Source organism: Paenibacillus sp. FW507-14B1B (assembly GCF_058781425.1).
The window spans coordinates 461374-922746 of record NZ_JBYSWS010000002.1; the positions used below are offsets into that span (position 1 = coordinate 461374).

The following is a 461373-nucleotide window of genomic DNA, read 5'->3' on the forward strand; positions in this document are numbered from 1 at the left end:
AAGATGCAAAGTTAATGTCATGAATGACGATGACAATCGTTTTATTCAGGTCTTCGACAAGCTTTCTTAGAATCTTCATGATCTGAACAGAGTGTTTCATATCCAAATTATTCAGTGGTTCATCGAGTAGAATGTATTCTGTATTCTGGGCGATAACCATGGCAATATATGCACGCTGTGTCTGTCCACCACTTAGTTGATGTAGGTATTTGTCCTGCATTTCTTCAAGCTCCATGTAACGGATCGCTTCATCAACATATTTCTTGTCTTCAGCTGTCAATCTACCTTGAGAGTAAGGAAAACGTCCGAAGGATACAAGTTCTCTCACGGTAAGACGAAGACTGATATGATTAGACTGCTTCAGGATTGAAATTTTCTTAGCCAGGTCGCTGCTCTTCCACTCACCGACTTCTTTACCTTCAATCATGATCTGTCCACTGTCTTTCGTTACGAGTCTGCTGACCATGGACAAGAGGCTGCTTTTACCAGCTCCATTTGGGCCAATAAAGGACGTAATCTTACCTTTTGGTATCGAAACTGATACATTATCCACGACTTTTTTGCCGTTGTAAGCTTTAGATACGTTAGTAACCTGGATCATGATTTACTCTCCTTTAATAACAGATAGATGAAGTACACGCCGCCGACAAAGTTAATGATGACACTGAGCGTAGTTGAGAATGTAAACACTCGTTCAACGATCAGCTGACCTCCGACTAGAGCAATAATACTGATTAGAACGGAGCCAGCAATTAGGTAAGAATGTCGATATGTTTTTAAGAATTCATAGGATACGTTCACGACAAGAAGTCCGAGAAATGTAATTGGACCGACAAGTGCTGTAGCCACTGAGATAAGAATAGCCACAACAATAAGTAGTCTCTTCACCACAAAATCATAATTCACACCTAAATTGATTGCCTGCTCGCGCCCCAGCGCCAGAACATTTAGATATTTGAAGAATCTGGCGAAATAGATCAATGTCACACCGACAACAATGAATGAAATAAGTAACAAGTCAGTTTTTACATTGTTGAAACTAGCAAACATTTTATCAGATACAAATTGAAACTCATTCGGATCAATCAGCACTTCCATAAAGGAAGACATGCTGGAGAATAATGAACCGAAAATCATGCCGACCAGCAGCAGAAAGAATATACTGTTTCCTTCCCTTCGGAACAAAATCTTGTATAAGATCCCAGAGAAGAGAATCATTCCGCCGACATTAATTAAAAAGTTAAGGTTGCCGAGCTCATACATTTTAAAAGAACCAAAGGCAAAGATAACGAATGTTTGTATTAAAACGTATAAGGAATCTAATCCCATGACGCTAGGTGTCAATATCCGGTTGTTGGTAATCGTTTGAAAAACCGTGGTCGACAGGGCAATTGCTCCGCCTGTTAATGCGATTGCCAACACCTTTTTAATTCTTCTTGGAAATGCGTAATCCCAACTACCACCAAGATCTATAAATAGGAAGAGGGCAATTAAGATCAGCGCCACTGCGGCCAATATGCCGGTCTTGGCTTTATAAGTCATAGGCCTTTCTCCTCATCAGTAAGTAAATGAATATACCGCTTCCGATTACGCCCACGGTTAAGCTGATCGGAATTTCGTAGGGATAGATGATAATCCGGCCGATAATGTCACAAAAGAGAACAAACCCGGCCCCCAGCAGTGCGGTATGCGAAAGGCTTTTCTTCAAATGATCTCCTAAGTAAAGACTCACTATGTTCGGAATGATTAACCCTAGAAAAGGTATCATACCTACAGTTAGAACAACTGAAGCAGTTACAAGTGCTACAATGATCAAACCAATGTTTACGACTCTCCGGTACTTGAGGCCTAGATTTGTTGCAAACTCTTCACCCATACCTGCCACCGTAAATTTATTAGCGAATAGGTAGGCTAGGATGACCAGCGGAACACTTATGTACATCAGTTCATATTGTCCTTTGATAATCATCGAGAAGTCACCTTGCAACCAAGCAGACATGTTCTGAATAAGATCATACTTATAAGCAAAAAATGTAGCGATGGAGCTGATGATATTCCCGAACATCAAACCAACCAGCGGAATAAACACCGCGTCTTTGAATTTGATTTTGTCGAGGATCTTCATAAAGACAAGCGTACCAGCAAAAGCAAAGAGAAATGCAACTAACATCTTGATCAACGGCCCAGTAGTTGAGAACACCAGCATGGACACTAAAATCCCAAGTCTAGCCGAATCCATCGTTCCCGCGGTTGTCGGTGATACGAATTTATTCCGGCTAAGTTGCTGCATAATCAAACCGCAGATACTCATACTGACTCCAGCTAGAATTAAACTGATAAGTCTTGGTACACGACTGACTACAAAAATATGCTGTTGTTGCTCGGTCATACTGAACAGATCAAGTGGAGAAATATCCTTAACCCCAATAAATAAGGAGATGAAGGATAATACCACGACTGCTGCGATCAAGTATCTTTTCTTCATGGCTCTTCCTTCTATGCAGGTATGCAGTTACCGGTAAGTTCCGGTTAGATGTCGATTTCATTCTCAATGAGATTGATTATCAATCGCGATCTGTAATGAATTATATCATCCCATTCTCAACCCATCAAGTATAATTGAGAATCAAACTCATTTAAATTTTTCATAATATGTATACTTGTTCACTAAATGTTCATATAATTTGGTTTCTTTCATTAAATCATCATCCAATCATCATGCCTGTTTAATAATTTGAGAAAATTATTAATTTACCTTGACAAGACATTCTGTAATATAATAAGATACTAACATATTAATCATCACTAACTATTAGTGAGTTAATAAAATAAGCATGAAATCGATCTTTGAAAGCATCAATGCATAATCCAAGATATTCGGACAACCTTATATCAGTGTGCATGCAAAAACAATTTCAGGAGGTTTAATACCATGTCAACAGATTTCAACACAGCTCTTAAGAATCGCCGATCCTATTACGCGATCAGTAAAGATCCTGTTATTTCCGATGATCGTATTCAAGAAATCGTTAACGATGCTGTAAAACATACTCCATCCTCTTTTAATTCCCAGAGCGCTCGCGTCTTAGTTCTTCTTGGAGAACAACATGATAAGCTATGGAACATCACAGAAGAAGTACTTCGAGAAGTTGTTGGTGGAAGTGATGAGAAGTTCTCTTCTACAGCACAGAAAATGGCTGGGTTCCGTGCAGGGTACGGTACAGTTCTGTTCTTCGAAGACAGCAGTGTGATAGCAAACTTACAAGAAAATTTCGCTTTATATGCGGATAACTTCCCGATCTGGTCTCTTCAATCATCCGGTATGCTTCAGTTTGTTGTCTGGACGGCGCTTGAGGCAGAAGGACTTGGCGCTTCCTTGCAGCACTATAACCCACTGATTGACGAAAAAGTTAGACATGAGTGGAACCTTCCTGAGAGCTGGAAACTGCTGGCTCAAATGCCTTTCGGTAAGCCAACGGCTGAACCAGGTGAGAAAGAATTCCAACCTCTCGAAGATCGCGTGAAAGTTTTCAAATAAACTTATAATTAGAAAAGAAGTCCCAACAGCCTTATAAGACTGTAGGGACTTCTTTTATGTTTGCCTTATATATTTAAAGGATTAATTAATTTCTTCTATATAATATTTATTCAGCAATGTAAAAGCCCAGCCTATAAATAGGCTGGGCTTTTGTAATTATTTATGGTTTATTAAGCTAGACTACACCCAAACAGCAAGAATAATTACGAGCAGGATATAAAGAACCAAAACAATACCTACTGTGTTACCCCATCCGCCACCATATACTTCGCTCATTGAGAATCCCTCCTGAGTTTTAATATCGTGTGATCTGATCACAATACTAATGTATTGCGGGGAACCATTTTGTGTAACGGCATTTATCCCTATATGACATTTACTCCTCATGTCCGATCAGATACGGTCCTCCAAACGGCTTTAATAACTTCTCAGTTAGCTCAAGTAAAGATGACTTGTTATTATGAACATACAATAACCGCAACGACTTTTCCAAATCAGCAGCTACCCGAGAGTCATGCATTAACAGTAAGCGAAATAACGTCTTCCCCTCCCCAATCCACTGGCGGTTTGCTCTTAGTACAAACTCACATAACAAAATAGTCATCTTCTGAGCAATAAACCACTGCTCGACCACCATATCCGATCCTTTTAAGTCCATCATAAATTCAGTTATGACATAACGGTTAACATCAATATCATAAGAAGTAAGCGGCAGCGGCCCCCCTTCCAGATCACTCTTCGCTTCTTCACGAATCTTATCTCCCACGGTGCTGGTACATATAACTATTCCGTCTACAATAATTCTCTGCAAAGTCGGATTACTAGCGATTACGCCCACATCAAATTGTTCCCGATAATCTAATGGGTTTAAGAAAAACAATTCAACGACCCAACCATAAGCCCCCACAGTTTTCCGAGTCAAACCTTCGATGCTGTCATCTACAACCAGAATATCAAGGTCTGAATGCTCGTTATGTTCTCCTCTACTTGCACTACCACCTAATACGGCCAGTAAACAAGCCGAATAATCCCGTAGGATCAGTTGTCGTGCTGCTACACTTGGCTCAGTTCTCACACAAGGTTCCTCCAAAAGTGATCTTCTTTACTTCGAAAAAACGGGCTCAAATTATTAAATTCAGCAAAACCCCAAACGTACCTGAAACATATGCTAAATAACGAAGACTGTTTACACCGAATAAGGGAAGAATTGGGGGACCTAAATACATGAATTACATCAATATGCTGTCTAAATTAGGAATGGGTAGTGCCCATCCTGGTGGATTCGAAGCAACACTGCGATTATTTCGAAACGAGCCGATTGCTCCGAACAGTCGTATCTTGGAGGTCGGTTGTGGTACGGGAAGAACCGCCTGCTATTTGACGGAAAAAGGATATAACGTAACGGCCATTGATTTACATGAGAACATGCTTAAGAAAGCCCAAGTAAGAGCTGAAGCTATGGGGCTCAACATCAACTTCCTAAAAGCGGACGTTTGTGCGTTACCATTTGAAGATGAACAATTTGATCTTGTCATCGCGGAATCAGTCACTGTGTTCACAAATGCTTCAGAATCTTTATCTGAATATTGCAGAGTATTAGCTAAGGGAGGTACGCTCTACGACCGTGAATTATTATTAGACAAACCAATGCCATCCGATCGTAAGAAGGAGCTGGAGAATTTTTTTGGGATCCCTCGCCTAATGGACCGTGAAGAATGGCATACACGTCTTATAGAGAGTGGGTTCTCACATGAGGAATCACTGGAATATAATCATTTCACAGATCAAATGAAGCAAGAGCAAACCCGTCACGTAGATACACTTGAACGCCGAGATGAAGGTGCTTTACTTGATATGAACTTATGGGAAACGCTATTTCAGCATGACAAAATGATACTGAACAACGCTGATTTCTTAGCATCTGCATTATTTAAAGCTATAAAGTAAGTAGGTTAATCATTCAGAGGGTGCAAGGTGCTCTATTACCTGCACTCTTTCTGAATCCCTCATGTTCATAGATCATTTGAACCACTTTCGACAATGAACATAATTCTTTATATCTACTTTTGTCGAGCGATGTTATAATGATGGTAAAAATATCCTATATCAAAGGGAGGAAGTCAATCAAATGTCGTGGTTTAATAGACTGCCGATCTCCAGTAAAATAACTGCCGCATGTTACATGGTTGCTCTGCTGTTTGCTGTTCCAATGTTGCTCACCCTAATAATACTTGGGAAAAGCTTGATTGGAATCTTGCTCGTCTCCTTACTCGCAATTCTTACATACCCTCTTTCACGCGTTGTTCAGAATGCGCTTACACACTCTTTTGCGGATATATCCAATGTTTCATCTAAGATTGCTAAAGGAGACTTCACTTTTAAAGTCGAAGAGGTCGGAGGCATGACCGATCTAAGCCGCACTTTTAACAGTATGGTGGATAGGCTTCGTAAAATCTTGCAAGAAACATCAGAGATCACACGACAAGTTATGAATTCCAGCCGAGATATAACAAATAAGAACCATGATCTCATTCAGGTAATGAACCAGGTTTCATTATCATCCAATGAACTCGCTTTGGGGGCCAATGAAATCTCTGAAGGGGTGTCGGAAATGACAGGCTCCATTCGCGAAATTGAACTAAAAGTCAGCAACTATACCGATTCGACTAAAGTAATGAACCAGCGTTCCCAGGAAACCCTCGGTTTAGTGGAACAGGGTCGAGTATCTGTTGCAAACCAGTCTGCCGGGATGCAAAGAAACATTGAAGCCACTGGAAAAGTTGCAGATTCAATTGAAGCACTCGCCAAGAATGCGAAGGGGATATCCAAAATCACCGAAACGATTTCAGAACTGGCTGAGCAGACGAATCTCCTCTCCCTAAATGCTTCTATTGAAGCCGCAAGAGCTGGAGAACATGGTGCTGGATTTGCAGTTGTCGCCCAAGAAGTACGTAAACTTGCCGAAGAATCGACTTCATCTACTCGTGAAGTATTCAGCTTAGTACGTAGCATTGAGCATGATGTTAAACTTGCAGGCCAGAATATAAAGATCAATGAAGAGGTAGTACGTCAACAAACCGAAATGATTCAGGAAGCAGAACAAATTTTTCTGCAGATCGTTAACAGCGTCCAATACATAACAGAGCAAATTTCTGCTTTCTCCGAGGAAAGTGACGCCATGCTGGAAAGCGCACAAAATATATCCACTGCCATACAGAATATATCTGCCATTACTCAGGAATCTGCGGCGGGAACAGAGCAGGTGTCCGCATCCATGAATGAAGGAATTAATTCGATCCAAAAAGTAGCTGATGAAGCTGATGCCATGACAGATGCTGTATTTCAGCTGCAAAAGACAATTAATATATTTAAGTTTTAAGTTAATATTAAAAATAAACAGATCACTCTAAATTTAGGGTGATCTGTTTTATACTCTGACTTCTCAGATATCATTCTTTCATCCATTTCCTCGGAAATAATTAAATGTACATTAATGTTCTGATGGTAACTCTCCAATTAAAGTCGTCACAGCCTGACCCTCAATGATGACTCTCTCCGGATTCAACTTCAACTTAAGGATTCCTCCCCGTGCTGAAATCTGCTCTGCAATCAATTCATCTTTACTCAATCTCTGCTGCCAGAAGGTGCCGAGACAGCAATGTGCAGAACCCGTGACTGGATCTTCATTGACTCCTAGAGCCGGATAGAAACATCTAGACACAAAATCAACACCTTCACGATCACACTTACTCGTTACGATAACACCTCTAGCATCAAGCATTTTCCAAGCCGAGAAGTCGGGATCTAGGTTTCTTACATCTTCTTCATGCTCTAGTTCAACGATGTAATCCAATCGATTTTTCCCTACATACTTATAATTTGATCCAAGACCGTCAATAAGATGCTTTGGTGGAATGCATGGTTTCTCAGCTTCTATAGGGAAGTTCATCTGAATCCAATCACGATCTTGTGACACGGTCAACAGTCCACTTTTAGTCGTGAATTGTAAGTTTGGCTCATTACAGTAATGCTGTTCCCACAAAATATGTGCGCTAGCTAATGTAGCATGACCACATAGATCTACCTCTGCCTTCGGGGTAAACCATCTCAATTGATAAGAGTTATCCTGCTTTATTAAAAAAGCCGTTTCTGATAGATTCATTTCGTTTGCAACTTTTTGCATCCATTCTTCGGTCTTTGCATCCTCTAGAATACAAACGGCCGCAGGATTACCTTGATAGGGCACGGCTGCAAATGCGTCCACAATGTATATTTTCATAGGCTCATCCTCTTCTCTCACCATTGATCAAATGGTGCTTAGCAAAATTCAACATGGATATCTACTTATTAAACGATTCTTCTACATTGAATCTAGTTTATACCCAGTAAGCCGAGTTAATCTTGATATTCCTCTTGCTCTTCATGTAAAAACTGCTCTGTAACCATCTCTACAAAAGGTGTCAAAGGAATGAATTTTAACTTTTCGAGTGGTATCCACTCCGCCCCAAGTGAATCTTGCTGATCTCCCTCTCTCTTAATTGGAGCTCTCACATCGTCTATATTCACTTCATAAATCAGGCCAATATGGTGCATTTCCTCCAGTTCGCCTTCGGTGTATTCATAAACAATGGTACATGAAACAGCGGTCTTCATAGTCCCTTGTATCCCAGACAATCCGGTCTCTTCCAAAAATTCGCGCTTTAACGTTTGCTCAGGCTCTTCCCCAAATTCAATGGCTCCGCCAGGTAAATCCCATTTCCCTAGATAAGGTCCCCTTGCTTTACGAATTAATAGAATTCGATCCTCATGAATTAGAACACCGTAAACTCCAAGATGTGTATATTTCTCCAGTATACTCACAACCTTTTATCTGAAAGTCTTCCCTAGTCTAACATTTGTAGATCCTTATATTCCAGCAGACAGCAATAAGCTTATGGTTCCATCACTTCTGAACAACCATCTGTCCAACGAGCAACAAACTCAGCTACACTTGTAAAGCGATTCACTCGATCTGGACTGACTGCTTTCAACGCAATCTTATGTAATTCAGTCCCCGCATCCCATCTCTCCAATGAACGATCTCGTTCACCACCAAGCAGACTAAAAGCAATGGCACCCATATTAAACACATTAGTTATGCTGTCAATAGGCGCGCCTAACTCAAACTCTTCCGGTGACATAAACCGTGACGAGCCCCAAAGTCTACCCATCGTATTATAAAATGGCTTTCGTTGATATAGATCTATATCGCATACACGTACATGGTGTTGATTGAAATCGTACAAGATGCTACCGTCATAAAAGTCTACGGCCACATAGCCACACTGTTCAACCTGAACATGGAAATCGAATATTTCATTCAGTGCTTGTAGTCTTTGAGCTACCGTTAACTGTTTAAACCGGAAGTACGGGGAATTAGGATGAATGTATTTCGCCGGGGGAGGATAGGTCTCATGAGGATGAAGGTTCTCACCATCAAACCATTCGAATTCTGCTGCATATCCGTTTCCAGCAGGATAATGGTTCAGAAGTTTGATCAAAGAGGGATGGCTGAGATCACCATACAAGAGAACTGCTTCTTTTAGCCGAGTCACGGCATCATCCGTTTCTCCTCTATATTCCGTAGTCTTTGCACCTGCATACTTAATAAACTTTCTCCCTTGATCTTGAGTTTCTATACCAAAGCTGATATTACCTGAGTCCTGTTGGGCAAACACTTGAAAGATACGCCCCTGATTCTCAATCCAGCTAAAATCATGAAACTCCTGCAGAGGAAAAGACACCTCCCCCAAATGTATCTCTACATAAGAATCACTCATCCTATACACCCCTTTAGGCAAAAAAATAGACCGCTCTCGCCAGGAAAACGGTCTTTACATCACTTGATTTGCAATCATATTATAGGCAAATATTCTAACTATCTCAATCCAACATTTACCTTTTTTTAACCTCTTGCTTGACGGTTTCACTTGAAAATGAAGATATACTTTGGCAAAAAAAGAAGCCCTACAAAGGGGCTTCTCGCATATTTAAACTCTAACCTCTTCTTCAATCACTGCATATTCCTTGGCGTGGAACGGGCCACCTTCCTTCATCACCGTCCACAGTGGATCGACATCATACTCCATAGTAGACATCATCTCATCATGCCATTCGTTAAGCAGGTAAACCGCATGCATGCAAACATCACGACGCTCTTCAGCAAGATTATACTGCTCATACGGATCATTTTGTAGATTAAACAGCATCTCTTTAGGGAATCCATGATGCCCATCATGATAGGAACGAATGTACAGGTATTCTCCAAAACGGACACTTCGTTGGCACACATGAGCACATTGCGACACAACTAGATAGTCCCTACCTGTATTTAAACCGGATGTAACTGAATCCGCATAGCTTATTCCGTCCCAATCCTTCGACTTTGGAGCTCCAATAAGATCGGCAAGTGTCGGAGCAAGGTCTAGATGGTAATGAAGTCCCTCGTCTACCGTCCCCTGATTTCCACCATCCGGCCAGCGAATAATCATGGGAATTCGGCAAGTTCCCTGATCTGCAGTTCCATGTTCGGAATAGATCCCAAGTTCGCCCATGTTCTCTGCGTGATCTGCACTAACGAGAATAGCCGTATCTTCCAATATCCCGAGCTCTTCCAGCTTATTAAGTACCTGACCAATATGATCATCCATATAACGGATGGCGCAATCATAATTATCAATGATCGTCCGAAGGTCATTATATTGCTCGATCTGGGTGCCATGCCGCTGATGTCTGAAATAATGTGTCTTTGCAAGCTTATTCATGTCCTCTATACTATGTTGGCCTTTCTTCTGTTTATGAAGCTGGAACACATCCTCCGTAATCCATTCCGGCATCGGATCGTTCGCAAAAGGATTACCTAGTTCATCCGGTGTTCGATAAGGGGTATGTGGATCCCAAAAATTCAAATGCAGGAACCAGTCCTCATTATCTGCGTTATCATTTAACCACTTAAGAGCAATAGGCAACACCTGCTCAGCCGTTTCATGCCCCTGTCCACCATTATTAAAAATCTCATTGAACCCAGCATTAAAAGTCCATACGGAATGTCTTTCAGCGAATGTACTAATTGAAGCGGTCTTATAACCTTTCTTCCGGAACATACCCGGAAGACTTTCCGAGCGCAGACGATCTCCGAAGCTACGGGACGCTCCTTCACGTCTCATATCCGCAGCTGTCCCCCCATGCCCCACAACTCCGTTATGAATTCCGAATTTGCCAGACATAAGCGCCGTTCTAGACGGCATACAAGGAGCATCGGAGCAATAATAATTCGTAAAGCGCACACTTTTCTCTGCTATACGATCAATATGTGGAGATGTATTCCGATGATATCCGTAACATCCCAAGTGATCTGGGCGTAATGAATCTAAATCCAAATAAAGAATTCTCATAATTATATACCTGCCTTTGATGTTTGATAATTTCGCTAGTAAACGATGAAGTTAACCTTTCACAGCTCCGGCTATTCCATCGACAAAGTAACGCTGAAGGAATAAGAACACGATAATAATCGGAAGAATTGCAATGGTTCCCCCTGCCGCAATCCCAGTCCAATCCACTACATTTTCGCCACGAAGTGCATATAAACCGACAGCTAAAGGACGCAGATCTGGCTTACTCAGTGTTAATATCAATGGAACCATAAAGGAATTCCAAGACCAAATAAATTGCATAATGGTGACACTACCCACAATCGGTTTAGACAGCGGCAGCATGATCGAGGCGAAAGTTCTGAAAAAACCACTGCCATCCATGATTGAAGCTTCCTCAAGCTCCTTCGGAATTTGTCCGAAGAATGTGGCGAATAACAAAATGAATATAATATGTACCCCGCCAGCCTCTGCCAATATAACGCCCATGAGGTTGTTCAGAAGTCCCATGTTCTTAATCAGATCATAGATCGGAATAATGGCAAACTCCATCGGAACGAACATACTCGCAACGAGAAGTCCCATGACGATCTTCTTCCCTTTAAATACATATCTACCTAACACGTATCCGCAAGTCGCCGTAGCCACAAGCACAATAAGAATGGTGCTGATCGACAGAATAACACTGTTCAAAAAATACCGTTCGAAATTGGCTTCATTCCAAGCACGAATTAAATTCTCCATACTCGGGCTGCTCGGAATGAGCTTCAGACCATTCGTAAAGAACTCACTTTGAGTTTTAAATGAAGCCGATACCATCCATAAGAACGGGTAAATCCAAGCGATGCAAAATGCGATCATGACGGCATGGAACAAGCTATTTTTCAGTATCCTCATCTTATTTACCACGACCTTTAATTCGCTTATTGAGCACAGATTGGATAATCGCAAGTACACTAATCGTTATAGCGAAGAAAATACCGGCTGCAGATGCATATCCGAGCTGCGGAAGACCCATCTCACTGGAGAACGCATATCGGTAAATATACGTGGATACAACATCCGTCGCAAAGAACGGGCCACCGTTTGTCATCGTCTTGATTAAATCGAACACTTTTAATGAATTCACAACATTCAGAAGTAGGATCACCGCACCGATGGGTACTAGGAGTGGAACCGTAATATGAAAGAACAGCTTCGTCCCTCTAGCACCGTCTACTTCTGCCGCTTCATACAGATCTTTAGGTATACCTTGTAAACCTGCCAGCCAATAGATCATATTAATACCGAGATTCTTCCATACCGAGATCAGGATGACCGTGAACATTGACCACTTGGCATCACCCAGCCAATTGATTGGAGCGTCGAGCAATCCGATCTTCACAAGTGCATCGTTAACTGCCCCATCACTTCCCCAGATAAATACCATAATAATCCCGACGATTGAGGTGGTTGTCACAACTGGCAAGAAGATCAGTGTACGATAAATACTCGCACCTTTCAGACGAGGACGATTAAGAATTACCGCCAGTATTAATGGGACAAACAAATGAAGAGGAACAACACCGAGCATAAATACAAAACTATTTTTGTAGGCATTCCAGAAATAAGGATCTTTTGCAACATTGATAAAATTCTGCAATCCGACATAGGTAGAATCAGACGTGAGTCCTGACCAATCACGTGTTGCATAGAACAGGCTGGCCACAATTGGCCAGCCCTGAAACATAACGAACAGAGCTAAAGTAGGAAATAAGAATATCCAGCACCACAGTTCTATTTTTCTTTTTGCAATCATGGCAACGCCTTATAATCTTCCGCCGTATACGGTTTGTCAGAACTCCAGTTCGGGAAGACAAAGTCATTCTTATCTACATTAGCTCCCTCAGATTTAGCCTGTGCAATCGCCGCATCAAGTGCTTTGTCAATACCATCTGACAACTGTTTGAGTGGAGCTTCTGGATCATTCAGTGCACCCGCTACAACGCCTTGAAGGATATCTCCGATGCCTGGCTGAACATCTTTGTAATTCGCATACACGGAAGCCAGTTCAGGGTTTCTGATCTGTGGGCTTGGTACCAAACGTGACATATCCTGAGCGATATCATAATACTGTTTGAACTGTGGAATTTCCGAAGCGCTTTCATTTACATCTTTTAGAATCGAGAATCGATCTCCCGCCTTAACCAGAACGGATTGATAATCCTTACTGAAGTATTCCTTCAAATACAGTGCAGCCTCTTCTGGGTGCTTAGAAGTTTTAGACAATCCAATCCATGGACCGAAGTTTGCTCTAGGTAAGTATCCCTTTTGCCCGTCATCCGGTACAGGAGGAGCCATTACACCAAAATCAAGATTCGGGTTGTCGCGCTTCCATACACCGATCGACCATTCGCCCTGAAGGATGAACCCTGCTTGACCTTCGCCAAATAACGCCCTGGCTTCTGGTGCAGAAATACTCATCGTTTTCGGATGAAAGCTTCCATCATCTTTAAGACCTTTAAATAAGTTCATGACATCCATAACCGGCTTCGAATCATAATTCGCGTCATTCGTAATTAGACTAATCGGTGAGTGTGGATTCAGTCCACTTCCACCAAGAGCTGACCAATCCACCGCTGCTAACTTAAAGCGACCGATTTGTTTACCGCCTTCAATCATACCGAAAGCTTTACCATTGCCAGCTTCCGTAATTTTCTTAGCAGCCTCTCTAAATTCTGTATACGTTTTTGGAGGATTCTCCGGATCAAGCCCGGCATCCTTGAACAATTGCTTGTTATAAAAAACGAGTGTACTCGGAACGCTTGTCAAAGCCGGAATAGAATATATCTTGCCATCCAGCATTGTAGAACCTTCAACGAATATCCCATCTACAAACTGATTCTTAAACTGATCATCGAGATACGGGTCGAGTGGCTGATACCATTCTCCTTTTACAGCCATGCTGAGAGACATATTAGCGGGTATCGGAAACAGATCTGGTGCGTCTCCTGATTTAATAGCCGTGGTAATCGTATTTTGGAATTGATCGACAGTTAATAGGGTGTATTCAATCTTGATGTTCGGATACTTGGCTTCAAAATCTTGTATAAATTTCTCACGGTATGGCTTCTCGCTGTCCGCCCAATCCATGACACGAAGAACCACTTTGTCACCGTCTTTGCTACCGCTATTTCCATCCACTTCGGACTTACCGCTATCAGAACTAGCACAAGCCGTAGCGGCGAGAACATTAATCACAGCCAGACAAACCAATCCAAACGTCCTTAATTTCTTTATCATGGATATCCCCCTAGTATTCGATTTTTCCAAGTCTCTAGTAGCATGGTGTGAAAACGCTAACAACACCTCCCTGTATAGTATTTGATTCTAAGTTACACGTCTTCCTCGGACAATGTAGACATGATTCTTCTTTTTGTATTTTTGATACTTTTTCTATAATCGCTAGGAGATTGTTTGAATGCTTTTTGAAATGTGCGGTTAAAATGAGAGGCATCATAGAATCCACTTTTTTGAGCAATCTTCTCAATCGTATTTTCAGGGTCCTCTAACATCCTCTTCGCATGTAGGAGTCGAAGTTTATGCAGCATTTTCATCGGTGTTAGCCCGTGTACTTTCTTAAAGGCTCTGCTAAAATAAACCGGATTCATATGATATAGACTCGCAAGTTCGTTTCTCGATATGCTCTTCTCCAAACTTTTCTCCATATAATGAATCACTTTATTAAATCGATCGATTTCGTAGGGCTCTTTAGCTGAACGTCTCTCTCCTACTTTGGAGCTTTCAACCACTTCATGAAGGAGGAACAGAGCGAGAAATCCCGACTGAACTGTCCGAATCTCGCCTACCTCCTGAAGCCATATGCTCCATAGCTCGTCGAATTTCTTCTCGTATATGAGAGCATCTCGTATTGGAATGACTCGATCTAATGGGAAGAATTGAAAGAAATCTTCATTGCCCTTTACCTTCAAATCTAAATTGAACAGGTAATGGACCCCATCGGTTTGAGATATTACATTGAACGGAATATGGGGGCGATGAATCATGATATCCCCTGTTTTGGCTACATACTCTTTCCCCTCACAGATCGTAATGACATCCCCCTGATGTATATAAGATACGGTATAGCAGGATTGGATATAATCAAAGATAACTCTGGATTGATACTGGACTTTTTTCACATCAAACAGCGTGATTCCAATCTGGTCGCTAACGGTAAAAGACACCTTAACCCTCTTTTCCGGAGCAACTGCCCCTGTAAGTTAATTTAAGTATGTACGAAAAAACTTCCGGGTACTGTGCAATATATACAACACCGGAAGCTCATCAGTTGATCAAAGATACTTGCTATGTCTGCATGGTCGATTTACGATATTGATCTGGCGTAAGCCCCGTAGCCTTACGGAATGTACGGATAAAATAGTTCGTCTCCATCCCTACATACCCTGCAATATCTTTTATTGTAATCATTTCGTTTGAGCTCAAGAGATGGATCGCTTTCTCTAAGCGTAGTTTTTGAACATACTGAAGCATGCTCATCCCATAGGTCTTATGAAACAATTTATTAAGATATTGATGGGTGTATCCTAGGGATGAAGCTACGTTTGATAATGATATATTCTCATTGTAATGCTCATTTAAGTAGTTCGCTGCCTGTAATACGACATCTCTTGATAAATCCTCTGTGGATGGGGTAGCTGGCTGCTGATCCATCTGCTCTTGATTAAGCCTCTCTCGATTTAATTCCAGTAACAGATTATATAAAAGGCGGGCCCCTTCCCACTCCGAACCTTCCTCATTGTTATCAGCAATCTCCCATAACTCCTCTAAAACAGACCAGACGCTATCTGCATCCATCAGGCTGTGGAGCTCACAACTTTCAAGACCGAAATGCTCCAGCAAGGATCTTACCTTTGTGCCAGAAAAGGAGATATAACCGACTTCCCATGGCTCGTCCGAAACAGGAAAATACTCATGGGGAAGATCTGCTGGAAGAAGCATGTACTGCATCGGACCAAATGAGAACGACTCTCCACCAGCTAAACGCACATGACCTTGTCCTCCTCGTACAAATAACAACTGGTGGGTTGAGAACCCCTCGGGTCTTGTCATTAAATTCTGTTTATTACAACCAACCGTATGAACATAAAGTGGCATCGGAACAACAGGCGGGCGGAATAACCGGATAATACGAATAAGCATGTGCATTCCCACTCCAATATAATTCATTTTGTTATATAGGATATTCAAATTTGATCTTTTATTCTAATAATTAGAGTATATAATTCGGCAATCTATTTGACAATAACTCCCTTACAGTATTTCAAAATGTTATATCCCTCTTACTAAATATACATACAAAAAAACTGCCAATACTCGCCTAAACGAGAACTGACAGTTTTCTGTAATGTTATATCCTATGTTGATGTCATGTAGCAGGCAATCAGATCGCAGCATCAATTCGAGATTGAACTGCTTTGTCACACCGCTTGCATACTTTCAAAGCCGTTCCATCCGACTTGGTCCGTGGATACAGCAGTTTAATACGTGTACTGCGACATACGGGACAGGTTCCTCTGCCATGAGATGGAAGATGCCATAGAGAATGCCCTCTTTTTGATTTTGCCATGATTCAAAACCCCTTCGTCTCAAATAATATCATCGTTGTAAAGGGGCGGCGCTGAATAAACCGCTGATCTGTGACGTCTTAAGCCTATACTCAACAAAAGGTTGAACTAGTGCTGAATTCCCCTCATGTCTACATATCTATGATCCCTTTTGTTGAATTATCCATATAAAAGCTAAATTCATAGAGATTATTTATGAGACTTCCTACTTGTTGTGAGAACCCAGCGGATCGTACCGTATAGAACACTTAGCAGAACACATCCGCTCACATAGATCCAAGTGTTGAATCTTTCGGTAACACCGAAACGAATCTTGGACGGTAAATTCTCCTCCTGAGCATAGTTATTTATAACATCAGGAACGAAGTTAGCCGTTAATATTTGACCTTGAATTACCGTAAACAAAATATAAGCAAAGAAGATCAGCATACCAAAAACAATAGATTCAAGTACAAGCCTTTTTTTACTCATGCTTACCTCCAAAGTATTTAAATATATGATCTATAAAAAAGACACGACCACACCAATAAAATAAGAAGCAGGAATAAGGAGTAACTGAGCAAGCATCGTTCCGAAGAATCTCGATACCATGAGGAGCATATATATTTTTCCTAGCTGATCACGCATTCTTGGGTCATGTGTTGCTTTATCTGTTATGAGACCTAGCTGAGGATCAATGAATATAGTCAATATGATTGTAGCAATCCCGTTAATAATTCCAGACGACTGTGAAGCAGTTGTACTTAATGCAGGTATCAAATGAGCTGCATAGAGTGAAGATAACACTCCTACTGTATAAGTGGCCGTCACAACAACATTCAATAGGATAAAGCGTTTCGGAATGTCTAGGTAGCGGAATTGACTGATTTTTAGCATCGGTTTACGCAGATAATGCTTCGTATTCTTAAGTTGGCCAATCGTTACACTGGAGACTAGTTTGGGGATGGACCCCGCTACTTCGAGCTTGGTGATGATTCTTCCAAATATACTTACAAACGTAGGAAACAATATAATGGCTATGAGCGTCCCTACGGACGATGCCAGTATAATAAATCTTAAATATCTTAATACATCAAGCGAAGTATCCACTTTTGCATAATCTACGAATTTAGCTGTAAGTGGAGCTTGAATCAGGTTCGAAGTACGAGACACAAGCACGATAATCCCCGACAGAGATAGAGCAACAGCGAGCTTGTTCAGCTTTACCCCCGCATATCTCACTGAATATGACAGTGTCTCTGCCGTATGGATGATCATCGTGAGGATGAATGCAATAATTAAACTATTGATCATTATGCGCTTCCTTTCCCCAGAGGTTCACTAAAAGTCTTAGACCCTCGCTGATGTTAATCCAAGCACTTCAGCTACTCGGCGATACTCGTTATGTAATTCATCCTTACTTATTAATGTATGATCATGCTCAAAGGTAACATGAAAGGATGAATTCCGCTCAGCCAGAAACTTTAGATAAAGATAGGAGTCTCCATATTGTATGTCCTCATCGTGTTCTGGCAGTACAGGTAAATGGTGTTTAAAAGCATCCGCTGTGTAGAATACGTTGCTATAGTGTACCAAATAGACCTGAGGTGCGAGTGCATCCAAAAATGAATATGGATCAAACCCCGTAAATGCCCGTTTCGCGATATCAAGTCTTGCTGTATCCACAACCAACTGGATATCTGGATGATTCAGAAATGCGCGCGTAAATACATCTTCGTAATCCCCAAAAAAATCATGCTCTAACACGATCCGCTGCCGATACTGTTGTTGAATTTCAGAAAGGCGCTCAAATAATCGTTCTGAAATATCCTCAAATTCGGCTTTATTTAATTGGTCCGATTCATATCGCTTCAAATGGTCCGGGAGGCTTGGATAAGGAATAAACGGATGCTGGAACGTTGGATAAAAGGGATAGTGGAACAAAATATAATCCGCGCCACATTCCGAAGCCAGCTTCACTTCTGTCGTAATCTGTTCTAGCGCTTCAGCATATTGAGATGGGTCCGGTGAATTGAGTTTCGGCAGTTTATACCCATATGAATTCAAGATAGGACCATGTACCCCAAACTTGAAGTTGTAACTCTTGCAGAATCTTCTTACCTTTTCAATCGCTTCTTTATTTTGAAATTGTGAAATCTCCATGCCACGAATGAATTCACCCGACAGATCGTTCCAACGTTCTATCGTAAAATCCTTCCACATTCCGATTTGAAGACGTCTCATATGTTAACCCCCAGTTTACATTTCACAACAGCTCACTGTGATTGTTGTGCCCGTGCTGTTCGATTATTTTTTTCAATTCTTGATTTCGATACATTAAAAAGCGTCTCATGTACGTCTTCAGCACAGCTCTTTCCGCGATCCAGCCCAGAGGACCAAGTGGAGCTTCTAATTTCAAGACATCCTTCATCATTGTGCTTACGCCTAGATCAAAGAAATGATGTTCGTGCTTCAAGCTTTTGAAAGCACCCTTGGTCATGGTATCCACAAATAGATAAGGCCTTCTATATTCTGTTATTTGTGAAGAGAGCTGCTGCCGGACTAAAAAATGGGTTGCCTCAAATGTAACTATACCGCCCTCACCGATCATGCCGCTCTTTACACCAGCAACTGCAAGCTCTTGTGTATGAGGCCATACTGTCTGGGTATGCAGATCGATATCTCTGGCAAAGTCAAAACAAACATGAACAGGTGCCTGTATTTCAATTTCTGTCGTTATTTCAATCACAAGAATTCCCCCACCTTATGTATACTCTTTGCTGCTTAATACGACGGAAGTTTCAACTTGCCTTGCAGGAATGTTCCAATACGATTGGAGTAACTTCGTCTTGTGATGCTCAGGTACCAGATAAAATCCGTTCTTGATATAAAACCGGACAGCCCATTCTGCTGATGCCCATGTCCCTATCAAAATAGGCTTATCACTTAAAGAGCACAAATGGGACAACAGCTTCGTTCCTAATCCACTGCCACGCTGATTTGTCCTGACATACGCATGCCTGATTAAGGAGACTTCGCCTTTTTCTTGAATTCCCATCACACCTACAAGCCCATTCTCATCCTCGAGCCCCCAGAAAATAACGCCATCTTCCATTTCCCCTATTAGCTCATCTAGTGACATATAAGGTTCGTGATATCGATCCTCAGGAATGATCCCTTGATATGCCTGTGCGGCATCATTAATGATGGCAAGCACAGCTTCCGAATCTGAGCGATTACACCGTCTCAAGCCACTCACTCCTCCAACATGAATTATCCATTATAACCCTGATTCTTCGAACGCTTCCGGATCAGTCTGATCTGCCCCCGATGGTTTATCTCATCCTCGAACACATGAAACCACATGAAATAAAAATTCGCTGGCTTGTTATACCAGAATTCCACCTCGTGAGTGAGCCATGCATCATCTACCGTCTGAAATAACTCAAACGTTCTCTGTCTGATTTCATCCATCCGTTCGATATAATAGGAGAGATCATGTCCCTTAATTTGTTGTCTCCCTTGCTCCCCCAAGTTAAGAGCAGGTCCCCAAATGGCCATCTCTTCTTCGTTCAATTCTCTATACTCAAATGTGGCAATCTGATAAGCAAACTCTATAGCGGCCGCATGAAGGAGTAAGCCCCCAATCGAGTTACTATCCTCATCCAGAAGATAGTCCAGTTCATGGACCGTCAATCCCTCTACAGCTTCCATCGTGGTATGCCGTGCATAATTCATCATTGACAATAACCTGCTAATTTGCGGAGAATATCCAGGAACATCGGTGACTAAGTAAATCTGATTCTTATCTAGTATCACACTATCACTCCTTATCTAGTAAAAAAGACACCAAGCGTGATTAAGCTTGATGTCTGCTATAAAGACTGGTCCTTTGGTGTCATCTATTTGGTATTATACAACAAAACAATCCTATATTTAACAGAAGCTGTCTTCGATTAATCAAACCACACGTCTTTCTCTGGATTCCGAAGATACTCGAACATCGCTTTGACCTGTACCTCCGTATTGCGTTCCAGCGATAATTCAGGTAAGTTATCCTCTCCGAAAAAAGCTACTTCCGTTGTTTCTAATCCACCAGAAGCTTGTCCTCCAGTCAGTTCACATTGAATGAATATCTTATACACATGCTGAGAGGCCGGAGGATGATCGTGGAACTTCTTATCCAGTACGGCAAGCAGTCTGATCGGCAACACGTCATAACCGGACTCTTCCCTAATCTCTTTCACAGCAACCTCTTTGGCCGAAAGACCAACATCCGCCCAGCCTCCTGGAAGTGCCCAAGCTCCGTCAAGTCGTTCTCTGACCATGAGGATTGCGCCATCCTGAAAAACAACGCCGCGAACATCCACCTTCGGTGTTGGATAACCGGTATCACTTGCGAATAGAGAACGGATCTTACCATGCTCGATCTCGGTATATTCATGTAAAATTGAAACACTTAAATCTCTCAATTGTTCAAATCGTTCGATATCATATATATCCTTGGAGTAAGCAAGACCAGCTTGACTTATTGCCTGAATCTCTTTCGCCCACTCTAGCCATTTCTGTGTCATCGTAGTTCCCTCTTTTCATTCAAGTGGCTTGGTCATACCCTTCCAGTATGCTTTAAAATATCTATTGGATATTTCAAGTGCTTCTGCGCGATCTTCGGCAGGTGTTGAGATCATTAGACCGTCCTCGCTGTCCCAGCCTTTTATGCCTGAAGGGGTCTCCTCAAAGCGAGTAATCGTTAATTCACTCAAATCCTCATTTGTAAACAAATCCCCGTATGGGATTTGATATATGCTGCTATTATGAATGCCATGATAGATCATTAATTGGTGATAAGAATTTTTAGGGAATCTTACTTCGAGCTCTCTCTGATCTGGTGGTACGGAAATCTCTTCACCCTCAACCAGAATAGAGCCTGTAAATATCCGCTCTCCCTTCCAATTCCGTTTCATCCTGCCATCAATATGTACAGTTATCAGCTCTTCAAATTCTCTATTCTCTTCACCCAGTCTATACTTAATTCCTTCAAGGGAACGATGAATTTCTCTAGGAATGATATACCACACAGCAAAGGAGATAGCTGCAATTAATAACAATACAATCAAAATTCTGATTACTTTTCTTGCATTCCATATATGAATAAACCTCTCTCCCCCTTCCATAATTTTCAACAATAATATATCATATACAAAAAATAAAAAGGAAGCCGGAAAGCCGGCCCCCTTCAATTAAGGTTTCTTACTTGTTAAATGTCCAGTAAAAACTCCATAGCGATATCACTAAAACCAGGCAAATCCTCATGAGCAAAGTCAGGATATACCTTTAAATGCTTCGGTGCGGTGATCTTGTTATAAACGGCAAACTGAGAAGACGGCGGACACACTGTATCCATTAATCCTGATGCAAATAATGTCTCTGCCTGAATCCGCGGAGCTAGATGCTGTACATCAATATATCCAAGTCTATTAAAAATCTCATCCTCGCGCTCGTGAAGTGGATCGAACTTACGGAAGAAAGTCTGAATTTCTAAATATGCCCCTTTCGTAAAGTCCATTTCCCATACACGTTTGTAATCACATAGGAATGGGAAGATCGCCACTGTTTTTTTTATCCTTGGCTCTAGTGCCGCACAAGCAAGAGATAGAGCTCCACCCTGTGAACCACCATTTGTTACTACACGATGCTCGTCCACCTCGGGAAGATTCATAATCACTCGTGCAAGCTGAACGGTATCAAGAAAAATATGACGGAACAATAACTGATCAGGCGCATCATCCAAACCACGGATAATATGTCCATGATGGGTGTTACCCTTGACTCCGCCAGTATCTTCAGACTCTCCTGCTTGTCCTCGGCAATCCATTGCTGCAACTGCAAATCCTTGGGAGACATACGGCAGCAGCCCGCTCCAATCTCCCGCAGCACCGGTATAGCCGTGGAATTGTAGCATAGCAGGAAGAGGTGCACTTACATGAGTTGGCTTTACATATTTCGCATGGATCGTTGCACCTCTCACACTTTTAAAATACAGATCATAACACTCTGCATAAGGCAGAGATAGTCCACTTGGTACGAATCGAGCTTCCGGATCAACCGCTTTCAATTCTTCTAATGCCGATGTCCAGTATTCATCAAAATCCTCTGGCCTCGGATTTCTTCCTGTGTATTTCTTTAATTCATCTAAAGACATATCAATAATAGGCATATCTGTCGTCTCCTTCTATGCATGTGCATTTAGTCAGTGCATTCCAACCTTAGATGATACCGCTTACACATTCTCTGCCTACATCTTCATCATCTTCTCTCATAAGACCCGATATTAAATTCAAGAAATAACTAATGTTATACTACATTTCTCGATTTATATCGTCAATTTATAAAAGAGAAATGAATCTTAAAATATTTTGGCATGTTCCTCTCAATGCTGAAATATAAAGAAAGAAAACGTTGCACTATATTTGAGGAGGGTGATCATCCCGATGGATACCATAAAAGTAGCCATTATCGGATGCGGTACTATCGCTAAGACCGCTCATATTCCAGCTTATCTCAATCATCCAAATGCAGAAATTAAATATTTTTGTGATTATTACAAGGAAAATGCAGAGCGTTTCGTGAAAGAGTATGGGTGTGGTGTTGCAATACAAAATTATCATGACATCTTGAACGATCCCGAAATCGAAGCAGTCTCAGTCTGTACGCCAAATAATGCTCATGCAATCGTCTCTATTGATTGTTTACGTGCAGGCAAAAATGTACTTTGTGAAAAACCCGCAGCTAGAACGTACGCAGAAGCACTCGAGATGCAAAAAGTTCAGAACGAAACGGGTAAGGTACTAAATATCGGGGTGGTTAACCGTTTTAATAACGCGGTAAACATCATTAAAGGCTTGATTGAAGATGGTGAACTTGGTGAACTGTACCATATGTATGCGAGCTTCCGGGCTCACCGTTCAATCCCAGGTCTTGGAGGCGCTTTCACAACGAAGTCCATTGCTGGCGGCGGTGTGATGATTGATTGGGGCGTTCATTTTCTAGATGTAGTTATGTATTGCTCCGGTGACCCCAAACCAGTCTCTGTATCAGCTCAGGCTTACTCGAAACTAGGCAAGAATATGAAGGATTATACCTATACGAATATGTGGGCAGGCCCCCCGAAATATGGTGGAACCTATGACGTGGATGATTTTGTCTCCGCATTTATTCGTACCGAAGGTCCGAGCATTACACTCAATGGAGCATGGGCCCAAAATATTGGCGAGGAAGAAATGTATATTGATTTCCTAGGGGATAAAGCAGGCATTAGGCTACAATATGGCGGAGGTTTCAAAATGTATAGCGCTAAAAATGGTGCTCTGCTGGAAACAAATCCGACATTCGTTACTGGCGACCATTTTCAAAATGAAATAAACGCATTTCTGGAATGCATTCGAACCGGGGAAAAGCTGCCATCACACATTGATACCGTCATTGTTACTGCAAAAATGATTCAAGCGATTTACGATTCTTCGGAACAGCGGCGTGAGATTACATTTGACTAATCATCTAGGAGTGTGAAGAAATGGTTAAAAAAATCGGTTTCATCGATTATTTTCTTGATGAGTGGCATGCAAACAAATACCCCGCTTGGATTGAAAGTGCATCAGGCGGTACAATGAAAGTAACCTGTGCTTACGGTATGATCGCTTCTCCTGATGGACGTAGCAATGCGCAGTGGTGTGAAGACCACGGTATTGAGCTTCGCTCATCCATTGAGGAAGTAATCCAAGAGAGTGATTATCTAATCATCCTCTCCCCTGATCACCCAGAATATCACGAAGAACTAGCACAGCTTCCGCTTCGCTCAGGTAAACCAACTTACATGGATAAGACATTTGCCCCTGATCGAGGGACGGCAATCGCTTTGTTTAATACAGCACGTGAATATAATACCCCCCTTTACTCCAGTTCAGCTCTCAGATTTGCCTCAGAGTATACAGAAATCGAACGAAAGGGCATTGAGACCATCTGCAGCGTCGGGTCTGGATCATTTAACAATTACTCTATTCATCAGATTGAGCCGATTGTGTCACTAATGGGCACAGAAGCTACACGGGTGATGTTTATTGGAACTGCGAATTCACCTGCAATGATTATTGAATTCTCTAACGGACGTCAGGCGACCATTAATCATTTCGGTCCTGAGTGTCCGTTTACGTTAACGATGAATTATGATTCCGGTGAGGCTAGGGTCGCCAAGCCAGAATCAGACTTTTTCGGTTCTTTTATCGCTCGGATGTTAGCATTCTTCGAGAACGGAGAGCCTGCTGTTGATCCAGCCGAGACCATTGCAATTATTACGATTATAGAGCATGGACTAAAAGCTATGCATACACCCTATCAATGGATCGAGCTACCTTCCTAAGTATGCACCCTATCAAAACAACCGCCTAGATTTAACTAGACGGTTGTTTTGTATTAAGATCTATTTTTTAAACCTAATTTTCCGCTCCTCATTGTCCTCTCTCAGGTTACTCTTAATAATTGCGAATGCAATATAACCAGCCATACCCAAGAACAGCCCACTTCCTACGACGATATATATCATGGTAAATACTTTACCAAGGTCGGTCTGGGGTACAAAATCAGGGTGCCCTACCGTACTTAATGTAGCAATGCAAAAATATAGCGCATCGATAACGGACAATCCCTCTTCTTTTGTATAAAACATCGTTCCTGATACTAGCAGTAACAGAATTAATACAAATAAAGCCTGAAAATTTCTAAGCTTAAAAGCTCCCCATATTCCGCCTAAGAGACGTTTAAGTGTCAGTAAAAATGATATCATGTTGTTCGTCACGACTCCTTCAAATCATCAATATTCCCCTTATTTCCTGCTCTGTTAGTGCAGAAAGGACTTCCTCACCAGGTTGTATGATTTCCTCGATTAAATCTTTTTTCTTCTGTTGCAGTTCGTACATCTTCTCTTCTACCGTGCCTTGAGTAATAAGCCGAATCACCTGCACAACCTTCTTCTGGCCAATTCGGTGCGCACGGTCTGCCGCTTGCTGCTCTACAGCAGGGTTCCACCATAGATCGTATAATATCACCGTATCTGCTCCTGTAAGATTAAGCCCGGTTCCACCCGCTTTTAGTGAAGCTAGAAACAAATCCCGCTCGCCCTCATTAAATCGATTGCATAAGGTAACACGTTCTACAGCAGGTGTGTTGCCATCCAGATAGAAATACGGAACACCCTGATCACCAAGTGTACGTCCAATCAGGCCTAGCATCTCTGTGAATTGGGAGAAGATGAGTACTCGTCTTCCTGATTGCTGGCACTCCTCTATCATGTCCATGAGCTGCTCAAACTTAGAAGAACCCCCATCATATCCCTCTACGAAAAGAGCAGGATGACAGCAAAGCTGCCTCAATCTCGTAATTCCGGCGAGAATTTTTATGCGATTCTTCTGGAATCCCTTCTCATTGAGGTGCTTCAAGGTTTCATGCTGGAGCTTCGCTAGATATGCGGCATATAGCTTCTTTTGTTCCGGATATAGCTCAGAAGCTTGAAGCGTCTCAATCTTCTCTGGCAGTTCTTTCAATACATCACGCTTCAGCCGCCGCAGCAAGAACGGACGAATACGCTTCGCCACTGCCTCCCTCGATAGCTCATGAAAAGCCATCCGATTAGTAAATAACGCTGGGAATACAGCATCATATATCGTCCATAACTCTTCAAGTTTGTTCTCAACCGGAGTTCCTGTTAATGCAAATCGATGAAGAGCCTTTAAAGATTTTACAGCTTGGGCCGTCTGGGTCACATGATTCTTAAAGACCTGCGCTTCATCCAATAAGAGTGTATGAAATGATTCACGTGCATAATCAGAGATGTCTCTGCGAAGAAGTGGATAGGAAGTAATAACAACATCAACTTGTCCTTTATTTCTAAGAGAGGTTATCCGCTCTGACTTCGTTCCGTCGGCAATGACGACTCGAACTTGCGGTGCAAACCGTTCAAATTCATGAAGCCAATTATACGTTAAAGATGCTGGAGCAACGACCAAAGCAGGACTCTCATGTTGCCTAATCTCATGCAAGACTGACACGATAAATGTGATCCCCTGTATCGTTTTGCCAAGACCCATGTCATCAGCTAAAATGCCTCCGAAACGGTAGAAAGCAAGTGTCTTCATCCATTGATAGCCATAGCTCTGGTAATCTCTTAATACCCCTGCTAAGCTTTCTGGTACTGGAAAATCCAGATGATCGGGATTACGCATATGCTCCAGCAATTGACGTAGAGATTTACCAAGTTTAATAGTGTCACCCTGTCGATCCGAATCCAGGAAGTACAATCCTTGAATGACAGGTAAGGTGAATTGCGCGTCATTAAGCTCAGGTTGATGTATACCGATCCCATTCATGAGACGAACAATTTCTTGAAATTCATTACTCTGTAGCGGCATCAGGGCACCGTCTGGCAGCTTGTGATATTTACGCTTCTCTTCCAGAGATTTTAGAATGTTACGCACTTCCGCATCGGGTATACCAGCCATATCAAACTTGAACTTCAACCATTCTGTTCTCTCATCCATACTTACTGTGACTCTAGGTGGGGTGTCACCTCTATACAGCCGCTCTTTTACGGCTGAGGTAGCATAAATCTTCAATAATTGCTCCAACTGAGGCACAATATGATACAGAAAGTCATATTCATCGTCCTCGTTATCAAGAAAGTATCCCCCCTCCGTTCTAGTAAATCGGCTTTGTTCCATCAGCTCTAAGATACGATTCTCCTGATCTCCATTGCGAATTAGAATCTGTCCATCTGCTCGTGTATCTCTTTCTTCTTGGAGTGGGTTAATGATCAAATTTCCATAATGAAACTCAAGTCCTGCAAGCAAACGGTCCCTAACCCTGTCTAGATACAGACGTGCTGAGAGTGGTGTCTGCACAATCTTATTCGAAACCACTGTCGAGATTTCAACGCTGCCAAGCTTTCTTAACCCCGGTATAACCTTTTCCATAAAAGGCTCCATCTGTTCCGGCAGGATAGAAATCGTGTTCTTGCCTGAATTGCCCAGCATATGCTTCATTTCAGACAGTCTTACACATTGGTCCACCGGTATCCTCCATAGTTTTCCCTCCACGATAACCAGCTCATATGCTTCCAAAACTGCCAACTGTTCTATTCCTTGAAGTTGCAATTGAAACTGCACTGTTCCTTTGTCGGTCTGGTCAAATTTAAAGTGAAGAGGGGGCGGTCCGTCTGTCAGTGCAATTCCATCGTATATATATCCATCATGTTCTAGCTTAATCGAAGGCGACTTTAGAAGAAGTTCATACAAATCATCCCAAGCATAGGGTGGAATGACAAGCATCCGCTCACTACCTAGCTTGCTTGGATTCGAGGATGTCTCATGAAATAATGGTTCGCTGGCGGATATTTCGATAAGCTTCTGTACGATATCATCATGTTCTATTTGAAAGCTGTATAGTTCAGGGGCATAGGTGAAATGTTTAGAGAATGAATAACTTTCTCTACGCTGTACTCGGTCTAGAAAACTTCGAATATTGTGCACGATATAGGTTCGTTTGGGACCCACTTTCATCTCAATTCCAAACCGATACTTTCGAAAGCCATAAGAAACCACATGGCATATGAACTCTACTTCAAGCTTTGATCGTGTATCAAAATACGAACGAGCACCGCTCAGACGCTGATGGCCTCCACCGAATAGGTCCATCAGTTTGCTCGTCAGCTGAATATCTACATCATTCATTTCCTTTTCTCCCGTAAGGGCTTCAGATATGGCCGTTGATGAAGAAAGAAGGGGAAACTCCCCTTCTTTCTGAAGATTCATGATATATAACAGCGCTGCGGCTGTATGTTTACAGTGCTTGTCAAATGAAAACAAGGTTGAACAAGTGCATTCCGCTATAAGATCATCCTTACCTTGAATACGTACCTCTTCGGAATTAACCTGTGCATGTATGGTCATTTCATTGACATCATAACTTGCTATCGACACTTTGCCAGCTCGTACGTATGATGCTCCTTTATTTAAAGAGATTCGGCCGCACAACGATTCAATGACGCGCTCATTTATAGAAAAATTCATACCGATCCCTTTCTTCTTCCATCTGATCAATCCAGCAGACAGCTATGGATTGCCAATTTCTAATATAACAGAACAAGCCCAAGTTGAGCCACTAGCGAACGTGGTCGTCTTCCTGGACTTGAATAAAGGCATATACAATTGTTGCGTAAAATTCAATAACATGATCGGATTGGTAGAAGTTAACGTTCATAACGATACTCTTTTCCATATCTCACTTGAAACTCAGTGACCTTAACCGCTGTTCCTGATATATAAATATCCATCCCCTGATGCCTTACAGCATGAACATACACTCTTCCATCTCTACCTATTTCTTGTCCTTGTTCAACCACACATTGAAGTTCACTTCGTTCCTGATCCACATAGGTCAAGAAGTACGCACCCATTGCACCTGAAGCTGTACCTGTTACGGGATCTTCTATTGTGCCTGAATATGGTGATGAAAAATGTCTTGCATGCATAAAGCACTCTTGATTATAGACCTCGAAGCAAAAAGGATGAATAGATGATCTAGGATTCTCTGCTAATATGCCCGGAAATTGTTTATTATCTGGACGCATAAGTTTGAAGGATTCAAGCTTCTTGATCGGCATTAATAAAGTCCAAGTCCCCGTGCTTCCATATACAATGGGCATCGTCTTATCAATACAATCTTCTGTCAAACCTATGGAAGCCGCTAGTTGCTTCATATCTCCTTCAAAAGGTAAAAACTCAGGACTGTGCTGTTTCATCGTAATTGTGAGATGATTATTCTCCGTCTTAAAAACGATTGGCAGTATTCCTATGTTGGTTTCAATTTCTATCGTCTCTCGATTTCCCCAGTACCCTTGTGTCTTCAAACAGTATAATGAGGCTACTGTGGCATGTCCACATAAGTTTATTTCATGTCCAGGTGTGAAATACTTCAACCTTATATCGGCCTTGTCCGATTTCAATACAAATACCGTTTCATTAAAACCTACCTGCTTAGCGATATGCTGCATATCGTCATGTTCTAGATGGTCAGCACTCAGCACAACACCTGCTGGGTTGCCTTGATTAGGTGTATCTGAGAATGCATCAAAGTGGTATACCGTTACTTCAGCCATAAGCCCCCTCCTTTATTATAAATGCACTTGTTGATCGTCTCGCCTATCCGCGCGTTAGTGCTGAAAAACAAGATGTTAATTCGATTCATTATATCCTATAAAATGGAAACTAAATAGTTGAATAGCTGAAAATATAACATAAAAAAACACCTCCTTTTGGAGATGCTTTTTTAATCAATCAACATTTTCTTATTACTACTTCGGAATGTTCCCACCCATGATACGGTCACCTGAATTTCCTGCTGGATCGGATTTATTATCATCTTCACCGGCATGGATAATGAGTGAACGTCCCAGAATCGAGTTCGGTTTATCTTTCTCTAACGTTGCATGCTGAATCGTGACTTCGGCCTCAACTGTGCCATCTTCTTTAACCATTAAATTCGGCATATCCCCGACATGGCTACCTTGCGGATTTTCAAGTCCGTGGTGCTTATCCGTAGGATTGAAGTGACCACCTGCTGACTTGAAGTCTAAGGATTCAATCGCATTCTCATGCACATGAAAACCATGTTTACCAGGGGTCAAGCCTGACGCAGATATTTTCACTCGCACACCATCTTCGACCTCTTCAAAAGTTGCTAACCCCAAAGCTTCACCCGATGCATTCAATAGCTTAACCGATGGCTTTCCTATTGAGACTGAGCGTGTAGTCTCGTCCCAGAACAACGACTTGTCCAGCTGATCTGCGATCATACGGACGGGAACATAAGTTGTACCCTGATGAATAATGGATGCTGGTACAGCCGTTCCATGATTCACATATTTACCGTCTTTATTGGAATGCTCTTCACCGTTCAGAAAGAACATGATTTTTGCAGCAGTACCTGAAACGACATTCTTTGCTTCATTTGCATTAGCAGCTGCATAAGAAATCCCGGAAAATAACAATGCACCTGCCACAAAAGAGCCTGCCATTTGTTTTGTTGAAAATGATCTTTTTTTCATTTCATCGCCTCCTGTCTATAGTAATCACCTATACCCTCTTTTTTCATAAATAAACGTATTATTGGGGTAATTTAGTACTTTAGACAGATGATTCAAGATTTAATAACCTTCACTAAACTCTTTATAATAGATGACCGTATCCTCCAGAAGCCCGTTAGACGATTGGGCAAAATGAGGAATGCGCCCCGCTTCCACGTACCCCATTGACTGATATAGTTGATTAGATACATCACCTGCACGTGTATCTAACACAAGTAGTGTTCTTGCTTCAGCAGCAGCCTTTTTCTCTGCCTGTTGCATAAGGACCCTTGCTACACCTCTATTTCGGTATTTTGGATGTACCATCAGCTTCGCAATCTCAGCTCGATGAGATGCATTCGGCTTCGTCGCTAGATGCAATTGAACCGTGCCAGCAAGTTCACCTGATATTCTAGCTATAAACAAGATTACACCTGGCTCGATTACACTTGTCCAATACGCTTTAGCCCGTTCAAATCCTACAGGTGCTAGAAAACCAACGGAAGCTCCATCTTCGACAATCCGAATCAATACATTGGATAGTTCCTCTAGCACTGAGTTATCCAAGTCATTCATTTCAGAAATAATTAATTCCTCTCCCATTCTCGCTCCTCCATACCAATATAAATTCGTGACACTGCTCGCCCAACCATCTTTCCATCGTTTGAAGTAGTTCACAACCTATCCCTTAAACTCACTTAATTATACATGAGGATTTTGAGTCGAATAACCTTATGGTACTTTTGACATAGTCCCGATTTACCATTGCAGAGTGTAGAAGTCTAATATATATTGTTGTTAAAGTTTTCCATAAATTTAATTTCGTGTTCAACTTACCTTCCAAATACATTTATATTTCAAATTTCGAGTTCATTCTCATTCCACGTGTAACCTGATCTGCATTTAAACTACCCAACCATTACACCATTCCACTACCACCACTACCGAATTCACACACCAAATGATCATCCCTGAAAGGAGGTGAAACACAAGCTTGATAGCGATTACATTTCGGAATATGAAATGCTGATTTGTACATATTCCACCAACCAAAAAGGAGGATTTTTTAATGTCGACATTACAATTACCAAATCAAAGATTATTAAAAAAAGTGATGACTGGCGGGTTATTGTTGACGCTAGCGATCATGGCACTATTCCTATTCGAATCAAAAGCATCGGCCCATGGATACGTAAGTAATCCATCAAGTCGTGCTGACCTTTGTGCAAGAGGAATTAACACAAATTGTGGACTTATTATTTATGAACCATACAGTCTTGAAGCAGCTAAAGGCTTCCCAGCAGCTGGACCTGCTGACGGCAAAATAGCAAGTGCTAACGGATTGTTCGCTCCACTGGATCAACAATCGGCAACACGCTGGACAAAAGTAAATATCTCCCCCGGACCAACAACCTTCGATTGGAAATTAAAAGTTCCTCATGCAACTGCAAGCTGGAAGTATTACATTACTAAACAAGATTGGGATCCAAATGCACCACTGACTCGTGCTTCATTCGATCTGACTCCTTTCTGTAACGTGCCTTATAAAGGTCAACCTTCTAACACATATTCTGATACTTGCAATGTTCCGAACAGAACAGGATACCAAGTTATCCTCGCTGTATGGGAAATCTCAGATACAGGAAATGCTTTCTACAATGTGATTGATGTTAATTTCACTGGAAGTGGTAATTCAGATACAACAGCTCCTACAGCACCTACAAGTGCAGCAGCTTCTAACGTATCAACAACGAGTGCAAATATTACATGGAACGCAGCTACAGATAATGTGGGAGTAACAAGCTATCGTCTGTTTAACGGTTCGACTCAAATAGGTTCCACGCCAGCTTTGAATTACAATCTGACTGGACTCACACCAAATACGGCTTACAATATTACGGTTAAAGCTGTCGATGCTGCAGGGAACCTCTCTCCCGCAAGCAATACCGTATCTTTCACGACACTGGCTGTAACCGGACCTGATACGGAAGCTCCTTCAGCACCGACATCTTTACACGTCATGGGATCCTCCACATCCACAACAGTGCCACTGATGTGGAATGCATCGACAGATAATGTAGGCGTAACAGGTTACCAAGTATTTAAAGGAACAACTTTAGTTACGACTGTACCTGGAACTGCCACGGAATATCTTGTGACAGGACTTACGCCGAATACGGCTTACTCCTTTACTGTGAAAGCTGTAGATGCAGCTGGAAATATCTCATCGGCTAGTAATGTCATCAATGTAACAACACCAAACGCACCGACTACTTACCCAGCTTGGAGTGCCTCTTCCGTATACGTAGCTGGCAGCAAAGTAACACACAACGGTGTAAATTATGAAGCTAAATGGTGGACACAAGGTGAAACTCCAGGAGCAGCTGGAGCAGATGTATGGAAAGTGATTCAGTAAACCATTTTACGAAAGTAGAAAAAGAGCTGTCCCTTCGTAGAAAAATCTACGCAAGGACAGCTCAGTTCTACCTAAAAGACGATTATAAATGCTCCATTACAGCGAGTTAAATTTCATCCCAAATTCGTCTCAAGTTCTCAAGACCAATACGTGTTGCTTCACGACATTCTTCCATACCTTCAAATTCTAATGTAATATCTCCATCATAACCAGATTCCTTAATTAAGCGCAGAACCCGGCGTACATCGATATCCCCTTGACCAAAGATCGAGCCCCGTAAGTAGTTACCATGGGAGGAGCGGAACCACTCGCCGCCACCTGGATCTTGATCAAATGGACGGATATAGAAGTCTTTAACATGTACGAGTGAAGCATAGGACAGGTTGCGTGCGACACCTACGAGCGGCTGTTCATCGACACACAAGAAGTTACCGATATCGAGTGTCGTCTTAAAGTTAGGACGATTCACAGCGTGGAGTACTCGCTGTACCCGGTCACTTGCCTGAACACTAACTCCATGGTTCTCAATTGTTGTTGTAATACCATACTGAGCAGCGTAATCAGCGATGATACGACATCCTTCAACAATCTGATCCAGATTGTTCTCCAAGTAATCGATACCGTGCTTCTCTGGTGGAAGCGTAAACGCGGTGACATCATGACGCATATGCTTCATGCCAAGTCGGTACACCGTGTCTACATGCCTTTTGACACGCGCCATCTCTGCTTCGAAAGCCTCTTCATCCTCTTGCACAAAGTTCGCAGGCATCGAATAATTAGATAACGTAATCCCCGCCTTCGCGGCGTGTTCACGGACAGCATCTGCAAGTTCTGGCTGATCCTCTAATGTAAATCCATAAGGAACAATCTCCATATGTTCCCCGCCATTCTCAGCAATCCAATCAATAACATCCAGTACGGTCATTTCTCCTGATTTAATTGCATTCAAGAGGCTATATGTGCTGACTCCAACTCTCATCGTTATTCTCTGCCCCCTACCTATTTTTGTTCAAATAATTCAAGTTCAATTACAGTGTCCAGCTCATCTGGAAGTCCTCCACCGGACAGATTGATAAAAGCACCGCTTCCAACATCAGAATAATTCTCTGCCATCCAAGGCGTTTCGACCTTGAGTTCACTTCCATCAGCAAGCAGTCTTGCTTTCTTAATTCTTCCTTTTAATCCTTGGAAATAGATCGGTCCAATACCACGGTCAAAGACGTGAGCATACAGCTTATTTCCACGCTGTGTATAACGTCCCCATTCCGGTTTATCCAGCTCTGCGATTCCACATCCATAGATACTGTCTCCATTGCGGCGCATCCACTCTCCGACCGTCGACAAAATCTCAAGCGATTCCGAAGGAATTTCTCCTTCCGCATCCGGCCCTACATTCAGCAGCAGGTTTCCGTTCTTACTGACACACTCTACGAGTGCACGTACAACCTGGCGTGGAGTCTTATAAGCTTTATCTTGAGCGTGATAGCCCCAGTTATTATTCAGCGTAATACACGCTTCCCAAGGCACTGGCTCTCCAACTTCGTTCACAATGCCACGCGGCGGAATAATCTGCTCTGGTGAGTAGAAATCACCAGCGTAAACTTCCGGCTCAGCAGCCATAATGTTACCGCCTAGACGATTATCAATGACTATATCTGGCTGCAGGGAACGAATGGTCTCAATCAGCTCCGTTGCCCGCCATTTCTCTCCCGTCATATCGTCATACGAGAAGTCGAACCAAATGATATCGATCTTACCATAATTCGTGAGGAGTTCTTTCACTTGACCATGCATGTAGTCCAGGTAACGGTTGAAATCCTGCTCTTTGTCCTTAAAGGATTCAACACCACGCATCGGATGAATGCGGTCATTGTATGCTGGATAGTCATCATGATACCAGTCAATAATGGAGTAATAAAATCCAACAGATATGCCTTCTTCACGAAATGCATCCACATATTCCCGAATCAAATCTCTACCCGCCGGCGTGTTGGTCGCCTTGTATTCTGTCAGCTTACTATCAAAAAGACAGAAACCATCATGATGCTTGGTTGTGAGTACCGCATATTTCTGACCCGCAGCCTTCGCGGCTTTCGCCCAGCTGCGCGGATCATATCGCGATGGATTAAATTCATCAAAAAATGGCTGATACTGTTCGTTCGAAATTCGCTCAATGCTCCGAACCCATTCTCCTCTTGCTGGAATCGCATACAATCCCCAGTGAATAAAAAGGCCGAATCGATTATGCATGAGCGACTTGGCTCGGTCAAATCTTGGATGCATTTTTGTCATCCCTCCTTAGAACATTATTTGCTCTTCGCATCGTAAGCCGTTTGATAAATCTCTAAGAAACGTGAGAGATTCATCGCGTCTAGTTGTTGTACATATCCATCCCACTCACTATCTAGATCTGCGTCACCAATAACAAAGCGAGCGATCATCTCATCCACGTAATCATTGACAGTCTTAGCTAGATCCGCAACCTCAGACGATTGTTCGTTCGTCAGGAACAGTGGTGGTACGGTAGAAACATCCTTTGGCGCATAAGGCTCATACTTATTCTTCGTCTCTTTGTATAGGAATACCTCTAAATCATCGTCACCATTTGCTACAGAACTCAGACGAAACTCATTCGTACGCATGGCTGGACCTGTCTGTGCCCAGTTCACATTCTGTACTGTACCGAAGGACTTAAGTTCAAACCAGACAGCTGGTTTACCATTAATTCCGATCTCGCCTTCTTTTGCATCACGCCATTCTTCATTCGGTCGGCCATACACACTGCGAAGCGTATGCTCTCTTTCATACAAACCATCTGCCCAGCGCATAGCGAGTTCTGGATTTTTAGCCTTTTTTGTAATTACAAAAGAACCCGGTGTTAAAGCCGTCGTATCCGTAGGTGCATATTGAACACCATTCGGTCCTTTTAATGGAGGTACTGCTTTATACTCGCTCCAGCGTCCACTTTCACCCATCAGTTGTGTGAACACGCCTTGATGTCCACCCGTGGATGCACCCAATAATACGGTATCCGGATTTTCGCCAATCTGGATCAATTGATTATCGTCTTGTGTGAACGACTCTGGAGAAATAAGCCCTTCTGAATACAGTTTATTCAGATAACGAAGACCTTCCTTCCACTCCGGCTTATTGTAAGCAACGTCAATCTTCCCATCTTTCACATACATATGTTTATAACTTGATCCGTAAATCGGGTTATAGACAAATGAATTCATCAGAAATGCATCAATGGAGGATCTCCATGATTTCTGAGAAATAGACAGCGGAATCTCATCATTCTTCCCATTGCCGTTTGGATCCTGTTCTTTAAATGCCTTTAGTACGTTATAAAACTCATCCGTTGTTGTTGGCATTTCAAGATTCAACTTCTTAAGCCACGGCTCATAAATCCACATCTTCTGACTCATGGAACAGTGATAGCAATCATTGATTTCCGGGAGAGCATAAATGTTTCCATCAAGTGCCGTAATGGTTGATTTAATGTCTGGATAATCCTCAAACAACTTCTTGGTCTGTGGGCCCTGCTTCTCAATCAAATCATTAAGCGGAAGGAATGCACCTTGTGTACCGTAAATCATCTGCTGTGAAGGAGTAATATTAAGTCCCATGATGACATCTGGATAGTCCTCACTTGCTAGAACAAGATTCAGCTTTTCCTGCATACTTTGTTCCGGTACAACTTCCCATTCAATATGAACATTCGTCTTTTCTTCGTACCATTTCGTAAACTCATTGGTTGCAAAGTTCTCAACGAGCGGATTTCCTCTAACCATAATCTTTAAAGTTTCTTTCTCGGTTACAAGAGGATATGTCCCTGGCTCTGACAACTGTACAGGAGAAGCAGTATTATCCTTTCCTTTCTCCTCCCCTTTATCGGAACCGCTTGAACAACCCGCAAGCAAAATGCTGAGTGCTGTAAATGCACTAAATGCTACCTTCATTCTCTTCTTCATAATGACCCTCCACAATTTTCAAATGGATAATTAACCTTTGATCGAACCGATCATGACACCTTTTACGAAAAACTTCTGAAGAAATGGATACACAATCAAAAGAGGAACAGATGTAACTACAATGAGTGCATACTTAAGCAATTCTCTTAATCCCTGACGTGCCGCTGCTGTCTTGGCATCGCCAAGCATTTCAATATTTACTTCGTTCTGCACCAAGATGTCTCTAAGCACTAACTGCAGCGGATACAAATCCGCCTGTTTCAAATAAATCATTGCGTTAAAATATTGATTCCAATGTCCCACCGCGTAGAATAGTGCAATAACCGCTAAGATCGGACCGGACAGTGGTAATACAATGCTTTTTAAGAATCGGAAATCCGTACATCCATCCAGCTGAGATGCTTCTAGAAGTTCGTTTGGAATCGTCGTCTGAAAATAGGTACGCATAATGATGACATTCCATACGGACAGTGCCGCCGGAATTAACATAGCCCATACGGTATCGATCATGTGAAGATCCTTCACGATAAGATACGTCGGAATTAGTCCTCCATTAAATAACATCGTGAACACGAACAATAGCATAAAGAAATTACGACCCTTAAAGTCTTTACGGGAGAGCGGATAGGCTGCCATAACCGTAAGAATCAGGTTAATAGCTGTTCCTGCTAGTGTATAAAAGACGGTGTTCATAAAGCCTTTGGTGACCATCGTGTTCTTGAATACGGCTTTATAACCTTCCAGCGTAGGTTCAACAGGCCACAGCCATACTCGGCCTGATAGTACAGCACTACTCGAACTGAATGAAGCGCTTACAACATAAATGAGAGGATACAGAACAATGATGAGTACAATGGACAGCATGACATAATTAAAGATCGTAAACAGGCGATCAGAGCCGGATTCCTTTATTGTCTTCGAATGCATCTGTCTTCGCCACCCCCTACCATAAGCTTTCCTGTTTAAGTCGTTTGGCTGTTTGGTTAACAATAAGTAGCAAAATAAAGCCAATAACTGCTTTAAATAGTCCAATTGCTGTCGCATACGAGAAGTTCATGGCCTGTGAGACTAGACCCACCTTGTATACGTAAGTATCAATTACTTCGGATGATCGTAAATTCAGCGAGTTTTGCATGAGCAGGATTTTCTCAAAACCTGTTTCCATCATCTGCCCTGTATTCAGGATAAGCAGTATAACCGCAATGGGCATAATGCCAGGAAGGTCAATATGACGCATCCGCTGCATCTTAGATGCCCCGTCAATGACAGCTGCTTCATGCAGAGCAGGATCGATCCCTGCAAGCGTTGCCAAAAATATGATGCAAGAGAAGCCTACGTTCTGCCACACGTGCGACCAGACATATATGGACTGGAACCATGAAGCTTCCGCCATAAAGTGAAACGGTCCGAGGCCTATTCCGCCTAGAATCGTATTGATCAAGCCTGTTCTCGGATCTAGAAACTGAAGGAGCAGACCCACAAGAACGACAAGAGAGATAAAATACGGCGCATATGTCACCATCTGAACCATGTTTTTGAATCGTTGGTTTCGAACATAATTAAGTCCTAGCGCAAGCATAATTGGAAAAGGGAAGCTCGCAATTAATGTGTAAAAACTAATGGAAAGTGTATTGCGTAATAGCCTCCAGAATTCATGTGAATGGAAGAAGCGCTCAAAATGCTTAAGTCCTACCCAGTCACTTCCTCCGATTCCTTTGGTAACATTAAAATCTTTAAATGCGATTTGCGCTCCGTACATAGGCACATACTTAAAAATGATGATGTACAGCAGCGGCAATGAGAACAATGCATACAACTGCCAGCTTTTCTTGATTCCTTTCCAACCATTCAGCGCCTATCACTCCAATCCTACTTTGTCATATGAACCGGTCCGGTGATTTGAAGTATAGATGGGCCTCATGATCCCGTAAATCTACTCGTTTTAGGCATTATTCCGTTTTTTAGAATTGCATTATTCAGCATTTAAATATTTAACTATTCTTTAGAAAACAGCTTATCCAGCCGCATGGTTACGCCTGTATTCCGTAGCACTGATCCCATTGGCACGCTTGAAAGCGCGGCTAAATGTATTGAGTGATAAGTACCCCACAGCAGCTGCAATCTCGCTCACTGGTTGGCCACTCATTAACAATAGACGCTTGGCCTCACGCATACGAATATCCTCTAAATAATCTGAAAAGTTCAGCCCTGTTTGTTCCTTAAAAAAATAGGATACATATGCTTCAGATGTTCTTGCTTCACGCGCTAATACGGTCAGACATAAATCACTTTCTGCAAAATGATCATCAATATAACGAATCAAACGATTTGTTAAATCATCATTATGACTTCTCTTGCGTTCCTCATTCTTACGGCATAAACTCAGGAATGAGCCGCATAATATTTCGATAGCCTCAGCAGGAGAAAGTTTGGAATCAGCAGCGCGGAGCACCGTCTCCACCTCGTCTGTTGTGTCTGCTCCAGATGCCTGTTCACAGCACTTTAATAACGTTCCGCATAATTCATGAGCAAGTAGCCTTTCAACTACTAAGGTTAGCTGCCTTTCCTCCCCATTCTCCTTCAGGATCTGTTCAAGAAGTTCCCTTGTTTCCGTTTGATTTCCCGATTTCACAAGCTGAATAAGCCGCAACTCCACATCTGAGGGGTAGAAATAGCTGGGTGCTGTCAGCTCCACATCTGAATGATAAAGGATTGGATTATTCTCACTCCATCTAGCATGTTGAAGTACAAATTTAGCTTCTCCGAATGAGCGATATATCTCCGTTAAGCGAGTCTGGCAACCACCAACAGCCATATAGAGTCCAGCCCCTGTTTCTAAAGTTAGAGCTTCATGCATCTCTTTGAGTTGATTACTCGTTTTCGCTATAAATTCATCATTCTCATCTTCATCACCATACAGCAATAAAGCAAGCAGATTCTCTCCCAAGTCGTGCACAAGAACACCTTGCGCTGAAGACTCTTCGATCCGATCACGAATTCTTAACTTAACGATGTCCATCTCCGTCAGTATTTCTTCATTATACGGAGCATGATATCCACGAAGGCGTAAAATAACGACTGTATACTGTAGCCCTTTTAACTCTAGACGCGAATGCTCCATTGCAGCTTCAACGTCACGCATTGAAGTATATCCACCCTCAAGGAGTCGATCTACAAAAACGTTCCTCATCTGAGGGAGCTGTTCTTCGAGCCGTCCCTTCAAAGCATCGTGATTTTCAATTAACTCAGATACCGAGTTCCTTATGTATTCAACCGTGTTTCGGATCACCAATGGCTTATCCTCTACCTTATTTACCGGCAGTATCTGCAGCAGCTTCAGCATAGGTCGACTGCTCCGATAAGCAAAATAAGCAGCTACAGCAAGACCAAGAATGAGCGCAAGTAAAAATACAGTGAATGTAAGCTGTTTAATGTAATACGCTTTTTCAAGTACAACTGCCTTGGGCTGAGCCGAAACATAGGTCCATCCGTTATAAGCAGATGTCGTTTCGGTCACTAGCATCTCCTTACCCTTCCACGTTAACTGGGAGAAGTCTCCTTTTGTGGGAAGCGCTTTCAAATTTATCGATTCTTCATCAAGTCCAATATGACTAATTAAGTTCCCTTTCTGATCAGCAATGTATGCGAATCCTCCCTGTTCGGAGTCGATATTTCGAAGCATCTCTTGGATCTGCTGATTGTTAATGAGAACTGTAATAACACCTCCGCTACCCTTCACTCCGAAGGACTGCATAAAGCTAACAACAGAATATGGCTTTCCCTCGTACTCGACCGAAGTACCAGGCATATAAGTTTTATAATGATAAGTATCAAACAGATTACTTCTCCACTCTTCCAAGGTAAGATCATCATAATGAAGCTGTAGATCGTAAAACTGTTCCATGGTATAAATTTTGCGTGGGGATATGAACATTCCATTGTTCTTAAAAGCCACATAGTAATCCACAATAAAATGATTAAACATACGATAATCGAACAGGCTCTTCTCCAAATCCCATAACGTATATGGATTTTTACCTCCAAATGGATCTTTTTCGAATTGAAAAGACTGCAGCTTTGGTTCACTGGACATCTGTCTAGCGATGGTTTCGATTTCAGCAAGACGCCGGTCTAACGCTTCCCGTATTTGCCCTAAAACGGATGAACTACTCTTCATGGTTTCGCTCTCAACCAGCTCAGATGTCTTGTGATATGCGAACCAGCCTACAAACAATGAGCATAAGAGAATCAACGCATACGGAACAAAGAACCGAATGAGAAGTGAAGCCTGCCTCCCTGATGTATCTTTCACGAATATCCCACCTTCATTAAGTTAGCAATAACAACAATATAGCAAAGAAGCACCACTCCGTCAGTAGCCCTCAAGTCTCTGATTTTAACGAAAAAACAAAAGACTGCGCCTTGGAATTAACAAGCCCGCGCAGCCTTAATCATGTATTGCTCCGATCAAACCATTAGATCTAGCACGATCTCCCCATGAATTACTTCGCCGGTCTCAATAAATCCAAACCGTTTATACAGTTGATTCACCACTGTATTTTCAGGTACATGGGACTATCCTCAGCATATATACCATAGGGTCTGGAAGATGGCTCTTTTTCGGCTTTCTTTAAAGAGTCTGCATTAGAAGCTACATATTTCTCCTGAGATACCTTCGGCTTTAACTGAATACACTTTTCTCTGTTCTCATCCGTGATTGTTTTTAAAATTACTGAACTCATGCGACACCTCCTTTATAATTAGGCTCCATCTTAGATTCCTTTCGTCCCAATCCGTTTCGCCAATTCAGTAAGGTCCTGTCCTTTAAGCGCCCCCTCCACTAGTTGCGGAAGTAAGGCTGGCGTACAAGCAAAACATGGTGTTCCATCTCTCGATAAAGACTTCGCAACCTGCTCATCATAGAAGGGCTTTCCTTCATCTGACAGTGCAAGCAAGCACATCGTCTTGACTCCTGATTCCCGCATTTCACGCATACGCCGAATCAGTCCCGATTGATTGCCACCCTCATATAAATCCGAAATGATAATAAATAAGGTCTTCTTCGGTTCCTCGATAAACTGCTCGCAATACTTAACCGATTTATGAATATCTGTCCCGCCTCCGAGTTGAATACCAAACAGCATATCCACGGGATCATTCGCGCATTGCTCGGTTAAATCCACGACTTCGGTGTCAAATACGACAACTCGAGTATCTAGAGATGGAATGCTCGCAAAGATTGATCCAATGACGGATGCCCAGATGACCGATTCCGCCATCGACCCACTTTGATCAATATCCACAATAACAGTCCACTCTTTACTACGCTTTGCCCGGTCAAAATAATAAAATTTCTCCGGGATAATCTGTTTACTTCCCGAATCATAATTTTTCAAATTACGCTGAATCGTCCGCTTCCAATCGATCCCGCTTAATGAAGGAAGTGGTGTGTGCTGTCTCCGATTCAGAGCTCCCGTTACTGCCCGGCGTATGTCTTCATGCAGACGCTCAACCAATTCATCTACGACTGCTTTCACCAGCATTCGGGCGGTATCCTTCGTCTTCTCCGGAATTTTGCCTTTCAGCGACATAAGAGTACCTACTAATTGAATGTCTGGCTTCACCGTTGCCAGAACCTCTGGTTCGAACAAGAGCTGCTTCCAGCCCTTCCGCTCCATCGCATCATTCTGAATAACAGAAACAACATCCTCCGGAAAAAATGTACGCACATCGCCTAACCACTGTGCAAGCCGCGGCGCGGACTTACCTTGCCCTGCACCCTTCGCCCCTGAAGCGGCGCCTCCTGCTTCTATACTACCATCTGTGTTATCATAAATGGCTGCCAAAGCCCGGTCCATGATTAACTCTTCCTCAGACAGTTGAACACTGCCTTCAGAGGTGTAGCTTGCTAACTGTGCTTCAGCTGACTCTCCGAGTATTAGCCGCCACCTTGTCATCATATGTGGATCTACCATTGTACTCATCGTTAAAAATCCTCAAAATCAAAATCATTCAAATCGTCGATCATCTTCTCTTCTTCCTCCTTCAAGTCACCCGTCAATATCTCGGCAACCTGTTCCGCATTTACGCCCCATAATTCACCCAGCAGCTCAGCGATCATCGTTTTCTCTTTTGAAGAAAATGTGCTGAACGCACGACGTAGAAATACAAGCGCACGCATAAATTCATCGTCTTCCAAAGATTGAATATAATCATTAAGTTGCTCCCATAGGCTTAATCGTGAGAGCAGTGCATAACGGTTACGCATCGATAAGCCCTCGAACCATCCTGCTCCTAAATCAGCCGGGATACCAGGAGACAATCTTCGGGATACTTCTTCTGCTGTCTGCTGCGGTGATATTGCATTTCGCTCCATTAATAGAGCACAGGCATAACCCGATAGCCGAGGATTAAGGTCATCCCGCTCTGACAGATGATGTAGCTCCTGAAGCCACAATGGCTCATCCACCTGATCACTATGCTCAAGAGCAACACCATTAAGCGTATTCAAGGCCGTAATCATAGCTCCTGAAACCTCATCACTACATTGACTCGCATCAAGTAGGAAAAGACATGCCCGCATAAACAGTTGCTGCAAGAGTGGAACTAACGGCTCGGTATCCATCCGTCTAATCCCTCCAAATCGGATCAAAACAGACAAATCCCTTGTCGCAGCAGCAATCTGAACAACATCTTTGCTATCAACGGCGAGCTTCTGCAGTGTCTGACGCCCCTCTTCCATCTGGTGGATCATACCGCACTCATACGCCGTACGAATCAGAGAAGACGCCTCGGCGATAGAAGCACATTCTGAAAGTTTCTGTTGCAGCACATAAGCCGCAGCGACTTCCACGGTTTCACCCAGTAAAGTCGATTCCACAATCTGAATTTCAACTTCTGGTGTCCACTTCACGATCCAATGCTCTGCCCAAGAAGCCTGATCCTGTCCACTCGGTCTTGCACTTGCAAAATGAATGCCTAGCAGCTTCAGGCGATGCAATAACAATGAACGGTTCAAATCGAGATAGGCGGATTCTTCCGACGATACTCTCCTGTTCTCGCGCAGATCCAGTACTAAGTCATTTGCCACAACCGATTTGTACTTATCCAGCTTCAATCGCTTGAATTGACGATTCAAGTCATCTTGTATCGGAGTCTGACTCACCCCTTCAGCCAGCTCACCGATGACGGTACCGATATCAGTCTTGGCAAGCTCTTCTGCAACGGCGGAAAATTCCCCGCGTCCAAGTAAAGTCTGGGCTGCATCACGTAGATCACGCAGTGTTGGAGCACTGCCACCATGCAGGGCTGCTAGAGACTCTGCAAGTCTAACGGCTTCTATAACTTCAGCTGTAGAACGATGCGTTCCCTTCTTCCTCATGGAGCCCGCCACGATAGATAAATAGCGATGCGGCAGCTCCGCTAACCTTCCTCGTAACATAAGGTCCCACATCATCTCAAAATATTGGGGGGCATTATTCCCCGCTCCATACCCTGAAAGAGATAACAGCTTGTAATAGGAATAAGGCATAAGTGTGAGCTTTGTTCCACGGGATGGTAGACTCTTTAATTCCTGATCACTCATATAGTCAGACAGATTGGTAAGCGCTGAAGCATGGTAAGCTCCACAGATGACCACAATTTGTTCAGGTTTATGCCCGGATTCAATGGCCTCTACAATCTGCCTGCGCATGTAAGCTTCCCTAACTGCGTTATAAGCATATTGAGCCGTATCCTCAAGACGTTCCTTCTCTTCCGACAACTCACGTATGTGACTGGAGTAGGCGAGTATCGCATCTTGATAGGCACCGGAATTTAGATTGTGTTCATAATTACGCTCCCAGTACATATCGTAATCATATTCTCCAGCTAGCTCGGCGATATCTTCATAGATCGAATGACTACTCTCTGTGCCGATCTCAAAGGTAAATCCATCATCAAGCGCTTTATCTTCCTGCTCAGGTTCGGAAATAGTATCTAAATCCAACCCTTGAAGATCTTGCATGCATACGGCCACGGATGAAGGAAGGTCGATAAATGCGGCATAAGCACCCTTCTTCTGTGCCCATTTCATGGCCTGATACTCCGGTGAATACACTGCAAATGGCCAAAGCACCGTCCTAACGGGTAGATCCTCTGTGAATCCCAATATCGCGACAGGTGGCTTGGTCGTGAGATTCGTCAGATGGACAATCTCAGAATTCGCATCTGACGGCCCTTCAATAAGCACGGCTGTGGGCTGGATTTGGTCCAGAAAATCCAATAAATGCTTTGCTCCAGCAGGGGACAAATGCCGAACTCCAAAAATATGTACGCCAGCTGCGTTCACTGGTTTATCTCCTTACATGCATTGTATAGACTTCGCCACGAGGCCCCGCGCTTCTTCATCACATTATCTAGGTATTCCTTCCACACCAGCCGATCCTTATCATCATCCTTAACGATCGCACCCTGAAGTCCAGCCGCTAAGTCTTCATCCGTCAGCTCACCGTTGCCAAAGCTCGCTGCAAGCGCCATGCTGTTCGTTAGCAGGGAAATCGCCTCAGCCGTCGAAATGACACCAGCTGGTGACTTCACCTTTTCCTTCTTATCGAGAGTCATGCCACTGCGTAGCTCTCGGAAGATCGTCACAACCTTAAGTAATGCTTCCTCCGCAGGTACAGCTGCCTGCAAATCGTATGAAGCTGCTATTTCAGACACACGTTTTTTCACAATTTCAACTTCTGTATTTAGATCGGCTGGAGCTGGGAGGACAATAATATTAAAACGCCGCTTCAGCGCCGTCGACATTTCATTAACTCCGCGATCTCTCGTATTGGCTGTAGCAATAATAGAGAAGCCCTTCCGTGCATTCATTTCCTTGCCCAGCTCTGGCACGGATATGGTCTTTTCAGACAAAATAGAAATAAGTGCATCCTGAACCTCTGATGCGCACCGTGAAATCTCTTCAAACCGTGCAATCCCGCCCGTCTCCATCGCCCGCATAATCGGACTTTGAACAAGCGCTTCTGGTGTAGGTCCCTGAGCGAGCAACATGGCATAGTTCCAAGAGTACCGCACATGCTCTTCACTCGTGCCCGCAGTTCCTTGCACAACCAGTCCAGAGTTGCCATAGATTGCTGCAGTCAGATTTTCCGATAACCATGACTTGGCTGTTCCAGGCTCACCAATCAGTAGCAGCGCACGATCGGTTACAAGTGTAGCGATAGCCATTTCAATAAGCCGTTTGTTCCCGATATATTTCGGGGTAATATCGACCTTCCCAGCTTTCCCCCCTACGATAAACGTAAGCACGGATTGCGGAGACATCTGCCACCCTGCTGGAATTTTACCTGTGTCTACTTTGCGAAGTGCCTCCAGTTCATCACGGAATAACACTTCCGCTGGCTGACGCATAATATCCTGCAATTGCTCTTGATCTGCTTTCATTTCTATCACTCCTTGAATTGGTCTTGTTATTCTTCTCTCATCTTCCGCATTACGTAATGAAGCTGCTCTTCAGCAATGGCCATATATTTAGGCAATACCGCTTGAACACGGTCATAATAGCTTGGTGACATCTGACATAACTGCTGAAATACAAAGGGTTCGAACTCATAACACTCCTTATTACGATCATCCTCTAATGCCGCCATCAACGCTTCATGAAGTGCATCCACTTGAATACCAACTCGAACTAAGCCCATGATAAACAGATTCGCAAATCGGTTGCGGAATTCAGGTGACTTCTTAAGTTTAGCTAACAAATAAGTCTCAGTTGCTTGATGACCCGGCCTTGCAAACGCGCTGACGAGCGTAAATTCATCCTGCTCAATAAAATGATCAAGCCAGCGCCGATCAAAGCTCTGCTCTATCTGCTCTTGTGGCAGCATCTCAATGTAATACGTATATCTTCCTTTGTCAGCGAAAAGCGATACTTCCTCATAAGTTTTGTATTCATGATGAATTACAATATCGGTAATTGTCTCAACAAGCCTTTTACGCTCTTTGGCAATCTTGCTAAGAGGAGAAGCCTCATACCCTTTTACAAGGATATCTACATAAAGTTCGTATACACGCTCCGGTGACAAAAAGGTGTAAGCTTTCTTGAACACTTCAGTCACATAGACACTGCTATTCTTGAAATGCTCAAGGTCGTGCTCTGCATTTCGCCGAAGTAACTCTCTGGCTTCCTCTGTCTCTAAGCGGCTCATATAGATGACTGCTACATTAACAAGGCGCTCCCAACCTAAAGTCATATAAAATAGATACTGCTCCAGCACATTCCGAAATAATGCCTCCAGTTCCGTACTCTGCTTATCAGACAATGCCCGGAGTTTCAGTCTCACATTAGACCAGATATCCTCTACCTTTTCTTTATCCTTCTGTACTTCTGGAAGAGCGGAAAGCTCTGCGGATAAATCGTGAGTAAGCCGTTCTGTTAACAAGGTTGATTGGCATTTGTAAAGCGCTGAGTTCACTGTTTCTTTGTCTTTTCCAAGAGAAGCTTCATATAATCTCTCTACAGCCGAATCGGATCCATTCACAGCAAGTGCATCATACGCGGCTTCTCGGATCACTCTCTTCTTGCTCCGGCTCCATTCGATTAGCTCAGCTTCATATGCTCTATGAGGGGCTAGCAACCTGATTGCAGTCGTTCTCACCTGATCCGATCCCGTCATGGCAGCCTGATAGATTAAATCAAGAACTTCATCTCCGCCTGTCTTTGCAATAACCTTCAGCTTGAGAGATTCTGCCTTTCCCCCTGCCGGATCGAAGTTCTCTACAAGTAGTGGAATAATTTGAGATCCGTACGCTGGCAATATATGATCCGCAGCAAACTCAGCGATTTCTACATAGGAGTCATTCAGCGCCCCCATAGCAAGGTGTACCAGACGAAGGTCATGGAACAATCCTTCTTTAAATGCTTCTTCGATAATCTCATAGCGTCCGCCGCCTTTTGTTGTTAGCGCAACCTGAACAGCGGAAAGCTTACGATAAGATAAATGTGAAGACAGAGACAAAGGGATGTTATTCAAGGAGAGTCGCTCTCCTTCCGGACTCGTTATTCCTTGTGTGTACAATACCGAGCTTAATAGCTGGTTTAAATCTTGTAGACGCTGTGCAGAATGCACCTCAGTCCCGATTTCCGGTTCTATGACTGCTATGATTCCTTCCCCTAAACGTTTGAATATCGGAGCTCGTTCACCGAGCTGCTCAAATTTCGGTAGTAACTTTTTTAATCGAAAATCACCAACAGTCAAGTCACTTCCAGCAATATATAAACGCCTAACTTCATCTTTAAGTTCTTGGAGTAATGCCGTACTCATGGTTGTTCCCCTTTCATTAGCGACTCTAATATAGCAATCTAATGATTTCCTTATCCGTGACGATCGAAAGTGGTTGAGCCAGTAGACGTCCTGACTTGATACAGTGCTCAAACATTACTAACATAGAGACCTCGTTCAGCTGCTCCTGCTTAAGATATCGAAGCATAGAGACGGTAGGCGTTAACAGCACATCTCCCAATCCAATCGCCTGACCAGACTCATCCGTGATGGCATATCGTCCTTCCGCATTCTGACTGATACTCGAAACATGAAGTAACAAGACTGGATTGGAATCGCTTAGTGGGTTCTTCAGTTGATTCTTCACCTTTTTAATAGATTCTGGGTACGATCTGGCTCCATACGCTTGGATCCACTTCATATCCGAACCCGTTACGGGTCTTGTTAGCACTTCCTCAAACCGCACTCTCCGGTTCATATCTCCTGGATATCGGTACAACACAGGAACTTGTGCTACTTCGAAGAAGCTATCATCCTCACGCATCAGCTTTGCGGCTTTAAAAGGGCGGTACTGAATCGTACGATGAATTTCTCCGCTATCCCTCTGAATCCAGTAACCAACATCAACATACTCCTGTCGTGCTTCATCCGTATAACTATGAAATGAAAGCTGGATCAATTCCGCCTGCTCGCTAATCAATCCGAAGCTTTGAAGCTCGGTCAATTGCCATGCATGGCCTAACCACTCTTCCATCGTAGATTCATGATCAGGCTGCATTTCTGGATCTTCCAGCTTTGCAGATAAATACTGCCGTCCCTTTTTAATAAAAGCATTCATAACGGCAAGCTGTTCTACGGCGTATGTATAAGAAGTCTCTTGATCGAGATCCCCAGAAGCTTGCAAAAGCTTCAATAATCGGCGAAGCTCGAACTGAGCGCCTGATAAGTAGTGATTCCCCATCTGTTTCACATGGTCTTGGAGTAGCTTTAGATCCTTGGTATCGATCGTACCTAGTCCGCTCCGTATAATCGAGTGAATTAGTTTCTCAAGTACGTCGAGTCCTTCGAGTTGGGATATGATCTTCTTCTTAAGCGCGGACTTATTCACTTTCTTCGGCTTAGGTGATGATCCTTCTGCGGATTCTTTAAGCTTTCGTTCTTCTCGTTTCTCTGCCTTCTCTCGCTTCGCGGCCAGATCATCCGGAATGACAGCTGGTGTGAAGGAAGCACCCTCAGCATAGGCGTATAATAGACCCAAGACATGCTTGCACGGAAACTGCCTGCTTGGACATGAACAACGCATGACCGGCTTTTCCGGTATGGCAAAATCAGCAGACGGCTGATAATTAGAACTACCACTGCCGGCACAGGTCCCAAACAACACGATGTTATCCTCTGAATGATTCAGCTGCAGAAACCGTCCTTTTTTCACAAGGCCCTGACCATTCTTAATTGCCGCACTATTCGGTGCAACAGAATCTATCCATGTCTCTGTAATTTCAATCAAACTCATACCCTCCTATTAACTTACTGATCGGCTACTCTTTATTAAATGAATTACTACACTAAATCATACCTAATCTCCTACGGGTGCCCTACCTTCTAAAGACCTATTTAAGAACATTTATTCTTATTCCATTCATTAAATCCCCTTTATATGGTTTTTATTTACTCCTGTTTCCACAAAAAAACCTCAGGTGTTCTCCCAAGGTTTGATTACTACTTATAGGATTTTCTTATAATTCCTTGCAATATAATTGCAGCCAGAATATAGGGTCATCAGAATCGCTAACGTCATCATGAGATTATCTACCCGATAAGCTGTGAATACGCTAAAAGGATAGTTGTTTAATAATACGGCTGTAATTCCCATGACTTGAAGTACCATCTTCCATTTACCATATTGGTCAGCCGCAAGAGCTACTTTCTGCGAAGCAGCTGCCATTCTAAGTGCTGTAATGATAAATTCCCGACCAATAATGACCACTACCATCCAAGGCGAAACCATATTTTGCTGAACCATCATAATGAGAGCCACCGAGACGAGGAGTTTATCAGCGAGTGGATCAAGGAGCTTCCCTAGATTCGTAATTTGATCATATTTTCTCGCGATATATCCATCCAATTTATCTGTCGCAGAGGCAAGCACGAATAAAATGGCTGCTATAATAACACCATTCTGACTTAGTATTTCAATCAGCGTGAATTTAGAAGTTAACCAGCTTGGATACTGCATAAGACATAGCATGAAAAAGGGGATGAGCAATATTCTTGCTATCGTTATTTTGTTCGCTAAGTTCACTTATTTCACTCCTTTGTCTACGGTGTGACAGATCCTCGGCATAATAAGACCCAGCATAAGAATAGCAAGTATCTTAGGCTGGGTCATGGATTGTAAATATGGAATTACACTAACTCTAAAATATGAGAGAGTGCTTGGTCAATCTTCATATATTTAAAAGGATAACCCGCTCTCTCTAGTCGATCTGGTATCACCCAGCGGCTCTTTAGAATAAGCTCAGTTTCTGTTTTAATAACAACTGCCCCTAGTTCAAGCAGCCACTTCGGGGAAGGCAAGCCGAATTTTATGTTCATTGTTCTACGTAGCTCTGCCATGAATTCTCGGTTCGTGACCGGGTGTGGAGAAGAGCAATTAAACACGCCGCTAAGATCCTCCCGCTCTTTCAGAAACATTATAATGCCGAATATATCCTCAATATGAATCCAACTAAACATCTGATTCCCTGGGCCTTGTACTCCCCCTAGCCCGAACCGAGCCAAATTAATAAACGGAGTCATAACGCCTCCATCAGGACCAAGCACGATTGCGATCCGAAGTGCCACTTGTCTTGTATGCGGCAATTGAAATGAGAAAAAAGCCTGCTCCCACGCCTGAGCTACTTCCACGGAAAATCCAATGCCTATTTCTCCATCTTCCTCGGTCATCGGTCGGTCTTCCGCATGTCTGTAAATGGTTGCTGTACTGGAGTTTATCCACAGCGGTGGAGGGCTGCTACAATTCTCGATCGCCTCTCCTAGTACGCTTGTCGTCTCTGTTCTTGAGTTCATTATTTCCTGCTTATTCTTCTCATTATAGCGGCAATCTACTGACTTCCCGGCAAGATTGATTAACAGATCAGCATGATTTATAGCTGCGATGATCCCTTCCTGATCCTCCCATGATATATGCTGTTTCTGTCTTGAGATGATATGAACTTCATATCCAAGATCCTTGAATTTATCTTCTAAAAATGTACCAATAAAGCCCGTTCCACCTGCTAAAACTACTTTCGCGTGCATATGATCAACTCACTTCTCTACTTTTTCACTGTACAATCGATCCGTCTACACAACATGAACAACCATTTTAAAAGCCATGAGGCTCTATCCTACCTATTCGATTCAGGAGGGATCATTCCCTTCATTTCGAATGGGATCGAATCAACCAATCGCGAAAAAAGGCACCTTCAGCTCATGTCTGAAAGCACCTTTAACGTCGAGACTCAATATTTTTATTAGCTCATTAAGCCGCCATTGATATGACGCCCGATTGACTGAACGAATAACCGGAAGAAGTAAACCCTTGGGGCGATTGCGCTGTAAAAGAACCGAACGCCACAACCATCTCTTGCTCTTCATTGTTCTCTTGGACAAGTCTTAACACTTCATCCACTTCACCATCCATATACGCAATAGCAAGTGCATTTAATCGTGTCTTCAGTTCTTCCTCACGTGAATCAATCCGCACCTCTCCTAACTCTTGTTCCTTCGTTTCAAGTGTCTTTCGGGCTCTATGGTAGGCCGCTTTAACAGCTCCTTCCGTTGTAAACAGTTTATCTGCTGTCTCGGCAACCGAATACCCAAGAACACTACGCAGGAGCAGCACAGTACGCTGAAGCGGAGATAGATATTTAATTAAATAATAAAATGCGATTTCAAGATCAATGGTGCTGTTGTCACCAAGAGTAGCCTGTGCTTCTCTTGTCAGCTCCTGCTCCTTATCTAGAATTCGATCATAAACTTGTCTTCGTCGCACTTGATCAATCCAACCGTTCTTAGCTGTTCTTAGCAGCAGGGCCTCAGGGTTATTGTGCTGCCTCTCCTTTATCTTTTCCAGGATCTTTACCCATGTATCTTGAACCAGATCATCCGAATCCCATGTTGATTGTGTAAGCGAGAGACAATATCTGTGAAGAAGGGCATTTAAATGTTCCAGATCAAACTCAGCCTGTGTATGGTTGATTTGTGGTGAATTCATCATCTTCAGCAGTCCACTCCTTTACCGATCTATAGATAGTTCATATATGTAAACGAATGAAGTCACTTATTCGTTACGGAACACACAAAAATATATTTTTGCTGCCTTTCACGTATCTTTTGGCATCGTCGGTTCGTTTACCAATTGTTAAATAACCATAATAATGGAGGTTACAATATGTCTAGTTATATCCCTTATGTTGTGGAGCAAACGAGCCGGGGCGAAAGATCCTATGACATTTACTCAAGACTTTTGAAAGACCGGATTGTGTTCGTAGGCTCCGAAATAAACGATCCGTTGGCGAATAGTATCATTGCGCAGCTGCTGTTATTATCGGCTGAGGATCCTGAAAAAGATATCCACATGTACATTAATAGTCCGGGCGGATCTGTGAGTGCAGGGTTTGGAATCTACGATACCATGCAACATATTAAGCCACAGGTGCATACGATTTGTACAGGATTCGCTGCCTCTTTTGGTTCTATGCTTCTCCTCGCGGGTGCAAAAGGAAAACGATTCGCACTCCCCAACAGTGAGATTATGATTCATCAGCCGCACGGCGGTGCACAAGGGCAGGCGAGTGATATCGCCATTAGTGCCAAGCGAATACTAAAAACACGAGAGAAAGTGGTCCAAATTACAGCAGAACGGACAGGGCAGTCAATTGAACGCGTAGAGCGCGATATGGATCGGGATTATTTCATGTCCGCCGAAGAGGCCGTGGAGTACGGTATAATTGATAAAGTGCTTACGTCGATTTAACCTCTTAACCCATTTAAAAGCCACCATAATGAATTCCCCTTCATGCTAAGACGATTTAACATTAAGGGCTCTTCATCCATGGTGGCTTTATTTCTTAGACAATGATTAGCCTCATTATATTAGATAAATATCCAAAACAAGAACAATTGCACAACGATCATCACCAGACCTAGAATTAACAACATTTTTCCTGTATCCCGCTTCTCGCTATCGTCGCTAAAGGATGCCAAACCTCCAACAATAAGTCCCACAATAGGGATTATGATTGTTGAGATTACGATGAGTGTCAATGAAGTGCTGTCTGGTACGGATGGTGCCCACTCCTCATCATAGCGTGAATTAGGCTGAGCAGATGGAGTTCTGGATACAAAAGTACCACAGTACTTGCATTTCATTGCTCCTTCGTCCAATGGTTCACGACAATGGGCGCAAATCGTTGACCTCCTTTTGGGAGGTGTTACATACTCTTTTTCCGAATTAAGTGTACCTTGAGCAGTAACACTTTGAAGAGAAGTTCCACATACAACACATATAAGAGCCGCTTCTTTATTTCCTTCACCACAACTAGGACAAACCTTAACCGCCATTCCTTGTACCTCCTTAAAAGCCTCTGGTAAAATTAGAAACCCCCTAATCGGAATGAAATAGGAGGTTCGATCAATGTAATTATATTCTATTTACGATTCGCATCACGGATACGTTGCAACTGTTTAATATGCACTGTTTCATGTACCAAGTTATTTAAACCTATTAAATCCCATCTAATCCTTTAATCATCATATCGTCCGCATTTACCCATAAAGCTAAACTTTTTTATCAATAATATGTTTATTATTCTTGATTTCTTTACTTAAATCTCTGATTTCATCGATTAATATATCTAGTTTTTTTGAGGTTTGCGATGAATCTATAGAGTGCCTTATCACCACTATTGCCACTGCTAAGGATATCAACCACAAAGGTATAAATATCAGTGCATCCATACAGCACCCCTTTCCTTTGCTCTACGATCTTCGACCAATATACAAAAGATGAGAAGACAGCCCGAGTATATACGGATTCGCTGCCTCTGTATAAATCAGTTCCATCACATCTCTGAACTCTTCTTCTCCACGCGAACGCCAATAATCGGACTGCTCAGATGAAAATGAACCAGCAATACTTGAAGAAGCGATCAATTCCATACTTTCGAAGCCATGAGATTCCATAAACGGCTGAATATCTTCAATATTAAAATAATAAGCTCCCGTAAATCTTCCCTCATCACTATGATTAAATATGCCCGTTTCCATAAAGCTAGTTAGTTCACGCATATTATCATTCGGTCTCCACTGTAATGGATTAAGAAGCGAGTTGGTTAAGTGTCTCGTTCTGGTCATAAAAGCTACAAAGACAACTCCTCCTCTTTTGGTAACGCGAGAAAGTTCTTCAATTGCTTGATTTCGCCCTATTTCATCTTGCAAATGATACATTGGACCGAGCATCAGGGAAGCGTCAAATTGCTCATCTTCAAATAGGTACAGATTCCGGGCATCTGCCGCTTCAAGCGTTTTAAATCGATCAAGTAGATTAAGCTCCTTAGCTTTTACAGAAGCTTGCTCTACCAATCTTGGCGTAAGATCTGTTAGAGATATGTCATATCCATGCATCGCCAGTTCCATCGAATACTTTCCAGGCCCCGCTCCATTATCTAGTACATGTCCCTGAACAGGCAAATACTTCTTCATATAATGGAGGTTTACCAAGTACTCCATAGGTTCCCGATCCAAGCGCCCCCACTCATCAAACCTATTGTAATACTCCAGAACGTTCCCCATATAAGCGTTCCTCCAATTGTTTGAAATACGCCAACTTGTCATCAATAAAATCATCACCGAAATCAATAGCACCATGGATATGAGGGTCCTTAAGACAAAGTCCCATCAACCATAGCTGTCTAATGCCGACAAAAATAGGCACAGCCTTCAGGTCATTCTCGGATAACACTCTGATCGATTGGTACCCGTCTAGAAAAGCCCCCCAAATGCGTTCTAACTGATCCGGATCATGACCTAATCGGACTTCTCTAGCTAAACGAAATTCAGCAATATCATAGGCGCGCCAGCCATATCCACATAGATCAAAATCATAGTGAGTCATAACTAATTCCTCGGTGAAGCTAACATTGGTGTTCCCATGAAGATCTCCGTGACATATTCCAAAGTCTAATTGTTCTAATGGGATTTCACGCAGGGATTGCTCCATTTGCAGCCCAAGCTTCTTCAAGAATTGTACATCTTCACCGCGATGCTGCATGTTAGATTCAATAATGGCTAGCGATTGATGAAGGAGGAAATCAAGATCGATTGGAGTTCTTTCGTAACCGCTCTCATAATGATCCGTTAGCAAATGAATATTAGCGACAGCTTGGCCGAAAGAATAACTTATTTCACTGTTATCCATACCTTTTTCATGACCCTCGGCAAAGGTGAACAGAACACCGAACCGTGTCCCCTCTGGTGCCTCAAACGCTTGGATGTATTCACCTTTTACGTCGGCGATCGGTAAGGAAACCGACACTCCCTTACGATCTAAATAGCATAAGAGCTCTAGTTCAAAGGCAATTTCTGAATACTCTTGTCTCCGGTCCCCACGGTACACTCTGAATATGTAAGACTCATCTGATGTAGTCACTAAATAGGTATCATTCATCCCCCTTAGAAGATAAGTCGTGTTCTTTACTTGATCCAAGTTATAATTCTTCTTTATATATTCGTTAAGAGCTAGGTCTGATAGTGTTGAATAGGAAATTGGAAAAAACATATAATGATCACACCCTTCAATTGTTTGTATGTCGAATAAATTTTTCCTTCATGTCTTCTTCTAGATCATATTTGGACCATGCAGCTTCGAGTAAGTTCCCCTCATTGTCCCTAAAATAAAAATATTTTGCTTCTCCCGCGCCCAACGTGTGCAACTCCTCTACGTCTACTCCATTCTTCATCATGTATTCATGCGTATACTCAATATTCGGACAATTGATCGCCATCACGGGAAAAGGTTGACCATTTCGTGAGATTTGTAATCTACCTTGATCCTCTGTTTCAATCAGTAATACTGCAATCGAATACTTACCAGGATGATGAAGTACCGCTATACACGAACCTCGATCCTCAAATTTATTAATTAATTTAAATTCAAGGTTACTGCAATACCATTCAATAGACGCATCAATATTCGATGTAGGAATATATACATATCCAACTCTCGTAAAGAGATAATCTTTATCCATATAACAACCCCCGCAATCAATAGACTTGAACACCTGTTGTTATTATACGTTATATCCCGATATCACTTCCATATTTAGTTAGCAGAGTGAATATCACACAAAAGAAAAAGCCTGAAACATATTGTTTCAGGCTCTTCGTTAACTTTCCATTTCATTTCCGTATGCTCGAATACCTTTTAGGAAAAAATCGATCAACAACTGTAAACTGTAATCCGGATCAATTGGTATATTGAAGTTTCCCGTCTGCTCGAGCGAAGCAAAACCATGCAGTAAACTATGAAGCCCCCTTACCGTATGTATAGCTGCATCACCCTCAAGACCATATGCCTGAAGCACCCGAACGAGTAAATCCACCGGAACCCTAGCCACTTTATTCGTCTCTTCATTATTCCAGTCAGGCATGCGTACCAGAGCGTCATATAAACCGGGATGCTCACGAGCAAAACGGATATATGCTTGAGCAATCTCATGAATGGCTTCATCGTGTGCTCGTCCAATCGCAGCATAGGTCAAAGCTTCATTCAGCTGCTTCATTCCGTATAGAGCCAATCTATGACGCACACCGTTCAGACCATCTACATGGTTGTACAATGATGGCGAACGGATACCTAGCTTTTTCGATAATGAGGCTAATGTTACTTCATCCAAGCCTTCTTTATCAGCTATGTCCGCTGCCGCTTGCATGATCATCTGTACGTCGAGTTTCACCCTAGGCATCAGTTCTTTCAACTCCTTAAAAATAACACTATTACCAATTTAACTAATAAGATTAGTTCAAGTCAAGCTATGTTCCATATCTTCGCTTTTACGTAAAAAACAAAGGCTGTCCAAGAATAATCTCTTAGACAGCCATGCACTTACTTATTTAGACTGAGCTTGCTTTGCAGCATATGCTTCATTCATCTCTTTCACAACTTCTTGCAAGTTCGCATCTTGTTTCAGTTTTTCTATAAACGCATTGTAAGAATCAATGGTTTCTTGTCCGAGAATAACTTTAGTCCGCATGTCATCTACTTTCTTTTGAATATCTGCCCAATATTTGGTTTGCGCTTCTGACGTCAGACCAAGCGTATGATCAACCAATACAATCTTTTTACGTTCATTCAAAATTTCTTGGTTTCGGTTATAGATTTCTTCGGTTGTCTTAGATGGATCTCCAAGTACCTGTTCGTCATTCAATTTCATAAAGATACCCTCAAAGGTACCAATTTTGTCGCTTTCAAACTTCTCGGTACGAACTCGGCGGCCATTCTCTTCTTTGAAATGGACATCTTTAATACCATAGTTTGCAAGCTCGTTCCCCTCAGGGCTGTATCCATAATCAAAGAAAGATAGGATCTTCTTCACTTTTTCTTCGGATACCTTCTTTGGAATAAGGAAGAATCCATAGAACGGTGCTCCACTTGGTGTAAATTTATTGCCTGATGGTCCCGTTAGCGATGCCAATGGAATGAGGTCCGCTTCAGGTACAATTTTCTTAATATCGAAGGTTTGAGAGATGGAATTGTTCATGGAGTATCCACCGCCACCTGCCTTACCGCTCTTAAGGAGATCGGTAACCTGTGAGAATTTCAAGATAACGAAATCGGATGGGAATAACCCTGCATCATAAGCTTTTTTGATCCACAACAACGCATCTGTAGATTCCTTCTCGGTGATGATTGGATGAAGCTCTCCATCACGCAGTTTCCAGTTGCCTATATTATTATTGAAAATATTATATACGAATGCCATAGAAGTCACGCTAGCTGAGTAAGGTACAGAATCGTTTTTGCCATTACCATCTGGATCTTTCTCTTTAAACGCCACTAACGTGTCGTACAACTCGTCCATCGTCGTAGGTACAGAAAGATTCAATTTATCAAGCCAATCCTTACGAAGCATTGGGAAGATCCCGCCGCCGTGTGTTGGATAATAACGAGGAATCATATAGTTCTTCCCGTCGATCTTAGACTTTTCCCACATATCATCCAGCATATCAGCAGACAGGTTAGGATAGTCCTTGATCATATCTGTCAAATCCCAGAACACACCTTGTTTAATTAAGTTACGAATTTGCTGATTGTTCATGTCCTCTGTAAAAGTCACATCCGGCAAATTACCAGATGCATAGAGAACATTAAACTTATCAGTTGCTGTCGTCACAGGTACCCAATCAATATTTAATTTCGTATTGGTACGCTTTTCGAACTCTTTTACAAGCACAAAATTGCTGTCAGGAAATTCAGTAGAATAACTAAGCGTATTCATGGTGATTTCCGTAATCTCTCCATCCTTACCCTCTGACTTTGAGCCACCTGAAGAGCATGCCGTCGTTAATACTAATGTTGTGCTAAGCAGCATAGCAAAAGCTGTCCGTAAGCCTCTGTGTTTTAATGAACTCATTTTGATATGACCTCCTCTAATCTTTTATATTTAATCACTCTTTGACAGAACCAACCATTGCTCCCTTGGCAAAGTGCTTCTGCAAGAATGGATAAACCATCATAATCGGTACGGTTGCGATGACAACCGCAGCCATTTTCAGCGTCTCCGTAGGCATCTTCACATCAGATCGGAAATCAGCCACACTGGAGTTTACTGAACTGTTCGGGTCCACAAGCATATTCTGAAGGATGACCTGAAGTGGCCATTTCTGTTGATCATTGATGAACATGATGGCATTAAAGAATGTGTTCCAGTAACCAACACCGAAAAACAGTCCGAAAGCAACCAATGCTGGCATCGAAAGTGGCATAATAATCTTGAAGAATATGCCGATATCGTTTGCACCATCCATTCGTGCTGCTTCCTCCAGACTCGCCGGAATACTATCGAAGAATCCTTTCATAAGTAGAACATACCAAGCACCCGTAAGTGTAGGAATAATAAGTGACCATATGCTATCAATCATCCCCATCTGCCGAACCACTAAGTAAGACGGAATCAAGCCTGGAGAGAACAGCATGGTGAAGAGTACACCAAACATGATGGCTCTACGAAAACGTAAGCGTTTACGAGATAATGCAAAAGATAATCCGGATGTAACAATTAGACTTAATGCCGTACCTACGGTAGCCAAAAAGCCACTATTTCCGAATGCGGTGATAAAGGTATCCGTTGACATGAGATACTTATAAGCATCGATGGTCCAATTAGTAGGAAATAGGATTAATGGCTTTTGGTAATATTCAATAGGATCCGTGAAGGATAATACAAACGTATAATAGATTGGAAATAATGAAATCAGACTTATAATCAGAAGTGCTGTAACATTTACCGTTTCAAAGATACGGTCTGACCAGCTTTTGCGCATATTGAAGTCCTCCTACAGATTTGGCATAACACATGAATGGATGGGATTTTATTAATAGACACCATCTTCACCGAATCGTTTGGCCATTTTATTAGCCATTACAACAAGAATGATTCCAACAATGGATTTGAATAATCCGATGGCTGTACTATAGCTAAATTGTCCTTGCTGTACCCCGTTACGATAGACGTATGTATCAAATACATCAGCGACATCGGATACGGCTCCATTCATCATGAGATACACCTGCTCAAAGCCTACGTCAAGCACCGATCCCATTCTCAAAATAAATAGAATAACGATAACATTCCGTATAGCGGGCAAAGTAATATGCCAGATTTTTCGGAATCGTCCAGCACCATCCACTACGGCTGCTTCATAGAGCTGCGGGTCTACTCCAGCAATTGCTGCAAGAAAGATGATAGTACCCCATCCAGCTTCCTTCCACATCACTTGTCCTGTTAATAGTCCCCAGAAATAGTCTGCCGTTGTTAGGAATCCAATAGGTTCGCCACCAAATTCAACGATAAGCTTGTTCACTACGCCTTCAGACTGTGAAAGCATTAAGAATGTTAGACCTGCGATAAGTACCCATGATAAAAAGTGCGGGATATAAATGACCGTCTGCACGAATCTTTTGAAGGCCATGCCTCTCAGCTCATTTAACATAATTGAAAGAATAATCGGTAACGGAAAGAATAGAACGATATTCATTAAGCTAATCATCAATGTGTTTCGTAACAAAATCCAGAAATCATCATTTGAGAAGAAACGTATAAAATGCTCTAAACCTACCCATTCGCTCTGTCCGATTCCAAGATACGGAGAATAGTTTTGGAATGCAATCACTAGCCCACCGACTGGAAAGTACTTAAAAATAATGAAATAGATAATCCCGGGCAAAGCCAGAAGATATAAGTATTTATCTTTTTTCATGTCCTTTCCCAGTTGGCTCAGCGCTTTTCTATTCATCTGAACAATCGCCCCCTATATGTGTGTTTTTGATGCCTTCGATTGGGACAATCTTATGTAGAATCGTGATTTCCTGCAATAATAATGTTTTGCAGTCCATTGTAATTCATAATAATTTTTAGTTAAAATGTATGGTATCATCTTACTATGCTTATATTGATCCATTTGTTTAATAGGGAGGAATATGATGAGAGAGGGAAAGAAACGTCATAAGGAAAAAGGGTCTCTGTATTGGAGGAGCCTCGCACTTGTCCTCTTGATCGCATGTCTGCCTGCACTGCTAATTGGGATTGGCATCTATTATTTTGGTAGCGGTTCCATTGTAGATGAACTGAATCAATCACACCAAAAACAATTCCGCCAGTCCATTGAACGTATAGATGACGACTTAACTATTCTGGAGAGCTTTTCTGCCAAGTTAGCTTTTCAACAAGAATTCACAAATTCACTTTCTAAGATGGATTTCTCCCAACAATTCGAAGAAACGCGCTCGTTATTTTCCTCTTTGTCTCTGATGAAAGCTGACAACTCATTAATTTATGATGTTGCTTTTTATATAGATTCGTCAGATAAATTGATCAGTGATCACTGGGGAATTCGTACGCTTCAAGATCAACAGACCCAGTCTCAGCTTCAATCCTGGTTCACTTCGAATAGACAAATTATATGGACAGATTCCATGCCTAGGTGGAGTTCGACCGACCCTTTAATGAAAGGCATTGTGACAAAATTATATGCGGAGGGCAGTGATCGCGCTTTTGGCGCTTTCTTAATCTATCTGAAACAGCCGGCAATAAACCAGCGACTTGAAATGAATAGTGGAAGCGCTTTTATTATGAATCATACAGGTCAAATCTTGGGTACAGATGAACATGATAACGCTCTGCAAACGGCGTTGATTGAACATATTTTACCGCTGGAGAAAACAAAGGATACCTTTATACATAAACAAAATGGGGAAAGCTATTCCGTCTCTTATGATCGACTATTTCGAATTGGTGAGGAATGGATTTATGTATCAACTACTCCCTTATCTCAGCTTACGAAATCCGTTACAACAATGTCCCGAATCATCGTCATCGTCAGTGCATCTGGAATCGTGCTCGCACTTCTCCTGTCCTGGTTTGCTTCAAAGCGTATTTATGATCCTATACGTCGACTAGTCGATCTTTTTCATCCTATTAAAGAATTAGATCATCCACATCATTTGAATGAGATTTCGCTCATTGAGAAGCAATGGCGTCATCACTTGAAGGAAAGAGAACGTCTAGATCAACAGCTTCAAGCATCGTTACCGACCCTAAGAGAAGGCTTCCTGCTACAATTTTTGTATGGAAGGCAGCTTCTCCTATCCCAAGATGAGGTCGTTGAGAAATTATTTCAATATGATTGGGATATCGAGAATAAACGCTTTGCTGTGCTGATCGCCGGATTATATGGAAACGATTCATCTAACAGAGACTTACTTGAGGGGCTAAATCATGAGGAACAGCTCCTTGATTACGCTGCTTCCAATATTATCGGAGAATTATGTATGTCCGCAGCTTATTACTCCCATACGATTAACTTTCAGGACTCTACCATCGGTATTCTTCTCGTCTATGATGATGCTGAACCTGCGGAACAAACAAAAACAGATCTACTAGACTTAGCTGATAATATTGCAACCAGTGTCAGCAGCTTGCTCAAAATGAATACGGCTGTAGTCGTCAGTAAATTAACCGCTAATGTTCTTGATCTACCGGGGATATTTGAGGAAACACGCAGCACACTTCGTCTTCGTGATCCAAAGAGCCGCTCCAATGTAATTAATGTGGATGACATCATGCCTGAATATGGACATTATGCCGAATTTCCTTTCGAGCTAGAGCAGGATATTATTCATTCCATGCGTATGGGCTTTGAAGATGCAGCCATTACAGGTGTAGAGCGTTTTGTGCAGGTTTTATTAAGCAAATCCATGACACAGATGCATGTCCAGCAAGGGATGATGAAGCTACTCGGCAGTGTTTTTGACACGATGCTGCGTTCCGGAATTAATCCGGATACTGTCTATGGGGGAGCACATTTATATGAAGATTTAATGGAGATTAGACATCCCGAAGAAATGGCGAGGTGGTTCTCTCATTCCGTTGTTATCCCCTTTACAAGAGCTGTTCTCTCTGCCATCGACCCAGCTATGCTTCAGATCGTCGAACAAGTATGTGAGCGAATGAAGGATGAGCTAAATTTGGATGTATCGCTTGAAATGTACGCTGATCAATTCGGAATCAGCCCTACGAAGCTAAGTCGTGCATTCAAACAGGTTAAGGGAGTTAATTTCATTGACTATGTAACCAGTCTGCGCATTGAGAAGTGCAAAGAGCTATTGCTCATCTCCAATATGAAAGTTAACGAAATTGCAGCATTACTGCGGTATCAGCCATCGTATCTCATTCGTCTATTCAAAAAAAGCACGGGCATGACTCCGGGACAGTACCGTGAGAAGCATACCCGCGAACCTGGACGCGATTCCCAAATCTCTTAAGAAATATGGTCTATTTAAGATAAAAAAACGAAGGCATAACTCTAATCGAGCTTGCCTTCGCTCTTCTTATCTATCTCAACTTTTATCTTCAGTAATAGCACAACCGATTCATCTTGAATCATTTTTTCTACTGACTGGCTGTCTTGATAATCATAGCTGCTTATAGTTTTCTTATTCGTCTTCCGATAGACACCTAAAAGTCTAGTCTCACCTGAATTTAAGCCAATCTGCTCATCTCCAATTGCATAATCCCAAGAGCTAGCCATCGTATTACTATGAAGCTGCATCTGATTATTCAACCTTTTCGGTGGTGCTTTCACTTGACCGGAATAAAGGAATAAAGAACCGTCTTCACTTGTTGGATTAATAAGTCCGAACCCCATTCGTCCTTCTACCATCGGCTCAGGATTTAGGCCATAGCTTAGCTCAGTGAGATGAAATGGTTCCATTTTCTTACCATCAAGATAACCTTCCACCCAAATATTAACCCAGCTCTGATCAGCATAAGGTAACTTATAATCAAAATCATATAAAATCCCGAGTCCTAAATCTTTATATACTTTCTCATACTCCGAGTTCAGATTAGCTTTAATATAAGCGACCTTGTCATCCTTAATCTCTTGTTTATTGCAGCCGATCAGACTTAACATTAACACCGTGACAATCAATAATATAACGTGACGATTCATATTCCCCAGCACAATCTCCTCCTCTCAAAGCAGTCATCTCAAGCGTTCATTCAGTTCTTCATACGCCTCTCTTAACCAAGGATGGACCACTCTAAGTGTCTCCTTGCGTTCCCATAAGTAATTGATATATGAAAAGGCTCCGTGCGCTAATGAAATTTCTAGACTTTTATGAATCTGCTGTATATAAGGTGGATTACCTGGCTGATCCCAAGCAATTTTATCTGCGACAAATAATACTTGGTCAAGTGTTGTTGAATTAGCCTTCAAGGTTGTATGACAGCTAACCGCATCCAAGATCCCTTGATTTGTAATCTTGAATATACCTTGAGCCATAACTTTGGAGAGCTTCTGATGAATGATCATAGGAAATGATTCTTCCTCAGGAAGAACATCAATATCAAGTTTCTTTGCAGCCACAATCCTTTCATTGTTGGGAATGACCACGCTTATATCGTGTAGCCAGCCTGCAATTTCTGCCTCATCTGGATCTACTTGAAATAAAAGAGCTAGTCTCCTAGCCTCTCTCCCGACATCCATACAATGTTGTGCTGTCTCTGGACATTGATTCTGGATTAGAAATGTGGAAATGTCTTGTTTTAGGTCATTCGTTAAAGTCATATCTCTACTTAATTCTTTTAAGAGAGCTTGCATTAAATTCACCTCATCATTATTTTATTGCACACCCTTAAGAACTCTTCTGGTTGATCCAAGAACAGGTAAATATGATCAACCTTTTTACGAACACCGTAAGGACCGATTATCGAAATCTTGTCTTTTAATTGAATATGAATGTTAGGCTCAGTGAAAAGAGGAACAAATGACACCTTTAACTTCTCCTTGGTTAGTTTATCGAACATAATCTTGTCAGCACTCTTCATAAAATCCAAGTCAATATCCGCAAACATCTGATTGCCATACCGAATTATCACACTCTTATCTGTCATCAGTATTGGATTTATATACATCGCTCGGACTTCAGAAATTAGCATCAAGATCAAATATAGATTTCCGAACAAGATGATCCAAGCTAATGTATGTGACCATTGAGCCAACAGAATATGAACAAGTACACCCTCAAGCAGCAGTAACTTTGATACGAATAACACCATAACCAATGCCCCGGAATTGTGATGATAACTAAACCATAAAGATCCCTGCCGCACATACGGTTTTGTCTTCCAGGAGAATAAGGAGTAAAACAATACCGCCAATTCATGAGCAAGCACGGGGACCATCAATGACTGCTTAAAAGTAATGTCCAGACTATTCTGAAGTACTTGAATAGGATGCAATCCCTCCATGTTGGAACGTCTTGCCTTGCGTATATTCAGAATAATGGAATATATGAGGTAGCTAAGGAATGTAACTTCTATTGGTATTAATATGTATTTCACAACATCAAGGAGTCGTTGACCTGTGCTTGGCATCATAAATCCCAATAATATATAGCCTAAGAGTGCAAACGGGAGAACAGAAAGAAATGAGACATTTATTTTTTTATAGATCAAGAAATATATCAGCAGTGGAATGACAACCACAAAATCTAATATGATTCCGATTGAAAGAACTTGATCAAATTCCGTAAATAGTCCTGAATTCATCAGAATAAAATCCACAGACATAATCAGAATCATTAAACCCAAGAAATAGTGCAGGTTCCTTTTTTGAAGTCTCACCATTCGCCCACCCACTCCTTACTATTCTACAATCATAACCATATGACAAAAGGGACTGCTCAACGGATCTTTATAGATCTTTGGAGTCAGTCCCTATACTGTAGTGTTATACGATTATTGATTATGATTATTGATTATTCTTGTGGTCGTGGACCTGCGTCTAATCCCGTCGATTCTACCGTCTTGATTAAACGGATCGATACATCCTCATGCACTCGAACCTGACAGGACAAGCGGATGGACGGATCCTCAATTCCCTTATTCTGACGAACCGTAGCTTCTGCTTCACCGATTTCGCCCAAATCACCTGTTAGTACTTCAACTGCGCAGGTTGTACATCTTGCATTACCACCGCAGCGGTGCAGCACATCTACACCTTCATCCTCTAATGCTAGAACAAGCTTCTTGCCTTCTTCAGCCTGTATGTCCTGCTTTCCTTCTACTTGAATTACTGGCATTAATACGCCCTCCTCATTATTATTTATTTTAGAGCAAACTGTTGGAATATAAAGTATATCATTATTTCAATGAACTTATATACTCACGTTACTATTACTTAGCCTTAACTAAGGAATCTATTCACCTATTAACGGTGATCATTAATCTCTATAATACCTTGCATCTCATAAGGATAATCAATTTGCTGCTTAACTAGCTTCATTTCCTCTTCTCCTGCAAAAAGCTTTATGATATATAGCCCCAAATCGATCGAAGTGGATACTCCACCTGCTGTAATAATATTTCCATCCCTTACAATCCTGGACTTTACAACTTCTCTGCAGTATGGCTCCAGTAGATCATATGCTCCCGGATGGGTCGTTGCCGCTCTATTGGTTAAGAAACCGGCAGCTCCCCATAGTAAGGAACCTGAACAGACCGATACTTTATATGGAACTGCCTCAGCTGTTCTAACCCATTCGATAAACTCCTGATCATAACGAAGACTTCTCGTCCCCATACCACCCGGAACAAACACCAGATCATAATCGCCTAAATCCGGCTTAATCTTATTCACTTTCACGGTTAAGCCAAGTTCATCAGTAACCTCTTCACTCAGACCACAGATATCCCATGTGGTACCTTTCGTTTGTTCAAATAGGTTCAACCTGTATATCACATCATAGAATCCCACAAAGTCTAAAAAAGTCACTCCATTAAAGAGAACTAATCCGATCTTCATTGACATCCTCCTCTTGAGCTAGATCTCTATCAATCAATTGATCGATAGCGTTCGGAAACAAAGGCTTACTTAGCTCTAAAATAGCCTTAGCGTAATCTTGAATTTCCTTCTGAGCGTCTTGCTCCAGTCTCTGGTTGAGGAAATGACACACCGACTGAAGGGAGGCGGTCCAATACCATCGAACATACATCCCATATGCAGGTAGAAAAAGTCTCGCTTGTTCAGGACATACACCGCTATCTAACGCTTCTTCATACTTTCGCATTCCTGAATCTATGTATTCCAGTAATTCCGCTGTAAGTTTAGCTCCGATCCTATCATCCAGAACCTCACCACTGCCCTGCTTCGAATTCTCGGGTTTACTTCTCCACTCATCAGCAGCTGGGATATAAAATGTTGCCTCTTCTGTAATATATCTTCGACTGGATTCATTCCATGCTTCAAGACTGTCTCCGGTGCCCTCAAAATGCGCAGATCCAATCACATACTTCCACCATTGTCTAGCGACCATAAGAGGTGCATAAATTTCGAATTGAAGCATCGCATGTCTAAATGGAGAGGTATGACCTTCTCTTGCTAAGAACTTAATAAGTCTAATATCTTTATCCGTTAACACTGAAGATTCCTTGGCATAGGATACCCGCGCTGCATTAACAACGGCTAAATCGGTACCCATATGATTCACTAGTCGAACATATCCCTTATCCAAAACATTTATAAATGACACTTTCGTCCACTCCTTGTTGTTACGCTATTCTCTTCTCTTACTTCAATAAAGCCTCTTCTCATAAGATTCCTTTAATGATATGGATACATCCTCTTCCTTAGCCCCAGCGTGAGCCGCTATGATTCTAGCGGGCTTAGGTAATTCATTCACATCTTGCCAACTTTCAGGATTCCATAACTCTGATCTTTTGAAAGCTTTAGCACAGTGCATGTAGCACTCTTCGATGGTTACACCAATCCCCAAAGTTGGCACTTTACCATTCGCCCTCATCGATTCCAGTATGTGAGCGTCCTTCATAACACACGCTCTCCCGTTAATTCGCAAGGTTTCCTCTAACTGTGGGATTACGAGTATAATTCCAATATGCGGGTTTGATAAAATGTTCAATATCGAATCGAGTCTTCGGTTCCCCGGTCTTTCAGGGATTACAATATGCTGATTATCAATAATATGTATAAATCCTGCTTGATCTCCTCGAGGAGAAACATCACAATTACCGTTATTATCCGAAGTGGATATGAATATCATAGGTGACTTATGAATGAAATCAATACAGTGACTATCCAGAGAATGGATTGTCTTCTTGGCTACCAATGGACTTGGATATCCCAATAGATCTCTGAGCTCTGACTCACTAGTAATTCTCTCTCGAAAAGTATGATCCATACTTCCCCTCCTCCACCATGTAGCTAATAGTTACGTCACACCTGTAAATTATAGTGATAGAATTCCTCGTCCTTAATAAACCCATTTCTCTCATATAACTTTTGCGCTACTTCGTTATCTACTGCCGTAGATAGTGACAGTCCCTTAGACTTTGTTTCCTTGGCAAGAAGCTTCGCCTGATCTAACAACAATTGAGCTATCCCCTGACCTCGATAATGTTCAGCTACATATAGGTCATTTAATGTCCAGGCCCTCCGCATCGATATGGAGGAGAATGTGGGATATAACTGTGTAAAGGCTATGATTGCATCCGTTCCGTTATCCACAGCAATATAGATAACCGACTCTTCAAGCTTCAGTCTTTCAGACAAAAACAACTTAGCACCTTCAAGATTCGAATCTTGCTTATAAAACACTCGATAAAGATTGAATACATCGGCTAATGGATTCAAATCTTCTATTGTTGCTTGTCTGACAGTGAACATCCTACTCATACTCATTCTTCCTTTCTTTACAAATAATATTTTTCACCCTACGCGAGGAGATAATTACAGATCACGGCGTTTACTTCATCCGCTTGCTCATGGTTCACGGCATGCCCAGCATCCTTCACAATCTTGTAACGCAATTGATTGTCTCGTAGTTTCTGTATTGCCTTCGGATAATTAGATAATATATCTAACTCCCCTATAATGAACAGAGACTTATCTCTTAATAATTGAAGCTGCGTGTCGTCGAAAATAATTGTCTTATGCTTCATCATTGATTTATTGTTGAAATACTTGAGTAGATAATACCAATGATTCATAAGGATTGGGTGATTCTCAAACACCGTATAATTCGGACCACATAACTTCCTTAATAGCTTTTTACTGTTCTTCTCTGTTGGGAAGATTGCTTCCGGTAAAAATGCCTTCATCATCGTTCTTATGACTTCCCCTTGACTGCTAGCCACTCTTCCTGCCATACATACAATCTTTCTAACCTTGGATGGTCTCATTATTGCATAATGATATGCTAGATAGGCTCCGTAGGAAACCCCTGCAATATTGACCTCTTCCAATTGTAACTGTTCCAATATTTCATCAAGCCAGATGGTCTGATCAAATGACCTATAATAATGTTCATTCGGTTCACTCCTACCAGACCCTCCAATTGCATCCACAGCAATAACATAGAAATGTTCAGACAACCGCTTGATGTTGTACAGCCACATCATCGCTGAGTTATCACCTACGCCATGGAACAATAATAATGGAGGATTCGTTATGACGCCTGCAATGATGATATGTGTACTTCCATAAGAAGTCAGGATATCTTGTCGTTCGTGAATTACATTCCAGCTGTCTAATAACCGATTATACGTTTCATGAATGAGTTCCTGACCTTCTTTGCATTTATACCTTTTCATAAGTCCTACGCTCCTTAGGGTATAGAAACGGTTAACGCATCAATAAACGCTTTCGTTGAATACACATTTACACCAATATTTTGAATTTCCTCAACCCCTTTTGGATACACACCTGAAACGGCATCCTCCACCATCACAACTTTGAAATCCCGTTCACTCGCTTCATACATACTTGTTCGAGGACAGTTTGGAAAGTTACAGCCGATAAAAACCAAGGTATCTATGTCCTTCTCTTTCAAAAAATGCTCTAGGTCTGTCTTATAAAATGCCCCCCAGCGAGATTTGTACATTACCCATTCCTCATCGGCGATACACTGCATTTCGCCATTTAATAGTGCCTCAAAGTTCAAACTCTCTGCATGCAGCGGCATAATAGAACGAACAAGTTCAGCTCCGGTAGATTGAGGGCACACAATGCGAGCACCAGATTCAATGAGTGATCTTCGGCACAAATCAACGTTGGTTCCATCTTCCCTATAGATGCGAATCACATGTACAATGGGAATCTTTTGAACCCTGCATACTTTTAGAATACTTTCCATGTGTGGAATCACTTCATATGTCCCTTTAATTTCAGCAACAGCCCCTGGCAAGCTAAAGTCATTTTGGGTATCGATCGTAATGACTGCACATTTCTCAAAATTAGGTTCGGTATAACTACTCACAGTATCATTCACCTCATCCTTAGAATGAACTAGCCCATTCAACACAACAAAACCCGACCACAGATAGTTCCTATCTAGGATCGGGTCATGTTGATCGATTGTAAGATGTCCTTCATCATTATACGACATAAACATTCCATTTCGTTACCTATTATTCAAGTTCCACAAAAAGTATCATTTATCATTAAAATGTATACATTACTTCATCTCAGCTCGCATTTCACCTGCACTCTTGCCCGTATACTCCTTAAACTTCTTATAGAATGCATCAAGCTGCTTGAAGCCAACTTCAAGAGCAATTTCGTAAATCTTTTTATCCGTATGAACGACAAGGGATTTCGCCTTCTCCATACGTGTGCGCATCAGATAATCATTAAATGACATTCCCACCGTTGACTTAAATACCTGACCTAAGTACGTCGGATTCATATGAATTTCTTCAGCAATCATCTTCAAATGGATATTATTAGCATAGTTCTCTCTCACCATCGCTTTAACTCGCTCCACTGTCTTGGCAGAGGAGGACATCTTGAGTCTCGCCAGATATTGGATCACTTCGAGACACTTCTGCTCTGTGAAATTCATTACCTCATCAAGTGTCTTGATATCTAGAATAATTCGAGTTTCATGCGTCTCGTCTTCGAATATATGATGATACGGCTCCTCCATATCCTTAATTAGACTGAATAAATGTGTGAATAGTTCAAGCACAAAAGACTGAACCGTTCGCTTGGAAGCTCCACATGCCAAGAACCGTCTTTTCTGGTCGGCTAGTAAGGAGGATAGCAGTTCCTCATCCTTAGCACTTATCGAATCGATGATCGCCCGAATATACTTGATCGCTGGCGAATTCAATGGCATATCATAGGCATTAAACTGGACTGAAGAGATGATCTGTCCATGAAACAAAAAGTTCATCTCCATTCTCCGCAGCGCCATTTCGAACGAACTTGCTAATTCTCTCAGATCTTGAATCTCATCACCAATCGCGATAGAAACGGGTAGCTTCACATATTTTCTAATACTATCCCTAATCAGTTCAGCTAGCTGCTGAACCACTTCTTCACCAGATTCTGAAGCATCACCTATTAATACAACGCCCAACCGATCTCGCGATTCTTCGAAAATATAACCACGATGCACAAGTAATTCTTCCAACACATTTAGGACCGCAAAACGCTGTATCCCCATCTCATCTTCTGTCCAAGAAGAATCCGTCAGATCTTGAAAATGCATCTCTATAAGCAGTGGACAAATCCAAGACTTCTCCTCTACCGGAATATTAAGAAATTCCAGCTCCGTGCCAATCTCCTCATCCGTGAGAAATCCATGCGCCCAGCGTTTTAGAATACGCTCTCTTAATGCTGGAATGCCGTGATGTAATTGCTTATTCATTTGAAGCTCATAAGTAAGTTCTTCCTTAATACTCTGAAGCAGTTCTGAGAGGTTCTCTTGATCCACTGGCTTGAGGAGATAGTCCTTTACCCCATGTTTAAGACACTCTTTTACGTAGTCGAATTCCTCGTACCCACTCATTACGATGATAGGAATATCTTCTGATAGGGTACGAATACAACGGATTAACTCTAGCCCGCTCATCCCCGGCATTCGAATATCTGTAATAACAAGGTGAAATATTTCATTCTTTAATAGCTCCAACGCCTGTTTTCCATTCGCCGCTTCACCTGTAATGATATAACCGTATTCATTCCAATCCAGCATATATTTCAAAGATTTGAGAGCACCCGGTTCATCGTCAACAATTAATACTCGAAACATCGATCTATTCCTCCTTCTGTCTGCTCCACACCGTTGGCAGTACCATACTTACGCGTGTCTCTTCACCTGCTACGCTGACAATATCAAGCCCGTAATCCGTGCCGAATGTCATCTGAATCCGTTGCTGTGTATTGAGTAACCCTAGATGCTGATTATGAGTTTCTACCTCGGGATTCTGAAGACGCTCCCATATTTCAGACAACTTCTCAGCAGAGAAACCTGGACCATTGTCCTGCACTGAAATCCGGTAGTGCCGATCATCAATCCATTCTCCTCGAACCTTGATTATCGTGTCACTCTCGTTATTCTCTAGCGCATGGATCATTGCATTCTCTAGTAAGGTATGCAGAGCAAGCTTAGGGATCGGAAACGGATGTAGTGATTCGGGAACCTCACTAGAATAGATCAAGCGACTTCCATAACGGAACATCTGCACGTTCATGTATGTGTTCACAGCATCCAGTTCTTCCCCTAAGCGCACTACATCTCCTTTTCGATTCAACATATTTCTAAAGGATTGAGCGAACCATTTAACGATATCTGCATTCTTATGGTCACCGTTCTCTAGTAAGTTACCTCGGATCGCATTCAGTGTATTAAATAAATAATGTGGATTAATCTGGGCTTGAAGCGCATACAATTCAGACTCTCTGCGCTTTAGCTCAAGCTCTTTACGTTCGATTTCTGCTTCGTACACTTGCTTAATCAGGAGGTCCATACGAGCCATCATCTGATTGAATTTATAGCTCACTTGGCTAATCTCGTCATTGCCTCTAACTTCAATAAATGATTGCAAGTTATCGGTGTTCATCTCTTTAATCTTAAGAGCAAGTACTGTAAGCCTTTTCGTTAATCCAGTAGATATCGCATAAATGATAACCATACATAACAGTAAGGAGCCCACATACAATGCAAGCGCTATCCATTTCATCTGATTAACTTTACTGATGTACTGATCTATCGAGACCAGAGAGACAATTTTCATGCCAGATACACTATGTCTTGTATCGAGCGTCTTGGATACGAGTAAATATTTCAATCCATCTTCCATATACATCGAAGTAATGTTATCGTGTGCTGCAATCTCATCATAAAACCCATAATCCTGAATATGCTGTCCTTCGATGCTCTTCATCCCATTGTCCGCAATAACTTGGCCATTGTTTAAAGCGATAACGTATCGCTGCTCCTGACCTTCTTTTGAGATTAAATCTTGTATGACGCGCTGATCGACATCTACGGCAATGAATAACTCGGATTGATTGAAAATATTGTACAGCTTACCTACGAGCCTAAGTACATCCGCCTTATAAATATCAGAACGCCCCATATAGGTCCACACTCGAGATAATCGCTTGTCAGCATAATGCGCTGCTTTATACCAATCATGTTCTTGAATTTCATCATCAATATTCTTAACATCGGAGAACTGGAACGTCGGATTATTCGTATACATCATTAAATTCAAGGAATCTGTAGTAGCCCGAATAACATTCATATAAGGAGTTACTACGTCAAAATATACACCCTGTGCCTCTGAATCGGTTTCATAATGAGTGAGAAGGGCTTCTTGTATATCATTATTAATATAGAAAGAATCGATGACCTGCTCATATACCTTCATGGAGTTATCCAGATTTAAAGCCAGCTGAGAAACAGAATAGTTAACATTCTCTTTGGCTTTGTCTAATAAAATCCCACTAACATATTGGATGAGCACATTGGTCAGTACACCCAAGAGAATCGTAACGACAAGCATGTTTGCCACAAAGATTTTTGTCCTGATCTTCATATCTATATCTCCACTGGCTTCAACTGGACATTCGCAAAACTGTCAGTCTAGCCTCTATCGTTGTCTATTAATGTCGTATAATGTCACTGTTCGATCTTTTTCTTTATTATAACGCTCTTATTCATTCTGCCTACCCCTTATTCCATAAAATACTACAGCGAAAAACCAGCCGGAAAACGGAATAATTGACTTTTTCTTGGGCTTCAGGGGAACACAGCTCTGTGCCTTAAGATGTCTGTCTAATTATTCTGTAATCCAGCTGGCTTATGCTAGACAATAGAGTTCGTCACTACTTTACCGCTTGATTATAACGAGCCATAAAGTCCTGCCATACTTTAGTCATGCTCTCATCCAGTTTTTGCTTGCCGTTCTTCTCAATTTGCGATACGGCTCCAGACCAGCTGCTCTCGAACTCAGCTTCTGTTTTGGAAAGAATGACTTTAGCCGCTTCTTTATGCCAAATCTCTTCAAGTTTGATTGCAATCGGCTTTGCATCTTCCGGGGTATTTAACTGCCATAGCATAGTTGGGTAAATAACCGGTTTAGCTGCGAAGTCAGCCCAAGTTTGTTTACCATACTTAGCGAGAACTTCTTTGGTACGATCATCGTAAGAAGAAGCTACAAAGTCCTTCGTAATTGGAGTTGCATAATCACCATCATCAAGCTTAGCACCGTTACCGTAACTAAAACGATTAAATGGTCCTTGAATTCCTTCACTTGTTCCAACCGTTGGATCAGCTTTGATTTTCGCATCGAAATCAGCATTACGAACACGCTTACCATCTACAATATCAAAGTGCTGTCCTTCAATACCCCAGTTCATCAGGATCTGACCTTCATCTGTGAACAAGTAATCAATCATTTGAATGATACGCTCAGGGTTTTTCGCTTTAGATGTAATTGCCAAGTTCGTACTTGAGTTTGTTGGCGGGAAACCATTAGATTGGTCTTCAATTCCTTCGTTCAGCATAATCGGGAATTTTGCGTACAACTTATCGTAATCTCCATTGGCAATGATGGAACTTTCGTAACCTCTCATCAACCAAGCTGGCATATAAGTTGCTAGTACACGACCTTGAGTAATTTTAGCTCCAGCGGTTTCTGCATTTAAGCTGAATACTTCCTTGTCAAGCATACCTGCATTTTGCAGTTTATTCAGAAACTTCATATACTGCTTCACTTCATCACTTGTCATAGCGAAGCTAACATTGTCATTCTTGATTTCGTAGAAACCATGGTCAGGCAGACCCGCTGCGTTCAGAGCAGGGTTAATATCAAGCAGACCACCACTGATTCCGGAGAAAGGAATTACATCTTTCCCGTCTTCTGTTTTTGGATGCTTCTTATAATAAGATTCAAGAACAGTGTACAACTGATCAAGAGTTTTGATCTCAGGGTACCCTGCTTCTTCCAATACATCATATTGAACGAGGAATGATGCTTGGGAATCAGGAGAAGGCTCTGTTGCAAGATTCACGCCATAAAGTGAATAGATATGTCCCTCTTCATCTTTAAGCAAATCAAAATACTTGCCGAATTTCTTCTTAATGTTCGGTCCATGCTCTTCGATCAATTCTTCTAGTGGAATTACAGCGCCCGCATCTTTGTATTTACCAATCGTCAGTGGAGAATCATTAATAATGTCAGGGTAATCTTCGGAAGCAAGCCATACATCGACTTTACTAGCTCCGCTACCGCCACCATCTACAATCGGAAGATATTCGAAAGATACGCCTGTCTTTTCTTCTAGTTTCTTGTTGATCGGTGTATCCCACTTGTAGCTGGAATCCCATACTTGCATTGAATAGTTAATCTTTCCACCATCGTCACCACTGCTACTATCCGTACCCGCGTCTTTACTTCCACAACCTGCAACCATCGAAGCTGCCAAAAGCAATGACAGGCCTGTTAGCCAGCGTTTACTCATTTCTATCGCCCCTTTTTATATGTGATCATATATTATGCGGAAACTATTCTTTAATAGCTCCGATCATAATCCCTTGAATAAAATACTTCTGTAAGAATGGATATACGAATAGAATCGGTATTGTTACGATGATAGTCATCGTTGCGCGAATCGACTGCGGCGTGATTTGTCGTAACGTCTCACCTGCGAGTGATCCCGTCGCATTACTCGTTACCTGCTGCGTAGATTGCATAAGAATTTTCATCAGCTCGTATTGCAATAGGTTTAAATTCTCCCTAGTGTTATACATATAGTTATCAAACCAGGAATTCCAGTGACCTACCGATACGAACAACGTAATAGTTGCTAGCACAGGCATACTGACGGGCAGTACGATCTTAAACAGTGTCTGAAATTCATTAGCTCCATCTATTCTAGAAGCTTCAATCAACCCATCTGGGAGCTGATCAAAGTACGAACGAATGATGATGACATTAAAGACGCTGATCAAACCTGGAATAATGTAAACCCAGAAACTGTTGGTAAGTCCGATATTTTTGATAAGCATGTAAGTAGGGATCAATCCACCACTCACGTACATACTGATGATCATAATCCAGTTAATTGCTTTACGCAGAATGAACTCTTTACGCGATAAAGTGTATGCTAACATCACAGAACAGATCAATGACAATCCGGTACCTAGAACGGTTCTTGTAATAGATCGCAATGTTGCCCCTAGCAAAGCATCATTCTGAAAGACGACTTTATAGTTATCCAAAGTAAAAACATTAGGCCATAAGTATACTTGACCTCTCAGTGTATCCCCCGACTCGTTCAAGGATATAGCGAGCAGGTTCCAGAATGGATATATCGTACAAATCGTCAATAAAGAAAGCAGTGTATAGTTCACGACATTAAATAGAATATCTCCGGTGCTTTGTGATTTCTTCATGCTCTCCCCCCTCTTAGAACAACGATGATTGTCCGGCTTTTTTCACAAACTTGTTGACGGTCAGCACCAGGAATAGACTCACAATACATTTGAAAATACTGAGTGCAACCCCGATGGAATATTGCCCTGCTCCGAAAGACAAGTTAAGCGCGTACAAGTCGAGCACCTCATAGTAATCAACTGTCAGGGAGTTACCGAGTAGCATTTGTGATTCGTAGCCCGTATTGACAATAGAACCGAGCGATAGAATCAAAAGAATTGTTGCGGTTGGCATTAGACCCGGAATGGAGATATGCCATATTTTCTGGAAACGTCCAGCTCCATCCACTTCGGCTGCCTCAAAGGATTCTGGATTCAAACCAGCAATGACCGCCAAATAAATGATTGTACTCCAGCCAAGCTCTTTCCATAGACCCGTTAGCGTATGGATAACCCAGAACCACTCGCCCTTAGCCATAAAATAAATCGGCTCATCGATGATCCCGAGCATCATCAGAAACTGATTGACGAAACCGCTATCCGGAGATAGGAACGTAAGCACGATGTTCGCGATAACAACCATCGATACAAAGTGTGGTATGTAGGTAATGGTCTGCACCGTTCTTTTAAATCTCACATTCTTGATCTCATTAAGGAATAATGCAAGCGCGATCGCCCCAACAAATCCGGTTATGAGGCTCATTAAGCTCATCGCGAGTGTGTTTCTCAATACGAGAAAGAATCTTTCATCATGAAACAGTGTGACAAAGTTCTCGAGCCCGACAAACTTGCTTCCCATAATCCCTTTACCTGGGGAATATTTCTGAAAAGCCATAATCCAGCCCCACAGTGGAACAAAGCTAAACAATATCAGTAAAAGCACAAACGGAACGGACATGATCAGCAATTGATATTGCGCTGCCAATCGTCTTAACAAAGATTTCTTGCGCGGCGTATCAATCATGTTCGCATCTGCGTTGGTATGAAGTGATGTCTGTCTAATAGTAGGCGCCCCCTCTCTAAAGTGTCTCCTCGTTGTTTTTTCTCTATTTGGTTCATTTGACCTAACTCAATTATGTTGAATTTATCCCCTGCACAAAACCCGTATTTCGTTAGAACATAACCTGTAAAATCTTACAACTTACCTGGTAAATCATATTTTCGATGCCAAAACAAAAAGAAGATCACCCTTTGATTGGGGCAATCCTCTTCTTGAAACTAGCATTATCGGGCGTTATAAAATACTTGCGTTCATGTCTTCCTAAATGAGAGCGTTCGCTGTAACAATACTTTGATACGATGCATTAACATTCAGCGGAGCTGTTGGTGTACCCGTCTGATCATAGATCAGGCGCGCCTCTTCCAACTCTTCAAGTGCTTCTACATCTCCATGGATATAATCGAGCAAACGGTCACCTGCGGATTGAATACGAGCTTTCAGTCCACCATAACGAATATCGAGTACTTCCCAGCCGAATGCTTTATATGTAAGCATCCATGCTTTACGATGAGATAGTCTCAATTCTTCTACCCGACGAATCAGCTCAGGCAGTTCGGTAGTAGCGATCGCTTTCAATTCCTCCATCGCACCCGCATCATAACTCCGCTTGATGCGAACACCAAGGGTCCCTTTCACAGACAAAACGCTAGCCAGTTTCTCATAAGTTTCAAACAGTGCATTGAAAGGAGCAGGCATCTGTCCTTTAACTTCATACCATTTCTGCTCCATCTTATCGTAATAGTCTCCAAGCATTGATTCTGTATCTGGTTCAATATGCCCATCGAACAGTCCTAACAGCAAGTCCTGCCACAATAGAAACTTCGAAGTATTCGCCATCCAGTGATTTCCTTCATCTACACCAGGAACTTCGTCCATATATTTCAGTGAAACCAATGGTTCGAACAGGTCAAGTCCTGTACAAGCTTTCAGACGTTTAGCAAGACGAGCATCGTCTACTTCATCTCCATACCCGTGTTCCGCAAACAACTGTAGACCAGCCAAGATTACGAGATGATTCGTTTCATTGCCATTGTCACCCCAAGCTGTGGCCAGAACTTCCCGTAGTCCTTTCTTCTTCGCAGCTCGCAGTGCTGGATGACTCGTCGTCCATGTCTTCCCGTAGTTTGGAGCAATGGAGTTCCACATATGAATACCACCGGCAAAAATCGGCATGGAGCCGAACTTCATGTGCATGTCATATATTTTCTCATAGCCCTGCTCATCACCTTTACCATAATCCCAATATACAAACTGGACGCCATCAGGAATCTTGTCCATGTTCTCTTCCGAGAAATTGGCATTGACGTTGTAAAGATGACCTTGATAATCATTGGAGAGTAGGTTGAAATACATATCACTCCAGATCATCGGACGAAGCTCATATTTATTCGTAATGTCGAGCACTTTGCTCACATGTTCATTCATAATTTCAAAGCGGTCACGGAAACCATGCTTTCTCAAATAATTCCCTAGGCCCACCTGGAATGCTTCATCCATACCAATATGAATCCGCTTCGAACGGAAAGTCTCTGCAGCGGTACGAATCATCTGCTCAATAAATTCATAAGTCTTCGGCTCTCCAGCGAGCAGGATGTCGTTATGATCTTTGATTGCTCCAGCATAATTCCATTTCAGTGCTTGATGAAGATGGCCAAGTGTCTGAATGCAAGCAATCATCTCGATTCCGAACACATCTGCATAGTCATCACACTCACGAAGCTCTTCCTTGGTGTAACGCCCTCTCATATATCCAAAATAGGGTAGATCCTCGATTTCATAGGTATCCTCTGTATACATCATTAAACCGTTCATGCCCATAACAGCCATGTAACGAATAAATTGTTTAATGGTCTCTACCTTCATGACACCATTACGCGACACGTCCAGCATCGTACCATTAAAATCAAATCGCGGCTGCTCCGAAATTTCAAATGTCTCGCTCTCCTTGGCCTGTTCTACGAACAATCCCAGGGCACGGTAAAAATGAATTTTATTCTGGTAGTGGATCCTTCCACTATCGCCATTTCTTGTTACGGTAAGCGGGCCCTCACCTTGAACTACTTCAACAGTGATACCTCCTGCTTGAATCTGAATACCTAGCATTTCAGCTAGTTCAGCAGTACCGCGGGTTAAATCCTCAGTCAATCCTTGAAACAACATTTTCATCTCGATTGATACCTCCGTCTGTCCGACTATACCAGTAACTTAATCAATACAAGTAGACCTTACAACCCCTAATATAATAGATCATCACCTATAATTAGCAAGATGAATATTCACTTATTGTCCAACACGATCCCGGTAAGTTCGGGGTGACATGCCTGTAATCCGCTTAAATACACGTGAGAAGTAGAATGAATCTTTGTAACCAAGTGCTTCACCCACCTCTTTTACCGTAAGTTCTGTATTCAGCAAAATATTCTTCGCTTCAGCAACCTTGAGTCTGTGTAAAAACTCATTCAGGGGATACCCCGTATATTCGTGAACGATCCTTCTAAGTGTAGATACCGAAATATGATGCCTTGCAGCCATTTCGGAGGGTTCATAATTCTTATCCAGTGACTTGGATAAATCATCAATTACTTTTAGGACAAAACTCTCTCGATTATTCATTTCGGTACGATCCGATTGCGACACCAGATCGTATAGGAAGGATTCCAACATTAAAGCGGCACGGTCCATATTACTTGGCACTCCGCTATCAATAAGCATGAACATCATTTCCATGCGATGAAAAAGGGAGTCGTCAAAGGCGGCGCTTTTAATGAGTTCCGGGTTCATAAGCCAGTGCCTAACCCACTCCTCCACCCGGTACCCCTCCACGGTAAAATAATATTCATCCCAATAACCTTCCGAATAAGGACCGTAGTTAAAGGAGGCACCTGGAAACAGACAAAACCAACTCCCAGCTTCTACCCTCTGTATTTCTCCACCGTCAACCTGATAATATCCACTCCCGCCTGTGATCATAACAAACGCCCAATCGTGGAATTTTGCATCCACTCGCTGCATAGTTCTTCCAGGTAAATGACCTGCATTAACAACCGCCAGGGATTTGATCTTCTGCTTGCTGGAATCCATCCTTGGATTATAAATTCTAATAGGGTGAGAACTGATCATATAATCCATGTATTTTGTCATCCTGCACATTCTCCCTTTAAAACAACTATGATAAATTAAACTTGCTTGAATAAATATAACATATCTGCGTTTTGTATATCCTGTCAGAAACAGTAAAAAAAGACGTAGATACCGAGAGGATGTAAGCGTAATCATGAGCAAAATTAAAGTTGGTGTGATCGGCTGCGGCTCGATCTCCGAATCCCATTTCCATGCTTATCACATTAATCCCGATGTAGAGATTGTTGCAGTCTGTGATCTAGTTGAAGACAGAGCTCGTGCAAAGGCTGAAAAATACAACGCATCGAATGTATATACCGACTATCATGAATTGTTAGCAAATCCGGAAGTTCAGGCTGTTAGTGTCTGCACATGGAACAACACCCACGCTGAGATCAGTATCGCTGCGCTTCGTGCAGGTAAAAACGTGCTGTGCGAAAAGCCTTTATGTAAAACCGTAGACGAAGCTCTTCAAGTAGAACAAGCCGTACGTGAATCAGGCAAGTTCCTTCAAGTTGGTTATGTTCGCCGCCATGCGTCTAACATTGCTGTATTGAAGAAGTTTATTGATGCTGGTGATCTCGGTGATATTTATTTTGCCAAAGCTAGCCTGATCCGTCGTCTTGGTAATCCAGGTGGATGGTTCTCTGATAAAGAGCGTTCCGGTGGCGGACCATTGATTGATATCGGTGTTCATGTTATCGATCTCTGCTGGTACCTGATGGGCAAACCGAAGGTGAAATCCGTGAGTGGTAATACATACAACAAGCTTGGCAACCGCTCGCATATCGAGAACTACGATTTCTATAAAGCAGCTGATTACAATGCAGCAGATAACGTGAATACAGTTGAAGATATGGCGAACGTGCTTATCCGTTTTGAGAACGGTGCATCACTGATGGTTGATGTCAGCTTCACACTTCATGCGAAACAAGATTCCGGAACCATTAATATTTATGGAGACAAAGGCGGCGCTGAAATTGAGCCTGTACTGTCCATCTCTACAGAGCGTCACAACACCATCATTAATGTCAGCCCACAGCTCACAACACCAGGATTTGATTTCCAAGGTGCTTTCAATAACGAAATCACTCACTTCGTCGACAGCTGTCTCGGTAAGATTGAAACGAACAGCCCCGTTGAAGACGGTGTAGAAATGATTAAAATTTTGAACGCGGTGTATAAGTCCGCTGAAGAAGGCATCGAAATTCGCTTCTAGGCGACTTTTGATCACGGAGTAACTCAGTGAAGTATACTCGACATCGAATCTTGCGTTCACCTTTGAAGTCCGGTGCTCATGTAGGTTCATCCTACACTCCGCTCCTCCTTCTTCAGGTTTACGCAACCTTCTCGGTGCTGAAAAGTCGGCGACTTTTGATCACGGAGTAATCATCACATATTTAAAATGATAAGGAGGCTAATGCCGCTATGAATTTAACGAATAAGATTGGTGTAATTGTAGACAGCTTTGGAGTTGGGGTTATGGAAGGCCTTAAAAAAGCGAAGGAAGTCGGAGCAGACGGTGTACAAATCTATGCCGTATCTGGTGAGATGGACCCAGCTGCCCTTTCCCCTGCCAAGCGTAAAGAGCTTCGCAACTATATTGATGGATTAGGCCTTGAAATTTCCGCTCTTTGCGGAGATTTGGCTGGACATGGCTTCCAAGATGCTGAAGCTAACCCAGAGAAAGTTGAAAAGTCTAAACGTATCCTCGATCTTGCTGTAGAACTAGGTAGTAATGTGGTGACAACCCACATTGGTATCGTTCCAGACGATAAGAACGGAAGAATCTACGAAGCGATGCAGCGTGCATGTGACGATCTTGGAGTATATGCCAAGAGCATGAATGCTTACTTCGCGATTGAGACGGGTCCAGAACCTGCAGCACATTTGAAGAGCTTCCTCGATACGCTGAGCACGAACGGTGTTTCGGTCAACTTCGACCCAGCGAACATGGTTATGGTTACAGGTGATGATCCTGTAGAGGGTGTTAAATTGCTGAAGGATTATCTGGTACACACGCATGTGAAAGACGGTAAGCGTCTTCGTCCTGTCGATCCAAGAGACGTATACGGATATCTTGGGTACGGTGCTATGGATCATGAGAAGATCGCTGAAATGGCATCCTCTGGTGCCGCATTTGAAGAAGTACCACTTGGTGAAGGTAAAGTAGACTTCCCAGCCTATTTCGCAGCACTTCAGGAAATTGGATATAACGGATATTTAACCATTGAAAGAGAAGTGGGCAGCAATCCTGAGAATGATATCCGTAAAGCCGTTGAATTCATTAAAACTTACCGTGGCTAAGTAAATGAACATCTGAAGGGAGCGATCATATTGAAGTTAGGAATTAGTTCATATAGTTTATTTCAAGCGATGAATGCTGGCAGAATGTCTATCGAAGAAGTTATTGAGTGGGTAGCTGAGATTGGTGGTAAGCATATTGAAATCGTACCGAATCTTGGTTTCGACTTCAACGCCAATCCTGAGCTCGAAGATAAGATCGTAGACAAGGCAAAATCCGTAGGAATCGATATTTCTAACTACGCGATCGGCGCTAACTTCATTACTGAGACGGAAGAGCAGTATGAAGCTGAAATCGCTCGCGTTATTAGCGAAGTGGATCGTGTTCATCGTTTGGGTGCCAAGCTCATGCGTCATGACGTTGCTTCAAGACCAGATACTTCTATTGCTAATTTTAATGCTGATGTCGAGAAAGTAGCTCTTGCTTGCAGACGAATTGCCGACCATGCGAAGCAGTATGATATCACAACCAGTGTGGAGAATCACGGATATTATGTTCAAGCGAGTGACCGTGTTCAAACGCTGATTCATGCCGTAGATCGTCCAAACTTCAAAACAACGCTGGATGTTGGTAACTTCTTATGTGTTGACGAGAATCCAGTTGCAGCTGTGAAGAATAACTTGAAGTACGCATCCATGGTTCACATTAAGGATTTCTATGTTCGTCCTTCCTACCGTAATCCAGGTGAAGGTTGGTTCACTAGTGCGAGCGGCAACTTCCTTCGTGGAGCGATCGCTGGCCAAGGCGACCTCGACATGTATGAAATTCTGCGCATCGTGAAAGAATCCGGTTATGACGGCTATATGTCCATTGAGTATGAGGGCATGGAAGAGTGCACGAAGGGTACGAAGATTGCCTTTGATAATGTCAACCGTATCTGGAACGAAGTATAATCTTGATTCAAACGAAGTAACGGGAGTCCCCCGAGATCCTTGGATCTTGGGGGACTCCCGTTTTTGTTCATGTCAGATGATCCTTCTTATGAACCGTTTCCTCATTGCTAATACCTTATTCACCCATGGCACCAGCTAAAGATAACAGCTTATTCATGGTCTTCCAATTACGAACCGTCACGGGAACCCCTAATCGGTGAAGATTGCTCGCAAGCTTAGAGTCTCTTATACTCTGATCGAATAATAGATATACTTCTTTTCCTTCAATACAATACCTGTCATGCTCATTCTGATAAGTGGCTAAACGTTCCACCCCTCCTTGTGTAGGTTCATCTTGGAGCATGGCTACATACATGCATTCTTTATCCGATCTAGCTTCCGCCTTTAACATCTCCTCTTCGGAGAAGGGGTTATTGTCGACAATGTTTCTCCATTCCTCAGCTGTCCTTAATATCACACTGACTGGAAATCCAAATGTGGCTTCGATCCCCTCTTCAATCTTCATTCGCAATATTACCTCTTCCATTTCTTCCGATTCAAATAGAACATTTCCACTCTGAATATAGGTTTGAACACGGCTTAAGCCAAGACCTTCAAACATCATCTTTAGCTCTACCATCTTGATCTTGTTCTTGCCGCCGACATTAATTCCTCGTAATAAGGCGATATATACCATTATATTTGCACCTCATGCATTCAATATATTTGTACTGGAGATATATCCATAGATGTAAATCGAATCATTTTGTTTTTGGTAAGGTATATTGCACTTGTGCAAGATCGTTATGAAATCCTCTGTACAATCAACAAGTTCTGGATCAATTAGATTCCCTCTATGCTTCTGATAACGAGGTCTCACCCTGATCCACTCTACATTATAATAAGGTAATAATCCTTCCATCCAGTCTCCCCAATACCAGACATCACTTTCAAATTCCTCCGGATACAGTCTATCCTCTAGTACGTATTTGGCTTGGTAGGGCGGTGGAAATGGCAAGGTATCCATGACGGCATCCTGCAGTTCCCTCCATTTTGTATTGCTCATTACAGAGCTTAACTGTCTATCAGTAACAGCCTCCAGCACTCTTTTCCTATGATTCTGTTCCTCAGACATCCTATTTCCTCCCGGAATGGCATACATTCTAAAACTTTCCTATTAAATCACCATCTTCCCTATAATATCATGGTCTCTAGAGGAATTGACATTACCTCTGTGAAAATAAAAGAGACCCGTCCATAATGGAAGGTCTCTCTTTCCTAGTGCATATATACAGTATTAGTTACTCTTTTTATCCGGAGTCACCTTAACAAAAATAGGGTTCGAGTAGAACCAAAGATCATTATAATTGCGTTTGTTAATTTCCGCGAAACGGGTTTCGTTGTCTTCAATATCCGTCTTCACATCCATAAGCGGATTCCCATTTCTTGTTTCACCTTCAACATTAACACCAAGGTTTGTACCTCTTAGACGGAAGTACTGGTCTTTAGTAACCTTCATTCTATATTTGATAACGTTGTAACCGTCCTTATCGGTCTTCCAATCCTTGCTCGTGAAACGCTTAATCACTTTGGTCGAATCGTTCGTGTCTTTGCTGTACGCAGCTGTACCTGGTTTCGCTTTATCCGTTACATCACCCGCGATCAAGTCAATATGATTGACCTGAACCGCATCCCCATTGTTATTCTTCTTAGGGCTTTTGAAACGGATTGTAATTTCAATGGGCTTCCCTTTTTTCAATTGAAGCTCTCCGCCCATATCTTCGATATCTTTACCATGATGGACCTGGAAGTCCAGCTTATTCACAAGATCTCCGAACACGGAGAACGATTTGCCTGAACGCATACCATCAAGTACCGATTGCATATCGTTCCCCTTTACCCATGTATAGTTCTTGGAATATTGTCCTGGCCAATACCCGCTTGAGTACAGACGGTTATCACTAATTTCGAAATGAGAATCCGAATTGGCAAAATTCCAGAATCGGCGACCTTCCCCGAGCAATGCGTCCCACACGCCACCAACTTTTGCGATCATGTAGTCTGCCCCACCATAGGTCCGATTCTCAGCTGAATCGAGATTCAATCCACCCCGATCAGGCTCCATTTGATTTCCTGGCATACCTTCCATACCAAATACCACGTTCGGTGCAATATTGTTAAAGTCACGAATATCAGAGATAGTGTACACTTGTTTTCTAGAAGGGTGATTCAACAGTGCATAACTCGTATTTTTATAATTTCTCTGGAGCCAGGCCAGTGCCTTTCGAGCATCTTCCTTCGTGGAATACGCTCTTTGATCTGCTGCATTCCATGTAGCTATATCCAGTGGATTGAACATGGTTATGTCACGATCAGTAAACAAGTATTCAAACTGCTCTACTGCCTTCAGACTTTTGGATGAACCTGCCTTATCCCCGATAATACCAACTCCGACGTGCTCATATGTAGGCATATCCCATTCAAACCCTGCGAACATAATTTTGTTCTTATATGTAGCGGATTGCTCCAGTTCTTTTAGTTTAGGAAACTGAAACTCAGCCATCCCCTTTGAGAATGGAATGGGCCCGCCAGTAATTGTGTTCCCCTCATCGTCCTTTGATGATACTCTCAAATGATCGGAAACTGCGATCCAATCCATATCGTACTTTTTAAATCCGTTATACATCAGTTCTTGAAGTGATTGCTGTGCATCGTCGGATTGATAGGTATGAGCATGATACTCTCCAGTTAACCATTTTCCAGCTTCGTTCGGCTTTACATTTTCTTTTGCATGCACGTCTAGCCCCTGTGAGAAGATGGATAAACTGAGCGCCAAAACCATGATTGTCTTCTTTTTTGATAGCATATTACGGCACCTCCGCTGTATTATAAATCGTCAGTAATATTAACTCTAATACCTATGTATTAAGACAGTGTTATCGCAAATCGTTGTTTATGTAATGATTGATTCAATCAGGACTATAGCAAATAAAAAAAAGTGCGCACCGACAGATACTCGGCACACACCGTAAAGTCATTGTGTTATTCCATCATCTTAAGTCCGACAAGCCCCATGTCTGTCACATCGATCATTCCATCCCCGTTCAAATCCATATGACGGTTCCCGGACTCAAGTGGTACTCCAACCTGTTTGGAAATGATCATGAGATCTAGTACATCGACCTTGTTATCACCGTTGAAATCTTCGGGCAGTTTCGGTAAGCCAATCGTAATCGTCACAGGTTTATCCTGCAGAAGTTTATCCATATGTCCAGTTTCATCCCCATCCATACGGATGGTTTCCGCTCCCTTCAATAACGTAATTACAGAATCCCCCTCTGCTCCGACAGCCTTTAACGTGATTTCGACGAGTTCAGCATTCCCCGTAATGCTGTTATCTTTCATTTGGGTCCCTACGATCGTCATTAGATCGTCTTCAATAGACCAGGTTAAGTATCCATCCCTCCAGTTATCTCCTAGATCTACATCAACAACTTCCCATACATCTCGATCAAACTGAATTTTGGCTTTATATCCATACAATTCAGAAGCTTGTTCCATCTGAAGGATTAATGACAAGCTTTGCCCAGGAGCAACCGAAGTCGGTGCAGTGAGCTTTAACTGACCTGCCTCCTCGTACTTAGCATCGGCAATGGGGATCATCATGAGATTTCCCATACTGGATGCATCTGCATAGTAGATATTTTCCCGTCCGTTTGCATCTTTTGCAATGTTCATGAATTTTACTTCTACACTATCCTCTACTAGACGTACATGGTCCAGCGTTTTAGGATCTATGATCGTGATTCGATCAGCAAGGTCCATATACAACAAACCATCTTTGCTCCAGTAGGAATGGTATGGACGCCACATGCCGTAGCTTTTAATATCGGGATAAATATTTTTATAATCCATAATGTCGTAGGTTTTAGCATTTAGCTTGAACACAATCCCATCGACCCCGCCCCATATGTTGCCATCGGGTCCTACGGTTAATCCACTGATCATTGGTGGGTTGCTTAAACCCGGAATGTCTAACGTAAATTCCTTTATCTTCTTCTTGCTCGCTACGTCCCACACGAACATTTTGGCCGAACGTTCGGATGCAGATATCCCTAATCCACCATGAACGGTGGTTGAACCATAGATCAGACCATCTTTATAAGCGAGACCTACTATGCTTTGATTTTTGACAATGTCCCTGAATACTTCATACTGCCCCGTAGCTGGATCATAAATCGTAAGCGCTCCGCCGAGCTGACCATAATCCGGAATCGTTCCGATCATAATCTTATCTTCCATCGTCTTCATAATGTAAGGCCGGTCTTGATGCTCGCCAATCGTAAATACCTTCTCTGCTGATAAAACGGATTTCTTCGTATCTGCTTTATACACATGTCCGCCCGGGTACACACCAAAGTACATATCATCACCATAAGCAATCATACCTTCGGCTTGTTCCAAACTAAACGTTGAATATTGAAGCGTCACGGGATCAAACTGTGCTCCAACACCTCCAGGATAACCGGACATGTATAATTTTCCGTCTGTGCCCCTCTCGATATTATGAATCGGGTTGGGCTGACCTTTCAGGACCGAAGAGAAATTTTCAATCGTTTCGTCGACTACATTAAAAACACTATAATCACCATTCCCCTTCATCGTAGCAAAAGATATCCCTAGACCAGACGTTTCATCAGATTCCACCCACCCCGCTCCACGGAATGACGTGCCATATTTGATCGACGTCATACGTGCTTCAAAGGTATCCAGATTCACCTCGGTTACATGTCCGTTGGCAGGTATATATAACTTGTTATCCCTTGTCACCAACTGATTAAATGAAAAGACTCCAGCGCCTGTAACACCTCCGATCTCTTTCCCTACTTTATGAGGAAGCCACTGTTCATTCTTCAGATCATAGAATAGAAGTGTCATCAACGAATCGCTAAACTTCACCACCAAAAGATCATTCACAATCGCCATGTCATATGCAAAAGGAACCGCAGCTTTATCTACACCCAGGATCGCAGGAACCTCATCAGATATAACTTGCTTCTGTCCCGTTTCGACATCCAGACGAACGACATCCCCCTTGGTGCCTATTCCTGCATATACGTATCCCCCATAATAAGCGATAGATCGAACATATTCCTGACCTTGAACCATACTTCCATAATCCCGGTAATTCTTCTTAATGGGATCATACTTAAACACTTTACCGCTCTGAAACGTACCTCCATACACATTTCCATGTTCATCCGTCGTCAAAGTCCAGATTGATTTCTCACCTTTAATGGGCTCTCCGAGATTCTGAACTGTTTTTGTTACAGGAGAGTATGACCACAAATCCCCTTTACTTTGACCTGAAGTTGTAATCCCTCCGATATAAACCGTCCCATCTAGTGCGATGGTGTGTCTCCAGCTTTGCTGTGTTCCCGTCAATGGAAATGAACGAATTAACTTATTACCCTTAATGTCCACGATATTAAAAATAGCTGTGTCCCCGTTGACTGTTGTATAAAATACATCTTTTCCATCCTCTTTACCCATGACAGCATCACTAACGGAAGCCCTAGACACGGGCACACCCAGATCAACGGGTTGTCCGAAGCTCTTTCCCTTAAATCGAACTATCTCTCCTGAAGCTGCGCCTACGGGTTGGGTTATGGATAATGTGACGGAAGATATCATTAAGAGCGCAAATGAGAGAATCATCCATTTCTTCATCTTGATATGCATGGTATACCTCCTCATATTGTGGTGTAGTAGCCTACGGGCATATGAATCCTAGTTCTTCAATACGACTTGAGCCACTAAACCAAGATCCGTAACGTCGATATATCCATCTCCATTCAAGTCATAATGTAGAATTGAGCCTGCCGGCTTTTCATCTAACTTTTTCGCAATTAACAATAAATCGACTAGATTAACGACACCATCACGATTCAAGTCTTCCATACTATCCAAAATGGTCATTCTAGCTTTGACATCATTCAGTAGATGAACAAGTTCATCATCTGTCTGCGCATGTGCAGGAGCTAGGATCGAACCTTGTTCGATCGTTAGCGTAGTATTGCCTATCTGATCCAGCACCTCAAACGTGATGTTTGCGATCGCTTTATTACCGTTCACAACTTGGTTCTGGAGCTGCGAAGTAATGATTCGAAGCCTTCCATCCTTGGCTTTCCATGTTAGAAATGCTTTCTGATCATCCTCAAACTCTGGATCGAGTACAACGCCAGTTACTTTTAAAACGTTAGGATCATAAATCAAATTCAGATCAGCTGCATAAAGGTCAACAGCATCACTCACTCCAACCTTTACAGTTACGGATGTGCCTTTTGTCGTTGTAGCCGGAGCTTGCAGGGTTACATTCATATCCTTCTGTTCGTAAGTCAATTTGAAGTCATCATAATAAGCTACAGCCGTAAAAAAGTTACTTAGTGATGCAAATACCGATGCATACTTCGCGTTTGCTGGTGCCAGCCCTTTAATCTCAGCCTTGAACCACTCGTTCTTAGGCGTTCGATAATGGAACAGCGAATCCGTACCAACCTGCTTGTTGTTCTCATCGTAGAAGCGAAGAAGTAGTGTTGCCGCTACGGTCGGTTCCTCAAGATACATCATGGCAGAGGCGGTATACTCTATCCCCGGTGTAACGGGAAGGGCAGCACTTTGGAGAATCGCTCCTTTCGTAGTAGAAGTATCTTTAAACCTCACACTTTGCTTACCTGAATATGCGCGATCTGTCGTAATCTCGTAATATGCATCTTCATAAGGCTTCCATAGCGGGGTCCATCCTGGGATAACCGAATTCGTAACCTCTTCTTCAAAGCCTGCATTTGGAATCTTGACTTCTTTGATCTGAAATCCAGCTGCGCCATCCACTTTTCTTACCTCCATGAACGTAAACGTTGAACTCATCATGAGAATAAAAGCGGTAAACCATACAATGCCTTGTCGCCAATGTCTCAATAGACTCCCTCCTTATGGTTGGTCTAACCAGCGAAGCAGAATGATTGCTGCTTCCACGCGGGAAGCATGAGCCTTAGGTAGAAAGTGATTCGATGTATTTCCTTTGAGAAGTCCTTTTTCCACAGCAGCATAAATGTCGTCCTTGGCCCAGCTACTGATCTGAGCATCATCACTGAATTTGTTATGAGCTTTAGCTTCTTCCATCTTTCCAGCAGCACTCACTGCGTTCATCATCATGACAGCCATCTGTTCCCTAGTCAGCTTCGCATCGGGTTCGAATTTGCCTCCACTGCCTTTAACAATTCCAGCTTCCCAAGCTGCAAGAACTTCTCTTTCGTACCAGGCCCCAGGCTTTACATCTGAGAATACGTTAGACGTCTGAGTTGAACTCTTAAGATCAAGCGCCCTTACCAGGAGTGATGTAAACTCAGCCCGTGTGATGTCCTGGTTAGGTGAGAATTTATCCTGACCTGTCCCAAACATAAGATGCTTTGCTGTTAAACCTTCAATTGCATGTTTCGCCTCTTGATACAAGTTCTGAATGTCTGTAAAATTCACGGAATACTCCATAACGGCATAGGTCCCAGGCTTGATCACATCAAACTCAAACATTCCATTCAGCTGCTTCGCATTCCGAATGTATTTCCAACTACCTGACTGCTCGTCCCACGCATATACCCCCAGCTTGTGAAGCTGTTGTTCCGCTGCTTTAAATGGAAGGAGAAGTCCGATTGCTCCTGGCATTTGGGTAATAGGTACATTCTCAGCCCCGTTTATCGTCGAAATGGAAAGATCATATGAAATAAGCTGCTGTAGTGCGTTATCAATTGGATTAGCCTTAGCTGTAGAGGTAGATAGACTTAACCTTACTGCTGCTTGCTTCGGAAGCGATTTTGGGTACACCTTTACTTTTCCCTCGGTCCAATTCAGCTCCATCGTCATTCCGTTCTGTTCTAACAGCGATATTTGTTCCGGCGTCATCTGTAGTGATGTCACCTTTTCAGAGAGTGCTGGAACCGAGAATCGGATGAGTTTATCCACTTCCGTTGATAGACCATGCTTCTTGGACAAGGCCAAAAGATCGGTTATCGACTTCACTGCAAATTTCAAGGATTCATCATTCATTCTGGCAACTTCGTCAGAGGAATTCCCAGGGGTTATACTCGTTTGAATGCCTTCAAGCAGCTTATGGAGGGAATCCTCCAATTTTCGCTTTTGTTCACTTGAGAAGGAAGAAAGATTCATCGTTAGTAGGTTGTTTACCGCAGATATTGTCTCTTTCCATTGATCAGCATTGAGTAAACGTTCAATGTCTTGAAGAGACTTGTTTACATCTCCAACCGAGATATTAGGTGTCCCAGGCATACTAGGTTCGGTTGGAGATGTGGGTGTATCTGGATTGGAAGGCACCTCAGGAATCGTTGAACTCTGGATGGATATACGCAGCGGACCTTTATCCATTAGTGAAATAGGCTTTAGATCTTTCAAACCTGCTTCATTTGTAAAAGACTCTGTAGATACAGCCTTGATCTCCTTCAGTTCAATAACTGCATTTCCTGATCCTTGAGCTACAAAGCTTAACTCTGCCACATCGAGTAATGCCACCTCTGACTGATTAGTTACTTGTTCACGCAGTAGCGGCAACAGTATAATTCCTTGATCGGCCGTTATTTTCTTCCCGCCAAAATCGCTATATCCACCAATCGGAACGGCTTCCTTCAATGTTAGCTTCGATGGATCATACTTCACCTTAAACTGCACACCATAAAGATCAGTAACATGGTGGACTGAAACTTTGACTTTTACTACATCACCTTTAGATACCGACAATTGGTTAGCCCCTAAAGAGATAGCGCTTTCATTTTTTGTATTAGTTGCAGCAAATACCGAGGTTGGGGTGACAGTGGACAAGACGAGACATAGCATAAACATAGGTAAGGTGATTCGTATCCATTTCATCATCATTGATCTATCCTCTCCTCAAACTTTCTATCACTTCTCCATCATCGAGAATGCGATTAACGCGACATCATGCATACTAATTATTCCATCCCCACTCATATCCAGATTAGACAATTCTTCTGTTGCCGAACTACCTGACTGTTTAGCCACCATTATTACATCAAGGATATCAACCTTCCCATCACCGTTCACATCCCTTGAAGGCTGCGTGCCTGGCCCGCCTGGATCAACTGAGCCATTGCTATCCACCGGAATCATTTTCAGACGAGTTCCCTCTGCATAATAAATGTGACCGTCATCCCCCAATACCATATAACTCGCTTTAGGCCCGGTATATACGACTTCCATCGTGTTAATATTAAGCACTGTTATTTGTCCATGGAGATCCGTATATAGTAGTCCATCTTGTCCCCATCGCAGATGTATGGGATTCCACATCCCGTAATCTTGAACCTCTGGATAGACCGAGGCTTCCTTCACGACTTCGAGGGTATCTGGATTTACTGCGAATAGAATGCCATCAGCCGCTGCCCAGAGCAAGCCGTCAGGACCGAAGCTTAAACCGCTAATCATGACCGGATTTTTCTTGGCAGAATATAGTTTTGGCGTGAACTCGGTTACTTTGCTATTCGTTTCCGTATCCCAGACAAACATCTTAGCCTCCGTTGCCTTAGGTTGTATTCCTAGTCCACCATGAATGCTGGTAGATCCGTACACCTTACCATCTCGGTATGCCAAGCCGACAATACTCTGATCTTGAACCACGTTTCTATAAACGGAATAGCTAACGGTTGCAGCGTCGTCAGCAGGTTCATAAGTTACCAATGCACCACCGAGCTTGCCGTATAAGGGTACTGTACCGAAGAATACTTGATCATCCCCTGCTGCGAACACATACGGTCGGTCCTGATCTTCGCCAATACTGAATTTATACGCCGGATTCTCATTCGGTTTGATCGGAAGACCTGGCGTGAGCTCATGGATCTGCGCTCCGGGATAAATGCCGATAAACAGTTTATCTCCGTAGGCCCCCATACTCTCCGCTTGATTCATCGTAAACATCTCACGGAACTTCGTAGCAGGATTGTATTTAGCAGCGTTCGCACTCGGATAAGCACTCATATACAGATTCCCATCCGGACCCTTCTCAAGCACATGCAGAGGTGCGCTTTGCCCTTCTACGATTGGAAACAACTCTTCACGAATGCCCTGCTCAGGCTGCATTAGCGTAACTATGCCATTGAACTGAATACTGGCAAGCTTCATATTCTGAGGGTCTGTCCCAATCCAACCGCTGTTCTTCATCGTCATCTGCTGTGTAATACCTGTATCTCTTATCTCGTGTGTGGCAAGGTCAAAAGAAACCAGCTGTTTATTCTGTAAAAAATACACTTTCCCGTTCATTTCGGGTGACACTTTCACACCTTCAAATCCTTCCACAACCACATCTAGCCACTCTTGATTGACCAGGTCATAGACATGCAGCTGCTTAATCGCACCGCCCGATAGATGGGTGAACAAGTAGTCTCCGGCTACATCAAGATTATATACAAACGGGTACTCGTTAACGCCAGGAATCGGCTTCAGTGGAATTTCTTCTTTATCACCTGTTTCCGGATTCATCTTTATTAAATGTCCGGTTGAACCCGTTCCTGCATAGATCGATCCGCTGTGATACGCCAGGGATCGTACATATTGCTGGCCTTCAACCGCGCTTCCGAAATTAATAAACTGCTTCAGGGTAGCATCATATTTGAACACCTTCCCTCCTGGGAAAGTTCCGCCGTAGACATTCCCTACATCATCAAGCGTCATGGACCAGATACCACCTTCACCTGGAATCGGTGTGCCTAGATTTTCAATCATTCCGGTGGAGCTATCATAACGGTATAAAATGTTAGAAGTCGAGCCTACGTAAACGCTTCCATTTTTATCCGCTCTATGTACCCAAGCTTGTGCACTTCCCTCTAGTGGTAAAGTGGCTACAATTTCATAATCACTCAAGTTGATTACGTTCAATACAGCAGGTGTTCCGCTTACTGTTGTATACATATAATCCTGTCCGTTCACCTTGTTATACGTGCTCTCAAAAATACTAATCTGCTGAATCGGCGATCCCAAATCAATAGGTTGTCCAAATTTAGTACTACTTGCCTCTGCTCGCTCGGAATTGCCTATAAGCATGGAAATTGGAATCAGTACGGACAGACATAAGATCATCGATTTCCGAAATAATGAATACATCAAGTCATCTTCCCTCTCCCATAAATTTGGTAACTCTACCATCCTCTTGCCTTTAATCTCTCACGCTCCCTTAATGGTTGTTATATGAAAATATCTTTCTTATTCCCGCCTCATGGTGCCTCAATTAGCGGCTGACTATATACTAGTGGAGGCGAATAATAACTGTCAACGATTTTGCATTTACAGACTTTTTTTGGACACGGAAGGAGTCCGTCTGTTGATCAAGGGCGTTAAATGTATGTCATATATATTCAATTTCGCTGTCAGTCTAGGGATTAATATCCATTAATTGGTGTAACTTAATTTGCTAATCATTATTGTCCTCAAACAACAAGATATGTTAATCTAACATTCGCTGCCAGAAAATGTTTATACAATAATTCAAAATGATTGGAATGAATTAATGAAGAACACTTCTTTAAAGATTACTGTTTTCTTATCCATTTTTTTAAATATTGTACTGATTTTTCTATTTGTAAATAGATCTATTGAAATCCGTACGTCTTATTCAACGGGTGATCCCGGAGCATATAGAAATTTTGTAAGTAGCCTAGGCATATATGAGAAATATCTTGAGGATGCTGCTCAACAGAGTGCTTCTAACGAAATTATGAATTCCTTAGTTAATGGAAACGAAAGGTTAAAACGTTCCATAAATTCGTTCGCAGAGTTTAGAAATTCTTTAAATGAAACAAATCTGAATACTCAATATATTGAGGTTGCTCTAGCAGAGATTGATGAAATCACCTCTCGATTGTTAGCTAATTACTCCATAAAGAGCTATCAAGTAGATGAAGAAATCTCTCACTTGAAAAAATCAGTAAATCGTATGCTAAACTTACTTCCTAAACAATATGATGTTGACAACCAGCAGGAATTTATAAAAACGATAAATACGCTAAGTGGATCAAATTGACTTCACGCCATAACGAGCCTTATTAGCAATTTTATAGGCGTACAACTAAAAAAAGTATCATTCTCCAATACGGGAGACTGATACTTTTTAACTGTTCACTATTTATGCTTTTGTTCATAGAATTAGGTCATCAAATCGTTCTCATTCCATTCTTGAAACCTTTCATTCAATTCCTTAGCTGTTCTAATAATAAAGTCGTTCACTCTATCTTCTTTAAAATAACTCGGTTGGATCTTTGGTTCATTAGTGACATCTTGTAACCATTCCAATTTCAAGTCTCTATATTGAGCAACTTCAATTTCTGTAACTAATGGCTGTATGGAATAAGCTCTTGCGGTCTGCAGCTCAAACAGGACCCTATCTGCCCAATCTCTGGATCTCAGTATTTCAAACTCCAATTGACTAACCTCTTGATTGTATGTTCGCCTGATATTCTTCATTTCACCTTGATAATTCATTTCAAAGTCAGCATATATCGTCTGTATCCATCTAAGATCCGTATAAATATGCGCAAAGTAGCCTAGCACAAACGCTTCCCATTCTGGTTCTCTATACATCCTTAAATACTCCACACACTTAGTCTTTAGCACTTCCACGCTTGGCAGCGTATTGTTGAATACGAAATGAGTCATACCTTTATCTTCTCTTGTCACATGCTCTCTTACATGGATCGCATCCGGAGCAATACTGCCCAATAGAAAGCTAGGAGATCGTTGAACCATCTGTGTATGTACAGCTACTGCAAAATGGACCATGGGCCAAGGCATGCTACTCATCTCCTTATCTAGTATCTCTTCAGCTTTCAATCAAGCTTCCACACGGGCAATTACCCGGGCAATAGAAGAATCCGCTTGGATGCATAGTGGTAATGCTATAATTTCAAAAGATTTCTTGTTCAGCAGCTGTTCCACATTGGCCAAGTTTTCAGCAATAAGAATATTGTTGTGAAACAGAAATTTATGTATTTCAAATGGATATTGATCAGGGGATGGTGTATCCAAACCAATCATTTTAACCTGCTTACGAGCTAACAATTCAGCAAACTCCAAAGTTAATACAGGATAATCGGTAAAATATATAGGTTTACCAAAGTGCTTACTGTGCCCTGTGTACAGAATTACAATTTGCTTTGGCTTTATTAATTGCTCATATTCTCTTTTGTAAATAACCTCGGACTGTTCGGATACATCCAGAAGACATCCATCACCAATAAAAGTCTCAAGCGGAATTTCATTCAGATACACACTCGAATCTGTAAGATGCATAGGACCATCAATATGTGTTCCTGCATGCATGTTAATGCTTAGCTGATGATTGTTATAATGATCCTTATGATAGACCTTGGAATGCTGCAATGTAGTCTCTTCGTCTCCCGGAAATACAGGCAGTCCATCTTGAATGGTATGAGTAAGATCGATGATCATCACGTGCTTATCAACCTCCTTAATTAACTTATCGTTCGTATACCACACGATGAACAAACTCCGTTTTGCCTTCTGTATAAGCTTTACGATCGTTTCTGTATTTCTCAGCCAGTTCTCTCTTTAACGCTCCATACTGAACTACCAAGTCTGGGCAATGCCGGAGAGCGTCCCTGAAAGTTAGATGATTCATTAAAGCCTGACTATCTTTGCTGCAAACATACAGATGATGATTGAATTTCTCGTTAGTGTCTATACGGTAGGGCACATTATCGTCTCTTCTCCTAAACGCCTCTCTGTTCTCAATGCCTCTATTCCCTTCGTGAAAGTAACCTAATCCATCCAATCTAAGGATGACATCTGGGAGTAGTGTCATGGATTCAACCACAATATCAATGTCGATGATTGGCTTGGCTGCAAGAACTGGGACGGACGTGCTTCCAACATGCTCTATCGACAGTATTAAACCCTCTAGTGGGAATTGCAAAATAGACTTTATCTCGTTAAACCGCTTCGGCCAATCCTCATTGTAATCTTCAATTATCACAGGATGTATGATGATCCCTCCCTGCTGTTCTTCTTGAGCACGAATCATACCGATTTTAATTCCATCTACCAATGATCCTCACTTCATGTCCTAGGGTCTCTAGGATCGTAGTGGCTTTCTCAATCGTTTGCTCGTTACTCTTGGAATTCGCTTCGAGAAAAAATCGATAAGTTCCCAATTTCCTCGCTGTAGGACGAGATTCAATCCATGACAAGTTGATTTCAAGCGCAGAAAACACATTGAGTATAGAGGATAGAACACCAGCTTGTTCTTGGACTGGCGTGATGACAAACATCGTCTTATGAGTCTCTTTATCCCTATGTCTGTCGTTACTGATAACAATAAATCGAGTTTCATTATCCGGATTATCTTGAATATTCCGATCCAAGATGTCTAGATCCAATAGATTAGCTATGGATTGTGAGCCAATCGCTGCGACGTCCATCCGTCCACTTTGTTTTAATAACGTAGCAGACGATGCTGAACTATCATGTTGTAGGCTTTTTATCTTATGTTGTCTTATGTATTTACGACATTGCGTTAGTATTGGTGAGATCGACCATACTTCATTGATATCTGATGTACTTGCATTTCTATTACCAAGCAGATGAAGAGAAACCGGTAGTTTAAGCTCTCCTTCGATAGATAACGAATCATACGACAATAAAGAATCAATCGTCATATTTATCGTTCCCTCAATAGTGTTCTCGAGTGGAACAATCGCTTTATCTACATGGGACTCTCCTATAGCCTCAACCACATCTGGAATCGTATCGTACATTGTTAATTCCAGTTCAACTGGATTAAAGTATTGCGTCGCTGCTTCTTCTGAGAAAGTTCCCTTGGGTCCGAGACAAGCCACTTTCATTATATATTCTCCTTTTTATTTACTTGAGTTAGTTGTGAATCTCACGCATCGAAGGTGTTTAATCGAATGAGAGCACATATCCTGTCTTAAGCCCCCTCTTGAATCCTAGAGTTTCATAAAAACGATGCACTTCTTCTTTCTTCGACCCGGTCAGTAGCATGATCTTGTAACAATTTTGCTGTTGTGCTAGTTCTATTGCACTTTGGATTAACAAATGTCCATATCCTTGCTTTCTATGTTCTCTGTGCGTAATTACGTTCTCGATCAGCCCGTAAGGTCTTGCATTCCGAGTCAAATTCTTAAGGATATTAAGTACACATGATGCTACCAATTTACCTTCATTCTCAACTACGATTACTTTCATATATTGATCTGCCAAAATATCATTCCAAAGCTGATCCAGCTGCGGATTAAATTCCAATTCCGGATCTTCCTCATGCAAATACTTATACAGTTCAAGCAGTTTAGGTAATTCATCATTACGAATAAGCCTTGTTATCGCACCAGACATCGATCAAGCCCTCCTATACATTTTTTTCGTTGTTACAAGATGCACAATCTCTATGTGTCCTTATTCCCAACCGCAATCCAACGACCATCCACATCTTCAAAGACAAACTCTTTATTATTGTAGTCTGTTGTCGATAGGGGACGTACAATTTTCACACCTAAATGAACGAGTTCCTGCTCTAAATCATTCTGCTGTACTGCAACAAAATAAGCGTCATAACCATACCCATGAATCTCACGATTGGGTACGTATTTATCTTGCTTGGATTGAGTCAACACAATTTCAATTGAATCTCGATATAGACATATATGTGGCTCAGTACTGTTCAGGTAATAGACAGCTCTAAATCCCAGACTTCCATAATAATCAGCAGTCTTGTGAATATCAGGAGATGGGAATATTTGCAGACAATGAGAGAATCCTTGATTCAAGTGTGTAACCTCCTCTAACGTCTTATAATCAACAGACCCAGCCTTCATAAATGCAGGCCGGGTCGTATGTGTTAGAATATTCTATTGTTCAAATTACATGAAGTATCCAATAACGTAAATAATCCATAAGTGCGCTGGATAAAAAATATAAAACATATATTTCGTGAATGTGTTATTTAAACCCCGCTCTCCGTTGTACAGCCAAAAGAAAGGTAATGCAAATACCATCATCCACTGATTATTATAACCGAATAGCCCCATTTCCGTAAAAACTTCTCCGCTAGCGAGTAACGAAGGGACTTCTATTAATGAAAATAATAGATAGGTGATCGTGAGCCAAACTTTTTTCTCTCTAAAGAAGTAGAAGATGAGCACCATACCTATTCCAATAATAGAAGCTTCTGTGAAAAGCCCTAATGCAGCAATAACAACGGCAGCTGGTATGCCTATTACATATTTTTTGGTGCGTTTTATATAATCCATTACACATAATAATAGAATACCAACACCAAGAGACAGGAAGATATTATTAGATAACGCTAGATCCCTAGGGAATACATATTGAATGAGTGCTGAACCAGCAAACATAATCGCCGCCCACATAAATACACGAGATGCATATTTAGTACGACTACGCGTGTAGAAAAAACCTTCTACTATAAAATAAAAGAAAATAGGTGCAACAATCCGTCCGGGATGATGCATCCACATCGGCATACCAGGAATGTATGTGTACACGTGGTCCACAACCATTAGGATCATTGCAAAAACCTTTAATTGAAAAGCAGTTAGCCTCATCAAAAATTCAAGTCCTCCTTATGAATACGATAATCTTTGAACACTATACTAAAAAGCGTCATATCGTACCATAAGCGTTACTTACACCAAACTTACATTTTTGTCAGGTTTCTATAATCGGTAGACATACTTAGCATCCTAGCTGCTCAACCAATAGCGATTTCACTTCTGTTAAATCTCTCCCCGTCTTAAATTCTTCCTTCGGCTCAGACCAACTAAATCCATCTCCATTGTATCTTGGAATGACATGCATATGATAATGCGTCAGGTCATTGAACATCCCGCCATTTTGACAAAATGTAATCCCATCCGGTCGAAGTACTTTTTTCAATAGCTTAGACAATATGGAAGAGGCATTCATAATCGCAGCCATTGTCTCCTCATCGATCTCGTCAACATCCACATAATGCTTTTTCGGTAGGATTAATACATGTCCATCATTAAATGGTGCTATATCTAGCACACACACGACATGGCTGTTTTCATACACCATATTCACGGGTACTAATTGATTCACAATCCTACAACCTAGACACTCCATCCACGATCATCCCTTCTTACGATTCACGCTTCACGTAATGTGTTGAATAAGTTCCATCTTGATACATAAGAGCATTCAACTGCATCCCATATGCACAGCCACCATCGATTCCGATCTTGCCCTCGCCAAACCAAATATCTGAAATCTGATGAAGTTCTATAGCCCTTGTATGCCCGAATACAATGACTTTCTCCATATTTAGCTTGGCACGATGAAACTCCCCTTTAATATACATAAAATCATGATCGGACTGTTCTTTCCAGTTCACATAACTTGGATTAATCCCAGCATGAACATAAATATGTGCTTCATCCTCGTAGTACAAAGGTAGATTTTTTAGAAATTCAATATTTCTTCCATACTCGCTACGAATGTGTTCCACAGCATGTTCAAATGCATCCGGATGGAACACCTCATTAGTGTAGCTTTCAAGCGTTTCTCTACCGCCATGTTCAAGGAATTTCTTCTGAATTTCTCCGTTATTTAGCTGAATTAGATCGACAAGTCTTTGGTCATGATTGCCACGGAGAGCTATAGCTTGATGATTCTCTACTAAGTCTATCACTCGATCCACAACTTCTTTACTATGCGGACCTCGGTCCACATAATCACCAAGCAAAATAAGTTGATCTTTAGAAGAATCATACCCTACCTCTTGAAGTAATGTATCGAACTGCTTCATACAACCGTGGATGTCACTTATCATAAGTGTTCTTTTCATGACCACAACTCCTCGTCGCCTCGAATATACTTTCAAGTTTTTACGAACATGAGATTTATTACATGATAATACATTGTTTATCGTCATTCTCCAATATTCATAAAATTAAACCGTAACATTTTCCTATTCTAACCGTTGTCTATGATGAGAAGAATGCGTTACACAGATTGAGAGAATTGATCGCTCAGAGATACACTGCACTCGGAAGGGGGATTCATAGAATGAAAGATGATTTAAAAGAGAGGGCCCCAGACATAAGATGGAGAACAGGCGTAAGAGTGCTTACAAACGTTTCAGGTGCCACTGTGTTATTGTTCTTGGTTTATTCACTCTACATTGCCGCAATCAATATGTACTTAGATAATACAGGGATGAAGGGGGAATTTATACGATCGGTTATTTCTGTAGCGGAACTTCTTGAGGATGGTATGAGAGTAGATAAAGGACCATTCCCGACTGTCGAAGTTACACCATTCATCACTCAGAAAATCACCTTAAAGCTATATCGAGATGTTGGCAAATGGCAAGTCGTTACTGGTGAGATTCGAGCGGAACGGACCGTAACAGGTCAATTTTCGTATTCCATCGTAGATCTCCCTGAATACACAGCGGCAGGCATCGTTTAGCTTGCCTTACACGATCATGTTTAATAAACCGATGGAAGACACTCCACGCCCAGAACACAGTTTAAAGCAATTAGGTAAGATTGCGGATGGAAACGTAGCCCGATTGTCTTTCTCTGTGAGTACATTAAAGTCGCCAGAGCAGCTTATGGAAAACCTCGCAAGTTATGATGTATTTGTAACTGAATTTCCCGTATATGCAGGGGAACTCAAAGAATTTAACACCAGTTTTTCTAAAAGCGAGGCAGATTATTATGTTCCTCATTTATCTTTAAGGCCACTCACTCATTTCGACGAGAATAATCAACTTTCTTCTTCGGCCATGTACTTCACACCTGAGGACAAAGGCGCAATGTCTGAGCATGTATCGTATATGATGTCTGATTTGGAATGGATGACCACCCATATCAAATATAACGGTGTTGATATAGATAAGAAGCGACTCGCTTATTTGAAGAAACATGGAGTTCAAGTATACGGCGCGACTGTTACAGGACCTGTACGAGAGCTTGAAAAGCTGCAAGAACAACCGGAATTCCGTGATTTTCGCTTGGGCCTTATTGAGGTATGGAACTGGGAGTGAAGGTGAATTCACTCCCTTAAAGTTCCCTATGATCGTCATCTGTTTCATAATCACTCTTTAGGATCGAATACATTTTTTGATTCATAAATGTCCCTTTAATCTTTAATTGCTCACGTAATATTCCTTCAAGTTTCATTCCGAGCTTCTCCATCATCCGTGCCGATCCGGTATTATTATAATTACATCTTCCCTCGATTCGGTTCAATCCTAAACACTCAAATCCATAACGAATGATTTCTTCCGTCGCCTCTGTAATGATTCCCTTGTTCCAGTACTCACTTCCTATAGCAAAACCGATCTCTGCATGGCTATGTCTTAGATCCCAGCTAATGAAGCCTGTTCTACCGATCAATTTTTGATCCGGCTTATAAATAATTCCCCAGCGGAATGCCTTCCTCGCTTTGTGATTATCCACCACGCTCTGCAAGTAATTTTCGGTATCAACAATCGTCTCATGGCGATCCCATAGGGTATGTAAAGATACAACAGGATCTGAAGCAAATTCAAAATATACATCTGCGTCGCTTAAGTCTAGTTGTCTTAATATTAACCGCTCTGTCTCAAATACAGGTGTTTCTGAAAATAGCAGTTCTATGTTCATTATGATCATCCTTAGCTATATAGTTCGATTCAATCTACTTCTACTTCAGAACAACGTTTTATTTAACTAGTTTCCTTCCAAGTTCATGACCAAGTAAGACGATCGGTACCACCAACAACCCAACAGGAATACTGAGTAGGACCTCGTTCCAGGATACTAACTCCTCACTCAGCACTCGATAAAACATATAAAGTGTATAAGGGAGAACGCAAATCACTGCACTGATTACACCTGGCGTATACATTTTTAAGTACAGAGATTGACCTAGATGTGTGAATACATGAAGTAAGAATAGTGAATTAAAGGATAAGAAGACAAAATACTTCTCGTGCTCTGCTGCTATATACGTAAAGGGAATAAATACAATAAATTCAAACAAAACAGCAAATGCGAATTGACCACTTGTTATATGAAACATCTTATTAAGCGGCTTCTTGAATCGTTTAGGTACTGCATGTATGACATAAGATTTATTTTTCTTAATCCATGCCTCAACCCATATAATTTCTTCTAAATCATGTAGAACAAAGACCACGATAAATAGCCAGACCAGGGTTTGTGTGCTCATCTAATCTTTTAAGCCCCCTTGAATCCCCAACTGCTCTCTCAATTCATTGGCATATTCCAATGGGATTTCGTATCCCTGACCGGAATTTGATGTGTTCACTAATAAGCCATTCATGGTTCTATCTGTCCCTAAAGACAAATGATATTTCAACTTTGTATCGTTCGTGTATGTAACCATCATTTCATATTCTGCAATATAGTTCAGCTCACCTGGCATTTTAACAGCATGATTTATGGCATTTTCAAACAATGTAATGGATTGTGTGTCATCAAAAAATTGATCCTTGCAACTTTCACTTTTAGCAGGCTGAAGACACTCTAGACTTATGGAAATAATCGAATTTCCCGACTCCTCCTTAGTTTGAGTACATCCCACAAAAAACACCGAGATTAGCAGGAAAACGATCAAATAACTTGTTCTATTGGGCATCATCTGCCGAGCTCCTTCATTCATCTTTAATTCTATTCGTTATCTCTTCAAGTCTTTGTCTGGTTTTCGGATGCAGAATTAGTCCACTCGATGCCATCATTTTGTTCGTTAAGTGATTCGGATCCTTGATTAGACGTCCCCATTTTCTAGAGAAAGACCTCCAATCACACACCATTTCAATGATATACTTTTCAGGCATAGGCAGAACTTCATTGGAGTTTGGATTAACCACCCAATATTCCCAATGATGCTTATTCTTATGTTGATGATTCAACCACGCATATTTCCACTGTAATTCACTCTCTTCACTTTTACGGGTAGAGTAAAACTTTCTAGCATAAGGGACGAACTCTTTAGGTGAGAACTTCGAGAAGTCATGGACAATTCCTTGGAGGTACAAACCTTCCTTCCAGCATTCAATACACACATTCAGTTTGTGGTCCACAACATATAAGAAATATCGCCAGTATGCTCGAATCGTTAATTCCTCCTAGACGGTTCTTCTTATTTTCATACAGTAGAAGCTCATACCTGAATAACGCTTATACTCTTCTACCTGTTCTATTTCCATATTAATTTTAGGTAATAGTGCAAGTAGCTCTTCTTTCTTGTGATACTTATCAAAATCCATGTACATAAAATAACCACCTGGTCTCATGATTTCACTAATCTTCTCAAAAGTTTGGGTATATGCTCCGATCTCATGAAGTGCCGACCCGATCATTGTGACTAGATCATATTCCACCTGCGGAAGCTCACATGTTAAAAAGTCATTACACATTGCCGTTGAAGGATTCGTATGACCCTCCCGCTCTTGTCTGAATCTGAATGTGTCACAAATCTGCTGATCGATATCGACACTCGTCAGCTGGCCGCCAGACCCATGCAAGCAAAAGCCAATAAAATCATCCCATTCCCCAACTCCAATACCGATATTACAAGCCTTCATTCCATCCCGTATTTCAAAATGTCTAGAAAAAAAGTCACGCGTCTCAAGCTCAAGATACAAGCTTCTGGGCGACAAATTCCATTGATAAGCTTCTGGTTCACGCATGTTCAGATAAAATTGGAGTAACTGTTGGTCGTTCAAGCCGATCATCTCCTACATACATAATTGAACTTCTTGCCCTCTTAATCGAAACGCCCCAGCCATTGTTAGACTCGAGCGTTAGTTATCTAAACATCTTTTTATCCGCTAAAAAAACCTCTGGATTCAATCCTTTAAGTTCATCAATTACAAAATAACCATCTTCTCTAATAAGCACATCATCAAACCACAATTGACCTCCACCGTACTCTGGCCTTTGTATATAAACAATGTCCCAATGTATTGAGGAGAGATTTGAATGAGTACATTGAATAGGTGCTGTTCCTACAGCTAAATGAATACTTCCCCATATTTTCTCATCGAATAAAATATCATTCATAGGCTGTGAAATATATGGATTCAATCCAATACCAAATTCCCCGATGTATCGCGCTCCTTCATCTGAATTTAGTATTTGGTTGAGCTTATCGCTATCGTTAGCTGAAGCCTCGACAATTTTACCATCCTTAAATGTAAGTTTTACTTGTTCAAAGGTCGTTCCCAGATAATTCACCGGAGCATTGAATGACATATAACCATTAAGTGAATGTTTTTGAGGGATACTGTATACTTCACCATCCGGTAGATTTTGATGACCTGCATCCATTGCAGCAGGCATGTCTTTAATGGAAAATGTTAAATCACAGCCGGGTCCCAATATTCTTACTTTGTCTGTCTTTTTTAGTAACTCAACCATTTTTGCCATTTGTGTGGAAAGTTTAGAATAATCTAAATTACAAACATTAAAGTAATAGTCCTCAAATTTATCTGTAGACATATTAGCTTTTTGAGCCGCAGAGGCGTTGGGATAACTCAATATACACCACTTCGTATCACTCCATCGATGTGCATGAACTTCATGATAATAATTCTTCCAATAGAGGTCCATCTTCTCTCTAGGCACTTCATTTAATTCATTAACATTAGCATCTGCTCTAATTAAAATGTAAGCATTCATATCATTCATCTTCACTTGATCATACTTTGCCATAGATTCGATTTGATCTAGCGGACAATGGTTCAGTTGAAGGGCAAGAATCTCCTTATCTATAAAAGTTACAAATGGAATACCTCCTGCGAGATATGTTTCTTCCACTATTGCTTTTACGAGAAGATTTTCATGTCCTTCCACTTCAATCAATAATTTCTCATCCTTCTTAATACTTAGTGAATATTGCACAACATTACGAGCAAGTGTCTGCATTCTAGGATCCTTCATTACAAGCCTCCATTCTAATTTTTGTATTGAGATTATGATTTTTAGTTGAATATATTATCAATACGTTGTTATATGTCGTTGATTTTAGAGAAAGTCCGTATCTTGATAGATATGAATTTCCCTTCCCGACTACTCATCTCATAACTGGAACTCTAATTGAAAATCCCGTGGATCATTTTCGTAAAGCTTCCGATTTATTTCGACCGACTCTTTACAACCAATCGCAAAATAAAATGCAACCGTCTCTTCTGCAGACCCAGCACAGATATATATTTTGTCTGCTTGCCATTCTCTTGCTACGCCTGCGATGATGAGAAACAGCTTTTTACCGATTCCTTTATTTCGATGCTCTAATGATATAAATAATTGCTCTAATAAGACGTAACGATAATCTTCACCAAACATCTCACGGTTTACTGTAGCGAAGCCTATTAACTTATTGTTATCATCAAATGCACCTACCGCATAACCTCCAGAAGTAATGGTTGCTCGCAAACTATTGAAATGATATTCGTAGCCATTCGCCCAATCCGAATCTTGATAATTAATTTCGACTAATTGGCGTACTCCATTCACTTCTCGCCATGCTCTTCCTATGTATTGTGATGGATTCATATCATTGAGACGTTCACAATCTTCAATCAATAGCTCTCTATATTCGACATTCATTATGTAACTCCCTGTTATTGTAAAACAATGCTTGTGTTTTGCACTTCATTCTTCATCATTAAGAGCTATTGTCAGAGCTTCAAGCTCGCCTTGATGATCTAAATGTCTTAGCGTATTTTCGACATCTTCCCAGTTTAGAGTTTTCATTATAATTAAATGTCTAATATGTATTCCAGGTGGGTCGATACTGTTACTCGTAAAATGTTCTACTAATTTATTTATCAGGTGTGGTTAAGATACACCAACGCCTAGATCCGTCGTTGAATGTCAATGTCACTTCTACGAAGCAATCTGTTTCAATATCATGATCAAAGCACCAACTCTGCATAATTAATATAGTTCCGTTATCCGTGGAAAAATAGTTCTGTGGTACCCAGACTCTTCTTCCATGATCTCCAACAATCCTATATTTCCCCGCATCCTTAGCGATTACTTCATATACATTGCCTCGGGTTAATGCCTGCTCATAAACACCTATACTGGTACATCTAATTGTGTGATCGCCCATAGTGAATTGATACAACTCCTCGTGTCATCCAGCTAGTATCAATCAATTCTGCTAGATATTGAATCTCAACTTTTAGAACAAGGGGAATCCGCTAGTCTCTGAACAGACGATATCGTCCCATTATGAAAACAACCAATAGCGGATAGCATCATTCTTGTATTAGATCCGTTATCATTTGTTCGATGTCATCATACAATGGGGTGACTTCTTCTGTCTCATGATCGAGATAATAAATTGTTTCTTCCATCTTTCCTTCAGGGCCTACCTTGAAGCACAAAAAATCCCCTGTTCCATCTTCAGCGATAAATATCATTCGATCCTCTAAACCACTATAATTAGATTCCTTATTGTTTCTAACAATGTCATCCCAAGTCTTAGCTACTCGTTTACTATCAATAATCGGGTATATGACCCACTCATCAATTTCTGCCTGATTTACTAACTGGATAAGCTCTCGAAACTTATCTGGAAATCTAGCTCCTAATTGTTCTTCAGTACATGCTATATCTATTTCTTCAGGACCAGGCTTTCTTGTAAATATCAACTTCCGCAATTCCTTCAATGGTGTGACCTCCATATAACTAACCTATTTGTACAAAACCGTTTTATAGACCTTTAATACATTTAACATTTCATTTGATTCTCTAGAATTACCTTCGGTGCGTAATCCAATGTGAAAAGAGGATTCCAAGAATTCCACTATAATTGGTTCTATATTTTCTATTAGCTCCAGTTTACATTGAAAAGGTAATTCTTCATGAATATTAGATATTAAATTAAACCTAAGTTGACTAGCCATACGGTCGAACCAAAGATAAAATATCATTCCATGATTCTCCGTAGCATTCTTTACCTGATCTCGTCGATTATCTAATACATCATTAATGAATTTAACATAATCAATGATATCTATTTGTCTTGCCATCTTCTGTTCTATTGATATCCTCAAGATCCTCAAAGTATTGTTTTGTATCCATGAAATAACTTTCCTTTCTTATCACACATCACAAAAGCAATGTATCAATGATCTGATGAAATTTCATTTTGTAATTATCCAATACATCTTTTCCATACCCGTTCATGAATTCTGAAACTTCTTCTTGTTTATCAGAATAGACCGTTAAACTCTTGATCATATAGTAAATATCCAAATAAGGATCCGAGCTTCCTGCTTCGCCAACATCTATAAATGCATTAAGGTCCCCATTATGAATCATGACATTCCCAGAACCGTAGTCACCGTGAGTGAAAGTCAATTGATCGTTAGTAGCTTTATTGCTTTCAAGAAAATCCATTAATTGTTCAAGCGTATGATCAGGAAACGAAGTGCGAACTGCCTCATTTACATCATCTATACGTTCTTCAATGTTTTTTCTAACCATCACTATTAAATTATCGGGGGAGAATTGTTTGAAGGGACAACCATCGATTTTTACGTCATGTAGCTTTCTCAATGCCTCGCCTAAAATAAAGCCCATACTTTTTTCTCCATCTTTTGGCTGATACTTAGAGGCAGCACATCCGTCGATATACGCCATTAACAAGTATTCTTTTCCCTGTTCTTCTTCGTAACAAATCACTTTAGGAACAGGGACTTTGCCCTGCATCCACTTCAATCTCTCAACTTCATCAAACAAACTCCCAGGGTATTCTCTACTTTTAATTTTAATTATGTATTTTCCGGAATGAGTCTCTAGCTTATGTACGGATTGATAGTGTCTTCCTTCATTTATGGGCGTAATGTTTGTAATTTCCCCAACAACATTAAGTATGATTTGTGGTAAATAGAGCGAATGGTCTATCTGCACAGCGTTACTAGTCTCATATCTTTTATACCACTCCAATAACAATTTACTAAACTTCGTTTGTTTATAAATAAAACTCTCTTTATATTCGTTATCAATAGCCTTAATTCCCATTCCAAAGTGATCATCTAATTCATGAATGATATATTCATAGATCTTTTCTTGGGTCGCGCCTTGTTTTAATAGATCTATTAATTGGATAGTAATACAATCATACTCGTCATCAGGTGCCCCTCCACCTATCAAACCTACAGGGTCCCATTCATTGACGAGTTCTTGAACTTGATCAAATATGTCTACGTACTTCATCTTCAGCCTTTTTATCTCATTGATTGAAGGGTGCTTTCACATGTTTACACCTCCACTTTATAGGATACTGTAAAAGTTAGACGCTCCATACTCCGCTAATGTTCCTTCTCTTCTAGGAATAAAAAAAAGGAATGGGATCATCGAGCATCCCATTCCTCTAAGCCATAACATATTTCACATAAATTTTGTCTTCATTCTATCCGACATCCACGAACACACATCCCACAAATCAGCGACAGGTTGATTCGTATAGGGTAGTGTGTGCATGTATCCTGGTGGTCCGAATTCAGGTGTAACAGTTGTATAAGCATGTCCTTGCTCCGTTCGAGATTTCAAGATTTGCCCCCACCACGACTCATGCGCCGCTAATTCACGGCTATACTCTGGAGCGCCAGGATGCGGTACTTGCGGGCCTTCCGCGTAGCCTACCCGGGCATGAATATGAATTGTTCGATCTATGGCAAGTTGTAAATGCTCAGCTTGATCTTCTAGCAGCGATTCACAGACACAGCACCAGTGGCTGAAATCAGCTGTTATTTTTAAATCAGGGATCGCATTAAGAAGTTTTGCCGTCGTCCACGGTGTAAACATGGCACGGTGCCGATGGGTCTCATGTCCGATTGGAATACCATACTGTTTCTCGACTTCAATCGCATGATCAAAAAATTGCAATTGACGCTCAAACTCCATACAATCTCGCGCGCTGTGAGAAATGATCAATTTCGGCTTCAAGGCTGCTGCAGCAGCAACTTGTGCACTAAAATGTTCTTCATGATTTCCCGATGTGCTAATGAGAGCAATATAATCGAGATTATATTCCTCAAGCAGCGATGCAAATTCCTTATGATGCTCGACCGGAATCCCACCTTCAACTCCTGTGTATCCTGCCGCTGCGATTTTTGCCAAGCTTTCCTTATAGGAATATTGCTCCATTCCCCATAACGACTTAAACATCCTTAATTCCATGTTGAACTCCCCCTCCTATACGCCCCACTCTTTACGTGCTTCCTTAACCGACTTCGAAGGTGTCTTCCCCCAAGCGTAATGACCCTTCGGCTTTATGCCAATCCAGCGCTCATCGACTGGTTCAGAAGCCAGTTGGTAACGCGTGTCTGAGCTTATCCGGAAGCCGTTTGTCGTATTGTTAAGTGAAGCATGCATCATAAACATCCCGAAGATAATCACATCACCCGCTTCAAATGCTGTTGTTGCCCACTGTCCACCGTACATGTCCACGATTTCTACCGGATCATCAGAGAACCAACCTGTTGCCACATTATCCCGATCGACATCCATTTGTCCGTAGGTTTGCTTAATTTTCTCGTAGTTTTGCGAGCCAAGCAGCATGGCAAGCGTACCAAGCTCAAGCGGAATATCACTAAAAGGTGTCCACATCGTGTAGACATTCTTCGTCCCGCGTCCCATGTAAACGTTATCATAATGTGCGCCCGTATTGCCTCCATTTGCAATCGCTCGTGGCCATTTGAAATCATAAGTCAGGACAGGCCCACCTAGAAGCTGCTCAAAGAACGAGAATACTTTAGGCGAATTCACAACGTTCAGGAAATGAGGGAACTCCTCTTGAAGATCAGCGGCGCTTCTTCCCCACATGCCGCCCTTGTTCTCAGGACCAATGATTCCTTCCTCAATCGGTGCATCAGGATCCAACTTGTCCGCTGCCTGCAAGGAACGAAGAAACTCCATTCGGGCCTCAAGCACCTCTTCTCGGTCGTGGAAACCACGAATCAATAGATATCCATCCTCCTGCAAGCGCTGGCGAAGCGCCTCCGTGTCATTTAAAATATCATTAGAGCTGCGTAGCTCTGTCAAATATGTACTACCCATTTCGAGCTCACGCTCGCCGATCTGTACCTTCATATTTATCTCCCCTTCCGCATTATATAAAATTTGAATATATTCAAAGTATAGGGAAGGAAGAGTACAAAGTCGTTAATGAAAACCGGACTCGATTTACGCAAAACCCGACGCCAATGTTATTCGATGATCTCAAGTTATTGAAAGGATTTCTTTCTCATCTTTCAACCATCTACCTTCGATCACTTTAAGTTCTCTGGATTTAGACCCTGTAATTTTTCAGGAATAAACAAGCCATCTTTACGGATTAAGATATCGTCAAACCATATTTCTCCCCCACCATAATCAGCCCTCTGGATATTTACAATATCCCAGTGTAACTCGGACCAATTCTCATTCCCTGGTGACCCAAGTGGAACACATCCAGGCGTAAGATGGAAGCTTCCCCATATTTTTTCATCGAATAAAGTATCTTTCATCGGTCTTTCAATATAAGGGTTCAGACCTATGCCGAATTCACCAAAATACCTTGCACCTTGGTCCGTATCTAATAATTTATTTATACGCTCTGTATCATTGGCTGTAGCTTTAACAATTCTGCCATCCTTCACTTCAAGACAGATGTTATCGTATGTAAAGCCTTCTTTTAGTGAGGGGGTATTATACGAAATCGTGCCATTCACCGATTCTTTCACTGGCATGGTATATACTTCTCCATCCGGAAGGTTCATGGTACCCGCATCTTTAATCGAAGGCATGCCCTTGATTGAAAAAGTTAAGTCTGTTCCCACCCCCTTGATTCTAACTTGATCGGTTTGATTCATGAACTCAACGAGATGATCCATTTCCTTATCCATTTTGGAATAATCTAAATTGCATACGTTGAAGTACAAGTCCTCAAAATCCTCTGTCGACATATTCGCCTGTTGAGCCATGGCATGGTTAGGATAACGAAGAATACACCATTTCGTATGATTATATCGTCTTCCATTGATGGGTTGAGCATAATGCCTTCTATACATCGCCATCTTCTCGGGACTAATCCCGCTTAACTCACTCATATTCTCCCCGGCTCTAATGAGTATATAAGCTTGCATATCATTCACTCTGTTTAATTCATAGGATGCCATAGCTATTAATTGTTCCTCGGTACAATCGATTAATATCTCTCTCAACAATTCATGATTATTAACGAGTAAAAATGGTACTCCAGAGGCACGATATGCCTGTCTCACCAATTCTTTAGCCAGAGGAATTTCCAAACCATCCACTTCAATTAATATTTTTTCTCCCGGTTGTAGTTTCACCGAATATTGGATGAGATTTGCAGCCAGTTGTTCCATTCTTGGATCTTTCATCCTTAGTCTCCTTCAGTCAAGCATATTATTCTGGCACTTCAATATGTTCAGATACTCTTGATTTCAAAATCTCAATTAATTCTTCATCCATAAACCTGTAGTCATCAGGAATATCGAGACAAATCAAACGTTTATTCATTAGTTTATTGGAGAATTTCTGTGTAAGCCGCTGCTTATGCTTCTTTTCCATTACAAAAATCAAATCCGCCCAGCCAACATGTCCTTCGGTTACCTTAATTCTAGCGCCATCTTCCGTACCAGCGGAGCGAACCTCATAGCCATTGTATCCATCAAAAATCTTCTCCGCAGTTAAACTGCGCCATTTGTTGCGGCTGCATATAAATAGTAATTTTATATCTTGTCACCTGCTTCTCTCAATAATATCTTGGGTGCATTCCCATAAGACCCTATCATTCTATCACACATAATTTTGGAATATATCTACATTTATTCATGCTTGAGAAACAAAAACAGTCCGTTCGCACACGAGGCGATCCGGACTGCTTGAAATACTATTCTTCTTATTCGTTAACAACTTATTAACTAATTCATCCTGATAATTACCCCTTAACACTACCTACCGTTATTCCCTTCACAAAATACTTCTGCAAAAATGGATATACCACCATAATTGGCAATGCACCCAAAAAGATTTGTGCGGTTCTCAGCGTCTTCTCACCAAAGCTCTGCATCGAAGCTAAATCCTCTACCGAAATGCTCTCTCGATTAGAGGAAGAGATCAGCGTAGACAAATAGGTCTGAAGCGGATATTTCTCCGGAGAGTTCATATAGATAATACCATCAAACCATGCGTTCCAATGTCCGATGATCGTGAACAGCAAGATTGTCGCAATCGCAGGCAGCGATACAGGTAAATATATTCGAAACAGTAGCGCTCCATGCCCTGCACCATCCATAAGTGCTGCCTCGTCCAAATCTTTCGGAATATTACGAAAAAAATTAAGTAGCATCACTACATTCCATACACTCAATGCGCCCGGAATGACGAGAGCCCAAATCGTATTCAATAGTCCGGCATCCTTGATGACCATATAAGTAGGAATGAGGCCGCCACCAAAGAACATCGTGATGACAAAAAACCACACGTAAACCGTCCGAGACTTGAAGTCTCTCGTTTCTCTGGATAAAGGATAAGCACATAATATACATAGCAGCATACTAATAACGGTACCAATAACAACACGCTGGACAGAAACCCATAGGGACCGAAAGAACTCCACTTTCTGACCTAGATATACGTAAGCATCCCATGTGAATTCTACAGGCCATAACCGGACGAGTCCAGCGACGGCTGCCGAATTCGAACTGAACGAGACGGCTAGTAAATGAATGAACGGAATAACGCCGAGCATGGTGATCGAGGCGAGGACAATTCCGTTGATGATCTGAAACGCCACTCTAGACATTGACGGTTTATAGTGCATGTATGACCTCTCCTCTCGTTAGAATATGCGGTAATTGGTAAATCGATAAGCCATATAATATGAAATAGATACCAAGAGAACGGATACCACAGATTTAAACAATCCAAATGCAGCAGCCGGGGAGAATTGCTGATCGATTAATCCCATCCGATACACCAGCGTATCGACAACATCCGCACTCTCATAGACCAATGGGTTATAAAGAAGCAAGATCTGCTCGAACCCAGCATTTAATACGGAACCTAGACTGAGCGTGGTGAGTAGTACAATAATTGGAACGATTCCTGGCAGCGTTATATTCAGAACTTGCTTCCATCTGCCCGCTCCGTCAATCTCTGCCGCTTCATATAAATTTGGATTAATCCCGATAATAGCCGCGAGGAAGATGATCATGTTGTACCCCATCCCCTTCCAAACGTCGGAACCAATCAAGATACCTCGAAACCAGCCCTTTTCTCCCATAAACATGATGGGCTCGGCTCCAAAATAAGCAAGAATGGAGTTTAAAGGACCCTGCAGTGAGAAAATCTCAAATATGACACCTGCCAGTATGGTCCAAGACAAGAAGAACGGTAAGAAAACACTAGTCTGAACCGTTCTGACCACCCAATTCCTTCTGATCTCCTGCAGCAGCAAGGCTACAATGAGTGGCACTAATAGCGAGAATATGATTTTGAGAACCGCGATTATTATCGTGTTCCATAACACCTGATAGAAATCCGGCATGTTGAAGATATACTCGAAGTTTTTGAACCCAACCCACTTGGAGTCAAAGAATCCTTTTGCCGGCGAATATTTCTGAAAAGCCATTACGATGCCAAACATAGGTCCATACGCAAATATCAGGGTAATCAAAACACCCGGAATCAGCATGAGATGGAGCGGCAATGTAGGGACTCTTCGTTTCGACTTTGGAGCAAGATCTGCTGGAGCTTTTGTTGTATTCAACATTCGTTCTTCCCTCCTATAACCGCAAGGGAGAGAGTCGATAATCCTACTCTCCCCTACTGTCTAACCGATGACTACTTGTTCTTGTACCATTCATTTACTTCGTCTGTGATATCGTCACCACCAAGCTTCTTCCAGCTATCTACAAATTTATCGAATTCACTGATCGGAGCTGAACCCATAATAATCTTCGTAAATGTCTCATCCATCATTTTATTGAGAGAGGTGCTTTTCTCCGTCATAGTCGGTGTGGCTGTACCATAGAACTCATTCATGACATGCGGCTTATCTCGTAATTGACGGGTTATTCCCCAGCCGCCGTTCTCTGCGACACGTCCTGCATACATGCCCCACTGCGACTCGTCTCCGTTCAAGTATTTCTTAGAAGATTCAAATACAGAAACGGATGTTGCATTGACAGATTCAAGTTTGTCCTGCTTATTCTTTAATGCTTCATTGACTTCTGTGTACGTTGTTTCCGTATTAAACGGATTATAAATCCGAGGCTGATACCAGTTGTATACATAGCCATTCTCTGCTTTAACTTCATCTTTGTATTGCGGCTTTTGTAATTCATGATAGAAGTTAGCCATTTTAATGATGGCATCTGGATGTTCGTATCCTTTACGTACCGCGTAGATGGAGCTTAGTCGCTGACTCGGAACCAAGGTTGCGCCTGGTTTTCCGTTGTAGGAAGGAATCGATACGGCTACCCATTCAGCATCCGGATTTTGTTCGCGGTTTGTGTTAAGCGGCCATCCTGGATACCACCATTCCCCAAACGATATACCAACTTTGCTAGCTACGATATCTTCAACCACTTTATCCATGTCCTTGAATGCAAACTCTTTGTCAATCAATCCTTTGCCATACCATTGATTTAAGCGTTCGAGTGCCACTTTGGTCTCTGGTTGAATCTCGCCTGCAATGAGAGCACCTTCCGCATTTTTGATCCACGCTTTCGGGTAAGCTCCCATGGAGTAGAAGAAGCCTCGTGTATCAAAGCCCCAAGAGATTAGACTCTTATGAAAAGCAATTCCGTAGGTATCTTTCTTACCGTTTCCGTCTGGATCTTGGTTCACGAAGGCTTCTGCAACCTTCTCCAGTTCATCTAGCGTCTGTGGCAAGCTAAGATTCAGCTTATCCAGCCAGTCCTGACGAAGCCATAAGATCTGAGCAGACATAAATGGATCTTCAAAGTTAGGAAGTGCTAATAGCTTTCCATCGCTTTTAAACATATCAAGCGTCTTGCCGCCATCCGCTTCCATATATCCCTTCAACTCTGGGGAAGCATACTTCTCGTACGCTTCCGACAAATCCTGAAGCATATCATCTTCTTTTAATTTCTCATAATCGGTGATCCCGATGGAGAACACGTCCGGTAAATCACCAGATGCGATGGACAAGGAGAATTTTTGCTGTGCTTGATCACTTGGTACTTGCCAGAGGAACTCGACCTCGATGTTCAGCATTTCTTTCAGCTTGGTTAGATAAGCATTGGTTGCTGGAGTAGTCCCTTTTGGTGTCTTCGGATCTTCTGGCTCTCCAAAACCAATCACTTGGGTTACCTTCACCGGTTCCGGGTACTTCCACAGTGGATCTGTCGAGATCTCCTGATCTTTATTGACAGCCGGTGTGTCCTTTGATGGCGCTGAAGCATCCTCCTTACCACCGCAACCAGCCAAAACGATGAAGATAACGGAAATAAGCATCGTCCAAACGAATCGTCTCTTTTGCAATAATGCTGCCATGTGAAGCCCCCTTTTCAATAATTACATGCAAAATGTCTACATAAATAAGCGTATTCTTTTATGAATACGCTTTCAATATCATTCTATTTACATTGCTTTCGATTTGTTTACCATCTTACTGTAAATGTGCTTCTCTGTATTCCTGAGGTGTTTGTCCGGTTAATTTTTTGAAAAAGGTAGTGAAATAAGAAGGCGAATTGAAACCAAGTCGGAAGGCGATATCCTGAAATTTCAGCCTCTCCTCTACAATCATTCTTTTTGCAACCTGAAGTCTTGTGTCTGTAATATACTCCGACAGATTGTGACCCGTAACCTGCTTGTAGTATCTAGATAGGTAACTCGGATTCATGTGTACCTGTTCGGCAATGCGTACGAGCGACAGATCATCATTCAGATGATCCAAAATAAATGCCTGTACCTTCTGCACCCAGCTCTCATGCCCATGATCCTTCTGAATATGCCCTACATCCAATATGGATAAGTGAATAGGCTCAGCAATACTAGACTTTACTTTGGTTTGCAAGCAATCCATCTCTCTCTTCCATGTAGCCCATGTCAGAGGTTTACTCTGAAATATGAAAGAAATTTCAAGCTTTAACAGAGCAAGAAATTCATCTTGAATATCCTCAAGGACCCCACGTAAATAATTCGTCAACTGATTCCAATCCATCTGCCCTTCTGGATTATGAAATGTCTTGTCCTCCGTTTGGGGCTGAATCAGCCACACAAATAAAGAATCCTGCGTAACGAATCCATTACTTCGAAGAAGCGGAGGTAACAGTTCATCAAACACATTTAATACATGTCCATAGCTCTGAATTCTGGCGTCCCAAGATATCTCATCTGTCCAGCAGGCATAGCCCATAAGTAGAATAAATGGAGCATTCGTTTGAATTTGCCACTTCCCTCCTCCTTTTTCCATCAAGGAAATGCCTGTGACTTGCTCTTCTAATAGTGCCTGAAGCCACTCTCTTGTCAGCAGTGGACGTAAATATTCCAGCTCCGTATGTACACGCTCCAGAATATTCTGTTTATTTCGCTCACCATCCAGCTCATCTATCACACTTTGAATAACACTTAATAAATGATCATCATGCTCTGTCTTCAGAATAAAGTGAGCAGCCCTCTTCTTCATGGCACTATAGATGTAATTAAAGTCGTTATAACCTGTCAAAAAAATAATGCGACACTTCGGCCAATAATGCATAATATCATCCGCCATTTCAAGCCCCGACTTCCACGGCATGTCAATATCGCTAATAACGATATCTAGTTTCGTTCTTTTCATCATATCCGCAGCTTCTTCCGAGCCGTACGCTTTGCATATATCTAGCTCATCCTTGTAACGAGCTGTAAGCAATTGCGATAAACCTTCCACGACAATAGCATCGTCATCGACAATCAATATTCGGTACAATGATGGAACCTCCCTTTGCGTTATATAGGCAGTGTTAGCTCTACACACATACCACCTAAGTGACTTCGACTGACCTGTAACTGACTTCTTCCTTCATACCGCAGCTGTAATCGACGATAAACATTAACAAGTCCAGTCTTCTCGTTCAAGGAACTAGGACTAGATAGCTGATAATTTAGATCCTCGATCGTTTTGTCCGAAAGTGACTTTCCACTGTCTTCCACACGTATCACAACCTCTTCTGACCGATGTTCCACCGTAATTAAGCATGTCTCATGCTTTCTTCCTTGTTCAAAAGCATGTTTGAATACATTCTCAACAATCGGCTGGATAATGAGGCGTGGTACAGAAATATGTGCAATTTCTTCTGGTAGTGGTTCAATGCCAATATGTACCGAACGTGCAAAACGAATACGCTGAATATCGCAATAGACTTCTGCATGCTCATACTCTCGCTCTAACGGGACTTCATCATTCCCGCTTCGTGTAACAAATTCATAGAAGGTGGCAAGCTTCTGTGATAACTCTGCGGCTCCTTCCATATCCTCCGCCCTGCACATACGATACACATTATAAAAACTGTTATATAAAAAATGAGGATTGATCTGAGATTGCAGTTGACGCAGTTCAGATTGTTGAAGTAGCATCTTGTGCTCATAATTGAGCTCAATTGAAGCATTTAATTCACTCCGCATCCGTTCAAATCTATCATTTAGATAGGTAAACTCATTGGCCGGGAATGAAGAGACCATGGATAACTCTTGCGGGTTCATTTCTATTTTTCTAAACGCACGAATTAAATGAAGTAACGGTCTATGAATCATTCGGTTGACCGACATAGCAAAGATGACAATGATGATTAAAGCACCGACCGTAACCGCTCCAATTAGCCAATTGTATTTGCTAATTACACTAGTAATTTCTCTCTCATCAATATATGTATACAGCGTACTTCCTAATGAATTAATTCGATTGTAGAGTACGAGATAATTTTTGTCCTGATAGGTTATTTCAAACTCCCCGATCTGCCACCTGCCATCGTTCTGATCCAGCATATGCTTCGCAATCTGATTTTGTATATCATATTGCTGAGTGGAACTAATAATAGAATAAAAGTGATCATCCGCTAAGAAAAAGCCATTATTCCCTTGCTTCGATACAACATTCTCAGATAGAGTGAGCATATTATTCTGAGGAATCTGGATGAAAGTGGTGATGGTTGCGTTCTTCGATGTCTCTACGAAATACATTTGTCCGTAATAGATATAATAAGGTTTCTTCTGCGTTATTGCCATTTGGCGAATTTCATCCCACTTACTACCGGAGGAGAACGCACGAACCCCGTCCCCGAGCGATACAACGCGCCCGAGAGGCTCTATATATACCGCAACATCTCGCACAAATTCGCTAGAATTCCCTATACTCTTCATGGTATCCTGAATCTCTTTCGTAAGCATCAGTTCCTCATACTTGGTCAGGGTGCGCGCCTTGAAACTGAGTTCCTCCAATTTAGGATTCGTCATGAAGACGAGATGCTGATTGCGTATAAACGTAATTTGATTGTTTAATTGATCTCGATAATAATTCACCTTTTCTCTTGTCGATTCGAAAAGCTTCTCTTTCATATATGAAACCGCATTCATATTTACGATGATTGTTGTTGCAGTTATAGGAATCACCAACGCAGCAAAGACAATAATCACTTTTTGATAAACTTGCAGGTTCCATCTCTTCATCTTGTGAACCTCCGGACGTATTTTCATGTGTGCAAAAAAGCCGCACTGTTGGATAGTGAAGTGCAGCTACATCATAATTACCTATAGTTTCTTGACCGATTCCTTAATCGTCACCCTATTCTCTTGATCATATATCTCATATATTTCAAAAGTACCTTCTTCAAAAAACAAAGGGAATCTTCGTTTAAACCAATCTTGCATTGGATAATTCATAGCTTCTTTGATCGGTATCCATTCCAGTTCACCTTCAGGAGGATTCTGTAATAGCTCTCCCTCGAATGAAGTGGCCACATAATTAAATACCATATACCTGAAATTCTGTTTCGGGTCTACAAACTCATCAAGTCCTTTATATATAAGATCTGTTACTCTAAGTCCTGTTTCTTCCCAAACTTCACGTATAGCCCCTTCGGTAAGACTTTCTGGAAAGTCTACTTTCCCTCCAGGCCCGATCCACCCTGGAAATCCCTTACGGTTGGGTCTATTCACTAATAGAACCTTATCTTCGTCCTTTACCAAACACATGGTGTACATAGCAACTTTTACATCTTGAGGGTTCTGAGTCATTGAGTGCTGCTCCTATTCTTATGCATAGAATTTAGTTCATTTAAAAATCCACCATAGCGCTATATCCGCCACCCTTATAAAATAGATTAGTTTCTGTCATTTCGTCTAGATAACCTTTAATCTCAATATTAGGATTTTCGAAGTCAATTTTATTATTTCCTTCATACATTTCCTTCGCAGTATATACAGTAAGCATTACTTCTTCTCCGGGCTTAATATGAAGTTTATTCTGCTTCGCTTCAATTTTATAGTCATTGCTCTTAGATCCATTTTCAATTTTTATAGGAAAACTTAAATAGACATTATTCTGAACAATCGTATATTTAGAGTTATTCTGTAATCTTAGTGTGAAGCGTGTTCCATCTCTATCTTCTTTTCGTTCCTTTAACACGAGTCTTATATTGTTTATTTCTTCAGAGATGATTTCCTCCTTATTGCTACAGCCTACATTCATCAGTAAACATAAGATGACAAGAAAGAATAGTGATATTCTACTTATTTTTGAAATCGTGATAATCATCTTTCATCTCCTTCACTTTTCTATAACCCTACCACAATATCCCACTCAATCCCTCCATATTACGCGTATTCTTGCACTTCGTAAACACTACTTTCCTCCTGAGAGGGTATCCCTCAAAGACAAAAAAGCCGCGACTAGCACGGCTTCTTACCTAATACACTTCCAAATCCCTTATCTTCTGTCTCATTTGTTCTTGATGACAAGCAAATTGCTTATGGCGATGCCCGTTAGCACCAGAAGGATGTGGGAATCCCCATAAACACTGGTCAGTATTCAACTTTCCTAACTCCACAAGCTGCTGCAGTGCACTCTCCACTATTTTTCCCAGAGGAATTATAAGCAAGGGCTTGATCTGGCTCAGTTCTTCACATATAGAGGCAAGTGCTGCCTTTTGTAGAAAAGGATTCGTTAAAAGATGAGGATGTGCCCCACTGTAATTACTCTTCTCAACAAACACTGGAAACCGAAGTATTGATGTCGTATGTACAAGTGTCTGTTGTTCCTGAAACAATGCATCACAGCTTGAGATGTTCAGAAATCGATGAAGATCAATTCCATTAAGCATATGGATCAGATTCAATCTCATCGTACCTGCAAATCTTGCAGCTTCCTTCGCTGCTCTACATACTTCCTCATCTGATAATCCCTTTTCCAAGGCTGTTCTTGCTTCCAGTATTGCGGTTCTCATCTGTGTAAATCCAGGCGTTAATCCAACAATCATCACCTTAGCGGACGAATTAATGAACTCATTATGTGGTGCATAATACATTTCAAGCTTTCCGCTTTGAGCCATTAATAACTCATCTACGAGCAAATCATCTTTTACCAAGACCCTATCCTTAGGAAGCGCAAGTATTGCCTGTTTATACTGTTGTAAATGGGTCGAGATCAGCATTTATGTGCACACATCCTGCTATGAATGACTTATACTCTTTATTCGTTTAGGGAATAATTCCACCTGAGGTGTTGAAAAACATGATTATAAAAATATTATCCGTCGCATTGTTATCCTTTAATCTTTATTTTCAGAATCCAGATCAAACCATCGTGGAGATCTTTGATGTTAAGCAAGAAAAAGTAATAAAGCAGCGTCCTTTAACGCATGAACTTGAGAAATCAATCCTAACATTACTTCAAGCTTCACCTGCCGTGCATAGTGGCTTTTCGATGGATCCGAAAGCTGGATTGATCTTGCATGTGGAATTCAACCATCCGGTCAAGTTATCATCTGACATCTACCCTGACTTGGTTAAGGAAGCTTATCTCTTCCTTGAAAAAGGAGTGAGGCCAAAGGCTCTGTTATTCTTCAATACGAACAAGAATATGTTAGTCGTGCTTGATGGAGACAGTGAGCAGTTTATTAAGAAGAATGGCTTGTAACTAAAATCAACACCTAAAATCAATACCATGTCGAATCCACTAACTAGAGTCATTTCACCTTATAAAAATACGGTCCGCACATCGATTCATGGGTATTTACGTAAGTCCAAGTGAACTCTCTATCAAATAAATAGATATCTTGTTCATGATCAAAAATATCTGCGGTTAAATCCTTAGCGTTTTTGTACATGTAAACTTCAGGGGATCTCTGATACATGACATAGATCTCATCTTTGGCTATATCATCAAAAGCTATCCTAGCTTCATCCCCCATTAGACAAGCTTGTTGTTCATAACTGAAGATATGCCACCTGAATTGGTCATAGTGTATCGCTTCTCTGATCACATCGCAAACGTTCTGTGCAAATGTATTGTCCCATTGATTAATGATCTTCTCAGATTCATTAGAGTCTGGTAGCACTGAGATGAGTATTCCTTTATGCTCTAGGTTCTTCTTGAATTGAATCTGATTATGCATGATCGTTTCAATCCAATACATCTTATGGAGCTCTTCATCGTGTAACTTGTCAATGATTTGATGGATCTTATCTCTCATCATACGAACCTCCCATATCACTACTTCCTACCTTAGTGCTCATTAAATCTTTATGCCGAAGATCATTAATCAACAAAACAATATTTATGAGTAACAAAGCTATCGTTATACCAAAGCATACAATAAACATATCCTTAAAATCACTAACAGAAAACAATAAAAACTGACCCGGTATTAGTACAAAACATCCAATAGGAAAAAGGTAGTGAATAACCGTTATAATCTTTCTTCTTCGATTCGAGTCACGCTCAATCATGATGTTGATGAATAATGATACGAAGATGGGTACAGGCACTAAAGCAATTAAAGTATATAACCTATATCCATCATTCGGACTGTTATCTGATACGAATAGAAATAGATCCATATATAAGTACAGCACATAACCAATAGCTGCAAGTAGCAAGGAATGAGTAGCTATTTTTAATCTTAGATTCCTAACGTTCAAATTGAAATCCCCTTCGCTAATTCATTACCTCCTAATGTATTAAACTAACGAATTGAATACAACTATGATTCATAAGAAAAACGCCCAAATCGGATCTGAGCGTTCAAAAAAAACATCTTATGTGACTAACCCTCATTCACTTCACTAACGCAACGGCTTTTCCTACTTCAAACACTTTACAATCATCAACCAGCCGCTCGGAGTGATGCATAAGCTGATTGCGATCAAATAGCTCTTCCAGCTCCTCTTTACTATGCCAGGTCCATCCTGCTGTAGTTGCTAGGTATGATACATAGCTATCATTATATAAGAAGACGACCTTCTTACTGATCCGGTAAAGCTCTTTCAGCATGATTCCAATAAGCGGTTCGCTAAACATCCTGAAATAGTCAGTGACGATAATGACATCAAAGTGTTTGGAAGGATAGAGTGTATCTACCCCGAGAAGATAGACAAATTCTTTCTCGGGCCATACATTTGTATAACGCTCAAGCAATCTTTTATTCTGCAAAAAAACATGAGATACACCGAGTTCAGACAGCATCGCATGACTATCTGCTCCAATAACAGCGGTTCGCTCTGCGTCTTTCAAATACTCACCGTTCAGAAGCTCAATTAAACGATCACTATAGGCTGGAATATAATAATGAGCTACTAACCGATTAAACTTCGCCATAATCAGATCAAAATGCATATCTGCTGAATACGGATAAATCTCCGTGTCGAATGTACGATGCTTCATATGCATTTTTTTACGATTCAAGTAGCTTGACCTAATCTTCTGATCGATATTATCGTCTGAGGGATGCGGAAGATGTAGGGTATAAATATCATCTGTCGCATACATCAACGCTTTGTGCATGTGAAGCTGATACGAGAAATCCGTATCCTCCGCTCCCCAACCTTTCAGCGTCTCATCAAAACCGCCTGTTTGAAGCACAATATCCCGTGAAGCGCATACGACTCCTCCCCATCCCACCGACCATGGAGCATCCATCCGATTCAGGTCATGGTCCACCAATTCAAAATGTGAGGTTCGCATATCCTCCCATGCGGGATGATACTTCAACTGTTCACATACTGCAGCCAGATTTGAAGGTGTAATCTCCTCGATCACAGACAAATCGTCTTTACTTGGATCCGTAAATGCGCCCATGATATAAGGGTAGAGCACCGTGTTCTTACTCTCTCCAATCCGATTCACAACGCGTTTGATGAAGCATTCAGGAATAATAATTCCGCAGTCGAGAAAAACCAAAATGCTGCCGCTACTCTCTCGAATACCTACATTTCGAGTCCTTGACCTGCAAGAATGTTTATTGCGTTCGAGATAAAGATATTTGAGATTTGGGATCTTATCAGCATAAGAATCAATAATATTTTTGACAGGCTGGGTTGATCCATCGTCGATTACAACCACCTCAAGTGCGACTCCTATATCGATCTGGTGCGCAATGAAATAAAGTGATTGCTCTAGCTGCTCCATTTTATTGTACACAGGGATAATGATTGAAACATCCAACATGCTCAATCCCTCCTATCTCTATTTACTTGCGAAGCTCCTCGATAAGCTGTGTAATTAATGCCTTATCTGCAATCAACATCTCCTCGAGTGAGTTCACAAGTGGATGCAGTATGTCTCTATTGTTACTCATAAAACCTTTAAGCATGAGATTGCGATAAGTGTAAGACCGCTTTTCAAGACGCTTGGCCTCTTCTAAGAGTGGGGTCTCTTCTTCTAGATAGCCCAGCTCCTTCAGATATTCGATCCGTGCAACCATCATTTTCTTATGTTCCCACAAGATATGAAGCTGTCTTACGTCGAAGTTCAATTCACCTTCAATCACGCGTGTTATGAACTTCTGGAGGTAAGGGTAAATCTCAACTCCAAAGTAACCCTCCACGGGCTGCTGTTGTATCCGAAGACGCTCAGTAGAGTTTCTGCCTTCCAAGTAATCACTTAGCACATCAATGATCAGCTGTAGGTCAAAATCAAATCTACCCACTCCAGAACCATATTTACTGCTCTCGTAATCTAAAGGCTCCAACCTTTTTATCGAATTGATTAGTGACTGTGTTGATTTACCTTGAGATAGATACGCCTGTTCAAATTGTTCAAAAGTAACTTCCTGCACTGTAAACTGACGATTCTTATCAAAGATAGCAACATGGTAGATTTGCCGGTCCAGATCAAAACCGTAAATAAATATGTCATGAACAAAATGATTCTCCTGATAACAAATCGAATTGTGAATATAGAATTCATCTACATATGTTACGACATAATAGTTATGTTCGAGTTGGTTAATCAGATAACGATGAATATCAACGCCTAGCTGATCAAGCAACACTTTATCGGAGTGCTTATATTGCAGCCAAGGCATATTGTTATATGCAATCATTAAATCTGGATAGAAATCCAGTCGATATTCTTGTAGATCATTCAAATAATGTTTGGATATAAATAATTGAATATAACTGGTATGAATCCAAGGCTTCGCATAATCATAAGGCTGGAGAATACCTAACACATAAGCATGGCCCAAAAATCCATATACCTGTGGCATCTCAAATGGCAGTTTAACACTTCTCATCGTCTTATCCGTTAGTACGGACTCCATATCCACAATATTCATGAGACTAACCTCCATAAGCTTGGACTACATTATTGGAATTTTAGTAGGATTCTGGATCTGCAAACATCCGTGTACAGCGGTTGCACATCATCAGATTGCTTGTTCTCATGTAGTCACGGAATTTGGTAGCCCGTTCTCCCTCCCACATCTCCGTAAATGAATGTTCATAAATATTGCCGTATTTATAGTCCGGTAAATCCACACATGGGTAAACATCACCTGTACGGCGGATAACCATCTCATGCCATGGAGCCACACACTTAGAACGACCAAAGACATTCTCAATGTCCGTATAATAATCGTGAATATCAATATAGTGGGAGGAATCGATGCCTTCATCGGCCCATAGTTCTTCTAGTTCTTTTTTCAAAAGCTGTGTATCCATCGGAATCGACTCTTCAACAAAGCCTTGCCATGCTGGAGATACATCACAATCCAGATCATGCTTCATCTGAGTCGCATATGCGCGGCCTCGATCGGGTGTGGTGAACAGAAGTGGTGCCAAATTCACAGACAGATCACGTCGTGAAGACCAAGGATTCCGAGGATCATGAAGTTTAACATCTGTACCTTGGAAGCGTTCACGGAGCGCACTCATAAATTGCTTAATACTAAGATAGTTAGAAGGTGAGAGAACCATTGTAATATGAATGAAAGGGAACATTTTTTTACGCTTACGCTTTTCTTCAATGAGTGATTCGATGTTCTCACAGATCTTCTGGAAACTTCCCTTTCCACGAATGGCATCATGGAATTCTTCTGGCCCATCAATAGAAATGTTCATCCCTACGATGTTCTCCATAATAAACTCAACCCGGTTTTTGATTAACGAGCCATTGGTCAACAGATACACATTCGCCTTACGCTTTCTCAAATGTTCAACCAACTCTGTAAAATGCTTATACAGCATCGGCTCCCCACCTGTAATGATGACGCCAAGATTTTTGTTGATTGCGGTTACCTCATCAAGGAATTTCTTAAGTACATCGATATCCAGCTGCTCACGGATCGCTCGTTGCGGCTCTTTCAGAGCCCAACCTGTCTCTCCCCAAATGTGGCAGAAGTTGCAGCGATAATTACAAAGCTCGGATGGGAATAGTGTCAGTTGTTTAATTTCGGGTGCTAGATTGAGAACGTGTTCTTCTAGAGCCACCCCTCCAAGTTTTCCTGCTTTGGTTAGCATGATGTATCCCCTCCTATTGTTCTTCCTCATTCTGGTTCAGGCTAATATAGTTCATGATCTGATTAATTGTGCTAAAGTTACGAAAATCTAGATCCTCGTCATCCCACGACACCCCAAACTCCATCTCTGTTGCAATCACAAGCTTGATAAAAGTTAGGGAATTAATGCCCAGAGAAGATAAGTCATCGTCTGGTCCACATTGTTCTAGCATGCTAGGATCATCTACATTCTCCCTCAACAGATCCATCACTCTATCTCTTAATTCATCCTTTATTTCAATTGCCATACGTTTTCCCTCCTATTATTGTTGTTATATGAACCTATATAGGTTGAAGCTCGTTAAAAAGTTCAGATAGGAACTGTTGCTCTGCGATAAGCAATTGCTCCAATCTCGCATGCATTGCTTCGATTCGTACATTCTGGTAGATAGGCGCATAGAAGAATCGAACGATCCCTTTTCGAATGGTTTCCCAATGCTCTACACAGGTAGAGTGCCTACTAAGAATTGAAGCTTCCTCACCGTATAATGCCGTCAGACGATATCCTTCAACTTGTTTAGCATTGAGAATCTGATTAAGCATTTCAATGATCGACTCCGTATGAAATTTAAGACTGACTTCGCTAAAGCTCACCTTGATAAACCAGGATACAAATTCCTGTAAGACATGCATGCTTTCTTGCAGACGTGGACGGTTATAGGTCAGATTCATTTCGAATTGTTGCTTTAACTCGTGGATACTAGTCTCGCTGTATAAAGAATCAGCTTGATGTTGTTGAATGATATAATATGCAGCTCGGTGCTCTGATTCCTGATAGTATGTTTCATAACCTTTGCAAGCACGGACGAGATCATTAAATGCAATTAAGCAGGGCTTGTAAGTTAGATTCTCTCGCCGATCGTGCTCGATAATATGGAACATCTGAGTGCCTTCATCAAAGCCATAAACCAATATCGTATGATCCACATGCTGCTTCTGATAGGCATCCGCACGGAAAGGGATCTCGTAGCAATCCACCCATACGATAACAGGGTTTCCTCGGCTTATGTTTTGAACGAGTACCGTTTCGATTTCTCCAAAATCGAATTCGGTCTGGAGGGATAGATTCATCTCTGTAAACAAGGTATTTTGCGGCCTAATCTCCTCATATCGAAGCTCATACCCTTCATCTGCCTCATCGACATCATTTCGATGAAATAGGAGTAGATCATTAATCAGATACGGAAGGATACTCCCTCCAAAGTACTTAACTACAGGAAAAAAAGAATTATAAAAGCAGTTCCGATAATAGAGATCGTTAAAAGGTTCAATATTAGCTAGAATGACCGATTGTTGGGATTCGTGAAGATTATCATGTGTCCACTGCGTGACTACAGCAGGATTCTTGGATATGTTTGTTTTAACAAGGGGATCAGATCCGCTGGTCGGCACTTCTAGATAAGCAGCTATCTCCCGAATGGATGAGTACTGGTACAGGAGTTCTGAACTAAACGCAAGTCCGATTTGCTCTAACTCAACTTCAACTCGTATAGCAAGAATGGAGTTACCACCAAGCTCAAAGAAATCATCATCCAGATCAACTTCCTTCACACCAAGCAATTCTCCCCATAACGTTGCTAGTTGCATCTCTAGGGCGGTGTATGAGTTGTCTTCCTTACCTTTTAGATTAATTCCAACATACATATCATCGTCTACTGGATCGATCCAGCAACGCAGCGCTTCAAAAGGATACACAGGAAGATGCAGCTTCGTGGATGCCTTCCCCTCGTATAACTTCTCAAAATTCACATCAGCGCCTTGGACATAATACTGGGCAAGCTGTGCAAGTATCCCTTTTTCGTTCGGAGATGCGGTTGAAGCAGCTTCATGAAACAGCACATTTACCGACTCACTAAGAGCTTTAAGTTCGTCTGGTGTCCTCAATCTGTGGTTTTGATCCTCTTTTCGATGGCTTGAAATGCGATACTCATTGTAAAAAATCCCGCTTTCTTTTGCTTCCCAAGGTTGATCAAAACCTACTTCTAATGCAGTTTTCAGCTTGGTCATCAAGTTCTGAATTCCATCCGCAAGGATTGCCAATCTGCAAGTATAGTGACCTCGCCCCGTATTGGCTGTGAAGCATATATCCGTAAATCTTTTATCAAGTTCAGGTAAAGCACACACATAGGTTTGGATGAGTCGCTCTAACGAAGATGTACTCTTCGCTGATAAGACAAACAACTGCTCCTCATGTTCTGTGCTAAATTGAGCCTGATCTGCAACTTCTGAAGGGGATTCCTCTAACACTAGATGACAGTTCGTTCCACTAAAACCGAATGAACTTACGCCGCACCTTCTTGGATAGGCCCCTTCCTTTTCCCATGACTCCAAACGATCATTCACATAGAGCGGAGAGTTCTCAAAAGGAATATTTCGATTCGGTCTCGTGAAATTTAATGTCGGCGGCAGCATTTTATACTTAAGCATTGCAATTGCCTTTGCAAGTCCGGCCACGCCTGAGGCTGCATCCAGATGCCCTACGTTAGTCTTAATCGATCCGATGGCACAGAACTGCTTACGATTCGTGTAGTGACGGAAAGCCCTGCGTATTCCATCCACCTCAATCGGATCACCCAATTTCGTTCCTGTACCATGGGCTTCGATGTAACCTATCGTTTCCGGGTGAATCCCCGCATCCTTCCAAGCCTGCATCAGCAGCTTCTCCTGTGAGGCTGCATTCGGTGCGGTCAGTCCTACGGATGTACCGTCTTGATTCATCGCACTACCCCGTATAACCGCATGAATAGGGTCTTTATCCCGAACAGCTTTCTCCAAAGGTTTCAGCAGTAAAGCAACCGTCCCCTCCCCCCAGACCGTTCCATCTGAACTGTCATCAAATGCACTTGTCTTTCGATTGGAAGATTCAATACCAATCTCGAACAATCCATCTACAGGCATGAGGCATACCTTTACTCCGCCTGCAATAGCCATGTCACACTCCTTATTCCGGAGCGCCATACAGGCGAGATGAACGGCAACAAGAGAGGAGGAACAAGCCGTATCTACTAGTAATGATGGACCTTGCAAATCTAGCAAATACGCAATCCGCCCCGCGATAATGGAAGGGGTATTACCCGTGCTTGCCATTGGAATCTGGGATGGTTGATTTCTCGTAATATACTGGCCATATACTGGCCAATCTGCGTACCCGATGTAAATTCCCGTTTTACTACTCTGAATTCGATTTCCTCCATATCCTGCATCTTCAATTGCTTCCCATGCTGTCTGCAGGAATAGACGCTGATTCGGGTCCATTAAGGCTGCCTCTTTAGGTGAGAGATTAAAAAATCTGTAATCGAATTTATCGATATCAGGTATAAATCCACCATGACTATAATGAATACTGTCCTCCTGAAGCGGGGTAAAGGTACGGATAAAACCCAAGCTGTCTTGCTGACGTGATTCGGGCAGAGGACCGATAAATTCTCGACCTTGCTGCAGGTTGTCCCAGAATTGCTGTAAGTTATCGGCACCTGGCATTTTTAAGGAAAGGCCTATAATCGCAACATCCTTAGACTCAGGTGGCTGCTGCTCCTCCTTAAGCGTTCGAAGTAGCTGCAGGGCAACCTCCTCATCCAATTGTCCACTAGCAACATGGTCGAAGATCTGACTTGCTAATTTATCCATGTGCTACCTCCATCCCGCGATAAAGCTGGGTCGCTCGCTCGGAAGATAATTCTCTCTGCTTCACTTGCTTCAGTAGTTTCGTCAGAGCTTCATTCAAGGTGTCCGAGGCGATAATCTCAGCGGAAGGCTCATCTGTTTGTTTCTTAAGCAACACAACATCATAAAGATAGTCCGTTATCTTGGCTACCGTTGGATAAGAGAACATATCCGCTACCGTGGTCAGTCCAGGAAATACCTCATCAATGTAATGATGTACACGTGTGATCAGGATGGAATCTCCTCCGATCTCGAAGAAATTCGCGTGAATATCTAACGCTTCATAGCCAAGCACTCGTTTCCAGATATCAATCACTTCTTCTTCAAGCTCACTTCGTGTTCCGGTCCAGTGGTCTGCTCCTGTATCCATTCCACCCGATGGTTCTGCTGAACGAAGATCATTTAACTGCGAGCCCTTCGACATGGATGAATTCAACAGCTGTTGAACCTGTTCGGATGGACGGAACGGCAGCCGATCTCCTAAGGCGAACAGATGGCTTCCTCGATTCCAGTTACCGACAATAACCTGCTGGATCGATACTGTATTAGCTGCACGGAGAAGATGTCCGAATGCTTCTATTCCAGCCTCCTGAGGCATGATACAGAACATTTCCTTCGACTCATCAATCTGCTCTATCCCCGCTACACCTGATTGCTGCCAAGCCGGCCAATTTATTGTCAGGGTCCGTAATCCCAGGCGGTTTCGATAGGCCGAATATCCGTCCAAATAGGCATTACCTGCCGTGTAGGGACCTGACCCGATCCCGCCAACTAATGTAATTGCTGAGGAGAAGAGGACGAAGAAATCAGGCTTGTCCTGCCGTGTTAAATGATCCAGTAGCCAAGTACCTGTCATCTTGGAAGCAGTGATCTTTCGCAGATCTTCTTCTGACAAATGCTTAAGCAGATTCCCTTCGGACACTCCAGCTGCATGAACGATCCCTGCAATTCTGCCATGCCTTTCTCTTAAAGCGACGAGTGCATTGTTCAACTGATCTTCATTAGAAATATCCGCTTGGATGACTTCAATATGCGCCCCTGCATCTTCCATCTCTTGAATCGCATGTATAGCACGAGTCGTTCTCATGTCCTGATCGGTCTGACCCCATTCAGCCCACTGATCTCTTGGTGGCAATGGTGTCCTTCCAATTAAAGCTAAGTGAATATTCCCTTTCATTTCTTTTACAAGATGTGATGCCATCAGAAGCCCTAAGCTGCCAAGCCCTCCTGTTATTAGGTATACACCACCTACATCTAGAGAACTCTTCGATACGTATTTGCTCTCTTGATTAGAATCTTCCTCCTCAAGCCTCAATACATCGACTCGCTCTACATATCGTTTGTTTTGACGATAAGCCGTCCAATATTCATTGGAGGCACCTTCAAGCTCATTACATAAGCATTGTACGAGGTCGGATTGTTCGTCCACATCGATCCAGCGCACTTTAAAATTCGGGTTCTCCCAACCAACAGCTTTACTTAGTCCAATCATGGCAAGTTGTTCAGGACGAACCATCGTCTGCGCAGTGCTCACTTCATCCGCATAGGACGTCACCAGTGTCATGGCAATAGACTCACGCCCCCCCTGTTCTGCTAAGGCATGAAGTAGTCGGTAGAGTCGATACATCGTTTGATTCAAACCATGCTCATACGCCTCGATCGATTCACTTTCGTTATCCATAACAACAAACCGTAAATCCACAATATGGAGCGCTTGGTCATCATCCCTCTTCAATACATCAAGCAAAAGTCGCTCATAATCCTCGATTTTGTCACGAATCATAAATTTCATCTCATCGATTGGATCATAACGATCACCCATTACGCCCTCTATAATCGTTGATCCTTCTGTGATCCAGCGACTAATGAGCGGGCTACTATCTTGATGAGCTTCAGTTAAGAGAAGAATGGTCCTTCTATTATGGGGACTTATTCGATTCATCTCGGGTAAGGGCTCATGAAACCATCGCCGCGTGTGATAAAAGAAGCTTGGTTCTTGATGGCCCTCTTTCAGCACTCCTTCGCCAGTATCACTCGGTCTAAGTGTAGGACGAACTCTACCTTTCAATGCTGTATCCTTCAGGTTCACCCAGCACCGATTCTGATTGAATGGATAAGCCGGAAAGCTAATCCGATTTCTAGGAGCTTGTCTATACAGACGATTCCAAGGAATACTAGCCCCTCGTACGTAGAGCCTTCCCAGTTCTGTGCAAATCGACCGACTATCCTGATTAGAGGACGAACATGTCTCAAGGACACGATCCAAACGTATACGAATCGTTTCTGATTGTGATGGATCTCTATCTATTACATCTGCATACAGGGAGCACATCTCTTCTTCTTGTGAACGATCTTGGATAGCCTGGAATCCAGCATTTCTTAAACTCCTTAGCTCATCGATCAACTCATCCACACAGGTGGCTGCGATAGCAATACGATACTTGTGATGTCCTCTTCCTGTGCTGAGTGTATAGCATAAATCCTCATAATCAATGGATGGATGTTGCTCGAGATAATCAAGGCTTTCAGCCACATAGACCTCTAAGACTGTCTCTGTCTGCGCAGATAATACAAACAACCGATAATCACCATGAAGTGTATTCAATCGTAAGCGCTTCGCAGGAGCTTCCTCCACGATGACGTGACAGTTCGTGCCACTAATTCCGAAGGAGCTTACCCCACATCGACGAGGATGAAGGCCATCCTTCCATTCCTTAAACTCATCGTTTACATAAACAGGAGATTGTGCAAAATCAATCACGCGGTTAGGCCGCTCAAAATGAAGGGTCGGATAAATACATTTATTTTTGAGCGATAGAACTGCTTTGAGTAGGCCTGCGATACCTGCTGCATTATCTAGATGACCGACACTGCTCTTAAGTGACCCGATCGCGCAAAACTGCTTCTTGTCTGTAAAGCGCTTGAACGCTCGGCTAAGCCCCTCCACTTCAATGGGGTCACCCAGTTTCGTAGCCGTTCCATGTGTCTCGATATATCCAATCGTCTCCGGATCAATACCAGCCCGTTTCCATGCATCTACAATGACAGCTTCCTGGGCTTCGGCGTTCGGAGCTGTAATGCCAACAGAACCCCCATCCTGATTCAAGGCACTTGATTTAATGACCGCATATATGTGATCACGTGATTCAATCGCCTGCTCTAGCGGTTTAAGCATCATTACGACTACACCTTCACCGGTTCCTGTCCCATCTGCTCGATCATCGAATGTTCTAGCCCTTGATGTCGAGGATTCAATGCCAACCTCATACTCACGAATTGGGATTAGATGAAGCTGAATACCTCCTACAATTGCGGTATCACATTCCCCACTGCGAATGGCCTGACAAGCGAGATGAACCGCTACCAACGAAGAAGAACAAGTCGAATCGACAATAAAGCTTGGTCCACGAAGATCCATTAAATAAGACAAGCGGCTAGCAATGATCGGGCGTACATTTCCCGCCATCGACAGGGGTACAGCCTCCGGCTCCATTTGTCTAATCAACTTCAAGTAGTCTGCATCTGAACCATAACCGGCATATACACCTGTTCGGCTTCCTTCAAGTTTCCCCCCACCATAACCGGCATCTTCGATTGCACGCCAAGCTGTCTGCAAGAACAAACGTTGATTTGGATCAAGTAAGCTTGCTTCACGCGGTGAGAGTTTAAAAAAGGAGTAATCGAATTTGTCGATCTCATCCAGATATGCCGCCTCTCCGAAAGCCAACTCTTCTGGTTCGTTCCCCATCGCTTTGAAATACAATTCTGTATCTTGCCTACGTTGAGAAGGAATTGCTCTAATACAATCCCTCCCTGTCTTCAGATTGTGCGCAAATTGATCAACCGTATCTGCCAGCGGGAGCTTCACTGAAATTCCTATAATTGCGATATCCTGATGCGAGGTTGAATCTAAAGCAACATCCTCAAGCTGAGCAGCAGACTTACGATTTAATTTGATTGACTGAAAATCCATCCAGATCACCTCCACACATCATCAAGTCATCACCCGTGAATCAGGCAAGAATTCTGGAAATAGTGCTTCTGTTCCGGTCTTTCTCAAAATATCTGCAAATCGCTCTTGCTGCTCTTGTTCCGGTACCATTTTCGTATCTAGCATCTGCTTTAGCCTTTCAAGTGCCTCCTGCATCTCAGCCTTAGTAGGAAGTGCCCCGCTCTCATCCAGTCGTTCCTGAAGTCGCTCGACTTCCCGATAAGGAAGAACGAAGCCTTGGTGATAAGCATCTAAGTCCCAATTCCGATTGCGTGTACATACAGCAGCGGCAAGGCATTTTGTCACTACATTATTAGAAGCTTTTTGCCTTGCTTGTTCCATCCTGTCAGCTTCCAGCTCTTTCTGAAGCAAGTCTAGCTCTACTGCTGATTCATAGGGATAACAGACAATAGACTTGGCATCCGTTCGGATAAACTGTGTTAGCACTTGCTTCGCGCCTAGCTCAGCTGCCATACTAACGCCCTGCTCCACTAAAAGTTTCATTGTCCAATCCCAGCGAACAGGAGCGGTAAGCTGCTTCGTCAAATAAGAGACAATCTGATCTGGTGAATCATATGGTTTCCCTGTGACGTTAGACACCACGGACCACTTAAATGGACTATAGGTATAAGCAGCTAGTTCTTCTTGAAAACGAATCGCCGCTGTCTTCATTAGTGGACTATGAAAAGGCGCACTCACTTTCAAAAATGCGATACGTGCTCCAAAAGATTCAAGCTCTCGGGCCGCCCCTTCAACGGCACTGCGATGTCCGGAGATAACCAGCTGTCCGGAAGTATTGTAATTGGAGATCACCACCTCTTGCTGCTTAGCGATAGAAGCCTGTCTACATGCCTCTTCTACACGCCTTGGATCACTCCCCATCACGGCACACATCGCTCCAATTCCCTCAGCTGCCGCCTCCTGCATGAGTTGACCTCGACGTCTTACAAGCTTAAGCGCATCGTGAAATGTCATCGCACCCGCACATGTCAGTGCGGAGAATTCTCCCAGACTATGGCCTGCAGAAACAACCGGTTCTACACCAATCTCCTCCATGTATACACGGAAGGCTGCAATACTTACGGTAAGGAGTGCGGGCTGTGCGTTCTCGGTTCGTGTCAATTCCTCGGCGCTCCCATGTGTAATAAGCGCTTGAAGATCGAAATGAAGTACATCATTGGCCTCAGCGAATACCTCTCTTGCTGCTGCCGATCGATTCAGTAAATCTTGCCCCATCCCGATGTACTGAGAGCCTTGACCTGGAAATAAAAGCGCGAGCTTTATCAATTGTTACCTCCTCCTCACGACATCACGCGGTTTGCAGTCAGCTGGATTAGCAGATCAACATACCCACTAGCGAGCATTCGAACCGCCTCTTCTTTGATGCGTTTGTCGTTAAATTTGATTGAAATAGATAACTGACTTTCATCAACATGATCTTCTATTCCAAAGGCCATATCGTATATTTCAAGCCAAGATGCTCCGACATCAAGATCTTGCAGACCATAAATAAGGGGGAGTACTTCATCTGCTGCCTTTTGAACATGTGTCGATGAAATATGATCTAATCGGTAAGCATTCAATCGATTCACTCGGCATCGGTTCACATACTGAAACAGCTCATCAAATCCATTCATCTTCATAAAATCAATCGGTATAGGCACGGCCTGTTCACCCTCCGCCAGCAAACAATGAATTGCAGCAAGTGACTGATCATTCCATTCACGAAACATAAACAGCACCATACCTGTTAACAGATCAAGTGTTTCAACGTTGTGGTCCGAGGCAATTCCGGCAATAACCTCTCTATGATGAGACTTTAGATTAAATCGTACGACTCCTCTTCCATGCCCGTTCAAATTCTGATGAAAAAAGGTTGTTGGAAGCATTTGATATACTTGCCACGTAGCTCGCTCGTCTTGCTTCCCTGTGCCCTTCTTATCATCAACCCATCTGGCTAATTTCGATATGGTTGTATAGGTGAAGAGATCAACGATCTCAATCCCAAATCCATATTCTTTCTCAAGCTTGGCATGGAGCTGCATAAGCAGAATCGAGTTACCACCAAGATCAAAGAAATGCTCATGAAGCCCAATGTCCTCTACTTTAAGCACATCCTGCCACACACGCCGGATCTGTAGTTCAGACTCACTAACAGCTCCCCATTCAATACTTGCTGCATCATCGATCACTGTTAATCTATCTGTGATCTGCAGCAGTGCATGTCGATCTAACTTACCGTTCGGCGTCTTAGGAACCTTATCAATACGGTAGAAAAAGCTTGGGATCATGTAAGATGGTAGGCTACCAGTCAATGTATCCCGTAGTTCATTCTCAGTTATGTCTCGATTGACCTTAATATAAGCCGCAAGCGACATCATCCCATGTTCATTTAAATTCGTAAGCACAATCGCTTCATCAACAGCTAAAATCTCAAGCAAATGATGCTCGATCTCCCCTGGCTCCACCCGGTAGCCTCGGATTTTCACCTGTTGATCATTTCTGCCTACATAAAGCAGGCTCCCATCTGATCGCCAAAGTCCAATGTCGCCTGTACGGTACATGCGTATATGTGCATCAAACGGATCGCAAGTAAAATGTCGCTGCGTTAGCTCATCTCGATTCAGATAACCTCTCGCTACACCCGCTCCGGCAATACAAATCTCCCCTGCAACCCCTACGGGTAGCGGATGTCCGTAACCATCAAGCACATATACACGGTAATTCAATATGGGTTTCCCGATGGGTATGCTCATTCGAGAGGCATATTCCGGCAAGCATCGATGGTATGTTGCACATACTGTCGCTTCAGTCGGTCCATAGGTGTTGTATACCTCTGCTCTCTTATGCAGCTCCGACATATACTCCGCTTTAAGGACATCCCCACCACTGATAAAGATTCGAACACTGTCCATACCGGATTGCTTGTTCAGTTCATTCATAAGCAGCGGGGAGCATGAGACAATCGTGACTTGATGACAATCGATTAATTGGACAAGTCTAGGCATGTCGATCACATCTGTCCTGCGAGCAATTACAATCTGTCCCCCCGCAAACAATACCGGATAGACTTCCTCTACAAACTGATCAAAAGAACATGATGCCTGCTGTAAAAAGGTATCTGTATCTGTTAAATGAAACTCATGCTGAAAGGCATCCGCATAAGCCAGCAAGTTGCGATGTTCAACAACTACACCTTTCGGCGTACCTGTTGAGCCTGAAGTGTACAGGATATATGCGGTATCACTCGGTTTATGTGAAGGAATAACAGCATGAACCTTGGATGTATCTAAATCCGACATCATCTTCTCTAAGCACAAGGTAGTACCATTAAACTCAATCGTATCTGGAATCACTGGATCATCCGTTACCATGATTCTCGCCTTGCAATCAAGGAGAATCTGATTAATACGAGCTGGGGCATAATCATAATCAATGGGCACATAAGCTGCACCTGATTTGAGCACCGCTAGCATCGCAATAATGAGTCGCTCAGATCGCTCTAGCCATAAGGCCACAGGTTCATCATTGCTGATACCAAGAGTGTTAATCTGATTCGCAAGCTGGTCAGCCCTCTCGTTCATTTCTTGATAGGTATAACTGTGTTCGCCACATACTACAGCTATAGCGTGGGGCGAGTCCTTAGCCTTTTTCTCGAACCGACGATGCACAAGTTCTTCTAGGCAGGACTCATGTGGTGCCGAAAATTCATGGGATGAAATACGCTTGTTAAACGAAGTTTCTATCTCATTCATTTCCTCTGCCGTCAAAAGACCAAGCTCACAGATCTTCATCTCTGTTTTACTGCACATTTGCATAACAATCTGTTTAAAGTGACCTGCTAGTCGGGTAATCATTGCTTCGGTGAACGATAATGGATCATACGCAAAATCTATTATCATTTCGCCAGACTCTAAAGCCTGAACACCGATCGTCAGCCCATAGTGAGTAGATTCGGCCATCTCATATCGTTCAATTCCCAAGCTTCCCACTTGCCTGATGCTCGTATCGAGTGGGTAATTCTCCACGACCATAATAGAGTTAAACAAAGGTTCATGAGAATCAGCACCACAGTAACTGTTCATATCCACGAGAGGGGTTAGCTCATAGTCAACACGACGCTTAAGCTTCTCGTTAACCGATTGGATCAACTGCCTGACCGATTCATCTCCTGACCAGCAAATACGCAGTGGAATGGTATTTATAAATAAACCGATCATTTCTTCCATTCCAGGAAGCTCTGGAGTTCTCCCCGACACTGTTGTACCGAATAGTACATCCTCAGCTCGACAGTATCGCCCTAGGACTAATCCCCATGCAGTATACAAATACGCGGCAAGCGTCAACTCGTGATGCTGAGTGTAGTGAGTAATAGCTTCTACCTCTTGAATGGAGAGTGCCAGAGCATGTGAACTCGTTGACTGTCCTGAAGCATTTTCTATATACAGCTCTCTTGGTTCGGTCAGATGCGTACGTTCCTCCCACCCTTGAAATTCCTGCTCCCAATACTGCCGCTGCAAAGCTCTATCTTGACGATGCAACAACTGTACGAACTGTTTAAATGGGGTCTTTCCAACTTTTCTTAAAGGTCTATGGTTCTCTTCAACCACAGCCTGATGTGCCTGCATAAACTCTTTAATAAGCAAGCCATTACTCCAACCATCGAACAAAATATGATGCCACGTAATAATCATCTCGCAAGAGTCATAATCGATAAGACATAGTGAAATCCGCATCGGCTCCACTTCGAGATCGAGATCTTGCGAACGATCATTGACTTTTAATTCAGCAATCAACGCCTCTGCTTGTTTAACCGAATAACTAGAGTAATCCAATACTGCAATTGGAATATCTTTATCTTTCAACACAATTTGAACAGGCTTATCGAGCTGATCCCAACGGTACACGGTCTTGAGAACATCATTTGCGTTTACAACCTGCTTCCATGCTCCTCGAATAGTTTCAACCGAGAAGAGACCAGACAATCGAACTGAAAACTGCTGAGTATAGTGGTCATGATTCTTATCGCTTCGGTAATGAAACAACAAGCCCTCCTGCATGGGCGTTAATGCTACGATATCTTCCACATTGGCCTTGTCCAATTTGGGTGAACGATTTTCTCTCATTTCGTTTCCTCCTCAACTTGCTGGAAGTAGATCGTTTCAACTCTTTGTCTAATAAACAATAGCCGCTTTACCTTGACCATCCTCAATCTGATCCACCTTCACGACCTGGCCCAGATCCATCTTGATCACTTGATCTGCCATATGGAAATAACGGTCATCATGTGTAATTGCAATAATGCATTTCCCTCTTTGTTTCAGCTCAGGCAGCAAGGTGTCATAGAAGAAAGCTCGATATTCTGGATCTTGGTCCGCTGCCCATTCATCAAACAAGCAGATTGGACGATCCTCAAGATAACTAATGAGCAACGCCAGCCGCTTACGTTGTCCTGTTGATAGCTTGGTTGTATTGAGCGAGCCATCACGAATTTCAACTTTATCCTGTAGATGGAGTACATTGAGATAATGTTCAATTTCGGATTGCTTAGCATCATGAGGAACACCATAGAGTTTTTTGAATAAATAAAAGTCACTGAATATGGCAGAAAACTGCTCACTTAGCTCTTGTGTCGAAACATGATCGCCGTTCATCGTAATTGAGCCTTGAACGGGTTCATAGAGTCCAGTTATTAACTTCGCCAAAGTTGATTTTCCACTACCGTTACCGCCAGTTATAAACGTAATCTGACCTGCTCGGAATGAGCAGTCGATAGGCCCAACAGCGAAGTGTTCTCCTTCTTGATTGCCGTAGTGATATTCAACAGATTGCAGTTTAAGCTCTGTTGTTTCGGTCTTCTCCAAACTAGATGCAACCTGATGCTTCACTTCTTGAATTGAGTCCAGCTCACGCGACAGTTCATTAATTCGGTTCCAGCTGATACGAACGCGGAATATATTCGGGATTGTTCCCAAGATGCCATGCACAGGACCTGTCATATACAGAAGCACGAATACATAGTTGCGTAGCGTACCTACTTTCAGATCGGTGAATAGCAGCGGGAACAAGAAGACCACTGCACCAATGACGAATGTAAACAGCAACTCACCAATTACATTTACATTCGCGAATTTCAAGTCGCCCCCGATACGTTTCTCACGATACGCATGGCAGTTATCCTGCATATCTTTCTTGAAATCCTCACGCTTGTTATGATTCAAGCTTAGTTCCTTGAACCCGCCTGTGAGGTCATGAATAAAGCGGAAAAACACATTTTGAATATCACGCATTTGCTCCCATAACCGATTCGCTTTCAAGCCTGTAAAGTAATGAATGCCTGCAGCTACTACAATAAAGCAGATTGCCATGACCACTCCCATGGGACTAATCATGCCCATATAGACAAAGCAACTGATTAAAGTAACTAGGCTTGTAGCTCCCGTAATCACAATATTGGAGAATCCACTGATCGTTTCCGTGTCATTATTAAGCGAAGCTGGTATTTTACCATCTTCAATGCCTTCTACTTTTTGATACGAAGTATTGAGAATTTTGCCAAGCAGCTCCATCCGTTTCTCGTAAACCATGTCATTGGCAATGCGTACGAGTCTTGTTCGAACAAGCTTCTGTCCAAATACATAAATCGCAATACCAAGTACAAAGTAAAGCAGCATACCGCTCTGGAATTGATCAAGATCTCGGTTTAGCGTCTCATTCACAATAAAAATAATAAGTGCATTACCGAATCCGCTTGCTACGCTAAGCAGTGTTATTGCAAAGAAAGAACGATCATCTGACTTCGGGAATACAGTCGTAAAGAGGAAGTACAATCCGAACAAGCAGATCGCAGCGAACAAGGAAAATACGGCATAGATTAAGGTGTTAGGCGCCCAGACCTGGACGAAGTCCCAGTTCACTCCCCAGAAGAGTGTATCTGGGATTTGATACAGGCAATAAGCAAGGCCTACCATGAATAAGCTAAAAATCATGAACCCCATAATTGTCGTTGAGTGACGACCTACATAATGTCGATTTTTCCGAAAGGCCTGCCATACCGCTTTCCCTGTCAGCCATAAGACCAACAACAGCACCGGCACCGTCAAGAGAAGCACCACAGAAGAAATAGCATCGATGCTCTTGTACATATCACCTGCAGGCTCAATCACTTCTTGGCCGACAAGCATATTCATGATGCCTTGCGCTGCTGCTCCCGAATAGGGAGAGTTCATATTAGCAAGAACCGCGACACCGTAACCATCGGTTGGACGAATGACAAAATAACTCGAGTAATTGGGATTGCCCCCCGCATGAGCCAGCATGCCAGTTCCATCCTGATACACGCTCCAGCCCGCTGCGTAGGAAGAACCATCAGAGGATGGAGCTACAGAGCGGTCAGGTTCATGAGATCGAGCTAGCCATCTCTCAAAATCTCGGGCTTCAACTGTTCCCATTTGGATTTTGAGCCACTTTGCTATATCTACGGCATTCGAAATGATATAACCGGCAGGTGTGTTTCCTCTATACATTGGAGCATCGTAGGCAGCTGGTCTTAACATGCTGAGCTTATACCCTACGGCCATGTCACCACGTGCAGCATCCTCACGAAACATATATGTCTGTTCCAATTTCAGTGGGTCTAAGACATTCTGTTCGACATAAGCCTCATACGACATACCAGAGACCTGCTGAATAATAAGAGCGAGTACATCGTAATTAATCGTCGCGTATTCGTATTTCTCCCCGGGCTCGTGATTAAGCTTTTGCCCGATTTGAGTCCGAACCGTTCTCTCCAGCGCCAGCTCATCATCGGCCACTGGAATGTCCCGAATGCTATGGAATGGAATTCCACTCGTATGATGAAGTAAATGTTTGACTCGAATATCGGCTGGCTTCCCTTTATAGGTGGTGTTGAACCACGGAAGGTACTTCGTAACAGAATCTTCTAGATTCACGAGCCCCTGATCTTCTAATTGAATCAGTGACAAAGCCGTGAAGGCCTTACTTGTTGAACCAAGCTCAAATAATGTCTCTGGCAAAACCGGCACATCGTTGTCTGTATCTGCATATCCGAATCCTTTTTGATAGACCGTCTCTTCCCCTTGTACAATGACCACGGACATGCCAGGAATCTTCGACTTGTCCATCATATCCTCGATATAGGTATCAATATCATTTGTGGTGGTCAATCCAATCGAAAGGGGCGAAGCTGCCAAACTGCCTATGGGTGTACTCATTAGAAAAACAGCCATAAGGCCAATCAATAACAGCAACCGTGTAATTTTACTCATGGCACACCTTCTGCTTCCCGAATTGAATAATTTTTTGTACCGCGAAATCCATGCCACCTGCGGCCTTAAACGAATGCCTGATACGCTCGCAATTATCTTGATAAAGAGGCTTCTCTAGCACCTGCTCTACCGCCTCGCTCAATTGTTCTTTTGTAGGAAGTGGATCTCGTAGATATATCCCCGTTCCAGAACGTTCAACCATCAATGCTCCCATAAACTCATCAAACACCTGAGGCATGACAATCATAGGTACTGCGCTGCACAAAGACTCGTAGATGCTATTCGCCCCACCATGGGTGATAAAAGCGTCAGCTCTATTGAGTAGCTTAAGTTGAGGAACATAGGACTGAACAATGAAATTGTCTGGTACCGGACCTAAGCATGAAAGATCTGTTTCCATGCCAAGGGACATAACGACCTGATACTTGGAATCACCCAATACATCAAAACATATCTGATAAAGCTCAGACAGATTATGTAGGATGGTCCCAAAAGCTATATAGATCAGCGGTCTATCATCCAATGCCTCAAAGGGAAAATCTGTAGATTCCACTCTTGGATAGAGCTCATAACCGCAGAACACATGCGTATCGTCAAATACTTCCTCATACACTTGAAACTCCCGGGAGCTAAACACCAAATTAAGCTGCTCTTTACTACAAAAGATGTCATTCATAACATTCATCGCAGGCTTACCATATTTGGCCCCAATAACACGGGAGAGCTTGTCCATCAGCTTACGATATACATCATGCTGTCCCTTATGCCGGAGATAAAGGGGGTCCTCCGATGCAAGCAGCACATACTCCATGAAAAATGCAGGGTCTTTCTGCGCCATCTCATCGATAAAGGGAAAGTTTGCGAACAAGGAGATTCCCGGTATTTGAAGCTCTGCTGCCAGCTCTTTTCCCCATAAGCAAAAGCTGTCATGAATGATATAATCCGGCTGTAATTCACAGACTTCATCACGCAAAGCCTCAACGATGGACCTGCATTTGTCCATAATAAAATCCGCAAATACGAGCAGTGTCTCCATGCCTGTACCGTTATGTCTCCCAAAACTTAGTAGACCTTGATAGCTGCGAAAAATAGCACCCGTTTGCTCAATTTTTTCACGGAAAGGCTCACTACAATAGTAATAAACCTCCTCGCCATTCTCACAAAGCTTATGGATCAAGCCAAGTGTCGGATTCACATGCCCATGCAAATCAACACCGAAGAACACGACTCTAGACATATTGAATGCCCCCTTTTTTATCCCAGATCACGTACTTCCATTCATCTCTTGAAGTCATCTTGCTAGAAAAATAAACTGTCGAGATCCTCCTGAGATAACTTAGCAGCTTCAAAGTCTGAAGGAGTGTATTCCTTTACTTGATTCCCTGAACAATGGTTCAAGATCAACATAAGCGCTTTTTTATAGGAGTTCGTAAATCTCTCTATTGTCTCGTCTTCGAATCGAGTTCTGCTATAAGTGATACTAAACTGCAAGGATTGATTAACGACCATTGCCTGAATGTCTAGCAAGCAAGTTAGCTCATGTTGTCTACTCGTATCGAGTCCGCTACTTTCTGGAGCTAATGCGAACCAAGGGTTATCCCAAGCACCATCAAAGTCACCCAGAAAATTAAATCGAACAAGCGTCCTAGGATCATACTCTTTAGATAGCCTTCCTCTCGACTGAAGGATGCCAAAGCCAATGCCTTGCATAGGAATTGAGCGAATCTGCTCTTTTACCCCTTTAACAAGGGAAGCCATATTCGAACTACCACCCGCTTCATTAACCGGATAAGTAATCTTTACGGGATACATGCTCGTGAACCAGCCTATAGTTCGAGAAAGATCAAGTTCCTCTACTGGCTCTCGTCCATGTGATTCCAATTCGATAACCTGCTCATGGATATGGAAGCTCTCATATATCGCTTGGGCCAAGGCTGCAACGAGCAATTCCAATGGCTTCGTCCCATACGCTTGATGGCATTCATATAATAAACGGCTCGTCTCATCAGACGTAAATTTATGCTCCGCCTTATGAGTACTACTCATCAACGCGACTCCATCACTACAATCTGCAGGGATTGGATGGATTGCAGCAATGATCTCTTCCCAATATCGTTGTTCCTGTTCGGTAACTGAACATCTTGATGATGCGCTAGACCACATCTGTAAGGATGCTGTTTTAGAAGGAAGCAGGTACATTTCTCCACGTGAGTAGCTGCTGAGCGATTCTGCTAGATCCTCCAGCAAGATGCGCCACGAGACACCATCAATGACTAGGTGATGAGCTGTAATTAACAGTCTCTTTCCCTTCGGTCCAAGATCAAATAGGCAACCTCCAATCAAACATGTATCTCGTAAGTGAAATTGCGCCTTTAAGGTCTCACCTATTTCAGTCATGCGCTCCTGCTGCCTAGGATACTCAAATTCGGCTAAAGAAACGGATTGAAACAGCATCATTCGATCTGCTTGATTATGATATTCAAGCTCTTGGGTATCCATATTGCACTGCAATCGTAAACCGTCATGGTGCTCAATCAAACGTAGCAACATCATTCTTGCGATGTCAGCTTCAATATCAGCTTTTAACTCAAGGAGTACGGACTGATGATAGTAGGCTGGCTGCTCAAACTGCTGTTCGAAGAACCAAGATACAATCGGCCATGATGCAACCTTTCCTACACAGCGCTCTTGAGAATAGGTGTGTCCGTGGTTCATAGATTCCAGCCTACGCGCCATCTGCTCGATGATTGGATATTCCAGAATATCTCTGACCTTAAGCGAATATCCCATTCGATTCATTCTTGAAGAAACTTGGATCGCTTTAATCGAGTCTCCGCCTAATTCATAAAAATGATCATGAACACTCACCACATCAAGCTGCAAAACACCAGAAATCACTTCAATTAAACATTCTTCATCACGACTTAGCGATCCAGCATGATTGTGTTCCCGCGCTAAAGCTAAATCCGGCTCAGGAAGAAGCGCTCGATTCACTTTTCCATTAATCGTAAGCGGAATTTCATCCAGTTCTATAAATGCTGAAGGCACCATAAAAGCTGGGAGTGTATGAGATAAATATTGCTTTAATTCATTCATATCTACTGATGATTGTTTCACAATATAAGCACATAGATATTTTCCGAGTCTCTCATTTTCTCGATCCATAACAAATGCATCTAAGACTGCCTCATGCAGGGTGATAGACTTCTCAATCTCCCCGGTCTCAATACGATATCCTCGTATTTTCACTTGATGATCCACACGACCAACGTATTCAAGCTTGCCATCTGGAAGACGTTTTACGAGATCACCTGTACGGTACATCCGAGTACCCGGTACGAATGGATTATCTAGAAATCTCTCCTGAGTCAACTCTTTACGGTGCAAATATCCTCTAGCCACCCCATCCCCGGCAATATACAGCTCTCCAATTGCACCGGGTAAAACAGGATTGTGATCCTGATCTAGGATATACAGCATGACGTTATCCGCTGGAATACCAATAGGTACAGATACTCGTGTATCTTCAAGAGGATTAAACTTATGAATCATGCACCCCACCACGGTCTCGGTTGGGCCATATTCATTGTAAATTTCGATGGCTCCTCCAAATGAATCGGTGATCTCTCTAGCTAGACTTGTCTTCAGATCTTCACCACCAACAATAAAACGTTTTACGGAAGATTGTGAATTGTCACACTCTTTGAGCAGTGCTAAATGTGCTGGGGTCAGCTTCACGATGGTGGAAGCATTGTCTCGCATAATTCGATATAGAATAAATTCATCTCCGTTATCTCGATAAACTATAATTCTTCCACCGCTTATGAGTGGCGTGAATATGGAGGTTACCGTGAGATCAAAGGCAAGTGAAGAATACAGCGGGAATGTAGGTGTAGAATCACGAACATAGACTTTTTTTGCCCACCAAATGTAATTCGTTAGGCCTCTATGTTCAATCATTGCACCTTTGGGCCGTCCCGTTGAACCCGAAGTATATATGATATAAGCTAGGTCACTAGGTTCATGAATATGACCAACATTGGAGGAATCGAAATCATATTCATGAAGTAAAAGATTATCGTAGATTAGAATCTCGCCTAAATACTCGTTAAGAGCCGTATCGGGTATATTTGTGATTACAAGCTTGGCTCCTGAGTCCTCCAGCATATAGCGAATTCGTTCCTCAGGATAGGCTGGGTCAATCGGCAGATACGTTCCACCTGCCTTCATCACCGCAAGAATGGTAACGACTGCTTCAATCGAATGCTGCATCCATAATCCGACGATTGTCTCTCGTGTAATCCCTTTTTGGATCAAGTAATGTGCTAACCGATTGGCTTGCTCATTTAACTGTTGATATGTCCATTGATTCTGATCATGCGAAATAGCGATAAGATTCGGATGTCGTCTAACTTGTTTCTCAAACAGCTGTAATACGGTTTTATCCTCGGGATAAGGCGTGTCCGTTAGATTATAGTCAATCAATTCACGGCGTTGTTCCGCAGGTGTTAGTAGACTAATACTTGTTATTGCTGACTGAGGTTTATCTAACATCTGTTCGATAATAAGTAACAACCTTCGAGACAGTTCCTCTATCTGCTCCGCCTGATACGCATCTAGCCGGTAATCATAATCTAGCGTTAACCCTCCATCAGCAGACCAATGTTTAATCACGATCTGGAGTTCGTATAGCTGATGCCCATTATAAAACTCTACATTCTCTACGGGGCTACCATTGAAGCTGGTTTGAAGCTTCGTATTGTAATAATTAATGCTGGTTTGAAACAGCTGATCATAGCCTTTCCTCTTCAGCTCAAGTTCCTGCGTAAGTAAATCATATGGGTAACGTTGGTGATAATAGCATTCCATCAAGCCTTTTTGAACAGATTGTATAGCATCGTCCAATGTCTCTTCAGCATTCACCTCGTATCGGAATGGCATAGTGCTAGTGAACATTCCATACATCGACTTTTCCTTTTTGCCGGAACGATTTAATACAGGTGTTCCAACAACCTGATCACGCTGCTGTGTCGTCTTGTATGTGTAAATGAAATAGGCTAGTAAAAAGAACGTATTCAATGATACTCCTGATTTCTCTGCCCATGATTGAATCCGGTGGGATAGGGCTGTATCGAGCTGTACCGTATACCTTCTTCCTTCTGTGTTACGAATAGCTGCTTGAGTTACGCTCTCGGGAATGGTTTGGAACTTATCATGCCAATATTGCTTGCTCTTCAAGAATCTAGGTGAGGTTGTATAAGTCTGTGCCTGATTCACATACTCGAGATATGAAGGAGGTTCGAATGACATATCAATGGACTTGCCATCCAGAAGCTGAGTATAGAAGTTCGCAATCTGTGAGGTTGTTAATAGGTTTGACCAGCCATCTGAGATCATATGATGACTCTTTACTAGGTAGCCGTTATCCTCGTCTGATAGGCGAAACATAGCGAAGTAGTACAGCTTGGAATTCACTAACGGAATTGGCTTCCTTGCCTCACTATGCACCCAAGACCAGAAAGCAGCCTCAGGCTCAGGTTCATTTGAAAAATCAAAGTAAGGAAGAGTTATCTTCTCAAAGGGACTAACCCTTTGTACCATTTCGCCATCACATTCAGTAAGTTGAATTCGAAGCCCTTCATGAAGTTGAATAAAAGCATGAATTGCTTGCTCCAGTAAGCCAAAATCAATTACACCTTTAATTCGAACAGGGCCGCCAATATTCGCCATGGATGTGCCAGGAAAAATCTGCTCCATATACCATATGCGTTTCTGAGCATGGATCAATGGATAAGTGACATCGTCGAGCGCTTGAACCGATGTCATTACACTCATGTGAAATTCCTCCCATATATTAAATTAGATGGATATATCTTTGTCCAAATCTAGAGTATAAGGTTCAAATGTGAGATCGATAGAAGTATAGATGGAGAAGATCCGAATAAATATTGCGGGAAATGATGTTGGGTAGATTCTTGAAGGGGGAGAAATTTATTATCCATAAAATAAGCAAAGGATTAGAAACATAATGGTTTAACAGCCTTAATCTACCAAATATTATTATAATAAGTCAATGTGACTATTGGATTATATTGTAAGTAAATATTGTCGATATACGTCGATATACGTTGGATTTTAAGAATTTTAATCGATAACAATGATAAAAAACACAGTATTTCTTACATTTAATCATGAATTATTATAAAAAGTTTGATAAATTGTAACATTTTCCAAGTAAACATCTACATTCGACATTTTGGAAATTTCAACAACTAAAAAATCGAGCATTTACCATGGGATCACCTGATAAACACTCGATTATATGAATTCGCATAAAGCCCATTTCAAGCCAAATGATTAACTAAATCTTTATAGTCATAAATTTGTATGGATGCCGGCAGAGGAGTACCAAGTGAACAAGCAGATAGCTTATAAGCAGGATCAATGTCAAACTGAGTAAACTTACAGCCTCCCCCGTTTGGTTCTAGCACGAAATGATTCTCTTTGAGGCGAACACTGAAAGAATCTAGCGGCGTAGACAACCCTGTACCTATGGCCTTGATATAACTTTCTTTGAGTGTCCACAGATCATAGAAATATGTATTTCGCTCTGATTCTGGTCTAGATATCAGATCATTATATTCAAGAGGGGAAAAGAACCTCCTAGCGATCTCAAGATCACTCTTCTGTATCATTTCAATATCGATCCCCACTGCGCCCTGTCCTCTAATCATGACAACCCAACAACCTGAATGGGAAATATTATAATTAAAATCTTCATGCCCTAACAGCATCGGTTTCCCATAATCATTCTTCACAAAATGTATCTCTTCGTTCAGCAATCCAAGCTCCTGACATATGACTGCCCTCACAAGCAATTCACCAAATAAAGAGCGGTACGCATCTTCTTGACGAGCAAATCGGTCTAATTGATTACGTCTTTCTACTGAAATATATGATATGCTTCGTTCATACTCTTGTATATCCATCGTTACAGGAAGTTTAACAGCTACGATAGCAGACATTTTTCATCCACACCTTCCAATTTCTAATCTCTCTAATACTACTTGAATACAGATATCCACTCAATATCCTGAATTAACTTTTCACCCGTAAAAAGGTTACTACAGAATCAATGATACATACAGCAAAGAGCCTTAAAGGTTCATGGCCTCTAAGGCTCTTCATAGATATTAAGGAATGACCTTCCACACGTTGTTACCCGTCGGCGTTTCCCCGAGTGTCCACCATTTAGCTTCATAGTTGACACCGTTGTATGACACCTTATTTCCGCCTACATAAACGGTTGTTGCACTCCAAGCTGGATATGTGGTCGTCGAGTTACCAGTGGTTGTAACCGTTAATATAGAAGATGCAGGAGAAGCGTTCCCTGAAGAATCTATGGCCGTCACCGTAAAGTTATATGATGTACCACTGACCAACCCCGTGTTTGTATAACTGGTAGTGGATGTCGTGGCTACTGCAATATTATTTCGGAATACTTGATAACTTGCAGCATTCGCTACAGCGGACCAGCTAAGAGAAACACTGTTGTCTGTAACGGCAGTGGAAATAAGATTTGTTGGAGCCGGAATAGCACTTCCTCCGCCAAAATCCACATCAGCTACGTTAACATAAGCCGTTGGCGCTCCGGACACTTCCCAAATCGCTAGAATAACATGATAACCTGTTCTTTCGGGAACATTGCAATTCGTTGTATGATAGTTGGTTGGACTCGATCCATTCAAATTTTCTTGGCAGAATGGCGTAAGATCAAAGGAGTCACGAGTCAGGGGAGCATTCGAATTCCAGCCTGGTTTCGTGATAAAATATTTGAAGGTGGTTGTAGCATGTGCTGCGTTTAGTTGCCAACTGAAGGGTTGTGGACCTGCCTGTATAGGAACTTTGCTCCAACGCGTTGAGGTCTGCTCATCAAGTTTAGGAAAGGTATTGCTGGCACTCGCGATATGCCCATCGGCAGGCCCTCCATTAGGGAAACCTTTTGCTGCTTCAGCACTTTGAGGTTCGTAAGACGCCCCTCCGCAATCCGTATTCACTTTGTTTTTACATAGCAGTGCGCGACTTGCAGGGGAATCCAAGTACCCGTGAGCAGAACTCGTTTTTGGAAATAAAAGCATAAGTACAGTGAAGACCAGCAGCATTCCACAGATAACAAACATTTTGTAGAGCAAAGCGTTTTTCGGTAAAGCCAAATTCATCTTTCCGTCCTCCTCAGATTCATTTATTCATCAACCACAATATGGTTACCTGTGTAAATTATGTAATTAGTATCCAGTTTATGACGATCCTTGCATATGAAAAACCCGCCTAACATTTAGACGGGTTTCTTGCGAGTTACATGTAGGTAATAAGCAATAGAGTCAACTAAAAAGAAAACCCGATTCGGGCACATTTCGTCCCCAGCCCCGATTTTCTCTAACGGATCGGATGCAAAAAACGTCCTCTGTTCGCATCCCTGGAACAAAAGACGTTCTTCATTTATCTTAGAATTGCTTCAAATTGCTAGGGTGATGATTTGTGCTGAATGTGCTCAGACATATTCACAATACACCGGATTTTAGACATAAATCGGACTTGTGGTGGATATTATTGAAACTATTCTATTCTGTCTGCTAGCGTCGTAATGCGGCTGCCGATCCATACCGACAGCCGCGTTTTAGTTACTTTATTAAGCTATTGTATCCCGTTAATTTAATCCGAAATCTTGCGGGCAGACCGAGGGGCAATAGCCCCAATGCTTGAATGTGTTGTTATCTGATGATTCGTCTTCTATGAAACAATACTCTCTCTTTTACTTAAATTCTTAAACACAGAGTAATCCTGATCGGACTTAATAAAACTTAATATTTTATCGGCACATTGAACTGGGCTGAGTTCTTCCGTGTTCACTTCAAGATCATATTCATCATAGGAATATATGTAGTCGAACTGGGAATGGGCAAGTCCAATCGCGCGATCTCCCCTGCTTTGCTCTCTTCTGGTAATTTCTTCTTTCGAGCACCTTACCCCTACAAACAATATAGGATGATCAATAAGTACATCATAAAAATCATTAAACGACTTGTCATTTGCGATTATGGAATCTACTATTACATTAAAACCCATTTCAGATAACAGTTTAATTGTCGAATGGTATACTGACAATATGGAATGATCAATTATTTGCGAGACAACTTGATGATCTATTCCTCTTGGAGGTTCATCTGGAAATTTATTATTCACAAAATCATTGTAATTATTAAAAAATTCATCAATTGATAAATGATAAAAAGAAATCTCTTTCTGATTTATCAGTTCAGTCGATATGGAGGTCTTTCCAGAACTTGACGTTCCGTTCAAAAACACAATGAGTCCTCGCTTCACATGAACCACCCTTATGTATAAGATTTGCGTTTCAAATTTCATTTAATTATCCGACTGCTATAATATTCGAGGAACGATTCAACAATCCTGCCCGTTAACTTAATAAATTACGGACAAATATCGATCAGATTCATGCCTGATCGGTAATCGGATCATGTTCTTGTCCCCCGACAATTAGTTTTTTGTCTACTAAGAAAGTAGACTATAATGAGTTCTCTATACTATTTTATAATAGCTTCGATACTCCTTACTGATATTATTATGAATAAAAAACTAGTCGGGGATGAAGCTAGGAATTTATCTGAAGCAACTAATTATAAATGGTTTATTCTAATTTCAATAATTATTATGATTCCTTTTTTGGTTTCCATATGGATTTTAGATTTAAACCAACCGCAACCACTACCTGCATTATTTCTAGGACTGTGTTTCTGTTATAAAGCTTTTATGGAGTTTAGGTATATTAAGGAAACAAAACGCCATTTAGTTTCGCTTACTGCAGTTTCTATATTATTAGGATTTGCGGGACTACTGCTAATACTTCGTATAATTTAGAAAACACCAGCGTTATTATAGGTGTATTCCAGGAACGCAGCTTCAAATTCAATTCGTTTATACTTAGAAGCATTCTATGAAAACCAAACATGCTTTGCTTCAAGTTTCTTTAGACCTGCGCTGATGAATTCTTTTAATTTTGGTTGGAAAGCTAAGTCATTTTTTGTGTACACCCAATGCAATCTCCCCATCTACTGTAAGTCTTATGCTCATAACGATATCTTATTTAATATCAAAGTAATATGTTATGTTCTCATCATTCTGGACTTCTATAAAATTTAGTGTGTTATAGAATTTTTTAGCTTGAGGGCTGTCTGTTTTTAATACAAGTCTTGTATAATAGGTTTGGGATTTATGTATTACGGCTTCAGTAAGTTTCCTTCCAATACAATGTCTTCTAAATTCTTTTAAAACATATAATCTTCTGAGCCTCCCCACTCCTTCGCCATAAAAAGGATCTCGATTTAAGCCGCATATTCCAATAACTCTGGTATCCGAAAGACACAAAAATAGAGCTTCACCGTCTTTACTAAATCGATTGGTGCCGTTCTTGTACTCCTCAACGAATCTCGTTATGTGCCGAAATCCCTCGCTAACACTTTCTGTTAGGAGTTCATCCAGCAACTCCAAGTTCAATTCTTCATGTATTTCTTGAATAACATAATTCTTCATAAGAAAGTTCCTCTGTATTCTCTAAAATCTATCTTATCAGTAAATCCTGTCTCTCAGATCTTTATCCATAAATGATATTTGAATGTCTTCTACAACGTCTGTCCCGCTTAATGTAATGAGAAACTCTCCGTTAGCATAAATCCCTGTGGCATTCTCAACTGACTTAAAATCATATGCTCTCAAAATTTCCTCTGAGTCTTGTATTAAATCTCCATTCTTAATCCTAAATATTTCGAAATCCGTATTTGAGAACTTAATTTGACTTATTGCATTAAACAAATCATTATCTCGATCTGTTGCTATAGCAATCGATACACCTAAATCTTTGTACTCTCTAAACCGAGCACCAAAACCCTCATGGTATATTCCAGTCCCCCAGGATTTTATTAATTGCTCTTCAGTTAATCCGAGTTTTATTCCATTTGCTTTCAAGTTATCGTTAATCATTGTTAATGTCATCTGGTCTTTAGAATTAGAATATAAATAAATAGCAGCTGCAATAAAAGCTAGTAAGCATAACATTATTCCTGTGAATAGTATATTTCGTCTTGGCCTTCTAATTTTTGTATTCATATAAAAAAGGCTCCGTTTGATTCAAACAATACTTTAGCTGTTCTTTAAAACCTCTCCAAGTAATTTTACTTAATGCTTCATCTATGGAAAAATAGCCTATTTCATAGCTTTCGTCCGATGTTCTAAACTCACCATCAACGGGTCTAGCTTGAAACAAAGTGCTGCACACGGAATCCTGTACATTCTGAAATACCCCGCAAAATCTAACGATTTCAATGTCTATACCTGTTTCTTCTTTCGTTTCTCTGAACAACGGAAGCTGACAAAGATTCTCCCTCTTCTACTCGCCCCGCAGGTATCTCCCATCCTCGCTTTGGACTATTAATTAGTAAAATCTCATTGTTAATGTTTAAGACAACCGCAGCCGCAACTAAGATATGCCTTGGAGAAATATCCACGATTTCATCCTTTCCTAAGCAAAATTTCTAACGATTTACTCTTCTCAAAGCTTCTTCGTAAAGTTCAATGTGTTCTTGTACCCAAGGAATTAAGACAGCCTCATCCTTAGTGAAAAGTCCTCGACCAGATGATTCTGTATTTCCTTGAAAATCCATCAATTCAATAACCTCCGCACAATAAAAAACCATATAACTATCTGGAAATGGGTATTTATGTCCTTCCGGTTTAGCACCATGAAGCCGGATCATTTCGAACCCGATCAACTCCGCAGTACTAATTAAAGCTCCGGTTTCTTCATATACTTCTCTCTTCATTGCTTCTGCTGGAGATTCACCGAATTCAATATGTCCTCCAGGAATATCCCATCCACGTTCATTAAGATTCGTTAGTAATAACTTATCCTCTTTAAATGCCAATACAAACGAACAAGTTATTAATTCTTGATCTGGTATCTGGTCTGATAGCACCAACCGGGTTTCATTCGGAAATGGCAAGCCATTTACATTTTTATGGACTCTAATAATAGACATATTGCTTGCCTCCTTGTTGACTCAAACATCGATCTTGAATCCAATATTAATCTCACTTGCAGGTAATCCACGAATCCCCCAATTCTCCATTGGGGACTCTTGTAAGATGACCATGAAATCGTGTGGTTCTATTCCTAACTTGTTGAGGTTCGTCGCTAATGATCTATAAAGTGTTCTCTTAGCCTCTAATGATCTACCAGCAAACATTTTTATTTCAATACTTGTGTATAATTCGGATTTATCAGGAGGTAACTCAAAGTGGGTTCTCTTATGCTCATTTAAGATTTGAATCCGATCATCATCAGGAATTTTTAGAGCTTCAACTAAAGCATGATGAACAGCATCAAGCAACGCTTTCTTATGTTCTTCGGATTGGCCTTCTAATATATCAATAATCACTTTTGGCATGGCAATACCTCCTATAGTCGCTCCGGATTTAGTTCTTAAAGTTCAATCCCTTTTCCTGCAAAGCAGCTCTAAGCTTAGGTAATGAAGCAGGCCCCATGCCGTGAAATTGCAAAATTTCCTTTTCGCTAAATGTTGATAACTCTTGTAGACTGCTTATTCCATGATGCTCTAAAGCTCTTCTTGCTGGCGCCGGGAGAAGCGAAAGAAACCCACTACTAGGCTTTCGTTGTTTTTCACACTTCGGGCAGGTTGGGCAATCACTGCTTTTGTAGTACTGGTGGCCTTTTTCACACGTTCTTAATTGTTTGTTCGATGTCATTTAGCTCCACCTTTTTGGTTGTAATCTTCATCAGAACTGATTCCAATCATCTAATTCGCTTTATATTCATGAAGATTTAATAACCTAAGCCTACCTTTATCATGCTCCTCCTCAGGAAAACGTGAAGAGTCAAGAGCATGTAGTGTTCTAGCAATGTTAACGCATTCTCGCATCTCATTATCAATTTCATATTTTCGTATGAGGATATTTTTCAAACGCTCAATCGTTCCCTCTTCCGCAGACTTAATCTCTATTAAAATACTTAAAAATGTCCACCGAGTGTTCTCTGTACTTTGAATAATCGTGCCATTTCCCGTCGGAATGTATCCCGAATACACCTCAAAAAGATTAACTACGTTGTCAGCAGCAATTGAACCTAATTTCACCAATTCGCCTTCGACATCAAACTCGGTTCGATACATTTGCTTGAATAAACGTACCTCCTCAGTATCTCTTTCACTTAAAAAATCACTTAATAAACCACACCAGTGGATAACTTGCTTTTCTTTAGGCAACGAATATATTATCTCTAAATAATGATCGTATTCTTTTATTTCAGGGAAGGCTCGATAGTACTCTTCAATAGTAACAGTCCTCCTAATATATGTATCAACATCTTCATCATGCTCAACGATATACGCTATGAAGTTGTCGGTCTTATTTAGAAGTGATAATGTTGGCTTAAGTTCATCTAATATCTCAACGAGAACATTAATAAATTTCTCCATTAACTCATTTAATGAGTGATCATCTTCATTATCGAAATAGTTAGTGATTGTCTCATCATACGACAGTCCAAATGTCTTTATTTCATTAGGCTGAATAGAATCCTCGTAGTAGAAATCTCCTACACTGTATTTTACTCCTGAAATTCCATTTAGCCTGTCCTCGGTGTATGAAGCATAAAATTTTTCAACCCTCTTTTCAAAATCAAATACCGTATTCCATCTCATATTAACGGTCCCATAGGTAGCATGTGAATCCAGTACAACAGCATAAACTTCCTTATTATTAACTGTCTTAGCGAAGTTCTCGAGATTAGTACGAAAATGATCAATTAATAAACTCTTATACATATTGAAATCTAGCTTCTTCATTTACTTCTTTTCCTTTCTTGGCGCTTTATATGATATGTAGGATTAGTTTCTTATCGATCCAATTTCAAAACCTCTTAAATGATTCATAAAATTCCTTTCCGTCATTCCCCACCCATTAGCTGTCCGCTCTATCGTATGTACACTTGTATTCTCAATCGAATGAAACGGAGATTTATTGGTCCATTCTTGACCATTCAATAGATAATACAACACATTAATCACGCCACCATGCGTGACGATTAATACATTCGATTGCACCTTTTTGCTTTCTAGATTCATACACAAATCATTAAATGCTTTTCGAATTCTGTTATAAAAATCAAGTGGAGTTTCTCCTCCTGGGAAAGCTGTATCCATTTGAAGTGTATTAAAATATATCCCCGGATAGTTTGCCTCAGCTTCTTTGTGTTCCATACCAGCGAGTTCCCCGTTATTCATTTCTCTCCATTCTTCTGAATAGATGGCTTCTAGCTTCAGAACGGATTCAATCTCCCTTGTTGTTTCAACCGCCCGAGTAAGATCACTGCTCATTAACGTGTTAATACCATATTGGTCTGATTGTTCAACCAGATATTGTGCAAGTTTTTTAGACTGATGGACGCCTTGTTCGATTAACCCTCGGTTACTCCACCCTCCTCGAAATCCTTCCTCATCCATACCGTGCCTTACTAAAAAAATCTTCACTAGCGGACTTCCCCCTTCTAAAGTACGTTCCATTCCATTGATTTCAATCCATACATGACTCGATTCAGAAATCTTCCGTTCATATATTCATAATCTCTGATTTCACCTTCACGCTTGAATCCTAGCTTCTCCGGAATAGCACGACTCTTAGTATTTTCTGTGGCGGCACCTATTTCAATTTTATTTAAATGAAGCTTAGCAAATCCATAATGGATTAACGCTTTGACCGAACTTGTCACATAACCTTTACCTTCATATTCTTGCCCTAGCCAATATCCTATTTCCGTTTTCTTATTCTCTTGATCTATGTATAAAAAACCTATGGATCCTACTAACTCATTCTCATTCCATATGCCTAACCAGTATCCATCTCCCTCGGAATATTTTAAACGGATTCTTTCGATAAAGGCCTTGGAATCATCCGGTGTTAACGTCACACTAGGGAACTTTAACCACTTCCCAATATGATCCCGATTCCTGTTAATTAATGCATATAACTTATCTGCATCCCTAATCTCTAACAAGGATAGATACGTAGAATGATCAATGGTATGTTTAAGCATGCTTTCATCCCCCTGCCTTTCACTTCCGAAGTTTATCACCAATACTTCACACTTTTCAGACGAAGTAAGATGATACAGATTAAATAGAGAAAACTAATGAATCCGAAGAGCATATAGATACTTGAAGTAATCAGCATATATACTGCATAAGGAATACCCCACAACAAAGCTAGAATCATTAACAGCACTTTTGATGTATATAACCCAATCAGAAAAAGAAGAGAAGGCAACAAGATCATAGTTACAGAATGAAGTAAACTAATGCTATTCATTCCATCAAAATATGGTTCATTCCAAATCAGAAGCACCCATAGCATGATCGAAGCATAGCAAGACAAATACCCCATGAATTGAATATGCCGTACTTTTATTTTCTCTATCATCTAGTCTCCTTTTTCCTGCCAAAAAATACCCACCTTAGATATCCATGATCTTCAGCCGGGCCTTTTACTAATATTTCCTTATCCTAAAGTGTACAATGGAATCTGTAGCATAGGAAGTACTAATAATCATTTAAAGGAAGATTAACAAACCAAAGAAAGAACCGTATCGAAAATGGTAATCGACACAGTTCCTTCGTATGAATTATTTATTGGCCAAGAAAGCATCAAGCTGTTTTTGCTTCTCAGCAATGATTTTATCAATTCCTGCAGCTTTTAATTTCTCAGCATACTTAGGAAGCATTTCATCCGGATTTACTGCACCGGAAGTAAGTGCTGGCTTAAATTGTTTGTTGACGTTATTAACGGCAGCAATCTCGTTTTTGACCGACTGACTGTTAAAAGTAAATCCTAGCGCCGGCGATTTTACACCTCTTGCATTAAATTCCTTGAATTTCTCCCATTTTTGAGGGTCTTCATTATCCCACAGATCATTTAGGAATTGATTACCAAGCTGCCACTGCGCACCTGGGTTATACGTTCGATTGTTCGGATCTATCCCCTCCGGCAGACTAATGATATGATCACTGCCTTCTTTTCTTACATAATGTTCACCTTCAATACCAAAGTTGAGTAAGTTATTTACGTACCGATCTGAGTGAAGTAGATTAATGACTTCCATCGCTTTTTCAGGATTCTGAGAGGTACGAGAAATAGCTAGCATCGCTCCAGAGGCATCTCCTGTTGTAATCGTTGGTTGGGTAAGTTCAATCTGAGCGAGTGGAAACCCTACATATCCTTCTTCTTCTTTATCTTTTCCGGGCTTCATACCATCAGTCCACATAAAAGCTTTACCTGCTTTGGCTTGGTCTTTCGGGAACACGGTTGAGGTTGCTGAATCACTATTAATATAACCAGCTTCAAACCACTTGCGTGCAAGTGCAGCAGCTTCCTTAAACTCTGGGGTTTCTACTTCATTCAGAACAGTCGTATCTGAACCGATTTTTCGAATCACACCTGGAACAGATGCATCACCCAGATAGTCCCAATCTAAATTATCCAATAGTCCATTCCCCGTAGAATTAGACATATAGAATGGAGTGATTCCGGGTTCATTCTCCTTAATTGTTTTGAGCAACGGCTCTAGATCAGCCCATGTTGTTACACTTGTAATATCCAGTTTGTATTTATCTAGCAGGTCTATTCTAACTAATACACCACGGGTTGCAGCCAGTTCCTTATTGGTTGGTACACCGTAATTTTTACCATCTACCTTTGAACCTTCCAAAAAAGCAGGATCCAAATTTTGAACAATATCCTTGCCCGCTTTTTCGAGCAGATCGTTCAATGGCAGGAATGCCCCTTTTGCTACATTTACCGTATAATTTTGCCATGCTGCTGTAAATATAATATCTGATTTCTCACCTGACGAGATCATAAGGTTCAGCTTATTGTCCCATTGTCCCCAGTCAATCGCATTGATCTTAAGTGTTGCTCCGATTTTAGGCTCCATATATTTATTAATTTCAGCTTCGACTTTGGCCACATCTTTCTGAGGCGTTCCAGGATAATATAAGGACACTTCATAGGATTTCTCTGATTTAACTTCGGTATCTCCACCCGATTTTGGTTCATTCTCAGGTGTAGCCGTCTTGCCTCCCCCAGCGCATGCGCTTAACAAAAGAGCAAATATCGTAATAATCCCCAAGGTAACTGATAATTTTCGTCTTAACAGACGTCCAATTTGACTTTGATTCATTCCATGACCTCCACAGGTTTATTTCCACTCATAGACTTATGCCTATCTTTAGAACATCATTAGCCTTTGACTGCACCAACCGTAAGTCCTTTAATGAAGTAACGTTGAAAAAAAGGATATGCCAGTACAATCGGTCCGATTCCCACAACGGCCATTGCCATTTGCAAGGTCTTGTTGGGTAAATCGAGCATCCCTCCCTGGGATGATATCTGTGAAGCCACATTGGAGTTAGAGGTAAGATATTGAATATCAAGCAGTGTCCGATACATCAAATATTGAAGACTAATTGTTTTATTATCCGATATAAATATCATGCTGAGATACCAATCGTTCCAGTAATTGAGTGTGCTGAACAGGGCAACCGTAGCCAGTACGGGGAGTGATAAAGGAAGAACAATCCTAATAAAAGTGCGAAACTCTCCTGCACCATCCACTCTAGCAGACTCCAATACCGACTTCGGGATCGAATTCGCGAAGAACGTCCGCATGATGAGAACAAAGAACGGAGACAGCAGCATGGGCATGATCAAGACCCAGATGGAATTTTTCATATCTAATATATTGACGTAGACAAGATACCAAGGCACTAACCCACCATTAAACAGCATCGTGAAGAAAATAAAGAAGGCAAAGAATCCACGATAGGGTAGATCACCTCTCGATAATGGGTAAGCGTAGCAAGCCGTTAGTGCGACGCTGACGAGTGTTCCTACGACGGTTACAAAAATCGATACACCGTACGATCGAATAATCTGACTCATATCTTTAAATAAGTAATCATAAGCACTTATACTAAACATCTCCGGAATAAACCGATAGCCACTTGCAATCACCGTTGTTTCATCGGATAACGAGATGGAGAGCACAAGAATGAGTGGCAGGATACATAGTGCGGCATAAAAGATAAAAAAGATATGAATAACAGCGCCTGATCGTTTTGAGACTTGGAGCGGACTACTGGCAGAACCCATACGCAAAGAACTCTCCTCCTTCTAAAATAGTGCGTTATCCTTATTAACACGGCGAACAATACTATTAGATAGCAGCACAAGTGCAAATCCAACGACCGCTTGATATAGTCCGGCAGCCGATGACATCCCTATGTCCCCACCGACCAAGAATGTACGATAGACATAGGTATCAAGCACATTTGTAACCGGGAACAGCGCACCCGATTCAAGTGGAACTTGATAGAACAATCCAAAATCCGCGTAAAAAATACGACCAATTTGCAGCAAGGTCATGACAATCATTAGGGGGTACAGGAATGGCACCGTAATATAACGCACCTGACTCCACTTACTCGCGCCATCAAGCACAGCTGCCTCATAATATTCTTCACTTATTCCAATGACAGCTGCCAAATAAATGACCACATAATAACCGATATTCTTCCAAGTGTTCACAAATGGTAGAATATAAGGCCAGTATTTCGGGTCAGAATACCAATCAACTGGGTCTTGACCCAGAAGCGGTAGAACACCTGTATTCATAAAACCTGAATCTTTTCCTAAAAAAGCTAGCACCAAATAACTAATCACAATCATGGATAAAAAGTACGGGAGCAGCATTACTGATTGATAAAACTTTGAAGAGAATCTTCCTTTTACTTCACTCAGTAGAATAGCCAACCCCGTACCTAGTAATAGATTTAGTAAAATAAATACCACATTATAGGCGAGTGTATTACGCGTAATTTCCCAAGCATCTGAAGTACTAAAAAGATATTTAAAGTTATTCAGCCCAGCCCAAGGGCTACCGAGAATTCCATCCGTGTAATTTACATTTTTAAATGCAATGATGACACCAAACATAGGCAGATAGTTATTTATGAGTAAGAATATGATCCCCGGCAAGAACATAAGATACAGCACTTTATACTTTCCCAGATTATACAGAATGGTTCTCTTGCTTTTGTATGACTTAGGCATTACTGAACACCTTTCCCCTCCTTCGAATTCATTCATGCTCCCCCTTCCATATCGTGTTAGCTTCATTATAAGAATTACGTTGTCATACAAATACGCTGTATCGTAACCTCTTATTGTGTCATTTGATGACATCTTGATTATAAAAAAGCAAACGCTTACAGCGTTTGCTTTTCGTATGCCTTATTCACGCTTTTGCTTACGATATTGCTGGGGAGTGATCCCTGTATACTTTTTAAACATTTTGGTGAAGTGTGTGTAATTCAAATAGCCCGCTTTGCTCGCAATTTCTGTAACGGTGGCATTCGTTGTCTCTAATAGCTCCTGTGCTTTCTTAATTCTTGCTTCAAGAATATAGTCGCTCAAAGAGATTCCCTTTTCTTTCTTGAACAGCCTTGATAAATAAGCAGGATGAAAACCAATGAATTCTGCAATTTCTTCTCTTCCCAGATCATATTCCAGCTTAGCGTTAATGTAGAAGCATACCTTCTCCATCATTGAATAGGTATCCTCACCTTCAGGATGCAGCAGCAATCCTACACGAGAGATCAGATCCTGAGCCCACGCTCGAAGAACAGTACAAGATCTTGTGACTTCTAGCTCCTGCGGTTCCTCTTCGGAATATATACTACGCAAGGCGATCCCTTTCTTATGGAGCAGAGGGTAAATCGAATGCAGCATTGCATGATAATAGGTTTGGAGCAGTTCTGAAGATAATGGCTTTTGTTCCTCGATCCAATCAATGAGTTCATCCGCTTTATACAGTGCTTCCTTAACTTTTCCTGTTTCCAGATGCAGTGATATCTCGGAAGCCCATGGCAGCGGGACAAGCTCAGTGGGAGGGTCATCGCTCTCACTGCTTAACTGAATCTTAAAAACCCCATCGTTTCCCGTTACATTACGTCTATAGCTACGTACTAATTGACGATAAGCCTCAGGCATATTCTTCAGTTGGGTCCACTCTCCAATGTAGCAAGACAATCGACAAGAAAGATATGCTGTGCATCGAGATATGTAATCTTTACAAGCCTCCGTTATTTCACCGTGTATTTGTATGTTCTGTATCTTAGAACGAATTAAAGCTAGTATATAACCTCGCTGGTCTACGATGACATCACCTGCATGCTCTTTTATAACCAGCTCCTCCGCTGCATTACATAACCCAAACTCCATAATATCAATATCTTGGTCAGGAAAATGACGCAACCATTCCTCCACACGAAATAATATAGGTAGAATGACTGTCCCTGGATCAATATCCACATGGTAGATTCGTTTTAATTCCCTTAATTCCACTTCACTTCGTGGATAACGAGAAGAATAAAGGTCTTTCCAGAAGCGACTGATTCGCTTCGGTTTATAGGAAAGGTCTTCTTTTGTATAAGTGTCATACATTTCAGATAATTTCAGAAATTCTAAATGCCGATTTCTCTTTTCTAATGCTCGTCTAACGGTTTCAATCAAGAGATCAGAGTTAATCGGTTTCAATAAATAATCGAAGCTACCGAGCTGAACCGCCTTTTGTGCATATGAAAATTCCGCATGCCCCGTTAGAAAGATCGTTTCTATATGATCCAAATGATGCTTTACCCAGTCCTGAAGAGATAGCCCGTTTTCTTCCGGCATCTCAATATCACAGATCATAATATCAATCGATTCCTGTTGGAGAATACTCCGAGCTTCATCCGCAGACATTGCCGTATATAAATGATGTATCCCTATTTGCTGCCATTCTACAGCATGCAACATAGCTTCGACCGCATAGTATTCATCATCCACGATGAGTAAGCTGTACATGAGAAACCTCCTCCGCAGACTTTAGACATTTGTAGTTCATCGTTATTTGTACAAAAGCTCCACGATCAGCCTTATTTTCAAAACGAAGTTCAACATTAGCGTCTTTTATTTTACCTAGACGATGCTGGACGTTCCAAATGCCGATACTTCGCCCTGTACTTTCTTCTGGGGTATATTGGCCTTCATGCAATCGAGCAAGCACATCCTCTGGGAAGCCAGGACCGTTATCTATCATCTGGATTTGAATCTGTTCCTCTTCAGGTAAGTATTTGACCTGTATTGTAATCTCTAATAGATTTCTTCCTTTTTTAAATCCGTATAATACACTATTTTCAACAAAAGGCTGAACTGTTAAAGGAGGAATACGTGCCTCTTCAGCTTGTGGGTCTAATTCCAATTGATACTTTAATTGATGAGGAAATCTAAGCTTTTGAATTTCGAGATAGTTCTCTACATGTTTCAGTTCATCTTTTATCGGAATTAGGCTGCGATCAGCTTGCATACTGAATCGAAAACAACCACCAAGATGCTCAGCCATTTTCTGAACCAAATCATATTTTTTGAGAGCGGCTAGACTATGAACAATATGGAGTGAGTTTAAATAAAAATGAGGATTTATTTGCATTTGCAGCTGTTTGAGTTCAGCTTCTTGGACACGGAGCTGCTCTTCGTACACACCGATCTTTAGATTCTGTACCTCAGCTGTCATCTGATTAAAGGTTTCCGTAACAAAGGTGAACTCTGGAGATGAAGTGGGTCCAAGCTTTACATTCAAATTTCCTCGACTCACCTTTTTCATTCCTCGAATCAGTGTGTTCATCGGCTTAAACAAGACCTGTCTTAGAAAGAAAAGACCTAACAAAAGAACAATAGTGGCCGCAATAGGCAATAGTCGAATAATCTCCTGAAATACAGGCAAATTACGCATTATACTCGACTCAGGTAGCATGACTACATAATGGATCAATGCTTCATGAGCGGGCACACCAATCATTAAATAACGATCTTGTTTATCCCCTGTCCCAACAACTTGATATAGAGATGTGAGTGCAGATTTATTGTGCGAGGCCAGGCTTACAACCTCCTTGGGCATTTCGGACTTAGATAGCGGAGTTCCCTCCTCAGATAAGATGACTGAACCGCCACCTTCTCCCCATTCCGAGCTGTGGACCCGCTGATTGAGGCTATTTACCGGGACCCATGCCCCCGCAATGAACTGCTCATTAATTCGTACTATTTTGACAAGATGGTAGCTGTCTTTAAGCTGTACAATCTCCCACTTATAAGTAAGAACCTCTGCACTTTTGAGAGCCGCCTTAGGCATCATATCCTGGATCGCCATAACTTTTTCATTATACTCATTTTGAGTAGCCAAGACAGTGTCCTGATTGAAAGTGTCATAAAGAAATAAACCATCAAGTAAGTCATAAAATCCAAGATCACTTCGAAATTTATTTACGATACGCTGTTTAGCGATGGTGTAATCCCCACTTCCATAGGGCAAGAAAAACAATGATATAATATCGGGATCTTGTTCCCCCAGACTATATAAATACCGGTTTGTTTCCTTCAGGATACGCTCATTTTCTTCTACATTCTTAATAACATAATTCCGGTTGGTCAAAGAAACCTGTTCGCGAACTACCCCCATAGCATACACATTATTGAAATATAGAAATAAAACAAGCGGAATCATGATTAACGAAAAAGCAGAAATAAATTTAAAGCGTAAAGAAAATCTTGAACGATTTTTCATAAAGGTTCCTCGCTATACTGTTCAATGTGGAAGAACGATATGATCCATACCCCACTAACTAAATATGAGCACCCTTGACTTCTATATCCCTTGAATTTCTTTATGTATTAAAAAAATAACCCAGCCTTAGATAGCTCCTATCCTAAGCCGGGTAGTTCATCACTTATTCTGAATTAATCCGATACCATTTCCTACAGGATCCACAAGATAAGCTAGGTAGAAATCATCAAATTCCATCTTATCTCTTACGATCTGCGCACCTGCTTCAACCGATTTTTGTATAGACTCGTCGATATTCTCAACTTCGATTTGAATTCTTGTTCCATGAGGAAAGTCATTAGGACCTTTGGAGATGCCTCCATTAATTCCTGCTTTATCAGCAGAACCTGTTGTCACAGGGTAGTACCCCCAATTGGGCTCTGCAACTTTCCATCCAAATACTGACGAATAAAATGCTGCAGCACGATCAGGATCTTGACTATTCATTTCAAATAGAACAACTCTTCCCATATCACTACCTCCAAGAATTAGAATCCATATATAGGAATATAATAACGAATGCACGTTCGTGTGTAAAGAATATTATTTACTCGTACTCTAAGATTTCATTGATTTGTGCAATATGTCTTTGTTCATGCAGAAATAGAGATTCAACCCATTGAATCAATAGCATCTCTCTAAAAAAAGGATGTATATAATATCTTCTACTCAGCACAGAAGGATCTTCGATTGCGCTTAAGGTCTCATTTAATTTCTTTCTTGACCGGTTTAGTCTATCGATAATTTCTTCACATTCCAAAAGCTCGTCCGTTGGCTTTGCAATATCAGGAGCATTAATCTTTGTATTTCGATCAAGTAGTAATTCTAAAGGTTTGATCTCTATGAGTGAATCCTCCGTGCTTTTTAATCCTCTGTTGATTGCTATGACATACAATTCTTCTGTCTTACTTAAGTGCTCACATATCTGACTAATATTCCAACTGAGCGGGTCTTTCCGCTTATTTAGCTGTTCGCCACGAAGTCCGTTAAGAATGGTTAGTAATTCTTCTCTTGTTTGTTTTAATTGTTGATTCATTTCTTGAAGTTCCATCCACAAACACCCTTTCATACATCTGGATTATTCCTTCCTCACTCAAGACTCCATATTATATTCCTTTGTTCTAGTGCTATGCCTACAGCTCTTTTTCCATTTGGATCGTGATTAATCTTCTGTCGTCTTCTAGTTTCGTTAATTTTAGATCAAAGGGTCTGAACCTATGCTTATCGTAAAATGCGAGTCCTCTTGAATTGGTGTTGTGACAAGAGAGAAGGAGCTTCTTCATTCCATATTTTTGTTTGGCTGTATACATCATTGTATTTAGTAATACTTCCGCTGCACCCTTGCCTCTATAATCTGGTGAAACGATGACATTCCCAAGCCAACAATGCCTATCGCTTTTGCTTTCAGCATAGAGATTGGCATATGCAACAGGTTGTCCTGATTCGATCTCTATCACAACCGTCGGCTCGAATCGATTTGTTAACATGGTAATAATCTGCTCTGGTGTTAGGGGGTATGTAAATCTCGGGCTCACGTACATTAATTCGTCTGATGATTGCGGCCAGGTACATATTTTAATTAGATCCTCTTCTAAAAGTGGCCTGTGAGTATACATTTTGATTACTCCTTATACGTCGCTACTATACAACAATAGGATCTCTCATGGCGCTGAATGTCATTTTAGCCTTATTATCAGCAGTCATGGTTAGTAATCCTACATAGATTTCGTTATTATCAATCCCAAATTCAAAGTAATGTTCAATCATTGATTCAATAATCATGGGTTTATCTAATTCGTGAATGCTCTCAATATCTAACCAATGCAATTCACCTTCATCATTCTCTACTAGTTGCTGTTGATCCGTCCTCCCAAAATAGACGAATTGCTCTCTAATTTCATTACCTTTCTGACGAAGCAAAACATATCTCAAATTTAGATCCGACAATCTATGATTTTCTATTCCCGTTTCTTCATAGATCTCACGCTTAACAGCAATTTCAGGATTGTTTATTTCTTCGGGTTCGATATGACCCCCAATACCTGTCCAGACACCAGGAGCCAGCTTACGCTCTGCTGACCGTTTCATCATTAAAATTTTATCGTTATTAAACAAAAAGGCAGTAGACATTAAACGAGTCTTCATCATCTTCTCCTTATCAATCCTTAATACTTACTGTCCCAAAGGATATTTTCATGTTAGGTGCATAAACCAACCATGATTCATCATCAAATTCCTTCGCAAAAGTGGATTCAGCTTCATATTGTTTTCTAGCCTCAGATTCGGTTAATCCTCTAGCCATTAAATTGTTTGTGAACTTTGAAATATCATCAGAAGTTTGTTGTCCCAAGCCTTCTTCCTTCAATGCACTAAATAGCATATGCTTACTTGAAGTATCCATGTTCTGATCAAGGAAGTTAACCTTATCGCTAACCCTGCACCCAACGTTCCTTACTCCCAACTGACTTAGCAGGACTGGTAGTTGGATTCCGATGTTCCCACTTTTTCCAGTTCGCTTCATATCTTCTTCATATAATTTCTGAAGTACACCCAGTTGAATCACTTTACTTAGTTCAATTCCATCCAGAAAATTGTTCGCCATATTCCCGATCCAATGCGGTTCGAAGCAGATCACCATTCCATTATCACGAACACTATCCATCATTTTCTGTACAATTCTTTTTGGATCAACCATATGTAATAAAAAAGCATGACTTACTGCAATGTCATACTTCCGTTCTAACTCGATGTCTTCAATGTCAGACTCTATAAATTCAGTTTCATAAGATAGTTGTGAGAATATTTCTTTCGCTTCATTCATTAATGCAGAACCCTTGTCAATTCCCGTATATGTTGATCCCGGCGGTAGCAATGGAAGGAGTTTCAAGCCCAGATAGCCGAATCCACAGCCATAATCTATGATTTTTACAGGTTTATGTATCTTCCACACACGTTGGATGAGAAATTCTAAATAATCGTCGTTGTAATATAACCATCGGGTATTTTTAAGATATTCGATTTTATTGTCCCAGTAGTATTTAGACATTACTGACCCAATCCTTCTCTAACCATTCTAATCAAGTCTTCTTTATGAGCTGGGTGGCAGGCAATAATATACGGTTCTTCATTCATACCGGTAAAGGGATTCCCCTCAAAATCGATCACGATTCCACCAGCCTCCTTAACCATCAAAATACCTGAATATAAATCGTCCCCTTCCGAATTGTAGAGAACAATTCCGTCTATATCACCTTTAGCGAGCATGCACCATTGAAGTGTGGGGGCCCATAATCTCATCATCCTTTTAAATTTAATATCAATATATTGCCTTAGCTTCACTGCCCTGATGTCGTTCTGTACTTTATGTCCTTGAATCCAGCCTATATTTCCTTTGAAAATGTTAGGGTTACTCTTCATTTGAATCGGTCGATTATTAAAGGTTGTTCCTTGTCCAATCATAGATACGAATAATCGATCGGTTAAAGGTTCATATACGACTCCCATGACAGGCTCTCTTTTATACATCAATGTTATTGAAGTCGAGAAGACAGGCAGACCAATCGCGAAATTATTCGTTCCATCGAGAGGATCAATTAACCATAACCAGTCACTCTGTGCTCCGATAACTCCGGCCTCTTCACTATGGATTTGGTGCTCTGGAAAAGCAGCTTGAATTTGCTTAATGATGATATCTTCGGCTAAAAAGTCTACTTCGGTAACAACATCCCCAAACTCATCTTTAGATCTCACTTCAATAAAGTTATCAAACCTTTCTTTGGCAATCAGACCCGCTTCCCGAATGACCCTGACCGATAAATCTCTAGCACTTTGGATGATCTTTTTATCCATTTCGCACCTCACTTGTTTTAGAATCCATTGAGCCGTTTACTGAATTTTGTAATAATATATCTGATAGTCAAAATAATGAGTCATCCCTACCGACTCAGCCAATCGAATGGACCCTTTATTCTCTGGGGTACAATCCCAGTAAGGATGAAGCCCTCGTTGAATACACTCCTCTACAAAAGCGCTAGCCACGGCAGCACCATAATTTTTTCTTCTATATTGTTCTAAAGTCTCGATATCAATAGCGTGGGTTTGATCCGCAACAAAAGAAGAAAAGCACGAACTTACCACCTTGTTATTTTGTATAGCAATATAGCCAAATCCATGCTGTAAGAAAGAATCTATTGAATCCCAAAAATGATAGATCTTCTGCTCCAAAAACGAATGGTTATCTAATTGTTTTGAATAGAGTAGTTCCCTATCGATACGTTGAATCGTTAATTCATGATTTTGAGGCTTCATAGATGCCAATCGATCCATTAATCTAAACACATGTTGATTGTCGCTCGATATATTGCGGTTAATGAATATTTCATCTAACGTATTGCCCCAAGTATCCATTTCAGCACCAATCTCCACCCAATGAACATCTATCTTTTGTAGCTGGGGTTCAATATGCGTTCTCATGTATCCTACTAGATCGGAGAGGAAAGCACTACTACATACATCTCCAACGATCTGAAAGCCCTTTTGACCTTCGATCCAGATTAATGCAGCCGTAGGTTCTGACGGATGATCAACATATACCCTGCCAGGGTTATTCCCGTCCACTATTGCTCTAATCTCGATATTCTTACTCTTATCCGTTAAGTGCCTTACTTTATAAAAGTCTTGGTTTTTAAGTTCTGTTATCATGTTTTCACCCCCTTTTTTCATACAAATTAGCGCTCCAACCCTTCCCATCTATTCTTCTTATGTATTCGAATCCATAGTCTATGTAGTACTGATTAAGCCTTGAATTATCTGCCATACAATCGAGTCTTATTAACGTCTTACCATTTTGTTTAATATGTATTTCTGCTGATCTTAGAAGAACCCTTCCAATTCCTTGGCCTTGATAATCTCTATTCACTGCAAATCTATGAATATAGCCTGCATCTAGTGAATCTAGCTCTTTCCAAATCAACGGATCTGACCATGTAATCACATAGGTTCCTACAATCTCATTGTCTAATTCAGCAAGATAAACATTCGATCCGTTCGTCATAAATTCCTGAACTTGCCCGAGATCAAAGTACTCTGGACGCCACTGATAAATTCCCTTTGAATTTAGCCATTTTGCAGATTTCTGCCACAGCTCTAAGACCACAGCGGCCTCATCCAATGACGCAGGTCTAATATTGAGATCGGTTTCTATGCGCTCCATAGATTTCACCTACTTAAACAGATTTCGTTTTCATTTCAGACTTTTTTTGTTTAATTGAAAAGACCCCACCATAGATAACGCTTATCTTTGGCAGGGTCGTTGGTTGTCTAAAGCTATTCGATTATTATCAGTGTCCATTCACAATCATATCTTCTAGTCTACTAAAATACTCAAACTACTAATCTATTTTCCAACTCTTTAACAGTTTTAACCCAATCCTCATAATGTTCCGTTTCTTCCCATAAATCTTTGAGCTCGGATTCAGCAAGTATCTTTCTCAGCGCTTTTTGAGCCACTTCGAGTAGATTAGCACCTTGTCCTTTATGCTGCTCGATCCACTCTTCAAGGTCTTCATCATCATGCTGTTCTGTTGCCGGTCTATTATGCAACGCCGCTAATACTTCAATCGCTCCAATAGCTGAAGATGCGGTATCTGCATCTAAATCATCTTCATCAAGCACCATTTCGATAAATTCAGAAACTAATTCCAAGCCTTCCGTTTCTACCAGGTCACCGATCCAATCTAGCACTGTATCATTATCAAAATTCCCATATCCCCAAGCTCCCATGTTTTAACCCCTTCAATCTGTTATTTATCCCAATCTTGTTTCAATAGTTTATAGTATACATTCACATTATCTTCAGATCCATTAATGATTCTCTTATATACTTTTGCGGGTGGGTAAATTTCTGATTCTCCTACTTTTAATGCAATTGCATCCTCAAATGCGCTGCTCATTATCCATTCCCCACCGCATTGTCTGATTATAGTTTCGCCTAAATACCCGCCCCATATCTTTGCCATATGATTAAGCTGTTCTTCCGTTGGACCTCTTGAAAAGATTTTCTTTATTCCTTTTGGAATACCCTTATGATACTGTTCAAGGATTTGATCCAATAGAATTAGACTTTCTTCAGTGAAATTCAATTCAACATTCAATTGTTTTGCAAGGTCTAAAGCATCCTCCGCATAGGCTTGCATCATGTCCGTCATGGTGTATTGTGTCATCGTCTCTGTCCTATTCTCTATGTATTTCCCAAGTGAAAAAATATAATAGGCTGTACATGGGCACACCAAGTATAGCCTATTTGATAACGTTTTTATAGAAAAATGTCCCTAACTGGCTTGTATCAATCAGCTACGATAATGTCACATTTTTTCCGCCTTATTTATATATTTTATAATAGTTGTACTCTTCGTCATCAATTTCAATGACTCTCTCGAATTCGAATCCACACTTCTCAATAACTTTATTAGAAGGATTATTATTCAATAGAGCTATTGCGCTTAATTCTTCAATCTCTGTATTGTGAAACAGGTAATCTATCATCCCTTTAACAGCTTGTGTCGTATATCCTTTGTTTCTATGGTTTTTTGATATCCCATACATTATCTCTCTATTCGGTTCAGGCAACTCGTCCTTTATTCCAGAACAACACCATCCAATAAATTCACCATCGTCCTTTAATACCATAGCTAAACGTAGCCTAAGCTGGTTCACATGTTTCTCTTCATTAACTGCCTGAAGAAACTGGTTATTCTCTGGAATCTCATAATGAGCTAACCAGTCTTCTCTCATCTCTTTGGATACATTCCATCCAGGTAAATATTCAAAAATCTCTGGCTGCCACGTAATCTCATGTAACGGATCAAGGTCCTCCATGCGGTATTCACGTAGAATGATATCTGTACAATCGATCGTAATTTGATGATTCGTGCTAGAATTCATGATCTAAGCTCCTTAATGTCTCGAATTGATGCTGCTGTTATATCGGCTTCCGTAGATCTTGATATAACTTCATAAAGAGATCTTCACCATCAACTACCCAATATCTTTCCTGAACAGGCACTAATCCATAGAAGTCTTTATATTCACCTAACCATCCTTCTGGAACATAATCTTCAAATGACATAGGTTCAGGATACAATGAATAGAACTCTCTCTTATCAAAATTAACATAGATCGTGGGTAGAAACTCCAACACTTCATCGTAATTTTCAAATGCATCCTTCAGATCTTCTAACATATCAGATAACTCTGAAGTTGGAACTCTATATTCTTCAATTCTTGGTAAGAAGTCCTTAGCTGTTGATTCATTCAATATTTCAATTCCAAATCGGTCTTCCATCTCAAGGTTCAAAAACCAATATTCTCGTTCAGTAATATACCAGCTCCACGAGCTCTGAAAAACAACTCCAACAATTAAAACATGGGCATATTCTGGCATTAACTTCATATCGAATACTTCCTTTTGTTATTCGTTATTCGGACGATTCCCAAGCATAAAGTCCTCGCCACACTCGGAATTTGTTACTTCCATCTTGGTGAAGTGGGTTTCAACACCATCTGAGCTCGTAGAGCCCCCAGTACCCTTTACCTGTACACATAGCGGATCAATTACCGTTCGTTTCCCTTTCTGATCCACATAATAATATTGGTCTATAACCTCACCGTAATCATACATAGGATTAGAAGTTTCATATCTTCCGTTCGCATGAACCGGAATTACGTCATATTTCCCTTCTTTTTCAAGTTTAGGGGCATCTTTAACGTTATAAGTAACTGTAATATCTCCTTCATAACCTTCCGGTATTAGATAGAGATCATAGGTTCCTCGATTGTATTTAGACGTGCACCCAATGGTAAGGGTCAGTATGAATACAGCAAAGAATATACGTTTCATAACTTTTCATTCCTCATTAAGTATATTTGATAAACAGATTAGAAAAGGCTGCCTTTCAAGGCAGCCTTTAATGTTATTTCTGAATGGAGAGAATAAATCTCTCGAGAGGTCCTGTATCTGTAATGCTCTGATTACATACCGTGTTATCCATACATACGTATTGGCCAAAAGCAGCGTAATTATCCGGTGAAGCACTTGAGGATTTCGTCTTAACCGAGAAGAATGCGAGCTCGTGATGTCGATTGCAGAACATGCAATACCCCTTCTTGTGTGTCGGCGTAATCCTTCCCTCGATACCGACGAACCGATCTTCGAACGGATATACAATGAATAATTTGTTCGTTGCAATATCTGTCCAGCTTAGATATGTCACATATCTAAAATCAATGGATCCAAGATCAGGAACCTTCAGCTTCTTATTCTTAGGAAACAACTTTTGAATTTGTTTTAACGTAATTGGCGGATACGGAACCAAATATGATTCTAGTGTACTAAGATATTTCTGAAAATCTTCCGCTGTCTCGAAAGTTGATACTTGCTCCAACATCTTCTGCTGTTCCTCTGACAGATAAGAGAAGACGTCAACAATGTTCTTCGCAGTAGTATATCTTACCGTCTCCAAAACCTTCCGATCTGCAACAGTTCGCAGTGTCTTCAACAGGAAATTAGCATTTTTCTTAATCACATTATATTGATAGTTTCTAATAAATGGTGTATTCATAGGTTTCAGCCCCTTATTCAATATGAAAAAATCATAAGGTGCAAAGCCTGTTATTAGAAACGATAAAATTAAGTTGGGCGATCGAATCCATTCTATCGCACCTCACACAAAGTATCGCCCTAGGTTAGGCTTTGCATGAGGACCTCCTAGCTAATGAGCAATTCAGCGTTGCCATCTACATAACCCCCAATCACATATCATTCAAAAATTATAACAAAAAGTCCCAGAAGGAGCAATTTAGTCTCTGATGGGACGATTATATTAAGTTATTCAAATACGACCATTTCTCCGACATCTTTAAATCCAAATCGCTTATAGATATTGATCCCATCATCTGAAGCCTGTAATACAACCGGTTTTTGTTTATCCTTCGTTTGATTTAAAAGGAACTGAAACATTTCGCTGCCAAACCCTTTGCCTCTAAATGTTTCTTTTGTCATCACATCATAAATACCATAACTATCTTTACTTTCAATTAATAAACCAGTAGTCACGGTCATTTCACCTATGCAGCCAATAAACATTTGAACTTTAGCACCTAATTTAACTTGTGAAAACTTATTAAAATAACTTTCTAACGCTTCTTTTTCTGGTGATCCTTCGAATAGGCACATAAAAACCTCTGTGTATTTCATAAGTTCTTCATTACTTTTCACAGAAGTAATGATAAGCTGTCTGGAATGATTCTGATCAACATGAAGCGTATTTTCAAGTTTCATCATTACATTACGTTCTGCTTCTTCAAGACCATATTCTTGCATAAACTCTCTCCATGCATCGTTTAACAACTTAGCATCAACCCACGTACTAAAGGGATATTCTTTAGAAATAAAATTATCGATTCCATATCTAATCTTATCTGCATTGTGAATAATCGGGGATTTTGGCAATAAAACATTGAATGTATCCGTGGGAACTTCGGTATTCGCTATGACGAAATCTTCTTCACTTGCTAGTTTCCCACTAACTGCATGAGTAAACAGTTTTAACTTTTCTTCGAAATTATTTATAACTAATTGATGATCAGTAATCATGTTTGCACCTTTCCATTTTAAGTAGTAATCCTAGTAATCTACTATCGGTACCCCTCGCTCCAGTCGCTCTTGGCTCTCCTTAATGTATGCATTAGTCCAGTTATCTAAATTTGAAAGATCAAAACTTCGGTACATTGCGATATAAACGATAAGTTCCCTCAATCTCAGAAACAAACGAATGTTATCCATTGAAGCCGTATCAATCGCTGTATTTCGTTCATAGCCTTTAAGGAAAGACTTTAGAAATCTACTAGCCTGCTTATTTCTTTCTACTATTGAATCATCAAGTACAACATAAACCATATAAAACATTTGAATAGCTATGTCTTCTGCGTACCAGCTATATTGGCATTCATCAAAATCAAAAAGCGTTATTTTATCATTGTCCACAAAAAAGTTTCCTACATTGATGTCACCATGAATAAGTCCATACTGATCATTTTTTCTTAACTTATTTATCTGATCCGCGAGCTCTTCATAACTCTCATATATCTGATGTTGATTCAAAGGAACAAATCTCTTCATGTTCTTTAAATAAGAGTTCTCTGTCCAATGGTGACGCACTATTTCCTTCCTACTTGGAACATATCTCTTCGATAATTCATGAATCTTTCCTGTGATTTCGCCACACATTTCGGATAAGGCATCATTATTCATGCACTCTGGGTAAAAGATCTTTTTGCCCGGTGCTTTCTCGAATGAAGTCGTTATAAAACTTGAGTTCTCAAGTTCGATAACCTCAACTTGTCTATCATACTTCGATGGTACAGACTTACTGACGGATACTCCATTTTGATGCAGATAATCTATCCATTCAAGTTCCCCTCTGACCTCATCTGAGTTTCTATGAGAGCTGTGAGTAATTCGAAGAATATATTGTTGTCCATTTCGGTCATACTCATAAACGAAATTTTGAAAGCCACCGATATACTTTAATTCTGAGAAGTCTAAACCAAATGAACTTGCAGCATTTTCAAGTACCTTGTCATTCATGAGTTCTTTAATCTGTTGTTCCAAATGAGTTCAACTCCTATATGTGTTACTTCGTTCCCACTCAATATTCCAGAGCGAAATAGGATTTTAATAATCTTGAATTCGAATATTGTTCATGCACAAGTTTCATTAGCTCCTTCCAACGCACTTTAATCTCACTGTAATCCATATCTGCTAATTGTTCCTCACTCACATTACTATTCATAATCTTTAATATTCCTTCTAAGTCTGCACATGCCTGCTTCCATATCGTATAATCTTTTTCTGTTTTGATAATATCGTTTAGATTCACTCGAATGCTCTCAAAAAACCGAGACACCTCACCTACAGAGTCATGTCTATTCCTATCTCCAATGGTAAGATTCCAATGATTAGATGCAATTGAAGATGTCTCTGTAGCTATACTCATGTTTGAAATAATATCATGAAGCCACACTTTTACATCCACTTCATCAAGAGTTCCGTTATTTATTTTTTCATTGACTAGATGAATCGAGTTATAGGGTATCGATATTCCATATGAGTAGAATCGGTTAACCAGAAGCGAGTAGGTTGCCATCTCTGACTTGTTAACTTCTTTATACTTCATGAAGAAGAATATACTCGTCCCCACTAAGGCAAGAATTAAGACGACGACACTGATCTTTTTAAACCGTTTTGGCATGTTATAGCCTCCTTAATAAAATGAAAGACCAAGTGTACGAACACTCGGTCTTCTTTATTAACACATAGCTTGGGCAGATTGAAATGCCTGATACAAATCCTCACGATCACGTCAATTTTTTCGTTAAATAAAGTGCAACATCATCATCAATTAACACGGTATCTCCGCGTTCAACATATCCTTCACCATGATATATACCCTTTCCATCAGGGATATACCCGCGCTTTGCGTATAGAATTTGTGCATTACCATAATCAGAGAACACACCTACCCCAATCCCGGCGATATCAGAACGCTCTTTAATAACCGCTTCTGCCTGATCCATCAATTTAGAGCCCACACCATAACGACGATATTTGATTAACACATTAAAATCATTGATCTCAGGGATTCCCTTCTCTTTAAAAGAGGGATAATGAGATTGCCATAGTATATTTACATAACCCGCAAATGCCTGGTCCACTTCAGCAATTAATGACACTCTGTCACCATTTTGTTGTTCTTCGAGATACCTAAGATACAAATCTACAGGTTTGTCCCATCCTTGTTCTTTGAATGATTCAGAGATAACTACAGGGTCTTGCTCATTCAATCGTCTAATACGGATATTCATATGTACGTTCCCTACTTTCATCTTTTGAATGGATACCCTAGCAATAATAGGAATGATTAAATTATACCAGATAAAAGAAACCACCGGTTTCCCGGAGGTCTCGATTTACGATGATTATTTAACTGCGATGACCTCAATTTCTACAAGTCCATCCTTTGGAAGCTTCGCAACCTGAACAGCACTGCGTGCGGGATAAGGCTCTGCGAAAAATGTGGCATACACTTCATTCACCGTTTGGAAATCGTTCATATCTTTTAGAAAAACTGTAGTCTTAACAACGTGCTCCATCCCGTAACCTGCCTCTTCCAATATCGCCTTCACATTGGATAAGGATTGCTTGGCTTGCTCGAGCACTGAATCTGGAAACTCTCCAGCAGTATTCATACCAAGCTGTCCGGAAGTAATGATCATATTGCCAAATTGCACAGCTTGTGAATAAGGACCGATAGCACCTGGAGCGTTTGGAGTTGCGATGGTTTTTCTATTTTGGATTGTCATTTAGAATCTCTCCTTTATTTTACATATCACTTGTGTTTCATTATTCATTCATCCTGAAAATACACACTTACTACTGTATAATGGCTAAACCGTTTTCACTTCATCGTACTCTTTCAGCATTTCTTCTTGCTGCTCAGGTGTCAGCTTGGTAATCCCAAAGCCTGTGAAGCCCCAGATTGTTGCAAAGATTATACCCGTCCAGCATAGGATAGCCCAAGGTAAGTAGGACAGTGTTGCAACGCCAAGCGTGCCCGCCATGTATGCTCCTGCTGCGGTCCATGGGAGAATCGGTTCAACAATTGATGCCGAGTCTTCAATCGTCCGGCCTAGATTCTTCGGATGTAGCCCCCGGCGGATATAAGCTTCTCTCAGCATTTCACCAGGCATAAGGATGGATACTTGACCATTACTTGTTACACCAATCATGGTCAAACCAGTTGCAATCGTTGCCAAAATCAGTGAACCGGTCGAACGCACATACTTGAGAATTTTATTCACAATCAATTCCAGCGATTTCGTCAAAGAAATGGTACCTGCGAACGTAATGGCACAGAAGCAGATCAATAATGTTCCCATCATTGAGTTCATGCCACCTCGATTGAGAAGACGTGGAATATCTGGGAGCACCGCAGCCGCATCAAAACCTTGAACGTTAACCATTGCAACATCGAAGCCGTTAATAACGGAAGAGATCACATCATGCAATGTAAATCCTTGAAAGATCATACCGTTCGCCAACGCTACAAACGAAGAGATCAACATCACTGGGATCGTAGGTTTTTTGCGAATCGATCCATATAATACGATCAATACCGGGAGTAACAAGACGAGATTCCAGTTAAATATGGTACCTAGTGTATCCATAATCGTAACAACCTTCTCTGGAATTGCTACATCGGCACCGCCGCTGTTGAACCCCGTAATCAGAAAGACCGTTCCAGCGACAATAAAGGATGGTACTGTTGTATAGAGTACGTGACCAATATGTTCATACAAATTTACACCAGTCGAAAGCGCTGCCAAGTTTGTTGTATCAGATAGAGGCGATAGTTTATCACCAAAATAGGCACCAGCTACGACTGCACCAGCAACAGCAGCCAAGTTTACATCCAGACCTGCTCCAACTCCCATAAATGCAACCCCGATGGTACCCGCAGATCCCCAAGAGGTACCTGTACACAAGGAAACAATTGAAGTAACTATAAATGCCGTGATGAGCAAAAATTGTGGATTGATAATGTCGAGTCCATAATAGATCATCATCGGTATGGTACCGCCGATCATCCATGCCCCAATCATAAATCCAACGGTAATCAAAATTAGAATCGCTGGCATGGTCTTTGCAATCTTCTGCGCGATAGAACTCATAATATCATCATAACTATGTCCCAACTTAATAGCGATGATCCCAGCTACCACGGTGGAGATGATGATCAGCGGTTCTGGTGGCAATTCGAACAGAACGTACCCTAAACATAAGAGCAAGATCATGGTCACGATCGGTAGTAAAGCTAAGAACAGCGTGGGTTGCTTAATCGTCTTTTCCTGTTGTAGTTTAGCCATTGTAGGTTCCCCCTATGGATGTGTTCAAATTATCTGCTTCTTAAAGGGTAGTTCCTTGCCATTCGTTCAAAAGCCTCTTGCAATACCGCTCTGGGAGCACCGATGTTCAAACGTATAAATCCTTCACCATCTGTACCGAATGAAGTCCCAAAACTCACGCTAACTCGGCTTTTATTCTGAATCCATTCGATTAAATCGCTTTCATGATGACTAATACTTCTACAATCTACCCACAATAGATAGGTTCCTTCGGCTTTCACGATTTTTAACTCAGGCATATGCTCAGCGAAGAAATCTTCCGTGAATGATATATTATCTGTAATATAATTCCGAAGCTCATTTAGCCAATCATCACATTCGGTGTATGCGACCTCAAGTGCTGGCGGAGCAAAAAAAGTAGGATTATGAATACCAGCCTGACGCAATCCCTGCTGAAACCGCTCTCTTAAATGTTTGTTCGGAATCACAATGTTAGCGATTTCAAGGCTTGCTAGATTGAATGTTTTGCCTGGTGAAGTGCAGATGATTGAGCGTTCTGCGATCTGTTCTGACAGTTTCGCAATAATGGTATGCTCATGTCCTTCGTGAATAAAATCTGCATGAATATCATCCGATACGATCAACGCATCATAAGTAATGCACAGCTCGGCTATGCGTTCAAGCTCGCATTTTGTCCACACACGCCCAGTTGGATTATGCGGAGAGATTAGCAAAACCATCTTAACTCCCGCTTGTATTTGCTGTTCCATCGCTTCAAAGTCGATTTCATATCGTCCATCTTTAAGTTGTAAACGACTTTCTACAAGTTCCCTCTCATTGAGTTCAACAGCATTTGCAATCGGTTGATAGGCTGGGGTATGCATTAGAATACGGTCCCCCGGTTCTGTGAACCGCTGAATCATAATGGATACCGCTTGAATAATCCGAGGACTAAAGACAATCCACTCTTGCGGTACATTCCATCCGTAGGCTCGATACAGCCACTTCTGCACCGTCTGATAATATGGAGGGAACGGATCGGTATATCCGTAGATTCCATGCCTTGCCATCTCACTAACCTTTTCTACGACTTGTGGAGGCGCTTGCAAGTCCATGTCTGCTACAGAAATAACGACCATATCTTCACCAAGGCTGTCCACCACGCCGTCCCACTTGGCACTATTAGTACCTAATCTACTGATCACTTGATCAAAGTTATAACTCATCATGTTCACCTTCTTGGTATGGGTTCTAGATGTTTATTTCAGCTTTTGTAAATAACGATAGACAGTTGGTTCTGATATCGATAATGCGTTTGCTACCTGTGAAACGCCGCCCTTCAGTAAGAAAACGCCAAGATCATTCAATTCACGAACAATCTCAATCTTCTCCTGCGATGACAATCGTTCCGGTGGAATCGTTAATCTATTCGTGACCGAAGATACCATATGCTGAAGCAGATCATCCGCATTCCCTTGCAAATACTCGGTAGCTTGCTTTTTTTCCTTTGGCGCTTGATCTAGAGTAGCAGGTGCTATATAAGGGGTAGGTCCTCCCTGCAAAATATGTTGAATCCATTCCGCTGCTACTTCCATATGTGTAATATCAATGTTCAAGCATAGCAGTCCAACCAGCTTCCCCTGATCAGTCTTAATAAAGTAGGTAGATGAGCGGAAGCTCTGGCCCATTTTCCCCGACGCTCTATAGTTCGCAATATACTGTTCCTCATGGTAAGCTTCGGTTTTAAGAATTTTCAACACGAGGTCAGTAGATGCATCTCCCACTTGTCGACCACTAATGTGTCCATTCTCAATATGAACAATCGAGTGCTCCGGATCACTGATATCATGCACAACGACTTCACATTTCGGACCGATAATGGCTGCAATAAAGGATGCGATCGGAAAATATTCCTCAAGATATTGCCTATTCTCACTCCCCATGAACGCCGAACTCCCCTCTCGGTTACTTTTAAAAAACCAAGGTTTATTTATTCTCTTAATAATAATTTATTATCTTGATAAAATCATATCATGTTAATAAAACGCTTTCAACTATTTTTTAGTGGAAAAAATATCAAAAAAGCCTGCATAACCTACCTCGGTAGATATACAGACTTTAAATTACGAGCTTGAAGATCGATTGACACATCATACCAACTGGTTGGATCTTTAAGTAACAATTGCTAATCTACTTAAACAATGTAATTGTCCAGCTTTGAAATCCATTCTTCTCGTAAAATCCCATCGTATTTTTCAAATCCTTGTTAGCTGAACTTACCATTATTCTATTCGTACCCTTTTCTTTGACATGACTAGTTACTTCACTTAATAATACTGAACCTATTTTTCGTTCCCTGTAATCTGGATCAATATAGATCTCATCAATTTCAAAATAGGATTGTTCCGATTCCTCAAAGATTACGAAGCCTTCGTTCTTCTTCACTTCGCCTAATAAATATCCAATAACTTTTTCATGATCGATTACGATCCAGAATTCATTGCTTACGTAATGCAGTAGATCATCGATTGAATTTGCCTTTAATCCATAGGTAATATCCTCTTCTTCCCACACCTTCGATAATGCCGCAACTTGATGTAGATCATTCATTTCTGCCCTTCTTATTATCATCACAAATCCCTCGTTTGATGAATTGTGGTTGTGTATGATGTTTCGCCTAAAGTATATCTAGCAATTCTCTTAAATGCTTAATTGTATGTTGAGGTCTGATTGTTACTTCATGTTTCCAGGGCTGATTGACTTCAATCCAAATGGTGTTCATCCCAGCTTTTCCAGCTCCTTCAATATCATTTATGGGATGATCTCCAATATAGACGCATTCTTCAGGTTTTAGTTCGATCTTCTCGTATGCCATTTGAAATATCTTGATGTTCGGTTTCTTAATACCGGCTTCTTCAGAGACAATAATGAAGTCAAAATCATTTCTTATGCCTAGTTGATCAATCTTGCCATATTGAATCATATTTCTTCATTTGTAATTAATCCAACTTTATACTTCTGACGTACATACTGAATCGTTTCTGCTGCATGTTCCATGAACAATGCATTCGTACTATATTGAGCACTATAATAATTCAACAAATCAGAGATTTCCGGTTTCACTAACCAAGGGAGTTCTTCCAATAGCTCTGCAAATAATTTATTCTTGTCCTTATATCCATCCTCATCTAACTCAATAATCCGATGTACGATGTCCTCAATCTCTTCTCATGTTGAAAATATGTATTAACAAACGAATTAACAAAGTCTCTAAATGTGCTTATTCGATCTAATAGCGTATTATCCAAATCGAAGATGACTGCTTTTATGTTCTCCATCGTCTACCCTCCGAATCTTAGTTTCTACCAAGGCATGTTCTGAACAAAAGGTTGTACAAACAATCCTGTATCATTAATGTCAACCTTTCTTATCCATTTATAAATGTTGTCAGCAGCAATAGCTGGATCTGTATCTGCGTCTGTTGAGCGCCCTCTTGTTAATAATTGTCCTGGATGAATCGCACAAACGGTTATGTTGTCCTTCATCAACTCTTCGCCAAGACATATCGTAAACATATTCTGAGCAGCCTTAGCCATCCTATATGAATATGAAAATCCTCGGTTTTTAAATTCTCCAGATGCCATTCGACTTAATGAGCCTAATCTTGATGAGACATTAATCACCCTTGGATTATCTGATTTTCTTAAATATTGGAGACATGCTTGAGTCGTTCTGATCGTCCCTAAACAATGAATATTAAATAGGTTATTTACCTCTTCTGTTCTTACCGTTTCGATTAAAAATTCAGACCCCGATATTCCTGCATTATTAATCACAATATCAAGTGAATCTGTATTTCTACTTAAGTTAGTTTTTATGATTTCTATAGAATCATCACTTGTTAAATCCGCAACTATTGGAAAACATCCTGAAGGAAATTGCTTCTGTAATTGTTCCGCTGCTTCAACAGTTCTTACTACCGGAAATGTAATAAACGAACCTGAATGAAATGATTTTTGCAACTCGAGGCCTAGCCCTCGGTTGGCACCCGTTATTAATACACTTTCCATTGAACCCTCCTACAAAATAGTTTTTGCGAACACTAATTTAACAGAGAATTTTCAACATACCATTTTCTAAGCTGATTAATATGAGCTTGATGGTAGCGATTATGATCAGCCATATGCCACAGTCCCCACCGGATCGTTGCTTGCTTTTCATTTTCATGTCCGAAAGTGACGGTTCGATCTAGGTCAGCATCAGTTAATTGTGTGCATGAATCCTTCAATAGGTTTATTACATCTTCAGATCTAGAGATCAGCGTGCTCAGCGACAAACCTTTGACCATCGGAAGTCTATTATTTTCATCAATCATGGGGCCATATTGTTCTTTTAATGTCTGAGGAAGGGGTTGACCCTTTATTCTATAGACCCAATTCAGATCCACAACCAAGATATGTTTTATTAACTGAGCCGTACTATTAAATTTATTGTTAGGACCCTTGTAATCCACCTCTTCTTGCGACATACCATCAGTAATGAATCGTAGCCGCTCATTATTCTGTTTAACTGCAGAATATAACATGCCTACTGTAGGTGACATATTTGCTTCGCCTTGTAGATCGTAAAGCATTTTAGGTCCTCCTCATTATTTATTTCGAAAAACCTATTTGGATTTAATATTGTACGCCATGAAAAACCTTCAGTATAAACTCTCTATCTGGTATTTTTAGTTCCTCATACGATCTTAAAAACTCTGAATTATGGTATGGAACTTCTCTTAACTCAACCTTGATATCATCTTCTGAAATGTGGATTATTCCATATCTGGCTACTGGTTTATCGTAACATCCTAATGATCCTGGATTTAGATAGACTCTTGATGCTGATACAAAATGGTGAACAGTATGATGGTGGCCGAAGCCTACCAAACTATAATTAGTTCCTGCGTAGATAAGGTCGAGCTTCTCAGTACTTGGATTTTTATCAATAGATTCAAACCAATTATCTTTATCTAGATGATAGTGACTAAATAACAGGTTGTGATTAAGTATCTCGGTACTTATTCTCTTAGGCCATTTACTCATGAATTCTATGTATTGTGGATCAATTCGTTCAGCTAACCATTTATGATGCAATCGTTCATTATGATGTCCTTGGGGTGGATCATCATTGTGATAAGCTGCTATAACAGCTAAATCATGATTACCTACTACAAAAGTTACATCGTTTCTTGATGTTAATATTCCAAGCACGTCATTAGAATCTGGACCAATCCCAACTACATCCCCTAAACAATATATATGTTCTATACTCTTCTCAGTCATATCATTCATAACAGCTTTTAAAGCAGGACTATTACCGTGTATGTCAGTAAGTATAGCGATTGATTTCATCTTCACACTTCCTTAGATGATCATCAGTATTTAAGATAAGAAAATGACCCGACCTCAGATAACTGTAATCTTAGGCCGGGTCATTTGTTGTCTAATTATCTTCCGTGATTATACATCTATTCCCTTGTTTTTTTACAACACATTTTATAACTTCGCCATTCTTTATATCCAATCTTGCCATACCACTCTGTTAACCATGTCCACCCTAAATAGCTATGAATCACACCTCTTCTTTTCAAACCTTCCGTTGCTTTTAAAGCTATGGCCATACCGATTCCCTGTTCTCTCAATTCTTCCTTTACACCGAGTGCTCCAAACCCGCCCATTTGGTCAGACAATATTCTTTTCCATCTAAAACTATGCTCGAATTTCCCGTTAAATGGACCGAATAGTAAAACAGAACCTACAATATTTCCTTTTTTATCTTTTGCCAACAAAATATCACTGAGATCCGCTTGTTGAGAGAAAATCTTATAATATAAATACCAGTGCCGGAAATATGTTAATTCGAAATCTAACAACTTATTCATATCCTTCTGATTTGCTTCTGTAATTTGAATCTCTCTATTAATAGGAACACTAGAATGAGGATTAAAGTTACGCAAATCACCCAATAAATCAACACTACGTTCATAATAATCCCATCCACATTTTTCGAAAAACAATACCGCTCCAGAAAGATCTTCAGGAATCCCTGGCCAAAAATATGAGTTCGAACCGGACCCTAGCTTTATTTCTTTCACACCTAAAGATTTAAGATATTTTTCACCGATGGAGAGTAGTTTTCTACCGATACCTTTTCTACGTTCTTCTTTGTTTACCATGATTAATACAATAGAACCATGCAGAACTGAATTTGTACCCTTACCTGTGGCCAAGAAACCAGAAATCCTACCGTCCATCTCAATGATAAAGTGGGAATTTCCAGTATCATTATCTAGTATTATTTTTTCGAGAAATTCAAAATCAATGATCCATTTGTCCCCGAAGCTAGTATTCCATAATTCAAATACTTCCTTCATATCATTCCTAATAAAATTACGAACTATCATTTATATCATCCTTAATATTTCGGAATGCGTCTTAACAAATTCATTAATACCTAATCATCTGCGCTAAAAAATGTTTCATTTGATATTTTGAATAACTTGTCTGTTGCTTCATGACTATCTGGGTCTTGCACCAGTTGAAAAAATATATCATGTAGCTCTTCAGTTCTGGCTAAAACTTTGTCCTTAGACTTGTCTTCTCTTAATGAAATATATAGGTTGTGTAAACTGATATCTAAATCATCGTTTGATTCCTCATATGAAGTTAGTTCCGACATTGCAGCCACATTATATACACTTGATATCATCGCTCTATAGGAATAGTCATTAACTTGCATACTAAAACTACTGAGAGCATTACTTAGCTGGTACTTAAATGCAAGATCAATAGAATTTTGGATTTCAGTCCTTTGCCTTTGGGATTCAACAAGCATAAAACTAAGTATGCAAACACTTAGTGATAAAAGGACTATTATAATAGTATATTTCTTCTTCATTCAATAGCTCCTAATAATGAATTTCATCACACATCTTCCTATGATATTTCTGGATCACGAACCTAAGCTAGGCAGGTATTATTTTTGAAAGCTTTTATCGATTAAATCCATCTTACCCACAAAATCTTTCTAAAATCATTGCCACACCATCGAAATCGTTACTCTCTGTAATCTCATCCGCTATCTGTTTTAATTCTGGTATGGCATTCCCCATGGCTACTGAATATCCAAATGTCCGAAATAATCCGATGTCATTATGATCATCACCAAACACAATGACTGCGTCGCTGTTCAAGTGGTATATCTTACACAGTTTTATTCCATTGTTAATTCAATATCTGGATTGTGAAGCAAGCAATGGCTGATGATTTCGGCAGTTAAAGAAGAAGGAATGGATTCATAGATCTCCGTATTGGAATGTCTGCAGATGACTTGCGCTCCATTATAGTACACAAATGAACATATCTCGAGTAATGAATCAGGAAGGAACTCTTTTACCGTACGTGGTGGACGAGCTGTCGCTATTATTATTTTCATTCCTAGTCTGTAACACGATAGAACAGCTGCCAGGTTTCGCTCCGAAACTTGTTTACTAGAATTGAGATATGTACCGTCCAAGTCCAGGACAATAGCCGAAATCTTCATAACTTCCCCCTTAATTTAGTTTCTACGTAGCCATCACATAGTGGACCTTTTCACAACTTTCTAAAAAATCATCCCGCTCAACATAATATAGATCATAAATATGCTCCGTATGATTAATCGACTCAAATAATTGCTGATTTATATCATTTGCAAATTTGACATAGGGAAGCTTATCTACTGCTTTTTTCGATCGTATATTTTGTTTGCGAACCTTTAGAAATACCGTTTCAATAGGATGTTCAAGAAACAACTCAGCTAAAAACGATTCCTTTGCACGTTGATTATACCCTTTTCCAAAGTAAGGGGTTCCAATCCAGGTAGCCAGGAAACCTGTGTTATGAACCCTATTATAGAGATCAATCGTACCGATCGGATGACCCATCTCATTTAGAATAGTTCGCGAAATACAGGTCTGCTGTTCTTCTTCAATAATTAATTGTCTGGTCACGAATACATATTCTTCATACGATTGGCATCCATAACGAACATAAGGAAAAATCGCGGGATCCATCATTAAGTTGTACAGTAAATGGCATTCGAGCAAATCACGTTTTTTCAACATGTTATCTACCACCTAGTCCTTTTCATTTCGCGGTATCAATCCACTTCAGTATATAAAAGGACATAGGGGAATACATAAAGTCTACATTTCCTTAGTGTAAAATTCAGCAAAATAATGGCTTTCCTACTCATTCTAGAGACTTAAAAACTCACCTACCAAGGAACTTTGTTGATTTTTCTGGAAATTGATCTAGAATAGGGAAGTGACTAGAAAGATGTGCTTCATACTTTATTTTACAATTTTTCTTGAGGAGTTGTATGTTTGATGGAGTCAAGGAAGCTTCGAAACCGCAAAAAAATAAACAAAAAGAAATGGATCAGTATATCACTCTTAATTCTCATCATTTTGGCTGGTGCCGGGTATCTATTTAGAAAGGAATTATCTATTTTTGCCTTTAACACACTTCTAAAAAAAGACGTTGAAACCGCTCTAAAAGAATCTTATAAACCATTAGACAATAAAAAAAGAAATACGAAAACCGTAGACAATGAACCTTTTTCCTTACTTCTTCTTGGAATTGATCAACGCGATCAAGAGCCTAGTCGCTCCGATACCATCATCTATTCAGTCATTCGACCTAAAGATAACAAAATATTGTTGGTCTCAATTCCTCGGGATTCTTATACGGACATCATTGGTAGGGACGTAAAATCAAAGATCAACTCCGCTTTTGCTCATGGAGGAGCAGAAATGAGTATAGACACGATTGAGAATCTACTAAAAAATAAAGTTGATTATTATGGCACTGTAAATTTCAATGCTGTTATAGACACGGTTGATGCCCTTGGAGGAGTAAAACTCCCTATAACTAAGTTAATCGAAAATAAAAATCCGATTCATGAGAAACTAAGAATTGAACCTAACAAGCCATTATATTACGGGAAAGAAGCCTTAAGTTACGTTCGATACCGTGAGGATTCTGACTTTAAACGTACCGAGCGCCAACGTATTTTTATAAAAGCCTTGATGGAGAAAGTTTTAGAATTAAAAAACATCACGAAAATACCTGAACTCATCGAAATTGCCGGTGCTAACTTTGCTACCAGTATGGATCCGGATTATATTTTAGATTTAGCTGAAACCATTTTTCTAAAGGACGCTGCCCCTGTTATTGAGAGTTATATGTTACACGGCTCGGGGAAAATGAGAGGAAACACTTGGTTCTATGACATTGATCCAGTAGATTTAGAATATACACAAAGCCTTATTTCGAATTGGCTAAGCAGCAGTATCACTAGTGCAGAACTTATTCAACCTAAAGATAAAGACTCGGAGTAGACATCAGTTTAAATACATAATTTTATAATAACTATAAAGGCACCCGTTTTTATAAACGAGTGCCTTTATCTTTATTGTGAATAATTTTGTATCTGACCCCTCACAATTACTCACCGATGGTTTTTTCGTATAAATTAATGTTCCATGCTATTTTCTTCCTAATAAATTCAAAGCCCATTTTCTGATAGTATTGATTTAGCTTCGTGTTATCACTTATACAATCAAGTCTTAAGAGTCGTTTGCCTTTACCTTTCAAATAATCCTCAGTCCATGTCAAAATTCTCGGACCAATACCCGTTCCCTCGTACTTTCGATGAACAGCAAACTTATGAATATATGCTGCCTCGAATGTATCAAGTTCTTCCCAAATTTCTGAGTCTGACCAACAAATTATTAATGTCCCTACGATATCTCGATCTATCCTTGCTAGAAGAACTTCTGCGCCTTTATCTATGTACTCAATGATATCTTCAATATGGAATGAATCCGGATCCCATTGATTAATTCCCTTATTCTGAAGCCAAATAGCAGAGCCCTTCCAGAGATCTAACACAATTGAACTTTCTTCGATTGTTATGGACTGTATATTAAGAATCTCAGTATCAGAATGCATCATGAATCTCCATTCATCTTTTATGTATTTCAGTACATATTTATATATACCATCCCGCTTGCAAAGACCACATATTATGGTACTCCCCTTTACATTTTAGCAACTCATCATGTGTACCTATCTCCGCAATACGGCCATTTTTCATGACCACAATACGATCACACAAGCGCGCCATACCAAGGCGGTGAGAAACTAAAATCGCAGTCTTATCTTTTGCCATGCTTAGAAACCGATCGAATACTTCCGCTTCTGCCTTTGGGTCTAACGCTGCACTTGGTTCATCCAATAACACAAAAGGGCTACTGCGCATAAATGCTCGCGAGATCGCTATCTTCTGCCACTGACCTCCAGATAAATCCGTACCGTCAGCAAATTCCCTTGTTAATGGGGTCTGATAGCCATTAGCTAGAGAAGCTGCTACTAGGTCGGCTCCTCCCAGCTTTGCCGCATTTTCTACTGCTTCCTGCATATGCATGTGTTCTACGTTCCCGTAACCTATATTATCGTATAACGTAAACGCATAACGGTTAAAGTCCTGAAATGCTGCTGTCGTGTTTGCTCTAAGACTAGTAAAATCTGCGTCTATTAAGGACACAGAACCATATAAGACTCTCCCTTTTTGAGGTTGATATAGCCCAAGCAACACTTTTACTAACGTCGTTTTCCCTGAACCGTTATCCCCAATGATAGCTAATCGCTCACCAGCTTGTATTGTGAAGGATATATCGTGAAGTGTATTTTCCTTTTGCTGTGGATAACCAAAAGAAACATCTTGAACATCAACATCTACCTTAGCATCTACAAGCTCTCTGCCTTCTTCCTCTTCAGGTTCCAGATCAAGATAGATGAATAAATCGTTCACTCGAAATAACATGTCACGAAAATAACTAAATCTACCTACAATGGTGTTCACACCATCTTTTAATACTTGTAAAGCAATAAGAATCGCACCAAATTGAGATGCTAATAGATCTCCTTGTGTGACCGACCATGCTGCCCAACCCACCCCGAATGCTAGTCCAATAATCCCAATGATCGATAGACCTGCTCGTACAAAGTTTTGATTCCGTTGTTGGCGATATAATGGATCAGCAACTTCCCAGTAAATATTGTGCCACCAGCGAAGGAGTGAAGAAGACATACTGAACATTCGAACTTCCTTTGCAGCCTCGCGAGATGTCATCACGTTCTCTAAATAGTTCAACACTCTTTCCTTCTCGGTCTGTTGTCTTTTCAAAAAGAATGTTGATTTGGATTGGACCCACTGTGCAATAGGTACAGGTAAAGCAACAACGATTAATGCGATGAACAACCACATATTCCATGTACTGAGCAAGATAATAACAGAACTGACCGTAATAACAGATCGGATAATATCGAATATTTCCATTAACAAATTAAAAAATTCTCCCGGCTCGGTCATATTTTGAGCTCTGTTAAGAATATCGTGGAAGTCAGCCCGTTCAAATGTTTCTAATCGAAGACGATGTGCTTTCTCCTGTAGCTGTTTTGTGAGCGAATCTTCTAACTCTTGTTGTAACTGCTCTATATAAATCGAATAGAACGGCTGAATGAATCGATCCACAAGAACGATAACAGCCCAGATGGAGATGATCACTAACAGTTCGGTGAACCTATGACTTCCTTGAAAGACAAGAAGTACTTCCTGAAAAATCTTACTGACGATATACACCGAAACTCCTGGTAAAATGCCTTGAAAAAGCAGCATACTGAAAATGATCAATGATTTTTTAAGATCAACAGTCATCATCCAATAGAAAAAACGATACAGCGAATATAAGGCACTACCATTATTCATTTGTACCATTGTGACTGGACCTCCCACATACCCGAGTAAACCCCTTTTTGATCCAATAATTCTTGGTGACTTCCTTCTTCTACGATACATCCATTTTGCATAACAACAATGCGATCTGCTAAACGTGCCGACCCTAATCGATGACTGACCAGAAGTACAGCTTTCCCTTGAAACGCTGCTGTATACTGTGCATAAATGTTTGCTTCGGCGTTAGGATCTAATGCTGCCGTAGGTTCGTCTAAGATCAGAAGTTGTGGATTCCTAATCATCGTCCTACTTATGGCTATACGCTGCCATTGACCACCCGACAGACCTTGCCCGCCATGGAATAGATGACCGATGTGCGTATCATATCCACGAGAAAGATTGGAGATAAACTCGTCAGCACCGCCAACGTTAGCCGCTTGACGAATCGACTGCATCTGAGAGGATACATCTTCGAGACTTTCTCCCTTTCCGGTTGCAATGGATTGAGCAGCAGTAAACTCAAAATTGAAAAAATCTTGAAAGCAAGCGCTTACAGATCGCTGCATACTTTTATAATGGATATCACTATATTCTATATCATCCACAAGAATTCGACCTTGCGTAGGTTTATATAAACCTAATAGTATTTTGACAAGTGTACTTTTACCCGCACCATTCTCGCCCACAAGTGCAACAAGCTCTCCCTTTTTAAGGTGAAGATTAATGTGCTGCAACGATGGTTTGCTCTGACCTGGATAAGTGAAACTAATATCTTGCAAAGTTATGCCTCTTTCTATGGTTTCAGGAAACTCTGAATGAGGTGTGGTCTTCTCTCCTTCACCCGCTTCCGATAAGAAACTTCGGACATAGCCCGTTGTGATCGAATCTGTTATCATCTCTCCATATCCAGAACTCACTTGCTGGGCCGCATTCTGCATCCGTTCTACAGCTTGAAATAAAGATATAAAAACCCCTACGGTGATGGCCTTTGCTGACACAAAAAAAGCCAATAGGATTACAATAGATACTTCAACAAAATAGTAAATAAGAATAGAAGGCAACATAGATAATTCTAAGTTCCTCTTCTTATTTAACTGTGTCTTCCTGAACTGAGTACGCTCTTCTTTCCAACGACCTATGAGGGTGCTAGAGAGTCCAAACAATCGAATCTCCTTTTGCTCTTTACGACCCGTTAGCAATCGATCAATATAGGAGATCCTTCTCTGCTCCTCAGTTTGATTATAGATAAGTTCCATCCATTGATTCGAGTATCTGGCCTCATATAATGCTCGTGGAATAACTACATCTACAAGAACAATACTTATCCACGGCGATATGATCCAAAACAAACTTGCTATCGAGACAACCCCTATTATTCCCTGTAAAAACCAGAGCATATAGTGAAAAAAATGTTCCACTTTCCCACCAGGATTATTACTGCGTTCTAACCGGTCGTAACTTGAGCTTTCTTCAAAAAACAATAGCGGCAACTGCGTTGCTTTCTCTAATCGTTCTTTCCCAACAGAGTAATTCAGCTTTTGCCTCAATCTCACATTCAAAGGATCACGAAATCTCTTATAAGATTTCGCTCGTTAGGATCAGCGTTGCTGCTAGAGCTACAATCCATGACACAATATCATTAAACGCATTACTACCAGAACCTGCTGTTTGAATTACTGTATCGATGAGCCTTTGTGTAACATAAATTGTCAAGGCAGGCGCAAGTCCTTCTAGCATATTAAGCAGTAATAGTAGACTAGCAGGTATTAGAGCATTTCTAAATATGATGTCTAATGACCACTTCAAATTGGATAGCATTTTTCTAAATGTGATTCTTTGATTTTCACTCTCCAAGCAAATTCACACCTCTATTTTTAAATGCACATATTCATTGTTATATGAATCATCAGATTCATTATTAACATCATCATAAGTTTCCCATTGTTCTATTCCATTCACTAACAATTTCACTTCCCAGACTGCTTACAAAATTCCAGTTTGTTTAAGATAGCTCATTCCTTTTATCCTGTACCGTTCTATAAAATCATTCGTTACGTGCTCATGCTTAATAATCCCCATATAATCTGTCCCCGGCTTAATGGGCTTGTAGTCCGATTCTATTAGATAAATATTGAAATAAACTCTATTCTTGTCTTCTGTCAACTTTAAGTCATCGATTATGCTTAATAATCGATTTAACTCCATACACTCAAATTCATTCTCCTTTTCAATTATGTAAAACGGATAATTCATATTTTCAAGTTCGAGTAATCTTTGATAGTCCATCAAGTTTCTCGGTATATTCTTAATGTATTCTTGAGCGTTTCTCATTTCTTTAAATATTCCTGATATCCAATGGTTCTTCCCATTTGATGCTTTGACAATATACACTTCCGTCCTCCTTAAGGGAATTCCCCCTGGTTTGTTCTCCGAATTCATTCCACGCCTTTACATCATGAATCTAATTCTTGAAGTCTCAATAAAATCTTTGTTACATGCCCTTTTAAAATTACAGTAATAAATAAACCTTCATTGAATCGATCACCACGGATATAGCTAGTCATTAATTTCCTAAGCGTTACTAAATCCGCATTCATAATTCGTTCGTGAATACCCATGTTATTTATGTCTTTGTAAATTTTATTATCATCAAGCCACTGACCCCAATCAAAAATCAGCAAGAACCCCGTATCATTTATTACTTCTCTGAAACGAGTCACTTCTTGGCTCTCAAGTCGATAACCATTTTCCTCTGTGAAAAACTTACTTTTAGAGTCCTGAAAGTAATCAAGATGCTGCAGCAATTCTTTGATTTGTTCGTTTGTAATAACTCCATCGTACGGCATGCTACTCCCCCCTCCAATCTATACTGAGACTAGTAAGCCGTTATTAATCCACTCTATTAAATTATTAGAAACTTTGATTGCATTTTCCGGGCTCATGTCTCCGCAATCTAATATAAATACTTCTGTAGATTCAGCTTTTTCGGCCATTACAAATATCCTTCCACCACTATCATCACCTATTGCAACGTATCCTTTCGCATAATCTGCAACTTCCCAAGTTAAGTTTCTCTCCTCAATTTCTTCCGTTCCATAGATTAAAACTCCATTATTCGTCAAAAAGCCATCGATTTCTAGTAGTAAACTCTTAAAAATAGATGGGAATGTACTATTCATCGCTGCTTCTACTGAATCAATATGTATACTATTTCCTTTATCGTTTTTAACATGAAATTCAATATTTGAGTAATCTAATATAGGCATTCTATTCTCCTCGTATTCTTGATCTCTTAAAATTTCTTTGATCTCTCTTAATTCCTGTAATACTTCTCTAGTGTATTGATTAGTTTTGGAGTTATCCACTCCAATTTTAACAATAAATATACCAAGAAATAAGGAAACGACCAGCATTAAAATAATCTCCAATATGTATCTCCTTTCTCAAGTAACAAAATTCATACATAATCAAGTAAGGAAGATCTTCGGCTGCCAAGATTTCCTCAACAGCCAGAGGCCATGCCTATGAATGATGCTTTTCTATTTACTTGTTAGCCGATTACAATTTACGAACCGCAAACCATAGCTCGATATAGTTAAGTCCGTCTTTTGTGCCGTACATTTCGAATTCCATCCCGTCCACTTGTTCATATCCTGCCGTAGGCAGCCATTCCGTATAGAAGCGTTGATAAAGTTTTTCGATCGTTTCGTTGAATTTATCCCATGGATGTGGATCTGATGGGAAAATGACCCAAGTTCGTGCCGGGATCGTTACTGAGGTATAACCTTCTGTGTTACTGTAATCGTTTTTGAAGGCGCACAGCATATATGGGAAAGTGTCTGGACCGGTCTTTCGGTAACTGCATACTACCACCTTATGCAGCGCTTATAGTTTACGGTTTACCCAATTTGGAATATGGTGTTTAAAATACTGTCCTACCTTCGTCAGCTCGTTCATTACATAATTTATTTTTTGCTCATCCAAGTACCAGTTATCTCTTGTGATTCCTGTCTTGTCTGTTACCGGGCTAACATAAAACTTAACCTCACTAGGGAATTCAACCTGGTATGTAAGCAAAGCTCGTCTAGCAAAATAAGACTTACAAACTAATATTACTTTTCTTGGGTTAATCCTATTTTGTTGAAGAGTCATCCAAGAATATCTTGCATTCTCAAATGTATTCGTCGCTTTATCTTCACGTAAAATCGAGCTTTCGGGTACACCCAAATTTAATCCTATATCTCGTAGAAATTCCCATTCGGTACTAGACACATTTTGAGTGGACCCACCAGAAGGGAGAATATATGGAGCCAAGCCCTGATGGTATAACTCGGCAGCTCTCACCATTAATTGAGGATGACTCCCTCCAGGTATTAGGATTACATTAGACGGTTCAATAGTTGTCTCAAAAAACATAAACTCAGTAATACAGTCAAAAGGATAACTCAAGTCGCTCATCCTCTCACTAATTCATGAACTGCTTTGATATTCATTGTTGATATAATGCTTTATCTGATTCTTATCCTTCAAATTCAATAATTCAGTCTTCAATATGTCTGGATACACATGTAATTGATCTGTTTGCTCCAATGGAAACCATTTAAATATGAGTTTTCCTCCTTCTTCAATCCCTAGGAATTCTTCGTCTGTTCTTGTAAGCTCATGCCCCTCGGGTAAATCAATTAAGTAATAAAATCCAATCTCGTGATAGCGTTTACCATCATACTCAAAGAAGTCCTCATTCACAAAAAGTAATTCTTTAATACGAACGTCAATATCTAATTCCTCTTTAAATTCTCTAACAATCGTTTGATCTGTAGATTCATTAAATTCCACTCGCCCCCCAGGAAGATTCCAAAAATCATCTGTTCGTGTGGTATGTAACAATACTCGATTGTTTTGAATTGCGATGCCAGCTACCCTAAAGTTAAATTTATTATTTTCTCTTTCAAACGTGATCATAGTACACCTCCTGAGTTACTTATTAATGAAATTCATATATATCCTCACAATCCTACCTAGAATCTCAATACTTTCAGCCACATCGTTGGATTCTAGAGAATGATTTGCATTAGGTATTTCAATGACCTCTCTAACATCATCGATATTTATATGTTTTGCAAGTTCGTCATTAAACACTTCATCCTTTGTTCCATAGACTACAAGTCCGTTAAACTTGTTGATATATGGAATGGTATCTTTTATCGGTGTCAAAAATATATGTCTTATTGGAATTTCCAGCTTCTCGTGAACTTCTCCAGCAACTATGGTTCCTAAACTCTTACTAATAAAAATAACTTGTTCATACTTGCTTATGATTCGTTGTACCGATTCATGGCTTTCCTCTATTACTCGATGCAATTCACTCATATCCAAGTTTTCTCTCGCAGCTTGATATCCATATTCAAGTACCATTAAATCATAACCACTTTGAATTGCAGATGTTCCAGCAAAATGTAAAATTGGTTTATCACAAGGATAGTTTTTTCCGGGAAAAAGGACGACCAACTTATCGTTTTTCTCTTTAACTTGAAAATATTTTTGTCTCATATCCGTTTTCCAAGAAGAGGCCACCTTTAAAATCTCTACTTTCAATGTCTCCCACCCTTTCCGGATTCAAGTGATTCCCTCTAACGATTATTTATTCGCACCATAAGAAGTTCTATGGAAACTCTCAAAAGAGTCACCAAATTGAACTAATACGTGCCACATATATTTTAATTCCTGAAGCACTTCTTCATAGCTCCCACGGTCTTTCCACAACTCTGGACTGCGTTTCAAGTCGTTAACCGCAGCACCGATCACACTAGCATCTACGTAACTATTTTGAGCTATCCTCTTGCCTAAAGAAGGCATCGTAGGTCCTCTAAAATCTGAAGGGATTTCTTCTACACGCATAGTAAATCCCATATGCCAATATAGTTTGATTGAATATTTAAAGCATATTTGCTCTAATAACTCCCCTATATACGTTCCTTTGAACGATGGATCCGCAACAAGCATATCTATATCGTCTTTTAAACGGATGTCGCCGTGAACCTGGGCTTCAATATAGTGGTTTTGATTTCTTTTGGGTTCTCGGTTTGAGGGATCTTTGAATGGACTTTCAAGATCAATTAACAAATGCTCAATTAATTTCCTTGGTGTCAGTTCTTTCTCACCTAACCCTCCATTTCGAATAAAAGCCTCTTTAAATACAGATGCTAAAATATCGTCGAACTCACTATATGTACCTTTTTCCTTCGGGTCTAGATGTGAATCTAAATAACTGAATGTACAGCGTTGGGAAACTTCTGGGGCAAGAAGAAAATAACAGGATCCAAACATGGGAGCAGGCCCATCTGGGTGTAACACTAGATTTAGTGCCCCATACTTAGGACGCTGAGTATTCGTAACTCCCTCTACATGATAAGCATCTCCAAACATCTTTTTCTCCCAAAGGTCGCGTGCACCTCCCGGATAAGCAGATACGCTGCCATTTGAAATGTTAGTTTCAAACTGACTTTTGTAGATCCCCTGCTCTAACAATGACTGCGCAACGCATTTCATGTCCTCAACTGGCCGGTCTGGATGAAAGTGTAGTGCAACCCTTGCATATTTATATATTTTTGAAACGGCATCCTCATAGGTTCTCCAAGGGATATTCGACATTAGCAAAACTTCCTCTATGGACTTCTGAGCTTCGTTTTTTCGTGTACGGGCATATTTTGTAATGTGTTCAATAGCTAAATACTGTGAATTTGATAAGTTACTAGACATTCATATCCCCCTTCCCTCTTTAATGAAGAAACCTTACTGCAACTGTGCCAATTAACCTCTCAATAAATAAGATCTTCTCGAAACTCAATTCCCATTTCATTACAATAGTCCTTGTACTTCTTCATTACTGTATAAATATCATCTTGTCCAATGATTTGATTATCCTCATCAAAATATTGAAGGCATCCACCTAATATAAATAAAGTAATGACTTCTTCATCTTCTGTAATAAGTGTATGAATATCCCCAGGTGGTTCAAATATGAAACTTCCTGGTTTTGCAATCCAATCACGCCCCTCATATCTCCATTGTCCTTGAAGATTATATCCAATAACAGATCCACCGGTATGCCGGTGACGAGCCAACACTTGATTGCTCCTAATTTTAAAAAGATATATCCAAGTACCCGTTGCTAGGTCAAATCTGAGAGGCTTAAAATAGCAATTCGCTTCTTTCCCTTCATCAAAAGGAACCCAAGGCAAATCATCAATATGAAATACTCTTTCAGGTAATTGAATCGTTTCTGCTAATTTTATAATTGAATCTTTAACGATTTGATTCATTATTCGTGCTCCTTTTATATTTTCTAGATTGTAGGCGAAATATCAGTTAATAACCAAGTATTTTAAAGCTTTCTTGCTTTGATAACGAAGGTGACCGGAAACATCTTAGCCCTTCTTACAAAATCACTATTTTCATCATGCATTTGTATGATCTCGTTCTCGGTCTCTTCAACCATTTGTTCAATCACAAACCCTGCTCTCGCAAGCGCATTGATATAAGTAGATAGTTTTCGATCCGATATAGCTAGTTCGCCTTGACAAAAATCAGGAGAAACGGAATACCATGATTCATCAAAATAACATTTGTTAAAAACAAATCTATCATTTTCTTCAACAACACATCTATGTATAGGATGAGACCAACTAAAAATAAACACGCCGTCTTTTTTTAAATAAGAAGCAATGCGGCGAAAAGTGCCTTCAAGATCGGTTGTCCAGCCTATGGCATAAATCGAATATACAAAGTCAAAATAATCGAGGGGTATGTCGCTTTCTTCTTCCATGGGAGAACAGATCAAGGTTGCTGAAAGACCACATGCCTTCAAGTGTTGCTCCGCCTTTTCAATCTGTTTCTCTGATAAGTCCATTCCCCACAATTCAGAAGCTTTGCGTTCCCCCTGATATTGCAGCGATTGGCCATTACCACAGCCTATTTCTAACATCTTTTTTCCTGAGACATCTCCAAAAAGTTGACATGTTTCTTCTGAGATAAATGATCCATAGTAAGGAAGCACAATTGCTTTTAAAAAATCATTTCCTTTGGTATCCCAATAGAAGCTGTTTGTTTCATAAACATTATGCTTGTTCATCATGCTGAGCTCCTCTCTTACAATTTTGTTCGCAGCTATTTTTACTTCATCAGCTTTTGTAAATTCACTATTCCTACGTTAACTGAAGTTTCAATATACCCTTTGATCTGTATGAAACTAAAGACATTTAGTGGTTCATGAATTAATGATTGATCATATTCCATATCAGCTAGAACATGTGGGACGAGATCAAGAACCTCTCTAGAGTTCACCTCTTGAAGATCAATGACTGCTCGGGCATTCTTCTGGATGGCTTTCCTCATTTCTTCCGTACAATCATAATGCTCTAAGAGCTTTCCATTAAGTAATCTGAAATCATGATGATAAAGTGGGTAGACTTCAGGATCTTCCTCCATCCGATTTCTCAACCATGGCATATAAAATCCCTTCATCCACTGTTCATCTGCGATCAAATGTGCAAAATATCCAAGAACATATAGGTTATTAGAATGAATTTTATATTTATTTAAGAATCCAAGGTAATCTATATGTCTTGTGAAATTATGATGTTCTCCTTTATAGAAATGCGATTCATCTTTTGTTTGAACCGCATCTGGAGCAATGCTACCAAGTAAAAATGAAGTTCGATCGTCAACATTCAACTTCTCGGCAATTTGTTGTCCGATGATTAAGTGCATAATTCTCGATCCCATTATTAAATCTCCTCACAACTCAATGGTTATCTCCGATCCTTGTCTGTTGTGGAAATATATTGTTAAACGATGTATTGACCTTTCGGGAGCAATCCCAGGCACTGAATAATTATCGCTTGTTGAACATATAACAGATTCTTCTTAAAGGAATGGCCTACAAAATAACTGGAACGTACTGCATCATCACTCACTTCCTGACCTCTGAAAAAAGGAGGACACGGGTTCAATAATGCATTTTTATTGGTTAAATTCAATCTTTCCATGTTCACTTGATACTGTGACAGGTATTCATCATTTTGATACTCAATTGGTAAAGAATCGGTTAGAACAATATCACTGCCATTCATTGTTGTTTCTAGATCTGTTGAGAAATGATAATTCTCATCATCTTTGCATACATCATTTCCGCTAGTACAGACATGATTTAATTTGAGATTTATGACTTTCGCGATTTCAACCCAAGACTTAACAATATTCCCGGCTGGGCCTACAAAAGTATATGTAAGTTCCCTAAATTCTGGCCGAATCTCTCGTATTGAATATATGTCCGAGAGAACTTCACATGGATGATTGTCAGAAGACATTGCATTAATAATCGGGATGAATGAATGTTCAGATATTTTCATCATTTTATTAAAGTCAGGATGTCTGATAATGACACCATCAGCCCAATTGTTTAAGTAACCTATTACATCTTCAAGTTCTTCTTTTTTATTTAATGTATCTGGAGGAAAGAGAATACAATTCCCACCGAGTTGTTGAATTCCTTTTTCAAAAGTCACTCTAGTCCTTAAGCTAGTTTCCGGAAAAAATAAGATGAAGGTTTTACCTTCTAGCACCTTTCTAAATTTATTATTTCTGAGTTCATCCGCAATATGAAATATCTCGTCAATTCTGTGTAATGATAAATCTGAAAGTTTCAAAAAATTCATAAATAACCCCCTTATTCCTATTCCTTGTATCTAAAACCCACTACAAATGAATTTTCAAAAATTCAATTAATTCTTTAAATGCCCTTTGAACCTGCTGATCTGTAAAATTGTGATCGAATACATGATCTGCACCATCAATTGTTATTAGCTTCGTAGGTACTCCCATATCTTTGAGCTTTTCATGCATAATAATAGACTGTTCGTATGGAACATCCGTGTCCTGATTCCCATGAATAAATAAAGTTGGTGGATATTCTTTTGTAACATTGTCAATTGGATTGTATGGTTTTAACTTGTCTATATCTAATGTAGGATCCATCTTCGTCACTTCTTGAATCCATCTTCCTTGTTGACGACAATAGACGTAATAATCAAACCTATCCCACTTACCATCTGTAATTTCAACATTACCAATTCGATTTACAGCACTTACCCTATCTATTAATGGTTTCTTACAGTAGTAGTCACTTGGATGTGTGTACCAACTGCCTAAAATATCCCCATACCCATAGAATGAGACAATAGCATTGGGTTTAAAATCCATTGTTCCAGTTAGTAGGCTAAGGTATCCACCTGCTGATCCACCCATTACTGCTATTTTATCAACGTCATAATCGTACCACTCCGTTGCTTCCGTTCGAACCCAATGGATAGCATCTCTAATATCTTCAATGATACATTCAAAGTCAGTTTCTGGCGCAAGGCGATAATCGATATTGACTAAGCTATACCCACGACTAGTCAAATAATCTATCTGTTCAACGGGCAACCATTCTCTTGTTCCAAATATTAAAGCACCACTATGGATATAGATGATTACAGGAGACTTGGCTCCTTGATAATAGATATCTGCACGAATAGAACACTCTTCTGTCTTCTTATAGATCCTTGTTTCTTTCATGGATTCCTCCCAAGAGCTTGAGCATTTGCCCTTCACTTCATTGATTTTTGATTAATTACGATATACGAGCTTTTACAAAAAGGAATCCAGGTTTTCCATATCGTTTCTAGTTCACTAATCAAGATTTTTCGGTTGTAGAGAGTTTCATTACAGTTAATTGTGTATGGTAAAGAGTCAACTAAATAAATGAATTTTTCATCATAACCTACGGCAGGAACAAAGTGTAGATACCTCTTATTTGGAAATACTCTAACGAATAAGATCACCGGGATCCCTTGAGTTATTTGCTTCTTCAGTGTATCTATATTTCCAGAAAGATAAGTGCTATCCAATCCCAGTTTCTTGAAAAATACGATTATACCCTTTGCGTTTATAGTTCCATCTAATAATTTTCGAGGATATTTTTTATATAACTCATTACCATCAGCTTCTTTTCCGAAATGTCTCAAAATATATGCACTTGAAAAAGCTGCACACTCATAATTTTTCTGAATATCTTTCCTGTTCATCGTTTGTATAAAATATGATTTTGGAAGGTCGCTCGTTTCTATTAAATCTTTTTTCGGAAATTTATAGTAATACGAAATAATAACGATAGTAATAATTATAACGATAGTAATAATTATAACGATCAAGGTATTAATAATTACCTTTACCTCCTTCTATATGTCGCCTCCTACAGAGCGGCTATTGTATTAATTTCCGGATCAAATTATGTTAGTTTTTTATTTCCATGAAACAATCGCTCCTATATCGAGGTATGTAATTAAGCCGTCTCATATTTCTACTTGCTTAATCTAGTCTTTCACTTCAATTGCAAAAGCATAACTTGAGCTCCCTTCATTGAACTTCTTATCCTCAGAAATCCAACTAGCTGATAAAGCATAATAATATATCCCCGGTTCACTCGGAGTTTCAAATTGATTGCTTGTAATTAGTCCATCATCGGTTTCATCCTTATTGTCTATATAAAGATATAACTCATTTGGCTGCTTGCCGTCGATCTGTATAGTGATAACTGTATTAGGTTTAACGATATTCTTCATTTCATCTTTTAGCATTTCTTCAGGATTGACATAATCAACGCAGCCAAGCTTCCCCCAGCAATAGGTACTCTGATGTGTAGTAATGGACTTACCGCCTGCTGTTAATTTGGGTGTTGGTGGATACTTGCCTAACTTTGGATTGGATGGGTCTTCCCTTTCTCCGCAAGCGCTTAACATAAATAACATCAAACACGCAACAATCAGTAACTTTCTACTCACATCATCACTCACCTTATAAAAGATAACGTAATGTGAGCGATACAAGTTTCCTTATTATGTGAATACAAAATTCCATTGCAGATTCGATTCGCCCACATTTATAACTAGCTATAAAAAAAAGAGCGACGCTACGCCATTAGATCATTACGTAGTGTCGCTCAGTGTATAATTAATATGTTTTAATGAAAGATGAAATAAGACGATAGCAACCTTGATTTTGAATGCTCCTTGCGTACAAGTTCCATCGTTTCTTTCCACATGGTTTTGACCTCAGTATAATCAGCCGATATGAGTTGTTCTTCACTAATATTATCTTTAACGATTTTCAATATATCCTCTAGCTCAGCACACGTCTGCTTCCAAACCCCAAGGTCTTTCTCTGTGTTCAGAATATCTTTTAAGTTCATGCTTAAGTATCTAAAAAATCCAGAAATCTCTCTTACAGAATCAACTGTATTACTTTCAATCGTGAAATTCCAATGATTAGCTGCAATAGCCGAAGCTTCAGTTGCTATTGTTAGATCGGTTATAATTCCCTGCATCTTTCCTTCGAATCCATCCTGATCAAGACTAGCATTCTCTAATCTTTCGTTGATTAAATGAACTTCGTCATACGACTGTATCATCCCGTAACCATACATTCTATTTACTAAGCTTTCATAAGTGTTCGTTTCTGTCTGCTTCATCTCTTTATATTTCATATAGGTCACGATATTGATTATGAGCAGGATAATAATTACCAGCACAGTTATTAATTTATATTTTTTTGACAAAGAAACTCACCTTCCAGTAGTTCACAAGCTGACAAAAGAAAATCTGTAAACGAAAAAGAATTTTAATTTTTAGCCTGAGACAATGATGTATGTAATGACCTGATTTATTATACAACACAGTCCCCTTCTTATGTGTAAAAATTGTACAGCCTGCCAGATCTTCATGGAATTACCCTACCTCTAAAAATTCCCCATGACTTCTATCGGGCTTGAACATTTTCTAAACCCGCTTGTAATATGTGTATTAAACCAAGTTGCATGATATGGTATTAACCCTGCCCTAGCAGCTCCCTCAAGTTCCGATGAACCACCATCTCCAATAAAAATGGATTCTGACGGTTTAACCAATATACGTTCGCACGCTATTTCGTAAATTCTTTGATCTGGTTTCGCTAATCCAACCTCAAATGAGAAAATTGCATCATCAAAATAAGAAGTTAAAGCACTATCATTCCAATACCTCACTTCTTCTTCCGTGCAATTGCTAATTAATCCAATTTTAATACCCTTATTTTTTATGTAAGTTAATAGATCAGTAATTTCGGAATGAATATTTCTAAAAGGTATATATTTCTCCTTAATTCGCTCTTGATGTAAGAAATCTATCGCTTCGATATCATCTTTAAGCCCTCTACTACTTAAAATGTCCCTTAGCACTGATGGATAATCAGAAAAGACCCCCGCCATTCGCCGTTCTCTTCGAATCCGCCATTCTTTCTTAAAATCTTCATTTGAAAGCCCAAGAATGTTCATGTAGTCATAGTTTCGTTTGGAAATACGAGTATTCTCAGAGAACTCAGTCACAAGAGTTTCGAATAAGTCAAAAAACACGGCCTTAATCGTCAAGTTGATCAACTCCTCCTGTATTCCTCCATTGTTTTCATTATGCTATCCATCTTTTCTTCGAATCTTCTTAATGAAGCCTTTGTTTCCAAGTGGTGTTTAATGATTCTGTTAACAAATAAAAACAAGCTAACAAAGAAAAGAATGATGAGTGCAAATACTATGACCTGAGCAGTTGCTGCTGTCCAAGAAAAATTCATTATTAAACCCTCCCTTCAGTATTTCATTTCTTTCTCAAGAGCAATGCTTGATAATTCAATTTCATTCCATCTAAATGTATTGTCCTGAATTCTTGAAGCTCAAATACTTGGGTTACCTTTTCTGTCATTGTTTCCTCATCATAAAATGAAAAAAATCGCTTAGGGTTACAAGAATCCTCTTCCCATATTCCTTCACTGTTGTACCCACCATAAACTCCTAAGTAAAAAGTTCCTCCGGGTTTCATTACACGTCTTATTTCTTTCAGAACTTCGATAAACTCTTTCTTGGGTACATGTAATAAAGTATTCATAGCCCACACATTATCGAAACTATGATCTTCAAATGTTAAATTATAAAAGTCCATTTCGTATGCCTTAAGTCCTTTTTGAAGACAGTTCTCTATCATTGCGGAACTTAAATCAATAGAAGTAACGTCCAGTCCCATTTCTTTCATATACAAGCTATGTTGACCTGTCCCTGCCCCGAGATCTAAAATTCTTGTCTGCTCACCTTTTTCTACAGATGATACAAAATAATCTATCTCCTTCATTTTCCATGGTTCAATGCTTAAAAGATTCCTTAGTTTTGCGTTCTCGTTATAACTGTTTTTCAGACTTTCTTTAAATTGCAAATCCATATAAAATCATCCTCATCTAGAATTTATTCACGAATCACGACGCAAGCCGACCTTAGATAGTCGTATCTTAGGTCGGCTCGCATTTTGTCTGTGTCAGTAGCATGTTTCACTCTACTAATCTATAAAGTTTTGTTAGTTCTTACAAAATACAAAACGATCCCAAGCATTCCAAACGTGAAGATGATCAGCTCGGTATCCTCGCAGCCACAGCACATCGTTTATTCGTCTAAGATAAAAGCCTTTCGGAAACTCATCGTCTTCCGTTAGTATTTCCGATGCAATTGTAATGGAGCCAGAAGGAGCTTGATGTCGTTGTGAATTACTCTCACCATAATCTTCAGGCTGATCCAGATATGCCAGTCTTAAGTGAGGTCCTAGCTCATGTGGGCACAGTTCCAAACCAAGCTCGTTTGCTCTTTTGAAAATCTGAACTATAGTAGCTCCATCTGGGAAGCCAAGGTTACTAACGGTTAGCTCAACGGTCTGCAGGCTATATTTTGTATCCGAAGTTATAAATCTATCATCAGTCAGTAGCCGCTCTCCATACTCATTCATTAAGATAGAGAATTGTTGCAGTTTCTGGATAAGCTGTGATTTCGTAAGCCCGCCAATCTCTACTGTTCTTGTAACTACTGGGCATTCAGGGTATATTCCCTCATTATCGATATGCATTTATTGTCACTCCTAGTTGAGCTCTGCCTCGAGGAAAGCAAAGGGCAAATATCATTTAATTACTAGTTCCTTATGTAGTCATTTAGCTTCTTGATATCATCTGTTATAAATTCGATATCCTGCGTCTTTTCTATTATTAGGACATACAATGGTGTATTGGATACATGAATTCTATGATTAAGAATACCTGCCCCTGGAGTTGTTTTAGTGTGACTTCTTATTAAATGATTAGGATCTTCTAGCCCCTCAACATAGATGCTGTTACTTTTTGAATGTTCATACACAATAAGCGAATATTTAGTTTTCTCAAAAGCATTACTAGCAATTAAAAAGATGGAAAAACAAATAAATAGACCAATACCTAAGTAGTATAAATATTTATTTATTGAATCTTTCATACGCCGCTCCGACTTCTTAAAGATATCTTCATATTAATCTATTCATGTCAGTAATGCTCTGTAAACCGTCACTTCCGTTAATTTCTTTCAAGTTGTTCTGCCAAACCGATCAAAATTCCTTCGGTTCCACGAATATAGCAGAGCCGGTACGAGTCTCCGTACTGTACCACTTCACCAACGAGCTCAGCACCATGCTTAATGAGTCGGGATACCATCTCGTCAATATTTTGAACTGTAAACATGACGCGTAGATACCCAAGGGAGTTTACAGGAGCTGTCCGGTGATCTGATATCGTAGGTGGATTGATAAATCGAGAAAGTTCTATTCGGCTGTGGCCATCTGGGGTTACCATCATAGCAATCTCTACGCACTGAGAACCTAGTCCAGTTACACGACCAGCCCATTCTCCTTCAACCGTGGTTCGACCTTCGAGATTCAATCCAATCTCCTCAAAAAAAGAAATTGCATCATCAAGCGATTCTACAACAATACCCACATTGTCCATTCTTAATAATCTATTCATTTCCATCGGATTTCCCCTTCGTGTAAAAAGTCCTTATAAACTGCCGCAACTTAGATACGCTGTTATCTACTGGATTCCACTTCTATGAAACACTAATATTTCTTTCACTTAACTTCTTAAATACCGAGTACTCCTTATCAGACTTAATAAAACTTAATATCCTTTCGGCGCATTCTGATGGATTCAACTCTTCAGTGTTTACTTCAAGGTCATATTCATTAAAGCGATATACTTGGTCGAACTGTGAATTTGCTAGTCCGATCTGTCTGTCTCCTCTTGTTTGCTCTCTTCTTATAAGTTCCTCTTTCGAGCATAGTACACCTACAAATAAGGTGGGATGATCAGAGAGTACATCAAGATAATCATTAAACCACTTCTCATTGTCGATTACGGTATCTACAATTACATTCAAACCCATTTCTGAAAACAGTTTAATTGTCGAACAGTACATCGAGTTTATGGGATCAAAAATTATTTGTGCGACAATATGATCATCTACTTCTCTTGTAGGTTCCATATCTGGGAATTTACGATCAATAAATTCATTGTAATTATGTAAAAAATCATCTATTGATAAATGATAAAACGGAACCTCCTTCTGATTGATCAGTTCCATAGAGATACTAGTCTTCCCTGAACTTGAAGTGCCGTTTAGAAAAACTATCATTCCTCGCTTCAAACGAATCACCCTCACATATAATATTTGTGTATCCTCAGCTTTATCGTTTTTCTTCATTTCACTATAAAAATATCAAATAATATAATTATTGGACTTGCAATAAGCCCTATATAACCACCAAGCTTCAAAGCTTTTTCCGATCGTATTCCAAACGGGTTGAATTTCATTATAACTTCAGGGTAATTAACTTGTATTAATGCGCTTGTCAGTCCTATCAAACCAATTAAAGATAGTGGACTCAAAAAAATTACTCACCTCGATCATAATTATTACTATTCTTTCCACAGTCTAGTGACTCCTTCTAACACTAGGTCTCTAAATTTCATTTTATAGATGTCCGGTTACCATATAAATAATCGTCTCCATCTAACCCTCCCTAAATTGATTTCTTTAATGCAGTTATTTTCAAAAAGCGGTCCCTTTGAATCCAAATCCCACCAATATATTCGATCGACCTAGGTATAGTACCAGCGATAATTTAGCGTTAATATGTTGTTAGACATTGTTTATTCCTTATCGAAAATACTTATATTAAGTCCTTTTTAAAATAATAGTGATTACATCCAAGTGGAGCATTCTCAATCATTGCAATTTCTTTATAACCATATTTCTTATAAAAATCAGGAGCCTGAAAGCTGAATGTATTCAATTTAATAAATGTACACTTTTTTGATCGTGCTATCTTTTCTGCTTCAGCTAAAAGTTTTTTACCAAGTCCGTTTTTTCGATTTTCTTCTTCAACCCATAAAAATTCAATCTCCATCCAATTCCAACAAACAGCGCTGTTAAGACCTGCAATTATATCTCCGTTATCGTTCCTCAAACATAGATTGACCTCTTCGTAGTTGCCGCTTGGACCATGTACGGAATTATATGCAATAAGTTTACTTCTCACATAACCAGCTTCTTCATTTGTTCCAATATGTATCTGGGAGTTATATGGCATATTAGTCCTCCTATTATTTTTTTGTTTGACTTCACTTTTACCTGCCGCAATAAATAGTTGCAATACGATAACTAATATCATCTCATGAACTTCTGTATCCTTTGTTTTATTCTAATAGATTTATTTAAATGCAAAAAAATATGCCTTGTTACTGGCATGAGTATTAATCCTCCAATACGTTTATTCCCCCAATATTCAAGTAACCATGAAGCTTCATCTTTGACAGCATTTTGATCTTTTAGCTTTTGTATTCTATCTGTTTGAATTTTTAAATTAAGTTCACCAGGCTCCAGCAATGATACAATCTTACGTGTTTTACGTCCTACTTCAATCCGATATTCAAGTAATGCTGAAATATCAATCTGATTGCTTAAATTAGCAACCTCATCATCAGTCATTTCGTTTCCAGAATGAGGATAACTAATTCTAAGTTTCTTATTCCAATCATCAGCACTAAAAACTTGTTTATCATTATTGACTAAGACATTCATAGTCATATCTTCAATTCTTGTAATATGCCATATGTGCCAAGCAATAGAGTTCTTGGTATCTGGGGCTACTACAGGATACTTGCGAAAAGTCTCCTCTAAACTATCTTTAATTAATACATCTTCAAGAGTAGTAGATACAGAATGACTCATTTCTGAGCAATGTAACAAACTATGTTGATGTAAAAACAAATCTATACTTTCCTTATGTTTTTTGGGTTTCAAAATAATACTTGTTAGTTTTTTGTGATTTTCATTCCATAGTTTTCGTTGGTTCAAATCCACGCTAAACCTCCATGTATTCCGCAATGATTTCCTATAATGTATTTGTTCTCCTGAACGCTGAAGGTCTAAGGTGCAAATTGGTCGTGTCCGTCGAACTTATCCTCGCAGGGTTGTGAACTGAAACTTCGTTACTGCTATCTCTTCTTGCGAAGCAAGGGCTGAAGAACGCAGCTAAGATACGTTGTTACATGATGAAAATTACCTAATTAAATGGAATAACATGAATGTTACTTATATATCTCATTTGTTTTCAGTTCTTCAAATATAGTTTTGAATTAATTCCTCTACCGTCCCTTTACATTTACAAATTCCATCTACATGATAAAAGGTACTCGTGTTTTCCAAGTCATCAATTTCATCATTCTGAGAGTATAGAAATACTTTAATTCGACGTGACTGCCTTTACCTGCCGGTAATATAACCACTATAAAATTGGAATTCATTACAGCCTCTATTTCCTTATTCCCTATATCTTTAAGTTGATCAATTGAAGTGATATTTTCATTTAAAGTCCAATCGTATGAATTATTCAATCCCTCTTGTCTCAATCGTTGACTTACAATTTGTACAGTTTCTATATTTTTAAAGCTTGATGCAATATAGAAACTCATCATTACTTCTCCTGCTTTCTGATATATGTATAGTTTTCGACTGATTTCATAAAACTTCTTTATATTCACGACGCGAATCGGCTTTATATAACTCTATCTTAGACCGGTCCGTGTGTTATCTGTACCCTCTTTCATAAACAATACATCGGACGATTTTCTTTATTCGATTTGTTCTTTGATTCATCTTTTCAAATATGGTAATATACATTTAATAAAGACCAAGTGCGCTAACACTTGGTCCATACAATTGGCTTGGATGGGTAATCCCTTCTTAGTCACTTACGATCAGAAACCCACCTTCGGCGGTCAACCTTAGGGTGGGTTTTTACTTTCTCTTGTTGTTATTATTAATGTAAGTTAAAAGTGCAAGAATGAATGATCCAAATAGGAACATAATTGTTAGTGCATCTTTCACTTCCATGGCTTCACCTCCTCTCGAAGGGAAACCATGACCACCCAAGATTCAATTGTAGTTATATTTTACCTCTATTTACATCTACGTACAAGCGTTCTTATTACGCCTTTGAACCTTTTATTATAGATATGGTATTAATATAATTAGTAGCCCTTTCAAGTAACACTTTTATAACATGAATATTACCGTACGTCGTAAATACTTCATTCATAGAAGTATATACAAATCTCTTTCTTTATACAGACGTTATAAATAACCTACTGTATTTTTTATGCGTCTAGCTTCCTTCACAGTTACCTCATATAATGCGCTGCTGCTCTGATGCCCATGTAACTCTTGGATATATCTTAGATTCATATAAACGAAGGCCCACAAGTCACTATCGTGACCTGCGGGCCTTCGTTCTTCGAAACCTTTAATCTTCGCTTAATCTATCTCTATACTTCTATATCTGTTGTTTCATATCTCTCTATCTGTTCACATCCAACAGCTTAACTACACTTACTATATCCACAGTTGCTGCAAGTTTTGCAGCCCTCGATGTTAATCAGCGAAGCGCCACCACAGGATGGACATAGATCGCGAGAAGCTGACGCATGATTGGCAGATACACCATTTACCTGTCCAGCGCCTGCAGTGATCTGCTCTGCTGGAGCCATCGTTGCTGCGACTGGTGCTGGATCAAAGTCATCGGAGATGCCACTTGCCACATGGGTTTCAAGTGCTTTTGCTACGGCGTCCGCAATGGACTCCACACGGTTTGCACCGAAGCCAATGGCTCCAGAGCCACCAATACCTTTAAGATGCTTGATTAGCAGTTCTACCTTATTGCCATGATCTCCATAACGAAGGAACAAGGAGCAGACACGGCCGAGGGCTTCTGCCATCGCGAACACATCAGAACCGGCTTTACCCACATTCAAGAAGATTTCGCCTGGTATGCCGTTAAGATCATTGATCGTGATATATGCCATGCCGAATGGGGTGTTGATCTTGTACGTTGCTCCGCGTAGTACTTGCGGACGGCTCTTGTACTGCTTATCTAGACCACTCTTACCAGCAGCAGGTGCCGCACTTACCGCCGTACTTGCAGATGCAGTCGTAGTTTCTACAGTTTCCTTCACTTCGTTCTCAGGCGTAGAGGTTACAGCTTCAGTAACGGTCTTATCTTCCTTCTTCTCTGTCTGGAGTACCTGCACATCACGGCTACCATCACGGTAGATGGTTACCCCTTTACATCCAAGGTCGAAGGCCAGTTCATACAGACGTTTCGTATCTTCCACGGTGAAGTCAGAAGGACAGTTTGCTGTCTTCGAGATCGAGCTGTCTACCCAGCGCTGAATCGCTGCTTGAGCGCGAATGTGATCCTCAGCAGATAGATCCATTGCTGTCACGAAGTAATCTGGAAGCTGTTCACCCGGATGGCTGTCTATCCAATCCTGTGCAATCGGAACGAACTGCTCATCGAAGCCAAGACGACTTTGACGGAAGTATTTGAATGCGAAGTAAGGCTCAATACCTGTTGACGTACCAACCATCGTACCCGTGCTGCCTGTCGGTGCTTGGGTAATGACAGTCACGTTACGCGCACCTTTGGTGCGGACCGCTTCTTCAACTTCTGGGAACGCCTCGGACATATTTTTCATAAATCCGCTTTGCAGATAAAGATCCGCATCGAACGCGAGGAATGAGCCTTTCTCTTCCGCAATATCCGCCGAAGCTAAGTAAGCCTCACGAGCGATGAATCCATACAACTTGTCTAGGAACTCCAACGATTCTGGACTACCATAACGGATTTTCAGCTTGATCATCAGTTCGGCAAGACCCATCGTTCCAAGACCTACACGGCGTTCCTTCTTCTGATTCGCTTCATTTTCCGGGAAATGATACGGAGTTGTATCAATAACGTTATCCAAGAAGCGAACGGAGTAACGGGTTGTAATCGCTAGCTCTTCCCAGTCTACATCATCATTCTCTTCATCATAGAATTTAGACAGGTTCATTGCAGACAGGTTACATACACCCCATCCTGGTAAGCCCTGTTCACCACAAGGGTTCGTACAGATGATCGGATTGAAATACCAGCTGTTGGACATCTGATTGTAGTATTCCATGAATACGACACCCGGCTCAGCCGATTTCCAAGCAGACTCCATAATCGTTGTCCATATTTCGCGAGCTTTCATTGTTTTGTAGGTAATGACTTTACGGCCCGCTTGCTTCCACTTGTCCAGATCTCCATCCCATTCCTCATCATAAGCTGGTTCAGAAGTATCCGGGAATACCAGATCCCAATCCAGATCCTCCTTCACAGCTTTCATGAAGTCGTTACTAACACATACAGATAGGTTCGCATTGGTTACCTGACCCATCTGCTGTTTCACGGTGATGAAATCCATGATATCTGGATGCCAATCGTTCATCATCAGCATGAGTGCACCACGGCGGCTGCCACCTTGCTCAATGAGTCCTGTAGTATAGCTGAACAATCCACCCCATGATACTGCCCCACTAGAAGATCCATTAACACCTTTTACAATTGCACGGCGCGGACGAAGGGAGGACAAGTTAATACCTACACCACCGCCACGAGCCATGATTTCAGTCATTTCAGACAACGTCTGCATAATTCCACCACGGCTATCCTTCGGTGAAGGAATGACATAGCAGTTAAACAGCGTCAGTTCATCGCTTGCTCCTGCGCCAGCCGCAATCCGGCCCCCAGGAACGAGCTTCCAATCGTCCAAAATATGACGGAATTTAGCCTTCCATTCTTCCTGCAATTCGGGTGTTGCTTCCGCCGATGCCATCGCAGCTGCCAAGCGGTCCCACATTTCCTCAGGTGTCTTCTCAATTGTCAGCGTCAGCTTTTCGACATCCGTCTCCACCAATTCACCCTTACGGGTCTTCACGGTAACAAGTCGGCCATCACGCTTCACAATTTCTCCAACTTCCTTGGTTGGGAACTTCGGATCATCTTTTGTCAGAACCAGAACCACATCGCCCACCTTCGCGTTATGGGAATTCGCGTCCTTCCACGCATACCGGTCCAAAAAGATCTTCTCACTTAAACCTTCAAGCCGCTGATTTTGCATCGTACTCAAGGCAACTACCTCCTATATTAACTATAAATTCTTATTCATCCATACGGAAGCCGATATCTTCACGGTCTACTAAAATATAACCTTTATGTATACCGGCCAAACGTAAACCCCAACGAACACACACCATATATTGTGTCCGTTATTCATAATAACACACTACATATGGTGAAGCTATGCCGAAGATGTGAATTTTGAGGCTTGTAAGCCCATTAACATCAATCAACCTTCTTTTTTCTTATTCTCTCTCCTTTTTTCAAAAAACATCTTTGAAAAAACTTGAAAATATACAATCGCAGCATACATATGGGCTGCCGAAAGCCATTTTAGTCCCCTTCATGAAATGAAAGGTTATGAAGTCTCCTTTTTTCGTCCATACTACACATACATCATGTGCCTTGAACCCTTTAACAACTAGGAGGAGATTATGTGAATTACCAACCACCCGTCATTCCGGGATCTGTCCATGATTCGCGACTCCCCGTGCCTCTTCATATCGACCGTTCTTGGCTTGAAGATTTAGAGAACCGTCTGGAAAAAGGCGGACCATGGGGAGACTACCGCCTATCACGACTAGCCGTGCAAGGAGAAGAATCTCGTCTTGTTACAAGCTTCGAAGAACTGCAATGTTTGAAATATATCGGAAATCTTTCACCTCTACCCCATCAGACCGATACGGCACGAAAAGTGTTGTTTGAAATGTCCGGCAGAGCGATTCTCGCCGATGAAGTAGGTCTTGGTAAGACCATCGAGGCAGGTCTTATTTTGAAAGAATATATCGTTCGAGGGCTCGTCTCCAAAGTGTTAATCCTTGTACCCGCATCTCTTGTATTGCAGTGGGTTCGTGAACTCAACTCGAAATTTGGTATCCCTGCTATTGCACAGAAAAAAGCCTACTCCTGGGGCAATGATATTGTCGTTGCGTCCATGGATACGGCAAAGCGGGACCCTCATCAAGAAATCCTATTGAATGAAGAATATGACATGCTCATTATTGACGAGGCTCATAAATTAAAGAACAAAAAAACGTCCAATTATCAATTCATTCAGAAGCTGCGCAAAAAATACTGCCTCCTCCTGACCGCGACGCCAGTGCAGAATGATCTCAGCGAGCTCTTTAATCTCATAACGCTGTTGAAGCCTGGGCAACTTGGACGTCAGGGAGACTTCTCAGCCAATTTCGTTGTAGATAAACGAAAAGCCAAGAATCAAGACCAGCTCAAGGATGAGCTGTCTAAGGTTATGATCCGTAATCGCCGTGGCGAAGGACCTGTAAAATTCACCAAACGTACTGTACGTAACGTAGGCCTCGAGCTATCGCCCGAAGAAAAGTCATTATACGATGGTGTCACTTCCTTCGTCAAAGATCAGTATCAGGCAGCTGGGGGAAATTTAAGCAGTATGCTTTCACTAGTTACCCTGCAGCGTGAGGTGTGCAGTAGCCGAGATGCGGTCTTCGTTACGCTCGTTAACTTATCCAAAAAAATGCCTGAGGATTCTCCGCTCCGTGATAAGGTGTGGGAGCTTGTCCACTTAATTAAAGCAATCAAAGCCAATACCAAGGCCGAGAAAGCCATAGAACTCATCAAACAGATGAATGAGAAGGTCATTGTATTTACAGAATACCGGGCTACTCAAGAATATCTACTCAACTATTTTCGCGATCACGGCCTCATTTCCGTTCCATATCGAGGCGGCATGAACCGTGGCAAAAAAGACTGGATGATGGACCTATTCCGCGGCAAGGCTCAGGTTATGATCGCTACTGAAGCAGGCGGTGAAGGCATAAACCTGCAATTCTGTCACCAAATGATCAATTTCGATCTACCTTGGAATCCCATGCGAGTTGAACAGCGAATCGGGCGGGTACACCGTTTAGGTCAGACGAACGATGTCCAGATTTTTAACCTGTCTACATCAGGTACGATTGAAGAACATATTCTGAATCTTTTGCACGAGAAGATCAATATGTTCGAGATGGTCATTGGCGGTCTGGATGTCATACTAGAACGGTTCGAGAAGAAGGAATCCATTGAGAAAAGCTTGTACAAGATCATGCTTGAATCTGAAAGCGATGACGAAATTCGAAACCGTCTGAGCTCCTTAGGAGACTCACTTCATCATATTAAACAAGACTTAGAGCATGAATCATCCGCTGAAGAAGAAACCTTACGAGAGGAAGAAGCCTAATATGACCATGACGCCGCAGGAGGTGCAACAGCACTTCATGGCCTATTTGGAAGCCACCGAATGCACCGTCATTGAGAAATCGCCTGAGCATGTGACCGTTAAGCTGTCTCCCCAAGCCGATAAAATGCTGACCAATCGCCCGTATTACTGGGGATTTGTCGAACGAACCGGAGCACCAGCCGAAACGTTGTCGTTCAGCTTCGTATTCGATCCTCCTAAATATGATGAGAGGTTGCTCAAACAGACGGAACTCAGTCCAACGAAACAACAAGCAGGTGCACAAGATCCTCTTCTCTCCCGCTATTACGGCAGCGCCCCTATTCTACCTGTCATTGGTCCGGGGCGAATTCAGCGTGAAGATATACTTTACGGTAGCCGTAGGCTTGCTCAAATCTGGGATGCCTCCCGCGAGGAAGGCAATTACATGTTTATGTTCGAGCAGCCCGCTGATCCGCAGCGTCCAAAAGCTCGCTCTGCTCCGTATGAGCAGTGGCTTGGCATCTGTTTCAAGGCTGAGTTTAGCTGTGACTTGAAGCGAGAAGAGCTTCATTTTCTCGGGATATCCCTATCACGTAAGACCATTGTGGAGAATTTCCCTGCACATTTGGATGGCCGAAACTTAACACCAAGACTTCCAGAGAATGTTCATGTGAGGCCAGCTGCACTAAATTTATCACAAGCCGCATCGATGCTCGAAGATCACCTGATCAATAAGCTTAGTAAACTTGACTATTCCTGGGCAGAGCAAGCGAAGGTTCGTCTTGCCGAAGAGCTGGCGATTGTGGACAGCTACTATCAAGATCTGTTGAACGAGCCAGATGAAGAGAAGAAGTCAGCTATTCAGCAGCAATATCAATCCAGGCGTTCCGAAATGGAGTGGCAATATTCTCCTAAAGTGAGCTTGTCCGCCATAACCTGCGGTATGTATCATCTCTGTTCGTCCAGTAACGGGGTCTCTTGAGCTTCATCAACAAAACAAGGCAAAAAAAGACCCCTTTTATAGGTCTTGACCGTGACAGCTTGTAACACTCTTTTTAAAGCTTGTCCTATAAGATAAATCTAACTTATGTGATTCCATTCGGTTGATTCTCGGAAAGGCGGTTGAACGTTGAAGGAACTTTCCTATCCAATCTTTATTTATGTCATTCGCATTACAATGTCCGTCATTTTGTTCACAACAGCATTCGTCGTACCAGCCTCTTCTATATCTCACGCTGCCAATTCACCAACTACATCTGTGAAGCAATGGACATACACCAACGCTCCGAATAAGCTTGAAGTATTTGCAGAACAGACGATCGAAGATCTGGCAGAACATTTGCCTTTCAAAAGCTGGAAAGAAGCAAATCTGGACTATACCCCACTTGGACCAGGTACCCACAGCTGGCTTGTGACGATAGAAGACAACAGCAAACCACTTGGTTATTTAATTATTACCTCCGATGACATGGGGGGATATGTATTAAGCGAATATGGTATCGGATCGGAACTCCCCTACAGCCTTGCTCCGTTAGAGGATACATTGGTCAGGGTAGGATTACTCAAAGTTAATCCGAAAATCCCTTCCTCAGCTCCTCCTTCCCTCCCGAAGGGAAGTAAAGTTGAAGCCTTGTACAGTTCGATTTCACCTTACTTCAAGGTTACTCTTAAAGGTAAGGCACCGACCTATGTTCACGCTGTGACATTTGATATAATGGATGACCCTTATATAGATAAGGTTCCAACATCGCTTACACAGAAGAATGGTACTGATCTTCTAAAAAGTTCATCCGAAACCTGGCTACCTTCCTCTGTCATACGTACAGACGGCGAGCCCGATCCTTATCAGAATTTAAAATGGTTAACCACCCCTGCACTTTCCATCAAGAATGGGGATGATATCATTGGCCTTCTCTCACCTGGGAATCGAAAGTCGCTTGTTTTTACGGTTAAAGATCACAATGCTGTCTTCGGTGCCCCATTCAATCTGACCGGGTGGCAAAGCTGGTCTACATCAGGCAAGCTAAGACCTCAAGCGATCTACGTCACCGTCCCTCAGCGAAATACAGACCTCATTCGGTTTGTTCCTGTTGTGAACCTGATCGGTACTGGCAAATTCCAAGAAGAAGTAAGTGAAATGAAATAACGCATTCTCTTCATAACCATCCGCCCTTATCTAACTTAATCGCACAATAAAGGACGTACTCCTATTCTCAGGTGTACGTCCTTTACGTTTTCACTTTAAAATTGATCATCCGTTTTCACCATAGATTCTCCAGCTTAACTCCTCCGTTTTTTATTCCCTTTTTTGGTCACGACTTCTTCCTTCCAGAGTGATACTGAGAACGGAATCATACCGAACCAGCGAACAGACCATGGCTCCTTTGGCCGTTGTACTTGCTTTCGCTCTTCCTTGGGCGTGTCCATATAAGTGACAACACGCTCTGTAATATATTTTATGAGATCATTGCTACTCGCCATCATAACTCCTCCTTAGATCTTGGTTATCGTCTACCTTATCAGGATGCACTGATTCGCCAATAATTAGACACCAGCATGTTTTCAAGTTTATTGCACATCATAAAGGTTGAGGAAATAATCTGTGCAATCTACAATTCAATTATTAACGAAAGAGGGCCGCATCAATGATCAAAAGAATCTCTATGGCTGTACTTCTGATCTACTCCTTCGCTCTCTTGGTATCTGGGGCCTCGATTTACGCAGAGCAACAAGCAGCGGCCTCCACACCTAGTCCCGTCATTCATACGAAACATCATGATCGACCGCGTCATGATCCTGCTGTTAGGTCCGAAGATAGCCTTTATCATGAACTGGTTAAACCTGAAACCACGCAGCATCACCCCTTTCCTCATGATGTCGTTCTAATTGATGTCGGGCATGGAGGCATAGATGGGGGAACCTCATATGGCGATTTACTCGAAAAAGATATTAATCTCGCCATTTCACGCGAGCTTTTTAAGTTGCTTCGAAGCGAAGGATATCATGCCGTATTGAACCGAGATGCTGATTATGCCTTAAGTGATGATAACCGCTGGCACACCAGTCGATCTCGCCATCGTAAGGATTTAATTCAGAGGAAACAACTCAGCAGCGAGATCCCTACGAAGCTGGTCGTCAGTATTCACGTTAATTGGGGTAAGAACAAATCCAAGCATGGTGGTGTTGTCCTTCATCAAGCAGAGGGAAGGAGCGCCATGCTCGCAGAATCTATACAACGTCAGCTGAATCTAATGCATAAGAACAGCCATCAAACTTCGGTTGGCAAGCCTTTTTACTTGTTGAATCGTATTGAAGTTCCGGCCGTTATTGTGGAGACCGGATTTATCAGTAATGCGGAGGACCGTGAGATGCTCACGAGTAAGGACGGACAGAAAAAAATTGCAAATGCCATAGCCAGCGGGATCGCCGAATACTTAACGGCCCTTTAATAGGGTCGTTTTTTATTCATGGATCATAATACAAAAAAAGGGCGTGTTCACTCCAATCGAGTAAGCCGCCCTTTTCCTGTCTAAATCTAAAACAATGGTAGAGGATTCGGAGTCCAGCCAGATCTCTCCTGTACCAATTCTTGAATCCCTACGAACTGCACCTTCTTTTGAAGCTCAGGGATCAATCCCTGAATGCCAGTCGCTGTCCGTTCACCAAATACCCCAACATGCCCTATAGTAATGCAAGACTTATGTGTCTGTGCGTGCTTCGCTGCACTGTTCAGCTGTTTCGTAACATGCTGGACGGTGTGCACATCATCCAAAAAAATGTCATTCCCGATATTCGGCAGCCCTTTCTCGGCAGCCACTCGGCCAGCAACAGAATGATAATTTGTTTTGCTATCAATAAAGAACAGGCCGTGCTCCTTGCACACATCAAGTACAATGGACATAATCCGCTCATCGCCCGTGATTTTGGAACCCATATGATTATTTACTCCTACCGCATGAGGAACCTGAGCTATAGCCTCTTCCATGCGTTTACGAACTTCTTCATCCGTCATTTCACTTGTAATGGCACCAGGCCCGAGCCAGTCTGCTTTGCCTTGTTTTGGTTCCATTGGCATATGGATAATCACATCATGCCCCATCTTATGAGCTTGTTCAGCGTCACTTTTACTCGTCGGTAAGAATGGCATGACTGCAACTGTGATTTTGATCGGCAGACTCAGCATCTGATCCGTTCCCTTTTGCCCATTACCAAAATCATCAATAATAATGGCAAGCTTAGGCTTATCCACCTCATTAGCCTCAACTTCTTGAGGAAATACACCAGTCAACGACAGCATCAATATTGCAGTACATACCACGGTTAAGTATTGCTTCACATTTCGCATGGAATTCTCCCTTCACGATAGATCCTGTTCTATAGTGTTTGAGAAAGCGGCAACAAATATGTAGTTAAGCATACGAAAAGAAGACGTCTCCCAGAGGGAAACGTCTTCTTCATAATGCGGTCGAGAGGACTCGAACCTCCACGGGGGTTAGCCCACACGGACCTGAACCGTGCGCGTCTGCCAATTCCGCCACGACCGCGTATTGTTAATCACTGCATCAAGTACTCGTTGCGGCGACAAGATATATCATATCACGCTAAATAAATGGAGTCAACATTTTTTTAGTTCTTGATTAAAGAATCGAAATCAGGTTAAAATAAGAACGTAAGTTCGTATTATGTACTCAACTTCTAAATAAAGGCGGTGAGCATGTATGGCAATGACGGGAATTACTTCAGAAGAACGCGCCCTAATCAAAAGCTATTTGCTCCTCATATTCATCCATAAAGTCTTTGAACGAGACTGCCGAATCATTCAGGAAAGCGGTGTGTTTAAGACCCCACAGCTATACGTTGAGATTGTAGGTAATGGTGCCAAGAGAGCAGCTATTTTACTCCGTGAAGTGAAACAAGAATTTATGAAGCGCACGATCAAAGTATACAACATTCAGCGAGGGGTGAATGGAATTGAGGCTCGGTATGCCTGTCGTGGATATGTGGGAAGTATGGAACTATTATGGCCTTCCTTCCGCGAGGAAATGATGTGCCGCATGCGTGCTTATCTTGGGCTGACACCCATAAATACCGAAGCTACCTCGCTCTCTTCTCCAGAGCATTCACATCTTAGCTTAAGTCAGTGAATTACCTTAATGCTCTTATATAACGAAGAATAACCAAACAACCGTCTCCTCACCAGCTTACAGCCGGTAACCAGAGACGGTTGATATGTTTGGCTTGTTCTGCATCTATTGTAAGTTAGGCTGAACACGCATTATTCCTTGGGCTAATGCATGCCCAGCACTGGCGGCTGAAGCAACAGCTACAGCTTCCATAATCTGAGCATCTGTAGCACCCTTCGATCGCGCTTCTTCCATATGATAATATGTGCACAATTCATTATTGGCGAACAAGCCAATACCGAGCGCTATAAGCTGCTTCGTCTTTTCATCGAGCTCGCCGCCTTGAAAGCAGACTCCTGTAAACTGATGATACGCTTCTGCCATCTGTGGCATTGCTTCTTTGAGATGCAATATCTCATTTTTGTACGTACTAATTTTATCACTTGATAAATCCATCGTGCAGGACACCTCACTCATTAGTCTGGTTTCCCGATTAAGGTGTCCTGCCTGGTCTAGATCTATGCCTCTGTCTTCTTATGCCAACGGGCTTGTCCGAGGTTCTTCATACAGCTGGTAGCTGTATCTTCGATCAAGCTTCACAACACGACGGTTACGTCTACGGATAATGACATGCTCAGGATCCCAAGCAACAACGATACCTGTCACATCATTACTTTCCAGATCATCCCGAACCACACGAACACGATCCCCCGATAAACGCAGTTCATTCAACCGTTCATCACTTATCATGATTACATGCTCCTTTCGTACAATGTCGTTATTGTCAGGCGAGGTGTTAATATACGAAACGACAATTTCGCTAAAACGATTGTTCCCCAATTTCAAAAAGAGACCTAAATAGAATCATTTAGGTCTCTTGAGTGTGATATGGTTTAACATGAACACTCTGACAAAATGTTACTCTCTTGTTTAACGACTAGCGCTGTGCAGGCTCGATGCTATCATTCTTCTCAAACCAGAAATCAAGTACAGTTGACGACATGACTCGTTTCTCAACATAATCCACCTGCTGCGTTGTGAATTGTTGTCTCCAATCATAAGAGAGCTCCTCGCACAATCCAGCGATCGTTAGTAGTTCAGACCAAGCAACATAGCGCTTATACCAGAAGAACTGAGGATGTTCAATCATATAGGGATAAAGATCATCAAACTCCGTATGTTTACAATCCAAAGCACGTTCAAAGTGTACCTTCGCACCATTTAATTTCTCAATCAAAAACGGCTCGGTTACCGGTTCTTTCCCCATTGTGTTGCCTCCTCTCTCTTTCCTACCCTTTCATTATAAGACAAAAAAACGGGTCCGAAAAGAAGTTGTTAAGATTTTAGGCTTGGTTACATAAAAAAAGAGAATTAAGAATTTATTCCTACCAGCTAGTCCCCAAATGTGATCTTTCCGTCTTCTAGAGAAGTGATCTGAACAAGCGATTCCACTTCAATTCCCTGTTCGCGAAGCGTCCTTGCACCTGCTTGAAAGCTCTTTTCGATGACAACACCAAGACCTACTAGTTCTGCACCTGCACGCTCAATAATTTTGATCAATCCACGAGCTGCATCACCATTTGCAATAATATCATCAATAAACAACACCTTATCGGTCTCTCCGATAAATTGGCGGGACATCATGATATCGGTGACGATGCCTTTCGTGAATGAAGGAACCCGTTCACACAAAGCATCTGGATCGGCTAGCAGTGTTTTTTTGCGCCGTGCAAACACCATAGGCACCCCTAGCTCTAGCGCCACGGCAAAAGCAACGGAAATACCGGAAGACTCTAATGTGACGACTCTAGTGATACCCTTGTCCTTGAAACGAGCAGCAAATTCCTTGCCCATCTCCATCATTAATGCAGGATCCACCTGATGCGTCAGCAGTGCGTCGAGTTTAACAACCTGCTCCGATACGACCACGGCTTCTTCTATAATCCGCTTCTTTAACCAATCCATTATATATGACCTCCCACGACAATCCTTTGTCGTAAAAGTACCATATTAGCACTGGTCCGGCAAGTCTATAATCACAGAAGATCCGGACAAGATAGAGTCATGTCCTAGGACGAGAAGGCATACCTTGTACTAATGCAGTATGAGTGTAATCACTTCGAATAAGGAGGCTTCTCTGTGAAAAATCGGGTTCGCGTCTTCCAGATTGCTTTTACATATATCGGGACGATCGTGGGTGCAGGGTTCGCTACGGGCCGTGAGATTTTACAATTTTTCACCCAATATGGTCACTTGGCAACCGCAACTATACTGATCTCTACTGTCCTTTTTATTTGGCTAGGAACCAAAATTATGACCTTATCCAGAAAGATCGGTGCAAAGTCCTATGAAGATCTAAACAAACATTTATTCGGGGAACGTATGGGAGGCTGGATCAGTCTCGTCATGCTAGTGATTCTGATCGGAGTAAACTCCATTATGCTGGCAGGTGCTGGATCGGTATTTATGGAGAATCTAAATCTTCACTACCAAACAGGCTTGATCTTAACGATGATCGGAACCTTTTTCATTCTTCGAAAAGGCATTCAATCCATACTATATATGAATAGCCTTGTCGTTCCGATGATGCTAATCCTATCAATATTGATCATTTCTCAGACCATGAAAGCACCAGGTGCAACCAAGTTCCTCACCCTGACAACAGAACATAGCCTCCCTACCGTTTGGCTTGCTCCCTTGCTTTATACTGCCTTTAACTTAGTGATGGCCATGCCGGTTCTCGTGCCTCTCGGCAGTCAGACCGGTAGCGCTAGAGCTGTCAAATGGGGAGGAGTGATTGGTGGAGCTGGAGTTGGCTTTATGCTTATGTCAGCACATTTTGCCTTGTCAGCACAAATGCCGGGAATTACTCAATTTGAGATACCCATGGGTAATATCGCCAATCAGCTCGGCTGGTTCGTACAAACCATATATATCATTCTCATCTTCCTTGAAATCTTCAGTACCTTCGTTGCCGATATTTATGGAATCACACTCCAACTACAGCAAAGAACTTCTCTGTCACGACAGACCATTACTATTGGAATCATGCTGATTTGCTATTTCTTCAGTCAGTTTGGATTTAGCTCGCTGCTTAGCGTACTCTATCCGCTGTTTGGATGTCTTTGCTTCTTTTGGGTACTTCGACTAACCATCTTTGGTTTCGTTCCTACGCGTAAATAAACAACTACTGTCAGTCACGCTAAAGTGAAGTTCAATAATGTTCTATACAAAAAGAAAACAGCAGTCCATCCAAGGATTCACCTCTTAAATGGACTGCTGTTCTTACCGTGTTAAACCATCCTAATACATCTACATCCGAATCAGTTGCACTGCCGGATAAAGCTCTCTGATACGTTCTACTACATGTTCATGACAAGTCATCATTATAATCTGTCTCGAAGATGATACTTCCGATAATAGCTGAAGCGCATAGCTCAACCTCGCACTGTCAAAGTTAACAAAAATATCATCAAATACCATCGGTATAGATTCTTTATGCGGCATTAGCTCAGCAAGTGCAAGACGCATCGCAAGATATAATTGCTCCGCCGTCCCACGACTAAGACGGGAACTTTCGATAACCGCTCCATCTTTCTGCTCAGCTAGCAGCATCTGATCACCCATTCGCATTAGTACGCGAATATAAGCGCCACCAGTCAGTTGAGATAGGTATCCAGAGGCAAGTCTTAATACATGAGGCTGCTTCTCTTCTTCATAGAATTTTCTAGTCCTGCTGATCAGTTCATTCCCGATCGAACGAATGGCATATTGTACAACAATGTCTTTCAGCGCTGCTTGTTTTTCCTCCAGCTGCTGAAGCGCATCCTCTTGAACGCCCTTTTCTTCAAGATTCTCTTTCTCCTGTAATAAACGGCCCCGACGTTCTTGCAGCTCATCTCTCAATATCTCGTCTGCTTCAGTCAGTTTTTCCTTTTCATTACATAATCTTTCTAACTCCAGTGCATCCGATTGTCCTAGAATAAATTCCAGTTGCTCCCGTTCATCCGAATTCCAACCGCTGAACATTACAACTTCACCATGCCGAATATTCCGTTCCAATTGTTCCGAACGAATGGCTGCTGTACCAAGCCGAAGGAACTCTTCCTCTTGCTCGACTCCACTCGCTGTCAACAAATCATTCATCTGTTCCTGTAGTCTATTTCTATCACTACTTACTTCCTGCTCCTCGTTCCATAACTCAGCTATACGAGCAGATAAAAGCTTTCTTTCATGAATGGTGGTCTTGTAGCTATCCCATTCCTTATAGATGGCTTCCAAATGAGGTACCTCTGTTGATTCGGTTACCCCCATCTCACGCCCAATAAGAAGACACTCTTCCTCATAATGAGCCTTCTCTTTAGAAAGACCCTCTAATTTCGCAGCTAATTTCTTCAATTGTCTTATCAACTCATTGCCTTGTTCAGCCCATCCTAGGATATCCATTACCGCTTCCGGAGACAACTGATTCGGTAAGGATTTCTCCAGCAACCAACTCTCCCATTGTTGTTCCAGCTCTAAGAACCGCTGTTCTTCCTGCTGTATTACCCGCTGAATATGCTGCAGTTCGAAGCGCTGCTGCGATACGCGCTCTTCAGCTGCATTTACTTCAGCCGTCAGGCGTTGAAGTCGTTGCTGCCAGGACTGCCATTCATCCATCATTTTCCGTATCTCTCGCAGACGCGCTTCCATCTGGACTGGATCTACAAGATAATTATGACTTCTTGTTAGTCCCCGCCGAAGTGTCATCTCGCCCGCTGCAGCCGCATACGGATCGTCAATAAGTTCAGTAATCAGGCTTGAAACCTCTTGCTCACCAGCTGCACCATTCTCGCCTACTCCCCCCGTAACACCCGATAAACCTAATCCATCCCTTGATTTTTGACCAGTCCACCATATATAAATATCACTCGCAAGGAGCAGCACAGCTGACGCGATACCTGCCTCCGGAGCTCCTGTCCATAACAATACTGACGGCAACAGAATCGTAAGGATCGACATTCCTAATAACAATGTACGATATTGCGGCGACATTGCTTTAGGTAGCTGCGGTTCACGGAAGTTTGAAGCGTCTGCACTGGACCTTGTTAATCGAGCCTCCCGCCACCGTTCAGCTTCAAGCTGTAGCTTGCTCCAGATCGTCAGAATCTCGCGAGGTCCAGACGGCTTGATCATGAAGAAATGAGACTTTCCGTTTTCTGTTTCTTCCTGGAAACTCCGCTGCGTCTCCCGCAAAGAAGATTCAGCAGCAGCTAATGTTCGTGTTGCCCCTCTATGTTCAAGAGATAATGTCTCCATCCTACGATCATATCCTGCGAACGAAGCGCCCATTCTGCGGATTTCTTCCCGCTGAGCAGCAGACACTTTTAACGAAGCCAAATGACTCGGAGTCCAAGAGTCATCAATATCCTGCAAGATACGGTAGAGACGGTCTTCCAAAATTTCAAATTCAGATTTCAGCTTTTCTATTTCAGCCTGCCCTGCGATGTAGAGTGGTCTCTTAGACCATATGTCTTCAATAAATGGTCCAAGCTTCTCCAGAAGCGGCTTTTCAGGTAACTGATCTAAATGTATCGAAATATCTGCAACTTCTTTTTGAATCCGTGCTGAGCGTAGTTCCAATCCTTTGTATTCTTCACGCATCATTTCCCATCGGCTCAGCCCATCTAATGGAAAACGGGAACAGTCAGGGAGTGAAGACCATTCAAGTGAATCTTCTTTCCACGCAAGCCAGACCGGCCGGATCTCCATCGCTTTACGAAACAATATTAGGTCCTGTACATTGCTGTGACGCCTTGCCTCGATTGCAGTTAAAGCAGTATCAATCTCGTCCAATTCAGTAATAACCTCATTGTACTGCATCAGATAGGAACCGCTCTCTGCCAGTAAACTACGTAGATGCTCAATATCTTGAATAATTTTAGCGCTTTCCTGCACCCTGCCCCTTGGTTTAAACAGCTTTTCCATTTCCTGATTCAGCTTCCGTTCCGCCTGCACAATTCCTTCCCCACCACCGATACCCGCATGGAATAAATACCGGTTCATCTCTTCGGATTGAAGTGTACGGATTTCTTGTAACTCACTCAGCGAAATGGCAAACAGCTGACGAAACATATGCTCAGACACACCACGGAGCAAATCACGTTCAAGTTCTTGAACTCCAACCTCCTGGACCAATCCCTCACTGTTTCGGACCGTTACATGCAGGCGCTCCATTTTACTACCACCTGAAGCACCATCAGAGGAACCGCTGTACCGCCGGATCACCCAGTTCCTTCCGTTCTCATCAAGCAGTGATAGTTCACCGCCGTGAACCCCTCCACTTAACGGTTCCCCACGCTGTGCAGAATGAGCTCGACCCGGGAAACCATACAGCATAGCACGGATGAAATAAAGAATACTGCTCTTACCTGCCTCATTAGGTCCATACAAAACAGTGAATCTGCCGTTCAACTCCAATTCCCGCTCATGAACAGCACCGAAACCACGGATATTCAGCTTCTGTATCTTCATACCGAAGCACCCCCGGCTTGCTGATCATCATCAAGCAGCAGCATTACCGTAAGCTCCATGGCCCTTCGCAGCCATTGCTTCTGCTCTTCTGATGCAATTTCTGAGAGCAAATGTCTAATTTCGGCTTGTTCCATCAAAGGCTTTAGAGCATGATGTATGACACTATCTCTTCCTGTACCTCCATCAAGCTGAACCGCGGCTAACCGCAGCATTTCCCCCATAAAACTATCTTCCTGCAGCAGCCGCTCCATCTGAATTTCCGCTCCCGATTCGAGACTGAAACGCTCAAGCCAGACAACACCTGCAAAGCCAGCTACACCTGCTCGATTGTCTTCCCTCCGGCGCAGTTCAGTAATCATGTCATCTAAAATATAACCATCTTCTAACTTACGATGAATTTTCCCTCTGCCCGTTAGACGTATTCGCACCATACTAAGACCTGAATCATAAGAACTTGCTATACTAGTAAGTCGTTCCTCTATATACAACCGTAATTCCTCAGGGTCTTGAAAAGGGTTGATAGGAACCTCTAACACACTCCAACGAACAGAATCCAGCTCTTGAAATTGCATGTTTACATTGCCGGTCTCATCCACATCCACCACATAACAGCCCTTCGGACCGGTTTCACGAATATGTCTTCCTTGAATATTGCCCGGATAAACAATATGTGGAGATTCTTGTAGAATCCTGCGAGAATGTACATGCCCAAGCGCCCAATAATGATATGCTGAACGGATTAAATCCTTCTTCGTGCATGGTGCATACGTTTCATGATCCTGATTGCCATCAACATTCGCATGAAGCAGTCCAATATGGAACAAATCCGAGTCATGATTTCTTCTGCTGTATTGAAGGGAGATGTTCTCCTTCACCTTCGATGTCGGATAAGACATCCCCGTGATGACAGCAACCTTCTGTCCGTCACAACGACGAAATCCACTAACCGACTCAGACTCTGGCCCAAAAACATGTACGCAAGGCGGCATGGTCACTGCAAGCCTCGGACTATCGAGTGGATCGTGATTTCCATGAATAATAAATACGGAGATATGTTCTTTATCTAGAACTTTAAGCGCCTCTGTAAAACGAAGCTGCGCTCGTAATGAGGTATTAGCACTGTCATAGATATCTCCGCTTATAACGACGAAATCGACCTTCTCCGCGATCGCCAGCTGTACCAAGCGGTCTAAAGCAATAAAGGTCGATTGCTGCAAATGTTTACGAACTCGATCCGTTAATCCAGACATGCCCGCGAACGGGCTGTCTAGATGCAGATCCGCTGCATGAATGAAACGGAAGGGAAGCATGGTATGTCCTCTTTCTCACGATTGATATTTCAAATATAATTTCTTAAGCTCATTAACAGATTTAGCGAGTGAATATTCATTTTTCGCCTTATCCCAAGCTGTACGCGCAAGCTCGTAGCGATACATTGGATCAGCGATTACTTTCTCCAGCGCCTCACTAAGCGCTACATAATCTTCGGAAGGCACTAACAGCCCATTTATACCATCCTCTATTTGCTCTGAGATCCCTCCAACATCACTGCCTACAAGTGCGAGGCAACTAAGTGCTGCTTCTGCAAAGACTGAGCCAAATGCCTCAGCGCGCGATGGAAGCACAAAGATATCAAAGAAAGGCATAAATTCTTCCGGATGAAGGGTGTATCCATAAAATATCGTTTCTTGATAAATACCAAGATCCTTAGCCATATCTTCAAGCTCTTGTCTGGAAGGGCCATCACCGATAATATGAAGTACATAATCATAGCCTTTATTCTTCAACTCTGCACAAGCTTTAAGAAGAATATCCAGACCTTTTGCGGGAACAAGACGGCATACCGTGATCAGCTGAGGAACTTCATTCTCATGCGGAACAGGCTTAAATCGTTTCTCGTCAAAACCGTTTCTTAGAACCTTGATGGATTCAGGTGATTCAACATAGTCAGACAAATAATCCTTAAAGGATCGAGATACAGCAAGAATCTGCTCACTCACGTGTTCTAGCTCCCGGTACAATGAGACGAGAAAACGATGTTCCAAGCCGTTCTCTTCGATCCTTCCATTCAAAATAAGTTCCCGCTCATAACTCGAATGTATCGTCTGGATAAGCGGTGTGTCTGGAAATACCGTTTTCATTGCCAAACCTGCAATCGGATGATGTGCATGGATCAGATCATAGGGCTTCTGAATTCGAAGCCGAATCCACCATATGTAGTCAACGTAAGTTTGTATATATTTACGAACAATAGGGCTCTGCTCGTATTCCTTCCAATCAAAGGTATGAAAAATGGGTTCCTCTTGTCCTTTGTTGCGGATCCTTTTAGGAAGCCAGAACATATCCATGTCCCAGCGTGAAGAGTGAAAGCGGTCCTGCAAGTAAGGAATCATCGAAGAGACGCCTCCCGGCTGTTCAGGAGGGAAAAATAATGCCTGCAGTAGTTTCATGAAGATCTCCCTTTCTGTCTATCTCTTTTCAGACACTTTTAGATTATGATATATTAGAACATATGTTTCAGTAAAGGAAAATAAATCCTATAGGAGTCTGATACCATTGCCGAGCGAACAAGCCATGTTCTCTTCCTTTCCTATCTTTAGCATTACAGCGATATGTGGTGCCTACTTAGCTGTACTCATGCTAATCATGTGTCTGTTAATTTATAATAAACAACGGAAAAAAGCATATATTTACATGGCTGCCGCGTTCTTCTTTATTATGACATATGAAAGTCTGAACATCCATCAGGCATTCTCAGGTCAAGCTATTTTGGAGGCTGCTACACGTCCTCTTCAGCTCTATTCCTTTGTTCTGCTCAACATGTCAGTGCTTCTCCTGTATCGACGTATCCGTCAGGTGAGATACTGGCTTCCTGCTATTACTGCTTCACTATTAACGGCACCTATTTTACTTCCAGATTTTTTCAACCCTCGATGGACGAACCTTTATCTAGACCTGTTTGAATGGATTACGATATACATAGGCTTCACCAAGATAGCACCTCGAATTGGTCAGCGATTTAAATATGCCATCGGATTAAGCATATATGCACTTTCTGCGTTCATTCATAGTATTCAGCGCTACACCATAAGTGAGCATGGACAAGAATGGTTATCCTTTGCTGGTGCAGTCCTGCCCATTGTCTTTTACAGCATCATATTCTTCATGTTAATTCAACGCATCATTGAATTAATGCAGTCGATCTATCGTTCTTCGATCACCGATGGATTAACTGGATTGTACAACCGCCGATTTTTCATGAAAAATCTTCATCATTACGTCGCACAGCAACTAAAGGTATCCGCCATCTTCTGTGACATCGACAACTTTAAGAAGCTCAATGATACGGAAGGACACGCCCGTGCGGATGAAGTCTTGAAACAAGTCTCCAACATATTGGAGGAAGAGCTTGATGGAATCGGACTTACAGGACGGTATGGAGGCGAAGAGTTAGTCGCGTTGGTTGTGAACCGAGGAACACGGGTCTCTCAAGTCGCCGAGAGAATTCGTTCCCGTGTTGCGGAGGAGACCATAGTAACCATCAGTGTCGGCTATAGTTCTCTGCGAAAAGGCGCGGATGGTGATGCGCTAATGAAACAGGCAGACCAAGCAATGTATATCTCCAAGACAAGCGGAAAGAACCGAGTAACTGCATACCGCAGCACCTCCTCTCGATCATCCACGTCACATGAAGCAGCTACCTAATATTTAAACCGCGCACAAAAAAGTCTCCACTTCCCGTCGAACGAGAGGAGGAGACTTTTTCAATTCAGATTAAGACAAGCAGTACTTCACTAACGCTTCATGCACACCATCTTCATTATTCGATGCAGTTATCGCATCTGCCGCCGCTTTTACTTCAACGGGGGAATTATCCATAGCTACTCCCATACCAGCAAACGTCAACATCGTAATGTCGTTATAATAATTGCCGATCGCAAGAACCTCTTCCGGCTTGACTCCGCGTTTAGCTGCCAGCTGTTTCAGTGCGTTCCCCTTAGAAGCTTGCTCATGCATCAAATCCACAAAATACTCACCGCTGCGAAGCATATTGAATACAGGTGTCCATTTGCTCCATTCTTGGAATAGTGCATCCAGATCCGCCACTTCGCCAAACGCAGTAAACTTCACGACCGGTTCAGTAAGTTCCTCCCAAGTTGGCAGATTAGATGGAAGCATCAGAAAATTCTCATACATATGACGAACAGGACCTGCCAATGTGTCTACGTTATCGACGTACATTTCAAATGCTGTGTTCACGTCAAAGTGAACTCCCTTACTCCGGCAGTAATCCATAAATGGATCCAAAGACTTCTTGTCCATCTCGAATTGATGAATAATCTTCCGCGTCTCCACTTCTACTGTAGCGGCTCCATTATGACTGATAACATAACCGCCTAAACCCATTTTCTCCATAAAAGGAATGGTGTTCTGAGGTCCGCGTCCGGTACAAAGAACGATCTCAATTCCTTGTTTCGAAGCTTCCATCACCGTATTCATCGTCCGCTCTGTCATCTTGTGATCATCATTTAACAATGTTCCATCCACGTCGAGTGCTACCAGTTTATAAGTCATGTCTCCACCCATCCTTTATGTGTATAATTCTCTATTTAGTTTGATTTAACGGGTCTACATTCTGTAATTTCCCAAGCATCGCTAGCTCATCTACGGTGAGCTCCCGATAAGATCCGATTGGAAGTGACTCATCCAGTATGAGCTCCCCCATTCGAACTCTTTTTAGATAAATAACTTTCTTACCAACCGCCTCAAACATTCGCTTCACCTGATGGAACTTGCCCTCATGAATCGTCAGCGATATTTTAGATAAAGGTCCCTCTTCCCGCTCCCCCGTTGATAACACCGTCAGTTCTGCGGGAAGTGTTACATAGCCATCATCTAACGTGACTCCTTGAGAGAACTGGATGATATCCTGTTCCGTGACAAGGCCCGCAACATCCGCCTCATATGTCTTTGGCACATGTTTTTTTGGAGATAAAAGCTCGTGTGCGAGCTTGCCATCATTCGTGAGGAGCAGCAGTCCTTCCGTATCTTTATCCAGCCTTCCAACCGGAAACGGCTCGTAGATCAGATAAGACTTATCAAGCAGATCCAGAACAGTCCTGTCTCTCATATCTTCTGTTGCTGAGATAACTCCCGGTGGTTTGTGTAGCATTAAATATATAAACTCCCTATATAGGACCTTCTCTCCTTCAACTTCAATGGCATCTGAATAGGGGTCCACATGCATCCCTGGATCTTTAGCAAGGGTACCATTCACAACGATTCCGCCCTGCTTCACCATCTTTTTCAACTCAGCACGAGAGCCGTAGCCCATATTGGAGAGTACTTTGTCCAGCCTTTGGGTTGTTCTACCCTTAGCACTCATATTGATGTCCACCTCCAGCCTGCAGGATACTCATTTTTCAGTATTCCGGGCTGCTGCCATTTACCCCAACCAGCCGCATACCCATCTATACATACTAACACATACCCTTTAGGCTCGGCGACTGACTTCCTATTAATCCTTTCGGCAGGAATCTCTAACGTTTCCCCTTTGAGGTACCGGACAGCTTCGCCATCTGCTGAAGACAGATTTACCGATCTACAAGCTTCATAAGGATGAAGCGCGGTTGCAAGCGGATGTCCGGGCACGAACCGACCATTCTTGATCTGTCCCATATACCATCCAGCTCGTACCGTCTTTAGACCTTTCAACCGGCTCTCTGGCAATGGGGAGAGGTATATATTATTTCCATACATCACAGGATGCCCTGAGGAGATATCCAGATGTAACTGTTCACGCACAAATTCATAAAAAGGCTCAAGCGAATCCACTTCCTGCCCTTTACGAACTTGCTCGTTCTGACTACGTCCATGTTTATGGCCAGCATTCCTTTTATCTTTTCGAGGAGAGTGACCTCTTGCCTCTGACCGTTGTTCTATTTCAACTTCATTCATATTCATATAATCCGTCAAGTCACCGTCACGCTGAAGAATGGCCATGAAATGCCCTTCCCCTTTAACACGATGCGGCCACAGTCTACCGGTTCCTACCGTCTGTTGAATAAATGGATTAGCACCTTCTCCAGTTAATTCTGCCTGCTTCTCCAGCCACTGCGCTTCACCTGCCGAGAACCACTCGGAGTCACCAATAGGGACTACTGAAAACTCCGAATGGTCCTTCAGAAAAGCAGCAATCATCCCTTCATTCTCTTCTGGAGAGAAGGTACATGTGGAATAGACTAGTCTTCCACCAGGACTTAGCATTTTCGCAGCCGAGGCCAATATCTCTTGTTGCATGTCTGCATATTTAAGTGGTGACGACTCTTCCCAGTATTTGAGCATATCTTCGTCTTTGCGGAACATACCTTCACCTGAACAAGGAGCATCAATAAGAATTTTTGTGAAAAACTCGGGAAAAGCCTCTGCAATTCGCTCTGGTTTCTCATTTAGAACGATAGCGTTTCTAACCCCGTACATCTCCACGTTCTTAGCAAGTGCTTTCGTCCGGTCTGGATGCAGATCATTCGTAATTAACAGCCCTGAACCAGCAAGCTTTGCTGCGATTTGAGTTGATTTCCCTCCTGGAGCAGCGCACAGATCAAGCACCCGGTCACCGGGCACCACGGATAACAATTCAACCGGCGCCATTGCACTAGGCTCCTGAATATAATAGAGACCTGCATGATAATAAGGATGACGCCCTGGTCGTACTCCTTCTTCTACATAATATCCTGTTTCAGTCCAAGGTATGGGTTCCAGAGCAAAAGGAGAAATCTCCTTAAATTGTTCCTTCGTAATCTTCAAAGTATTAATACGGATTCCTGCATAGGGTGTTTGCTCATAAGATTGTATAAATGAATCAAATTGTTCGCCAAGAAGCGATTTCATCTTCGCCTCAAATGGCGCTGGAAGTCGAAAAGCCATGTATCTACCTACCTATCCTTTTTAAGTGTGTGAATAACGGATTCCATGATATTCCGCAATGACATTTAATATTGTATAATAAAATACATTAAAAGGGACATGCCCTAATAATACTAATTGAAACGATGGGGGTGAGTAAATGAACGGCAAGAAGAAGAAATACACTGGGCTTTATGTTTTTGGCGGCGCTTTAGTTGTTCTCATTGGATTACTTGCATTTCTAAATACTCAAGGTGAGAAGAGCGAACTGTACGGAGGCAAAAAGGTAGCTGACATGAACCCTGCTACGAAGTTGATACTTGATGATCCTAACTATCAACAAATCATCCTGCCAGATAGTCTTAGCCAAAAAATCGAGAATAAAGAAAGCTTCTTCGTCTACTTCTTCGCATCAGACTGTCCAAGCTGTCAGGCAACTACACCGAAGCTGATGCCGCTCGCCCAAGAAAGCGGAGCATTCTTGCACCAGTACAATTTGCGCGAATTCCAAGATGGATTCAGACAATACAACATTGAATATACACCTACACTTGTATTCTTTGAGAATGGTGTCGAGAAAGAACGTCTTGTTGGTGGAATCACCGCTGAAGCAACGCAAGGCGGAAATACAGCAGAAGCATTTACTGAATTTTTTGATAAATATAAAGGAAGTGTGAAGCCATGAAGCGGTCTTCCTCCCTTCTGATTACAGGAATGATTGGGATGCTTCTACTTTCCGGTTGTGGCGGGAAACAATCAGCAATGTCCTCCCATGATCACGGGCTTGACTCCGAAAGATATGAGACAACTTCCTCAGTCACTGTTATGCCTGAACTTCTATCCGTTTATACAGATAATACGCAAGCCTCATATAAGGCTGTCGGAGAACTTGAGGACATTCTTAAAGAGCTAAAATGCTACTGTGGTTGTATGGATGACGATCAGAAACTGCACGACTCCCTTCACCGCTGCTTCATCGCTGAGAAGAATGAAGACGGGGTGAAATGGACAGATCATGGGGCACAGTGTGGTACCTGTCTTTCTGAGCTTCAGGATGCAAAGCGTTTAAATGATGAAGGCAAATCTGTGGATGAGATTCGTGACTTTATTGATAATAAATACAAAGGAACGGCACCGCAAGTTTAGTTTCTGCTGATTTCATGGAACGAAGATAAGCAAGAAGAAGCGAAGCTCCATAACTCTGGAAGCTTCGCTTCTTTTTAATTTATCCTGACTAGCCATAAGTAGGATCAGAAACATTAGGAATAGAAAATGATTTAAGGATTGATGTAAATGAGCATAAATAATGAGCGGTGGGTCTATCAGCATGGAAACCATTCTAAACTTGTACAACTAGCGGAATTCGTTATGCTGGGTTATGATCGTTTCACCAAGGCAACACCGCTGAGTGATCATATACATGAGCAAGATTACGAAATGGTTTATATTGAGCAGGGGGCTGTTAACTGGGAGGTCAATGGCGAGAGCTATCATACACGTGCGCAGCAATTATTCCGTACCTGGCCTGGCGAAAGACACAGAGCAAGTTTCAACTATATCGAGCCTTGTACGATATGGTGGATTATAATTAAGGACCCGATCCGCTGCTCAGACTGGTTCTCACTCAAGGGTGAGGAACGAGAGCAATTCAATCGAATTTTACAACAGCAACCGAGGATTATATCAGTAGATCGAGCGATTGCGGCTTCCTTTCGTCATTTGAGGAGAATCATTGAATCGACAGAAATAACACTTTTAGAATATCAAGTCCGTCATTACATTCTTGATATTCTTCTTCAACTGGTGAGATCCTCTTTAACGTCAAACCACTCTCCAGATATCCATGATTTCACGATTAGCCTGGCCAGTCGAATAGAGGCAAACCCCGCTCTTAGACTATCAACTGAACAATTAGCCGCTACATTTGGACTGAGTGAATCTCATTTCTATCGTGTTTTTCGAGAAACGAACGGAATATCACCCGCTTCCTATATGGAGCGAGTTCGTATGGACTGTGCCTGTCGAATCCTTCTAGAATCGTCGACTTCTATTACGGATATTGCATTGGATCTTGGATTTAAGACGAGTCAGCACTTTGCAACCGTATTCAAAAAATACATTGGAATGACTCCGAAAGCTTGGCGCCTGATGCATAAGAGCTAGACCCTAAGCTCCTTCTGACATACCTATCAAAAATGCACCCCTTAGAATGCGATGGGCTTACCAGAAATTCGTGGTATTCCATACATTATTCTAAGGGGTGCATTTATATTTCACTACGTAATCACATGGGTTACTTACGAATGCTTCACCGCACGCTTTGGCCCTCGGCGCTGGAACAGGTTAGGCTTAATATCCTCCGAAGCACTAGTAACCATTTTCTTCAGTACTGGGTCCAAAATTTCAATGGTAAGATCATAATATGCAAAGGGCTGCGTATCATAATTTGTTAACCGCTCAGCATAAGTTCGAACCTCATGAACGAGTTTCTCCATATGAATACCTAACTCTTCCGCAGAATACGGTCTTAACCTTACATAGGCACTATTCATCATTTTGATTCCGCCGCGTACATTACCATTTCGAAAATGATATAGTCCCACAGCTACCTGCAACAACCCTTTATACCTCGGGTCCTTATTCTCAGCCAACCAGAGCTCCTCAAGGACCTCATGGCATTCGAAGTAATCCTGATCACGATTGAAATATACCAGGTAAGCAGCGTACAACGGATCATATTTCATGATCGAGGTCTTTCTTTTTTGCGTCAGCTAGTAGCTCCTTGACCTCCAAGAGCAGTTCCTTCACTGCTTCCATATCATGGTCCTGTCCCTCTTGCCAAATCTTATTAAACCGTTCCTGATAGTCAATCGCTTCATTGACCAGGTGAAAGAAGTACAATTGGTGAACTGCCTTAAGGAATTGAGAAGTAATATTGGAGTTATCCTCAAATTGCTTCTGAGCCACCAAGATATCCTCGCGGATACTCGACATTTCATTATCCAGTGTATTGGCAGCCTCTGCCGCTTTTTTCAAACGGCCTCGAATCTCTTCCGGAAGGCTTTCACGGTATTTATAACTTAAAGAATGTTCGATTGTCGCCCAGAAATTCATCGCAAGTGTACGCACCTGAATTTCGGCGAGCACGATTTTCTGACCTAACGCTGTCTGAACCGGATATTCAACAATCATATGAAAACTGCGGTATCCGCTATCTTTATAATTGGTAATATAATCTTTCTCATAAACCACTTTCAAATCTTTTCTGCGACGAATGTATTCAGCGACTCGCCGAATATCCTCTACAAATTGACACATGATGCGGATGCCCGCAATATCCTCTATTCCTGTTTCCAACTGATCCATCGGAACATTAAGACGCTTTGCCTTATCCAGAATGCTAGATATCCGTTTGACCCGTCCGGTCACGAATTCGATTGGTGCATACTCTTCTCGTTTCTTCAACTCAGAGCGCATCGTCTTGAATTTCACTTTCAATTCTTCAACGGCCTGTTCATACGGAAGTAAAAATGTCCCCCAGTCTCTACCGTCCATCAATCGTGCCTCCTGTCTTTAACCCTTTAGCGGTGATTTGCTCCAACTGCTTCAGATATGTGTGCATATCCATCACGTTTAAGCAATTCTCTCAGGCCAGCATGCAGCCTACGATTCACCTCGGGCCCCTCATAGATGAGTGCTGTATATATTTCAACTAAACTTGCACCTGCGCGAATCTTATCGTACGCATCCTGGGCAGTAAAAATCCCCCCTGAACCGATAATCGGCAAGGCGCCATGTGTCTGCTGATATATTCTTGAGACGATCTCAGTTGATCTCTCACGCAGCGGCTTGCCACTAAGACCGCCCGTTTCTTTCGCATTTCCATGGCTTAAACCATCACGAGACAATGTTGTGTTCGTTGCAATAATACCGGATACCCCACTGCGGGAAATTGTATCCACCATAAATTCAAGCTCTTCATTACTCACATCAGGAGCAATTTTGACGAGAACTGATTTTTGCTTCCCATGAATCTGGGCTTGGCGTGACATCTCGTTCATGACCGCCTCCAGTAATGAGGACAATTCACTGCCGTGTTGAAGGCTTCTCAAGTCCGGTGTATTCGGGGAGCTGATATTTACAACAAAGAAATCTCCATATGGAAACAACTCCCGGATACATGCTTCATAGTCACGATGTGCATCTTCATTCGGTGTAACCTTGTTCTTCCCGATATTCACGGCTACTGGAATACGACGCTCCTTGAGACCCGCTAACCTGCGAGCCATTGCCTCTGCACCTTCGTTATTAAAGCCCATTCGATTGATAAGCGCTTCATCCGGAGGTAATCTGAACAAACGAGGCTGCTCATTACCAGGCTGTCCTTTCGGCGTCACGGTACCTACTTCCATAAAACCAAAGCCAATGGAGGAGAACCCTCTAACAGCTTGCCCATTTTTATCTAATCCAGCAGCAAGTCCTACCGGCGTAGGAAAATGCAAACCGAACAAATCAACAGCTAGATCAGGTGTTTCAGTGACTCCGTACATCCCTCTCATAGCAGCTTCAGCTCCAGGGAGCATCACCGAGCGTCCGAGTCCTCCAATGACAAGATGGTGAGCCTTTTCCGGATCCATTTTGAAAAATAAAGGTTTGCCTAAATTACGGTACAGCACATCATTCTTCCTCTCGTGGCTTATAATTTCTCTATCTTTCAGTTTATCCGTTTCTGGCGTAAAAAGAAAGTTTTCTTCATGTATTCGGGCCGCTATCCCCTATCCCTTATTGTAGCATTTCTGGGACAAACCCTTTACAATGTAAGAGAGCAAGTACGATAAAACGGGAAGAGGGGAATGGATATGTCAGCTAAGCGTAAACCACCGACACTGCAGCAGAAAAAAGAAGAGGTAAACAAAAAAGCTTTACTGTGGATCGGCGCAGGCATCTCTCTGCTGATCATTCTGATCATCGTTTTGATTATAATATCCCAGCCTTAATCCAGCCAGTGATATACCTTGCGGGGGTTACTCTGTTCAGCGGAATGTTTGAGCGTAAAACGCTCTTTCGGTATGACCAAGCCGTCTGGCAGTACCCCTTCTTCAATCCTCACTTTTGTCCCCATGGGTACGAGATCAAATAACTCTTCAACATCCTTCCTATGCATGCGAATACAGCCCTCCGATTCATTGCCACCTATACTATTTATATCCTGGGTGCCGTGAATTGCATAGTTTGAATCTGATAACTGCATTCCTCTTGAACCATATGTACCCGTAGCAGATCCGTTCGGATTTATAACCTTATCACTAATTCGGAAATCCCCAAGAGGGGTCTTCTCATCACGTCCCAGACCGACTTCATAATTTCGAATCAGTACCGATCCACTGACCACCCCAAGCCTGTGATTCTTGCGGTCAATGATAACCTCCAAAGACTGCTTGAAAAATGCTGTCCCATCCGGCGAAGAACCGTACCCTTCTGGTAAGCGTTGACTCACTTGAGCACTTTCCTGGTCGTGAAGTAAACCTTTTCCATCTGTACCTCTCGCTTCTGCACTAGCGCTGACTAATATGGGGAACAAGCGCTTCATCTCCGGTGATCGACCAGAAATCCAGTTATTGGGAAATGGCTTCGTTAGTTCCTCAAGACTTTCAGGCATTCTACGGTTACGATCATGAAATTGCTGAATCGCCTCAGATAGAACAGCGATCTGAACCTGTCTTTGTGCCCACGTCTTAGCTACAACCTTCAATGCCCCATCATCTAGAGGTTTACAGTCGCACTCTGTGCCGCCTACACCTTTGTATGGTTGAATTCCGATACTCCCTGACTCAGCTCGATGGATTCCATACAAAACTGGCATCTTTTCAGACCATATTTCCCACTGACCCGCCCGCTTCATACCAAGTGCTATTGTCCACTCTGGCAGCTTATCTGGATTGGTAAGCAGTTGTGGCAGCACGCTGGACCACTTCTTATTACGAGTGGCAGCTGCAGTAAATAACGGTCCTTTCCTCTCATTTCCTTCTTCCCTTTGATTGACGCCAGCCCATTCTGTCTCTTTAACCTGATTATATGCAACACGATCTGCAGGGCTCCCCGGGGCATCCACCGAAGGAAGCAGAGCCAAGATCATTATCATAACCGTCAAGAGTGCACGTCTGATTCTTTTGCGCTTCTTATCCTTTTCACTTTCAAGATGAAGGAGTCTTAACTCATAGTTCTTCCATATATCTGACGGGACCTTGCTTAACTCAAAAGCCTCGTACACTTCTTCGGCACGGTTGAAGCAATAATTAGCTTTCCCTTGCTCTCCATTAGCCGCATAATCCTTACCAAGCAAATACCAGGCCATTTTATTATCAGGATGAGTCTCCACATAGCGTTTGAGGTACAGCGAATTGTTCATCAGAACCTCCGTCTGGTGTTGTTTATTCTTATATTTTGTTTATCGGCACAACCTGTACCTTTCTGTATTCCCCCTCATAAATTCACTTACATATGCAATTGTTGATATAAAAAAAACGCCTCTGCCAAAGGCAAAGACGTTTCATTACTTCACTATAATAGAACCTGCGGAAGTCACCGCAGAATATGATGACTATTCGTTAAAAGGCTCATCCGCAACACGAATGGAGTCCGTTGGGCAGCCGTCACATGCATCTTCCATGTCCTCGTACATGTCCTCAGGAATTACCGTAACACCACGGTTATTGTCACCTTCGTAAATCACTTCAGCGATACCTTCGTCGTCATAATCATAAATATCGGGTGCCGTTGCTCCGCAAGCGCCGCAAGCAATGCAGGTATCTTTATCTACCCATGTATACTTCGCCATAGTTTCTCTGCCTCCTGTATATCTAAAACATTCTACAACATCGTCAACGATGCAGCACTTATCGCATTGCACCAACTACATATTAATACAAATTTTTGGGGAACACAAATAAATTTCGCAACAATATTAGACAGTCTAAGCAACAATTATTCCTGTTCCGGTTTTCGTTCCGTATTTCTCACAAAGTCCATCTGCAATGATGTACCCCTGACTTTATGATTTCGAATCAGAGCGGAAGGATCATCCCCAAGCATCCCCGCTGTCAATACGGCACTCTCCCCAAACTTATTACGCAGTTCATCCATCACCTTTGTCAGTGATTCCTTTTTAGGCTGCTTCTCATAATTGAACAGATCCAGTTGAACCACTGATTCTTCACGGGCACTTAACTGCTGCAGTGTAATGCCAAGCAATCGAAGAGGCTTCTCCTGATTCCAATGCTTCTCGTACAATAAACAGGCTTCCCGGTATATATCTTCTGTATTCTCCGTAGGTGTTCCAAGTTGACGAGATCTCGTAATGGTCTTCATATCCGGCGTACGCAGTGTAAGCTGAACACCACACGCCATCAGTTTCTGTTTTCTTAGCCGCCTCGCTACCTGATCACTTAGATTGAGCAGTACACGCTTAGCATCCTCTGTAGAAGTAATATCCGCCGGAAGTGTTGTGGTATGACCGATCGACTTGCTTTGCTCCCGATCTGCATTCACAGGCGCGTAATCCAGACCATTGGCAGCCTGCTTCATCCAATGTCCCATCACACCGAAGGTTGAGGTAAGGAGGGCTTCATCCGCAGCAGCCAGCTCACCTATGTTATTAATGTTAAGTTTTCTAAGCTTCTCCGCTGTCTTGGAACCTATACCAAACAATTCGCCACAAGGACGTCCCCACAGAACTTTCGGCACATCACGGATACGCATGATCGAGATGCCGTTCGGCTTCTTCATATCAGAACCCATCTTCGCGAGCAATTTATTAGGAGCAATTCCAATGGAACAAGGCAATGACAGTTCCTCCCGAATACGGGTCTGAATCTCTTCAGCGATTTGAAGTGGTGTTCCAAACTGTTTCGAACCTGTAATATCTAAATAACATTCATCAATTGAAGTCGCTTCAAGTAACGGTGTATATGCATATGCTATATTCATAAATGCATTGGAGTATTTACGATATAAATGGAAATTGGGCTGAATAAGAATCAAATCCGGATAAATTTTGAGTGCTTGTCGCACATTCATGCCCGTTCTGATCCCCATGCCACGAGCTGTATAGGAACAGGTAACAATAACCCCTTTACGCAGTTCTACACTGCCCGCCACAGCCGTCGCTTGTCCCCGGTAGCGTTCCGGCTCCTCCGCTTCATGAACAGAGCAATAAAATGCGTTCATATCCACATGGAGTATGACCCGGCCGCTCGTCGGGTAGTAATCGTTTATGTTTCCCACGATACATCCCTTCTTCTTATTCATAATTCTGGTCTAATTCAGCATACCGTTCTCTACAACAAAGGGTCAAGATTGGATGCTTGCAGAAAAGTTTCAATTCTTTGTCACTTTGCCGCAAGAAAATGCTATAATGACAACATTATATCACTGCACGGTCCATCCCGGACTCGCAAAAAGGAGGACATCATGTCTAAGTCCATTTCCATCTTTGATACGACTCTTCGCGACGGTACGCAGGGCGAAGGAATCAGCTTGTCGGCGGATGACAAACTCAAAATCGCCAAAAAGCTGGATACTCTTGGTGTCCACTATATTGAAGGCGGCATCCCGGGAAGCAACAGCAAAGACATCGAATTTTTCAAAAGAGTACAGGAACTTGGTCTGACATCAAAAGTAACAGCTTTCGGCAGTACGCGTCGTAAAGGCTCCATTGCTGATAAAGATGCCAACCTCCACCGGATTCTTGAATCCGGCGTTAGAGCCGCTACGCTTGTCGGTAAATCGTGGGACTTCCACGTTCATACCGCCTTGCAGACTACTCTAGAAGAGAATCTTGCGATGATTTTTGACTCCATAGCTTTCCTAAAGCAACAGGGGCTTGAAGTAATCTTCGATGCAGAACATTTCTTCGACGGATTCAAGCACAATCCAGAGTATGCTGTCTCAGTATTGTCTAAAGCCCGAGAAGCTGGCGCAGATTGGCTTGTCATGTGTGATACCAATGGAGGTAGTCTTCCCCATGAGGTACACGATATTGTAACATCACTGAATGGCCTCTTACCTGGGGCTCCGTTAGGCATTCATACGCATAATGATTGCGAGTTAGCTGTTGCGAATACACTTAGCGCTGTACAAGCAGGCGTTGGTCATGTTCAAGGGACCATTAACGGATATGGTGAACGATGCGGCAACGCTAATCTGTGCTCCATCATCCCGAATCTTCAGCTTAAGCTTGGTTATGATTGCATCGGTGACGATAGTATTCGTAACCTTACCAACACCGCTCGGTATGTGAGTGAAATTGCTAACGTGAATATGCCTGTGAATCAACCTTACGTTGGTAACGCTGCATTTGCCCATAAGGGCGGTATCCATGTCTCTGCCATCTTGCGAGACTCCAGAACGTACGAGCATATCGAGCCTGAGAAAGTTGGCAACAAACAACGGATCCTCGTCTCTGAACTTGCAGGCCAGAGCAACATTGTATCCAAGGCACAAGATATGGGGCTGAATTTTGACCCAAGCAGTGACCAGTCCAAACATGTCATCGGTAAGATCAAAGATTTAGAGCATCAAGGATACCAATTCGAAGGCGCGGATGCTTCACTTGAGCTTCTCCTTCGGGAAGCCAATGGCGATCTTCAGGAGCTATTCACCTTCGAATCCTTCAAAATGCTTGTAGAGAAAACGGCAGGACGACCTGTTGTCTCTGAAGCATTTGTAAAGATTAATGTAGCTGGTCAGAGCATCTACACAGCAGGGGAAGGCACAGGTCCAGTCAACGCACTGGATAATGCACTGCGAAAAGCGCTGCTTCAGTATTTCCCTACGTTGAAAGATATGCATCTGTCAGATTATAAGGTTCGTGTATTAGACGATCAGGATACGACAGCTGGTAGAGTTCGCGTTCTAATGGAGTCTAAGAACTACGAGAACTCCTGGAACACGGTCGGTGTGTCAGGTAATGTTATCGAAGCCAGTTGGGAAGCACTTGTCGACAGTATGCGCTATGCACTACTAGGACAGATTTCTCCTTCAGCGGCTGAAGATGAATCCTTACCACGACAAGGCCTTGTTAATCACTAAAGCCTAAGAGCTTTAGGAACAGTAAAGAGAGCACGTCCCCACCTTATTTCAACGGGACGTGCTCTTCTTTGTTTTTATAATTTTCAAGATTTGATTAGCTTCTTTATCTTCTTCTCAAGCTCTTCGGGATCAGGTGCGCCCAGAATAATCTCCGTAATGACACCTCTGCGGTCAATCAAGACGTTCGTCGGAAATACCTTTCCCTTGTAAATCTCCTCAAACACCTTACCTTCAGTATCGAGCATGATGGGATACTTTAGAGCGTACTCCTTAACAAATTCCTTCGCCTTCTTCTCATTATCATATTTTGTTACGTTAATCCCATATACCTCCAGATCGTCGGCATAGGCAGTAACTAATCTCGACAATTCAGGTGCTTCTTGTTTACAAGGATCACACCATGATGCCCAGAAGTTAATAATGAGCGCTTTATCTCTTGTCCCATGACCATAGTACGTCTTTCCATCCAAACCTTGTAAGGAAAATTCTGGAGCGAGCAGACCAGCTTTCGCACCTGTCTCAGTAGGTAAGGGTTCTTCGGCCATAAACACTGACTGTATCTTATCTCCTGCTTGATTATAGATAACCACTGCTGCAGCGAATAGAATTATCGTTAATATGATCAAGTTACGCTTCATGGGTCAATTCCTTTACTGGTAGACTTTTTATAGTCACTATTGTACCCTGAATACCATAACTTTCAAACCAATAGAACCTAACAATCTTTATAATATAGAAGGAGAATGAATCGTGAACATTTATAATCCGGCTGAAGGGTATATTAAAATGACAACAAAGGTTCTAGATTCCATCCGCCAGCATGCTTTTGCTTCTCTACCTGAGGAAGCTTGCGGAGTCCTTCTTGGACAGACTTCTAAGGATAATCAAATTATCGATGAGTTTATCCCCGTCCGAAACACAGCTTCTGATCCAAGTCATCATTTTTCCCTTGATCCCGTAACATGGACCTCTCTTGTATTAAAAGAACCTCGGATTTGCGGTCTGTTTCACAGTCATCCTACAAGCCCTCCTGTCCCTTCATGGGAGGACATTAGTCAGCTACAATACTTTGGAAGCCTTCTTCAGATTTACTTCATCGGCACCCCTAACCTATACGTTCCTGATGAATTCAATCTCGAAGCATACCAGATCATGAAAGAACCCACACTCCATTCTGCATGGAAATCCAATAAAGAAGTCGATGAAACGACGCGCTACATGTTGAGACCACTAGATTACGTCATATCATGCTCCACTTAAGTATACGTATAAGTCGCCTAAGGTCTCAGCATATCCTAGGTTCTGAATCTCTTCTAGATAAACAGCCCATAACCTTGCGGTCATCACAGCGTCACACAGCGCATCATGGCGCCCTTTAACGGGGATGTTCTGTTCTTGAAGCAGATTGTCCAGACTATAGTCTGATCGACCAGGAAATAAACGCTCGGCCAGCATCATCGTATCCAGCAGTCGATGCGTTAATCGAACCTTAGAAGTTTTCCACAACGCTGCATTCAAAAAAGCACGATCATGACCTGCAGCATGGGCAACCAACACTTTCCCTTCGGCAAATGCCATGAAATCATGCAACCCCTCCATCAAGGAGACTGCATTATTAACCATTGCTTGAGAAATACCGGTCAGAGCAGTAATATGCTCTGGAACAGTTACACCGCCATTAACAATGATATGAAAGCATTCTCCCTCAATAACAGTCTTTCCGAGAGTACGTACGGCTCCAATGGACAAGATCTCATCCCCATGCTGATGTGAAAAACCTGTTGTCTCCAGATCAAATACGACAGTCTCCAGTTGGTTCAATGGTGTACCAAGCACCTCTGGTCGCCTCTGCTGCTTCATCTGTGAGCGAATGAAAGCAATCTGCTGTGCAGAAGGGTTCCCCTTCATGGACGTAATCGCCGAATTAATATCCCCCATACGTAGGGAACGCCAAAATCCTGCCCCAGATTCCCTTGGATCTTTCACAAGCCCTTCCGATCTAAGAAGCGAAGTTCTCTTTCAAGAGAGCGGTGTATACGGCGTATAACACCAAGTGAATCTTTAAGCTCGTATTGAACTTTTTTATTCATCAGTTGCTCTTTGGGAATGTAATCACTACTTACAACAAGACCTTCATTTAAGTAGACTGGTGTTTCCATCCTCATCCGAAATGAATACATCAAAGCACGTTGTACATTTTCCAGCAGTAAGCTGCCCCCTTCCAACTGAATAATCCGCTCCATTCGTTTTATCGAAGTCGTCTCTATAATTCCACGCTGTAAAGCCATCGTTCGAATACTGTTCACTAAAGGAATGTACATACCATACTTCACATCAAAATCACCAGCATGCTCACCAAATCGCTCCGTCACGATTCTACCCATGACATTAAGCGTCGCTTTATGGTGGACCGTATTGCGAAGAAGTGCCGCGTTCATAAGTGGCTGCTGCTGAACAGCATTCCGAAGATGAATTTTCCAACTAGATGATAGTTCTGCATTACCGGTTATATGTCTCATATCGGAAGCGATGATGAAGTGCCGGGTAGGCTCCCATCTATGATCAGAACTCCAATCTGTTAATTGTTGCTTCCATCCCGATAAAGTTCGCCTCCACATCGGTTCAGAACACATTACCTTCCCCGTACATTTGGGATATCCAGCAAACTCAAGTATTCCTACCAAGCTGACCCCAAACTTGAGGAAATAGCCCGAATCTTCTTCCTTCATCTCATCACCTATAATGAGCCCATTATCCTGATCACTCCACAGCGTCGCTTCTTGTCTCCCACTGCTACCAAAAGCAACGAAAGCATAACGGGCAGGAGGCTGGCCGAAGCCAGCCTCACTTAATTGCATTTCACATAGTTGAACAGCCCGCTGTGCAATCTCATCATGCATCTGGTTAACCCATGCGATCCACACATCCAATTTCGTATCATTCTTCACTTCAAGAAGTTTATTTTGACAGGAAATTCGTGCATTCCTCAGTTCTTGTTCTTCTCCTGCCTTCTGTATTTCCAAAAACTCCGGGAATGAATGTATCGATCCAAAAGTTTTCATGCTGAGCCCTCCCTACAACGAATGATTCTACTTTCGTTAAATGGCTGAATCGCCCCGAGCGGAAGTTTTAGACATGCCGGGGGATCGAGCGGACTTAGCTTCTGATTCAGTAAGCAGCTTCATTTGCTCAGGGTAGCCATACGTTCCATGTTCACTAATATCAAGCCCCATCAACTCTTCCTCTTCTGTTACCCGAAGTCCTATAGTAATCTTAATCAGGCCAAGAATCAGGAAGGATATCACTAGCACGAATGCAAAAGTTCCAATCAAGCCAAGCAGCTGAACACCAAGCTGTCCAAATCCACCACCATAAAACAATCCTGCGTTCCCTACGCCGGTAATCTCCACGAGCCTAGGAGCAGCGAAGAGTCCTGTCGATACAGCTCCCCACATTCCTGCAACACCGTGCACTGAGAAAGCATATACGGGATCATCTACACCTCTACGCTCAAACCACTGAGCAGTAAAGAAAGTAATACTTCCCGCTACAGCACCAATTACAACAGCTGCCCACGGCTCAACAAAAGCACAAGCTCCGGTAATTGCTACAAAAGCAGCTAGCACACCATTTAACATACTAGGTATATCTGCTTTGCCTAGGACTGCCCACGAAATGAACAATGCAGCTAATGCGCCCGCAGCCGCAGCAATATTGGTGTTCAGCGCTACAAATCCGAAGAAACCATCCGTCAACGCTGAAATTGTACTTCCAGGGTTAAATCCGAACCAGCCAATCCAGATGATTAACACCCCTAATACAGATAACACTTGATTGTGTCCAGGAATACTGTTAGGTTTACCATCTTTACTGTATTTTCCAAGACGAGGCTTCAGCATGATCGTTGCAACCAGAGCCGCTGTAGCACCTGTTAAATGAACAACCGTTGAGCCTGCGAAGTCCTGCATACCTAAACTTCCAAGCCATCCACCACCCCACACCCAATGTGCAACGACTGGATAAATGACGATCGTGAATAATATTCCGAATATAATATAAACGCTTAATTTAGCTCGCTCTGCCATACCACCACAAGCAATTGCAAGCGATACAGCCGCAAAGGATAAGTGAAACAAGAACATGATCGTCGTTGGAACATCATAAATCGCTAATGAGCTAAATGATGCCGCCATGTTATCTCCACTTAGGAAGAAGCCTTCCAATCCGAAAAAGCTATTTCCATTGCCAAAAGCTAAGCCAAATCCCATCGCCCAAAAAGCAACCACACTGATTCCAAATGTCAGGACTGTCTTCCCTGCAACGTGGCCAGCGTTCTTCATTCTTACCGAACCCGCTTCAAGAAGTGCAAAGCCAGCTTGCATAAAGAAGACAAGTAATGCAGCTAGAAAGACAAACACAGAGTTCAAGCCGGCTTGAAGCTGAACATTAGTCGCTCCATCATCAGCAAATGCACTTACCGGAAACGCAAACAGGGTACTGATAGCCATGAACGAACCAATCCATCCTTTTTTCATACTCCCCACTCCTTAAATGTCATATTATCTGACACAAACTAATTTATATGAACATTATAAGCAGGATAATTCAGGGTTAGCAATGGATATATTTCAATTCGACGCTTTTATCCATTCTTTATGTAATATAATATAACATAAAGTGATGTTGAACCTGTAAAACCAAAAAAGTATGACGTTTGACTGTATGGTTCACGATCATGTATCATATTTCTAACAGGAAATAATATTATAAATCATACAGGCCTGCGGGGTGATAATAACGTGAGTATGAGTAAACACATGAATCTTCTTCGCATTGGAGAGCTTGCAAAAGCAGCAGGGATCAGTGAGAGAACCATCGACTACTATACGAAGATTGGTCTGATCTCCCCTGAGAAACGGACACTTAAGAATTACCGTTTATACAGTCATGAAACTTTAAAGACTTTGAAACGTATTAATCATTTAAAACAAGAGAAATATACCCTCGAAGAGATTAAGACTACACTGGAGCGTTGGAGTTCAGTCACTGAAGATGCTGAAGTCACAGATAAATTGACGAAGCTCGAAATTCAAATTCAGCAGTTAGAAAGAGATGTAAAAGAACTCAACCCTATACTGCAAGACTTAAAGCCAAACCAAGCACGTGCAGTATTATCCAATATCCTTCCAAAGGGAGCGGCTTGCATCGAGTCGCTACAAATATTACTCAACCATTTCACAATGTAACACCTACACTAAACTTGGAGGTTATTAAATGGACCCTATGTTTTTCCTAATTATCATTGCATTTATCTTCACGCTTGTTGCTCAGTTCCGGGTAAAAGGCACCTTTAATAAATGGGCTCAAGTGGAGAATACTAGCGGAATGACCGGCTATGATGCAGCACGTCACATGCTTGATGCTAACGGACTTCAAGATGTACCCGTTGAACCTGTACCTGGTACATTGTCTGACCACTACGATCCTATTCACCGTGTTGTTAGATTGTCCGAACCTGTTTATTACGAACGTTCGATCGCAGCTGTCTCTGTTGCTTGTCACGAGGTTGGCCATGCCATCCAGCACAAAGTAAGTTATCCGATGCTTGTTGCACGTCACAAGATGTTCCCAATTGTTAACTTCGCATCCGGAATCGCTCCTTTCTTATTGATCGCAGGATTCCTATTCCAAGCCTTCAACCTGATCGGACTCGGTATTATCTTCTTCTCGGCTGCAGTAGCCTTCCAACTTGTAACACTACCGGTCGAGTTCAATGCTAGTAACCGCGCTCGTGAGATTATGGTTTCTGAAGGTTATATTACGAACGAAGAAGAACGCGGTGTCGCTAAAGTCTTGAACGCCGCAGCATTAACTTATGTAGCAGCAGCTCTCTTGTCCTTGCTTGAATTGCTTCGCTACATTATGATTTTCTTGAATAATCGCGATTAACAACAAAAAGGTTACCACTCTTTATGAGCGGTAACCTTTTTTTGTTGTATGAGGTGACAAAATTAGATTATAAAGTACTCGTATCTTTAGCAGATTTCGTTGATATTGAACCAAGTCCAAAATATTGCAATAAAAATGTTCTAAAAGCTTGAGCAACGGGCGGAAGCTTCTCATCTGCACGATGAATAAGTCCGATCGAGCGCGTTACTTTCGGTTCGGTAATACTAACACGTGCTGGCTGAAGTGGATTGGTCTGAAACAGTGCCATTTCTGGCAGCAGACTCACTCCCATGCCCGCGGCGACTAGACCTCGTATTGTATCTGTCTCTTCACCCTCAAAGGCAATCTTTGGTGTAAATCCAGCCTCCAGGCAAGCATGCCACACAATCGGGCGAAGGGAGTAACCTTTACTAAAGAGTACAAATCGCTCATCTTTAAGCTGCTCCAGCTTAATACTCTTCTCACCTGCTAAAGGGTGGTTAGGAGGCAAGACAGCAAATAACTCTTCGGTCAGTACCACGTCACCCTCTACTTGGTCATGACGTTCCGGAAATGGAGATACAAAGGCAAGATCTACTTCTGCAGAGATAACATCTCGGATAAGCGTTGGAAACATCCCTTGTTTAAAGCGAAATTTCACATTCGGATACTTCTTCCGAAATTCTGCCACAACTGAAGGGATCAGATGAATACCAAGACTGTGCGGGAATCCAATTCGGATTTCTCCCTGCTCGGGATCTAGAAATTCATGTATTTCGGTCACTGCACGATCTAGATCCTTCATAATCCCTTCAACCCGTTTACAAAATAATTGCCCCACAGGCGTCAACTGAAGATTTCGCCCTTTCTGCATAAAGAGATTCACACCAAGCTCTTCCTCCAGCTGATGAATCTGCCGGCTAACAGCCGATTGGGCAACGTGAAGTTCTTCTGCCGCTTGGGTAACGTGTTCTTTCTGCGCAACCTTTACGAAGTATTGCAACTGTCTTAATTCCACGCGATAATCGCTCCATTCTCAATTCCCTTGCTACTTTGAACTTATGAATACATACAGACTGCGAAACCTCACTCAGTTACGATGGACGTCGTTTGAATAGTCTTATAAGCAGGCCGTAAATGAAGAAACCACTGATCATACCGCCGAAGTGAGCCACCCATCCGATACCGGGAGCAAACGAAAACATAATACCCATGATTAGCAATGTGAAGAGCATCTTCCTAGATGCTTCATCCATCATATGACGCTGAAACAAGGCAATGTATAGAAACGCACCATAAACCCCGTAGATGGCACCTGAGGCGCCTACAAGAATAACATTCTTATTCATTACGTTAGTGTAATAGGCGACACTAATCACATTACCTAATATACCACTCATCAGATATAACAGTGCATATCTAAACGTACCCATGATTCGCTCAAGCGGTGGTGTAATAACCAAGATGGCAAAGCTATTAAAGAATAAGTGATCAAACCCGCTATGCAAAAAAACTGCTGCAATATAACGCCATAACTCACTACGAAATGGCTCATCGCTCATAACCGCTCCATACTCAAGCTGTGTAAGATAGTTCGTCGATCCACCGTTAAACGTCATTACGAAGAACATAACGATGTTCGCAATGAGCAGCAGCGATGTGAACGGATAGTATCGCAGATAGCTTTTCCAATTCTCATATCTAATAAATATCATGGCATCCTCCTATCCCTTATGTATACACAAGATATCCTTAGGTGGACATTCCCTTTTTAAAAAGATTATAATGTACCATGAACTTGATCACAAACTTTGATATTCAAGGAGGAGATTTTTTCATGGCTCAAGAACGTACAGGCGTTGCCACTTTTAAAGGTAACCCACTTACTCTTATCGGACCCGAGCTTCAGGTAGGCGATACTGCTCCTGATTTCACGGTCAGCAAAAATCTGCTGGAAGATGCATCCCTTAAGGATTTTGCAGGCAAAATCAAGCTTATCAGTGTTGTCCCTTCACTCGATACTGGCGTTTGTGATGCACAAACACGTCGTTTCAACGAAGCTGCAGCTGGGCTTGGTGAGGATGTTGTCATCCTGACTGTCAGCGCTGACCTTCCATTCGCTCAAGCACGCTGGTGCGGAGCAGCAGGTGTTGACCAAGTCATCACACTGTCTGATTACAAATCTCGTTCCTTTGGGCAAGCTTATGGCGTGCTGATTAAGGAATTCCAACTCGATATGCGTTCCATCTTTGTCGTAGATCAGAACGATAAAATCACTTACGTAGAATATCTCGGTGAAATGACCGAGCATCCAAACTACGAAGCAGCAATTGAGGCCGTTAAATCACTGCAATAGGTAATGCTATATTGCGTGTACATATTTGAGGCCACACTTTTAAAAGCGGGAGAGCAGCTCTCCCGCTTTTTCATGTTTAGCTATCGATTTTGTACTTACTTAATTTTTTGTCCAATACGGAAAATAAATGTAAAATAACACGGTAGTTAGCTCCAAGGTCACCAAAGGAACCTCTTGAAGCCGAATACATATCAACAGCAGACCGTACAGGGTTAATCCCAAGTACTGATACTGTTATATCCAATGTTCGTCCAAATGAGGTCTTCTTCTCAATTGTAATTTCGCCAACAGATGCAACCTCGTGAAGCACTTTGTAACCTGGAATTTTTTTGAGTGTTGAGGATACTTCTTCAAAACATTTCTCTTTCGAGAGATTGTAATAACGCGTCTTCAGCTTGGGGTCTTTAGCACGGTCGCTTGTGCCGTCATAGCTGCGCACGATACCCGTTAGAACTCGTTTTAATGACAAAGACCGTTCCTCCTTTATATATGACCGTTCCCTTTTCACTCTCTAGTTTAACATTGTTTATGCTTTCAGCAAACCTTTATTCTATGTAAATACACGTTCTTTTGTTTTCAAAAAAGCGCCTCTTCACTTCGATGAATCGAAGGAAGAGGCGCTCATTCATAAGCTTGGTAAGAACCCGCCTATGCCGTCCGGTAACATTGTCTTCGAACCTGCGTAAACAGGTGGGTGATCTCAGAATCGTTTATGAATTCCCCTTGTCATATAGACAGGGCATTCCAGCCACGAAACGATGTTGATCTCCCGAGACATCGTCATTGGTTCAAAACAACGGAATACCGAAACGCACATCGCAGGATGTAGTCTTATTATAGGGGTTTTTTTCGAAAAAGTAAACCTATGATTTTCTCGCTCTATCGTCAGATTTTACATGTTCCATGTCTTCTAGCATCGCTTGTTCTGCAGACTCTTCTTCTTCAATCTGTTTCAAGCGTTCTGCCTGTTCTTGCATCTTCAGATATGTCGCATAGAAGTTAAAGAATGCGAACACAGCCATAATGGAGAATAGGAAGAATACGAAGAGCACTGGCATTTTCGTACCAATAAATATTAAGACAGCGCTTCCCGCAAGCGTTGAGAAGACGCGGAAAGGTCGAATCAAAGTCAGTAATATCGCATTTTTAAGCAACTGACGGGTCTTCATTTCATAGTGGACCGCCATGGAGAAGAAGTTAAACATCGACACGAATAGCACAAGCAGCAACACCAGCATCACAATTCCAACAAGTTGCATGCCTTTAATCTGTGTCATGTAAACGGTGTAATCTACGTACATGATAACAAATAATAGGGTGTATACAAAACCACCAATCATCGCTTGTTTGTAATTCTCTTTATAACCTCTGAAAAAAGTCTTGAAAATCGGAATGTCTGGATCGCCCATAACCCATTTTCTCACAACGGTAAACATTGCAGCGGTTGCTGGAAATACTAAGAACGGGGCAAGAATCCCCATCACCCAGTTAGCCAATAACTGCTCATTGTGCGCACCAGGCGTTTGCATCGCCATTAAGACTTTTGTTAGCAGCATAAATAAAAAAGGCGAACAACATAGCACCCACAAAACATTAGTAAAAGCGATGCGGGTTATCCATTCGGTAATTTTATATAAGCCGCCCATGGCTCCTTTCATTTCCAAAACGATTCCTCCTCACTCAGGTCACATGCATGTATATATTAATATACCTTATTTTATACACCTATGACCAGAGCCTAATTTACATATGAATGGACATTCGTCCAAACTGACGGAGTAGCGCCCCCATATGATATGGACGTAGTACATTCCAACCTTATAGAGAAGGAGTTGAATGTTATATGTCTAATTGTGGTGGCGGCGGTTATGGCTACGGTTCTACCGTAGGTATCGTATTGGTTCTCTTTATCCTATTGGTTATCGTTCTTCGTGCATTCTTCATCTAAGTAACTGACTAGTTCACTAGTTCCTATGAATGAAAAAAAGACGAGGATGCCGCAACAGCAGCAGCCTCGTCTTTTCTATTAAATAGGATACATCTGAAAATCAGATTAACCTTTGTAAGAATCTTCTCCACTACGGTTAGGACGGCGATCTCCGCTGTTTGTCCGCGGCTTGCGATCTCCGCTGTTATTACGATCACGGTTATATCCACCGCTACCGCCACCATCACGGCTGTATCCACCTTTGGAGTATCCACCACGTCCACTGCCGCTGCTATTACGGTCGCGGTTGTAACCGCCACTGTTGTTGCTACGGCCATATCCCGCACTAGGCTTACGTCCATTGCGGATGTCTGGCTTACGACGTTTAGCACGAATCGGATCTTCTGGTGTAAGTTGCACTTCTGCTTCTTTCTTAGTATCACCAGTCAACAACTTCATAGCTGCTGCAAGCAATTGTACGGAGTCATATTGCTCAAGAAGTTGGATAGCCAAACCTTTGTATTCGTTCAGTTCACCCTTCTCAACAATTTCAAGTACGCGCTCTGCAGTTACACGTTGTTTACCTTCAATAGCCTCAGCCATTGTAGGAAGTGGCTTACGTGGAATGCGGTGACGTGTTACACGCTCGATGAAATGCAGGTGATCCATTTCGCGAGGTGTTACGAAAGACCATGCAGTACCTTCTTTACCAGCACGACCGGTACGGCCGATACGGTGTACATAGCTCTCTGGATCCTGTGGAAGGTCAAAGTTAACTACGTGAGATACGCCTGATACGTCAAGTCCACGAGCAGCTACGTCCGTTGCTACTAGTACATCGATGCTTCCGTCACGGAATTTACGCATAACGGTATCACGTTGATGTTGGGACAAGTCACCGTGCAATCCATCTGCGGAGTAGCCGCGTTTTTGAAGTGCTTCAGCAAGCTCATCTACACGACGCTTCGTACGACCGAAGACAATAGCAAGTTCTGGGGATTCCATATCAATCAAACGGCTAAGAGCTTCAAACTTTTGACGCTCAGGCACTTCAATGTAGGCTTGATCAATAAGTGGTGCACTTACGTGCTTAGGAATGACAGAAACGTGCTCTGGATTCTTCAAGAACTGCTGCGCAAGCTTCTGGATGTTCGGAGGCATTGTAGCTGAGAACAACATGGTTTGGCGCTCTTCTGGTACAAGCTTAAGGATGGACTGAATGTCATCCATGAAGCCCATGTCAAGCATTTCATCTGCTTCATCCAGGACAACAGTCTGTACATCATCCAAACGAATTGTTTTTCTGTTGATATGGTCAAGTAAACGACCTGGTGTACCGATAATAATCTGAGGCTTCTTTTTCAAAGCGCGAATTTGACGCCCGATATCTTGACCGCCATAAATTGGAAGGGAACGAATCCCTTTAAAACGGGATAATTTACCGATCTCTTCAGCGACCTGAATAGCAAGCTCACGGGTTGGTGTCATAACGAGGGCTACGATACGATCTTCTTCTTTAGCGATTTTACTAATCAATGGAAGACCGAATGCAGCCGTCTTACCTGTACCCGTCTGCGCTTGTCCAATCATATCTTTGCCGGAAAGGGCAATCGGAATAGATTGGGATTGGATTGGAGTGGCTTCTTCAAAGCCAAGCTCTGTAATTGCTTGGAGCACCTGGGGCTCCAAACCGAATTCTGCAAATGTTTTCAATAGGTTCATACTCCTTCTATCTAGTGGACATCCCACATTCTTCTCTGTATTCTTAAGTAGCGGTAACGTTTATAGGCTTTCCCGGCCCGCAGGATTTTCTGCATGAGGTGGACCGTTTTTTTATCTGACCGCCAGTCCAAGGGTCGGCTAATGTATAATAATCCTGTTAAGCATGCAAAGTTTTCATTGAAACTAACTACTCAAGAATATCCAACACACATTATACCACAAAACAATCGAGGAATACCAGCAAGCTCCTTTAACTCATACTACTTCAGAGGTGATACCTTTTGCTAAAGCATATATGGAGCTATGCCGCCATTTTGTTCGGTGGATTCGTTATTGCATGTGGATTCAACTTGTTTCTAATACCACATCAAGTACTAAGCGGAGGGGTATCCGGTCTTGCGATGCTGATCGGCTATTTCTCCCCGTTAGATATAAGTGTTATGTACTTCGTTCTTAACATTCCAATTCTAATCGCAGGCTGGATTAAACTCGGCAAACGATTTATCTGGCTCAGCATTTTATCCGTTATCGTCGTCACAATCTTATTGGAGATTATCCCTGTAAAAGCTGTTGCTTCCGACATGCTTCTCTCTTCTGTGTTCGGAGGTGTTCTTGTAGGACTTGGTGGCGGATTATCGTTTCGAGTTGGCGGATCTACAGGAGGATTTGACATTATTGGGTCACTCGTGACTCGATACCGTGATTTCCCAGTCGGAACCATACTGGTGGGGATGAACGCTTTGGTTATATTGGCTGTAGCGTATCTAAAAGGCGATTGGAATTTAGCCCTTGCCTCTATGCTCTCCATTTTTGTAACTGGAAAAATCATCGATCTTGTTCATATCAGTCATATTAAGGTAACTGTATTTATTGTCACTGACAGAACAGAGGCCCTCTTGGATAAGCTACTTAAGCGACCTCGCGGCGTTACAAAGATCAAAACTGAGGGTGCTTTTACACATAAAGAGAAAGATATGCTAATGACCGTTACGACACGATATGAGCTAGCCGAGCTCAAAACGATCATTACGGAAACTGACCCCGAAGCATTCGTGAATGTTGTGGAAACGGTGGCGGTCATGGGACAGTTCCGCAGGAGTTAGTTTTTTCCAAACCTAGAGATAAAGATTTATAATTTGTGGTATAATATGAGTGTGTAGTCCTTACAATATTCTTGAGGTATCCGAAAGCACCCCCTCGGCAATTTTTATTAGCTTTTCCGTTTTACTGCAGACGACCAGCCTAACCTAACGACAAGGGAAGGAAAGGGTGATTTTTGTGGAAATGGAAACTGTAAAACTGTCAGAAATCGTCTTGAAATGGTTTCCGGACATGATGCCTTTCTTTAGGCAGAACGAGCTCAATTCCATGATCGTTTTGCGGGACGGACTGAGTATTCTGGAAGAGGACGACGCTTTGGAGATTATTCAATACAGTATTTGCGAGTATCAGAGTCAAGCTTATCTTCATTAATCTTGATCAAGCGTTACAGGTTTTGTAAACAATGCCGTGTTTCCCGGTTACTAACTGTGGAAATACGGCATTTTTTATTCACTCTTCTCGCGTCAGTCACATTTCATTTTGTGTTTTTCGTTTGGATTGGAACGAATTCGTTTATAAACACTAAGTAAATGGTTAAAATAAAAAGCCCTGTTGTTACATTTCAGCTTTATTGTAACAAACCTGTTCTTTTTATTTACAACATTTCCATTATAATCATGTGATGAGTGTACACAAGGGAGAGAAGCAATTATGAACATCATCTTAGCTTTATTGATCTGGGCAGCTGGAGGAATGGGACCTGTTAGTACATCTGATGGTCAGGTAAACAGTTTAATCCAAAGCTCTGTTAGCTCTGCAATCACCAATCAACAACAATCAGCAAAAACTGATTCACAAAGTGCCGTTAAAGGAGATCCCCAAGAGGAAGCTCCTAAAGTAAAAGGTGTATATGTTACAGCATACAGTGCGGGTGGAGCCCGTATGGATCAGCTTGTTGATCTGATGGATAAGACAGAACTGAACTCGATGGTAATAGACATCAAGGATGATGAAGGATACATAACGTACAAGACAGACAATCCTAAGCTTCAAGAGCTGGGCAAGCCTCAACCTTTCATCAAAGATATCCACAAGTTGATGAAACGACTTGAAAAGCATGATATTTATCCAATAGCCAGAGTTGTTGTATTCAAAGATACGATTCTCGCTAAGAAAAACCCTGAACTTTCTTTCACCAAAAGTGACGGAAGCGTGTGGAAAAATGGTGGTGGAGACAGCTTTGTCAATCCATACAGCAAGGAAGTGTGGGATTATAATATCGAAATTGCGAAGGAAGCAGCCAAACTCGGATTTAAAGAAATCCAGTTCGATTACGTACGCTTCCCTGAAGGATTTGAGAAACGAGCTGATTCGTTAAAATATACGAAGACCGATCAGTCTCGTGTGGATATCGTCTCGGAGTTTGTTAAATATGCTCGTAAGGAACTTGCTCCTCTTGGTATCCGGGTGTCTGTTGATATTTTCGGGTATGCAGCTTCCGTTCCTGCAGCTGAAGGAATTGGTCAAGACTTTGTTAAGATCTCTAAGCATGTAGACGTTATAAGCCCTATGATCTACCCAAGTCATTATTCTACCGGCTGGTTTGGTTCTAAAGCACCCGACAAAGCCCCATATCAGACGATCAAAGGCTCGATGGTAGATACGCACAAGAAACTCGATCCACTGGGATCATACAAACCAATTATCCGTCCCTGGATTCAGGATTTCACTGCCAGTTGGCTAGGAAGTGGAAATTATGTGAAATATGGTAAAAAGGAAGTTGAAGAACAAATTCGAGCGCTTAAAGATATGAATGTTGATGAATATCTGCTCTGGAACGCTGCAAACCGTTATACGGAAGGTGTAGATTACAAGTAAATTGCAATTATGCTTTATTTTTTTGAAGTCCGGCCATAAATGCCGGACTTCTTTTTTTGGATTAAACGTTTGTTATACAAGGGAAAATTGTTTACAATAAGAGGTTGTGTTCAATAAACAATTTACTTAGTAAGGAAGGCTCTAGATCATTATGGAAGTAACTCACACAACCAGACAAAAAATCAAACAATTTGCAGTCATTCTGCTTCCTATTCTCATTACCCAACTTGCCTTGTCGGCCATTTCATTTTTTGATACGAATATGTCCGGTAAATTCAGCTCTGCTGATCTGGCGGGTGTTGCCATTGCGACAAGTCTCTGGATTCCAGTTCAGACAGGACTTAGCGGAGTGCTTATGGGGATTACCCCCATCGTCTCTCAATTCATAGGAGCGCGTAGAGAGGATAAAGTCGCTTATCAGGTCATTCAAGCTATATGGCTGGCTATTATCCTTGCTCTAGTCGTACTTGGCATTGGTTACATCGCAGTACCAAGAATCCTGAACGCGATGACCTTGGAACCTGCTGTAAGAGATATCGCCGCTCAGTTCTTAATGGCCATTTCTGCAGGTATCATTCCGTTGTTCGGATATACAGTGCTCCGTAGTTTTATTGATGCTCTTGGTCAGACACGAATATCCATGGTAATTACACTTACGATGCTTCCGATTAACGTTACTCTTAACGCTCTATTCATTTATGGTCTATGGGGGTTCCCAAGGCTAGGTGGAGTCGGAGCAGGAATTGCATCAGCGATTACCTACTGGGTCGTATTTATAATTGCGATTGGGATTGTTCATAAAATGAATCCTTTCTCCAGCTTTCGGCTGTTTCAAAGTCTTCCTAAAATTTCGTTTAAAGCTTGGAAAGACCTGCTGAAAATTGGCGTGCCCATTGGATTCTCAATCTTTTTTGAAACAGCCGTTTTTGCTGCCGTCACCCTGCTCATGAGTAATTTCGATACGGTTACCATAGCTGCCCACCAAGCTGCTATGAACTTCTCAACAACCTTGTATATGATCCCACTCAGTATTTGTATGAGTTTAACAATCTTAGTCGGATTTGAAGCTGGATCTGGACGTATGAAAGACGCCAGAAAATATGCCAAGCTCGGCATTATACTCGCTGTAATCCTCTCCCTGATCACAGCAGTGATTCTACTCGTTTTTGGACGCCAAGTAGCGGGTCTATATTCTAATGAACCCCATGTAATAGAACTGGTTCAGCAATTCTTGATCTTCGCGATATTTTTCCAGATATCCGATGCCATTGCTACCCCTACACAAGGAGCATTAAGAGGATATAAAGATGTTAATGTGGCATTCATACTTGCCTTCCTCTCCTACTGGGTCATCGGTCTACCGGTTGGATATGTCTTAGCTAATTTCACTTCTTTTGGCGCATTCGGTTACTGGATCGGACTGATCTTAGGTCTTGCCGTTGGAGCAACGCTACTGCTATTACGCTTAGTGAAGGTCCAGCGTAACTTTTACCAGCAATTGTCATCTGAATAACCATATAGAGAAAGGGACTGCCTGATTGGCAGTCCCTTTCTCTATTTCTATAACGCCAGCAACGTTCCAAGTTAAATAACCCCGCAGGATTACCTGCAGGGCATATTCAAGAATGAACTATTGAGACAAGCGTAGAGCGAGCTCATACATATCCATATCGAACTCTTTTTTCGTATTTACGACTTTATCGATATCAGTTAGCGTAAGCTCACCTTTAATAATGCCGCAGCCCTTATCGGACTCACCCTGGATCAAGCTGCGAACGGCAAAGTCACCGAGACGGCTTGCAAGATTGCGGTCAAATGGTGTTGGCGCTCCACCACGCTGAATATGACCAAGTACAGTTACACGCGCATCAATAGAAGCATGACGCTGTTTAAGCGCATCCGCAACATCTTCTCCGCGTCCAACACCTTCAGCTACAATGACAATACTATGACGCTTACCATTCTCAAAGTTATCTCTCATCCGGTCAGCGATTTCATCCATGTTGTACGGAACCTCAGGAACTAAAATTGCTTCTGCTCCAGATGCAAGACCTGCATGCAAAGCGATATCTCCGCAGTGACGTCCCATTACCTCTACAACAGATGAACGTGCATGAGATGACATGGTATCACGCAATTTGTTGATTGCATCCACAACAACGCTCACCGCAGTATCAAAGCCGATTGTATAGTCAGTAAAAGAAATATCATTGTCGATGGTGCCTGGAAGTCCCATCGTTTTAATTCCCAATTTACTTAGTTTGTTAGCTCCTTGATAGGAACCGTCACCACCAATAACAACAAGACCGTCAATTCCGTGCTCGTTCAGTACATCAGCACCTCTTTGCTGGCCTTCAAGCGTCTTGAACTCCGGACAACGAGCAGATTGAAGAATGGTACCTCCACGCTGAATGATATCGCCAACACTGCGCAGATCCATTTTGTAAATTTCATTGTTAAGTAATCCCTGATATCCGCGTTGTACCCCGTATACTTCAAGACCGTGATACAGACCACTCCGGACAACGGAACGCAGCGCTGCGTTCATCCCTTGGGAGTCTCCCCCACTTGTTAGAACTGCGATTTTTTTAACTTCTGCCATGTAGTTCTTCCTCCTTATTGTCACTCATTCTTATGCCTACGGATCCATCTACTGTTGACAAAAAAGAAAAGACGGGTCATTGGGCTTCCCTTCATCAACCGTTTGGATACTGAGCGAACCAGGTGTTGTTCGCTGACTTTGGGATCGGATAAATATAACGCTAGTAATCCCTCAATGATCATACGATGAAATGGCGTTGAGGGGATTTCCGTTACATCCTTCCGGGCCCATTCAACGATTGAAGTAATACGATTTAGCATCGTCTCGGCGTCTTCATAGTAGTTACAAAAGTTAAGGTCACCGCCGAGCCTGTCTTCATCTTGATCGATCAGATAATCCAGCATAATGTGGAGACTGCATACATTGGGAAAATATGAGGCGTGAATGGCAGATGCATCCTGATCATCCAGAAATGGATCTGTCGCAGCTAGAAACAACATAAATACCCCTAAGGTAGATCCTGTTGCAGCAGCAAACTCATTCCACCTCAAATGAGGCGTGCGATGGGCAAGCTCTGACCACCATTCCAGGAGTGCATCCTCCCTCTTTTCCGGATGGATATGCTTATACACTTGCAAATCGATATACAGCTTAGCCAGATCCAATATGTACGGCTTGGCAGCTTCATATCCCGAAAGCTGACTAATACAATCTCGGCAGGTTTGTACAAGACGTCCTAAGTAGCCACCGTCCTCTTTTTCCGAACGCAGTGCATAATAGTCCACTATCTTTGTATCCGGAGTCACCGCATCCAGCATTGATTGGTGCAACTGCCTAAAATCTGCAGGGTCCAAGGAAGTACTGCGGTCGCATAAATTATCGAGATAGTCACTAATTGTCTGGTAAGCCACAATTAATGGAATCAAAATATGCTTATCCGGTAAGCCTGCCGCGGCATAAACTGCTCCGCCCTGGCAATGAAACTTCTTCGTCTCAATGCTAGCAAGCGCCTGCTTTCGAAGCTCCTCATCGGGAATTTGTTCAGCGTCAAGACGCCACCTTTCCAGCTCGATTGACACTTCAGGGAGTATGTATTTATACACCCGTCTCATGAGGCTGATCGGGCTGCGCGGAACTTTACGGCTTAGCTCTTGATTATTCAATGAACTCTGCCTCCACATGGTTGTCTTTTTATAATATCCAAATCAAACCTATTATAATATGATCGTCAATTTTGCACAAATAACACATATCACAGAATAAATTTATGGATTATGCGGGAACTAGCAATCAAGTAATTCGCTTGAAATAACACCACGACACCAAAAAAGGAAGCCCCGTCTCCATTAGACAAGGCTCCCCTTTTTTGGATTAAACCACACCCAAAATAAACATCATAAAAAGCAAAAAGACACAGATCTTTAACGAGATCTGTGTCTTCGTGCCTTAGTAAACAAATTCCTGATTAAGAAAATTCTTAATCTATAAGATCTCCATGCTGGAGTTAACTTACAGTTTTGTTACGTTGGCTGCTTGAGGACCACGGTTACCGTCAGTGATTTCGAACTCAACCGCTTGGCCTTCTTCCAAAGTTTTGAAACCGTCGCCTTGGATTGCGGAGAAGTGTACGAATACGTCTTCGCCACCATCAACCGAAATAAAGCCGTAACCTTTTTCTGCATTAAACCATTTAACTGTACCTTTCAAATGAACAACCTCCTAAAATACCGCCATCTATGGCGAATACCCATATTATATCCCATGTTTTCTGACATTGCAATCCGTCATTTTACCGCCAGAGCTCTTTTTTTACGTTTATTCTTATTTGCTTTTCAGGCCATGTCTGCGTTATCATTTAGCCAAAACCCCAATAGTAAACGGAGATATGCATATGATTAAAAAACATGAAATATACAAAAAAGACAAGTGGAACATGATGACGGTTGAGGTACAGGGCCGTTACATCGTTCTTCGCGAGATTTCAGATCAATGGGGTGAAGAAACACACACCTTCATGAGCCGCCCAGCCATGATGCAATGGGCAAACAACCGTTTTCCGAAAGAAGAATATGAAGGACAGGAAGAAGAATGGCACCGCATCATTGAAGCCTTCAAACAGGTTTAGTTCAATGGACTACAGCAATGCTGTTATCTTCATAATTCTTGCGTTCAGTTTAGGGCTTATCATGATCATGAATAAAGACCGCATCCCTCAAAAGATTCGAAGAGGAATGGCCTTGACTACTGTCGCCTTGATCCTGTTTGCCTTCTGGATTATTGTATACAGTCTATTCAATCTGGGTCTCCTAATTAAAGGATGAAAGTAGTGAACACGCGGCATACTATCCTTACGTAGCTACACTATCTAAGGAGTGTTGTCCATGAAATGTGCTAAAGCTGTTTGCTTGACTTTAGCGCTCAGTCTCCTGCCTGTTCCTGCTCTTCATCCTGATATTTGGGCAGAAGGAGCCCAGTCTATATCATACTCTCATCATTCAAGGAGGATTCCCATGGGAAAATTATTGAAACGTTCTGAGGTACCAACTGAGCATCAATGGAAGCTTTCTGATCTGTTCCCTGACCAAAAAGCTTGGGACAATACTTACACTGAAGTTCAGCAACTGATGAAAACCGCAAAAGATTTCCAAGGAAAATTAAACAATGCAAGTTCCATCAAGCAAGCCTTCGAACTTGAGGATGAAGTAGGTCTTCATATCGAAAGACTCTATGTGTATGCGCATATGCACCATGACGAAAATACAGCTAATCCTACATACCAAGCCCTTACACAAAAAGCAAAAAAATTAAGCGTTGAGGTCGGCGAAGCCCTTTCCTTCATCACACCTGAAATTCTCGCCTTGTCAGAAGCTGAGCTCGACAAGCTAATCACCGACCCTACACTATCTGACTATAAATTCACGTTAACCGAAATGAAACGCGAGAAAGCGCATATCTTGACCAAAGCTGAGGAAGCGTTACTTGCTCAGGTTGGGAATCTTTCCTCCGCACCGCAGACTATTTTTGGCATGTTAAATAATGCGGATATGAAATTCCCTGCAATCAAGGACGAGACCGGCAAAGAAGTTGAATTGACTCACGGCAGTTACATTCAGTTCTTGGAGAGCCCGAATCGTGAAGTACGCGAATCTGCGTTCAAAGCGGTATATGAAACATACGGTAAGCAAAAGAACACGATAGCTGCTACCCTTACAGCTAACGTGAACAAGAATATTTTTTATTCTCGTGTCCGTAAATACCCTTCAGTTCTAGAGATGTCACTATATGGCGACAACATTCCGAAGGAAGTTTACACGAATCTGATCGATACGATCCATGAAAGCCTGCCACTACTCCATCGTTATATGGATCTGCGCAAGAAGCTGCTCGGTGTGGATGAGCTTCATATGTATGACCTATTCGCTCCCCTTGTGGAAGAATACAAAATGGACATCACTTATGATGAAGCGAAGAAGACAATTAAGGAAGGCCTGCACCCTCTTGGTGAGGACTATCTAAAGAATCTTCAAGACGGCTATGACGACGGCTGGATTGATGTTTACGAGAATGAAAACAAACGTACAGGCGCATATAGCTGGGGTGCTTACGGTACTCACCCTTATGTGCTTTTGAACCATAAAGACAATTTGAACAGCATGTTCACATTGGCACACGAAATGGGCCATGCACTGCATTCCTTCTACTCTGACACGAACTTAAAGTATCGTGATGCACAGTACACTATTTTCCTTGCAGAGGTAGCTTCCACTACTAATGAGGCACTACTGATGGACTATCTTCTTAAGAAATCCACAGATCCTAAAGAAAAAATGTACCTGCTCACCTATTATGCAGATCAGTTCCGTACTACCGTATTCCGTCAAACCATGTTTGCGGAGTTCGAAAAAATCGTACATGAACGTTCAGAGAATGGTGAATCATTAACTCCGCAGGACCTATCGGAAATCTACTATGATCTAAATGTGAAATACCACGGTAAGAATATGACCGTAGATAAAGAAATTGGTATGGAATGGGCTCGTATTCCTCACTTCTACAACAGTTTCTATGTTTACAAATATGCAACAGGTTTCTCGGCAGCAACAAGCTTTTCGAAGCAAATCCTTGAAGAAGGTCAGCCTGCAGTTGACCGCTATCTCGGCTTCTTAAAGAGCGGTGGCAGCGACTTCTCCATTAACATCTTGAAAAAAGCAGGTGTGGATATGTCTTCGCCAGAGCCAATTCGCGAAGCAATGAGCGTATTCGAGAATGTCATCTCTCAGATGGAAGAGTTGACAAAATAACACTCTCATCTAAGCCGTAATAAAATCCCTTGCCCATGCTGGCAAGGGATTTTATACTTGTGATGGAAGGAGGTGCCCAAATGAAAATGCAATGGTCTCTTATTGCCGGTCTCTTGTTCGCTTTACTCACAGCAATTTTTGCTGTCATCAATGTCGATCCCGTAAATGTAAACCTTCTATTTGGAACGGTTCGCGTCCCTCTTATTTTGTTGATCATTGGCTGTACGTTAATTGGCGGCCTTATTGTCGGTTCATACGGAATCTATCGGCAGTACCAAATGCAGAAGCAGATTAAATCTCTGGCAGGACAGCTTATACATATTCAGGAAGTAACAGGTTACACGCCTGACCCTACAGAGACGCCGGAAGCCGCACCTCAGGATAAGGATAATCTGCCGCATTAAAAACATTTGTAAAGACTTATCCATTATCCATCCAATTAGCCTTTTATTACTCTACCCCAATCAAGTTAGGAGCGTTACATCATGTCTATACAACCAAATGAAACTTATATTCTGTCCTTACTCAAGGAATTATTGGATACACCTAGCCCAACCGGATATACCCATCATATTATGAAACGAATTGAGCAGGAAGCAGCTAGTCTTGGCGTTAATCTGACGTGGAATGAAAAAGGCGGAGCGATCTTGAGCGTTTCAGGCCAAGATGAAAGCCACACCATCGGATTAAGTGGTCATGTGGATACGCTCGGCTCCATGGTCCGTGCCATTAAATCGGAAGGCACACTGCGTCTAACAAGAGTCGGCGGCTTCATGATGAATAGCATTGAGAATGAGTACTGCGTGATCCATACACGCAGTGGAAAAACATATACAGGCACGATTCTCTCCACCCATCCATCCGTCCATGTGTATACCGATGCACGGACGTTTGATCGAGAAGAACATCATATGGAAGTTCGTATAGATGAACTTGTTGAAACAGCAGAAGATGTCAAGAAGCTAGGTATTTCTGTCGGCGACTATGTTTCGTTTAATGCTCGCGCTGAAATAACACCTAGCGGTTACATTAAGTCACGCCATCTTGATGATAAAGCAAGTGTTGCTGCGCTCTTTGGTCTGCTTGAATCGATGAAGCGGGAACATTGGAAGCCGCGTTGTAATGTGAAGATCCTAATCTCGAACTACGAGGAAGTAGGTCATGGTGCTGCATACATCCCTGATGATATTAAAGAATTGATCGCAGTCGATATGGGGTGTATAGGAGATGACTTAAGCTGCAAAGAAACGGACGTATCGATCTGTGCTAAAGATTCGTCAGGGCCATATGATTATGACATGACAGGTCGTCTCATTGAATTAGCTGAAGCTGAAGGAATTCCATATGCAGTTGATGTGTATCCACATTACGGTTCTGACGCTTCTGCTGCATTATCAGCCGGAAGCAATATCCGGGCAGCACTCATCGGTCCTGGAGTTCACGCTTCACACGCTATGGAAAGAACACACAAGCAAGCTGTTCTGAATACAACCAAGTTACTGGCAGCTTATGTGAAATAAAGTATAACAATGCAAAAAAAGTAGGGCGTCTGAAGGTTCAACAACCTTCAGACGCCCTACTATTATTAATGATAAGCGATCATTCTTCGTCCCTTACCCTTTATTTTGTTCAATTCTTTCAGCCAGTTCATTTAGATAAGTCCAGCGATCCATCAACCGTTCAAGTTCTGCTTCGGTGGCTTGAAGCTCATTCATGAGCTCCTGAAGACGCGAGGCATCGCTTGCTGCGCTCTCCATCTCAGACTGAATCTGCACCATCTTCTCCTCGGCAGCTTCGATCATTCCATCAATCTGTTCATACTCTCGCTGCTCGTTATAACTGAACTTGACCTTCTCCCGCGGTGCTTCTTTTGCTGGAGTTGATACTTGCTCAGTTTGTCCTTTATTTGCGCTTGCTTCTGAACCTTCACTCTTCTTGGATGAAGATGTGGCCCCGCCACTAACATTTCGGGACATCCACTCTGCGTATTCACTGTAAGAGCCGACGTGTACGCGAATTTGACCATCACCTTCAAAAGCCATGATCTTATCTACCGTCCGATCCAGGAAAAACCTATCATGAGATACTACAATCACAACGCCTGGAAACTCATCGAGATACTGTTCCAGCACCGACAAAGTCTGAATATCCAAATCATTGGTCGGCTCATCTAAGAGCAGAACATTGGGTGCGCTCATCAATACCCGCAGCAAATATAATCTACGTTTCTCTCCCCCAGATAGCTTAGAAATCGGGGTCCATTGTAGCGCTGGTGGAAACAAGAAACGCTCTAACATCTGCCCAGCTGTAATCGATGAACCGTCTGCAGTACGCACTACTTCTGCTTCATCTTTAATATATTCAATAACGCGTTGATTACCATCCATATCCTGGTGTTCTTGTGTGAAATAGCCAAGCTTAACCGTTGGCCCTGTAAGTACTTCGCCACCATCAGCCTCTAGGTTACCTGCGATCAGGTTCAGGAGTGTCGATTTACCGCTGCCGTTAGGCCCTACAATACCAATTCTATCTTCTGGAACGGCTATATAAGAAAGATCCTCAATCAGTACTTTCTCTCCGATCCGTTTATGAAGATGCTCTATCTCTAGTATTTTCTTACCTAAGCGCGTAGATGCTACTGATACATCGATCTCAGCAGATGAATGAACAAGCTCTTGATCTTTCAATGCTTCAAAGCGTTCAATTCTAGCCTTTTGCTTTGTCGTCCGGGCTTTAGCCCCTCTACGCATCCAAGCCAGTTCACTACGAAACAGATTCTGACGTTTCTGCTCTGCCGCAGCTTCTCTCTCTTCACGATCCGCTTTAAGTTCAAGAAATCTGCTATAGTTCGCTTCATACCTGAATAGTCGACCATGATCCAGTTCCAGCATAACATTGGCTACTCGATCAAGAAAATATCGATCATGGGTAATCATGAGAAGCGCACCACGTCGTTTCTGTAGATATTGCTCTAACCAAGCGACAGACTCATTATCAATATGGTTTGTCGGCTCATCGAGAATAAGCAAGTCCGATAGCTGAATCAGAGCAGCTGCAAGTGCTACCCGTTTCCGTTGTCCACCAGAGAGGGAACCCATTTTGTCCTCATAATTGTTGATGCCCAGTTTAGATAGAATGGTCTTAGCATCACTTTCTAACTGCCATGCCTGAAGCGTGTCCATACTTTGATTAAGCTTGAGCAGTTTTTCCTGAAGCTCTTTATGTTCGGGATTGATCTCCAGCAATTCCATCGTTTCGGTATAGTCACGAACAAGCTTCATTTCGGGCAGATCACCTGAAAATACTTGCTGCAACACAGTGTTATCCGGGTCAAAATCAGGGTTTTGAGCCATATACTGAATCCTAATCCGGTTACCTACTGAGATCTTACCGGAATCGGGCGGTTCAATGCCTGCAATAACCTTCAAAAAAGTAGACTTACCCGTTCCGTTTACTCCAATTACACCAATCTTGTCTTGATCCTCCATGCCGAAAGAAGCGTTCTGAAACAATATTTTATCGCCATAGCTCTTGGCCAATTGCTCAACTGTCATAATATTCATCGATTTATTCCCTACTTATATATGAATTTGATAAAAACAGGATAGCTTATCAAGAGTTTTCCCGGAACCTCATCATATCATGGCCGAGGTCGACTGTCGAAACCCATCCTTCACTATAATAATCCTGCTACCATCCAAGCAACTAGGCCGCCAATTAGTGAACTGATCAAATTTACTGCATCATTAGTCATCCAGCTCCAGCCACCGGAGCGCTCCGTGGGTATATCACAATGAGAATGAACTTCTACTGATTTTCCACAGACAACACAACGATACATTTTTTGTACCGTTGCACCCATCCATGAGTCAGAGAAAGCTCCGGCTAATCCCCCGATAAGACCCGCTAGTACATACGCAATAAAACTTGGATCGAGACCAGACAAAAGACCAAATAGCCAAGCCCCAGCTCCAATCGTAGCTCCCCCTATAGCTGCCGCGGTCGAACCAAGCCAAGATACACCACCAGACGTTCCTGCAGGAAGCGGTCTGCCATTTAAGATCGATCTTGGAGGCCTGCGACTCAGACTTCCGCATTCTGTAGCCCAAGTGTCCGCAGTAACTGTTGCCATCACGCCTATAAACAATAGCTTCCATATATCATGCGGATGAATAAAATGGATGAGACATAATACCATACCTATGCCACCGTTGGCGAATACTTGTCCAGCATCCCGGTTGCCTGTTTTCGCATAAGACTTCTCTAAATCCTGTTTGCTACCTTGACGGTATTTAGATAATGTCGTAGACGTGATGAAAAAAAGAAGCAGGGTTCCAAACCAAAACAGGTCCCCAGCTCCATAATAAATCGTCCCCATGAGAACAGCCGCTGCCGCTCCCGACAGGGTCAAGGATTGTTTACGATACGCCGCTCCCGCTACGATCAGTGCACCTACAGCCCCAATCAGCCAGTTCAACACTTAACCACCTCTGTCTTCTTTTGAATCTCTATCCGATTTCACAGCGACCAAGTCGCACATCACCCCAGAACAGCTCAAATACATCTTCGCTCTCGGCTGGCCCTACGCCTGCTGGTGTACCTGTAAAGATTAAGTCTCCCTTGCCCAGACCGTAGTTCTCACCAATGTAATCAATAATGTTTTGAAGAGAAAATAACATGTCTTTCGCATTGCCACGCTGTACCTCTTCCCCATTTTTAAGTACTGTAAAATCCGTATGAAGTAGAGCATCATTTCCCGGGAAACTAATGTATGGAGTCAAAGGTGCTGAATTCTTAAATGCTTTGGCTGCTGTCCATGGATGTCCTTTCTCTTTAATGACCGATTGTACATCTCTTAACGTGAAATCAATACCAAGAGCCATCGTCTCGATCAGCTCATCTACGTTCATGCCAGGTATATAATCCTTAGCCACCTGGATGACAAGTTCGCCTTCAAAGTGCACAGCTCCACGTCCCTTAGGTAGTTGTAACTTGCCGCCATCGAGCGGAACAACCGCATGAGATGGTTTCATAAATATCATGGGTTCATCCGGAACCGCATTCCCTAATTCAGCAGCGTGAAGCCGGTAATTACGACCCACACAATAAACGTTGTTCACTAAAGCACACATTTTAAAACCATCCTCTCCATTTTTTGCGCCAGAACGGAATCCGTGGTGCAATTTCGTCTAAAAATAATTCACCCCACATATCAGGACGATTAGTGCATATCATGATCTCTGGGTTCATCTTAGCTAGAGCAGCCATACTACGTTTATCGTCTACAGTCCATGCCATAGGTGTAATCCCATTTCTAATCAACTCGGCTGCAAACGGTGCATCAAGATGAGAATATCCGATGGATAGGAAGGTACAACCCATTGTTTTAAGTCGCGATAGCAGATCTCTTGGATGTGCGTCTATGATAAGGCCTACATTTACCTCTGGATCTATTTCCTTGGCTCGAAGAAGCGCCTTCGATTCAAATGATGTAAGTACGACATCAGACATCATATGATGTGCATGAATTCGCTCCAGTACAGCTTCTTCCAACCCGGGATACATATTCCCACTCGTCTTAAGTTCGATATTCAGCTTTAGGCGACCTTTTACAAGCTGTAGCACTTCATCTAATGAGGGTACCTGTTCTCCTTGGAATTCCCGACCTTTCCAAATCCCTGCATCCAATCTGCGTATTTCCTGCCAAGTTAGATCTTTCACTTTCCCTTTGCCACTCGTTGTCCGATCTACACTAAAATCATGAATAACAACAGGCACACCATCTCTCGTCAGCTGAACATCAATCTCCATCCAGTTTACAAAAGACTCTTCCATGGCAAGTCTGAAGGCAGCATTCGTATTCTCAGGTGCTTTCGAAGAAAATCCACGGTGAGCCACACAAAGATTGTTCATGATAGGACCTCCTCCGCCATTATTTTACATAATTGCAGATATACTAGGAACATATAAAGAGGTACCGATACCCTCCTGTTCCTTCAAAGAAAAATGATAAAAAAGCAGAAATGCAATGACAATAATAAGCCCCAAATTAAGGAAAGTCCATACACGTAATTGCTTAGTCTGTTTGGCCTTCATTTGAGTTTTTTTACGCTCTGTACGTGATGAGTACATCATTCACCCCTATTTCCCTCGCATATGCGGCTTTCCATGTGCTCCTTTCATTATAACAAGATACATCAGCAAGTAGAAACCACATCAAATCTTCTTAAACAACAAACATATGCGAGACATATTATACAAAATGAACCCCCCGACATTGCCGGAGGGTTGTGATGATTCTATTGATCGCTACCTTGTCTCCAGCGAGTAATGACACAATCACTCAATGTCTCCATGTAGAGGGGATCGCTATTCAATGACTCAATACGTTCTAATCGCATGTCCATCTCTTTAGCCACAGCCTTAGCTTCAATATCCAAGTCATATAACACTTCTAGATGATCCGAAACGAAGCCAACAGGAGCTACCAGCACATCTTCCACTTGTTCCTTACTTAGTTCCTGAAGTGTTTCCAGAATGTCGGGTCCAAGCCAAGGCTCAAGAGTCCGCCCTGCGCTTTGCCAAGTGAACTGCCATTTGCTTACATTAGCAAGCTCAGCAACAGCTTTTGACGTCTCCAGCAGCTGATCTTGGTATGGATCACCCATCGACAAAATCCGCTCAGGCAAGCTATGCGCACTGAATAATACGCGAACATCCTCACGAAGCGCACCAGCTTCAATGAATTGATCTAGCTTTGCACTCACACGTTTCGCTAGTGCTTCAATCAGTAATGGATGCAGATGATAGCTTTCTACAAAGGATATGTCTAGACCTAATTCCTCCGCCTTTGCTTGAGCCCGTTTCACATAAGTACCAACACTCATGACCGAGTAGTGAGGTGCAAGAACAATACCGATTGCTTGTTTGATTCCATCCTTCACCATCTGCTCTACACCATCTTCAATGAGTGGAGCCGCATGCTTTAGACCTTGATAACATACAAACTCTACACTCTCCGAGCGCTTGTCACGGTTAAGTGTATCTTGCAGCGTTCTGACTTGATGGTCTGTGTTCTCACGAAGTGGAAATACACCGCCCACAATCGCCTCATACCGGTCAGTCAGCTCCTTCAGCTGTTCCTCTGAAGGCTTGTTTCCACGCCGAATATGTGTGTAGTATTCCTCAATACCTTCCATACTTTCAGGTGTCCCATAAGACATCACCAATACACCAATCTTATTACTCATCCCATTCACCTCTACTATTAAGAGTATTCTATATAATCATTTACCCGCTTTATGGTCGAGCACTTGCTTTAAGGGCTTCTGCTGAATATTCATGAATATAAGCCGTTAGTTCACGAAGCTTGTCCAGTGATGCTTCGGGGAATAAGCCATGTCCTAGATTGAATATATAGCCTGGCTCCTGAATACCTTCATCGATAATTTCTTTGGCATATTGTTTAATAACTTCTATAGGTGCTGTCAGTACCGTAGGATCCAAATTTCCTTGAACCGCAAATTTACCGTTAAGTCGCTTACGTCCTTGAGGAATGGATACTCTCCAATCCAATCCGATGACATCTGCCTGCAGATCTTTCAATGTTGGAAGCAATTCTCCCGAGCTTACACCAGGGAAATAAATTTTGGGTACATTCAAATCCTGAAGTTCGGCAAAAATACGGGTAACGGTTGGAAGTACGTATATCTGAAAGTCACGAGGAGAAAGTGCACCGACCCAGCTATCGAATAACTGAAACGCCTTCCCTCCGTTAGATATATGTGCTCGCAAATATGCAATGACCATATCACCGAGTTTATCCATTAAGGAGAACCATACTTTAGGTTCACTGTACATCATTTCTTTCGTACGCAAGTAATTCTTGGATGGTCGGCCTTCAATTAAATAGCTAGCAATCGTAAATGGAGCACCAGCAAATGTAATTAAGGGAACATCTAGTTCGCGGTCTAGGATGCGAATCGTCTCAAGCACATGTCCAAGATCACCCTCAACATCAATAGGTCTAAGCTTCTCTACATCTGCACTACTTCGAATTGGATTATCAATGACAGGGCCGATATTCTTCACAATATCGAAATCTACGCCAATGGATGCGACGGGATTCATAATATCCGAATATAAAATAGCAGCATCTACACCAAGCTTACGAACAGGCATCAGCGTTACTTCTGCGGCGAGTTCAGGCTGCTGGCAAATTTCTAGAAGCGAATACTTCTCCTTAATCTTGCGGTATTCCGGATCATAGCGGCCAGCCTGCCGCATATACCATACGGGAATATGATTCACTTCCTGCTTTCGACAGGCTCGAATAAACTGATCGTTGTAAGTCATGTCTATGCCCCCATTAATGTATATAAAGTTACCTAGAATACATTATGCCCTACTTAAAAGTCAGTAACAACTATCACACCAGGGGATTACATGAAGAACAAATGACAATACTATGACATTGTTGCCTTTTGGAATAAAACTTATATGTTATACTGAAAGAACGGCTTTTTTCGAAGACTACATAATCTCGGTTGCATCTGAGATGGACAGCTTAGAAAGGAAGTGAAGGGCACATTGAAAACTTGGAAAATAAATCTCATTGTGCTTTGGTTCGGACAATTTCTAGTCAATGCGGGAATGACTATGATTACTCCCTTCCTGACATTGTATTTAGCTCAGGATTTGAACGTAGTGGGAGAGCATGAAATCGGGGTATGGGCAGGACTGATCTTCGCTGCCAACTTCTTGACTTCATTTATATTTCAGCCAATCTGGGGGAAAGTCGCGGATAAATACGGCCGTAAACTTATGCTTCTCCGATCAGGATTCGGCATGGCCCTCGTTATTGCATGTATGGGCTTTGCTACGCATCCTTGGCATCTGCTTGTACTTAGGCTCTTGAATGGTACAATCTCAGGATTTAATCCGGCTGCAATTTCGCTCGTGTCTGGTACAACACCAAAGAACCGAATGGGCTTTTCCATGGGGATTATGCAATCTGGACAAGTCGCTGGAACCATTCTTGGTCCGTTAATTGGCGGATTAATGGCTGATTGGGTTGGGTTCCGTCCGATATTTTACATTACAGGTACGCTTATCTTTGTTGCTTCCCTGCTTGCGTTGTTTCTCGTTAAAGAGAAGTTCAATCGTGAAGAAGCACTTCAGACTCCTCAGGTATCGGTTCTGGCCGGTCTGAAAGAGCTCAGTCATACACCGCAGCTACCTGCGCTGTTCGCTGTTACATTTCTACTTCAATTCGCTATGATCAGTCCGATGTCTCTTCTCCCTCTTTACGTGCAGAAGCTTCACGGGTCAAGTGTAGACATTGCACTATGGTCTGGATTTGTAATTGCCGTCACGGGGTTATCAAATATGATTGCCTCTCCGATTCTTGGCAAACTTAGTGATAAGGTCGGAGCTCATCGCATTCTGACGTATGCCCTGATTGGAACGGGTCTATCACTCATTCCACAAGCATTCGTTCAATCGGTGTGGCAGCTCATTATTGTTCGTTTTATGATGGGTGTATTTATGGGAGGTCTTCTCCCAAGTGTAAATGCGCTTATAAGATCCTATACACCCGACGGTATGGAGAGCCGTTCCTTCGGCTTTAATACAAGTGCGTTAGCTCTTGGTAATATGCTTGGAGCGATCATTGGCGGATTTTTATCTGGATTCATCGGTATTGAAGGACTCTTCCTGGTTTCCGGAAGCCTGCTCATTATCAATATGATCTGGGTCAAAACAAAGCTGTATTCCAACAAACCCACACCAAACTTCAGGTAATGTTAATATACAATACGAATAAACACAAAACCCAGAAACAATCAGATTTCCGAACCGTGGAGGAATCTGATGTTTCTGGGTTTTTCATTCCAAGTAATTCTAGTATCTAACCTTTTTTTTCTTATCTACGTTAACCACAGTATCATCCTCAATCACGTTAGCCTGCTGATCTTTGTTGTGAAACCAATACGCAGGAGTATCTGTTACATGTCGAATACGCAGTTGAAACTCTTTTCTAGGCAATTGTTTAGACTTAATAATCAGCATGTTACCGTCTACTGTGATGTTCTCAGGTGCGATAGGAACCTCACCCTTATTCGTTAAGATCATGAGACTACCCGGAAGCTTCGCAGAGGCCTCATCAATTCGTTTCTGAAAAGAAATAATTACTTCTTTACGCTGTGGACGCATTACAGTGATTGGCCTAGGTGGTTCATCGTACATATACTTTCCGAGATGGAATTCATATGCTGTCCACGTTTTGAACCCCATATCTTGTGCTACTTCACCCAGACTGTTATACCATTGTCGATCCTTCACCATATCGGGATTTGAACCAATATCAACTTGAATACCTAGAGGAATATTCGGATGAACGGCGCGGATCTGATCTACAAAACTCTGATAATCTTGAATATATGTCGCTGGTAGTTCCATCTGTGGTTTCATCCAGTCTGGCCAGTGGGTTTGCAGAATATGAATATCCGGTCGAACAGAGGAGATCATCTCTGCGGCGTCTAGTCCTTGAAGCTCCCTCAGCTTGTCAACAGAATCATCACCTGCGATCGCAAGCGACCAAGTCGCTACACTTATATTATTCCTGGCATCCCGTATACCACCATTCCCGTTGATCACTTCATTCAAAAAATGATTTACAGCGTTTACCCGAAACTGGACCCACTTCTGATACAGCTCTTTATTCGTAAGATAGTAATCTGGATGCGCAGAATCCGTGAAATTCGGAATGGAATCTACACCATACTTCTCTTGAAATGCTGCCTTGGCAAGCGGTCCAACGTCACCATACGCCCCGGTATCCATTCCGTCCCACTCTGGAAAATAAGGCTCCGCGATCTCGATACCATCAAAGGGTATATCTGTTACTAGATTCGCAAGCTTCTGCTTCTTCCATTCTACATAACTTGTACTATGTGGAGAAAAGCGATAATACCCATCATTCACGGGCTTTAATAGTTCCATCTGCCAGCTAGGCCATTCCGAAGGGAAGCCCTCTACTGAATAAGAACCATTGCCTAACACAAGAGCCCAGACGAACAATCCACGTTTCCTTAATGCCTCAACAAGCTCACGATCAACGTTATTCTCGTTAACAACAAAATACCGAACCGTTGTATATCCATTACGTACAAACTCATCGGCAATGCTCTCAGGTGAACGATCTTGGTAATACTTTAAGCTGGGATCGAACTGAATGCTTGGGCCTGACAAGCCTGATCTCTTGCGTTCATCTTCCTGACTCTTCTCAGCGTATGCAGCAGTGATTGTCAGAATTACGACAAGAAGACATATGATAAGTATACCTATTCCCAACTCGCGGATATGTTTAAAATTATGAGAGTTGTACAGTGTTAGTCTCTCCTTTCACTGTATGATTGCTAGGAATATATAAAGGTGAGACCTTCGTTCCTAAGCTCGTACCACTCTATGTGTTAGTTAACCCATATTCGGCGCCTCTTACACCCTAAGCGTATGAAATCTGCAATAAGTACGAATAAACCAAAGAATACATATCAAAAATGCCAGCCAAGCTTCCCTTGGTTGGCATTTTCATATTACTTTCATCTTCAGCGCATAGCTGCGACCGAGTTCACACGCTTCCTTTTACTTTACACGTGCTAGGATAAGTCCATCATAAGCTGGCAGAAGCGTACTTGTAAGTCTTTCGTCAGAAGCAATTCGCTCATTGAAATGTCTTACTGCTTGTACAGAAGGTCCGTTCTTCTCCGTATTCAGCGTCCGGCCACGCAAGAAACAGTTATCTCCTGCGATGATTGCTCCTGGATTCGCAAGCTCAATCGCATAATCGAGATAGACAGGGTAATTCTCTTTATCCGCATCAATAAAAAAGAAATCAAAGCGTCTGCCTTCCTGTTTGAGCAGGGCCAAACTGTCAGCAGCAGGTCCGATACGGTATTCCACCTTATCTCCGAATCCTGATTTTTTCAAATGTGATCCAGCAAGTTCTGCATATTCCTCTTTTAGCTCGAGCGAAGTCAATCTTCCACCCTCACTTAAACCACGGCACAGACAGATACCGCTATAACCACCCAGAGCCCCGATCTCGAGTATTTCCCGAGCCCCAGCTGTCTGAACCAACAAGGTCAATAAACGCCCATAGGCCGGTGCTACAGACACTTCAGGCATCCCCCGGTCCTTAATGGCTTGTTTCACTTGCAGCAATTCCTCATCTTCTAGATATAATTGGTTAACATAATCATCAGGGGTGATATTCAAAGAGATTTCCTCCTTCAAGTCATACATTGATAATGTCCATTAGAACAGATTCCAACGAATCCTATCATATGATAATTGTCTTGCCTTGTACAATCGCCTATACTATATAGATTGACCGGCGGTGCTATTGCGCCGTACACATCGTAAATGGAGTTGACTTCGTTAATGCCTCGATTACAATTAATCGCTACCGCCCCTATGGGACTAGAAGCTGTAGTAGCACGCGAATTAAAAGAACTAGGATATACGGACACAGAAGTGGAGAACGGAAGAGTAACCTTTTCCGGTGATCTCATCGATATTTGCCGCTGTAACTTGTGGCTTCGGACATCGGACCGTATCCTTGTCAAAATGGGCGAATTTAATGCCCTCACATTTGACGAACTGTTTGAAGGTACTAAAGCTCTTCCTTGGGAAGACTGGATCCCTGCGAATGGCGAATTCCCTGTTGAGGGACGTTCTCACAAATCTCAATTGAGCAGCGTACCTGCCTGCCAAGGGATTGTGAAAAAAGCGATCGTCGAAAAATTGAAGCTTTCCCATCATACGGAATGGTTCCCTGAGAATGGTCCACGTTATGTCGTCGAAGTGTCTCTACTTAAGGACCGAGCGATCTTAACGCTCGATACAACTGGACCAGCGCTGCATAAGCGTGGGTACCGCAAGCTGATCACAGAAGCACCGATTAAGGAAACGATGGCTGCAGCTCTTATTCAACTAAGCCGCTGGGGTCCACATCGTCCCCTGTATGACCCTTGCTGTGGGTCAGGTACGTTTCTAATTGAAGCAGCTATGATTGCTTGGAATATCGCTCCAGGTCTGCGTCGTTCATTCCCTTCAGAGCATTGGGACATTATCGGCAGTGAACGCTGGGCAGATGCTCGTGATGAAGCTTTTGATGCAGTAACAGATGATATCCCACTTCAACTTGTGGGCAGCGATATCGATCCGAAAGCGATTGAAGTGGCTAAAGCCGCTGCTAAAAGCGCAGGACTGGCTGGCGTGATCGATTTCCGTGTACTTCCGGCTTCGAAGGCACTACCAGAGGGCGAATATGGTTGTCTCATCACCAATCCCCCGTACGGTGAACGCCTAAGTGAGAAGGAAGAAGTGGAACGTCTTATCCGTCAGATTGGTGGAATGGCCAAGCGGCTTCCAACATGGTCATTTTTTGCGATTACTCCGACAAAACAGTTCGAGCATTATTTTGGCCGTAAAGCCGACAAGCGTCGTAAACTGTTCAACGGACGTATTGAATGCCAGTATCTTCAATTTCTCGGACCGCTTCCACCCCGTCCTCGTCCAGCAGAATAACTTAACCTAATCTAACATTTAAAGCCGCCGCCAAGGCGGCTTTCTTTCTTCACATCTAGGTTTGAAACGGTGTTTTATCGTTATATAATAAGTAGACTCGTCAGAAATAGGCTATTCCAGCCGCTTCAAGGAGGATATTCCATTGTACACATTGTCACCTCTAGGGATTAGGGACCGTCTTCGCCGGATATTTTTGAACCGGTATGCCGCCTATTCCTTGTTCATCATTATCATGTTAATTAAGCTAGTCCTATTTCATTACAATCTGAAGGTAAAGAGCATCGACATGAATCCAGTTGATTATATTATTGCTATTGGTTCACTTCTGCTCGTCTCATTCTGGACATTCTGGCTTCCTCCAAGAGGAAGGATTGCGTCTTTAATGCTAATGAATCTCATCCTTACGGGTTTGATTTATGCTGATTTGGTTTTTTATCGCTATTTTGAAGATTTTATTACAGTTCCTGTACTCATGCAGGCTGGACAGGTCGGGTCGCTTGGCGAAAGTATACGCTCGTTAATCCATTGGCAGGATCTATTCTTTTTCATCGACTGGATTATAATTGTACCACTCACCGTCTCTCTTATCTTTCGCAAACGTCGCTTGCACAGCAACACAAGACCATCAATGAAACCTTCCCTCTCTCGTAAAAATATCATGGTACGGAGATTTATCGCGGGTACATTGACGCTTCTGCTAGGATGCCTTCTCACTTTCGCACCGATTAAAATTGCATCCAAAACGTGGGCAGTGGGTCTATTTGAGAGCAATTGGTGGAATGTTACTCTTTACAATGTTACCGGTCTTATAGGTTTTCACGGTTATGACATCTATCGCTATTCCAAAGACAACCTCGGCCCCAAACCAGTCCTTGATCAGGAGGAGGTTCAAAAGATTCAAACTTGGTTTGATGAGGAGCGTTCCAATCGAACAATAAAAAACAATACTTTTGGCAAATATGCAGGCAGCAACGTCATTATGATTCAAGTCGAAGCATTTATGAATTTTGTTGTGAATCAATCCATTAACGGACAAGAAATTACGCCAAACTTTAACAAACTGATCAAGGAAAGTATGTATTACAGCAACTTCTATCATCAAACGGCTCTCGGAAGAACTTCTGATGCTGATTTTGTAACCCAAAGCTCATTACTTCCGCTGCCTATGGGATCTGTCTTTACACGGTATGCTAACCATAAATATGATACGATTCCATCCATCTTAAAAGAAAATGGCTATGCCGCTAATGTCTATCATTCCTATGACAGCAGTTTTTGGAATCGGAATAATGTATATAGAGAAATGAACTATGATCGCTACTATAGTAAAAAAGACTTCGTTCAGGATGAGATGATTGGCTGGTCAGTAAGTGACGCATCCTTCTTCAAGCAGTCCTTAAACATGATGAAGGATGTTAAAGAACCATTCTATTCTTTTCTAATTACGTTAAGCAGTCATCACCCTTATGGAATACCTAAAGAGAAACAGAAGCTTGATACCGGAGATTTTCAAGGGACAATATTCGGAAGTTACCTACAGTCCATGCACTATGTTGATGAAGCCCTCGGCCAATTCGTAGAACAGATGAAGTCCCAGGGATTGTGGGATAACTCGATATTGCTCATTTATGGTGATCATGATAACTCGATCAAAGATGAGGCTTTTTACGAACAGTTTCTCAAACATGATGTTACGGAACTCGATATGAAGCAAATCATGAATCAGGTTCCGCTGTTAATTCACTTACCGGATGGTGGTCAAGCTGGTGTATATGAGGAAGCGGCAGGCATGATGAATACTGCACCAACGATTTATCATTTGCTCGGCATCTCTCAAGAGCCCTATTATCTTATGGGAGATAGCCTGCTAAGCGGTAAAGAACGACTTGTACCACTTCGCAGCGGCGCCTTCTCGAATCATGATGTATTCTTTATTCCAGCAGAAACGGGAAGCTTTGAGAATGGAACCTGTTACGATCTATCTACTCGAAATCCTACCGATATCAATGCATGTAAGCAAGGGTATGAAGAAACAAAGAACCAGCTGAAAATATCAGATCAAACGATTACCTATGATCTTCTCAAGCAGTTTAAAGCAACCTCAGTCAACGAATAGTTTATATTTGCGTATGAGCCCACATGTATCACCTAAGCTCATACGCTTTTTTTACGCAAAAAACCCGCCAAGAGACTCTCTCTTAGGGCGGGTTAATACAGGACTAGCGCGTGTTACCTTTCATCTGAATGAAGCTTGGACAGACGTTCCTTCTCTTCACCGAGCAATTCCTCTGCTAATTCAACAGCGTTCTTATTCGCATACCCTTGGGCTTGAAGAACAGCCTGCTCTGTATGAGCTAAAGAATTGTTCGCTTGTTGTATTAATTGTTCCGTTGGATGGGACAAAGCAGAAGATACGGCACGATGTAATTTCTCAGCCGAATCTAACGCGCTATTGGCCGGGTTATTCGAATGAAGACTGGAATCGTGACTGTTCATTATGGTTGCTCCCTTCTAAATTACAAGGTTCTGCCTGCATCCATAGCATGGATGTGTTTGAGAAGAACTATGCAATAAAGAAGAAAAAATAATTAGACTGATAAAGATAAGTCAAACTACTTAATGAAAGGCTTCGCCTTGGCCAGCACTTCTTCTTCGGTCTGGGCACTAATATAGCGACCATTCACATAGACAAAAGCACGTTTCTTACAAGGTCCACAGTAAGATTTGCAGCCGACTTTGATATCGGCATCTGGTGCAAGCTTCTTCAGCTTCGGAATAATTGTCTTCAAAGATGTAGCTTTACATTTTTCACATACGCGAATATCGTTTGCCATGTCATGTAACCTCTTTATATGAACGACCTAATGGTCGCCGTGATTTCCTTTGGATGGATTGGTGATGATAAATCCTTCTTGCGGGAGATATAAGTAATCGATTTTGACGCCATCAAGCAGTTCTTGCCCCGACTCCAAGATCACATCAATTTCTTTATCCGTAGATACCACTACATCCGTTTCCTTCGGCGTATCAAGATCAAGACCATAATGAGCATGATCTCCATGTGCGTGTGTAATGACAACACGGAGTTTCTTGCCTTGATTTTCTTCCTTTTCAAGTTCTCTCTTTATCACTTTAGCCGCATTGCGGGTAATTTTGCAGTTCATTTATGTTCATCTCCTCATGATTCACTCACTCAATATTTTATTTTAGCCCTCGCGGAATGTTTTCGCAAGCAACGATTCGGTTAACGAGCAGGTGGAATCCGTCCTGGCTTGTCCGAATTTAACTCAGGGTATTTACGTTCAATTCTGCCAACGAACCAGTTCATAAGCAGCATCGTCACACCGATATCATCGATCGGCATGAAGGGCATGAAATCCGGTAAAACCCAGTACAGTGCAGCAGGAATAATAAATAACAACTTGTCCCCTACGGCAATACCCGGGGAGAGTAAGTATTTGAATATTCGCTCAAAGACATGAGACCAACGCCGAAGCGATAGTAACCTTCTCCATTTCATGGCGTTTCCTCCGATTCATAAATGTATCATCTACAAGTATTAATACCCTATCGTGACCGATATGATAGAAGGGACAGCCACCGAAGTCTCTGATGCTCAATTACGGTGGCTGCCTCTTCACGTATAGCTTACGCATTATCACTGAAATAGTTTCACGCCATTTTCAATCAAGCGACATGAACGCCGCCATGACTGAACTCACCTCAACACACAAATCCTCGAAATCTTCTGCCGGTAAAGGATTTGTTCCTCGTCCGATCTCCACAGTGAAACCTGGTCTGCGAAAATGCTTAATAAACCAATCCTTATAACCCGCATCACTTCCTTGCAGCTTAACGGGCCGATGTCCACTTGCCTGGCCTAAACGAACTGCATATGTTTCACTATGAGGAGGTTCATACCCCCTATAGTTCCAATATATCTCTTGACCTTGACTATGAAGAGATATAGCGCGTTCAGGTAATATGTGTATCGTGTGTTTAGCTAAGGCTTCTGCCTCTGGTTCACATAGAGGTGCAATACCGGCATAATCTTGTGAACTTGGGGATGTCTTACCTCTTCTCTCTACTTCCTCTTCCCAATGTGCTGGAAATTGATCCCCGAGATCGACACCTCGAATATTAGCTTTCCAGCGTCTGAAGTCTTCCCTTCCTTCATTCCACTGTATCAACTGGTCATAGTATATGTGATTCGGCAAGATTCCCTCTTGAACGAGCTCAACTCCATCAGGATTGGCCATTGGTACAAGCCATAGCGTGTAATTTTGGAACCATGTCTTTGGATCATATCCATGTACAGAGGTGCCTGTGTCCAATGCTGATGCATAAATTTCTAGAAATCTCAGGAGACAAGGACTCGTGATCCATTCATTCGCATGTATTGCCGCATTGACATGAAGATGCTTTAGACCATCCCCTATTTTGACCGCATGTAGCGGTTTCCCCATTATACTTGAACCAATCGTACTGCATTCGATAACAGGAAACCGATCAGCCAAATAATCCAGATCTTTTGATAACTCCCTAGGACCATACTCTCCTGCAAGTCTTACGTGGTATTTCGGCTTAGAGGGAGGAAGAACGATGGTTTTTCCAATAGGAAAGGTATAGATCGACATCCCTGGATTCATTTCCTCCAATTGTTCTGGCTGAAAATGAAATGTACGGGCAATACTTTCAGGACTATCTCCTTCTTGGATAACGTATCTTCGGCGTAGTGATGCCGGAAGATATATCATTTGACCAGGCAGCAAGTAAGGCTGCCGATCTGCCCAAGGATTGGCGGTAATTAGCTGTTCAAGAGCTAGGCCATGTCTTGCCGCAATCCTTTGAAGCGTATCTCCTTTTTCCACGATATACTGCCGCATGACGTTTTCCTTTCCGGCAGCCGTAGCCACCCGCTTTTTTTACCGTCCATTGCATGTATATGAGTTACAGGTTGTACGAAATGTCGCTTGCCTGCGGATAAACGCAAGAAACCGGACTCCCGCGGGAATCCGGCTTCCAAAGTATTAAAATACAAAATGAATTAGAGCTTCGTAATCTGCCAGACAACAGGTGTCCGCTTAATCTGTTCCCCTAGCCATTCTGTAGCAATGCTCTGGAACATCTCGGCATCACCTGTACAGAAAAATTGGTGGATTGGTGTCTCCTCACCACTCGAAAGTTGGCCTTTGTCATACAGAATCGTACTGATCTCCCGAGCCGTCTCATCGGCTGAGCTGATTAATTTTACACTGGGTCCCATTACCTGCTGTATTGTATCGACTAGGAATGGATAGTGAGTACATCCAAGGATCAAACAATCTATCGTGGTTTGTTTAATTTCACGAAGTGATTCTTGAACGATATCAAATGAATCTGAAGAACGAAAGAGACCATGTTCCACAAGTGGAACTAACGCAGGACATGCCTGGCTCTCTACCTCTACAAAGGGTGATAGTTGTTTAAGAGCTAACGTATAAGCCCCACTGCCTATCGTACCAACTGTGCCGATGACACCAACATGTCCGGTCTTGGTTGCACTGATAGCAGCACGGGCACCAGGATGTATGACACCAATTACTGGAATAGACACCTTGGCTGAAATATAATCAAGGGCTGCCGCAGTTGCCGTATTGCACGCGATGACAATCATTTTGGGATCATATTGAAGTAAATAATCTACGATTTGTTCCGTAAATAAACGGACTTGTTCCGAGGTACGCGGTCCGTAGGGTGCGCGGGCAGTATCTCCGAAGTAAATAATTTTCTCTCTTGGGAGCTGCCTCATCACTTCTTTGGCAACGGTTAGCCCACCTACACCCGAGTCTAGTATTGCGATTGCTTGCTGCACGAACACACCGCTTCCTTCTTGTCATTATTCAAATCTTAGCTGTGTTACCATATGTAATACAGACATGAAACGTACCTAAATCTTAACCCAATTCCTTTCCTTCTTCAACTTGATATAGAGCCCAAAGTGCCATCCAGCTTCGTTTTTGTCCACAAAATGGAAAAGAACTGCGCCTAATTGCAGCCCTTAAATATCGTATACTAGAGGGGTTAATGCAACTAACAGAAAGTCAGGTGAGACGAAATCATGCTTGGCACAACGGAACTATTTAAAGCCGCTCAATCCTTCATTGAACAAGCGTTTGTTGAGATGAATAAATCACCCGAGGAAACACGGGATCGACTAAATGAAATTTCATCTGAGATTCAGCAGACGGGAACTTATGTACATACGTTCGAGGAGCTAGAACATGGCGCCAAAATGGCTTGGCGTAACAGTAATCGCTGTATCGGCAGGCTGTTCTGGGACAAGCTTCACATCATGGATGCTAGAGCAGCAGAGTCCCCCACAGAAGTGGCATCATTTCTTCTTCAACATATCGAGAATGCAACGAATGGCGGGAGAATTATGCCTACCATTACAGTGTTCAGTCCAGATTCATTTCGCATTTGGAATCATCAACTCATCCGATATGCAGGTTACGAAACAACAGATGGTATCATTGGGGACCCCGCTTCCATTGCATTCACTCAGGTATGTGAAGAGCTTGGCTGGAGTGGAAAAGGAACAGACTATGATGTTCTCCCCCTTGTTATTCAACTGAATAATCAAGAACCGGAATGGTTTAATATACCCGATCACTCCGTGATGGAAGTCAATTTAGAACACCCGGAAATCCCGTCTTTCTCATCACTAGGACTGAAGTGGTACGCTGTCCCAATCATTTCCGATATGTCTCTTGAAATCGGAGGAATTATATACCAGGCTGCGCCGTTTAACGGATGGTATATGGGAACTGAAATCGGAGCTCGTAATCTTGCCGATACATTTCGCTATAACAAACTCCCGCAAATCGCCCAATTAATGGGTCTGGATACACACAGTGAAACGACACTATGGCGTGATCGGGCACTCGTTGAACTGAATGTTGCCGTTCTGCATTCTTACAAGAAGGCAGGTGTAAGCATCGTAGATCACCACACAGCTGCCATGCAATTCCGTTCATTTGAAGAACGGGAATCTAAGAGTGGCCGAGAAGTTACTGGGGACTGGACATGGCTCATTCCTCCGGTGTCTCCGGCGACAACGCATATTTTTCACAAATCCTATCCTGATGATTTGCGTAGTCCTTCTTTTCAATATATGGATAAAGCCTATTAAATCACATTAAAATTCAGAAGTCACTCCTAACTAAAATGGTTTGGTTCACTCCTCCATTTTAAAAGGGGTGATTTCTTTTTTATTCAGGGGGATTTTACCATTCTAGTGAAGAAATTATACATAAACTAATTCTCGGAGATACGGAGGGAGTTTAATCCATGCCAAGGAAACATTCAGTACTGTCCAGATCTCTAACATTATTAATGATCCTTACAATCACTACTACGCTGACGGGTAGCTTAACCGAGACATCATTCGCTGATCAGTCACCTTGGAATATTGCATCAAATGAATATGGTCAACCAGCAGCTGTATATTTTGACAATCTCAATGTAATACTGGGCAGTCCGCCCATTAACCACAAGGGAACGATCATGATTCAAGCGGGACCGTTCTTAAGAAGTCTCGGTTATCAAGTGACATGGGACCCTACAACGAAGAAATTAAGTGCCACGAAGTCTGGGCAGTCGACTCTTACATTCTGGGACAATCGAAAAGAAGCAGAAGTTGGTAACCAACTCATTAAAAAATTGCCTGCCGCTCCATTTGTAATCGAAAATGAACTTTGGGTTCCTCTTCGTTTTACGGCATCAAGTTCTGGATTATTAGTAATTTGGAATCCTCATGGTTCTTTTGCTACTATCCGAGATCCCCATGCACAAATTCAACTACGTGTAGGAACAAGAGCAGATAATGAAGTGACCGACAACCCCGATGCCCTTATCCAGTACATGAAAGATAACTGGGAAACGAACGTTCAAGTGAACCTTACTCCCCCTAGAAACTTCCCGGAGAAGACCAAGATTAAAATAGCAGCTGGTGATATGGAGTCACTTATGCTCCTTCCAGATACCTTTGAATTTCAAGAGGATCTATTCCAGTCAATAGCGCTGGATCTGAACCAAAGTCTAAAGGCTTACCCAGCCTTACAAAAAATTATCGATGAATCTGGCATGCCTGTCCGTAGAATCGATGGAAAGACATACACGATTCCAAGACCTTATGATCCAAACGACGCCCCTTTCCCTGCCCTGCGTCAAGACTGGCTCAACAACCTAGGAAGCAAGCATCCGATAACGATGGACGACATGTTCAACTTACTGAAACAATTTGTGAGTAAGGATCCTGACGGGGATGGGAAGAACAATACTATTGGAATGTATGCTTATGTGCAAGGCAACAACCTGGGGTCACTTAGCTGGGTCGAGCATGCCTTTACAGGAAGTCCGGACCGGTTCACCCTTTCCAAGAACGGTGAAGCGATAGATCATGCGATAACGACCGGCCAGAGACAAGCCTTAGAATGGCTCAATCGCGCCTATACTGATGGTCTTTTCAATAAAGATTTTGCAACGATTGATCCTGATCAAGTGAAAGAAGAGATTCTTAAAGGTCAGGCCGGTCTCGCTGTATTGAATTTTGATGATGCTACAAAACTGACTCTGGATAACAAAGGAACCTGGACTCCAGTTTCGGGATTGAAAGCCACATCAACCGCAACAGAAATCGCTCCCTGGAATTCTATTGGTGGTGGCGCATATATCGTATCCAGTATGTCGAGAATCGAGCCTGCGAAAGTCTTGAAATGGCTGGATCAAGGTATTCAAATGTCTGAGTCTGCAAAGTGGGATGCTGTTAAGGAATTGAAGCAAGCAGACAAATCCGCCATTCAAAATTTATTCGGTCGCAAGGACGTTTTACAATCCAATGCACTTCTTGACGCGCTAGCACCTGAAACTAAGAAATTGTATGAACAAGCTGCTACAAGCTGGCACCGAATCTCTTATGCTGGACAAACCATTCCGGAAGCTAGTCAATTGTGGAGCCAAGGTATTTATGCTGAATCTATAAGTGAACTGAATGAGATGAAGATTAAAGTCATTCAAGGGGAAGCTACACTTCAGGACTGGGATCATTTCATAGAGAAACTGACAGCTAGTCGACAATACCAATCCATGATAAAAGACTTAAACAAGCTTATTAAGACCCAATAAGCCACTCGCAGATTGAACAGCCCTGATCGAAGCCCGGTAATCTGAGGTTCGATCAGGGCTGTTCCGTTTCATATTTTGCTTATTTTTCTTCTTCCTTAACGCTGTCACCGCTATTATTGAAAGAGGAGATCTGAGCAACTTCCTCTGCTTCAGTAACCCAAGGTTCTTTTTTATTCCGCCAAGATTGAATGTCAGAGATCACGCCCTCAGCACGATCTGTTACAACACCAATCAGATTAATTCCTTGCTCTCCCACTTTACCTGCAACCTCCTGAACTTTCCCACCAACTTGGCGAGCGCCATCCGCAATATCCTGACGCAATTCTTTACCCGATTTTGGTGCCAAAAGAAGTGCAGTTATAGAGCCGGCAATACTCCCGATCAAAGCTCCCCACAAAAGCCCCTTATTCTTCTCTTTCATTGTCCATCTCTCCTTCTAGTCTATTCGGCATGCCCGTCACCTGACTTCGGAGTGCGGCGGTTCCACGTATACCAGAGAGTCATGCCTGCATCGACCCAGCGAAACACTTCACCAATGCGGCGTTCATTCTCGAGACGGGCCCGTTCCATATGTTCGATAGCTGCTAGCGAGGCCCGTTTGCTAACTGAATGTATAGCATCAGCAGTCTTCGTAACAGCGGATGCTGCCTCGCTCACAGATGTCACTATAGATTCACCTGCTGCCAGCTGACGCTGAATGCTGTTCAAGGAAACCGATGCCTGCTCTAGCACCCGCGTGGCTTCTTGCGATAACTGTGTACTTTGGATTTCCAAATTTCCAAGCACAGATTCGGTGCGTTGTAGCATTCTTCGGACTGACAGCATGATACCTATCGTTGCTACGGCAATTAGCAAGACACCGACAGCAACGGCCAGCGCGCTCCATTCCACCATATGTCCACCCTCCTTAATGTTAGGCTGACCGGGCGAATGCCTAGTCGCATGATGCATTATAAGCAGGGTGGGCTTGGTTTGACACAAGGTTTAAGAATTATTTTTTACTCGCACAAAAAAAGCCCCATACCAGAATGAAATCTGTACGAAGGCTTTTACACTAATTATAGCGTCAGCTATGTATAACTGTATAACTACATCCTAATCAAACGAATTCGCTGCTATAACTCTTGCTTCAGATAATTCCTAACATTCGTCGCAAACTGCTCCAATATATCCGCAAGAACTAGGGACAATGGATGAAGAGTGTGGCGCGGCCAATCATAGTACTCCTGAACAAGAGGCTTACGCAGACGAACAAGTTCAATCAGAACAGAATGAACTTCACTTGTCATTACTTTCTCTTCATGAATAATATCCAGAATGTCCTCATAACTGCTGGCATCTCTCATAATAAAGCCGTCAATCAGATAACTACCTACATCCGTTACGACTTCAATAGCCAAATGAAGAGCACGTTCCTGAACTAATCCAAAGACCAGTCCCCCATCCCATGACTCCGCCGCCTGACGTAATCCGGCTGAAATTTCAGGAATGGCCCCCAGACGTCGTTCAATTTGTTCCTGATTTACATAATACACAAGTGATCTCCTCCAGCATTTCTTGTATGTGTTCTAACCATTCTGTTAAAGAACATATGGCAGCAAAGACCTACACTTCGTAATCTACACTTATGGAATGATCTTTGACCGTATTAATATAACGAATAACCTCCTGATGTACAGGATGTACTTGATACGCTTGTAAATCTTCCAATGTGTCCACTTCCGAGATCAAAGCGAGATCATAAGAGCGTTCTGAGCGGATAATATCACTTCCAACTTCCAGTGAGCGAAGCTGCGGAATTTTCCCTTGCATGTCTCTCAGCACCTGCACGGTACGCTCGATATTATCAACTGTCGGCTCTTTCAACTTAAAAAATACGATATGTTTGATCATCATCTGTTCCTCCGTCACTGAAATATTGTTTCACTTTTCTATCATACCTCTCCTGCTAAAAAAAAGAAATCGCTGTCATGAGAACGATGGCATTAGCATCACACTCGTATCAAATATAACCTGATTTATGATAAGTTATTTTATCTAAAAAAAGAACGAGCCTCTCGGCCCGCTCTACGAATTTACATTATTCGGTTGAGTCTCTACTATTCCCCTAGTCGTTCTATCATATTTCGAGCAACCCATATTCCCGCTGCTCCGGCTTGCGCTAGTCCACGGGTTATTCCTGCCCCATCTCCGCCGCAATAAAGTCCCTTAATCTCCGTCTCGAACGTTTCTGAAAGCTTTGGACGTGCAGAGTAGAACTTCGCTTCCACTCCATAGAATAATGTATGCTCAGAGGCTATACCAGGGGTCACTTGATCCAGGGCCTCAACCATTTCAATAAGGCTCTTCATCGTATTGTACGGAAGCACAAGACCCAAATCCCCAGGTACAGCTTCTCTCAGTGTTGGCTCTAAGAATCCTTCTCGGATTCTTCCTTCCGTAGTTCTGCGTCCTCTCAGGATATCTCCATATTTCTGAACAATGACTCCACCGTTTGAAAGGTCATTCGCTCGTTTGCATATTTCGCGTGCATATTCATTCGGCTTATCAAACGGCTCCGTGAATTTGTGGGACACAAGAAGTGCAAAATTCGTATTCGATGATCCAAGAGCTGGATCTTTAAAGGAGTGTCCATTTGCAGCCATGACACCGCTATGATTCTCTACGACCACATGCCCAGATGGATTACTGCAAAAGGTGCGGACGCGTGTTCCAACCGATGTATTAAAAATGAACTTACCTTCATACAAATGTTCGTTGATCTCTCTCATTACGATGTCAGAAGTCTCGACCCGGACACCAACATCAACCTGATTGTTATGCATTTTGAGCCGGCGCTTCTTCAGCACACTGGTCAACCAACCCGAACCATCTCGCCCAGGTGCAATCATAACTAGATCCGCTTCATATAGTTCACCATTTTTCATAGTGATGCCGGTAATCCGGTGGGCACCATTCTCCTTAACGGTGTTAATATCTTCTACTTCTGCTTTAAAGACCATATCAATACGGGTATTCAGATATTCATAGATCGACTTAAGGATCTCCAAATTCTGCTCCGTGCCCAAATGTCGAACTTGAGCACGCAAAAGCTTGAGTCCTGCAGCATAACCACGCTGTTCAATATCTGTTATAGCTGCTGTCGTTGGATCCGTGATATTGGTCGTAGCACCATGCTTTATATTAATATCGTCTACATATTTGATGAGTTCAAGCACTTTTGATCCAGATAAATAGTCTGTCATCCAGCCGCCGAATTCTGTTGTTATATTAAACTTACCATCACTGTAAGCCCCCGCTCCTCCGAATCCGGCCGTGATCGAGCAAGCAGGCAAACAACCAGCAAATTCTTTTCTCCCTGCAGCAGGAGGACATAACTGAATCTTCTCCTCTAGAATCGGACAGCTTCTCCGGTAAATATTGTGCCCCTTATCCACAAGTAGCACTTTGCTGTGCGGCGACTTCAAACTTAATTCATAACAAGCGAAAATACCGGCCGGACCGGCTCCAACAACAATCACATCATATTTACTCATCTTATCCCCCTGTTTGACTATACTATTGTCGCAGATGGGTGCTGAACATCCTCGGGAAGTCCATACAAGTAAGCTGGCACACAAAAAATCCCGGCTATGAACAGGTATGCAAAAGCACCCCTATTCGTAGCCAGGAATTTACGGTCCCCTGTAGAAACCCTCAAACCTTATCTTTGAGGATATACGAATTTGTACCAATTCTATTGTTTTTACTCAACAACAATTTACTTCAATCATACGAAAGTGTCAATACATATCATTTGAATTGTTCGTCTTTTTTAAAGAATCACTTCTTAAGTATTGACTAAATTGAATCACATTCCACCTATATACGAATGTTTAATTTTCAAATGCCATTTTTCAAAATTCAGGCTAATCATCACGATCTATAATTAATTGATATATATAGTTTTTATGGAAATAAATTATAGGCTCCGCCTATTGAAACTACCTTGTCGAATAATGTAGTATGGTGGTAAAAAAAGTCGGAGGAATTATGCCTACACAACAGCAACAAGTAAAACACTCCATCGAGGCGTGGTCCCTGATCAATCGCAAATATTTAGGAAAAGGTGTGCGAGTTAAAAGATTCCGCAGACCAACCCGATGCCAGATTCGTAACCGCGTGCTTCTCGCCATTCTAATGGCGAATGATATCAAGCTATCCCAGTTAGCCGAAGAGCTCGGCGTTTCTTCCCGAAGCGTCAGTGCTTGGGTATATGAAGGTCGTATTCCTGGAAAGAACAATCTTGAAAAAGCTTGTGATTACCTAGGGTATCCTCGTCATATTCTTTTCAGAGAAGAATTGCTTGAGCAATCACCACTGATCTGCCAACCTGAACCTTCTCGCTTTATGAAAAGAACATTGACTCGATCACCTGTAAGCAACCGTATCTTAACCGGCCTTTGCATGGTTCATGATTTATCCGTGAGCGATGTAAGTCGGTGGATTGGCGTTCACCCTGGTACATTCCGTAAATGGCTACACCAAGGAACCCTGCCATCTAGTGCTTTCCAGGATAAAGCAGAACAATTTTTCCGCATTCCTAAATCCGTACTATTCGCAGATTGTGTACTACACCCGAATACGAAATCATCCAAAACGAAATCTTCCCAATAATTTATACAATGTTCCAAGCCTGGATATGTGCCACGGTTTGGAACATTTTTTCTAATTGTGCATATTTGTGCATCTAAGGGGAATACCAAGGAACAAAACGAATAAAGGAGCATGCTCATATGATAGGGCGGGATTCCGGTATGGCTCTTGGCTTACTCGCAGGGACGACCTTCGGAAGTGGAATAGGTTTTTTCCTTGGCTGGCATTCCTACAATCTGGTGTGGATCGTAAGTATTTGCGGTGTAATAGGCGTACTGACTGGTCTTTGGTATGCTCATAGAACCTTGATATCTAACGAATCTCAGTAAAAAAACAGTAAAAAAAACAAGCTGCCTTTACGTTTACAATAACGATTCAGGCAGCTTATTTGTTGTTTGTGTCTACATTTTAATGACTTCTACTTTGTAATCATTTACTCGCCAGACTTCTTCCAGTGTATTCCGCCATCAGTAGTCTTATATAGAGCCGCTGATTTCTCACTGTCCAGCGTAATCATCCATCCATGGTTCTCATCTGCCATAGCAAGTATTTGCCCGCGGCTTCCGTCCATTGCCTGTTTACCATTCTCCCACGTCTTCCCACCGTCTGTCGTTCGCCCTACCGTATTAGGCTTATCACATGGTGCACAGTAGCCCCCCATAAGAGCTGTATTCTTGTTAACCACATATAGAGGACCTGGGGCAACTCCCTCGTTCTTAGGCGCATCTGAGTCCCCCTCAGGATAACCAGGAGCCGGACCACCACCTGCCGTTGAATTAGCTACAACCGTCGTCCAAGAGTTACCACCGTCAGAAGTATGAAAGAGCGAATACGCCGTCTGATTCATTCCACTACCGCCGATGACTTCCATCCACGCATCCTGCTTACCCATCGAACGAATAACGACATCCCCAAGTGGATCCGTTGTTTCTTTAGATGCGGTCTTTCTCCAAGTTGCTCCTCCATCGGTCGTTCTCATAAGCTGGAATGAATGATTATTCGACTGACTTACAGCCCACCCGATTAATTTGTCATGAAAATACACCTCACCTACTGTCCCGTCTGGAGCATTCAGCTCAGTCCAGGTCTGTCCCCCATCCTGTGTTAAGGCATGACCGATAAACCCAGTATCTGATGAAGTGAAATGAAGGAATCCCTCCATTGGTGCTTTACCGATTTTTCTCCACTCTGTGCCTCCGTCTTGTGTACGATAAAGTACGAGTTCATCCGTAACTGCCCAAGCTTCTTTATCATTTAATGCAAATATTTGCTTTACACTACCTTGCAAATTCATTTGCACGATCCATCCCTTACCACCATTATCAGTGCGAGCAAGAAAGCCTTCCCCTCCTATCCAACCAGAATCATGATTAATGAGACGTAGAGCCGATACCTTATTCATGTTAACCTTTGTATCATTCACTGGAATATCGACGGCTGAGTCATCACCGTCTCCCTCATTCGTGGACCCCGAATCGGAATCATCCGATGGAGAAGAAGGGTTATCAACCGGTGGAGATGTTGCTTCCTGTGATGGTTCCTTCTGTATAGGTTCTTTCGCAGTGCCTTCTTTCTGACAACCTGTAACAAGGATGATCATGATTAACATCAATAATGCCCCAAATGAAACAAAACGTTTAGATCTTAACATGCATATTCCTTCTTTCAATAGAATTCATTCTTCAAAAGCTCCTTACACTACTATGTATCCACTTTGTATAATTTCACACACAAACAATAGAAAAAAAGAATCCCTTGATAAATATCAAGGGATTCTTCGTATGCGGTCGAGAGGACTCGAACCTCCACGGGGGTTAGCCCACACGGACCTGAACCGTGCGCGTCTGCCAATTCCGCCACGACCGCAAAATATGTATCTTCCTCGTATGAATGATGAAGATTCCAATGCCGAAATCGAAATATTAACTCAATCGCGGTAATTAAGATTATACCTCTTTTATAGATAAAAAGCAAGCATTTTTCAAGCTATTAAGGGACCCACGATGCCCAAGCATAGGGGCCCTAAGCTTCAATCCATCAGATTGTCCATTCATCATTTATCACGCCGGATAACAACCAATTTCCATTCTCCTGTTGGAACACGAGCCGTAGACTCCGCCAATCTATACCAGCATAATCCGGATTAAAACCATCAAAATGGTATTCAACCATCACTGCATCAGGATATTGCATACTTGCATTGTTCAACGTATTTCCGTAGCTAAGCGATTCGTTGTAGCCTACGAAGGGTGCTTTTGCAAAATCCTCACTATAAACAAACCGCTTATAATACGCCTCAAAATCCATCGAGATCGGTTGGCCACTCCCATCAAAACTTCCCCATTCATATATCCTTTGATGATTAGTAAATCCTTCCGATAAACGTTGGGCACTTAAAGTGATATCTTTAGTTCGATTAACGTAGGCATAAGGCGAAAAAGTGACTCCTGAAGGATGAGAGAGTTTAGCTAATGTCACAAAATCTTGATCTCGTAAAGAATGAATAACCTGTTCAGCAATCTTTTTCACTTCTTTTTGAGCCTTTTCCGGAGTGAGATTAGGATAGATTGATGCTTCTTTTAAAGTCTGATTCCATCGTATCGTTCCACCTAAACCTTCTACCGAAAATCGGAGCGGAATAAACAATCTGCCTTCACGCATCATGGGCGCTGAATCCAGTATAATCGATCGTCCATTCTTCTTAGCTTTCACCTCATTCGCTGATACCTCAAACCCATGTTTACCCTTAACCACGAGGGCTGTCCTCTTAGCTGCATCCCATGTCACTTTGGCTCCCATCGCCTCCGATACAGTACGTAAAGGAACCATAATTCGACCACTTGGGAGAAATTCAGGAATGTCAGACAACAAGGATGCACCATTCACTTTAAGGACAATCGGAGTCCTCACATCTTGATCATCTGCCGCATAAGCCAAGTTCATTCTATAGTTATACACCGATAACAATAAGAACATGACTATCGTCAAAGCTACTACGCGAAACTGTTTCTTAGTATTAAAGCTCATTTACTTACCTCCCCTAATCGAAACATTTATCATCTTTGAAAGTTAATACCCTGTTTACTCTTCTCAAAACGTCCTTTATATCGAAATATCATCATACGCCATTCTTAAAGTTATCATGACACAAAAATAGCATTCTATCTAAAGACGCCACTTTGGCATCGACGATATTAGACCCTATCCAGCACATTAGGAGAATATATGATCAATCTGCCACTGCAAAGCCCCGCTCATCGTTTAATCCGTGTATTTCGAACATCATTATTTTGTAAAATCAATGACATAAATGTTTAATCTTGCAGTAGTTTGATGAAATCAAAAGTACGAATATTGTCAAATCGATTTTTATACTTATCCATGTTTTTTTATATTTTTCAATTAATTGTAAAAAAAGTACACACAAACTTCACAAATGCGTTTATAATCAGGACAAGTTTTCCAGTTCTTCCACGAGATAGACTGAAAGCGATTGCAGATTATGTGATTTCAGAAAGGAGAGATATGCTTCGTATTCATTACACAAGCAGAAATAAAGATTTTGAAGAATAATGGAAATTGAAGGAGGAATTTTACTATAGGCTTCAGAGTTCCGACACAAGGTATTGAAAACCACGTTCTTCGCACATTTTCTTTTAAACTAAAGGAGGATAATTTAATGACATCTATTCGTCTTTCTAATTCTAAAACAGCAAAATTGTTTGCAGTCGGTGGAATTATGATCCTAGCTGCATTCCTAATGATTATCTTAGCTCAAAAAGCATCCGCCCATGGCTGGGTCGACAGCCCAGGAAGCAGAGCTCTCCTGTGCAAAACGGGTCAGAATACAGATTGTGGTGCAGTCGCTTATGAACCTCAAAGTTTAGAAGCTCCAAAAGGCTTCCCTGCAGCTGGTCCTGCAGACGGCAAAATTGCTAGTGCTGGCGGAGTGTTCCCGAAACTGGATGAGCAATCTGCTACTCGCTGGGCGAAAGTAAATATGTCCCCAGGACAAAATACTTTCACTTGGAACTTGACAGCTGCACACGCAACTGCAAGCTGGAAGTACTACATTACGAAGCCTAACTGGAATCCAAATGCAGCACTTACTCGTGATTCCTTTGATCTTACTCCTTTCTGTTCCGTCAACTACGGCGGTACTCGTCCTCCATCAAACTATTCTGATACTTGTAATGTTCCTGAAAGAACAGGATACCAAGTAATCCTGGCTGTTTGGGAAGTTGCAGATACACCTAATGCATTCTATAACGTAATCGATGTTAACTTCAGCGGTGGCAACAACTCCGGTGATACTCAAGCTCCAACTGCTCCAACTGGATTGGCAGCAGCAGCTACTACTTCTACATCCACCTCCCTTTCCTGGAACGCATCTTCTGACAATGTTGGTGTAACAGGATACAAAATTTACAATGGTTCTTCCCTCGTAACAACCGTCTCCGCTTCAACTTTGAATTATACTGTAACTGGCTTAACAGCAAACACAGCTTATACCTTTACAGTAAAAGCTACAGATGCTGCTGGTAATGAGTCGGCTGCAAGCAATGCTGTCAGTGTCACAACAACAGGTGCATCGACTGGCTATCCTGCATGGAATGCATCAACCGTCTATGTTGCTGGTAACAAAGTAACGCATAACGGTGTTAATTATGAAGCAAAATGGTGGACTCAAGGCCAAACTCCAGGTACGCCTGGCGGAGATGTGTGGAAAGTTATTCAATAATAACAGCACATTAGGTCACACAACTAAATGTAAGAAACTTTGGTGACAACTAAGGACACGCATAACATCGATTGCGTGTCCTTAGTTCATTCTAACACCCTATAAATAACCTCTTCAGGAAAATCACAATCGATGGATTTTCTCACGCCAACACCTTCACTATTAATCGTAGCTTATACCTCCCCTAGATCGTTGAATAACCCCTTACCCTATATAAGCGCTTATGAATTTTTGAAACATGATTCTTCTCCTACCCTACCTAAAATTCAAACCTCTATGATCTTGATGACCTCTACTCTTACTTCTATTCCTTCAAGGTGAAGCTTTATGGATTATATCCCTTACGACCTCACTATCCTTTGTGATTCACGGCAAGTGCTCTTTAACTACGGATATAAACTCTTTTAGAGTTTATATATATATTCGACCTAAGGAAAGGAGAGATGATTTAGCTCTATCGAAACACCCAGATACTAATCAATACCTAGGATGAAAGGGGGCTTTCATTTTATATTCGCACCAGTATCAGCACCTAGTCAGCACCTAGCTACTTCGGAACGATCCTGTAAATCAATTTGATTTATAAAATTTAAAGGAGGCTTATTAATATGACTTCTATCCGTTTAGCTAATTCAAGAGTAACAAAGGGGTTTGCAGTCCTTGCAATCATGGTTTTAGCTGCATTCCTTATGGTTATCATTGCTCAGAAAGCATCTGCCCACGGTTGGGTTGACAGCCCAGGAAGCCGAGCCATTCTGTGTAAGAACGGACAAAATACAGATTGCGGAGCCATCGTGTATGAGCCTCAAAGTTTGGAAGCACCTAAAGGCTTCCCAGCAGCTGGTCCTGCAGACGGCAAAATCGCTAGTGCAGGCGGCGCCTTCCCGAAACTCGATGAACAATCTGCTACTCGCTGGACGAAGGTCAACATGTCTTCCGGGCAGAATACATTTACTTGGAAGCTGACTGCCGCACATGCAACAGCAAGCTGGAAGTACTACATTACAAAACCTAACTGGAATCCGAATGCTCCACTTACACGTGACTCCTTCGACCTTACTCCATTCTGCTCCGTAAATCATGGAGGATCACAGCCCCCATCCACCTATTCTGACACTTGCAACGTTCCTCAAAGAACAGGCTATCACGTCATTCTAGCCGTATGGGAAGTTGCCGATACAGCCAACGCATTCTACAACGTCATTGATGTTAATTTCAGTGGTGGAAGCAACCCCGTAGATAATCAAGCACCAACCGCTCCTAGTGCGCTTGCATCCACAGGCACAACATCCTCATCAACGTCCCTATCCTGGAATGCTTCAACGGATAACGTAGGGGTAACAGGATACAAAATTTACAATGGTAATTCCCTCGTAACAACCGTCTCCGGTTCAACGCTGAATTATACGGTTACAGGCTTAACAGCAAACACAGCTTATACCTTTACTGTAAAAGCAATAGATGCTGCAGGTAATGAGTCAGCAGCTAGCAATGCTGTCAATGTTACGACAACGGGTGCATCGACTGGATACCCAGCCTGGAGCGCTTCCACTGTCTATGTAGGTGGTAACAAAGTGACGCATAATGGCGTAAATTATGAAGCCAGATGGTGGACACTCGGCCAAACTCCAAGTTCTAGTTCAGATGTCTGGAAAGTGATTCCTTAAAAAATAAGTTGATCTAGTATTTAAACAACCCAAAAGGAGGCTAAATTCTATGACATCTACTCGTATATCTAACTCAAGAGTAGTGAAGCTTTGGGCCATCGGAGGAATCATGATTCTAGCTGCATTTCTCATGGTTATCTTAGCTCAGAAAGCTTCTGCCCACGGTTGGGTTGACAGTCCTGGAAGCCGGGCGATCCTGTGTAAGAACGGACAAAATACAGATTGTGGAGCCATCGTGTATGAACCTCAAAGCTTGGAAGCACCTAAAGGCTTCCCTGCAGCTGGACCTGCTGATGGCAAAATCGCTAGTGCAGGCGGCGCCTTCCCGAAACTCGATGAGCAGTCTGCAACCCGCTGGACGAAGGTCAATATGTCTTCTGGACAGAACACATTTACGTGGAAGCTGACTGCCGCACATGCAACAACGAGCTGGAAGTACTACATTACGAAACCTAACTGGAATCCAAATGCAGCACTTACTCGTGACTCCTTCGACCTTACGCCATTCTGCTCTGTGAATCACGGAGGTACACGCCCGCCATCCACATATTCTGACACTTGCAATGTGCCCCAAAGAACAGGCTATCACGTCATTCTAGCCGTGTGGGAAATTGCTGACACTGCAAATGCCTTTTACAATGTCATTGATGTCAATTTCGGTGGCAGCAACCCCGTCGATAATCAAGCACCAACCGCTCCTAGTGCGCTTACATCCACAGCCACAACATCCTCATCAACCTCCCTATCCTGGAATGCTTCAACGGATAACGTAGGGGTAACAGGATATAAAATTTACAAGGGGACTTCCCTCGTAACAACGGTCTCCGCTTCAACGCTGAACTATACGGTTACAGGCTTAACAGCAAATACAGCCTATACCTTTAGCGTGAAAGCTGTAGATGCTGCAGGTAATGAGTCTGCAGCTAGTAACGCCGTTAATGTAACCACAAGTCCTGTAGTCGTTGATACCGAGGCACCGACTGCTCCTAGTAACCTGCACGTTATGGGTGCAACTACGTCAACGAGTATTACACTCATGTGGAGTCCTTCAACCGACAATGTTGGGGTGACTAGTTATAAAATCTATCGTGGTTCCGTACTCGCTGGAACAGTATCAGGAACGACAACTGAATACACTGTTTCCGGCCTGACGCCTAGTACCGCCTATACATTTGTCGTTAGCGCACTTGATGCAGCTGGTAATGAATCCACTGCAAGTAACTCTGTAAGTGCAACAACGGCGGATGCGCCAGCCGTTCAGGCTTGGGCACCTAATACTTCGTACACGACAGGATCAAAAGTAAGCTACAATGGTTCTGTCTATGAATGCCGTCAAGCACACACCTCATTGAATGGCTGGGAGCCATCTAATGTTCCAGCCCTTTGGAAGCTAATATAATTCTTGCTTCGTCTGCTTCTTTAGACAATCGACCTTAGAAATAAAGAAAAGTGCCCCTTTGATAGAATCCCCTCCTGAAAGGAGGAGCTATTCTGATCAAAGGGGCTATTATTGTTTTCATAGTCATAGAGACGCCTTAATTCGCTATCCTCTACACACCTCAAACCATCATTTCAAATTTTTTTAAATTATTTTAAAAATAACTATTGATAATGATAATTATTATCAATATAATGATTATGTTATCAGTGATAATCATTATCAATTATGAAGGGAGAAACAAATGAAATTATCCAATTTCAAACCTGCACTTGTCCTTACCCTGTTTACGGTTATCGTTGCAGCCTGTGGTCAAGCACCGGCTTCCAATAATACATCGTCACAGTCCGTAGCTCCGTCCACAGCAAAATCAGCAACATCATCACAGGAGGATAAATCCAGTGCCTCTAACACTTCTATTCCTGTAGATGAAGCGAAAGTAGAAGAACTGCTCGCGCAATTCAAAGGAAAGACACCTGACACCGTCGTGACCGTGTCCGTATCTATCTCCGAATTACTGAATGAGCTTGGGGTTATGCCTGCCGGGGTACCGACAACAAGCAGTAAACTGCCCGAAGCATTCGATCAAGTCCCTCGAATCGGCTCATCTCATCAGCCAGATCTAGAACAGATCGCTAAGCTGAAGCCTGACTTCGTGCTTGGACCTGCTTCTATTAAAGAAAATCTGGATAAATTGTTCCAATCTGCATCCCTTCCATCTGCATACATACCTGCTGATTCTTTAGAAGAATTAAAACTATCAATGATAGCTCTCGGACGTCTTTTTAATCAAGAAGCTAAGGCAGAGTCATTCCTACAACAATTCAACGAGAAAGAAACTAAACTCGTTGAAGCAACGAAAGGTAAAACAGCTCCATCCGTTATGATCCTATTCGGCTCAGCCGAATCACTTATGTTCATGAATGAAGATACATATACCGGTAGTTTGGTGAAAAAACTCGGCGCTGCAAATGTAGTCACCGATGTTCTTAAGCTAAAGGAAACTTATATCCCGCTTAATATGGAGAGCATTGTCGCTGCGAATCCAGACATTATCCTACTCGTTGCACACGGTGATCCAACCGCTGTTGCTAAGAAATTCGAAGAAGATACGAAGAAGAACGGGGCTTGGGAGAAACTGAATGCTTTCAAGAATAACAAGTTGATCTCGCTCGACTATAACTTATTCGGCATTGCATCCATTACAAAGGCACCTGAAGCATACGAGGAAATGTATAACATACTGTATAACTGATGGAGGAATTCAGCGTGACGGAGAAACATATCAGGAAAGCCGCTTTACTTGGCATCACCGTCCTACTTCTTCTAGCGGCAATTCTGCTATCTATAGGCCTTGGAAGTGTCCGTTTATCTCCATCCGATACACTCAGTACATTGTTTGGTTCTGGAGATGATGCCAATCATACAATTCTGTGGGACATTCGAATACCGAGAGTCATTCTTGCACTCTTAATTGGAGCTAATCTGGCTGCTTCAGGAGCATTACTTCAAGCCGTCATGCTGAATCCGCTAGCTGACCCCGGTCTTACCGGGGTTTCAAGTGGTGCTGCAGTCGCTGTTTTGTTCATTATGCTTGCTCAGCCTAGTTACTCTTCACTGATTCCAGTAGCCGCAATTTTTGGTGGTATTATCGCTGCGTTCCTCGTATATGCCTGGGCATGGAACCGGCGAACAGGATTCACGCCCATCCGCATTATTTTATCTGGTGTAGCGGTAAATGCCGTATTCGGCGGAGTCATAGGACTACTATCTCTCCTTTATAGTGATCAGCTACCCTCAGCATTACAGTGGCTAAATGGTAGTCTATCTGGAAAAGGAATGAGTGCTGTATACGTTTTGCTCCCTTATTCTATTGTGGGATGGATCGCGGCACTTCTCTGTATTCGGCAAGCAAATATTTTACGCTTAGGTGAGCAGGTTGCCCATAACCTCGGACAGGATTTGAACCGTATCCGCTTTATGCTCTCATTCATTGCCGTTTATCTAGCAGCAATCACTGTCTCAACCGTTGGACTTGTGGGATTTGTCGGACTCATTGTTCCGCATATTGCTCGAATGCTTGTTGGTACGGACTATAAACATGCATTACCGATGAGTCTCGTGCTAGGCGCTCTCATTCTGCTCGTGGCAGATACTGCTGGCCGTACCGTGTTCTCACCGACGGAAATACCTGCCGGAATTGTGATGGCGATGCTTGGTGGGCCTTATTTTCTTTATCTAATGCGCAAGGGGGATACATAAATGCTAGACGTTCAGTCGCTGACCATACGCTATTCCGATCGAACGATCGTGAGCAACTTTTCGCTCGAAGTACAAGAAGGCGAAATTGTATCAATTATTGGACCAAATGGTTCCGGTAAATCTACGATACTCAAAGGTTTGTCGCGCAGTATCCCTTGTGAGAGTGGGCGTATATGTATTGCCAACCATGAGATATCCTCCCTCAGCAATAAGCAGGTATCTCGCATCATGTGTATGCTCTGTCAATCTAATACTTGTCCACTGGATATGACCGTCAAAGAACTCGTTGGATACGGGCGTGTACCGCACAAGAAATGGCATGAACGTTTCGATTCAAGTGATGAAGAAGTAATCCAATGGGCGCTTGAACAGACTGGAATGCTTCCATACGAACACAGATTAATCGTCTCTCTATCCGGAGGCGAAGCACAACGAGCCTGGATTGCAATGGCACTGGCGCAACGACCGAAAGTACTCCTCCTTGATGAGCCGACCACTTATTTGGATATAGCCCATCAACTAGAAGTCCTTGAGCTGATAAGCAGGCTGAATCGCGAATTAAACCTTACGGTCGTCATGGTACTGCATGATTTGAATCATGCAGGTGCCTATAGTGATAAGATCGCTGTAATCAAAAGCGGCATTATGCGGGAATACGGACCTCCACAAAAAGTACTCACACCGAGATTGATCCGAGAGGTTTACGGTGTCGAGTCGGAAGTAGAATACGTTTTAGGCAGTACGGCCCCCCGGATTCATATTATTAAGAAAAGTAGAGGGATAACTCATGAAGCCATTGGATAAAGAAAAAGTTAAACAGCAATACCTTGATTTCTTAAAAAGCTTGAAAACAATCATGCTTAGTACGACTGATGATGAAGGCAAGCCGTTCATCTCTTATGCTCCTTTTGTTCAGAAGGATGGACATTTATACATTTATATCAGCCAAATCGCAAACCATTATAAGCATCTTGAAAATGATCCCGCTGTAGATGTCATGTTCATTGAAGACGAGTCGCAATCCGCCAATTTATTTGCTCGGCAAAGAGCAAGATTTGTGTGTACCGCCGTCAATATTGGCAACGAAGGCCACGAGGACATTTTTGAGTTGTTTGGTGAATCTTTTGGTGAGAATATGATTCGTATGCTGAAGGGTTTAGATTTCTCATTATTCAAGTTAACGGTTCACGAGGGGCGTTACGTGGTAGGATTCGGTCAAGCGTTTGACATGGACCTGTCAGGCGAACGTTTGGATCATGTTGCAAGGGACGGACATACAGCTGTAGCACAATCGAAATAGATAAAGGAAGTGATCGAATGACAACACTAGATACTGTATCTCAAATCTGGAACTCCATTCAGGAACGATTCCATAAGACAGCTGAGAGTTTACCTGAACAAGATCTACCTTTAAAAATAGGAAATGCTTCTATAGGCTATATGCTGCGCCATAACGCAGAGGTGGAGTACATGTTCGCGGATTGGTTCTTTAGTCGGCCCATACCAGAAGGATTTATTATCCAAACTGCCCGCGGAGCTGGCGGTGCCGATATGGAGTTTACGAATCTGGAAGAACTCATTGCTACCCTGAAAGCTTCTAATGAACATATATTATCCGCTATGCGCGAGCTGCCTGAAGAGAAGTGGAACGAACCGGTTAAATCTCCAATGGGCGTATCGACACCTCTTGAAGCTGTGGGAAGACTGATGTATCACACAGGCATTCATGCCGGACAGATTTCTCTCATTCAAAAAAATGCAGCCCTCTGATTAGATGGCGTAATATACAATACTTAAGAGAGGGAGCCGAACAACAGGCTCCCTCTCTTTTTCACAAACCTCATCACTCATTTTCCGTAATGGCTTCATAAAGTGCATCAACATAAGCAACCGCAAGCTTCGAGAGCGTAATGTTCTTATGGCTAATCCAGCCTACATTAATACTCTCATCACTTTCAAGAGGTACTGGAATGATCTCATTCCCGTTGAGGTCGGCACTCAGCACTCCTGTGGAAATGGTGTACCCATTTAGCCCGATTAGCAGATTAAAAAGTGTGGCCCGATCATTTACACGTATGCTTTTTTTGTGAGACAACGTACTCAGAATTTCTTCAGAGAAATGAAACGAATTGTATTCACCTTGATCAAAAGACAAATACGGGTAGTCTTGTAGCTGTTCAATCTTCACAATGGATTGCTTCGCGAGCGGATTATTAATGCTGATAAAGATATGTGGCTTCGCTCTGAACAAACTATGAAACTGCAGACCCGCATCCTTGAGCAGCTTGTTGATCACCTTAGAGTTAAATTCATTCAAATAGAGAATGCCTATTTCACTATGAAGTGTTTTGACATCCTGAATAATTTCATACGTCTTCGTCTCTCGTAGAGCAAGTTCATATTCATCTTGTCCATACTCCCGTACGAGATTTACAAAGGCGTTGACTGCAAAGGCATAATGCTGGGTTGATACTGAAAAATGCTGCGGTGAAGGCTTAGCGTTCACATAACGATTCTCAAGTAGCTCTGCCTGTTCTACAACCTGACGAGCATACCCTAGAAATTCGGCACCCTCTTTGGAGAGTGATATCCCCTTGTTCGTCCGTTCAAAAATTGTAATCTGAAATTCTTCCTCCAAATCTCGAATTGCATTTGAGAGACTCGGCTGGGATATGAACAACCGCTTCGCCGCTTCATTCATCGACCCCCGATTAGCAACTTCTATAGCGTATTTTAGCTGCTGCAGCGTCAATGGGTTCACTCCTCTTTTAAATTTACTACTTCTATTCTATTACATTTAAGGTTGTAACGACGATTTAATTAGCCATTTCAAAGTTAGAAAAAGAATGTATTCTATTAATCCCGTTTAACACAACCGGCTTTATGGGGATTGACGAGAAAATATGATACTATAATGAGAGTAGTCACCATATAAAGGAGTGATTCATCCTGGCCAGGTATATGGATCAATATATACGTAGTGAGGCAGAGCAGGAACGTTTAAATCAGATTCAGCTTATCGCCGAGCGTTTTGCCACAAGAGCATCCCATCATGATCAAGCGGGAAGCTTCCCATTCGAAAACTTCAACGATCTTCGAGAGATAGGATATTTAAAGCTAACCGTTCCCCGCAAGTATGGCGGTGATGAAATTTCGCTGTATGAGATGGTACAAGTGCAGGAACGTCTAGCTTACGGAGATGGATCGACGGCCTTAGCTGTGGGATGGCATCTAGGTCAAATACTACATCTAAGAATGACCAGTAAATGGCCGGAGGAATTATTCGCTAACTTATGTCATGATATCGTCCAACAAGGCTCCATGATGAATGTATTTGCGAGTGAAGCGGGTACAGGAAGCCCCAGTCGGGGTGGAAAACCTGAAACGACCGCTGTTCGCACCCTTGGAGGCTGGCTCATCACAGGACGTAAAACGTTCAGTACACTTTCCCCGATTTTAGATCAGTTCGTCGTAACCGCATATGTTCCTGAAGAGGATACGGTTAGCGAATTTCTCATTCGTCGAAGTGATCGAACTACCATCGAAGAGACCTGGAACACGCTGGGTATGCGTGGAACAGGAAGCCACGATGTCGTGCTCAAGGATGCTTTCGCCCCTGAGCAATTCCGCATTACAGGTTCGGGAGTGGATGACGGTAGCGGATGGCTTCTTCATATTCCCGCCTGCTACATGGGAATTGCTTTGGCTGCAAGAGATTATGCCTTGAATTTTGCTAAATCATATAAACCAAGCAGCGTTCAGGCCTCCATTGCCACACTGTCAACCGTGCAGCAGTCCATTGGCAAGATGGAAGCGGAGCTTCGAACCGCTCGTACGATGTTGTATGAAGCTGCAGAGCGGTGGGATAACTCCCCTTCGATCCGCTCCGATATGCGTGCACAACTGGGTCTAGCAAAATATACAGTCACCAACAATGCGATTACGGTTGTTGACTTGGCTATGCGGATTGTAGGTGGATCGAGCTTGTCTAAAGATTTACCGCTCGAGCGATATTACCGAGACGTTCGCGCTGGCCTGCACAATCCACCGATGGATAACACGGTTTTAAATCAGCTTGCAGCCGAGGCATTAAATGAAGAATGATTAAACAACGTACTATTATTTGACAAGAACAACAAGCAGCTGCCCTGGCGAATATTGACCTAGGACAGCTGCTTTTTTGCCCCGATATCCTCAAAGGTTCCTTGGTCTATTAGTTTCCATAATAGGTAACAAACTCACCGTTCGGTTTACGATAGCCGCGTGGTCTAGGTTTACTCGTGTCTTCCTTTCCTAGTGTTATCAGCATAACGGGGATATAACGCTCAGGGATCCCCAGTGCTTGCTGAATAGCATCCGCATCGAATCCGATCATCGGACATGTCTCCCACCCTTTGTCTTTTGCAATAAGCATGAATTGCATCGCCGAGAGACTTGCGTTACGTATCGCTTCATCACGCTTAAATTGATCTCCTCTCGATTCATACATCGTATGTACTTCCCGAACGGTTTCATTAAACTCGATCTGATCCATGACACCAAGATGGAGCATCCCTTCATTCATCGGTCCCACATCCTGATAAGCTTCCAGATCACCTAAAACAACAATAACTGCTGAGCTACTTAACACTTTGTACTGTTTATATGCTGCGTCATATACTTTCTCTTTTAACGCTTTATCTGTAACAACTGCATAATGTGCATGCTGCAGATTAAAAGCCGACGGTGCAAACTTCGCAAGGCTGAACATCTCCTCGAGTTCCTCTCTGCTGATCGGAACATCCGGGATAAATTTCATGGCAGATCTTCTGGATTTGACAAGCTCCGTAAATGAAATGGATGAATTAGCTACTTGATTCATGTCAGACTCTCCTTATGTATACAACTTTTATATTATTTTATCATAGCGACTATATAAAAGTAAGTATAAAATGTCATAGTTTTGGATTTTTTTGCTATGTACTGTATTTGATACAGCCAAAAAAACCCTTGCTAGGCAAGGGTTGAATAAAATTAGACTGACTACATTTGTTCCCAAAATGCATCAAAGACAACAGGATCCAATTGAAAAAAGACACCTGCATTAGCATAACTCACATAATTTCCGTCTTTAAACAACCTGAGTTGAACTTCGGTCTGATCCTGAAGCTTCAAATAGATAAACTTCTGATTCTCAGGTAATGAATCATAAATTCCTGCTTCATATAGCGCATCTGCTGATACAGGTCTAGCCTCATATAAAGAGTCAATAAAAGCTTGTAATGTATGGTCAACTTGGATATCTGTAAAATGGGCTTCACTAAAATTCCAACTGTTAAAATCCTGCCATTTTGCAGATTCAATATGCTCCTTCAAATGGAGCTTGCCAATGAGATCCTCACCCCGGGCAACCGTAATACCGTTAAGTTGTTCGTATAGCTCGGCAAATATCGCCCCATCCATCTGCATATATGACATGATTCTAAAATCTGAATCGTACCCCTTTACCGCGTATATATCCATCTCGCCTATCGTCGACGCCATTTCAGTGTAATCAGAAGAAGTGCTCCATTCGTCTATCCCAGCTTTTGTACGCCCAAGCTGTTTTCCTTTCAAAAGCTTTGCGGTTTCAGGAGATATTGAAGTAGATGTCTGTGTATAGATGTTGCCTTTGTAGACGATCAATCCAATCATATTGGCTTGCGCATTAGATTCTTTCGGCAGTTCGATCTTCGGGATGGCCACGGCGTGTGAATCTTTATTGCTTACCGAAGGAGTCTGATCGAACTCAGGCACGTTATTCGATGTGATAATCGTGGTCTCTTCAAGATTCAATACTAATGCAACTACCAATCCTAGGCATGCAATTACAGCCAATCCAGTTGCTGCTTTTAGCAGTCTGTTTATACGGTTGCGAGCACCGCTCATACTTCTTTTATGTTCATCACGCTGTCTCAGCCTCTGAATGATCCGATGCTCCATTCCTTCATCCGGCTCGATCTGATTCATTAGATTCTTATAATCCTTCCGATCCATGATTCATTCCTCTCCTTCTAAATCCATCTTAAGCAGTTTCCTACCACGATTGAGACGCATTTTTATAGCAGATTCACTGATCTGCAAGATTTCAGAGATCTCCCGAACCGAATAATCTTCATAATAATACAGGTGAATCACTGCCTTGTACTTGAACGGCAGCTTTAAGACATGATCCATAAGCGCTCGATCTGGAGATGAAAACTCGAAATATTCGTTGATCTCTTCCACCTTCATGACACGTCTTCGCCACAAGCTACCTTGCATATTCTTGCAGTGATTCGTTATGACCCGAATTAACCACGCCTTTTCATGCTCCTGATCTTTAAATTCTGGCAATTTATACAACAGCTTGATAAACGTTTCCTGCATAGCCTCTTCCGCATCTTCTTTGTTACCCAAATGAACCATCGCTATTTTAAACAGCATCCTCCCATAGATTTCATAGGCATCTGCTATATCTCCGCCCGGCCGGAGCGAATCACTCTGCATGATGTTCTGACCTCCCTTTACCTCTAACACAACTACGGACGTTCTTTGGTCACATTTTGTTATCAAAAAAAACGATGAGCACAAAAAAACACGCCATAAATGACGTGTTCTATTGCAAGTATCACTTACTTCTCAATACCACCTAGTACTGCACCTTTCACAAACAATCGCTCAATATTCTTCTCTACGATTGGATCGGGTATTAACGGCGGCGCTTGATGAGGTTTAGTACGGGCATCAATGATGACATTATCACATCCCCAGTGCTTGTACTCATAGCGGCTATTCACGCCGTAAATATCATGAGACGGGTTACTCCTTGTGAAGGTAGCCCACAGGAAGTTATTCAGCGTCTCACTCATGAACGTACTGTCATCACAGACGATGAGGAGCGGACAGGAGTCAAGCCCCCCTCTTTCCCGTATCGCAGCACTAAGGCCATTCATATGCTGCTGCGCTTCTTCATAGCTCTTAAATGCTGGTCCTTGGAACGCCACAACCCCTGGCATGACTAAGCTTGGAAGCCCGAATCCAGGGATATCCTTCAGGATCTCTGGCACCTCACGGCATAACTCCCGTATCGAATCGCCTACAGCTGCGAATATGACTTTACTGCCCGTATTCAACCCTGTCCCTGAATAATCCAAGGTGTCAATCGTTGTATTCGTCTGAAAATGAAGATCCCGCTGCAGATCGATTCGTTCCAAAATATAAGATAAAAACGCCTCAATCTTGTACGAGCTTATCGGCTGCTTCTCTTCTGCAGTTATGAATAAATACTTCGCTAAGCTTAGTTGACCAGTTCCCAATATCCGATTCGCTTGCGTAAGGATTTCGGCAGGCTGTTTTACTTGCTCATAAGGCGTATAGCGTTCACTGCCAATCGCGAACAAAAGCGGATGTACACCTGCTGCATCAACAGCATGAACTTCTTTCACACCAGGGATTTCCTTCCGAATCGCTCCACCCGTCAGCTCATGAATCAACTCACCAAACGAGGTATCCTCTTGCGGAGGACGTCCTACGACAGTAAATGGAAGTATGGCATTCTGCTTCGCATACACTTTATGCACTCTCATGACTGGGAAAGGGTGGGTTAAACTATAGTAGCCCAAATGATCACCGAAAGGTCCCTCCGGTTTGGTCTCTCCAGGATGAATTTCTCCCGTAATCACGAAATCTGCATCAAGGCTGATACAATATCCGTCTACATAGTTGTACCTGAAATGACGACCAGCAAGCAGCCCCGCAAAGGTCAGTTCACTCATCCCTTCAGGCAATGGCATAATCGCTGATAACGTATGTGCTGGCGGACCTCCGATAAACACACTTACTTTCAGAGGTTTACCTTGCTTTGTCGCTTTGTCCTGATGGATTCCAATACCCCGATGAATCTGATAGTGTAATCCCACTTCTTTATTCAACACATATTCATTCCCGCTAAGCTGAACACGGTACATCCCTAGGTTAGAGTTCATGATGCCTGGCTTCTCTGGATCCTCCGAATATACTTGGGGCAATGTGACAAAAGCACCGCCATCATCTTTCCAGTGCTTAATAAGTGGAAGATCCGATATTTGAATCTCCTGGAAGCCGGCTGGCTGGTTACCAGACTTCTTCAATGGTAATGCTTTACTTCCTGACAAGCCGGTACCGATATATTTAAATGGATTTTTAACAACTTGCATGGGGTTGTTACGAACAGCGATGGCATTCTGCGCTGCATTCCAAGTATCCTTAAAGATAAACTTACTTCGCTCTATTGTACCAAACAGATTAGACACCGCTCTGTACTTCGAACCTTTTACATTCTCGAACAATAATGCTGGACCCCCAGCATCATAAACTTTCCTATGTATCGCTGCCATTTCAAGATCAGGATCGACCTCTTCATGAATACGAACTAGATGTCCGTTCTTCTCTAAATCGATAATGCATTCTTCTAGATTCCGATAGCTCATCCATATTACTCCAATCCATAGAAGGTAGTGAACGCATACCCACACTTGTGAATATTGGCTGTGTAAATCATAACACAAATAAGCAGCAATTCCGATTCGTTAGGTCATGCTCAAGTATTCCAAAGAAAAGATGCCAAGAACCTCTAATCTCAATTTCATTGTCCCCGTGAAAAGATACAAAAACACATAAACCACCTGTCAAAATAACAAGCGATTTATGTGTTCATCTTTATGACTTATTCTATGAGTTATTTAAAATCAACAATGTAACTCTGACCCGCTTCTGTATTCAAAGCAGTCTGCATACCTGAATAAGAAACCTTACAGATTCCACCGTTCAGCGATAAGATCTTGCATTGTCTCAATTCGCCCTGCTCCCATTCGATATCCACTTCAAACCCGCCACGTGCTCTTAGACCTGTAACTGCCCCATGATCCCATGCTTTCGGGAGCGCCGGGAGCAATTCGATTGAGCCGCCATGACTATGAAGCAGCATCTCGGCAATTCCTGCCGTCCCACCGAAATTCCCATCAATTTGGAATGGCGGATGGTTATCAAACAGATTAGGGAGGGTAGAATGCTGAAGTAGCTGTTCGAGGTTAAAGAGTGCCTTCTCCCCATCCTTTAAACGGGACCAGAAATTGATAATCCAAGCTCTGCTCCACCCTGTATGACCACCGCCATGCTGCAAGCGATATTCTAGCGACTTGCGAGCAGCTTCCATTTGATCTGGAGTGGAAGTATAACTATACTGCTCACCCGGATACAGTGCATATAAATGGGACATGTGACGGTGACCCGGCTCGGCTTCTTGAAGAGGATCACACCATTCCAAGAGGCGTCCATCGGGGCCAATGTCTGGTAATGCTAACTCACTAAACACATCTGCAACCTTAGCGGTGAACTCATCCTGTATCCCTAACTCCTTGGCTGCTTCCGTTACGCAAGAAAACACATCCCATATAATTTGCTGATCCATGGCAGGTGCCATGCACAGAGCAACTCTGTTACCAGCAGGTGATATGTAAGTGTTCTCAGGTGAAGTCGAAGGACCTGATATCCACTTCCCCGTATCTGGATGCCTTACGAGCCAATCCAAGAAGAAAAGTGCTGCTTCCTTCAGCATAGGATATGCCCGATCGGCTAGAAATTCGCGATCTCCTGTGAAGCGATAATACTCCATAAAGTCGCGGACGCACCAGCCTGCCCCCATCGGCCACATACCGTAATTCACATTCCCTACAGGTGCCGTAAACAACCACGCATCTGTCGTATAATGAGCTACGAATCCGTTACAGTCATACACTTCACGTGCTGTCTTTCGTCCATTCTTCACCAGACCTTCTAGCAGTTGAAAGTACGGCAGATGACATTCAGATAGATTGGTTACTTGAGCCGGCCAATAATTCATCTGAATGTTGATGTTAATATGATAGTCACTATCCCAAGGGGCTTCCATTAATGGATTCCAAATTCCTTGAAGGTTCGCAGGCATATATCCTGGGCGACTTGAGGAAATAAGCAAATATCTCCCGAATTGAAAATACAGTGTAAGCAGCCCCTGATCCTTGTTTCCCTTACGGAATGATTCCAATCTCAGGTCAGTCGGTATGTCTTGCTCAGATGATGTTTGTTCGTCAGCCGTTCCCAGACGAAGCTGAACCCGCTGAAACAACCGCCTGTGCTCCTGAATATGATCCTCCTTGATTTGAAGGTAAGACTTCTTCAAGGCACTCTCCAGATCAGCTTCACATTGCTGTGTTAAATTATGCTGAAGCGGCTCTGACGGATTCGCAAATTGATAGTCCGTGCGTACAGCCAGATATAATGTGAGAACCTCTGCATCGCTTATGATGAGAGCTTCTCCCTCATGGCTAATCAAACCTTCACCTGCATCTACCTTCAGCATACCGGTAAATTTAACACCAGGATGCGTCGAACCGTGTGCTGCTTGCGCAGTAAGCAGGAGGCCATCTTTACCATGCAGCTCAACACTTGCATCCGTTCCCCGAGATAGCTCTACTCGTGTATTAATCCGTCCTTGACCTTCCGTATAATAACGAACGACCAGAACTTGATCCATACTACTTGAGAATGCTTCACGACAATAACGAACCCCTTCACGTACATAGGAGACTTTAGCTACAGCCGTATCCAAATCCAATTCACGTCTGTATTCACTGATGCTATGCTGCTCCGTAATCCCGAGATCTGTAATCGATAAATCCCCAAACGGCTGATAGCTTCTTGGTCCTGTATGAGGTGATAGTACTTTCTCTTGTACTAGCTTCTCTGCTTCCTCGCACTTGCCAGCAAGTAGCAGCTCTCTGGCTTCACGAACTGCTTCCTTAGCTTCAGGGAGATGCTCAGGCATAGGTGGCCCAGCCCAGATCGATTCTTCATTTATCTGTATCCGTTCGGAAGGATAATCCCCAAATATCATGGCACCAAGACGTCCATTCCCAATCGGAAGCGCATGGTTCCAATTCTGCTCCGCTGTCTCATCTGACCTAGATGAGGGCTGATCGTACCATAACTTTAAATCACCCACAGTTTTCGTGACTCCTCTCATACTTTGATGCCCAAACCGCTACCAAGCTTGTTGCCAGCGATCAGAAAGGCTTTCGCTCTGCGCTGCAAACTTGTACGTTCCTCATATGAAGACGGATCGGAACATACGCTAATAAATATTCGCTGCTCAGCTTCTCTTGAGTTAGGATCGACCTCATAAATATGAAATTCACGCTGAAATTGAATGATGTTGGAATCTCTAGGCAACACCTCATCTAATTGAGGATACAGTAGCCAACTATGACATATAAAAACAGGATTGATTCCTCTGAAAAACGCCTTTGCCCTCTCGAACGACTCCTTCGTTCTGTTAGGATCCAGTGGCTCTCCTTCTGGAATATGAACATTTAGCACCACTTGATTTTTATAGATCATTCGACCATGTAGCTCGATGTCCCGATCAAATGCAGCGGGCTGGAACTGTAATCTTCCAAGTCTGAACAAACGGAGCTGGACATGCTCTTGCAACCAGCTGTACTCCTGAATTCCATACTCATCATAATCACGTTTACAAGTTGAACACCATACCTGAATATCGGAGAAAGTATCGAAATAGACTTCATCATCGATACCTCTGATCTGATATTCCTCATGGGCGTCCACCGCAAACCTTACGAATAAATATAAGAATAATGCCCGGTATTCAGATACTTGCTTTACTCTTTCGAAGAAAGAGAAGCGATTGTTATGGAAGTGCTGTTTGTAACTTTGGTATTCCTGTTCATCCATGTCATATCCATATACAACTTCTTGGGCTGGAGGGGAGAGCTTGATCCCCTCGCAGAATGGTTTCAGTTCCACAGCACCAATCTCCTTTGTTAGCGGCGAGTCATCCACTTTCCATTCGTGAAGTCAGGGATCGCCACAGGGTGTCCACCCATCGCAATGGAGTCCTCAGACAACGTTGAGATACACATCCAGGAAGCCATATCATACACATCCAGCGGGGTTTGCGTACCTTTCTTCACACTTTCGAAGAAGTCAGCGAATACGAGCCAATCCATACCGCCATGGCCACCCTTCACGCCTTCTTCAAGGAATTTCTTCCAAATCGGATGCTCATATTTCTCTCTGTATTCGTCAGCATTGCCCCAGTTCTTATTCCAAGCCGAATGATGATCATGCTCTTTATCAATAAAGATTGAATGGTTATCTTCTGTATACATGCCCTTAGTGCCTCTTACCGTAAATCCTCTTGAGTAATATCTTGGGAGTGTAGTATCCAGCGTTATGGTAATCGTCTCACCATGTGCACATTTTATAACTGTAGTCACAATATCTCCTTGCATGAAATCTACATCAGCTAACCCACTATCGTGACTCTTTTCATTCTTTAAGTATTCTTTCATACCTTTAGCTTTAGAAGCCATTGAGACAAGGGAAACCATTCGGTTACCACGGTTGATATTAAGAACTTGAGCAATCGGTCCAATTTCATGCGTCGGATAATTCTCACAGTTACGATTGATATAATTATCCAAACGATAATGACGGTTCTCATAACCGTAGGCAATCTCATCTCTCAAGTCATGCTGGTATCCGCCCGCGCAATGTACAATATCACCAAATATTCCCTGCTTAACCATATTCAGAACCATGAGTTCATCTCGACCATAACAGCAATTCTCCATGATCATCACAGGTACTTTAGTTCTCTCATAAGCTTCTACTAATCTCCAACACTCCTGAACTGAATATGCGCCACCTACTTCACTAGCTACATATTTACCCGCTTCCATGGCTGCAACAGCAATGTCAATATGATCTGCCCATGAAGCCCCGATAATTACGGCATCAATTTCCTCAATAGCAAGTACTTCCGTATAATCATTCGTTACAACAGGTCTCTTGCCCCGCTTCTCTTCTACTTTATCTGCTGCTTTGTTCTGTCGATCTTCATATCGATCGCATACCGCAACAACCTCTACATCTGACATGTTAAGAATAATATGACCTAATAGTCCCATTCCCCGTGCGCCTAACCCGATCATCCCAATCTTCACATTGTCCTTCATATTGTTTAATCCTCCTATTGATAGCGCTTTCCCAAGGGCGTTTCAACCACTTAACCTAACCATCCCAAATGACGGCAAAGAGCGAGTTATCCTCGCTCTTTATGACGTCACAGACAAGACAAACGCCTTAGTACTATCCATATTGAAAACGCTATAATGATTTATTTGATGATATAATAGATCATAATTATGATTTTATCAATCATTATTTCGTGTTTTTTTGTCATATGTTTGCCGAATTATGATACTGTTCTATTATTTACTTGCATCATACGCCTTTTGATAAATCTCTAAATAACGATCAATTTGCAGTGGTTTGAAACCATTAAGATAACTGTCCCAATCTTTATCGATATTTTTAGATCCCGTCACAAACTGTACGATGTTTTCTTCAATATACTTATTGATATTAATTTTGAGTAAAGCAACTTCCTCTGCTTCTTTCGGATCGACCCAAGCCGCAGAAGCGTTAAATTGTTCTTTTGGTTCAAACCCATCATATTTTAACGTCGCATTATACAATCTTCTTTCATACCCTTGTGGTGACAATTCATCCGTTGAAGTCCCCATTACATCTCTAAACGCTCTCGTTTGTAGCAATGGTCCTCTCTCGCCCCAGCCATAGTAAACTTTATCTTCTTCTTTCTGGTTCGGGTCACTTGGGATTTTCGCATACTTTGCCGGTTTACCATTCAAGTCAATATCCTCTGGTCCACCTTTCTTCCAACTGACCCCTTCCTTACCGTAAGTTGCAGTCAGCGCACCCTCTTCGGAGTAAAAGAAATCAGCCAACTTAATTAATGCTTCAGCTTTTTCACCTTTGGCTTTATCTGTAATTGCGAATGCAAAGTTATTCACTGAGCCGTAATTGGATGGAGTAAATTGAACACCATCAGGTCCCTCTAATGGAGGAACAACATCATATTTTTTGGAGTGCTCCGATTTTAGATCTACAAATACAGCCGGGTGAAGCGCAGAAGCTGCTCCTAAGATCGAATCACCTTCAGGAGTACCTATTTGCTTTAATGCTTCTGTATTTTGTGTGAACGCTCCCTGATCGATAAGACCCTCATTGTAAAGAGAATTGATGTATTTCAATCCTTCTTTCCACCCTTCCTGCATTGGACCAAGAGATAGCTTGCCGTCATCTACATTAATATAATCGAGACCATTATTCGGAATAAATGCATTCATTAAGAACATCGTCGGATTATTTCCAAGCTCTCTTGTCTCACCGCTGAGTGGGATTTCATCCTTTTTACCATTACCATTCGGATCACCATTCTTAAATGCTTTCAATACTGCTTTAAATTCTTCCGTTGTAGTCGGCATTTCTAAGCCTAGTTTATCGAGCCACTCTTTATTAATCCACATCTTCCCGTATCTGGAACAGTGGTAACATTCACCCAGCAAAGGTAACCCGTAAATATTACCATCTGGTGCAGTGATTCCTTTTTCTAAGTATGAAACATCATTCATTGCTTTTTGTATGTTTGGTGCGTTTTCTTTGATGAGGTCGTTCAGAGGCAGGAAGATACCTTCTTGTCCATATTTCTGAGCTTCCACTTTGGAAATATTATCAATCCAAGTCACTAGCCAGTAAGCATCCGGATAGTCTCCACTTGCGAGGGAAAGCTGGCGTTTTTCCTTGGCAGCATCTTGATTCGCAAATTCCCATTTAATTTTGATATTAAGCTTCTCTTCAATCATTTTGGTGAACTCATTCTCATTGAAATCGCCGTCACTTGTGAATTTAGGCGTAAAGATGGATACTTCGATTGGAGCATTGGCTCCATCCGTATTACCACTGTCGCTAATTTTAGGTGGTTCATTCTTTGAAGGTACACAAGCTGTTAACATAAGTGAGAATACGAAAAACAGTATAGCCCCCTTGGATAATAACCTCTTTTTCATTGACCTCATCCCTTTCAATCATCTATTTATCCCTTAATAGAACCAATCAACATCCCTTTTACAAAGTGCTTTTGCACGAACGGATACAATACTAACACCGGTAAGCTAGAGACAACGATAAGTGAATATTTCATAAGTTCCTTGAGTCCTTGCAGCTTTAGAACCTCTTCAATGTTCCCCCCAGACTCCACATTCAATATTAGAATACTTCTTAAGATGATTTGCAGAGGGAACAATTCTTCTGACTTCAGATAGATTAAGGCATCAAAATACATATTCCATTTCATGACTGCGTACATCAACACGAGTACAGCTAAAATCGGCTTGGATAAAGGCAGTACAACCTTCCAGAAAAATTTGGTTTCACTACAACCATCCATTTCACTTGCTTCAGATAATTCATCTGGAATCGTAGATTGAAAAAATGTCCGAGCAATAATAACCTGAAAAACGGCAAGTGCTTGTGGGAGTAACAATGCCCATATCGTATCTATCATGTTTAAGTTCTTAACTACGAGATACAGAGGGATAAGCCCTCCATCAAAGATCATTGTAAATACGAGCAAAACCATAATGAAACTACGCCCGTAAAACGTCTTTTTTGATAAAGGATAGGCCAGCAAGATCGTAATCGTTACACTGATGAAGGTACCAACAACGGTGTAAAACAGTGAATTCGAGAAACCTTGAATAATCTGAGAGTTGTTGAAAATAGCCTTATACCCATCTAAAGTTGGTTCTACAGGAAACAACCAGACCCGTCCGGAAACAACCGCCGACGCGCTGCTAAATGAAGCGCTTACAATATAGACAAGTGGATAAAGCACGGCTATTAATACGAGAATTAGGAACGTGTAGATTGCTCCTATAAAAAGGCGATCACCCACGGATTCATTAATTCTTGTTATCGTTTTAGTATTCATACCTCTCCACCTACCATAAACTTGATGACGAGAATTTTTTAGATAAAGCATTTGCAGAAATTATTAAAATAAAGTTGACAATGGAGTTAAATAATCCAACAGCTGCGGCAAAGCTAAAGTTCGCTCCGAGTAGGCCTACTTTGTATACGTATGTGGCAATAACTTCTGAGGCGTTGATATTAAGTGGGTTCTGCAGGAGATAGATCTTCTCGAATCCGAGAGCCATGATTGAGCCAATATTAAGAATCAAGACCACGATAATAACGGGAAGTATCCCCGGAATATCAACATTTGCAATCTTCTGGAAACGACTCGCTCCATCAACTTTAGCCGCTTCATACAATTGTGGATCTACCCCTGCTAGCGCAGCCAGATATATGATCGTTGCATATCCAGTATTCTGCCACACGTCAGACCACACGAAAATTGATTTGAAGTGAGAAGGAATTCCCATAAAATTGATAGGCTCGATTCCGAATAGACCAAGAATATTATTAATGAGCCCTGAATTCGGGGATAAGAACAAAATAATGATCGACACCATTATGACTGTAGAAATGAAATATGGAGCATAGGTTATAGTTTGTACCATTTTTTTGAAACGAGCATTTCTCACTTCATTTAATGATAGAGCTAGAATGATTGGACAAATAAAGCCGATGATTAAACCGTACACACTCAGTAAGAGTGTATTTTTTAATAACAAGCTAAAGTTTGGCCCTTCAAAGAAATATTTGAAATACTTCAGCCCTACCCATTCACTGCCCATAATACCTTTGGTTACGCTGTAATCCTTAAATGCAATTACAACACCTGCCATCGGTACATATTTGAATATGATCAGAAAGGCTAAAGGAATCAGAACGAAGATATATAATTGCCAATGTTTCTTTACTAATCTCCGTCTCGTTCGTGTTGTCTTTAGATTCTTGGCTATATCCAGGCTATCTGATCCAATCTTATGAAGTGTGCCTCCTTGCATGTAACCCCCTCCAATCCAATATTCCAGTCCTTAACATGCCTCAGCGCTGAGCCAATCGATTGACTGTTGGGGTTATCATATTAAATGGAAAGCGGTTAGGAAAGATGCATTTTCTCGTACAACGTACACGCTAAAAACCGCTCTACAATAAGGTTTTTTATCATTTTAATTATGGGAGCGTACAATAAAATCTCACCGTACATTTTTGGAAGCGTTATCATAATTTTAGTGATGATTCGTCCTAACCCGAAGAGACTGTTTAAAAGTCATTCCATTTGTCTTTATAAGTCAGTCTCTTCAATAGATTTATTTTCTTACATCTTGCATCATTTTTTTGTAATCGGATGGAGAAGCCCCTGTATTCCGCTTAAAGGCCCGCCTGAAAGAATGTCCACTATTATACCCAGACATCGTTGCGATGTCCTCGATAGACTCGTCCGTTTGAATCAATTTCGACTTTGCATAGTTTAGCCTTACCTCCTCTAGATAATCCGACAAATTCATTCCGACATGTTCCTTAAATAACGAGGTCGCCATTTTCTCCGAAATGCCAGCGGACTCTGTAATATTAATGATCGATAAATTCGGATCATTAAAGTTTTGTTTTACCGCTTCTTTCATTTTGAGAATTACTTGCTGGCCACCAGCTACCTTCTTCTCATGTATTTTCATTGTTAAATCGATAAAAATATGTTTAAAGCGATCTAATTCCTGATATATATCCTGATTCTTGATGTTCATCTCTTTAATACGAGTCAAAATATCATCGACTAATACTTGATTGATTTGTATATTTTTTGAGAACATTCTCATAATGGTATGATTTAAGGATGCTAACAGCTGACTTCCTCTTTGTTTATTTAGTACTCGTAACTTTACATTCTCCTCAAGTATTTTATCGAACAGCTCCTTAACCTCATCGACTTCTCCATTGGTTACAGCATTGATCAGGCGTAGCTCTAATTCAATTGGATAATAACACTCCATCTGTCCTTCCTGAAACGTATTCACATATTTATAATAGGACATCGGCTGGTCCATCGATGGAACAAATGGCAAACTCAGCTTCGCCTCTTCATAAGCTTGGTGGATATGTAAAATCTGATCGAAGTACTGGCCTAGACCAACATTGACTTTCAAACTATATTTCTCTGCCATACGCTGGATCATAAGACCAATGGCCGTATCGACCTTAGTTTGCTCCTCTTGGGATGGATTGTTCGAATAAGACATTATAAATAAAACCTGATCTACACCATTATTACAGCACAGAATCTCTCCGTTGAAGACATCCATTAATTCATTCTGAATAAGTAATTGGGCAACATTCATCTCATCAAGCATTTCTTTATCCATGTCACTTAACAAATGAATAATCTGTACGATACCGACATTACCAAATTGACCCTGAATAGATAAATCAGCTTGTTCAATTAAAGCTCTCGCTTCTTTGGAAGAACTTATCTCCCCCGCAATCAACTTTCGTATGATTGTGTCCTTTAGAATTGGAAGCTGACTTTGAATTTGTTCCTTCAACTCATCATTCTTGGCTAGAATATCTTCAACACTGCTATGTACAAAATCATAAGGGTTTTTGACTTTTTCGGTTTGAGGAAAATGCATAATTCCTAACAAACGATTCAATGGAATACTGTTCTTATAGGAGAAAAGGAAGGCAATTGATAGTCCGACGAAGAGTGTAAACATTGCTATAACCATGTTGATCGTCCGAATGTACTGTACATCTTCTGATAATTTTTCTTTTGATATGGCAGCTACATATGTCCAATGCGTGTTGTTCGACTTGGATTCAAGCAGCATGTATTTCTCATTATTGTTCTTGAATTTATATTTGTTACTCGACTCATCAAAATAAACCAATTCTTTATCAAGATTGTCATTAAAAATGATATTTCCTATATCATCATAAACCATCGTAAACCCATCATACTGAGATGAAACCTGATGCAATAATGAAGAAATCTCCTGTTCATCAATCATAACCACGACATTAGCTTTGGGACTTTGTTTCGAAAGAAATGGGATGGACTGTACGTAAGTAATGATGGATTCATCATTATTTCCTTGGGTGACTCGACTTGCTGGGAAATACTGACGGGATAGATACCGTTTATTGAATTTTTTATTCCATTCCTCGTAACTAAGTCCTTCGTAACTATTCATCTTATAGAAATCTTTCGGCCGTAGAAAAGATGAATCCGGCGTGACAAGAATATCAATATTATTAAAGTAAATATAAAAGTCCTCGAAAAAGTGATTCGTATACCAATAAGGACGAATACTATTCAGAACCTTATAAATATCGTATGTAATTTCTGGGTCCGATGGCTTTCGGTACATTAATTGGTTAATGTCCTGATTCTTAGACATTTGATATACAAAGTTCTCGACTTCTTCATTTCTTTTATCGATCATACGACTTGTTTCTGTCATTAAGCTCTGACTATATTTCGTTGCTTGATCCGTAATTCGATAAACACTAATCTGATATACGATTAAGTTAGAAATGAGAGGTATAACAAGAATCAAAAGATAGGATAGTAGAAACTTTCTGAAGATTTGAATTTTCTCAAGATACTTAAACAATTCAGAATCATCCCTTCCTATCTAAATTCCCATAAATATACTGGTCAGTATATCAAAATTATAGAAACTTGAGAAGAAAGCATGAAGCAAACATCTATGGTACAACTTCTGAACAATTCTACAATATTTTCAAAATAAAAAAACGCGCCTGTAAAGGCGCGTCTAATCATTTAATGAATAAAGTTATTCAGTTTGTTCTACATCCAATACATCCAGCAGGAACATGAAGATAGGAATTCCGATAATAAGTCCCCAGATTCCTAAATAATGCTGAGAGAAAATAAGGACGATAAATGTATAGAACATCGGTAATTTTGTTTTTGACGCGTACAACCTTGGATTGAGGAAGTATGTTTCCAGCGCATGAACGATCAAGATCATTATAACAGTCCAGAATACCAAGGTGATTCCGCCAATCTGATATCCAATGATCCCAATCGGGATGAAGGATATGATAACACCAGCCACGGGAATAAGACTCAGCAGAAAGACCATAATCGTGAGCGCGAACAAATACGGGAATCCGAAGATCCAGAGTCCTCCAATCGTAAGCACGGTATTAAACACGGCGATTAGAAGCTGAACCTCAATTACTTTTCCAAAGGATGAAGTGAATTTCTGGCCAAAATAGTGGAACTCTTTATAAGCCCAGCTTATTTTGCTATACCGAAATTTTTCTGTGAATTGTACGACTTTCTTCTTTTGGATGAGATAGAAAAAGCTCAGTAGGATAACGAACAGAATGATCTCCAGCCATTTCCCTAGCTTCATTATATAATCGACTACACTTCCTAAATACTTCTGGAAATCCAACTTCTCCAGCGCAGCTGCCGTCATCTTAACAAACTCATCTTGCTGGGAAGAACTAGACGTGTTAATAAATCGGGTGATGCTATTAAACATATCTACCACCTGATTCACGATCTTAGGCACATAGTTTATAAGCCCGAATACCAGAGAAGTTACCAGCAAAACGTATAAGAGAATGTTAACTATCAAAGGCGAAATAGGAAATAGACGGTTAAGCTTTCTTGTAACGAATCCTTCTAGACGCCCCATAACAAATGTAACTAGAAATAATAAAAGTAATAAATTTAGCATATGCCGCAAACTATACAGCAACAAGAGAACTAGCAGCAGAAATAGTATTCTTTTTACAACGGATTGGGCAAAAAATGACTTCAAAAATTCCATAGGCTTCCCTCTTTTTGTATTTATGTCTATCCTATGATTATAGGTTACTCGCCATTCGTAAGCCAGAAATAAAATTTTGCGAAAAATACCCAATCTAAAAATCGATAAGTCCGTACTTCATTTTGACCCGATCAATCTTCTCAATCATAGGTTTTGAAATCATATAGAGGAACGTAACCGTAGCGATGGCATGCACGATATCAAACCAAAAACCTGATATATATGTCGCAAGCAAGGCTTCCCATGAAAACTCAGATGTGAACATCAGGACAGATCCTATATTTATAATTCCCCCATAAATGATTAACGTAGATAATCCTCCGAATATGCAAAGCGAGAACTTCGTCTTTCTTAGCAACCCCTTCTTAAATAGAAGACCTGCCACAAAACCAATGATACCGAAGCAGAACATTTGCCACGGTGTCCACGGTCCTTGTCCAAAGAAAAAATTAGACACAAATCCCGTCATGGCTCCTACAAGAAAACCCGCTTCCGCTCCTAGCGTCACACCAGATATAATGACGATTGCAACGACCGGTTTAAACTGTGGCAGCATAAAGAATGCACTCCTTCCTGCTACGGCAATAGCGACAAGCACACCGATCACGATTAATTCTCTGGCCTGAGGCTTGCGGTTCTCAAACACCATAGCAAATGGAAGCATGGTATACAAAATAATTAATAGGCTAATAAAATAGTATTTCCTATCATCTAATAGAAATACACCCATCAAGATTGTTGCGGGAATTATAATGAGAATCATGACTGCTGCAAGATTCCGCCGGCGACGATATCGCTGATTCTCTAAATGCTGTGAAGGCATCTTTCTATCACATCCTTAGTCGTTACACTATCATTCCATATGTGCCTCACCATACGATTTGCTGCCGTCGTGTAGAAGCTGTTACCTGCAAAGAATTTTCTTGTTGTGTTGCTCGTAATTAGACTCCCATCAAAAAACATCGCGCACCACTCCCCATGCTCCGCACAAAACTCAATGTCATGCGAAACCATCACTATGGTGATACCCTTGGCATTCAGCTGTTTCAAAAATGCAGCGAGCTTGTCTTTGAAGAAAGCATCCAGCCCTTTGGTTGGCTCATCAAGCAACAATATTTGGGGCTCCAATAATAATACCTTCGCTAGTGCAGCACGCTGCTGTTCTCCTCCGCTGAGATCGTACGGATGCATGGCCAGTAACGGTTCAAGCTCTGCGAACATAATCATGGCTTTTACTTTTTCCGTTTTTTCAGCTTGAGTTAGTTTCGTATGGGATAACACTTCATATAAATCCTGCTCTACAGTCTTTTTCACGAATAAGGATTGTGGATTCTGGGGCAACACTCCTATATTGTTCGTGAAGAGTTCCTTGCTGCTCATCTTTGCTGGATTCTTCCCACCGATCAAAACCTTCCCCCGATACGGCTTCCGAAGTCCGCTTATAAGGGATAACGTTGAGGTTTTCCCCGTTCCATTACCGCCCACGATGCAGTAGAACTGCCCCTCTCTCACCTCTAAAGACAAGCCCTTGATGATATCGACTCCATGTTTCTCGTATTTAAACCATACATCTTTAAGCTTGATGACTATATTGTCTTGCAAAACAGCGTACTCATCCTTAGGGGGAAGTGAAGTGGCTATTTGATTATGTAGATATGCATCGACCCATTGACGTCCTTCTTTTACTGTAATGGGGCAAGGTAAATCATCATTTCCTACTGCGGCATAGATTCTCGTTGGAGATGGCATAGCCATGAACATATGATGATTCATCCTGCGTAAGGTCTCACAAGCTTGTTGCGGTGGAGCATCTGCAATGATTGTCCCTTCCTCCATCACAATAAGTCGATCCGAGATCGGGAGGACTTCCTCTAGGCGATGCTCTGTAATGATGACTGTAGTTCCCAGCTCTCGATTAATCTTCTTCACCGTTTCTAAAAAATCTGCAGCTGCGATGGGGTCCAGTTGTGAGGTTGGCTCATCCAGAATGAGAACGGAAGGATGCATAGCCATAATAGAAGCTAAATTCAGAAGTTGCTTCTGACCGCCGGAGAGCTCTGATACATTTTTATGAAACCATGTTTGAATCCCGAAGAAACTAGCCATCTCAGCTACACGCAACCTTATGGTGTTGGAGTCATAACCTAAACTCTCTAATCCAAATGCAAGCTCGTGCCATACCTTATCCGTCACAATCTGATTGTCAGGACTCTGGAGCACAAATCCGATCTCTGCAGACTGCGTGCGGTGATCGATTGTTTCGAGAGACTGCCCGTCAAAATAGATAGCGCCTTCCCTTGACCCGTGTGGCGTAAGCACTGTTTTGAGATGTCTAAGCAGCGTGCTCTTGCCGCAACCAGACTTCCCGCATATGGTAATAAACGCTCCTCTTGTGATAGATAGACTGATATGTGATAGTGCTGGGGTGTCTTTTTCAGGAAAGGTAAATCCTAAATCTTCGATTCGATATATTTCCATTTCATTGCCTCCATCATATTAATGATCACAGGAACCGTACATAACAGGAAAAAGGAAATATACACGAGCACACTATACACGGTTATCTCCATCATTTTAATCGAAGGAAAATAACGTATCGTATTCTCGCCCCTAAATGCACCTAGAAGAACTATAACGGTTAGTCCAATTAGGAGAGAGAGTACAACCTTATCCCTTGAATCAAAACGAAAGATCGAAAAACTTGTTCGATTAGGCAGTCCATACCCTCTGGACTTCATCGAATCCGAGGTTTCAATCGCATTTTCCAGTGCCCAGGTGGTCATAATCGAGAGAATGGTAATTCCATGTTTGGCTCTTGAGAGCAAACTCCCTTGCGAAACGTCCCTCCCAATGCATTGTTGAGCATTCGAGATCACCTTTAATTGTGTTAAATAGCGGGGGACGAAACGCAGGACCATCGAGAAGATTAAGGATAGTGCGGGTAGTATTCTCCCAAAAATATATATAAATTTATCAGATGTCATGACAGAGTTATAACAGGAGAACCACATCATTACCGTCACGAACATACAAGCTGCGGCCACACCGAACAGAATAGATTCAAGCGTAATCGGATTGCCGTTTTTCAGATAAAATAAGATCGTAACACCCTCATGATTAAAAGCCGGATTCAATACGGCCATGAACAAGAGGAGCGGGAGCATGTAGAGTAGATTGAATTTTATTGCCTTCCTGCCGTTGAGGAGAATGGAATAGATCGCAGCACTGAGTAGTGCAATGGCTTGAAGAATCGGATGCATAAAAATCATGCTGAATGTCAGAATGACGACAAAGTAGTAAAAATTCACGAAGGGATGAAACGTCGAAAAGGAATCTTTCATTATTTCTGTCCTCCTGCGGCTGTTCCTCCACCAACATCCCGTCCTAAATCACAGGTATACACCCACTCGACAACATCGCCGTCTTTCAGCATATAACGACTGCTACCATAGTTCGGAAACCAGCCATTCACCTTGTACATCCATCCACTGAGTTCTCCACAGTCAAATTCATATATATTATGAATCCCTTCAATATAATTGCTGTTGTAGATTGGGGTCATCGAAAATTCCATGTGGATCTTATTCTTTTTCATTTCTCTTAATAAGACATCAAACACGGACTCCCCTTCATAAAAGGTTACTTTTTGAGCTTTATATATCACCCCGTCGGCAGGCAATACCTCAAGTTTATCCTTATTGAATTTATCCATATTGTCTAATATCGTTCGGCTAGTTACGGACAAGGTGATCATTAATGGCTTAGCCGTGTTGACCTCTGTATCCTGCCACTCTACGGGCTTTGGCTTCCCTTCTGGAACAGGATCAGTCAGAAATTTATCCTTGTTAGGCTTAGTAGTCGGTTCTTTGATATCCGGTTTGGTTGGTTCTGATTTGGGCTTGTCTTTATCCTGGACTTTCGTTGTAGAGTCGTTAGCCTTGTCTGTGGATGTGCTTGATTTAGGTGGTTCCGTGTTCTTCTCTACTGTATCCACAGGCTTCTTCACTGCTGGCTTCTCTTCTGCATTATCTGATGGTTTGACTGATTCTGTAGACTGGTCTGACTTAGACTTCTCCTCAGGCTCCGACTCTTTAGAGTCCGCTGGGTCTTTGGAGTCTCCTTGCTCTTTCTTTACTTCCGATTCGAGCTTAGAATCATGTTTGTCAGTGATGACCGGTGGCTTAGTTTGCTTATCTTCTTCTTCAAGCGGAGTGATTTCAGTAGTCTGAGAGGATGCCACTTCGTCTGCAACAGGCACTTTAGAGCTGCTGTCCTCAAGGCTGATCGGACTTTTCTGTACATCCCCACCCCAAAAGAATGCGATAGCCAAAATACCAAGGATCACAATCGCAGCTATCCATTTTTTCTTGTTCATATGCTTGTTCCCACCTTAAATAACGAAGCAAGGGTATATACGCTACCCTTGCTTAGCTCTGCAATTTACAATTTTAGTATTTATTTAACATCTGTCAGATCATAGAGACGGTTCTGTCCATTTATAAATCGCTCATACGCAACCAGAGCATAAAACGCCTGATCGGTAGCCATAAGATCCACTTCACCTGGCTTAGCCCCACCATTTCCTGTACCCCCAGATTTCACATGATAGAAACCTCCAGTTGGCGCAGCAAAACTCAATAAAGCTTCAACAGGAGAGTGTCCATTCTTAATAAAACGGGCATCCGTGTGTGGGTTAATTCCTATGCTGGTTAAGCCTACAATTACCTGTGCTATGCTCTCAGAATTAGTAGAGCTCCAGCTTGAGAAACCTCCGTCAGCAGTCTGTGTCTTGGACAACCATGCAACACCGCGGTCCACAGCCGCCTTCACTTTTGGATTTGAACTGTAATATGGCGCAAGAGCTTGAAGTACCATCCCTGTAACATCTGGGTCAGAGACATCAGGACGTTCTCCGAGTGCCCAACCACCGCTGCTAAGCTCACGATTCAGAATATAACCGATCAGATTCTCTCTAGTCGTCTGTGTCTTTACTTCTTTAACAACGGGTATTTCATAGTTCTTACTATCTAATGCAATAAGAGCGAAGATTGGCCCATTAATGCCTTGTTTGATAAGCGTTTCATAATCGGCAAGCGGCTTGATTAAGTCATAACCCGCGACATTATCAATCTTCTTCCCCATGGCAGTTAAAGCAAGGATGACTCTGTCATATTCCGTATATTTGACGCTATGAAGCTTACCTGACTTTTCCTTCAGGATCTTCTCTACATTGGCATAGTATCGAGCATAGTAAGCATCTGGTACGGATACACCTGAACGAGCCAGTCCAAACACAGTCCAATCTCCACCAACACTAGCTATGACCGGATCCTTAACTTCTTTCTGCAAATATGAGGCTGTTTCTCGGATCTTTTTCTTTACTTCTTGATGAACAGCGTCGCTAGTATTCGTATCTTCTTCTTTACCATTATCTTTATAATCATATGCCTTCACAGCAACGACCGCTGCCATCTCTCTTGTTACGGCGTCTTTTGGCTTGAATTGATTACCACTACCAAGCATCAACTCTAGAGCAACAATCGTTTCAACATCCGTTCTAGCCCACTTCGATACGGAATTGATATCTTTAATAATTGCGGACGGCTTCGTAGGTTCTAGTCCGAGTGCTCTTACAACCGTTGCTGCCATTTGCTCCCTAGTTATGATATCGCTTGGATTAAAGTTATTATTAAACCCAGCCACTAATCCTTCTTTATAAGCTGCATTCACATAAGGATAGTACCAATCATTCAGAGAGACATCTTTAAAGGTGATGCCTTTGCTTGTGTTTAGATCTAACCCTAGAACAGAAACCAATATCTTGGTGAACTCCGCTCTCGTGATTGCAGATTTCGGCTTAAACTTCCCTTGATTACCTTGAATAAATCCGTGCTCTGTTGCCTCGCCTACCGCACTGTATGCCCATGACGAAATGGTACTGGCATCGCTATAGACATCTTTCAAATCCACAGGCTTAACTACTGCGGACTTCGAAGTCGTATAGGTAACGAAGGTTGTCAGATGATTAGCTCTTATATACAGGTCGTTATTCTTAACAAAGGCAAAAGCTTTCTTCTCGGTGCTATTTACAGCCTGCTTTCCATGCTCCTCCGTGTCATAAATCTCAATTGCTGAGAATTTGTTATTCTCAACAAAGCCTGGAAGCTGTCCTTTGCCACCTTGAACGATGAATGTCAGCGGCTTATCGAACAAAGCTTGGTTTGACTTATTGCCCATAACAAAAGCATGGTGAATCTGATCAAGCTGATCATTTACTTTGATACTGCCTTTAATCAACTCTCGTAATTGTGTATCTTGACTATTGATTGCTGTAAAGAGCTCGAGTTTGCGATCACCTGACTTGAAAAGGGTGCCCTTCTCAATGATTGCTGAAATTTTCCCCTTAACCACCTTAACTGCAGGTATTGCATTCTTCACTTCGTCCAAATTCAGGAATACTCGATGTTTAACGTCCGGAATGTTAATGGTAATCTGATCTTTTTGGTTCAGCGCTTGTGTGATGTTTATGGTATAGTCCGCTGAAATATCCTTCGGAACTTGGATAACCGGGGTCTTATCATTCGAATCAACCACGATACCTGGAGCAACCGATGTCGATCCTCCTGAGGTACCTTCCCACTTACCAGGGTCTTCTCCTAAGTCTGCTCCTAAGTTCGTCGTGTAGCGCCACTGAAGACGATCACCATCACTTAAGGTGTAACTGCTCGCTCCGTAGCTTGGAAACGAACCGTTAACACTGTACATCCAGCCACTACCGCTTCCGTGATCAAATTCTCCATCACCAGCAATGGACTTTACATATACACTTCCATATTGCTCGGGCCAGTCATAGGAATAACTTATATTCCGCTTGTCCAGTTCTCTCTTCAACACACTCCAAGCCGTGTCACCAGACTGAATCTCAACGGTTACAGCTGAAATTACATTTCCTTTGTTAATCGAAAGTTTATCTACAGACAAGGTCACATATTGTGTAGGCTTCGGTGTCGTACCGCCCCCGTTACCTGGCGTTTCAATTACACTTGTTGTGTAAGCGACAAAGTCTGTAAAATGTTTCGTTTTGACGATTAAGTCTTTTCCGCTATCATAGGCATATTCTTTCTTCCCACTGCTCAACCCTTGCTCATCGCCTGAGTACTTCGAAATTGCGTGGGCTGATCCGTCTTGGATATAGGCAACCTCTTTCCCGCTCATTCCCTTGAAGGTTAAGGTAATGAAGGAGCTGAATTCGATCTTACCCTTACCACCCATTGTGAATGCCTGAACAATCTCATCCAGCTTATGTTCCTCTGGAATAATTGGTTTGATCTGATCTTTTAAAGCAGAATCCGTCTTATGGATTGAAGTTAATAACTCCAATGCTGAAGCGTCGCCCGTTGTGACCTGAGTGCCTTTCGGAATTACGACAGATACATTACCCTTTGAAGCCTCTAATTTTGGAAGGCTGCTATTAGAAGGTAGTTGCGTACTAACCTTTGAATTCTTATCCGCTGGGATGGTTACCGTGATTTCTTTACTGCTATCTTCTGGCTTGATAGGAACGATATAATTATTATTATCGTTCGGAATAGCAACTGCTGGCTGATCACCAGATGGCAATGTCACTACTAAATCTTTTGGAAACTCAGGTTGTTCTGGAAGTTCTGGTTGTTCAGATTGAACATCAGTCATGTCATAGAGACGGTTCTGACCGTTCTTGAATCTATCGTAGGCTACTAGAGCGTAGGTCGCTTGATCCGTAGCCATACTCATTACAACGCCATTTTTCGAATATTTAAAGCCACCATCCGGTACTGCAAATGTCAATAAGGCATCTAACGGAGTGTTTCCATCCTTAATGAATCGCAAATCCGTCTGAGGATCGATACCAAGACCTGTTAACGCTACTATAACCTGCGCTACACTAGCACTATTGGCAGTCCCCCAACTCTTATAACCTCCATCACTTGTCTGAACTGAGGATAACCATGCAATAGCCCGATCGACTGCTTCTTTTACCTTTGTATTGGATTCATAATAAGGGGTTAGCCCTTGGATCGCCATCGCAGTATAATCTGGGTCTGAATTCCACCCACCACTAGCAATCTCTTTATCTAAAAGATTCTGTATAAATTTCTCCCTTGTCGCTTGGATTCCATCTCCTGTTAAATTAGGCATTTCAGAGCGATTACTATCCAACGCGATAAGAGCAAAACTAGTCGCATTTATCCCCTGTTTTATAACAAATTCATAATCTGCTAGTGCACTGCTTACATCGTATGAAGCAACATTCGTATTGTCTTTACCTATGGAGTTTAAAGCCAAAATCAATCTTGAGTTCTCAGTACTATAGTCTTTATGCAACTTACCATTATTTTCAAGTAACTTCTTTTCAACACTAGATACCACATTGTTGTAATACTTCTCGTAGTAGTCATCAGGTACTGGATAGTTAGCTCGTGCTAGCGCTAGAATCGACCACTCGTTCACAAAAACCGGATTTTTAACGGTGTTAAGAATATAAGCAAGGCTCTTATTCATTTGTTCTTTAGCTAGTAGTACAGTGTCTATCTTCTTGGTGATCGTAAATCTTTCCTCTGTCTCATTCCCTGCGCCATCGATAGCCGTTACGGTTACACGATTCGTACCATCCTGTAGAGTAACTCCGTACTCCTCGTTCACCGCAGTAATGACGTCATCATTCACTGCGACTTCCGGAATAATGTCTGTGTACACGTTATCTGTTACTGTAACTTTGAAGCTTATTTCACTAGATGATACTGTCTGTTTATCTTGTATCCCATCTATCGTAATCCTCGGAGGTTCTGTATCTTCCTTGGGTTCTGTATCTACTGCTTCAATCGGATCATTGTTAACAGTAGTAAGCTCTTCTATTGGAGCAACGGAAGTGTCAGCTTCATCCGCGTAGGATACCGTCATCCCGTTCGTGAACATTGTCATTACAATGCTTATGATCAGCAGCCATGCGATTAATTTATTTTTTCTCATCTCAATCCATCATCCTTCCAATTCATCTTTCGCTCTACTTCGAATAACACAAAAAGACCTCTCAACTTGAATCGTTAAGAGGTCTAATAGATTACACAGCTATATTCAGCCAGCACTAATAAACACCTTCCTATCCATCGTAGAGTTGTGGTGTGACAAAACAGGCAGGTATTCTGGCTCAAGTATCAACATCCTAGCAGCCTTCCCAGTTTCCCAGTGGCATTGTTGCAAGGACTCCTCTTATACAGCGGCGGGACCGCGTGGGATTCTCACCCACTTCCCTTTTAACCAATCATGAGATGGAATGTTCCATTCCACAATTGACACCTGTTTCGCATGTTCCATATTTGATTGTTATATTTTTCATTCTAATTAATATATCACTTTTTACCAAGGAAAATATTTTTCTTTTGTTGAAATAATATACTTATTCTTCACACTCCACGTAACTCGCCGCGTACCAGCTAGGTATATGCTTCTGAAATCCACCGTACCAACTCATCACTTCGGAAGCTCTTTTGAGCATAAAATCAACTTCTTCTTGTCCAAAAGGAATGGCCCAATGAACCGAAGAAAGCTGGTTACTTGCCAAATACAGAGCCATCAATCTAAAAAAGGTATCAGGTACATCATGATTAAAATAACCATTAATACGCCCCGAAGCGAAATACTCACTCACACTTGCATCAAAAGAAATACGATTAAACTCCTCCCATGGGTCTCCATAATCAAACCGATTAAAATCAATGATTCCAAGCTCTCCAGAGGATGTAACGACCATATTTCCTATGTGATAATCTCCGTGCTGAAAAACTTTAGGCCGATCATCTAATAGATAGCGGTTCTGTTCCACGTAACGCATGATCGTCTGATCTCCCTCTATATGAATGCCGCAATTGTTATAATTCGTTATGTATTTATCGATTTTGCGATTATAGTATTCTGACCATGTCTGTTCATCATGATTGGCGTGGACTTGGTGGATTCGTCTTAAATACTCACCTGCCTTCACACCGATAAGATACTGCTCCTTCGCACTCAGCAGAGGGATAACTTCACCAGCATCCTCTCCTTCCATCCAAGTGAGTAAAGAAAAGACGGATTTACCGTTATTGCATAGCCCAAATTCAATAGGCCGAGACATGGATACATCAATGCCATCCAGCAGCTTCATCGATTCGAACTCGAACTGCTTCTTCTCGTATTGAGAGATATCAGACATTCGAAGCAGCATTTCCGAACCGTCTGTCGCCTGGATGTAGTATTTCTTGTCTGTTGACCAGCCCTTATGGATCTCCTCTACAATCTTCCATGTTTCTGCACTCGGTATTCCCGTAAATACCTCATCCATGATGTGTACCTCCCACTTAGGATAAATCACTAATCACTATCATTAGATATGCATTGTAAAAAAGCAACTCCTAATCTACTCATCAATTAAGTGAGCTGCGGCATAAAAAACCACGTCCGGGATGGACATGGTTAAATATTTTTCAATTGTACACTATCTATTTTCTAATCATAGAACTTCCTCGCATTCTACCCTTTCGTCCCGCCTTGTAACCCAAATCCTTTGGACATAAACTGCTGTGAGAGTATATACAGGATAATCGCAGGTATGGCGTACAGTACCGAAAATGCAGCCAAACTTCCATAGTCGACCATGCCATATTGTCCAAAGAACTGATACAGCTTTAAAGACGCCGGGAATTTCTCTGGTGACTGGAGCAGGATATAGGGCACAAAGAAATTACCCCAGCTTCCCGAAAAGGTGAAGATTGCAACCGTACAAATGCCTGGCACCATTAAAGGTGCCACTACTTTACGCATTCCGGTGAAGATTGAAGCCCCGTCAACCCAAGCAGCCTCTTCTAGATCATTCGGTACGGAATCCATAAAGTTCTTCATCATCCATATTCCATATGGCATGGACGATGCGACATAGAATAAAATAACGCCAAAAATACTATCGTACAGCTTCAAACCGAGAAACAATTGATAGACAGGGACCATTACAGCTGTGATCGGTAAGGATGTCATGAACAAGATCGTCAGCATAAACGGCTTCTTATACTTCATCTGATAACGAGATAATGGATATGCCGCAAGCAGCGACAGTAACACGACAAGTACGGCTTGGCCGAGGGACATAAATAGACCAATGAGGTAAGCACGCTGATTCTCGCTACTGGTGATCACCTCAATATAATTAGAACCGGTTATTTGCTCCGGGAGTTTCAAGGACTGCATCGCATTGGCATCTACGGATGCCACTAGAACCCATAGAAGAGGCAGTATGAAGCAGATCCCGATCATGGTAAGTATCGTATACGGCATGATTCGATAGACTACTTTGCGTTGTTTGGCATTCATATGAATTCTCCTCAAAGTTTGGTGATCAATGCTTCGGAAGTATTCTGCGTCAGCCCTTACTCTTTCATCGATCGAATATAGAGTAGGCTGAGGACAATACCAATGAACAGCAGTAACAATGAAATTGCAGTTCCATAACCCAGCTGATAATTAACGAAAGCCTGATTGTACATAAAAATAGGCAATGTCGTTGTCGACGTACCCGGCCCACCGCCAGTCATTGCATAGATCAGTCCAAATACCCCTAGCGTTTGCAGTGTAACCAGCATCATGTTCGTTGTAATGGTGCCCTTAATATAAGGAACAATGATTCTCGTAAATATTTTCCACTTGGATGCTCCATCGACAACAGCCGCTTCCTCAATCTCATTCGGGACGTCATCAAGAGCCGCCTGAAATACAAGCATCGAGAACGCTGTACCGTGCCAAATGTTCGCCAGAATGATCGTGAGCATTGGAACGGTGAATAGCCAAGTGACCTCTGAGAATCCGAAGAAGGTAATAATCGCATTAAGTGTGCCCTCGTCCCCAAAGAAGCTGTATAAACATAAGGCACATACGATTTCTGGTGTAACCCAACCCGCTAACACGATGGTCCCAATAACTCTTCTAAACGTTTTATTTTTATGCTTCATGAGAAGAGCGATGAGAAACCCAAGCACTTGTTGTCCAATCACAGCCGAACCGATTAGGAATATTAATGTGTTCCATATACTCACTCTAACCGTCGGATCTTCAAACATACGGACATAGTTGTCAAACCCGATAAACTTCAGTTCCTTCGCCGCTTCCCCCGTTAACGCAAGATTCGTAAAGGAATAGAAGAACGTTAACAAGATGGGATATATAAAAAACACCAGCATAATCGCAATCGAAGGAAGTAAGAAAAAGAGCCACGTATAGGTTGTTCTCTTCTTATTAAAATCTTGAACCGCAAGACTGCTCATGTACGTTCTCCTCCCGCTTGCTGAAGATCTGAATAAGTGCTTGCGTAGGACTCAATTCCGTGAAGGAAAGGAACTGCCTACGCAAGCTTTTGCTGTTATTTTTCCATCACACGATCGCCACCAGCTATTCTCGTTACATCCTGAGCATATTTATTCATCGCATCCACAGGAGACGTTCCCGTAGCTACGGACTCCACCATGGTCTGTATTTGTGTTGACACTTCAGGATATTTCTCCTGAGCAGGCCGGAATTCAGCATTCTTCAAATACTCCGTGGCAATCTCGTTAAACGGCATCTTGGTGTACTCCGGGTCTTTTGCCACGTCTGCACGAACCGTTATGTTACCAGAGGCAATGACAAGCTTCTGTGTATTCTCTTTGTTAAGTGCATATTTAATGAAATTCCATGCTTCTTCTTTATGCTTCGAATTGCTTGGAATGGATAAAGCCCAACCTCCAGCAAGCGTGATCGATCCCGGTGCCTGACCTTTATTTGTCGGCATCGGTGCGAACCCGAGTACGTCTTTATATTCCGGCCAAGGTGCGGCTCCCCCTGCAAAATAATTGCCTGTAATCCACGATCCATCCAGTGAAATCGCAAGCTTACCTTGCGGTAAATACTCCCGAGTCGCCGTATTTCCTGCTTGACCGTTCAATACTTTAGATAGCGGTGGACCAAGTTTCTCCTTGTTAATGGTCTCGATAAAGGTGAGTGCATCCGTGATTCCCTGACTCTTAATGATCCATTTCCCACTAGCGTCATCATAAAGTCTCTCCCCTGTTCCATAGAGAAGCATTTCATACGTCTGCATGGAAGTCGCTTCGCCTGTTGCCTTTCCCATGTTCATCCAGATCGGAACGACATCCGGTTCTTTCTCTTTAATGGTTCTTGCTGCACTTAAGACGTCATCCCACGACTTCGGTTGCCAATCTTCTGGAAGCCCGGCTTGTTTAAAAATCTCTTTGTTATACCACAGACCTCTGGAATCCGTATTGTAAGGTACGCCATATACCTTTCCATCACTTGCCGTTACGCCTTTTTTCATCGCTTCAATAAAAGAACCGTTCGTCCAGTCTTCCCATCCCTTCAGCTGCTCATCAAGCGGCTCTAGGAACCCTGCACTTGCGTCTGAGTTCAAAATAAACGTATCCTCCGTCACAATGTCCGGTGCAGTATCTTTCGATTTCAGCGCCAAGGCGACTTTTGCAAAATAATCCCCCTCTGAGGCTTGAATAGGGGCTGGTTTAACCTCAACATTTTTATCTGGATAGCTCGCAGCCACTTCCTTAATCCATTTATATAACGTTCCATTCTCACCGACTCCGTCATCTCGAAAGGTGATGTTAATGGTTGTCTTCGGGGTTTCTGTACCTTTAACCTCCCCTTTCCCTGGGTCACCGGAATCAGCTGGTTTATTCGTGTTGCTGGTACAACCAAATAGCATCGACACACATAAGACTGTAATGGCAAACACAATAAATTCCCTCTTCCTTACCTTCATTCTTCACCCTCCTTTTGGATGCTACGAATCGCTTTCAGGTTGAAATGTATGCGCTTACTTTCGGTATTACTAAACATACTTTTGAAGCGGGACATTTATTCTCACTTTATAGGGACCAATACTTTCTTCTCGTTAACGAATGATGCACAAAAAAACGCAGCCGTTACGGATGCGCCTAAATAGGTATCCAAACATTTTGTTATTTATATTCCGTAAAACGCACTGAATCATCCCACATTTTGTTAAATGCTTGTTGGAACTGTTCTCCCACCGATTCATCCTCAATGAAGACAGCTACATCATCATTCTCCTCAATAGAGGATTTCAAATAATTAAACGATCCTGTCTCCACCTTGTTCCCATCTGCAATCATCATCTTAAGATGCATCTTGCCATCATGTGTATTTACTTTAATAGGGATACCCGCATTGTTAACAAGCTCCAACGCCTTCTTCTGCTTAGCCTTCTCTTCAGCGTGACTCAGATCCGTGATCATTCTAACCTTTACTCCCCGCTCAGCAGCGTTAACCACAGCTTCAACGATCGGCTCGTAGTTGATACTATATATAGCAATGTCAAGTGTCGAAGTCGCTTCATTAATAAGTTGTATGATTGCTTCTTCCGGATGATCGCCTTCCTGCGTGAATTTCACTTGTACATTAGACGAACCAGACATCTTCCCTTCTGATAATGGTTGATTAGGCTTAGGTGATTCTTGTTCAGATGTACTCGGGGAGCAACCTGCAATCCATATACAGGTGAATAACAATGTAAACAATCGGTTAATCTTACTCATGGCTTATAAACTCCTCCGCAAATTTTTATCCGTTCATCATAACAAAAAGAAATGAGCATCTCCAACTTACCCATCACTGCCAAAATCAAGTTATAGTTAATAAATGTGAAAAACTAACCTGAAGGGAGAATACACACATGGAAGTTATAGAAATTGTAGCGGTCGTTGCACTCATCCTCTCACTCCTGCTGTTGATCAAAGTATTTAGCCTGCAAAGCCAACTTAACAACATAAAATCTGATCTGGAATGGATGAGCAATCGTCCGAACAACCCAGGAATGAACAGCAGCAGCACGACATTTGTCTCTCAGCCGGAAGTAAACGATGTTGATGCAGATCTTGAAGAGCGATTACGCTTCATGCTTTCATCCAATCAGAAGATTAAAGCCATTAAAGTGTTAAGAGAAGCAAGGAATCTATCATTAAAAGATGCCAAAGATTACGTGGATCAATTGGAACGAGATATCTAAAATAGATGACTTCAACAAAAATAGAGGCAGGATGATGATATCATCCTGCCTCTTCGTTTAACCTATAATTTAGTTAACACTTTAATCTTCGAAAAACTCATCGTTTTATATTCGTAAATCCAAGCACTAGCATAATCAACAGGAATCGCAAAATTTAGGTTTCCCTGATCGATACCCGAAGTTGTAACCCCGATAACCTCACCTTTTTTATTAAACAGAGCTCCGCCGGAACTGCCAGCGGCAATAGGAGCTGTAAATTGAATAACTGCCAAGCCATCCATGACTCGAAGTCCACTAATGATTCCCGTAGAAATCGTATTTTGAAGCCCCTCCGGATTGCCGATCGTAACAACGGATTGACCCTTCGTTAGGTTATCCATGGAGCCGATCCGCAGTGGTGGCACATTCGTACGTATTTTTGTTTTGACCAAAGCCAGATCCGCTTCCTTATCCACTTCCACGATACCCGCCACCTCGTAATATTGATCATGAGCTGTATAGATACCGAAGTCAGTTCCCCCTTCGATCACATGATAATTCGTCAAGAACAATCCGTAGCCCACCGCAAACGCGCTGCCAAACCCCACAGGCTCCCCCTCTTGATCTAGCGATTCCAGCACAACAACACTTTGCTCAAAACCTGCAATTTTTTGTGTTGATAAATTTTTTCCGGTATACGGGATCTTCTGATAAGGTGCAAGAACAAATTGCAAATAATCTACAATCTCCCAATCCTCGTACGGATGCAAAATCGTTGTGTTGCTGATCGCAATAATCCCGCGTTCATAAAATACTTTCTTACCAAGCGTTTCACTAATCAACCGTAAAGGCACGAACACCCTACCTTGTTTGTATTGTGCAGGGGAATCCAAGTATGTCTTCTTCCCGTTTACGTACACAATGCTGCTACCAAGGGTAATTTTAATTTCTTTACCTGCATTGGTAATGGTAGCTGTTGAAGTTGCCTGGTTCCAGGCTATTCGTCCACCTAGACTCTCACTAATGAACCGGATCGGTACCAAGGTACGTTGATTAGCTACATAAGGAACGATATTAAAATTATACGGATCAATAATCTGATCCTTATTGTCATAGATAGCATTAGGACTGCCAACCGAGAGAACAACTGCATCCTCCAACACGTTCTCTAAATCTCTTTCAGCATGTTGTGCATACCCGGCAAGTGGGCAGCTCAAGAGCCCTAGTACTGTGATAATAATCAGTAAACTTCGTTTCATATGATTCGTCCTGTCTCCTTCTAGAAGTATATATGTATTGTGCTGGGACAATGCATGTTAACTCTGCTCCGCGATAATTAAACGCAAAATAATGAATAATGTTACATTTTTAAGCAAAGGTAATAAAATCCAATTATTTCTGTGATTCATTTTTTTCCTTCTATATAAAAAACAGCCGACCAAGGAAACCTTGATCGACTCGTTTCATTTATTTTACCGTCTCTTCTTGAGCCATTAATTCCTGAGCATATTCATTAAGATTAATGGATTGCCCACGGTTCAAGCGAGACTTCTCTGCTGCAAATGCAATGAGATGACTTCGAACAGATGCACTAGCGGAAGTCAGGCTCTCCTGACCATTATAATGACGAACCTCTTTCAAGAAGCTGGCTACAATACCACGGTCTCCTCCACCGTGTCCGCTGTCCTGCGATGGAATCGTGATCTCCGATTTTTGCCCGGTTAGGAAGTCAAATATCGTAATTTTATCTTCCTCACCCCGAAGCTCTCCTCGGGTCCCCATGATCTGAATTCTTCGTTCCTGCTCATAAGTAAATCCACACATGCTGAACATCGCCGTAGCGCCGCCCTCAAACTCCATATTAACGACTTGATGGTCAACTACATTGTTATCACTTCTATATACACAGCGGCCATAGTCCGTATCGCGAAGCCCCTTCACTATATTTGACTTGGTAAGTTCCGAAGTGAAGTGCCCTGCCCATCCCTTGTACTGATTACTTAAATAAAAGCGGGGTGCGGAATATGGGCAAATAGACTCGACGCTACAATCTAGACAACGGTCGGCAGATCCTTCTGGCGCTTGTTCTTCACGGAAATGCATGAGCGAGCCAAAAGAGCTCACTTGTGTACATGGTTTATCCATTAACCAAGATAGTACATCCATGTCATGACATGATTTAGCCAAAATCATCGGACTAGCCTTCTCTGAATTATTCCAATTTCCTCTTACGAAGCTATGAGCAATATGCCAATATCCTACATTCTCATTCAATTGGATCGAAGCAATCTCTCCAATCGTGCCCTCTTGAAGAATACGCTTTATCGTACTCCAAAAAGGTGTGTATCTCAGAACATGGCATATGGTTAACAATCGATTGTTCTCGATCGCCGCCTGTTCCATCTCCAAGCATTCTCTAGGATCCGGAGACATGGGCTTCTCCAGCAACACATGATATTTTTGCTTCAAAGCTTGCATAGTTGGTCCGTAATGCATACGGTCCTGCGTGCAGATAACAGCAATATCAGCAATCTGCTTCTCTGCAAGCAGCGGCTCCCAAGTTTCATAGCACCGCTCCGGTGGAATCCCGTGCTTCTCGGCAAATCTACTTCTTCGAACTGGATCAGCTTCTGCTACTGCTACAAAGGTAAGCTCATGTGGGAAATCGAGAGCATAAGGGGCATAGCTACTAGCCCCCCGTGCACCGGCCCCAATCAAAATAGCATTCATATGGGTCATTTCGTGTCACTTCCTTATATTCAGATGTTGTACTTTATTTCGCGTATCTTTCTGCTGCAGATTGGTAAATTGCTAGGTATCGATCGAGCCCCATCTTCTGGAGCGTAGCTACATACTGATCCCAATTATCAAAGGATTCATTTCCAGAAATGAACTTATCTCTCATCTCATCAACATAAGTGTTAATATCTGTCTGAATTCCGGTGAGCTCAGACTGTTCATCAGCCGTAAAGTTAAATGCAGGCCAGATTTTATCTTGCGGAATGACGTAAGGTTCTGCCTTTTGAGCATTTTCCACAGACGTTGGTAATCCTTCTGCTCCTTTAAAATACTTCTGTTTTACAAAACCAGGGTAGTATCCGCCTGGCCAAATGAGTGACTGTCCTACAGCTTGGTCCAGACTAAGTCCATCTGGATTGTTCTTGATAGCGTCCACATAATCGACATTGCCATCAGCATCTTCCTCATACGTGTCATCTTTCCACCCCATGAAGAACATTCGAATGCCTTCATCACTGTAGAAGTAATCCATCCAACGGACCATTACTTCTGGATTTGTAGCTTTATCGGTCAGGACAAACATCCCGATATTACCAAGCGGCGAACCAAGCGCACTATACATTTGATCTCCGTGCGGGCCCTTAAGGACTGGCAATCCCACATAACCTTTTTGGTTATAAATAGCGATCGGATCTACACTATCAATAACACCAAGTAGCCCCTCCACCCCTTTAGCATCAATCTCCGTGCTCTTTACAGACATAATGTCCTGTTCCAGCAAGCCATCCTTGTACAGTTTACTTACATACTGAAGAAGCTCTTTATAACGTGGATCAGAAGGAATAAAGCGAACTTTTCCACTAGCTGGATCCGTATCGACATTCACATTTGATGTTCCATTGTAATTGAGACCGAATGAGCCACGTAAATAATTAACAATGCCAGCTGTTCCAGTTCCACCCCAAGCGTACTCATCCTTTTGGCCATTTCCATTCGGGTCATTTTCTTTGAATGCCTTCAGCATGTTATAGAACTCATCTAATGTCTGTGGTTCTGAAAGGCCTAGTTTTGTGAGCCATTCAGACTTCACCCAAGGTGTTCCATAGAATACCGATTTGAATTCCGGATCATAAAGCGTAGGGAGTCCATAAATATTACCGTCTGGCATCGTAATCCCTTTTTCAATGATAGGATACTTCTCCATCAGCGCTTTAAAGTTAGGTGCATATTTATCAATTAGGTCATTCAGTGGAATGAACGCTCCTTGTTTCCCATACTTCAATAAATCAGCTCTTGGAAATGCAGAAGCATAGAACAGCTCAGGATAATCACCACCGGCAAGTAGTAGATTACGCTTCTCTGCCAACGTGTCTGTCTTTACTGTGTCCCACTCCACATGGACATTCGTCATTTTCTCATATTCCTGCCAAAGCTTAATATTGTTCCAGTCCGCGTTAGCGAAAAACTTCCCAGCAAAACCTTTGACTGTAATTTTGTCATTCACAATTGGAAACCCTGTCTCATTCAACTTGCTTCCGGCTTCTCCTGATGGATCTGATTTTCCCTCCGAGCCCTTCGAACTGCATCCGGCAACTAGTGATACCGACAAAACACAGGTCAAAAGAAGACTCCCCCATTGTTTCAGCTTCATCCGATTTCCTCCCCTTTTCATGTTCACTTTATCCACGCAAGGAATTATCCTTTGATGGCTCCGATCATGACACCTTTGACAAAATACCGCTGTAAGAACGGATAGAGCACCAGTACTGGGATATTCGCCACAACGAGTACCGCATACTTAATCCCCTCCACTTCCCTTTGCTGCTTAATCGCCGATTCCGTTGACATCTTGACCATGTCACTCGTTTGTCCTTGAATCAAAATTTCGCGAAGGATCAGCTGAAGTGGAAACTTCTCTTTGTCTGACAGATATAGCAATGCGTTGAAAAATGCATTCCAATGACCAACTGCATAGAACAATATGGTCACCGCAATAATGGGCATAGATAACGGCAGAATCATTCGGGTCAAAATTTTAATATTAGAGCAGCCATCGATGGTCGCCGCTTCCTGAAGCTCACCTGGAATGGATTGCTGGAAAAATGTTCTCATAATGATAATATTCCAGATCGATACTGCATTCGGAATAATCATGACCCAGAGCGTATTCAACATGCCTAGGTTCTTGATTAGCAAATACGTCGGAATCAGGCCACCGCTGAAGAACATGGTGAATACCAGAAGAGCCATAATGGCATTTCGTCCAACAAAATCTTTACGGGACAACGGATAGGCCGCTAGGATTGTCATTACGAGGTTAATAAACGTGCCTAGTGTGGTGTATATCAGTGTGTTCGTAAATCCATTAATGATGTCCTTGTTCTGAAAAATCTTTACGTAAGAGTTAAAATTCACTCCCTTAGGCCAAAGCAACATTTCACCTCGGAGAACCGCCTGCGGATCGCTAAATGAAGCACTGAGCACAAAGAGTAGTGGGTACATGACAACAATAGTGACCAAAATCAGAATAAAGTAGTTAATCATACTAAAAATACGATCGCCTCTAGATTCTATTTGCATGATTCAAGCTCCCCCTCCCTACCAAAGACTCGTCTCACTTACGCGCTTCGAAATAAAGTTCACAACAACCAATAAGATAAAATTAATTACGGAATTAAAAAGTCCAATGGCTGCCGAAAAGCTGTATTCAGCATTCTGGATCCCCATTCTATAAACATAGGTCGCAATAATGTCGGAACTCTCCATATTCAGATTGTTCTGCATAAGGAGTACTTTCTCGAAGCCAACGCCCATGATGCTGCCCATGTTCAAAATTAAAAGGATAATAATCGTTGGCATAATGCCTGGTATGTTAATATGCCAGATGCGTTGAAGCCTTGTCGCACCGTCTACCCTTGCTGCCTCATGGAGTTGATTATCGATACCGGCAAGGGCGGCTAGATAGATGATAGAACTCCACCCCATCGTCTGCCATACATCGGATAGAACGTATAGAGATTTAAACCACGAAGGCTCAGTCATAAAATTGATCGGCGTACCTCCGAACATTTCAATGAAATGATTGATCATCCCATAGCGAGGTGATAAAAAAATCATCATCATTCCCACTACCACAACCGTGGACAGGAAATGCGGGGCGTAAGTGATCGTCTGTACGAATTTTTTAAATCTTTCATTACGAACCTCATTCATGAGCAAGGCCAGAATAATCGGAATTGGGAAACCTAGAGCAAGGCTGTATACGCCGATCCCAAGTGTATTCTTGATTAGACGCCAGAAATAAAAACTGTTAAAGAACCGCTCAAAGTGCTCAAATCCAACCCAGGGACTGCCCCAAACCCCTTTCGTTGCTATGAAATCCTTGAATGCAATCTGAATTCCATACATCGGAACGTACTGAAACAGAATGTAATAAGCAATGACGGGAGATATAAGTAAATACAGCTGCCAATTACGTAAAACTCGATTCCAATTAAAGCGCTTACGTTTCGTTTCAGGTGCCGCATTCACTGCGGTCTGTGCGGTTGTATTAGCCAATGAGCATCACCCCAGTAGGAATTAGTTGACTTTAACTAAGCCGACAGATGTCATGCTGAGTATCTATGAATGAGGTCATCCTAAGGCTTCTAACGTGAATCTTCCTTCTTCGCCGTTAATAGTCCTGATCTTTACTTGCCCCGTCCTCCTATCTTTCTCAGTTACCCGCTAGAAGCGGCGTCTCCACAAGTGAATGTCAGATATAGTTACGTCATTGTAAATATATAAATAAAACCCGAGCAAGTCGGATCATATTTCAAAATCGAAAAGTTTTGGATGAAAATCCGAAATTAATTTGGATTATTTTTGGAGTCTGATTGATATGAAGAAGATAAACAGATATAGGAATTTTTCATTCATGATGAGAAGTCTATAAAATCTACAACCCTTTCAAAACAGCAAATGTAAACGCAATCATTATTAAACAAAAAAATAAGTAATCGTAATAACCATATGCCAAATACATGAAAATATATCCAAACACTTCTTTAATTTCATTCATAATAATATAGCACTTTTGTATTGTCAAACACTTTTTTGGATTATTTTGGTGCAGACTTTACTCAGTTTTGTGCGACAAACAAAAAAGGCAACTGCCGGAATCCATACCGAGAGCTGCCGATTCAGAAGCATATTTAACTATATATGTTAAATTAATTAACGTAAAATGTCACTTTTTGTGTCTTGTGTATCTAGAGGATTCTCGGATAACAAGAGAGCACGGAAGTAATATTTTGGTTGCCACCTCATAATGTCCATCTAAGTAATCTACAATTGCCTTTGCAGCGACCTCTCCAATTTCGAACTTAGGTACTGAAACAGAGCTTAGGGGAGGTGTTGTGTAGTGGGCTACATCAATATTGTCCATTCCCATAATCGCAATATCGGTTGGTATATTCCCACCATTCTCAACAACAGCACGCATGGCCGGAATGGCAAGCATATCACTTGCACAAAAAACCGCGGTTGGCCACTCCGCTTTAGGAAGTTGATTCAGGAGCCCGGACATCAGATGGAAGCTTTGATCTACCCTCCAGCCCGTATTCATCAACCAATCTTCATGCAATTGCAGGTTTGCTTCCAGCATAGCAAATTTATAACCAACAAACCTTTCTTCGCTCTCCATCTGTTTCGAATAGGCAGGACCTCCAATATAAGCAATCCTTGTATGTCCTTGGTCAATCAAATGGCGTACTGCCTCCCGTGCAGAAAGGATACGGTCACAATCCACAACGGGTACTGTCAGTAGTTCATCATTCAAGCTAATCCCCATCATGGCAATGCCATCTTGCTGTATTAGTTCAAATAATTTCTCATCATACCAACTAATCGCAACAACCCCTTGAGCTCTCGTCTCTCTTAGCATGATTCGCATTTTATCCGGATCGCTTACTTCCTCATATGTGCGTACTATAGCAGGAGGCTGACCCAGCTTCTCCATCTTCGTATGAAATCCAGATAAAATTTTCGAGAAATATGGATGCTCCCCCATTAATGGTTGTGGAACGATACAGACGATCCGCTTGAGCGACGCGCTGTGATTTGCGTTTCTGGATGGTTCATGTAGTTTGTAACCAAGTTCAAGAGCCGCTTCACGGATTCTCCGCTTGGTTTCTTCACTGACTGGACGGCTTGTATCGTTATTAATTGCCCTTGAAACCGTTGATATAGATACTCCAACCCGTTCGGCGATATCTTTAAGCTTAGCCAATCTCATCTCCTCCTTCGCAAAGTTTGGAGCCAATTTTTCCCGCTCGTTAATTGATCATAGCATATCCCTTGTCATTTTAGGATGTAAAATGACGAATTTTCATGAGCTGGTCCTAGGATAAAGGTCTTACTTTATCTAAAGCTAAAATAGCCACTAAACACATAGAGATTCCAGTGTCTAGCGGCTATTTATAGACTCAAAGTAAAGCTAACTTATATCATTTGATAATTGACTTCTCATCCCTGTTGTACTTGTATATCATGGGTTGTATCCAGCAAGACTGCATTAATTCCGTTTAGGAAAGCTAACGCACTTGCTTTAATAATATCAGTATCCATCGCTCTTCCTGAATAGATTTTCCCTTCATATTCAATCCGAATATTAACGCGGCCAATGGCTTCTTTCCCTCTGGACATACTGTTAATTTTGTAATCTTTTAATTGGACCTCCAAGCCGACCAATGACTTAATTGCACTGTAAAGTGCATCGATCGGACCATCACCAACCATACTGTCCCTAAATGTCTCATTACCTTTCTTCAGTTTGACCGTTGCTGTCGGATACAGGTCATTGGTCACAACTTGGAAAGATTCCAGTTCATACAGATGGCTGTTCGCTTCTTCAAGTGTGCGATGTTTAGTGACTAGGTAATACACATCATGATCGTATACTTCCTTTTTCGTATCAGCAAGTTGAAGGAATTCCTCGAACAGCGCTTCGAAATCTTCACCTTCACCACTCTCGAAACCTAGTTTCTCAACCGCATTCTTGAATGCATGTCTTCCGGACCTAGCCGTCAGGATCAATTCCATACTATCAGCGCCTACATCCTCTGGTGACATAATCTCATACACCTGCTTATCCTTCAGAAGGCCATCCTGGTGAATACCCGAAGAATGCGCAAATGCGTTTTCACCTGTAATCGCCTTATTCACTTGTACATCCAGACCTGTTAAATGGGTTAGCAGTTTCGAGGTTCTCATCAGTTCCTTTAGGTGAATATTCGTACTTGCATTATAATGATTGGATCTAACACTCAATCCCATGACGACTTCCTCAAGCGAAGTGTTGCCAGCTCGCTCCCCCAAACCATTAATCGTGCATTCTACTTTCTCCGCACCGTTCTTCACTGCACTTAGTGTGTTCGCTGTTGCCAGTCCAAGATCATTATGACAATGGACACTTAGGATTACATTGTCGTTCAGATTCTTCAGGCGTTCATTAATTTTGCGAATCAATTCACCGAATTCATCTGGTACCGCGTAGCCAACCGTATCCGGTATATTAATCATTGTTGCTCCCGCTCTTACAACGGCTTCGATTGTACTCCATAAGTATTCGAAGTCAGACCTAGAAGCATCCTCTGTAGAATACTGCACATGTGGAAGTAGCGTCTTCGCATACTTTACAGCATCCACACCCATCTGAAGCACTGCATCTTTAGAGCGATTAAATTTCTTCTCAACATGAATATTTGAAGTGCCAAGCACAATATGAATTAGCGGATCCTGAGCAAGTTTAATACTTTCATATACCGCATCGATATCACCCTTAACAGCTCGTGCAAGAGCAGTAATCGAGATACGATCCCCTACGGTTCTCGCGATTTCTTGAACCGAATGAAAATCCCCTGCGGAAGATGCAGGAAAACCAGCTTCAATGATATCGACATTCAGTCGTTTCAACTGCTGCGCAAATTCTACCTTCTGGTGTACATTCAGTTTAGCGCCAGGTACTTGCTCCCCGTCTCTCAAAGTCGTATCTAATACGATAATATTGCGGTCCAATGCAATTCCTCCTTGGAAATTATAGTTGATTTATATGAAGCGGGGTTGGTTAAACCCGGAATTTAACCAACAAAAAAACCCCGCCTCTATATGCATAGAGGCGAGGTTGAACCCGCGGTACCACTCTAATTCATTTTATACAAAGTATACAAAATGATCTTCTTCGATGGCCAACACCATCTATCCCTGTAACGGTGGAATTCCGGCTAACCCTACATCATTCAGGTAGCTGTTCATAGACGAGTTCAAAGGGAACGACATTACCGTTTCTCACCAACCAACGGCTCTCTGAAAAGTCACTTCACTTTTACTATTTCTAATCAACACATTTACATATGAAACTCAAACTTGATAATATCTTAGGGAAAAACTAACAATTTGTCAATCCTCATTTTTCCATTATCCGCATATCCTCATGATATTATAACAATCCAGATCCCTTAACATTCGTAAGAAATTCTTGGAATTCAGGAATGTTCAATTGCTGTGCCGCATCTGATAATGCTGTTGCTGGGTCAGGATGAACCTCCACCATGACACCATCTGCGCCAGCGGCCAGAGCTGCCTTCGCACAAGGAGCCAAGATATCCTTACGACCTGTTGAATGTGTCACATCTACGAGTACAGGAAGGTGCGTTTCTTGTTTCAGAATCGGAACTGCAGAAATATCGAGCGTGTTTCGTGTTGCTTTTTCATAGGTCCGGATTCCACGTTCAATTAGCATAACCTGCGTATTTCCCCTTGATACAATGTACTCTGCCGCATGAACAAATTCATCGATTGTAGCTGCTAGCCCGCGTTTAAGGAGAACCGGAGTCTTCACATCCCCTGCTGCTTTTAACAGTTCAAAGTTTTGCATGTTTCTTGCACCAATTTGAATCACATCAATATAATCACATGCAAGCTCGATATGAGCAGGATCTACGATTTCACTAATGGTCTTCAAACCGAATTCAGAAGCTACCTCCTTCAGAATCTTAAGCCCCTCAATACCTAACCCTTGGAAATCATACGGGGAAGTTCTTGGCTTAAATGCTCCACCACGCATCACCGTGATCCCTGCTTGTTTAAGCGCAGCTGCAACTTGACGCACCTGCTCATAACTCTCAACGGAGCATGGTCCTGCGATCATAACTGGTGTTCCACCGCCAATGATCGTGTTCCCAAGCTGAATGAGTGTATCTTCTGGCTTCTTTTTACGACTGACAAGCAATTGCTTCTTCGTATCAACCTGTTGTAATTTAAGCGATGCTTGAAAAATCTGCTTGAACAAATGGCGGACCGTTTCATTATCGAAAGGACCTTTATTTTGCTCGATTAAGGTATCAAGCATTTTTTTCTCTCGAACCGGATCAAAATCAGGTACTCCTTGCTTTTGCTTCTCCAGTCCAATCTCTTGAGCAATACTTGCCCGTTCTGATAAGAGCTCTAACAATTGATGATTAACCGAATCGAGCTTAGATCTTAATTCCTCAAGACGTCCTTGACTCATACCGAATCTCTCCTTTTAATAGCTATTTATATACAAAAAGACCCCCCGCCCGCAAAGGGACGAGGAGTCGTGGTACCACCCTAATTAGATATGCAAAAAAAACTTAAACACATCTCACTTGAACCTTTTAACGCAAGGTTACGGGCCATCCTACTTCTTGCAATTATCATGCAAGCGTTCAAATGCCAGCTCCGGAATGAACTTCAGCGCAGAACCTTCACTCGGGAGCTCTCAGTCGGTGGCTACCCTTTCCTGTCAGGAACGTTCTATCGCTTACTCTTTCCTTCATCGCTTGTATCATCATTATTTGAATCCATTAATTAAATAGCATTGTAATACAACCCCTACCGATATTGCAAGGGCTTTGTTTAACGCTTGGTTGCTTCATGGCAGTGAAGGATGTGAGTATTACTTAAAGCTTCAACCGATAAATCGCCTTGTTATCAAGCCCACGAATCATAGGTGTCCAGGTTTCAGTTTCGGCCGTTGTATCTAGCGCATCCTCTACCATTTGCAGCTTAGCATCCATTGTGTCAATGTAATGTAAAGCTACTGCCTCAGCTGTTTGAGGCTGTACTGGACTTCCCCATTCCCCCAAATTATGATGCGATAATACCAAGTGCTGTAAACCGAGAATGAGTTCTGAATCAAGTGAAATATCGTTCTGTATCGCTGCTTCAACAATCCAATTATTAGCCAACACGATATGACCAATTAGCTTCCCGTGGTTGCTATAATCTGTAACAATTCCCATCTGAGCAATCATTTCTTCCGGCTTCGCAATATCATGCAGAATAATTCCGGCTTTTAGTAAATCCGGATTCAAGAATGGTCGCTGCTTGCATAGGAAATCCCCAAGCTCTAACATGCGAACAATGTGATAGGCAAGCCCAGCAAAATAAGCATGATGAAAAGTTTTGGCAGCGGGATAATGCATTAACTTCTCTTCTACCTTACTTACACAATGCTGTACAATCAATCGAATCTGAGGATCCGTTATATCATTCATCGTAAGTTTAATGGTATGCAATAAATCAACCGGACGTATAGGAGCAGATCTTACAAAATCCGTCAGAGATACGCCATCCTCATCTTTAGCTTTGCGGATTTTGCTAATCTTCACCTGAGCCTGATCACGATAGCTATGAACAAACCCCTGAATTTTAACCAATTGCATAGGTAAGAACGTTTCTTTATCTTGAATGGTTACGTCCCAATATTTCGCTGAGATTTGGCCACTAGAATCCGATAGCACAATATCGAAATAATCTTTAGGTGGTGTGCTGTTCGTTTGTCTAAGATTCAATTCTTTGAGTAGATAAAAGCCAACAAATTCATCTTGCACGTTAAGTTTATTAATAGGTTTCATCTGTCTCCTCCTTCGAAGTCAGTATAGCATACTGAGAGAAATAGTAGATCAGATTATGATAGATTAGATCACATTACAAAAAGCCATCAAACCATCGAACCGTTTGACGGCTTTTGATTGTACAACTATGGATAGCTGAGTCCAAACCCTTCGGGATAGTCTTCACTTATTGTTACGGGTAGTTTACCCATGGGTTTAGCCCCAAATATCACCTGAACAGCTGCCTCCCATGATACAGGGACTGGCGTCATCCAGTACCAATTATCTAATGCATATGTCGATAAATAGGCTTTCGCATTCGGATAACCGAGTATGTTACCGGGATTACCAAGTGAGACAGTAACAACCGGTTTTCCTGTTGCGATTAAAGCGTTCACAAGATCAATTTGACCTTGCGGGATCTCACGATCGGATTGTGTGAATACAATAATACGATCTGCCTGCTTAGACTGCTCAACCGCACGATTAATTGCTGGGGTACTAACATCTAAAGGCTCACCCGAAGCGGGAGCAACCTGAACAGTAAACACTTCGCCTTGGCTCGCTTTACTAACAGCTTCACCTATAAAACTGGCATAGGCCACACTTACAACTAAAGTTTTTTCTTCCGATTCAGGATCAAAAGGAAGCACATTTTCATTTTTAACTAAAGTAATCGAATCTTGTGCAATCTGTTTGGATATTCTCCAATGTTCATCATTCCCAACTACATTGGTCGCATTCTCTACGTCTACCAGACGATGATCAAATAAGTTCATTTTTATTTTATACTTGAGGATCCGCTCTACAGACTCATCAACCCGTCTTTTTTCTATCTTCCCATCTTGTAGAGCTTTATATAGCGAATCCAGTGTATCGATTTGATCGGTCGCAGATCCGTTAGCCATGATGATATCTGCTCCTGCATTTACCGCCATAACTGCTGCCTCGCCAGCTCCCCAATTCTTCGAAATAGCCTCCATTACCATCGCATCGGTAACAATCATTCCGTCGAATCCCATTTCTTCTCTTAACAATCCGGTTAGTACTTTCTTGGACAAGGTTGCAGGTAATACTGGATCAATCGATTCAATAATGATATGAGATGTCATAATGGATTCAATCCCTTGGTCAATTGCCGCTTGAAATGGCGGAAGATGCACGCGCCTAAGCTCTTCAGCACTATAAGAGACTTTAGCCAGCGTGGAATGCGTATCAAATCCTGTATCTCCATGTCCCGGGAAATGTTTAGCACTCGATATTACTCCTTCAGCTTGATAACCTTTGACCTCAGCAATCGTCATGTCCGTGACTAACTTCGTATTCTCGCCAAAAGAGCGCACTCCGATAACTGGATTATGAAGATTGGAGTTTACGTCAGCAACAGGGGAATAGCTCCAATGGAATCCCATCGCTTTTGCCTCAATAGCCGTCAGACGAGCTGCTTGTTCAGCATGTTCAACATTACGAGTCGCCCCAATCGCCATCTGTCTTGGCAGGACTGTTGCCTCTTCCGGTACTCGTTGTGCTGCACCATATTCCATATCACCTGATATAAACATCGGTATCCCTAACCTGGATTTGGTCGCCCAGGTCTGAAGTTGGTTCGTAAACTCAGCATTCTTAGCAGCACTCTGAATATGGCGATTCAAAAGAGCACTCCCCACGAAATATTCTTCGATCATTCTGCGTGAGAATTCATCTGCTTGATCCGTTGGCGTGTACATGACAAGCTGTCCGATCTTTTCCTTGTCATTCATCTGGGCTACCAATCGGCGTGCCTTTTCTTCCATAGAAATTTGATCATTCTTGAGAATTTCAGAAACCGAATCTACCTTTACATCCCTCTCTTCTTCCGTTCTATCCTCCATGTTCTTAGGGATCAGTAGGTATATAGCAACTGCTGCAATTACTACGATAGAGGTGGTAATTAAAGCGAATTTTCTCATTCCCATGGTTGCCCTCTTTTCTCATCTATTTTCACAGTAATTACCATACACGAGTGTGTTTAGGGAAACAATGTAAGAAAACAACCATTTTTTATAGTTATTCATTTGTTTCAAACCATAAAGAAACACAGCAGAACCCCGCGCTCCAGTTGGGATCCTTGCTGTGTTCCAATTGACATATTGAGAATTTTAGAATTACTGCAAAATACGAGCAGCCACCGCTGCAAGATCAGCTATATCGATTTTACCATCTTTATTGACATCTGCTTTCTTCACTTGCAGCCAATCAGGGCTATTCGTGTCTTTACCATAAGCGGCTGCCACAATTGCCAGATCACCGATTGTTATTTTTCCATCGTTATTAAGATCTGGAACAATCTCTGTGCTTTCTGTCGTAATCTTGAAACTTAGCTCTGATGATCTTGCTTCAGATTCTACACCGTCTGCATCACCAAGCAGTGCTTTTGTAATAGACACCTTGCTTGTAACATCCTTATCCGTATCCTTTGCTTTAAACGTCAGTTCCACCACTTGGGCATTGCCGGATACTGCATTCTCCATTCCTTGGCTGAATAAAATCATATGCAGCTTACCTGCGGTATTCTTAATCGGCTCCAGTATCGAAACGTTCTTAAGCAATGATTCTGCGGATACAAATTCTACTCTCTCTGTATCATAGTTCATTAGAATTTCTTGGGCCAGTGCGGGCGACTTCGTGTTGTTCAAACCATACTGAATCTTAAATGTCTCACCCGCTTTAATGATGTCAGGCCCCGTAAGAGTTGTAGAGAGTACGGACTCCGCTTCCCCAATATGAATCGTAACGGTCGCTGTTTCTGATTCCTTCTTCCCATCACTAACCTTGAATGTAAATGTATCTGTGCCAACAAATCCTGCATTTGGCGTGTAAGTAAATGTCCCCTTCTCGGTATTATCAATCACTACACTACCCTTTTCCGCTTCTTTGACGATCTGGAACGTTAATGGCTCTAGATCTTTATCACTGGCACTCATCGTTCCACGAACAGGTGTGTCTTTCGGAGTTGTTAATTCCGTGTCACTTGCAACAGGGGCATGGTTGTTTATATCCCCAGGAATGACTTCTGTGCCTTCCGGATAAGCTTCATACAACAGAACAGAGTGAGCTGGAATCGTAAAGATGTGTCGTATTCCTGCTTTGAGATGAAGATCCGTTTCTTCACTAAGCTTGTTCTCTAATCGATAATTGGCCTTAGCCCCCGGAGGTAGCATAAAGTCTGCGCTTACATCTACAGAAATCGTCTGACTGGTGCTCGAAGGATTTCGAAGCATGAGCACACCTTTCGAAGTTGAATACGAAGCGATGCCGTAAGCATCTTTCCCCGGGTCTCCACCGATAAAGTGGGAGTCTAACAACACATTATGGTTTAATTCAGCCCATGCAGAAGCTTCGGCAAGAATATCCCACATTTTATCTGTCGTGTAGTCTTCCGTAGGCCTGATATATAATTCTTGCAAGTTATAACCAGAGGCGAAATAGGACCACACCTCATCTGAGAAGTCTTTTAAGTTTACTTCTTTCGTCATATCGAGTAATGGTCCACTTTCAGTACCATTCTCATGACTAACCCAAGCTCCTTGACCAAATCTAGAATGCACGACCCCATGAACCATCAATGAATTCAGAGGATAGAACGGATTTTGTTGTAACAAATCACGACTTACTTTGTCACGGTAGTTGACCCACTGCTGCCTGATGGAGCCCGTTCCGGTCTTGCCCATATCTCCCCCACCGCGCCAGATGGAATCTACATAGAATGTGAAATACGGTGAAGCCCATGATCCAACTGTAGCGTTAATAAATACCGATGGATCATTCTCCCTCATATCTCCTGTCAGCCTCAGAAGAGCATGGAAATCTTCAATTCCTTCTGTTCGATCGAATTTGAAGTGTTTCGTACCTTCCTGTAGCTGTTTCTTCGTCACTGCATCCTTAAACACGTTATAGTAATTCGGACCACTCATTTTAAAAATCTCTTCATTACCGCTAGTTTTCGTTTCGGTCGGGTTACTCATCTTCTTCCCAACAGCAACTCTTGCAGGTAATTTCTGATAGTATCCGCCTGTAGGACTAAGCCAGAAGCCAAGACTTGCGCCATATCCCTCAGCAGCAGCCTTCATGACTGAAGCACCGTTAGGATATGTAATCGGATTAAAATCCCAGATTGTTTTGGCGGAAGTGCTGTAATCATCATATCCATCGTCAAACAGGAAGTTTTTCAATGGGGCACCTCTTTGCTGTATGAATTCCTCGCCCCAGAGTCGAATTGTTTTTAGAGATTCAGCTTCTGTCATATATGTATCAAAAATCCAGCTAAGATCATACCAAGAATTGTAGTGAAGAAAGCTGTAATGCTCATGTGCTCTTTCTCTCTCTATATAGTACTGGAAGCCCCTGAGCTTCTGATTATATGGATAGATTCCGATAACAGAACTTTGCTCAAACGACTGACCCTCTAAGGTTTCGTCTCCCCGGTCTACATATGCCTTTGCTGTATTTCCATTGATACTAACCTTAGCTACAGGTGTTTGCTGCGCGAAGAATACTTTACCTGCAAAGAATGGCGAACCATCCACCGCACCTGCTTTTTCAACCCCTGCTGCTGTGATATCTATGAGCTTGACCTTGGTCACATTCCAGTTCCCAGAAGTCGCCGTGTAAGATACATTCTGGATGATATAATTGGAGCCATCTCGTAGCGTTGCACTCCAATTTACCGTCAGCGTTTTTCCTTGATCTGTATAGGTAAAAGGTACATTTAATCGCCAGCCGTTATCACGATCAGATACCTTGGTACTGCTTGATTGGCCCGTGATTCGTGTTAATGTTGGCTCTCCTGCAGTCATATCCGTATCGAGCACATTTGTTGAACCCGAAAGCTCAAGGGAGAAGAGCTGTCCGGCCTTAACTGGATTAACATTCCCCTCGATCTTGTTCCGGAATTCCGCTAGGGTCAGATCATTCTCCGATAACTGAAACTTAGCTGAGAGTATAGAGTTACTTAGCACATATACACCGTCTTCTGGATTTGTTCCTTTTGCCGTTCCAGGATCAGGCCCCATAAACCTTGAACCTACAGTAACAGGCGCTAGTGTGGTACCGCTAAAAGGTTCACTCCATTCACTAGTTCCAATAGCATTCTTGGATCGAACTCGGTAAGTATGTGTGGTTTCCTGAGATAACCCGCTATGCCCAAAAGGCATATTGACACCCGATATCACACTACCATCAACCTCAATATCATACCCTGAAGCTCCTTCAGGTATATTCCAGGCTGCATTGATTCGAGAAGTCCCCATCGGATAAGCATAACCCGTCGGTACAGCTGGAGCCTCAGTAGGTGGAGCTTCCACTCCCATCACTTCAACTTCAACAAAATGGTTGTTCGCGTTCGCCGTGCTTCCACCTGAATAAACTCTTACATATCTCGCATTGGTCTCATTAAAGGTAATACTTTTCCCTGCACTTGTCTCTACATATTCTGCATCTGTTCCGGTACCAAACCCTGCACTATTATTCGTGTCATTGCTAAAGACTGTCTTAACTTCGCCAGTGAAATCAGAGGTATTCGACAACCTGATGATTAGATCGCGATATGTCCTCTTGTCATTCCAGTAACGCCAAATATTCACCTCTGAGATATCATAACTTTTACCTAGGTCAAACTGAATCCACTGTAAACCACTTCCATTCGGATAATCTTCAGAGTAGGCATTCGTATTGTCCTTAACCCCATCATTAATAACTCCCATGTTAGAAAATGCCACACTGCTAGTCATCTTCTTACCTAGCGCTACATTCTTAATCGGAGTATCCGTTGATAGATTGGTTGAATCGGCATTACTTACCTGAGCATAAGCCCCAAATGATGTTAAAACCATAAGTAATGTCATGAGAATTGCAAGATATTGTTTTTGTGTTTTTCTACATGAGGTGTACATTAATTGCCCCCTTTTCTAATGGTTGATATCTAACTCATTATGTATGCGTATTCACATTTAGTTGATTTCATGACTTCACTGCTAGATATGCAATATCTATAGCCTGAGATGTCAGATCGTAATTACACAATAATTAGAATGATATAGATTTTTATCCATTTAATAGAATAATTTTAAGGTGGCTAAAGCGTTACCTCCTTCTTTTTTTATTTGTAGTTATGTCTTCACTAAACTTCTCTTCGCACGTGTTACGATCCGCTTGGTCTCCTTCGCATCTGACTCACTCAGCCATATATCGCATGTACGAATTACCCACTCAGGGTTAGATTTGCTAGCATCGTTCAGCCAATTACTAACGGAATCTTGGACATATTTTGTTGAATCAGACTTCACAACTTCCAAGAGGGGGAGTGCGATGGCTGGGTTTTCTTTTAATGCAGGGATATGTTTAGCCCACACCCCTTGCGGTCGTGTTAATTCGATAGCAAACCTTCGAATATTCGCATCTTCATCACGTACCCAATCAGCTAAAAATCCAATAACTTCATGCAAATCTCGGGTACAGGATTCCCTTACAGCCATCCATGAAATTTCACGCACACCAAAATGAGAATCTGCAGCGAATGGACGAATACTTGCGAGCTTTTCAAGTGTACTCAAGCTCTCATCCTCTCCTATGATATACGCAGCCCAGCAGCGTACGCTATCAGAGCGATGCTCACTTAACGTATTGAAAATTCGGGACTGCTCTGTCTTCGTAACAGAATCCAGTAATGTGTGCCATTCGCGTGCAATTGCAGGAATAATCTTCATCGCTTTAGTCTTATCCCGGAAATCATTCAGCCTTTGGATGATCTCAGTAGACACTCTCTCAAACCCCAAATCGTTCAGAACATGTTGCAGAAGTACGATATGGTTCACAGCAAGCCACTCTGTTAAATTAATCGACTGTAGTTGTCCCTTCTGGAGTCGTTCTACAACTTCATTTGGAATATCTGATATTTTACGAGCTCCTTTTCGTTGTAAAATATCACTTGAAATCTGCTTTCCTTGTTCATCATCCATAGCAATAGCAGTCCTCCTTCCACATAAGGGCATTCGCCTTTATGATACGGACCTCTCGCATTAATTAGATGTAATGCAGTTTACATCTTTATAAGAAATTTCTCTTCTGAATCTTTTCACGGTTGATATAAATCGTTCTAAATCCCGTCTTAATTAATCCCCCCTTAACCAGCTCTTGCAACGCAACAGTCACAGCCTCTCTACTCGCCCCGATCATATGTGCAATATCTTGGTGGGAAAGTGGGACATCTATTTGGTGAAACGGATCATCACTTTCATCCCTTCTAACGACATGTTGAGCAGATAATTCCATAAGCACGCACAAAATTTTATCATGCAAATTACCAATAGCTAAATTCTGTGTGAGCAGGCTCATGCTGTTAATGCGATTACTCAACACTTGGATTAATGCCATCACAAATCTAGGACGATGCATGATAAATTGTTCAAATCTTGTGTGATCAATACGACAAATATGACTTTCTTCAATTGTTTCAATATAATGTTCCTTCGTTCCAAATGAAATCATATTCAACTCACCAAATACATTTCCTTCATTAAGGACATCAGACGTAAACTGCTTGCCATCTGAATTCAATCTATATAAGCGCACCCTTCCTTTTTTCACAAAATAAAGCCCCGGAGTAAATGTTTCCGGTGTCTGAATGAAAGTGTTCCTCGGGATTACGGTAATTCGAGTCAATTGTTCCATTTCAATAAGGTCTTCCGTCTCCAGCGAATGGAGCAGATTGAACTGAGATAAGTAATGAATATTATTCATGCTCCCTCCTGCTCGTTGTTAATCATGAAATTACAACACGTAAGAACTGGATACCTCAAATCATTCCTCAGCGTTTACATCGTTAAATACATAGGACTTATCACCTCCTCAAGCTCCAATATTCTCACTGTTCTGGATTAAAACATTGTTGATCTTAGAGGCCAACGATATAATAGCAAAGTGAACGTCGTGAAGAACACGCCGCTTCTATACAATGATCATCCTGATTAATTAGGGTGCAATTGTATAGGGGCGGCTTTTGTTTTATCTAGGTCAAAAAATTCATTGTAACAAAGGGGACTAGAAATCATGATTGGATTTGAACAACAATATGAACAGTGGTTACAGGAAAACTTGAATCACGAGACAAATCCCAGAAGGCGCGAACTACTATCTAAGGGACTGGGCCATGGAACGGTAGAATTCCTGAGATCCGTATGGTTTCCTGCTGTCGGAAACTTGAGGCACCTACTTCCTGAGTGGGAGGTTCGTGATTTCGGTAATGGGTATCGTTATCTCGACCTCGCATATATGCCTGCCGGTGCAAACGGTGGTATAGAAATTCAAGGCTATGGGTCTCATGCTAGAGATCTAGATGTGAGAAGATTTAAAGACTTATGCCGCCGACATTGCTTGTTATCGCTTGATGGATGGACGTTTCTTCCGATTGCCTATCCCTCTATCGTCGATGAGCCCAAACAGTGCCAACAATTGGTCCTTTCGTTTATTGGAAAGTTCATAGCATCTGACGTTGCTGCCTCATTGTCTTGGCTAGAAGCTGAAACGGTCCGTTTCGCACGCCGCTTATTGCGTCCGATAACCCCTTTGGAACTCGCTAGCCATCTACGCGTGAGTGACCGACAAACTAGACGTATCCTGCATAAACTAGTTCATCTAAATATACTCGATATCGCAAGCGGTCATCAGCGTGCTCGTTCTTATAAGCTGCGATTGTAAGTGTGTACCGTTGCGCAGAAACGATAAAACGATAGAGTAACATGTAAACATGCATCATAGCGGACAGAGATTCCGTTATTTGCTCAGATCAAGCTAAATTTCATCAATTCATCGGTAATAACGGATTTCCTGTCCGCTTACATCGTCAAATTCATAAAAACGGCAAAATAGCGGAACGTCAGTCCGCAAACCACAAAAAATGAGTCGATAGAGCGTCCCAAAGCATTAGGCTAAGGCTAAGGCCAAGGCCAAGTTCAAGTTCAAGTTCAAGGTCAAGGTCAAGACCAAGGACAAAGGCATCATGAACGTTCATTCATCACATATCAAAAGTGCCTGTCGGATCGTCTCATCGACAATATCCTCAGCAGATTGTTCAGAGGTTAGTAATCTTGTGCCTTGTCCCGCCCATAATGACATATAGTCTGGATTACTTTGGCGGTTAGCCTCGTTTCTTATATCGCGAGTCACCGTATTCTGTGTTGGAAAAGGAAGTGGCTCCACCCCGCTTGCATCCCATTCCCGAATAAAACCATTTTGTATTCCTCTAGCAGGTCGGCCTGAGAACCCCTTTGTTAGGACTGTGCTCTCTTCCGTGCTGTTCAGCAGCGCTTGCTTATAAGCATCATGCGCGCCCGATTCAATCGCTGTCAGAAATCGCGTTCCCATCTGAACGCCTTGTGCCCCTAGAACCAGTGAGGCAACAAGCCCTCGACCATCCATAATCCCTCCCGCAGCAATAACAGGAATCTTAACCTGATCCACAATTTGCGGAACCAATGCAAACGTACCGATGTTGGCTCCCATCCTGTGCTCTGTAATATCAAACGTTCCTCGGTGCCCGCCCGCTTCGCTACCTTGGGCAACAATTGCATCACAGCCTGCTTGCTCCGCCAAAAGAGCCTCACGTACTGTTGTTACCATCGTAACAACAAGAAGTTTAGCCTTCTTAGCTTCCCGCATGAAAGGCTCAGGAAGTATACCAAATGCCGTGCTGATGACAGGCACCTGTTCTTCGAGCAGCACCGTTATCTGCTCCTCAAATAGATTAGCGGTTGCCACATCCTCCCCAACCACACTCGCCATTCCAAGCTTCCTACGCATAGGGTTTAACGCTCGCTGCACTTCTCTAATTCTTTCATTGTTATCCGAATCCCTAGATGCAAAGAGATTAACTGCAAAAGGTTTATCGGTTAGCTTACGAATCTCTAGGATAGCTTTTCGAATGGCAGTAGGCTCCATATACGCTGCACCCAGCGTTCCAAGTCCACCTGCATTCGACACAGCAGCAACTAACTCTACAGTCGTCGTCCCCCCCGCCATTCCTGCTAAAAACAGTGGATAGCGAATATTGAACATAGCGCAAAGTTCGGTCTTAAGTTGAATAGTCATGACTACCTCCTTGTATTGTTATAAAACAATTGATCTGAATGATGTTGTATTCAATATAACGCATCCAAATACTGTTCTCCATAAAGTTTATCAGGCTGAAACTGATTTTCATCGCAGTATTAATCTGAAAATTTCAAATAAAACAAATGGACCCTGTCATTAGAGACGTAGTCCATTTGTTTTTGGGGAACGTTTCACGTATATCATCTTAACGATCGTACAAATCCCGATCTCCACGAAGGATAAAGTGGTACCCAGCCATACTTGCTGCGTGCTTTTACATTCGATGCGCCCCGCTGCCATCTATTACTTCCCGGTTGATAATCTGGAATAGGAGCTTGCAGAAGATCCGCATAAACCGGTAGCCACTGTGTACCTGGAACCGGTTCATCATCGGTAATGTTAACTGGACCCGTCGGCCAATTCAGCGCTAACATCGCTGCATGCGCCGCATCCTCTACATGAAGGAGAGACAGGATATCATCGGTTGCAGGAAGCTTACGATTCACCACTTGTTCCGCTACCGAACCTTTGAAATCGTACCATGTACCGGGTCCGTAAAGCATTCCGTAACGCAGAATCACATGATTCGGGATCTCAGCAACCGCTCCTTCCAATGTCGCGATACCATCAATAGTCATCTTACGTGGCATAGGAGCGTGAATATCTAAAGGAGCACTTTCGGTAGCCGGGTGATCGCCTGCTTCATATGCCCAAGCAATGCTTTGAGCGATCATTCGCTTTACACCTGCAGCGTGAGCAGCATCTACCAAATTCCGCGTCCCCTCTATTCTAATCCTTGCGTTGTCCGCCAAGTCCCACTGACTTAATGAAGTAAGCTGATGAATGATCACATCCGGCCTTACTTCTCCGACCCCTGAAAGAACCCCTTCTCGATCAAATGCATCAACCACAATCGCCTTAGCACCTAAACCTTCTATAAAAGATATTCGTTCCGGGCTATGCGTCATTCCAATGACTTCATGACCAGCCTTTACTAACTTCGGAAGCAACAACCTTCCAATCACTCCTGTGGAACCCGCTACGAATATTTTCATAGTAGACTACCTCCATATCATTAATCATGAAAGAATTAGGGCGTAGAAACACGGCAAACTTATGAATCATATATATTTCCATTTGATATTAAAGAACTCCTGTTTTATTAGCTAATCTAAGAATACTGGCATCTTTAGATTATGACACAAAAAAACCGCCAACACGTCGGTGTGTTAGCGGTTTTCATGATTGATGCTATCTTAATTCTCTGTCTCCTAAGACATCTTCACCAAGCTGTAATTCTTCTTGCCTTTGCGGATGATGATAAAGCGGCCACCAATGGCTTCGTTAGCTGTCACTTCAAAGCCCACATCGGTAACGCGCTCACCATTCATTGAAATCGCACCTTTGGTAATATCCTCACGAGCTTGACGCTTGGATGGTTCAATGCCTAAATCTACAAGCCAGTCCACAATATTCTTCGATTCTTGTGTAGCTTCGAAAGTCGGCATTTCTTTAAAGCCTTGCTCGATTTCATCTGCCGTAAGGGACTTAATATCTCCGCTGAACAAAGCTGCTGTAATACGTTTTGCCTGTTCCAGCATTTCTTCCCCATGCACGAATCTCGTCATTTCCTCAGCTAATGTTTTTTGAGCTTCACGTTTATGCGGCTCAGTCTCCACCTTCTCAGCGAGCTCATCAATTTGTTCTTTGGACAAGAATGTGAAGTACTTCAAGTATTTAACAACATCACGGTCATCTGTGTTCGCCCAGAACTGGTAGAATTCGAATGGCGTCGTCTTCTTCGGATCAAGCCAAATCGCTCCGCCGGCTGTTTTACCGAACTTCGTTCCGTCAGCTTTCAGCATAAGCGGAATCGTAAGACCGAAAGCTTTCGCTTCAGAGCCTTCTTTTTTGCGGATCAGATCCAGACCGCTTGTAATGTTCCCCCACTGATCAGAACCACCGATTTGCAGCTGCACATCTTCATTTTGGTACAGATGCAAGTAATCTAGGGATTGCAGGATTTGGTATGAGAATTCGGTAAACGAAATACCGCTATCCAGCCTGCTCGCTACTACATCCTTAGCAAGCATTGAGTTGAGGTTAAAGTTCTTACCATAGTCACGCAAGAATTCGATCACATTGATTTTGTGCGTCCAGTCATAGTTATTCACCATACGGATTTGATTGTCGCCTTCTGTAACGAAGAGCTTTTTCATTTGCTCAGTCAAGGCATCTACATTTGCTTGAACTTGCTCCAGCGTTTGCAATGAGCGTTCAGCGGAACGACCACTTGGGTCCCCAATCGTACCGGTTGCGCCTCCAATCAGAATGACAGGACGATGGCCCGCAAGCTGGAAACGTTTCAGCACCATGAATGGAATCAAGTGACCAATATGCATACTGTCACCTGTTGGATCTACACCACAATACAAGGAAACTGCCTTCTGATTCGTTAACTCTCGAAGTCCTTCTGCATCCGTCTGTTGATTAATGGCATCGCGCCATTCCAGTTCATCGATAATATTCATTGCCATTCACTCCCTCAATGTTATCCAAATTCTTATTACGAAATATCATGTCACGGTAAACAAAAAAGTCCCTATGTCTATTGTAGACATAGGGACGATTGGACAACCGTGTTACCACCCAGATTGCATAAATGGTCGCTACACTTGAACATACGCCATTCATACCGCTCTTAAGGCGAGTTATCGTTCGCCATTTCCGCTCGGCATTACCCGAGATACTCCAGAGTGTAATTCACGAACTTAGTGTGTACCGGGTCTCATCAACCCCCGGCTTTCTTGGAACAGGGACTAAGCTGCTACTGGGCTCTTTCAACGTATATCGCATATAAGATTACAGACAGTATAGTGAAATCATTTTTCATTGTCAACCGTCCCCTTAATAAACTCTTCAAACTAGGCGTTGACCATTTCTGATTCCAGGTTACTCTCCATCCAAGAACAACCTTCGTTTTTTGGCCGGGAGGCGTATATCCACTGAAGTGCCAATCCCCACCCTACTGAAAATGGAAACACCGTACTGTTCACCATACTGAAGATGAACACGTTGATGAATATTACGGATACCAAATCCGGTCTCACTAACCTCAGAAGTGTTCAGTAGTTCGTTGATACTTGCCTGACTCACACCCATACCGTCGTCAATGACTCGATAGAGAATCTCATCCTTTTCGATTCGTGCAACAATTCGAATATGGATATGATCAGCACCACTCCAGGCATGTTTAAGGGCATTCTCAACGAAAGGCTGGAGGATCAACTTGATTGTCTCATATTTCCACACTTCTACATCAATATCATAGGTTACTCCAAGTCTATTCCCATACTTCACCTTTTGGATATCCAGATAGGCGTTAACCTGTTCAATCTCGGACGAAACAGGAATAAACATCCTTCCTGAGTTAAGGGTTAGGCGATAAAACTTTGCCAGCTCTACGACCATTTTTCTCAGCTTCTCATTCTCTCCGAACTTCGCCAACTGATTAATAGACGAAAGCGTATTGTATAGAAAATGCGGATTAATTTGCGTCTGGAGCATTTCAAGTTCTGCTTCTTTTTTCGCAAGTTCCGTTAAATATACCTTTTCTATCAACATTTCGAAATCCTCGCCCATTTCATTCAGTGCCGTTGCAATTTGCGAAAATTCATCTTTCCCTTTATAAGTTATACGTCGCCGCAAATCCCCTTCCCTAAATGCGTTAAGAATCGAAACAAATTTCATCATACGCTTAGAGAAATAACGAGATATGTATATACCTAGACTGGTAAATAACACGAAGCATATAATACACACACCAATAATGAAGGCCCTAACACGCTCAGCCTCTTGCTTAATAATCGTCAGTGGAACATGAGCAACAATGGTCCAGTCGTCCTTGGGCATATACTCTTTCAGTGTTAAAAATTCATCCGCAGGGTAGTTGTCCTGGAGTGAGTTTACTGTATGCACATTCGATTTATCACCTTGAAACGATGATGAAGGAATCTCTTCTGAAGCATAAATGATTTGCCCTGCTCGATTCTGAACATAGAGCTTCGCTCCCTTACCAAGCTTCCGATAATCAACGCTTTGGAATAACTCATTTTTACTTACACTGAACCTCATAATGCCTTGTTCCCATAGGTCTGCAGATTCTTGTAAATCGATGATTCGGCGAATCATAGATATACGCTTACTGTCTTTGTCCTCCTCTACTTCCATCCACTTTTTTGTAATCCCATATTCCTCTTTCGAAAGTAAGTTATACCAATCTTTATCTTGAATCCGATCCATTTGATAAATATTATACGTCTGTTGATCTTCATAGCGGGAATCCGGTTTATAGGTATAATAGATCTCTGACATTGTGTCATTGTTGGTATATAGAAACAATCGCAGATTAATCCCGATGGATTTAGAGACACTATCCAGCTTAGGGAAAAGCTCTTTTTTAAGACGTGAATATTCCTCATTACTATTCGTTGTCTTCCGTTTCAATTTCTCAACAAAATATTCATCATCATAGATCGTCGAGGAGATCCGCCAAATATCCTCTGTTTTATATGAGACATTGTCTCGAATCTGAATTAATGTGCTTTGAATATTCGCGCTTGTCTGATCCCGCATAGAGGAGTCGTACATAGAGTGGGAGACATATCCGTTAACCGTCACCAGAATAATTATAAAAATAAGATAGGACATCATGAGCTTATACCCTATAGGTATGTAGCCACGTCGGTTTCTGCTCCCTAACACCAATTTCGTTTTCATCATCCCGACCTACTGTACTTTCTTTCGATACTCGAGAGGTGTCATGCCGAACTTTTCTTTGAATTGTCTACTGAAATATGGCAAGTGGCGATAGCCGATCTTATCTGATATTTCATATATTTTCATTCCTGGCATTTTCAGAAGCTCACAAGCCCTCTCCATACGCATCTGGACTAATAACTCGTTGAATGTATATCCTGACTTCTCACGAACTAGATATCCAAAATAACTTGGAGAGAATGAAAACTGCTGGGCAATATCCTTAATTGTAATGTTCTCACTCATCCGTTCTTTGATCGTCTTGATCACGTTACGTATAAACGGACTATCATTTGTATTATGCTTGTAATGAAGTTTCTCTGAAATTTCAAATACGCGATAAAGCAACCATCGCCGTATATCACTAATCGTCTCAAATTGTAACAAGATATCTAACTTACGAATATCAATATCCAGAAGCTCGAAAAGATCCTCGTTTATTGTGCTCAGATATTGATCCAGCTTCCAAATGAAATAACTGGTCAGATTTTGTACGGTGTATTTGGAACGCAGACTTGTTACGGAGCGAAACATTTTCTCTAGTTCATCATAGATTTGGACAAGTTCATAATCTTTAACCGCTTTCATTAATGCGTTCATATGGGCATCAAGCATACGGAAATCAAGCATTACCGGTTCTACACTAATATCTTCATAATTAATTACACCACCCTTACCAAGAAACATTTTCCCTTCAACCGCTTGAATTGCTTGTACGTATGATTCATAGAGTTGAACTGACGAATGTACAGGAGAGCCGAGTCCTGTAGTCACTGAAACAGAGACTCTTCTCTGCGCTGAATCAAGTATTCGGGTTATTGTATCTCGTATTCCTTCGGCTTCAAGAAGCAAGGCAACTCGGTGAGGACTCAGCTTACAATAAGGAACATGACCACCTCGATTCGTGGCTTCATGAAGCTGCTTCATAAAAAGTCTAGAGCCTTCCAGATTCGATTGATTTCTGTCACTGATCCGTGATACGAGATCGAGCTCCATTACCGCTACTCGAACAGGCCATTTCAATCGATGCAAGTCATGGGTTCTCATCAACTTATCCATAAACTCTCGATCTAGCGTATCTTCTCCTTCGAATAATCGAAGCAACATATCGCTTTTCGCTATTGGAATCAAATCCTGATATGCTTCTTCTACTTCCTTAAGCTTAAGCTCTTCATCTAAGTCTCTTTTCACTTTCATAAGTGAAGCGATCAATTCGCTATCTTCCATCGGTTTAAGCACATAGCTATATGCTTTTAAAGAAAGCGCTTGCTGAACATAGCTGAATTCCTGATATCCACTCACAAATATAATTCTTATTTTAGGCTTACGCTGTAGAGCGATTCGTGCAAGTTCCAAGCCAGACATATAAGGCATATTTACATCACTTACGAGAATATCAATGGAATGCTGCTCCAATACCTCACAAGCTGACAAAGCGTTATTCACACACCCCTTCACTTCCATACCTAATTCAGACCAAGGAATAAATCTCTTCATTCCTTCCAAATCTAGCTCTTCATCATCTACCAACAGCACATTATACATAGCCTCTTCCCCCCATGATCCATGCTAAATGTTCCCCTGTTATATCTTGTTCAGCACCTCCAAGTTGTCTGCCACATCCTCATTGGACTGTCAAAATTAATTTGTAAAATTATAACAAGATTTAAATTAGTTTACACTATTATATTTTCATGGACTTTCATTTCCTCCCATCTACTTAAAGTTAGGGTCATGTGTGGTCATCGGCACTAACCTTAAGTAAATGGAGAGAATCCAACCCAAGGGAGCATGATTTCGCACGCTCCACTTGGGATGGATCCTATAACTCATATTACAATTATTCCATGCCAAGCAATTCTTTATTTTTGAGCCATTGCTCCGTACGCCATTCAAGCAACTCATTGTAACCAAGTGCAACAGCGTCTGCTTCCGCTTTATCCAGAATTTTGTCGACATCTTCATCACTCTTCGCTGTTCCAGAAGCAGATAATGCTTGTTGATAAACATCAATAATATTTACACTAACATCTGCAAGTTCTGTACCCGCATCTGGTGTCAAGTTCGTTCCTAGAGCTGTGTGATTATTATGCGTCTTCCATGTAATGGACTCTTGATAACGCGTACTCCACCCTTTTTTCTCAAAAGGTTTATCCGATTCATATTTCACTTTAACCGGATCGATATAACCTGCGTTCGCTGTAATAATTACTCGGTCATTACCTGATTCAAACTCTGAAACTTTAACCGCATCGTAGGCATCCGTAAAGATCGGTTGATCGTTCTCATCTAGACCGTCCCAATACAAGCCCTCAGGTCCATAATACGTCGTAGCCATACCTTCTGGCCCGGTCATCCAATCCAAGAATGCGAAGATTTTCTCCGGCTCTTTAGCAGCAGTCGTAATGACAGTGACGTTCCAGCCTAATTCGTCATAACTGCCTGGGAATACTTTGTTTTTATCCAATCCTGCCTTGTGGAATGGCCATGTCACGAAATAACCTGCATCCGGATCCTCTTTAGATAGACTCGCATCGGCTCGGGATGAAACAGCCATTGGACTCGCGCCAGCAAAGATAGCTACCTTACCCGTCATTACTCTTGCGTGAACCTGCTCCCGTGTTGTTGTAAACATATCCTGATTAATCAGCTTTTCACGATAAAGTTTGGAGACAAATTTCTGAGATTCACGGAATGTTGGATCAGTAAACAGGGATACCAGCTTATTGTTGTCGTAGTCAATAACGGCCAGTGTGTTCGAGTTAAGCGACCTGTAATAAGCGTTTTCTTGGTGGCCCGTATAGAGCATACCAATGCCTTGAGCATCTAGGGCACGTTCGGGGTCAAAAGGAACAACCTCGTCACCATACTTTTCTTTAACTTTCACGAGGTAGCTGTATAAGTCGTCCATCGTTTCCAAAGGTGGTGAACCTAATTCTTTGTATATCTTTTTGTTCACGACATAACCAGCACTTCCGTTAGGAATTTTGGTGTAGTAATTCGGGAATTGATACAGCTTACCATCTGATGAACGAAGCAAGTCGGCAGCGTCCGAACTCAACCATTTTTTTAGGTTAGGGTACTTTTCCATATAATCGTCTAAGGCAACAAGCTTGCCTGCTTTGATAAGCTTTAGAAAATCTCGATGGTTTCGATCTCCATACATGAGATCAGGAAGCTTATTGTCCGCCATCATGGTAGCCACTAGCTGATCATTGTTCCCACTAGCAAGGATTGGTGTAATATTCACTTTCTTGTTTTCCTTTAAGTATTTCCAGAGAGGAACGTCCTCCATCTTCTCCGGGAAGTCCTGCCAACTATAATGGGTAAATGCCGAGAAGTTTAACTCACTCGATCCAAATTCCCAAATATCCGCGGGCTTTTCACTTGATGGTTCCTTGTCTGTATTTGAGGTGTTTGTTTTAGAAGAATTCTTGTCAGTCTCTGGCGGACTTGCCGATTGGGTGCAACCTGCAAGTACAGTCGTCAGAAGGAATAGTGCTGTAATCATCAATAGTAGTGCTTTTCTTTTTTTCACTCCTTTATTTCCCCTCTCCATTAATTTAATTTATGTCCAAAGCGACACTGCGCCTCAAACCGTAGGATACGTACTACTCTTTCAATGAACCCACCATAACGCCATTAACAAAATATTTTTGAACAAATGGATACACCGCAATGATCGGTAACGAGACAACCATAATGGTCGCGCTTATGAGTGACTTGGAAGTGATATTCCTCTTGTCCAACCTTTCCTGTGCCAAACTGTCAGCCCCGATCGCCTCATTAAGCAGATTGGCATTCAATATCCGCCGTAGTATCGTCTGAATCGGCATTAAGTCATGGTTCGTTATATAGATTGTCGGGACAAACCAGTCATTCCAGTGTGAAATAGCAGTGAATAATCCTAGTGTAGCTATAACAGGCCCCGAAAGGGGGAGCACGATTCTAAAGAAAACACCCCAGTTGCTGCATCCATCAATCTGAGCGGACTCTTCAAGCCCATTGGGTAAACTTTTAAAAAATGTACGAAAAACAATCATATTCCACACGCTGATTAATCCAGGAATAATAAATACGAGGAAATTATTCATTAGTCCTAATGATTTGATAAGAAGAAATGTAGGGATAAGACCCCCACCAAAATACAGCGTAAAGATAAAAAACACGGTGAAAAACTTCCGACCAATCAAATGTGATTTACTCATGCCATAAGCCAGTAATGATGTCATGAATATGGCAGCGATCGTACCTATCACCGTTCGAAGAATACTAATTCCGAAAGCCTGAAGTAATCGTTCATTATTAAATACGATCTCATAATTACTCCATGTAAATTCTCTAGGCCAGAACGTAACCCCACCTTTTGACGTATCCAGCCCTTCATTCAAGGAAACGACAAGCGTGTTCCAAAACGGATATAGAGCAGAGAAGGATAGTAGAATTAGGAATACGTAAATCGATACAACCATGGCGCGGTCACCATACCCCAAACGCTTGAATGCCAACGAATGTCAACTCCTCTCTTAAAAAAAATGACTCACCATAGACTATTTCCCGATCTTCTAGCCAAGTAGTTCGCTATCGTTAATAAAGTGACACTTACAACTGCACGAAACAATCCGACAGCTACACCAAAATCATATCTCTGATTCTGTAAACCTACCCGATACACATACGTATCAATAACGTCTGACACCGGTCGTAAACTCGGGTTTTGGGCCAAAATTAAGATATCTTCAAACCCTGCATTCAGTAGATTCCCCATCTGTAAGATCATAAAAATGATAATGACAGGCATGATCGTCGGAATCGTGATCAGATAAATTTGTTTAAATCGGCTCGCTCCATCAATTTCCGCGGCTTCATAAAGACTCGGATTAACCCCCGCGATCGCAGCCAGATACAGAATGGAGTTAAAACCAATATCCTTCCACACATTGGTTGTTACAAGAATCCCCCAGAAATACTCTTTCATCGAAAGAAAGTTAATGGGTTCATCAATGGCTCCAATTCCTTTCAGTAACATGTTAATGCTTCCATTTTCCGTTGACAGCAGGCTCATCACGATACTGCCTACGATAACCCAAGACATGAAGTATGGCAGATATGTAATCGTTTGGATGGTTCGCTTGAACACTCGGTTACGTACCTCATTCAACATGAGAGCTAGAATGATCGGTGCGGGAAAACCGATGATAAATTTCAATAAACTGATAGCAAGCGTATTCCTCATGATGGTTCCAAACCTCGGAGCATTAAAGAATTCCTCAAAGTGCTTAAATCCTACCCATGGATTATCAAATATCCTTGCTCCTGTAAAAATGTTATACTCCACAAACCCTGTCAGTAAGCCGTACATGGGAATGTAAGCAAATACAAAAATGAGGAGTACTCCTGGCCAGACCATTAATTGAAGATCGACCTGCTTCCACCAACGCTGCAGAAAGCTCTTCTTCATCTCTGTTCGATGTTCTGGCGGGATATTTGTATACTGTCCCCTGGTCGTTGCCTGCGACATGACCGTCCTCCCATACTAAAGTGTTATTGTTCCTTTTTTATCACCGGCGAAAGTGCTAACACTTGTTCCAATTGGAATGTTTTTCCTTAGCGTTACACCTATTGTACTTCCTTCAAATTCATGGAACGAGACCATAGGAACATGATTTTTTGCGTTTACACATTAACTTTTTTTCAGGAAATTATAAAAATTAACGATGGACGAAAATTAACCCTTAAATCTGTAATTAATGATAGAAAATTAAAAAAACACGACCCATTGGATCGTGCAGATATAACGTAAGCAGCCCTCATCCATGTTCTGAATGAGGGCTGCTAACAAATTCAAATATAGTTCCTAGTCATTTAACTTTCGTCGGTCTTACTCCACCATTTTACGAGCAACAAATCCAAGATCCACGATATCAATCTTGCCATCGCCATTAACATCCAAGTGCTTAATTTGTTGCCAATCCGTGCTGTCAGATGTTTTGCCGTAATGAGCCGCGATCATAGCAAGATCTCCGATACTTACCTTGCCGTCATTGTTAACATCTCCTGGAATTCCCGGAGGTGATGTCTCTGGTGTAATCTCAATGTTGATTGAAGAAGAAGAAGCCTTTATTTCTTCCCCTGTATCATTCCCCATGGTTGTGTCGGTCACGGATACAGATGCCATAACAGACTTCTCCACGGTAGCTGCTTTAAAAGTCAGATTTAGCAGCTGACGATCTGCGGTAATGGCATTGTCCGCTCCTGTACTCGCCATGATGAACCGCAGCTTACCAGGTGTAGACTTTACAACTTCTACGAGACTTACACCCTCTATCGCTGACGTAGCCGTAATGAATTCGAGCAGTTGAGGATCATAATCCATCTTGATATCGAGTGCATAAACATTTTGTTTCACATGGTTTAATCCCAAGTTAACATTAAACTCTTTACCAGATTGAATGCTGCTGACCGAAGTCAGTGTTGTTATTGGTGTATTGGGCTCTGGTGTGACTGTGTCTTTCGTTGTAATCTCGACTGAGGCAAATCTTGATTTGGAGCCATTAACATCAACAGCTCTGACTTTAATGGTATAACTAGTATTGGCTGTCAAACCTCTCAGGTTATAACTCCAGTCATTAACCGTATCTAACAAAATATTGTTCAAGTACACCTCGTAGCCAATAATCCCCTCATCACTTGTGGATGTTTCCCAAGTAATTGTAGCCGTTGTATCCTTCACATCAGAAGCCATAAGATTCATAGGCACTGTCGGTAGAGCCTGATCATCTGTGATGACAATGCTTACTGGATCGCTCTTCCCAGATTCATTCCCCGCTCGATCAATCGCTGTGACAGTGACTGTATAATTGGTGTCTACAATGAGCCCCTGAATCGTAGAGAACGTCGTACCCGCGCCATTCACATAAATGACCTTGTCGCTGTTTCCATCGTTTACGTATACGTTATAGCCAAGAACATCATCATCTGCTGGAGCTGTCCAACGTACGATTACCGAGTTTTGTGTCATACCATTCTCATCAATCGTAACTCCTGTAGGTGCAGCAGGAGGAGTAACGTCACTTTCAGCTCTCTCGTAGCCCGTTAAACGAATTTCTGCAGCCGAAGCAAATAGTTTATTACTTTCAGCACTAAGCGTTTCAACTCCGTAAAGGCGGATTGCCTTCGCAGCCACAGGAGCAAATTGAACATCCTGCCAGCCGGAGAGATTCCAATCACCCGTTCCACCTGGCACATCTATGAAATCTGTGCCGTTTGTGCTGTATTGAACTCTATATTTGTGGATGATTCCGTTATTTCCGCCACCTGTCCGAGGCAGATACCTTAATCCATCGACCATATAAGGCTTATCGGATAGAGTCAGTGTAATATAAAGATTCTCACGGACATCGCCCTTCCACAATGAATGCCATATCGTATTTGGATTGTTGTCCAGAACCAATCTGGCAGGTCCTTCATTTGCACCGCCGTTAGGCTCGGCACTACCAGCAGTTGCGGTTAACTGTGCAACTGGGATATCCCGATCACTAGATCCTGCATTATGAAGCATCGTAATACCGTAAACCATTGAATAACTTCCTTTTTCAAACTTAACGAGATCGCCAATGCTAACGGTATCTGAACCGCTAAGCTCTTTAGATCCTCGGAGCACGGTTACCTTAAGTCCAGAATTATAGATGAGGTTACCGAGCATCTTATCTACCGTCGTTGTCTGATCCTGTGGTATACCAATGGTCTTTCTGGAAAGATCCACATTATAAACACTGGAATAAATCCACAGAAGGTCTGGATCATGCATGATCGAGAACGTATAACTAATTGCTGTACCCTCTTTCTCAAGCTTTAAAGTATCACCCGTCTTAACTTCTTTCGATCCAGAAATCTCTTCGAGGCCACGATAAATCTTTAAATTCAGACCTGGATCATAGACGAGATTCGAGATGATTGAATCGACAGCCAGTGATTCACTATCGAGAATGGTTATGGTCTTGGATTCCTGATGCACTAAATATACAGGCGAATCTACATTCAAAGAGAATGTTCCAGACTCATACGCTCCAATATCAGGAATTCCTACAACCTGATTACCGAAGTAGTCCCTTCCCCCATTATCCGCTATTGGCTTTCCTGCATTTATCGCTGGAGAACCAGGCTGTAGATGGTACCCTGACAGGCTTGAAGGGTCAACTGGCTTTCCAACTCCCGTTCCTCCCTTACCAGGTTCCACAAACATCGGATCTGCTGTAATCACACCGCTATCGTTCGAAGGCGTATTCTTGAAGTTATAGAACAGATTGTTCTTCCAATCGATGTTATGCTCGCTAAAATTCTTCTCTTCATGCGGCGTAGTCCCAGGATAATAAAAGATATTATTGTAGAATTTAGCATCGGAGATACCGCCACTACCATACATAAACTTCTTGTATCCATCTGCTTTCATGTATACCGTATTATTGTAAGCCATAGCGCCAAAGGATCCCGTTCGCCAGTCGATCACACCGTGTTCAGTGTCATCGTTCTGGCTAATGTTGTACCTGAATATGCCGTTAAACCCATACAAGGTAGGTGTATTACACCACATAAACGTTCCGCCCGCATTATCGTGCACATAATTGTACTGCACCAATGTACCATCATTCAGCGCATCGATTTCAATACCTTGCCCGTCTCCCGCACGTTTTGTATCATATACTTCATTGAACTGGAAGGTCGTATTGTCCGAATTCCAGTTAAACAGTCCCACAGCATAGGAGCCGCTGGAAGCAGCACGATACACGAGATTATTTTCGATGACTGCATCTTTATTGTTATCTATAATCGCACCATCGCCATCAATATCATAAATGAGATTATTAGCTAGATAGAAATCCTCATATGGCTTCCAAGCGTACCCCGCTCTACCCGGTGCATGATTACTTGGATAGGGTCCCCATTTGGTATCGGTCGTCTCCGCTCTACGGGCCCACACGGATACAAAATTCACACCTGAACGTCCTAAATCATATAACTCACTATTCGTGATACGAATGTCATTAATCGAAGTCGGAATATGCTCTGAAGCAGGAGTGTTTGGCTTGGCCAGTACCTCCATCAGAATCCCTCCAGACGATTTACCCTGATTCGTATCCGGTCCATGGAACCCGTGAATAACAAGGTTGTCAAAATAGAAATGATTTAGGTCTCCTGCGTCCTCTCCCGTAATGTTAATTCCTCTACGATACACTTGAGAATCGGGCTTATGGGTAGGCCCAGAAAGCTCAAGATCTCGAACTTCCCAATATGCCTGATTGTAGAATGAGATCACATTATTAACGGTAACCGTCCTGCTAAATTCCGCACTCATCAGTGTGGCTGACCAGTTCTGATCACTAGGTTGAAGCACGGGTCTGTTCCCATTCTCATCCCCATAACTAGCAACAACAATTGGATATCCATCCACTCCAGAACCTTTTGGTTTAAATGCCCCCTTGAATATATCACCTTTCTTGAAATAGATATGGTCGCCTGGCATAAATTCAATTGTATTCAACTTGTCAATGGTCTTGAACGCTTGGTCAGGGCTAAGTCCATCGTTAGTGTCAGATCCTGAATTTGCGACATAATAGCTAACACCTTCTGCTACATCAATCGTAAAACTTGCTGTAGTCTTCTCTCCCTGATAGCTTGCTTCGATTGTAATCGCCTGCTCTGATGCACTAGACGGAAGACGATTAAAGTTAAAGGTAGCTTGAAGCTGATCACTGTCATAAGCAAAATCTTTCGTATCTAAAGTTAAAAATTCACCTTCGTTTATTTTGTATTTAAAGGTAAAGTCGGACGCCACAGGAGCAGCTGATGGTTTCTGGTCCAATACGGCTGTAAGCTTACCATTCGTAGCGGATAAGCTCTTTATCTTCGCTGTCACCACTTCTTCTCCAGAAGCAGCAATAGGGAAATCTAGTGTCAGCGTTGTATTCACTTTATACTTCACATATACCGTAACCGTCTGGTCTACGGGCTGAGCCGGAATTGGATCAAATTTCATTGACAATACCTTGTTATCCGCACTCATATTTGATTCTGTGATTGTTATTGGTATCATCAAGTTCGGATTAAGTGATGAAGAATATGAAATTTCAAAATCATTGGCCGTTGGATTTGATGCCGCACCATTGAATACCGTTGTTATCATCCCATTCTCAACGTTCACTTGTTTCAGATCACTCTTTACTGTCAATTTCGCATTGTCGATGTAAAAGTTGTTTCCTGCCTGATTGGATTCAAGCCATGCGAATAAGCGCGCACGATCCGTACCTGTAGGTGTAAACTGTATCGAATACTGTGTCCACTCATTTTTTGTTGCCTTAACCGTAAGCTGTCCGCTTCCATGATTTTTGACACCGATCTGCATAGAGCCTTTAGACACATTGTCAGCCTTCACCCATACGGAGTATTCATAGGTTAAGCCTGGTTGTAACCCTTTGACATCCTGCTCCAGTGAACCACTAGCCGTAGCACTTTTAACTGCAGCATTTCCATCATAAGCGGTCTCAGCCCCCGTTACTTTTACAGGGCCCTTGTAAGCATACCAATTGTTAAAAAACTCTTTTACGGAGCCATCATTAGAAACTAATTCCGCATCTTCAAAGCTAGGATTCTTAAGTAGATTCATCTCTTCTAAGTTGACGCTAGATGCCGCCATCGTTGAGTTCTGCGGAAACATGGAAACGAGCATTGTAAACACGACGGACAAGACCAAACTTCGTTTGAATAAGTCATATCTTCGTTTTATATTCATCCACTTCAAACCCTTCCCCTATAAAATCTAACATTATTTGTAAACGCTTACTAAAATCCTGATAATGTAGCACTTTCGTTTTATTTCTCCGAGAATACGACTGCATTATGATCACTGATTTCTTGCAACAACTGTTTATAGTAACCACTTTTCAAAAAATCACTAGTGATTGCAATTTGTTGCTGTTCAAAATCGGTTTGTACATCCGTTCGAGAAATAATCTTTCCTGTTCTCTGCGAATCTCCGAAAGTATAGGAAAAGGTTTGACCCACTTTACCTACCCTCAGTATTTCCGCTAGCTCGGAATCCGCATTGTTCAAGGAACTTAATTGACCCCAGTCGATCGTATGCTCTTCCGTATTCCCTTGATCAGTAATGGAGTAGACGATCTGCTCCGCGTGATTGTACAGTGCTTTGTTCTCTTCAAAGTAAGCCCGCGCCTGCTGTAGCAAAGACTCATCTGCGTTGGCAGATAAGTATTCAATGATCCTCACTTCAAGATTACTAGCAACATATTGATAGTAGCTGTATATATCGAATTGTTCCGGACCATATAAGGCTTTACCATTCTTCTTATCTAATTTCCGCTGTGCATTCTCCATCTGCATCTGATCCTGCAAATATGAAAAAGAATAGGGTCCAATAAGCCCTAGTTTATTCCCTAAAAAAAATTGTGCATTAATGCGACTGGCTATTTCCTTCGTTAACTGGTCCAGCTGGCCACGATTGTCGATATCATCTACTTCTCGTCTTGCTAATTGGTTATAAAACGCCGCCTCCGTTTGCTCGATGACACGAGTAAATCCGGAATAAGAAAGGATCTGTTCTGTGATTCCAGGTTCGTTCTTTTCCTCATCTGGCTTACTAAGAAAACCTACAAGCACAACGACTGCTGCCAAAGAATATGCAAGTCCCATAACAACCCACAAAGGGGATTTTCGCTCGGATCGAGAACGATTCTTGTGTGACATCATGAACACTCCATTCTAAGGTTGGGATAAGCAATATGTAGAATTTCAACCTCCTTGTATTTTAAATAGACTATTTATACTTAAGTATGTTATGGGCATCCGCTACTTCTGTAAATCAATATTCGTGCAACAAAGTTATAAAAATGCAAATCCCCCCTCATACATCACCTATAAATCTAATCGTGGAAAATCGACAGATTCTGCGCTTTCTCCGTGATATAGTATTGATCAAATTACGGCCTTTAAGGGTAAACAAATGAGAATAACCGAGAGGAGTAAACTTATGTATTTTGATTTTTATTCGGTGAATGACTGGATCAAAACGTATCCCATGAGTGTGAAAACCGTCTATAAATTGCACACCTTGCCTGACTATGACATTAATCACCGGATTATCGAGAGCAATAAATACATATTATTTTACACTCTTGATGGTGAAGGAAGTATTCAGGTAGACGGACAAGGGTTTACGGTTCAATCTAACAGCCTTATTTTTGCAAACGCTACCAAATCACTAGCCTACCAGTGCTCGGGTGAGCAATGGAACTTCTGGTTGTTCGAGTTCAAGACTGAACCCTTCTTATTAACACCTAACTACATCTATCACACTCCCTTCAAAATGAACTACTTTGATCTGTGCGATCAAATTCTACTTAGTCTAAAAGAAGATCGGCAGCAACTTGCCTCTGCTTATTTCTACCTTTTCTATTCTGTACTCGTAAGTACGTTGGAAAGCGGTGGGAACTCATTCAATATGAGTGTCATTAATAAGAGTCTTGAATATATGAAGGAAAATATCATGAATTTCTCGGTTCAATCTCTCTCCCAATATTTAAATGTTCCGATACGGACTCTGTTCTATATATTCAATAAAGAAGTTGGAACTTCACCGAATCGATATTTCCAAGGGATAAGAACAGAGCTTGGAAAAGAATACTTAGAGAGCACCAACCTGAGTATTTCAGAGATATCCCACCACTTAGGTTATTGTAGCTCAAGTCATTTTTCTACCGTGTTCAAGCAATTTGTAGGTGTTAGACCCGCGCAATACAGACGTGAGTTCGAACTCCGAAATTTAGGTTAGCACCACAACGGAATACATGTAGACATTTTGACATATTTCAAACTCCCTTACTTGCCTCCTAAAATGTTAGAATAGAATGATCCGTCACAATATACTATAGGAGCAAGATAAGTGAGAACACATCCAATCTATTTTTTACGTATAGCAGGTCTTCTTGATGGGATATCGTTATTAGTACTACTGGGTATCGCCATGCCCTTGAAATATGTTTGGGGGATCGATCAAGCCGTATCGATCACTGGCAGTATTCATGGTGGGATATTCATGTTATATGCCCTGTCCATCCTATATGCTGCAGTTCGAGTGAAATGGAGCTTTTTCTGGCCTGTTACTGCATTGATCGTAGCCTTTATACCATTCGGTAATTTCGCGCTAGACTGGAAGCTAAAGAAGGTGCAGAGCAAGTTTAGTGTTAAGCCTTTTAACTATGCCCTGCTTGTGTACAGCATCGTATTCTTCTCATTTTTCGATCTATTCTCGCAGCTGCCAGTGATGAGTACATTTGCAGCTTCTGTTGGGGCAAGTGCATTTATTGTAGGATTTGTCATCGGCTTATACTCGTTAGCGAATACCTTTGGCAATATATTATCCGGCATCCTAACAGACAAGTTTGGTCCTTTCAAAATCTTAATGCTCGGATTGATTCTATCAAGCTGTGCGCTGTTGTTATATCATTTCGTAGAAGAGCCGACATTCTTAATTATAGTCCGAATCATACATGGTTTTGTCTCCGGGATGATTGTTCCGGCTGCCTTTACCTTCTCTGCGAATACAACGATTAATGAGCAGCAAGGAAAAAAATCGGCTTTAACCGGCACATTTGTCGGACTTGCCGCCATTATCGGTCCAGCATTTAGCGGAATCATGGCAAGTAAAACCTCAGTTCCTTTTGTATTTACATGCGTTGCACTGATCGGGTTCGTTCTTGCGATCGTTTCTGCTATCTTCCTGGGCAAGTATAAGCCTATAAAGAAAGAGAAGAATGAGAGCAGCAATCTTACATCAGCTTCAATTTTTAATTCTGGTGTCGTTAAGGCGTATGCGGGGGCCTTCTTCTTAATGTTCTCCCAAGGCGTCATCGCTTACTTGCTGCCTCTACATGTTCAGACCCTTGGATATGATTCAAAACTAAGCGGTACGCTAATGAGCACATTCGGAATTATTGCTGTTCTCGTATTTGTTCTGCCAACAAATCGCATATTCGATCGCGTGGCCTCTTCGATAACGATGGCCTTAGGCATTGGATTCATGGGAATCAGCCAGCTGCTTATTGGTCAGTCTACATCCACAACAGCTCTTTATTTCGTATTAGGTCTCTATGGTATAGGTTTCGCTTTCTTATTCCCATCGATCAATACGATGCTCATTAAAGCAACACCTAAAGAACTCCGCGGAAAAGCCTACGGTTACTTCTACGCATTCTTTTCATTAGGTGTTGTTGCCGGATCTACCGTGTTAGGATGGCTGCCATTCAACATCGTTGGAGGATTTACATTTACAGGTATCCTACTTCTCTTATTTGCAGGTGTCGTCGTCTTTACCAAGCAGAAACAAAGAGCACTAACATAGATTGCTCATCAAAAAAACACGCCCCTCTTGAAAGGGCGTGTTTTTTTCAATTATATTGATTTATCTTCTGTTTATCCTTGAATGGCAGCAGCTGCACGATCATGAAAGTTCATGCCGTCCGTCACGGCCTCTACATAGCCAGCGCGGATGACAAAATCACCAAAGTGCTCACCGTCTTTACGTTCAGCAGCATAACGCTGAATGATCGGCTTTAAGGTATCGATGATTTCTTCTTCACCAATATTTTCACGGTACAACTTACTTAGTCGATCCCCAGAGAATCCAGCACCCATGTACATATTATATTTACCAGGTGATTTCCCAATAAACGCGATTTCACCTAGAGCAGGACGTGCGCATCCATTAGGGCATCCCGTCATACGAATATTAATTTCCTCATCCCTTAAGCCAGCTTCCTCAAGAATCGGCTCCAGCTTGTCGATCAGGGTCGGTAAGTAGCGTTCTGCCTCTGCCATAGCCAGACCGCAAGTCGGGAGTGCGACACATGACAACGCACTGCGGCGCAGAGCCGAATACTGCGTCCCTTCTGCAATACCGTATTCCTGAAGTATAGCTATAATTTTCGTCTTTTTCTGACTACTCACGTTAGCAATTACAAGGTTCTGATTAGCCGTAAGACGAAAATCTCCCGTATGGATCTTCGCGATTTCACGCAGCGCGGTTCTGAGCTTATAATCTTCAGAATCCACAATTCGTCCACTTTGAATGTACAGCGTCAAATTCCATTTGCCATCCTTACCTTTAATCCAGCCATATCGGTCTCCTGTATGATCGAACTTGAATTCACGGGCAGCCTCAAGCTCCCAGCCAAGTCGATCATGGAGTTCATCTACAAACCAATCTAGGCCGTGACGATCAATCGTATATTTGAATCGCGCGTATTTACGAACTGAACGATTTCCATAATCTCGCTGAATCGTAACTGTCTTCTCTGCTACATCCAGTATACGATCCGGTGTTACGAAGCCAATAACGCGGGCCAGCTGTGGATACGTAGCGGTGTCACCATGGGTCATTCCCATACCGCCCCCAACACTGACATTAAAACCAACAAGCTTGCCTTCTTCAACGATTGCGATAAAACCAAGATCCTGTGAATACACATCAACGTCGTTGGACGGCGGTACTGCAATACCGATCTTAAACTTCCGTGGCAGGTATACAGGGCCATAGATAGGCTCAACTTCATCAGTAGTAGTACCGTTCTGCTCCAGACTGTCTACAACCTTCTCTCCATCAAGCCAGATCTCATGGTATGCAGGTGTCTTTGGCGCTAAATGTGACGTCAACTGCTGCGACCAATAGAATACCTCACTATGAATTTCGGATTGATAAGGATTCGGATTACACATCACATTACGGCTAACATCACCGCAAGCCGCCAGTGTCGTAAGTAAGGCTTCATTAATTTCTTGAATGGTTTTTTTCAAATTCCATTTCAGTACACCATGCAGTTGGAACGCCTGACGTGTTGTTATACGAAGACTTCCAGTTCCGTACTTGTCAGCTAGCTCATCCATAACGAGCCACTGTTCCGGGGTAGATACACCTCCCGGTGTAACAATCCGAAGCATAAATTGATAGTACGGCTCGAGCTTTTGTTTCTCCCGCTCATTCCGGTAATCACGATCATCCTGCATATAGCTGCCGTGGAATTTAAGCAACCTGTTATCAAGCTCAGGTAATCCACCTGTAATTCGGTTAGCAAGTGACTTCGTCAACGATCCACGTAAATAGTTACTTTCTTCCTTCAATTGTTCTACATCGCTCGGAGGCCCGCCAATTGGCTCTACCTTATGTTTTTTTGCCATTGCTAATAGCTCCTTTACCCCATGATTTGTTTATTCACTTATTTCGATATGAAGCGTCCGCTATAGCTAAAACACTTAGTATACGTCACGTTGGTATCGTCCTTGCTCTTGTAGTTCAGACAGATATGTCGCTGCTTCTTCCGGAGATTTCCTTCCGTACTGACCAATAATCGCAAGCAAAGCAGCTTGAACATCATGCGCCATATGCTTCTCGTCGCCACATACATAAACATGAGCACCTTTCTCCAGCCAATCGTAAAGCTCCTGACCATTCTCCAGCATCCGCTGCTGCACATAAACTTTCTCATCCGTGTCTCTCGAGAAAGCAACGTCCAATTTCGTCAATACACCGTCACTCAGCATTCGCTGCCAGTCTGTCTGATACAGGAAGTCTGTTACAAAATGTCTATCACCGTAAAATAACCATGAATCTCCGGTGGCACCAAGTTCCTCGCGTTCCTCAAGAAAAGCACGGAACGGTGCAACACCCGTACCAGGTCCCACCATGATTACAGGTGCTTCCGGATTAACCGGAAGCTTGAAATTCGGATTTTGCTGAATGAAAATCGGTAGTTTATCACCCGGTTCTAGTCGCTCGGACGTAAATCCAGAGCAAACGCCCTTGCGTTCACGACCATGAGCATCGTATTCCACTTTCCGAATCGTTAAATGTACTTCCTCTGGATGAGAATTCGAGCTACTTGCTATGGAATATAACCTTGGCGGTAACTTACGGAGTATCATAGCAATATCACTTGCTGTGAGTGTCCAAGGCGCATAATCATGAAGCAGATCAAGCAGATCGCGTCCATGAATATAAGCTTTCAAATCTTCTTTATTCTCTGGTTTCACCAGTTCTGCCAGTTGGCTGTTTCCGGAGAAGGCAGCCGCTTTCTCAATTAAAGGTTTGGTTAACACCGTAATCTCATAATGATGTAGAAGTGCCGCTTGCAGAGAAGAAGTTTCTCCTGCCTTACCGATGACAACGGTCTCCTCCGGATCCCATTTTAAAAATGAAATAATATCATTCACTAAAGCCGGATCGTTCTGCGCATATACACCAACTGCATCTCCTGGTGTATATGTCAGTCCGGAATCTTCAAGCGAAAGTTCAATATGCCTAGTCTCACGGTCCGAACCTCTGCCATTCAGATTTATATTTTCCAACACTTCGGCCATAAATGGGTTCGTTCGCGTATACTCTGATGAATCAGCAGCAGCGATAGGTGTGAATGCAGTTGCAGATGCCATTTGTGAAGAAACCGATGTATGAGCTGTACTCACTGCACTATTAATAGCTGCAATCCATCCCGCAGCTGAATCCTCAAAATCCACATCACAGTCTATTCGGTCTACAATTCGTTCTGCACCAAGTTCAGCAAGCCTTGTGTCAAAATCCTGTCCAGTCTTACAGAAGAATTCATAAGATACATCCCCTAGGGCAAGAACTGAGAATTTAGTATCATCCAGTCTAGGTGCACGCTTGCTATTCAAATACTCATAGAAAGTCAGCGCATTATCGGGCGGGTCGCCTTCTCCATGTGTACTGACAAGAATAAACAGATAACCGGCTTTCTTGAGATTATTCGTCTTGTATTTGTTCATTGCAGACAACGTAACACTAAAGCCTTGTTCCTTGAGACTGTCAGCAAGCCTGCCTGCTAATCTCTGCGAGTTACCGGTCTGTGATCCGAATAATATGGTCGCTTCGCGCGGAACTTGAGGTACGACTGCCGCTGCAGGTGCCTCCAATAAGTCCGTTACAGCCAATTCCGATGCAACAGTGTTAACATTACCAGTACCAGCATGATAAAACGTTAAATATCCACCTAGCCAATTCAATTGGGCCTCCGTTAATGTTGGGAGCAGCTTATTGATTAACTCTGCTTGCTCGCTTGTAAACGGACTATTCGTCACTTGAAGTTGCAACAACATCCACCTCACATTAATATGTATAAATCCGACCGTATTACTTTGTTTTAATCTACATTTATACTAACTCAGTCTCATGAAAGGTTCAATGTGTTCTTTAATATTTTTTTATAATAATTCCCAAAATAATTATTTAGCTTGCTTCTTCACAGAACTGCGAGTCCATTCCCCCGCTATTTGTTATCATCTTCTCTATGGAGTAGACTGTATTTTAATACAAGGAGGTTAATGATGAGTATTATTATTAGACAAGAAACTACCGACGATATGAATGAGGTATATCATGTTGTTGAAAAAGCTTTTGAGAATGCAGAACACTCCGACCATGACGAACATCATTTAGTAAACAGGCTTCGAGGTAGCTCCAACTTCATACCAGAACTCTCACTTGTTGCTGAATACAATGGAGGTATTGTCGGCCATATTCTGTTCACAGAAATAACCGTTGGAGATGATACCTTGATTGCTTTGGCACCTGTTGCTGTGTTACCAGAAATGCAAAATAAAGGCATTGGAAAACGCCTGATTATAGAAGGTCACAACATTGCTTCAAAGCTTGGGTACAGAGGTTCCGTTGTTCTCGGTCATGCGTCGTACTATCCAAAGTTCGGATATAAAAAAGCGAGTCAATATGGCATTACAGCACCCTTTGAAGTTTCAGACGATAACTTTATGGCACTAGAGCTTATAAACGGAGGACTTTCAGGGGTTCAAGGTGTTGTGGAATACGCTAAAGAATTTTTTCAACAGTAGATCATTTTGAACATGTATTTAAAAGAATTCTATTAAAAAACCAGATACCACATGAATGTGGTATCTGGTTTTTGTCTTTAATCTTCTACTTCTTCGGAGTATGCGCTATTTGAGTTTTACGTTGATATGTGGATAATAAAACACCGCCTACAATGAACATTGATCCTAATAGTTCTACTCCAGCAATTGGTTTGTACAGTAATATGAATCCCATAATCATGGCAACAAAAGGCTCTAAGTTAGATAAAATGGACGCCTTCGAAGCATCAACATGGCGAATGTTATTATTCCAGATCAGTGTGGCAATACCATGCACTAAAACCGCTGTTCCAATGAGCAGTAGCCAAGCGTAGGAATTCGTACTTATTCGCACTAAAGGATCTGCGAAAAATGCAAATGGTATAGACACGAAAAGTCCCACTACGTTGGAGTAAAAAGTGATTGTTAGTGAATCGACTTTTTGTGAGAGGACCCTGGTCATCACGATCATGATTGCAAATGTTACCATGGTTACAACAATCCACATCAATCCTTTTTCAAAATGCACAGATGATAAGTCGCCTTTCGCAACAACAAAATAAATCCCGATAATGGCAACGATAGAACCGAGAAGCATACGTATCGTTAATTTTTCCTTTAGGAAAACAGCTGCCAAGAACCCTGTTAATATAGGAGTCGTTGCTAAAATTAAAGCAGATGTTGTTGGATCTGCCGTTTCTAGACCAACAAAAAAGGACCATTGATTTATAAATACCCCAATCACACCTAGCACAATTATTGAAATAAATTCAGATCTATTCACTCGTTTGAAATGTTTTTTATACACAGACAAACCAAGTAACAAAATAACTATAAATAAAAGTCTCAGTGATGTTAATAAAGATGGAGAGAAATCTTGGACTAGCATCTTACCGAATACAAAATTACTGCCCCATATGACTACACATAAAGTGAGCCAAAGATAAGATTTGAACATTTATTACACTTCTCCTTAATCATGCTGTTTTTATCTACCCGATTTTGACCCACAAAAAAAAGACCGAGCCCTAGAGAAAGGTACGCGGTCTACATGTATTGTCATTACCTAGTGCCTTACTTGAAGTGGTAGAAAGATCTATTATGGTGCATCCTGATAGGTATAGTCAATAAAAAAACATCCTTACTCATCATCGAAGATTAGCTTCTAATCTGGATACCCCTTCCCTCACGCGAGGCGCGACTTCTGTTCCCATGAGTCTTATAGATTCCATCACATCTGCATGTGGCATCGTACCGTGCGGCACATGTAAGAAGAATCGTGTGATCCCCACATGCTTGCGAAGGTGAATGATTTTGTTCGCAACCGTTTCTGGATCGCCAACATATAAAGCACCTTCAAAACTACAAGCTGCATCATAATCTGAACGATGATAGGGAGGCGTCCCTTTCTCGATCGCCCTCACGTTCGTACGTGCAAATGTTGAAGGGAAGAACTTCTCAATAGCCAATGGCGTAGTTGCCGCAACAAAGCCATGAGAGTGCGACGCAATGGGTAACCGCGAAACATCATACCCAGCCTCAGCCGCTGACTTCTTGTAAAGTTGCACCTGTGAAACGAAATCTAAAGGACGAACTCCTCCAATAATGGCTAGAACGAAGGGCAATCCAAGAGAACCTGTACGGATTGCAGATGCTGGACTTCCCGCGCTTCCAATCCATATCGGTAAAGGATTCTGTACAGGTCGTGGGTAGATCCCCAGGTTGTGTATTGCTGGTCTATGTTTACCTGTCCAATTAACGATCTCTGACTTCTGAATTGCTAATAGCAGCTCTAATTTCTCATCGAACAACGCTTCATAATCATTCAGATCATATCCGAATAACGGGAAGGACTCTAGGAATGAACCTCGACCTACCATAATCTCTGCACGTCCATTCGAAATACCATCTAGCGTTGCAAAATCCTGAAATACACGTACTGGATCGGCTGATGACAGGATCATGACTGCACTGGTCAATCGAATCTTAGTTGTCAGGGATGCGCCAGCTGCTAGTACCACGGCGGGAGATGAGGCAGCATAATCATGACGATGATGTTCACCCACACCAAACACATCGAGTCCTACCTGATCCGCTAGTACAATCTCCTCTACCACTTCACGTAATCGTTCGGCGTGGCTAATTGTCTCCCCTGTCTGAACATCTGGTGTTGTCTCGACAAATGTGCTTATCCCAAGCTCCACGCTTTTGGCCCCTCCTTTTATACACTTGCCTTTAGGTTCTGGTTATGAATGGTGAATTATTCAACATTTCCGATTCGATTATTCAGATGTAGAGGATGTCACAGCCAGCGATAGATGCAGTTCCTCTATTAAATGTTTATTACGCATTATTCTACGTACTCCAAGGTCTATTGAACCAAGGGATAATTGTGTGATTGAGACATCTTCTTTTTTCTCTTAAAATAAGGCAAATATGTACTTGAAATACTTGGAAAGGGAGTCTTTTTTAAATTAATGTATTCCTACCCGTATAATGGGTATTGACAACAAACTGCATTAGCAGGTAATATTTGGTCACAACCTCATGAGCGGGATGAATTGACTGGTCCACCAGAAATTCAACGAACAACAGATCTAGCGATCTGGCTGTACGTTGAATTTTTTTATTCCTGTTGAGTTGTACATAAGGGGCTGTCACGCCTTTAATCTTACTAAATTCATGCGAATACTTATGTTGAAGATTAAGATACGTACACCCGCGTAAACCAAATCCCTATTGGAGGCGATTATTCATGAGCACACAAGCATCAACACAGGCAGAATTGTTGGAGATTCAAGCGATCGGCGGCAAGATTGGTGCAGAGGTAAGAGGCATCAAGCTCGGCGGAGATGTGCCAGCAGAGCAAGTGCAAGAGATTCGTCAAGCACTGAACAAGTATAAAGTGTTGTTCTTCCGTGGTCAGAACCATCTCGATGATGCCGCTCAAGAAGCGTTCGCCACCCTGCTGGGAGCACCATTCGCGCATCCAACAGTTCCTACGAAGCCGGGATCACAGTACATCCTAGAGCTGGATTCTCATCAAGGCGGCCGCGCGAATGCATGGCATACCGATGTGACGTTCATCGATGCTTACCCAAGTGCATCGATCCTGCGCTCAGTCGTTGCGGCTGCATCAGGAGGAGATACCGTATGGGCGAACACGGCTGCAGCCTACGACAGCTTACCTGATACCTTGAAAAGCCTGGCGGATCGTCTCTGGGCTCTCCACTCGAATACGTATGATTACGCACAGCGTATTTCTGCCGTAGCGGATCAAACCTCAGAGACCGTGAAGAAGTATCAGTCCACATTTGCATCAACGATCTATGAAACGGAACATCCGCTTGTACATGTACATCCGGAAACCGGTGAGAAGAACCTGCTGCTTGGCAGCTTCGTAAAGAAGATAATCGGCGTATCCCCTAGTGAATCCGCTCGTTTATACGATATATACCAGGAACATGTGACTCGTCTTGAGCATACCATTCGCTGGCGCTGGGCAGAGGGTGATGTTGCTCTCTGGGATAACCGCGCTACACAGCATATCGCCGTTAACGATTATGGCAATCAGCACCGTGTGGTGCGTCGTGTAACCTTGGAGGGTCATTTGCCTGTAAGTGTTGACGGCCGCAACAGTGTAACAAGAGTGAAAGAGCCTCGCAAAGCGGAATAAATTCCAGTATCTAACAGAGAAAGCAGTTCTCGAATGGAGTGGGACGGCTCTACCGTTCCTTTCTTCATTCCTATAAAAAGGGGGTGCCCGAGATGACCAAGGCACTGTTAGAAATTAAGGAGATTAGCAAGACATTTCATGCAGAAGCAGAACGTACGTGGGTGCTTGATCGCATTCAATTAACGGTTCATGAAGGTGAGATCGTATCGATTATTGGACCGAGCGGCTGCGGCAAGAGCACGCTGCTAAAGATCGTTGCAGGTCTGGATACCGAGGTAACTGGAGAAGTCACCCTGGAGCAGCAGCGAATTACGAGTCCTTCACGTGAGAAAGGCTTTATCTTTCAAGAGCATCGTCTCTTCCCGTGGCTTACGGTTGAACGCAATATTGCAGCAGACCTGTCACTGAGAAACCATGATGTACGTCGACGCGTAGACGAGATGATTGATCTCGTCAAGCTGAGAGGCTTTGAGAAGTCCTACCCCAAACAGCTCTCGGGCGGCATGTCTCAACGCGTTGCGATAGCACGAGCACTGCTGCGCAATCCGAAGGTGCTGCTGCTGGATGAGCCGTTTGGTGCGCTGGATGCCTTTACTCGCAGCCATATGCAGGATGCCTTGCTCGATATATGGCGCAGTAACCAGACCACGATGCTGTTTGTTACGCATGATATTGACGAGGCTGTATTCTTATCGCATCGAGTAGTGGTGCTGGACGCACGTCCTGGACGCATCAAGAAGATTGTACCGATCGATCTCCCCTACCCGCGCAAGCGAACAAGCAGTGCGTTTCAGGAGTTCCGCACGATTATATTGCGTGCATTTGAGAATGAGGCCCCAGAAGATACAGGCTATGAGATCTAATCTCCGCTTCCGCAGTGCGTTTATTTATAAATTACCGATATAAATTATCAGAATGAAATAAGTATCGACCGTTCAAACGGAGATATATCCAGCTTCATGGGATGTCTCCGTTTTTTATATTTTTCAAGCCAAGAATTGAGATCGAGGTGAACGGTTTATGAACCATCAAGGCGAGTCCTTATTGCCCCATCCAGCGAGACACGAGCTTACAGCTTCCGTTCAAAAAAGAACTCGTTTACGCCCTCCTCCATTATGGAAGCGAGTGATGCTAGGTGCCCTCTTTCCGGTAACAACACTAATCATCTGGCAAATAATTGGTAACTACGGTTATATCTCTACCCTGCTGTTTCCAACACCTCTTCGAATTATCCAAGCTGGAATTGATTTAGTTCACTCAGGTGAACTTGCCGCTCATCTCCAGATCAGCATCGTGCGCGCATGGCTTGGTTTTCTTTTAGGCAGCAGCTTGGGGTTAGCCTTCGGTCTATTCGCAGGATTAATTCGTAAGACGGAGCAAGTGTTAGATCCCACCGTTCAAATGATTCGAATGATCCCGCATCTGGCACTTGCTCCCCTCTTCATCATCTGGTTTGGAATCGGAGAAACCTCTAAGATTCTGTTGATTGCGAAGGGCTGCTTCTTCCCGTTATACATCAACACCTTTATCGGCATTCGTAACTCTGACAATAAGCTGTTTCAGGTCGCACGCGTGCTTGGATTTACGAGATGGAAGCGCCTGATTCGCCTGGTGCTGCCCGCTGCATTGCCTAACATTCTGCTTGGCGTTCGCATATCGATTGGTGTGGCATGGCTTGGACTGGTAGTCGCAGAGCTTATGGGCTCTACTTCAGGGATCGGATACCTGATGTCAGATGCCAGGCAATTCTCAAAGACTCCCATTGTATATGTGGGAATCTTTATCTTCGGCATGCTCGGTATCTCAACCGATATCCTGATTCGCTGGCTGGAACGCAGGCTGCTGCATTGGCGGGAGCATTTCACAGGACTGTAATAACAGAAAGGGGGAATTCGAATGAGTGATCCGATCCAGGTCATGAACCAGGTCAGCATATCTGAACCGAAACTGCCAGCATCCCGTACAAGAATGAAACTACAGAAAGGATATCGGCAATGGACCAATTATACGATTGGAGCTGTACTCCCGATCTCCATTATCGCCCTGTGGCAGCTCCTGAGCAGTCTCGGATGGACCAATGAAGTTTTCTTGCCATCACCGCTTCAAATCGCAGGAGCATTTCAGACCTTGATTCAATCCGGAGAACTCCTGATGCATCTAGGCATTAGTGTCGAAAGAGCTGCCTTCGGCTTTCTCATTGGCGGAAGCAGCGGTTTTCTAATAGGCCTGGCGATTGGTTTCTTAAGAAGACTCGAATATGTATTTGATCCAACCATCCAGATTATGAGATTACTGCCCCATCTGGCATTAGCACCAATCATTCTATTATGGTTTGGATTTGGAGAGACCTCAAAGATTATCATTATTGCATTTGGTGCCTTTTTTCCGATGTACATCAATACATTCATTGGTATTCGAAGCACAGATACCAAGCTGCTGCATGCTGCACAGGTACTTGGCTTCACACGAACAGCCCAGCTACTGCGAGTTACTTTGCCTTCAGCCCTTCCCAATATATTGCTTGGGCTGCGGTTGTCTGTTGCAATCTCTTGGCTCAGTCTCGTTGTGGCTGAGCTCGTAGGCTCACAAGAAGGAGTTGGATTCCTCATTAATTACGGCAAGCAGAACTCCAGTACGGATCTCATTTTTGTCGGCGTGATCATCTTCGCGGTTATCGGTAAATTAATTGATTCATGGGTCCGTCTGCTGGAGTCCAGATGGCTGCGTTGGAGAGAGAACTATCAAGGTTAGAAATAAGAGGACAAAAAAGATGAAGAAGAGGAGTAACTTGTTTATGTTGAAAAATAAACTAAAATCCCCATTAAGAAGACCTGCAAGGCTTGTCTTGTTATTTACAGCTCTACTCCTGCTGTTGACCGCTGTGTCAGCTTGCTCGAATGGCGAGAAGCAGCAGAAGACTGCTGCAGATGCTGATTCTTTATCTCAAGTGCCTGCCGTATTAAATTATGGTTACATAGGCACATCTAAGCTCAATTATCCGGGAGGTGCCGAGGGTTGGGGGCTGTATAAGGGTATTATTCAAACGGAATTAAAAGCTTACGGCATTCAAGAGATTCAATTAACAGCTTTTCCTAATGGCCCGGATCTGAGCGAATCCTTAATCAGCGGACGTTTGAATATGGGCAGTTTAGGCGATACACCTGCCATACTATCTAGATCTACAGGAGCAAAGACGAAGGTAATCACTCAGGGGTCTACTCATTCGATCGGTTATTTAATCGGTCGCAAGGACGGTCCTAAGACATTGGCAGATTTACAAGGAAAGACGATTTCTACGCAAAAGGGATCATTCCATCATCGATTCCTAGCAGGATTATTGAAAGAGAATAATATCAAGGATGTAAAGATCGTCCATATGCTTATCGCCGATGCGGAGCCTGCACTTGCTCGCGGCGAGATTGATGCCATGACAACGACAGATAAATTTGCATTCAACCAGATTCAACAAGGATATCCTTTGATCGCGGATGCCAGCACCCATGAGAATCTGTTAGGTACAGGTGTGACCGTTGTGACGGAAAAATACTTAAACCAATTTCCAGAGTTTCCGAAGGTATGGAACGCCGCCCGAGAGAAGGCCTTGAAGGATCTACAAGCGCATCAGGAGGAATATTATACATTTCTGGCAGAGCTGTATAACGTATCGGTCGATGTAGCAAAGAAGCTGTACCCGATCAGCGAGATTAAGGAAACGGCATTTACCGATGCCGGCATCGAGCTTATGAATGGAACGAAGCAGTTTTTAGTTGAGGAAGGTCTCGCAGCGGCGGATTTCGATCTCAAGGATTGGATTATACGGTGAGGAAGAAGGAAACAAAGATGAATTCAGATGATATCTTACGACTTACAGTCGATGTGTTAGTGATAGGCGGAGGCCCTGCTGGTGCTTGGGCAGCTTGGCATGCTGCCAAGAATAATGCCGATGTCGTGCTCGTGGATAAAGGATATCTCGGCTCCAGCGGAGCAACGGCACCTGGTGGAACAAATCTTATCTATCTTCCACCAGACGAACAATTAAGAGAGGCCGCTGTAGAAGAACGCTTCCGATCCAGCGGCTATCTAGCGGAACCCGAATGGATTCACCGTGTGCTGGATCAAGTGTATGAAAGTCTAATCCAGGTGGAGGATTGGGGATACCCCTTTCGGCGAGATGAAGAAGGTACTCCGATGCGCGATCATCTGCAAGGGCCTGAATATATGAAGCTCATGCGCCGAGAAGTGAAGCGCGCAGGTGTGCGCATATTAGATCAATGCCCTGCTCTGGAATTGCTTGTCGATGACGACGGTGTCGGCGGTGCGCGTGGAATTTCCCGCTTGGACGGGAAGGATTGGGAGATTCGTGCGAATGCGGTCATCATCGCAACCGGAGGCTGTGCGTTCCTGAGTAATGGATTGGGCTGCAATGTACTGACTGGCGAGGGACTGCTTATGGCCTCCGAACTTGGAGCAGAGCTCTCTGGAATGGAGTTTACGAGATCCTTTGCGCCAAGTGCTGCATTCGGCACCGTGACACGTGGCAGATTGCTGAATTGGTCTACTTATTATTCGGAAGACGGCGTGAAGCTGGATAGCGATGGACCAAGACCTCATGATTTCTTGCCTAGGCTGTTTCAGAAAGGACCTGTGTACGCCATTATGGATCGCGCCGATACCGAGGAAAAGAGACAGATCTTAAGACAATCGCATGCAATCTTCTTCTTACCTTATGATCGCGCTGGCATCGATCCCTTCACGGAACGCTTCCCGCTCACGCTTCGCTATGAGGGTACCGTCAGAGGAACCGGAGGCCTTCGTCTCATCGATAAGACTTGTGCAACCTCTGTGGCAGGATTATATGCTGCCGGAGATGCTGCCACCCGTGAACGAGTAACGGGAGCCAAATCCGGCGGAGGTGCTTACAATGCTTCATGGGCTATATCCTCCGGTTCATGGTCGGGCAAAGCTGCTGCAAAGTATGCATTGTCGCATGGCAAGCAGGCGGATCAGCGTCCGCTTAAACCTGCCGGACGATACGGCATACAAGCTGGTGCGGCACTTTCTCCGAATCGTTTGGATGCACCTGAACTGGTGAAAGCCGTGCAGCAGGAGGTATTTCCACTGGACATTAATTACTTCCGCAGCGAGCCGATCCTCACCCAATCTTTGGAGCGATTGCACGGACTTTGGAAGCATGTTCATAACCATGTAGACCCCTCCATTCGCGGGCGGGTTCGTTCCAGAGAAGTCACAGCGATGCTCGCGACCGCACGCTGGATGTACACCGCCGCGCTTCAGCGCCGCGAAACGAGAGGACTTCATGGACTCCTGGAGTATCCTGATATGGATCCCGCTCAACAGCGCCGGTTAATAGTATCAGGAATAGACCAGATTACGGTTCGTTCAGAGCAGCCAGGCAGACAGGAGGTGTTTCATACATGATTGAGCTCTTAAGTACAGATCGATGTGTCGAATGCGGGTTATGTGTGAAAGTGTGTCCGACCCATGTATTTGATCTCGGTGAGAACGGGATTCCTTCAATCGTGCGTCAAGAGGATTGTCAAACCTGTTTCATCTGTGAGGTCTATTGTCCAGCCGATGCGCTCTATGTATCTCCATATGCGGAGCCGCTCCAGACTCCGGTCTCTGAGACGCAATTAATTCAAGACCAAGTTCTCGGCAGCTGGAGAAAAAAGATCGGCTGGGGTCGGGGCCGAACCAAGCTGGCAGCTATTGATACGACACCGTTTATCGACCGTATCCTCCCACCAGGGCGGCCTAAAGGATAAGGAAAAAATCTCTCTTAAAATGACCTATGAGGTCGTTTGATTATCATGGCTGTTTCGCTTCAAAGCTGGAGTCGGTATAATATGCCCCTTTATATTTCTAAAAAGGAATGCAGACAGCAAAAAGCCATGAGGAGCACTCTCATGGCTTTTTGCATGACCTCATTAACAAATGACGACGATCTGTCCTTAATTAATGAAGCTGATCTGCATTCTGGAAACGGGAAGGATTTTTTTAGTTAGATACTTGTACAGCTGGATAATACTTAATGAAGAACCGCTTTTTTTCGGATGCAGGGAAATGGATTAAGTCTGTATACTATGATAATCTAAGGTTTATATCATTTATGAACATCTGGAAGGAAGAACACTATATGAATGAAGGACAGACACGAAATCAATCCAAACCAAAACGAAAAGTCGGAAAGTGGATACTTATCTCTTTAATCTCACTTGTTATGCTTATTATAGTAAGTGTCGCTGTTGCATATCCCCTATTAAAATACGAACCACTAGCTGAAGCAGAGCAAGCAATGAACAGTGATTCCGCAGTTAAGGTCACATCAGGGAAAAACAACTTGCTTTTTGAGCCTGCCGACCAAGAAGTGATCCAGCCAAGCGTAATTTTTTACCCGGGGGCATTAGTAGATCCAGAAAGCTATGCACCGCTTGCACGCAAGCTCGCTGATGCAGGTCATCGCGTATATATCGCAGAAATGCCGTTCGACCTAGCTATATTTGGACAAGACAGAGCTTCCTCGATAATAGAGAAGCATCCGGAAGATCGCTATGTTATCGGTGGTCATTCACTCGGTGGAGCTTTCGGAGCAAGATATGCATCGGAGAATACAGACAAACTTGAGGGAGTATTTTTCCTTGGCTCATATGCCGATAAGGGTGGTAGCTTGAAAGACACCCATTTGAATGTCCTGCAAATCACAGGTACTAACGATGGTGTGCTGAATTGGGACGTATGGGAAGAGAGCAAACAGAACTTGCCTGAAGCCACAACCAAGTTCGTATCTATTGAAGGCGGCAACCACGCTCAGTTCGGAACCTACGGAAAGCAAAAAGGTGATCAGGATGCAGCCATTTCCCCGCAACAGCAACTGGATGAGGTTAGCGGAGCTATGATTGATTGGTTGCAGACACTTAAGAAATAAGCATATGAACAAATTAAGTCATTCGGAAACAATAACAAAAGGCAGTCTAACCTATTCCTACAGGTTAAGACTGCCTTTTTAGTATGCTTTTTTTTGCATTCGAGATCATGTTATGTTCTTCCCAAGTATCAGCGGGCTACCCCAATGACCTTTCTTGCTGTAAATGTCATAAGAGCTACACACTCAGCTTCTGTGTATTCCAATCCTTCGTATACCATCCCGCTTGCTTGCGAAACATCGCAGCGTATTCCCCATCATTGTTCATTAACGTCTCGTGATCTCCACTCTCGACTAGGCGCCCCTCCTTGAGAACGATAATTCGATCCGCAAAGCGACAGCTTCCGAGTCGATGGGTGACAAAAACGGCTGTTCTGCCACGTGTCAGCGTCATCAGATTTTCAAAAATAGCTGCTTCCGTCATCGGATCAAGCGAAGCTGTCGGCTCGTCAAGCACAATAACATCAAATTCCCGAAAAAATGCCCGATTCAATGCAATCCGCTGCCATTGTCCGTAAGATAGTTCATGTCCTCCGTCAAATTGAATACCAAGAACCGTTTCCCATCCATCCGGAAGTTTATCGATAAAGGACATTGTATTCGCTTGTTCGGCGGATTGCCTAAGCCTGTCCTGATTATTCAGTTCCGCTACATCTCCCAATCCGATATTCTCCCATACCGGGAATGGGTATTGCACAAAATCTTGAAAAATGGCGCTCATCCGGCTGCGAAGACTACTTGCACGCATTTCGGCATAATCGATGCCATCTATTGCAATGGACCCACGGCTAGGACTGTATAAACCGAGCAAACATTTGGCCAATGTGCTTTTTCCAGCTCCGTTATCTCCTACAATGGCAATCGTTTCCCCCGCATTAATGGAAAAGCTCAATGCTTCAATCGCTGAATTAGAAGCCCCTTCATATTGAAAAGACAAATTATCGACTTTGATCCCTTGTTTAATCGGAGATGGAAAATCCACTTTACCGCTTTGATCACTCTGTTCCGAAAGCTTGATAAAAGCAAGCACTTCATTCGCATGAAGCAAGCTTTGATGAAGGTTAGAATACCCTTGGGCAAGGCCTTGAATGAGCACTTGTGAGTTGAACAACGCTTGAGCCAAAGCTACATATTGTCCGATTTCCAGCCCCCCGTTCGCTCCAGTATTCAAAGCGAATAGCAGCATGCCGCTTAATAGCGCCAATGAAATCATCTGCATTCCAAATGAAATGCCGATCGTTTTTCGTTCTAAAGCGAGCTTCCGCCAGGCATTCTTCTTCGCAATCAACTTCCATTTTCCTATTAAATAATCAGCCAATTCAAATACACGAATCTCCTTGGCCCCTTCCCGGCTTTTCAGGAAATAGCTAAGAAAAGATGCCATACGCTCATCCGGTGTTTGTTGAACAAAAAGCTTGAAAGATGCTTTACTCTCGTACAAGTAAGTCCAAAGCATGGGAACAACCAGAAGCAGCATTCCCACCGACAAAAGCCAGTGAAATTGATACAACACAACCATGAAGCCGATGACTGTAATGATACTTTGAAGCATTGTCAGAACGATAAAGACGATTCCGAGCCCTTGCATCTGTATGCTGAAGGATGTCCGCTGCATCCGATCATAATTAAAATGGTCATCAAAATACGATAAGGATAAACGATTCACCTTGGTCGACATCATCTCGTCAAAGTATAAGGTAGCCCGCTCATTAAAAAACTGCTGCGTATATTTAAAAATGCTTGCCATTAGTGCACTTGTCAAGAGCAGAGCGAATTGAAGCCACACGAGCCTCCATACATCTTGAAAGCCTCTCTCGCTACTCCCTTGGAACAATTGCGCAGCTTCCTCTACAAGCTTGCTTGTGAGCGAAAGCTGCGCAATTGGGATAACTGCCTGAGCCAACGTTATTCCAATTAGTAACACTAGGGCTGCACCTGATATTTTCCACAGAATAGGCAGTAAGAACCGAAGTGTTTGCAGCTTGCTGAATGAAGGTTCCATTAGGACTCGCTATGAGATATATAAAGAGGATAATGTGCCAACGTCGTGCCATATTCGTCTGTCATTACAAAGTGAAATAATCCTTCTTCATGTACAACGAAACGCGGCTGAAACGCCATATCTATTCCTGCCGGGACAGGCTCCAACCTTTTATTTACGAGACCTTCACATCTTTTTTGCCACACCACGTTTTTATTCGAGTCGTAAACCTTAATCCATACAACACCCTCATTCACGCCAAAAAACAACACTTTGGCCCACAAATAAAAAAGCGTAACCGATGGAAATGTCCGTAGTCGCACTTCATTGCGCACGTTTTGAATACAATGCGCCCTTGTTTCATAATTATCAACCACCTGATCAGCTATAAGAAGTTGTCCGCTGATTTCTGCGTGCATAATGGTTCCTCCTCCAATTGAAAAACTCTTATTTTGAGCTCCAGAAGCATTTCTATCTCTGTAAAGCGATGCAGCTTCTGTCCGTCCCACTCGTAAGCGACCGTTTCCCCATCCAGCAGTTCAAGCCACCTGGAACTTGTCCATTCGGGCGTATAGCGAACACGATAACAACTATTCCATCCACGCTGCTTTAATAGGTGGATAAACGGGGGGGCGTCCAAAAATACGATGACATTCTGAAAAGCCTTATCTTTTGTTGACAATATTCCATCTAGCCTTTTGAATGATGGGTCCTTGTAATGAATACCGATGACCGTCATTTTTTCCGTATCCGGCCATGACTCGTCTTCGATTGCCGCTTTTACTAGATGTAGCTCCATCCTTTTCAACCTATACTTCATGACCAACACTTGCAGCAGGCCTACCGACAAAATCGTTAAAGCGAAAACGATCCACAAGATCATCATTCTCTTACCTGCAGCGCAATGTATCGTTTTCGAGTCTGCATATAATCAACAAGCAACAAACAGCTGCACGTCACTACACTATGGAGTATAAATTGCTGGAAGGAAGCTTGAGCTGACAGGACAGCGGCCGGCAGTAGACATTTAATCGCGCATATCCCGATCAGAATCGAATTTCTACTCAAAGGATATCGGTTTAAAAAGTCGATTGAACCGAAGCAAGAACATGCTCTCCCCTTCTCCTGATCCAATCGGCGCTTTCTAACAAGAAAAACGCTGAAAGCAAGCAACAGCGCAATAGCACCCAGCTCCTTATAATAAAGTGCTTGTCCGGATGCAAAGGAAATAAATAGAACAAGTTCAAACAGAAGCAATCCGATCGCAGCGGGACGAGTAAGCGAGAACGGGAGGACACGATAGGACTGCACGGAAAGTTCGAAGTCGTGAAAGGTGTTTAACTTATAGTAAAATGCCGCAAAGAATAAAGCGCCCAATACAAAATCTAATATAAAAGCCGTAATTGAAAGCAAATTAGCCGCCTCCTCTTCGCACTCCGCTCTCATCATACAGATGTCCAATATCCACAATCGTAAATTGTCTCATGACAAGACCCTGTTCCAGCATAATCGCCGCTGGTGTTGCTTCCAGTCCAAATCGTGCTTTATACTCCTTTTCCTCCATCGTCAAAACAGGGAAGGAATAATCGTAATACTGCACTAGCTCTTCGTTATCCTCAATAGATCCGCTGCTAACGACAAGTAGCAATCCATCGTGTCTGGCGTCAAATTCAGTAAGATCGGCTAGCAAATCAATGCAACTGCTGCAAGTTAAGGAGATAAAAAGAATTGTTGCCGTTGCCGCGTCGGCAAGCCTGGCATCCAATTCAAGACCGCGGAAAAGTTGACCTTGTACCAAAGGAGATTCCATCAGTATCTTTTCATCAAGTAGCGGCGCAGCATAAACTTGTTCTCGCTCCAACGTCTCACGCTTGAATAAATCTCGAAAGCTAAGTTTGCTCATTATGATTCCTCCTCTAATAAAGTCACATATTCATCGGGGTTGCCTCCTAAGGATTCAAAACCTTTTGAAAGGAAAAAAGAGTTTTTCCAAAGATTCCAGACTTCCAACATGCTCCATCGTAATAATCTGTCCCTCCGCATTTAATCCGTAGGCCCACGGATAACCTCGTGTCTTCAGTTGTCCAAACAGGACATCATCCGATGCGTGGTAAATCCGGGCAGAATGGTGAAAGACTTGCTTGGCTTTCTCGAATGTACTCTCTTCCGTTTCTATGAATAGTAGGAAATTGATACCGAGGTATTGTTGAATAAATATATCAATAGCTTCCATCGCCGGAAGACAAGGCGCGCAGGAAGTACTAATAGTCGCCACCAAAAGATAGTCGTTAATGCAATCATACAAATCTATCGAGTCATTGTCCGGAATCATGATATTGGGCAAATAATCTCCGATCTGCAAACCCTCTTCAACTTTTAGAAATGACGGTATCGCTTTTTCAGTCTGATTCACATGAACATACTCCCTTCATTCTGTGTCTGCCTGCATAATAGAAAGAGAATCTCTCGCTAAACTGAGAGATTCTCCACTTATGAGTTCTACCAGCAATCACAAGCTCCATTCACACTGCAATTTTCAGACGGACAAACCATTACTCTTCTTCTAGTGTTACTGTTAATATTGCTAGGGCATTTTTCAGTGCAGTATGTAACCCATACCCCTGCTGTGCAACGATTAGGACAAGCCATTATTATTCACCTCCTTTCACTATTCTCTCTTATGGGACAATCCATCTTATATATTACCAATTAATTCATATTATTATATTTATTTGTATTTTCACTGAAATATATATGATAAACCACAATATGTAAACGGTTTCAACAAAAGAAGTTATACTATTACAAGTTTCAAGTATTCTCATCTGTTGATTTGACATATTTCTTTGTTCTTCTCCTCTCAAATGTCCATTCACCTAAATCTTGTCATAACCTCAACGTTTGCTCACTAACGCAAAAAAAAGACCACGATTTCGTGGCCTTCTATCACTATTTATTGTTACTCAACACAAGTTCCCACCTTACTGTCTACTTCGTGTCTAACGCTTTCTGGTGAATCTCTAAGTATTGATTTAACTGAAGTCCATCAAGCCCCTTCACATAAGCGTCCCATTCCTTATCAATACTTTTGGAGCCCGTAACAAACTGCGCCATGTTCGATTTCACATAATCAAGCAAAGTTGTTTTGATCTGTGCAGTGATCTCAGCATCTTCCAGAGCAATAAACACACCGTTCGGGTACTGCTCCTTCGAGTGGAATGGTTCATATTCTTTAGATACTTTATTAAGACGTGTACCATAACCGTCTGGCGCTAACTCATCTTGTGGTGCTGTCCAGGAAGCACGATAAGCGTAGGTTCTAAGCGATGGACCAATCTGTTCCCAGCCATCGTTATGCGTAGGTTTCTTATCCGTCTGAGGAATACTTGCATACTTCGCTTGTTTGCCATCCAGACTCATTTCTCCTTCTTTTGCCTTGCGCCATCCTTTATCTTCCGGTCCGTTCTCCTGAAGAACAATCGATTCCTCTGTATACAGATAATCAGCCAAGCGGATCGCAGCAATCTGTTGTTCTTGTGAAGCTTTATTCGTAATGGCAAACTGGGAATTGTTAATACCTGCAAAATTAAGCGTTCTCTGAATACCGTCTGGTCCTTTAAGCGGTGGAACAACAACATAATCTTTATGACGGGGCACCGTATCATCCATACTGTATGCATAGCTGATTAACGCGGTTGAAAGAGCTCCCATCACATTGTCAGGTTCCCGATTAGCCATTTGTTGAATGGCATCGGCATTTTGAGTGAAGGCAGCTGGATCAATCAAGCCCTCGTTGTACAAGCGATTTAAGTAGATCAAGCCTTGCTTCCACTCTTCTTTATCTGCCACGAATTCCACTTTCCCATCTACAACTCGAAGAAAGGTTCCTGCTGTTCTTTCCGTATAATCATCCACAATAAATGAATTCATTAGGAAGGCTGTAACGTTCCCTGCCCACATCTCATCAGAGCCCGTGAGCGGAATCTCATCTTGCTTGCCATTTCCATTCGGGTCCTTTTCTTTAAAAGCCTTCAGTACTGTGTAAAATTCATCCGTTGTCGTGGGTACGGACAAGCCTACTGTATCTAACCATTTTTTGTTGATCCACATCTTCAGTGCATTGTCACAATGATAGCATTCATTAACCTGTGGTAAAGCATAGATATTTCCATCAGGTGATGTAATGGAAGCCTTCATATATGGAATATCCTGAATAGCCTTCACAATGTTTGGCGCATATTTTTCAATCAAGTCGTTAAGTGGGATAAATACCCCTTGTGTACCGTATTTCATCTGCTCTTCTTTGGAAAGATCTTCATGCAGGATGACCTCTGGGTAATCACCACTCGCCAGCATCAATTGTTTACGGTCCTTCAAAGCGTTATTCGGCACCAGATCCCAAGCGATCTTTATATTTGTTTTCTCTTCTAGAAACTTGGTATAGGCGTTTGTCTCCATATTCTCAATTGTAGCGAGCTGGGGAGCAAACATCTTGATCGTCATCGGTTGTTTAACAATAGGGTAGGTTCCCACCTCATTAAACATTTCTCCTTGCTCAGGTACTGCATCACCTTCGGGTTTAGTAGTTGCACCAGGCTCTGATGTATTAGAATCACCACACGCACTTAACAAGAATACCAATGCGATGAACAAGCTAAATGTACCCGTTACCTTTTTAGTCCACTTCTTTCTCATAAAGACCGACACCTCCGATTTTCATCCTACCGTATTACATGTGACCCTGAGTCCTTTGAATTGAAATGAATAGTGGCTCCTTTATCCGATTAGGTAGGGCATCACCCCCTTAAAATACCAAACACTTTGTTACCCTTTTAACGAACCAATCATGACCCCTTTAACAAAATGCTTCTGCACGAATGGATATATGATGAGCACAGGTGCGCTCGCTACAACAATCAACGCGTACTTCAATAAATCCTTAAGTCCTTGCTGCGCCTGCATCTGATCTACATTAGCCATCATGGATGCATCAACCGTGTTCAGGATGAGAACGTTACGAAGAATGATTTGGAGTGGGAATAACCCTGGATCTCTCAAAAAAATCAAAGCATCAAAATACGCATTCCAGTGCCCTACTGCATACATAAGCGTCATGACAGCAATGATCGGCTTGGATAATGGAAGAACCATGCTCAGTATGAAGCGAAAATCACTGCACCCATCAAGCTCAGCTGCTTCGGACAGTTCATCGGGAATTGTTGTCTGAAAAAAGGTACGAGCAATGATGACCTGAAATACCGCGAGCGCGCCTGGTAAAATCATGGCCCAGCGTGTATCTAATAAGTGGAGTTCTTTTACAAGGAGATAATAAGGAATGAGTCCCCCTTCAAACATCATCGTGATGACCAGCATCACCATGATGATATTGCGTCCATACAGTGTCTTCTTGGCTAATGGATAAGCGAGCATGATCGTAAGAAGCACATTAATCAAAGTGCCTACCACCGTATAAAATAGAGAATTTAGATAGCCGACACCGATTTGTGGATTCTGGAATACCGCTTTATAGCCGTCCAGTGTAAAATCCACCGGAAATAGCCACACCTTGCCTGAGATCACCGATTGCGGTGAGCTCACCGAAGAACTCACGATATAAATCAACGGAAGCGCAACAATCAACAGCACTAATGTCAAAAACAGATAGACAAAAAAGATAAATATGCGGTCGCTTTTTGATTCCTGAACCGTATTTATTTTGGACATATAAAACCCTCTCTTCCCATGTTGTTCTTCACTCCCATCATCAATCAGTCAGGGCCAATTACCACAAGCTACTGTTGGAAAGCTTTCTCGCTATATAATTCACAGTTATAAGAAGTATTAAGTTGATGATGGAATTGAAGAAACCAATAGCTGCTGAGAAGCTGAAACTCGAACCGAGCAGACCGACCTTGTACACATAGGTAGAAATGACTTCCGAAGTGCTGAGGTTCAGTGCATTTTGCATCAGATAGATTTTCTCAAAACCTAATTTCATAATGTTTCCGAGGTTCAGGATAAGTAGAATCACGGACACAGGGATTAAACTCGGAATATCAATGTTCAGAATCTTCTGTATTCTCGAAGCACCGTCTACTTTGGCGGACTCATACAACTCTGGATTTACTCCAGAAAGAGCTGCTATGTAGATAATTGCTCCATAACCTGTGAACTGCCATACATCAGACCACACATAGATACTCTTGAACAACCCTGGTATACCCATGAAATTCGTATTCGTTACGCCAATAAATTCGAAAAATTTACTAATCATACCCACATTCGGTGTTAGATTGACGATAATAATAGACACCATTATAACGGTTGAAATAAAGTAAGGTGCGTACGACACCATCTGAACGGTTTTCTTAAATAATCCATTTCGAATCTCATTTAATGCAAGCGCTAAAATGATCGGAGCCGGAAAACCAATGGCTAGACCATAAAGACTGATTCCGAGCGTATTCTTAAAATACAGCCAAAAATTCGGGGAATCGAAAAACTGTTGAAAGTATTTTAAACCCACCCAAGGACTACCCCAGATTCCCTTAACCACGTTGTAATCCTTGAATGCAATTACAATGCCACCCATCGGTATATATTTGAAGATCACTAAGTATAAAACAGGCAATACCAAGACCAGGTACAATTGCCAATGACGTTTTATTTTCTTGCCTACTGATTTCTTACGAGGACCCACATTAGAACGTACCGGGACATTAGATGGAAGGTGAGAATCCGTTTGTAACTTATTCTTCAGAATTGGCAAATTTGTTTCTCCTTTCCGTTATGGATTCATAAGTGGTGTATTGGAATTAGATTTGATTGTAAACGCTTTCTAAAATACCAACAAGAAACAAAAATAAAGGGGCAAACCATTTTCACCCCGGCTGTTATTACAAGAAAAAAGCAGCGACATGATCGCTGCTGCAAACCGATTTCTACATCGGCATCATTTTCACCCATGCTTATTCAGAGCACATTCTGTTCGGTATTCTCCAGGCGATACTCCAACCGTGCGCTTAAATACACGACGAAAAGATATGGCATTCGTATAGCCAACCCGTTCAGCTATTTCTTGAATAGAATAAGAAGTTTCCACAAGGAGCCGTTTTGCTTCCTCCATTCGATTATCAATAAGGAAATCAACAAATCGCTGTCCTGTATTTTCCTTGAACAATTTACTTAAATATTTAGCATTAATATCAAAGCGTTCACCTAATAATTCAAGAGACATACTCGGATTCGAATACTCAAGTTCAATCGATTTCCTTATGTCACAAATCACTGAAAAATACTGCTTCGTATCCTGCATCTGCCGCATCGCTTCATAATGTTCCGTCAGTACCTGCTTGATTCCATCACGAAGTTGTTCCAATGTATGACCATTGTCCACTCTTTCTGTAAGCCTCGGTAGCCCTTCTTGAATCCATCTATTATAAATTTCTGTATTCATCCCTGACATCTCTCTACCTATGTAGTAAATTAGATAATTCATCAAGTTGAATATCTCATCATTGGTGAGAAGCCCCGTCTTCAGTTGAGCGAACCACTGTTCATAATCCTCACTCCAATGGTCCTTGAGTAATCGTAAGGACTGCACAATCGAACGAATCTCACCTAAGTGGTTATAGACCTCGGCACTGCCATGCATCGATATATCCTCACTACTAATCAAACGATTTTCTCCGAGAACAATTTTATAACTAAGCGCTTTTAAAGCACTGTTATATGACCTCTGGATGTCAGGAAGCGTCTTTGCCTCTTCACCCATACCAATCGTGATTGAGAATTTTAAATTTTGTGATGTCCAGGCAATAATTTGCCCTGCAAGTAAGGATATAGCGCTATTGTCATCCTTATCATTTGTATTAGATTGAAGTACCATGACTGATAAATTAGCTGCCGTTGTCCACTCTGACCACAATATTTGCTCTAACTTCATCCCTAATTCGTCCACAACTGAACGAAGTGTGAATTTAAGTAAGTCCTGATCACTTTTTGAATACATACGGCAGAAGTCTCCATATTTATCAATCTCAAGGATGAAGATACGGCTCGTGTCTAGCGGTTGCGGCAGATTTAGCTGAATAGCTTCTTCTCTCCATTCTGAAACCGTAAGCGACGAATTCCCTTCAATCAGCTGGTGGAACAGATACCTGGTTTTCAAATGAAGATCTTCTTGGTATTTCTCCTGATACTGCTTAAATTGTTCTAAAACATGGTCAAATGCAGACTCAATAAAAGCAAACTCATCTGGCTTCCCCTTCCATATGCCTCCACTCGTGATTGGCAGTGCATAACTACTGAAACGAGCCGCGATCTGCTCAATCGGTCTTGCATTACGCCTCGTCACATAGATCATCCAGATGAACCCAAGTGTAATCATGATCAAGCCAATGATAAACCATAAATTATAGAGATAAGAAATGGTACTCACGAATCCTCCAGGTACGAGTCCACTCCCATACGTCCAGTTCGTATAACTAGATACACTGTGCGAATAGATTGCTGATTGATCGACATCGATCTCACTACCAAATAAAAGATGACCCGATGTATCCTTAACTTGAATAAAACTAACTTTAGACTGATACATATCTCTGGTTAACTTATATAAGGAATCCGTAGAGACATTAACGACAATCATCCCATGATCATTTTTCATGAAAGATGATCCTTTGACCAGACTTATCACCTGCTTACTACCCATCCGGGTAAACTGTTCGAATTGTCGTCCATCTGTCCATTTGGCTGTCTGCGAGAATTGGTATTGTTCAATAAACGCCTTATCTAGGTAAGCGTTTACATTTGAACTTGTAGCATCACTCAGTACAAATCCGTCAGCATTGCGGACCAGATAGATAGAATCAATCAAGGGATAATAAGCGATCATTTCTTTTAACTTTTGAACCGCTTGGATATTGATGTAGTTATTACTGTCTGCACTAGCATTGAAGAAATCTTGCAAAGCTTTACTATTAATACTTTCAAGGACAACCATATTATCAATCACTTTTAATGATGCATCCACAATCCGCATCGTTTGTAAGGAGAGTTGCTTACTCGCTTGAAGTGCATCTTTACGATTCTGCTCACTGATCAGTTGAAAGCAGACAAAGAACACAAATGTGATCACGACAATAAAAGCTGGCATATACGAGAGCAAAAGTCGTCGAAACCATGATTTCCGCATAACACACCCCGCTTCTTCTCCATAAAAAAGGATTCGTATTCATTTTTTGTATAGTATAGCTTATTATCGATGCGAAAAGGGATACCGATAGGAAAAACCCGGAAAGAGTACTCTCTCTTTCCGGGTTTTTCGATGAAGGAATATGTTATAAGAATTCCTGTAACATGAACTCAAATGATATACGAGTTACTGCTTGAAATAAATTCGATACTCGGCTGATTTTTTGCCGTCTTCCGATTTTGCGATCAATCTTGCAGCAGATGATGTCGTTGATGTTGGTATGAGCGTTATTGAAGTATTGCCCGCCCCAGACCCACTCAGTAACGGAATCGGTTCGCCGGGTTCAAGTTGCACAACACACTCATAAATGGAACCCATCTTGCTAACAAAATCACCCATGATGTTTTTTCCGTCGAGTGTAATTCTACTCACTTCAACCTCATGATTTGCCTTTGGAAGCTTGTCGTATATTTTAAGTTCAGTTAGTCCAATTGCCCTATCCCCTCTCGCAATCATATCAACTCGAATTGCAGAGGTCCTAACAGAATCAAATGTGTAAGTGCTTGGTTGTTTCGATACCACATTCTCCGGAACTTGCATATTGGAGACTTCTACCCACTGGTTATCTTGCATGTAACTTACCTTTAATGAAGCAGGAATTGAACACTCTTTGTCCTCATACCAGTAAAACTCCACTTGGTCCACAACATATTCTACCGGTCCGAAATCTCCGAATGTTATGGATATCCAGTCACTAGAACGCGGTGATGCTGACTGATTCGTCCACCGATTGCCTGGTTGCTCCTCATATGAAATGACATCATCATGTATCGTTTCAACACCATGTTCATGATGCGCATAAGAGGTTTCAGCCTTTGGATAATCATAGCCGTTCTTAGCTCTGCTAATATTATGCATAATACCGGTTTCATCGGTTACTCGAATTCGTGCTTTAGCTTTAACGTCTAAACCGGTCATTGTACCCTCGACCTCGAACACAGAAGCGGTTTGAAGATTCTCAGATGAAATAATATCCCACTCCACCTCTTGGCGTTCCTCCGTACCATCATTGAAATACACCGTTACCATCGTCGGTAACTCTGGTTGTCTCCCCTTCAATACAGCCATGCTAATCTGTTCCACAGCGATAATGGTTCTAGGCATCACATGCGTATCGTCCACCTGACGATCTGCACGGCTTGCACCCACAACATTCCCACTATTTATCTGAACAAGGAATGAAAGCTTCGGTGTTGTCAGTACAACATCTTCGTAATGAATTGTCGCCGATACACAAGCTTGTCCTTCTGCTTCAGCATGGAGTCTTCCGTTCCGAATTTGAATAGCGCTGCCTTCAATTTCATAAGTTACTGTCGCAGTCGATGGAATCTCGGTAAGTTCGCCATGACTAAACGTACCCATGACGCTAAGATCTATTGATTCGTCTACTCCTAATTGTGTCTTAACTACTCTGAGATCGGCAGAGATCAGCTTGGTCGCCTGCGTAGGAGCGTGCGTAGAAATAACGACGGAGCTGCTAGCGAGATCTGACGAACTCGCATTCACTACAAGCTCGCCCGGTTCCTTTAGGGCTTGAACGATCGCGAGTGCTTTCCCGTAAAATGCCTTCCGATTGTCAGCTTTGTAGCGCTCAATACTTGCAGCATCCCCATTATCAACCCCCACCAGAATGCCCTTATCTGAAACACTGAATTCAATCATATGGTCGGCTGTTGGTACGATATTTCCGTTACTGTCAACGATATCCGCTGTAATGAACACAAGGTCACGCCCATCGGCTTGAATATGATTACGATCTGCGGTAAGCCTGATTTCGGCCGGCTCTCCGGAAGTGATCACGCTAGCTTCTTCAATGATATGACCTTGCTCATCCTTGGCTAAAGCGGTTAATCTTCCTTTCTCAAAAGGCACTGACCATTCCAGATAGGTCTTGCCATCTGCCGTTTCTTGATACATTTGCCCCCACGAGGTTACCTTCGCTTCGAAGCTTCGCTCACCCAATGACTTGCCGTTAAGTTGCAATTCGACTGTCCTTGCATTCGTATACACGAGTACCCGAACCGTTTCACCAGCCGTCCAATTCCAGTGTGGAAGAATGTGCACCATTGGCTTGTCGCTCCACTGGCTCTGATAATAATAGTAAATATCTTTTGGAAATCCTGCCGTATCCACCGCTCCGAAATAGGAACTCTTGGATGGAAAAGCGTTGTAATACGGTGTGGGCTCTCCAATGTAATCGAATCCTGTCCATATGAATTGTCCCGCAATATGTTTAAAATCTCGGTCATATTTCCAGGCCTCTTCGGCTGTTCTTCCCCAGGCTACATAATCATTGTCATAAGAAGATTGCTGCCGATCCTCATAAGTGGTGCTCATGTTATATTCATAAGGATGTGTATATACACCTCTCGAACGCGTAGCAGAAGAGGTCTCAGAACCATACAACTTCCATTCTGGATTATGTTCATGGTATCCAAGGTAATTGTTCTCAGAGTAATTGAGACCCACGATGTCGACTTCGTTAAAAATAGCTTCGATATGCTCATTTAACGGTGTAATGGACACTTTGTCGCCTCTCGTTTTATCTTCCCCGATCGTTGTCGGCCTTGTCGTATCTATCTCCTTAACCCATTTCACCAGGTTTCGAACGATTTCCACCCCTTCTGGGCTGGTTGTATCGTATATTTCATTACCAATCGACCACATAATGATGGAAGGTTCATTCTTATTCCTATCTACCATTTCCTTGGTATCATGCTCTGCCCATTGAGAGAAGAACCTACCATAATCATATTCTTTCTTCGAGAGGTTCCAAGTATCGAAGGTCTCTTCGACAACAAGAAGTCCCAGTCGATTGCAGGCCTCGATCAATTCCGGTGCAGCCGGATTATGAGTAACCCGTATGGCATTCACACCCATGTCCTTCATAATCTGCATTTGCCGTTCTACAGCTCGCTCGTTCACCGCTGCCCCTAGTGCCCCCAGATCATGGTGCATGCACACGCCATGCAGCTTCATATATTGTCCATTTAGCGAGAATCCTTCGCTTGAATCAAAGGAAAAATATCGAAGACCGAATAGGGTCTCATAAACATCTATCACTTGTCCGTCAACCACAACCTCTGTAACCAGTCGATAGCGGTAACTCTCGCTGGTGCTCCACAGTCTTGGATTATGAATATAAGCTTGGTCTTCGAAATGTCCGACGGTACCGCTCTCCAGGACCATCTCATCGGATGCTTCGCTTGCCGCTACATTTCCATCCATATCATAGATCACTGATTTCACCGTCACAGATACTCGGTCCTCAGAGTCGTTCTTCACTTTTGTCTTTAGATCAACACACGCCCTGTTATGCTTGAGTTCCTCCTCAAGTTCAGGCGTGGTTACAAAGGTTCCGTATCTTTCCACATGAATTGTATTCGTGACCGTAAGATATACATTTCTATAAATTCCGCTTCCAGAGTACCAGCGGCTACTTGGCTGAATATTTTCTACTCTTACAGCAAGCACATTCTCCCTGCCGTCTGTATAAGCTTTTCCAGTGATGTCATAGCTAAAAGCATTGTAGCCGTATGGATATGTACCTAATGCTTCACCATTCAAGTAAACTGTGCTGTTCATATATACACCATCAAAATCAATGGACACCTTTTTTCCAGTCATCCACTGAGGTAGCGTGAACGTCTTTCGGTACCATCCAATGCCACCATCCAAATAACCACCCTCATGTGTCGAAGCCGACTCGGGATTGAAATCCAGTTCGATGCTCCAATCATGTGGTACATTCACCTTACGCCAATTCGAATCATCAAAGCCTTTCTGCCTTGCATCTAATAAGCTCTCGCCATCTTCTCTGTGGAACCGCCAATCCTCACTAAAGCGTAATTTCCTAATCATTGTACCCAGCCTCTCTGCAAGTTGTTATTTCCCGAAATCGCTAGACTTAAAATAAAGCGATTTCAATTGTTGTTATCCGCTGCGATTTGCGTCATCATCCTAGGTGCTTAAGGTTACTATACCGTCCTTTAGCTATAAGGTTCAAGCTTATATTCCGCTCATAAACTTTGCCTACGATTTTCTTATCGCTTCTATTACTAAGTTAAGAGTATTACCAGTTTGTCTTCCGCTCTGGCAACGGGTCTTCATCCTGAATGAGCCGGTGTACAAGCTCCTCCAAAAGCTTCAACTTCACTTCTCTGGCTTCTGGATCGAAGAATAAATTGTGCCGCTCTTCAGGATCCTCAAGTAGATCAAAGAGTTCACCATAAGTCTCGCCTGCGAATACCACAAGCTTGTAACGAGCAGTACGCAGGCATTTAACGTGGATACCACGGTCATGCGCATCGTAGGAGGTCACTGCCGATGATCGCAGATGGGTTACATCGCCACCTACTACTTTGAGTTGAGATATTCCTTGTACACCGTATGGACGATCCCGGCCGATTACATCTAGAACAGTGGGTACAATATCAACATGTTCGATCAGTGCCTCGGTTTTTCTGCCTTTAGTTAAGCCTGGTATCCGCATAATCATCGGAATACGGGTCAATCCTTCGTAGAACCACGGCCCCTTATACATCAATCCATGGTCGCCAAGCAGCTCTCCATGGTCACTAGTAAATACGATCATTAGATTATCCTCGATGCCTTTTTGCTTCCAGGCATGAAGAATCCGACCAATTTGTTCATCAATAAACGTAACCATGGCGTAATAGTTTCGAATGACCCTCCGCAGACGCTCATTTGAAGATTGATGTTGTTCACCGCCTCCTGGCCAGTATCCACGTTCGCCTTGCCTTAATAGATGTTCTGGGCGCATCTGGAGCTCATTGTTCTCCTCGGCATGCGGAAGATCAATATCCATATCAGCATAAAGTTCAGCATACGCTTGCGGTGGATCGAATGGATGATGTGGATCGACAAAGCTCGTCCACAAGAATAGCGGTCGCTCTGCGTCATGAGCCTGTATGGCCTCAATACTTTTCTCCGCTATCCAGTAGCTCTGATGCAATTCTTCCGGCATATCACTTTCCCATACATCCCCATCCGCATTCTCAGTTCGGCATCTGTTCTTAGTAAAGCGCTCTGCAACAGCAGGATCCTGCTCCCCAAGCCAATCAAGATATTCGCCTATCGCATTATCCTCAGAAATATGATGCTCATCAAAACCGTAATACGTGCCATCCTTCTCCCTCCCGCGGTCTCGGTAACTTACGTCTTCTGCCATAGTAGAGAAATTGGTCTTACATTGCGGGCGAAAATGCATCTTACCTACACCCACCGTCTTGTAACCAGATTCCTTCAAATGATCACATAGCGTCATTTCATCCTCGTTTAACGATACGCCAATATTCCACGCACCATGGACATGTGGATAGCGTCCCGTGAAGATCGAAGCACGTGAAGGTGTACATACAGGACTGGCGCAATAAGCGTTCGTGAAGACGGTTCCTTCAGCGGCAATCTGATCCAACACCGGTGTCTTTACCTTAGGATTCTCGAAGCCTATAGCGTCAGCTCGCATTTGGTCTGTTGTGATTAGCCAAACATGCGTTTTTCTTGTCATGATCCGTATTCCTCCTGAATGGGCCGGAATTAGAGATTCTGGCCGTTTTTCTCCTATGCTACAATGGTAGGTAAAGGTCGTATACAAGCATTCAACTCACTTTTATAACAATCCTGATCACTCGAAAGAGAGAAGGTGTTGCACTTGGATTCTTCTTACATCTATAAAACCATTCCCCATACCCCCAGCCAGTTAGCCAAATCACTTCTACTCTTCGTCTATGATCTGGGATGGTACCAATGCCAGTCCAATTACCGGGTGAAACGTATCTATCAACCCTATTCAATCCGTCTCGTTCTGCGAGGAAGAGGATATGCGGTATGGCGAGGCAAAACACATTCCGTGGGTCCAGGTCAGCTTCTCTTCTTGGATTTAACGGAAGAACATGAATATTTCGTTGATCCGGAGGATCCCTGGGAGATCATATGGGTCCGTTTCGGCGGTACCCAAGCTGCCGAGTATCACCGTGTACTTGGCTGCACTAGAAGCCCTGTATTAAACACGCGGGATTCTGTGCTGGTAAGACGACTGTTCGAAGAATTAGTCACCTTATTCGAGCAAAGGCCACCGGGCTATGAATTTACCGCCTCGTCTCTTCTAACTCAGATTTTCACGGATGCCGCAATAGCCTTGGCAGAACATGACCATTCTACGAACAAAGGATCACCGCTGCGCTATCCGGAACACATCTACCAAGTCATTCAATATATTGAAGAGAATTATCTGCTTCCATTAACCATTGAGGAGCTTGCAAGTCACGTATTCATAAGTCCTGGTTATTTATCGCGCTCGTTCAAGCTTGCCACGGGCTGTACCGTTACAGAATATATCATTAAGCATCGACTTCTGGTGGCCAAGAAACTTCTTGCTGATTCCGAGCATAGCCTCGGGGAAGTCGCTCAAGCAGCTGGGTTTTGTAGTCAAAGCTATTTTTCAAAACTCTTCAAAAGAGACGAAGGTGTTTCGCCGCTCCTGTATCGTCGTAGTGTGAAGCAATAAACGAAGGCATTCACTCAACGAGAAAATAAGTGATTGAAGAAAGGCTAGCCATATATGTACGGCTAGCCTTTGTCTTTACCTCATCCATTAATTTTTATCTGCATATTCCGGCCAAATGAATTTCACACCTAGACGTTCCTTGGGTAGGACACTGAAATAAGCATTTTAACAGACTGGAAAATCTATGATTTACGGAGTGCACGTTCTGACATATTGATCATCTATCATCTATCCGTTGTTACAGCGCTTCTTCGTCAAAAGGTGTTGTCATTGGTGCCATTGAGGAAATGGCACTTCATAAAGGCCAACCGAAATACTCCGGTTGGCCTTTATCATAGTTACAATGTGCTTATAAAATATAAAAATTCAGTTTAGTTAGATCAGTTCATGTTCAAATAAGAGCTTGATTCGTTGATATAAGAAAATTTATTTCACCGTTACCTTAACCTGCTGCGTCGTCACCAGCTTACCACTGTTATCGTATGCCTGGACGGTGATCTCAATTTTCTTGCCCTTGTATGGGCTAAAATCGATCTCTGCCTTCCAAGGTAGAGCTGATGAACTCGCAACCGTGCGTCCACCGATCTTATAGGTGACCTTTGAGAGCGTCGGTGCCCACGTCTTCACATAACCCGATACCTTTTGCTTGCCTGCAAGAATCGTGCTGTTGTTTATCGGTTTATAGGATATAGGTGCCTTCTCGCCAATAGAGCCTAAGTAGAACGGATTGGAAACGGCCTTCTTGTATGCGTTAAGCAACTGATCATTGGCAGATAGCATATAATATTTGATTCGCTCCGTGGCATTACCGTTGCTGTCGAACCAAAACACGCCTTTCACTTTTGGGTAAACCATAGGCAGAGAAGCGTAAAATTCCTGCATTTTGTATACTGCCCACTTGGTCTTATCCTGACGTTTCTCCGGGTACATGTAGGACACTCCACCCTCGGAGATGAATACCGGCTTGCGATCTGCATAAAGCTGATAGATATAATCGAACTTATCTAGGTGACTTGACCGGTCTTCCCCCTGCTTCAACGGATCTAGCGATGGGTCGAAGATCGAATATAAACTGACACCGACCCAGTCCACATAAGCATCACCCGGATAATAAGACTCTATCGTATATGTTGGGTTAGCTCCCGGCGCCCATACCATCGCAACATTGTTCTTGGCCTCTTCCCGAAACACCTTCGTGACCAGACGAAACTTCTCAATGTACTTTTTCGGGTCACCACTCCATTTCACCCAGCCACCATTCATCTCATTGGCAAATCGCATGAATACAGGTACGCCTGAATCCCCAATCGTGCGTGCGAAGTTGCGCAGGTAGGCATCATCCTTAACCTGATCCAACCCCTTGATCGGCTGAAGTCCAATCTGTAGAGCCGTCCCGCTAGCCGCCGCACGTTCTAAGTGCTTGGTTAGCAGGGCCGGATCACTACCATAGTTAAAGTACAACAGATAAGCTGCATGCTTTTTCCCAGTCATGCGAGGGAATTGATCAGTAAAATATTTGCGCTGCTTCGGATCGTTAACCGCTTTGTCCATTTCTGCATACGCACCAATCAAAGCGCCGTTAGCCGGTACAAATTTTGTCCCGCCATAGGTTGTCCCTGAGCTGGCGGACTGCTCCACATACAGCTTCGCCGTACTGCGGAGCAGATTGGCCTTCCGCTTCGCGGCAATGCTAATCTGTGTCTGGTTTGCTTTACCCGAATATTCAGCTTCTAGGTCCCAATTGGCTACAGCGTTATCGTACTGCTTCAGCCCCTTATAACAATCGCCGATCCGGCGGTATATCTGCGCGGCGTTCCCGAATTCTTTTTCCTTAATGAATTCAGGTGCAATTTTCTTGTATTTGGTTATCGCCTCATTATATTTCCCTTGAGCCTCCAGCTTCTGTGCATCCTTGTACACCAACCAGACGTTAGCTGCCTCTGCTTCTCCATAATGAACAGACGATAAACCGATGACCATAATAGCTAGTGCAAGCACCATTTTGAGCAGCCACGCTGCCTTACTCTGTACCTTAAACTTCAATCCCCGTTGCCTTACTTCCATGCTGTTTCGTTCCCCCGTCTCCCCTGCCCAGTGCAGAATGATGATAAATAATGTTGAATAATGTCAACATATAGCAGATGTTATCATACCAGATTATACCACTAGAGGGGAATGAGAAAATTAAGAACAACCTCTGACGGTTCACTGCGATGTGGCATCATAGAAGAACGTTATATAGTAGATTGTCTAAATAACAAACAAAAAAAACCTTTGATTTCTCAAAGGTTTTTTTACTATGGAGCCTAGGGGGATCGAACCCCTGACCTCATCGCTGCCAGCGATGCGCTCTCCCAGCTGAGCTAAGGCCCCGTATTATATTCGGATATGTTATCGGTCAGTCAAGCCACAGACCCGCTTGTATTCAACAGTTTGCTAACGAAGAGTCAGCGTCAAAACAACTCGTTCGTTCTCTTCCGCTCAGTTATTGTAACACGCGGGAGCGCATCGCTGCAAGTATTAAATGCGGATATCTGCAAGCGGCACAACGGGTTGAAGACGTTGGCCAAAGTTAATAGATATCCGTTTGCGATGCGCAACCCCATACTGTAAAGTACTATTATTACGCTATCTATTAACGAAAAAAAGGCGCAGTCCAAACGGAATGTAAATCCGCTAAGACTGTGCCTTTTGGTTAAAATTATTACGAAATAAAAATCGGACTCCTGAGGTAAAAATTCAGCGCGAATTCATCGTACGCCTGGTTCGCGGTCATTTTCCGGAGATGCCCCTCACAGAGTTGTTTTAAGGTCATAAATTGAAGATCAAAATTTATGAAATTATTCTTTTATGAGAAATGGCACAATAGAATACCATTTCATTGATCTAAAAAAGAACGGAACTGAAAAATACAGTCCGTTCTTTTCCTCTTAATATTTGATCAATCTCCAAAGTGAGGTTAGCTATTATTTAGTGCCAACAATATCTCTGATTGTGTCCTTCACTTTGTCATAGTTCTGATCTTCTAAGTCAGAAAATTCTCTTGTCATTTTATAGACAGGTTCAACATTATTAGTTTCATCAACTTTCAGATAACTTGCAGATGGGTGAAAAGCAAAGTATTTCCCTATATTTTCATTCCATTCAAGTAAAAAAATATACCTTTCTCCTACCTTCATATCAGGGTGTATGCCATATGCATTATCCGATCTGTAAATTGTTATTTTCTGATTCTGTAAATCGCCTTTTATTGTGTCTAACACTTGAACTGTATAGTCTGTTCCTCTACGTGTAAATGAAGATTCCCCAGTTGCCTTTTCAGTAACCTCTTTTTCTATAATTCCCTCCCCCAATTGAATTGCTTCTTCCAATTCATTAATACCTACAATTTCGCCTTCAACAATAAGATTTGCATAGTTTGCCACTTCATCTATTTTTCTTGGGTTTTTAACCAGAATAGACTGACCAGTAGGAGATTCGACAAATTGGGATTCAACATAGTTATCTTCTATTGCATTTTTTTCATTTAATGATTGACTATATAAGATAGATCCGCCTGTAATCGCTAAAGCTAAACAAGTTAATAGAATGTATTTCTTCTTCATTTTTCCCTCCCGCCTTTTTTTAGTAGCCATACATTGCCTTAATATCATTTACTTCGTGAGTCTGAGGTAAATAACTTGTACCTGCTTGCACAAAATTGTAATTCATGATAGAGGTAGTAGCGAAAGTAATCAGCGAGATGAGAATGACCTAAACAAAGAACATGCCCAAGTTCATGAACCATAATAGCTCGATATATGTGTACTGTATTGTTAGTTAATAAGTGCATTTTTGAATAAGCGGCTAATCCCAAATATTTGTTCCATGGTGAATCATCTTGGAATCTGTTCTTCCAGTATTCTGCTGTTGTTGTTACCATATAAGTGTTTGGAGAAGTACTAGTTGTAAATTCTGCTGGCGCTGCTGAAGAATGCCACGCTTTTCGTGCATCTTCAAAGTAGGTCGCCCAGAGCCCTTAAGACCGTGCGCCATATCGGAGCGCATATCTGCGTTTGTCAGCATACAGTCAACGTTACAGTCACCGTACAAATATCAAAGTTATAACGGGAAAATTAGCGAGACAGCTGCCAGCGATGCGCTCTCCCAGCTGAGCTAAGGCACCAGAATATATTAGTTACTCTAATAATATATGTCGGGCTTTTATCACGTGCAACCCTTATATTTAGTGGATATCCATCAGTGTTTCTATCTCGAACACTGTCTTTCACTTTAAGTTATCGTCACCCGCTTGACGCTCAAATCAACTCTCATCTCAACACAAAAAAGCCCTCAAAAATCATGAGGACTTCCCTCTTATAAGAAGACGCTGAATTGGGTCAGCTATTCGTGTCAGGCAATGAATCTTTGGACAGCAGTCCTTTCAGCTCTTTCATGAACATGTTGATGTCTTTGAATTGTCTGTATACGGAAGCAAAGCGAACATAGGCTACTTCATCTACAGTATACAATTGCTCCATCAAAAGCTCGCCGATCTGGCGGCTCTCAACTTCAGCAGCAGCTGTCTTACGAAGTGCACTCTCCACCTCTGAGACCATCATATCCAGTTGCTCTACGGATACAGGACGCTTCTCGCAAGCTCGGATTAATCCGCGCAGTACCTTTTCGCGACTGAACTCTTCGCGACTGCCATCCTTCTTAATGACCATCAGCGGAGTTTCCTCCACCATTTCAAATGTTGTAAATCGACGGCTGCACTGCTCGCACTCCCTGCGGCGGCGAATAGACTTGTTCTCATTGGCAGGACGCGAATCGAGTACCTTCGTTCCAGCGTAACTGCAGTATGGACATTTCATAAAGCGTAATCACTTCCTTCTCAAACTAATTTCCAGAAAATGTAGTACAAATAATTGTAATGAAGTTTGCTATTCCGAGACATAATACTTTTACCAACTCAAGGAGGTGAACAAACATGGGACAAGGAAACAACAACTCTAACAACCTGGTAGTACCTCGTGCTAGCCGTGCATTGGAGCAAATGAAATATGAGGTTGCTCAAGAACTCGGCATCAGCATTCCACAAGACGGTTACCAAGGTAACATGACTTCTTACGAGAACGGTTCAATCGGGGGGTACATTACCAAGCGTCTGGTAACCCTAGCCGAGCAACAATTGGCTGGTCAATACTCCGGTCAATAATTATTCTTCATCCAAAGAGTGTTGGGGTGGCTTGATGAATTCAAGCCCTCCAATGCTCTTTTTTAATAATGATTAGAACTCATCATACACATCGGTATATTGATTATAATAATAAATAACTCTTTGTACATAATGACGAGTTTCCCCAACCGGGATGTCTTTGACGTTCTCATAGGTCCCATCCCATAGCCCTTTTTTAAGCCAGCTTCGCACATTACCTGGACCTGCATTGTACGCAGCTATCGCTGCGATTGGATTCCCATCCATTTGATCATGCAGTTTCTTAATATACCAGGTACCAAGCTGGATATTAGCATCCGCTTCATGCTTAATGCTATCCATGGTCACTGAAGGCAGCTTGGCCATTTCCATGGCCCAATTAGCCGTATCCGGCATCAGCTGCATAATTCCAAGCGCTCCCACCTTGGACTCCTTACCCGGTTTATAGTTCGTTTCCACCCGGATAATGGAGGCTACAAGAAATGGATCGACTTCATAATGGATCGCATGCTTGCGAATTTCGTTCTTGTAATAGATCGGATAAAGCCATGTCATCCATATATTACTTAAGAATAACACGGCTATAAAAGAGATCAACAGAGGCAGCAGAACACGTTTTTTACGGAGCCAGCTTAAACTCATCATTCAAACAACCTATTCCATAGCTTGTCCACTTGTTCACGAGTCTCGCCCAAGGTCCCACTATTATCAATAACTTCATCAGCCATACGCTTCTTTTGCTCGATATCCATCTGGCTATTCAGTCTTGCCAATGCCCGCTCTTCGGTAATCCCATCTCGCTCCATCAAACGCTGAAGCTGCTTATCCCTGGGTACATATACAACAATAACCTTCTCAAAAAGAACCTGCAGCTCTGACTCGTACAAAAGAGGAATATCCACAACAACCAGTCGATCAGGATATGTTGATTCATACTCAGCCATCTGTCTGCGAATCTCTTGCCTGATTGCAGGATGCGTAATTCCATTAAGCACTAGTCGCTCATTGGGATCATTAAATATAATCTCACCGAGCTTTTTTCGATCCAATTGTCCATCTTGCTGAATCACATCTTGTCCAAAATGCCCGGCCACCGCCGCCAATACCGGATGACCCGGGAGCATAACCTCCCGAGCGATTAAATCCGCATCAACGAGAAGCGCTCCCTTCCGGATTAGCATGGAGGACACGGTGCTCTTTCCTGTTGCAATTCCCCCAGTTAAACCGATATTCATGTTTTCACCTCATAACAGCTTCATTATACCCATCAAAATTAATAAGAACGCCGGCAGATAGGAGAAATATCTCATACCACCTTTCGAGGCAACTCGAAACCCTGTCTTCATTCCAAGTACAAGGAACACCCCACTAAAAAGTGCAACGACCATAGACGTTAATAATGGAGAGAAGCCGAGCATCGCTGCACCTAATCCCGCACCAAAGGCATCTAGTGATAAGGCAATTCCTAGCCACATGGCCTCCCATGACGAGATGCTACCGGAGTCATCCAGATCCGCGCGAGATGGGCTTCTTAATATTTGAATCACAAGACCAAGCTTACGAATTTCCAATTGAAATACAGCAAGTGGAGGCTGAGCATCCGTCCCCTCCACCAAGACGGATTGATCAACTTTAGGATCTTGTGACGACACCTGTTCTGTCTCGAGCGTTCGCTCATGTGAGGACCTGATTTGCTGAATGAAGGACCACCCACCTAGTGCAATCAGTATGACTGCACCGATCATTGAAGCGACTTCAGGGGAGAATATGCGCTGCAGCAATGCCCCTGCCTGCATAGAGACATAAAGGACTAGACCAGAACATAGCGAAATAATAATGACCGATAACAATGGAATTTTCGTTTTACGCAGCCCGTATGTAATGCCGGCTCCAAAGCTATCCAGGCTTAATGCCAGTGCCAGCAGTACAGGTGCAAAAAATAGACTAAGCACCCTTCCCCCTCCTCCGGCCAAACACGTCTGTCATTCACACGTCTTCGGCTAGTTCTAGGAGTAGTATATGGGCGGGGGATAGGATGGGTGCATGCCTATTCGCTCAGCTTGTCTGGTTGACAGCGAGGACAGAAATGGGTGCCACGTCCACCGACGACCGTCTTTGTGATCGGCCCCCCACAGTTATGGCAAGGCTCGTCCTTCCGGCCGTAGATACGTAAACTATGTTGGAACATCCCCATCTCGCCTTGCCCGTTTACGTAAGACTTAATCGACGATCCGCCTGCTTCTACGGCCTCTGTTAACGTATCGATGATTGCATGATATAGGGATTCTAGCTCGGCATCAGTTAATGTATTAGCCGTCCTTTCTGGATGTATTCCTGCCCGAAAGAGCGCCTCATCTACATAAATATTACCAATACCTACAACGTATGCTTGATTTAACAAGACAACCTTGATTCTTGTTTTCTTGCTCCCAATAATTCGTTTGAACTCATGTAGCGTGAAAGTTTCATCTAACGGTTCGAATCCCAATTTGGAGAGCGGAGGACTATTAAATTCCTCCCCTGGCGCGAATAAATGCATGGTTCCGAACTGACGAACATCTTTATAACGCAGCTCGGTTCCATCATCAAAATGGAAAATAACATGGGTATGTTTCTCCACCGGTTCATCAGAGGAGTAAAGTCCATATCGTCCTTCCATCCGAAGATGAGAAACAAGCACTAACCCGTCCAGCTTAATTCTAAGAAACTTCCCCCGTCTTTCAACACCTTCTATGGTATGTCCCTGAAGCATGAAAGCGAACGCTTCGATATCGTCAGGACGCTGTATGATCCGTGGTAAATTTACTGTGACTCGTTCTATATGTTTACCCTTAATAAGTTGATTAAGGGTTCTTTTAACGGTTTCTACTTCCGGCAATTCCGGCATGATGTCTTCACCTCTATCCCATTATAACGGATGCGAAGCGTCAGTCGCCATCAAGGTTTTATGGAAAAAGCCTTCCCGCACCCTTTACTTCGCCTCGTACCAATTCTCACCATAGCTTACTTCCGCTTTTAATGGAACGGCTAGCTTGAGCGCCTTACTCATCACATCTGGCACGAGTGCCTTCATCGTTTCCATCTCATCTTCCGGAACTTCGAATACCAATTCATCATGTACCTGCAGTAGCATGCGGCTCTTCAACTGACGCTCATGCAGCGCTGCATCCATATGAACCATAGCCAATTTAATAACATCTGCTGCAGTACCTTGGATTGGTGTATTCATAGCGGTCCGCTCAGCGAATGATCTGAGATTAAAGTTGCTTGCATTGATCTCAGGCAAATAACGTCTACGCTCTAGCAGTGTTTTGACATAACCATCCTGTTTCGCTTGTTTCACAATCTCATCCATATAACGGCGCACACCTTGGTATACTTCAAAATACTGATCGATAAACTTAGCAGCTTCTTTACGCGTAATATTCAAGTTCTGGGATAAACCGTAGTCACTAATTCCATACACGATACCGAAGTTAACAGCTTTTGCAGAACGGCGCATGTTGGAATCCACTTCTTCCTCACTTACACCGAATACATCCATCGCAGTCTTCGTATGAATATCCATATCATGCAGAAAAGCTTCTTTCAGACGGTCGTCATCAGAAATATGTGCTAGAACCCGAAGCTCAATCTGGGAATAGTCCGCTGCGAGAATTGACCATCCCGGCTCAGAAGGCACGAACACCTTACGAAGCTTACGGCCCTCTTCCAGCCTAATCGGAATATTCTGCAGGTTCGGATACTGACTGCTCAGTCGGCCTGTTGCCGCAATCGTCTGACGGTAGTACGTATGAACTTTCCCCGTTTCGCTCGAAATCTCCTTCAGAAGCCCTTCCACATAGGTAGACTGCAGCTTTGCAAGCGTTCGATATTGAAGAATATGCTGGACGATCTCATGATACGGTGCGAGCTTTTCAAGCACTTCTGCATCTGTGGAGTATCCTGTCTTCGTCTTCTTAACAACAGGAAGCTCAAGCTTCACGAATAGGATTTCACCCAGCTGTTTGGGAGAATTCAAATTGAATTCTGTTCCAGCAATTTCATATATTTTCTCAACAAGCGTTTTGATCTGTTCTTCAAATTCTTTTCCAAGCTGCTTCAGAGCATCCACATTGACCGCAATTCCCTGTTTCTCCATATCGGCTAGAATGCGGGATAGCGGCATCTCCAGATCGTAGAAAAGTGGAAGCATCTCGTTATCTTTCAGTTCCTGCTCCTGCCGAGGAATGATCTGGGCTACGGCTTCACATTTTCGCGCCAGATGTTTGCTGAGTATCTCTTCATCTGGTATTTTATACTTCGCTCCCTTACCAAATATATCGTCATCCGAAGTAAGGAATGAGAGACCATATTTCGCTGCTAGACCGCTAAGGGTCTGATTGTTATCCGTTGGATCAAGTAAATAAGCAGCCAAGTGAACATCAAAAGATGCACCCGCAAATGCAATTCCTTGCCAGTGCAGGGCCAAGTCGATCCGGTGAAGATCGTATCCGCGCTTGGGCACATTACTATCTGCCAGCCAGTTCCGAATCGGTTCTGCTGCTGGATCCTTAAGTACCTCGAACGGAATATAATAATAGAGTGTTTCCACTGCAAGTACGAGTCCCGTCACACTCGCATGGTGCGGATTATCCCCATGTGTCTCCACATGCATAAATTGCACCTGTTTAAGAGACTCAGATACTTCGGGTAGTAAGTCCACATCTACCGTGACTACTTCAACTTCGACTTGTGGGTGATCCTGTTCAGAAGACCCAGTACCGCCCGCATCTAGCTTAAGACGTTCTAATAAGGATTTAAACTCTAGTTTCGCGAGCGCCGGACCCGCCGTTTCCTGATTTAGACCATCAAATTTCATATCTTCCCATGATTGTTCCAAAGGAACCTCACGGAAAATCGTCGCGAGCTTTTTACTAAGAATAGCGGATTCTGCGTTAGTCTCAATTTTTTCTTTCATTTTACCTTTAAGCTCACTCGAACGCTCCAAGACCTGTTCAACAGACCCGAATTCATGGAGCAGTTTAAGAGCAGTCTTCTCACCAACCCCCGGTACGCCAGGAATGTTATCGGAAGCATCGCCCATTAAGCCCTTCAAATCAATAATTTGCTCTGGTGTTAGACCATAACGCTCCTGTATTTGTGCAGGACCATATGATTCGATCTCGGTAACCCCTTTACGGACCATCGCAATCTCCACATGATCAGAGGCTAGTTGGAGCATATCCTTATCTCCGGATACAACCATAACTTTACGGCCCTCTTCATCAGCCAATCTTGTAATCGTACCGATAATATCATCCGCTTCATAACCTTTGATCTCGAACTGAGGTACTCCTAATCCTTGTAAAAGCTCTTTCAATAGAGGAAACTGTCCAGAAAGCTCTGGCGGCGTTTTCTCCCGCTTCCCTTTATAATCTTGAAAATCTGCATGACGAAATGTCTCTTTTCCTGCATCAAAAGCAACCATCATATGTGTAGGCTTATGCTCGTCAATAAGACGGAGCAGCATCGTAGTAAATCCATAGACAGCGTTCGTCTGTTGCCCACTTGCATTCGTAAGTGGAGGCATCGCAAAAAACGCACGATAAATAATGTTGTTACCATCAATCACAATCAACTTGTCCATTCAGGCACCTACCCCTTTATAACTTCCTTCCCACATGATAACATAGGTTCCCCTCAAAACCGAAGACCAGGGGACAATACCCTGTATATTTATAGGATAAACCCATGATTCACTCTATATTCCTTGTCTATCCCTACAAAAAAAACGCCGGCTTTCGCCGGACGTTCTTTGACTATGATTCAGTCGTTATTATTGGTTCAGATCGGGTCGATGACCTGTTACCAAGTATACTGTGCTCTCTCCTATGTTTGTTGCATGATCCGCAATCCGTTCGATATAGCGCCCTACCATTACGAGCAGCATCGCTTGGTTCGCAGATTCCGGGTCACCCGTCAGGTGTGAGAACAGATCATGAAGGATAACACTGTAAAGGTGATCCACCTGATCGTCATCCTGTGCCATTTTGTAAGCCAGATCCGTATTCTCCGTCAAATACGATTCAATGGATTCCGCGATCATAGCTCGCACGATTTCCGCCATACGTGGGATATCCACAAGCGGTTTAATCAGCGTCTGACCTTGCAATCTAATCGTAACCTTGGCAACGTCACGCGCCAGATCACCCATTCGCTCCAGGTCACTTGCAATCCGAAATGCAACAAGAATACGGCGGAGATCCTTCGCTACAGGTTGCTGCGTTACAATAAGACGAGAACCGATGTCCATAATTTGCTCTTCCATCGCATTCAGCTGCGCATCGAGCTTAACCACGTTCTGAGCTTTATCCGTGTCCAATGTTTGTAGTGATGATACAGCTGCTACAAGTGCCTCCTCAGTATGCCTGCTCATATCCTGAAGTAATGTTTTCAGTTCATCGAGCTGTTGATCAAACTCAATTCTTCGGATCATATTATCATGCCCCTCCCATTCATCTTTAACGTTTCCTTAGCCAAATCGACCAGAAATATAATCCTCGGTACGCGCATCAGATGGTGTTGAGAACAATACATCCGTATCCGCAGATTCGATCACTTCACCGTTCAGGAAAAATACCGTGCGCCCAGAAATACGCGCAGCTTGATGCATGTTATGAGTGACCATTACAATCGTATATTTACTTTTCAACTCTTGAACTAATTCCTCAATTTTAAGTGTCGAGATCGGGTCTAGTGCTGAAGTTGCTTCATCCATCAGAAGAATATCAGGCTGAACCGCAAGGGCGCGTGCAATGCACAAACGCTGCTGTTGTCCCCCGGACAGACTAAATGCTGAGCGCTTCAAGTAATCTTTCACTTCGCCCCAGAGTGCTGCCTGCTTCAGACTTTGTTCAACGATTCCATCTAGTTCTGATTTATTACGAATTCCATGAAGCCTTGGTCCGTAAGCGATATTGTCATATATCGATTTAGGAAATGGATTGGGTTGCTGGAACACCATGCCGACCTGTTTACGCAAGGCCTCAACATGGACCTCCTCACTGTAGATCTCCGTGCCCCCGATCTGCACACTGCCTTCAATTCGAGTACCTGGGATCATGTCATTCATCCGGTTTAGCGTACGAAGCAATGTTGATTTACCACAGCCGGATGGTCCGATAAATGCCGTTACTGTCTTCTCAGGAATATCAAGATCAACATTTTTAAGTGCATGATACGCTTCATAATATAAGTTTAATTTCTCAATATGAATAATAGGTTCCATAGAATAATCATGTCTCCTTCTTCTGAACATTCACGATATGGATATGGCTGATTTGTCTCAAGTCTTAGGTGTTCTTCTGATATTTGTTCCGCAGCCAAATGGCAGCCAGGTTCATAAGGAACAACATAATTAGTAACAGGATGATACCTGATGCAGCTAGATCATGGAATTCCTCACTTGGTCTTGATACCCAGTTGAATATTTGAATCGGCATGACTGTGAATGAATCCAGTAGATTTTCTGGTAAAAAGGCAACATAGGTAAGGGCACCAATCATAATCAGTGGTGCTGTTTCACCGATCGCACGGGACAGTGCAAGAATAACCCCTGTCATAATCCCCGGCATCGCGGAAGGCAGTACCGACTTCGCAACGGTTTGCCATTTTGTAGCCCCAAGTGCGTAAGATGCATCTCTTCGGTTTTTCGGAACAGCACGAAGTGCCTCTTGTGCAGATACAATAATAATGGGAAGAACGAGCAACGTCATGGTTAATACACCGGACAACAGGCTTCGTCCAAGACCCATCCCCCGTACAAAAATCGCGAGTCCAAGAATACCATATATAATAGAAGGAACACCTGCGAGTGTACTAATATTTAGCTGAATTAGACGCACCCAGCGGTTTTTCCCTGCGTATTCCTCCAGGAAGATCGCGGCCCCCACACCCAGAATGAATGACAAAGGCGCCATGAGCAGCAACAGATAAATCGTACCTACAATCGGAGACTTCATTCCTGCTCGTTCGGCCACACGCGAAGGATAATTCGTAAAAATTTCCGGTGATAGTCTGTGAAGACCATCCGCGAGGATCGACACAATTAAAGCCATTAAAGCTACAATACCGATACTTGTACAGATTAGAAAAACAAGATGCAAGATGCGGTCGCCACGGCGTCTTCTAGTAATCCCTTTGGTTTCGCCCAGATTCATAGATTCCATCTAGTATTCCTCCCTGAAGCGGCGAGCAACCCACTGCGCCAAGATGTTAAGTAAAAAGGTAATCACAAAGAGTGTCAGACCTACGGCAAAAATCGTCCCATATTCAACCGTTCCCCGCGGAACGTCTCCATTACTGACTTGAACAATATAAGAGGTCATCGTCTGAATGCTATTCAGCGGATTAGCCGTCAATTGTGGCGTAGCCCCTGCAGCAACCGTAACAATCATCGTCTCACCGATGGCACGTGAGAAAGCTAACACGAATGAGGAAACAACACCCGACATTGCTGCTGGGAGCACAATCTTAAGTGCCACCTCAAAACGAGTTGCACCAAGCGCATAAGCTCCATGTCTCAGACTCTTCGGAACAGCGCGCATCGCATCCTCGCTAAGTGACGAAATCATAGGCAGCACCATAATCCCTACAACAATACCTGCACTGAGTGCGTTGAAAATACCCATATCCGGAAAAATCTTTTGTAGTATGGGTGTAACGGTCTCTAGCGCAAAATATCCATACACAATCGTTGGTACACCAGCTAGAATCTCAAGTATGGGTTTCACAACTCCCCGAACTCGGGCAGGCGCATATTCATTCAAATAAATAGCGGATGCCAAGCCGATAGGCACTGCGAATAAAATCGCAATGCCTGTAATCAGCAATGTGCCGCCCAGTAGGGGCAGCACGCCGAATTCTTTTGGGGAGAGAATAGGGCTCCATACCGTTCCTGTCAAGAAGGACCAGACCGGTACTTCCTTGAAGAAAATGATGGATTCCTGTAGAAGTGTGTACACAATACCAATGGTGGTGAAGACCGATAGCACCGCGCACAATCCTAGAAAAATCGGGATGATTTTATCAGATAGGCGCGTTTTGCCTCTGCGAAATGTCATCTTTCCGGAACTTTCCACCACGGATGATGTTTTATTCATTCTCCTCTTCCCTTTCTATATCATCACTAGGGATGCCCTGTGACTTATTGAGCCAATTTATCTTTTTCTTTCTGGTACTCTTCATCTGGAAGAGCTACGAAGCCGACTTCACTTGCCAGTGCACCAGCATTACTCAGGTAGAAATCCATGAAAGCTTTTACTTCAGGACGCTCTAACTCCTTGTCACTTACATAGACATACAATGGACGGGACAATGGAGCGTAACTGTTGTCTTTAATGGTCTCAGCACTTGCTGTTACTGTAGCTGTTCCATTATCAATTGGAATCAATTTCAACTTATCTTTGTTCTCTTCGTAGAATGAGAAACCGAAGTAACCAATAGATTGTTTATCACCTGCTACACCTTGCACAATTGCATTCGTGTCAGCACTAAATGTAATTTGGCTGTCATTACGGCTCACTTGAGCTTCACCGTTAATGACTTCAGTGAAGTAATCGAATGTACCGTGATCTGTACCTGGAGAGTAAATTTTAATTTCTTCAGCAGGCCATCCATCGCGTACATCAGCCCATGTCTTTACTTTACTGTCTGGTTCATATATTTTCTTGAGTTCATCAATTGTAAGTTTATCGATAAAGTCGTTCTCAGGGTTAACCACAACGGCAAGACCGTCATATGCTACCGTAACTTCGTGGTATTCAATGCCTTTTTCTTTCGCTTCCGCCGCTTCTTTATCTTTGATAGGACGGGATGCGTTGGTGATTGCAATTTCACCATTCAAGAAACGTTTAAAGCCTGCGCCCGTTCCACCTGTTCCGATCGGAACGCGTACATCTTTATTCTCTGCACCAAACTCTTCAGCGATAGCTTCTGTCATCGGATGAACCGTACTTGAACCATCAATTTCAATCGTTCCGGAGAGTGCAGTTGATGAGCCATTCTCGCCTTCTGTTTTCTTTTCTCCGCCTCCACAAGCTGCGAGCACCGTGCTAAGCATCATGATCAATACGAGAATTCCTGCGCTTTTACGACCCCTGTTTCTAAACAAACCTATCCACTCCTTAAAATCTGGTCTCTTGTAGTATCTTTCGCTTACATTTTCAATCTTAATCCCCGAATGTAATTTCAGTTATCGAGAATTGTAAACTCTGTGTAAAATCATTAATAATTTAGTAGACTCATAGGTTCAGTATTAGAATCATAAGTAGTACTTTCGTTCATGCCCGCTAATTCTTCCCTTACACGCTTTACCTGGATTGCTGCTTTCTCAGCCATATCATAAGCCTGGCTCCCAGCGTCCTTAACTTCCAAAACGACTTCTTCCATCTGAGTGAACATTCTCCCGCCTTCAGCAACAATACGCTCACAGGCACGAATTTCGCTCAGATTATGATCAGTAGCCGTGGCTGTTTCTTGTACAAGATGTTGAATGTATGTGAGAAGACTAGAAATATCTGTGGCCAAACTTCTGGTCTGCTTGGATAAATTCTGTACTTCTCCAGCTACGACTTGAAACCCCCGCCCATGCTCCCCGGCATGCGCAGCTTCAATCGAAGCATTAATAGCAAGTAGACTACTATGATCAGCCAGCTCACTGATCTGCTTTGTCATGGAAGAAATATTCTGAGCATTCTTCAAAAGCTCTGTAACAAAACTAGCTCGCTCTTCCATGTCGCGTACAAGCCCGCTATAAGATTCACTCACTTGTTGCAAGTTCGTTCTACCCGTCTGTGACCATTTCTGCATTCGTTCACTTTTGGTGCGTGTTAAATTCGCTTTTTCAGCTACTTGACTTAAAGACACTTCAATCTCATGAGTATGACGACTGCTCTCATCCAAAATATACTCCCGCTTGTTCTCCGCTTCGATCTGCATCATCGTGGATAATTGCAATAAATCCTTTACTGTAAGAACACCAAGCAACTGATCTTGTTCCAGAACAAGCACACAATCGTAGAATTGCGACTCCGGCCTCTGTAGTGCTTTCTGGAGAAGATGTGACAACGAGTCCGAAATATCCACGGCCATAGGGTTCATATTTGTAATATACGAAGCTGGTCTTGGGTCATAGATTTCTCTGAAGAACCTGCCACTCATCCGGCGGTAAAATGCTTCTCGCATGATCAATCCCTCCGGTTTTCCGGACTCTTGGCAATAGACAATACACGGAGCTTCAGCGTCTCTCTTGAACTTGTCCATCACTTCACGACAAGTTTCTTCCTTCCCAATGATCGGAACCGTTCTGCATAATTGACGCGCTGATATTTCGCTGGTCTGGGGATGAGTTAACTCTGTGCACATTACATTAACCGTATTTAAAGTGTCGTCTGTCCTAAGCTGAAGCAGCGTCATGCAGCCCCACTCCTTTATCTAGTTCTTAAGACGCATCTTAACGAACGAGTATTATCGTACTGTTACGGGAATGTAAAGTGAATGTAAACACATTAATTATTTCTTTCAAAAATATACAAACAAAAAAACACCCATCATTTATGTTAAATGATGAGCGCTTTTTTTCGGGTTCACGACCAGCTTATATCCTACTCCACGGATCGAATCAATAAAGACTGAATCCGGATCAAGCTCAAGCTTCTTACGAAGGGAACTAACATGAACATCGACTGTACGCTGACCGCCAATATAGTCAAAACCCCATACCACATTCATAAGATCATCCCGTGTAAGAACTACCCCTGGCTTTCTTGCCAAATATAACAATACCTCAAACTCCTTGGGCCGCAGATTAATATTCTGTCCACCCAATCGAACCTCGTATTTATCAGGATATATCTCGAGTTGGCCTAATATGATCACATTACTATGCTTATCGGTCTCTTTAACTTCTTCTATATGTCCGGATACTCTCCGCATGACAGCTGTAACTCTCGCCAATAGCTCAGATACGCCAAAGGGCTTCGTAATATAGTCGTCTGCTCCCATTTTGAGCCCTTGTACTACTTCTTCCTCCGCATTTTTAGCCGTTAAAATAATAATTGGAGTCGTTACACCTTGTTGACGCAGCTTTTCCAGAATTGAAAATCCATTCATTCCAGGAAGCATCACGTCTAGTAAGATCAGGTCAAAGGAATGTTCACATGCCCGGTCATATCCAGCCGTTCCATGCTCCTCTACCGTGACTTCAAAGCCTTCTTGTGTCAAATTGTATGATAGAAGCCGTGAAAGTGTCGGTTCGTCCTCAATAACAAGCAAACGTTGAGCCATGTTAACCCCGCCCTTAAATCCATTATTTTAAAATTCGTTATTCATAACACTTGTACCAGTATATCAACGGAATGTTATCTCTATGTTAAATCATACCCGCCTCATTAATCATTTTCCTGTAATAAAGGCATCTCAATGATAAATGAACTTCCAAGTCCAAGCTCACTTTCTACTTTGATCGTACCGTGATGCAAATCAACTAGATGCTTTACAATTGATAAACCAAGTCCCGTACCGCCTGAACTTCTTGACCGAGACTTATTTACACGATAGAACCGTTCAAAAATCCGTGGAAGGTCTTTTTTAGGAATACCCAGACCCGAATCTTTCACAATAAACTGGACCGTATCACCATGTTCATTCACATGTATATCTCTAACGATAAGCTGGACTCTCCCACCTTCCTGTGTATAGTTGATGGCGTTGGATAAAAGATTCGTAAATATCTGTCGTAGTTTATCCTCGTCCCCCTCCAAGAACAGCTCCTCCGGCACTTCCATATGCAGGCTGATGCGTTTCTTATTGGCTTCAGGCTGCATAAACTCAACCAGGGATTGAAAGAATGGGAATAAATGAATCGGTGAGTATTCCATCGCAATTCGTTTGGATTCAATCTTAGAGAGCTCCAAAATATCACGAATCAATCGGTTCAAGCGCTCAGATTCATCATATATAATCTGCAAGAATGATCTTGATGTCTTCTCATCCTCGACGCCTCCAAGTAAAGTCTCTGCAAAACCTTTCACTGCTGCTAGTGGAGTCTTCAGCTCATGGGATACGTTAGCAACAAATTCACTGCGCATACGTTCCAAACGCCTAATATCCGTTACATCCTGCATCAAGAACAGCATTCCGCGATATGATCCATCATCTTGTACCATCGCTACTCCGTCCATTCGCACAATGGACTCAACAGGGTAGTACAAATTGCGTTCTTCCCGAAAATTCGTTCGATGCTCCAGTCCCTCTTCAATGAGCTTAGTCAACTCGTAATGCTGCCTCAACTCTCTATAAGGTTTACCCGTTACATGTTCTGCCTTCACGCCCAGCATTTCCTCTGCTGCTCGGTTTACCAGTACAATGCTTCCATCATAACTAAGCATTAGAATACCGCCGGTCATGTTATTAAGCACACTTTGGAGTAAATCTTCATTATCTCTTATTGTTTTCAGTTGAGTTTGAAGACTATCTGCCATCCCATTGATCGCTAAGGATAACTGTCCTATCTCATCTTGGCGATTAAGCTGAACACGGGCGTCATAGTCCTGTCTCGTAATCCGCCGGGCTACACTTGTGATTTTCTCAAGCGGAGAGGTAAGACTTGCTGCAACTCTGTAACTAACAAATGCCGCAATAATAAACAGAACAATGATTCCAGCGCCCATAACCGTCCAGCCTTGCCGCACACCTTGATCCACTTCTTTCAAGCTCATCGCAAGCCGGATATACCCATCAAAGCTGCCTTGCTTTACAGGAACGGCAACATAGATCATATCTTCTCCAAGCGTGCTACTGTAACGTATTGTACGTCCTAATCCTTCTGTTTCCGCTTGCATCATCTCTTCGCGATGGGCATGATTATCCATAGAAGTGGGATCACTCTCGGAATCACCGATGACTGTTCCATCCTTCTGGATGAATGTAACCCTCGCATCAGCCAATGTTTCAAACATCTGTGATTTCTCTGTATAATACGAAAATTTCTGATCCCCCGTTAGGGGAGGGAATTCCATCGTTGCCTGGATCAATTTGATCTCACGCCCCATATTTTCTTCCTGCAGACCAATGTGAGAACTCTTAAATACATTTGCCATAGCCAGACCGGCACCGAGCATGGATAATCCAATAAGTGTCATCATAATGAGCGTTAATCGATTACGAAACGGTTTCATCAATCTCTTCCTTTAACAAATGTAATATGTTCTGATTTGAACTTACTGAACAAAGCATGGACAATCGTGGCAACCGGTTGCTGGAACATGATGGACAGAACAACAGGTACCGATGCCTGAGGTGAAAAATAAGCCGTTGCAAGTACCATTCCAAGTGATATATTCCGCATACCTGAAGCATAAGTCTGTGTAACTTGTTGCATCCGATTACGGCTGGGAAGAACATAAATGCCGTAATAACCTAACGCATAACATATGCATATGAGTAAGATAACGGTTGGTACAATTCTGACCATCTCTTGCTTCATACTGGCTGCATGAGGCGCAATTGCAGCTGCGTTCAGCATCACGACTAACATGAACGCAATTTTCGATAGGGGCTGAGCAACAGGCGCCGACCACTCTTTAGCTCTTCCTTTTGACAATTCGTATAGCAGAACCCCTACAACTGTCGGAAGGACAACCATTTGAAGCAGATCTACCATAATTGCCTTCATGTCTAAAGACAATGAGTCCCTACCCAGCAGTATTTCCATAAGGGCAGGTACAATCAATGGACTGAGAAGCGTGTCCAACACCACAACAGATAATATAAAAGGCACACTCCCACCTGAACTACCAACCCAAAGTACGGAGGATACACCAAGCGGTATAATTGTAAACAGCACAAGTCCTGTCGTATATTCCGATTGAGATCCGAATACCGCCGCCCCAAGTCCGTATGCTAGTAAAGGTGCAGCTGCATGAGCAAGAAGTAACGTCCATAGTACTGGAAGGGGTTGCTTCATTACCGCACGCAAATGAGAGACACCACAACCAAGTGCCATCACAAGGGTAATATAACCGAACAAATAAGGAATTGAAGATACGAATGGCAGTAGCAGATCAGACAAAAACCAACCTATCACAAGTGAACCGGGTATCAGAATAAATGTATATTTCTCAAACCACGATGCAAATGACAAGCCGAATCGTTTCACAATAATCCCCCTGCGGACTTCAAATCTCGTTTTGTTGTTTATCATAAACCTCATTATATTAATCTGCAACGCTAAGTCCATAAAAAAAGAATCCTCCGACTATATCAGTCGAAGGATTCAAATCCCACGTTATGATTATGTTATATAAATACAGGCTCCTTGAACATTTCAAGTTTCGCTGCTGAATCTTTACTCACATCCGCATGCAGACTGTTGCCGTGTGAATCCATCGTAACAATCGCGGCAAATCCATCTACTTCCAAATGCCACATCGCCTCAGGGATTCCGAATTCCATAAAGTCAACGCCATTCACATTTTTAATACACTCAGCATAATACTGTGCGGCACCACCAATGGCATTCAAGTACACACCACCATGCTCTTGAAGAGCTTGGAGCGTCTTAGGCCCCATTCCCCCTTTACCAATGACTGCGCGAATGCCGAATTTTTTTAAAATATCACCTTGATATGGCTCCTCGCGAATACTTGTAGTGGGCCCTGCTGCCTTTACATGCCATCCATCTTCATCCTGTAGCATCACAGGACCACAATGATAAATGACGGCGCCATTCAGATCCAGAGGTGCATCGTGATCCATTAAATGTTTGTGTAACGCATCTCTACCTGTGTGCATCTCACCTCGAATGACAACCACATCTCCTACACGAAGGCTGCGAATCTGTTCCTCACTAATCGGTGTTTGAAGAACAATTTCCTTACCATCACGCTCTGATTCAACCATAACAGTTGTCTCAGATGTAGCAGCAGTAACCGCATCGGTCTCCGTATCCGTCATTCGAATTCCGTTCCCCGTTTCATACAGCCATTCCTGAATTTCTCCGTTATCCGCTTCAATTAGAACACCCTGACGACGGAACGCCCAGCAGTTATAAGCAACTGAAACAAAGAAACTAGCTGGCAGACGATTCATTGCACCGACTTTGCAGCCGAGAAGTGTAACCTCTCCACCAAACCCCATCGTTCCGATACCCAGCTTATTCGCATTATCCAACACGTACTCTTCAAGTTTCTGCAGATCTGGATTTGGATTCACATCTTCTATATGTCGGAACAACTGCTGTTTTGCGAGCTCATAGCCAGTTGTACGATCTCCCCCGATGCCAACCCCGATAAAACCAGCACTGCAACCTTGCCCCTGTGCCTGATACACAGAGTGCATAATGCATTTACGAATACCATCCAGATCTCGGCCAGCTTTACCCAGCCCCTCAAGTTCTGTAGGCAGACTGTACTGGATATTCTTATTCTCACATCCACCGCCCTTTAATATCAGACGAACATCTATGGTATCCTGTTCCCACTGTTCAAAATGAATGACTGGTGTGCCCGGTCCTAGATTGTCTCCGCTATTCTTACCCGTTAGCGAATCTACAGAATTCGGGCGCAGCTTTCCGTCTTTAGTAGCTCGAATTACCGCTTGGTAAATATCCTTCTTCATTTGAATTTGGTTCGCACCTACAGGAGTATGTACAACAAAAGTCGGCATACCTGTATCCTGACAGATCGGCGAAACTTGAGTCTCCGCCATTTCAATATTTTGCGCGATCGTTGCGAGTGCCAATCCGGCACGGGTAGCAGCATCCTCTGCATCACGTCCACGTTTAACCGCCCTGCGCACATCTCCCGGAAGGTTCGTCGAGGTTTCCACTATGAGTCGGTATACACTCTCTTCAAAATGCTTCATATTTGTTTACTTACCCCTTTCTTTTCTGAACAGTCAGTTATGTAACTCCATGTTGAAATATTTATAATTTGTCCTATGGTCTATCATACCAAAAAGTGCGTGAAAGGGTTTACTTTAAATTTACCAATCTATCAAAATACTTGTCCGTCCTATGTGCAAACAGTACTCTCAATCTCACATCTATTGCTGAATCTTTAGTTATGGCAAAGATAAGACCCTATCTTATCAGATTTATAGATAAGATAGGGTCTCCTAAGCCTTACATTCTTGCTCTATGGTTAGTTATATCACATATTATAGAGTAATCCATGCACTACCCGTTAATAACTTCTCCACCATTGATATGAATGATCTGTCCACTAACGTAAGATGAATCAGAAGAAGCCAAGTACACATATGCCGGTGCCAGCTCTTCAGGTTGTCCCGGGCGCTTCATCGGCTGACTTGCACCAAATTTACTCACTTCATCTTCTGTAAAAGTAGATGGAATGAGCGGAGTCCATATGGGTCCAGGTGCTACACCGTTAACCCGTATCCCTTTATCAACAATATTCATGGATAGGGAGCGAGTAAAGGATACAATGGCTCCTTTTGTAGCCGAATAATCAATCAGATTAGGACTACCGCGATAAGCAGTAATTGAGGCTGTATTGATAATCGCACTACCTTGTCCCAAATGCGGCATTGCCGCTTGTGTCATATAGAACATGCCTAGAATATTTGTACGGAATGTTCGTTCTAATTGATCTTTAGAAATATCCTCTATCTTCTTCTGTGGATGCTGCTCAGCCGCATTATTCACGAGAATATCCAGCTTCCCTAATTGTTCGATCGTCTGTTTCACAGCATCGGTGCAAAAGGTATCATCTCCGATATCTCCTGCTATGAGTATACATTTCCGTCCCTCCTGCTCCACTTGGCGCTTGGTCTCTTCCGCATCTTTATGTTCACTTAGATAAACGATTGAAACATCTGCACCCTCCTTAGCATAAGTGACGGCAACAGCTCTACCAATACCACTATCACCACCTGTGATCAAGGCAACCTTACCTTCAAGTTTACCAGCAGCTTTGTACTGACTGGACTCATACTTCGGAAGTGGATTCATTTCCGTTTCGGATCCAGGCCGATGATTTTGGTGTTGTGGAGGTAGCGTTTGTTTTTGTCCTTCTTGTGGCATATTGCATTTCTCCCTTCAGGTCAGTAAAAGTGTTTACACAATCATAGCTATTCTTCCCTATTAGGATGCTTTAGGCTCGGGCATATTAATCACAACAGCTTACGATATGTTAATTACCACATTACATAAAAATTAAACGTCTCTTCTCTGGGAGGAGAGTTCGTAAAAGAGAATACAATAACAAAAAGACCACTCCATTGATAGAGCGGTCTTTACTGGGAAAGCTTATTTATACAGCGGGTAAACCATGAAATAAATCATAACAAGCAAGAGAATAGCAAGCACGATACTGAATGTGCGAAGCTTAGCAATATCAGCAGCTACTTCACGTTTCTCACGAATGCCAGCAAGTGCATTCTTCAGTGGCTTACCCATAATTCCTCCAAGAGCAAACATGGCAAGAAGAATTAGAGTAATGATAATCATCCAAGCTACTGAATACTCACCCTTCGACATCATATAACCACCCGTGATGAGCTGAATGACCAAGCCATATTGTGCAAATCGATTAGCCACACGAACGGTGTTGATTCCACCTTCTTTAGCGCCTAAAGATAATTTTTGAAGACCACTTACGATGAACGGCAGAATTAAATAAAAACCAAGAGCAGCTGTACCAATCATATGTAGCAGCATAAAAACACCATACATAGCTATATTCCTCCAATTCGAAATTAGTGTGATATTTGTTATATCCTTTACACTTACCATATTATACTGAACAAACGATATAAAGAAAAGCAATCCCGCCCCTCAATTGTGGAACGGGATTGCTTTGTCATTCATTCGTCATAATATATGGTGGGATATTACAATTTCACTACAGAAGTTACGCTGCGTACCGATTCAGCTGATTTATCGAGTGCAGTCTTCTCAGCTGGGGAAAGATCCAGCTCGAATACTTTCTCAATCCCATCTCCACCCAGAATAACAGGCACGCCCATGAACAGATTGTTATAGCCGTACTCGCCTTCAAGAAGTGCGATGACTGGGAGGATACGCTTCTTATCCTTCAAGATTGCTTCCGTCATCTGGACAAGGGAGGCAGCAGGTGCATAATAAGCACTGCCGTTCCCAAGCAGATTCACGATTTCGCCTCCACCGACGCGGGCGCGTTGTACAATCTCCTGAATCCGATCAGCAGGAATCAGTGTTTCGATTGGAATACCACCCACACTAGAATAACGAACGAGTGGAACCATGTCATCCCCGTGTCCACCAAGAACAAATCCACGTACATCTTCAACGGATACATTCAGTTCTTGCGCAATAAATGTACAGTAACGTGCAGTATCTAGTACGCCGGATTGGCCGATTACACGGTTCTTAGGAAAACCTAAGGTATTGTAAGCCACATAAGTCATCGCATCCACTGGGTTACTCAGCACGATAGCAACCGAGTTCGGAGCATACTTCTTTATGTTCTCACATACAGACTTCACAATTCCCGCATTGGTATTAACAAGATCATCGCGGCTCATACCAGGCTTGCGTGCAACACCAGCTGTAATGATGACCACATCGGAATCAGCGGCATCCTCATAGTTGGATGTACCTACGATGTTGCTATCAAACCCTTGAACTGGACTAGCTTCCATCATATCAAGAGCCTTACCTTTGGTTGGGTTGTCGAGTTGAGGAATATCGAGTAGTACAACATCACCCAGTTCTTTTTGCCCAATCATAAGCGCTGTAGTCGCTCCCGTAAAGCCGGCACCCACTACCGTAATTTTTTTACGAATAATCGCCACGATGCATTGTCCTCCTTACATGTTCTTGATAATTTCGTTCGCGAACTCGGAGCATTTAACTTCAGTTGCACCTTCCATCAAACGTGCAAAGTCATACGTAACGGTCTTATTGTTAATAGAAGTTTCCATACCTTTGTAGATCAGGTCAGCCGCTTCCTGCCAGCCCAAGTGCTCAAGAAGCATTACGCCGGACAAAATAACGGAACCAGGGTTTACTACATCTTTATCAGCATACTTCGGAGCTGTTCCGTGAGTTGCTTCAAAGATAGCATGGCCTGTTACATAGTTGATGTTCGCGCCAGGTGCGATACCAATACCGCCAACTTGAGCTGCAAGAGCATCAGACAGGTAGTCACCGTTCAAGTTCAGAGTTGCGATTACATCAAAATCAGTAGGACGAGTCAAGACTTGCTGCAGAGCGATGTCAGCAATTGCATCTTTAACGATGATTTTACCTGCATCTTCAGCTGCTTTTTGAGCTGCATTCGCAGCATCTACGCCGTCTTTTTCCTTGATGATATCGTATTGTGCCCAAGTGAACACTTTATCACCGAACTCTTGCTCAGCAACTTCGTATCCCCAGTTCTTGAAAGCACCTTCTGTAAACTTCATAATGTTACCTTTATGAACAAGCGTCACACTCTTACGACCGTGCTTGATTGCATATTCAACAGCAGCACGCACAAGACGTTTCGAACCTTCTGAAGATACTGGTTTAATACCAATACCGGAAGTTTCAGGGAAGCGAATTTTGTTAGCTCCCATTTCATCTTGAAGGAACTTGATCATTTTCTTAACTTCTTCGGAACCTTCTTTGTACTCGATTCCCGCATAGATGTCTTCTGTATTCTCACGGAAAATAACCATGTCTACGAGCTCAGGACGTTTAACCGGAGAAGGTACACCGTCAAAGTAGCGTACAGGACGCAGACAAGTGTAAAGATCGAGTTCTTGGCGAAGAGCCACGTTCAGGGAACGGATACCACCGCCGATAGGCGTTGTAAGAGGACCTTTGATTGCTACGATATACTCGCGAATAGCTTCAAGCGTATCATTTGGAAGCCATTCTCCGTATGTATTAAAAGCTTTCTCCCCTGCAAACACTTCGTACCAAGCAATACTCTTGGAACCGCTGTAAGCTTTCTCTACAGCTGCATCAAGAACACGTTTGGATGCACTCCAGATGTCGCGACCTGTTCCATCACCCTCGATAAAAGGAATGATTGGGTTGCTAGGCACCTGCAGCTTGCCGTTGTCGATCGTAATTTTTTCGCCTTCAGTAGGTAGTGCAAATTTTTCAAGTTTCATAAGTATGAGTTCCTCCTTAAATTTAATAGATTTCTCTAAATCTCCCATATAAAAACACGGGGAAAGGGCATATCGAAATCCGCCGGCACGGCATTTACCGCTCAAGCGTCTTCTCTGCCCTATTGTACATGATCATGGGTCAATTAGCGAAGATCGATTGGTACATATTGCTGATCCGTCAAGCCAGTATACTCTGCACGCGGACGAATAATCCGGTTGCCATCATACTGTTCAAGAATATGTGCTGTCCATCCGGACACACGGCTAATTGCAAAAATAGGGGTAAACAACTCATGCTCAATGCCAAGTTGTGTATAAACAGATGCTGAGTAGAAGTCTACGTTAGGCTTGAGACCTTTCTGGCCTGTCACAGTCTCTTCAATAAGGACAGATATGTCGTAGAGGGTAGTGTCGCCTTTCATTTGTCCGAGTTCACGAGACATTTTTTGTAGATGCTTCGCACGTGGATCACCGTTCTTATACACCCGATGTCCAAACCCCATGATTTTCTCACGATTGTCCAGCTTCTCTTGAATATAGGACTCCGCTTTATCAAGAGTACCCACCTCGTTCAGCATCTTCATAACCGCTTCGTTTGCGCCACCGTGAAGTGGGCCTTTGAGAGCGCCAATAGCAGATGTCACCCCCGAGTAAATATCGGACAATGTAGCCACGGTTACACGGGATGCAAACGTAGATGCATTGAGCTCATGATCTGCGTGAAGTACCAGGGCCTGGTCCAGAGCTTTAATCGAGGTTTCATCCGGTTGCTCGCCTCTCAGCATATAGAGGAAGTTCTCGGCGATAGATACGCCAGCCTTCGGAGCGATTGGCTCCTTGCCTTGACGAACACGAGAAATAGCCGCAATGATGGTAGGCAATTGAGCTTGTAGCTTAATCGCTTTCTTCTCATTAGCTTCACGACTCATGTCATCCGCGGACTCGTCATACAATGCGAGGGCAGATACAGCAGACCGAAGAGCAGCCATCGTATTCGCATCTTGTGGATACAGCTTGATTTGTTCTATCAGTTTATCCGGAATAGCTGCGAAGTTGCTCAAATCTTGCTGCAACGATTGTAATTCCTGTGCGTTCGGAAGTTTTCCGAACCAAAGCAAATAAGCCACTTCTTCAAAAATAGCATGTTCTGCGAGGTCATCAATATCATAGCCTCGATATGTAAGAACACCATCAACGATCGAGCTGATCGAGGAAGTAGTGGCTACAATGCCTTCCAAACCCTTGGTAGCTGTCATGCATCATCTCTCCTTTATAATCGGGATAAACTGAGTTCAGCATCATGAAAACATTTTCATGAAGCCGGATAATAAAGAATAACCTTGGAAGAGGCCAATAGCCATGATTTAGTCGTAAAACCTCCTCATATCATACTGGATATTGTCTGATATGTGAACAATGACAGAGCATTCTATCATTAAAATGTTTTATCGACATCATAAACTATTTTTTGAAAGTACTTACAATTCCATTATAACCATGATAATTGTCATTGTCGAATAATGAAATTTTTTCCTGTAATTTCATTCATAGCACTCATAAAAAAAGACCAACCCATCTAATTTAAAAGTCGGGTTAGCCTTCATAAAATAGGGAGTAAAATGAATTTAACGACGAAAGATTCTAATCTTTCCGTTCTTCATATTTTTTTTCATCCATAGTAGTAACAGGTATCGATATACCGGACGAGTTAGTGGAAAGATCATTGTGAATCCTACTATATCAGTTACAAAACCAGGCACGATGAGCAGAATCCCACCTAAGAAAATACAGAGTCCTTCCGCCATAGATGATCCAGGAACCATACCGGTATTCATCTTCAGCTTGGCATCCTCCATCGCTTTGCGGCCTTCAAATCGCATCATCGCTACACCGATGGCGGAGGTAAGCAGTGTCAGAAGAAATGTTTCCATGCCACCGACCCGCTCCGCTACGATAGAAAATCCGAATATTTCAATGGCAGGCAGAAAAATAAAGGCCGCCAGCATCCATTTCCACATATTATCTTACTCCTTTCCTCCCAAAAGAGAACTCCTTAGAGCATCATACAACTTGGGAGCACATTTATCCAGTCTAGCCGGTTTCCAGTCCTTATTTACCCATACATGCCTGGTTGAACCTGTAACCAGCTCGCGACCTGGCAAACGATCCAGTCCCATTTTAGTAGTGCTCAAGATATCGTGTTCTTCCTCATTCAAACGCCGTACTTCGTATTCATAATGAATGCGTAGTGGAGAGAATTGAGTCATTCGAGTAAATACCGTTACGTGATCATCATAACGCGCTGGACTTTTATAATGAATATCCAGATCCACAACAGGAAGTAAAACTCCCTCTTCCTCCATCCCACGATAGGTAAATCCAAGCTCACGAATCATCTCAGTTCTCCCAATTTCAAACCAATTTAAATAATTCGCATGGTACACCACGCCCATCTGATCACTTTCTTGGTAGCGCACACGGAAAGAAGTTGTAAACCATCGACTCCATTGTTGTTTCATCATTTTAGGCATCTATTCACCCCATCTATAGAAAAAGCAATGGACGATTACTCGACCATTGCTTTTATCTCATCTATTGTTACCCAGATCAGTCAACTAGTTCTGAGCAGGGATTTGGCTAACTTTAACCAAGTTTGTAGAACCGGATTTTCCAAGCGGTACTCCAGCTGTGATAACAACCAGATCCCCTTCTTTTACGATTCCGGATTTTTGACCACCTTGAAGGGCATATTCAAACATCTCATCCGTAGAGGTTGCCATTTCGCCTTTAACCGGTGTAACTCCCCAAATCAATGCCAAGCGTCTAAGAGTTCTATCTTGAGTCGTTACAGCGACGATAGGAGCCTTAGGACGGTACTTGGAAACCATACGAGCAGTTTGTCCGGATTCTGTGGAAGAGATAATCGCTTTTGCGTTCAAATCCAGTGCAGAGATAGCAACAGATTGGCTGATCGCTTCTGTGATGCTAGTTTCTTGAGCAATACGTTGCTTCAAGAATAGTTCACGATAGTTCAAAGCGGATTCCGCTTTTTCTGCGATACGGGACATGGTCAGAACAGATTCTACTGGATATTTACCAGCAGCTGTTTCACCTGACAACATGATTGCATCTGTACCATCAAAGATCGCATTGGCAACGTCACTTGCTTCCGCACGAGTCGGGCGAGGGTTACGCTGCATGGAATCAAGCATTTGTGTAGCTGTGATAACCGGCTTACCTGCAATGTTACATTTTTCGATCATGCGTTTTTGCGCAAGAGGTACTTCTTCAGCTGGAATTTCAACACCCAAGTCACCACGAGCTACCATCAAACCATCAGAAGCTTCAAGGATTTCATCGAGGTTGTCCACACCTTGTTGATTCTCGATTTTCGAGATAATTTGTACATGTTCAGCGTTGTGTTTTTTCAACAGTTCGCGAATTTCTAGTACGTCACTTGCTTTACGAACGAAGGAAGCTGCGATAAAATCGATGCCTTGTTCGATCCCGAAAATGATATCGTTGGCGTCTTTTTCAGTAATACCTGGGAGAGAAATGTTCACACCCGGTACGTTTACGCCTTTTTTGCTCTTAATTGTTCCGCCATTGACGATACGGCATTTAATCTCCGTGCCCTGAACTTCTACGACAGTAAGACCGATCAAACCATCATCGATCAGAATCGTTGATCCCGCTTGAACATCTTCCGGCAACTCTTTGTAAGTGATAGAAATACGATTCTTATCACCAAGGATTTCTTCCGTTGTCAGCGTGATGAATTCATCCTGTACAAGCTCAATTGGTTCTACTTCCAATTTGCCGGTACGGATTTCTGGCCCTTTTGTGTCCAAAAGAATAGCCACCGTTTTGTTCAATTCCTGAGAAGCTTGACGAATCGTTTTGATTCGGTTGCCATGCTCTTCAAAATCGCCGTGGGAGAAGTTCAGACGAGCTACGTTCATGCCGGCCATAATGAGCTTCTTGGTGTTTTCCAACGATTCACTGGAAGGACCGATAGTACAAACAATTTTAGTTTTACGCATTTGGGTTTCCTCCATTTTCCAAGTGTTCTCTATATCTCTTATCCAACAACTAAATCTACTACAAAATTTCTCGTTTGTATAGGAATATTGTCACATCATTCATTTTCTTATACGTTCAATGATCCTCTCAAACGTTTGAATCAGGTGATTCTGACGGTGCAAAATCGAAACTACCAATCTTACGGAACTTCTGATATCGGTCTTCTTTCAGCTCACAAGCATCCATCACCGAAAGTTCTTTCAGATGACGAACAAGAGCATCTTGAATAGCAGAAGCTGTTTCTTCATAACCACGGTGTGCTCCACCTTTAGGTTCTGGAATGATCTCTTCAATCACTTCCATCTCAAGCAAATCTTGTGCTGTGATTTTCATCGCCTCTGCAGCTTGATCTGCTTTCGATGCATCTTTCCAGAGGATGGATGCTGCACCATTCGGCGATATAGCCGCATAAATGGCATGCTCAAGCATCAACACACGGTTACCTACAGCCAGCGCAAGAGCACCGCCGCTACCGCCTTCGCCGATGACCACACAAACAACAGGCACTCCAAGTGCAGACATTTCCCGCAAGTTACGGGCAATTGCCTCGGACTGACCTCTCTCTTCAGCAGTATTACCAGGATAAGCGCCTTTAGTATCAATAAATGTAATAACTGGACGCTTAAATTTCTCAGCTTGCTGCATTAGCCGCAAAGCCTTCCGAAAACCTTCCGGATGCGCGCTTCCGAAGAAGCGGGCAATATTATCCTTCGTATCTTTTCCCCGTTGCTGGCCTAGAACCGTAACCGGAACACCATTTAGCTTGGCCAACCCGCCAACAATCGCCAGATCGTCACCATATAGCCGATCTCCGTGTAGCTCGATGAAATCCGTAAATACAAGCTGAATTAGATCAAGTGAAGTAGGCCGTTGCTGATGACGGGCTAGATGCATTTTTTGTGAAGGTGAAATGGAGGAATAGATCTCTTCTTCCAGACGACTATAGCGTTCTTCTAAACGAGCAATTTCATCCGTGAAATCTATACCTTTTTCCTGACCGAATTGTTTCAATTCCTCAATCTTCTTACGCATCTCTGCAAGGGGCATTTCAAAAGGAAGTTCGCCTGACATCAAAATCCTCCTTTCGAAGTATGCATTTCGATCAATTTTCCAAGCATGTTACGCAGATCCTTACGATGCACGACCATATCCAACTGACCGTGTGCCAAATTGAACTCAGCCGTCTGGAAGTCATCTGGAAGCTTCTGACGAATGGTCTGCTCAATTACGATGCGGCCAGCAAAGCCAAATACCGCTCCTGGTTCGGCAATATTAATATCACCCAGTGTAGCGAAGCTTGCTGAAACACCACCTGTAGTCGGATCGGTAATCACGGATATATACAGTCCACCACGTTCGTTGAAACGTGACAGAGCCGCACTTGTCTTAGCCATCTGCATTAAACTCAGGATACTTTCCTGCATACGCGCTCCACCTGAAGTTGAGAAAATAATAAGCGGCAAACCATGCTCTGTCGCATGTTCAATCGCACGTGTTATTTTCTCCCCGACAACCGATCCCATACTTCCCGTGAAGAAGTCAAAACTCATTACAGCGACAACAACGGGCTGTCCAAAAATCGAACCTTTGCCCGTAATAACCCCATCCCGCAACCCAGATTTCATCTGTTGCTGCTCAAGCTTCGCTGCATAACCTGGAAATTGAAGAGGGTCAACAGAGATCATATCGGCATCAAACTCTTCAAATCCTGTCTCATCCAGCGTAACGCCAATACGTTCCCATGCATTCAAGCGCATGTGGTGACCGCACTCGGGGCATACCTTCAAATTCTTCTCAAGTTCCTTACTATATTGAATAGTGCCGCACTTGCTGCACTTGTTCATCAGACCTTCAGGTATTTCCCGTTTCGGACGTTCGCCCTCTTCAGGCTGTCCTTCCCGTCCAAGACGTTCCGAAGGAATTGTCGCATATTTTCTTTTTTTCTGAAATAGATCTTTAAACACAACTACACCTCTCCAGCCGCAAATTTGAATGGCCGTAAACTTAGCAAATCTATAAATCCTTTAAACAAGCTTCGCTATGTATCCCTTTAAGCTAGGGGTGCAAAATCGAATTTAACACTTCCTGTACTTCCTCAAGCTCTCCGGAGGGAACCAAAATCTCAAATTGTTGTTTGGAAAGATTTACAGGACGGCTCTGAACCAAAAAACCTTCTATCGTGAGTTTGGCTTTGATCATTTCCGCAACCTTTGCGGTTGGCGCAATATAGATTACCGTCCACATGCCTTTCAGATCCCCCTAATCTCGTGCCATAGGCATATCCTGAGCCGATATAATGGATAATGATAACATACTTCACTTTTTACCTCAACAAAAGAGGAAGGGGGTTGAAAGCGCATTTTCCCTTATTTTGCAGGAGATGCAACAGCGAATTTTAATCTTTATCAATCGTATAACGAGTTGCATCAGGGTTATTATGGGCAATACGGGAAGAAGCGGCAGCAGCAATTCCAGCAACAAGATCATCTAGAAAAACATGTATGCCATCCTTCTTTTCGTTCAAAGTTTCAATAACCCCAATCTTTTCTTTATCCAAATAGCCGAAGCTCGTTAAACCGATCATACCATAAATACTCGTGACACCGAGTGCCATTGTTTCGTCCACGCCATAAAGCGGCTCATCCTGCTCCATAATGGATTGGAGTGGCTGTGGAAGCAACTTTTGTTCAGCTAGCTCATCGAGTGCGATTCCCGTAAACAGAGTATACTGCACTTCTCGTTTGCCAAGCACAGCTCTTACACTTTCTTCACACTGCTCCATTGTTAAAGTCGGATGATACTTTCTCTGCAGACGATATACAATATCCGCGATTGCAGTAACGCTGACTCCTCTTCTGCTCAGCATAGCCTCAGCCAATGCCATTGACATAATAATCCCTCCCGCTTTTACCGGAACGTTCTGCAGCACTTTGAAAAGGATAAAGGCCTCTTGGACGATATTCCGGACCTTGTTGTCCTGTAGTGTCCTATGTTTATGCGGGAGGAAGGTGAAACGTTCATGAATTTTATTAAATTAGGGTAACCACTATTTTACTTTAACTGTGTCTTTTCCCAGCATTTCCTCCATACTAGCAAATAATGCAGGGGACGGTTTAATTCGATAAGCATCACTTAATCCAAGTACCTTCTGGCTTTTTTCATAAAAAAGCACGGTGGCAACGGGACCCGGGTGTTCCTGAAGTAGCTCTTTCAACCGTGCCAGCAGCTGTGGATCTTCTGCTTCCGGCGTAATCTTCACAAATACGCGTTGTTCATGCTTCTTTGACTTGCCTAGTACCGAGCGTGAAGCAGAAGAGTTAAGGCTGGACTTCTCAGAGGAATCTTGCAGGCCATCTACACTTGTTGTCGTCTGATCAGCTAAGTGAACGTCCTTGGTAGGTGCAGACTCGGATCCGTTCTCTCTTGGAGTTGTTGGCTTTCGGTTGAATCCCGTTCTCTTCATAGAGCTTGCGCTATCCTTAGCTGTTGAAGCACTCCGAGACTTGCTCCGGCGGATCAGTTGTGTCAACTTCTCCTCTTCTAACGGTGCTACCTCTTCTGCGAGCAGCTTAAAGTCTTCATCCTGCTGCTGAACCTTGGCCCGAAGAGCCAGGAGAGCCCCTTTCTCAACAAGATGAGCACTCCGCTTCCATACTTCAGGAAATAAAACAACCTCACAACGTTCAACCTGATCTTCCCACTCCATGAATGCCATGGCCTTACCTTGCTTGGTTGTGATTGTCTTGAGTGATACGACCATTCCCGCTACTGTAACGATTGTATCATCAGGAACTTCGGATAAATCCATCAGTCTGTCTGCACCTGCTTGCTGCAAAAGTGAATCGTAATCATCCAGCGGATGTCCAGAGAGGTACATACCTAAGAGTTCACGTTCCAGCTCAAGCTGCTGACTCCCTGAATACGGGGAAACATCCGGATATTCGATATCCCAATTTGTCGTTTCCACGAAATCAAACAACTGAATCTGCAAGTCTTCACGCTCTTTCCGCCACTTCACAGCAGCCTCCACGGTTTCATCTAGCATGGCAATCAACTGCGCACGGTGTCCAGGCAGTGAATCAAATGCCCCCGCCTGAATTAATGATTCGATAACTCTTTTATTACACACACGCAGATCTACACGCCTACAGAAATCGAGCAAACTCTCAAATGGCTTATCTTTTCGGATCTGAACGATATTCTCCACAGCCTGTGTCCCAACATTCTTGATTGCGGCAAGTCCGAAGCGAATCCCACCTTTGTGTTCTTGCCCATCGTTATCCTCTTGACCTTCTGTAGACAGTCCACGAACCGGCGTGAACAGTGAGAAGCTCTCGTTCACATCTGGAGGCATCACATCGATACTCATGCGATGGGATTCCAAGACATACTCCGCCACTTTACGGTGGTTCCCCATCACGGCTGTCAACATGGAAGCCATAAATTGTACGGGATAATGAGCTTTTAAGTACGCTGTTTGAAAAGCCAACACACCATAGGCTGCTGCATGTGCACGTGGGAATCCATAATTCGCAAACCTTACAATCATATCGTACACTCGGTTTGCTTCCTCTTCCGTATAATTCTGTTTCAAGCTTCCCGTCACAAAGTGTCCCCGTTCTCTGTCGAGCACTTCACGTTTCTTTTTCGATACTGCTCGTCTGAGCAGATCAGACTCCCCAAGAGAGAATCCAGCCATAGCCGAAGCAATCTGCATAATCTGTTCTTGGTACACGATAATACCATAAGTGTCGCCGAGAATTGGAATCAGGTCAGGATGTGGATATTCCGGCTGAATGAGCCCATGCTTCGCCTGAATAAACTTTGGAATAAACTCCATAGGACCTGGGCGATAAAGCGCCAAGACCGAGACAATATCCTCAAATGCTGTAGGTGCCAGTTCTTTTAATACACGGCGCACACCTGCGGACTCCATCTGAAATACGCCTGTCGTTTCTCCGCGTCCAAGCATTTGATAGGTCAAAGGATCATCATCAGGAACTTTCGTAAAATCAGGAGCATCCTCTCCGATCCAGCGCATCGTACGTTCAATAATGGAGAGGGTTCTCAAACCTAGAAAATCCATCTTAAGCAGTCCAATACTCTCTAAATGTTCCATGGAATACTGCGTTAAGGCTGTCTTTTCACTGCCTTCTTGCAGCGGTACTGCATCGGTTAATGGATCGCGAGAAATAACTACCCCTGCCGCATGTGTCGATGCATGGCGAGGCATTCCCTCTACCTTGAGCGCCATATCTATTAGCTCACGCACCTTGGGCTTTGTATCATATTGCTCTTTAAGACCAGGGCTTTCCTGAAGCGCTTTGGCTATGCTTATCCCCAAATGGTTTGGAATTAGCTTAGCGGCTTTGTCCACATCTCCATACGGTACATTTAGTGCACGACCTACATCTCTGACAGCGGCTCTTGCAGCCATCGTTCCGAAGGTAATAATCTGTGCAACATGCTCTCGCCCATATTTATGAACGACGTAATCAATGACTTCATCTCGCCGTTCATCACTAAAGTCAATATCAATATCCGGCATCGTAACGCGCTCTGGGTTCAAGAACCGTTCGAAGAGCAGATTATATTTAATGGGGTCCACATTCGTAATTCGAAGCGTATACGCAACAAGACTACCTGCTGAAGAACCCCTTCCCGGTCCAACTGCAATTCCTTTACTGTGGGCATAAGCGATAAAGTCCCAGACAATGAGAAAATAATCGCTGAACCCCATACTTTCAATCGTATTCAGCTCATAATCGAGACGCTGCATAAGCTCTGCTCTGCCATCACTAGAATGCCAGCGTTCATGATCTTCATAACGCTCTCGGAGACCCGTATTACAAAGCTCGCGCAAATAAGAAGTTGCATTCATTCCCTCTGGTAATGGACGATATTCTGGGAGAATGGATCGCCCAAATTCCAACTCTAGATTGCACTGATCTGCTATGACCGCTGTATTGTCCACCGCTTCCATCACATGTGGAAACAGTCTCTTCATCTCATCATCGCTTTTCAAATAGAGCTGATTTGTTGGTATTCTAAGTCTGTCTTCGTCCTCAGTCGTTTTGCCTGTCCCGATACAGATCAGCACATCCTGCACTTCAGCATCTGATGCGGTTAAATAATGCACGTCATTCGTCGCCACAAGGGGTATCCCAAGTTCTGAGCTTAGGGCGATAAGCTGAGGATTAACCCGCTTCTGCTCCGTTAACCCATGATCTTGAAGCTCCAAATAATAATCATCACCAAATATCGCTTTGTAACGCAGTGCGGCGGCTTTAGCCTCCGCTTCCCTGCCATGCAGCAAATGCTGCGGAACTTCTCCACCAAGACAAGCACTAAGACAGATAATACCTTCATGATGGGAAGCCAGCGCATCCATATCAATCCTCGGTTTGTAATGATATCCTTCCAGATGACCGATAGAGCATAGCTTCATCAAATTCCGGTAGCCGGTTTCATTCTTCGCAAGCAGAATCAGGTGATAAATCGGTTGATCTTTCCGACTTCCCCGTTCCTTCCGTGATCCAGCCGTAATATATGCCTCGCAACCAATGATCGGTTTAATTCCATGACGGATGCATGATTTATAAAATGGGACGGCACCGTACATAACCCCGTGATCGGTCAGCGCCAGTGATTTCATTCCAAGCGCTGCCGCTTCCCTCACGAGATCTTCGATACGTGCCGCCCCGTCGAGCAGACTGTATTCGCTATGCACATGCAAATGCACGAAAGTACTCATATTTCGCCTTCCTTTCGCCGCTTAAATTCTTATTCACATTTTATCATAATGTAGCTCTACTAGCCCATACAATGAATCAGGAAGCATCTGGACAGGCGGTTCATGACACCGCCGGGGCAAGAAAGGGGACAAATAGGATGAGTATTTTCTTATCAAAAGCAATATTAGATTTTTTCATAGCTTTCGGCATAGTGCTTGGAGGAGCCATGGTTGGTGGAGTGGGTGCTGTCCTCTCCATGCAGCCCCCTACTACAACCATGGTTGAAATTGCAGGCCGTATAAAGATATGGGCACTGGCTGCCGCTGTCGGAGGGACGATCGATCCCATGCGCGTAATTGAAAGCAATATGGTTGATGGCAATCTCTCTCCTGCAATAAAGCAAATTCTGTATCTTGTCTTTGCGTTCCTAGGCGCACATATGGGCAGCGAACTCGTCAAATGGGTCTGCAACGGTCGGAATTAATCTATGAGAGTGCCTCCATTACGTCGATTCCGTCCTTTTTATCAAGCTGCCTCGATCTTCGTGCTCGGCATGGTGATCGGAAGTGTCGTGTATAATTCGCTGTATCATGCCGCTTATCAGAAGATGTGGGAGAACAATAGGGACCAACAGAATTTAATTACCCAGTATGAGGAAGACATCAATAATTTGAAAAAATACAGTAAACAGTCCTCGGTCATCAAGGAAATCAAAATCCGTTCCGAACAAAAAGAAAAACCGATCGATTCTATCATCGTGAAAGAAATTATTCAACTGATGGGAAAAGATCTTACAGCACTAAGGGGGCGTAATGTGTTCGACATCGATACCGACAGCAAACTTACCCGCTCGCTGCTCGATGATAAGGTATATACCGTTCGAGAAAAAGATTATAAGGTCACAATCAGAACGATGCTTGTCATGGAAGGGGTACTTCAGATTTGGGTGGACATCCATAGCTAAGGTGCGCACTGGAATAGATTTCATGTTACAATACGGATAAAATGCTGAACCATGTCCACGCTAAAGGAGTGCCATTATTCCATGCTTGGTATTATTAATTACGCTCTATATGCAGTATTTGTCATTTCCTGCGTTGCAGCTGCTTTATACAGCATTAATGCGCGCCGAAAGCCTGATCCGCTTGACCGAGGAATCTTTCTTGCGTCCATGAATATCAGTATGGGTGTGATGCTTGTAACCCTATCATTCATTGCCATGCTGCTGTTCAGCGGTTCCACACCTGCCGTCATTGTGGAAGCGATCTTCATGGTGATGGGGGCATTTAATATTTTTGCTGGGCTTAGAAGCAGAAGCTTCTATAGTCGACAAAAGTCGGCTCGCTCGTAAATTTGCGATGTAAAAGAGGGCTATTATCCGGTGAGAAGCGGCGGATAATAGCCCTCTTTGTTATACCCAAGAAACCTTGATCATCCTTGATCGATTGCATGAAGTGTCATGACAGATTTCGCGATCAAATTAGAATGATGATTGATTTCAATCTCCATTTTGCACGTTCTTCGACTCATTTCGAGCAGTCGTGGTGTTACCGTAATTGGATCCTCAATCTGTACTGGACGAATGAAATAAGTAGATAGGTTATCTAGTACATGATCCCCTCCACAGATGTCCTTAGCCGCTTTGAAGGCTGCCTGACTCATAACAGTCGTTAGTACTCCTTGTGAGATCGTTCCAAGTTCTGTTGCCATTTGCGGAGTTATGAACCCGTGGAAAAACAGCTTTCCATCCTCATCTCGGTCTTCAGCCATTCCGTTCCAGATTAACTGATCGAATGTTTCTCCAAGCTGCGGCTGATTGCGTGCATTCCGTAGCGCCTCCAGAACCTCTTTACGCGTAACAGTCGCTACTAGCTTTCGATTACGATCCACAATAGGAAGGAAATCAATCCCCTCCCACATCATGATCTGAGCCGCTGAAGCGAGTGATGTTTTCAAATTTGCAGTAACTGGATTACGAGTAATTGCCCGCTCAATAGCCTGATGATCTGCCAGATCACCAACGTCTCTGACACCTACGATCCCGATAACACGATTCCATTCATCCGTAACGGGAAACCGCTGATCCCCCGTTTTATTCGCTATCTCTTTCAGCTCCAAAGCGGTCACAGAGTTCTTCAGCGCGTGTATCCTAGGCTTCTCACCAGCGATATCTTCTACAAGCATAATCTTCTTCTTAATCAACCGGTCAAAAATGGCTCGATTTATCAACGAGGCAACAGTAAAAGTATCGTGGCGTGATGAGAAGATCGGAAGCCCTAATCGATCGGCCTGCTGCTTCACTTCACGGCTAGTCCCGAACCCCCCTGTGATGAGCACACCTGCGCCTTGCTCTAGAGCAAGTGAGTGTGCATCTTCTCGGTTACCAACAATCATTAAGCTTCCCGCATCGATATAACGAACCATAGCCTCTACCTTCATCGCTCCAATTACATATTTATGCAGGCTTTTGTTAAGACCTTCCGCTCCCCCCAGCACATGACCTTCAACGATCTCCACCACATCAGCAAAGGTCAGCTGCTCGGATATATTCCGTGGCTTTCGCTCAATTCGGACGGTTCCAATCCGTTCCTTAGTTACAACAATCCCCAGTCCTTCTGCTTCTTTCACAGCTCGGTAAGCCGTACCTTCACTGACTGCAAGTTCCTTCGCAAGCCTGCGAACCGATATTTTCGTTCCGACTTTTAAACCTTCAATATGCTGTACCAGTTGTTCGTGCTTCGTTATTGTCTCATCTCGAACATCCAACTGTTACACCTCCTTACTCCATCTGTACCATACTGTATCTATTATACCAGACAAGCCCGACAAAAATAACATGCCGAAACAGCAAAAAAAACCGTTCGTTAACGAACGGTCTACAATACAAAAGTTTACGAAGCGAGGGTTTGAGGATAGCCGATCCTTTGTGAATCAGTTTCCATCTCATTATATTCAGTCAGGAAACTGACGAGCAACAGAGCGAATATCCGCAAACCCGAGCGGTTTATACGCCGCCTTGGCTCTTCTGCTCCTCTGGCCATTTCAATTGCCATTGATTCATCTTTTCCTTCCTAATTTCATCAAGGGCCTTTTGTTTAGCTTCATCCACACCTATTAAGATATGTAGATGCGATCCGATGACCAATAAGGCAAAACCAGCCCATACCGCTCCAAATAATGATGCCCATGAAAAACCTCCAGCGAACGAAATGCTAGGTAGCGCATATACTAGCATCCCTAATGCAACCAAGAGATAAGCAAAATGTTTGAATTTACTTTTCTTTTTCTTCATTCGTTATGCAGCTCCTCTACTTCTCAAGTGAACTCTATATATCTACTCTATGAAGAGCTGGTCCACTTTATGAAAGAAGAATTAAAATAGAGAAGACAAAAAAAGCCGAGGTTTTCACCCCGGCTTTTTCACTATTATGATTGAGCTGGCCCATACAGATGCTGAAGGCTGTCCGAAATAATCTTGTTCACGTCTTCGATAATGATACTTAAGCGACGCTCAGCATCAAACAAACGGCGAATATTCAAGTTAAGACTTAACACTTCAAACAGCTTTTCCATTTTCTCCATCTCTTCCTGTGAAGGCATGTCGCCAGACATCATTCGTTGTTGAACTTCCATTTGGCGCTCACGGAAATTATCGAGCATTTGCTTACTTTCCGGATCTGCTTCAATCAGCTTAATTGCAGCTGTAATTTCCTGTACTTCCTGGCTTTCTCTCATCGCTTTTGCTAGATCATTCGCTTTGTCATAAATATTCATTGTTGTGTCCTCCTCGTTGCGGATGAGCCCGCACTTTTATTAGTTCACTTATCTCCACAGCAGTGTAATCATCGACTGGAACAAACCGATAAATCCGCCTAAAAGCACACCAAGCCAGGTAATTGCTCTAAACTCCCTGCCAGATACACTTAAAATAACTTCTTCAAGCCGCTCTACTGGAAATTTCTCAACTTGTTCTTGTACGAGACCCGGTAGATTCACGGCCTTCATGGCTGAAGGAACAGCATCTTCGATAACTCGGAGACCTTTGTCAACCCACTTGGGCAGAGCAGATTCTAGTGCAGCAAGTCTTGGCTTAACTAAGTCTGAAAGACGGATGCTTTCCAGTTGTTCAATCCAAGTCGTCCAAGGAATAGACTCTTCTATCTTACGAGTAATGAATGCCTGACCCGTTTCGCCTACAGCAGCCTGCACCAGCTTACCCAAAGGCATTTCTCCATACTGCTCTAACTTACCAGAGACAACGGAAACGATCGTTTGACGGATCTTTTCCCCTTCCAGTTGGCTAATTAACATGGGTGTCAGCTTCTGCACGAGCTTGTCTTCGTCCACAAAAATAGCGGCCATCGTGCCGAGAAAACCTCCTGCTTTATCCATCATGGCAGAAGCCATCTCTTTAAGCAAACGCTGGCCATCAGAAGATAGAAGCGTATCACCAAGCTCTTTCAGAACCGCCTCAGCAGCTGCCTCACTCCAGCTCCGTCTTTTCTCCTCAGACCAGTCAGGAATCAGCTCCTTCAGAGGCTTCTCCTCCAGACCATAGGCTGACCATAAAGCTGTGGCTTTCGTCGTGGCTAAAGATTGAGCCTTCCCAATCAGTCGATTCTTTAACTGCTGCCATTCTTCCAAACTCCAAATTTTCAAAGCCAGATCGTTTAAGGTCAGTTCACTTTCGGCTAATGATCTCAGCTTTCGTGTGACCGTCTCCTCTGCTTTCGAACGGAATAATGGTTTACGGATCATCTCCTGTAGGCCTTCACTTGTCACCAAATAATCCGAGACCACTTTACCGAGTGATTCAGCAATCTCTTCCTTACGCTTCGGAATTAATCCAGGTGTAAACGGTAATTTCCGGCCACCAATTCGGATTTCCTCTCGCGGGTGAAAGAGCATCTTAATTGCAAAATGATTCGTAATGCCTCCGACAAAAGCAGCTACCGCTATATTAATCAAAATATACAGCCAATCCTGCATTTTTAAAGTCCTCCCTTTTTACAAATCCGTACAATCACCAAGGGATATATGTCCTCATATGATGAATTACATGCAATGTTCAGATGAAGTCCAATCTGTCCCCAGACATCAAGTAGTTGTCGGAAGGAGATCCAAGATGTCCAAATCCAAGATATCGGTTCAACTGATCCGCTCAGGCAATATGCCGGATAACGATATCAAGCTTGGCGAGAGGCTGATCAAACTGCTGCGAATTCCAACAGAGCAACCTATACAGCTTGTTTTCGGCTCCTTCAATCAGGAGGTACGCGTCATACCGGGGAAAAAATCGACTGTACTTCGCCTCAGTCCTTCCCTATCCAGTAGCTCTGGACTTCTTCCTAGATCGGTTCTGCATATCAAATACAGCGCCGCTGAAAGAACTCTGCGTCTAGGTCCTGTAATCGGAGTTATGATAAGCCGTTATCATCCGGAAGATCCAAACAAACCCTTCGGATCGATCTCTTCATTTTGCATGGAGATGGTAAATGCCTGCCAAAAGTTAGGCGCCTATGTATACTTTTTTACACCTGAGATGATCGGTTCAAACCTCTCAACACTTGAAGCAGTATTGTATGACCATGGATGGAAAAAAGTCCAGGTCCCCGCACCAGATGTCGTAAACAATCGGCTTCCAACGCGAAAATTGGAGAATAGTCCTAGCGTACAGCATTTTATGAAAGAAGTAAAATCCAGATGGGGTACCCATATTTTCAACGAAAAATTTCTAGATAAGACTGAAGTATTCGATGCACTGGGTACAGATGAGAAGCTTAGGAAGTACCTGCCCGAATCCTATTCTATGAAAAGCTATAGCACACTCAAAAAAATGTGTACAGCATATCCGGTGGTGTTCCTTAAACCCGTTCGCGGCAGTTTAGGCAAAGGCATTATCCGAATTTCCCGTCAGGAGGATGGGAGCTTTCATACCTTCACGACCTCACTTGAGGGAGTTAAAAAAAGCAGTTACTCATCACTCACAAAACTATATAGCAGCCTATCCAACAAATTGAACAAAAATCGCTATCAAATTCAACAAGGTTTGGACTTGGTTCGAATTCAAAAACGCAATGTAGATTTTCGCGCACTTGTACACAAAAACAAAAAAGGAAAGTGGAGCGTAACGTCTGTTGTAGCCCGAATTGCAGGCGGGAATCATTACGTATCCAACCTTGCACGAGGAGGAACACTGGCCAAGGTTAAAGATGTGCTTGCCATGAGCAGTATCCCAACCTCAGCTAAGAAAACAGCTAGCGAACGAATGGAGCAAGCGGCACTCCACATCGCCAAAGGCCTTGAAGAGACCATCCCATCCCATTTTGGAGAGCTCGGAATCGATTTAGCCGTCGACACAACCGGACGAATCTGGCTGCTTGAGGTAAACTCCAAACCTTCCAAAAGCGATGATGCTCCGCTCACTGCGTACAAGGTTCGACCTTCCGCTACCCGCCTAATCCAATATAGCCAATTCTTAACTGGCTTTTAGAAAAGGAGCTCTTATGTCTTCTAACTTCATTGGAACACTTGGCGTCATGGTATGTCGTAGAGCTGGGTCGCCTCCTTTTGCGGAGAAGGAATTCCTCCGCGATCTGAGCCTGGCCTCTTCCCGCCTAGGCATGACCGTATTTGTTTTTTTTCCAGAAGATAAACCTGAATCACCAAATGGTAGTCAACAACAAATTCCAGGTTATATCTACAAACAGAATCAATGGATGCAAGGACACTTCCCTACCCCCGACATTATTTATGATCGCTGTCTCTTTCTAAACGCTGAAGAAACATCTACCACTGCTGCTTTCTTGAGCCGTCTTCCTAAGAAAAGTTGGTCGATCTTGTCAAGAGGATTGCCAGGTAAACGGAAGATTTATGATTTTCTTAAATGTGAACAGACTCTATCTCCTTATCTCCCACATACGTTAACCTATGCCAGTAGTAGATCTCTTCATAAAGCATTACATCTGTTTGATGGTGAGTTCTTTATGAAGCCAAGCGGTGGGTCCCACGGAAGTCATACCTTATACGTAAGCTGTAAAGGAAATGCAGCTATCTTACAAGGGAGGGACCGGGCGAACTCGATCTTTCGTAAGAGCATTCCAGTCCGTGAATTATCTGCTTGGGTCAAACAGTTCACAGGACAGCGCCATTTCATTATTCAACCTTATCTCAAGCTAACCAGCCGTGATGGCAGACCTTTTGACATGAGAGTATTGGTTCAAAAGAATGCACACGGCCGCTGGACAGTAACGGGAAAGGCCATAAGACTGGGCCCAGCTGAAGGAATGACATCAAACCTTCATGGCGGAGGCACGGCAATATCCGTTAATCCCTTTCTGGAATCTGAATTCGGCGTTGCCATCGCTTCCGATATCATGACCTGTATCAATCGTCTGAGCGAACACATCCCACCGATCCTTGAATCCGGATTCGGCCGTTTGGGCGAACTCGGTATAGACTTCGGCATAGACTGTTCCGGGAAGGTATGGCTGCTTGAGGTTAATTCAAAACCAGGGCGGCGCGCGTTCAGACAGATAGGGGACATTCCGGCATCACAATTGTCCGTGGAGAATCCCCTCCGTTATGCACGTTATTTATTGCTTCGACAACTTAGGAGGGTAAATACATGAGTTTGACTTTCAGTAATGTTCATTTCTCGAATCAGCCCGAAAAAGTGGTCTTTATGTCCGAATCCCTCATGAGAAGCCTGGGTATCACAAGCAAGAAACAAATCCAGCTCCGTGTAGGCAGAGATACCATATCGGCCTCTTTAAAATCTATAGAACGTACAGGAAAACATATCTACCTTAGCTCCGGGATTCGCAGCAGTGTTCCCGTCCCAAGAATCGGGCCTACTTTTGTTCACAGCCCTAAGGAAGGTGAGATTCAGATCGGACCTGTAGTCGGGATTTTATCCGATGGTCCTTCTAATCCTGCCAATCCATTCGGATACCGCACAGCCTATATCAAGCAGCTCTTGCGGGAAGGTAATAAGAAAATGTATGTATATGCCTTTGCACCAAGGGATATTAACTGGCAAAGAGGGACGGTGTATGCGTATCTGTTAGGTTCAAGGGGTGAGTTCATTCGTAAGACTGTCCCACTTCCAGATGTTGTATACAATCGATTACCGAGTAGACGTACAGACTTCTCTCCTTTTACAAATCAACTAAGAGACCGCTTTACGCGAAGAAACAT

Annotated in this window: 433 protein-coding genes, 3 tRNA genes, 1 other RNA gene, 2 pseudogenes, 2 riboswitches and 2 other annotated features (2 of these 443 cut by a window edge); of the genes and pseudogenes, 81 read left to right on the forward strand and 358 right to left on the reverse strand. The window is 42.3% G+C overall.

Going from position 1 to position 461373, the window contains the following annotated elements:
* The 3 genes in view from AC3WJJ_RS10305 to AC3WJJ_RS10315 are tightly spaced (each overlapping or abutting the next) and all read right to left on the reverse strand, a layout consistent with a single transcriptional unit that may run on beyond the window.
* Positions 1–601, reverse strand: the 5' portion of a protein-coding gene (locus AC3WJJ_RS10305; protein WP_492540274.1) for an iron ABC transporter ATP-binding protein. It extends 158 nt beyond the left edge of the window; 601 of the gene's 759 nt are visible here — the first part of the coding sequence; it begins with the start codon at positions 599–601; the stop codon falls past the left edge of the window.
* Positions 598–1542 carry an iron chelate uptake ABC transporter family permease subunit gene (locus AC3WJJ_RS10310; protein ID WP_492540276.1) on the reverse strand — a complete coding sequence of 315 codons (945 nt, stop codon included), beginning with the start codon at positions 1540–1542 and terminating at the stop codon, positions 598–600. The genes AC3WJJ_RS10305 and AC3WJJ_RS10310 overlap by 4 nt, the downstream gene beginning before the upstream one ends.
* Entirely contained in the window at positions 1532–2485 is a 954-nt protein-coding gene (locus AC3WJJ_RS10315; protein WP_492540277.1) for an ABC transporter permease, read from the reverse strand. Before AC3WJJ_RS10315 ends, AC3WJJ_RS10310 begins: the two co-directional genes overlap by 11 nt.
* Before the next feature lie 447 nt (positions 2486–2932).
* Between AC3WJJ_RS10315 and AC3WJJ_RS10320 the strand changes: the two genes are divergently transcribed.
* The gene (locus AC3WJJ_RS10320; RefSeq protein WP_492540279.1) at positions 2933–3538 is read left to right on the forward strand and encodes a nitroreductase family protein; all 606 of its coding nucleotides are present in this window, start codon (positions 2933–2935) and stop codon (positions 3536–3538) included.
* A gap of 180 nt (positions 3539–3718) precedes the next feature.
* Here AC3WJJ_RS10320 and AC3WJJ_RS10325 read toward each other — a convergent pair whose 3' ends face one another.
* Both AC3WJJ_RS10325 and AC3WJJ_RS10330 read right to left on the reverse strand, forming a co-directional pair.
* Positions 3719–3814 carry a sporulation protein YjcZ gene (locus AC3WJJ_RS10325; protein WP_422657424.1) on the reverse strand — a complete coding sequence of 32 codons (96 nt, stop codon included), beginning with the start codon at positions 3812–3814 and terminating at the stop codon, positions 3719–3721.
* A 100-nt stretch (positions 3815–3914) separates the two neighbouring features.
* Positions 3915–4613: a nucleotidyltransferase domain-containing protein gene (locus AC3WJJ_RS10330; protein WP_492540281.1), complete on the reverse strand. Its 699-nt coding sequence runs from the start codon at positions 4611–4613 to the stop codon at positions 3915–3917.
* A gap of 149 nt (positions 4614–4762) precedes the next feature.
* On the opposite strand from AC3WJJ_RS10330, the gene AC3WJJ_RS10335 reads away from it, so the two are divergent.
* Both AC3WJJ_RS10335 and AC3WJJ_RS10340 read left to right on the forward strand, forming a co-directional pair.
* Complete coding sequence (locus tag AC3WJJ_RS10335) at positions 4763–5485, forward strand: class I SAM-dependent methyltransferase (RefSeq protein ID WP_492540283.1); 723 nt, start codon at positions 4763–4765, stop codon at positions 5483–5485.
* A 181-nt stretch (positions 5486–5666) separates the two neighbouring features.
* Positions 5667–6917 (forward strand): methyl-accepting chemotaxis protein, encoded by a 1251-nt coding sequence (locus AC3WJJ_RS10340; RefSeq protein ID WP_492540285.1) that lies wholly within the window; start codon positions 5667–5669, stop codon positions 6915–6917.
* 111 nt (positions 6918–7028) lie between these two features.
* Here the strand turns inward: AC3WJJ_RS10340 and AC3WJJ_RS10345 are convergent, their stop codons facing one another.
* The 19 genes from AC3WJJ_RS10345 to AC3WJJ_RS10435 all read right to left on the reverse strand — a co-directional run bounded on the left by AC3WJJ_RS10345 (position 7029) and on the right by AC3WJJ_RS10435 (position 22773).
* Entirely contained in the window at positions 7029–7817 is a 789-nt protein-coding gene (locus AC3WJJ_RS10345; protein ID WP_492540287.1) for a PhzF family phenazine biosynthesis protein, read from the reverse strand.
* A 116-nt stretch (positions 7818–7933) separates the two neighbouring features.
* The gene (locus AC3WJJ_RS10350) at positions 7934–8398 is read right to left on the reverse strand and encodes an NUDIX hydrolase (protein ID WP_492540289.1); all 465 of its coding nucleotides are present in this window, start codon (positions 8396–8398) and stop codon (positions 7934–7936) included.
* A gap of 71 nt (positions 8399–8469) precedes the next feature.
* Positions 8470–9357 (reverse strand): serine/threonine-protein kinase, encoded by an 888-nt coding sequence (locus AC3WJJ_RS10355; RefSeq protein WP_492540291.1) that lies wholly within the window; start codon positions 9355–9357, stop codon positions 8470–8472.
* A gap of 210 nt (positions 9358–9567) precedes the next feature.
* The gene (locus AC3WJJ_RS10360) at positions 9568–10971 is read right to left on the reverse strand and encodes a sulfatase family protein (protein ID WP_492540293.1); all 1404 of its coding nucleotides are present in this window, start codon (positions 10969–10971) and stop codon (positions 9568–9570) included.
* A 51-nt stretch (positions 10972–11022) separates the two neighbouring features.
* Complete coding sequence (locus AC3WJJ_RS10365; RefSeq protein ID WP_422657436.1) at positions 11023–11847, reverse strand: carbohydrate ABC transporter permease; 825 nt, start codon at positions 11845–11847, stop codon at positions 11023–11025.
* A 1-nt stretch (position 11848) separates the two neighbouring features.
* Entirely contained in the window at positions 11849–12748 is a 900-nt protein-coding gene (locus AC3WJJ_RS10370; protein WP_492540295.1) for a carbohydrate ABC transporter permease, read from the reverse strand.
* The gene (locus AC3WJJ_RS10375; protein ID WP_492540297.1) at positions 12745–14232 is read right to left on the reverse strand and encodes an ABC transporter substrate-binding protein; all 1488 of its coding nucleotides are present in this window, start codon (positions 14230–14232) and stop codon (positions 12745–12747) included. Before AC3WJJ_RS10375 ends, AC3WJJ_RS10370 begins: the two co-directional genes overlap by 4 nt.
* 92 nt (positions 14233–14324) lie before the next feature.
* Complete coding sequence (locus AC3WJJ_RS10380; RefSeq protein ID WP_492540299.1) at positions 14325–15176, reverse strand: helix-turn-helix domain-containing protein; 852 nt, start codon at positions 15174–15176, stop codon at positions 14325–14327.
* Between the two features lie 121 nt (positions 15177–15297).
* Complete coding sequence (locus AC3WJJ_RS10385; RefSeq protein WP_492540300.1) at positions 15298–16152, reverse strand: helix-turn-helix domain-containing protein; 855 nt, start codon at positions 16150–16152, stop codon at positions 15298–15300.
* A gap of 241 nt (positions 16153–16393) precedes the next feature.
* Complete coding sequence (locus AC3WJJ_RS10390; RefSeq protein ID WP_422657441.1) at positions 16394–16579, reverse strand: hypothetical protein; 186 nt, start codon at positions 16577–16579, stop codon at positions 16394–16396.
* A gap of 187 nt (positions 16580–16766) precedes the next feature.
* Complete coding sequence (locus tag AC3WJJ_RS10395) at positions 16767–17048, reverse strand: hypothetical protein (RefSeq protein WP_492540302.1); 282 nt, start codon at positions 17046–17048, stop codon at positions 16767–16769.
* A 30-nt stretch (positions 17049–17078) separates the two neighbouring features.
* On the reverse strand, positions 17079–17870 hold the full coding sequence (locus tag AC3WJJ_RS10400) for a lipid II flippase Amj family protein (protein ID WP_492540304.1): 792 nt from the start codon (positions 17868–17870) through the stop codon (positions 17079–17081).
* Between the two features lie 36 nt (positions 17871–17906).
* The gene (locus AC3WJJ_RS10405) at positions 17907–18800 is read right to left on the reverse strand and encodes a sugar phosphate isomerase/epimerase family protein (protein WP_492540306.1); all 894 of its coding nucleotides are present in this window, start codon (positions 18798–18800) and stop codon (positions 17907–17909) included.
* 22 nt (positions 18801–18822) lie between these two features.
* Positions 18823–19305: an SRPBCC family protein gene (locus AC3WJJ_RS10410; RefSeq protein ID WP_492540308.1), complete on the reverse strand. Its 483-nt coding sequence runs from the start codon at positions 19303–19305 to the stop codon at positions 18823–18825.
* Positions 19306–19320: 15 nt separating this feature from the next.
* A complete protein-coding gene (locus AC3WJJ_RS10415) occupies positions 19321–19806 on the reverse strand; it encodes a GNAT family N-acetyltransferase (protein ID WP_492540310.1) in 486 nt (161 codons plus the stop codon).
* Between the two features lie 23 nt (positions 19807–19829).
* Positions 19830–20297, reverse strand: coding sequence for a DinB family protein (locus AC3WJJ_RS10420; RefSeq protein WP_492542001.1), 468 nt, complete (start codon positions 20295–20297; stop codon positions 19830–19832).
* A 215-nt stretch (positions 20298–20512) separates the two neighbouring features.
* Positions 20513–21130 (reverse strand): NUDIX hydrolase, encoded by a 618-nt coding sequence (locus tag AC3WJJ_RS10425; RefSeq protein WP_492540312.1) that lies wholly within the window; start codon positions 21128–21130, stop codon positions 20513–20515.
* A gap of 15 nt (positions 21131–21145) precedes the next feature.
* Positions 21146–21673, reverse strand: a complete 528-nt coding sequence (locus AC3WJJ_RS10430) for a hypothetical protein (protein WP_492540313.1) — start codon at positions 21671–21673, stop codon at positions 21146–21148.
* 140 nt (positions 21674–21813) lie between these two features.
* A complete protein-coding gene (locus tag AC3WJJ_RS10435) occupies positions 21814–22773 on the reverse strand; it encodes an alpha/beta fold hydrolase (protein WP_492540315.1) in 960 nt (319 codons plus the stop codon).
* Positions 22774–23047: 274 nt separating this feature from the next.
* Between AC3WJJ_RS10435 and AC3WJJ_RS10440 the strand changes: the two genes are divergently transcribed.
* Positions 23048–24109, forward strand: a complete 1062-nt coding sequence (locus AC3WJJ_RS10440; RefSeq protein WP_492540316.1) for a Gfo/Idh/MocA family protein — start codon at positions 23048–23050, stop codon at positions 24107–24109.
* Between the two features lie 20 nt (positions 24110–24129).
* Positions 24130–24972 (forward strand): Gfo/Idh/MocA family protein, encoded by an 843-nt coding sequence (locus AC3WJJ_RS10445; protein WP_492540318.1) that lies wholly within the window; start codon positions 24130–24132, stop codon positions 24970–24972.
* 60 nt (positions 24973–25032) lie between these two features.
* On the opposite strand, the gene AC3WJJ_RS10450 is transcribed toward AC3WJJ_RS10445, so the two are convergent.
* The 5 genes from AC3WJJ_RS10450 to AC3WJJ_RS10470 all read right to left on the reverse strand — a co-directional run bounded on the left by AC3WJJ_RS10450 (position 25033) and on the right by AC3WJJ_RS10470 (position 31329).
* On the reverse strand, positions 25033–25395 hold the full coding sequence (locus tag AC3WJJ_RS10450; protein WP_492540320.1) for a potassium channel family protein: 363 nt from the start codon (positions 25393–25395) through the stop codon (positions 25033–25035).
* A gap of 19 nt (positions 25396–25414) precedes the next feature.
* Positions 25415–28672, reverse strand: coding sequence for a DEAD/DEAH box helicase (locus AC3WJJ_RS10455; RefSeq protein ID WP_492540321.1), 3258 nt, complete (start codon positions 28670–28672; stop codon positions 25415–25417).
* Between the two features lie 179 nt (positions 28673–28851).
* Complete coding sequence (locus AC3WJJ_RS10460) at positions 28852–29760, reverse strand: PhzF family phenazine biosynthesis isomerase (protein WP_492540323.1); 909 nt, start codon at positions 29758–29760, stop codon at positions 28852–28854.
* 195 nt (positions 29761–29955) lie between these two features.
* Positions 29956–30708: a superoxide dismutase family protein gene (locus AC3WJJ_RS10465; protein WP_492540325.1), complete on the reverse strand. Its 753-nt coding sequence runs from the start codon at positions 30706–30708 to the stop codon at positions 29956–29958.
* Between the two features lie 99 nt (positions 30709–30807).
* Complete coding sequence (locus tag AC3WJJ_RS10470) at positions 30808–31329, reverse strand: GNAT family N-acetyltransferase (RefSeq protein WP_492540327.1); 522 nt, start codon at positions 31327–31329, stop codon at positions 30808–30810.
* A 466-nt stretch (positions 31330–31795) separates the two neighbouring features.
* On the opposite strand from AC3WJJ_RS10470, the gene AC3WJJ_RS10475 reads away from it, so the two are divergent.
* Positions 31796–33142 (forward strand): lytic polysaccharide monooxygenase, encoded by a 1347-nt coding sequence (locus tag AC3WJJ_RS10475; RefSeq protein WP_492540329.1) that lies wholly within the window; start codon positions 31796–31798, stop codon positions 33140–33142.
* 106 nt (positions 33143–33248) lie between these two features.
* Here the strand turns inward: AC3WJJ_RS10475 and AC3WJJ_RS10480 are convergent, their stop codons facing one another.
* The 15 genes from AC3WJJ_RS10480 to AC3WJJ_RS10550 all read right to left on the reverse strand — a co-directional run bounded on the left by AC3WJJ_RS10480 (position 33249) and on the right by AC3WJJ_RS10550 (position 52641).
* The gene (locus AC3WJJ_RS10480) at positions 33249–34121 is read right to left on the reverse strand and encodes a sugar phosphate isomerase/epimerase family protein (protein ID WP_492540331.1); all 873 of its coding nucleotides are present in this window, start codon (positions 34119–34121) and stop codon (positions 33249–33251) included.
* A 20-nt stretch (positions 34122–34141) separates the two neighbouring features.
* Positions 34142–35425 (reverse strand): alpha-L-fucosidase, encoded by a 1284-nt coding sequence (locus AC3WJJ_RS10485; protein WP_492540333.1) that lies wholly within the window; start codon positions 35423–35425, stop codon positions 34142–34144.
* A gap of 23 nt (positions 35426–35448) precedes the next feature.
* Positions 35449–37116 carry an ABC transporter substrate-binding protein gene (locus tag AC3WJJ_RS10490; protein ID WP_492540335.1) on the reverse strand — a complete coding sequence of 556 codons (1668 nt, stop codon included), beginning with the start codon at positions 37114–37116 and terminating at the stop codon, positions 35449–35451.
* Positions 37117–37146: 30 nt separating this feature from the next.
* Positions 37147–38043: a carbohydrate ABC transporter permease gene (locus tag AC3WJJ_RS10495; RefSeq protein WP_492540337.1), complete on the reverse strand. Its 897-nt coding sequence runs from the start codon at positions 38041–38043 to the stop codon at positions 37147–37149.
* 16 nt (positions 38044–38059) lie between these two features.
* Entirely contained in the window at positions 38060–38932 is an 873-nt protein-coding gene (locus AC3WJJ_RS10500) for an ABC transporter permease (RefSeq protein WP_492540339.1), read from the reverse strand.
* A 198-nt stretch (positions 38933–39130) separates the two neighbouring features.
* Positions 39131–41428 carry a helix-turn-helix domain-containing protein gene (locus AC3WJJ_RS10505; RefSeq protein ID WP_492540341.1) on the reverse strand — a complete coding sequence of 766 codons (2298 nt, stop codon included), beginning with the start codon at positions 41426–41428 and terminating at the stop codon, positions 39131–39133.
* Positions 41429–41663: 235 nt separating this feature from the next.
* Positions 41664–41858, reverse strand: a complete 195-nt coding sequence (locus AC3WJJ_RS10510) for a hypothetical protein (protein ID WP_492540342.1) — start codon at positions 41856–41858, stop codon at positions 41664–41666.
* Between the two features lie 30 nt (positions 41859–41888).
* Positions 41889–43100, reverse strand: a complete 1212-nt coding sequence (locus AC3WJJ_RS10515; RefSeq protein WP_492540344.1) for a VWA domain-containing protein — start codon at positions 43098–43100, stop codon at positions 41889–41891.
* 2 nt (positions 43101–43102) lie between these two features.
* Positions 43103–45445, reverse strand: coding sequence for a DUF5682 family protein (locus AC3WJJ_RS10520; protein ID WP_492540345.1), 2343 nt, complete (start codon positions 45443–45445; stop codon positions 43103–43105).
* On the reverse strand, positions 45442–46545 hold the full coding sequence (locus AC3WJJ_RS10525; protein ID WP_492540347.1) for an AAA family ATPase: 1104 nt from the start codon (positions 46543–46545) through the stop codon (positions 45442–45444). The genes AC3WJJ_RS10520 and AC3WJJ_RS10525 overlap by 4 nt, the downstream gene beginning before the upstream one ends.
* Before the next feature lie 26 nt (positions 46546–46571).
* Positions 46572–48425 carry a HEAT repeat domain-containing protein gene (locus AC3WJJ_RS10530; protein ID WP_492540349.1) on the reverse strand — a complete coding sequence of 618 codons (1854 nt, stop codon included), beginning with the start codon at positions 48423–48425 and terminating at the stop codon, positions 46572–46574.
* A 25-nt stretch (positions 48426–48450) separates the two neighbouring features.
* A complete protein-coding gene (locus AC3WJJ_RS10535; RefSeq protein WP_492540351.1) occupies positions 48451–49890 on the reverse strand; it encodes an SWIM zinc finger family protein in 1440 nt (479 codons plus the stop codon).
* 216 nt (positions 49891–50106) lie between these two features.
* Entirely contained in the window at positions 50107–50685 is a 579-nt protein-coding gene (gene pgsA / locus AC3WJJ_RS10540) for a CDP-diacylglycerol--glycerol-3-phosphate 3-phosphatidyltransferase (protein ID WP_492540353.1), read from the reverse strand.
* Between the two features lie 104 nt (positions 50686–50789).
* A complete protein-coding gene (locus tag AC3WJJ_RS10545) occupies positions 50790–51683 on the reverse strand; it encodes a TIGR01777 family oxidoreductase (protein ID WP_492540355.1) in 894 nt (297 codons plus the stop codon).
* A 223-nt stretch (positions 51684–51906) separates the two neighbouring features.
* Positions 51907–52641: an RNA polymerase sigma factor gene (locus AC3WJJ_RS10550; RefSeq protein ID WP_492540357.1), complete on the reverse strand. Its 735-nt coding sequence runs from the start codon at positions 52639–52641 to the stop codon at positions 51907–51909.
* Between the two features lie 177 nt (positions 52642–52818).
* Here AC3WJJ_RS10550 and clpP point away from each other — a divergent pair, with 177 nt between their 5' ends.
* On the forward strand, positions 52819–53403 hold the full coding sequence (gene clpP, locus AC3WJJ_RS10555) for an ATP-dependent Clp endopeptidase proteolytic subunit ClpP (protein WP_492540359.1): 585 nt from the start codon (positions 52819–52821) through the stop codon (positions 53401–53403).
* A gap of 119 nt (positions 53404–53522) precedes the next feature.
* Here clpP and AC3WJJ_RS10560 read toward each other — a convergent pair whose 3' ends face one another.
* The 9 genes from AC3WJJ_RS10560 to AC3WJJ_RS10600 form a co-directional block, all read right to left on the reverse strand.
* The gene (locus tag AC3WJJ_RS10560) at positions 53523–53990 is read right to left on the reverse strand and encodes a double zinc ribbon domain-containing protein (RefSeq protein ID WP_492540361.1); all 468 of its coding nucleotides are present in this window, start codon (positions 53988–53990) and stop codon (positions 53523–53525) included.
* Between the two features lie 216 nt (positions 53991–54206).
* Positions 54207–54386: a hypothetical protein gene (locus AC3WJJ_RS10565; protein ID WP_492540362.1), complete on the reverse strand. Its 180-nt coding sequence runs from the start codon at positions 54384–54386 to the stop codon at positions 54207–54209.
* A 21-nt stretch (positions 54387–54407) separates the two neighbouring features.
* A complete protein-coding gene (locus tag AC3WJJ_RS10570; RefSeq protein ID WP_492540364.1) occupies positions 54408–55220 on the reverse strand; it encodes a class I SAM-dependent methyltransferase in 813 nt (270 codons plus the stop codon).
* Entirely contained in the window at positions 55192–56133 is a 942-nt protein-coding gene (locus AC3WJJ_RS10575) for a phosphotransferase (RefSeq protein ID WP_492540366.1), read from the reverse strand. Before AC3WJJ_RS10575 ends, AC3WJJ_RS10570 begins: the two co-directional genes overlap by 29 nt.
* 88 nt (positions 56134–56221) lie before the next feature.
* Positions 56222–56674 carry a VOC family protein gene (locus AC3WJJ_RS10580; RefSeq protein WP_492540368.1) on the reverse strand — a complete coding sequence of 151 codons (453 nt, stop codon included), beginning with the start codon at positions 56672–56674 and terminating at the stop codon, positions 56222–56224.
* Between the two features lie 138 nt (positions 56675–56812).
* Entirely contained in the window at positions 56813–57394 is a 582-nt protein-coding gene (locus tag AC3WJJ_RS10585; protein ID WP_492542003.1) for a TetR/AcrR family transcriptional regulator, read from the reverse strand.
* Positions 57395–57535: 141 nt separating this feature from the next.
* Positions 57536–59059: an extracellular solute-binding protein gene (locus AC3WJJ_RS10590; protein WP_492540370.1), complete on the reverse strand. Its 1524-nt coding sequence runs from the start codon at positions 59057–59059 to the stop codon at positions 57536–57538.
* A gap of 34 nt (positions 59060–59093) precedes the next feature.
* Positions 59094–59969, reverse strand: coding sequence for a carbohydrate ABC transporter permease (locus AC3WJJ_RS10595; protein ID WP_492540372.1), 876 nt, complete (start codon positions 59967–59969; stop codon positions 59094–59096).
* Positions 59970–60020: 51 nt separating this feature from the next.
* Positions 60021–60941, reverse strand: a complete 921-nt coding sequence (locus tag AC3WJJ_RS10600) for an ABC transporter permease (RefSeq protein ID WP_492540374.1) — start codon at positions 60939–60941, stop codon at positions 60021–60023.
* Positions 60942–61128: 187 nt separating this feature from the next.
* Here AC3WJJ_RS10600 and AC3WJJ_RS10605 point away from each other — a divergent pair, with 187 nt between their 5' ends.
* On the forward strand, positions 61129–63468 hold the full coding sequence (locus AC3WJJ_RS10605; RefSeq protein ID WP_492540376.1) for an AraC family transcriptional regulator: 2340 nt from the start codon (positions 61129–61131) through the stop codon (positions 63466–63468).
* 41 nt (positions 63469–63509) lie between these two features.
* Here AC3WJJ_RS10605 and AC3WJJ_RS10610 read toward each other — a convergent pair whose 3' ends face one another.
* From AC3WJJ_RS10610 to AC3WJJ_RS10690, 17 genes are all read right to left on the reverse strand, one after another.
* Entirely contained in the window at positions 63510–64157 is a 648-nt protein-coding gene (locus tag AC3WJJ_RS10610) for a hypothetical protein (protein WP_492540378.1), read from the reverse strand.
* A gap of 33 nt (positions 64158–64190) precedes the next feature.
* The gene (gene yqeK / locus AC3WJJ_RS10615; RefSeq protein ID WP_492540380.1) at positions 64191–64808 is read right to left on the reverse strand and encodes a bis(5'-nucleosyl)-tetraphosphatase (symmetrical) YqeK; all 618 of its coding nucleotides are present in this window, start codon (positions 64806–64808) and stop codon (positions 64191–64193) included.
* A gap of 5 nt (positions 64809–64813) precedes the next feature.
* Positions 64814–65833 carry a hypothetical protein gene (locus tag AC3WJJ_RS10620; protein WP_492540382.1) on the reverse strand — a complete coding sequence of 340 codons (1020 nt, stop codon included), beginning with the start codon at positions 65831–65833 and terminating at the stop codon, positions 64814–64816.
* A 134-nt stretch (positions 65834–65967) separates the two neighbouring features.
* Complete coding sequence (locus AC3WJJ_RS10625; RefSeq protein WP_422657483.1) at positions 65968–66291, reverse strand: 2Fe-2S iron-sulfur cluster-binding protein; 324 nt, start codon at positions 66289–66291, stop codon at positions 65968–65970.
* 128 nt (positions 66292–66419) lie between these two features.
* Positions 66420–67013, reverse strand: a complete 594-nt coding sequence (locus AC3WJJ_RS10630) for a DJ-1/PfpI family protein (protein ID WP_492540384.1) — start codon at positions 67011–67013, stop codon at positions 66420–66422.
* The gene (gene thyX, locus AC3WJJ_RS10635) at positions 66988–67740 is read right to left on the reverse strand and encodes an FAD-dependent thymidylate synthase (protein WP_492540386.1); all 753 of its coding nucleotides are present in this window, start codon (positions 67738–67740) and stop codon (positions 66988–66990) included. Before thyX ends, AC3WJJ_RS10630 begins: the two co-directional genes overlap by 26 nt.
* Positions 67741–67782: 42 nt before the next feature.
* Positions 67783–68406 (reverse strand): pyridoxamine 5'-phosphate oxidase family protein, encoded by a 624-nt coding sequence (locus AC3WJJ_RS10640; protein ID WP_492540387.1) that lies wholly within the window; start codon positions 68404–68406, stop codon positions 67783–67785.
* Positions 68407–68441: 35 nt separating this feature from the next.
* Positions 68442–68900: a GNAT family N-acetyltransferase gene (locus AC3WJJ_RS10645; protein WP_492540389.1), complete on the reverse strand. Its 459-nt coding sequence runs from the start codon at positions 68898–68900 to the stop codon at positions 68442–68444.
* 38 nt (positions 68901–68938) lie between these two features.
* Positions 68939–69817, reverse strand: a complete 879-nt coding sequence (locus tag AC3WJJ_RS10650; protein ID WP_492540390.1) for an alpha/beta fold hydrolase — start codon at positions 69815–69817, stop codon at positions 68939–68941.
* Between the two features lie 14 nt (positions 69818–69831).
* Positions 69832–70611 carry a cysteine hydrolase family protein gene (locus AC3WJJ_RS10655; protein WP_492540391.1) on the reverse strand — a complete coding sequence of 260 codons (780 nt, stop codon included), beginning with the start codon at positions 70609–70611 and terminating at the stop codon, positions 69832–69834.
* A 69-nt stretch (positions 70612–70680) separates the two neighbouring features.
* Complete coding sequence (locus tag AC3WJJ_RS10660; protein ID WP_492540392.1) at positions 70681–72261, reverse strand: response regulator; 1581 nt, start codon at positions 72259–72261, stop codon at positions 70681–70683.
* Positions 72262–72265: 4 nt separating this feature from the next.
* Complete coding sequence (locus AC3WJJ_RS10665; RefSeq protein ID WP_492540393.1) at positions 72266–74053, reverse strand: sensor histidine kinase; 1788 nt, start codon at positions 74051–74053, stop codon at positions 72266–72268.
* A gap of 289 nt (positions 74054–74342) precedes the next feature.
* Positions 74343–75980, reverse strand: a complete 1638-nt coding sequence (locus tag AC3WJJ_RS10670) for an extracellular solute-binding protein (protein WP_492540395.1) — start codon at positions 75978–75980, stop codon at positions 74343–74345.
* Positions 75981–76023: 43 nt separating this feature from the next.
* On the reverse strand, positions 76024–76914 hold the full coding sequence (locus AC3WJJ_RS10675) for a carbohydrate ABC transporter permease (protein WP_422657493.1): 891 nt from the start codon (positions 76912–76914) through the stop codon (positions 76024–76026).
* Positions 76915–76927: 13 nt separating this feature from the next.
* Positions 76928–77857, reverse strand: coding sequence for an ABC transporter permease (locus AC3WJJ_RS10680; protein WP_422657494.1), 930 nt, complete (start codon positions 77855–77857; stop codon positions 76928–76930).
* A gap of 297 nt (positions 77858–78154) precedes the next feature.
* A complete protein-coding gene (locus tag AC3WJJ_RS10685) occupies positions 78155–80059 on the reverse strand; it encodes a beta-N-acetylhexosaminidase (RefSeq protein ID WP_492540397.1) in 1905 nt (634 codons plus the stop codon).
* Positions 80060–80173: 114 nt separating this feature from the next.
* Entirely contained in the window at positions 80174–81034 is an 861-nt protein-coding gene (locus tag AC3WJJ_RS10690) for a helix-turn-helix domain-containing protein (protein ID WP_492540399.1), read from the reverse strand.
* Between the two features lie 133 nt (positions 81035–81167).
* Between AC3WJJ_RS10690 and AC3WJJ_RS10695 the strand changes: the two genes are divergently transcribed.
* From AC3WJJ_RS10695 to AC3WJJ_RS10705, 3 genes are all read left to right on the forward strand, one after another.
* Complete coding sequence (locus AC3WJJ_RS10695) at positions 81168–82232, forward strand: Gfo/Idh/MocA family protein (protein WP_422657497.1); 1065 nt, start codon at positions 81168–81170, stop codon at positions 82230–82232.
* A 209-nt stretch (positions 82233–82441) separates the two neighbouring features.
* Entirely contained in the window at positions 82442–83320 is an 879-nt protein-coding gene (locus AC3WJJ_RS10700) for a sugar phosphate isomerase/epimerase family protein (protein WP_422657498.1), read from the forward strand.
* Between the two features lie 30 nt (positions 83321–83350).
* Positions 83351–84211, forward strand: a complete 861-nt coding sequence (locus AC3WJJ_RS10705; protein ID WP_492540402.1) for a sugar phosphate isomerase/epimerase family protein — start codon at positions 83351–83353, stop codon at positions 84209–84211.
* Between the two features lie 115 nt (positions 84212–84326).
* On the opposite strand, the gene AC3WJJ_RS10710 is transcribed toward AC3WJJ_RS10705, so the two are convergent.
* The 7 genes from AC3WJJ_RS10710 to AC3WJJ_RS10740 all read right to left on the reverse strand — a co-directional run bounded on the left by AC3WJJ_RS10710 (position 84327) and on the right by AC3WJJ_RS10740 (position 95374).
* Complete coding sequence (locus AC3WJJ_RS10710) at positions 84327–84887, reverse strand: DUF1697 domain-containing protein (protein ID WP_492540403.1); 561 nt, start codon at positions 84885–84887, stop codon at positions 84327–84329.
* Between the two features lie 12 nt (positions 84888–84899).
* Entirely contained in the window at positions 84900–85325 is a 426-nt protein-coding gene (locus AC3WJJ_RS10715; RefSeq protein WP_492540405.1) for a DUF6678 family protein, read from the reverse strand.
* 162 nt (positions 85326–85487) lie between these two features.
* Positions 85488–87056 carry a CehA/McbA family metallohydrolase domain-containing protein gene (locus AC3WJJ_RS10720; protein ID WP_492540407.1) on the reverse strand — a complete coding sequence of 523 codons (1569 nt, stop codon included), beginning with the start codon at positions 87054–87056 and terminating at the stop codon, positions 85488–85490.
* A gap of 176 nt (positions 87057–87232) precedes the next feature.
* Positions 87233–89932 (reverse strand): cohesin domain-containing protein, encoded by a 2700-nt coding sequence (locus tag AC3WJJ_RS10725; RefSeq protein ID WP_492540409.1) that lies wholly within the window; start codon positions 89930–89932, stop codon positions 87233–87235.
* 48 nt (positions 89933–89980) lie between these two features.
* Positions 89981–91168 carry a cohesin domain-containing protein gene (locus AC3WJJ_RS10730; RefSeq protein WP_492540411.1) on the reverse strand — a complete coding sequence of 396 codons (1188 nt, stop codon included), beginning with the start codon at positions 91166–91168 and terminating at the stop codon, positions 89981–89983.
* Between the two features lie 12 nt (positions 91169–91180).
* Complete coding sequence (locus AC3WJJ_RS10735; RefSeq protein WP_492540413.1) at positions 91181–93133, reverse strand: S-layer homology domain-containing protein; 1953 nt, start codon at positions 93131–93133, stop codon at positions 91181–91183.
* Positions 93134–93160: 27 nt separating this feature from the next.
* Entirely contained in the window at positions 93161–95374 is a 2214-nt protein-coding gene (locus tag AC3WJJ_RS10740; RefSeq protein ID WP_492540415.1) for a dockerin type I domain-containing protein, read from the reverse strand.
* A 403-nt stretch (positions 95375–95777) separates the two neighbouring features.
* On the opposite strand from AC3WJJ_RS10740, the gene AC3WJJ_RS10745 reads away from it, so the two are divergent.
* A complete protein-coding gene (locus AC3WJJ_RS10745; RefSeq protein ID WP_492540417.1) occupies positions 95778–96290 on the forward strand; it encodes a hypothetical protein in 513 nt (170 codons plus the stop codon).
* A gap of 122 nt (positions 96291–96412) precedes the next feature.
* On the opposite strand, the gene AC3WJJ_RS10750 is transcribed toward AC3WJJ_RS10745, so the two are convergent.
* The 9 genes from AC3WJJ_RS10750 to AC3WJJ_RS10790 all read right to left on the reverse strand — a co-directional run bounded on the left by AC3WJJ_RS10750 (position 96413) and on the right by AC3WJJ_RS10790 (position 102128).
* Positions 96413–97057, reverse strand: a complete 645-nt coding sequence (locus AC3WJJ_RS10750; RefSeq protein ID WP_492540419.1) for a hypothetical protein — start codon at positions 97055–97057, stop codon at positions 96413–96415.
* A 39-nt stretch (positions 97058–97096) separates the two neighbouring features.
* Entirely contained in the window at positions 97097–97714 is a 618-nt protein-coding gene (locus tag AC3WJJ_RS10755) for a cyclase family protein (protein WP_492542004.1), read from the reverse strand.
* A 28-nt stretch (positions 97715–97742) separates the two neighbouring features.
* Entirely contained in the window at positions 97743–98330 is a 588-nt protein-coding gene (locus AC3WJJ_RS10760; protein ID WP_492540421.1) for a GrpB family protein, read from the reverse strand.
* Positions 98314–99126: a prephenate dehydratase gene (gene pheA / locus AC3WJJ_RS10765; protein ID WP_492540423.1), complete on the reverse strand. Its 813-nt coding sequence runs from the start codon at positions 99124–99126 to the stop codon at positions 98314–98316. The genes AC3WJJ_RS10760 and pheA overlap by 17 nt, the downstream gene beginning before the upstream one ends.
* 58 nt (positions 99127–99184) lie before the next feature.
* On the reverse strand, positions 99185–99637 hold the full coding sequence (locus tag AC3WJJ_RS10770) for a GNAT family N-acetyltransferase (protein WP_492540425.1): 453 nt from the start codon (positions 99635–99637) through the stop codon (positions 99185–99187).
* Positions 99638–99687: 50 nt separating this feature from the next.
* The gene (locus tag AC3WJJ_RS10775; protein ID WP_492540427.1) at positions 99688–100068 is read right to left on the reverse strand and encodes a VOC family protein; all 381 of its coding nucleotides are present in this window, start codon (positions 100066–100068) and stop codon (positions 99688–99690) included.
* Positions 100069–100161: 93 nt separating this feature from the next.
* Entirely contained in the window at positions 100162–100866 is a 705-nt protein-coding gene (locus tag AC3WJJ_RS10780; protein ID WP_492542006.1) for a TraX family protein, read from the reverse strand.
* A gap of 130 nt (positions 100867–100996) precedes the next feature.
* Complete coding sequence (locus tag AC3WJJ_RS10785) at positions 100997–101407, reverse strand: HIT family protein (protein ID WP_492540429.1); 411 nt, start codon at positions 101405–101407, stop codon at positions 100997–100999.
* Between the two features lie 16 nt (positions 101408–101423).
* A complete protein-coding gene (locus tag AC3WJJ_RS10790) occupies positions 101424–102128 on the reverse strand; it encodes a metallophosphoesterase family protein (RefSeq protein WP_492540430.1) in 705 nt (234 codons plus the stop codon).
* Positions 102129–102349: 221 nt separating this feature from the next.
* On the opposite strand from AC3WJJ_RS10790, the gene AC3WJJ_RS10795 reads away from it, so the two are divergent.
* Together AC3WJJ_RS10795 and AC3WJJ_RS10800 are read left to right on the forward strand one after the other, a co-directional pair.
* The gene (locus AC3WJJ_RS10795) at positions 102350–102754 is read left to right on the forward strand and encodes a hypothetical protein (protein WP_492540432.1); all 405 of its coding nucleotides are present in this window, start codon (positions 102350–102352) and stop codon (positions 102752–102754) included.
* A 16-nt stretch (positions 102755–102770) separates the two neighbouring features.
* Positions 102771–103334, forward strand: a complete 564-nt coding sequence (locus AC3WJJ_RS10800; protein WP_492540434.1) for an anti sigma factor C-terminal domain-containing protein — start codon at positions 102771–102773, stop codon at positions 103332–103334.
* A 16-nt stretch (positions 103335–103350) separates the two neighbouring features.
* Here AC3WJJ_RS10800 and AC3WJJ_RS10805 read toward each other — a convergent pair whose 3' ends face one another.
* The 22 genes from AC3WJJ_RS10805 to AC3WJJ_RS10910 form a co-directional block, all read right to left on the reverse strand.
* The gene (locus AC3WJJ_RS10805) at positions 103351–103935 is read right to left on the reverse strand and encodes a GNAT family N-acetyltransferase (protein ID WP_492540436.1); all 585 of its coding nucleotides are present in this window, start codon (positions 103933–103935) and stop codon (positions 103351–103353) included.
* 58 nt (positions 103936–103993) lie between these two features.
* On the reverse strand, positions 103994–104503 hold the full coding sequence (locus AC3WJJ_RS10810) for an HXXEE domain-containing protein (protein ID WP_492540438.1): 510 nt from the start codon (positions 104501–104503) through the stop codon (positions 103994–103996).
* Positions 104504–104956 carry a YhfM domain-containing protein gene (locus AC3WJJ_RS10815; protein WP_492540440.1) on the reverse strand — a complete coding sequence of 151 codons (453 nt, stop codon included), beginning with the start codon at positions 104954–104956 and terminating at the stop codon, positions 104504–104506. It abuts the gene before it with no gap.
* Positions 104949–105410: a DUF5662 family protein gene (locus tag AC3WJJ_RS10820; RefSeq protein WP_492542008.1), complete on the reverse strand. Its 462-nt coding sequence runs from the start codon at positions 105408–105410 to the stop codon at positions 104949–104951. The genes AC3WJJ_RS10815 and AC3WJJ_RS10820 overlap by 8 nt, the downstream gene beginning before the upstream one ends.
* Positions 105411–105422: 12 nt before the next feature.
* Positions 105423–106022, reverse strand: a complete 600-nt coding sequence (locus AC3WJJ_RS10825; protein ID WP_492540442.1) for a methyltransferase domain-containing protein — start codon at positions 106020–106022, stop codon at positions 105423–105425.
* An 82-nt stretch (positions 106023–106104) separates the two neighbouring features.
* A complete protein-coding gene (locus AC3WJJ_RS10830; protein ID WP_492540444.1) occupies positions 106105–107238 on the reverse strand; it encodes an aminopeptidase in 1134 nt (377 codons plus the stop codon).
* 138 nt (positions 107239–107376) lie between these two features.
* Positions 107377–107907, reverse strand: a complete 531-nt coding sequence (locus tag AC3WJJ_RS10835) for a GNAT family N-acetyltransferase (protein WP_492540446.1) — start codon at positions 107905–107907, stop codon at positions 107377–107379.
* 214 nt (positions 107908–108121) lie between these two features.
* Positions 108122–108415 carry a hypothetical protein gene (locus AC3WJJ_RS10840; RefSeq protein WP_492540448.1) on the reverse strand — a complete coding sequence of 98 codons (294 nt, stop codon included), beginning with the start codon at positions 108413–108415 and terminating at the stop codon, positions 108122–108124.
* Between the two features lie 148 nt (positions 108416–108563).
* Complete coding sequence (locus AC3WJJ_RS10845; protein ID WP_492540450.1) at positions 108564–108977, reverse strand: SMI1/KNR4 family protein; 414 nt, start codon at positions 108975–108977, stop codon at positions 108564–108566.
* Positions 108978–109419: 442 nt separating this feature from the next.
* On the reverse strand, positions 109420–110529 hold the full coding sequence (locus tag AC3WJJ_RS10850; RefSeq protein ID WP_492540452.1) for a phosphotransferase: 1110 nt from the start codon (positions 110527–110529) through the stop codon (positions 109420–109422).
* A 174-nt stretch (positions 110530–110703) separates the two neighbouring features.
* Positions 110704–111495 carry a sugar phosphate isomerase/epimerase family protein gene (locus AC3WJJ_RS10855; protein ID WP_492540454.1) on the reverse strand — a complete coding sequence of 264 codons (792 nt, stop codon included), beginning with the start codon at positions 111493–111495 and terminating at the stop codon, positions 110704–110706.
* 15 nt (positions 111496–111510) lie between these two features.
* Positions 111511–112407 (reverse strand): phytanoyl-CoA dioxygenase family protein, encoded by an 897-nt coding sequence (locus tag AC3WJJ_RS10860; protein WP_492540456.1) that lies wholly within the window; start codon positions 112405–112407, stop codon positions 111511–111513.
* A 179-nt stretch (positions 112408–112586) separates the two neighbouring features.
* Entirely contained in the window at positions 112587–113702 is a 1116-nt protein-coding gene (locus AC3WJJ_RS10865; protein ID WP_492540458.1) for an aminopeptidase, read from the reverse strand.
* 25 nt (positions 113703–113727) lie between these two features.
* On the reverse strand, positions 113728–114057 hold the full coding sequence (locus AC3WJJ_RS10870; protein ID WP_492542010.1) for a low molecular weight protein tyrosine phosphatase family protein: 330 nt from the start codon (positions 114055–114057) through the stop codon (positions 113728–113730).
* Positions 114058–114262: 205 nt separating this feature from the next.
* A complete protein-coding gene (locus tag AC3WJJ_RS10875; RefSeq protein WP_422657528.1) occupies positions 114263–115147 on the reverse strand; it encodes a carbohydrate ABC transporter permease in 885 nt (294 codons plus the stop codon).
* An 18-nt stretch (positions 115148–115165) separates the two neighbouring features.
* On the reverse strand, positions 115166–116098 hold the full coding sequence (locus AC3WJJ_RS10880; protein ID WP_492540460.1) for an ABC transporter permease: 933 nt from the start codon (positions 116096–116098) through the stop codon (positions 115166–115168).
* 71 nt (positions 116099–116169) lie between these two features.
* The gene (locus AC3WJJ_RS10885) at positions 116170–117846 is read right to left on the reverse strand and encodes an extracellular solute-binding protein (RefSeq protein WP_492540462.1); all 1677 of its coding nucleotides are present in this window, start codon (positions 117844–117846) and stop codon (positions 116170–116172) included.
* A gap of 115 nt (positions 117847–117961) precedes the next feature.
* A complete protein-coding gene (locus AC3WJJ_RS10890; protein ID WP_492540464.1) occupies positions 117962–119263 on the reverse strand; it encodes a response regulator transcription factor in 1302 nt (433 codons plus the stop codon).
* 20 nt (positions 119264–119283) lie between these two features.
* Positions 119284–120999: a sensor histidine kinase gene (locus AC3WJJ_RS10895; protein WP_492540466.1), complete on the reverse strand. Its 1716-nt coding sequence runs from the start codon at positions 120997–120999 to the stop codon at positions 119284–119286.
* Positions 121000–121080: 81 nt separating this feature from the next.
* Positions 121081–121566 carry an 8-oxo-dGTP diphosphatase gene (locus tag AC3WJJ_RS10900; protein WP_422657534.1) on the reverse strand — a complete coding sequence of 162 codons (486 nt, stop codon included), beginning with the start codon at positions 121564–121566 and terminating at the stop codon, positions 121081–121083.
* A gap of 40 nt (positions 121567–121606) precedes the next feature.
* Positions 121607–122086, reverse strand: coding sequence for a hypothetical protein (locus AC3WJJ_RS10905; protein WP_492540468.1), 480 nt, complete (start codon positions 122084–122086; stop codon positions 121607–121609).
* 151 nt (positions 122087–122237) lie between these two features.
* Positions 122238–122981 carry a uracil-DNA glycosylase family protein gene (locus AC3WJJ_RS10910; protein ID WP_422657536.1) on the reverse strand — a complete coding sequence of 248 codons (744 nt, stop codon included), beginning with the start codon at positions 122979–122981 and terminating at the stop codon, positions 122238–122240.
* Positions 122982–123061: 80 nt separating this feature from the next.
* Between AC3WJJ_RS10910 and AC3WJJ_RS10915 the strand changes: the two genes are divergently transcribed.
* Positions 123062–123466 carry a hypothetical protein gene (locus AC3WJJ_RS10915; RefSeq protein WP_492540470.1) on the forward strand — a complete coding sequence of 135 codons (405 nt, stop codon included), beginning with the start codon at positions 123062–123064 and terminating at the stop codon, positions 123464–123466.
* A gap of 49 nt (positions 123467–123515) precedes the next feature.
* Here the strand turns inward: AC3WJJ_RS10915 and AC3WJJ_RS10920 are convergent, their stop codons facing one another.
* The 16 genes from AC3WJJ_RS10920 to AC3WJJ_RS10995 form a co-directional block, all read right to left on the reverse strand.
* Positions 123516–124022, reverse strand: a complete 507-nt coding sequence (locus tag AC3WJJ_RS10920; protein WP_492540472.1) for a DUF4275 family protein — start codon at positions 124020–124022, stop codon at positions 123516–123518.
* Complete coding sequence (locus AC3WJJ_RS10925) at positions 124012–124470, reverse strand: hypothetical protein (RefSeq protein ID WP_492540474.1); 459 nt, start codon at positions 124468–124470, stop codon at positions 124012–124014. The genes AC3WJJ_RS10920 and AC3WJJ_RS10925 overlap by 11 nt, the downstream gene beginning before the upstream one ends.
* Before the next feature lie 136 nt (positions 124471–124606).
* Positions 124607–125995 (reverse strand): glycosyltransferase, encoded by a 1389-nt coding sequence (locus AC3WJJ_RS10930; protein WP_492540475.1) that lies wholly within the window; start codon positions 125993–125995, stop codon positions 124607–124609.
* Positions 125996–126017: 22 nt separating this feature from the next.
* Positions 126018–127106 carry a hypothetical protein gene (locus AC3WJJ_RS10935; RefSeq protein ID WP_492540477.1) on the reverse strand — a complete coding sequence of 363 codons (1089 nt, stop codon included), beginning with the start codon at positions 127104–127106 and terminating at the stop codon, positions 126018–126020.
* Positions 127107–127146: 40 nt separating this feature from the next.
* The gene (locus tag AC3WJJ_RS10940) at positions 127147–128289 is read right to left on the reverse strand and encodes a radical SAM protein (RefSeq protein WP_422657542.1); all 1143 of its coding nucleotides are present in this window, start codon (positions 128287–128289) and stop codon (positions 127147–127149) included.
* Positions 128290–128302: 13 nt separating this feature from the next.
* On the reverse strand, positions 128303–128575 hold the full coding sequence (locus AC3WJJ_RS10945; protein WP_492540480.1) for an acyl carrier protein: 273 nt from the start codon (positions 128573–128575) through the stop codon (positions 128303–128305).
* Between the two features lie 34 nt (positions 128576–128609).
* Entirely contained in the window at positions 128610–131954 is a 3345-nt protein-coding gene (locus tag AC3WJJ_RS10950) for a beta-ketoacyl synthase N-terminal-like domain-containing protein (protein ID WP_492540482.1), read from the reverse strand.
* Entirely contained in the window at positions 131947–135963 is a 4017-nt protein-coding gene (locus AC3WJJ_RS10955; protein ID WP_492540484.1) for an SDR family NAD(P)-dependent oxidoreductase, read from the reverse strand. Before AC3WJJ_RS10955 ends, AC3WJJ_RS10950 begins: the two co-directional genes overlap by 8 nt.
* Before the next feature lie 21 nt (positions 135964–135984).
* The gene (fabD, locus tag AC3WJJ_RS10960) at positions 135985–137268 is read right to left on the reverse strand and encodes an ACP S-malonyltransferase (protein ID WP_492540486.1); all 1284 of its coding nucleotides are present in this window, start codon (positions 137266–137268) and stop codon (positions 135985–135987) included.
* A gap of 14 nt (positions 137269–137282) precedes the next feature.
* Complete coding sequence (locus AC3WJJ_RS10965) at positions 137283–141107, reverse strand: non-ribosomal peptide synthetase (RefSeq protein ID WP_492540488.1); 3825 nt, start codon at positions 141105–141107, stop codon at positions 137283–137285.
* 48 nt (positions 141108–141155) lie between these two features.
* Positions 141156–144269, reverse strand: coding sequence for a cyclic peptide export ABC transporter (locus AC3WJJ_RS10970; protein WP_492540490.1), 3114 nt, complete (start codon positions 144267–144269; stop codon positions 141156–141158).
* The gene (locus tag AC3WJJ_RS10975) at positions 144262–145506 is read right to left on the reverse strand and encodes a macrolide family glycosyltransferase (protein WP_492540491.1); all 1245 of its coding nucleotides are present in this window, start codon (positions 145504–145506) and stop codon (positions 144262–144264) included. The genes AC3WJJ_RS10970 and AC3WJJ_RS10975 overlap by 8 nt, the downstream gene beginning before the upstream one ends.
* A gap of 62 nt (positions 145507–145568) precedes the next feature.
* Positions 145569–150104 (reverse strand): amino acid adenylation domain-containing protein, encoded by a 4536-nt coding sequence (locus tag AC3WJJ_RS10980; protein WP_492540493.1) that lies wholly within the window; start codon positions 150102–150104, stop codon positions 145569–145571.
* A 509-nt stretch (positions 150105–150613) separates the two neighbouring features.
* Positions 150614–151294, reverse strand: a complete 681-nt coding sequence (locus AC3WJJ_RS10985; protein ID WP_492540495.1) for a 4'-phosphopantetheinyl transferase family protein — start codon at positions 151292–151294, stop codon at positions 150614–150616.
* Between the two features lie 168 nt (positions 151295–151462).
* The gene (locus tag AC3WJJ_RS10990; protein WP_492540496.1) at positions 151463–152488 is read right to left on the reverse strand and encodes a lytic polysaccharide monooxygenase; all 1026 of its coding nucleotides are present in this window, start codon (positions 152486–152488) and stop codon (positions 151463–151465) included.
* Positions 152489–153059: 571 nt separating this feature from the next.
* The gene (locus AC3WJJ_RS10995) at positions 153060–153653 is read right to left on the reverse strand and encodes a chloramphenicol phosphotransferase CPT family protein (protein ID WP_492542012.1); all 594 of its coding nucleotides are present in this window, start codon (positions 153651–153653) and stop codon (positions 153060–153062) included.
* Between the two features lie 207 nt (positions 153654–153860).
* Here AC3WJJ_RS10995 and AC3WJJ_RS11000 point away from each other — a divergent pair, with 207 nt between their 5' ends.
* Positions 153861–154208 carry a DUF4181 domain-containing protein gene (locus AC3WJJ_RS11000; protein WP_492540498.1) on the forward strand — a complete coding sequence of 116 codons (348 nt, stop codon included), beginning with the start codon at positions 153861–153863 and terminating at the stop codon, positions 154206–154208.
* A 222-nt stretch (positions 154209–154430) separates the two neighbouring features.
* Here AC3WJJ_RS11000 and AC3WJJ_RS11005 read toward each other — a convergent pair whose 3' ends face one another.
* From AC3WJJ_RS11005 to AC3WJJ_RS11245, 49 genes are all read right to left on the reverse strand, one after another.
* On the reverse strand, positions 154431–154880 hold the full coding sequence (locus tag AC3WJJ_RS11005) for a GNAT family N-acetyltransferase (RefSeq protein WP_492540500.1): 450 nt from the start codon (positions 154878–154880) through the stop codon (positions 154431–154433).
* A gap of 36 nt (positions 154881–154916) precedes the next feature.
* Positions 154917–155453 (reverse strand): hypothetical protein, encoded by a 537-nt coding sequence (locus AC3WJJ_RS11010; protein WP_492540502.1) that lies wholly within the window; start codon positions 155451–155453, stop codon positions 154917–154919.
* Entirely contained in the window at positions 155437–155706 is a 270-nt protein-coding gene (locus tag AC3WJJ_RS11015; RefSeq protein WP_492542079.1) for an NUDIX hydrolase, read from the reverse strand. The genes AC3WJJ_RS11010 and AC3WJJ_RS11015 overlap by 17 nt, the downstream gene beginning before the upstream one ends.
* The gene (locus AC3WJJ_RS11020; protein ID WP_492540504.1) at positions 155666–155851 is read right to left on the reverse strand and encodes an NUDIX domain-containing protein; all 186 of its coding nucleotides are present in this window, start codon (positions 155849–155851) and stop codon (positions 155666–155668) included. Before AC3WJJ_RS11020 ends, AC3WJJ_RS11015 begins: the two co-directional genes overlap by 41 nt.
* A 27-nt stretch (positions 155852–155878) precedes the next feature.
* Entirely contained in the window at positions 155879–156382 is a 504-nt protein-coding gene (locus tag AC3WJJ_RS11025; protein WP_492540506.1) for an NUDIX domain-containing protein, read from the reverse strand.
* Positions 156383–156403: 21 nt separating this feature from the next.
* On the reverse strand, positions 156404–156790 hold the full coding sequence (locus AC3WJJ_RS11030; protein ID WP_492540507.1) for a tautomerase family protein: 387 nt from the start codon (positions 156788–156790) through the stop codon (positions 156404–156406).
* 28 nt (positions 156791–156818) lie between these two features.
* Positions 156819–157109 (reverse strand): RNA polymerase alpha subunit C-terminal domain-containing protein, encoded by a 291-nt coding sequence (locus tag AC3WJJ_RS11035; protein ID WP_492540509.1) that lies wholly within the window; start codon positions 157107–157109, stop codon positions 156819–156821.
* Positions 157110–157159: 50 nt separating this feature from the next.
* The gene (locus tag AC3WJJ_RS11040) at positions 157160–158206 is read right to left on the reverse strand and encodes a hypothetical protein (protein WP_492540511.1); all 1047 of its coding nucleotides are present in this window, start codon (positions 158204–158206) and stop codon (positions 157160–157162) included.
* 42 nt (positions 158207–158248) lie between these two features.
* Complete coding sequence (locus AC3WJJ_RS11045) at positions 158249–158890, reverse strand: histidine phosphatase family protein (RefSeq protein WP_492540512.1); 642 nt, start codon at positions 158888–158890, stop codon at positions 158249–158251.
* 17 nt (positions 158891–158907) lie between these two features.
* Positions 158908–159453 (reverse strand): GNAT family N-acetyltransferase, encoded by a 546-nt coding sequence (locus AC3WJJ_RS11050; RefSeq protein WP_492540514.1) that lies wholly within the window; start codon positions 159451–159453, stop codon positions 158908–158910.
* A 35-nt stretch (positions 159454–159488) separates the two neighbouring features.
* The gene (locus AC3WJJ_RS11055) at positions 159489–159836 is read right to left on the reverse strand and encodes a hypothetical protein (protein ID WP_492540516.1); all 348 of its coding nucleotides are present in this window, start codon (positions 159834–159836) and stop codon (positions 159489–159491) included.
* A 202-nt stretch (positions 159837–160038) separates the two neighbouring features.
* A complete protein-coding gene (locus tag AC3WJJ_RS11060; protein ID WP_492540518.1) occupies positions 160039–161592 on the reverse strand; it encodes an ABC transporter substrate-binding protein in 1554 nt (517 codons plus the stop codon).
* A 59-nt stretch (positions 161593–161651) separates the two neighbouring features.
* Complete coding sequence (locus AC3WJJ_RS11065; protein ID WP_492542013.1) at positions 161652–162563, reverse strand: carbohydrate ABC transporter permease; 912 nt, start codon at positions 162561–162563, stop codon at positions 161652–161654.
* A 21-nt stretch (positions 162564–162584) separates the two neighbouring features.
* Entirely contained in the window at positions 162585–163523 is a 939-nt protein-coding gene (locus AC3WJJ_RS11070; RefSeq protein WP_492540520.1) for an ABC transporter permease, read from the reverse strand.
* A gap of 180 nt (positions 163524–163703) precedes the next feature.
* Positions 163704–165317: a response regulator transcription factor gene (locus AC3WJJ_RS11075; RefSeq protein ID WP_492540522.1), complete on the reverse strand. Its 1614-nt coding sequence runs from the start codon at positions 165315–165317 to the stop codon at positions 163704–163706.
* Positions 165292–167073: a sensor histidine kinase gene (locus tag AC3WJJ_RS11080; protein ID WP_492540524.1), complete on the reverse strand. Its 1782-nt coding sequence runs from the start codon at positions 167071–167073 to the stop codon at positions 165292–165294. Before AC3WJJ_RS11080 ends, AC3WJJ_RS11075 begins: the two co-directional genes overlap by 26 nt.
* Positions 167074–167232: 159 nt before the next feature.
* On the reverse strand, positions 167233–167583 hold the full coding sequence (locus AC3WJJ_RS11085) for a VOC family protein (protein WP_492540526.1): 351 nt from the start codon (positions 167581–167583) through the stop codon (positions 167233–167235).
* A 76-nt stretch (positions 167584–167659) separates the two neighbouring features.
* Positions 167660–168163 (reverse strand): DinB family protein, encoded by a 504-nt coding sequence (locus AC3WJJ_RS11090; protein ID WP_492540527.1) that lies wholly within the window; start codon positions 168161–168163, stop codon positions 167660–167662.
* 82 nt (positions 168164–168245) lie between these two features.
* Positions 168246–168728 carry a GNAT family N-acetyltransferase gene (locus tag AC3WJJ_RS11095; protein WP_492540529.1) on the reverse strand — a complete coding sequence of 161 codons (483 nt, stop codon included), beginning with the start codon at positions 168726–168728 and terminating at the stop codon, positions 168246–168248.
* A gap of 25 nt (positions 168729–168753) precedes the next feature.
* Positions 168754–169257, reverse strand: coding sequence for an NUDIX domain-containing protein (locus AC3WJJ_RS11100; RefSeq protein WP_492540531.1), 504 nt, complete (start codon positions 169255–169257; stop codon positions 168754–168756).
* 13 nt (positions 169258–169270) lie between these two features.
* A complete protein-coding gene (locus AC3WJJ_RS11105) occupies positions 169271–170158 on the reverse strand; it encodes a methyltransferase domain-containing protein (protein ID WP_492540533.1) in 888 nt (295 codons plus the stop codon).
* Entirely contained in the window at positions 170158–170961 is an 804-nt protein-coding gene (locus AC3WJJ_RS11110; protein WP_492540535.1) for an inositol monophosphatase family protein, read from the reverse strand. Before AC3WJJ_RS11110 ends, AC3WJJ_RS11105 begins: the two co-directional genes overlap by 1 nt.
* 36 nt (positions 170962–170997) lie before the next feature.
* Positions 170998–171813, reverse strand: a complete 816-nt coding sequence (locus AC3WJJ_RS11115) for a GNAT family N-acetyltransferase (RefSeq protein ID WP_492540537.1) — start codon at positions 171811–171813, stop codon at positions 170998–171000.
* A gap of 4 nt (positions 171814–171817) precedes the next feature.
* Positions 171818–172324 (reverse strand): GNAT family N-acetyltransferase, encoded by a 507-nt coding sequence (locus AC3WJJ_RS11120; protein WP_492540539.1) that lies wholly within the window; start codon positions 172322–172324, stop codon positions 171818–171820.
* Positions 172325–172494: 170 nt separating this feature from the next.
* Positions 172495–172893 (reverse strand): DUF4259 domain-containing protein, encoded by a 399-nt coding sequence (locus AC3WJJ_RS11125; protein ID WP_492540541.1) that lies wholly within the window; start codon positions 172891–172893, stop codon positions 172495–172497.
* Positions 172894–172913: 20 nt separating this feature from the next.
* Positions 172914–173318 (reverse strand): hypothetical protein, encoded by a 405-nt coding sequence (locus AC3WJJ_RS11130; protein ID WP_422657573.1) that lies wholly within the window; start codon positions 173316–173318, stop codon positions 172914–172916.
* 172 nt (positions 173319–173490) lie between these two features.
* A complete protein-coding gene (locus AC3WJJ_RS11135) occupies positions 173491–174054 on the reverse strand; it encodes a GNAT family N-acetyltransferase (RefSeq protein ID WP_492540543.1) in 564 nt (187 codons plus the stop codon).
* Between the two features lie 37 nt (positions 174055–174091).
* Positions 174092–174562, reverse strand: a complete 471-nt coding sequence (locus AC3WJJ_RS11140; RefSeq protein ID WP_492540545.1) for a hypothetical protein — start codon at positions 174560–174562, stop codon at positions 174092–174094.
* A gap of 18 nt (positions 174563–174580) precedes the next feature.
* Positions 174581–175009, reverse strand: coding sequence for a DUF6843 domain-containing protein (locus tag AC3WJJ_RS11145; protein ID WP_492540547.1), 429 nt, complete (start codon positions 175007–175009; stop codon positions 174581–174583).
* A gap of 73 nt (positions 175010–175082) precedes the next feature.
* Entirely contained in the window at positions 175083–175730 is a 648-nt protein-coding gene (locus tag AC3WJJ_RS11150; RefSeq protein ID WP_492540549.1) for a FusB/FusC family EF-G-binding protein, read from the reverse strand.
* Between the two features lie 266 nt (positions 175731–175996).
* Positions 175997–176764: a GNAT family N-acetyltransferase gene (locus AC3WJJ_RS11155; RefSeq protein WP_492540551.1), complete on the reverse strand. Its 768-nt coding sequence runs from the start codon at positions 176762–176764 to the stop codon at positions 175997–175999.
* Between the two features lie 30 nt (positions 176765–176794).
* Positions 176795–177781 (reverse strand): phosphotransferase enzyme family protein, encoded by a 987-nt coding sequence (locus tag AC3WJJ_RS11160; protein ID WP_492540553.1) that lies wholly within the window; start codon positions 177779–177781, stop codon positions 176795–176797.
* Positions 177782–177818: 37 nt separating this feature from the next.
* Complete coding sequence (locus AC3WJJ_RS11165; protein ID WP_492540554.1) at positions 177819–178421, reverse strand: hypothetical protein; 603 nt, start codon at positions 178419–178421, stop codon at positions 177819–177821.
* Between the two features lie 106 nt (positions 178422–178527).
* Positions 178528–179034, reverse strand: coding sequence for a GNAT family N-acetyltransferase (locus AC3WJJ_RS11170; RefSeq protein WP_492540556.1), 507 nt, complete (start codon positions 179032–179034; stop codon positions 178528–178530).
* Between the two features lie 114 nt (positions 179035–179148).
* A complete protein-coding gene (locus AC3WJJ_RS11175; RefSeq protein WP_492540558.1) occupies positions 179149–179532 on the reverse strand; it encodes a RidA family protein in 384 nt (127 codons plus the stop codon).
* 84 nt (positions 179533–179616) lie between these two features.
* Positions 179617–181095: a Na+/H+ antiporter NhaC gene (gene nhaC / locus AC3WJJ_RS11180; RefSeq protein WP_492540560.1), complete on the reverse strand. Its 1479-nt coding sequence runs from the start codon at positions 181093–181095 to the stop codon at positions 179617–179619.
* Between the two features lie 29 nt (positions 181096–181124).
* Positions 181125–182300, reverse strand: a complete 1176-nt coding sequence (locus AC3WJJ_RS11185) for a MalY/PatB family protein (protein ID WP_492540561.1) — start codon at positions 182298–182300, stop codon at positions 181125–181127.
* A 33-nt stretch (positions 182301–182333) separates the two neighbouring features.
* Positions 182334–183017 (reverse strand): helix-turn-helix transcriptional regulator, encoded by a 684-nt coding sequence (locus AC3WJJ_RS11190; RefSeq protein WP_492540563.1) that lies wholly within the window; start codon positions 183015–183017, stop codon positions 182334–182336.
* A gap of 247 nt (positions 183018–183264) precedes the next feature.
* Positions 183265–183684, reverse strand: coding sequence for a GNAT family N-acetyltransferase (locus AC3WJJ_RS11195; RefSeq protein ID WP_492540565.1), 420 nt, complete (start codon positions 183682–183684; stop codon positions 183265–183267).
* Between the two features lie 67 nt (positions 183685–183751).
* A complete protein-coding gene (locus tag AC3WJJ_RS11200; protein ID WP_492540567.1) occupies positions 183752–184057 on the reverse strand; it encodes an HAD family hydrolase in 306 nt (101 codons plus the stop codon).
* Positions 184054–184218 carry a hypothetical protein gene (locus AC3WJJ_RS11205; protein WP_492540569.1) on the reverse strand — a complete coding sequence of 55 codons (165 nt, stop codon included), beginning with the start codon at positions 184216–184218 and terminating at the stop codon, positions 184054–184056. Before AC3WJJ_RS11205 ends, AC3WJJ_RS11200 begins: the two co-directional genes overlap by 4 nt.
* A 218-nt stretch (positions 184219–184436) precedes the next feature.
* Positions 184437–185144, reverse strand: a complete 708-nt coding sequence (locus tag AC3WJJ_RS11210; RefSeq protein WP_492540571.1) for an SDR family NAD(P)-dependent oxidoreductase — start codon at positions 185142–185144, stop codon at positions 184437–184439.
* A gap of 32 nt (positions 185145–185176) precedes the next feature.
* Complete coding sequence (locus AC3WJJ_RS11215) at positions 185177–185707, reverse strand: DinB family protein (protein ID WP_492540573.1); 531 nt, start codon at positions 185705–185707, stop codon at positions 185177–185179.
* A gap of 43 nt (positions 185708–185750) precedes the next feature.
* The gene (locus tag AC3WJJ_RS11220; RefSeq protein WP_492540575.1) at positions 185751–186470 is read right to left on the reverse strand and encodes a metallophosphoesterase family protein; all 720 of its coding nucleotides are present in this window, start codon (positions 186468–186470) and stop codon (positions 185751–185753) included.
* A gap of 116 nt (positions 186471–186586) precedes the next feature.
* Entirely contained in the window at positions 186587–187522 is a 936-nt protein-coding gene (locus AC3WJJ_RS11225) for a GNAT family N-acetyltransferase (RefSeq protein WP_492540577.1), read from the reverse strand.
* A gap of 50 nt (positions 187523–187572) precedes the next feature.
* Positions 187573–188016, reverse strand: coding sequence for a hypothetical protein (locus tag AC3WJJ_RS11230; protein WP_492540579.1), 444 nt, complete (start codon positions 188014–188016; stop codon positions 187573–187575).
* A gap of 112 nt (positions 188017–188128) precedes the next feature.
* Entirely contained in the window at positions 188129–188311 is a 183-nt protein-coding gene (locus AC3WJJ_RS11235) for an HAD family hydrolase (protein ID WP_492540581.1), read from the reverse strand.
* A gap of 20 nt (positions 188312–188331) precedes the next feature.
* Entirely contained in the window at positions 188332–188661 is a 330-nt protein-coding gene (locus AC3WJJ_RS11240) for an HAD family hydrolase (RefSeq protein ID WP_492540583.1), read from the reverse strand.
* 22 nt (positions 188662–188683) lie between these two features.
* Positions 188684–189223 (reverse strand): GNAT family N-acetyltransferase, encoded by a 540-nt coding sequence (locus AC3WJJ_RS11245; RefSeq protein ID WP_492540585.1) that lies wholly within the window; start codon positions 189221–189223, stop codon positions 188684–188686.
* A gap of 264 nt (positions 189224–189487) precedes the next feature.
* Here AC3WJJ_RS11245 and AC3WJJ_RS11250 point away from each other — a divergent pair, with 264 nt between their 5' ends.
* The gene (locus AC3WJJ_RS11250; RefSeq protein ID WP_492540587.1) at positions 189488–190501 is read left to right on the forward strand and encodes an LCP family protein; all 1014 of its coding nucleotides are present in this window, start codon (positions 189488–189490) and stop codon (positions 190499–190501) included.
* A gap of 106 nt (positions 190502–190607) precedes the next feature.
* Here the strand turns inward: AC3WJJ_RS11250 and AC3WJJ_RS11255 are convergent, their stop codons facing one another.
* The 32 genes and pseudogenes from AC3WJJ_RS11255 to AC3WJJ_RS11410 all read right to left on the reverse strand — a co-directional run bounded on the left by AC3WJJ_RS11255 (position 190608) and on the right by AC3WJJ_RS11410 (position 215349).
* Positions 190608–191114, reverse strand: a complete 507-nt coding sequence (locus AC3WJJ_RS11255) for a GNAT family N-acetyltransferase (RefSeq protein WP_492540589.1) — start codon at positions 191112–191114, stop codon at positions 190608–190610.
* Between the two features lie 40 nt (positions 191115–191154).
* Entirely contained in the window at positions 191155–192942 is a 1788-nt protein-coding gene (locus AC3WJJ_RS11260) for an ABC transporter ATP-binding protein (RefSeq protein ID WP_492540591.1), read from the reverse strand.
* On the reverse strand, positions 192930–194453 hold the full coding sequence (locus AC3WJJ_RS11265; RefSeq protein ID WP_492540592.1) for an ABC transporter ATP-binding protein: 1524 nt from the start codon (positions 194451–194453) through the stop codon (positions 192930–192932). Before AC3WJJ_RS11265 ends, AC3WJJ_RS11260 begins: the two co-directional genes overlap by 13 nt.
* A gap of 22 nt (positions 194454–194475) precedes the next feature.
* A complete protein-coding gene (locus AC3WJJ_RS11270; RefSeq protein WP_492540594.1) occupies positions 194476–194706 on the reverse strand; it encodes a hypothetical protein in 231 nt (76 codons plus the stop codon).
* A 177-nt stretch (positions 194707–194883) separates the two neighbouring features.
* Positions 194884–195291, reverse strand: a complete 408-nt coding sequence (locus AC3WJJ_RS11275; protein WP_492540596.1) for a hypothetical protein — start codon at positions 195289–195291, stop codon at positions 194884–194886.
* Positions 195292–195353: 62 nt separating this feature from the next.
* Positions 195354–195746 (reverse strand): DUF6508 domain-containing protein, encoded by a 393-nt coding sequence (locus tag AC3WJJ_RS11280; protein ID WP_492540598.1) that lies wholly within the window; start codon positions 195744–195746, stop codon positions 195354–195356.
* A gap of 18 nt (positions 195747–195764) precedes the next feature.
* Entirely contained in the window at positions 195765–196328 is a 564-nt protein-coding gene (locus AC3WJJ_RS11285) for an SMI1/KNR4 family protein (RefSeq protein WP_492540600.1), read from the reverse strand.
* Between the two features lie 130 nt (positions 196329–196458).
* The gene (locus AC3WJJ_RS11290) at positions 196459–196773 is read right to left on the reverse strand and encodes a GyrI-like domain-containing protein (protein ID WP_492540601.1); all 315 of its coding nucleotides are present in this window, start codon (positions 196771–196773) and stop codon (positions 196459–196461) included.
* Positions 196774–196785: 12 nt separating this feature from the next.
* Positions 196786–197349: a YdcF family protein gene (locus AC3WJJ_RS11295; protein WP_492540602.1), complete on the reverse strand. Its 564-nt coding sequence runs from the start codon at positions 197347–197349 to the stop codon at positions 196786–196788.
* Positions 197350–197370: 21 nt separating this feature from the next.
* Positions 197371–197862 carry an NUDIX hydrolase gene (locus tag AC3WJJ_RS11300; protein ID WP_492540603.1) on the reverse strand — a complete coding sequence of 164 codons (492 nt, stop codon included), beginning with the start codon at positions 197860–197862 and terminating at the stop codon, positions 197371–197373.
* Between the two features lie 15 nt (positions 197863–197877).
* Positions 197878–198495: an alpha/beta hydrolase gene (locus tag AC3WJJ_RS11305; protein ID WP_492540605.1), complete on the reverse strand. Its 618-nt coding sequence runs from the start codon at positions 198493–198495 to the stop codon at positions 197878–197880.
* Positions 198496–198537: 42 nt separating this feature from the next.
* Positions 198538–199659 (reverse strand): DUF3626 domain-containing protein, encoded by a 1122-nt coding sequence (locus AC3WJJ_RS11310; protein ID WP_492540606.1) that lies wholly within the window; start codon positions 199657–199659, stop codon positions 198538–198540.
* A gap of 59 nt (positions 199660–199718) precedes the next feature.
* Positions 199719–200222 carry a 2,4'-dihydroxyacetophenone dioxygenase family protein gene (locus tag AC3WJJ_RS11315; protein WP_492540607.1) on the reverse strand — a complete coding sequence of 168 codons (504 nt, stop codon included), beginning with the start codon at positions 200220–200222 and terminating at the stop codon, positions 199719–199721.
* A gap of 194 nt (positions 200223–200416) precedes the next feature.
* A pseudogene (locus AC3WJJ_RS11320) lies at positions 200417–200527 on the reverse strand (class I SAM-dependent methyltransferase); the annotation flags it as partial.
* A 57-nt stretch (positions 200528–200584) separates the two neighbouring features.
* A pseudogene (locus AC3WJJ_RS11325) lies at positions 200585–201034 on the reverse strand (class I SAM-dependent methyltransferase); the annotation flags it as partial.
* A 38-nt stretch (positions 201035–201072) separates the two neighbouring features.
* Complete coding sequence (locus tag AC3WJJ_RS11330; RefSeq protein WP_492540608.1) at positions 201073–201684, reverse strand: zinc dependent phospholipase C family protein; 612 nt, start codon at positions 201682–201684, stop codon at positions 201073–201075.
* 62 nt (positions 201685–201746) lie between these two features.
* Positions 201747–202616, reverse strand: a complete 870-nt coding sequence (locus AC3WJJ_RS11335) for an ornithine carbamoyltransferase (RefSeq protein WP_492540609.1) — start codon at positions 202614–202616, stop codon at positions 201747–201749.
* Between the two features lie 40 nt (positions 202617–202656).
* Positions 202657–203517 carry an alpha/beta hydrolase fold domain-containing protein gene (locus AC3WJJ_RS11340; protein ID WP_492540610.1) on the reverse strand — a complete coding sequence of 287 codons (861 nt, stop codon included), beginning with the start codon at positions 203515–203517 and terminating at the stop codon, positions 202657–202659.
* 32 nt (positions 203518–203549) lie between these two features.
* Positions 203550–204026: a cysteine peptidase family C39 domain-containing protein gene (locus tag AC3WJJ_RS11345; protein ID WP_492540612.1), complete on the reverse strand. Its 477-nt coding sequence runs from the start codon at positions 204024–204026 to the stop codon at positions 203550–203552.
* 288 nt (positions 204027–204314) lie between these two features.
* Complete coding sequence (locus tag AC3WJJ_RS11350; RefSeq protein WP_492540614.1) at positions 204315–204782, reverse strand: hypothetical protein; 468 nt, start codon at positions 204780–204782, stop codon at positions 204315–204317.
* 179 nt (positions 204783–204961) lie between these two features.
* Positions 204962–205555 carry a hypothetical protein gene (locus tag AC3WJJ_RS11355; RefSeq protein ID WP_492540616.1) on the reverse strand — a complete coding sequence of 198 codons (594 nt, stop codon included), beginning with the start codon at positions 205553–205555 and terminating at the stop codon, positions 204962–204964.
* A 180-nt stretch (positions 205556–205735) separates the two neighbouring features.
* Positions 205736–206401 carry an HAD family hydrolase gene (locus AC3WJJ_RS11360; RefSeq protein ID WP_492540618.1) on the reverse strand — a complete coding sequence of 222 codons (666 nt, stop codon included), beginning with the start codon at positions 206399–206401 and terminating at the stop codon, positions 205736–205738.
* Positions 206402–206406: 5 nt separating this feature from the next.
* Entirely contained in the window at positions 206407–206598 is a 192-nt protein-coding gene (locus tag AC3WJJ_RS11365) for a hypothetical protein (RefSeq protein WP_492540620.1), read from the reverse strand.
* Positions 206599–206621: 23 nt separating this feature from the next.
* Positions 206622–207236, reverse strand: a complete 615-nt coding sequence (locus tag AC3WJJ_RS11370) for a class I SAM-dependent methyltransferase (RefSeq protein WP_492540622.1) — start codon at positions 207234–207236, stop codon at positions 206622–206624.
* A gap of 132 nt (positions 207237–207368) precedes the next feature.
* Entirely contained in the window at positions 207369–207908 is a 540-nt protein-coding gene (locus tag AC3WJJ_RS11375) for a helicase (RefSeq protein ID WP_492540623.1), read from the reverse strand.
* Between the two features lie 475 nt (positions 207909–208383).
* Positions 208384–208836, reverse strand: coding sequence for a VOC family protein (locus AC3WJJ_RS11380; protein WP_492540625.1), 453 nt, complete (start codon positions 208834–208836; stop codon positions 208384–208386).
* Between the two features lie 76 nt (positions 208837–208912).
* A complete protein-coding gene (locus AC3WJJ_RS11385) occupies positions 208913–209509 on the reverse strand; it encodes a chloramphenicol phosphotransferase CPT family protein (protein WP_492542015.1) in 597 nt (198 codons plus the stop codon).
* A 526-nt stretch (positions 209510–210035) separates the two neighbouring features.
* Positions 210036–210455 carry a GNAT family N-acetyltransferase gene (locus AC3WJJ_RS11390; RefSeq protein ID WP_492542017.1) on the reverse strand — a complete coding sequence of 140 codons (420 nt, stop codon included), beginning with the start codon at positions 210453–210455 and terminating at the stop codon, positions 210036–210038.
* A 77-nt stretch (positions 210456–210532) separates the two neighbouring features.
* Entirely contained in the window at positions 210533–211228 is a 696-nt protein-coding gene (locus AC3WJJ_RS11395; protein ID WP_492540626.1) for a DinB family protein, read from the reverse strand.
* 314 nt (positions 211229–211542) lie between these two features.
* Positions 211543–211908 (reverse strand): hypothetical protein, encoded by a 366-nt coding sequence (locus tag AC3WJJ_RS11400; RefSeq protein ID WP_492540627.1) that lies wholly within the window; start codon positions 211906–211908, stop codon positions 211543–211545.
* Between the two features lie 256 nt (positions 211909–212164).
* On the reverse strand, positions 212165–212260 hold the full coding sequence (gene comI, locus AC3WJJ_RS11405) for a competence inhibitor ComI (protein ID WP_227011709.1): 96 nt from the start codon (positions 212258–212260) through the stop codon (positions 212165–212167).
* A gap of 485 nt (positions 212261–212745) precedes the next feature.
* Positions 212746–215349, reverse strand: a complete 2604-nt coding sequence (locus tag AC3WJJ_RS11410) for an adenosylcobalamin-dependent ribonucleoside-diphosphate reductase (RefSeq protein ID WP_492542019.1) — start codon at positions 215347–215349, stop codon at positions 212746–212748.
* Between the two features lie 435 nt (positions 215350–215784).
* Between AC3WJJ_RS11410 and AC3WJJ_RS11415 the strand changes: the two genes are divergently transcribed.
* The 3 genes from AC3WJJ_RS11415 to AC3WJJ_RS11425 all read left to right on the forward strand — a co-directional run bounded on the left by AC3WJJ_RS11415 (position 215785) and on the right by AC3WJJ_RS11425 (position 219670).
* A complete protein-coding gene (locus AC3WJJ_RS11415; RefSeq protein ID WP_422657622.1) occupies positions 215785–217545 on the forward strand; it encodes a DEAD/DEAH box helicase in 1761 nt (586 codons plus the stop codon).
* Between the two features lies 1 nt (position 217546).
* Positions 217547–218506 (forward strand): YqhG family protein, encoded by a 960-nt coding sequence (locus tag AC3WJJ_RS11420; protein ID WP_492540628.1) that lies wholly within the window; start codon positions 217547–217549, stop codon positions 218504–218506.
* A 147-nt stretch (positions 218507–218653) separates the two neighbouring features.
* Positions 218654–219670, forward strand: a complete 1017-nt coding sequence (locus tag AC3WJJ_RS11425; RefSeq protein ID WP_492540629.1) for a hypothetical protein — start codon at positions 218654–218656, stop codon at positions 219668–219670.
* A gap of 134 nt (positions 219671–219804) precedes the next feature.
* Here AC3WJJ_RS11425 and AC3WJJ_RS11430 read toward each other — a convergent pair whose 3' ends face one another.
* Positions 219805–220005 (reverse strand): YqzE family protein, encoded by a 201-nt coding sequence (locus tag AC3WJJ_RS11430; RefSeq protein ID WP_422657625.1) that lies wholly within the window; start codon positions 220003–220005, stop codon positions 219805–219807.
* A 164-nt stretch (positions 220006–220169) separates the two neighbouring features.
* Between AC3WJJ_RS11430 and AC3WJJ_RS11435 the strand changes: the two genes are divergently transcribed.
* Positions 220170–220973, forward strand: coding sequence for an N-acetylmuramoyl-L-alanine amidase (locus AC3WJJ_RS11435; RefSeq protein WP_492540630.1), 804 nt, complete (start codon positions 220170–220172; stop codon positions 220971–220973).
* 86 nt (positions 220974–221059) lie between these two features.
* Here AC3WJJ_RS11435 and AC3WJJ_RS11440 read toward each other — a convergent pair whose 3' ends face one another.
* Positions 221060–221821: a divergent polysaccharide deacetylase family protein gene (locus AC3WJJ_RS11440; protein ID WP_492542021.1), complete on the reverse strand. Its 762-nt coding sequence runs from the start codon at positions 221819–221821 to the stop codon at positions 221060–221062.
* A gap of 163 nt (positions 221822–221984) precedes the next feature.
* A tRNA-Leu gene (locus tag AC3WJJ_RS11445) sits at positions 221985–222068 on the reverse strand.
* A 174-nt stretch (positions 222069–222242) separates the two neighbouring features.
* On the opposite strand from AC3WJJ_RS11445, the gene AC3WJJ_RS11450 reads away from it, so the two are divergent.
* Entirely contained in the window at positions 222243–222668 is a 426-nt protein-coding gene (locus AC3WJJ_RS11450) for a YhjD family protein (RefSeq protein ID WP_492540632.1), read from the forward strand.
* 105 nt (positions 222669–222773) lie between these two features.
* Here AC3WJJ_RS11450 and AC3WJJ_RS11455 read toward each other — a convergent pair whose 3' ends face one another.
* The 4 genes from AC3WJJ_RS11455 to AC3WJJ_RS11470 form a co-directional block, all read right to left on the reverse strand.
* Complete coding sequence (locus AC3WJJ_RS11455) at positions 222774–223103, reverse strand: carboxymuconolactone decarboxylase family protein (RefSeq protein ID WP_492540634.1); 330 nt, start codon at positions 223101–223103, stop codon at positions 222774–222776.
* Between the two features lie 78 nt (positions 223104–223181).
* Positions 223182–223397, reverse strand: coding sequence for a hypothetical protein (locus AC3WJJ_RS11460; protein ID WP_422657628.1), 216 nt, complete (start codon positions 223395–223397; stop codon positions 223182–223184).
* 187 nt (positions 223398–223584) lie between these two features.
* Positions 223585–223914, reverse strand: a complete 330-nt coding sequence (locus AC3WJJ_RS11465) for a hypothetical protein (protein WP_492540636.1) — start codon at positions 223912–223914, stop codon at positions 223585–223587.
* Between the two features lie 125 nt (positions 223915–224039).
* Positions 224040–224612 (reverse strand): xanthine phosphoribosyltransferase, encoded by a 573-nt coding sequence (locus AC3WJJ_RS11470; RefSeq protein WP_492540638.1) that lies wholly within the window; start codon positions 224610–224612, stop codon positions 224040–224042.
* A gap of 174 nt (positions 224613–224786) precedes the next feature.
* On the opposite strand from AC3WJJ_RS11470, the gene AC3WJJ_RS11475 reads away from it, so the two are divergent.
* A complete protein-coding gene (locus tag AC3WJJ_RS11475; RefSeq protein ID WP_492540640.1) occupies positions 224787–225830 on the forward strand; it encodes a YkvI family membrane protein in 1044 nt (347 codons plus the stop codon).
* Between the two features lie 129 nt (positions 225831–225959).
* Here the strand turns inward: AC3WJJ_RS11475 and AC3WJJ_RS11480 are convergent, their stop codons facing one another.
* From AC3WJJ_RS11480 to AC3WJJ_RS11490, 3 genes are read right to left on the reverse strand one after another with little or no spacing between them, the layout of a single operon-like run.
* Positions 225960–229160 (reverse strand): AAA family ATPase, encoded by a 3201-nt coding sequence (locus tag AC3WJJ_RS11480; RefSeq protein WP_492540642.1) that lies wholly within the window; start codon positions 229158–229160, stop codon positions 225960–225962.
* Positions 229157–230470: a metallophosphoesterase family protein gene (locus AC3WJJ_RS11485; RefSeq protein WP_492540644.1), complete on the reverse strand. Its 1314-nt coding sequence runs from the start codon at positions 230468–230470 to the stop codon at positions 229157–229159. Before AC3WJJ_RS11485 ends, AC3WJJ_RS11480 begins: the two co-directional genes overlap by 4 nt.
* A gap of 15 nt (positions 230471–230485) precedes the next feature.
* Positions 230486–231610, reverse strand: a complete 1125-nt coding sequence (locus tag AC3WJJ_RS11490; protein ID WP_492540646.1) for a glycosyltransferase family 4 protein — start codon at positions 231608–231610, stop codon at positions 230486–230488.
* A gap of 106 nt (positions 231611–231716) precedes the next feature.
* On the opposite strand from AC3WJJ_RS11490, the gene AC3WJJ_RS11495 reads away from it, so the two are divergent.
* Entirely contained in the window at positions 231717–232865 is a 1149-nt protein-coding gene (locus tag AC3WJJ_RS11495; RefSeq protein WP_492540648.1) for a GGDEF domain-containing protein, read from the forward strand.
* 69 nt (positions 232866–232934) lie between these two features.
* On the opposite strand, the gene AC3WJJ_RS11500 is transcribed toward AC3WJJ_RS11495, so the two are convergent.
* The 3 genes from AC3WJJ_RS11500 to AC3WJJ_RS11510 are packed head-to-tail and all read right to left on the reverse strand — an operon-like array spanning position 232935 to position 236087.
* A complete protein-coding gene (locus tag AC3WJJ_RS11500) occupies positions 232935–233735 on the reverse strand; it encodes an HAD family hydrolase (RefSeq protein ID WP_492540650.1) in 801 nt (266 codons plus the stop codon).
* 31 nt (positions 233736–233766) lie between these two features.
* Positions 233767–234546, reverse strand: coding sequence for a pseudouridine synthase (locus tag AC3WJJ_RS11505; RefSeq protein ID WP_492540652.1), 780 nt, complete (start codon positions 234544–234546; stop codon positions 233767–233769).
* A complete protein-coding gene (locus AC3WJJ_RS11510) occupies positions 234543–236087 on the reverse strand; it encodes an RsmB/NOP family class I SAM-dependent RNA methyltransferase (RefSeq protein ID WP_492540654.1) in 1545 nt (514 codons plus the stop codon). The genes AC3WJJ_RS11505 and AC3WJJ_RS11510 overlap by 4 nt, the downstream gene beginning before the upstream one ends.
* Positions 236088–236226: 139 nt before the next feature.
* Here AC3WJJ_RS11510 and AC3WJJ_RS11515 point away from each other — a divergent pair, with 139 nt between their 5' ends.
* From AC3WJJ_RS11515 to AC3WJJ_RS11525, 3 genes are all read left to right on the forward strand, one after another.
* Positions 236227–236751 carry a thioredoxin family protein gene (locus AC3WJJ_RS11515; RefSeq protein ID WP_422657639.1) on the forward strand — a complete coding sequence of 175 codons (525 nt, stop codon included), beginning with the start codon at positions 236227–236229 and terminating at the stop codon, positions 236749–236751.
* A complete protein-coding gene (locus AC3WJJ_RS11520) occupies positions 236748–237212 on the forward strand; it encodes a PCYCGC motif-containing (lipo)protein (RefSeq protein WP_492540657.1) in 465 nt (154 codons plus the stop codon). Before AC3WJJ_RS11515 ends, AC3WJJ_RS11520 begins: the two co-directional genes overlap by 4 nt.
* Before the next feature lie 147 nt (positions 237213–237359).
* Positions 237360–238229, forward strand: coding sequence for a helix-turn-helix domain-containing protein (locus tag AC3WJJ_RS11525; RefSeq protein ID WP_492540659.1), 870 nt, complete (start codon positions 237360–237362; stop codon positions 238227–238229).
* 134 nt (positions 238230–238363) lie between these two features.
* On the opposite strand, the gene AC3WJJ_RS11530 is transcribed toward AC3WJJ_RS11525, so the two are convergent.
* From AC3WJJ_RS11530 to AC3WJJ_RS11540, 3 genes are read right to left on the reverse strand one after another with little or no spacing between them, the layout of a single operon-like run.
* Entirely contained in the window at positions 238364–238810 is a 447-nt protein-coding gene (locus AC3WJJ_RS11530) for a DUF309 domain-containing protein (RefSeq protein ID WP_492540661.1), read from the reverse strand.
* Positions 238800–239621 carry a GTP diphosphokinase gene (gene yjbM / locus AC3WJJ_RS11535; RefSeq protein ID WP_492540663.1) on the reverse strand — a complete coding sequence of 274 codons (822 nt, stop codon included), beginning with the start codon at positions 239619–239621 and terminating at the stop codon, positions 238800–238802. Before yjbM ends, AC3WJJ_RS11530 begins: the two co-directional genes overlap by 11 nt.
* A 26-nt stretch (positions 239622–239647) precedes the next feature.
* Positions 239648–240742 (reverse strand): quinone-dependent dihydroorotate dehydrogenase, encoded by a 1095-nt coding sequence (locus tag AC3WJJ_RS11540; RefSeq protein ID WP_492540665.1) that lies wholly within the window; start codon positions 240740–240742, stop codon positions 239648–239650.
* 183 nt (positions 240743–240925) lie between these two features.
* Here AC3WJJ_RS11540 and AC3WJJ_RS11545 point away from each other — a divergent pair, with 183 nt between their 5' ends.
* Complete coding sequence (locus tag AC3WJJ_RS11545) at positions 240926–241063, forward strand: hypothetical protein (RefSeq protein ID WP_422657645.1); 138 nt, start codon at positions 240926–240928, stop codon at positions 241061–241063.
* On the opposite strand, the gene AC3WJJ_RS11550 is transcribed toward AC3WJJ_RS11545, so the two are convergent.
* The 3 genes from AC3WJJ_RS11550 to AC3WJJ_RS11560 all read right to left on the reverse strand — a co-directional run bounded on the left by AC3WJJ_RS11550 (position 241060) and on the right by AC3WJJ_RS11560 (position 244349).
* Positions 241060–242475 carry a L,D-transpeptidase gene (locus tag AC3WJJ_RS11550; RefSeq protein WP_492540668.1) on the reverse strand — a complete coding sequence of 472 codons (1416 nt, stop codon included), beginning with the start codon at positions 242473–242475 and terminating at the stop codon, positions 241060–241062. The genes AC3WJJ_RS11545 and AC3WJJ_RS11550 overlap by 4 nt on opposite strands.
* A 192-nt stretch (positions 242476–242667) precedes the next feature.
* The gene (locus AC3WJJ_RS11555; protein WP_422657647.1) at positions 242668–242904 is read right to left on the reverse strand and encodes a ferredoxin; all 237 of its coding nucleotides are present in this window, start codon (positions 242902–242904) and stop codon (positions 242668–242670) included.
* A gap of 146 nt (positions 242905–243050) precedes the next feature.
* Complete coding sequence (locus AC3WJJ_RS11560) at positions 243051–244349, reverse strand: DNA polymerase IV (RefSeq protein WP_492542023.1); 1299 nt, start codon at positions 244347–244349, stop codon at positions 243051–243053.
* 186 nt (positions 244350–244535) lie between these two features.
* On the opposite strand from AC3WJJ_RS11560, the gene cimA reads away from it, so the two are divergent.
* The gene (gene cimA / locus AC3WJJ_RS11565; protein ID WP_492540670.1) at positions 244536–246155 is read left to right on the forward strand and encodes a citramalate synthase; all 1620 of its coding nucleotides are present in this window, start codon (positions 244536–244538) and stop codon (positions 246153–246155) included.
* Positions 246156–246238: 83 nt separating this feature from the next.
* Here the strand turns inward: cimA and AC3WJJ_RS11570 are convergent, their stop codons facing one another.
* Complete coding sequence (locus AC3WJJ_RS11570; protein ID WP_492540672.1) at positions 246239–246793, reverse strand: TlpA disulfide reductase family protein; 555 nt, start codon at positions 246791–246793, stop codon at positions 246239–246241.
* A 112-nt stretch (positions 246794–246905) separates the two neighbouring features.
* Between AC3WJJ_RS11570 and AC3WJJ_RS11575 the strand changes: the two genes are divergently transcribed.
* Positions 246906–247415: a M67 family metallopeptidase gene (locus AC3WJJ_RS11575; protein ID WP_492540674.1), complete on the forward strand. Its 510-nt coding sequence runs from the start codon at positions 246906–246908 to the stop codon at positions 247413–247415.
* Here the strand turns inward: AC3WJJ_RS11575 and AC3WJJ_RS11580 are convergent.
* Genes AC3WJJ_RS11580 through AC3WJJ_RS11590 form a run of 3 tightly spaced genes read right to left on the reverse strand, consistent with a single transcriptional unit; the run spans position 247401 to position 250690 of the window.
* Positions 247401–248141, reverse strand: a complete 741-nt coding sequence (locus tag AC3WJJ_RS11580; protein ID WP_492540676.1) for an exonuclease domain-containing protein — start codon at positions 248139–248141, stop codon at positions 247401–247403. The genes AC3WJJ_RS11575 and AC3WJJ_RS11580 overlap by 15 nt on opposite strands.
* On the reverse strand, positions 248138–249217 hold the full coding sequence (locus AC3WJJ_RS11585) for a DUF294 nucleotidyltransferase-like domain-containing protein (protein ID WP_492540678.1): 1080 nt from the start codon (positions 249215–249217) through the stop codon (positions 248138–248140). Before AC3WJJ_RS11585 ends, AC3WJJ_RS11580 begins: the two co-directional genes overlap by 4 nt.
* Positions 249218–249253: 36 nt before the next feature.
* On the reverse strand, positions 249254–250690 hold the full coding sequence (locus AC3WJJ_RS11590; protein WP_492540680.1) for an ammonium transporter: 1437 nt from the start codon (positions 250688–250690) through the stop codon (positions 249254–249256).
* Positions 250691–250972: 282 nt separating this feature from the next.
* Here AC3WJJ_RS11590 and AC3WJJ_RS11595 point away from each other — a divergent pair, with 282 nt between their 5' ends.
* Both AC3WJJ_RS11595 and AC3WJJ_RS11600 read left to right on the forward strand, forming a co-directional pair.
* Positions 250973–251401 carry a MerR family transcriptional regulator gene (locus tag AC3WJJ_RS11595; protein WP_492542024.1) on the forward strand — a complete coding sequence of 143 codons (429 nt, stop codon included), beginning with the start codon at positions 250973–250975 and terminating at the stop codon, positions 251399–251401.
* 28 nt (positions 251402–251429) lie between these two features.
* Positions 251430–252104: a zinc metallopeptidase gene (locus AC3WJJ_RS11600; RefSeq protein WP_422657655.1), complete on the forward strand. Its 675-nt coding sequence runs from the start codon at positions 251430–251432 to the stop codon at positions 252102–252104.
* A gap of 67 nt (positions 252105–252171) precedes the next feature.
* Here the strand turns inward: AC3WJJ_RS11600 and gltC are convergent, their stop codons facing one another.
* Both gltC and AC3WJJ_RS11610 read right to left on the reverse strand, forming a co-directional pair.
* Positions 252172–253101, reverse strand: coding sequence for a glutamate biosynthesis transcriptional regulator GltC (gltC, locus tag AC3WJJ_RS11605; RefSeq protein ID WP_422657656.1), 930 nt, complete (start codon positions 253099–253101; stop codon positions 252172–252174).
* A gap of 76 nt (positions 253102–253177) precedes the next feature.
* On the reverse strand, positions 253178–253798 hold the full coding sequence (locus AC3WJJ_RS11610) for a rhomboid family intramembrane serine protease (RefSeq protein WP_492540683.1): 621 nt from the start codon (positions 253796–253798) through the stop codon (positions 253178–253180).
* 122 nt (positions 253799–253920) lie between these two features.
* On the opposite strand from AC3WJJ_RS11610, the gene tpx reads away from it, so the two are divergent.
* Positions 253921–254439, forward strand: coding sequence for a thiol peroxidase (gene tpx, locus AC3WJJ_RS11615; RefSeq protein WP_492540685.1), 519 nt, complete (start codon positions 253921–253923; stop codon positions 254437–254439).
* Between the two features lie 76 nt (positions 254440–254515).
* Here tpx and AC3WJJ_RS11620 read toward each other — a convergent pair whose 3' ends face one another.
* The 3 genes from AC3WJJ_RS11620 to AC3WJJ_RS11630 form a co-directional block, all read right to left on the reverse strand.
* The gene (locus AC3WJJ_RS11620; RefSeq protein WP_422657659.1) at positions 254516–254908 is read right to left on the reverse strand and encodes a DUF1499 domain-containing protein; all 393 of its coding nucleotides are present in this window, start codon (positions 254906–254908) and stop codon (positions 254516–254518) included.
* Positions 254909–255076: 168 nt separating this feature from the next.
* Positions 255077–255267, reverse strand: a non-coding RNA gene (gene ssrS, locus AC3WJJ_RS11625) — 6S RNA.
* A 35-nt stretch (positions 255268–255302) separates the two neighbouring features.
* Positions 255303–256103: a YesL family protein gene (locus AC3WJJ_RS11630; RefSeq protein ID WP_492540687.1), complete on the reverse strand. Its 801-nt coding sequence runs from the start codon at positions 256101–256103 to the stop codon at positions 255303–255305.
* A 179-nt stretch (positions 256104–256282) separates the two neighbouring features.
* Here AC3WJJ_RS11630 and AC3WJJ_RS11635 point away from each other — a divergent pair, with 179 nt between their 5' ends.
* On the forward strand, positions 256283–256387 hold the full coding sequence (locus tag AC3WJJ_RS11635; RefSeq protein ID WP_422657661.1) for a YjcZ family sporulation protein: 105 nt from the start codon (positions 256283–256285) through the stop codon (positions 256385–256387).
* Between the two features lie 105 nt (positions 256388–256492).
* Here AC3WJJ_RS11635 and cshA read toward each other — a convergent pair whose 3' ends face one another.
* Positions 256493–258079: a degradosome RNA helicase CshA gene (cshA, locus tag AC3WJJ_RS11640; RefSeq protein WP_492542026.1), complete on the reverse strand. Its 1587-nt coding sequence runs from the start codon at positions 258077–258079 to the stop codon at positions 256493–256495.
* A gap of 290 nt (positions 258080–258369) precedes the next feature.
* Here cshA and AC3WJJ_RS11645 point away from each other — a divergent pair, with 290 nt between their 5' ends.
* From AC3WJJ_RS11645 to AC3WJJ_RS11660, 4 genes are all read left to right on the forward strand, one after another.
* Positions 258370–259191, forward strand: a complete 822-nt coding sequence (locus tag AC3WJJ_RS11645) for a YitT family protein (RefSeq protein WP_422657663.1) — start codon at positions 258370–258372, stop codon at positions 259189–259191.
* A 181-nt stretch (positions 259192–259372) separates the two neighbouring features.
* Positions 259373–259561 (forward strand): hypothetical protein, encoded by a 189-nt coding sequence (locus AC3WJJ_RS11650; protein WP_422657664.1) that lies wholly within the window; start codon positions 259373–259375, stop codon positions 259559–259561.
* Positions 259562–259840: 279 nt separating this feature from the next.
* Positions 259841–261007 (forward strand): putative glycoside hydrolase, encoded by a 1167-nt coding sequence (locus AC3WJJ_RS11655; protein ID WP_492540690.1) that lies wholly within the window; start codon positions 259841–259843, stop codon positions 261005–261007.
* A gap of 151 nt (positions 261008–261158) precedes the next feature.
* Positions 261159–262520: an MATE family efflux transporter gene (locus AC3WJJ_RS11660; protein ID WP_492540692.1), complete on the forward strand. Its 1362-nt coding sequence runs from the start codon at positions 261159–261161 to the stop codon at positions 262518–262520.
* 117 nt (positions 262521–262637) lie between these two features.
* On the opposite strand, the gene pfkA is transcribed toward AC3WJJ_RS11660, so the two are convergent.
* The 3 genes from pfkA to AC3WJJ_RS11675 form a co-directional block, all read right to left on the reverse strand.
* Complete coding sequence (pfkA, locus tag AC3WJJ_RS11665) at positions 262638–263609, reverse strand: 6-phosphofructokinase (RefSeq protein ID WP_422657667.1); 972 nt, start codon at positions 263607–263609, stop codon at positions 262638–262640.
* Between the two features lie 20 nt (positions 263610–263629).
* Positions 263630–264712, reverse strand: a complete 1083-nt coding sequence (locus tag AC3WJJ_RS11670) for a tetraprenyl-beta-curcumene synthase family protein (RefSeq protein ID WP_422657668.1) — start codon at positions 264710–264712, stop codon at positions 263630–263632.
* A gap of 346 nt (positions 264713–265058) precedes the next feature.
* Positions 265059–265256, reverse strand: coding sequence for a cold shock domain-containing protein (locus tag AC3WJJ_RS11675; protein ID WP_422657669.1), 198 nt, complete (start codon positions 265254–265256; stop codon positions 265059–265061).
* 184 nt (positions 265257–265440) lie between these two features.
* Between AC3WJJ_RS11675 and AC3WJJ_RS11680 the strand changes: the two genes are divergently transcribed.
* The 5 genes from AC3WJJ_RS11680 to AC3WJJ_RS11700 all read left to right on the forward strand — a co-directional run bounded on the left by AC3WJJ_RS11680 (position 265441) and on the right by AC3WJJ_RS11700 (position 269370).
* Positions 265441–265674, forward strand: a complete 234-nt coding sequence (locus AC3WJJ_RS11680) for a hypothetical protein (RefSeq protein ID WP_492540695.1) — start codon at positions 265441–265443, stop codon at positions 265672–265674.
* A 4-nt stretch (positions 265675–265678) separates the two neighbouring features.
* On the forward strand, positions 265679–265870 hold the full coding sequence (locus AC3WJJ_RS11685; protein WP_492540697.1) for a hypothetical protein: 192 nt from the start codon (positions 265679–265681) through the stop codon (positions 265868–265870).
* A 189-nt stretch (positions 265871–266059) separates the two neighbouring features.
* Positions 266060–267850 carry an oligoendopeptidase F gene (gene pepF / locus AC3WJJ_RS11690; RefSeq protein WP_492540699.1) on the forward strand — a complete coding sequence of 597 codons (1791 nt, stop codon included), beginning with the start codon at positions 266060–266062 and terminating at the stop codon, positions 267848–267850.
* A gap of 80 nt (positions 267851–267930) precedes the next feature.
* Entirely contained in the window at positions 267931–268254 is a 324-nt protein-coding gene (locus tag AC3WJJ_RS11695; RefSeq protein ID WP_492540701.1) for a LapA family protein, read from the forward strand.
* A gap of 81 nt (positions 268255–268335) precedes the next feature.
* Positions 268336–269370, forward strand: a complete 1035-nt coding sequence (locus AC3WJJ_RS11700; RefSeq protein ID WP_492540703.1) for a M42 family metallopeptidase — start codon at positions 268336–268338, stop codon at positions 269368–269370.
* A gap of 93 nt (positions 269371–269463) precedes the next feature.
* Here AC3WJJ_RS11700 and AC3WJJ_RS11705 read toward each other — a convergent pair whose 3' ends face one another.
* From AC3WJJ_RS11705 to hemE, 6 genes are all read right to left on the reverse strand, one after another.
* Positions 269464–271413, reverse strand: a complete 1950-nt coding sequence (locus AC3WJJ_RS11705; RefSeq protein ID WP_492540705.1) for an ABC-F family ATP-binding cassette domain-containing protein — start codon at positions 271411–271413, stop codon at positions 269464–269466.
* Between the two features lie 113 nt (positions 271414–271526).
* Positions 271527–272327 (reverse strand): DUF92 domain-containing protein, encoded by an 801-nt coding sequence (locus AC3WJJ_RS11710; protein ID WP_492540707.1) that lies wholly within the window; start codon positions 272325–272327, stop codon positions 271527–271529.
* Positions 272328–272358: 31 nt separating this feature from the next.
* A complete protein-coding gene (locus tag AC3WJJ_RS11715; RefSeq protein WP_492540709.1) occupies positions 272359–272982 on the reverse strand; it encodes a fumarylacetoacetate hydrolase family protein in 624 nt (207 codons plus the stop codon).
* Position 272983: 1 nt separating this feature from the next.
* Complete coding sequence (locus tag AC3WJJ_RS11720) at positions 272984–273763, reverse strand: glycerophosphodiester phosphodiesterase (RefSeq protein ID WP_492540711.1); 780 nt, start codon at positions 273761–273763, stop codon at positions 272984–272986.
* Between the two features lie 386 nt (positions 273764–274149).
* Positions 274150–275100, reverse strand: a complete 951-nt coding sequence (gene hemH, locus AC3WJJ_RS11725; protein ID WP_492540713.1) for a ferrochelatase — start codon at positions 275098–275100, stop codon at positions 274150–274152.
* Between the two features lie 49 nt (positions 275101–275149).
* The gene (hemE, locus tag AC3WJJ_RS11730) at positions 275150–276205 is read right to left on the reverse strand and encodes a uroporphyrinogen decarboxylase (RefSeq protein ID WP_492540715.1); all 1056 of its coding nucleotides are present in this window, start codon (positions 276203–276205) and stop codon (positions 275150–275152) included.
* Positions 276206–276439: 234 nt separating this feature from the next.
* Here hemE and AC3WJJ_RS11735 point away from each other — a divergent pair, with 234 nt between their 5' ends.
* A complete protein-coding gene (locus tag AC3WJJ_RS11735) occupies positions 276440–277651 on the forward strand; it encodes an MFS transporter (protein ID WP_492540717.1) in 1212 nt (403 codons plus the stop codon).
* 99 nt (positions 277652–277750) lie between these two features.
* Here AC3WJJ_RS11735 and AC3WJJ_RS11740 read toward each other — a convergent pair whose 3' ends face one another.
* Together AC3WJJ_RS11740 and AC3WJJ_RS11745 are read right to left on the reverse strand one after the other, a co-directional pair.
* On the reverse strand, positions 277751–279202 hold the full coding sequence (locus tag AC3WJJ_RS11740; protein ID WP_492540719.1) for an N-acyl-D-glucosamine 2-epimerase: 1452 nt from the start codon (positions 279200–279202) through the stop codon (positions 277751–277753).
* Positions 279203–279493: 291 nt separating this feature from the next.
* Positions 279494–280153 (reverse strand): O-methyltransferase, encoded by a 660-nt coding sequence (locus tag AC3WJJ_RS11745; RefSeq protein ID WP_492540721.1) that lies wholly within the window; start codon positions 280151–280153, stop codon positions 279494–279496.
* Positions 280154–280291: 138 nt separating this feature from the next.
* Here AC3WJJ_RS11745 and AC3WJJ_RS11750 point away from each other — a divergent pair, with 138 nt between their 5' ends.
* Entirely contained in the window at positions 280292–281440 is a 1149-nt protein-coding gene (locus tag AC3WJJ_RS11750) for a THUMP domain-containing class I SAM-dependent RNA methyltransferase (RefSeq protein WP_422657684.1), read from the forward strand.
* 142 nt (positions 281441–281582) lie between these two features.
* Positions 281583–283556, forward strand: coding sequence for an LTA synthase family protein (locus AC3WJJ_RS11755; protein ID WP_492540723.1), 1974 nt, complete (start codon positions 281583–281585; stop codon positions 283554–283556).
* A 113-nt stretch (positions 283557–283669) separates the two neighbouring features.
* Here the strand turns inward: AC3WJJ_RS11755 and AC3WJJ_RS11760 are convergent, their stop codons facing one another.
* From AC3WJJ_RS11760 to racE, 6 genes are all read right to left on the reverse strand, one after another.
* Positions 283670–283936 carry a hypothetical protein gene (locus AC3WJJ_RS11760; protein ID WP_492540725.1) on the reverse strand — a complete coding sequence of 89 codons (267 nt, stop codon included), beginning with the start codon at positions 283934–283936 and terminating at the stop codon, positions 283670–283672.
* 116 nt (positions 283937–284052) lie between these two features.
* Positions 284053–284274 (reverse strand): YuzB family protein, encoded by a 222-nt coding sequence (locus AC3WJJ_RS11765; RefSeq protein WP_422657686.1) that lies wholly within the window; start codon positions 284272–284274, stop codon positions 284053–284055.
* Positions 284275–284301: 27 nt separating this feature from the next.
* Positions 284302–284604, reverse strand: a complete 303-nt coding sequence (locus tag AC3WJJ_RS11770; protein WP_422657687.1) for an iron-sulfur cluster assembly accessory protein — start codon at positions 284602–284604, stop codon at positions 284302–284304.
* A gap of 80 nt (positions 284605–284684) precedes the next feature.
* Positions 284685–284960, reverse strand: coding sequence for a hypothetical protein (locus AC3WJJ_RS11775; RefSeq protein WP_492540728.1), 276 nt, complete (start codon positions 284958–284960; stop codon positions 284685–284687).
* Positions 284961–285123: 163 nt separating this feature from the next.
* Entirely contained in the window at positions 285124–286326 is a 1203-nt protein-coding gene (locus tag AC3WJJ_RS11780) for a M14 family zinc carboxypeptidase (protein WP_492542028.1), read from the reverse strand.
* Positions 286327–286487: 161 nt separating this feature from the next.
* Positions 286488–287294 (reverse strand): glutamate racemase, encoded by an 807-nt coding sequence (racE, locus tag AC3WJJ_RS11785; protein ID WP_492540730.1) that lies wholly within the window; start codon positions 287292–287294, stop codon positions 286488–286490.
* 246 nt (positions 287295–287540) lie between these two features.
* Between racE and AC3WJJ_RS11790 the strand changes: the two genes are divergently transcribed.
* Together AC3WJJ_RS11790 and AC3WJJ_RS11795 are read left to right on the forward strand one after the other, a co-directional pair.
* Positions 287541–288614, forward strand: coding sequence for a nitric oxide synthase oxygenase (locus AC3WJJ_RS11790; RefSeq protein ID WP_492540732.1), 1074 nt, complete (start codon positions 287541–287543; stop codon positions 288612–288614).
* Positions 288615–288772: 158 nt separating this feature from the next.
* Entirely contained in the window at positions 288773–290608 is a 1836-nt protein-coding gene (locus AC3WJJ_RS11795) for a stalk domain-containing protein (protein WP_492540734.1), read from the forward strand.
* A 79-nt stretch (positions 290609–290687) separates the two neighbouring features.
* Here the strand turns inward: AC3WJJ_RS11795 and AC3WJJ_RS11800 are convergent, their stop codons facing one another.
* From AC3WJJ_RS11800 to AC3WJJ_RS11820, 5 genes are all read right to left on the reverse strand, one after another.
* Positions 290688–291029, reverse strand: coding sequence for a YtxH domain-containing protein (locus AC3WJJ_RS11800; protein WP_492540736.1), 342 nt, complete (start codon positions 291027–291029; stop codon positions 290688–290690).
* Between the two features lie 20 nt (positions 291030–291049).
* Positions 291050–291502 (reverse strand): DUF948 domain-containing protein, encoded by a 453-nt coding sequence (locus AC3WJJ_RS11805; RefSeq protein WP_492540738.1) that lies wholly within the window; start codon positions 291500–291502, stop codon positions 291050–291052.
* A 221-nt stretch (positions 291503–291723) separates the two neighbouring features.
* Complete coding sequence (locus tag AC3WJJ_RS11810) at positions 291724–292143, reverse strand: DUF86 domain-containing protein (protein ID WP_422657695.1); 420 nt, start codon at positions 292141–292143, stop codon at positions 291724–291726.
* A 70-nt stretch (positions 292144–292213) separates the two neighbouring features.
* Positions 292214–292501 carry a Dabb family protein gene (locus AC3WJJ_RS11815; protein ID WP_422661513.1) on the reverse strand — a complete coding sequence of 96 codons (288 nt, stop codon included), beginning with the start codon at positions 292499–292501 and terminating at the stop codon, positions 292214–292216.
* A gap of 206 nt (positions 292502–292707) precedes the next feature.
* Positions 292708–294144, reverse strand: coding sequence for an NAD(P)/FAD-dependent oxidoreductase (locus AC3WJJ_RS11820; RefSeq protein ID WP_492540740.1), 1437 nt, complete (start codon positions 294142–294144; stop codon positions 292708–292710).
* Between the two features lie 107 nt (positions 294145–294251).
* Positions 294252–294351, reverse strand: a riboswitch (purine riboswitch).
* 289 nt (positions 294352–294640) lie between these two features.
* On the opposite strand from AC3WJJ_RS11820, the gene AC3WJJ_RS11825 reads away from it, so the two are divergent.
* Together AC3WJJ_RS11825 and AC3WJJ_RS11830 are read left to right on the forward strand one after the other, a co-directional pair.
* Positions 294641–295264, forward strand: a complete 624-nt coding sequence (locus AC3WJJ_RS11825) for a helix-turn-helix domain-containing protein (protein ID WP_492540742.1) — start codon at positions 294641–294643, stop codon at positions 295262–295264.
* Between the two features lie 119 nt (positions 295265–295383).
* On the forward strand, positions 295384–295572 hold the full coding sequence (locus AC3WJJ_RS11830) for a hypothetical protein (protein ID WP_492540744.1): 189 nt from the start codon (positions 295384–295386) through the stop codon (positions 295570–295572).
* 104 nt (positions 295573–295676) lie between these two features.
* Here AC3WJJ_RS11830 and AC3WJJ_RS11835 read toward each other — a convergent pair whose 3' ends face one another.
* The 3 genes from AC3WJJ_RS11835 to AC3WJJ_RS11845 all read right to left on the reverse strand — a co-directional run bounded on the left by AC3WJJ_RS11835 (position 295677) and on the right by AC3WJJ_RS11845 (position 298270).
* Positions 295677–296894 carry a WD40/YVTN/BNR-like repeat-containing protein gene (locus AC3WJJ_RS11835; protein WP_492540746.1) on the reverse strand — a complete coding sequence of 406 codons (1218 nt, stop codon included), beginning with the start codon at positions 296892–296894 and terminating at the stop codon, positions 295677–295679.
* A 131-nt stretch (positions 296895–297025) separates the two neighbouring features.
* Positions 297026–297109: transfer RNA gene (locus AC3WJJ_RS11840), tRNA-Leu, on the reverse strand.
* Between the two features lie 171 nt (positions 297110–297280).
* Positions 297281–298270: a copper amine oxidase N-terminal domain-containing protein gene (locus AC3WJJ_RS11845; RefSeq protein WP_492540748.1), complete on the reverse strand. Its 990-nt coding sequence runs from the start codon at positions 298268–298270 to the stop codon at positions 297281–297283.
* A 652-nt stretch (positions 298271–298922) separates the two neighbouring features.
* Here AC3WJJ_RS11845 and AC3WJJ_RS11850 point away from each other — a divergent pair.
* The 8 genes from AC3WJJ_RS11850 (at position 298923) to AC3WJJ_RS11885 (ending at position 307121) form a co-directional block, all read left to right on the forward strand.
* Positions 298923–299984, forward strand: a complete 1062-nt coding sequence (locus AC3WJJ_RS11850) for a lytic polysaccharide monooxygenase (protein WP_492540750.1) — start codon at positions 298923–298925, stop codon at positions 299982–299984.
* Positions 299985–300592: 608 nt separating this feature from the next.
* The gene (locus tag AC3WJJ_RS11855; RefSeq protein ID WP_492540752.1) at positions 300593–301651 is read left to right on the forward strand and encodes a lytic polysaccharide monooxygenase; all 1059 of its coding nucleotides are present in this window, start codon (positions 300593–300595) and stop codon (positions 301649–301651) included.
* A gap of 49 nt (positions 301652–301700) precedes the next feature.
* Entirely contained in the window at positions 301701–303050 is a 1350-nt protein-coding gene (locus tag AC3WJJ_RS11860; RefSeq protein WP_492540754.1) for a lytic polysaccharide monooxygenase, read from the forward strand.
* Between the two features lie 283 nt (positions 303051–303333).
* A complete protein-coding gene (locus AC3WJJ_RS11865) occupies positions 303334–304344 on the forward strand; it encodes a helical backbone metal receptor (protein ID WP_492540756.1) in 1011 nt (336 codons plus the stop codon).
* Positions 304344–305351 (forward strand): FecCD family ABC transporter permease, encoded by a 1008-nt coding sequence (locus AC3WJJ_RS11870; RefSeq protein WP_492540758.1) that lies wholly within the window; start codon positions 304344–304346, stop codon positions 305349–305351. The genes AC3WJJ_RS11865 and AC3WJJ_RS11870 overlap by 1 nt, the downstream gene beginning before the upstream one ends.
* Positions 305352–306155 carry an ABC transporter ATP-binding protein gene (locus AC3WJJ_RS11875; protein ID WP_492540760.1) on the forward strand — a complete coding sequence of 268 codons (804 nt, stop codon included), beginning with the start codon at positions 305352–305354 and terminating at the stop codon, positions 306153–306155.
* Positions 306139–306651 carry a HugZ family pyridoxamine 5'-phosphate oxidase gene (locus AC3WJJ_RS11880; RefSeq protein WP_492540762.1) on the forward strand — a complete coding sequence of 171 codons (513 nt, stop codon included), beginning with the start codon at positions 306139–306141 and terminating at the stop codon, positions 306649–306651. The genes AC3WJJ_RS11875 and AC3WJJ_RS11880 overlap by 17 nt, the downstream gene beginning before the upstream one ends.
* Before the next feature lie 17 nt (positions 306652–306668).
* The gene (locus AC3WJJ_RS11885; protein WP_492540764.1) at positions 306669–307121 is read left to right on the forward strand and encodes a DinB family protein; all 453 of its coding nucleotides are present in this window, start codon (positions 306669–306671) and stop codon (positions 307119–307121) included.
* 73 nt (positions 307122–307194) lie between these two features.
* Here AC3WJJ_RS11885 and AC3WJJ_RS11890 read toward each other — a convergent pair whose 3' ends face one another.
* On the reverse strand, positions 307195–308103 hold the full coding sequence (locus AC3WJJ_RS11890) for a LysR family transcriptional regulator (protein ID WP_492542030.1): 909 nt from the start codon (positions 308101–308103) through the stop codon (positions 307195–307197).
* A 209-nt stretch (positions 308104–308312) separates the two neighbouring features.
* Between AC3WJJ_RS11890 and AC3WJJ_RS11895 the strand changes: the two genes are divergently transcribed.
* Complete coding sequence (locus AC3WJJ_RS11895) at positions 308313–309455, forward strand: acyl-CoA dehydrogenase family protein (RefSeq protein ID WP_492540766.1); 1143 nt, start codon at positions 308313–308315, stop codon at positions 309453–309455.
* A gap of 109 nt (positions 309456–309564) precedes the next feature.
* Here the strand turns inward: AC3WJJ_RS11895 and AC3WJJ_RS11900 are convergent, their stop codons facing one another.
* From AC3WJJ_RS11900 to AC3WJJ_RS12005, 22 genes are all read right to left on the reverse strand, one after another.
* Positions 309565–310212: a nitroreductase family protein gene (locus tag AC3WJJ_RS11900; RefSeq protein ID WP_492540768.1), complete on the reverse strand. Its 648-nt coding sequence runs from the start codon at positions 310210–310212 to the stop codon at positions 309565–309567.
* Positions 310213–310373: 161 nt separating this feature from the next.
* Entirely contained in the window at positions 310374–311366 is a 993-nt protein-coding gene (locus tag AC3WJJ_RS11905) for a hypothetical protein (protein WP_492540769.1), read from the reverse strand.
* A 3-nt stretch (positions 311367–311369) separates the two neighbouring features.
* On the reverse strand, positions 311370–311858 hold the full coding sequence (locus AC3WJJ_RS11910; protein ID WP_492540771.1) for an RNA polymerase sigma factor: 489 nt from the start codon (positions 311856–311858) through the stop codon (positions 311370–311372).
* 125 nt (positions 311859–311983) lie between these two features.
* Entirely contained in the window at positions 311984–313819 is a 1836-nt protein-coding gene (locus AC3WJJ_RS11915; RefSeq protein ID WP_492540773.1) for a UbiD family decarboxylase, read from the reverse strand.
* A gap of 248 nt (positions 313820–314067) precedes the next feature.
* A complete protein-coding gene (locus AC3WJJ_RS11920; RefSeq protein WP_492540775.1) occupies positions 314068–316371 on the reverse strand; it encodes a glycoside hydrolase family 95 protein in 2304 nt (767 codons plus the stop codon).
* A 17-nt stretch (positions 316372–316388) separates the two neighbouring features.
* Positions 316389–317192, reverse strand: a complete 804-nt coding sequence (locus tag AC3WJJ_RS11925; RefSeq protein ID WP_492540777.1) for an acyltransferase domain-containing protein — start codon at positions 317190–317192, stop codon at positions 316389–316391.
* Between the two features lie 17 nt (positions 317193–317209).
* Entirely contained in the window at positions 317210–318406 is a 1197-nt protein-coding gene (locus AC3WJJ_RS11930; RefSeq protein WP_492540779.1) for a Gfo/Idh/MocA family protein, read from the reverse strand.
* Between the two features lie 255 nt (positions 318407–318661).
* Positions 318662–320320, reverse strand: a complete 1659-nt coding sequence (locus tag AC3WJJ_RS11935) for an extracellular solute-binding protein (RefSeq protein WP_492540781.1) — start codon at positions 320318–320320, stop codon at positions 318662–318664.
* A 26-nt stretch (positions 320321–320346) separates the two neighbouring features.
* The gene (locus tag AC3WJJ_RS11940; protein WP_492540783.1) at positions 320347–321243 is read right to left on the reverse strand and encodes a carbohydrate ABC transporter permease; all 897 of its coding nucleotides are present in this window, start codon (positions 321241–321243) and stop codon (positions 320347–320349) included.
* A 10-nt stretch (positions 321244–321253) separates the two neighbouring features.
* Positions 321254–322225, reverse strand: a complete 972-nt coding sequence (locus AC3WJJ_RS11945; RefSeq protein ID WP_492540785.1) for an ABC transporter permease — start codon at positions 322223–322225, stop codon at positions 321254–321256.
* Between the two features lie 306 nt (positions 322226–322531).
* Positions 322532–324832 (reverse strand): helix-turn-helix domain-containing protein, encoded by a 2301-nt coding sequence (locus tag AC3WJJ_RS11950; protein ID WP_492540787.1) that lies wholly within the window; start codon positions 324830–324832, stop codon positions 322532–322534.
* Between the two features lie 183 nt (positions 324833–325015).
* Complete coding sequence (locus AC3WJJ_RS11955) at positions 325016–326026, reverse strand: AI-2E family transporter (RefSeq protein ID WP_492540789.1); 1011 nt, start codon at positions 326024–326026, stop codon at positions 325016–325018.
* Positions 326027–326120: 94 nt separating this feature from the next.
* Positions 326121–326849 carry an ECF transporter S component gene (locus tag AC3WJJ_RS11960; protein ID WP_492540791.1) on the reverse strand — a complete coding sequence of 243 codons (729 nt, stop codon included), beginning with the start codon at positions 326847–326849 and terminating at the stop codon, positions 326121–326123.
* A complete protein-coding gene (locus tag AC3WJJ_RS11965) occupies positions 326831–328504 on the reverse strand; it encodes an ABC transporter ATP-binding protein (RefSeq protein ID WP_492540793.1) in 1674 nt (557 codons plus the stop codon). The genes AC3WJJ_RS11960 and AC3WJJ_RS11965 overlap by 19 nt, the downstream gene beginning before the upstream one ends.
* The gene (locus AC3WJJ_RS11970; protein WP_492540795.1) at positions 328477–329367 is read right to left on the reverse strand and encodes an energy-coupling factor transporter transmembrane component T; all 891 of its coding nucleotides are present in this window, start codon (positions 329365–329367) and stop codon (positions 328477–328479) included. The genes AC3WJJ_RS11965 and AC3WJJ_RS11970 overlap by 28 nt, the downstream gene beginning before the upstream one ends.
* Complete coding sequence (locus AC3WJJ_RS11975) at positions 329367–330401, reverse strand: DUF4430 domain-containing protein (RefSeq protein WP_492540797.1); 1035 nt, start codon at positions 330399–330401, stop codon at positions 329367–329369. Before AC3WJJ_RS11975 ends, AC3WJJ_RS11970 begins: the two co-directional genes overlap by 1 nt.
* 80 nt (positions 330402–330481) lie before the next feature.
* A complete protein-coding gene (locus tag AC3WJJ_RS11980) occupies positions 330482–335035 on the reverse strand; it encodes an S-layer homology domain-containing protein (RefSeq protein WP_492540799.1) in 4554 nt (1517 codons plus the stop codon).
* Positions 335036–335181: 146 nt separating this feature from the next.
* Positions 335182–335381: riboswitch (cobalamin riboswitch) on the reverse strand.
* 81 nt (positions 335382–335462) lie between these two features.
* Entirely contained in the window at positions 335463–336386 is a 924-nt protein-coding gene (locus tag AC3WJJ_RS11985) for a phosphotransferase (RefSeq protein WP_492540801.1), read from the reverse strand.
* 188 nt (positions 336387–336574) lie between these two features.
* The gene (locus tag AC3WJJ_RS11990; RefSeq protein ID WP_492540803.1) at positions 336575–337408 is read right to left on the reverse strand and encodes a carbohydrate ABC transporter permease; all 834 of its coding nucleotides are present in this window, start codon (positions 337406–337408) and stop codon (positions 336575–336577) included.
* 56 nt (positions 337409–337464) lie between these two features.
* Positions 337465–338355: a carbohydrate ABC transporter permease gene (locus AC3WJJ_RS11995; protein ID WP_492540804.1), complete on the reverse strand. Its 891-nt coding sequence runs from the start codon at positions 338353–338355 to the stop codon at positions 337465–337467.
* Between the two features lie 95 nt (positions 338356–338450).
* Positions 338451–339857 carry an ABC transporter substrate-binding protein gene (locus AC3WJJ_RS12000; RefSeq protein WP_492540806.1) on the reverse strand — a complete coding sequence of 469 codons (1407 nt, stop codon included), beginning with the start codon at positions 339855–339857 and terminating at the stop codon, positions 338451–338453.
* 199 nt (positions 339858–340056) lie between these two features.
* Complete coding sequence (locus AC3WJJ_RS12005) at positions 340057–340653, reverse strand: phospholipase D-like domain-containing protein (protein ID WP_492540808.1); 597 nt, start codon at positions 340651–340653, stop codon at positions 340057–340059.
* A gap of 137 nt (positions 340654–340790) precedes the next feature.
* Here AC3WJJ_RS12005 and AC3WJJ_RS12010 point away from each other — a divergent pair, with 137 nt between their 5' ends.
* On the forward strand, positions 340791–341123 hold the full coding sequence (locus tag AC3WJJ_RS12010; protein WP_492540810.1) for a ribosomal protein L7/L12: 333 nt from the start codon (positions 340791–340793) through the stop codon (positions 341121–341123).
* A 62-nt stretch (positions 341124–341185) separates the two neighbouring features.
* Here AC3WJJ_RS12010 and AC3WJJ_RS12015 read toward each other — a convergent pair whose 3' ends face one another.
* From AC3WJJ_RS12015 to AC3WJJ_RS12075, 13 genes are all read right to left on the reverse strand, one after another.
* Complete coding sequence (locus AC3WJJ_RS12015) at positions 341186–342361, reverse strand: stalk domain-containing protein (protein WP_492540812.1); 1176 nt, start codon at positions 342359–342361, stop codon at positions 341186–341188.
* A gap of 208 nt (positions 342362–342569) precedes the next feature.
* A complete protein-coding gene (locus AC3WJJ_RS12020; protein ID WP_492540814.1) occupies positions 342570–343841 on the reverse strand; it encodes a Gfo/Idh/MocA family protein in 1272 nt (423 codons plus the stop codon).
* Between the two features lie 34 nt (positions 343842–343875).
* Positions 343876–345492, reverse strand: coding sequence for an extracellular solute-binding protein (locus tag AC3WJJ_RS12025; RefSeq protein WP_492540816.1), 1617 nt, complete (start codon positions 345490–345492; stop codon positions 343876–343878).
* Between the two features lie 44 nt (positions 345493–345536).
* Positions 345537–346421 carry a carbohydrate ABC transporter permease gene (locus tag AC3WJJ_RS12030; RefSeq protein ID WP_492540817.1) on the reverse strand — a complete coding sequence of 295 codons (885 nt, stop codon included), beginning with the start codon at positions 346419–346421 and terminating at the stop codon, positions 345537–345539.
* An 18-nt stretch (positions 346422–346439) separates the two neighbouring features.
* Positions 346440–347399: an ABC transporter permease gene (locus tag AC3WJJ_RS12035; RefSeq protein ID WP_492540819.1), complete on the reverse strand. Its 960-nt coding sequence runs from the start codon at positions 347397–347399 to the stop codon at positions 346440–346442.
* A 670-nt stretch (positions 347400–348069) separates the two neighbouring features.
* On the reverse strand, positions 348070–349110 hold the full coding sequence (locus AC3WJJ_RS12040) for a LacI family DNA-binding transcriptional regulator (RefSeq protein ID WP_492540821.1): 1041 nt from the start codon (positions 349108–349110) through the stop codon (positions 348070–348072).
* 236 nt (positions 349111–349346) lie between these two features.
* Entirely contained in the window at positions 349347–350897 is a 1551-nt protein-coding gene (locus tag AC3WJJ_RS12045; protein WP_492540823.1) for a 2-isopropylmalate synthase, read from the reverse strand.
* Between the two features lie 93 nt (positions 350898–350990).
* Positions 350991–351230: a binding site (T-box leader), on the reverse strand.
* A gap of 88 nt (positions 351231–351318) precedes the next feature.
* A complete protein-coding gene (locus tag AC3WJJ_RS12050) occupies positions 351319–352389 on the reverse strand; it encodes a bifunctional 3-deoxy-7-phosphoheptulonate synthase/chorismate mutase (protein WP_492540825.1) in 1071 nt (356 codons plus the stop codon).
* Positions 352390–352441: 52 nt separating this feature from the next.
* Positions 352442–352687 (reverse strand) — a binding site (T-box leader).
* A gap of 114 nt (positions 352688–352801) precedes the next feature.
* Complete coding sequence (locus tag AC3WJJ_RS12055) at positions 352802–353758, reverse strand: 3'-5' exoribonuclease YhaM family protein (RefSeq protein WP_492540827.1); 957 nt, start codon at positions 353756–353758, stop codon at positions 352802–352804.
* Between the two features lie 125 nt (positions 353759–353883).
* Positions 353884–355692: a glycoside hydrolase family 3 protein gene (locus AC3WJJ_RS12060; RefSeq protein ID WP_492540829.1), complete on the reverse strand. Its 1809-nt coding sequence runs from the start codon at positions 355690–355692 to the stop codon at positions 353884–353886.
* Positions 355693–355881: 189 nt separating this feature from the next.
* Positions 355882–359667 carry an Ig-like domain-containing protein gene (locus AC3WJJ_RS12065; RefSeq protein ID WP_492540831.1) on the reverse strand — a complete coding sequence of 1262 codons (3786 nt, stop codon included), beginning with the start codon at positions 359665–359667 and terminating at the stop codon, positions 355882–355884.
* A gap of 216 nt (positions 359668–359883) precedes the next feature.
* On the reverse strand, positions 359884–360732 hold the full coding sequence (locus AC3WJJ_RS12070; RefSeq protein ID WP_492540832.1) for a DNA alkylation repair protein: 849 nt from the start codon (positions 360730–360732) through the stop codon (positions 359884–359886).
* Positions 360733–360820: 88 nt separating this feature from the next.
* Positions 360821–361513: a Crp/Fnr family transcriptional regulator gene (locus AC3WJJ_RS12075; RefSeq protein ID WP_492540834.1), complete on the reverse strand. Its 693-nt coding sequence runs from the start codon at positions 361511–361513 to the stop codon at positions 360821–360823.
* Positions 361514–361822: 309 nt separating this feature from the next.
* On the opposite strand from AC3WJJ_RS12075, the gene AC3WJJ_RS12080 reads away from it, so the two are divergent.
* The gene (locus AC3WJJ_RS12080; protein WP_492540836.1) at positions 361823–362470 is read left to right on the forward strand and encodes a transcriptional regulator; all 648 of its coding nucleotides are present in this window, start codon (positions 361823–361825) and stop codon (positions 362468–362470) included.
* 178 nt (positions 362471–362648) lie between these two features.
* Here AC3WJJ_RS12080 and AC3WJJ_RS12085 read toward each other — a convergent pair whose 3' ends face one another.
* The 11 genes from AC3WJJ_RS12085 to AC3WJJ_RS12135 form a co-directional block, all read right to left on the reverse strand.
* Positions 362649–362783 carry a hypothetical protein gene (locus tag AC3WJJ_RS12085; RefSeq protein WP_492540838.1) on the reverse strand — a complete coding sequence of 45 codons (135 nt, stop codon included), beginning with the start codon at positions 362781–362783 and terminating at the stop codon, positions 362649–362651.
* Positions 362780–363859 (reverse strand): NAD(P)H-dependent flavin oxidoreductase, encoded by a 1080-nt coding sequence (locus AC3WJJ_RS12090; protein ID WP_492540840.1) that lies wholly within the window; start codon positions 363857–363859, stop codon positions 362780–362782. The genes AC3WJJ_RS12085 and AC3WJJ_RS12090 overlap by 4 nt, the downstream gene beginning before the upstream one ends.
* A gap of 203 nt (positions 363860–364062) precedes the next feature.
* Positions 364063–364917 carry an NAD-dependent epimerase/dehydratase family protein gene (locus AC3WJJ_RS12095; RefSeq protein ID WP_492540842.1) on the reverse strand — a complete coding sequence of 285 codons (855 nt, stop codon included), beginning with the start codon at positions 364915–364917 and terminating at the stop codon, positions 364063–364065.
* 216 nt (positions 364918–365133) lie between these two features.
* Positions 365134–366393: a tyrosine--tRNA ligase gene (gene tyrS / locus AC3WJJ_RS12100; RefSeq protein ID WP_492540844.1), complete on the reverse strand. Its 1260-nt coding sequence runs from the start codon at positions 366391–366393 to the stop codon at positions 365134–365136.
* A gap of 421 nt (positions 366394–366814) precedes the next feature.
* Positions 366815–368641: a sensor histidine kinase gene (locus AC3WJJ_RS12105; RefSeq protein ID WP_492540846.1), complete on the reverse strand. Its 1827-nt coding sequence runs from the start codon at positions 368639–368641 to the stop codon at positions 366815–366817.
* A 9-nt stretch (positions 368642–368650) separates the two neighbouring features.
* Positions 368651–370225 carry a response regulator gene (locus AC3WJJ_RS12110; RefSeq protein ID WP_492540848.1) on the reverse strand — a complete coding sequence of 525 codons (1575 nt, stop codon included), beginning with the start codon at positions 370223–370225 and terminating at the stop codon, positions 368651–368653.
* 295 nt (positions 370226–370520) lie between these two features.
* Positions 370521–372218, reverse strand: a complete 1698-nt coding sequence (locus tag AC3WJJ_RS12115; RefSeq protein ID WP_492540850.1) for an extracellular solute-binding protein — start codon at positions 372216–372218, stop codon at positions 370521–370523.
* Positions 372219–372291: 73 nt separating this feature from the next.
* On the reverse strand, positions 372292–373152 hold the full coding sequence (locus tag AC3WJJ_RS12120) for a carbohydrate ABC transporter permease (protein WP_492542032.1): 861 nt from the start codon (positions 373150–373152) through the stop codon (positions 372292–372294).
* 68 nt (positions 373153–373220) lie between these two features.
* Complete coding sequence (locus AC3WJJ_RS12125) at positions 373221–374141, reverse strand: ABC transporter permease (protein WP_492542034.1); 921 nt, start codon at positions 374139–374141, stop codon at positions 373221–373223.
* A 420-nt stretch (positions 374142–374561) separates the two neighbouring features.
* Positions 374562–379469, reverse strand: a complete 4908-nt coding sequence (locus AC3WJJ_RS12130; RefSeq protein WP_492542036.1) for a fibronectin type III domain-containing protein — start codon at positions 379467–379469, stop codon at positions 374562–374564.
* A gap of 80 nt (positions 379470–379549) precedes the next feature.
* Complete coding sequence (locus AC3WJJ_RS12135) at positions 379550–380440, reverse strand: hypothetical protein (protein ID WP_492540852.1); 891 nt, start codon at positions 380438–380440, stop codon at positions 379550–379552.
* A 283-nt stretch (positions 380441–380723) separates the two neighbouring features.
* On the opposite strand from AC3WJJ_RS12135, the gene AC3WJJ_RS12140 reads away from it, so the two are divergent.
* A complete protein-coding gene (locus tag AC3WJJ_RS12140; protein ID WP_422657752.1) occupies positions 380724–381524 on the forward strand; it encodes a helix-turn-helix domain-containing protein in 801 nt (266 codons plus the stop codon).
* Between the two features lie 111 nt (positions 381525–381635).
* The gene (locus tag AC3WJJ_RS12145; RefSeq protein ID WP_492540854.1) at positions 381636–383093 is read left to right on the forward strand and encodes an MFS transporter; all 1458 of its coding nucleotides are present in this window, start codon (positions 381636–381638) and stop codon (positions 383091–383093) included.
* A 71-nt stretch (positions 383094–383164) separates the two neighbouring features.
* On the opposite strand, the gene cysI is transcribed toward AC3WJJ_RS12145, so the two are convergent.
* Both cysI and AC3WJJ_RS12155 read right to left on the reverse strand, forming a co-directional pair.
* On the reverse strand, positions 383165–384925 hold the full coding sequence (cysI, locus tag AC3WJJ_RS12150; protein WP_492540856.1) for an assimilatory sulfite reductase (NADPH) hemoprotein subunit: 1761 nt from the start codon (positions 384923–384925) through the stop codon (positions 383165–383167).
* 75 nt (positions 384926–385000) lie between these two features.
* Positions 385001–386854, reverse strand: coding sequence for an assimilatory sulfite reductase (NADPH) flavoprotein subunit (locus AC3WJJ_RS12155; RefSeq protein ID WP_492540858.1), 1854 nt, complete (start codon positions 386852–386854; stop codon positions 385001–385003).
* A gap of 234 nt (positions 386855–387088) precedes the next feature.
* Between AC3WJJ_RS12155 and AC3WJJ_RS12160 the strand changes: the two genes are divergently transcribed.
* The gene (locus AC3WJJ_RS12160; protein WP_492540860.1) at positions 387089–387610 is read left to right on the forward strand and encodes a GNAT family N-acetyltransferase; all 522 of its coding nucleotides are present in this window, start codon (positions 387089–387091) and stop codon (positions 387608–387610) included.
* A gap of 85 nt (positions 387611–387695) precedes the next feature.
* On the opposite strand, the gene AC3WJJ_RS12165 is transcribed toward AC3WJJ_RS12160, so the two are convergent.
* Positions 387696–388586 (reverse strand): DMT family transporter, encoded by an 891-nt coding sequence (locus AC3WJJ_RS12165; protein ID WP_492540862.1) that lies wholly within the window; start codon positions 388584–388586, stop codon positions 387696–387698.
* 190 nt (positions 388587–388776) lie between these two features.
* Positions 388777–389832: an LLM class flavin-dependent oxidoreductase gene (locus tag AC3WJJ_RS12170; protein WP_492540864.1), complete on the reverse strand. Its 1056-nt coding sequence runs from the start codon at positions 389830–389832 to the stop codon at positions 388777–388779.
* 551 nt (positions 389833–390383) lie between these two features.
* Between AC3WJJ_RS12170 and AC3WJJ_RS12175 the strand changes: the two genes are divergently transcribed.
* The 8 genes from AC3WJJ_RS12175 (at position 390384) to AC3WJJ_RS12210 (ending at position 398250) form a co-directional block, all read left to right on the forward strand.
* Positions 390384–391304 carry a TauD/TfdA dioxygenase family protein gene (locus tag AC3WJJ_RS12175; RefSeq protein ID WP_492540866.1) on the forward strand — a complete coding sequence of 307 codons (921 nt, stop codon included), beginning with the start codon at positions 390384–390386 and terminating at the stop codon, positions 391302–391304.
* Between the two features lie 92 nt (positions 391305–391396).
* The gene (locus AC3WJJ_RS12180; protein WP_492540868.1) at positions 391397–392167 is read left to right on the forward strand and encodes an ABC transporter ATP-binding protein; all 771 of its coding nucleotides are present in this window, start codon (positions 391397–391399) and stop codon (positions 392165–392167) included.
* 157 nt (positions 392168–392324) lie between these two features.
* Positions 392325–393179 (forward strand): ABC transporter permease, encoded by an 855-nt coding sequence (locus AC3WJJ_RS12185; RefSeq protein WP_492540870.1) that lies wholly within the window; start codon positions 392325–392327, stop codon positions 393177–393179.
* A 21-nt stretch (positions 393180–393200) separates the two neighbouring features.
* Entirely contained in the window at positions 393201–394055 is an 855-nt protein-coding gene (locus AC3WJJ_RS12190; RefSeq protein WP_492540872.1) for an ABC transporter permease, read from the forward strand.
* 43 nt (positions 394056–394098) lie between these two features.
* Entirely contained in the window at positions 394099–395127 is a 1029-nt protein-coding gene (locus AC3WJJ_RS12195; protein WP_492540874.1) for an ABC transporter substrate-binding protein, read from the forward strand.
* Between the two features lie 17 nt (positions 395128–395144).
* On the forward strand, positions 395145–396743 hold the full coding sequence (locus AC3WJJ_RS12200) for an FAD-dependent oxidoreductase (RefSeq protein WP_492540876.1): 1599 nt from the start codon (positions 395145–395147) through the stop codon (positions 396741–396743).
* Entirely contained in the window at positions 396740–397090 is a 351-nt protein-coding gene (locus tag AC3WJJ_RS12205; protein ID WP_492540878.1) for a 4Fe-4S binding protein, read from the forward strand. The genes AC3WJJ_RS12200 and AC3WJJ_RS12205 overlap by 4 nt, the downstream gene beginning before the upstream one ends.
* Before the next feature lie 266 nt (positions 397091–397356).
* On the forward strand, positions 397357–398250 hold the full coding sequence (locus tag AC3WJJ_RS12210) for an alpha/beta hydrolase (RefSeq protein ID WP_492540880.1): 894 nt from the start codon (positions 397357–397359) through the stop codon (positions 398248–398250).
* Positions 398251–398425: 175 nt separating this feature from the next.
* On the opposite strand, the gene AC3WJJ_RS12215 is transcribed toward AC3WJJ_RS12210, so the two are convergent.
* The 12 genes from AC3WJJ_RS12215 to AC3WJJ_RS12270 all read right to left on the reverse strand — a co-directional run bounded on the left by AC3WJJ_RS12215 (position 398426) and on the right by AC3WJJ_RS12270 (position 415014).
* Positions 398426–400249: an ABC transporter ATP-binding protein gene (locus AC3WJJ_RS12215; RefSeq protein WP_492540882.1), complete on the reverse strand. Its 1824-nt coding sequence runs from the start codon at positions 400247–400249 to the stop codon at positions 398426–398428.
* A complete protein-coding gene (locus AC3WJJ_RS12220; protein WP_492540884.1) occupies positions 400249–400647 on the reverse strand; it encodes a hypothetical protein in 399 nt (132 codons plus the stop codon). Before AC3WJJ_RS12220 ends, AC3WJJ_RS12215 begins: the two co-directional genes overlap by 1 nt.
* Positions 400614–401105, reverse strand: a complete 492-nt coding sequence (locus tag AC3WJJ_RS12225; protein WP_492540886.1) for a hypothetical protein — start codon at positions 401103–401105, stop codon at positions 400614–400616. The genes AC3WJJ_RS12220 and AC3WJJ_RS12225 overlap by 34 nt, the downstream gene beginning before the upstream one ends.
* 5 nt (positions 401106–401110) lie before the next feature.
* Positions 401111–401641 carry a MauE/DoxX family redox-associated membrane protein gene (locus AC3WJJ_RS12230; RefSeq protein ID WP_492540887.1) on the reverse strand — a complete coding sequence of 177 codons (531 nt, stop codon included), beginning with the start codon at positions 401639–401641 and terminating at the stop codon, positions 401111–401113.
* Between the two features lies 1 nt (position 401642).
* Positions 401643–402131, reverse strand: a complete 489-nt coding sequence (locus AC3WJJ_RS12235; protein WP_492540889.1) for a hypothetical protein — start codon at positions 402129–402131, stop codon at positions 401643–401645.
* Positions 402132–402185: 54 nt separating this feature from the next.
* Complete coding sequence (locus AC3WJJ_RS12240) at positions 402186–402641, reverse strand: TlpA family protein disulfide reductase (RefSeq protein ID WP_492540891.1); 456 nt, start codon at positions 402639–402641, stop codon at positions 402186–402188.
* A gap of 575 nt (positions 402642–403216) precedes the next feature.
* Entirely contained in the window at positions 403217–404923 is a 1707-nt protein-coding gene (locus AC3WJJ_RS12245) for an ABC transporter substrate-binding protein (protein ID WP_492540893.1), read from the reverse strand.
* Positions 404924–405052: 129 nt separating this feature from the next.
* Positions 405053–405952, reverse strand: coding sequence for a carbohydrate ABC transporter permease (locus tag AC3WJJ_RS12250; protein WP_492540895.1), 900 nt, complete (start codon positions 405950–405952; stop codon positions 405053–405055).
* Positions 405953–406010: 58 nt separating this feature from the next.
* Entirely contained in the window at positions 406011–406928 is a 918-nt protein-coding gene (locus AC3WJJ_RS12255) for an ABC transporter permease (protein WP_492542038.1), read from the reverse strand.
* Between the two features lie 258 nt (positions 406929–407186).
* The gene (locus AC3WJJ_RS12260) at positions 407187–409424 is read right to left on the reverse strand and encodes a helix-turn-helix transcriptional regulator (RefSeq protein ID WP_492540897.1); all 2238 of its coding nucleotides are present in this window, start codon (positions 409422–409424) and stop codon (positions 407187–407189) included.
* A 186-nt stretch (positions 409425–409610) separates the two neighbouring features.
* Complete coding sequence (locus AC3WJJ_RS12265) at positions 409611–413345, reverse strand: glycoside hydrolase family 2 TIM barrel-domain containing protein (protein WP_492540899.1); 3735 nt, start codon at positions 413343–413345, stop codon at positions 409611–409613.
* A gap of 211 nt (positions 413346–413556) precedes the next feature.
* Complete coding sequence (locus tag AC3WJJ_RS12270) at positions 413557–415014, reverse strand: sulfatase family protein (RefSeq protein WP_492540901.1); 1458 nt, start codon at positions 415012–415014, stop codon at positions 413557–413559.
* Between the two features lie 144 nt (positions 415015–415158).
* Here AC3WJJ_RS12270 and AC3WJJ_RS12275 point away from each other — a divergent pair, with 144 nt between their 5' ends.
* Positions 415159–416013 carry a helix-turn-helix transcriptional regulator gene (locus tag AC3WJJ_RS12275; protein ID WP_492540903.1) on the forward strand — a complete coding sequence of 285 codons (855 nt, stop codon included), beginning with the start codon at positions 415159–415161 and terminating at the stop codon, positions 416011–416013.
* Positions 416014–416439: 426 nt separating this feature from the next.
* On the opposite strand, the gene AC3WJJ_RS12280 is transcribed toward AC3WJJ_RS12275, so the two are convergent.
* Both AC3WJJ_RS12280 and AC3WJJ_RS12285 read right to left on the reverse strand, forming a co-directional pair.
* Positions 416440–418077, reverse strand: coding sequence for a glycoside hydrolase family 26 protein (locus AC3WJJ_RS12280; RefSeq protein ID WP_492540905.1), 1638 nt, complete (start codon positions 418075–418077; stop codon positions 416440–416442).
* A gap of 236 nt (positions 418078–418313) precedes the next feature.
* A tRNA-Ala gene (locus tag AC3WJJ_RS12285) sits at positions 418314–418386 on the reverse strand.
* Between the two features lie 15 nt (positions 418387–418401).
* Here AC3WJJ_RS12285 and AC3WJJ_RS12290 point away from each other — a divergent pair.
* On the forward strand, positions 418402–418626 hold the full coding sequence (locus AC3WJJ_RS12290) for a hypothetical protein (protein ID WP_492540907.1): 225 nt from the start codon (positions 418402–418404) through the stop codon (positions 418624–418626).
* Positions 418627–418979: 353 nt separating this feature from the next.
* On the opposite strand, the gene AC3WJJ_RS12295 is transcribed toward AC3WJJ_RS12290, so the two are convergent.
* Both AC3WJJ_RS12295 and nrdR read right to left on the reverse strand, forming a co-directional pair.
* Positions 418980–419648 (reverse strand): hypothetical protein, encoded by a 669-nt coding sequence (locus tag AC3WJJ_RS12295; protein ID WP_492540909.1) that lies wholly within the window; start codon positions 419646–419648, stop codon positions 418980–418982.
* Positions 419649–420392: 744 nt separating this feature from the next.
* On the reverse strand, positions 420393–420869 hold the full coding sequence (gene nrdR, locus AC3WJJ_RS12300; protein ID WP_492540911.1) for a transcriptional regulator NrdR: 477 nt from the start codon (positions 420867–420869) through the stop codon (positions 420393–420395).
* 116 nt (positions 420870–420985) lie between these two features.
* Here nrdR and AC3WJJ_RS12305 point away from each other — a divergent pair, with 116 nt between their 5' ends.
* Positions 420986–421213, forward strand: coding sequence for an alpha/beta-type small acid-soluble spore protein (locus tag AC3WJJ_RS12305; RefSeq protein WP_492540913.1), 228 nt, complete (start codon positions 420986–420988; stop codon positions 421211–421213).
* A gap of 72 nt (positions 421214–421285) precedes the next feature.
* Here AC3WJJ_RS12305 and AC3WJJ_RS12310 read toward each other — a convergent pair whose 3' ends face one another.
* From AC3WJJ_RS12310 to AC3WJJ_RS12445, 28 genes are all read right to left on the reverse strand, one after another.
* On the reverse strand, positions 421286–421855 hold the full coding sequence (locus tag AC3WJJ_RS12310; RefSeq protein ID WP_422657803.1) for a lytic transglycosylase domain-containing protein: 570 nt from the start codon (positions 421853–421855) through the stop codon (positions 421286–421288).
* The gene (gene coaE / locus AC3WJJ_RS12315; RefSeq protein ID WP_492540916.1) at positions 421855–422448 is read right to left on the reverse strand and encodes a dephospho-CoA kinase; all 594 of its coding nucleotides are present in this window, start codon (positions 422446–422448) and stop codon (positions 421855–421857) included. The genes AC3WJJ_RS12310 and coaE overlap by 1 nt, the downstream gene beginning before the upstream one ends.
* Positions 422449–422457: 9 nt before the next feature.
* Positions 422458–423165 carry a sporulation membrane protein YtaF gene (gene ytaF / locus AC3WJJ_RS12320; protein ID WP_492540918.1) on the reverse strand — a complete coding sequence of 236 codons (708 nt, stop codon included), beginning with the start codon at positions 423163–423165 and terminating at the stop codon, positions 422458–422460.
* A gap of 95 nt (positions 423166–423260) precedes the next feature.
* On the reverse strand, positions 423261–424100 hold the full coding sequence (mutM, locus tag AC3WJJ_RS12325) for a DNA-formamidopyrimidine glycosylase (protein ID WP_492540920.1): 840 nt from the start codon (positions 424098–424100) through the stop codon (positions 423261–423263).
* 84 nt (positions 424101–424184) lie between these two features.
* Positions 424185–426842 carry a DNA polymerase I gene (gene polA, locus AC3WJJ_RS12330; RefSeq protein WP_492540922.1) on the reverse strand — a complete coding sequence of 886 codons (2658 nt, stop codon included), beginning with the start codon at positions 426840–426842 and terminating at the stop codon, positions 424185–424187.
* Between the two features lie 189 nt (positions 426843–427031).
* Positions 427032–427691, reverse strand: a complete 660-nt coding sequence (gene phoU / locus AC3WJJ_RS12335; protein ID WP_492540924.1) for a phosphate signaling complex protein PhoU — start codon at positions 427689–427691, stop codon at positions 427032–427034.
* A gap of 36 nt (positions 427692–427727) precedes the next feature.
* On the reverse strand, positions 427728–428483 hold the full coding sequence (gene pstB / locus AC3WJJ_RS12340; RefSeq protein ID WP_422657809.1) for a phosphate ABC transporter ATP-binding protein PstB: 756 nt from the start codon (positions 428481–428483) through the stop codon (positions 427728–427730).
* A 64-nt stretch (positions 428484–428547) separates the two neighbouring features.
* Positions 428548–429423: a phosphate ABC transporter permease PstA gene (gene pstA / locus AC3WJJ_RS12345; protein ID WP_422657810.1), complete on the reverse strand. Its 876-nt coding sequence runs from the start codon at positions 429421–429423 to the stop codon at positions 428548–428550.
* Complete coding sequence (gene pstC, locus AC3WJJ_RS12350; protein WP_492540927.1) at positions 429424–430356, reverse strand: phosphate ABC transporter permease subunit PstC; 933 nt, start codon at positions 430354–430356, stop codon at positions 429424–429426.
* A gap of 44 nt (positions 430357–430400) precedes the next feature.
* Positions 430401–431366, reverse strand: a complete 966-nt coding sequence (locus tag AC3WJJ_RS12355) for a PstS family phosphate ABC transporter substrate-binding protein (protein WP_492540929.1) — start codon at positions 431364–431366, stop codon at positions 430401–430403.
* 113 nt (positions 431367–431479) lie between these two features.
* Positions 431480–432670, reverse strand: coding sequence for a methyl-accepting chemotaxis protein (locus tag AC3WJJ_RS12360; RefSeq protein ID WP_492540931.1), 1191 nt, complete (start codon positions 432668–432670; stop codon positions 431480–431482).
* Between the two features lie 138 nt (positions 432671–432808).
* Positions 432809–433540, reverse strand: coding sequence for a response regulator transcription factor (locus AC3WJJ_RS12365; RefSeq protein ID WP_492540933.1), 732 nt, complete (start codon positions 433538–433540; stop codon positions 432809–432811).
* A gap of 104 nt (positions 433541–433644) precedes the next feature.
* A complete protein-coding gene (gene pnpS / locus AC3WJJ_RS12370) occupies positions 433645–435432 on the reverse strand; it encodes a two-component system histidine kinase PnpS (RefSeq protein WP_492540935.1) in 1788 nt (595 codons plus the stop codon).
* Positions 435432–436412, reverse strand: a complete 981-nt coding sequence (locus AC3WJJ_RS12375; protein WP_492540937.1) for a bile acid:sodium symporter family protein — start codon at positions 436410–436412, stop codon at positions 435432–435434. The genes pnpS and AC3WJJ_RS12375 overlap by 1 nt, the downstream gene beginning before the upstream one ends.
* Positions 436413–436552: 140 nt before the next feature.
* The gene (locus AC3WJJ_RS12380; protein ID WP_492540939.1) at positions 436553–438118 is read right to left on the reverse strand and encodes a fumarate hydratase; all 1566 of its coding nucleotides are present in this window, start codon (positions 438116–438118) and stop codon (positions 436553–436555) included.
* A 313-nt stretch (positions 438119–438431) separates the two neighbouring features.
* On the reverse strand, positions 438432–439298 hold the full coding sequence (locus AC3WJJ_RS12385; RefSeq protein ID WP_492540941.1) for an SDR family oxidoreductase: 867 nt from the start codon (positions 439296–439298) through the stop codon (positions 438432–438434).
* A 225-nt stretch (positions 439299–439523) separates the two neighbouring features.
* The gene (locus AC3WJJ_RS12390) at positions 439524–439949 is read right to left on the reverse strand and encodes a hypothetical protein (RefSeq protein ID WP_492540943.1); all 426 of its coding nucleotides are present in this window, start codon (positions 439947–439949) and stop codon (positions 439524–439526) included.
* A gap of 158 nt (positions 439950–440107) precedes the next feature.
* The gene (gene mdh / locus AC3WJJ_RS12395; protein WP_492540944.1) at positions 440108–441049 is read right to left on the reverse strand and encodes a malate dehydrogenase; all 942 of its coding nucleotides are present in this window, start codon (positions 441047–441049) and stop codon (positions 440108–440110) included.
* A 15-nt stretch (positions 441050–441064) separates the two neighbouring features.
* A complete protein-coding gene (gene icd, locus AC3WJJ_RS12400; protein ID WP_492540946.1) occupies positions 441065–442357 on the reverse strand; it encodes an NADP-dependent isocitrate dehydrogenase in 1293 nt (430 codons plus the stop codon).
* A 143-nt stretch (positions 442358–442500) separates the two neighbouring features.
* Complete coding sequence (gene citZ, locus AC3WJJ_RS12405) at positions 442501–443613, reverse strand: citrate synthase (protein ID WP_492540947.1); 1113 nt, start codon at positions 443611–443613, stop codon at positions 442501–442503.
* Positions 443614–443982: 369 nt separating this feature from the next.
* Positions 443983–444375 carry an FxsA family protein gene (locus AC3WJJ_RS12410; RefSeq protein ID WP_492540948.1) on the reverse strand — a complete coding sequence of 131 codons (393 nt, stop codon included), beginning with the start codon at positions 444373–444375 and terminating at the stop codon, positions 443983–443985.
* A 6-nt stretch (positions 444376–444381) separates the two neighbouring features.
* Positions 444382–444888, reverse strand: a complete 507-nt coding sequence (locus tag AC3WJJ_RS12415) for an acyl-CoA thioesterase (RefSeq protein WP_492540949.1) — start codon at positions 444886–444888, stop codon at positions 444382–444384.
* Positions 444889–444972: 84 nt separating this feature from the next.
* Positions 444973–446400, reverse strand: coding sequence for a pyruvate kinase (gene pyk, locus AC3WJJ_RS12420; protein WP_492540950.1), 1428 nt, complete (start codon positions 446398–446400; stop codon positions 444973–444975).
* A 127-nt stretch (positions 446401–446527) separates the two neighbouring features.
* Positions 446528–447511, reverse strand: a complete 984-nt coding sequence (locus AC3WJJ_RS12425; protein ID WP_492540951.1) for an acetyl-CoA carboxylase carboxyltransferase subunit alpha — start codon at positions 447509–447511, stop codon at positions 446528–446530.
* Positions 447511–448404, reverse strand: a complete 894-nt coding sequence (accD, locus tag AC3WJJ_RS12430) for an acetyl-CoA carboxylase, carboxyltransferase subunit beta (protein ID WP_492540952.1) — start codon at positions 448402–448404, stop codon at positions 447511–447513. The genes AC3WJJ_RS12425 and accD overlap by 1 nt, the downstream gene beginning before the upstream one ends.
* A 91-nt stretch (positions 448405–448495) precedes the next feature.
* On the reverse strand, positions 448496–448684 hold the full coding sequence (locus tag AC3WJJ_RS12435; RefSeq protein ID WP_054957048.1) for a hypothetical protein: 189 nt from the start codon (positions 448682–448684) through the stop codon (positions 448496–448498).
* Positions 448685–448835: 151 nt separating this feature from the next.
* Entirely contained in the window at positions 448836–449330 is a 495-nt protein-coding gene (locus AC3WJJ_RS12440; RefSeq protein WP_492540953.1) for a phosphatidylglycerophosphatase A family protein, read from the reverse strand.
* A gap of 156 nt (positions 449331–449486) precedes the next feature.
* Entirely contained in the window at positions 449487–453194 is a 3708-nt protein-coding gene (locus tag AC3WJJ_RS12445; RefSeq protein ID WP_492540955.1) for a DNA polymerase III subunit alpha, read from the reverse strand.
* Positions 453195–453331: 137 nt separating this feature from the next.
* Between AC3WJJ_RS12445 and AC3WJJ_RS12450 the strand changes: the two genes are divergently transcribed.
* From AC3WJJ_RS12450 to AC3WJJ_RS12460, 3 genes are all read left to right on the forward strand, one after another.
* The gene (locus AC3WJJ_RS12450; protein WP_492540957.1) at positions 453332–453658 is read left to right on the forward strand and encodes a YtrH family sporulation protein; all 327 of its coding nucleotides are present in this window, start codon (positions 453332–453334) and stop codon (positions 453656–453658) included.
* 3 nt (positions 453659–453661) lie between these two features.
* Positions 453662–454138 carry a sporulation membrane protein YtrI gene (locus tag AC3WJJ_RS12455; RefSeq protein WP_492540958.1) on the forward strand — a complete coding sequence of 159 codons (477 nt, stop codon included), beginning with the start codon at positions 453662–453664 and terminating at the stop codon, positions 454136–454138.
* 81 nt (positions 454139–454219) lie between these two features.
* Positions 454220–454525 (forward strand): YtpI family protein, encoded by a 306-nt coding sequence (locus tag AC3WJJ_RS12460; RefSeq protein ID WP_422657832.1) that lies wholly within the window; start codon positions 454220–454222, stop codon positions 454523–454525.
* Between the two features lie 80 nt (positions 454526–454605).
* Here the strand turns inward: AC3WJJ_RS12460 and AC3WJJ_RS12465 are convergent, their stop codons facing one another.
* The 4 genes from AC3WJJ_RS12465 to AC3WJJ_RS12480 form a co-directional block, all read right to left on the reverse strand.
* Positions 454606–455940 carry a DRTGG domain-containing protein gene (locus AC3WJJ_RS12465; RefSeq protein ID WP_492540960.1) on the reverse strand — a complete coding sequence of 445 codons (1335 nt, stop codon included), beginning with the start codon at positions 455938–455940 and terminating at the stop codon, positions 454606–454608.
* 238 nt (positions 455941–456178) lie between these two features.
* Positions 456179–456466, reverse strand: coding sequence for a hypothetical protein (locus tag AC3WJJ_RS12470; RefSeq protein WP_422657834.1), 288 nt, complete (start codon positions 456464–456466; stop codon positions 456179–456181).
* Positions 456467–456600: 134 nt separating this feature from the next.
* Positions 456601–456948, reverse strand: a complete 348-nt coding sequence (locus AC3WJJ_RS12475) for a YlbF/YmcA family competence regulator (RefSeq protein WP_492540963.1) — start codon at positions 456946–456948, stop codon at positions 456601–456603.
* A 48-nt stretch (positions 456949–456996) separates the two neighbouring features.
* Complete coding sequence (locus tag AC3WJJ_RS12480; protein WP_492540965.1) at positions 456997–458163, reverse strand: DUF445 domain-containing protein; 1167 nt, start codon at positions 458161–458163, stop codon at positions 456997–456999.
* 136 nt (positions 458164–458299) lie between these two features.
* Between AC3WJJ_RS12480 and AC3WJJ_RS12485 the strand changes: the two genes are divergently transcribed.
* The 3 genes in view from AC3WJJ_RS12485 to AC3WJJ_RS12495 are tightly spaced (at most 13 nt apart) and all read left to right on the forward strand, a layout consistent with a single transcriptional unit that may run on beyond the window.
* The gene (locus tag AC3WJJ_RS12485) at positions 458300–459667 is read left to right on the forward strand and encodes a YheC/YheD family endospore coat-associated protein (RefSeq protein WP_492540967.1); all 1368 of its coding nucleotides are present in this window, start codon (positions 458300–458302) and stop codon (positions 459665–459667) included.
* 13 nt (positions 459668–459680) lie between these two features.
* A complete protein-coding gene (locus tag AC3WJJ_RS12490) occupies positions 459681–460805 on the forward strand; it encodes a YheC/YheD family endospore coat-associated protein (protein ID WP_492540969.1) in 1125 nt (374 codons plus the stop codon).
* Positions 460802–461373, forward strand: the 5' end (the start) of a protein-coding gene (locus tag AC3WJJ_RS12495) for a YheC/YheD family endospore coat-associated protein (protein WP_492540970.1). 802 nt of this gene lie beyond the right edge of the window; the window shows 572 of its 1374 coding nt (coding positions 1–572); it begins with the start codon at positions 460802–460804; its stop codon lies off the right edge, out of view. Before AC3WJJ_RS12490 ends, AC3WJJ_RS12495 begins: the two co-directional genes overlap by 4 nt.

Coding starts and splice junctions, on each gene's coding strand:
- AC3WJJ_RS11800 (WP_492540736.1), bottom strand. CDS start 291,029: ATGAAAGAGAAGAATAAGGGGCTTTTGTGGGGAGCTTTGATCGGGAGT.
- AC3WJJ_RS10455 (WP_492540321.1), bottom strand. CDS start 28,672: ATGAATTTTTCTATAAATGAGCGCGTCATTGAATCGTTGTGCGGCCGA.
- AC3WJJ_RS12245 (WP_492540893.1), bottom strand. CDS start 404,923: ATGAGAAAGAAGTGGACTAAAAAGGTAACGGGTACATTTAGCTTGTTC.
- AC3WJJ_RS12475 (WP_492540963.1), bottom strand. CDS start 456,948: ATGAATATTTATGACAAAGCGAATGATCTAGCAAAAGCGATGAGAGAA.
- AC3WJJ_RS10970 (WP_492540490.1), bottom strand. CDS start 144,269: ATGAGTAAAATTACACGGTTGCTGTTATTGATTGGCCTTATGGCTGTT.
- AC3WJJ_RS10915 (WP_492540470.1), top strand. CDS start 123,062: ATGATTATAAAAATATTATCCGTCGCATTGTTATCCTTTAATCTTTAT.
- pstA (WP_422657810.1), bottom strand. CDS start 429,423: ATGGAATCTATGAATCTGGGCGAAACCAAAGGGATTACTAGAAGACGC.
- AC3WJJ_RS11040 (WP_492540511.1), bottom strand. CDS start 158,206: ATGAAGAAGCTAGATTTCAATATGTATAAGAGTTTATTAATTGATCAT.
- AC3WJJ_RS10840 (WP_492540448.1), bottom strand. CDS start 108,415: ATGGGCGATCACACAATTAGATGTACCAGTATAGGTGTTTATGAGCAG.
- AC3WJJ_RS11365 (WP_492540620.1), bottom strand. CDS start 206,598: ATGAATTTTTCTTGGACAGCAGCAACTGCTCAGGTCATAGTATTTGCA.
- AC3WJJ_RS11155 (WP_492540551.1), bottom strand. CDS start 176,764: ATGATTACTGATCATCAATTAGTTATAAATAATTTCGAAGAAAAGTTA.
- AC3WJJ_RS11200 (WP_492540567.1), bottom strand. CDS start 184,057: ATGATTCAATATGGCAAGATTGATCAACTAGGCATAAGAAATGATTTT.
- AC3WJJ_RS11195 (WP_492540565.1), bottom strand. CDS start 183,684: ATGAATGATCTACATCAAGTTGCGGCATTATCGAAGGTGTGGGAAGAA.
- AC3WJJ_RS11430 (WP_422657625.1), bottom strand. CDS start 220,005: ATGGCGAGTAGCAATGATCTCATAAAATATATTACAGAGCGTGTTGTC.
- AC3WJJ_RS11550 (WP_492540668.1), bottom strand. CDS start 242,475: ATGAACAATTCGCTGTACCTCAAACGCTATGTGGAGACTCATCCTGAT.
- AC3WJJ_RS12235 (WP_492540889.1), bottom strand. CDS start 402,131: ATGAGCAAACTTAGCTTTCGAGATTTATTCAAGCGTGAGACGTTGGAG.
- AC3WJJ_RS11585 (WP_492540678.1), bottom strand. CDS start 249,217: ATGAAAACTTTTGGATCGATACATTCATTCCCGGAGTTTTTGGAAATA.
- AC3WJJ_RS11090 (WP_492540527.1), bottom strand. CDS start 168,163: ATGGAACTTCAAGAAATGAATCAACAATTAAAACAAACAAGAGAAGAA.
- AC3WJJ_RS10310 (WP_492540276.1), bottom strand. CDS start 1,542: ATGACTTATAAAGCCAAGACCGGCATATTGGCCGCAGTGGCGCTGATC.
- AC3WJJ_RS10530 (WP_492540349.1), bottom strand. CDS start 48,425: ATGAGTACGGCATTACTCCAAGAACTTAAAGATGAAGTTAGGCGTTTA.
- AC3WJJ_RS12070 (WP_492540832.1), bottom strand. CDS start 360,732: ATGGATGATGAACAAGGAAAGCAGATTTCAAGTGATATTTTACAACGA.
- AC3WJJ_RS10480 (WP_492540331.1), bottom strand. CDS start 34,121: ATGAGAGTTGGAGTCAGCACATATAGCCTCTTGAATGCAATTAAATCA.
- AC3WJJ_RS11065 (WP_492542013.1), bottom strand. CDS start 162,563: ATGGGTTCTGCCAGTAGTCCGCTCCAAGTCTCAAAACGATCAGGCGCT.
- AC3WJJ_RS11805 (WP_492540738.1), bottom strand. CDS start 291,502: ATGGTGGAATGGAGCGCGCTGGCCGTTGCTGTCGGTGTCTTGCTAATT.
- AC3WJJ_RS11760 (WP_492540725.1), bottom strand. CDS start 283,936: ATGAACAGTCACGATTCCAGTCTTCATTCGAATAACCCGGCCAATAGC.
- AC3WJJ_RS10900 (WP_422657534.1), bottom strand. CDS start 121,566: ATGACTCAGAACCCTCAAGATGTAAAAGTTGCTATGTACACCATGTGT.
- AC3WJJ_RS12470 (WP_422657834.1), bottom strand. CDS start 456,466: ATGAAGAAAAAGAAAAGTAAATTCAAACATTTTGCTTATCTCTTGGTT.
- AC3WJJ_RS12110 (WP_492540848.1), bottom strand. CDS start 370,225: ATGTATAATGTGCTGTTGGTAGATGATGAAGAGCTAGATTTGGAAGGA.
- AC3WJJ_RS12185 (WP_492540870.1), top strand. CDS start 392,325: ATGAACCATCAAGGCGAGTCCTTATTGCCCCATCCAGCGAGACACGAG.
- AC3WJJ_RS12435 (WP_054957048.1), bottom strand. CDS start 448,684: ATGTGGACGGTAATCTATATTGCGCCAACCGCAAAGGTTGCGGAAATG.
- AC3WJJ_RS10320 (WP_492540279.1), top strand. CDS start 2,933: ATGTCAACAGATTTCAACACAGCTCTTAAGAATCGCCGATCCTATTAC.
- AC3WJJ_RS10445 (WP_492540318.1), top strand. CDS start 24,130: ATGGTTAAAAAAATCGGTTTCATCGATTATTTTCTTGATGAGTGGCAT.
- AC3WJJ_RS10605 (WP_492540376.1), top strand. CDS start 61,129: ATGAGAGAGGGAAAGAAACGTCATAAGGAAAAAGGGTCTCTGTATTGG.
- mutM (WP_492540920.1), bottom strand. CDS start 424,100: ATGCCGGAATTGCCGGAAGTAGAAACCGTTAAAAGAACCCTTAATCAA.
- AC3WJJ_RS12075 (WP_492540834.1), bottom strand. CDS start 361,513: ATGAATAATATTCATTACTTATCTCAGTTCAATCTGCTCCATTCGCTG.
- AC3WJJ_RS10465 (WP_492540325.1), bottom strand. CDS start 30,708: ATGAAAAAAAGATCATTTTCAACAAAACAAATGGCAGGCTCTTTTGTG.
- yjbM (WP_492540663.1), bottom strand. CDS start 239,621: ATGGACGGTAGAGACTGGGGGACATTTTTACTTCCGTATGAACAGGCC.
- AC3WJJ_RS11825 (WP_492540742.1), top strand. CDS start 294,641: ATGCCTACACAACAGCAACAAGTAAAACACTCCATCGAGGCGTGGTCC.
- AC3WJJ_RS10980 (WP_492540493.1), bottom strand. CDS start 150,104: ATGAGTGTAATGACATCGGTTCAAGCGCTCGACGATGTCACTTATCCA.
- AC3WJJ_RS11005 (WP_492540500.1), bottom strand. CDS start 154,880: ATGAAGAATTATGTTATTCAAGAAATACATGAAGAATTGAACTTGGAG.
- AC3WJJ_RS10975 (WP_492540491.1), bottom strand. CDS start 145,506: ATGTCTAGAGTCGTGTTCTTCGGTGTTGATTTGCATGGGCATGTGAAT.
- AC3WJJ_RS12160 (WP_492540860.1), top strand. CDS start 387,089: ATGAGTATTATTATTAGACAAGAAACTACCGACGATATGAATGAGGTA.
- AC3WJJ_RS11120 (WP_492540539.1), bottom strand. CDS start 172,324: ATGGAGCGCATAGAAACCGATCTCAATATTAGACCTGCGTCATTGGAT.
- AC3WJJ_RS11260 (WP_492540591.1), bottom strand. CDS start 192,942: ATGGTACAAATGAATAATGGTAGTGCCTTATATTCGCTGTATCGTTTT.
- AC3WJJ_RS11965 (WP_492540793.1), bottom strand. CDS start 328,504: ATGGAAATATATCGAATCGAAGATTTAGGATTTACCTTTCCTGAAAAA.
- AC3WJJ_RS10670 (WP_492540395.1), bottom strand. CDS start 75,980: ATGAGTAAACGCTGGCTAACAGGCCTGTCATTGCTTTTGGCAGCTTCG.
- AC3WJJ_RS11485 (WP_492540644.1), bottom strand. CDS start 230,470: ATGCTTCCCTTCCGTTTCATTCATGCAGCGGATCTGCATCTAGACAGC.
- AC3WJJ_RS10810 (WP_492540438.1), bottom strand. CDS start 104,503: ATGAGCACACAAACCCTGGTCTGGCTATTTATCGTGGTCTTTGTTCTA.
- pheA (WP_492540423.1), bottom strand. CDS start 99,126: ATGAAAGTGGCTTGTCTCGGACCCAAGGGAACTTTCTCAGAAGAAGCA.
- tyrS (WP_492540844.1), bottom strand. CDS start 366,393: ATGAATATTATCGATGAACTGGAATGGCGCGATGCCATTAATCAACAG.
- AC3WJJ_RS11185 (WP_492540561.1), bottom strand. CDS start 182,300: ATGAGTTATAACTTTGATCAAGTGATCAGTAGATTAGGTACTAATAGT.
- AC3WJJ_RS10780 (WP_492542006.1), bottom strand. CDS start 100,866: ATGAGGCTAACTGCTTTTCAATTAAAGGTTTTTGCAATGATCCTAATG.
- pfkA (WP_422657667.1), bottom strand. CDS start 263,609: ATGGCAGAAGTTAAAAAAATCGCAGTTCTAACAAGTGGGGGAGACTCC.
- AC3WJJ_RS10510 (WP_492540342.1), bottom strand. CDS start 41,858: ATGAGTTCAGTAATTTTAAAAACAATCACGGATGAGAACAGAGAAAAG.
- AC3WJJ_RS10495 (WP_492540337.1), bottom strand. CDS start 38,043: ATGCATTCGAAGACAATAAAGGAATCCGGCTCTGATCGCCTGTTTACG.
- AC3WJJ_RS11255 (WP_492540589.1), bottom strand. CDS start 191,114: ATGCATTCTGATACTGAGATTCTTAATATACAGTCCATAACAATCGAA.
- AC3WJJ_RS10440 (WP_492540316.1), top strand. CDS start 23,048: ATGGATACCATAAAAGTAGCCATTATCGGATGCGGTACTATCGCTAAG.
- AC3WJJ_RS11995 (WP_492540804.1), bottom strand. CDS start 338,355: ATGAGCAGTCTTGCGGTTCAAGATTTTAATAAGAAGAGAACAACCTAT.
- AC3WJJ_RS10710 (WP_492540403.1), bottom strand. CDS start 84,887: ATGGTATATATCGCCTTATTACGAGGAATTAATGTCGGCGGCAAGAAC.
- AC3WJJ_RS10930 (WP_492540475.1), bottom strand. CDS start 125,995: ATGTTGGATGTTTCAATCATTATCCCTGTGTACAATAAAATGGAGCAG.
- AC3WJJ_RS10385 (WP_492540300.1), bottom strand. CDS start 16,152: ATGCTTATTCGTATTATCCGGTTATTCCGCCCGCCTGTTGTTCCGATG.
- AC3WJJ_RS10565 (WP_492540362.1), bottom strand. CDS start 54,386: ATGGATGCACTGATATTTATACCTTTGTGGTTGATATCCTTAGCAGTG.
- AC3WJJ_RS11845 (WP_492540748.1), bottom strand. CDS start 298,270: ATGAGCTTTAATACTAAGAAACAGTTTCGCGTAGTAGCTTTGACGATA.
- AC3WJJ_RS12105 (WP_492540846.1), bottom strand. CDS start 368,641: ATGAAAACGAAATTGGTGTTAGGGAGCAGAAACCGACGTGGCTACATA.
- AC3WJJ_RS12450 (WP_492540957.1), top strand. CDS start 453,332: ATGAGTATTTTCTTATCAAAAGCAATATTAGATTTTTTCATAGCTTTC.
- AC3WJJ_RS11060 (WP_492540518.1), bottom strand. CDS start 161,592: ATGAATCAAAGTCAAATTGGACGTCTGTTAAGACGAAAATTATCAGTT.
- AC3WJJ_RS10700 (WP_422657498.1), top strand. CDS start 82,442: ATGAATTTAACGAATAAGATTGGTGTAATTGTAGACAGCTTTGGAGTT.
- AC3WJJ_RS10965 (WP_492540488.1), bottom strand. CDS start 141,107: ATGAGAGAAAATCGTTCACCCAAATTGGACAAGGCCAATGTGGAAGAT.
- AC3WJJ_RS12310 (WP_422657803.1), bottom strand. CDS start 421,855: ATGAGTTTAAGCTGGCTCCGTAAAAAACGTGTTCTGCTGCCTCTGTTG.
- AC3WJJ_RS10920 (WP_492540472.1), bottom strand. CDS start 124,022: ATGAGAGATAAGATCCATCAAATCATTGACAAGTTACACGATGAAGAG.
- AC3WJJ_RS10515 (WP_492540344.1), bottom strand. CDS start 43,100: ATGAGTACAATGGTAGATCCACATATGATGACAAGGTGGCGGCTAATA.
- AC3WJJ_RS12490 (WP_492540969.1), top strand. CDS start 459,681: ATGTCTTCTAACTTCATTGGAACACTTGGCGTCATGGTATGTCGTAGA.
- AC3WJJ_RS12095 (WP_492540842.1), bottom strand. CDS start 364,917: ATGAAAATATTCGTAGCGGGTTCCACAGGAGTGATTGGAAGGTTGTTG.
- AC3WJJ_RS11075 (WP_492540522.1), bottom strand. CDS start 165,317: ATGTACAGCTTACTCATCGTGGATGATGAATACTATGCGGTCGAAGCT.
- AC3WJJ_RS10750 (WP_492540419.1), bottom strand. CDS start 97,057: ATGCCTTGGCCCATGGTCCATTTTGCAGTAGCTGTACATACACAGATG.
- pstC (WP_492540927.1), bottom strand. CDS start 430,356: ATGAATAAAACATCATCCGTGGTGGAAAGTTCCGGAAAGATGACATTT.
- AC3WJJ_RS11450 (WP_492540632.1), top strand. CDS start 222,243: ATGGCAATGACGGGAATTACTTCAGAAGAACGCGCCCTAATCAAAAGC.
- AC3WJJ_RS11025 (WP_492540506.1), bottom strand. CDS start 156,382: ATGTCTATTATTAGAGTCCATAAAAATGTAAATGGCTTGCCATTTCCG.
- AC3WJJ_RS11595 (WP_492542024.1), top strand. CDS start 250,973: ATGAATCTTCTTCGCATTGGAGAGCTTGCAAAAGCAGCAGGGATCAGT.
- phoU (WP_492540924.1), bottom strand. CDS start 427,691: ATGATCCGAAGAATTGAGTTTGATCAACAGCTCGATGAACTGAAAACA.
- AC3WJJ_RS11830 (WP_492540744.1), top strand. CDS start 295,384: ATGATAGGGCGGGATTCCGGTATGGCTCTTGGCTTACTCGCAGGGACG.
- AC3WJJ_RS12125 (WP_492542034.1), bottom strand. CDS start 374,141: ATGAAGAAGAGCTTTCTGCAGCGTTGGTGGAAGCAGGTCGATCTTCAA.
- AC3WJJ_RS11465 (WP_492540636.1), bottom strand. CDS start 223,914: ATGGGGAAAGAACCGGTAACCGAGCCGTTTTTGATTGAGAAATTAAAT.
- AC3WJJ_RS12265 (WP_492540899.1), bottom strand. CDS start 413,345: ATGATTAGGAAATTACGCTTTAGTGAGGATTGGCGGTTCCACAGAGAA.
- AC3WJJ_RS10910 (WP_422657536.1), bottom strand. CDS start 122,981: ATGCTGATCTCGACCCATTTACAACAGTATAAACAGGCAATACTTGCG.
- AC3WJJ_RS11340 (WP_492540610.1), bottom strand. CDS start 203,517: ATGAAAGAAACAAGGATCTATAAGAAGACAGAAGAGTGTTCTATTCGT.
- AC3WJJ_RS11420 (WP_492540628.1), top strand. CDS start 217,547: ATGACCATGACGCCGCAGGAGGTGCAACAGCACTTCATGGCCTATTTG.
- AC3WJJ_RS10435 (WP_492540315.1), bottom strand. CDS start 22,773: ATGCCTATTATTGATATGTCTTTAGATGAATTAAAGAAATACACAGGA.
- AC3WJJ_RS11715 (WP_492540709.1), bottom strand. CDS start 272,982: ATGTGTGCTTTAGTGAACAACGTTTATTGTGTGGGTCGTAATTACCGG.
- AC3WJJ_RS10490 (WP_492540335.1), bottom strand. CDS start 37,116: ATGAAGAAGAGAATGAAGGTAGCATTTAGTGCATTTACAGCACTCAGC.
- AC3WJJ_RS11505 (WP_492540652.1), bottom strand. CDS start 234,546: ATGAGTGCTAAGGGTAGAACAACCCAAAGGCTGGACAAAGTACTCTCC.
- AC3WJJ_RS11870 (WP_492540758.1), top strand. CDS start 304,344: ATGGAGGAATTCAGCGTGACGGAGAAACATATCAGGAAAGCCGCTTTA.
- AC3WJJ_RS12295 (WP_492540909.1), bottom strand. CDS start 419,648: ATGGCTACTAAAAAAAGGCGGGAGGGAAAAATGAAGAAGAAATACATT.
- AC3WJJ_RS10830 (WP_492540444.1), bottom strand. CDS start 107,238: ATGAAGGATCCTAGAATGCAGACACTTGCTCGTAATGTTGTGCAATAT.
- AC3WJJ_RS11110 (WP_492540535.1), bottom strand. CDS start 170,961: ATGGATAAAAAGATCATCCAAAGTGCTAGAGATTTATCGGTCAGGGTC.
- AC3WJJ_RS10655 (WP_492540391.1), bottom strand. CDS start 70,611: ATGTCGTATAATGATGAAGGACATCTTACAATCGATCAACATGACCCG.
- AC3WJJ_RS11455 (WP_492540634.1), bottom strand. CDS start 223,103: ATGGATTTATCAAGTGATAAAATTAGTACGTACAAAAATGAGATATTG.
- AC3WJJ_RS12485 (WP_492540967.1), top strand. CDS start 458,300: ATGTCCAAATCCAAGATATCGGTTCAACTGATCCGCTCAGGCAATATG.
- AC3WJJ_RS11125 (WP_492540541.1), bottom strand. CDS start 172,893: ATGGGAGCTTGGGGATATGGGAATTTTGATAATGATACAGTGCTAGAT.
- AC3WJJ_RS11135 (WP_492540543.1), bottom strand. CDS start 174,054: ATGAATTCTAGCACGAATCATCAAATTACGATCGATTGTACAGATATC.
- AC3WJJ_RS12165 (WP_492540862.1), bottom strand. CDS start 388,586: ATGTTCAAATCTTATCTTTGGCTCACTTTATGTGTAGTCATATGGGGC.
- AC3WJJ_RS11300 (WP_492540603.1), bottom strand. CDS start 197,862: ATGATCACGTTTGAAAGAGAAAATAATAAATTTAACTTTAGGGTAGCT.
- AC3WJJ_RS11470 (WP_492540638.1), bottom strand. CDS start 224,612: ATGGATTGGTTAAAGAAGCGGATTATAGAAGAAGCCGTGGTCGTATCG.
- AC3WJJ_RS12065 (WP_492540831.1), bottom strand. CDS start 359,667: ATGTACACCTCATGTAGAAAAACACAAAAACAATATCTTGCAATTCTC.
- AC3WJJ_RS10675 (WP_422657493.1), bottom strand. CDS start 76,914: ATGAAGAAATCACAAAGCACCGGAGATATTCTATTTAATGTCGTGAAC.
- citZ (WP_492540947.1), bottom strand. CDS start 443,613: ATGACAGCTACCAAGGGTTTGGAAGGCATTGTAGCCACTACTTCCTCG.
- AC3WJJ_RS12415 (WP_492540949.1), bottom strand. CDS start 444,888: ATGCCTAAAATGATGAAACAACAATGGAGTCGATGGTTTACAACTTCT.
- AC3WJJ_RS11970 (WP_492540795.1), bottom strand. CDS start 329,367: ATGAAAGATTCCTTTTCGACGTTTCATCCCTTCGTGAATTTTTACTAC.
- AC3WJJ_RS11905 (WP_492540769.1), bottom strand. CDS start 311,366: ATGGATCGGAAGGATTATAAGAATCTAATGAATCAGATCGAGCCGGAT.
- AC3WJJ_RS11705 (WP_492540705.1), bottom strand. CDS start 271,413: ATGAATATTATGACAGTTGAGCAATTGGCCAAGAGCTATGGCGATAAA.
- AC3WJJ_RS12380 (WP_492540939.1), bottom strand. CDS start 438,118: ATGAAGCATTTTGAAGAGAGTGTATACCGACTCATAGTGGAAACCTCG.
- AC3WJJ_RS11795 (WP_492540734.1), top strand. CDS start 288,773: ATGCCAAGGAAACATTCAGTACTGTCCAGATCTCTAACATTATTAATG.
- AC3WJJ_RS11480 (WP_492540642.1), bottom strand. CDS start 229,160: ATGAAGATACAGAAGCTGAATATCCGTGGTTTCGGTGCTGTTCATGAG.
- AC3WJJ_RS10645 (WP_492540389.1), bottom strand. CDS start 68,900: ATGAGTAGGATGTTCACTGTCAGACAAGCAACAATAGAAGATTTGAAT.
- AC3WJJ_RS10470 (WP_492540327.1), bottom strand. CDS start 31,329: ATGGGAGAGGAATTAATTATTTCTGAAATGAATGACTTGGATAACTCA.
- AC3WJJ_RS11865 (WP_492540756.1), top strand. CDS start 303,334: ATGAAATTATCCAATTTCAAACCTGCACTTGTCCTTACCCTGTTTACG.
- AC3WJJ_RS12280 (WP_492540905.1), bottom strand. CDS start 418,077: ATGGAAGTAAGGCAACGGGGATTGAAGTTTAAGGTACAGAGTAAGGCA.
- AC3WJJ_RS11910 (WP_492540771.1), bottom strand. CDS start 311,858: ATGCAGAGTGATTCGCTCCGGCCGGGCGGAGATATAGCAGATGCCTAT.
- AC3WJJ_RS11835 (WP_492540746.1), bottom strand. CDS start 296,894: ATGTTAAGATCTAAACGTTTTGTTTCATTTGGGGCATTATTGATGTTA.
- AC3WJJ_RS11280 (WP_492540598.1), bottom strand. CDS start 195,746: ATGCCGTACGATGGAGTTATTACAAACGAACAAATCAAAGAATTGCTG.
- AC3WJJ_RS11245 (WP_492540585.1), bottom strand. CDS start 189,223: ATGTTGAAAAAACGTGATTTGCTCGAATGCCATTTACTGTACAACTTA.
- AC3WJJ_RS11250 (WP_492540587.1), top strand. CDS start 189,488: ATGGAGTCAAGGAAGCTTCGAAACCGCAAAAAAATAAACAAAAAGAAA.
- AC3WJJ_RS11570 (WP_492540672.1), bottom strand. CDS start 246,793: ATGAAGCGTAACTTGATCATATTAACGATAATTCTATTCGCTGCAGCA.
- AC3WJJ_RS11700 (WP_492540703.1), top strand. CDS start 268,336: ATGTCTATACAACCAAATGAAACTTATATTCTGTCCTTACTCAAGGAA.
- AC3WJJ_RS11095 (WP_492540529.1), bottom strand. CDS start 168,728: ATGTATACTCACAGGCCACTTTTAGAAGAGGATCTAATTAAAATATGT.
- AC3WJJ_RS11850 (WP_492540750.1), top strand. CDS start 298,923: ATGACATCTATTCGTCTTTCTAATTCTAAAACAGCAAAATTGTTTGCA.
- AC3WJJ_RS10855 (WP_492540454.1), bottom strand. CDS start 111,495: ATGGAATTAAGGATGTTTAAGTCGTTATGGGGAATGGAGCAATATTCC.
- AC3WJJ_RS11130 (WP_422657573.1), bottom strand. CDS start 173,318: ATGACGGACATGATGCAAGCCTATGCGGAGGATGCTTTAGACCTTGCA.
- AC3WJJ_RS11860 (WP_492540754.1), top strand. CDS start 301,701: ATGACATCTACTCGTATATCTAACTCAAGAGTAGTGAAGCTTTGGGCC.
- AC3WJJ_RS10905 (WP_492540468.1), bottom strand. CDS start 122,086: ATGATTATCACGATTTCAAAAATAAGTAGAATATCACTATTCTTTCTT.
- AC3WJJ_RS10985 (WP_492540495.1), bottom strand. CDS start 151,294: ATGTCTGCTATCGTAGCTGTTAAACTTCCTGTAACGATGGATATACAA.
- AC3WJJ_RS11770 (WP_422657687.1), bottom strand. CDS start 284,604: ATGAACTGCAAAATTACCCGCAATGCGGCTAAAGTGATAAAGAGAGAA.
- AC3WJJ_RS11790 (WP_492540732.1), top strand. CDS start 287,541: ATGCTTGGCACAACGGAACTATTTAAAGCCGCTCAATCCTTCATTGAA.
- AC3WJJ_RS10660 (WP_492540392.1), bottom strand. CDS start 72,261: ATGTTTCGAGTATTAATTGTTGACGATGAACCGGGTGCTCTCAAATCT.
- AC3WJJ_RS10950 (WP_492540482.1), bottom strand. CDS start 131,954: ATGGATAAATTAGCAAGTCAGATCTTCGACCATGTTGCTAGTGGACAA.
- AC3WJJ_RS11680 (WP_492540695.1), top strand. CDS start 265,441: ATGATTAAAAAACATGAAATATACAAAAAAGACAAGTGGAACATGATG.
- AC3WJJ_RS11220 (WP_492540575.1), bottom strand. CDS start 186,470: ATGAAATCAATCGCTATACTTACTGACATACACGGTAATAGTCCTGCT.
- AC3WJJ_RS11745 (WP_492540721.1), bottom strand. CDS start 280,153: ATGTATGACTTGAAGGAGGAAATCTCTTTGAATATCACCCCTGATGAT.
- AC3WJJ_RS10460 (WP_492540323.1), bottom strand. CDS start 29,760: ATGGCTGAAGTAACGGTATACCACTTTGATGCATTCTCAGATACACCT.
- AC3WJJ_RS11720 (WP_492540711.1), bottom strand. CDS start 273,763: ATGAACAATCTTTGTGTGGCTCACCGTGGATTTTCTTCGAAAGCACCT.
- AC3WJJ_RS10745 (WP_492540417.1), top strand. CDS start 95,778: ATGAAGAACACTTCTTTAAAGATTACTGTTTTCTTATCCATTTTTTTA.
- AC3WJJ_RS12000 (WP_492540806.1), bottom strand. CDS start 339,857: ATGAAGGTAAGGAAGAGGGAATTTATTGTGTTTGCCATTACAGTCTTA.
- AC3WJJ_RS11335 (WP_492540609.1), bottom strand. CDS start 202,616: ATGAATTTTTTGAAACTTTCAGATTTATCATTACACAGAATTGACGAG.
- AC3WJJ_RS10545 (WP_492540355.1), bottom strand. CDS start 51,683: ATGCACGCGAAAGTAGTTTTAGCAGGTGGAACGGGCTTTATTGGTACA.
- AC3WJJ_RS12390 (WP_492540943.1), bottom strand. CDS start 439,949: ATGTATGGTGTTTTTATGCTGCTACATATGATTGGTACAGCTGCTCTT.
- AC3WJJ_RS11885 (WP_492540764.1), top strand. CDS start 306,669: ATGACAACACTAGATACTGTATCTCAAATCTGGAACTCCATTCAGGAA.
- AC3WJJ_RS11510 (WP_492540654.1), bottom strand. CDS start 236,087: ATGGCTTTTCGACTTCCAGCGCCATTTGAGGCGAAGATGAAATCGCTT.
- AC3WJJ_RS11010 (WP_492540502.1), bottom strand. CDS start 155,453: ATGAATACAAAAATTAGAAGGCCAAGACGAAATATACTATTCACAGGA.
- AC3WJJ_RS12135 (WP_492540852.1), bottom strand. CDS start 380,440: ATGTCACACAAGAATCGTTCTCGATCCGAGCGAAAATCCCCTTTGTGG.
- AC3WJJ_RS10525 (WP_492540347.1), bottom strand. CDS start 46,545: ATGAAAGCAGATCAAGAGCAATTGCAGGATATTATGCGTCAGCCAGCG.
- AC3WJJ_RS11310 (WP_492540606.1), bottom strand. CDS start 199,659: ATGTCTAGTAACTTATCAAATTCACAGTATTTAGCTATTGAACACATT.
- AC3WJJ_RS11170 (WP_492540556.1), bottom strand. CDS start 179,034: ATGAATATCCGTATTAGACGATTGAATGAGCAAGACCCTGTAGTTATC.
- AC3WJJ_RS10370 (WP_492540295.1), bottom strand. CDS start 12,748: ATGATTGCAAAAAGAAAAATAGAACTGTGGTGCTGGATATTCTTATTT.
- AC3WJJ_RS12445 (WP_492540955.1), bottom strand. CDS start 453,194: ATGAGTACTTTCGTGCATTTGCATGTGCATAGCGAATACAGTCTGCTC.
- nhaC (WP_492540560.1), bottom strand. CDS start 181,095: ATGGCTAAACTACAACAGGAAAAGACGATTAAGCAACCCACGCTGTTC.
- AC3WJJ_RS10630 (WP_492540384.1), bottom strand. CDS start 67,013: ATGAAGATCGGATTAGTTCTCTTTAATGGAGTGACTTTTTTAGACTTT.
- AC3WJJ_RS12055 (WP_492540827.1), bottom strand. CDS start 353,758: ATGAAACCTATTAATAAACTTAACGTGCAAGATGAATTTGTTGGCTTT.
- polA (WP_492540922.1), bottom strand. CDS start 426,842: ATGGACAAGTTGATTGTGATTGATGGTAACAACATTATTTATCGTGCG.
- AC3WJJ_RS10560 (WP_492540361.1), bottom strand. CDS start 53,990: ATGGCGGTTAAGGTTTGTCCTAGTTGTGGTGAAGGAAATAAAGAAGCG.
- pnpS (WP_492540935.1), bottom strand. CDS start 435,432: ATGAAACCGTTTCGTAATCGATTAACGCTCATTATGATGACACTTATT.
- AC3WJJ_RS10800 (WP_492540434.1), top strand. CDS start 102,771: ATGTTTAATAAACCGATGGAAGACACTCCACGCCCAGAACACAGTTTA.
- AC3WJJ_RS11370 (WP_492540622.1), bottom strand. CDS start 207,236: ATGGATTTGCAATTTAAAGAAAGTCTGAAAAACAGTTATAACGAGAAC.
- AC3WJJ_RS12250 (WP_492540895.1), bottom strand. CDS start 405,952: ATGTCCAAAATAAATACGGTTCAGGAATCAAAAAGCGACCGCATATTT.
- AC3WJJ_RS11175 (WP_492540558.1), bottom strand. CDS start 179,532: ATGACAATCCAAAATAGAAAAACCATCGCAACTCCAAACGCTCCAGGT.
- AC3WJJ_RS11530 (WP_492540661.1), bottom strand. CDS start 238,810: ATGAAATATGATCCGTTGTACGCTGCTTACCTGGTATATTTCAATCGT.
- AC3WJJ_RS11590 (WP_492540680.1), bottom strand. CDS start 250,690: ATGAAAAAAGGATGGATTGGTTCGTTCATGGCTATCAGTACCCTGTTT.
- pstB (WP_422657809.1), bottom strand. CDS start 428,483: ATGGAACCTATTATTCATATTGAGAAATTAAACTTATATTATGAAGCG.
- AC3WJJ_RS10885 (WP_492540462.1), bottom strand. CDS start 117,846: ATGGCAGCATTATTGCAAAAGAGACGATTCGTTTGGACGATGCTTATT.
- AC3WJJ_RS10400 (WP_492540304.1), bottom strand. CDS start 17,870: ATGATCAATAGTTTAATTATTGCATTCATCCTCACGATGATCATCCAT.
- AC3WJJ_RS11955 (WP_492540789.1), bottom strand. CDS start 326,026: ATGGAATTTTTGAAGTCATTTTTTGCCCAATCCGTTGTAAAAAGAATA.
- AC3WJJ_RS12140 (WP_422657752.1), top strand. CDS start 380,724: ATGTATTTTGATTTTTATTCGGTGAATGACTGGATCAAAACGTATCCC.
- AC3WJJ_RS11315 (WP_492540607.1), bottom strand. CDS start 200,222: ATGAATCAAATCGTTAAAGATTCAATTATAAAATTAGCAGAAACGATT.
- AC3WJJ_RS10725 (WP_492540409.1), bottom strand. CDS start 89,932: ATGCATATCAAGATGAAGAAATGGATGATTCTCTCATTTGCGCTCTTA.
- AC3WJJ_RS11880 (WP_492540762.1), top strand. CDS start 306,139: ATGAAGCCATTGGATAAAGAAAAAGTTAAACAGCAATACCTTGATTTC.
- comI (WP_227011709.1), bottom strand. CDS start 212,260: ATGGAAGTGAAAGATGCACTAACAATTATGTTCCTATTTGGATCATTC.
- AC3WJJ_RS12025 (WP_492540816.1), bottom strand. CDS start 345,492: ATGAAGCTGAAACAATGGGGGAGTCTTCTTTTGACCTGTGTTTTGTCG.
- AC3WJJ_RS11165 (WP_492540554.1), bottom strand. CDS start 178,421: ATGCCAAAACGGTTTAAAAAGATCAGTGTCGTCGTCTTAATTCTTGCC.
- AC3WJJ_RS12425 (WP_492540951.1), bottom strand. CDS start 447,511: ATGTCAGGCGAACTTCCTTTTGAAATGCCCCTTGCAGAGATGCGTAAG.
- AC3WJJ_RS10365 (WP_422657436.1), bottom strand. CDS start 11,847: ATGAGGATACTGAAAAATAGCTTGTTCCATGCCGTCATGATCGCATTT.
- AC3WJJ_RS12440 (WP_492540953.1), bottom strand. CDS start 449,330: ATGTCAATGGCATTGGCTGAGGCTATGCTGAGCAGAAGAGGAGTCAGC.
- AC3WJJ_RS10360 (WP_492540293.1), bottom strand. CDS start 10,971: ATGAGAATTCTTTATTTGGATTTAGATTCATTACGCCCAGATCACTTG.
- AC3WJJ_RS11080 (WP_492540524.1), bottom strand. CDS start 167,073: ATGAAAAATCGTTCAAGATTTTCTTTACGCTTTAAATTTATTTCTGCT.
- AC3WJJ_RS10685 (WP_492540397.1), bottom strand. CDS start 80,059: ATGAAAATGTTGTTTCAAGGATTGACTGAGGATTTAACCCGCGGTACT.
- AC3WJJ_RS12460 (WP_422657832.1), top strand. CDS start 454,220: ATGCTTGGTATTATTAATTACGCTCTATATGCAGTATTTGTCATTTCC.
- AC3WJJ_RS10805 (WP_492540436.1), bottom strand. CDS start 103,935: ATGAACATAGAACTGCTATTTTCAGAAACACCTGTATTTGAGACAGAG.
- AC3WJJ_RS12290 (WP_492540907.1), top strand. CDS start 418,402: ATGTTATCGGTCAGTCAAGCCACAGACCCGCTTGTATTCAACAGTTTG.
- AC3WJJ_RS11225 (WP_492540577.1), bottom strand. CDS start 187,522: ATGATAGTTCGTAATTTTATTAGGAATGATATGAAGGAAGTATTTGAA.
- AC3WJJ_RS12210 (WP_492540880.1), top strand. CDS start 397,357: ATGAAGAACCGCTTTTTTTCGGATGCAGGGAAATGGATTAAGTCTGTA.
- AC3WJJ_RS11520 (WP_492540657.1), top strand. CDS start 236,748: ATGAAGCGGTCTTCCTCCCTTCTGATTACAGGAATGATTGGGATGCTT.
- AC3WJJ_RS11525 (WP_492540659.1), top strand. CDS start 237,360: ATGAGCATAAATAATGAGCGGTGGGTCTATCAGCATGGAAACCATTCT.
- AC3WJJ_RS11330 (WP_492540608.1), bottom strand. CDS start 201,684: ATGGGATCGAGAATTATGCACTTAATCATCGGACAACAAATTGCCGAG.
- AC3WJJ_RS11240 (WP_492540583.1), bottom strand. CDS start 188,661: ATGAAGATTTCGGCTATTGTCCTGGACTTGGACGGTACATATCTCAAT.
- AC3WJJ_RS10895 (WP_492540466.1), bottom strand. CDS start 120,999: ATGAAGAGATGGAACCTGCAAGTTTATCAAAAAGTGATTATTGTCTTT.
- hemH (WP_492540713.1), bottom strand. CDS start 275,100: ATGAGTAATAAGATTGGTGTATTGGTGATGTCTTATGGGACACCTGAA.
- AC3WJJ_RS11660 (WP_492540692.1), top strand. CDS start 261,159: ATGGAAGTAACTCACACAACCAGACAAAAAATCAAACAATTTGCAGTC.
- AC3WJJ_RS11980 (WP_492540799.1), bottom strand. CDS start 335,035: ATGAGAAAAAATAAATTAATCGCATGGCTGCTGATCATAAGCATTGTA.
- yqeK (WP_492540380.1), bottom strand. CDS start 64,808: ATGCAAGCTCTCTTAAAAGAATTAAGTAGAGATATGACTTTAACGAAT.
- AC3WJJ_RS12080 (WP_492540836.1), top strand. CDS start 361,823: ATGATTGGATTTGAACAACAATATGAACAGTGGTTACAGGAAAACTTG.
- icd (WP_492540946.1), bottom strand. CDS start 442,357: ATGAAACTTGAAAAATTTGCACTACCTACTGAAGGCGAAAAAATTACG.
- AC3WJJ_RS11685 (WP_492540697.1), top strand. CDS start 265,679: ATGGACTACAGCAATGCTGTTATCTTCATAATTCTTGCGTTCAGTTTA.
- AC3WJJ_RS10485 (WP_492540333.1), bottom strand. CDS start 35,425: ATGCATCCAAGATTTGACCGAGCCAAGTCGCTCATGCATAATCGATTC.
- AC3WJJ_RS12020 (WP_492540814.1), bottom strand. CDS start 343,841: ATGACCCATATGAATGCTATTTTGATTGGGGCCGGTGCACGGGGGGCT.
- AC3WJJ_RS10955 (WP_492540484.1), bottom strand. CDS start 135,963: ATGGATTTTCAGTCAATCAAATTAAATCGTAAGTCTGCTGCTCAGCTT.
- AC3WJJ_RS10665 (WP_492540393.1), bottom strand. CDS start 74,053: ATGAAGATCAGGACAAAAATCTTTGTGGCAAACATGCTTGTCGTTACG.
- AC3WJJ_RS10860 (WP_492540456.1), bottom strand. CDS start 112,407: ATGAAGGTACAGATCGGCGAGCGTGAGCTCGAAATGGGTAGTACATAT.
- AC3WJJ_RS11055 (WP_492540516.1), bottom strand. CDS start 159,836: ATGATAGAGAAAATAAAAGTACGGCATATTCAATTCATGGGGTATTTG.
- AC3WJJ_RS10450 (WP_492540320.1), bottom strand. CDS start 25,395: ATGATATCATTTTTACTGACACTTAAACGTCTCTTAGGCGGAATATGG.
- hemE (WP_492540715.1), bottom strand. CDS start 276,205: ATGACTTACAACGATCAGTTTATTCGAGCCTGTCGAAAGCAGGAAGTG.
- AC3WJJ_RS11555 (WP_422657647.1), bottom strand. CDS start 242,904: ATGGCGAAGTATACATGGGTAGATAAAGATACCTGCATTGCTTGCGGC.
- AC3WJJ_RS10580 (WP_492540368.1), bottom strand. CDS start 56,674: ATGGATAAAGATTATCTCTTTACGAGAGTTGGATATGTATATATTCCT.
- AC3WJJ_RS12480 (WP_492540965.1), bottom strand. CDS start 458,163: ATGCAGGATTGGCTGTATATTTTGATTAATATAGCGGTAGCTGCTTTT.
- AC3WJJ_RS10735 (WP_492540413.1), bottom strand. CDS start 93,133: ATGATGATGAAATGGATACGAATCACCTTACCTATGTTTATGCTATGT.
- AC3WJJ_RS11545 (WP_422657645.1), top strand. CDS start 240,926: ATGTCAGCTAAGCGTAAACCACCGACACTGCAGCAGAAAAAAGAAGAG.
- AC3WJJ_RS10990 (WP_492540496.1), bottom strand. CDS start 152,488: ATGAATTTGGCTTTACCGAAAAACGCTTTGCTCTACAAAATGTTTGTT.
- AC3WJJ_RS12365 (WP_492540933.1), bottom strand. CDS start 433,540: ATGGCTCAACGTTTGCTTGTTATTGAGGACGAACCGACACTTTCACGG.
- AC3WJJ_RS12195 (WP_492540874.1), top strand. CDS start 394,099: ATGTTGAAAAATAAACTAAAATCCCCATTAAGAAGACCTGCAAGGCTT.
- AC3WJJ_RS10680 (WP_422657494.1), bottom strand. CDS start 77,857: ATGATTGATACGCCGCGCAAGAAATCTTTGTTAAGACGATTGGCAGCG.
- AC3WJJ_RS11190 (WP_492540563.1), bottom strand. CDS start 183,017: ATGGGGAGTGAGAATAGGCAATATCTTGAGGAATATTTTCCGATCGCA.
- AC3WJJ_RS10340 (WP_492540285.1), top strand. CDS start 5,667: ATGTCGTGGTTTAATAGACTGCCGATCTCCAGTAAAATAACTGCCGCA.
- cimA (WP_492540670.1), top strand. CDS start 244,536: ATGTCTAAGTCCATTTCCATCTTTGATACGACTCTTCGCGACGGTACG.
- AC3WJJ_RS12180 (WP_492540868.1), top strand. CDS start 391,397: ATGACCAAGGCACTGTTAGAAATTAAGGAGATTAGCAAGACATTTCAT.
- AC3WJJ_RS11895 (WP_492540766.1), top strand. CDS start 308,313: ATGGATCAATATATACGTAGTGAGGCAGAGCAGGAACGTTTAAATCAG.
- AC3WJJ_RS11145 (WP_492540547.1), bottom strand. CDS start 175,009: ATGAAACGTATATTCTTTGCTGTATTCATACTGACCCTTACCATTGGG.
- AC3WJJ_RS12305 (WP_492540913.1), top strand. CDS start 420,986: ATGGGACAAGGAAACAACAACTCTAACAACCTGGTAGTACCTCGTGCT.
- AC3WJJ_RS12010 (WP_492540810.1), top strand. CDS start 340,791: ATGGAAGTTATAGAAATTGTAGCGGTCGTTGCACTCATCCTCTCACTC.
- AC3WJJ_RS11375 (WP_492540623.1), bottom strand. CDS start 207,908: ATGCATATCGATAATGAGGGAATATACCCTGAATGCCCAGTAGTTACA.
- AC3WJJ_RS11775 (WP_492540728.1), bottom strand. CDS start 284,960: ATGAAATGGAGAAGGTTACTATCGCTTCGGCGTTGGTCTCATGTCTTT.
- AC3WJJ_RS11100 (WP_492540531.1), bottom strand. CDS start 169,257: ATGAAGACTCGTTTAATGTCTACTGCCTTTTTGTTTAATAACGATAAA.
- AC3WJJ_RS12260 (WP_492540897.1), bottom strand. CDS start 409,424: ATGCGGAAATCATGGTTTCGACGACTTTTGCTCTCGTATATGCCAGCT.
- AC3WJJ_RS10375 (WP_492540297.1), bottom strand. CDS start 14,232: ATGATAAAGAAATTAAGGACGTTTGGATTGGTTTGTCTGGCTGTGATT.
- AC3WJJ_RS12050 (WP_492540825.1), bottom strand. CDS start 352,389: ATGAGTCAAGGACGTCTTGAGGAATTAAGATCTAAGCTCGATTCGGTT.
- AC3WJJ_RS11765 (WP_422657686.1), bottom strand. CDS start 284,274: ATGGCAAACGATATTCGCGTATGTGAAAAATGTAAAGCTACATCTTTG.
- AC3WJJ_RS10595 (WP_492540372.1), bottom strand. CDS start 59,969: ATGCGCAAAAGCTGGTCAGACCGTATCTTTGAAACGGTAAATGTTACA.
- AC3WJJ_RS11990 (WP_492540803.1), bottom strand. CDS start 337,408: ATGAATGCCAAACAACGCAAAGTAGTCTATCGAATCATGCCGTATACG.
- coaE (WP_492540916.1), bottom strand. CDS start 422,448: ATGAATATCGGTTTAACTGGGGGAATTGCAACAGGAAAGAGCACCGTG.
- AC3WJJ_RS12410 (WP_492540948.1), bottom strand. CDS start 444,375: ATGTGGAAATGGATGCTGGCGGCCTTTATTTTTCTGCCTGCCATTGAA.
- AC3WJJ_RS11915 (WP_492540773.1), bottom strand. CDS start 313,819: ATGAGCTATCGGAATCTAGAAGAATGCATTATCGATTTAGAGAAGAAC.
- AC3WJJ_RS11650 (WP_422657664.1), top strand. CDS start 259,373: ATGGAAACTGTAAAACTGTCAGAAATCGTCTTGAAATGGTTTCCGGAC.
- AC3WJJ_RS11815 (WP_422661513.1), bottom strand. CDS start 292,501: ATGATCAAACATATCGTATTTTTTAAGTTGAAAGAGCCGACAGTTGAT.
- AC3WJJ_RS11900 (WP_492540768.1), bottom strand. CDS start 310,212: ATGAATCAAGTAGCTAATTCATCCATTTCATTTACGGAGCTTGTCAAA.
- AC3WJJ_RS11460 (WP_422657628.1), bottom strand. CDS start 223,397: ATGATAAGTGATGAACGGTTGAATGAACTGCGTTTATCGGGGGATCGT.
- pyk (WP_492540950.1), bottom strand. CDS start 446,400: ATGCGTAAAACTAAAATTGTTTGTACTATCGGTCCTTCCAGTGAATCG.
- AC3WJJ_RS10835 (WP_492540446.1), bottom strand. CDS start 107,907: ATGAATGTCGAATATAGAGAGCTATTGATTGAAGATTGTGAACGTCTC.
- AC3WJJ_RS11930 (WP_492540779.1), bottom strand. CDS start 318,406: ATGAAGGACAATGTGAAGATTGGGATGATCGGGTTAGGCGCACGGGGA.
- tpx (WP_492540685.1), top strand. CDS start 253,921: ATGGCTCAAGAACGTACAGGCGTTGCCACTTTTAAAGGTAACCCACTT.
- AC3WJJ_RS11780 (WP_492542028.1), bottom strand. CDS start 286,326: ATGCGGCAGTATATCGTGGAAAAAGGAGATACGCTTCAAAGGATTGCG.
- AC3WJJ_RS10390 (WP_422657441.1), bottom strand. CDS start 16,579: ATGGCAAAATCAAAAAGAGGGCATTCTCTATGGCATCTTCCATCTCAT.
- AC3WJJ_RS10740 (WP_492540415.1), bottom strand. CDS start 95,374: ATGTATTCATTATTTCGGAAATCGATGATCTTATGTCTGTCCGTACTG.
- AC3WJJ_RS12060 (WP_492540829.1), bottom strand. CDS start 355,692: ATGGGAATGAGAAAATTCGCTTTAATTACCACCTCTATCGTAGTAATT.
- AC3WJJ_RS11345 (WP_492540612.1), bottom strand. CDS start 204,026: ATGAACAGGAAAGATATTCAGAAAAATTATGAGTGTGCAGCTTTTTCA.
- AC3WJJ_RS12175 (WP_492540866.1), top strand. CDS start 390,384: ATGAGCACACAAGCATCAACACAGGCAGAATTGTTGGAGATTCAAGCG.
- AC3WJJ_RS11115 (WP_492540537.1), bottom strand. CDS start 171,813: ATGATAACAGAACTTAAAAACCAAGACTTTTATAAAGTAAGGCACTTA.
- AC3WJJ_RS10625 (WP_422657483.1), bottom strand. CDS start 66,291: ATGCCAGTAATTCAAGTAGAAGGAAAGCAGGACATACAGGCTGAAGAA.
- AC3WJJ_RS12360 (WP_492540931.1), bottom strand. CDS start 432,670: ATGACGCTGCTTCAGCTTAGGACAGACGACACTTTAAATACGGTTAAT.
- AC3WJJ_RS12120 (WP_492542032.1), bottom strand. CDS start 373,152: ATGGTTGTATCGATTTACGTATTCCTAATTCTACTATCCTTCTCTGCT.
- AC3WJJ_RS10940 (WP_422657542.1), bottom strand. CDS start 128,289: ATGCTAACCAAAGCAGGAAAACTTGGAGGGGTGGCTCTAGAAGAACAC.
- AC3WJJ_RS10395 (WP_492540302.1), bottom strand. CDS start 17,048: ATGAGTAAAAAAAGGCTTGTACTTGAATCTATTGTTTTTGGTATGCTG.
- AC3WJJ_RS10865 (WP_492540458.1), bottom strand. CDS start 113,702: ATGAAAGATCCAAGAATGGAACAACTGGCTGCAAATCTCATCCAATAT.
- cysI (WP_492540856.1), bottom strand. CDS start 384,925: ATGGCAAAAAAACATAAGGTAGAGCCAATTGGCGGGCCTCCGAGCGAT.
- AC3WJJ_RS10875 (WP_422657528.1), bottom strand. CDS start 115,147: ATGCACTATAAACCGTCAATGTCTAGAGTGGCGTTTCAGATCATCAAC.
- AC3WJJ_RS11210 (WP_492540571.1), bottom strand. CDS start 185,144: ATGGAAAGTGTATTAATAACGGGTGCCAACCGAGGGCTAGGCCTCGAG.
- AC3WJJ_RS11070 (WP_492540520.1), bottom strand. CDS start 163,523: ATGCCTAAGTCATACAAAAGCAAGAGAACCATTCTGTATAATCTGGGA.
- AC3WJJ_RS11000 (WP_492540498.1), top strand. CDS start 153,861: ATGAGTTCTCTATACTATTTTATAATAGCTTCGATACTCCTTACTGAT.
- AC3WJJ_RS11140 (WP_492540545.1), bottom strand. CDS start 174,562: ATGAAGTTAATGCCAGAATATGCCCATGTTTTAATTGTTGGAGTTGTT.
- AC3WJJ_RS10790 (WP_492540430.1), bottom strand. CDS start 102,128: ATGAAAAGAACACTTATGATAAGTGACATCCACGGTTGTATGAAGCAG.
- AC3WJJ_RS12190 (WP_492540872.1), top strand. CDS start 393,201: ATGAGTGATCCGATCCAGGTCATGAACCAGGTCAGCATATCTGAACCG.
- AC3WJJ_RS11695 (WP_492540701.1), top strand. CDS start 267,931: ATGAAAATGCAATGGTCTCTTATTGCCGGTCTCTTGTTCGCTTTACTC.
- AC3WJJ_RS10405 (WP_492540306.1), bottom strand. CDS start 18,800: ATGAGACGTCTTCAAATCGGAATGTGGAAGGATTTTACGATAGAACGT.
- AC3WJJ_RS12015 (WP_492540812.1), bottom strand. CDS start 342,361: ATGAAACGAAGTTTACTGATTATTATCACAGTACTAGGGCTCTTGAGC.
- AC3WJJ_RS11750 (WP_422657684.1), top strand. CDS start 280,292: ATGCCTCGATTACAATTAATCGCTACCGCCCCTATGGGACTAGAAGCT.
- AC3WJJ_RS11085 (WP_492540526.1), bottom strand. CDS start 167,583: ATGGGAAGAGTTGTTCTATTTGAAATGAATAGTCAAGATCCTGATCGT.
- AC3WJJ_RS11150 (WP_492540549.1), bottom strand. CDS start 175,730: ATGAATACACCATTTATTAGAAACTATCAATATAATGTGATTAAGAAA.
- AC3WJJ_RS11600 (WP_422657655.1), top strand. CDS start 251,430: ATGGACCCTATGTTTTTCCTAATTATCATTGCATTTATCTTCACGCTT.
- AC3WJJ_RS10325 (WP_422657424.1), bottom strand. CDS start 3,814: ATGAGCGAAGTATATGGTGGCGGATGGGGTAACACAGTAGGTATTGTT.
- AC3WJJ_RS12200 (WP_492540876.1), top strand. CDS start 395,145: ATGAATTCAGATGATATCTTACGACTTACAGTCGATGTGTTAGTGATA.
- AC3WJJ_RS11820 (WP_492540740.1), bottom strand. CDS start 294,144: ATGAGTAAATATGATGTGATTGTTGTTGGAGCCGGTCCGGCCGGTATT.
- clpP (WP_492540359.1), top strand. CDS start 52,819: ATGTCTAGTTATATCCCTTATGTTGTGGAGCAAACGAGCCGGGGCGAA.
- AC3WJJ_RS11435 (WP_492540630.1), top strand. CDS start 220,170: ATGATCAAAAGAATCTCTATGGCTGTACTTCTGATCTACTCCTTCGCT.
- AC3WJJ_RS11035 (WP_492540509.1), bottom strand. CDS start 157,109: ATGACATCGAACAAACAATTAAGAACGTGTGAAAAAGGCCACCAGTAC.
- AC3WJJ_RS10570 (WP_492540364.1), bottom strand. CDS start 55,220: ATGGGGAACGTTCTGGAGTATTACAATAGGTTTGATGAGTGGGGGCGC.
- AC3WJJ_RS11390 (WP_492542017.1), bottom strand. CDS start 210,455: ATGCCATATAACTCCCAGATACATATTGGAACAAATGAAGAAGCTGGT.
- AC3WJJ_RS12220 (WP_492540884.1), bottom strand. CDS start 400,647: ATGCACGCAGAAATCAGCGGACAACTTCTTATAGCTGATCAGGTGGTT.
- AC3WJJ_RS10755 (WP_492542004.1), bottom strand. CDS start 97,714: ATGATCATCGATCTTACTCATACCATTCAAGATGGACTGCCTGTATTT.
- AC3WJJ_RS11985 (WP_492540801.1), bottom strand. CDS start 336,386: ATGGATGAGGTATTTACGGGAATACCGAGTGCAGAAACATGGAAGATT.
- AC3WJJ_RS12205 (WP_492540878.1), top strand. CDS start 396,740: ATGATTGAGCTCTTAAGTACAGATCGATGTGTCGAATGCGGGTTATGT.
- AC3WJJ_RS10695 (WP_422657497.1), top strand. CDS start 81,168: ATGAGCAAAATTAAAGTTGGTGTGATCGGCTGCGGCTCGATCTCCGAA.
- AC3WJJ_RS10355 (WP_492540291.1), bottom strand. CDS start 9,357: ATGAGTGATTCTTATGTAGAGATACATTTGGGGGAGGTGTCTTTTCCT.
- AC3WJJ_RS11875 (WP_492540760.1), top strand. CDS start 305,352: ATGCTAGACGTTCAGTCGCTGACCATACGCTATTCCGATCGAACGATC.
- AC3WJJ_RS10590 (WP_492540370.1), bottom strand. CDS start 59,059: ATGAGTTCATTAAAACACAGAGGCTTACGGACAGCTTTTGCTATGCTG.
- AC3WJJ_RS12130 (WP_492542036.1), bottom strand. CDS start 379,469: ATGAATATAAAACGAAGATATGACTTATTCAAACGAAGTTTGGTCTTG.
- AC3WJJ_RS10640 (WP_492540387.1), bottom strand. CDS start 68,406: ATGGATCATACTTTTCGAGAGAGAATTACTAGTGAGTCAGAGCTCAGA.
- AC3WJJ_RS12215 (WP_492540882.1), bottom strand. CDS start 400,249: ATGGAACCTTCATTCAGCAAGCTGCAAACACTTCGGTTCTTACTGCCT.
- AC3WJJ_RS11945 (WP_492540785.1), bottom strand. CDS start 322,225: ATGCAAGGAGGCACACTTCATAAGATTGGATCAGATAGCCTGGATATA.
- AC3WJJ_RS11500 (WP_492540650.1), bottom strand. CDS start 233,735: ATGACTTATAAACTGGTAGCACTCGACGTGGATGGAACATTGTTAAAT.
- AC3WJJ_RS11655 (WP_492540690.1), top strand. CDS start 259,841: ATGAACATCATCTTAGCTTTATTGATCTGGGCAGCTGGAGGAATGGGA.
- pepF (WP_492540699.1), top strand. CDS start 266,060: ATGGGAAAATTATTGAAACGTTCTGAGGTACCAACTGAGCATCAATGG.
- AC3WJJ_RS11030 (WP_492540507.1), bottom strand. CDS start 156,790: ATGCCAAAAGTGATTATTGATATATTAGAAGGCCAATCCGAAGAACAT.
- AC3WJJ_RS10850 (WP_492540452.1), bottom strand. CDS start 110,529: ATGAAGTACGTAGACATATTTGATCAAGTTCAAGAACTCGTCAATGAA.
- AC3WJJ_RS10880 (WP_492540460.1), bottom strand. CDS start 116,098: ATGTTGAATACAACAAAAGCTCCAGCAGATCTTGCTCCAAAGTCGAAA.
- nrdR (WP_492540911.1), bottom strand. CDS start 420,869: ATGAAATGTCCATACTGCAGTTACGCTGGAACGAAGGTACTCGATTCG.
- AC3WJJ_RS12030 (WP_492540817.1), bottom strand. CDS start 346,421: ATGCAAATAGAATCTAGAGGCGATCGTATTTTTAGTATGATTAACTAC.
- AC3WJJ_RS10315 (WP_492540277.1), bottom strand. CDS start 2,485: ATGAAGAAAAGATACTTGATCGCAGCAGTCGTGGTATTATCCTTCATC.
- AC3WJJ_RS10420 (WP_492542001.1), bottom strand. CDS start 20,297: ATGATGAATTATGCACGGCATACCACGATGGAAGCTGTAGAGGGATTG.
- AC3WJJ_RS10815 (WP_492540440.1), bottom strand. CDS start 104,956: ATGAATGAAGGAGCTCGGCAGATGATGCCCAATAGAACAAGTTATTTG.
- AC3WJJ_RS12270 (WP_492540901.1), bottom strand. CDS start 415,014: ATGACAAGAAAAACGCATGTTTGGCTAATCACAACAGACCAAATGCGA.
- AC3WJJ_RS11515 (WP_422657639.1), top strand. CDS start 236,227: ATGAACGGCAAGAAGAAGAAATACACTGGGCTTTATGTTTTTGGCGGC.
- AC3WJJ_RS10475 (WP_492540329.1), top strand. CDS start 31,796: ATGTCGACATTACAATTACCAAATCAAAGATTATTAAAAAAAGTGATG.
- AC3WJJ_RS10425 (WP_492540312.1), bottom strand. CDS start 21,130: ATGACACAGAAATGGCTAGAGTGGGCGAAAGAGATTCAGGCAATAAGT.
- AC3WJJ_RS10935 (WP_492540477.1), bottom strand. CDS start 127,106: ATGAATATTGTGGATATGGAGTCCGTACTAACGGATAAGACGATGAGA.
- AC3WJJ_RS11635 (WP_422657661.1), top strand. CDS start 256,283: ATGTCTAATTGTGGTGGCGGCGGTTATGGCTACGGTTCTACCGTAGGT.
- AC3WJJ_RS11230 (WP_492540579.1), bottom strand. CDS start 188,016: ATGAAGAAGAAATATACTATTATAATAGTCCTTTTATCACTAAGTGTT.
- AC3WJJ_RS11855 (WP_492540752.1), top strand. CDS start 300,593: ATGACTTCTATCCGTTTAGCTAATTCAAGAGTAACAAAGGGGTTTGCA.
- AC3WJJ_RS12005 (WP_492540808.1), bottom strand. CDS start 340,653: ATGAGTAAGATTAACCGATTGTTTACATTGTTATTCACCTGTATATGG.
- AC3WJJ_RS10785 (WP_492540429.1), bottom strand. CDS start 101,407: ATGGAGTGTCTAGGTTGTAGGATTGTGAATCAATTAGTACCCGTGAAT.
- AC3WJJ_RS11960 (WP_492540791.1), bottom strand. CDS start 326,849: ATGCCTTCACAGCATTTAGAGAATCAGCGATATCGTCGCCGGCGGAAT.
- AC3WJJ_RS11050 (WP_492540514.1), bottom strand. CDS start 159,453: ATGCTTAAACATACCATTGATCATTCTACGTATCTATCCTTGTTAGAG.
- AC3WJJ_RS10650 (WP_492540390.1), bottom strand. CDS start 69,817: ATGAAAAGGTATAAATGCAAAGAAGGTCAGGAACTCATTCATGAAACG.
- AC3WJJ_RS10600 (WP_492540374.1), bottom strand. CDS start 60,941: ATGAATAGAAAAGCGCTGAGCCAACTGGGAAAGGACATGAAAAAAGAT.
- AC3WJJ_RS10345 (WP_492540287.1), bottom strand. CDS start 7,817: ATGAAAATATACATTGTGGACGCATTTGCAGCCGTGCCCTATCAAGGT.
- AC3WJJ_RS10690 (WP_492540399.1), bottom strand. CDS start 81,034: ATGACAAAATACATGGATTATATGATCAGTTCTCACCCTATTAGAATT.
- AC3WJJ_RS12085 (WP_492540838.1), bottom strand. CDS start 362,783: ATGAACGTTCATGATGCCTTTGTCCTTGGTCTTGACCTTGACCTTGAA.
- AC3WJJ_RS11410 (WP_492542019.1), bottom strand. CDS start 215,349: ATGCAAAATCAGCGGCTTGAAGGTTTAAGTGAGAAGATCTTTTTGGAC.
- AC3WJJ_RS10770 (WP_492540425.1), bottom strand. CDS start 99,637: ATGTCTGGTGCGATAACAAGGCTTATTCGTAATGATGAATTACCTAAA.
- AC3WJJ_RS10550 (WP_492540357.1), bottom strand. CDS start 52,641: ATGAATTCACCACAAATCAACCATACACAGGCTGAGTTTGATCTGGAA.
- AC3WJJ_RS10610 (WP_492540378.1), bottom strand. CDS start 64,157: ATGAATCGTCACGTTATATTATTGATTGTCACGGTGTTAATGTTAAGT.
- AC3WJJ_RS10335 (WP_492540283.1), top strand. CDS start 4,763: ATGAATTACATCAATATGCTGTCTAAATTAGGAATGGGTAGTGCCCAT.
- AC3WJJ_RS11215 (WP_492540573.1), bottom strand. CDS start 185,707: ATGCTTTACGATCTACAAGGCGAAGCAAATATGTCACCTACAGTAGGC.
- AC3WJJ_RS10795 (WP_492540432.1), top strand. CDS start 102,350: ATGAAAGATGATTTAAAAGAGAGGGCCCCAGACATAAGATGGAGAACA.
- AC3WJJ_RS11975 (WP_492540797.1), bottom strand. CDS start 330,401: ATGAACAAGAAAAAATGGATAGCTGCGATTGTGATCCTTGGTATTTTG.
- AC3WJJ_RS11940 (WP_492540783.1), bottom strand. CDS start 321,243: ATGAATACTAAAACGATAACAAGAATTAATGAATCCGTGGGTGATCGC.
- AC3WJJ_RS12385 (WP_492540941.1), bottom strand. CDS start 439,298: ATGCCACAAGAAGGACAAAAACAAACGCTACCTCCACAACACCAAAAT.
- AC3WJJ_RS11490 (WP_492540646.1), bottom strand. CDS start 231,610: ATGAAACTACTGCAGGCATTATTTTTCCCTCCTGAACAGCCGGGAGGC.
- AC3WJJ_RS12090 (WP_492540840.1), bottom strand. CDS start 363,859: ATGACTATTCAACTTAAGACCGAACTTTGCGCTATGTTCAATATTCGC.
- AC3WJJ_RS11610 (WP_492540683.1), bottom strand. CDS start 253,798: ATGATATTTATTAGATATGAGAATTGGAAAAGCTATCTGCGATACTAT.
- AC3WJJ_RS11935 (WP_492540781.1), bottom strand. CDS start 320,320: ATGAAAAAGAGGTTATTATCCAAGGGGGCTATACTGTTTTTCGTATTC.
- AC3WJJ_RS10945 (WP_492540480.1), bottom strand. CDS start 128,575: ATGGCAATTGAAATAAAGGATGAATTAAGAGATAGAGTGATGGATCTG.
- AC3WJJ_RS11440 (WP_492542021.1), bottom strand. CDS start 221,821: ATGCTGTCGTTGACTGGTGTATTTCCTCAAGAAGTTGAGGCTAATGAG.
- AC3WJJ_RS11380 (WP_492540625.1), bottom strand. CDS start 208,836: ATGGAAATGAATAGATTATTAAGAATGGACAATGTGGGTATTGTTGTA.
- AC3WJJ_RS10720 (WP_492540407.1), bottom strand. CDS start 87,056: ATGCTATCAAAAAAGAAGACAATCATGGTTTTGGCGCTCAGTTTATCC.
- AC3WJJ_RS11105 (WP_492540533.1), bottom strand. CDS start 170,158: ATGTCTAAATACTACTGGGACAATAAAATCGAATATCTTAAAAATACC.
- AC3WJJ_RS12455 (WP_492540958.1), top strand. CDS start 453,662: ATGAGAGTGCCTCCATTACGTCGATTCCGTCCTTTTTATCAAGCTGCC.
- AC3WJJ_RS10715 (WP_492540405.1), bottom strand. CDS start 85,325: ATGTCTGAGGAACAGAATCATAGGAAAAGAGTGCTGGAGGCTGTTACT.